The organism is Novosphingobium sp. SG720 (assembly GCF_012275365.1).
Classification (GTDB): domain Bacteria; phylum Pseudomonadota; class Alphaproteobacteria; order Sphingomonadales; family Sphingomonadaceae; genus Novosphingobium; species Novosphingobium rhizosphaerae.
This window is the reverse complement of the sequence record NZ_JAAZQN010000002.1, coordinates 1-456,283: the sequence shown is the minus strand read 5'-3', so window position 1 is coordinate 456,283 and position 456,283 is coordinate 1. Positions and strand designations below refer to the sequence as shown.

The 456,283-nt window shown below is 66.5% G+C and carries 407 protein-coding genes, 6 tRNA genes, 1 pseudogene and 1 riboswitch (1 of these 415 cut by a window edge); of the genes and pseudogenes, 196 read left to right on the top strand and 218 right to left on the bottom strand.

Going from position 1 to position 456,283, the window contains the following annotated elements:
• A protein-coding gene (gene glmM, locus FHW94_RS11475; protein ID WP_168555942.1) for a phosphoglucosamine mutase crosses the window boundary here: on the top strand, positions 1–143 show its 3' portion. Its footprint begins 1,198 nt before the window's first position; 143 of the gene's 1,341 nt are visible here — the last part of the coding sequence; its start codon lies beyond the left edge, outside the window; its stop codon occupies positions 141–143.
• A gap of 14 nt (positions 144–157) precedes the next feature.
• A complete protein-coding gene (locus FHW94_RS11470; RefSeq protein WP_168555941.1) occupies positions 158–382 on the top strand; it encodes a DUF1272 domain-containing protein in 225 nt (74 codons plus the stop codon).
• 47 nt (positions 383–429) lie between these two features.
• Here FHW94_RS11470 and FHW94_RS11465 read toward each other — a convergent pair whose 3' ends face one another.
• Entirely contained in the window at positions 430–2,907 is a 2,478-nt protein-coding gene (locus tag FHW94_RS11465; protein ID WP_168555940.1) for a transferrin-binding protein-like solute binding protein, read from the bottom strand.
• A gap of 218 nt (positions 2,908–3,125) precedes the next feature.
• Between FHW94_RS11465 and FHW94_RS11460 the strand changes: the two genes are divergently transcribed.
• Entirely contained in the window at positions 3,126–4,373 is a 1,248-nt protein-coding gene (locus FHW94_RS11460) for a DUF3422 domain-containing protein (RefSeq protein WP_168555939.1), read from the top strand.
• A 12-nt stretch (positions 4,374–4,385) separates the two neighbouring features.
• On the opposite strand, the gene FHW94_RS11455 is transcribed toward FHW94_RS11460, so the two are convergent.
• Both FHW94_RS11455 and FHW94_RS11450 read right to left on the bottom strand, forming a co-directional pair.
• Positions 4,386–4,880 carry a GNAT family N-acetyltransferase gene (locus tag FHW94_RS11455; protein ID WP_168555938.1) on the bottom strand — a complete coding sequence of 165 codons (495 nt, stop codon included), beginning with the start codon at positions 4,878–4,880 and terminating at the stop codon, positions 4,386–4,388.
• Positions 4,877–6,037, bottom strand: coding sequence for an aminotransferase class I/II-fold pyridoxal phosphate-dependent enzyme (locus tag FHW94_RS11450; protein WP_168555937.1), 1,161 nt, complete (start codon positions 6,035–6,037; stop codon positions 4,877–4,879). Before FHW94_RS11450 ends, FHW94_RS11455 begins: the two co-directional genes overlap by 4 nt.
• Before the next feature lie 214 nt (positions 6,038–6,251).
• Here FHW94_RS11450 and FHW94_RS11445 point away from each other — a divergent pair, with 214 nt between their 5' ends.
• The 4 genes from FHW94_RS11445 to FHW94_RS11430 all read left to right on the top strand — a co-directional run bounded on the left by FHW94_RS11445 (position 6,252) and on the right by FHW94_RS11430 (position 11,912).
• Positions 6,252–6,689 (top strand): hypothetical protein, encoded by a 438-nt coding sequence (locus FHW94_RS11445; RefSeq protein WP_168555936.1) that lies wholly within the window; start codon positions 6,252–6,254, stop codon positions 6,687–6,689.
• Between the two features lie 149 nt (positions 6,690–6,838).
• A complete protein-coding gene (locus FHW94_RS11440; RefSeq protein ID WP_168555935.1) occupies positions 6,839–8,005 on the top strand; it encodes a LuxR family transcriptional regulator in 1,167 nt (388 codons plus the stop codon).
• 128 nt (positions 8,006–8,133) lie between these two features.
• Entirely contained in the window at positions 8,134–10,500 is a 2,367-nt protein-coding gene (locus tag FHW94_RS11435) for a TonB-dependent receptor (RefSeq protein WP_168555934.1), read from the top strand.
• Between the two features lie 119 nt (positions 10,501–10,619).
• A complete protein-coding gene (locus FHW94_RS11430; protein WP_168555933.1) occupies positions 10,620–11,912 on the top strand; it encodes a serine hydrolase in 1,293 nt (430 codons plus the stop codon).
• Between the two features lie 64 nt (positions 11,913–11,976).
• On the opposite strand, the gene FHW94_RS11425 is transcribed toward FHW94_RS11430, so the two are convergent.
• A complete protein-coding gene (locus tag FHW94_RS11425; RefSeq protein ID WP_168555932.1) occupies positions 11,977–13,296 on the bottom strand; it encodes a CHASE3 domain-containing protein in 1,320 nt (439 codons plus the stop codon).
• Between the two features lie 181 nt (positions 13,297–13,477).
• Between FHW94_RS11425 and rpmH the strand changes: the two genes are divergently transcribed.
• The 7 genes from rpmH (at position 13,478) to dapE (ending at position 18,837) form a co-directional block, all read left to right on the top strand.
• The gene (gene rpmH, locus FHW94_RS11420) at positions 13,478–13,612 is read left to right on the top strand and encodes a 50S ribosomal protein L34 (RefSeq protein WP_109797087.1); all 135 of its coding nucleotides are present in this window, start codon (positions 13,478–13,480) and stop codon (positions 13,610–13,612) included.
• Between the two features lie 98 nt (positions 13,613–13,710).
• Positions 13,711–14,127 (top strand): ribonuclease P protein component, encoded by a 417-nt coding sequence (gene rnpA / locus FHW94_RS11415; protein ID WP_168556107.1) that lies wholly within the window; start codon positions 13,711–13,713, stop codon positions 14,125–14,127.
• 5 nt (positions 14,128–14,132) lie between these two features.
• Positions 14,133–14,342: a membrane protein insertion efficiency factor YidD gene (gene yidD / locus FHW94_RS11410; RefSeq protein WP_168555931.1), complete on the top strand. Its 210-nt coding sequence runs from the start codon at positions 14,133–14,135 to the stop codon at positions 14,340–14,342.
• Between the two features lie 45 nt (positions 14,343–14,387).
• A complete protein-coding gene (gene yidC / locus FHW94_RS11405; protein WP_168555930.1) occupies positions 14,388–16,193 on the top strand; it encodes a membrane protein insertase YidC in 1,806 nt (601 codons plus the stop codon).
• A 35-nt stretch (positions 16,194–16,228) separates the two neighbouring features.
• Positions 16,229–16,855 (top strand): ribosome biogenesis GTP-binding protein YihA/YsxC, encoded by a 627-nt coding sequence (gene yihA / locus FHW94_RS11400; protein ID WP_179506661.1) that lies wholly within the window; start codon positions 16,229–16,231, stop codon positions 16,853–16,855.
• A 189-nt stretch (positions 16,856–17,044) separates the two neighbouring features.
• Positions 17,045–17,713, top strand: a complete 669-nt coding sequence (locus tag FHW94_RS11395) for a glutathione S-transferase family protein (RefSeq protein WP_168555928.1) — start codon at positions 17,045–17,047, stop codon at positions 17,711–17,713.
• Entirely contained in the window at positions 17,710–18,837 is a 1,128-nt protein-coding gene (gene dapE, locus FHW94_RS11390; protein WP_168555927.1) for a succinyl-diaminopimelate desuccinylase, read from the top strand. The genes FHW94_RS11395 and dapE overlap by 4 nt, the downstream gene beginning before the upstream one ends.
• A gap of 4 nt (positions 18,838–18,841) precedes the next feature.
• On the opposite strand, the gene FHW94_RS11385 is transcribed toward dapE, so the two are convergent.
• The 6 genes from FHW94_RS11385 to FHW94_RS11360 all read right to left on the bottom strand — a co-directional run bounded on the left by FHW94_RS11385 (position 18,842) and on the right by FHW94_RS11360 (position 24,768).
• Positions 18,842–19,267 carry a GNAT family acetyltransferase gene (locus FHW94_RS11385; RefSeq protein ID WP_168555926.1) on the bottom strand — a complete coding sequence of 142 codons (426 nt, stop codon included), beginning with the start codon at positions 19,265–19,267 and terminating at the stop codon, positions 18,842–18,844.
• Between the two features lie 6 nt (positions 19,268–19,273).
• Positions 19,274–20,074, bottom strand: a complete 801-nt coding sequence (locus FHW94_RS11380) for a siderophore-interacting protein (RefSeq protein WP_168555925.1) — start codon at positions 20,072–20,074, stop codon at positions 19,274–19,276.
• Positions 20,075–20,250: 176 nt separating this feature from the next.
• On the bottom strand, positions 20,251–21,654 hold the full coding sequence (locus tag FHW94_RS11375; RefSeq protein ID WP_349237502.1) for a trehalose-6-phosphate synthase: 1,404 nt from the start codon (positions 21,652–21,654) through the stop codon (positions 20,251–20,253).
• The gene (locus tag FHW94_RS11370) at positions 21,651–23,462 is read right to left on the bottom strand and encodes a glycoside hydrolase family 15 protein (RefSeq protein ID WP_168555923.1); all 1,812 of its coding nucleotides are present in this window, start codon (positions 23,460–23,462) and stop codon (positions 21,651–21,653) included. Before FHW94_RS11370 ends, FHW94_RS11375 begins: the two co-directional genes overlap by 4 nt.
• Positions 23,459–24,175 (bottom strand): trehalose-phosphatase, encoded by a 717-nt coding sequence (gene otsB / locus FHW94_RS11365; protein ID WP_349237501.1) that lies wholly within the window; start codon positions 24,173–24,175, stop codon positions 23,459–23,461. Before otsB ends, FHW94_RS11370 begins: the two co-directional genes overlap by 4 nt.
• A gap of 170 nt (positions 24,176–24,345) precedes the next feature.
• Positions 24,346–24,768 (bottom strand): MerR family DNA-binding protein, encoded by a 423-nt coding sequence (locus tag FHW94_RS11360; RefSeq protein WP_246866072.1) that lies wholly within the window; start codon positions 24,766–24,768, stop codon positions 24,346–24,348.
• 82 nt (positions 24,769–24,850) lie between these two features.
• Between FHW94_RS11360 and FHW94_RS11355 the strand changes: the two genes are divergently transcribed.
• Complete coding sequence (locus FHW94_RS11355) at positions 24,851–25,597, top strand: glutaredoxin (RefSeq protein ID WP_168555921.1); 747 nt, start codon at positions 24,851–24,853, stop codon at positions 25,595–25,597.
• Between the two features lie 54 nt (positions 25,598–25,651).
• Here the strand turns inward: FHW94_RS11355 and guaA are convergent, their stop codons facing one another.
• Positions 25,652–27,238, bottom strand: a complete 1,587-nt coding sequence (guaA, locus tag FHW94_RS11350; RefSeq protein WP_282599580.1) for a glutamine-hydrolyzing GMP synthase — start codon at positions 27,236–27,238, stop codon at positions 25,652–25,654.
• 621 nt (positions 27,239–27,859) lie between these two features.
• Here guaA and gluQRS point away from each other — a divergent pair.
• The 5 genes from gluQRS to FHW94_RS11325 are packed head-to-tail and all read left to right on the top strand — an operon-like array spanning position 27,860 to position 30,794.
• A complete protein-coding gene (gene gluQRS / locus FHW94_RS11345; RefSeq protein WP_168555919.1) occupies positions 27,860–28,720 on the top strand; it encodes a tRNA glutamyl-Q(34) synthetase GluQRS in 861 nt (286 codons plus the stop codon).
• A complete protein-coding gene (locus FHW94_RS11340) occupies positions 28,717–28,950 on the top strand; it encodes an HIG1 domain-containing protein (RefSeq protein WP_168555918.1) in 234 nt (77 codons plus the stop codon). The genes gluQRS and FHW94_RS11340 overlap by 4 nt, the downstream gene beginning before the upstream one ends.
• An 18-nt stretch (positions 28,951–28,968) precedes the next feature.
• The gene (locus tag FHW94_RS11335) at positions 28,969–29,529 is read left to right on the top strand and encodes a cob(I)yrinic acid a,c-diamide adenosyltransferase (RefSeq protein ID WP_168555917.1); all 561 of its coding nucleotides are present in this window, start codon (positions 28,969–28,971) and stop codon (positions 29,527–29,529) included.
• Between the two features lie 26 nt (positions 29,530–29,555).
• Positions 29,556–30,425, top strand: coding sequence for a 3-hydroxyacyl-CoA dehydrogenase NAD-binding domain-containing protein (locus FHW94_RS11330; RefSeq protein ID WP_168555916.1), 870 nt, complete (start codon positions 29,556–29,558; stop codon positions 30,423–30,425).
• Positions 30,426–30,473: 48 nt separating this feature from the next.
• On the top strand, positions 30,474–30,794 hold the full coding sequence (locus tag FHW94_RS11325; protein WP_168555915.1) for a hypothetical protein: 321 nt from the start codon (positions 30,474–30,476) through the stop codon (positions 30,792–30,794).
• Between the two features lie 19 nt (positions 30,795–30,813).
• Here the strand turns inward: FHW94_RS11325 and pgeF are convergent, their stop codons facing one another.
• Both pgeF and pepN read right to left on the bottom strand, forming a co-directional pair.
• Positions 30,814–31,587 (bottom strand): peptidoglycan editing factor PgeF, encoded by a 774-nt coding sequence (gene pgeF / locus FHW94_RS11320; protein WP_168555914.1) that lies wholly within the window; start codon positions 31,585–31,587, stop codon positions 30,814–30,816.
• Positions 31,584–34,193: an aminopeptidase N gene (gene pepN / locus FHW94_RS11315; protein ID WP_168555913.1), complete on the bottom strand. Its 2,610-nt coding sequence runs from the start codon at positions 34,191–34,193 to the stop codon at positions 31,584–31,586. The genes pgeF and pepN overlap by 4 nt, the downstream gene beginning before the upstream one ends.
• A gap of 128 nt (positions 34,194–34,321) precedes the next feature.
• On the opposite strand from pepN, the gene FHW94_RS11310 reads away from it, so the two are divergent.
• Positions 34,322–35,191, top strand: a complete 870-nt coding sequence (locus FHW94_RS11310) for an SDR family NAD(P)-dependent oxidoreductase (protein WP_168555912.1) — start codon at positions 34,322–34,324, stop codon at positions 35,189–35,191.
• Here the strand turns inward: FHW94_RS11310 and FHW94_RS11305 are convergent.
• Both FHW94_RS11305 and FHW94_RS11300 read right to left on the bottom strand, forming a co-directional pair.
• Complete coding sequence (locus FHW94_RS11305; protein WP_168555911.1) at positions 35,101–36,024, bottom strand: DMT family transporter; 924 nt, start codon at positions 36,022–36,024, stop codon at positions 35,101–35,103. The genes FHW94_RS11310 and FHW94_RS11305 overlap by 91 nt on opposite strands.
• Positions 36,021–37,037 carry a beta-eliminating lyase-related protein gene (locus FHW94_RS11300; protein ID WP_168555910.1) on the bottom strand — a complete coding sequence of 339 codons (1,017 nt, stop codon included), beginning with the start codon at positions 37,035–37,037 and terminating at the stop codon, positions 36,021–36,023. Before FHW94_RS11300 ends, FHW94_RS11305 begins: the two co-directional genes overlap by 4 nt.
• Before the next feature lie 87 nt (positions 37,038–37,124).
• On the opposite strand from FHW94_RS11300, the gene FHW94_RS11295 reads away from it, so the two are divergent.
• The gene (locus FHW94_RS11295) at positions 37,125–37,421 is read left to right on the top strand and encodes a GNAT family N-acetyltransferase (protein ID WP_246866071.1); all 297 of its coding nucleotides are present in this window, start codon (positions 37,125–37,127) and stop codon (positions 37,419–37,421) included.
• Between the two features lie 109 nt (positions 37,422–37,530).
• Here FHW94_RS11295 and FHW94_RS11290 read toward each other — a convergent pair.
• Positions 37,531–37,605 (bottom strand) — tRNA-Thr (locus tag FHW94_RS11290).
• 149 nt (positions 37,606–37,754) lie between these two features.
• Here FHW94_RS11290 and FHW94_RS11285 point away from each other — a divergent pair.
• From FHW94_RS11285 to FHW94_RS11235, 11 genes are all read left to right on the top strand, one after another.
• Positions 37,755–37,949 carry a hypothetical protein gene (locus FHW94_RS11285; protein WP_168555908.1) on the top strand — a complete coding sequence of 65 codons (195 nt, stop codon included), beginning with the start codon at positions 37,755–37,757 and terminating at the stop codon, positions 37,947–37,949.
• Between the two features lie 88 nt (positions 37,950–38,037).
• Positions 38,038–38,724: a 2,3-diphosphoglycerate-dependent phosphoglycerate mutase gene (gpmA, locus tag FHW94_RS11280; protein ID WP_168555907.1), complete on the top strand. Its 687-nt coding sequence runs from the start codon at positions 38,038–38,040 to the stop codon at positions 38,722–38,724.
• 33 nt (positions 38,725–38,757) lie between these two features.
• Complete coding sequence (gene purE / locus FHW94_RS11275) at positions 38,758–39,255, top strand: 5-(carboxyamino)imidazole ribonucleotide mutase (RefSeq protein ID WP_168555906.1); 498 nt, start codon at positions 38,758–38,760, stop codon at positions 39,253–39,255.
• On the top strand, positions 39,252–40,322 hold the full coding sequence (locus tag FHW94_RS11270) for a 5-(carboxyamino)imidazole ribonucleotide synthase (RefSeq protein ID WP_168555905.1): 1,071 nt from the start codon (positions 39,252–39,254) through the stop codon (positions 40,320–40,322). The genes purE and FHW94_RS11270 overlap by 4 nt, the downstream gene beginning before the upstream one ends.
• A gap of 3 nt (positions 40,323–40,325) precedes the next feature.
• Positions 40,326–40,850, top strand: a complete 525-nt coding sequence (locus tag FHW94_RS11265; RefSeq protein WP_168555904.1) for a dihydrofolate reductase — start codon at positions 40,326–40,328, stop codon at positions 40,848–40,850.
• A complete protein-coding gene (locus FHW94_RS11260; RefSeq protein WP_179505976.1) occupies positions 40,847–41,776 on the top strand; it encodes a bifunctional riboflavin kinase/FAD synthetase in 930 nt (309 codons plus the stop codon). Before FHW94_RS11265 ends, FHW94_RS11260 begins: the two co-directional genes overlap by 4 nt.
• A 94-nt stretch (positions 41,777–41,870) precedes the next feature.
• Complete coding sequence (locus tag FHW94_RS11255) at positions 41,871–42,908, top strand: glycerophosphodiester phosphodiesterase family protein (protein WP_168555903.1); 1,038 nt, start codon at positions 41,871–41,873, stop codon at positions 42,906–42,908.
• Positions 42,909–43,172: 264 nt separating this feature from the next.
• Entirely contained in the window at positions 43,173–45,929 is a 2,757-nt protein-coding gene (gene ileS, locus FHW94_RS11250; RefSeq protein ID WP_168555902.1) for an isoleucine--tRNA ligase, read from the top strand.
• Between the two features lie 35 nt (positions 45,930–45,964).
• Complete coding sequence (gene lspA / locus FHW94_RS11245) at positions 45,965–46,444, top strand: signal peptidase II (protein ID WP_168556104.1); 480 nt, start codon at positions 45,965–45,967, stop codon at positions 46,442–46,444.
• 3 nt (positions 46,445–46,447) lie between these two features.
• Positions 46,448–46,861, top strand: a complete 414-nt coding sequence (locus FHW94_RS11240) for a DUF3035 domain-containing protein (protein WP_168555901.1) — start codon at positions 46,448–46,450, stop codon at positions 46,859–46,861.
• A 398-nt stretch (positions 46,862–47,259) separates the two neighbouring features.
• A complete protein-coding gene (locus FHW94_RS11235; RefSeq protein ID WP_168555900.1) occupies positions 47,260–49,311 on the top strand; it encodes a TonB-dependent receptor in 2,052 nt (683 codons plus the stop codon).
• A gap of 52 nt (positions 49,312–49,363) precedes the next feature.
• Here the strand turns inward: FHW94_RS11235 and FHW94_RS11230 are convergent, their stop codons facing one another.
• Positions 49,364–50,212 carry a class III extradiol ring-cleavage dioxygenase gene (locus tag FHW94_RS11230; RefSeq protein ID WP_168555899.1) on the bottom strand — a complete coding sequence of 283 codons (849 nt, stop codon included), beginning with the start codon at positions 50,210–50,212 and terminating at the stop codon, positions 49,364–49,366.
• Positions 50,213–50,604: 392 nt separating this feature from the next.
• Between FHW94_RS11230 and FHW94_RS11225 the strand changes: the two genes are divergently transcribed.
• Entirely contained in the window at positions 50,605–53,970 is a 3,366-nt protein-coding gene (locus FHW94_RS11225; RefSeq protein WP_168555898.1) for a glycosyltransferase, read from the top strand.
• 47 nt (positions 53,971–54,017) lie between these two features.
• On the opposite strand, the gene FHW94_RS11220 is transcribed toward FHW94_RS11225, so the two are convergent.
• Together FHW94_RS11220 and FHW94_RS11215 are read right to left on the bottom strand one after the other, a co-directional pair.
• Positions 54,018–55,382: a HAMP domain-containing sensor histidine kinase gene (locus FHW94_RS11220; protein ID WP_246866105.1), complete on the bottom strand. Its 1,365-nt coding sequence runs from the start codon at positions 55,380–55,382 to the stop codon at positions 54,018–54,020.
• Between the two features lie 2 nt (positions 55,383–55,384).
• Positions 55,385–56,071, bottom strand: coding sequence for a response regulator transcription factor (locus FHW94_RS11215; protein ID WP_168555897.1), 687 nt, complete (start codon positions 56,069–56,071; stop codon positions 55,385–55,387).
• Positions 56,072–56,146: 75 nt separating this feature from the next.
• On the opposite strand from FHW94_RS11215, the gene FHW94_RS11210 reads away from it, so the two are divergent.
• Positions 56,147–56,851, top strand: a complete 705-nt coding sequence (locus tag FHW94_RS11210) for a virulence factor (RefSeq protein ID WP_246866070.1) — start codon at positions 56,147–56,149, stop codon at positions 56,849–56,851.
• Positions 56,852–56,907: 56 nt separating this feature from the next.
• On the opposite strand, the gene FHW94_RS11205 is transcribed toward FHW94_RS11210, so the two are convergent.
• Positions 56,908–57,834, bottom strand: coding sequence for a hypothetical protein (locus FHW94_RS11205; protein WP_168555896.1), 927 nt, complete (start codon positions 57,832–57,834; stop codon positions 56,908–56,910).
• Positions 57,831–58,613, bottom strand: a complete 783-nt coding sequence (locus tag FHW94_RS11200; protein ID WP_168555895.1) for an RNA polymerase sigma factor — start codon at positions 58,611–58,613, stop codon at positions 57,831–57,833. The genes FHW94_RS11205 and FHW94_RS11200 overlap by 4 nt, the downstream gene beginning before the upstream one ends.
• A 252-nt stretch (positions 58,614–58,865) precedes the next feature.
• On the opposite strand from FHW94_RS11200, the gene FHW94_RS11195 reads away from it, so the two are divergent.
• Positions 58,866–62,009, top strand: a complete 3,144-nt coding sequence (locus FHW94_RS11195; RefSeq protein WP_168555894.1) for an autotransporter domain-containing protein — start codon at positions 58,866–58,868, stop codon at positions 62,007–62,009.
• A gap of 259 nt (positions 62,010–62,268) precedes the next feature.
• Positions 62,269–62,445 (top strand): hypothetical protein, encoded by a 177-nt coding sequence (locus FHW94_RS11190; RefSeq protein WP_168555893.1) that lies wholly within the window; start codon positions 62,269–62,271, stop codon positions 62,443–62,445.
• Positions 62,446–62,466: 21 nt separating this feature from the next.
• Here FHW94_RS11190 and FHW94_RS11185 read toward each other — a convergent pair whose 3' ends face one another.
• From FHW94_RS11185 to FHW94_RS11115, 15 genes are all read right to left on the bottom strand, one after another.
• Entirely contained in the window at positions 62,467–63,393 is a 927-nt protein-coding gene (locus tag FHW94_RS11185) for a prephenate/arogenate dehydrogenase family protein (protein WP_168555892.1), read from the bottom strand.
• The gene (gene hisC / locus FHW94_RS11180; RefSeq protein ID WP_246866069.1) at positions 63,390–64,526 is read right to left on the bottom strand and encodes a histidinol-phosphate transaminase; all 1,137 of its coding nucleotides are present in this window, start codon (positions 64,524–64,526) and stop codon (positions 63,390–63,392) included. Before hisC ends, FHW94_RS11185 begins: the two co-directional genes overlap by 4 nt.
• Positions 64,527–64,659: 133 nt before the next feature.
• Positions 64,660–66,891: an EAL domain-containing protein gene (locus FHW94_RS11175; RefSeq protein ID WP_168555891.1), complete on the bottom strand. Its 2,232-nt coding sequence runs from the start codon at positions 66,889–66,891 to the stop codon at positions 64,660–64,662.
• 245 nt (positions 66,892–67,136) lie between these two features.
• Complete coding sequence (locus FHW94_RS11170; protein WP_168555890.1) at positions 67,137–68,549, bottom strand: ammonium transporter; 1,413 nt, start codon at positions 68,547–68,549, stop codon at positions 67,137–67,139.
• Between the two features lie 23 nt (positions 68,550–68,572).
• Positions 68,573–68,911 (bottom strand): P-II family nitrogen regulator, encoded by a 339-nt coding sequence (locus FHW94_RS11165; RefSeq protein WP_168555889.1) that lies wholly within the window; start codon positions 68,909–68,911, stop codon positions 68,573–68,575.
• A 174-nt stretch (positions 68,912–69,085) separates the two neighbouring features.
• A complete protein-coding gene (locus FHW94_RS11160) occupies positions 69,086–69,841 on the bottom strand; it encodes an endonuclease/exonuclease/phosphatase family protein (protein ID WP_168555888.1) in 756 nt (251 codons plus the stop codon).
• Positions 69,842–69,858: 17 nt separating this feature from the next.
• Positions 69,859–70,728, bottom strand: a complete 870-nt coding sequence (locus tag FHW94_RS11155) for an alpha/beta hydrolase (RefSeq protein WP_168555887.1) — start codon at positions 70,726–70,728, stop codon at positions 69,859–69,861.
• Positions 70,729–70,799: 71 nt separating this feature from the next.
• Positions 70,800–72,323 carry a peptide chain release factor 3 gene (locus FHW94_RS11150; protein ID WP_168555886.1) on the bottom strand — a complete coding sequence of 508 codons (1,524 nt, stop codon included), beginning with the start codon at positions 72,321–72,323 and terminating at the stop codon, positions 70,800–70,802.
• Positions 72,324–72,336: 13 nt separating this feature from the next.
• Positions 72,337–73,230, bottom strand: coding sequence for an aldose 1-epimerase family protein (locus tag FHW94_RS11145; RefSeq protein ID WP_168555885.1), 894 nt, complete (start codon positions 73,228–73,230; stop codon positions 72,337–72,339).
• Between the two features lie 124 nt (positions 73,231–73,354).
• Positions 73,355–75,745, bottom strand: a complete 2,391-nt coding sequence (gene pheT, locus FHW94_RS11140; protein WP_168555884.1) for a phenylalanine--tRNA ligase subunit beta — start codon at positions 75,743–75,745, stop codon at positions 73,355–73,357.
• On the bottom strand, positions 75,742–76,842 hold the full coding sequence (gene pheS, locus FHW94_RS11135) for a phenylalanine--tRNA ligase subunit alpha (RefSeq protein ID WP_168555883.1): 1,101 nt from the start codon (positions 76,840–76,842) through the stop codon (positions 75,742–75,744). Before pheS ends, pheT begins: the two co-directional genes overlap by 4 nt.
• A gap of 242 nt (positions 76,843–77,084) precedes the next feature.
• On the bottom strand, positions 77,085–77,447 hold the full coding sequence (gene rplT, locus FHW94_RS11130; RefSeq protein ID WP_022676504.1) for a 50S ribosomal protein L20: 363 nt from the start codon (positions 77,445–77,447) through the stop codon (positions 77,085–77,087).
• Positions 77,448–77,459: 12 nt separating this feature from the next.
• Positions 77,460–77,663 (bottom strand): 50S ribosomal protein L35, encoded by a 204-nt coding sequence (gene rpmI / locus FHW94_RS11125; RefSeq protein WP_022676503.1) that lies wholly within the window; start codon positions 77,661–77,663, stop codon positions 77,460–77,462.
• 179 nt (positions 77,664–77,842) lie between these two features.
• On the bottom strand, positions 77,843–78,748 hold the full coding sequence (locus FHW94_RS11120) for a hypothetical protein (protein ID WP_168555882.1): 906 nt from the start codon (positions 78,746–78,748) through the stop codon (positions 77,843–77,845).
• Between the two features lie 233 nt (positions 78,749–78,981).
• Positions 78,982–79,881, bottom strand: a complete 900-nt coding sequence (locus tag FHW94_RS11115) for a homoserine O-succinyltransferase (RefSeq protein ID WP_168555881.1) — start codon at positions 79,879–79,881, stop codon at positions 78,982–78,984.
• Between the two features lie 56 nt (positions 79,882–79,937).
• Positions 79,938–80,051, bottom strand: a riboswitch (SAM-I-IV-variant riboswitch).
• A 160-nt stretch (positions 80,052–80,211) separates the two neighbouring features.
• Here FHW94_RS11115 and FHW94_RS11110 point away from each other — a divergent pair.
• Together FHW94_RS11110 and bfr are read left to right on the top strand one after the other, a co-directional pair.
• On the top strand, positions 80,212–80,391 hold the full coding sequence (locus tag FHW94_RS11110; RefSeq protein ID WP_168555880.1) for a ferredoxin: 180 nt from the start codon (positions 80,212–80,214) through the stop codon (positions 80,389–80,391).
• An 88-nt stretch (positions 80,392–80,479) separates the two neighbouring features.
• Positions 80,480–80,959, top strand: a complete 480-nt coding sequence (gene bfr / locus FHW94_RS11105) for a bacterioferritin (RefSeq protein ID WP_168555879.1) — start codon at positions 80,480–80,482, stop codon at positions 80,957–80,959.
• 133 nt (positions 80,960–81,092) lie between these two features.
• Here the strand turns inward: bfr and FHW94_RS11100 are convergent, their stop codons facing one another.
• The 3 genes from FHW94_RS11100 to FHW94_RS11090 form a co-directional block, all read right to left on the bottom strand.
• On the bottom strand, positions 81,093–82,376 hold the full coding sequence (locus FHW94_RS11100; protein ID WP_168555878.1) for an amidohydrolase family protein: 1,284 nt from the start codon (positions 82,374–82,376) through the stop codon (positions 81,093–81,095).
• An 86-nt stretch (positions 82,377–82,462) separates the two neighbouring features.
• Positions 82,463–83,248 carry an SDR family oxidoreductase gene (locus FHW94_RS11095; protein ID WP_168555877.1) on the bottom strand — a complete coding sequence of 262 codons (786 nt, stop codon included), beginning with the start codon at positions 83,246–83,248 and terminating at the stop codon, positions 82,463–82,465.
• A gap of 26 nt (positions 83,249–83,274) precedes the next feature.
• On the bottom strand, positions 83,275–84,066 hold the full coding sequence (locus FHW94_RS11090) for an inositol monophosphatase family protein (RefSeq protein ID WP_168555876.1): 792 nt from the start codon (positions 84,064–84,066) through the stop codon (positions 83,275–83,277).
• Positions 84,067–84,204: 138 nt separating this feature from the next.
• On the opposite strand from FHW94_RS11090, the gene FHW94_RS11085 reads away from it, so the two are divergent.
• Positions 84,205–85,149: an AraC family transcriptional regulator gene (locus FHW94_RS11085; protein WP_168555875.1), complete on the top strand. Its 945-nt coding sequence runs from the start codon at positions 84,205–84,207 to the stop codon at positions 85,147–85,149.
• Positions 85,150–85,172: 23 nt separating this feature from the next.
• Here the strand turns inward: FHW94_RS11085 and FHW94_RS11080 are convergent, their stop codons facing one another.
• Positions 85,173–87,668 carry a TonB-dependent receptor gene (locus tag FHW94_RS11080; RefSeq protein WP_168555874.1) on the bottom strand — a complete coding sequence of 832 codons (2,496 nt, stop codon included), beginning with the start codon at positions 87,666–87,668 and terminating at the stop codon, positions 85,173–85,175.
• Positions 87,669–87,813: 145 nt separating this feature from the next.
• A complete protein-coding gene (locus FHW94_RS11075) occupies positions 87,814–88,749 on the bottom strand; it encodes a ribose-phosphate pyrophosphokinase (protein WP_022676495.1) in 936 nt (311 codons plus the stop codon).
• A 171-nt stretch (positions 88,750–88,920) separates the two neighbouring features.
• On the opposite strand from FHW94_RS11075, the gene FHW94_RS11070 reads away from it, so the two are divergent.
• The gene (locus FHW94_RS11070; protein WP_168555873.1) at positions 88,921–90,588 is read left to right on the top strand and encodes an NAD+ synthase; all 1,668 of its coding nucleotides are present in this window, start codon (positions 88,921–88,923) and stop codon (positions 90,586–90,588) included.
• Between the two features lie 102 nt (positions 90,589–90,690).
• The gene (locus tag FHW94_RS11065) at positions 90,691–91,170 is read left to right on the top strand and encodes a hypothetical protein (RefSeq protein WP_168555872.1); all 480 of its coding nucleotides are present in this window, start codon (positions 90,691–90,693) and stop codon (positions 91,168–91,170) included.
• A gap of 111 nt (positions 91,171–91,281) precedes the next feature.
• Here the strand turns inward: FHW94_RS11065 and FHW94_RS11060 are convergent, their stop codons facing one another.
• Complete coding sequence (locus FHW94_RS11060) at positions 91,282–92,394, bottom strand: serine hydrolase (RefSeq protein WP_349237498.1); 1,113 nt, start codon at positions 92,392–92,394, stop codon at positions 91,282–91,284.
• 205 nt (positions 92,395–92,599) lie between these two features.
• Here FHW94_RS11060 and FHW94_RS11055 point away from each other — a divergent pair, with 205 nt between their 5' ends.
• Positions 92,600–92,905, top strand: coding sequence for a hypothetical protein (locus FHW94_RS11055; protein WP_210425606.1), 306 nt, complete (start codon positions 92,600–92,602; stop codon positions 92,903–92,905).
• Here the strand turns inward: FHW94_RS11055 and mnmA are convergent.
• Positions 92,902–94,044, bottom strand: a complete 1,143-nt coding sequence (gene mnmA, locus FHW94_RS11050; RefSeq protein WP_246866102.1) for a tRNA 2-thiouridine(34) synthase MnmA — start codon at positions 94,042–94,044, stop codon at positions 92,902–92,904. The two genes, FHW94_RS11055 and mnmA, sit on opposite strands and share 4 nt — an antisense overlap.
• A gap of 543 nt (positions 94,045–94,587) precedes the next feature.
• Here mnmA and FHW94_RS11045 point away from each other — a divergent pair.
• From FHW94_RS11045 to dxs, 5 genes are all read left to right on the top strand, one after another.
• Positions 94,588–94,887, top strand: coding sequence for a DUF1153 domain-containing protein (locus FHW94_RS11045; protein ID WP_110764137.1), 300 nt, complete (start codon positions 94,588–94,590; stop codon positions 94,885–94,887).
• 637 nt (positions 94,888–95,524) lie between these two features.
• Positions 95,525–96,676, top strand: coding sequence for an efflux RND transporter periplasmic adaptor subunit (locus FHW94_RS11040; RefSeq protein ID WP_168555869.1), 1,152 nt, complete (start codon positions 95,525–95,527; stop codon positions 96,674–96,676).
• A gap of 47 nt (positions 96,677–96,723) precedes the next feature.
• Positions 96,724–99,903 carry an efflux RND transporter permease subunit gene (locus tag FHW94_RS11035; RefSeq protein WP_168555868.1) on the top strand — a complete coding sequence of 1,060 codons (3,180 nt, stop codon included), beginning with the start codon at positions 96,724–96,726 and terminating at the stop codon, positions 99,901–99,903.
• A 101-nt stretch (positions 99,904–100,004) separates the two neighbouring features.
• Positions 100,005–101,195: a DUF445 domain-containing protein gene (locus FHW94_RS11030; RefSeq protein ID WP_168556099.1), complete on the top strand. Its 1,191-nt coding sequence runs from the start codon at positions 100,005–100,007 to the stop codon at positions 101,193–101,195.
• Between the two features lie 85 nt (positions 101,196–101,280).
• The gene (gene dxs / locus FHW94_RS11025; RefSeq protein ID WP_168555867.1) at positions 101,281–103,203 is read left to right on the top strand and encodes a 1-deoxy-D-xylulose-5-phosphate synthase; all 1,923 of its coding nucleotides are present in this window, start codon (positions 101,281–101,283) and stop codon (positions 103,201–103,203) included.
• Positions 103,204–103,336: 133 nt separating this feature from the next.
• Here dxs and FHW94_RS11020 read toward each other — a convergent pair.
• Together FHW94_RS11020 and FHW94_RS11015 are read right to left on the bottom strand one after the other, a co-directional pair.
• A tRNA-Leu gene (locus FHW94_RS11020) sits at positions 103,337–103,423 on the bottom strand.
• Between the two features lie 372 nt (positions 103,424–103,795).
• Entirely contained in the window at positions 103,796–104,077 is a 282-nt protein-coding gene (locus FHW94_RS11015) for an integration host factor subunit beta (RefSeq protein WP_022677879.1), read from the bottom strand.
• Positions 104,078–104,518: 441 nt separating this feature from the next.
• On the opposite strand from FHW94_RS11015, the gene FHW94_RS11010 reads away from it, so the two are divergent.
• The 3 genes from FHW94_RS11010 (at position 104,519) to FHW94_RS11000 (ending at position 107,751) form a co-directional block, all read left to right on the top strand.
• The gene (locus tag FHW94_RS11010; RefSeq protein ID WP_168555866.1) at positions 104,519–106,315 is read left to right on the top strand and encodes a peptide MFS transporter; all 1,797 of its coding nucleotides are present in this window, start codon (positions 104,519–104,521) and stop codon (positions 106,313–106,315) included.
• A 167-nt stretch (positions 106,316–106,482) separates the two neighbouring features.
• The gene (locus FHW94_RS11005; RefSeq protein WP_168555865.1) at positions 106,483–107,166 is read left to right on the top strand and encodes an NnrU family protein; all 684 of its coding nucleotides are present in this window, start codon (positions 106,483–106,485) and stop codon (positions 107,164–107,166) included.
• 39 nt (positions 107,167–107,205) lie between these two features.
• On the top strand, positions 107,206–107,751 hold the full coding sequence (locus tag FHW94_RS11000) for a GNAT family N-acetyltransferase (RefSeq protein ID WP_168555864.1): 546 nt from the start codon (positions 107,206–107,208) through the stop codon (positions 107,749–107,751).
• Here FHW94_RS11000 and FHW94_RS10995 read toward each other — a convergent pair.
• The 10 genes from FHW94_RS10995 to FHW94_RS10950 are packed head-to-tail and all read right to left on the bottom strand — an operon-like array spanning position 107,748 to position 115,301.
• A complete protein-coding gene (locus tag FHW94_RS10995) occupies positions 107,748–108,455 on the bottom strand; it encodes a ribonuclease T(2) (RefSeq protein WP_168555863.1) in 708 nt (235 codons plus the stop codon). The two genes, FHW94_RS11000 and FHW94_RS10995, sit on opposite strands and share 4 nt — an antisense overlap.
• A gap of 11 nt (positions 108,456–108,466) precedes the next feature.
• Complete coding sequence (gene nadC, locus FHW94_RS10990) at positions 108,467–109,330, bottom strand: carboxylating nicotinate-nucleotide diphosphorylase (RefSeq protein WP_168555862.1); 864 nt, start codon at positions 109,328–109,330, stop codon at positions 108,467–108,469.
• Between the two features lie 44 nt (positions 109,331–109,374).
• On the bottom strand, positions 109,375–109,740 hold the full coding sequence (locus FHW94_RS10985) for an iron-sulfur cluster assembly accessory protein (protein WP_168555861.1): 366 nt from the start codon (positions 109,738–109,740) through the stop codon (positions 109,375–109,377).
• A 3-nt stretch (positions 109,741–109,743) separates the two neighbouring features.
• Positions 109,744–110,226 (bottom strand): SUF system Fe-S cluster assembly protein, encoded by a 483-nt coding sequence (locus tag FHW94_RS10980; protein ID WP_168555860.1) that lies wholly within the window; start codon positions 110,224–110,226, stop codon positions 109,744–109,746.
• Positions 110,223–111,443, bottom strand: a complete 1,221-nt coding sequence (locus FHW94_RS10975; protein ID WP_168555859.1) for a cysteine desulfurase — start codon at positions 111,441–111,443, stop codon at positions 110,223–110,225. The genes FHW94_RS10980 and FHW94_RS10975 overlap by 4 nt, the downstream gene beginning before the upstream one ends.
• A complete protein-coding gene (locus tag FHW94_RS10970) occupies positions 111,440–112,177 on the bottom strand; it encodes a SufD family Fe-S cluster assembly protein (protein WP_168555858.1) in 738 nt (245 codons plus the stop codon). The genes FHW94_RS10975 and FHW94_RS10970 overlap by 4 nt, the downstream gene beginning before the upstream one ends.
• Positions 112,174–112,914, bottom strand: a complete 741-nt coding sequence (gene sufC, locus FHW94_RS10965) for a Fe-S cluster assembly ATPase SufC (protein ID WP_168555857.1) — start codon at positions 112,912–112,914, stop codon at positions 112,174–112,176. Before sufC ends, FHW94_RS10970 begins: the two co-directional genes overlap by 4 nt.
• Positions 112,898–113,284 carry a hypothetical protein gene (locus tag FHW94_RS10960; protein ID WP_168555856.1) on the bottom strand — a complete coding sequence of 129 codons (387 nt, stop codon included), beginning with the start codon at positions 113,282–113,284 and terminating at the stop codon, positions 112,898–112,900. Before FHW94_RS10960 ends, sufC begins: the two co-directional genes overlap by 17 nt.
• Complete coding sequence (gene sufB, locus FHW94_RS10955) at positions 113,281–114,789, bottom strand: Fe-S cluster assembly protein SufB (RefSeq protein WP_168555855.1); 1,509 nt, start codon at positions 114,787–114,789, stop codon at positions 113,281–113,283. The genes FHW94_RS10960 and sufB overlap by 4 nt, the downstream gene beginning before the upstream one ends.
• The gene (locus FHW94_RS10950) at positions 114,786–115,301 is read right to left on the bottom strand and encodes an Rrf2 family transcriptional regulator (RefSeq protein WP_168555854.1); all 516 of its coding nucleotides are present in this window, start codon (positions 115,299–115,301) and stop codon (positions 114,786–114,788) included. The genes sufB and FHW94_RS10950 overlap by 4 nt, the downstream gene beginning before the upstream one ends.
• A 229-nt stretch (positions 115,302–115,530) precedes the next feature.
• Here FHW94_RS10950 and FHW94_RS10945 point away from each other — a divergent pair, with 229 nt between their 5' ends.
• The 11 genes from FHW94_RS10945 to FHW94_RS10895 all read left to right on the top strand — a co-directional run bounded on the left by FHW94_RS10945 (position 115,531) and on the right by FHW94_RS10895 (position 127,153).
• Positions 115,531–116,274 (top strand): sterol desaturase family protein, encoded by a 744-nt coding sequence (locus FHW94_RS10945; RefSeq protein ID WP_168555853.1) that lies wholly within the window; start codon positions 115,531–115,533, stop codon positions 116,272–116,274.
• Complete coding sequence (locus FHW94_RS10940; protein WP_248290465.1) at positions 116,271–116,717, top strand: DUF2141 domain-containing protein; 447 nt, start codon at positions 116,271–116,273, stop codon at positions 116,715–116,717. The genes FHW94_RS10945 and FHW94_RS10940 overlap by 4 nt, the downstream gene beginning before the upstream one ends.
• A complete protein-coding gene (locus FHW94_RS10935) occupies positions 116,714–118,042 on the top strand; it encodes an MFS transporter (protein WP_246866068.1) in 1,329 nt (442 codons plus the stop codon). The genes FHW94_RS10940 and FHW94_RS10935 overlap by 4 nt, the downstream gene beginning before the upstream one ends.
• Positions 118,039–118,917, top strand: coding sequence for a CoA ester lyase (locus tag FHW94_RS10930; RefSeq protein ID WP_168555852.1), 879 nt, complete (start codon positions 118,039–118,041; stop codon positions 118,915–118,917). Before FHW94_RS10935 ends, FHW94_RS10930 begins: the two co-directional genes overlap by 4 nt.
• A gap of 128 nt (positions 118,918–119,045) precedes the next feature.
• A complete protein-coding gene (locus FHW94_RS10925; protein ID WP_168555851.1) occupies positions 119,046–120,626 on the top strand; it encodes a hypothetical protein in 1,581 nt (526 codons plus the stop codon).
• A 216-nt stretch (positions 120,627–120,842) separates the two neighbouring features.
• A complete protein-coding gene (locus FHW94_RS10920; RefSeq protein ID WP_246866067.1) occupies positions 120,843–121,787 on the top strand; it encodes an alpha/beta hydrolase in 945 nt (314 codons plus the stop codon).
• Between the two features lie 10 nt (positions 121,788–121,797).
• The gene (locus FHW94_RS10915; protein WP_168555849.1) at positions 121,798–123,177 is read left to right on the top strand and encodes a M48 family metalloprotease; all 1,380 of its coding nucleotides are present in this window, start codon (positions 121,798–121,800) and stop codon (positions 123,175–123,177) included.
• Between the two features lie 4 nt (positions 123,178–123,181).
• Positions 123,182–124,015, top strand: coding sequence for a DsbA family protein (locus tag FHW94_RS10910; protein WP_168555848.1), 834 nt, complete (start codon positions 123,182–123,184; stop codon positions 124,013–124,015).
• On the top strand, positions 124,012–125,049 hold the full coding sequence (locus FHW94_RS10905) for a hypothetical protein (RefSeq protein ID WP_168555847.1): 1,038 nt from the start codon (positions 124,012–124,014) through the stop codon (positions 125,047–125,049). Before FHW94_RS10910 ends, FHW94_RS10905 begins: the two co-directional genes overlap by 4 nt.
• A 12-nt stretch (positions 125,050–125,061) precedes the next feature.
• Positions 125,062–126,252 (top strand): histidine kinase, encoded by a 1,191-nt coding sequence (locus FHW94_RS10900; protein ID WP_168555846.1) that lies wholly within the window; start codon positions 125,062–125,064, stop codon positions 126,250–126,252.
• Positions 126,253–126,355: 103 nt separating this feature from the next.
• A complete protein-coding gene (locus tag FHW94_RS10895; RefSeq protein WP_168555845.1) occupies positions 126,356–127,153 on the top strand; it encodes a LytTR family DNA-binding domain-containing protein in 798 nt (265 codons plus the stop codon).
• A gap of 22 nt (positions 127,154–127,175) precedes the next feature.
• On the opposite strand, the gene queG is transcribed toward FHW94_RS10895, so the two are convergent.
• Complete coding sequence (gene queG, locus FHW94_RS10890; RefSeq protein WP_246866101.1) at positions 127,176–128,201, bottom strand: tRNA epoxyqueuosine(34) reductase QueG; 1,026 nt, start codon at positions 128,199–128,201, stop codon at positions 127,176–127,178.
• Between the two features lie 87 nt (positions 128,202–128,288).
• On the opposite strand from queG, the gene FHW94_RS10885 reads away from it, so the two are divergent.
• The 4 genes from FHW94_RS10885 (at position 128,289) to FHW94_RS10870 (ending at position 132,165) form a co-directional block, all read left to right on the top strand.
• Entirely contained in the window at positions 128,289–129,245 is a 957-nt protein-coding gene (locus FHW94_RS10885) for an ATP-binding cassette domain-containing protein (protein WP_168556096.1), read from the top strand.
• A complete protein-coding gene (locus FHW94_RS10880) occupies positions 129,242–130,474 on the top strand; it encodes an ABC transporter permease (protein WP_168555843.1) in 1,233 nt (410 codons plus the stop codon). The genes FHW94_RS10885 and FHW94_RS10880 overlap by 4 nt, the downstream gene beginning before the upstream one ends.
• 134 nt (positions 130,475–130,608) lie before the next feature.
• The gene (gene msrB / locus FHW94_RS10875) at positions 130,609–131,130 is read left to right on the top strand and encodes a peptide-methionine (R)-S-oxide reductase MsrB (RefSeq protein ID WP_168555842.1); all 522 of its coding nucleotides are present in this window, start codon (positions 130,609–130,611) and stop codon (positions 131,128–131,130) included.
• Between the two features lie 57 nt (positions 131,131–131,187).
• Positions 131,188–132,165, top strand: coding sequence for an esterase-like activity of phytase family protein (locus FHW94_RS10870; RefSeq protein WP_168555841.1), 978 nt, complete (start codon positions 131,188–131,190; stop codon positions 132,163–132,165).
• A gap of 79 nt (positions 132,166–132,244) precedes the next feature.
• Here the strand turns inward: FHW94_RS10870 and rpmB are convergent, their stop codons facing one another.
• Positions 132,245–132,535, bottom strand: a complete 291-nt coding sequence (gene rpmB, locus FHW94_RS10865; RefSeq protein WP_168555840.1) for a 50S ribosomal protein L28 — start codon at positions 132,533–132,535, stop codon at positions 132,245–132,247.
• A 133-nt stretch (positions 132,536–132,668) separates the two neighbouring features.
• Here rpmB and FHW94_RS10860 point away from each other — a divergent pair, with 133 nt between their 5' ends.
• Positions 132,669–133,127, top strand: coding sequence for a nucleoside deaminase (locus tag FHW94_RS10860; RefSeq protein WP_210425605.1), 459 nt, complete (start codon positions 132,669–132,671; stop codon positions 133,125–133,127).
• 59 nt (positions 133,128–133,186) lie between these two features.
• On the opposite strand, the gene metK is transcribed toward FHW94_RS10860, so the two are convergent.
• The 6 genes from metK to hisS all read right to left on the bottom strand — a co-directional run bounded on the left by metK (position 133,187) and on the right by hisS (position 140,570).
• Positions 133,187–134,404, bottom strand: coding sequence for a methionine adenosyltransferase (gene metK, locus FHW94_RS10855; RefSeq protein WP_168555839.1), 1,218 nt, complete (start codon positions 134,402–134,404; stop codon positions 133,187–133,189).
• A 42-nt stretch (positions 134,405–134,446) separates the two neighbouring features.
• The gene (gene lnt / locus FHW94_RS10850; protein ID WP_349237497.1) at positions 134,447–136,081 is read right to left on the bottom strand and encodes an apolipoprotein N-acyltransferase; all 1,635 of its coding nucleotides are present in this window, start codon (positions 136,079–136,081) and stop codon (positions 134,447–134,449) included.
• A 122-nt stretch (positions 136,082–136,203) separates the two neighbouring features.
• On the bottom strand, positions 136,204–137,157 hold the full coding sequence (locus FHW94_RS10845) for a DUF4167 domain-containing protein (RefSeq protein WP_168555838.1): 954 nt from the start codon (positions 137,155–137,157) through the stop codon (positions 136,204–136,206).
• A gap of 209 nt (positions 137,158–137,366) precedes the next feature.
• The gene (prmC, locus tag FHW94_RS10840) at positions 137,367–138,245 is read right to left on the bottom strand and encodes a peptide chain release factor N(5)-glutamine methyltransferase (protein ID WP_168555837.1); all 879 of its coding nucleotides are present in this window, start codon (positions 138,243–138,245) and stop codon (positions 137,367–137,369) included.
• Positions 138,238–139,308 (bottom strand): peptide chain release factor 1, encoded by a 1,071-nt coding sequence (prfA, locus tag FHW94_RS10835; RefSeq protein WP_168555836.1) that lies wholly within the window; start codon positions 139,306–139,308, stop codon positions 138,238–138,240. The genes prmC and prfA overlap by 8 nt, the downstream gene beginning before the upstream one ends.
• Entirely contained in the window at positions 139,308–140,570 is a 1,263-nt protein-coding gene (gene hisS, locus FHW94_RS10830; protein WP_168555835.1) for a histidine--tRNA ligase, read from the bottom strand. The genes prfA and hisS overlap by 1 nt, the downstream gene beginning before the upstream one ends.
• 114 nt (positions 140,571–140,684) lie before the next feature.
• Between hisS and FHW94_RS10825 the strand changes: the two genes are divergently transcribed.
• From FHW94_RS10825 to ppa, 3 genes are all read left to right on the top strand, one after another.
• Positions 140,685–142,697, top strand: a complete 2,013-nt coding sequence (locus FHW94_RS10825; RefSeq protein ID WP_168555834.1) for a M61 family metallopeptidase — start codon at positions 140,685–140,687, stop codon at positions 142,695–142,697.
• Entirely contained in the window at positions 142,697–143,368 is a 672-nt protein-coding gene (locus FHW94_RS10820; protein ID WP_168555833.1) for a DUF1345 domain-containing protein, read from the top strand. Before FHW94_RS10825 ends, FHW94_RS10820 begins: the two co-directional genes overlap by 1 nt.
• A 118-nt stretch (positions 143,369–143,486) precedes the next feature.
• Positions 143,487–144,041 (top strand): inorganic diphosphatase, encoded by a 555-nt coding sequence (gene ppa / locus FHW94_RS10815; RefSeq protein WP_168555832.1) that lies wholly within the window; start codon positions 143,487–143,489, stop codon positions 144,039–144,041.
• A 170-nt stretch (positions 144,042–144,211) separates the two neighbouring features.
• Here the strand turns inward: ppa and thrS are convergent, their stop codons facing one another.
• From thrS to pdxH, 4 genes are all read right to left on the bottom strand, one after another.
• Positions 144,212–146,203, bottom strand: coding sequence for a threonine--tRNA ligase (gene thrS / locus FHW94_RS10810; protein ID WP_168555831.1), 1,992 nt, complete (start codon positions 146,201–146,203; stop codon positions 144,212–144,214).
• A 240-nt stretch (positions 146,204–146,443) separates the two neighbouring features.
• Positions 146,444–147,685 (bottom strand): glycosyltransferase family 39 protein, encoded by a 1,242-nt coding sequence (locus tag FHW94_RS10805; RefSeq protein WP_349237496.1) that lies wholly within the window; start codon positions 147,683–147,685, stop codon positions 146,444–146,446.
• Positions 147,686–147,834: 149 nt separating this feature from the next.
• Positions 147,835–148,806, bottom strand: a complete 972-nt coding sequence (locus FHW94_RS10800) for a cation diffusion facilitator family transporter (protein ID WP_168555829.1) — start codon at positions 148,804–148,806, stop codon at positions 147,835–147,837.
• A gap of 9 nt (positions 148,807–148,815) precedes the next feature.
• Positions 148,816–149,451 carry a pyridoxamine 5'-phosphate oxidase gene (pdxH, locus tag FHW94_RS10795; protein ID WP_349237495.1) on the bottom strand — a complete coding sequence of 212 codons (636 nt, stop codon included), beginning with the start codon at positions 149,449–149,451 and terminating at the stop codon, positions 148,816–148,818.
• 152 nt (positions 149,452–149,603) lie between these two features.
• On the opposite strand from pdxH, the gene FHW94_RS10790 reads away from it, so the two are divergent.
• The 3 genes from FHW94_RS10790 (at position 149,604) to fabI (ending at position 152,578) form a co-directional block, all read left to right on the top strand.
• Positions 149,604–150,542 carry a DnaJ C-terminal domain-containing protein gene (locus FHW94_RS10790; RefSeq protein ID WP_168555828.1) on the top strand — a complete coding sequence of 313 codons (939 nt, stop codon included), beginning with the start codon at positions 149,604–149,606 and terminating at the stop codon, positions 150,540–150,542.
• 81 nt (positions 150,543–150,623) lie between these two features.
• Positions 150,624–151,709, top strand: coding sequence for a YihY/virulence factor BrkB family protein (locus FHW94_RS10785; protein ID WP_168555827.1), 1,086 nt, complete (start codon positions 150,624–150,626; stop codon positions 151,707–151,709).
• A gap of 65 nt (positions 151,710–151,774) precedes the next feature.
• Positions 151,775–152,578 (top strand): enoyl-ACP reductase FabI, encoded by an 804-nt coding sequence (gene fabI, locus FHW94_RS10780; RefSeq protein WP_168555826.1) that lies wholly within the window; start codon positions 151,775–151,777, stop codon positions 152,576–152,578.
• Between the two features lie 59 nt (positions 152,579–152,637).
• On the opposite strand, the gene FHW94_RS10775 is transcribed toward fabI, so the two are convergent.
• The 9 genes from FHW94_RS10775 to FHW94_RS10735 form a co-directional block, all read right to left on the bottom strand.
• Complete coding sequence (locus tag FHW94_RS10775; protein WP_246866066.1) at positions 152,638–153,279, bottom strand: hypothetical protein; 642 nt, start codon at positions 153,277–153,279, stop codon at positions 152,638–152,640.
• Between the two features lie 196 nt (positions 153,280–153,475).
• The gene (locus FHW94_RS10770; RefSeq protein ID WP_168555825.1) at positions 153,476–153,991 is read right to left on the bottom strand and encodes a demethoxyubiquinone hydroxylase family protein; all 516 of its coding nucleotides are present in this window, start codon (positions 153,989–153,991) and stop codon (positions 153,476–153,478) included.
• 4 nt (positions 153,992–153,995) lie between these two features.
• Positions 153,996–154,490: a disulfide bond formation protein B gene (locus FHW94_RS10765; RefSeq protein WP_168555824.1), complete on the bottom strand. Its 495-nt coding sequence runs from the start codon at positions 154,488–154,490 to the stop codon at positions 153,996–153,998.
• A 21-nt stretch (positions 154,491–154,511) separates the two neighbouring features.
• A complete protein-coding gene (locus tag FHW94_RS10760) occupies positions 154,512–155,846 on the bottom strand; it encodes a S41 family peptidase (RefSeq protein ID WP_168555823.1) in 1,335 nt (444 codons plus the stop codon).
• A 146-nt stretch (positions 155,847–155,992) separates the two neighbouring features.
• Complete coding sequence (locus tag FHW94_RS10755) at positions 155,993–157,207, bottom strand: peptidoglycan DD-metalloendopeptidase family protein (RefSeq protein WP_246866065.1); 1,215 nt, start codon at positions 157,205–157,207, stop codon at positions 155,993–155,995.
• Positions 157,208–157,221: 14 nt separating this feature from the next.
• Positions 157,222–157,647: a 23S rRNA (pseudouridine(1915)-N(3))-methyltransferase RlmH gene (locus FHW94_RS10750; RefSeq protein ID WP_168555821.1), complete on the bottom strand. Its 426-nt coding sequence runs from the start codon at positions 157,645–157,647 to the stop codon at positions 157,222–157,224.
• A 78-nt stretch (positions 157,648–157,725) separates the two neighbouring features.
• A complete protein-coding gene (gene rsfS / locus FHW94_RS10745) occupies positions 157,726–158,124 on the bottom strand; it encodes a ribosome silencing factor (RefSeq protein ID WP_168555820.1) in 399 nt (132 codons plus the stop codon).
• 157 nt (positions 158,125–158,281) lie between these two features.
• Positions 158,282–159,004 (bottom strand): nicotinate-nucleotide adenylyltransferase, encoded by a 723-nt coding sequence (locus tag FHW94_RS10740; protein ID WP_246866064.1) that lies wholly within the window; start codon positions 159,002–159,004, stop codon positions 158,282–158,284.
• Positions 159,005–159,012: 8 nt separating this feature from the next.
• Positions 159,013–160,293, bottom strand: coding sequence for a glutamate-5-semialdehyde dehydrogenase (locus tag FHW94_RS10735; protein ID WP_168555818.1), 1,281 nt, complete (start codon positions 160,291–160,293; stop codon positions 159,013–159,015).
• Positions 160,294–160,484: 191 nt separating this feature from the next.
• On the opposite strand from FHW94_RS10735, the gene FHW94_RS10730 reads away from it, so the two are divergent.
• Together FHW94_RS10730 and FHW94_RS10725 are read left to right on the top strand one after the other, a co-directional pair.
• Positions 160,485–161,678 carry a M23 family metallopeptidase gene (locus tag FHW94_RS10730; RefSeq protein ID WP_246866063.1) on the top strand — a complete coding sequence of 398 codons (1,194 nt, stop codon included), beginning with the start codon at positions 160,485–160,487 and terminating at the stop codon, positions 161,676–161,678.
• A complete protein-coding gene (locus FHW94_RS10725) occupies positions 161,665–162,051 on the top strand; it encodes a polymer-forming cytoskeletal protein (protein WP_168555817.1) in 387 nt (128 codons plus the stop codon). Before FHW94_RS10730 ends, FHW94_RS10725 begins: the two co-directional genes overlap by 14 nt.
• Before the next feature lie 226 nt (positions 162,052–162,277).
• Here FHW94_RS10725 and rpoC read toward each other — a convergent pair whose 3' ends face one another.
• The gene (gene rpoC, locus FHW94_RS10720) at positions 162,278–166,558 is read right to left on the bottom strand and encodes a DNA-directed RNA polymerase subunit beta' (protein WP_168555816.1); all 4,281 of its coding nucleotides are present in this window, start codon (positions 166,556–166,558) and stop codon (positions 162,278–162,280) included.
• A 94-nt stretch (positions 166,559–166,652) separates the two neighbouring features.
• Positions 166,653–170,816 carry a DNA-directed RNA polymerase subunit beta gene (rpoB, locus tag FHW94_RS10715; protein WP_168555815.1) on the bottom strand — a complete coding sequence of 1,388 codons (4,164 nt, stop codon included), beginning with the start codon at positions 170,814–170,816 and terminating at the stop codon, positions 166,653–166,655.
• Between the two features lie 446 nt (positions 170,817–171,262).
• Here rpoB and FHW94_RS10710 point away from each other — a divergent pair, with 446 nt between their 5' ends.
• From FHW94_RS10710 to FHW94_RS10690, 5 genes are all read left to right on the top strand, one after another.
• Positions 171,263–172,468 carry a GGDEF domain-containing protein gene (locus FHW94_RS10710; protein WP_168555814.1) on the top strand — a complete coding sequence of 402 codons (1,206 nt, stop codon included), beginning with the start codon at positions 171,263–171,265 and terminating at the stop codon, positions 172,466–172,468.
• Between the two features lie 340 nt (positions 172,469–172,808).
• Entirely contained in the window at positions 172,809–173,324 is a 516-nt protein-coding gene (rplJ, locus tag FHW94_RS10705; RefSeq protein ID WP_168555813.1) for a 50S ribosomal protein L10, read from the top strand.
• A 78-nt stretch (positions 173,325–173,402) separates the two neighbouring features.
• Complete coding sequence (gene rplL, locus FHW94_RS10700) at positions 173,403–173,777, top strand: 50S ribosomal protein L7/L12 (protein WP_110763792.1); 375 nt, start codon at positions 173,403–173,405, stop codon at positions 173,775–173,777.
• A gap of 524 nt (positions 173,778–174,301) precedes the next feature.
• Positions 174,302–175,378, top strand: a complete 1,077-nt coding sequence (locus tag FHW94_RS10695; RefSeq protein ID WP_168555812.1) for a hypothetical protein — start codon at positions 174,302–174,304, stop codon at positions 175,376–175,378.
• A 281-nt stretch (positions 175,379–175,659) separates the two neighbouring features.
• Positions 175,660–176,025 (top strand): hypothetical protein, encoded by a 366-nt coding sequence (locus FHW94_RS10690; RefSeq protein ID WP_168555811.1) that lies wholly within the window; start codon positions 175,660–175,662, stop codon positions 176,023–176,025.
• Positions 176,026–176,042: 17 nt separating this feature from the next.
• Here the strand turns inward: FHW94_RS10690 and FHW94_RS10685 are convergent, their stop codons facing one another.
• Positions 176,043–176,489, bottom strand: a complete 447-nt coding sequence (locus FHW94_RS10685; RefSeq protein ID WP_168555810.1) for a DUF5063 domain-containing protein — start codon at positions 176,487–176,489, stop codon at positions 176,043–176,045.
• A gap of 169 nt (positions 176,490–176,658) precedes the next feature.
• On the opposite strand from FHW94_RS10685, the gene FHW94_RS10680 reads away from it, so the two are divergent.
• The 4 genes from FHW94_RS10680 (at position 176,659) to groL (ending at position 181,626) form a co-directional block, all read left to right on the top strand.
• Positions 176,659–177,993 carry a chloride channel protein gene (locus FHW94_RS10680; protein ID WP_246866062.1) on the top strand — a complete coding sequence of 445 codons (1,335 nt, stop codon included), beginning with the start codon at positions 176,659–176,661 and terminating at the stop codon, positions 177,991–177,993.
• 112 nt (positions 177,994–178,105) lie between these two features.
• Positions 178,106–179,434 carry an MATE family efflux transporter gene (locus FHW94_RS10675; protein WP_168556090.1) on the top strand — a complete coding sequence of 443 codons (1,329 nt, stop codon included), beginning with the start codon at positions 178,106–178,108 and terminating at the stop codon, positions 179,432–179,434.
• Between the two features lie 210 nt (positions 179,435–179,644).
• Entirely contained in the window at positions 179,645–179,932 is a 288-nt protein-coding gene (gene groES / locus FHW94_RS10670) for a co-chaperone GroES (RefSeq protein ID WP_110763794.1), read from the top strand.
• A 50-nt stretch (positions 179,933–179,982) separates the two neighbouring features.
• Positions 179,983–181,626, top strand: coding sequence for a chaperonin GroEL (groL, locus tag FHW94_RS10665; RefSeq protein WP_168555808.1), 1,644 nt, complete (start codon positions 179,983–179,985; stop codon positions 181,624–181,626).
• 168 nt (positions 181,627–181,794) lie between these two features.
• On the opposite strand, the gene FHW94_RS10660 is transcribed toward groL, so the two are convergent.
• The 11 genes from FHW94_RS10660 to FHW94_RS10610 form a co-directional block, all read right to left on the bottom strand.
• The gene (locus tag FHW94_RS10660; RefSeq protein ID WP_168555807.1) at positions 181,795–183,129 is read right to left on the bottom strand and encodes a family 1 glycosylhydrolase; all 1,335 of its coding nucleotides are present in this window, start codon (positions 183,127–183,129) and stop codon (positions 181,795–181,797) included.
• A gap of 25 nt (positions 183,130–183,154) precedes the next feature.
• A complete protein-coding gene (locus tag FHW94_RS10655; RefSeq protein ID WP_168555806.1) occupies positions 183,155–184,015 on the bottom strand; it encodes an alpha/beta hydrolase in 861 nt (286 codons plus the stop codon).
• 79 nt (positions 184,016–184,094) lie between these two features.
• Positions 184,095–186,308: a TonB-dependent receptor gene (locus FHW94_RS10650; RefSeq protein ID WP_168555805.1), complete on the bottom strand. Its 2,214-nt coding sequence runs from the start codon at positions 186,306–186,308 to the stop codon at positions 184,095–184,097.
• 90 nt (positions 186,309–186,398) lie between these two features.
• The gene (locus FHW94_RS10645) at positions 186,399–187,232 is read right to left on the bottom strand and encodes a fumarylacetoacetate hydrolase family protein (RefSeq protein WP_168555804.1); all 834 of its coding nucleotides are present in this window, start codon (positions 187,230–187,232) and stop codon (positions 186,399–186,401) included.
• A gap of 30 nt (positions 187,233–187,262) precedes the next feature.
• Positions 187,263–188,183: a VOC family protein gene (locus FHW94_RS10640; RefSeq protein ID WP_168555803.1), complete on the bottom strand. Its 921-nt coding sequence runs from the start codon at positions 188,181–188,183 to the stop codon at positions 187,263–187,265.
• Complete coding sequence (locus FHW94_RS10635; protein ID WP_168556089.1) at positions 188,180–188,611, bottom strand: heme-binding protein; 432 nt, start codon at positions 188,609–188,611, stop codon at positions 188,180–188,182. Before FHW94_RS10635 ends, FHW94_RS10640 begins: the two co-directional genes overlap by 4 nt.
• 5 nt (positions 188,612–188,616) lie before the next feature.
• Positions 188,617–190,143, bottom strand: a complete 1,527-nt coding sequence (locus FHW94_RS10630) for a bifunctional 3-(3-hydroxy-phenyl)propionate/3-hydroxycinnamic acid hydroxylase (protein ID WP_168555802.1) — start codon at positions 190,141–190,143, stop codon at positions 188,617–188,619.
• Positions 190,144–191,376 carry an amidohydrolase family protein gene (locus tag FHW94_RS10625; RefSeq protein ID WP_168555801.1) on the bottom strand — a complete coding sequence of 411 codons (1,233 nt, stop codon included), beginning with the start codon at positions 191,374–191,376 and terminating at the stop codon, positions 190,144–190,146.
• Positions 191,377–191,480: 104 nt separating this feature from the next.
• The gene (locus FHW94_RS10620; RefSeq protein ID WP_168555800.1) at positions 191,481–192,398 is read right to left on the bottom strand and encodes a LysR family transcriptional regulator; all 918 of its coding nucleotides are present in this window, start codon (positions 192,396–192,398) and stop codon (positions 191,481–191,483) included.
• A gap of 168 nt (positions 192,399–192,566) precedes the next feature.
• Positions 192,567–192,641 (bottom strand) — tRNA-Gly (locus tag FHW94_RS10615).
• A gap of 47 nt (positions 192,642–192,688) precedes the next feature.
• A tRNA-Gly gene (locus tag FHW94_RS10610) sits at positions 192,689–192,763 on the bottom strand.
• A gap of 295 nt (positions 192,764–193,058) precedes the next feature.
• Between FHW94_RS10610 and FHW94_RS10605 the strand changes: the two genes are divergently transcribed.
• Both FHW94_RS10605 and FHW94_RS10600 read left to right on the top strand, forming a co-directional pair.
• Positions 193,059–193,976, top strand: a complete 918-nt coding sequence (locus tag FHW94_RS10605; RefSeq protein ID WP_349237494.1) for a tetratricopeptide repeat protein — start codon at positions 193,059–193,061, stop codon at positions 193,974–193,976.
• Between the two features lie 5 nt (positions 193,977–193,981).
• A complete protein-coding gene (locus tag FHW94_RS10600) occupies positions 193,982–194,608 on the top strand; it encodes an LON peptidase substrate-binding domain-containing protein (protein ID WP_168556088.1) in 627 nt (208 codons plus the stop codon).
• Between the two features lie 61 nt (positions 194,609–194,669).
• Here the strand turns inward: FHW94_RS10600 and FHW94_RS10595 are convergent, their stop codons facing one another.
• From FHW94_RS10595 to erpA, 5 genes are all read right to left on the bottom strand, one after another.
• Positions 194,670–195,131 carry a transcriptional repressor gene (locus FHW94_RS10595; RefSeq protein ID WP_168556087.1) on the bottom strand — a complete coding sequence of 154 codons (462 nt, stop codon included), beginning with the start codon at positions 195,129–195,131 and terminating at the stop codon, positions 194,670–194,672.
• Positions 195,132–195,167: 36 nt separating this feature from the next.
• Complete coding sequence (gene msrA / locus FHW94_RS10590) at positions 195,168–195,848, bottom strand: peptide-methionine (S)-S-oxide reductase MsrA (RefSeq protein ID WP_168555798.1); 681 nt, start codon at positions 195,846–195,848, stop codon at positions 195,168–195,170.
• A complete protein-coding gene (locus FHW94_RS10585) occupies positions 195,848–196,000 on the bottom strand; it encodes a hypothetical protein (protein WP_168555797.1) in 153 nt (50 codons plus the stop codon). The genes msrA and FHW94_RS10585 overlap by 1 nt, the downstream gene beginning before the upstream one ends.
• Before the next feature lie 130 nt (positions 196,001–196,130).
• Entirely contained in the window at positions 196,131–196,904 is a 774-nt protein-coding gene (gene xth, locus FHW94_RS10580) for an exodeoxyribonuclease III (protein ID WP_168556086.1), read from the bottom strand.
• Positions 196,905–196,915: 11 nt separating this feature from the next.
• Positions 196,916–197,263, bottom strand: a complete 348-nt coding sequence (erpA, locus tag FHW94_RS10575; protein WP_168555796.1) for an iron-sulfur cluster insertion protein ErpA — start codon at positions 197,261–197,263, stop codon at positions 196,916–196,918.
• 95 nt (positions 197,264–197,358) lie between these two features.
• On the opposite strand from erpA, the gene FHW94_RS10570 reads away from it, so the two are divergent.
• The 5 genes from FHW94_RS10570 to FHW94_RS10550 all read left to right on the top strand — a co-directional run bounded on the left by FHW94_RS10570 (position 197,359) and on the right by FHW94_RS10550 (position 206,333).
• Entirely contained in the window at positions 197,359–198,105 is a 747-nt protein-coding gene (locus tag FHW94_RS10570; RefSeq protein WP_168555795.1) for an alpha/beta hydrolase, read from the top strand.
• Between the two features lie 7 nt (positions 198,106–198,112).
• Positions 198,113–199,012 (top strand): hypothetical protein, encoded by a 900-nt coding sequence (locus tag FHW94_RS10565; protein ID WP_168555794.1) that lies wholly within the window; start codon positions 198,113–198,115, stop codon positions 199,010–199,012.
• On the top strand, positions 199,009–200,004 hold the full coding sequence (locus tag FHW94_RS10560; RefSeq protein WP_168555793.1) for an LLM class flavin-dependent oxidoreductase: 996 nt from the start codon (positions 199,009–199,011) through the stop codon (positions 200,002–200,004). Before FHW94_RS10565 ends, FHW94_RS10560 begins: the two co-directional genes overlap by 4 nt.
• Positions 200,005–200,196: 192 nt before the next feature.
• A complete protein-coding gene (locus FHW94_RS10555) occupies positions 200,197–204,951 on the top strand; it encodes an NAD-glutamate dehydrogenase domain-containing protein (RefSeq protein WP_168555792.1) in 4,755 nt (1,584 codons plus the stop codon).
• 140 nt (positions 204,952–205,091) lie between these two features.
• Positions 205,092–206,333, top strand: a complete 1,242-nt coding sequence (locus FHW94_RS10550) for an FAD-dependent oxidoreductase (protein WP_168555791.1) — start codon at positions 205,092–205,094, stop codon at positions 206,331–206,333.
• A 13-nt stretch (positions 206,334–206,346) separates the two neighbouring features.
• Here FHW94_RS10550 and FHW94_RS10545 read toward each other — a convergent pair whose 3' ends face one another.
• Positions 206,347–207,855, bottom strand: a complete 1,509-nt coding sequence (locus FHW94_RS10545; RefSeq protein ID WP_168555790.1) for a YifB family Mg chelatase-like AAA ATPase — start codon at positions 207,853–207,855, stop codon at positions 206,347–206,349.
• A 183-nt stretch (positions 207,856–208,038) separates the two neighbouring features.
• Entirely contained in the window at positions 208,039–210,870 is a 2,832-nt protein-coding gene (polA, locus tag FHW94_RS10540) for a DNA polymerase I (RefSeq protein ID WP_168555789.1), read from the bottom strand.
• A 362-nt stretch (positions 210,871–211,232) separates the two neighbouring features.
• Here polA and FHW94_RS10535 point away from each other — a divergent pair, with 362 nt between their 5' ends.
• The gene (locus tag FHW94_RS10535; protein ID WP_022677666.1) at positions 211,233–211,430 is read left to right on the top strand and encodes a hypothetical protein; all 198 of its coding nucleotides are present in this window, start codon (positions 211,233–211,235) and stop codon (positions 211,428–211,430) included.
• A gap of 275 nt (positions 211,431–211,705) precedes the next feature.
• On the opposite strand, the gene FHW94_RS10530 is transcribed toward FHW94_RS10535, so the two are convergent.
• Complete coding sequence (locus tag FHW94_RS10530) at positions 211,706–212,695, bottom strand: serine hydrolase (RefSeq protein ID WP_168555788.1); 990 nt, start codon at positions 212,693–212,695, stop codon at positions 211,706–211,708.
• 179 nt (positions 212,696–212,874) lie between these two features.
• Positions 212,875–214,380, bottom strand: a complete 1,506-nt coding sequence (locus FHW94_RS10525) for a replicative DNA helicase (RefSeq protein WP_168555787.1) — start codon at positions 214,378–214,380, stop codon at positions 212,875–212,877.
• A gap of 173 nt (positions 214,381–214,553) precedes the next feature.
• Here FHW94_RS10525 and FHW94_RS10520 point away from each other — a divergent pair, with 173 nt between their 5' ends.
• The 5 genes from FHW94_RS10520 (at position 214,554) to FHW94_RS10500 (ending at position 217,585) form a co-directional block, all read left to right on the top strand.
• Positions 214,554–215,036 (top strand): UPF0262 family protein, encoded by a 483-nt coding sequence (locus FHW94_RS10520; protein ID WP_168555786.1) that lies wholly within the window; start codon positions 214,554–214,556, stop codon positions 215,034–215,036.
• Positions 215,037–215,188: 152 nt separating this feature from the next.
• Positions 215,189–215,884, top strand: coding sequence for a glycoside hydrolase family 25 protein (locus tag FHW94_RS10515; protein ID WP_168555785.1), 696 nt, complete (start codon positions 215,189–215,191; stop codon positions 215,882–215,884).
• A gap of 14 nt (positions 215,885–215,898) precedes the next feature.
• On the top strand, positions 215,899–216,330 hold the full coding sequence (locus tag FHW94_RS10510) for a cytidine deaminase (protein ID WP_210425604.1): 432 nt from the start codon (positions 215,899–215,901) through the stop codon (positions 216,328–216,330).
• Positions 216,331–216,363: 33 nt separating this feature from the next.
• Complete coding sequence (gene dcd, locus FHW94_RS10505; protein WP_168555783.1) at positions 216,364–216,918, top strand: dCTP deaminase; 555 nt, start codon at positions 216,364–216,366, stop codon at positions 216,916–216,918.
• Positions 216,919–217,024: 106 nt separating this feature from the next.
• Positions 217,025–217,585 (top strand): DoxX family protein, encoded by a 561-nt coding sequence (locus tag FHW94_RS10500; protein ID WP_168555782.1) that lies wholly within the window; start codon positions 217,025–217,027, stop codon positions 217,583–217,585.
• A 45-nt stretch (positions 217,586–217,630) separates the two neighbouring features.
• On the opposite strand, the gene FHW94_RS10495 is transcribed toward FHW94_RS10500, so the two are convergent.
• Positions 217,631–218,122: a hypothetical protein gene (locus FHW94_RS10495; protein ID WP_349237493.1), complete on the bottom strand. Its 492-nt coding sequence runs from the start codon at positions 218,120–218,122 to the stop codon at positions 217,631–217,633.
• A 120-nt stretch (positions 218,123–218,242) separates the two neighbouring features.
• Between FHW94_RS10495 and FHW94_RS10490 the strand changes: the two genes are divergently transcribed.
• The gene (locus tag FHW94_RS10490) at positions 218,243–219,241 is read left to right on the top strand and encodes an adenosine kinase (protein WP_168555781.1); all 999 of its coding nucleotides are present in this window, start codon (positions 218,243–218,245) and stop codon (positions 219,239–219,241) included.
• Between the two features lie 20 nt (positions 219,242–219,261).
• On the opposite strand, the gene FHW94_RS10485 is transcribed toward FHW94_RS10490, so the two are convergent.
• The 3 genes from FHW94_RS10485 to FHW94_RS10475 all read right to left on the bottom strand — a co-directional run bounded on the left by FHW94_RS10485 (position 219,262) and on the right by FHW94_RS10475 (position 223,246).
• Positions 219,262–220,023, bottom strand: a complete 762-nt coding sequence (locus tag FHW94_RS10485) for a LytTR family DNA-binding domain-containing protein (protein WP_168555780.1) — start codon at positions 220,021–220,023, stop codon at positions 219,262–219,264.
• A gap of 8 nt (positions 220,024–220,031) precedes the next feature.
• The gene (locus FHW94_RS10480) at positions 220,032–221,474 is read right to left on the bottom strand and encodes a histidine kinase (protein ID WP_246866061.1); all 1,443 of its coding nucleotides are present in this window, start codon (positions 221,472–221,474) and stop codon (positions 220,032–220,034) included.
• A 248-nt stretch (positions 221,475–221,722) separates the two neighbouring features.
• Positions 221,723–223,246: a fumarate hydratase gene (locus tag FHW94_RS10475; protein ID WP_168555778.1), complete on the bottom strand. Its 1,524-nt coding sequence runs from the start codon at positions 223,244–223,246 to the stop codon at positions 221,723–221,725.
• Positions 223,247–223,414: 168 nt separating this feature from the next.
• Here FHW94_RS10475 and FHW94_RS10470 point away from each other — a divergent pair, with 168 nt between their 5' ends.
• The 4 genes from FHW94_RS10470 to FHW94_RS10455 are packed head-to-tail and all read left to right on the top strand — an operon-like array spanning position 223,415 to position 226,483.
• On the top strand, positions 223,415–224,014 hold the full coding sequence (locus tag FHW94_RS10470; protein WP_246866060.1) for a protein-L-isoaspartate O-methyltransferase: 600 nt from the start codon (positions 223,415–223,417) through the stop codon (positions 224,012–224,014).
• Positions 224,015–224,019: 5 nt separating this feature from the next.
• Complete coding sequence (locus FHW94_RS10465) at positions 224,020–225,483, top strand: TolC family outer membrane protein (protein ID WP_168555777.1); 1,464 nt, start codon at positions 224,020–224,022, stop codon at positions 225,481–225,483.
• 44 nt (positions 225,484–225,527) lie between these two features.
• Positions 225,528–226,103 (top strand): DUF2497 domain-containing protein, encoded by a 576-nt coding sequence (locus FHW94_RS10460; protein WP_168555776.1) that lies wholly within the window; start codon positions 225,528–225,530, stop codon positions 226,101–226,103.
• The gene (locus tag FHW94_RS10455; RefSeq protein WP_168555775.1) at positions 226,103–226,483 is read left to right on the top strand and encodes a (2Fe-2S) ferredoxin domain-containing protein; all 381 of its coding nucleotides are present in this window, start codon (positions 226,103–226,105) and stop codon (positions 226,481–226,483) included. The genes FHW94_RS10460 and FHW94_RS10455 overlap by 1 nt, the downstream gene beginning before the upstream one ends.
• Positions 226,484–226,594: 111 nt before the next feature.
• Here FHW94_RS10455 and FHW94_RS10450 read toward each other — a convergent pair whose 3' ends face one another.
• From FHW94_RS10450 to FHW94_RS10435, 4 genes are all read right to left on the bottom strand, one after another.
• The gene (locus FHW94_RS10450; RefSeq protein ID WP_168555774.1) at positions 226,595–227,992 is read right to left on the bottom strand and encodes a sodium:solute symporter; all 1,398 of its coding nucleotides are present in this window, start codon (positions 227,990–227,992) and stop codon (positions 226,595–226,597) included.
• Positions 227,989–228,168, bottom strand: a complete 180-nt coding sequence (locus FHW94_RS10445) for a hypothetical protein (protein WP_168555773.1) — start codon at positions 228,166–228,168, stop codon at positions 227,989–227,991. The genes FHW94_RS10450 and FHW94_RS10445 overlap by 4 nt, the downstream gene beginning before the upstream one ends.
• Before the next feature lie 5 nt (positions 228,169–228,173).
• The gene (locus tag FHW94_RS10440; RefSeq protein ID WP_168555772.1) at positions 228,174–229,319 is read right to left on the bottom strand and encodes a P1 family peptidase; all 1,146 of its coding nucleotides are present in this window, start codon (positions 229,317–229,319) and stop codon (positions 228,174–228,176) included.
• A 67-nt stretch (positions 229,320–229,386) separates the two neighbouring features.
• Positions 229,387–229,686 (bottom strand): hypothetical protein, encoded by a 300-nt coding sequence (locus FHW94_RS10435; RefSeq protein WP_168555771.1) that lies wholly within the window; start codon positions 229,684–229,686, stop codon positions 229,387–229,389.
• A 116-nt stretch (positions 229,687–229,802) separates the two neighbouring features.
• On the opposite strand from FHW94_RS10435, the gene FHW94_RS10430 reads away from it, so the two are divergent.
• Entirely contained in the window at positions 229,803–230,234 is a 432-nt protein-coding gene (locus tag FHW94_RS10430; RefSeq protein WP_168555770.1) for a CBS domain-containing protein, read from the top strand.
• A gap of 133 nt (positions 230,235–230,367) precedes the next feature.
• Here FHW94_RS10430 and FHW94_RS10425 read toward each other — a convergent pair whose 3' ends face one another.
• The gene (locus FHW94_RS10425; RefSeq protein ID WP_168555769.1) at positions 230,368–231,078 is read right to left on the bottom strand and encodes a DUF1013 domain-containing protein; all 711 of its coding nucleotides are present in this window, start codon (positions 231,076–231,078) and stop codon (positions 230,368–230,370) included.
• A 159-nt stretch (positions 231,079–231,237) separates the two neighbouring features.
• Positions 231,238–232,239: an NAD(P)H-quinone oxidoreductase gene (locus FHW94_RS10420; RefSeq protein ID WP_168555768.1), complete on the bottom strand. Its 1,002-nt coding sequence runs from the start codon at positions 232,237–232,239 to the stop codon at positions 231,238–231,240.
• Between the two features lie 100 nt (positions 232,240–232,339).
• On the opposite strand from FHW94_RS10420, the gene FHW94_RS10415 reads away from it, so the two are divergent.
• Together FHW94_RS10415 and clpA are read left to right on the top strand one after the other, a co-directional pair.
• Positions 232,340–232,603, top strand: coding sequence for a DUF1192 domain-containing protein (locus FHW94_RS10415; RefSeq protein WP_168555767.1), 264 nt, complete (start codon positions 232,340–232,342; stop codon positions 232,601–232,603).
• Positions 232,604–232,842: 239 nt separating this feature from the next.
• A complete protein-coding gene (gene clpA / locus FHW94_RS10410; RefSeq protein WP_168555766.1) occupies positions 232,843–235,200 on the top strand; it encodes an ATP-dependent Clp protease ATP-binding subunit ClpA in 2,358 nt (785 codons plus the stop codon).
• 68 nt (positions 235,201–235,268) lie between these two features.
• Here clpA and FHW94_RS10405 read toward each other — a convergent pair whose 3' ends face one another.
• Positions 235,269–236,225: a glyoxylate/hydroxypyruvate reductase A gene (locus FHW94_RS10405; RefSeq protein ID WP_168555765.1), complete on the bottom strand. Its 957-nt coding sequence runs from the start codon at positions 236,223–236,225 to the stop codon at positions 235,269–235,271.
• A 50-nt stretch (positions 236,226–236,275) separates the two neighbouring features.
• A complete protein-coding gene (locus FHW94_RS10400; RefSeq protein ID WP_168555764.1) occupies positions 236,276–237,283 on the bottom strand; it encodes a DUF3667 domain-containing protein in 1,008 nt (335 codons plus the stop codon).
• Positions 237,284–237,419: 136 nt separating this feature from the next.
• Here FHW94_RS10400 and FHW94_RS10395 point away from each other — a divergent pair, with 136 nt between their 5' ends.
• From FHW94_RS10395 to FHW94_RS10370, 6 genes are all read left to right on the top strand, one after another.
• Positions 237,420–239,003: a M23 family metallopeptidase gene (locus FHW94_RS10395; protein WP_349237492.1), complete on the top strand. Its 1,584-nt coding sequence runs from the start codon at positions 237,420–237,422 to the stop codon at positions 239,001–239,003.
• Between the two features lie 102 nt (positions 239,004–239,105).
• Positions 239,106–240,332, top strand: coding sequence for a GDSL-type esterase/lipase family protein (locus FHW94_RS10390; RefSeq protein WP_168555763.1), 1,227 nt, complete (start codon positions 239,106–239,108; stop codon positions 240,330–240,332).
• Positions 240,329–241,663, top strand: a complete 1,335-nt coding sequence (locus FHW94_RS10385; RefSeq protein WP_168555762.1) for a GDSL-type esterase/lipase family protein — start codon at positions 240,329–240,331, stop codon at positions 241,661–241,663. Before FHW94_RS10390 ends, FHW94_RS10385 begins: the two co-directional genes overlap by 4 nt.
• A gap of 10 nt (positions 241,664–241,673) precedes the next feature.
• Positions 241,674–243,068, top strand: coding sequence for an MBOAT family protein (locus FHW94_RS10380; protein ID WP_168555761.1), 1,395 nt, complete (start codon positions 241,674–241,676; stop codon positions 243,066–243,068).
• Between the two features lie 10 nt (positions 243,069–243,078).
• Positions 243,079–243,393 carry a hypothetical protein gene (locus FHW94_RS10375; protein WP_168555760.1) on the top strand — a complete coding sequence of 105 codons (315 nt, stop codon included), beginning with the start codon at positions 243,079–243,081 and terminating at the stop codon, positions 243,391–243,393.
• A 51-nt stretch (positions 243,394–243,444) separates the two neighbouring features.
• Complete coding sequence (locus FHW94_RS10370) at positions 243,445–244,071, top strand: YoaK family protein (protein ID WP_349237491.1); 627 nt, start codon at positions 243,445–243,447, stop codon at positions 244,069–244,071.
• Here FHW94_RS10370 and FHW94_RS10365 read toward each other — a convergent pair.
• Genes FHW94_RS10365 through hemB form a run of 3 tightly spaced genes read right to left on the bottom strand, consistent with a single transcriptional unit; the run spans position 244,049 to position 245,901 of the window.
• Positions 244,049–244,336 (bottom strand): DUF167 domain-containing protein, encoded by a 288-nt coding sequence (locus FHW94_RS10365; RefSeq protein ID WP_168555758.1) that lies wholly within the window; start codon positions 244,334–244,336, stop codon positions 244,049–244,051. The two genes, FHW94_RS10370 and FHW94_RS10365, sit on opposite strands and share 23 nt — an antisense overlap.
• Positions 244,317–244,898, bottom strand: a complete 582-nt coding sequence (locus FHW94_RS10360; protein ID WP_179505898.1) for a gamma carbonic anhydrase family protein — start codon at positions 244,896–244,898, stop codon at positions 244,317–244,319. Before FHW94_RS10360 ends, FHW94_RS10365 begins: the two co-directional genes overlap by 20 nt.
• Positions 244,899–244,905: 7 nt before the next feature.
• Positions 244,906–245,901, bottom strand: coding sequence for a porphobilinogen synthase (gene hemB, locus FHW94_RS10355; RefSeq protein ID WP_168555756.1), 996 nt, complete (start codon positions 245,899–245,901; stop codon positions 244,906–244,908).
• A 469-nt stretch (positions 245,902–246,370) separates the two neighbouring features.
• Between hemB and FHW94_RS10350 the strand changes: the two genes are divergently transcribed.
• Positions 246,371–246,826 (top strand): cell wall hydrolase, encoded by a 456-nt coding sequence (locus tag FHW94_RS10350; protein WP_168555755.1) that lies wholly within the window; start codon positions 246,371–246,373, stop codon positions 246,824–246,826.
• Between the two features lie 246 nt (positions 246,827–247,072).
• Here FHW94_RS10350 and FHW94_RS10345 read toward each other — a convergent pair whose 3' ends face one another.
• From FHW94_RS10345 to xseA, 6 genes are all read right to left on the bottom strand, one after another.
• Complete coding sequence (locus FHW94_RS10345; protein ID WP_168555754.1) at positions 247,073–249,892, bottom strand: TonB-dependent receptor; 2,820 nt, start codon at positions 249,890–249,892, stop codon at positions 247,073–247,075.
• Complete coding sequence (locus FHW94_RS10340) at positions 249,889–250,083, bottom strand: hypothetical protein (protein ID WP_168555753.1); 195 nt, start codon at positions 250,081–250,083, stop codon at positions 249,889–249,891. Before FHW94_RS10340 ends, FHW94_RS10345 begins: the two co-directional genes overlap by 4 nt.
• A gap of 282 nt (positions 250,084–250,365) precedes the next feature.
• Complete coding sequence (locus FHW94_RS10335; RefSeq protein ID WP_349237490.1) at positions 250,366–253,224, bottom strand: TonB-dependent receptor; 2,859 nt, start codon at positions 253,222–253,224, stop codon at positions 250,366–250,368.
• A 365-nt stretch (positions 253,225–253,589) separates the two neighbouring features.
• Positions 253,590–254,441 (bottom strand): M23 family metallopeptidase, encoded by an 852-nt coding sequence (locus FHW94_RS10330; RefSeq protein WP_246866059.1) that lies wholly within the window; start codon positions 254,439–254,441, stop codon positions 253,590–253,592.
• A 1-nt stretch (position 254,442) separates the two neighbouring features.
• Positions 254,443–254,649, bottom strand: coding sequence for a DUF2093 domain-containing protein (locus FHW94_RS10325; protein WP_168555752.1), 207 nt, complete (start codon positions 254,647–254,649; stop codon positions 254,443–254,445).
• Positions 254,650–254,686: 37 nt separating this feature from the next.
• Entirely contained in the window at positions 254,687–256,171 is a 1,485-nt protein-coding gene (gene xseA / locus FHW94_RS10320; protein ID WP_168555751.1) for an exodeoxyribonuclease VII large subunit, read from the bottom strand.
• On the opposite strand from xseA, the gene purD reads away from it, so the two are divergent.
• Complete coding sequence (gene purD, locus FHW94_RS10315; RefSeq protein WP_168555750.1) at positions 256,170–257,447, top strand: phosphoribosylamine--glycine ligase; 1,278 nt, start codon at positions 256,170–256,172, stop codon at positions 257,445–257,447. The two genes, xseA and purD, sit on opposite strands and share 2 nt — an antisense overlap.
• A gap of 1 nt (position 257,448) precedes the next feature.
• Here purD and FHW94_RS10310 read toward each other — a convergent pair whose 3' ends face one another.
• From FHW94_RS10310 to FHW94_RS10295, 4 genes are all read right to left on the bottom strand, one after another.
• On the bottom strand, positions 257,449–259,302 hold the full coding sequence (locus FHW94_RS10310; RefSeq protein ID WP_168555749.1) for a hypothetical protein: 1,854 nt from the start codon (positions 259,300–259,302) through the stop codon (positions 257,449–257,451).
• Complete coding sequence (locus FHW94_RS10305) at positions 259,299–259,700, bottom strand: GtrA family protein (RefSeq protein ID WP_349237489.1); 402 nt, start codon at positions 259,698–259,700, stop codon at positions 259,299–259,301. The genes FHW94_RS10310 and FHW94_RS10305 overlap by 4 nt, the downstream gene beginning before the upstream one ends.
• A gap of 87 nt (positions 259,701–259,787) precedes the next feature.
• Complete coding sequence (locus FHW94_RS10300; protein ID WP_168555747.1) at positions 259,788–261,386, bottom strand: NAD(P)/FAD-dependent oxidoreductase; 1,599 nt, start codon at positions 261,384–261,386, stop codon at positions 259,788–259,790.
• A 132-nt stretch (positions 261,387–261,518) separates the two neighbouring features.
• Entirely contained in the window at positions 261,519–262,187 is a 669-nt protein-coding gene (locus tag FHW94_RS10295) for a PilZ domain-containing protein (RefSeq protein WP_248290481.1), read from the bottom strand.
• 315 nt (positions 262,188–262,502) lie between these two features.
• Between FHW94_RS10295 and rpoZ the strand changes: the two genes are divergently transcribed.
• From rpoZ to FHW94_RS10265, 6 genes are all read left to right on the top strand, one after another.
• A complete protein-coding gene (gene rpoZ, locus FHW94_RS10290) occupies positions 262,503–262,847 on the top strand; it encodes a DNA-directed RNA polymerase subunit omega (protein WP_168555746.1) in 345 nt (114 codons plus the stop codon).
• A gap of 115 nt (positions 262,848–262,962) precedes the next feature.
• A complete protein-coding gene (locus FHW94_RS10285; RefSeq protein WP_168555745.1) occupies positions 262,963–265,584 on the top strand; it encodes a helicase-related protein in 2,622 nt (873 codons plus the stop codon).
• Between the two features lie 29 nt (positions 265,585–265,613).
• Complete coding sequence (locus FHW94_RS10280) at positions 265,614–265,904, top strand: RNA-binding S4 domain-containing protein (protein ID WP_168555744.1); 291 nt, start codon at positions 265,614–265,616, stop codon at positions 265,902–265,904.
• A 15-nt stretch (positions 265,905–265,919) separates the two neighbouring features.
• The gene (gene fdxA, locus FHW94_RS10275) at positions 265,920–266,258 is read left to right on the top strand and encodes a ferredoxin FdxA (protein WP_168555743.1); all 339 of its coding nucleotides are present in this window, start codon (positions 265,920–265,922) and stop codon (positions 266,256–266,258) included.
• Positions 266,259–266,728: 470 nt separating this feature from the next.
• Complete coding sequence (locus tag FHW94_RS10270; protein WP_022675317.1) at positions 266,729–267,253, top strand: CarD family transcriptional regulator; 525 nt, start codon at positions 266,729–266,731, stop codon at positions 267,251–267,253.
• 140 nt (positions 267,254–267,393) lie between these two features.
• Complete coding sequence (locus FHW94_RS10265; RefSeq protein WP_168555742.1) at positions 267,394–267,651, top strand: hypothetical protein; 258 nt, start codon at positions 267,394–267,396, stop codon at positions 267,649–267,651.
• A 15-nt stretch (positions 267,652–267,666) separates the two neighbouring features.
• Here the strand turns inward: FHW94_RS10265 and FHW94_RS10260 are convergent, their stop codons facing one another.
• The gene (locus FHW94_RS10260; protein ID WP_246866095.1) at positions 267,667–268,590 is read right to left on the bottom strand and encodes an L-threonylcarbamoyladenylate synthase; all 924 of its coding nucleotides are present in this window, start codon (positions 268,588–268,590) and stop codon (positions 267,667–267,669) included.
• A 106-nt stretch (positions 268,591–268,696) separates the two neighbouring features.
• Here FHW94_RS10260 and FHW94_RS10255 point away from each other — a divergent pair, with 106 nt between their 5' ends.
• The gene (locus FHW94_RS10255) at positions 268,697–269,521 is read left to right on the top strand and encodes a DUF815 domain-containing protein (protein WP_168555740.1); all 825 of its coding nucleotides are present in this window, start codon (positions 268,697–268,699) and stop codon (positions 269,519–269,521) included.
• Positions 269,522–269,528: 7 nt separating this feature from the next.
• Here FHW94_RS10255 and FHW94_RS10250 read toward each other — a convergent pair whose 3' ends face one another.
• The 9 genes from FHW94_RS10250 to FHW94_RS10210 all read right to left on the bottom strand — a co-directional run bounded on the left by FHW94_RS10250 (position 269,529) and on the right by FHW94_RS10210 (position 275,741).
• Positions 269,529–270,194 (bottom strand): cell wall hydrolase, encoded by a 666-nt coding sequence (locus tag FHW94_RS10250; protein WP_168555739.1) that lies wholly within the window; start codon positions 270,192–270,194, stop codon positions 269,529–269,531.
• A gap of 193 nt (positions 270,195–270,387) precedes the next feature.
• Positions 270,388–270,747: a DUF1491 family protein gene (locus FHW94_RS10245; RefSeq protein WP_168555738.1), complete on the bottom strand. Its 360-nt coding sequence runs from the start codon at positions 270,745–270,747 to the stop codon at positions 270,388–270,390.
• An 11-nt stretch (positions 270,748–270,758) separates the two neighbouring features.
• Positions 270,759–271,220: a PTS sugar transporter subunit IIA gene (locus FHW94_RS10240; protein ID WP_168555737.1), complete on the bottom strand. Its 462-nt coding sequence runs from the start codon at positions 271,218–271,220 to the stop codon at positions 270,759–270,761.
• Between the two features lie 166 nt (positions 271,221–271,386).
• Entirely contained in the window at positions 271,387–271,968 is a 582-nt protein-coding gene (raiA, locus tag FHW94_RS10235; RefSeq protein ID WP_168555736.1) for a ribosome-associated translation inhibitor RaiA, read from the bottom strand.
• 82 nt (positions 271,969–272,050) lie between these two features.
• Positions 272,051–272,767: a DNA polymerase III subunit epsilon gene (gene dnaQ / locus FHW94_RS10230; protein WP_168555735.1), complete on the bottom strand. Its 717-nt coding sequence runs from the start codon at positions 272,765–272,767 to the stop codon at positions 272,051–272,053.
• Between the two features lie 47 nt (positions 272,768–272,814).
• Positions 272,815–273,432, bottom strand: a complete 618-nt coding sequence (gene coaE / locus FHW94_RS10225; RefSeq protein WP_168555734.1) for a dephospho-CoA kinase — start codon at positions 273,430–273,432, stop codon at positions 272,815–272,817.
• Positions 273,429–274,304, bottom strand: coding sequence for a shikimate dehydrogenase (locus tag FHW94_RS10220; protein WP_168555733.1), 876 nt, complete (start codon positions 274,302–274,304; stop codon positions 273,429–273,431). Before FHW94_RS10220 ends, coaE begins: the two co-directional genes overlap by 4 nt.
• Positions 274,301–274,885, bottom strand: coding sequence for a nucleoside triphosphate pyrophosphatase (locus FHW94_RS10215; RefSeq protein ID WP_168555732.1), 585 nt, complete (start codon positions 274,883–274,885; stop codon positions 274,301–274,303). Before FHW94_RS10215 ends, FHW94_RS10220 begins: the two co-directional genes overlap by 4 nt.
• 13 nt (positions 274,886–274,898) lie before the next feature.
• Positions 274,899–275,741, bottom strand: a complete 843-nt coding sequence (locus FHW94_RS10210) for a pyruvate, water dikinase regulatory protein (protein ID WP_168555731.1) — start codon at positions 275,739–275,741, stop codon at positions 274,899–274,901.
• A 365-nt stretch (positions 275,742–276,106) separates the two neighbouring features.
• On the opposite strand from FHW94_RS10210, the gene hemE reads away from it, so the two are divergent.
• The 3 genes from hemE (at position 276,107) to FHW94_RS10195 (ending at position 279,907) form a co-directional block, all read left to right on the top strand.
• Positions 276,107–277,135, top strand: coding sequence for a uroporphyrinogen decarboxylase (gene hemE / locus FHW94_RS10205; RefSeq protein WP_168555730.1), 1,029 nt, complete (start codon positions 276,107–276,109; stop codon positions 277,133–277,135).
• Positions 277,132–277,626 carry a TlpA disulfide reductase family protein gene (locus FHW94_RS10200; protein WP_210425603.1) on the top strand — a complete coding sequence of 165 codons (495 nt, stop codon included), beginning with the start codon at positions 277,132–277,134 and terminating at the stop codon, positions 277,624–277,626. Before hemE ends, FHW94_RS10200 begins: the two co-directional genes overlap by 4 nt.
• A gap of 148 nt (positions 277,627–277,774) precedes the next feature.
• The gene (locus tag FHW94_RS10195; RefSeq protein ID WP_168556079.1) at positions 277,775–279,907 is read left to right on the top strand and encodes a S9 family peptidase; all 2,133 of its coding nucleotides are present in this window, start codon (positions 277,775–277,777) and stop codon (positions 279,905–279,907) included.
• A 57-nt stretch (positions 279,908–279,964) separates the two neighbouring features.
• Here the strand turns inward: FHW94_RS10195 and FHW94_RS10190 are convergent, their stop codons facing one another.
• Entirely contained in the window at positions 279,965–280,930 is a 966-nt protein-coding gene (locus FHW94_RS10190) for a hypothetical protein (RefSeq protein ID WP_168555728.1), read from the bottom strand.
• A gap of 70 nt (positions 280,931–281,000) precedes the next feature.
• On the bottom strand, positions 281,001–281,423 hold the full coding sequence (locus tag FHW94_RS10185) for a hypothetical protein (protein WP_168555727.1): 423 nt from the start codon (positions 281,421–281,423) through the stop codon (positions 281,001–281,003).
• 162 nt (positions 281,424–281,585) lie between these two features.
• Between FHW94_RS10185 and FHW94_RS10180 the strand changes: the two genes are divergently transcribed.
• Both FHW94_RS10180 and rho read left to right on the top strand, forming a co-directional pair.
• A complete protein-coding gene (locus FHW94_RS10180; protein WP_168555726.1) occupies positions 281,586–282,029 on the top strand; it encodes a CopD family protein in 444 nt (147 codons plus the stop codon).
• Between the two features lie 248 nt (positions 282,030–282,277).
• The gene (gene rho, locus FHW94_RS10175) at positions 282,278–283,534 is read left to right on the top strand and encodes a transcription termination factor Rho (RefSeq protein WP_168555725.1); all 1,257 of its coding nucleotides are present in this window, start codon (positions 282,278–282,280) and stop codon (positions 283,532–283,534) included.
• A 179-nt stretch (positions 283,535–283,713) separates the two neighbouring features.
• Here the strand turns inward: rho and FHW94_RS10170 are convergent, their stop codons facing one another.
• Complete coding sequence (locus FHW94_RS10170; protein ID WP_168555724.1) at positions 283,714–284,100, bottom strand: nuclear transport factor 2 family protein; 387 nt, start codon at positions 284,098–284,100, stop codon at positions 283,714–283,716.
• A gap of 209 nt (positions 284,101–284,309) precedes the next feature.
• Here FHW94_RS10170 and FHW94_RS10165 point away from each other — a divergent pair, with 209 nt between their 5' ends.
• From FHW94_RS10165 to FHW94_RS10135, 7 genes are all read left to right on the top strand, one after another.
• The gene (locus FHW94_RS10165) at positions 284,310–284,579 is read left to right on the top strand and encodes a DUF6489 family protein (RefSeq protein WP_210425602.1); all 270 of its coding nucleotides are present in this window, start codon (positions 284,310–284,312) and stop codon (positions 284,577–284,579) included.
• A gap of 33 nt (positions 284,580–284,612) precedes the next feature.
• Positions 284,613–285,917: a tRNA uridine-5-carboxymethylaminomethyl(34) synthesis GTPase MnmE gene (gene mnmE, locus FHW94_RS10160; RefSeq protein ID WP_168555723.1), complete on the top strand. Its 1,305-nt coding sequence runs from the start codon at positions 284,613–284,615 to the stop codon at positions 285,915–285,917.
• Between the two features lie 172 nt (positions 285,918–286,089).
• Complete coding sequence (mnmG, locus tag FHW94_RS10155; protein ID WP_168555722.1) at positions 286,090–287,943, top strand: tRNA uridine-5-carboxymethylaminomethyl(34) synthesis enzyme MnmG; 1,854 nt, start codon at positions 286,090–286,092, stop codon at positions 287,941–287,943.
• Positions 287,940–288,635 carry a 16S rRNA (guanine(527)-N(7))-methyltransferase RsmG gene (gene rsmG, locus FHW94_RS10150; RefSeq protein WP_168555721.1) on the top strand — a complete coding sequence of 232 codons (696 nt, stop codon included), beginning with the start codon at positions 287,940–287,942 and terminating at the stop codon, positions 288,633–288,635. The genes mnmG and rsmG overlap by 4 nt, the downstream gene beginning before the upstream one ends.
• The gene (locus FHW94_RS10145) at positions 288,632–289,408 is read left to right on the top strand and encodes an AAA family ATPase (RefSeq protein ID WP_168555720.1); all 777 of its coding nucleotides are present in this window, start codon (positions 288,632–288,634) and stop codon (positions 289,406–289,408) included. The genes rsmG and FHW94_RS10145 overlap by 4 nt, the downstream gene beginning before the upstream one ends.
• Positions 289,405–290,367, top strand: a complete 963-nt coding sequence (locus FHW94_RS10140) for a ParB/RepB/Spo0J family partition protein (protein ID WP_168555719.1) — start codon at positions 289,405–289,407, stop codon at positions 290,365–290,367. The genes FHW94_RS10145 and FHW94_RS10140 overlap by 4 nt, the downstream gene beginning before the upstream one ends.
• A gap of 254 nt (positions 290,368–290,621) precedes the next feature.
• Positions 290,622–291,551: a nucleoside hydrolase gene (locus FHW94_RS10135; RefSeq protein ID WP_168555718.1), complete on the top strand. Its 930-nt coding sequence runs from the start codon at positions 290,622–290,624 to the stop codon at positions 291,549–291,551.
• Between the two features lie 4 nt (positions 291,552–291,555).
• Here FHW94_RS10135 and FHW94_RS10130 read toward each other — a convergent pair whose 3' ends face one another.
• Positions 291,556–292,035 (bottom strand): GAF domain-containing protein, encoded by a 480-nt coding sequence (locus FHW94_RS10130; RefSeq protein ID WP_168555717.1) that lies wholly within the window; start codon positions 292,033–292,035, stop codon positions 291,556–291,558.
• Between the two features lie 72 nt (positions 292,036–292,107).
• On the opposite strand from FHW94_RS10130, the gene FHW94_RS10125 reads away from it, so the two are divergent.
• On the top strand, positions 292,108–293,568 hold the full coding sequence (locus FHW94_RS10125; RefSeq protein WP_168555716.1) for a PQQ-dependent sugar dehydrogenase: 1,461 nt from the start codon (positions 292,108–292,110) through the stop codon (positions 293,566–293,568).
• Positions 293,569–293,660: 92 nt separating this feature from the next.
• On the opposite strand, the gene purH is transcribed toward FHW94_RS10125, so the two are convergent.
• From purH to rpe, 3 genes are read right to left on the bottom strand one after another with little or no spacing between them, the layout of a single operon-like run.
• On the bottom strand, positions 293,661–295,250 hold the full coding sequence (gene purH / locus FHW94_RS10120; RefSeq protein ID WP_168555715.1) for a bifunctional phosphoribosylaminoimidazolecarboxamide formyltransferase/IMP cyclohydrolase: 1,590 nt from the start codon (positions 295,248–295,250) through the stop codon (positions 293,661–293,663).
• Between the two features lie 11 nt (positions 295,251–295,261).
• Positions 295,262–297,244, bottom strand: coding sequence for a heparinase II/III family protein (locus FHW94_RS10115; RefSeq protein WP_349237488.1), 1,983 nt, complete (start codon positions 297,242–297,244; stop codon positions 295,262–295,264).
• Positions 297,245–297,248: 4 nt separating this feature from the next.
• A complete protein-coding gene (gene rpe / locus FHW94_RS10110) occupies positions 297,249–297,911 on the bottom strand; it encodes a ribulose-phosphate 3-epimerase (RefSeq protein WP_168555713.1) in 663 nt (220 codons plus the stop codon).
• Between the two features lie 277 nt (positions 297,912–298,188).
• Here rpe and FHW94_RS10105 point away from each other — a divergent pair, with 277 nt between their 5' ends.
• The 3 genes from FHW94_RS10105 (at position 298,189) to FHW94_RS10095 (ending at position 300,509) form a co-directional block, all read left to right on the top strand.
• Positions 298,189–298,743, top strand: a complete 555-nt coding sequence (locus tag FHW94_RS10105; protein WP_349237487.1) for a DUF2141 domain-containing protein — start codon at positions 298,189–298,191, stop codon at positions 298,741–298,743.
• Between the two features lie 53 nt (positions 298,744–298,796).
• The gene (locus tag FHW94_RS10100) at positions 298,797–299,747 is read left to right on the top strand and encodes a 2-hydroxyacid dehydrogenase (RefSeq protein ID WP_168555712.1); all 951 of its coding nucleotides are present in this window, start codon (positions 298,797–298,799) and stop codon (positions 299,745–299,747) included.
• Between the two features lie 135 nt (positions 299,748–299,882).
• Complete coding sequence (locus FHW94_RS10095; RefSeq protein WP_168555711.1) at positions 299,883–300,509, top strand: methyltransferase domain-containing protein; 627 nt, start codon at positions 299,883–299,885, stop codon at positions 300,507–300,509.
• 242 nt (positions 300,510–300,751) lie between these two features.
• On the opposite strand, the gene FHW94_RS10090 is transcribed toward FHW94_RS10095, so the two are convergent.
• Complete coding sequence (locus FHW94_RS10090) at positions 300,752–301,579, bottom strand: hypothetical protein (protein WP_168555710.1); 828 nt, start codon at positions 301,577–301,579, stop codon at positions 300,752–300,754.
• Between the two features lie 120 nt (positions 301,580–301,699).
• Between FHW94_RS10090 and lipB the strand changes: the two genes are divergently transcribed.
• Together lipB and FHW94_RS10080 are read left to right on the top strand one after the other, a co-directional pair.
• Positions 301,700–302,389: a lipoyl(octanoyl) transferase LipB gene (gene lipB, locus FHW94_RS10085; protein ID WP_168555709.1), complete on the top strand. Its 690-nt coding sequence runs from the start codon at positions 301,700–301,702 to the stop codon at positions 302,387–302,389.
• Positions 302,386–302,685: a hypothetical protein gene (locus FHW94_RS10080; RefSeq protein WP_168555708.1), complete on the top strand. Its 300-nt coding sequence runs from the start codon at positions 302,386–302,388 to the stop codon at positions 302,683–302,685. The genes lipB and FHW94_RS10080 overlap by 4 nt, the downstream gene beginning before the upstream one ends.
• Positions 302,686–302,821: 136 nt before the next feature.
• Here FHW94_RS10080 and FHW94_RS10075 read toward each other — a convergent pair whose 3' ends face one another.
• The 6 genes from FHW94_RS10075 to FHW94_RS10050 all read right to left on the bottom strand — a co-directional run bounded on the left by FHW94_RS10075 (position 302,822) and on the right by FHW94_RS10050 (position 307,832).
• Positions 302,822–303,943: an alkene reductase gene (locus FHW94_RS10075; protein ID WP_168555707.1), complete on the bottom strand. Its 1,122-nt coding sequence runs from the start codon at positions 303,941–303,943 to the stop codon at positions 302,822–302,824.
• A 179-nt stretch (positions 303,944–304,122) separates the two neighbouring features.
• Positions 304,123–305,109, bottom strand: a complete 987-nt coding sequence (gene nadA / locus FHW94_RS10070) for a quinolinate synthase NadA (RefSeq protein WP_168555706.1) — start codon at positions 305,107–305,109, stop codon at positions 304,123–304,125.
• Positions 305,110–305,341: 232 nt separating this feature from the next.
• Positions 305,342–306,004: a DUF4230 domain-containing protein gene (locus FHW94_RS10065; protein WP_168555705.1), complete on the bottom strand. Its 663-nt coding sequence runs from the start codon at positions 306,002–306,004 to the stop codon at positions 305,342–305,344.
• Entirely contained in the window at positions 305,986–306,906 is a 921-nt protein-coding gene (locus FHW94_RS10060) for an MBL fold metallo-hydrolase (RefSeq protein ID WP_210425601.1), read from the bottom strand. The genes FHW94_RS10065 and FHW94_RS10060 overlap by 19 nt, the downstream gene beginning before the upstream one ends.
• Before the next feature lie 39 nt (positions 306,907–306,945).
• Positions 306,946–307,449 (bottom strand): DUF1465 family protein, encoded by a 504-nt coding sequence (locus FHW94_RS10055; RefSeq protein WP_168555704.1) that lies wholly within the window; start codon positions 307,447–307,449, stop codon positions 306,946–306,948.
• A gap of 185 nt (positions 307,450–307,634) precedes the next feature.
• Positions 307,635–307,832 carry a DUF465 domain-containing protein gene (locus tag FHW94_RS10050; RefSeq protein ID WP_168556075.1) on the bottom strand — a complete coding sequence of 66 codons (198 nt, stop codon included), beginning with the start codon at positions 307,830–307,832 and terminating at the stop codon, positions 307,635–307,637.
• Between the two features lie 353 nt (positions 307,833–308,185).
• Here FHW94_RS10050 and FHW94_RS10045 point away from each other — a divergent pair, with 353 nt between their 5' ends.
• The 7 genes from FHW94_RS10045 to FHW94_RS10015 all read left to right on the top strand — a co-directional run bounded on the left by FHW94_RS10045 (position 308,186) and on the right by FHW94_RS10015 (position 317,490).
• Positions 308,186–308,344, top strand: coding sequence for a DUF465 domain-containing protein (locus FHW94_RS10045; RefSeq protein ID WP_168555703.1), 159 nt, complete (start codon positions 308,186–308,188; stop codon positions 308,342–308,344).
• Between the two features lie 223 nt (positions 308,345–308,567).
• The gene (gene ptsP / locus FHW94_RS10040) at positions 308,568–310,841 is read left to right on the top strand and encodes a phosphoenolpyruvate--protein phosphotransferase (RefSeq protein ID WP_210425600.1); all 2,274 of its coding nucleotides are present in this window, start codon (positions 308,568–308,570) and stop codon (positions 310,839–310,841) included.
• 139 nt (positions 310,842–310,980) lie between these two features.
• A complete protein-coding gene (locus tag FHW94_RS10035) occupies positions 310,981–311,994 on the top strand; it encodes a helix-turn-helix domain-containing protein (protein WP_168555701.1) in 1,014 nt (337 codons plus the stop codon).
• A 198-nt stretch (positions 311,995–312,192) separates the two neighbouring features.
• Positions 312,193–313,248 carry a tetratricopeptide repeat protein gene (locus FHW94_RS10030; RefSeq protein ID WP_168555700.1) on the top strand — a complete coding sequence of 352 codons (1,056 nt, stop codon included), beginning with the start codon at positions 312,193–312,195 and terminating at the stop codon, positions 313,246–313,248.
• On the top strand, positions 313,244–314,221 hold the full coding sequence (gene tilS, locus FHW94_RS10025; protein WP_168556074.1) for a tRNA lysidine(34) synthetase TilS: 978 nt from the start codon (positions 313,244–313,246) through the stop codon (positions 314,219–314,221). The genes FHW94_RS10030 and tilS overlap by 5 nt, the downstream gene beginning before the upstream one ends.
• A 112-nt stretch (positions 314,222–314,333) precedes the next feature.
• Positions 314,334–316,286, top strand: a complete 1,953-nt coding sequence (gene ftsH, locus FHW94_RS10020; protein ID WP_168555699.1) for an ATP-dependent zinc metalloprotease FtsH — start codon at positions 314,334–314,336, stop codon at positions 316,284–316,286.
• Between the two features lie 196 nt (positions 316,287–316,482).
• Positions 316,483–317,490, top strand: a complete 1,008-nt coding sequence (locus FHW94_RS10015) for a ligase-associated DNA damage response exonuclease (protein WP_168555698.1) — start codon at positions 316,483–316,485, stop codon at positions 317,488–317,490.
• A 30-nt stretch (positions 317,491–317,520) separates the two neighbouring features.
• On the opposite strand, the gene FHW94_RS10010 is transcribed toward FHW94_RS10015, so the two are convergent.
• Positions 317,521–317,865, bottom strand: coding sequence for a hypothetical protein (locus FHW94_RS10010; protein ID WP_168555697.1), 345 nt, complete (start codon positions 317,863–317,865; stop codon positions 317,521–317,523).
• Positions 317,866–317,959: 94 nt separating this feature from the next.
• Between FHW94_RS10010 and FHW94_RS10005 the strand changes: the two genes are divergently transcribed.
• Entirely contained in the window at positions 317,960–319,567 is a 1,608-nt protein-coding gene (locus tag FHW94_RS10005; protein WP_168555696.1) for a cisplatin damage response ATP-dependent DNA ligase, read from the top strand.
• Between the two features lie 71 nt (positions 319,568–319,638).
• Positions 319,639–320,052 carry a group II truncated hemoglobin gene (locus tag FHW94_RS10000; RefSeq protein WP_168555695.1) on the top strand — a complete coding sequence of 138 codons (414 nt, stop codon included), beginning with the start codon at positions 319,639–319,641 and terminating at the stop codon, positions 320,050–320,052.
• Between the two features lie 7 nt (positions 320,053–320,059).
• Here FHW94_RS10000 and FHW94_RS09995 read toward each other — a convergent pair whose 3' ends face one another.
• Positions 320,060–321,406 (bottom strand): TldD/PmbA family protein, encoded by a 1,347-nt coding sequence (locus tag FHW94_RS09995; RefSeq protein ID WP_168555694.1) that lies wholly within the window; start codon positions 321,404–321,406, stop codon positions 320,060–320,062.
• An 85-nt stretch (positions 321,407–321,491) separates the two neighbouring features.
• Positions 321,492–321,887 (bottom strand): hypothetical protein, encoded by a 396-nt coding sequence (locus FHW94_RS09990; RefSeq protein ID WP_168555693.1) that lies wholly within the window; start codon positions 321,885–321,887, stop codon positions 321,492–321,494.
• Between the two features lie 246 nt (positions 321,888–322,133).
• Between FHW94_RS09990 and lptB the strand changes: the two genes are divergently transcribed.
• The 4 genes from lptB (at position 322,134) to ctrA (ending at position 326,741) form a co-directional block, all read left to right on the top strand.
• Complete coding sequence (gene lptB, locus FHW94_RS09985) at positions 322,134–322,922, top strand: LPS export ABC transporter ATP-binding protein (protein ID WP_168555692.1); 789 nt, start codon at positions 322,134–322,136, stop codon at positions 322,920–322,922.
• 52 nt (positions 322,923–322,974) lie between these two features.
• Positions 322,975–324,492 (top strand): RNA polymerase factor sigma-54, encoded by a 1,518-nt coding sequence (rpoN, locus tag FHW94_RS09980; RefSeq protein WP_168555691.1) that lies wholly within the window; start codon positions 322,975–322,977, stop codon positions 324,490–324,492.
• 71 nt (positions 324,493–324,563) lie between these two features.
• Positions 324,564–325,721: a tetratricopeptide repeat protein gene (locus FHW94_RS09975; RefSeq protein WP_168555690.1), complete on the top strand. Its 1,158-nt coding sequence runs from the start codon at positions 324,564–324,566 to the stop codon at positions 325,719–325,721.
• 318 nt (positions 325,722–326,039) lie between these two features.
• On the top strand, positions 326,040–326,741 hold the full coding sequence (gene ctrA / locus FHW94_RS09970) for a response regulator transcription factor CtrA (RefSeq protein ID WP_110764144.1): 702 nt from the start codon (positions 326,040–326,042) through the stop codon (positions 326,739–326,741).
• Positions 326,742–327,133: 392 nt separating this feature from the next.
• Here the strand turns inward: ctrA and FHW94_RS09965 are convergent, their stop codons facing one another.
• Positions 327,134–327,556: a DUF4826 family protein gene (locus tag FHW94_RS09965; RefSeq protein WP_168555689.1), complete on the bottom strand. Its 423-nt coding sequence runs from the start codon at positions 327,554–327,556 to the stop codon at positions 327,134–327,136.
• Positions 327,557–327,755: 199 nt separating this feature from the next.
• Positions 327,756–329,054: an FAD-binding oxidoreductase gene (locus FHW94_RS09960; protein ID WP_168555688.1), complete on the bottom strand. Its 1,299-nt coding sequence runs from the start codon at positions 329,052–329,054 to the stop codon at positions 327,756–327,758.
• A gap of 100 nt (positions 329,055–329,154) precedes the next feature.
• On the opposite strand from FHW94_RS09960, the gene FHW94_RS09955 reads away from it, so the two are divergent.
• Entirely contained in the window at positions 329,155–329,868 is a 714-nt protein-coding gene (locus tag FHW94_RS09955) for a tRNA (guanine(46)-N(7))-methyltransferase TrmB (RefSeq protein ID WP_168555687.1), read from the top strand.
• Positions 329,869–329,996: 128 nt separating this feature from the next.
• Positions 329,997–331,238, top strand: a complete 1,242-nt coding sequence (locus FHW94_RS09950; protein ID WP_168555686.1) for an integrase family protein — start codon at positions 329,997–329,999, stop codon at positions 331,236–331,238.
• Positions 331,239–331,349: 111 nt separating this feature from the next.
• Here FHW94_RS09950 and FHW94_RS09945 read toward each other — a convergent pair whose 3' ends face one another.
• On the bottom strand, positions 331,350–332,453 hold the full coding sequence (locus tag FHW94_RS09945; RefSeq protein WP_168555685.1) for a hypothetical protein: 1,104 nt from the start codon (positions 332,451–332,453) through the stop codon (positions 331,350–331,352).
• A gap of 3 nt (positions 332,454–332,456) precedes the next feature.
• On the bottom strand, positions 332,457–332,792 hold the full coding sequence (locus FHW94_RS09940) for a hypothetical protein (protein WP_168555684.1): 336 nt from the start codon (positions 332,790–332,792) through the stop codon (positions 332,457–332,459).
• A gap of 202 nt (positions 332,793–332,994) precedes the next feature.
• On the opposite strand from FHW94_RS09940, the gene FHW94_RS09935 reads away from it, so the two are divergent.
• On the top strand, positions 332,995–334,104 hold the full coding sequence (locus FHW94_RS09935; protein ID WP_210425599.1) for an IS110 family transposase: 1,110 nt from the start codon (positions 332,995–332,997) through the stop codon (positions 334,102–334,104).
• 120 nt (positions 334,105–334,224) lie between these two features.
• Here the strand turns inward: FHW94_RS09935 and FHW94_RS09930 are convergent, their stop codons facing one another.
• Positions 334,225–335,364 (bottom strand): hypothetical protein, encoded by a 1,140-nt coding sequence (locus FHW94_RS09930; RefSeq protein WP_168555682.1) that lies wholly within the window; start codon positions 335,362–335,364, stop codon positions 334,225–334,227.
• 5 nt (positions 335,365–335,369) lie between these two features.
• Between FHW94_RS09930 and FHW94_RS09925 the strand changes: the two genes are divergently transcribed.
• The 5 genes from FHW94_RS09925 to FHW94_RS09905 all read left to right on the top strand — a co-directional run bounded on the left by FHW94_RS09925 (position 335,370) and on the right by FHW94_RS09905 (position 338,848).
• The gene (locus FHW94_RS09925; RefSeq protein WP_246866055.1) at positions 335,370–336,140 is read left to right on the top strand and encodes a sigma-70 family RNA polymerase sigma factor; all 771 of its coding nucleotides are present in this window, start codon (positions 335,370–335,372) and stop codon (positions 336,138–336,140) included.
• 74 nt (positions 336,141–336,214) lie between these two features.
• Positions 336,215–336,973, top strand: coding sequence for a LuxR family transcriptional regulator (locus tag FHW94_RS09920; RefSeq protein WP_168555681.1), 759 nt, complete (start codon positions 336,215–336,217; stop codon positions 336,971–336,973).
• Positions 336,974–337,064: 91 nt separating this feature from the next.
• Positions 337,065–337,586 (top strand): hypothetical protein, encoded by a 522-nt coding sequence (locus FHW94_RS09915; RefSeq protein ID WP_168555680.1) that lies wholly within the window; start codon positions 337,065–337,067, stop codon positions 337,584–337,586.
• Positions 337,558–338,499: a LysR family transcriptional regulator gene (locus FHW94_RS09910; RefSeq protein WP_168555679.1), complete on the top strand. Its 942-nt coding sequence runs from the start codon at positions 337,558–337,560 to the stop codon at positions 338,497–338,499. The genes FHW94_RS09915 and FHW94_RS09910 overlap by 29 nt, the downstream gene beginning before the upstream one ends.
• A 31-nt stretch (positions 338,500–338,530) precedes the next feature.
• Positions 338,531–338,848 carry a hypothetical protein gene (locus tag FHW94_RS09905; protein WP_168555678.1) on the top strand — a complete coding sequence of 106 codons (318 nt, stop codon included), beginning with the start codon at positions 338,531–338,533 and terminating at the stop codon, positions 338,846–338,848.
• 15 nt (positions 338,849–338,863) lie between these two features.
• On the opposite strand, the gene FHW94_RS09900 is transcribed toward FHW94_RS09905, so the two are convergent.
• From FHW94_RS09900 to trbB, 11 genes are read right to left on the bottom strand one after another with little or no spacing between them, the layout of a single operon-like run.
• Entirely contained in the window at positions 338,864–339,085 is a 222-nt protein-coding gene (locus tag FHW94_RS09900) for a DUF2274 domain-containing protein (protein WP_168555677.1), read from the bottom strand.
• Positions 339,082–340,302, bottom strand: coding sequence for a TrbI/VirB10 family protein (locus FHW94_RS09895; RefSeq protein WP_168555676.1), 1,221 nt, complete (start codon positions 340,300–340,302; stop codon positions 339,082–339,084). Before FHW94_RS09895 ends, FHW94_RS09900 begins: the two co-directional genes overlap by 4 nt.
• The gene (gene trbG / locus FHW94_RS09890) at positions 340,299–341,327 is read right to left on the bottom strand and encodes a P-type conjugative transfer protein TrbG (protein ID WP_168555675.1); all 1,029 of its coding nucleotides are present in this window, start codon (positions 341,325–341,327) and stop codon (positions 340,299–340,301) included. The genes FHW94_RS09895 and trbG overlap by 4 nt, the downstream gene beginning before the upstream one ends.
• Positions 341,324–342,007: a conjugal transfer protein TrbF gene (gene trbF, locus FHW94_RS09885; RefSeq protein WP_168555674.1), complete on the bottom strand. Its 684-nt coding sequence runs from the start codon at positions 342,005–342,007 to the stop codon at positions 341,324–341,326. The genes trbG and trbF overlap by 4 nt, the downstream gene beginning before the upstream one ends.
• 3 nt (positions 342,008–342,010) lie before the next feature.
• Positions 342,011–343,318 (bottom strand): P-type conjugative transfer protein TrbL, encoded by a 1,308-nt coding sequence (gene trbL / locus FHW94_RS09880; protein ID WP_168555673.1) that lies wholly within the window; start codon positions 343,316–343,318, stop codon positions 342,011–342,013.
• On the bottom strand, positions 343,315–343,590 hold the full coding sequence (gene trbK-alt, locus FHW94_RS09875; RefSeq protein WP_349237486.1) for a putative entry exclusion protein TrbK-alt: 276 nt from the start codon (positions 343,588–343,590) through the stop codon (positions 343,315–343,317). Before trbK-alt ends, trbL begins: the two co-directional genes overlap by 4 nt.
• A gap of 40 nt (positions 343,591–343,630) precedes the next feature.
• The gene (gene trbJ, locus FHW94_RS09870) at positions 343,631–344,350 is read right to left on the bottom strand and encodes a P-type conjugative transfer protein TrbJ (protein ID WP_168555671.1); all 720 of its coding nucleotides are present in this window, start codon (positions 344,348–344,350) and stop codon (positions 343,631–343,633) included.
• The gene (gene trbE / locus FHW94_RS09865) at positions 344,347–346,782 is read right to left on the bottom strand and encodes a conjugal transfer protein TrbE (protein WP_168555670.1); all 2,436 of its coding nucleotides are present in this window, start codon (positions 346,780–346,782) and stop codon (positions 344,347–344,349) included. Before trbE ends, trbJ begins: the two co-directional genes overlap by 4 nt.
• Positions 346,779–347,051 (bottom strand): VirB3 family type IV secretion system protein, encoded by a 273-nt coding sequence (locus tag FHW94_RS09860; RefSeq protein WP_168555669.1) that lies wholly within the window; start codon positions 347,049–347,051, stop codon positions 346,779–346,781. Before FHW94_RS09860 ends, trbE begins: the two co-directional genes overlap by 4 nt.
• Positions 347,051–347,347: a TrbC/VirB2 family protein gene (locus FHW94_RS09855; RefSeq protein ID WP_246866089.1), complete on the bottom strand. Its 297-nt coding sequence runs from the start codon at positions 347,345–347,347 to the stop codon at positions 347,051–347,053. Before FHW94_RS09855 ends, FHW94_RS09860 begins: the two co-directional genes overlap by 1 nt.
• A 32-nt stretch (positions 347,348–347,379) precedes the next feature.
• Positions 347,380–348,366 (bottom strand): P-type conjugative transfer ATPase TrbB, encoded by a 987-nt coding sequence (gene trbB, locus FHW94_RS09850; RefSeq protein ID WP_168555667.1) that lies wholly within the window; start codon positions 348,364–348,366, stop codon positions 347,380–347,382.
• A 184-nt stretch (positions 348,367–348,550) separates the two neighbouring features.
• On the opposite strand from trbB, the gene FHW94_RS09845 reads away from it, so the two are divergent.
• Positions 348,551–349,741: a DUF3644 domain-containing protein gene (locus FHW94_RS09845; protein WP_246866054.1), complete on the top strand. Its 1,191-nt coding sequence runs from the start codon at positions 348,551–348,553 to the stop codon at positions 349,739–349,741.
• A gap of 8 nt (positions 349,742–349,749) precedes the next feature.
• On the opposite strand, the gene FHW94_RS09840 is transcribed toward FHW94_RS09845, so the two are convergent.
• The 8 genes and pseudogenes from FHW94_RS09840 to FHW94_RS09805 form a co-directional block, all read right to left on the bottom strand.
• Entirely contained in the window at positions 349,750–350,169 is a 420-nt protein-coding gene (locus FHW94_RS09840; RefSeq protein WP_168555666.1) for a CopG family transcriptional regulator, read from the bottom strand.
• Positions 350,170–350,179: 10 nt separating this feature from the next.
• Complete coding sequence (locus FHW94_RS09835) at positions 350,180–352,153, bottom strand: conjugal transfer protein TraG (protein ID WP_168555665.1); 1,974 nt, start codon at positions 352,151–352,153, stop codon at positions 350,180–350,182.
• Positions 352,154–352,170: 17 nt separating this feature from the next.
• Positions 352,171–353,928 (bottom strand): DUF3363 domain-containing protein, encoded by a 1,758-nt coding sequence (locus FHW94_RS09830; RefSeq protein ID WP_168555664.1) that lies wholly within the window; start codon positions 353,926–353,928, stop codon positions 352,171–352,173.
• Between the two features lie 238 nt (positions 353,929–354,166).
• Positions 354,167–355,078 (bottom strand): lytic transglycosylase domain-containing protein, encoded by a 912-nt coding sequence (locus FHW94_RS09825; RefSeq protein WP_168555663.1) that lies wholly within the window; start codon positions 355,076–355,078, stop codon positions 354,167–354,169.
• Positions 355,079–355,082: 4 nt separating this feature from the next.
• Entirely contained in the window at positions 355,083–355,418 is a 336-nt protein-coding gene (locus FHW94_RS09820) for a DUF736 domain-containing protein (RefSeq protein ID WP_168555662.1), read from the bottom strand.
• A gap of 114 nt (positions 355,419–355,532) precedes the next feature.
• A complete protein-coding gene (locus FHW94_RS09815; RefSeq protein WP_168555661.1) occupies positions 355,533–355,868 on the bottom strand; it encodes a DUF736 family protein in 336 nt (111 codons plus the stop codon).
• On the bottom strand, positions 355,865–356,275 hold the full coding sequence (locus tag FHW94_RS09810; protein ID WP_168556071.1) for a S26 family signal peptidase: 411 nt from the start codon (positions 356,273–356,275) through the stop codon (positions 355,865–355,867). Before FHW94_RS09810 ends, FHW94_RS09815 begins: the two co-directional genes overlap by 4 nt.
• 22 nt (positions 356,276–356,297) lie before the next feature.
• Positions 356,298–357,755: pseudogene (locus FHW94_RS09805) on the bottom strand (ParB/RepB/Spo0J family partition protein); the annotation flags it as partial.
• An 835-nt stretch (positions 357,756–358,590) separates the two neighbouring features.
• Here FHW94_RS09805 and FHW94_RS09800 point away from each other — a divergent pair.
• The 4 genes from FHW94_RS09800 to FHW94_RS09785 all read left to right on the top strand — a co-directional run bounded on the left by FHW94_RS09800 (position 358,591) and on the right by FHW94_RS09785 (position 362,293).
• Positions 358,591–359,199, top strand: coding sequence for a type IV toxin-antitoxin system AbiEi family antitoxin domain-containing protein (locus FHW94_RS09800; protein ID WP_168555660.1), 609 nt, complete (start codon positions 358,591–358,593; stop codon positions 359,197–359,199).
• The gene (locus tag FHW94_RS09795) at positions 359,196–360,110 is read left to right on the top strand and encodes a nucleotidyl transferase AbiEii/AbiGii toxin family protein (RefSeq protein WP_168555659.1); all 915 of its coding nucleotides are present in this window, start codon (positions 359,196–359,198) and stop codon (positions 360,108–360,110) included. Before FHW94_RS09800 ends, FHW94_RS09795 begins: the two co-directional genes overlap by 4 nt.
• 113 nt (positions 360,111–360,223) lie before the next feature.
• Positions 360,224–361,006: a phage Gp37/Gp68 family protein gene (locus FHW94_RS09790; RefSeq protein ID WP_168555658.1), complete on the top strand. Its 783-nt coding sequence runs from the start codon at positions 360,224–360,226 to the stop codon at positions 361,004–361,006.
• A gap of 33 nt (positions 361,007–361,039) precedes the next feature.
• Entirely contained in the window at positions 361,040–362,293 is a 1,254-nt protein-coding gene (locus FHW94_RS09785) for a three-Cys-motif partner protein TcmP (RefSeq protein ID WP_168555657.1), read from the top strand.
• A 70-nt stretch (positions 362,294–362,363) separates the two neighbouring features.
• Here FHW94_RS09785 and FHW94_RS09780 read toward each other — a convergent pair whose 3' ends face one another.
• From FHW94_RS09780 to FHW94_RS09760, 5 genes are all read right to left on the bottom strand, one after another.
• Positions 362,364–364,430, bottom strand: coding sequence for a 3'-5' exonuclease (locus FHW94_RS09780; RefSeq protein WP_168555656.1), 2,067 nt, complete (start codon positions 364,428–364,430; stop codon positions 362,364–362,366).
• Entirely contained in the window at positions 364,427–364,741 is a 315-nt protein-coding gene (locus tag FHW94_RS09775; RefSeq protein ID WP_168555655.1) for a hypothetical protein, read from the bottom strand. Before FHW94_RS09775 ends, FHW94_RS09780 begins: the two co-directional genes overlap by 4 nt.
• Entirely contained in the window at positions 364,738–367,671 is a 2,934-nt protein-coding gene (locus FHW94_RS09770; RefSeq protein ID WP_168555654.1) for a site-specific DNA-methyltransferase, read from the bottom strand. Before FHW94_RS09770 ends, FHW94_RS09775 begins: the two co-directional genes overlap by 4 nt.
• Positions 367,671–370,658: a DEAD/DEAH box helicase family protein gene (locus FHW94_RS09765; RefSeq protein WP_210425598.1), complete on the bottom strand. Its 2,988-nt coding sequence runs from the start codon at positions 370,656–370,658 to the stop codon at positions 367,671–367,673. The genes FHW94_RS09770 and FHW94_RS09765 overlap by 1 nt, the downstream gene beginning before the upstream one ends.
• Positions 370,659–370,833: 175 nt before the next feature.
• A complete protein-coding gene (locus FHW94_RS09760; RefSeq protein ID WP_246866053.1) occupies positions 370,834–371,709 on the bottom strand; it encodes a WYL domain-containing protein in 876 nt (291 codons plus the stop codon).
• Between the two features lie 146 nt (positions 371,710–371,855).
• Between FHW94_RS09760 and FHW94_RS09755 the strand changes: the two genes are divergently transcribed.
• From FHW94_RS09755 to FHW94_RS09740, 4 genes are all read left to right on the top strand, one after another.
• On the top strand, positions 371,856–373,028 hold the full coding sequence (locus FHW94_RS09755) for a hypothetical protein (protein ID WP_168555651.1): 1,173 nt from the start codon (positions 371,856–371,858) through the stop codon (positions 373,026–373,028).
• Between the two features lie 14 nt (positions 373,029–373,042).
• Positions 373,043–375,298 (top strand): ThiF family adenylyltransferase, encoded by a 2,256-nt coding sequence (locus tag FHW94_RS09750; RefSeq protein WP_168555650.1) that lies wholly within the window; start codon positions 373,043–373,045, stop codon positions 375,296–375,298.
• Positions 375,291–375,971, top strand: a complete 681-nt coding sequence (locus tag FHW94_RS09745) for a hypothetical protein (protein ID WP_168555649.1) — start codon at positions 375,291–375,293, stop codon at positions 375,969–375,971. Before FHW94_RS09750 ends, FHW94_RS09745 begins: the two co-directional genes overlap by 8 nt.
• A 355-nt stretch (positions 375,972–376,326) precedes the next feature.
• Positions 376,327–376,857: a hypothetical protein gene (locus tag FHW94_RS09740; RefSeq protein ID WP_168555648.1), complete on the top strand. Its 531-nt coding sequence runs from the start codon at positions 376,327–376,329 to the stop codon at positions 376,855–376,857.
• Here FHW94_RS09740 and FHW94_RS09735 read toward each other — a convergent pair.
• The 4 genes from FHW94_RS09735 to FHW94_RS09720 form a co-directional block, all read right to left on the bottom strand.
• Positions 376,854–377,735 (bottom strand): EamA family transporter, encoded by an 882-nt coding sequence (locus tag FHW94_RS09735; RefSeq protein ID WP_168555647.1) that lies wholly within the window; start codon positions 377,733–377,735, stop codon positions 376,854–376,856. The genes FHW94_RS09740 and FHW94_RS09735 overlap by 4 nt on opposite strands.
• A 21-nt stretch (positions 377,736–377,756) precedes the next feature.
• The gene (locus tag FHW94_RS09730; protein ID WP_168556070.1) at positions 377,757–379,556 is read right to left on the bottom strand and encodes an AMP-dependent synthetase/ligase; all 1,800 of its coding nucleotides are present in this window, start codon (positions 379,554–379,556) and stop codon (positions 377,757–377,759) included.
• 177 nt (positions 379,557–379,733) lie between these two features.
• A complete protein-coding gene (gene ggt, locus FHW94_RS09725) occupies positions 379,734–381,515 on the bottom strand; it encodes a gamma-glutamyltransferase (protein ID WP_246866052.1) in 1,782 nt (593 codons plus the stop codon).
• Between the two features lie 11 nt (positions 381,516–381,526).
• Positions 381,527–382,561, bottom strand: coding sequence for a quinone-dependent dihydroorotate dehydrogenase (locus FHW94_RS09720; RefSeq protein WP_168555646.1), 1,035 nt, complete (start codon positions 382,559–382,561; stop codon positions 381,527–381,529).
• A gap of 441 nt (positions 382,562–383,002) precedes the next feature.
• Between FHW94_RS09720 and FHW94_RS09715 the strand changes: the two genes are divergently transcribed.
• Positions 383,003–383,941, top strand: a complete 939-nt coding sequence (locus FHW94_RS09715; protein WP_168555645.1) for a helix-turn-helix domain-containing protein — start codon at positions 383,003–383,005, stop codon at positions 383,939–383,941.
• A gap of 9 nt (positions 383,942–383,950) precedes the next feature.
• On the opposite strand, the gene lldD is transcribed toward FHW94_RS09715, so the two are convergent.
• The 3 genes from lldD to FHW94_RS09700 form a co-directional block, all read right to left on the bottom strand.
• Complete coding sequence (gene lldD / locus FHW94_RS09710) at positions 383,951–385,081, bottom strand: FMN-dependent L-lactate dehydrogenase LldD (RefSeq protein WP_168555644.1); 1,131 nt, start codon at positions 385,079–385,081, stop codon at positions 383,951–383,953.
• A gap of 155 nt (positions 385,082–385,236) precedes the next feature.
• Positions 385,237–393,564 (bottom strand): hypothetical protein, encoded by an 8,328-nt coding sequence (locus FHW94_RS09705; protein ID WP_168555596.1) that lies wholly within the window; start codon positions 393,562–393,564, stop codon positions 385,237–385,239.
• Between the two features lie 381 nt (positions 393,565–393,945).
• Positions 393,946–394,022 (bottom strand) — tRNA-Arg (locus tag FHW94_RS09700).
• Positions 394,023–394,145: 123 nt separating this feature from the next.
• On the opposite strand from FHW94_RS09700, the gene FHW94_RS23230 reads away from it, so the two are divergent.
• Together FHW94_RS23230 and FHW94_RS09690 are read left to right on the top strand one after the other, a co-directional pair.
• Entirely contained in the window at positions 394,146–394,616 is a 471-nt protein-coding gene (locus FHW94_RS23230; RefSeq protein ID WP_246866051.1) for a hypothetical protein, read from the top strand.
• 45 nt (positions 394,617–394,661) lie between these two features.
• On the top strand, positions 394,662–395,186 hold the full coding sequence (locus FHW94_RS09690) for an MmcB family DNA repair protein (protein ID WP_168555643.1): 525 nt from the start codon (positions 394,662–394,664) through the stop codon (positions 395,184–395,186).
• Here the strand turns inward: FHW94_RS09690 and FHW94_RS09685 are convergent.
• The 5 genes from FHW94_RS09685 to FHW94_RS09665 form a co-directional block, all read right to left on the bottom strand.
• A complete protein-coding gene (locus FHW94_RS09685; protein ID WP_168555642.1) occupies positions 395,180–395,617 on the bottom strand; it encodes a hypothetical protein in 438 nt (145 codons plus the stop codon). The two genes, FHW94_RS09690 and FHW94_RS09685, sit on opposite strands and share 7 nt — an antisense overlap.
• An 82-nt stretch (positions 395,618–395,699) precedes the next feature.
• Positions 395,700–396,815, bottom strand: a complete 1,116-nt coding sequence (locus tag FHW94_RS09680; protein ID WP_168555641.1) for a response regulator — start codon at positions 396,813–396,815, stop codon at positions 395,700–395,702.
• Complete coding sequence (locus FHW94_RS09675) at positions 396,812–397,258, bottom strand: response regulator (protein WP_168555640.1); 447 nt, start codon at positions 397,256–397,258, stop codon at positions 396,812–396,814. Before FHW94_RS09675 ends, FHW94_RS09680 begins: the two co-directional genes overlap by 4 nt.
• Positions 397,251–398,756, bottom strand: coding sequence for a sensor histidine kinase (locus tag FHW94_RS09670; RefSeq protein WP_168555639.1), 1,506 nt, complete (start codon positions 398,754–398,756; stop codon positions 397,251–397,253). Before FHW94_RS09670 ends, FHW94_RS09675 begins: the two co-directional genes overlap by 8 nt.
• 173 nt (positions 398,757–398,929) lie before the next feature.
• Positions 398,930–400,522 carry a DEAD/DEAH box helicase gene (locus FHW94_RS09665; RefSeq protein WP_168555638.1) on the bottom strand — a complete coding sequence of 531 codons (1,593 nt, stop codon included), beginning with the start codon at positions 400,520–400,522 and terminating at the stop codon, positions 398,930–398,932.
• 312 nt (positions 400,523–400,834) lie between these two features.
• Here FHW94_RS09665 and FHW94_RS09660 point away from each other — a divergent pair, with 312 nt between their 5' ends.
• On the top strand, positions 400,835–401,017 hold the full coding sequence (locus FHW94_RS09660) for a DUF1289 domain-containing protein (RefSeq protein ID WP_168555637.1): 183 nt from the start codon (positions 400,835–400,837) through the stop codon (positions 401,015–401,017).
• 212 nt (positions 401,018–401,229) lie between these two features.
• Positions 401,230–401,817 carry a TMEM165/GDT1 family protein gene (locus tag FHW94_RS09655; protein ID WP_168555636.1) on the top strand — a complete coding sequence of 196 codons (588 nt, stop codon included), beginning with the start codon at positions 401,230–401,232 and terminating at the stop codon, positions 401,815–401,817.
• A 226-nt stretch (positions 401,818–402,043) separates the two neighbouring features.
• Here the strand turns inward: FHW94_RS09655 and FHW94_RS09650 are convergent, their stop codons facing one another.
• Positions 402,044–404,308, bottom strand: a complete 2,265-nt coding sequence (locus FHW94_RS09650; RefSeq protein ID WP_168555635.1) for an NADP-dependent malic enzyme — start codon at positions 404,306–404,308, stop codon at positions 402,044–402,046.
• Between the two features lie 88 nt (positions 404,309–404,396).
• Positions 404,397–406,025: a hypothetical protein gene (locus FHW94_RS09645; RefSeq protein ID WP_168555634.1), complete on the bottom strand. Its 1,629-nt coding sequence runs from the start codon at positions 406,023–406,025 to the stop codon at positions 404,397–404,399.
• 167 nt (positions 406,026–406,192) lie between these two features.
• On the opposite strand from FHW94_RS09645, the gene mutS reads away from it, so the two are divergent.
• Complete coding sequence (mutS, locus tag FHW94_RS09640; protein WP_168556067.1) at positions 406,193–408,769, top strand: DNA mismatch repair protein MutS; 2,577 nt, start codon at positions 406,193–406,195, stop codon at positions 408,767–408,769.
• 106 nt (positions 408,770–408,875) lie between these two features.
• Here the strand turns inward: mutS and FHW94_RS09635 are convergent, their stop codons facing one another.
• Positions 408,876–410,138, bottom strand: a complete 1,263-nt coding sequence (locus FHW94_RS09635) for a NupC/NupG family nucleoside CNT transporter (RefSeq protein WP_168555633.1) — start codon at positions 410,136–410,138, stop codon at positions 408,876–408,878.
• Positions 410,139–410,240: 102 nt separating this feature from the next.
• Between FHW94_RS09635 and FHW94_RS09630 the strand changes: the two genes are divergently transcribed.
• From FHW94_RS09630 to FHW94_RS09600, 7 genes are all read left to right on the top strand, one after another.
• A complete protein-coding gene (locus FHW94_RS09630) occupies positions 410,241–410,942 on the top strand; it encodes a queuosine precursor transporter (RefSeq protein ID WP_246866050.1) in 702 nt (233 codons plus the stop codon).
• A 50-nt stretch (positions 410,943–410,992) separates the two neighbouring features.
• Complete coding sequence (argB, locus tag FHW94_RS09625; RefSeq protein WP_168555632.1) at positions 410,993–411,907, top strand: acetylglutamate kinase; 915 nt, start codon at positions 410,993–410,995, stop codon at positions 411,905–411,907.
• Positions 411,908–411,951: 44 nt separating this feature from the next.
• Positions 411,952–412,572: a hypothetical protein gene (locus FHW94_RS09620; RefSeq protein ID WP_168555631.1), complete on the top strand. Its 621-nt coding sequence runs from the start codon at positions 411,952–411,954 to the stop codon at positions 412,570–412,572.
• Positions 412,573–412,712: 140 nt separating this feature from the next.
• Positions 412,713–413,006, top strand: coding sequence for a YggT family protein (locus FHW94_RS09615; RefSeq protein ID WP_168555630.1), 294 nt, complete (start codon positions 412,713–412,715; stop codon positions 413,004–413,006).
• A 4-nt stretch (positions 413,007–413,010) separates the two neighbouring features.
• Entirely contained in the window at positions 413,011–413,904 is an 894-nt protein-coding gene (gene folD, locus FHW94_RS09610; RefSeq protein ID WP_168555629.1) for a bifunctional methylenetetrahydrofolate dehydrogenase/methenyltetrahydrofolate cyclohydrolase FolD, read from the top strand.
• A gap of 63 nt (positions 413,905–413,967) precedes the next feature.
• A complete protein-coding gene (locus tag FHW94_RS09605) occupies positions 413,968–414,729 on the top strand; it encodes a hypothetical protein (protein WP_168555628.1) in 762 nt (253 codons plus the stop codon).
• Position 414,730: 1 nt separating this feature from the next.
• Complete coding sequence (locus tag FHW94_RS09600) at positions 414,731–415,351, top strand: MarC family protein (RefSeq protein ID WP_168555627.1); 621 nt, start codon at positions 414,731–414,733, stop codon at positions 415,349–415,351.
• 4 nt (positions 415,352–415,355) lie between these two features.
• On the opposite strand, the gene thiS is transcribed toward FHW94_RS09600, so the two are convergent.
• Both thiS and FHW94_RS09590 read right to left on the bottom strand, forming a co-directional pair.
• Positions 415,356–416,366, bottom strand: a complete 1,011-nt coding sequence (thiS, locus tag FHW94_RS09595) for a sulfur carrier protein ThiS (protein WP_168555626.1) — start codon at positions 416,364–416,366, stop codon at positions 415,356–415,358.
• A gap of 40 nt (positions 416,367–416,406) precedes the next feature.
• Positions 416,407–416,781 (bottom strand): MerC domain-containing protein, encoded by a 375-nt coding sequence (locus FHW94_RS09590; protein WP_168555625.1) that lies wholly within the window; start codon positions 416,779–416,781, stop codon positions 416,407–416,409.
• A gap of 120 nt (positions 416,782–416,901) precedes the next feature.
• Here FHW94_RS09590 and FHW94_RS09585 point away from each other — a divergent pair, with 120 nt between their 5' ends.
• From FHW94_RS09585 to rpsI, 3 genes are all read left to right on the top strand, one after another.
• Positions 416,902–417,951 carry a COX15/CtaA family protein gene (locus tag FHW94_RS09585; protein WP_168555624.1) on the top strand — a complete coding sequence of 350 codons (1,050 nt, stop codon included), beginning with the start codon at positions 416,902–416,904 and terminating at the stop codon, positions 417,949–417,951.
• A gap of 150 nt (positions 417,952–418,101) precedes the next feature.
• A complete protein-coding gene (gene rplM, locus FHW94_RS09580) occupies positions 418,102–418,581 on the top strand; it encodes a 50S ribosomal protein L13 (protein WP_168555623.1) in 480 nt (159 codons plus the stop codon).
• A gap of 2 nt (positions 418,582–418,583) precedes the next feature.
• On the top strand, positions 418,584–419,129 hold the full coding sequence (gene rpsI / locus FHW94_RS09575) for a 30S ribosomal protein S9 (RefSeq protein WP_168555622.1): 546 nt from the start codon (positions 418,584–418,586) through the stop codon (positions 419,127–419,129).
• Positions 419,130–419,293: 164 nt separating this feature from the next.
• On the opposite strand, the gene FHW94_RS09570 is transcribed toward rpsI, so the two are convergent.
• From FHW94_RS09570 to coaBC, 5 genes are all read right to left on the bottom strand, one after another.
• Positions 419,294–420,382, bottom strand: coding sequence for a helix-turn-helix transcriptional regulator (locus FHW94_RS09570; protein ID WP_168555621.1), 1,089 nt, complete (start codon positions 420,380–420,382; stop codon positions 419,294–419,296).
• A gap of 86 nt (positions 420,383–420,468) precedes the next feature.
• Positions 420,469–421,773 carry an ammonium transporter gene (locus FHW94_RS09565; protein WP_168555620.1) on the bottom strand — a complete coding sequence of 435 codons (1,305 nt, stop codon included), beginning with the start codon at positions 421,771–421,773 and terminating at the stop codon, positions 420,469–420,471.
• A 147-nt stretch (positions 421,774–421,920) separates the two neighbouring features.
• Positions 421,921–423,054 carry an aminotransferase class I/II-fold pyridoxal phosphate-dependent enzyme gene (locus FHW94_RS09560; protein WP_168555619.1) on the bottom strand — a complete coding sequence of 378 codons (1,134 nt, stop codon included), beginning with the start codon at positions 423,052–423,054 and terminating at the stop codon, positions 421,921–421,923.
• A 9-nt stretch (positions 423,055–423,063) separates the two neighbouring features.
• A complete protein-coding gene (dut, locus tag FHW94_RS09555; RefSeq protein ID WP_168555618.1) occupies positions 423,064–423,543 on the bottom strand; it encodes a dUTP diphosphatase in 480 nt (159 codons plus the stop codon).
• Positions 423,540–424,796: a bifunctional phosphopantothenoylcysteine decarboxylase/phosphopantothenate--cysteine ligase CoaBC gene (coaBC, locus tag FHW94_RS09550; protein ID WP_168555617.1), complete on the bottom strand. Its 1,257-nt coding sequence runs from the start codon at positions 424,794–424,796 to the stop codon at positions 423,540–423,542. Before coaBC ends, dut begins: the two co-directional genes overlap by 4 nt.
• A 151-nt stretch (positions 424,797–424,947) precedes the next feature.
• On the opposite strand from coaBC, the gene FHW94_RS09545 reads away from it, so the two are divergent.
• Positions 424,948–425,364, top strand: a complete 417-nt coding sequence (locus FHW94_RS09545; RefSeq protein ID WP_168555616.1) for a hypothetical protein — start codon at positions 424,948–424,950, stop codon at positions 425,362–425,364.
• Between the two features lie 6 nt (positions 425,365–425,370).
• Positions 425,371–425,775 (top strand): hypothetical protein, encoded by a 405-nt coding sequence (locus FHW94_RS09540; RefSeq protein ID WP_349237485.1) that lies wholly within the window; start codon positions 425,371–425,373, stop codon positions 425,773–425,775.
• Positions 425,776–425,920: 145 nt separating this feature from the next.
• Here FHW94_RS09540 and FHW94_RS09535 read toward each other — a convergent pair whose 3' ends face one another.
• Genes FHW94_RS09535 through FHW94_RS09525 form a run of 3 tightly spaced genes read right to left on the bottom strand, consistent with a single transcriptional unit; the run spans position 425,921 to position 429,397 of the window.
• A complete protein-coding gene (locus tag FHW94_RS09535) occupies positions 425,921–427,045 on the bottom strand; it encodes an acyltransferase (protein ID WP_349237484.1) in 1,125 nt (374 codons plus the stop codon).
• Positions 427,042–428,646, bottom strand: coding sequence for a 2-polyprenylphenol 6-hydroxylase (gene ubiB, locus FHW94_RS09530; protein ID WP_168555614.1), 1,605 nt, complete (start codon positions 428,644–428,646; stop codon positions 427,042–427,044). The genes FHW94_RS09535 and ubiB overlap by 4 nt, the downstream gene beginning before the upstream one ends.
• 13 nt (positions 428,647–428,659) lie before the next feature.
• Positions 428,660–429,397, bottom strand: coding sequence for a class I SAM-dependent methyltransferase (locus tag FHW94_RS09525; RefSeq protein ID WP_168555613.1), 738 nt, complete (start codon positions 429,395–429,397; stop codon positions 428,660–428,662).
• Between the two features lie 60 nt (positions 429,398–429,457).
• Between FHW94_RS09525 and mutM the strand changes: the two genes are divergently transcribed.
• On the top strand, positions 429,458–430,270 hold the full coding sequence (gene mutM / locus FHW94_RS09520) for a bifunctional DNA-formamidopyrimidine glycosylase/DNA-(apurinic or apyrimidinic site) lyase (protein ID WP_168555612.1): 813 nt from the start codon (positions 429,458–429,460) through the stop codon (positions 430,268–430,270).
• A gap of 133 nt (positions 430,271–430,403) precedes the next feature.
• Positions 430,404–432,188: a diguanylate cyclase gene (locus FHW94_RS09515; protein WP_210425597.1), complete on the top strand. Its 1,785-nt coding sequence runs from the start codon at positions 430,404–430,406 to the stop codon at positions 432,186–432,188.
• A 196-nt stretch (positions 432,189–432,384) separates the two neighbouring features.
• Here FHW94_RS09515 and FHW94_RS23040 read toward each other — a convergent pair whose 3' ends face one another.
• Positions 432,385–433,104 carry an ATP-binding protein gene (locus FHW94_RS23040; RefSeq protein WP_210425596.1) on the bottom strand — a complete coding sequence of 240 codons (720 nt, stop codon included), beginning with the start codon at positions 433,102–433,104 and terminating at the stop codon, positions 432,385–432,387.
• Positions 433,088–434,038, bottom strand: a complete 951-nt coding sequence (locus FHW94_RS23035; protein WP_210425595.1) for an AAA family ATPase — start codon at positions 434,036–434,038, stop codon at positions 433,088–433,090. Before FHW94_RS23035 ends, FHW94_RS23040 begins: the two co-directional genes overlap by 17 nt.
• Positions 434,039–434,608: 570 nt before the next feature.
• Between FHW94_RS23035 and FHW94_RS09505 the strand changes: the two genes are divergently transcribed.
• From FHW94_RS09505 to FHW94_RS23705, 5 genes are all read left to right on the top strand, one after another.
• Positions 434,609–435,982 (top strand): SWIM zinc finger family protein, encoded by a 1,374-nt coding sequence (locus FHW94_RS09505; protein ID WP_168555611.1) that lies wholly within the window; start codon positions 434,609–434,611, stop codon positions 435,980–435,982.
• A 262-nt stretch (positions 435,983–436,244) separates the two neighbouring features.
• A complete protein-coding gene (locus FHW94_RS09500; RefSeq protein WP_246866049.1) occupies positions 436,245–437,378 on the top strand; it encodes a DUF5691 domain-containing protein in 1,134 nt (377 codons plus the stop codon).
• The gene (locus FHW94_RS09495) at positions 437,375–438,454 is read left to right on the top strand and encodes an AAA family ATPase (protein WP_168555609.1); all 1,080 of its coding nucleotides are present in this window, start codon (positions 437,375–437,377) and stop codon (positions 438,452–438,454) included. The genes FHW94_RS09500 and FHW94_RS09495 overlap by 4 nt, the downstream gene beginning before the upstream one ends.
• Before the next feature lie 4 nt (positions 438,455–438,458).
• On the top strand, positions 438,459–439,526 hold the full coding sequence (locus FHW94_RS09490; protein ID WP_210425594.1) for a DUF5682 family protein: 1,068 nt from the start codon (positions 438,459–438,461) through the stop codon (positions 439,524–439,526).
• Positions 439,527–439,801: 275 nt separating this feature from the next.
• Positions 439,802–440,125 carry an AlpA family phage regulatory protein gene (locus FHW94_RS23705; protein ID WP_349237509.1) on the top strand — a complete coding sequence of 108 codons (324 nt, stop codon included), beginning with the start codon at positions 439,802–439,804 and terminating at the stop codon, positions 440,123–440,125.
• Here FHW94_RS23705 and FHW94_RS09480 read toward each other — a convergent pair.
• The 3 genes from FHW94_RS09480 to FHW94_RS09470 all read right to left on the bottom strand — a co-directional run bounded on the left by FHW94_RS09480 (position 440,047) and on the right by FHW94_RS09470 (position 442,805).
• Positions 440,047–441,138 (bottom strand): hypothetical protein, encoded by a 1,092-nt coding sequence (locus tag FHW94_RS09480; RefSeq protein ID WP_168555607.1) that lies wholly within the window; start codon positions 441,136–441,138, stop codon positions 440,047–440,049. The two genes, FHW94_RS23705 and FHW94_RS09480, sit on opposite strands and share 79 nt — an antisense overlap.
• A 182-nt stretch (positions 441,139–441,320) precedes the next feature.
• Complete coding sequence (locus tag FHW94_RS09475; RefSeq protein ID WP_168555606.1) at positions 441,321–442,565, bottom strand: integrase arm-type DNA-binding domain-containing protein; 1,245 nt, start codon at positions 442,563–442,565, stop codon at positions 441,321–441,323.
• Positions 442,566–442,731: 166 nt separating this feature from the next.
• Positions 442,732–442,805 (bottom strand) — tRNA-Gly (locus tag FHW94_RS09470).
• Positions 442,806–442,970: 165 nt separating this feature from the next.
• Between FHW94_RS09470 and FHW94_RS09465 the strand changes: the two genes are divergently transcribed.
• The gene (locus FHW94_RS09465) at positions 442,971–445,091 is read left to right on the top strand and encodes an acetate--CoA ligase family protein (protein ID WP_168555605.1); all 2,121 of its coding nucleotides are present in this window, start codon (positions 442,971–442,973) and stop codon (positions 445,089–445,091) included.
• 121 nt (positions 445,092–445,212) lie between these two features.
• Here the strand turns inward: FHW94_RS09465 and FHW94_RS09460 are convergent, their stop codons facing one another.
• The 6 genes from FHW94_RS09460 to lgt form a co-directional block, all read right to left on the bottom strand.
• Complete coding sequence (locus FHW94_RS09460; protein WP_168555604.1) at positions 445,213–445,749, bottom strand: adenine phosphoribosyltransferase; 537 nt, start codon at positions 445,747–445,749, stop codon at positions 445,213–445,215.
• A 104-nt stretch (positions 445,750–445,853) separates the two neighbouring features.
• Positions 445,854–446,672, bottom strand: coding sequence for a cytochrome c1 (locus tag FHW94_RS09455; protein WP_168555603.1), 819 nt, complete (start codon positions 446,670–446,672; stop codon positions 445,854–445,856).
• A 30-nt stretch (positions 446,673–446,702) separates the two neighbouring features.
• Entirely contained in the window at positions 446,703–447,977 is a 1,275-nt protein-coding gene (locus FHW94_RS09450) for a cytochrome b N-terminal domain-containing protein (protein WP_168555602.1), read from the bottom strand.
• A gap of 11 nt (positions 447,978–447,988) precedes the next feature.
• Entirely contained in the window at positions 447,989–448,582 is a 594-nt protein-coding gene (petA, locus tag FHW94_RS09445) for a ubiquinol-cytochrome c reductase iron-sulfur subunit (RefSeq protein WP_168555601.1), read from the bottom strand.
• Between the two features lie 237 nt (positions 448,583–448,819).
• Positions 448,820–449,887: an SAM-dependent methyltransferase gene (locus tag FHW94_RS09440; RefSeq protein WP_168555600.1), complete on the bottom strand. Its 1,068-nt coding sequence runs from the start codon at positions 449,885–449,887 to the stop codon at positions 448,820–448,822.
• A 20-nt stretch (positions 449,888–449,907) separates the two neighbouring features.
• Positions 449,908–450,744, bottom strand: coding sequence for a prolipoprotein diacylglyceryl transferase (gene lgt / locus FHW94_RS09435; protein WP_168555599.1), 837 nt, complete (start codon positions 450,742–450,744; stop codon positions 449,908–449,910).
• A 344-nt stretch (positions 450,745–451,088) separates the two neighbouring features.
• On the opposite strand from lgt, the gene FHW94_RS09430 reads away from it, so the two are divergent.
• Together FHW94_RS09430 and FHW94_RS09425 are read left to right on the top strand one after the other, a co-directional pair.
• Entirely contained in the window at positions 451,089–453,881 is a 2,793-nt protein-coding gene (locus tag FHW94_RS09430) for a [protein-PII] uridylyltransferase (protein WP_168555598.1), read from the top strand.
• Positions 453,882–453,892: 11 nt separating this feature from the next.
• A complete protein-coding gene (locus FHW94_RS09425; protein WP_246866048.1) occupies positions 453,893–454,474 on the top strand; it encodes a YqgE/AlgH family protein in 582 nt (193 codons plus the stop codon).
• 3 nt (positions 454,475–454,477) lie between these two features.
• On the opposite strand, the gene FHW94_RS09420 is transcribed toward FHW94_RS09425, so the two are convergent.
• Together FHW94_RS09420 and FHW94_RS23030 are read right to left on the bottom strand one after the other, a co-directional pair.
• Entirely contained in the window at positions 454,478–455,779 is a 1,302-nt protein-coding gene (locus FHW94_RS09420) for a surface lipoprotein assembly modifier (protein WP_168555597.1), read from the bottom strand.
• A 121-nt stretch (positions 455,780–455,900) separates the two neighbouring features.
• On the bottom strand, positions 455,901–456,283 hold a 383-nt coding region (locus tag FHW94_RS23030), incomplete at its 5' end, for a hypothetical protein (protein WP_210425593.1).

Sequence of the window (456,283 nt, the reverse complement as noted above, 5' to 3'; positions counted from 1 at the left end):
GCCTTGCCGGGCGCGGCCGCCTGGTCATCCGCCCATCGGGCACCGAACCGGTGATCCGCGTGATGGCCGAAGCCGACGACGCCGACGAAGTGGCCGAAGTGGTCGATGCCATCTGCGACGCCGTGCGTAAAGCCGCTGCCTGAAGGAACCCTGCACTATGCTGGCCATGCACCCCGATTGCGAACGTTGCGGCACCGAACTGCCGGCCGAAGCGCCCGGCGCGTTCATCTGCTCGTTCGAATGCACGTTCTGCGCCGAATGCGCCGAAGACCTGGATGACCGCTGCCCCAATTGCCAGGGCGAACTGATGGACCGGCCCACCCGGGCCAAGGCGCTGCACGCCAAGCATCCACCGGCCAAGGAACGCCGCTACAAGCCGTGATCGTTCCGCTCGGGCGCCAGCGTGGCTGGCGCCCGAGCGCGCATGGATCAATTCTTGCGCGCGGTGGCGATCCCGTTGATCGCGAGCGCGTCACCATTCTGGTAGGACCAGTGCGCGCCCACTTCCTCCGCACCCGGCCCGAAGAATTGCCCCATCATCGTCTGCACGCTGCGGCTGTCGTTCAGCGTGAACGCCCCGTTGCTGCCCATCGTGCCGCTTTGCGAGAACGTGCCCACGGTGCGGGCCGTCGCCTCGGTGGTCGATAGCGCCACTTTCGCGGTCAGCGCGCCGGTATCGAAGTTGGCCGAAAAGCTGCTGGAGCCCTTCAGCCCGCCGGTATAGTCCAGCGCCCCGACATGGCCCTGCCCCATGGCCTCGCCCTTGTAGGTGGCGCTGCCGCTGGTGGGGCGGGCCACGGTGGGATAGCCGAAGTAGCTCAACATGCGTTGCGGATGGGTGGGATCGGCCGCGATCGTTGCCGTGATATCGGCAAAGCCGAGGTAGGAGTAGGTCGTGCCCGAGCCATCATGCTTGGCGATCAGGCCCTCGATGCTGCCACTGTCGTCGGTCAAGGCATAGTAATCGGCCAGCTTCGTGCCCTTGCCCGCCACGATGTTCGATTTGTCGAGCGCGAAGACGGAAAGGCCGAAGACCTGCGAGAACGGGCGGAATTCATACTTTCCCGAAGAGGGCGTCCACTGCACCATGGCATAGCCGTAGTCGAGCTCCGCCTGCGATATCGGCGCATAGTCGAAGGCCTTGGTCAGCACCTGATCGGCAAAGCCGCCGAACCGCGACGAGTCGATGCCCTGGAACGTGCCAAACGCGGTGCCGCCGGCACTGCCCCCGCTCGCCTGCCAGGTGCCGGCCACTTCGTTGGCCTTGGGGCCGAAGAAATTGCCCGCCAGCGTGCCGCTGTAGCGGTCGAACGTCAGCGAGGTGGAGAAGCTGTTGGCGCTGGCCGCGAGCGTGCCGCTGCCGCCTAGGGCGCCGACCCGGTCTGGCGTGCGGAAGCGGGTGGCCAGGTAATAGCTTTCGCCCAGCGTCATCGTGCCCGACAGCCCGATGGCGCCCGTGGTGAAATTCACATCGAGCGCGCCGGTGGCCGAAGCAAGCAGGATGTTCTTGCTGCCGTTTTCCACCGCATAGCCGCGCAGCGACAGGCCATAATGGCCCGTCCCCGCAAGCGGCATCGCGGCCGTGGGCGTGACCGCGCCGAACACGGCATTGTCGAACCGGTTGGTCTGCACCCCGCCGCTGGTAGTGGCGGTATAGGTCGTCAGCGTGGCGCTATAGCTGGCGGTCGCCACGTTGAGCGCTGGCGTGCGGGAATAGCCATAATCGTAATAGGTGCGCGTGCCGGCCGGCGTGGTGAGCGTATAATGGCTGCCGTCCCACGCGATCGTCATCGCCACGTCGCCCTGGGTCACGCTGCCGAAAGTCTGCGCGGCATCGTTGTCGTCGATCGGCGCGGTGGAGGTGAACGTGGCTTCCTTGGCCGTCGTGGTCAGGATGACCGGCGTTGCCGGATGGCCATCGGCAAAGGCCAGGGCGCCCGTGCCGCTGTTGCGCCCGGTCATCGTGCCGACGGCGACCGAATCGTAGCTGTTGCTGGGGTTGCTGGACTTGGCGGCAAAGCTCAGGCCGATTTCGCCGGCATCCGGCCCAAAGAACTGGCCTTTGAAATCGCCCGTTTCCACCTGGAAATCGCTGAACGTGACTTTCCCCGAAAAGCCGTTGCCGGCCGAGGCCAGCGTCCCGCTACCCCGGAAATTGTCGGTGAAGGGCTGGCCGGGAATCTGGACCGTAGTGCCGGTCAACACGAGCTGCCCTGAAGCGAACTCGACCGCCGCCGTGCCGCTGCCCACCAGCGGCTCGGTGCCCGCGCCGGTGGTGCGCACGCCCAGCACATCGAGGGCATAGATGGCACTGCCCGTGCGCGGCACCGCCGCGTCGGCGGTCGGCGCGCCATAGACCAGCGCATCCACGGTGCCGCTGCCCGAATTGGTGCCGACCACCGAATGCTCCCAGAACGCGCTGCCGACATAGCGATAGGTCAGCGTGCCCGAGGTGCCGGGCTTGGTCACGGTGAGGAAGTCGGTCGTGCTGCCGTTGCGCTTGGCATAGACGGTGGCCGTGGCGCTGGACTGGCTGGCGTCAATCTCGCTCTTGGCGAAGGTGATCGATCCGCTCGGGCTGCTGAGCGAATAACTCTGGGCCGCAGCGTCGTAGCGGAAGGTGGCGGTGGTCGATGCGGCAGTGACCTTGGGCCGCAGGCTGGAATCGAAACTGCCCGTGGCGCGAACGGCCAGGTTGGCAAAGCTTTCCGTCTTGAGCGGCCCGAGCAGATCGGCATTGACCGGCCCGGTGGGCGTGGGCGTGGGGCTGGGCGTCGGATCGGGCGTGCTCGCCACTTCGCCGCCCCCGCCGCAGGCCGAAAGCACCAGCGCCAGCGGCCAGGCGGCCCACCCACGCGCCGCACCGTGCCGGGCACCCTGCCCGGCACGCATCCCTTGCAATGACATTCCGCGTTCCCCTGTTGCCCGCCTTCGTCGCCGGCAATCCAGCGCCATTACGTGGCGCCCGATTGCGTCATGTCGGCGTGGTACCATTCCGGCTGCGCCCTGCAACGCCTTTTGCAACCTTAATAAACCTATTGTTTCGGATTATCGCGACCCCCGCCCAAGGACGAATTGCCTTGCCCCCGCTTCGGGCGCATTCTGCGCGCGGGGGGAGAAAAGCCATGCACGAACACGAATGGCGCCGGCAGATCGTGAGCGAGATGCATTTGCGCCGCTGGCCGGTGCTGCGCGCACCGATGCAGGTGGTGCAGATGGTGCGGCTGGTCGGCGATGCAGAGCGCGATGCCGAATGGGCGGCGTGGGGCGCCATGCCGGATGGCGGCGAAGTGCGCCGCGCCTATCGCCGCCACGTTTCTGGCACGCTGGCCGGCGGCCTTGCTTTCACCTGGGAACGCCATAGCGAAGCGAGCACGCAGACGCTTTTCGCCCCGGCCGATGCGGGCGACGCGCTGGACCAGGCGATCGGCTGGATGGAAAGCCTGCCAGGCGCCACGGTGCGCGCCACGCGGCTGCTGATCGTGGCCGACGAAGCCGCCGCCGAAGCGGCCTTGCCCGCGATGGGCTTTGCCGGGGAGGATCTGGTTTCGTGCCACGTGGCGGGCGCCATGCGCATCTGGTCGGATTTCCGCATCGCGCCCGATGGCTATGGCCGCATGCTGGTGGCCGCTGGCGGGCTGGAAGGGGGCGACCTGACCCGCGCCGTGCAGCGGCTGCAGGAACTGGGCAACTACCGCAACCTTGCCCTGCTCGGCCTGCCGGTGGCGCGCGCGGCCTGGCCCCGGCTGGACGAGGCGGAAGCCGATCTGCGCCAGTTGGGCGAAGCACTCACCCGCAGCGACGTGCGCGACGATGATCTCATGGCCCGGCTGTCCACGCTCTCGCTGGCCATTGCCGCCGTCGCCAGCAGCACCGACTATCGCATGAGCGCTACGGCCGCCTATGCCCTGCTGGTGGACGAGCGCCTGGCCGACCTTGCGCCACACCCCATTCCCGGCTTCCTTTCGCTGGCCGAATTCACCCAGCGCCGCTTTCTGCCCGCCGTGCGCACCTGCGCGGCTTTTTCCCGGCGCGAAGCGCAAGTGGCGGCGCGCGCCGGACAGTTCACCGCCCTGCTGCGCGCACGCATCGAAACCCGCATCGAAAACCAGAACGGGGCGCTGCTCGCCTCGCTGGAACGCAGCGCAGCGCGCCAGTTGCGCTTGCAACACCTGGTCGAAGGGCTGTCGGTCGTGGGCATCAGCTATTATGCCACGGCGCTGATCGGGCACATGCTGGAAGGCGGGGAAAGCCTGGTGCATTTCGATGCCCGCCTCGCCGTCGGCGTGCTCACCCCGCTGGTCGTTCTCGCCACCTGGCTGACACTGCGTCGCGCGCGCCAACAGGTGTGGCACGGCAACGCCAGCGAATAATCGTGATAATGGTTATAACACGCGAAACATGACCAAGGCATCGACCATGCCATGGCGCGGGTGGTCAAACGCGCCGGGCAGGCGGCCGACCACGGCAAAGCCCATCGCCTGCCACAAGTGTACCGCCGGCGCATTGGTGCTGACCACGCAATTGAACTGCATCGCGCGAAATCCTGCGGCCCGCGCGGCATCGAGCGAATGGGCGCACATCGCGCGCGCCACGCCGCGGCCGGCGGCGGCGGGCGCGGTCATGTAGCCGCAATTGGCCACGTGGCTGCCGCGCCCCTGCTGGTTGGCCCGCAAGGTATACGTGCCGAGCACCGCGCCTTGGGCATCCTGCGCCACGAATGCCTGGCGGCCAGCGCCACACCAATAGTCCAACGCCGCGTCGCGCGGCATGTCCTGCGGCAAGGCATAAGTTTCCCCGGCACGGATCACCGGCTCCACAATGGCCCAGATCGCGGCGGCATCGGCAGGCTGGGCCGGCCGGATGGCAAGGCCGGTCACACCGCCATTTCCGCCATGCGGGCGGCGAACCACGGCTTCATCCGCGCCAGCGCGTCTTCCACTTCGGCAGTGGAAACAGCAAAGCTGATGCGGAAGAAGCGGCGCCCTTCGACCGGATCGAAATCGATCCCCGGCGCAGTCGCCACGCCCGTGTCTTCCAGCAGTTTCAGGCAGAACGCCATCGAATCGTCGGTGAGATGGCCAATATCGGCCCACACGTAAAACGCGCCATCGGGCGGGGCGATGCGCGCCAGGCCCAGGTCTGGCAGCGCATCGAGCACCAGTTGCCGGTTCCACGCATATGTCGCGAGATGGCCTTGCAGTTCGGACTCGCAATCGAATGCCACCAAGCCGGCATTCTGGCTGAGCACCGGAGGCGTCAGGAACAGGTTGCCCATCCGCGCGCGCGCCTGGTCCACCAGGGCAGGCGGCACCACCAGCCAGCCGAGCCGCCAGCCAGGCATGGAGAAGTACTTGGAGAAGCTGTTGACGATCACTGCCTCGGGATCGACCGTCAGCAGGGTCTGCGCCTGCGCGCCGTCATAAGTGAGACCGTGGTAAATCTCGTCGCTGATCACCGCGATGCCGCGTTCGCGGCACACTTTGGCAATGGCGGCGAGTTCGTCGGGCGCGATTACCGTGCCGGTGGGATTGGCGGGACTGGCCAGGATCAGCCCGTCGGGCGCGGGCTCCATCGCCGCCAGCGCGGCAGCGGTAACGTTGAAGCGCTCAGCCGGCCCGCAGACCAGTTCCACCGGCACCATGTGCAGCGCGCGCAAGGTGTTGCGATAGGCAACATAGCCGGGCCGGGCGATCGCCACCCGCGCGCCGGGCGCAAAGCGCAAGGTCAGCGCCATGACCAGCGCGGGGGATGCGCCGCAGGTCAGCACGACCTGCGCGGGATCGACGATGACCCCGGCGGTTTCACGGTAATGGCGGGCGATCCGCGCCTTGAGCGCCTGGCTTTCCCAATAGCCTTGCGCGTCGGTGTCCAGCACCGCGTGCGCCCGCGCGATCGCGGCGGCTGGCGCGCTGGTGGAAGGCTGGCCGAATTCCATGTGGATGACCGGGCGCCCGGCAGCGGCGGCATCGGCCGCCATGCGGTGTGCCAGGGTGGAAACGGCAATGGCGTGAAAGGGTTCGATCTGCGCAGTCATGGCCATGGCGCCTAACACGATTTGCCCTTCCAGCCTATCCGCCCGCCCACTTGAGCGCGGGCCGGACCCGGCGCACGGTCGCCAAGCTTTCTGCCAGATGAACCAGCCGTAATCTGCCCGTCATCACGCGGGCGGGATGCATCAGGCACCGGCAAGGCGCGGGGACAGCGCACAGACGGGCCACACAGCGATGCCGAACCGACCGGGACACCACGTGTTCCTTCATTCCGCTGCGCCGGATCCCGGCCTGCCCGCCGGGCCGCCCACGCCCGTCAACGAAGCCCAGACCACCGATCTTGCCGGCAATTCGCTGGTCGCCGTGCCCGGCAGCGGCCCTTGCGCCACGGTGGAAGCCCGTGCCAACCAAGCGCAATGCCGCAATGCCGATACCGCCGGCTTTCCGGCGGCGGCGCTGGCCTGCATCGCGCTGGCCTGCGCGGCGCTTGCCGCTGGGCTGTGGATCATGGCGGGCAGGGAACTGCGCGCCTGGATCGACGGGCAAGGCTGGCACTGGCAATCGGCCTCGCGCGCGGCGGCCGCGCGCAGCCCGGCTGCCCACGCCTTGCGCCGCCGCCGCTATATCGGCCTGGGCATCGTCGTGCTCGCGCTTGCCCTGGCGATCGTCAGCCTGTTCGCCGGCCAGCCGGGATAGGCTGACGCCTGTTTCGCCCGCTGCCCGTGTTGGCGGCGTGCCGTCTTTCGGGCAGGCGCCGGGGCCATGCCGGACGCCCCATTGCCATGGCCGGGCGCTCCGTTACACTGCGTGTCATCTGTCGCCCTCTTGCCAGGCATGGCCCGCCCGTGACGCATCTCGACGATACCCTGCTGCTCAACCTCTATGGCTCGATCGAGCAGGAAGGTCGCTGGCTGGCCGTGCTTGATCTGCTGCGCGAGCGGCTGGGCGTGCACAGCGCGGTGGCGCAAGTGCTGTCTTCGGCGCGCCCCTGCCTGCAACAAGTGTGGACGGCGCGCGATTCGCTGTCGCTCGAACATGCCAAGATGCACGATTCCTGGGCCAATTCGGGCGCCAATCCGCGCTTTCACCGCCGCCCACCGCGCCGCAGCGACAGCGGCATCGGCAGCGATTTCCGCAGCCTGGACCTGAGCGACCGCGAACACGCCAGCATGCGCGAAGGCCTGGCGCGGTGCGGCGTCGGGCCGGGCTTCTGGGTGGGCTTCGGATTGACCGAAACCTCGCACTTCTCGTTGGTGTTCCATCGCGCGCCGGGCGACGATCGCGATGTCGATGCGGGCGAGGAAGCGGTGCTGCAATCCCTGCTGCCGCATTTGCGCCAGTCGGTGCGGCTGTGGCTCAACACCGCCGAAACCGCGCGCCGCGTCCGCGCGCTGGAACAGGCCGTGCGCGCCACGGACCTCGCCATGGTGGCCTGCGACCGCGCGATGCGCGTGGCCTGGCACAATCCCATGGCCGAGGCCGTGCTGGCGGGCAATCCGCACCTGACGATGCGCGGCGGCGTGCTGACCGCGCCCGCCGTGCCGGACAACGCCGCCCTGCGCGCGCTGGTGGCCGATGCCGCCACGGGCCAGGCCGACGTGCTGGCACTCGGCACCTCGGGCGACGATCCCTTGCACGTGCGCGCCGTGGCCGGCGCCAACCAGGCCGGTATCGGGGCCAGCATCGGGGCCGGCCTTTCCGGTTCGGCCCGCGATGAAGTGCTGCTGCTGATCGCCGCGCCCGAACGCCGCACGCAGGCGGCCCCTGCCGATCTGGCCCGGCTGTTCCGCCTGACCGGGGCCGAAGCCCAGTTGGCCGCAGCGCTCGCGGCCGGCACCACGCTCAGCGACTATGCCGCGCGCCGTGGGATCACGGTTGGCACCGCGCGCATCCAGCTCAAGCAGCTGTTCGGCAAGACCGGCACGGGGCGGCAGGCCGATCTCGTGCGCCTGGTGCTGCATTCCCTGTCCAGCCAGGGCCATCGCGTGGCCATTTCTCCACAACCAAACTGAGATCGCAGTCTATATCCCAAATGGGAGGTGCAGGCCGGCCTGCAACCCCTTCATCATCGTGGCGACAAAGGCGGAACGGGCTGGACGGAACGGGCCAGACGCAACCGCCGCACGATGAGGGATAGACGATGCAGCGCAAACACTTCCATCGATCGCAGACCGCCGTTGCCCGGGGCACCCCGCTGGCCCTGGCGATCGTGTTGGCGTGGAGCGGCACGCCGGCCCTGGCGCAGGACGCAGCCCCCAGCCCGGCTGCAGCCGCCGCCCCGGCCGAAACCGCCCCCGGCGAAATCGTGGTGACCGCCACCCGCCGCGCCGAAACGCTCAGCAAGGTGCCCCAGTCGGTCACCGCGCTCAGCCAGGCCTCGCTCGATGCGCGCGGGATCAAGGACATTTCCGGGGTCGTGCGGCAGACGCCGGGCATCCAGTTCGATCCCAATGGCTTTGGCAACCAGACCAACATCGCCATTCGCGGCGTCAGCTCCACCGTGGGTGCGGCCACCACCGGCGTCTATATCGACGATACGCCGATCCAAAGCCGGGTGGTGGGCTATTCCACCACCAATGCCTTTCCCGCCGTGTTCGACCTGGCGCGGGTGGAAGTGCTGCGCGGGCCGCAGGGCACGCTGTTCGGCGCCGGATCGGAAGGCGGCACGGTGCGCTTCATCACCACCCAGCCCAGCCTGACCGATACCCGCATCTATGGCCGGGCCGAAGCGGCGGCCACGCAGGGCGGCGCGGCATCGGGCGAACTGGGCGTGTCGATCACCGCGCCGCTGATCAAGGACAAGCTGGGGATCGCCGCCAGCGTCTGGTATCGCCACGATGGCGGCTGGATCGACCGGCAGAACGCCAACCCGGTGGTAACCAACGCGCCATACCTCAAGAACGTCAATTCCAGCTGGACCCAGGTGGCCCGTGTCGCGCTGAAATGGGCGCCGGTCGATGGCGTGGAAGTGACCCCATCGCTCTATTACCAAAAGCGCGTCAACGCCGACACCAGCCCGTGGTGGGAAAGCCAGTCTGACGCATCCAAGGGCAAGTACGTCAGCGGCGCGCCCAATGGCTCGCCCGATCGCGACCGCTTCTACATGCCCGCGCTCAACATCAGCGCCAACCTGGGCGGGGTGCAGCTGATCAGCAACACGTCCTACTATGTGCGCGACCAGAGCGGCGAGATCGACTATTCCACGATCTGGCCCGCCGTGTTCGTCGGCAGCCCCTGGGTGGGCACCGATCACAAGGCGCTAGCCTATATGCGCAACGACCAGCGCACCTTTACCCAGGAAGTGCGCCTGCAATCGGCCGACAGCAACGCCGCGCTCACCTGGGTGCTGGGCGGCTTCTATGCCAAGTCGGTCCAGCATTTCGGCGAGCAGGTCTATGACCCCGATTTTGCCGATATCTTTGGCGGTGTCCCGCCCGAAGTGGTGCTGGGCACGCCGCTGGTCGATGGCAAGTATTCGCTGGCCGGTGACGGACGCGGCGCCGATGCGCAGATCGCCGGCTTTGCCGAAGGTTCGCTCAAGCTGACCGACACGCTCAAGGTCACCGCCGGGGTGCGCGTGGCGCACACCAAGTTCGAAGGCAACTCGCTGTTCCAGGGGCCGGTTTCGGGCTACCAGTTGCAGAACAACCAGTCGGTCAGCGAAAACCCGGTCACGCCCAAGTTCGCGCTCAACTGGCAGGCCACCCCCACCACGCTGCTCTATGCCACGGCGGCCAAGGGCTATCGCATCGGCGGCACCAACGCGCCCGTGCCGCTCAGCCAGTGCGGCGCCGATCTGGCCGGCTTCGGCTTTTCCGATGTGCCCTCCACCTACAAGTCGGACAGCCTGTGGAGCTATGAAGCCGGGGCCAAGACGCGCGTGGGCGGGGTGAGCCTGGCGGCGAGCGCCTATCACGTGGATTGGAGCAACATCCAGCAGAACGTCTATCTCCAGCATTGCGGCGCGCAGTTCACCGCCAACCTGGGCAAGGCGCGCAGCCAGGGCTTCGATCTTCAGGCCACGGCCCGCGTGGCGCCCGGCTTCACGCTGGACGGCACGGTGGCCTATACCAATGCCCGTCTCACCCAGAACGTGAGCGGCCTGGCCAATCCGGCGCCCGGCTATCTGATCGCGGCGGTGGGCGATCACCTGGAAACCCACCCGTGGACCGCCACGCTGGGCGCCAGCTATGAAACCAGCCTGGGCGCGGCCACCGGCTATCTGCGCGCCGATTACCAGTACAAGAGCAAGGCCAAGATGGCCGCGCTCACCGATCCGCGCACCAGCGGCTATGATCCGGGCGCCTATCCCCTGCCCCAGGTGCACTATGCCAGCCTGCGCGCCGGGGTGCGCCATGGCGTCTACGATCTGTCGGTCTTCGTCGACAACCTGACCAACGAGACGACGATCCTCTCCCGCTCCATCGAAGTGGCGGGCGTGGGCAGCTATCGCAACCTGTCGCAGCGGCCGCGCACGTTCGGCCTCACCCTGGTGATGCGCCAGTAATGCCGGCCTGAAGTTTCACTGGGCGCCCCGGCCGGGGCGCCGCCTGCCTGGGCCGGAAGCAACCCTGACGCTTCCGGCCCCCTTTCCCCCTTGTCGATCATCCAGAAGGTATCCCTGTCATGGCTTTCCGCCCCAAGGCCGCCCTCCCGTTTGCCTGTGCCACCCTTGCCCTGTGCGCCAGTGCCGCTGCCGGCGCGCAGACCGCGCCGCCCCATGTGCTGCCCAATGGCGCCGTGCCGCCCAACCTTGCCGCCGCGCGCACCCACATGCTCGAAGCGCCCGAAAACATGCTGGCCTTCCACAACATGGACCAGCTGTTCCAGACCCGCCCGGTGCCCCGCTCCGGCCCCATCGCCGCCCTGCCGCGCGCGGACCAGGCCCTGCCCGACGCCGTGCTGGGCACCACGCGGATGAGCGAGGACGCCTGGGAAGACCGCACCTTCACCAACGCCATGCTGGTGATGCGCGATGGCAAGATCGTGCACGAAAGCTATCGCAACAACACCGACGCTGCCACGCACTACATCTCGTTCTCGATGGCCAAGTCGATCACCTCGCTGCTGGTCGGCATCGCGGTGAACCAGGGGGCGATCAAGTCGATCGACCAGCCGGTCACCGACTATGTCCCCGAACTCAAGGGTTCGGGCTATGACGGGGTCACGATCCGCCAGGTGCTGCAGATGCGCTCGGGCGTGGATTACGAGGAACGCTACGATTTCGGCGCCACGCCCAGCACGGCCGCCAAGATCTTCCTCAACGCCATTGTCGCCAACACCGAACGCTTTGCCGATACCGCCCCGCGCCTGGGCCGCAAGTGGAAGCCGGGCAGCCATTTCAACTATTCCACGCTCGATACCAGCGTGCTGGGCTGGATCCTGGAACGCGCGACCAGGCAGCCGCTCGCCAGTTTCATGGCGCAGAACCTGTGGCAGCCGATGGGCATGGAATCCTATGGCTACTGGCTGGCCGACGGTGCGCCCGGGGTGGGCCGCGAACTGAACGGCATGGGCTATAACGCCACGCTGCGCGATTTTGCCCGGCTGGGGCAGATGATGCTGGACCAGGGCAGGTTCAACGGCCGCCAGATCGTGCCGGCCGAGTGGGTGCGCCAGTCCACCGCGATGATCCCCAACGCAGATCCCGGCACGCCGCCCCCGCCGCCGGAAGTGACCGATCCCTTCGCCCGCTCGGGCTATGGCTTCCAGTGGTGGAAGCTGGATGATACCGGCGCCTACACCGCGCTCGGCCTGCAGGGGCAGTTCATCTATGTCCACCCCGCCACGCGCACGGTGATCGTCAAGCTCAGCTTCTTCCCGCCCGAAGGATCGGACCTGGGCAATCGCGCGCTGGAAGAAACGCTGGCCTATTTCAAGACGCTGACCACCTGGGCCGGCACCACCCCCCGGCCCTGACATCTGCCACGCCCGCGATGGCGTGGGCGCCGGCAAGCCACCGCGCCTGCCGGCGTCCTTGCGCTCAGCGGTGGGGGAAGGTGATCTCCACCATGATGCCCTCGGGCGAGAAGCGCCGCACGATCCGCCCGCCCAGTTGCCGTTCGGAACTGCGAATCAGCGCCGAGCCAAAGCCTTCGCGCGCCGGCACGCCGTCTTCGGGCAGCGACAATGGCGCGGCGGCGCGTTCCTGCCAGACAAGCCGCACGGTCTTGTCCGCGTCGACGCCCCAGCGCACCTCCAGCAGGCCGCCCGGCGCGGCCCAGGCGCCGTACTTGACCGCATTGGTCACCAGTTCGTGCAGCACCAGGCCCAGCGGCACGGCATGGCGGCCCGACACCACCAGGGCGCCCCCGGCCAGGTTGCAACGCTCGCTGTCCGAACGATAGGGCGCGATCGCCTTGGCCACCAGGTCGGCCAGGTCCACTTCGCCCTCGCCATCCAGCCGCCCCTGCGTCACGTCGTGCGCGGTCACCAGCGCGTGGATGCGCTTGGCGATGCGGTCCACCGCCGGCGCGGCGGCGGTGTCGCCCCGGGCCGACATCTTCACGATCGCCAGGATCACCGCGAACAGGTTCTTGACGCGGTGGTTCAATTCGCGCGCCAGCAAGTCGGCGCGATCGCGCGCTTCGGCGATCAGCGCGGCATTGGCTGCGGCGGCCTGCGCCTGCGCGGTGCGGATCACCTGCCACAGCCCCAGCACCAATGCGATGGCGATGATCACCGCCAGCAGGCCCAGCGAGGGCACCACGCGCGCCTCGGCCACGGCGGCGCTGTCGGTTGCCGCGTCCAGCCTTGCCCGCTCGGTGCGCTCCAGCCGGCCCACCGCCTGGCGCAGGCCCTCCATCGCCAGCTGCCCTTCGTCAGACAGCGTGCGCACCCGCGCCTCGACCAGTTCGCCGCGCCGCACCAGTTCCACGGTGCCAGCCATTTCGGCCCACTTGGCATCGCCCAGCCGCTCGATCTCGTCGACCAGGGCGGCCTGCTGCGGATCGATCTCGCGCCCCAGCCGGCGGCGCAGCGCGCGTATTTCGGCAAGATAGGCCGCGTGGCCCTGGTCATAGGGTTCCAGGTAGCGACGATCGTACGTGATATAATAGCCGCGCTGCCCGGTCTCGCCATTGAGCGTGGCGGCCACGATGCCATCAAGCGCGGCCAGCACGGCACTGGTCCGCGCGGCCTGCTCGCGCTGCACCCGCTCGGCATCCACGGTGGCAAAGATCAGCGCAAAGGTGCCCAGCAATGCCAGCACCAGCACGGCAAACAAGGCCAAGGTCAGCCACGCCGGCCTGCGGCGCCATATATGGCCCGACGCGTGGGCCTGCCCGGTTTCGTCGGCAACCATGCCCCCACCTAGACAATTGCCCGCGATGCGGCAAGCGCGGTCGGGTGCGGTACGGGGGCGCGGCAAATGCTTGACGGATGCCCCCGCCTCGCTTATCGGCCCACCCCTGATTTCGGCTCGGCGTCGGTTGCGGCGGCGTGCCTGTTGTTCCGATTCGCCAGACAAGAAGAAGAGCTGAACCATGAAGCGCACTTTCCAGCCCAGCCGCCTCGTGCGTGCCCGTCGCCACGGCTTCCGCGCCCGCATGGCCACCGTCGGTGGTCGCAAGGTGCTGCGTGCCCGTCGCGCTCGCGGCCGCAAGAACCTGTCGGCCTGATCGCGTCCCTTCCGGGCACCATGTCGGATGAGGCAGGGGCGGATTTCGCCCCCTCTCCTCGGCCCCGATCTCCTCGGTGCAGTGCCCGGTTGGTCACGATTGCCAGGCGTGCGGATTTTCTCGCCGCCAATCGCGGAATCCGGGTCGCAAGGCCCGGATTCGTTCTTTTGGTGAACCCCCTTGCGCGCGCCGATGGCTCGCTGCGCTTTGGGGTGACGGTCACCAAGAAGATCGGCAATGCCGTGGTCCGCAACCGCATGAAGCGGCGCTTTCGCGCGCTGCTGCGCGATCTGCTGCCCAGCCTTGGCATTGCCGGGGCCGATCACGTGCTGATCGGCCGCGAGAACGGGGTGGAACGCGATTTCGCCCTGCTGCGCAGCGAACTGGTGCAGGCCCTGGCCCGCGCCGCCGCCGGCAAGGGCGATCCGCCGCGCAAGCCGGGAAACCGTCCCGGCGGCAAATCGGGCGGCAAGAACGCCCCGCGCACCGAACCCAAGCCGGCTTACGGCCGATAAAGCCCATGAAGCGCCTGCTCATCCTCATCGCCCGGGGCTGGCAGCTTGGCCCCTCCCGCATCCTGCCCCCCTCGTGCCGCTATGCCCCCTCGTGCTCGCAATACGCGATCGAGGCGTGGCAGAAGCATGGTGCGATTAAGGGTAGCTGGCTTGCCGGCTTGCGGCTATTGCGCTGCCATCCCTGGGGTGGCTGCGGCTACGATCCCGTGCCCTAGGGCGCCCCTTTCCAACCAGCTAAATTCAACAAAACGCGAGGCACAGTGGAGAAACAGCGCAACCTGATCCTGGCGGTGGTCCTGATGGGCCTGCTGCTGATCGGCTGGGATTACGGCATCGCCTATTTCTATCCGCAGCCCAAGGGCAAGCCTGTGGCCAGTGCCCCGGCCGCAAACCCGGCTGCCCCCACCACCGACGGCCCGCCGGCCAAGCCCACCCGCGAAGGCGGCCTGCAGGCCCCGGCCGACGTGGCGCTGGAACAGAAGGACCTGAGCCAGGCCCTGTCTGCCGGCAATCGCGTGGCGATCGATGCGCCCGGCCTCAAGGGCTCGATCAACCTGGTCGGCGGCGTGGTCGACGACCTCACCCTGGTGCGCCACCGCGAAACGATCGACAAGGCAAGCCCCCCGGTCCGCCTGTTCTCGCCCGCCGGCACTCCGGCGCAGCATTTCGCGCAAGTGGGCTGGCTGGGCCAGAACGGCATTGCCGCGCCCAACGGGCAGACCGTGTTCACCGCGCAAGGCACCAAGCTGACGCCCGCCACGCCGGTGACGCTGACCTGGTCGAACGCCACGGGGCAGACGTATGCCCTGCGCTATGCGATCGATGAAAACTACATGCTGACCGTGACGCAGAGCGTGACCAACGCCGCGCCCACGGCCGCCTCGGTCGCGCCTTTCGCGCGCATCAACCGCACCGACAAGACGATGAGCCAGGATACCTGGCAGGTCCATTCCGGCCCGATCGGCGCATTCGATGGCTCGGTCAATTTCTCCAACAACTATACCGATGTGGCCAAGGCCGGATCGGTTGCCCCGGCGGGCGCTGCCAACTGGATCGGGTTTACCGACATCTACTGGCTGTCGGCGCTGATCCCGGCCGATGGCGGCGCCAAGCCCACCGCCGATTTCCGCTCGCTCGGCAACAGCCTGTTCGCCGCCGACCTGATCTGGCCGGCCGCAAGCGTGGCCCCGGGCCAGACGCAAAGCCAGACCCTGCGCCTCTTCGCCGGCGCCAAGGAAAACAACGTCCTCGAGGCTTACGAAAAGCAGGGGGTGACGCACCTGTCGCTGTCGATCGACTGGGGCTGGTTCCGCTGGTTCGAAAAGCCGATCTTCTGGCTGCTCGATTCGCTGTTCCATGGCGTGAAGAACTTCGGCCTGGCGATCATCCTGCTCACCCTGCTGGTGCGCGGCATGATGTTCCCGGTGGCCCAGCGCCAGTTCGCCTCGATGGCGGCCATGCGCGCGCTCCAGCCCAAGATGAAGGCGATCCAGGAACGCTACAAGGACGACAAGGCCCAGGCCCAGCAGGAAATCATGAAGCTCTACAAGGAAGAGCGCGTGAACCCGCTGGCCGGCTGCCTGCCGATCTTCCTGCAGATCCCGGTGTTCTTCGCGCTGTACAAGGTGCTGGTGCTGACCATCGAAATGCGCCACCAGCCCTTCGTGCTGTGGATCAAGGACCTCTCGGCCCCCGATCCGCTCCACGTGCTCAACCTGTTCGGCCTCCTGCCCTTCACCCCGCCCAGCTTCCTGGCCATCGGCGTGCTGGCGATCATCCTGGGCGTGACGATGTGGTTGCAGTTCAAGCTGCAGCCCGCCGCGATGGACCCGGCGCAGCAGCAGATCATGGGCCTGATGCCGTGGATGATGATGTTCGTGATGGCGCCCTTCGCCTCGGGCCTGCTGCTCTACTGGATCACCTCGAACCTGCTCACGATTGCCCAGCAGCGCTATCTCTATAGCCGCCACCCGCAATTGAAGGCGCAGGCGGCCAAGGACCAGCAGAACCTGGATCGTAGCGCGGCGCGCAACACCCCCTCCAATGCAAAGCCCAAGAACAAGTGAGTGTAACCGGACCTGACGCGGAAGGCCTGCGCCTGATGGCCCTGGAAGAGCGCGCCCGCGCGCTCTTTTCCGGCCGCGTGGAATTCCTGAAATCCGCCCCGCAGCTCAAATTCCTGCCCGATCCCGATTTCCCCGAGATCGCCTTCTGCGGCCGCTCCAACGTGGGCAAGTCCTCGCTGCTCAACGCGCTGACTGGCCGCAAGTCGCTCGCGCGCACCTCGGTCACGCCGGGGCGCACGCAGGAACTCAATTACTTCGAAGTGGGCCAGCCCACGCTGTTCCGCCTGGTCGACATGCCCGGCTACGGCTTTGCCAAGGCCCCGCCCAAAGTGGTGGAACAGTGGCGCCGCCTGGTGCGCGATTTCCTGCGCGGGCGCGTGGTGCTCAAGCGCGCGCTGCTGCTGATCGACAGCCGCCACGGCATCAAGCCGGTGGACACCGAAATGATGCAGATGCTCGATGAAGCGGCCGTCAGCTATCGCGTGGTGCTGACCAAGGCCGACAAGATCAAGGCGAGCGAGCTGGAGCAGGTGGTGGCGCAAACGCAGGCCGCCGCGCGCAAGCACATTGCCGCGCATCCCGATGTGAGCGTGACGTCTTCGGAAAAAGGCCTTGGCATCGCCGCCCTGCGCGGCGCCGTGCTGGACGACGCGGCAGTCTGAGTCCCCTCCCACCACCGCTTCGCGGCGGTCCCCCTCCCCGCCTTCGTCAGGGAGGATCAGGTCCTCCCCATCACCGATGGGGAGGTGCCAGCCCACAGGGCTGACGGAGGGGCGGGCGGGCCTGCACACCCTCGACAGCCCGCGCCCCAGGCTCTAGGCGGAAAGGCGATCCCTCGAAAGGCCCCCCGCATGAAGCTGGTCATCGGCAACAAGAACTATTCCAGCTGGTCCTTGCGCGGCTGGTTGGCGTGCAGGCAATCGGGCCTGGCTTTCGAGGAAATCACCGTTCCGCTCTATGGCGACGATTGGGACGAGGCCAAGCGCCGCGATGCCAACCTGGCGCCTTCATCGGGCAAAGTGCCGATCCTGTGGGATGGCGAGGCGGTGGTGTGGGACAGCCTGGCGATCATCGATTACCTGGCCGACAAGGTTGGCCGCGACCGGTTCTGGCCCAAGGACGATGCGGCACGGGCCATGGCGCGTTCGCTGGTGGCGGAAATGCATTCGGGCTATTTCGCGCTGCGCGGGCACATGCCGATGAACATCCGCCGCCGCCAGGCCGTGGTCGAAGTGCGCGACGATGTGCGCGCCGATATCGTGCGCATCCTGCAATTGTGGGCCGAGGCGCGCGCCCGGTTCGGCCAGGGCGGGCCGTTCCTGTTCGGCACGTTCAGCGCGGCCGATATCATCTATGCCCCGGTGGTCTCGCGCTTCGTCACCTATGGCGTGGGCGTGCCCGGCTTTGCCCTCGCCTATATGCAGGCCCTGTGGGAGCATCCCTGGATGCAGGCCTGGATCGACGCGGCCGAGGAAGAGGAGTGGACCATCGAACAGTTCGAGGAAACGAGCCAAGCATGAGTGCCGATCCCGTCGTCCTGACCGAGCGCCTGATCGATTGCCCCAGCGTGACCCCGGCCACCGGCAGCGTGTTCGACATGCTCCAAGCCATGGTCGTGCCGCTGGGCTTTGCCGTGCATCGTTTTGTCGAGGGCGAGGCTCCCGATGGGCCGGTGGAAAACCTGCTGGCGATCCGCCAGGGTCCTGTCGGCAGCCGCCATTTCGCCTTTGCCGGGCACCTCGATGTGGTGCCGCCTGGCCAGGGCTGGACCAGCGCGCCGTTCACGGCAGAACGGCGCGGCGAGCTGCTCTATGGCCGGGGCGCGGTGGACATGAAGGGCGCGATCGCCGCTTTCGTGGCGGCGCTGGCCGATATCCCGGCTGAAGCCGGCACGATCAGCCTGGTGATCACCGGAGACGAGGAAGGCCCCGCGCGCTATGGCACGGTGGCCCTGATCGAGCGCATGCGTGAATTGGGCGCCCTGCCCGACCTGTGCCTGGTGGGCGAACCCACCAGCGTCGACCGCCTGGGCGACATGATGAAGATCGGCCGGCGCGGCTCGGTCAATATCTGGCTCACGGTGGATGGCGCGCAAGGCCACGTCGCCTATCCGCACCTGGCCGACAACCCGATTCCGCGCCTCGTCGCCATGCTCGCTGAACTCGATGCACTGGTGCTGGATAAAGGCAGCGACTGGTTCCAGGCCTCGAACCTGGAAGTGACCGACATCGAGGTGGGCAACCCGGCCACCAACGTGATTCCCGCCCAGGCCCGCGCGCGCCTGTCGATCCGCTTCAACGACCTGCACACCGGCCAGGGCCTGGTTGACCGGGTGACCGAAATTGCCACGCGCCATGGCGGCACGGCACGCGCGGTCATCTCGGGCGAAAGCTTCATCACCTTGCCCGGCGCCTTTTCCAGCCTGATCGCCCAGGCGGTGGAGGCTGAAACCGGCGTGGCGCCGGAACTTTCCACCACGGGCGGCACATCGGATGCGCGCTTCCTGCGCGCACTGTGCCCGGTGGTGGAATTCGGCCTGTGCAACGCGACGATGCACAAGAAGGACGAGGCCGTGGCGATGGAAGACTTGCGCGTGCTGACCCGCATCTATCGCCGCATCGCGCTGGCCGCGCTGACACAGTAGCCGATCAACGCCCATCCAGGCGCCGGCCCAGGGTTTCCACTGCCTGCGGTTCATAGCCCAGCGCGGCATAGAACGCCTTGGTCGCCAGGTTGTCGCTGCGCACCATCAGCATGATCTTGGGGCAATCGCGCGCGGTCAGCCATTCCTCGGCCGCGCGCATCAGGGTGCGGCCCAGGCCCTGGCGCTGGAACGCCGGGGCCACGCCCAGGTAATAGACCCAGCCGCGGTGCCCGTCATAACCCACCATGATCGTGGCGGCCGGTTCTCCCGCCACTTCGGCCAGCAAGACCGCCGAAGCAGGATTTTCCATCGACAGATGATAATCGGTGGCGGGATCGTTCCACGGCCGCGTCAGGCCCGCCGCCTGCCACAGGCCGATCACGGCCTGGGCATCGGCGGGTGCGGCTTCACGAACGGCAGCAGCGGCCATGGCCGCTCAATCCTCGCCCAGGTTCTTGGCCGAGCTATCCGCCTGGCCCGCCACCCAATAGCCGGCAGCCTTGATCCAGCGCTTGTCCAGACCGCGTTCGCCCACCAGGTATTCGCGCGCTGCGCGGGCCACGGCCGCTTCGGCAGCGATCCACACGAACGTGTTCGGCGCCAGATCGACTTGCGCCAGCGCGGCCAGCAGCGGCGCAGGATCGGTGGCAGCGGCCGCATCGCGATGCAGCCAGCGCGTTTCGACGGTGGCGGCACTGGCAAAGGCCTGCTCGTCGGCCGGGCCCGGCACTGCGCCGATCACCGTGGCGGAAACGCCCGCGGGCAGTTCCTCCACGCGGCGGCCGATCGCCGGCAGCGCGGTTTCATCGCCCACCAGCAGCCAGTGCGCGATCGGCCCCTCGATCACTTGCGAGCCGCGCGGGCCGCCGATGCTGATCGGATCGCCCACCTTGGCCGCCCGCGCCCAGTCTGACACGGGGCCGCCTTCGTGGTCGAAGAAGTCGATGGTCAAGGTGCCGGCGGCGGCATCGTGGTGGCGAGGGGTATAGTCCCGCATCACGCGCTCGCCATCGGCGCCCTCCACGAAGATCTTGACGTGATCGTCGGGCGCGCCGCTGATGAAGCCGGCCAGTTCGGGCCCTTCGGCAACGATACGGATCATGTTGGGCGTGAGCCGCACGACCTGCGCGATGCGCAAAGTGCGCCGCACGGTATCGTGGCGCATGCGGCGGATCACGGGCGCATCGGCTGTGGTGGTGGTGCCGATGGCGGCGGAAGTGGTGGTGTGGTCGGTCATCGGGGCAGAGCCTGTCTTTGGCAGTGGGCGCGTTGATTGACGTTAACGCTTACGCTTCCCCTGGCGGGAGAGGCCCACCGGGAATGCGATATTCCCTGCGAACGATTATTAAGATATATCTTTGATCGCTCTTTGGCAAGCCCTGCCACACCGTTTTCACGCCGCCGCCGCGAAAATCATTCCTCCGTCAGCGCCAATTCCCCCGCTTCCGACGGATCGAGCGCCGCCATGAACCGCGCAAGCCACCACATCACGTCTTCCTTGAGCACGGTATCCATCAATGCCCGCCAGCGCTCCTGGCGCTCGGCCAGCGGCATGGTCAGGGCAAGCGCCAGGGCATCGGCGATTTCCTCGGGGCTGTAGGGGTTGATCAGCACCGCCTGCGTCAATTGCGCTGCCGCTCCGGCAAAGTTCGACAGCACCAGAACGCCCGGATCCTCGGGGTCTTGCGCCGCCACGAATTCCTTGGCCACCAGGTTCATCCCGTCGCGCAAGGGAGTGACCAGGCCGACTTTGGCGGCGCGATAGACGCCTGCCAGCACGTCGCGCGGATAGCCCTTGTTGACGTAGCGCAGCGGCACCCATTCGACGCTGGAAAACTCGCCATTGATGCGGCCCGAAAGCGAATCGAGGCTGGCGCGGATTTCCTGGTAGGTCTGCACGCCTTCGCGGCTGGGCGGCGCAATCTGCAGCAGGAACACCTGCTCGTGCAGGTCGGCCCGCTGCGACAGCAGCCGCTCGTAGCCGATGAAGCGTTCCTGCAGGCCCTTGGAATAGTCCAGCCGGTCCACGCCCACGATCATCGCGCGGCCACCGGCGCTTTCTTCCATGCGCCGGCGCATCGCCTCGGCCACCGGGCCGTTGGCGGTATCGGCAAATTCGCGCGCATCGATGCCGATCGGGCAGGCCACCACGCGCAAGGTGCGCCCGTTCCAGGTCACGGTGTTGTCTTCGCCCACGGTCGCGTCCATCTGCGCGCGGACATAGTCGAGGAAGCTTTCCAGCCAGTCTTCGGTGTGAAAGCCCACCACGTCATAGGCGAACAGCGATTCGACCAGTTCCTGGTGATTGGGCAGCGAAACCATCAGCCGCATCGGTGGCCAGGGGATGTGCAGGAAAAAGCCGATGCGGTTTTCCACGCCGCGCTCGCGCAGGCGCTGGCCCAGGGGAATCAGGTGATAATCGTGCACCCACACCAGATCGTCCTTGGCGATCAGCGGCAGCAGGGTGTCGGCAAAGCGGGTGTTGACGCGTTCATAGCCATCGACGAACCCGCGCTCGAATTCGGCCAGGCTGACGCGATAGTGGAACAACGGCCACAACGTGCGGTTGGCAAAGCCGTCGTAGTATTCGTGGATGTCCTGCGGCTCCAGGTCCACCGTGGCGGTGGTGACGCCGGCCGATTTCTGGAAATTGATATGGCCGGTGAAACTCTCGGTTTCCCCGCCAGACCAGCCGAACCAGATGCCGTCGCTTTCGCGCAGCACGGTCGACAAGGCAACGGTCAGCCCGCCCTGGTTGCCCGGCTCGTCCTCACTGGGCGGCTGGACACGGTTCGAGACGACGATCAGGCGCTTCACCTTATGGCACTCCATGGCTTGCTCAGCAGGCCGGCACAATTGATCAGGCCGACCAGCGAGTAGGTCTGCGGGTAATTGCCCCACAGTTCCCCGGAAACGGGGTCGATATCTTCCGATAGCAGCCCGGCGGCGGTGCGGCGGGCCAGCATTTCCTCGAACAGGTCGCGCCCTTCGGCGGCGCGGCCGGTGGCGTGCAACGCCTCGATCAGCCAAAACGTGCAGACGTTGAACGCGGTTTCGGGCAGGCCGAAATCGTCCTCGCTGGCATAGCGCAGCATGTGGCTGCCCCGCCGCAGGCCTTCTTCCACCGCGCGCAGCGTGCCCTGGAACCGCGGATCGTCGGGCGGCAGGAACCGCATGTCGAGCAGCTGGATCAGGCTCGCGTCCAGATCATCGCCACCAAACGTGGCGGAAAAGCGCTGCGTGTCCGGGCGCCAGGCACGCGATTCGATCGTGGCGCGGATCGTGTCGGCCCGGTTCTGCCAGAAATCGGCGCGCTCGGGCAGGACGAGTTCGGCCGCGATATTGGCCAGCCGGTCGCACGCGGCCCAGCACATCGCCGCCGAATACGTGTGGACATGCGCGCGCGTGCGCAGCTCCCACAGGCCGGCATCGGGCTGGTCGTGCACCTGGAACGCGCGTTCGCCCACCGCTTCCAGCGCTTCGAAATCGGCCATGCCGGCCATGCGATAGAGCCGCCGGTCGATGAACGCCTGGGTGTTGCACAACACGATCTGGCCATAGGCATCGTGCTGGATCTGTTCATAGGCCTGGTTGCCCACCCGCACCGGGCCCATGCCGCGATAACCGGACAGGTTTTCGGCCACGCGCTCGGTCAGCTTGTCTTCGCCGCCCAGGCCATAGAGCGGCTGGATATGCCCGCCCCGTGCGCCTTCCACCACGTTGCGCAGATATTCGAGATAGCCTTCCAGCACATCGAGCGCACCCAGGCGGTTGAGCGCCTGGATCGTGTAATAGGCATCGCGAATCCAGCAGAAGCGATAGTCCCAGTTGCGGCCCGAATCGGCATGCTCGGGGATCGAGGTGGTCAGCGCCGCCACGATCGCGCCGGTCTCCTCGAACTGGCACAGCTTGAGGGTGATTGCCGCGCGGATCACCGCGTCCTGCCATTCCAGTGGCGTAGCCAGGCCGCGCGTCCACTGTCGCCATTCGGCAATCGTGCGCGCCAGCATCTCTTCCATGCCATGGCCCAGGTCGTTGGCAAAACTTTCGTCCGGGCCCAGGAAGAAATGCAGCGAGCGTTCCACCCGGAACGGGCGCTCGTCCGCCACCCAGCCCACGGGCGCATCGGTGGTCAGGCGCAGCGTCAGGTCATGCAGCAGATAGCGGACATGATGCGATCCGCTGGTGCGCGCAGGCACGCTCGCGCCCCATTCGCTGGCCGGGCGCAAGGCCACGCGAATGCGCGGGCTACCGGCCAGGCGGCGCACGATCCGGGCAAAGGCCACGGGGCGGTACATCCGCCCGTGGTTCCTATAGCGCGGGCAGAAATCGACCACTTCGATCGCCCCGCCCTGGGCATCGGTGTGGGTCGTCACCAGGACCGGGGTGTTGCGGATATAATGCTGCTTGGTGGCAACAGCATCTTCCAGCGTGATCGACCAGAAGCCCAGCGCCGCCGGGTCGCTGGCGGGCTTGTCATCCAGCAGGGCACAGAACGTGGGGTCACCATCCAGGCGCGGCACGCAGCCCCACACCAGGCTGCCGGTCCGGTCGATCATCCCGGCCACCTGGCAATTGCCGATCGGCCAGAGATCGACGCTCGCGACGCGCGTTGCCTCGCTCATGCCGGCTGCGATCCATCGGCAAAGTCGCGCAGGAACGCACGCACCGCCGCGGGCGAAGACAGCGACAGGGTGGCTGCCGTGCTGCTGCCATCCAGCGCGCGCGCGCCGACCAGCACGCCGTGGCCGCCCAGCGCACGGGCAGCGGCAAAGCCGGCTTCGTCGGTCAGGTCATCGCCAAAGAACACCGGCTGGGTGCCCGCCATGCCGGGCCGCGCCATCATCCGGCGCACCGCCTGGCCCTTGTCGCCGCCGGGCATGCGCAGTTCGACCAGATCCTTGCCGTGCTGGATCTTGAGCGCGTGCGCCTGCGCCAGATGCACGGCCAGCGCTTGTGCCGGCTGCTGCGCTTCTGGCGCCAGGCGCCAATGAAACGCCACGCCGAATGATTTCTCTTCCACCAAGCAACCGTGCCAGGTGCGCGCAAGCGTGTTGAAATCGCGCGCCACGTCTTCCAGCACGGGAAGCCGCTCGGGCCGCGCCCACACGCCGTTCCACCGGTATTCCAGGCCATGGCTGCCGGTGACCGGCAGGGCCTGGGCGATCGGCCCAAGGATGCGATCGATCTGTTCCAGCGAACGCCCGCTCACCATCGACAAGCGCCCATCCAGCCGTCGCGCCAGATCGCCCAGGAGCGCGCGCGTCGCACCATCGGCGCGCACTGCGTCGGGGTCGTCGGCCAGTTCGAGCAATGTGCCATCGATGTCGAGGAACACGGTGGCTCGGGAGAGCAGGCCGGGTCGCGGCGCGGGAAGCAGGGCGGGCGTGGTGGCGATCAGGGGAATGGGGGCACTCCTTGGCTATGGCGGCTGACGCGCCAAAACAATGACTTGCGCTCCTTTTGGTTCCCGCCGCCCCACGGCCCCGCCGCGCAAGTGCTTGTTTCCTAACGCTCGAATGCGGTCAGGATGGGGCATGGCCCCGCCTCGCCATGGCCACAGGCCTGCGCCAGGCGGTGCAGCGCGGCCCGCGCCTGCTCCAGGTCTGCGATCCGGGAATCGAGGGCGGCAATCTGCTCGGCGGCCAGGGCGCGCACGCGGGCGCGATCGTGCGTCGCGTCCAGCGCCAGCAGGTCGCCGATCCGCTCCAGCGTGAACCCGGCCGCCTGCGCCGCACGGATGAACCGCAGGCGGCGCACGTGGCTTTCGCCATAGTGGCGGATCGCGCCACGCTGCCCGGCACCGCCGCCGCGCTCGGGCGTTTCGATCAAGCCGCGCCGCTGGTAATAGCGCACGGTTTCCACGCCGACATTGCCGGCGCGCGCCAGGCCGGCGATGGTCAATGCGCTTTTGGCGCGTTCTGATGGCATGTTCGGCACCCCTTGACTGCGTACCATGGTACAGACCCTATATGGGATGCAGCCCGCTCCAATCCAGCCAAAGGCCGCTGCCATGACCGCTTCCGCCCAGCCCCGCACCGCCGTTCTCTATCGCATGGTCACCGACAAGCACGTCTGCCCCTTCGGGCTCAAGGCGCGGCACCTCTTGCGTCGCAAGGGCTTTGCGGTGGACGATCACTGGCTGCGCACGCGCGCGGAAACAGACGCGTTCAAGGCGCAGCATGGCGTAGAGACCACGCCGCAGGTCTTTATCGATGGCCAGCGGATCGGCGGCTATGACGATCTGCGCCGCCATTTCGGCCTGGCCGTGCCCGATCCCAAGGCAACCAGCTATGCCCCCGTGGCCGTGTTGTTCGCGATCACCGCCTTGATGGCGCTGGCCACCAGCCAGGCGGCGTTCGGCACCCCGTTCACGCTGCGCGCGGCGGAATGGTTCATCGGCATGAGCATGGCGGTGCTCGCCCTGCTCAAGTTGCAGGACATCGGCCGCTTTGCCACGATGTTCCTGGGCTATGACCTGTTGGCGCGCCGCTGGGTGCCTTACGCCACGGTCTATCCCTTTGCCGAGGCGCTGGCCGGGCTGCTGATGATCGCCGGGGTGTGGACTTGGCTTTCAGCGCCGGTGGCGCTGTTCATCGGCACGGTGGGCGCCGTGTCGGTGTTCAAGGCGGTCTACATCGATCGCCGCGAATTGAAATGCGCCTGCGTGGGCGGATCGAGCAACGTGCCGCTGGGCTTCGTCTCGCTCACCGAAAACATCGGCATGGTCGCCATGGCGCTGTGGATGCTGGTGCACTGACGCCAAAAGGGCGCCGGAACCCAAAAGTTCGCGGCGCCCTTGTCGCGGTTCAGGTCATTCCCACTCGATCGTGCCCGGCGGCTTTGACGTATAGTCATAGACCACGCGGTTGATGCCCTTCACTTCGTTGACGATGCGCGTCGCCACGCGGCTGAGGAAGCCGGCGTCGAAGGGATAGATGTCTGCGGTCATCCCGTCGGTTGAGGTCACGGCGCGCAGCGCGCAGACCGAATCGTAGGTGCGGAAATCGCCCATCACGCCCACGGTGCGCACCGGCAGCAGCACGGCAAAGGCCTGCCAGATCGCATCATAGAGCCCGGCGTTGCGGATCTCTTCCAAGTAGATCGCATCGGCCTTGCGCAGGATGTCGCAGCGTTCGCGCGTCACTTCGCCGGGGATGCGGATGGCCAGGCCCGGTCCGGGGAACGGGTGGCGGCCCACGAAGATGTCGGGCAGGCCCAGTTCGCGGCCCAGCGCGCGCACCTCGTCCTTGAACAGTTCGCGCAAGGGCTCGACGAGCTTCATGTTCATGCGCTCGGGCAAGCCACCCACGTTGTGGTGGCTCTTGATCGTCACCGAAGGCCCGCCGGTGAACGAGACGCTCTCGATCACGTCAGGGTAAAGCGTGCCCTGCGCCAGGAAATCGGCGCCGCCCACCTTGCGCGCTTCGGCCTCGAACACGTCGATGAAGGTCTTGCCGATGAACTTGCGCTTGGCCTCGGGGTCGGTCACCCCTTCCAGGCCTTTGAGGAACAGCGTGGACACGTCCACGTGGACCAGCGGAATGTGGTAGTGGTTGCGGAACAGCGACACCACCTGCTCCGCCTCGCCCAGGCGCATCAGGCCATGGTCGACGAACACGCAGGTCAGCTGGTCACCGATCGCCTCGTGGATCAGCACGGCGGCCACCGCCGAATCGACCCCGCCGGAAAGGCCGCAGATCACGCGGGCATCGCCCACTTGCGCGCGGATTTCGGCAATCTTGGTCTTGCGGAATTCGGCCATCGTCCAATCGCCGGTGCAGCCGCAGACATGACGCACGAAATTGGCGATCAGCTTGCCGCCGTCGGGCGTGTGCACCACTTCGGGGTGGAACTGGGTGCCGTAATACTTCTTCTCGTCATTGGCGATCACGGCGAACGGCGCGCCGTCGGACACCGCCACGATGCGGAAACCCGGCGCGAACTGGGTCACCTTGTCGCCATGGCTCATCCACACTTGGTGGCGCTCGCCCGTGCTCCACAGCCCGTCGAACAGCACGCAAGGCTCGGTCACGGTCAGGAACGCGCGGCCGAATTCGCCCGAATCGCCCGGCTCCACCTTGCCGCCCAGTTGCTCGCTCATCACCTGCTGGCCATAGCAAATGCCCAGGATCGGCAACCCGCTGTCGAACAGCACTTGCGGCGCGCGGGGGCTGCCATCGGCGGGCACACTGGCGGGGGAGCCCGACAGGATGATGCCCTTGGGCTTCATGCGGTGGAATGCCGCCTCGGCCTGGGTGAACGGGGCGATTTCGGAATAGACGCCCGCCTCGCGCACGCGGCGCGCGATCAGCTGCGTCACCTGGCTGCCAAAATCGACGATCAGAATTGACTCTGGGAGCATCGATTCGGGGGCCGATTCTTCGGGCTGGATAGTCATGGCTGGCCGATAAGGAAGGCGGGCGGATGTGTCCAGCACTTGGCGCAAATTCGCTGGCCGCGCGGCGGGTGTGGCACCAAAGTGGCGCAATACCACGCAAGTGTTGCCAAATTGCCACAAACTCCCCGCTTGCAACACATGAATTGCACTTATTGCAACTACAGACGCCAGGATCGCACTTGTAACAAAATCGGCTCGTCTTATGTGAGCCCCAGTTCGCGGCTCCGAGCCTTACCCTGCCGGCGCGACGGACTGAGAGGATCCTGCAAGGTTCAACAATAAACCTTGTTAATTCGCAGGAAATCAGGAGCATATCATGCGCAAGTTCGCAACCGTTATGCTGCCGCTCATCCTCGCTGCTGGTGTCAGCGGCGCGATGTTCACTGCCACGCTTGTCTAAGCGCTGGCGGCAGCACTGAAACATTTCAGGTCGGTCCTCTCAAGCGGCCTCGAAATGCATGGAATACTTGAAATACCGCCACGCAGCGCGATGTCACCGCATCGCCGCGCGGCACGAAACGCCAAGCGGCGGTCCGGCGGGGCCGCCGTTTTGCGTTTTTGGCAATTGTGTCTTTCCAGATACACTTGTTCCTGAGAGGAAACCTTTTAGGCACCATCCTCATGATCGTGACGCGCTTTGCCCCCAGCCCCAACGGACCGCTGCACCTGGGCCACGCCTGGGCGGCGATCGTGGCGCACGATCGCGCACGGGCGGCAACCGGCACATTCCTGCTGCGGATCGAGGATATCGACGGCGCGCGCAGCCGCCCGGAACTGGCCGAGGAATTCCGCGCCGATCTCGCCTGGCTGGGCCTGTCGTGGAAGGAAGTGACCCCGCAATCGCAGCGGGTGGAACGCTATCGCGCCGCCGCCGATGCCTTGCGCACGGCGGGCCTGCTCTATCCCTGCCGCTGCACCCGCGCCGAAATTGCCGCCAATGCCACCGCGCAAGGGCCAGACGGCCCGCTCTATCCCGGCACCTGCCGCCTTCACCCCATCGAACCCGGCCCCGATGTCGCCTGGCGGCTGGACATGGCCCGCGCCATGGCGCTCGCCGGGCCGCTGGAATGGACCGACGAACGACGTGGGGTGCAGCAAGCGCGGCCCGAGCTGTTCGGAGACGTGGTGCTGTGGCGCAAGGATGCGCCGGCGTCGTATCACCTTGCCGCCACGGTGGACGATGCCGCCGATGGCGTCAGCGTGGTCACGCGCGGGATCGATCTGTTCCGTGCCAGCCATGTGCATCGCCTGCTCCAGGCGCTGCTCGGGCTGCCGGTGCCGCGCTGGCACCATCATGCCGTGCTCGTGGGCCCCGACGGGCGCAAGCTGGCCAAGCGGCGCGGCGCGGCGGGCTTGGCGGAGCGGCGGCAGAACGGCGAAGATGGCCCGGCGCTGGCCGCAGCGCTGCGTGCCGGTCGTTTTGATAGCAGTCTTTTTGACACTGGCATTTGCCTGGCAGACACCATAGACCTTGCACCATGACCTATGTGCTCGTGCCCTTGCTGATCGTGCTGATGGCGCTGACCGTGTGGTCGCTGCTGCGCGGTGTCGTCGCCTTCCTGCGCACCACGCGCGAAGGACTGGAGCGCGGGGACGAAGGCATCCGCGACATGCAGCTCTTGCAGAACCGCATGATGTTCAACCGCATCAAGTTCCAGGGCCTGGCTATCGTGGTCGTGGTCGTGCTGCTGATGGTTGCCGGCAAGAACTGAACGGGTCCGTTCTATTTCATGGTCAAGCTGAACAAGATCTACACCCGCACGGGTGACGATGGCACGACCGGGCTGGTCGATGGCTCGCGCCGCGCCAAGCACGATGCGCGCATGGCCGCGATCGGCGAAGTGGACGAAGTGAACAGCGCGATCGGCCTGGCCGCGCTGGTCGTGCCGGCCGACGCGGGCGCGGAATTGACCCGCATCCAGAACGACCTGTTCGACCTGGGCGCGGACCTCGCCACCCCCGGCAGCGATTTCGAACCTGGCGAAATGACGCTGCGCGTGGTGCCGGGCCAGGTGGACTGGCTCGAACACGCGATCGACGCGCGCAACGCCGCACTGCCGCCGCTCACCAGCTTCATCCTGCCCGGCGGCAGCGAAGCGGCCGCGCGCGTGCATCTGGCGCGCGCCATTGCCCGCCGCGCCGAACGCGCCGCCGTGGCCCTGGCCGCGCAAGAGCCGGTCAATCCCTCGGCCCTTGCCTATCTCAACCGGCTGTCGGACTATCTCTTCGTGCTGGCCCGCGCGCTCAATGCCGGGCGCGATCCCCTGTGGGTGCCGGGCGCCAGCCGCTAGACCAACTGAAGAAGGAATTTGCGGGCATGCAGACCGTTGCCGTGATCGGGGCCGGGCAGATGGGCGCGGGCATCGCGCAGGTCATGGCGCAGGCCGGGCTGGCCGTGCTGCTGGCCGACATGAATCTGGCCGCGGCGGAAAAGGGCCGCGACAAGATCGCCAAGGCGCTTGCCCGCCTGGTGGCCAAGGACAAGATCGCGGCCAGCGACGCCGATGCCATCGTCGCCCGCATCACCCCGATCGGCGATTATGCGCCGATGGCGGCGGCCGACCTGATCGTGGAAGCGGCAACCGAGCGCGAAGACATCAAGCAGGCGATCTTTGCCGCCGCGGGCCAGGTGCTGGCCCCCCACGCGATCCTGGCGAGCAACACCAGCTCGATCCCGATCACCCGCATGGCGGCCGGCTCGCCCGATCCGGCCCGCTTCATCGGGTTGCACTTCTTCAATCCCGTGCCGGTGATGAACCTGGTGGAAGTGATTCCAGGCCTGGCCACCTCGGCCGCCACGCTCGACGCGATGCGCACGCTGGTCGGCCGGCTGAACAAGGAACTGGTGCTTTCGCAGGACGAGGCCGGCTTCATCGTCAACCGCGTGCTGATGCCGATGCTCAACGAGGCGGCTTTCGTGCTGGGCAGCGGCACGGCCAGCATCGCGGATATCGACAAGGCCTGCCGCCTGGGCCTCAACCACCCGATGGGGCCGCTGGAACTGGCCGATTTCATTGGCCTGGATACCTGCGTGGAAATCATCCGCGTGCTTCACGCCAGCACCGGTGACAGCAAGTATCGCCCCGCCCCGCTGCTGGTGAAGTATGTCGAGGCCGGCTGGCTCGGCCGCAAGACCGGACGCGGGTTCTACGATTACAGCGGCGAGGCCCCAGTTCCCACGCGGTAAGGAACAGGGGAGCCGTGCAGGCGTATCTTCTCCATAAGGAGATACGCCATGAGCAAGGACCTGCCCGACCTTCCCCCCGAAGCGCACAACCAGGAACAGGACGACGCGCCCAGCCAGGCGCAGACCCTGGCCGATGAAGCGCTGGGCCGCGCCACGGCCGTGCTGGGTTCTGCCGAAGACAGCGAGCGCGTTTCCGGCCAGGGAGACGAGGCCGGCTCCACCCCCGACCTAGTCGATCACATGAAGCAGATGGTCTCTTCGGGCCGGATCGACATGGGCGCCTACCGCGGCGAGCGCAACGACGACGACGAGGAAGGCGGCCTGGGCGAAGCGGGCATCGACGACGACACCCCGCGCGGCGCGGAATGATGCCGCGGCTGGCGAGGGATCAGTCCCCCGCCAGCCCGATCAGCGAGATTTCCCGGCCATAGCCCGGCTCGCCCGCATGGGTGGCGCGGCGGAACGAATAGAACCGGTCGGGCTGGGCGTACGTATCTTCGTCCAGCATGCCGACCACGCCCACCCCGAAGGCATGGAGGCGGTGCGCGACATAGCCGGGCAGATCGAACCAGGCGTGGCCGGCCTTGCCGGCGCGAAAGAAGCGTTCGTTCTCTGCCGCCTGGGCCACGAAGCGAGCCTCGAACGCGGCATCCACTTCATAGCTTTTCTGGGCAATGCACGGGCCGACAATCGCCGCAATCGCGGCGCGATCAGCGCCCAAGGCTTCCATCGCTTCCACTGTCCGGTCGGTCACGCCATCGATTGCGCCGCGCCAGCCGGCGTGGGCCGCGCCGATCACCCCGGCGTGGGGATCGTGAAACAGCACCGGCGCGCAATCGGCGGTGAGGATACCGAGCAAGAGGCCGGCCTGGCGCGTGACCAGGGCATCGGCGCGCGGGCGGTCCGCCTCGTTCCAGGCACTGTCCACCACCACCACGTCGGGCGAATGAACCTGATAGGCGCAGACCAGGGTTGCGCCGGGCAGCACCGCGTGGGCGGCGCGGCGGCGGTTTTCTGCCGTGGCGACGGGATCGTCCTCGCTGCCCCAGCCCACGTTGAGCCCGGCGTGGATGCCCGTGGACACCCCGCCACGCCGGCCAAGGAAGCCGTGCGCGGCGCCGGCCAGGGCCGGATGGGTGAGCACTTCGACTTCCACGCTCATGCTTCCAGGCTCTTGCCCACTTGCTCGCGCACGTCGCGCGACAGCTTGGGCGCGGCGGCAATGCGCTCCAGCTCTGCCCGCATGAGCGCGGCGCGGGCCGGCTCGATCCGCCGCCAGCGGCCGAGCGGCGCCACGAACCGCGCCGCGACATTGCCGTTGATCGGATCGAGCGCCAGGATCAGGTCGGCGATCAGGCGATAGCCCGCGCCATCGCCGGCGTGGAACGCTTGCGGGTTGGCGGCAAAGGCCATGTAGAGCGCGCGCACGCGATTGGGATTGGTCAGCGTGAAATCGCGGTGCCCGGCTAGCGCGCGCACATGATCGAGCGCCTTGGGATGGAGCGAGCCGGCCTGGAGCGAAAACCACTTGTCGATCACCAGCCGGTTATCGGCAAAACGATCGTGGAAGTCGGCCAGCGCTGCATCGCGTTCGGGCACGTCGAGCCCGCACAGCACCATCAGCGCGCCCTGGCGATCGGTCATGTTGTCGGCCGCGTCATACTGCGCCTTGGCCCGCTTGGCCGCCTGCGCGGGATCGGCTGCCGCCAGGTAGACCAGCGCCTGGGTCTTGAGCTTGCGCGCGCCGCGCGGCGCGGCATCGAGGCCATAGGGCACCGCGCTGCAGCGATCGTGCAAGGCGCGCCAGGCATCGCCCAGTTCGCGGCCCAGCCAGGCCTTGAGTGCCTCGCGCTCGGCATGGACGCGCGCAGGATCGACGGGCGTGATCTGTTCGGCAAGGTACGCCTCGCCGGGCAGCATGACGAGTTCGCCGCGCATCAGATCGTCCAGCGCGGGATCGGCCAGGATCGCGCCCAGCGCCCCGCCGATGGCAGTGCGGCCCGCCTCGCGTGCAGCATCGTCCAGCCGGCCTTCGACGGCCGCCACCAGATGCTGCACCACCAGTTGCTGCATCGCTTCATAGCGGGCAAAGGCATCATCGTCGTGCGCGGCAAGGAACACCAGGTCTGCCACGCTTTGCGGCGCGTTGATCGCCACCGGCGCGGAAAAGCCGCGATTGATCGACAGCACCGGCGCGCTGGCGAAACCCTCGAACGTGAACTGCTGCGCTGCCTCGCTCAGCACGATCAGGTGCTCGCCGCCATGCGTGCCGCTCGCCGCATCGAACAGCGCGGTGCGCAACGGGATCACCATCGGCTGCTTGACCGGCTGGCCGGGCGTGGGCGGCACAGTCTGCTGCAAGGCCAGGGTCACGGTGCCGCTGGCGGTATCGTGCGTCATCGCCACGTCCACCTGCGGGGTGCCAGCCTGCTCGTACCAGCGGCGGAACTGCTGGAGGTCCAGCCCGGCACCGTCCTCGATCGCCTTGACGAAATCCTCGCAGGTCGCCGCCTCGCCATCGTGGCGTTCGAAATAGAGGTCCGTGCCCGCGCGGAAGCGTTCGGGACCAGCCAGCACGGTCATCATGCGGATCACCTCGGCGCCCTTGTTATAGACGGTCGCGGTGTAGAAATTGCTGATTTCCTGATAGGAATCGGGGCGGATCGGATGGGCGAGCGGCCCGGAATCCTCGGGGAACTGGGCGCTGCGCAAGATGCGCACGTCCTCGATCCGCTTGACCGGGGCCGAGCCCTGGTCGGCCGAAAACTGCTGGTCGCGCAGCACGGTGAAGCCTTCCTTCAGGGAAAGCTGGAACCAGTCGCGGCAGGTGACGCGGTTGCCCGACCAGTTGTGGAAATATTCGTGGGCCACCACGCCTTCCACGCCATCGTAATCGCCATCGGTGGCGGTTTCCGGATCGGCCAGGATATAGCGGGTGTTGAAGATGTTCAGCCCCTTGTTCTCCATCGCCCCGGCGTTGAAATCCGACACCGCAACGATGTTGAACAAGTCGAGATCGTATTCCCGGCCATAGACCTGCTCATCCCACGCCATCGAGGCGATCAGCGCGCGCATGGCATGGGCCGTGCGGGTTTCATCGCCTGCGCGCACCCAGATCGCCAGGTCGACCTTGCGGCCCGAAACCGTGGTGAAGCTATCGCGCGTGGCGACGAGATCGCCCGCCACCAGGGCAAAGAGATAGGAAGGCTTGGGCCAGGGATCGTGCCAGATCGCCCAGTGGGTGCCGTCGTCTTCCTCGCCGCTGTCCATCGGGTTGCCGTTGGAGAGCAGCACCGGGAACGCCGCCTTGTCGGCCGTGAGCGTGACGGTGTAGCGGCTGAGCACGTCGGGACGGTCGGGGAAGAAGGTGATGCGGCGAAAGCCTTCCGCCTCGCACTGGGTGCAGAGCAGCCCGCCCGAGGCATAGAGCCCGGAAAGCTGGGTATTGGCGGTGGGGTCGATGGTGGTTTCGATCGTCACCTGGTGCGCCTCGCCCGGCAGTTCGATCACCAGGTCGTCGCCGTCTATGGCCCAGGCGTTGTGCGGTTCGCCATCGACGGCCACGCTTTGCGCCACCAGCCCGTCGCCATTCAGGCGCAGCGGCCCGCCTTCCCCGGCCGCGTTGCGCTCCACATCCAGGGTGGCGGTAACCGCCGTGGCCGAAAGATCGAGCAGGAAATCCAGGGCGATATCGGGAACCAGCCAGGCGGGCGGGCGATAATCGGCGCGCTGGATCACGATGGGCGGCTGGCTGGCTGAATCCTTCATGCCCTAGACTTAGGAAGCCGCAGGCCTTGGGGCAATTGAGCAAATCCGAAACAGGGGATAATTGCCGGTTTTAAAGCCCCTCCTCTTCGCAAGGAGGGGGTTGGGGTGCTGGAGGCCCTGCGCAACGCATGACCGACGAACAAAGCGAACCGGGCCACCTGTTCATCTTCGGCATGGGCTATGCCGCCCAAGTGCTGGCCCATGCCTTGCGCGCGCGGGGCTGGCAGGTGACGGGCACCGGCCGCGCCGGCACGATCGACTTTGCCGATGCCGCCGCCGTGCACGCCGCGCTGGCGCGGGCGAGCCATGTGCTGTCCTCCGTCCCGCCCGCACGCGAAGGCGGCGATCCAGTACTGCAGGCCTATGGCCCGGCGCTCAACGCCTGGCCGGGGCAGTGGATCGGCTATTGGTCTTCCACCGGGGTCTATGGCGATGCGCGCGGCGCCTGGGTGGACGAGACCGCGCCGATCGGCGGCGGGCGCCGTTCTGCCCGCGTGGCGGCAGACCTGGCGTGGCAGGCATTGGATGCGCGCGTGCGGGTGCTGCGCCTGCCCGGCATCTATGGCCCGGGGCGCAGCGTGATCGACAAGCTGCGCGATGGCACCGCGCACCGCATCATCGCGCGCGAGCAGGTGTTCAGCCGCATCCATGTGGACGACATCGCCGGTGCGACGCTGGCCGCCTTTGCCGGCCCGCCCGGCGTCTACAACCTGGCCGACGAGGAGCCCGCCAGCCAGAACGCCGTGGTGGAGGAAGCCGCACGCCTCACCGGCCTGCCCCTGCCGCCGCTGCTCACCGCCGACGAAGCCGAGCTTTCGCCGATGGCGCGCGGCTTCTATGCCGAAAGCCGCCGCGTTTGCGCCGGCAAGGCGCGGCGCCTGCTGGACTGGCGGCCGATCTATCCCACCTACCGCGAAGGATTGCGCGCCTTGAGCGCCATGACCAAGCCCACCATCGCCAGCGCCGAGCCGGCCACCGCCAGCAGCGACCAGCGATAATTCTCGAACACGGTGGACAGCGCCATCGCCACCACCGGCACGAGCACGCCGTTATAGGCCGCGCGACCCGCGCCCATGTCTTTCAACAGCTGGAAATAGAGCGGGAACGTTATCACCGATCCCACCACGCTGAGATAGAGCACGCCGGAAACATAAGGCCAGCCCCAGTCGATCACCGGCGGCCCAGCCAGCGTCAGCGCGACCAGCCCATCGATCAGCGCGCCGATCGTCATCGCCCAGGCCAGGATTGGCAGGATCGGCCGCGACCGCGCCGCGCCCGAGGCCTGCATGACATTGGCGACCGAGGCCGCCAGGATCGAAACCGTGACCAGCCCGATGCCCAGCCAAGGCGCTGTGGTGGCCGGCGCGACGCGCACTTCGTGAACGACGAGCAGGGCAATCCCGGCAAGCGCCACGGCCGATCCCGCCCAGAAGCCGCGCGCCACCCGTTGTCCCAGGAACAGGTGCGCCAACATCGCATTGGGCACCATCAGCAGGGCATAGAGCACGGCAACCAGGCCAGAGGTGATGTGCTGCTCGGCCGGGTAGAGAAACTGATAGTTGAGCGTGAAGTGAAACACGCCGATGCCCGCCGCCAGTTGCCAGCCCTGGCGATCCAGCATCAGCCGATCGCGGCGCAGCAGGGCCAGCACGAAGGTGCCCAGCGCCGCCACGGCAAAGCGATAGCAGACCGACCAGCTTGGCGGGACTGCGCCGGCCTGCCCCTTGATCACCAGCCAGGTGGAGCCCCAGATCAGCGCCACGGCCAGGAACGGGACGACCACGCGCGGCCGCCACAGCGTTTCATCCGCGCTGGCGCTTGCCCCGCTCACAGGTTGCGAATCGCGCGGGCCAGCGCGGCGACATGGGCCGGATCGGTGTTCCACGCCGTGACCAGCCGCGCCGCGCCCGGCGTGCCGGCCGGCGCGGGCCAATCATAGAAATCGAAACCGGCGCCGCGCAGCGCGGTCTTTTCCACGTCCGACAAGGTGACGAACAGCTCGTTCGCCTCCACCGCGTGGAGCAGGCGCCCGGTGCACGAGGCGGCCAGTTCCTGCGCCGCGGCATTGGCGGCGCGGGCATTGGCCAGCCACAAGTCATGCTCCAGCATGGCCAGGATCTGCGCGGCCAGATAGCGGCCCTTGGACTGCAGGTGGCCGGCGCGCTTGCGGCGGAAACGGATCGTGTCGGCCAGTTCCTCGTCGAACAGCACGATTGCCTCTGCCCCCAGCCCGCCGTTCTTGACGAAGCCAAAGCTCAGGGCGTCGACCCCGGCCTGCGCGGTGAGCGCGGCCGGATCGCAATCGAGGAACGCCACGGCATTGGCAAAGCGCGCGCCATCCATGTGCAGGCCAAGGCCGCGCGTGCGCGCCAGCGATCCGATCGCGGCCACCTCGTGCGGGCGATAGACGCGGCCATATTCGCTGGCCTGGGTGATCGAAATGGCATGGGGCTGCACCTGGTGCACGCCGGGGCGAATCGGATCGATCACGGCAGCGATGCTTTCGGGCGTGAGCAGCGCACCTTGGCCCTGGGCCAGGATCAGCTTGGCGCCGTGGGTGAAGAATCCCGGCGCGCCGCCTTCGTCCATCTCGATATGCGCGTCGCGGTGGCAGACAACGGCGCCGTGCGGCGGCACCATCGCGCTCAACGCCAGGCAATTGGCCGCCGTGCCCGTGGCCACCCACAGCCCCACGCAGGGCGTGCCGAACAGCGTGGAAAACGCCTCGTCCAGCGACCGGCTCAGCGCATCGGCATCATAGGCGAAATCCGGCGCATCGGCCGCTTGCAGCGCGGCCCAGACGCGGGGGTGGACGGATGCGGCGTTGTCGGAGAAGAAATGCATGAAACCGCCCTGCCCGCGAAGGCGTTGTGCGGTCAAGCCACCCCTTTGCCAGGGACCTGCGGCAAGGGGGGTATCGGGAGAACCAGCTTGAGCGAGACCGTTTCGATCACCCATGAGGACCAGGGCAGCCATGGCGTCTATCACGCCGTGGTGGAAGGCGAAGCCGCGCAAGGCGTGCTGACCTGGCGCGAAGCGGCACCCGGCGTGGTTGTGGCCGATCACACCCTGGTGCCCGGCGCCATCGGCGGGCGCGGCGTGGCCGCCCGGCTGGTCGACGCGCTGGTGGCCGATGCCCGCGAACGCGGCTGGAAGATCGTGCCGGCGTGCAGCTATGTGGCGGCGCAGTTCCGCCGCCATCCCGAATGGGCCGACCTGCAGGCGTAAGGAGGCGGCTACTCCACCACATCCTCGCCCCGGCCTGAGAGCCGGGGACCCGCCTGCATGAGAGCGCGGGGTGACCAAGCGCTTTTGGATCGGGAGATCAGGCGGGAAATGGTGCTGCTGGGGAGGATTGAACTCCCGACCTCAGCCTTACCAAGGATGCGCTCTACCACTGAGCTACAGCAGCACACCATTTCCGCAAAAGCCCGGCACACAAGCACCGGCTTTTCCTCCAGCGGCGGGTGGCCGCCGGTGGAGGCGCGCTATTGGCCGCAGGCTTTGCCAAAGTCAAGCGGGGTTGCGGACAAAAAATTCCCACGGCAAAGAACCCTTGCCATGACCCTGTCGAAAACCCCGCCGCGATCCAACAGCCGTGAAGAGCGCCTTGCCCAGCGCCTGCGGGAGAATTTGCGCCGCCGCAAGGCGCAGGCCCGCGCCCTGAATGAAGCAGGCCAGGACGCGAGCGCAGAAGCGGGCGTGGAGCCCGGTGCGGACCCGGCAGCAGCCCCGCTTGGCGAAACGCAAGTTTAGGTCCGAAAAGCGGGAGTCGCCTTTCCAAATCGGCCCTGGCCCGCTAGGGGCCGCGTTCTCTTGTCCCTTCTTGCAGCAGGAAGCCTCGATGCCCCGTTTGATCCTGATTCGTCACGGCCAGTCGCAATGGAACCTGGAAAACCGCTTCACCGGCTGGTGGGACGTGGACGTGACCGAAAAGGGCGCGACCGAGGCCTTTGCCGCCGGCCAGCTGCTCAAGGACAAGGGCGTGCTGCCCACCGTGGCGTTCACCTCGCTCCAGACCCGCGCGATCAAGACGCTGCACCTGGCGCTGGAAGCCGCCGGCCGCCTGTGGGTGCCGGAAACCAAGGATTGGCGCCTGAACGAGCGCCACTATGGTGGCCTCACCGGCCTGGACAAGGCCGAGACCGCCGCCAAGCATGGTGACGAGCAGGTCAAGGTGTGGCGCCGCAGCTTCGACATTCCGCCCCCCGTGCTGGAAGCGGGCAGCGCCTTCGATCTGGCCAGCGACCCGCGCTATGCCGGGATCGCCGTGCCCGCCACGGAAAGCCTCAAGGACACCATCGCCCGCGTGCTGCCGGCCTATGAAGAACTGATCGTGCCCGCGCTCAAGGCCGGGGAAACCGTGATCGTTTCGGCCCATGGCAATTCGCTGCGCGCGCTGGTCAAGCATCTTTCGGGCATTTCCGACGCCGATATCACCGGCCTGGAAATCCCCACCGGCCAACCGATCGTCTATGAACTGGACGACAACCTGGCCGAAGTGGAACGCTATTACCTGTCGGAGCGCTGAGGCGCACACCGACGCCCGAAGGGGGAGTTTGGGATGAGTGAGAGTGCGGTGCCCGGCGCGCAGGTTGCCATCATCATGGGCAGCCAGTCCGACTGGGAAACGATGAAGAATGCTGCCGCCGTGCTGGAAAAGCTGGGGGTGGCGCACGAATGCCGCATCGTTTCGGCCCACCGCACCCCCGATCGGCTGGTGGACTTTGCCAAGACCGCGCACGTCGCCGGCTTCAAGGTGGTGATCGCCGGGGCCGGGGGCGCGGCGCACCTGCCCGGCATGGTCGCCTCGATGACGCATCTGCCCGTCCTGGGCGTGCCGGTGGAATCCAAGGCGCTCAAGGGCATGGATAGCCTGCTCTCGATCGTGCAGATGCCCGGCGGCATTCCCGTGGGCACGCTGGCGATCGGCGTGCCGGGCGCCACCAACGCCGGCATTCTCGCCGCCTCGATCCTGGCGACGACCGACGACGCGCTGGCCGCACGGCTGATCGCCTTCCGCCAGGCGCAGACCGACGCCGTGGCCGAGCGTCCGCAATGAGAACCTTTGCGCCGGGCGCCACCATCGGGATTCTGGGCGGCGGACAGCTGGGCCGGATGATGGCCATGGCCGCGGCGCAACTGGGCTATACCGCCCATGTCTATGCGCCCGAGCCGCGCGGCGAATCCGTGGCCGCGCAAGTGAGCGCGGCCTATACCCAGGGCGCCTATGACGATGAAGCCGCACTGGCCGCCTTTGCGCGCCAAGTGGCGGTCGTCACTTATGAGTTCGAGAATGTGGCCGCGGCGCCCTTGGCCGCGATCCTTCCCCATGCCGCGCTGTTTCCGCCCGCCCGCGCGCTGGAAGTGGCGCAGGACCGGGTGAACGAAAAGTCGTTCGTCGAAGCGCTGGGCGGCCGCCCGGCGCCGTGGATGGCGGTGGACGGGCCCGAAGACCTCGCCCGCGCGGTGGCCACGATCGGCGCGCCCGGCATTCTCAAGACCCGGCGCGATGGCTATGACGGCAAGGGCCAGTGGCGCATCATGGCGCCGGCCGATGCGGCAGGCATCGATCTGCCCGCCGTCCCGCTGATCTACGAAGGCTTCGTCCACTTCTTCGGCGAATTTTCGGTGATCCTGGTGCGCGGCCAGGATGGCCAGGTGCAATTCTGGGACTCGGCGCAGAACGAGCACGAGAGCGGCATCCTGGCGCGCTCCACCGTGCCGGCTCCGGCGCAGATCGCCGGCCAGGTGCCCGCGGCGCGCGCGCTCGCCGAAAAGGTCGCGCAGGCGCTCGATTACGTGGGCGTGCTGACGCTGGAATTCTTTGCCACGCACGATGGCCCGGTGTTCAACGAAATGGCGCCGCGCGTGCACAATTCGGGGCACTGGAGCATCGAAGGCGCGCTGGCCAGCCAGTTCGAGAACCATGTCCGCGCGATCCTGGGCCTGCCGCTGGGCAGCACGGGGCTGGTTACGGCGGGCGCGGTGATGGACAACCTGATCGGCGATGCGGCGCTGGCCTGGCCCGAACTGCTGGCCGATCCGGCGAACCACCTGCATCTCTATGGCAAGGCCGAAACGCGCCCCGGGCGCAAGATGGGCCATGTCACCCGGCTGGTGCGTTAAGCCATGGCCGCGTCGCTGTTCCTGATCGTGGCCCGCGGGGCAGACGGGACCATTGGCGATAAGGGCCGCCTGCCCTGGCACATTCCCGCCGATCTCAAGCGGTTCAAGGCGCTGACGATGGGCAAGCCGATGATCATGGGGCGCAAGACCTTCGAATCGCTGCCCGGCCTGCTGCCCGGCCGCCGCCACATCGTGATCACCCGCGATGCCGCCTGGGCCGCGCCCGGCGCACAGGTGGTGCACAGCGTGGACGCCGCGCTCGCCGCCGTGGCCGATGAAGCGCAGGCGGCAGTGATCGGCGGGGCCGAAATCCTCGCGCTGCTGGCCCCCCACGCCAGCCGCTACGAATTGACCGATGTGGACGCCCGCGTGGGCGGAGACACGACGATGCCCTACCCTGGCCCGGATTGGCGCGAGGTGGCGCGCGAAAGCCACCCTGCCAGCGCGGACCATCCAGCCCCCATCCCGGCTTATGCCTTTGTCACGCTGGAACGGGTCCATCCCCTGGAAGAAAGCAGCAAGCCATGATCCGGCTTTATGCACGCGAGCGCGTGCCCGAAAACTGGCGCGGTGCCATCGTGGCGCTGGGCAATTTCGACGGGTTCCACCTGGGCCACCAGGCCGTGGTGGCCGAAGCCGTGCGCTGGGCGCGGGCCGAAGGGCGGCTGGTGATGATCGCCACGTTCGATCCGCACCCGGTCAGCCACTTCGATCCCAAGGCACCGCCTTTCCGCCTCACTTCGCTGGACCAGCGGCAGGAGCTGTTTGCTGCGGCCGGCGCCGATGCCATGCTGGTGTTCGAATTCGATGCCGCCCTGGCACAGACCAGCGCGCAGGATTTCGTGGGCCAGTTGCTGGCCGATCGCATCGGCGCGGCCGGGGTGGTGACGGGCGAGGATTTCACCTTTGGCAAGCAGCGCGGCGGCAACGTGGCCGTGCTGCGCGAACTGGGCCTGGCCCACGGCATGGCGGCGCGCGCGGTGGGCCCCGTGCTGCACGATGGCGCGGTGGTTTCGTCCAGCCGCGTGCGCGATGCGCTCAAGGCCGGCGATTGCGCCACGGCCACGGCCTTGCTCACCCGCCCCTTTGCCATTCGCGGCATTGTCCAGCATGGCGACAAGGTGGGCCGGACGATCAATTTTCCCACCGCGAACCTGTCGATGGGCAAGTACCTGCGCCCGGCCTATGGCATCTATGCCGTCAAGGGCCGGCTTTGCGACGAGCGCGAACTGCTGGGCGCGGCCAACGTGGGCATCCGCCCGACGTTCGATCCGCCCAAGGAACTGCTGGAGCCGCATTTCTTCGATTTCACCGGCGATCTCTATGGCCAGGAAATCGAAGTGAGCTTCCACCACTTCCTGCGGCCCGAAGCCAAGTTCGACAGCCTGGACGCGCTGGTGGCACAGATGGCGCGCGATTGCCTGGAAGCGCGGCGGTTGTTGGAAAGCGCCTGATTTTCCATCCAAAATGGCGCGGAAAAGCCGCGCCGCGGTTGACACGGGCGTGCGCCTGGGCACGATCGGCCGGTTGATCCGGAAAGGAAACGGCATGATCTGGTTGCGCGGCGCCCTGTTCACCGGGGCGCTGGCCTTTCTGGTGCTTACCTTCGTCAATGCCAGCTGGCTGGTAACGGCGCCGCCGGGACGGCCGCGCCTGATCGCCAATGGCGGCATTGCCCAGGACTACCAGCCCGGCGGCCGCGCCGCGCCCTGCCCGGCGCGCGCCATCCTGCCGCCACTGCACGCGATTCTGGAAGACACCGCCCGCGCCGTGTTTACCGCGCGGCGCATGGGCGCCGATTACGTGGCGATCGACGTGGTGCGCACCGCCGACAACCACCTGGCGCTCTATCCCGATGCCGACCTGGGCTGCCGGACCGAGGCGACCGGCCCGGTTTCGCAGATGACCATGGCGCAATTGGCCAGGCTCGACGCCGGCCATGGCTATAGCGCCGATGGCGGCAAGACTTTCCCGCTGCGCGGCAAGGGGCGCGGTTTGATCCCCTCGCTCGACGAGATCCTGGCGGCCAATCCGATGGGCCGCTTTATCTATCGCTTTCCCGGCAACGACCTGGCCGCCGTGCCGCTGCTGATCGAAACGCTGGCGCGCAATGGCCACGACGCCAAGGCGCTGGGCGAGGGCTTTGTCGGCAACGCGGCGCTGGTTTCCGCCGTGAACAAGGCCCTGCCCGGCGTCTGGACGATCGATCCCGCCAAGGGCCGCGCCTGCGCCAGCGACTATCGCTGGAAAGGCTGGACGTCGCTGGTGCCCGCCACGTGCCGGGGCGCGACGATGATCGCCGCGCTCGATAACGCGTTCACCCTGTGGGGCTGGCCCAACCGGGTGCAACAGCGCGTCGAGGGCGTGGGCGGCCATGTCCTCGCCGTGGCGAGCGACGGCACGGGCGACAGCCTGGGTACGGGGCTGCGTCATGCGCGCGAACTGCCGCAAGTGCCCGCCGCGTTCCACGGCACCGTGCTGATCGACAATTTCTGGACCGTCGCCCCGGCCCTGCGCCCCGACATGGACGCCCGCACCAATGCCGAAGCCGTGGCCGCGCAGGAGCGGGACGAGAACACGCCGTGAATCCATCCCTTCGTCACCCCCCAAACCCCGCCTCACACCCTTCGTCACCCCGGGCTTGACCCGGGGTCCCGCTTATTTCTGGCCGCCTTGCGCTGCGCATCGAAGAACAGCTGGACCCCGGATCAAGTCCGGGGTGACGTTGGATAAGGGGTGATGTTGGGTATGGGGTGACGTTGGACAGGATGAGACGTGGGGCAAGGCTCTCACCACTTCCTGCATCCGGCATTTGCAGGAATCCCCAGCCGGCGCTAAGGCCCGCCGATCATGACCGAAACGCGCGACTATCGATCCACCGTCTTCCTGCCGAAGACCGATTTCCCGATGAAAGCCGGACTCCCGCAAAAGGAGCCGGGCATTCTCGCGCGCTGGCAGGATGAAGACATTTACGGCCAGTTGCGCGCCGCGCGCCAGGGCCGGGAAAAGTTCATCCTCCACGATGGCCCGCCCTATGCCAATGGCGACATGCACATCGGCCATGCCCTGAACCATATCCTCAAGGACATGGTGGTGCGCACCCAGACCCTGCTGGGCAAGGACGCGCCCTATGTGCCCGGCTGGGACTGCCACGGCCTGCCCATCGAATGGAAGGTCGAGGAAGAGTACCGCAAGAAGAAGAAGAACAAGGACGAGGTTCCGCCCAAGGAATTCCGCGCCGAATGCCGCGCCTATGCCCAGAAGTGGGTGGACGTGCAGCGCGAGCAGTTGAAGCGCCTGGGCATCAACGCCGCCTGGGACCGGCCCTACCTGACCATGGATTTCCAGGCCGAAGCCACCATCGTGGGCGAACTGCTCAAGTTTGCCGAGAGCGGCCAGCTCTATCGCGGTGCCAAGCCGGTGATGTGGAGCCCCGTGGAAAAGACCGCGCTGGCCGAAGCCGAAGTGGAATACGAGGACATCGTTTCCACCCAGATCGACGTGGCCTTTGAAATCACGGAATCGCCGGTGGCGGAACTGGTCGGCGCCTATGCGGTGATCTGGACCACCACGCCGTGGACGATCCCGGTCAACCAGGCGCTCGCCTATGGGCCGGACGTTGATTACGTGCTGGTGCAGGCGGGTGACAAGCGCGTGCTGCTGGCAGCCCCGCTGGCCGAGGCAGCCGCCGCGCGCTTTGGCGTCACGCTGGATGCCCCGCTGTGGAGCGGCAAAGGCACCGACTTCGCCGGCACCCTGGCCCGCCACCCGATGCACGCGCTGGGCGGCTTCTTTGCCGAGCCGCGCCCGCTGCTCGCGGGCGATTTCGTCACCACCGAATCGGGCACCGGCCTCGTCCACATGGCGCCCGACCATGGCGAGGACGACTTCGACTTGTGCAAGGCGCACGGGATCGAGCCCAAGTTCGCCGTGACCGCCGATGGCAAGTATCGCGAAGACTGGGGCTGGCTGGCCGGCCAGGGCAGCGTGATCAATCCCAAGTTCAACGCCCCCGATGGCCCGATCTGCTCGGCGCTGGCCGAAGTGGGCGCACTGCTGGCCGCGAGCGCGGATTACAAGCACTCCTACCCGCACTCCTGGCGCTCCAAGGCCAAGGTCATCTTCCGCTGCACCCCGCAGTGGTTCGTACCGATGGATCAGCAGCGCGACGATGGAACGCTGCGTGAAAAGGCCGTCGCGGCCATCGCCGCCACGCGCTTCGTGCCGGAAAAGGGCCGCAACCGCATCGGCGCCATGGTGGAAGGACGGCCCGACTGGGTGCTCTCGCGCCAGCGCGCCTGGGGCGTGCCGATCACCCTGTTCGTCAATCGCCAGACCGGGCAGTACCTGGCCGATCCGGAAGTGAATGCCCGCATCATCGCCGGCGTGATGGCCGAAGGGGTGGACGCCTGGGACGACGAGCGCGCGCAAGACTACCTGGGCGAAAAGTACCAGGTGGACGATTACGAGCGGATCACCGACATTCTCGACGTGTGGTTCGATTCGGGTTCCACCCATGCCTTCGTGCTGGAATCGGGCCGCTGGCCCGAACTGCGCTGGCCCGCCGATCTCTATCTGGAAGGCAGCGACCAGCACCGCGGCTGGTTCCAGTCCTCGCTGCTCGAAGCCTGCGCCACGCGCGGCCGCGCGCCCTATGATGCCGTGCTCACCCACGGCTTCACCATGGACGCCAAGGGCCTGAAAATGTCCAAGTCGCTGGGCAACACCATCAGCCCGCTGGACCTGATGCGCGACTATGGCGCCGACATCCTGCGGCTGTGGGCGCTGTCGGTGGATTTCACCGAGGACCACCGCATCGGCAAGGAAATCCTGGCCGGGGTGGCCGACCAGTATCGCAAGCTGCGCAACACCTATCGCTACCTGCTCGGTGCGCTGGAAGGGTTCAGCGAAGACGAACGCGTGGCGCCTGATGCCATGCCCGAGCTGGAACGCTACATGCTGGCGCGCCTTGGCGGGCTGGACGCGACGCTGCGGCAGGCGGTGGCAGACTATGATTTCAATACGTATGTCCGCGCGCTGACGGAGTTCTGCAACGAAGACCTTTCGGCCTTCTTCTTCGATATCCGCAAGGACAGCCTCTATTGCGATGCGCCGGCCGATCCCAAGCGCCGCGCCTATCGCACCGTGCTCGACACGCTGTTCCATGCCCTGGTGCGCTATGGCGCGCCGGTCTTGGTCTTCACCGCCGAGGAAGTGTGGCAGAGCCGCTACGCCGGCGCGTCGGTCCACCTGCTGGAGTGGCCGGAACTGCCGGCGGTGCAGGCGGACCTGGCGCATTGGGAGCAATTGCGCGCCCTGCGCACCAGCGTGAACGAAGCGATCGAGCCGCTGCGCCGCGAAAAGGTGCTGGGCTCGGGCCTGGAAGCCAAGGTCACCGTGCCGGCCGATGCCCCGGAAGCCGAAGGCGGCCTGGCGGAACTGTTCATCACCGCGACAGTTTCGCGCGGGCAGGAGCTTTCCGTGACCCGAACCGATGACCACAAGTGCGGCCGTTGCTGGCGCCATTTACCCGAAGTGACGCAGGACGGCGCGCTGTGCGACCGCTGCGACAGCGTGGTGGCAACGCTCGACGGGCAAACCGCGTGAGCCTGTTCACGCGCAATCGCCTCGCCGGCTTTGCCATGGCGCTGGGCACGTTCGGGCTGGACCGGGGGGTGAAGGCGTGGATCGCCGGGCCGCTGGCCCTGCCCGAACAAGGCGCGATCTATATCACCAGCTTCTTCAACTTGCGCTGGACGCAGAACCTGGGCGTGTCGCTCGGCCTGTTCAGCGCCAATTCCAGCGAAGGCAAGCTGGCCCTGCTGGCCATGACCGGGCTGATCGCGCTGGGCGTGGTGATCTGGATGCTGCGCGAAAAGGCGCTCGGCGAACTCACCGGCCTTGCCCTCGTGCTCGGCGGGGCGATGGGTAACATCTATGACCGCTTCACCCGCGGCTATGTTATCGATTATGCCGACCTTCATTTCGGCGAATTTCGGCCTTTTTTGATTTTCAACCTTGCCGACGCGGCAATCACGCTGGGTGTGCTGATCCTGCTTGCCCGTTCGCTGTTTTCGCGCGAAAAGCCCGCTTCGGGCAGCCCCAGCCCCACGGAGATCTAAGTAATGCGCAAAGCCGCCGCCCTTGCCTTTCTCGTTTCGGCCGGGAGCCTTCTGGCTGCGTGCAGTTCCAGCAGCTCGCTGTTCAACCACGTGCGCCCGGACGAATTCGCCGTCAGCCGCCAGGCGCCGCTGGTCGTGCCGCCCGATTTCGCGCTGACCCCGCCCAACCCCGGCGCCCCGCGCCCGCAGGATGTCGATTCGTCGAAGCAGGCGCTCGATGCCCTGTTCGGCGGCCCGGCGCCGCGCAGCGCGGTGGAAACCGACACGCTGGGCAAGGCCGGCGCTTCGGCAGCCGGCATTCGCAGCACCGTGGGCGATCCGCAGACCACCACCGTGGCCAAGGGCGCGCAGGTGAAGGATATCCTCTCCGCGCCGCAGGGCGATGGCCAGGAAGCGCGCGCCTCGATTCCGGGCTGATCGCGTCAGCGCCTGCATGTGAAAAAGGCCTGCAGAGATTGCGGGCCTTTTTCTTTGCTCTTCTCGCAACGTCACCCCGAACTTGATCCGGGGTGACGATGGCAGGAAGGGTGGGTGCCCTGCCCGTTCGGCGATCTTCACCAAGCCCCAAAGCCCAAGCACTTTTTCGCCCTGCTTCATCCTGCGTTCAGGTGAAACATGGCCAGAAAGCGCCCGCGTCCCGGCGCTTGCCGGGCCTCATCATGAAATGTTATATCGTTCCCGAACAAGGGAACGAGCGCGGCGGAGAGGCCAACGAATACGACGCCCGCAGCCGTTGCGGGCGCTGCGACAATGCGTGTCCTTGGGCCATCCCCCCGAAAGCCCATGGCGCGAACAAGGTTATGGAGGAGATTTCGATGCGTTCCATCCTGATGCTGGGATCAGCGGTCCTGGCTCTGGCGCCCGCCGCTGCCTGGGCCAATGCGCCGGCCCCCGCCGATAGCGGCGCCAACGCCGCAGCCGATGCCAGCGAGGCAGGTTCGGACGGCACCGGGTCGGGCAGCAGCAGCCCGATCATCGTCACCGCCACGCCGTTTGGCCACCTGATCGATGACACGCCCACCGTTTCCGCGCGCGTCGATGCCGACCAGATTTCCCGCGCCGGCGGCTCCAGCATTGCCGATTCGCTGCGCGACGTGCCGGGCGTTTCGGCAACCGGCTTTGCCTCTGGCGCCAGCCGCCCGATCATTCGCGGCATGGACAGCAACCGCGTCCGCCTGCTCGAAGACGGCACCTCCAGTTCCGATGTGTCGGACATCGGCCCGGACCACGGCATCCCCATCGATCCGCTCTCGGCCCGCTCGATCGAAGTGGTGCGCGGCGCGGCCACGCTGCGCTATGGCAGCCAGGCGATCGGCGGCGTGGTCAACACGATCAACAACCGCGTGCCGATGAGCTTGCCGACCGAAGCGCTCTCGGCCGAAGCCAGCACCAGCTACACCACGGTGAACAAGGGCGTGGAAACCGCCGCGCTGGTCGATACCAAGACCGGGCAGTTGGCGCTGCACGCCGACGGGTTCTGGCGCACCACCGACAACTACGACACCCCGCTGGGCACCCAGCAGAACTCCTGGTTCAACGGCTGGGGTGGATCGGTGGGTGGGTCCTATTTCCTGCCCGGCGACAAGAGCCACGTGGGCCTGGCGGTGACGCACTATGACGCGCGCTACGGCATTCCCAGCGACACCACCTATATCGACATGCGCCAGACCAAGGTGATGAGCCGCAACAGCTTTGCGCTGGATTCGGGCCTGCTCAAGACCTTCACGCTCGACGGCAGCTATGGCGATTACCAGCATCAGGAAAAGAATCCCGATGGCTCGGTCAACACCACGTTCAAGAACAAGGAATGGAACGGGCGCGGCGAACTGCTGCTCAACGCCGTGGGGCCGGTGCGCAACACCGCGCTGGGCGTGGAATACCAGCACCGCGATTTCTCGGCCATCGGCGAAGACAGCAGCTACCTGAACCCGGCGACCAGCCAGAACATTGCCGGCTACCTGTTCACCGAAATCCAGTTGGCCGATCCGCTGCATGTCGAAGCCAGCGGCCGCGTGGAGCACGTGCGCATCACCGGCACCCCGGCGGACGACGCGTTCACGGTGCGCAAGTACACGCCCGTCAGCGGCGCCATCGGCCTGCTCTACACCCCAGTGCAGGCGGTCAAGCTGGGCCTCAACTTCTCCAGCACCGGTCGCGCCCCGGCGCTGACCGAACTGTTTGCCCGCGGCGCCCACGATGGCCCGCAGACCTTCGAAACCGGCGATCCCAACCTCAAGGTTGAGCGCGCCAATTCGCTCGAAGGCAGCCTGCGCGTGCGCCAGGGCGGCTTCAGCTTCACCGGCTCGGCCTATTACACCTGGTACAAGAACTATATCTATGGCGACCTGACGGGGCGCACCTGCGACGATGATGGCGTGTGCACTGCCAGCACCGATGGCGAACTGCGCGAGCTGTTCTATCGCCAGCAAGGCGCCAAGTTCCGCGGCCTGGAAGCGGAAATGAGCCAGGAACTGGTCAAGACCGACCAAGGCACGTTCACCGCCAAGGTGCTGGGCGACTATACCCGCGCCACGCTCGACAGCGGCAGCAACGTGCCGCGCATCCCGCCCTATCGCGTGGGCGGCGGCTTTGCCTGGGCGGGCAAGACGATCGATGCCGGGATCATGTTCAGCCACTATGGCCGGCAGGACAAGGCAGGCGATTTCGACACGCCCACCGATGGCTACAACAACCTCAACGTCAACGTGGCGTTCCGCCCGTTCAAGAGCCATCCGGGCATCGAACTGGCCATCGTTGGCCAGAACCTGACCGACGATACCCAGCGCCTGGCCACCGCGCTCAACAAGGACCTGGTGGTGATGCCGGGCCGCTCGGTGCGCTTCGTGCTCAAGGCCGCAACGTTCTGATGTGCCGGGGCCCGGTCGGCATGGGTTTTCCCAAGCCGACCGGGCCCACCCATTACGCTTTCAACAATTGCCCGACCTTGTCGAACGGGCTGGGCGCGGTGCCCGCGCCAAAGCGATAGCTCGATGCGGTGAGCGCCCCGCGCAAGTCGTTTTCCGAATAGACGCAGACGCCAGGATCGGCCCCGGCCGCGCCGACCGCCACCATCAATGGAATCAGGTGATCTTCGCGCGGGTGGCAGATTCGCGCGGCGGGGGCCTTGTCCCATTGCAGCAGGGCGGCCGCGCGTGCCTCTGGCGCCAGGTCCAGCAGCGTGTGGCGCAGCCAGGCATCGAACGCAGCCGAAGGGGCCGCAGCGGCAGCGCTGAACTGGCGCAAGTTGTGATAACTGAACCCCGAACCCACGATCAGCACGCCCTCGTCGCGCAGGGGCGCCAGGGCACGGCCCAGCGCCAGGTGCGCGGCCACGTCGTAATCGGCACGCAGCGACAGGCTGAGCACGGGGATGTCGGCCTCCGGCCAGATCGGCTGGAGCATCGAGAACGTGCCATGATCGAACCCGCGCGCGGGATCGCGGCCCACCGGAATGCCCGCCGCCGCCGCCAGGACGATCACCTCCTCGGCCAGGTCCGGCGCGCCCGGCGCGGGATAGCGGATGTGATAGGTGTGTTCGGGAAAGCCGAAATAGTCATAGACCATGCCCGGCTGCGCCGCGGTGGACACGGTAAAGCCGGGTTCCTCCCAATGCCCCGAAACCACCAATACCGCACGCGGGCGGGCGGGCAACTGCGCGGGAAGCGCCTTGAGCGAGGCTTCCAGCCAGGCAAAGCCATCGCGGAACGGGCCATCGAGCCAAGGCCAGGGCCCGCCACCGTGCGAGAGGAAGAAAACCGGCTGCTGCATAGGAAACCATCCTTTCCCGTCCTATTTAAGGATTGTCGGGGCTTGTGACAGCAGGCAAAAGCCTGTGCATCTTGTTGGGGCAATTCGAACACCGGGTTCACACGCACCATACGGGCGCACGGGGGAAACGGCACCATGGCCAAACCGTAATGATTTGATCACGCCCCCGGCAGACCGGAAAGGCTAGACCGCTTTTCGACGGTGAGCAGCTCTGGATCCGCGACGTGACGGTCCCCTGTTCCGGTTCCGCTCTGGGCTGCTCACCGTCACCCCTGCCGCTTCGCGCAGGCGCCGCTTTCCCGATCTGACGGTTTCCCGGTCGCTGACAACGCGCAGAAGGCTTTTGCCCTTCCCGGCGGCTCCACAACCTTTGCAGTTCGGAAAAACCGGCCGTGCCACGCCCCATCTTCTTCGATCCCACCGGCCAGCGCCGCCGCTGGACTCGTCGCCTTGCCTTTGCCGTGCTGGCCGTGCTGGTGGCGATGTGCGTGATCTTTGCCACCACGGTGGCCACCGTCACCCCGCGTGAGCCGCTGGCATTTGCCCAGGAACGCCTGGCGCCGCTGCCGCTGAAAACCCAGGTCAGCCGCCTGTCGCACCGCCTGGCCGCGCTGTTCGGCCACCGCGCGGTGGTGCCGGCGCGGGTTCAGGCCGCCCCCATCACGATCGGTTTCTACCAGGCGCAAAGCGATGAAAGCGCCGGGGCGCTGCAGCGCCACGTCGGCCAGATCGACTGGGTGGCCCCCACGCTCATGGGGCTCGATCATGCCGGCCACCTGACGGTGACCGACGATGCGCCGATGCGCCGGATCATCGCCGGATCGCTGCGCCGCCCGCTGGTGGTGCCGGTGTTGCAGAACGTGAGCGATGCGGCCGGCTGGGACGGCGCGGGCACGGCTGCCGTGCTGAACAACCCGGCGCGCCGCCTGGCGCTGGCCAATGCGGTGGACGCCGCGCTCGACAAGTCGGGCGATGCCGGGGTGATGATCGATTTCGAAAGCCTGCCCCAGGGCGCGTTGCCCGGCCTGCACCAGTTTGCCGCCGACCTGCACGCGCGCCTGGCGCCCAAGCATCGCCTGGTCTCGATCACCATGCCGGTCGATGATGAAAACTGGCACCCGCGCGCCTTTGCCGACGTGGCCGACAAGATCGTGCTGATGGCTTATGACGAACATTGGCAAGGCGGCCAATCCGGCCCGATCGCCTCCAATCCGTGGTTCATCGGCCGTGTTTCCGCCGCGCTCAAGGGCGTTCCCGCCGGCAAGGCGGTGGTCGCGCTCGGCAGCTATGGCTATGACTGGCATGAAGGCCATGCCGATGCGCTGACCGTGGAAGAAGCCTGGCTGGCCGCGCACGACAGCGGCACCACGCCGGGCTGGGACAAGGCCAGCGGCAATGTCGGCTTTGCCTATGACGACGATGCCGATACCGCCGATGGCACGCCTGCCGTGCGCCACGACGTGTGGCTGCTCGATGCCGCCACCAGCTGGAACCAGATGCTGATGCTGCGCCAGCTGGGCGTGGGTTCGGTGGCGCTGTGGCGGCTGGGTTCGGAAGACCCCGGCTTCTGGCCCGTGCTGCAGGCCTGGCACGGCGGGGCCAAGACCCTGCCCGACATTTCGCGCATTACCCAAAGCAGCAACGTGGACGTGGAAGGCAACGGCGAAATCCTGCGCATCGATGCCACTCCCACGCCCGGCACCCGCTCGCTCGATACCGACCATCGCCTCGGCCTCGTCACGGACGAACGCTATGTCACGCTGCCCACGCCCTATGTCGTGCGCCGCACCGGGGATCGGCCCAAGCTGGTCGCGCTGACCTTCGACGATGGCCCCGATCCGACCTGGACGCCGCAGATCCTCTCGATCCTGGAGAAATACCACGTGCCCGGCACGTTCTTCGTGATCGGCGAAAACGGGGTGGCCAACCGTGGCCTGCTGCAACGCATGGTGGCCGACGGCGACGAGATCGGCAACCACAGCTATACCCACCCCAACATGGCCAACAGCACCCCGGCCGGGATCAAGCTGGAACTCAATGCCACGCAGCGCCTGATCGAGGCCTATACCGGCCGCTCCACCCGCCTGTTCCGCGCGCCCTATTTCGGAGACGCCGAGCCGACCACGGCCGACGAACTCGATCCCGCGCTGATCGCCCAGAAGCAGGGTTATACGATCGTCGGCCTCCACGCCGACCCGGGCGACTGGATGCGCCGCCCGGCCGACCAGGTGGTGCAGCTCACCGTCAGCGCGGTGGATGGCGGCAATGCCGATCGTTCCGCCAATGTGATCCTGCTGCACGATGGCGGCGGCAACCGTTCGCAGACCGTGGCCGCGCTGCCCCGGATCATCGAACAGTTGCAGGCCCAGGGCTATCGCTTCGTGCCGGTGTCCACGCTGGCAGGCATGAAGCGCGATGACGTGATGCCCGTGGTCAAGGGCTGGGACCTGGTCGCCGTGCAGCTCGATATCGGCATCTTTGCCGTGCTCGCCGCCGCGCTCGCCACGCTGAACTGGACGTTCTTCTTCGCCATCGCGCTCGGCACCCTGCGCGCCTTGGGGCTGACCGGCCTGGCGCTGTTCCCGCAGCGCCGCGTCGACCTGCCCTGGCTGAACCGAGCGCCCGACGTGCCGCCCTACCAGCCGCGCGTGACGGTGATCATTCCCGCCTACAACGAAGAGCGGGTGATCGAGGCTTCGGTCCACCGCATCCTGGCCAGCACCTATCCGGCGCTCAGCGTGATCGTGGCCGACGACGGATCGAAGGACGCAACCAGCCAAATCGTGACCGACGCGTTCGGCGGCGATCCGCGCGTGACGCTGATGACCCTGGTCAACGGCGGCAAGGCCAGCGCGCTCAACCGGGCGCTCGCCGCCGCCGATGGCGAGATCATCGTGGCGCTCGATGCCGATACCCAGTTCGAACCCGAAACCATCGGCAAGCTGGTGCGCTGGTTCGAAAAGCCCGAAATCGGCGCCGTGGCGGGCAACGCCAAGGTGGGCAACCGCGTCAACCTCGTCACCCGCTGGCAGGCGGTGGAATATGTGACGGCGCAGAACATCGAACGCCGCGCCCTCACCCGCTTCGACGCGATCATGGTCGTGCCCGGCGCGGTGGGAGCCTGGCGGCGGGAGGCGCTCAACGATGTCGGCGGCTATCCCGAAGACACCCTGGCCGAAGACCAGGACCTGACCATCGCGATCCAGCGCCATGGCTGGAAAGTGGCCTATGACGAAGACGCCGTGGCCTGGACCGAAGCGCCCGAAACCCTGCGCGCGCTGGGCAAGCAACGCTTCCGTTGGGCATTCGGCACGCTGCAATGCCTGTGGAAGCACCGCGCCGTGGTGGCGCAGCAGCGCCCCTCGGGCCTGGCCTTCATCGGCATTCCCCAGGCCTGGCTGTTCCAGATCGCCTTTGCCATCGCCTCGCCGCTGATCGACCTGGCGCTGGGCATCTCGATCGTGGGCACGATCGTGCGGGTGATCCAGCATGGCTGGGCCCAGACCCAGACCGACGTGCTGCGCATGGGCGTCTATTGGCTGGGCTTCACGCTGATCGACCTGGCCTGCGGGCTGGTCGCCTTCCGGCTCGACGTGCGCGAAAAGCGGCTGCCCGCGTTCCTCCTGCTCAGCCAGCGCTTCGTCTATCGCCAGCTGATGTACGGCGTGGTGATCCGCGCGGTCAGCGCCGCGCTCGCGGGCCTGGGCATCGGCTGGGGCAAGCTAGAACGCACCGGGCGGGTGAATACAGGGTCCTGAACCGAGGCCCCTCCACCAGCCAGCGGCGGGGGTGGAGGGGCTGGTCCCTAAGCCGGCACGTGCAGCGTCACCGCCAGCCCGCCACCGGGCGCTTCATCCAGTTCCAGGCGCCCCCGGTGCAGCCGCGCCACGGCGTTGACCATCGACAGGCCCAGGCCCCCACCCGGACGGGTGCGCGCGTTGTCGAGCCGCACGAAGCGCTCGACCACGCGGGGGCGGTCTTCGGGGGCGATGCCGGGGCCATTGTCGGCTACCGCCAGGGTGGCTTCGCCATCGGCCGCACGGGTCCGCACAGTGATCGCGTTTCCGCCGTATTTCAGCGCGTTGTCGATGGCGTTGGCCAGCGCGCGCGAGATCAGCTCGCGATCGGCCATGACCCAGGCCGGCGCCAGATCGAGCGCCAAGGTCACGCCCGATTGTTCGGCCAGGGGCTCATAAAGTTCGACCATGTCGGCCGCCACGGCCGCCAGATCGAGCGCCACGCGGCGGTCTTGCACCGCGCCACCTTCGAGGCGGCTGATTTCCAGCGCGGTTTCCAACATGGCGCGCAGGCCATCGGCATCGGCGCGCGCGGCCTGGAGCGCTTCGATCGCGCCCGGCTCGTCCACGCGGGCAAGCGCGGTGTCGATCGCCGCGGAAAGCCGCGTGACCGGCGAGCGCAGATCGTGCGCCAATGCGCCCGAAACCGCCCCCAGTTCGGCCACCAGCGTGGCAATGCGCTCGGCCATCTGGTTCATCTGCAGGCGCAAATGGTCGAACCCGTCGCCGCTTTCCCCTTCTGCCAGGCGCATGCCGAAATTGCCGGCCGCCAGTTCCTCGGCCGCCTTGGCGATTTCGTGGGTGCGGCGGCTGATCGCCAGGCCCAGCACCACCGCGCTGACCAGCGCCAGCGCCACGGCCACGGCAATGGTCAACCCGATCGCGGCGGCAAAGGCCAGGTTGAAGCGCCGCTCGCTCGCCCCCATCAACCCCACGGTCAGCCGCGCGCCATCGGGTAAAGTGCTGGCCAGCACCAGCGCTTCCTGGTCGTTGGCGCTATCCCCGCGGCGCACCAGCACCGGTTGCGGGCGCGGGCCGGGCGCGATCGACGGCACGAAATCGATATTGCTCGTCACCGTCGCGCGCGCGCCGCCCGTCAGCGTCACGAAGACGCCGGGATCGGCCACGCTGCCGCGCTGGTCGCGAATGAAATCGTCCAGCGAATCGCGCCCGCCGCTGTAGAACGCGGCCAGCAGATCGTCGCGCACGTCGATCACCTGGTCTTCGCGATCGGCGCGCACCACGTCGAGCATCTGGGTGCGCAGGAAAAAGATCGCCGCCGCGCTCGACAGCAATTGCAGCACGAACACCGCCGCCACCAGGCGCAGCATGGTGGGCGAAAGCGGGCGCTGGCGCATGGCCCGGGCGAGCATGGTCAATCGGCAGCCATGCGATAGCCCGCGCCGCGCACGGTGTGGAACAGGGCCTGCTCCTCGCCATCGTCGATCTTGCGGCGCAGGCGGCTGATATGCACGTCGATCACATTGGTGCCTGGGTCGAAATGATAGTCCCACACCGCTTCGAGCAGCATGGTGCGGGTGACCACTTCGCCCTGGTGCAGCAGCATGTATTCGAGCAGGCGGAACTCGCGCGGTTGGAGCGTGATCTTGCGCGGCCCCCGCTTCACCTGGCGGGTCAGCCGGTCCAGCTCCAGATCGGCGCAGCGCAGCACGGTGTCCTGCGCCTTTTGCCGCCCGGTGCCGCGCCGCATCAGCGCCTGGACCCGCGCCATCAATTCGGCGAACGAGAACGGCTTGCCCAGGTAATCGTCGGCCCCGGCGGTAAGCCCGGCCACGCGATCGTCGGTGCTGCCCAGCGCGGAAAGCACGATCACCGGGGTTTCCACTTCGGCCGCGCGCAGCGCCTTGAGCACGGCCAGGCCATCCATGCCCGGCAGCATGCGATCGAGCACGACCACGTCGAACTGGCTGTCGGTAGCCAGGAACAGCCCGTCCCGGCCATTGTCGGCGCGGTCGACGGTAAAGCCTTCCTCGGCAAAGCCGCGCGCAATGTAGTCCCCGATCTGGGGATCGTCTTCAACCAGCAGAATGCGTCCGGCCACGTGCGACTTTCCATGACAACGAGTTAATCTTGCCCCCACTGCCCAGACAGGGCGCAGGGATCATGCCGGTGCATCATGGCTATTGGCTTTCTTGGTCGCAAGCTGTTTGCCCTTGCTGCCGCGCTGCCCGCAGTGGCCGGCGGCACGATGGCGGCTGGCGGCTATTTCGATCGCCAGGCCGTGCTCTATCGCGGGCCGCTCGGCCCGCCCCGCCACGATCTGGTGGTGGTCTATTTTTCGGGCGACATGGGCCTGGCGCTGGGCGCGGGCGGCGGCACGATCGCGGCGTTGCGCGATCGCGGCCTGCCGGTCGTCACGGTCAATTCGCCCGCGCTGTTCGGCGTGGGCCGCGACCGCGCCTTTGTCGATGCCCTGGTGGCCGATACCATGCGCCAGGCCCTGGCGCGCAGCCACGCGGCCCATATCGCCTTGATCGGCGCGGCATTCGGCGCGGGCGTGCTCGATACCGGCCTGGGCGCGGTGCCGGCCGATCTGCGCGCACGGATCGCCTCGGTGGTGCTGGTCGCGCCGGCGCGGACGGTCTATTTCCAGGCCAATCCCGGCGGCCTGTTCCATCCCGGCGCCCCGGACAGCGATCCGCGCCGCACCGTTCGGCTGCTGCACGGCCTGCCCGTGACCTGCATTTTCGAGAACGACAGCACCGACAGCCTGTGCCGGACCACCCAGTTGGACGGAGCGCGCCGCGTGCCGCTGGGCAATCACCGCCTGGCCCAGATCAGCGCCGATGCCGCGCTCTACCCACCCCTGCCGATGCACTGAACGGTGCAAGGCGTGGCGAAGTCAGAGGAACGATTTCAAGCGCGGGGCCGCGCTTGTCAGGGCAACGAGGGCCCAGCCGGCATGTGTCCGGGCATGGACTGCATCGTGCCGGGAATGGCGCTGCCTGGCCCCATGCCGCCCGGAACCCCGCCGATGCCGCCGCTATAGCCATAGCCCTGCGGCAGGAACGGCCCCATCGCGCCGCGCGTGGGGCCCAGCGTCGGGCCCATCTGGCCGGGCTGGTCCGGCCCCGGATCGGGCGATTGCGCGGCCAGCTTGGTTCGATCGGGCGCAGCCGGGGGCAGCACCGGATCGGGATCGCTGGTATCGGCCGGGGGCGAGGCGAGCGGCGCAGGCAGGGCCGGGGCCGCGTTGGCCGCCAACGCGGCAGGCTGGGCGCGGCCACCCGGTGCGGCGGCGGCGGGTGCCGCAGCCGTGGCGGAAGACTGGGCACGGGCTGGTGCGGTTGGCGCCGCGCTGGCCACCAGGGCGGGCGCCGCCGCGCCGGCATCGGCCGGTGCGCCTTGCGGCGCGCTTTGGAAAGGAGAGCCGAACAGGGCCACCGCGGCGATGCTGGCCGCCAGGGCGCCGATCCCGGTGCCGCCCAGCATCAGCAGCGCGCCGCGCCAGGCCGAAAGCCGCGTTGCCATGGGGCGCCGGCCGCCATGGTCGGTGCCGCCGACCACGCGCAGCGGCACGACCTGTCCACGCGCGCGCGCCACGCCGGGCATGGTGCCGGGCACGGCCGCATGAAGCGCCATATCGCCAAGTTCGTGGCCTGCGCCGGCAAGCTGCGGGCGCAACGGCACCTCGCGCAGGATTCGCGCGGCAAGGCCGGCCGGCAGGGCCGGCGCATCGTGAAGGGAAAGAAGCTGGTCGAGCGCGGCGTCAGACATGCGATCGGACGCACGCACGGGAGCCGCATCGCGCCCGGTCGCAAGATCCTGGCCGGGATCGGCCACGCAGGGAAGCTTGCCGGTCACGCGTGCGCGCCGGCGCCCGGATTGGCCGAGGCATCGGCCACGGCGGCCGCACCCACAAAAGCCACGTCACGGCATGTGACGTCGCGCGCCTCTAGCAGTTCCCGCATCTGCCGCCTCGCCCTGAACAACAGCGACTCCATCGCCTTGATATTAAGATCAAGCACTTGGGCCGCAAGTGCATTGGAGAAGTTCTCGTAATAGCACAAGACCAGCGCGGCGCGATAGCGTTCCGGCAGATCCGCGAGGGCAGCTGCCACTTGCGCGCAGGCCTGGCGCTGCTCGATCATGCGATCGGCCAACGGGGCCTGGTCGGCGCAGTCGGGCAGGTCGTCGGTCACCACCACGCGGAAGCGCCGCTTGCGATCGAAACACAGGTTCATCGCCACGCGGTGCAGCCAGCCGATCAGGCCCGCGCCGGTGGGATACCAGCGCGGCGCGTTCTGCCACATGCGGGCAAAACAGTCCTGCACCACGTCCTCGGCCTCGTGCCCGTCGCCCAGCATGCGCGCGGCAACGCGATAGAGCGCCGCGGCATGGCGCTCCACCAGCACGGCAAAAGAGGCCTGGCAGCCTTGGCCCACGCGCGCCATCAGCGCCACGTCGTCCACCCGCGCCAGATCGAGGCCGGCCACGCCGATGGCGCTGCCGTCCAGCACATAGGCGGCTGACGCGGCCCTGCCGGCGTGTTGATGATCGGTGACTGGCCCTGTCGAAAGAGGACCAGGGGCGTCGTCGCCCAAGGCAAGGGCATCGCCCTGCACGTCACCGCAAAAGGTCATGCGGTCCACCCGTCGCGCACGATGGTTGCTCCGTCCATTCCCTTGTCCCGATGCCCTGCTGCATCGTACCATCTGAACGCCATATTTACGATCACCAAAATTCTCTGAACATTTCTTCATCTTCGCTTGCGACGGATAGTGGTTTCGGCGCATTTCAGGCACTGGTAAAGCCGGCCGGCCCCGGATATGAAGCCCCCAATGATGCCACCGGCCTGCCCCTGCTGGCCCTTTTGCCCAACGAGACGAGAGCCCATGCAGCGCCTCCCCAAGATTCGTTTTCTTTCCTCCGCCGCCCCGCTGGCGATTCCCGTCGCCCTGCTGGCGGGCGCAACCCCCGCGCTTGCCGATACCACGGTCAGCACCAGCACGCTGACCCCGCTCACCACGTCCTCGGCCGGCAACGTCACCGTTGCCAGCGGCGGCGCGATCAAGCTGGCCAGTGGCAGCGCCACGGCTGTGACGGTCGATTCCTCCAAGACGGTCAACGTCAACTCGGGCGGGTCGCTCACGCTCAGCGGCTACAGCAACAGCGCGGGCATCGCCGTCAGCTCGGGCGTGACCACCACGATCACCAATGCCGGCACGATCTCCCTCACCGAAGACTACACGCCCGACGTGCTGGGCAACAGCTCGGTCGTCGATGGCTCGGTCTCGCAGCTCACCGGCCGCTATGGCATCCACATCCTGTCGGGCAGCGCCACCACGGCGACGATTTCCAACAGCGGCACGATCTCGGTCGAAGGCAACAATTCCGGCGGCATCGTCGTCGATTCGGACCTGACCGGCTCGATCACCAACACCGGCACGATCAGCGTCAAGGGTGACAGCTCGGTGGGCATCGAGACCGGCAACGTGACCGGCAACCTCAACATCGGCGGAACCGTCTCGGTGATCGGCCAGGGCGCGCAGGCCGTGGTCGTGAACGGCAACGTGACCGGCACGGTGAAGATCGACGGCGCGATGAGCCAGGCGGTCAGCTACACCGCCGACGATTCCACCACGCAGTACCTCTCGCCCTCCGCGCTCAGCAGCGGCAAGGCTGCGGTACAGGTTTCGGGCAATGTCACCGGCGGCGTGATCGTCACCGTGGCATCGAGCAGCGGCAGCACCACCGAAACCACCGGTTCGATCCAGTCCTATGGCACCAGCCCGGCGCTGCTGATCGGCGGCACCAGCAACACCACGATCGGTTCGGTCACGGCCACCACCGGCACCTATTCGGTGGCGATCGACGGCAGCGTGGGCGCTTCTGCCTATTATAGCGGGCTCAGCTCCTATGGCGTGGTGCTGGGCGGCCAGGGCGGCACCGTCACCCTGTCGAACGGCATCGGCGTCTATGGCACGGTTTCGGCCACAACGGTCAACAGCGATGCCACCGCGATCCTGATCAATTCGGGCGTCACGGCCACTTCGCTGTATAACGAAGGCACGATCAAGGCGACGGCGAGCGAGGTTTCCACCGGCAACCTCTATGGCATCCGCGATCTCTCGGGCACGCTGACCACGGTCAACAACACCGGCTTCATCACCGTGAGCGGCGCCACCACCGGCAAGAACGCGGCGATCGACCTTTCGGCCAACACCAGCGGCGTGACGATCACCCAGTACCTCAACAGCACCGACGCGGCGAGCCAGAAGACCGACAAGGCCGCCTCGGGCTATGACGTGGACACCGCCACCGTCTACACCGCGATCACCGGCGACATCTATACCGGCAGCGGCAACGACACGGTGGACATCGAATCCGGCAAGGTGACCGGCGACGCCTACCTGGGCGCGGGCAACGACACCGTGAAGCTGGCCGACGACGCCAAGTGGATCGGCGATATCGATTTCGGCACCGGCACGGCCACCATGTCGATGGCCGGCAATTCGCGCTTCACCGGCGAACTGATCCTCAATGACCAGGTCGGCACGCTGACCCTGGCCGATTCGGCGATCTGGAAGGGCACGATCAGCGGCGGTTCGCAGCTGGGCGTGACGGTCAACGGCGGCTCGTTCGGCGCCAACAGCACCGACACCACCACGATCAACAGCCTCACGGTCAATTCCGGCGGCACGCTGGGCGTCTATGTCGATGGCACCACCGGCACCGCGTCGAAGCTGGTGGCCAACACGGTGACCTTCAACAGCGGCTCCAAGATCGGCGTGACGATCTCCTCGTTCGCCAACGCGGCCGGGACTTATGACATCGTGTCGGCCGGCACGCTGACCGGCGGCAGCAATGTCACCACCAGCTCGCTTTCGCTGCCGATCCTGTTCAAGGGTTCGATCACCCAGTCGGGCAACGACCTGGAACTGACCCTGGCGCGCAAGACCGCCACCGAGCTGGGCCTCACGTCGCCCCAGGCCGCTGCCTATGACGCGATCATCGGCAATGCGGCCAGCTACAGCACGCTGGAATCCAGCCTGCTGCAGATGACCACGACCAGCGCGATGCAGAGCCAGTTCAACGAACTCCTGCCCGACTATGCCGGCGGCGCGTTCGATTTCGTCACCCGCGGTTCGCGCCAGGCGGCGCTGCACGTGGCCGACGATTCGTCGCTGTTCACCATCAGCAACACCGGCATGTGGCTTGAGCCGCTCTACTTCCGTGCCAGCAAGCACGACGGGGATTCGATCGGCTACAGCCTGAGCGGCGGTGGTGTCTCGCTTGGCCTCGAACGCGCTACGTCGCTGGGCAACATCGGCGCCTACTTCGATTGGACCAGCGGCACGGTGAACAACCACAACCAGCAGTCGCTGGGCGTGAACAACATCGAAATCAACGCCTTCTGGCGCAAGGCGTTCGGCAAGCTCTACACCTTCGCCCGCGTCGGCTATGGCCGCTCGTCCTACAAGCTTGACCGCACCTTCACCGGCACGGTCGATTCTTCGGACATCACCTACACCGCGCACGGCGGCTGGAAGGGCCACTCGATCTCGGCCACCGGCGGCTTCACCTACGACTTCAATCTGAGCGACACGTTCAAGATCAAGCCCAAGGCGAGCATCGAGTACTTCCGCCTCAAGGAAAACGGCTACCAGGAAACCGGTACCGACGCGATCATCCTGCTGGTGCGCGGCCGCACCAGCACCGCCGTCAACGCCACCACCACCCTGGGCTTTGCCTGGAGCCGTGGCCCCAGCAGCTACGAAGGGCGCCCCTTCACCGTGGAAGCCGACTTCGGCCGCCGCAGCCACCTTTCGGGCGACCTGGGCCAGACCACGGCGATCTTCGGCTCGGGCCAGTCCTTCACGCTCACCCCGGAAAACCAGAGCTCGGCCTGGATCGGCTCGGTCGGCATTCTCCAGGGCGGCCTGGACTACACCTGGAAGATCTCGGCCGGGGCGGAAAAGCCGACCAACGGCGGCATTGCTCCCAACGTGCGCGCTTCGCTCAGCATCGCGCTCTAAAGCGCGATGACAAAAAGTGGGCACCGGTTTTTGTCAAAAAATCGCGCGACAACAAATATCTAGAGTGTGAAGGCATTTCAACGAAACGTCATCACACTCTGAGCCCGGACGCCAAAACAGAAAAAGGGGCGGCAACCACGCGGTTGCCGCCCCTTTTTGCTGGGCCTGCCGATTTGGCGGGCAGGGCGCGGGGCCGGGACGCGGAGCGAAAGCGGCGCTGCCGCGTTGCAGAACAAACAGATCTGCAACAGGAGCCTAGATGGAAGATCCCCGCAACTTGCCGCCCGAACGCCGCTCCCGCCGCTTTGCCCGCGCCGGCCTGGTGGTTGCCATCATCGTGGTCCTGACGATCGTGGGCGTGTTCGTGGGGCGCAACATCTGGCACGCCCGCGTGATGGATCAGGAACAGCACACCGGCGTTGCCAACGACGCATAAGGGCAAGCCAGGCCGCCGGCCTCAAGGCTTGCCGGCAACGCCATGGTCACGGCCAAAGTCTGGCCGGGCGTCATCCTGGCCCATCGCAATGATCGAGCGGCGAATGGCGCGGGTGCGGGTGAAATGGTCGAACAGCGCCGCGCCATCGCCCTTGCGGATGGCCTTTTGCAGTTCGGTCAGGTCTTCGGTAAAGACTTGCAGCATCGTCAGCACCGCATCGCGATTGTGCAGGAACACGTCGCGCCACATCGTCGGGTCGGACGCGGCGATGCGGGTGAAATCGCGAAACCCGCCGGCCGAGTATTTGATGACCTCGCTCTGCGTGACTTCTTCCAGATCAGACGCGGTGCCCACGATCGTATAGGCAATGAGGTGGGGCAAGTGGCTGGTAACGGCCAGCACCAGATCGTGGTGGGCCGCGTCCATCATCTCCACCTTCGCGCCGAGCGCCTCCCAGAAGGCGGAAACGGCGGTGACGGCAGCGGGATCGGCGTCGTCGGGCGGTGTCAGGATACACCAGCGCCCCACGAACAGCGTGGCAAAGCCGGCGTCCGGGCCACTCTGCTCGGTCCCGGCCACGGGGTGCGCCGGCACGATCGTGGCGCCAGGCAGCGCCTCGCCCAACGCCTTGAGCACGCTGGCCTTGCTCGATCCCACATCGCTGACCACGCATGCCGCGGGCAGATAGGGTGCAACAGCGGCCGCCGCCGCTGCCATCGCGCCCACCGGCACGCAGAACACCACCAGGTCGGCATCGGCCACGGCCTCGGCCGGGCTTTGCGCAATGGTCGTGGCGAGGCCGATCTGCGCCGCGCGGGCACGCACTGCCGGATCGGCATCATAGCCGGTGACCACCACGCCCGGCACGCGCGCGCGCGCCGCCAGGGCAACCGATCCGCCCAGCAGCCCCAGGCCGATTACCGCGATGCGCGCGAACGGCTGGCTCATTGCCCGGCGCGTTCGGGCTGGGCCTGGACCATCGCGCGCAGTGCACCAGCGATCGCGTCCATCTGCTCGGGCGTGCCGATGGTGATGCGCAGGCACTGCGGCAAGCCCTGGCCGGGCAGCCAGCGGGTGATATAGCCCGCGTCCATCAGCCCGAGATAGGCGGCCTCTGCGGTGAGCGCGCCGGAAAACTCGATCAGCACGAAATTGGCCTGGCTCGGCAAGGGGCGCAGGCCGTGGTTGCCCAGCGCTTCGAGCGCGGCGACAAAGCGCGCGCGCTCGCCCCGGTTATGCGCGGCAGAGGCCTGGACGAAAGCCTGGTCCGCCACAGCCGCCAGCCCCATCGCCTGGCCGGTGAGCGAGACATTGAATGGCCCGCGAATGCGGTTGAGCATGTCGACCACGTCCGCCGGGCCGGTAGCCCAGCCGATGCGTTCACCCGCCAAGCCATAGATCTTGGAAAAGGTGCGCGTGACCAGCACGTTGGGCGCGCTGCGCGCCAGATCGAGCGCCCCGTCGTCATCCTCTGCCGCAACATATTCGGCATAGGCCTGGTCCACCACCAGCAAGACATCGCCCGGAAGCCCGGCATGGAGCCGCGCCAGCTCGTCCCGCCCGATATAGCTGCCCGTGGGATTGTTGGGATTGGCCAGGAACACCACGCGCGTGCGCGGGGTTACCGCGGCCAGCAATGCGTCGACATCGGTGCCGTAATCCACGTCCGCCGCTTCCACCGGCGTGGCGCCGCATCGCCGCGCGGCAATGGGATAGACCGAAAAGCCATAGCGCACGAACAGCACTTCATCGCCCACCCCGGCATAGGCCTGGGCGGCGATGTGCAGCAGTTCGTCAGAGCCGGTGCCCATGACCACGCGCGCCGGATCGAGCCCGTGCAGCGCGGCCAACGCGGCGCGCAGGTCCTTGCTGTCGGGATCGGGATAGAGCGCGGCATTGGCCACCGCGCCGCGCGCCGCCACCGCCGCCGCGCTGGTGCCCAGCGGATTCTCGTTGGCCGACAGCTTGATCAGCGGCTGGCCATCCGCACCCGTCGATTTGCCCGGCACATAGGCATGGATCGCCTTGATCCAGTCCTTGGGCTGCGGGCGGGCGATCGGGGGCATGGTCTGGTCGGTCATGATGACGCGGCTTTACGCCAAGCCCCGCGCAATTCAAGCCGCGGAGCGTTTCTGGCCGAAACTTGCGTTTCGGCGTTGGGGGAGCGGGCCGGTGCCGCAACCCTGGATTTCGGCATGCCGAAATCCAGGTAAACTAAGCAGCTTCGTTCCACGCCAGCCCGGCGCCGTTCCAGTCGGTCGCCATGGCAAAGGCCGGCATCGTCACTTTGGCGTTGGGGCCACGGTTGATCTGCATCGGCCCGCCCGGCCCGGCGCCCAGCGTCAGGCCGGCGGCCGAAAGCTGATAGGGCGAGACGCGATAGCGCGTGCACAGGCCGCCATTGCCGTCGCTCACCAGTTCCTGCTCGAATTCCAGGCCCTGCTGGTGGCCCTGGCTACGCCGTACCTTGGCCACCACCAGTTGCCCGTCGCCCAGGTCGAGCACGAACGGCGTTTCCAGCGGCACTTCGAGCAGCCCCTCGATCAGCGCGCCCGACATCGAGAGGTTGCGCAGCACCACGGGATAATAGTAATCCTCGTGCACCACGCCCACGCGGCGGAACATCGCCTGGCGCTGGTGGCGCTGGCGCGCCGGGCCCGAGGGCTCGATGATCCAGTCACCCCCGCCCAGCGCCTGGGTGAACGCGGCGTTGGCGAGCGGGTGGCTGTAGATGAAGCCCTGGACGTGGCCGACGCTCAAGGCTTTCATCAGGTCGAACTGGTCGAAGCTTTCCACCCCTTCGGCGGTGGTTTCCATGTCCAGCGCCTGGGCCAGGGCGACGATCGCGGTAATGATCGCGCGGTTGCGGCTGCCCGGTTGGGTGGCCCCGCGCACGAACGACTGGTCGATCTTGATCTTGTCGAACGGCGCGCTTTTCAGATAGCCGAGCGAGGAATAGCCGGTGCCGAAATCATCGAGCGCCAGGCGCACGCCCAGGCCTTTCAAGGCCTTGAACCGCGCATCGGTAAGGCCGCCTTCCTCCAGGAACACCCCTTCGGTGATTTCCAGCTCCAGCCGCTGGGGATCGAGCCCCGATTGGGCCAGGGCCGAAGCGACGATCATCGGGAAATTCTCGTCGGCAAACTGAACCGGCGAGACATTGACCGCCACGCGCAACGGGGCACCCCAAGTGGCCGCATCGGCGCAGGCCGTGCGCAGCACCCATTCGCCCAGCGCACGGATCAGGTTGCATTCCTCGGCAATGGGAATGAACCGCGACGGGGAAATCTGCCCGTGTTCGGGATGGTTCCAGCGCAGCAGCGCTTCCACCCCGATTACCTGGTTGGTCTGCGCCTTGACGATGGGCTGATAGTGCAGGTCAAACTGGCCTTGGGCCAGGGCATCGTGAAGGTCTTCCTCCAACGCCTTGCGATCCTCGGCCGCCTTGAGCAGATCGCTGGAAAAGAACCGGAAGCGCCCGCGCCCGCTGCCCTTGGCGGCATAGAGCGCCAGATCGGCGCTGCGCACCAGTTCGTCGGCGGCAGCCCCGTCGAACGGCGCGATCGCCACCCCGATCGAGGCCCCGATCAGGCAGCGGCTACCTTCGATGAGATAGGGTTGCGACAAGTCCTCGATCAGCGCTTCGGCCAATTCGCCCAGGCGGCCGCGATCTTCGACATCAGGCAGGATGATCTGGAATTCGTCGCCGCCCAGGCGGCAGACCCGGCTGGCATCGCCCACCAGCCGCACCAGCCGATCGGCGACCTGCTTGAGCAGCGCATCACCGGCGGCGTGGCCCAGCGTGTCGTTGACCTGCTTGAAGCGGTCGAGGTCGATCAGCATCGTGGCACAGGGACGCTTGGCCGCCGCCAGCGCGGCAATCTTGCGCGCCAGCATCAGGTTCATGTGGCGCCGGTTGGCAAGGCCGGTCAGCGAATCGTGAAGCGCCAGGTGGCTGCTTTCCTCGGCATGGCGGCGCTGGTCGCTGATATCGGCGCAATGGCCATGGAAGCCGGCGAACACGCCCTTGCGATGGATCGCCTCTCCCGAAAGCGACCACCAGCGCGGTTGCGCGGTATCGCCGCTGCGCACGGTCAGGCGCTCGAACCGGGTGCGGCGCGCCAGCACGAAGCGCAAGGATCGCTCGGTGCCCCCCGCATTGGTCCCGCCTTCGCCGGTCCCCTCTTCATGCTGGAACAAGTCGAGCAGGGTGCGGCCCAGCGGATCGCCATCGGTGCCCAGCACGGCGCGTGCGGCGGGAGAGAGATAGGTCAGCCGGCCATCGGCATCGCACGACCAGAACGCGCCCAGCCCCAGCGATTCATAAGCCTGGCACAAAGCGGCGGCCTGTTCGGGCAACAGGCCCGCTGCAGCGCCATCGGCATTGCGTGCCAGCCCATCGCCTGTGTTGCCAGGCCTGCCCCAGGCCATGCGCCGGATCACCATTCGAATCTCCGCCCGAGACACGTTCTCGCTACGGTGTTCTACGATGGGACAATTTCGCGAACGTTAACTTTGCAAAGTGCCAGCGGGCGTCCGTCAAACTTCCATAACAATCGGCCGGAAAACAAAAAAGAAGCCCGGAAGCTTGCGCTTCCGGGCCAGGTCGTTCGCAGGAGGAACATGGTTTGGCGGAGGAGGGGGAGAGAGGGAGAGGATCAGGCCCCCCACCCCGCCAAGCTGGTGAAAACTTAGCCGTTGTAGGCGCGTTCGCCGTGTTCGGAGATGTCGAGGCCTTCGCGCTCGGCTTCTTCGGTCGGACGCAGGCCGATGGTCTTGTCCAGAGCGATGAACAGGATCGCCGAGACACCGCCCGAGAGCACCAGGGTGAGGACCACGGCCTTCACCTGGGTGATGATCTGGCCGACCAGGTTGTAGTCGCCGGCCTTGGCGGGGAACACGGTGTAGTCGATCCAGCCCTGGCCACCCAGGCGGGGGTCGGCGACGATGGCGGTGCCGATGGCGCCGACGATCCCGCCGATGCAGTGCACGCCGAACACGTCGAGCGTGTCGTCATACTTGAGGGCGTTCTTCACGGTGGTGACGAAGAAGAAGCAGATCGGCGAGACGACGAGGCCCAGGACAATGGCGCCCATCGGGGCGGCATAGCCTGCAGCCGGGGTGATGGCGACGAGGCCGGCGACGGCACCCGAGGCAGCACCCAGCATCGAGGGCTTGCCGTGCTTGATCTGCTCGACGATCGACCAGGAGACGGCAGCGGCAGCGGTGGCGACGAACGTGTTGATGAAAGCGAGCGCGGTGGCAGCGTTGGATTCAAGGCCCGAACCGGCGTTGAAACCGAACCAGCCCACCCACAGCAGCGAGGCGCCGATCATGGTCATGGTCAGCGAGTGCGGCGGGGTGGCTTCCTTGCCAAAGCCCAGGCGCTTGCCGATCACGAGGCAGCCGACGAGGCCAGCGATACCCGCGTTGATGTGCACCACGGTGCCGCCGGCAAAGTCCAGGCCGCCCCAGCCATAGATCAGGCCGGCGTCAGACGTGTTGTCCGACAGGAAGTCGGGACCGGCGAAGTACCACACCATGTGGGCCATCGGGAAATAGACGAGCGTGAGCCACAGGACCGTGAAGATCATCAGCGGCGTGAACTTCACGCGCTCGGCAAAGGCGCCCACGATCAGCGCCGGCGTGATGCAGGCGAAGGTCATCTGGAAGATGACGTAGACATATTCGGGCAGGTAGACGTTGTTGGAGAACGTCGCTGCGTAAGTCGAGGTGGAAACACCCGCAAGGAACATCTTCGAAAAGCCGCCGACATAGGGCGAGCCGCCGGTGAAGGCCATCGAGTAGCCCCAGCAGACCCAGCACAGCGCCGCGACCGAAACGATCATCAGCACCTGCATCAGCACCGAAAGCATGTTCTTGGTGCGCACCAGGCCGCCGTAGAACAGCGCCAGGGCGGGAATGCTCATCATCAGCACCAGAGCGGCCGAGACCAGCATCCAGGCGACGTCACCCTTGTTGACCATGGTGGCCATCTGTTCGGCCGTGGGGGCCTTGATCGGCCCGGCTTGCGCAAAGGCGGCAGAGGCCATGCCGAGGCTGAGCCCGGCTGCCGTCATGCCACTGATCATCTTGCGGATCATATGGTTTCCCCTCTTCTCGGAAGTCACAGCGCCGGCTCGCCGCTTTCACCGGTGCGAATGCGCACCGCCGAAGCGAGATCGAGCACGAAAATCTTGCCGTCGCCGATGGCCTCGGTGCTGGCAGTTTGCTGGATGGTCTCGACGATCTGCGCTGCCATGTCATCGCTGGCAGCGATTTCGAGCTTCACCTTGGGCAGCATGTTCGTGGAGTATTCGGCGCCGCGGTAGATCTCGGTCTGGCCTTTCTGACGGCCAAAACCCTTCACTTCCGACACCGTCATCCCAGCAACGCCCAGGCCCGACAGCGCTTCACGCACTTCGTCGAGCTTGAACGGCTTGATGATGGCGATGATGAATTTCATTCATGCCCCCTTTCACGGCCTCAACCATCCGGTTCGGAACCGGCACGGATGTTAAAGCAAGGGGCGTGCCAAATCAGTTTCCTTACGGAATCAGTGATTCACGGAAACCATATCCATTGTCGAGCGTTTGCCGTGCGCTCGATTCTTGTGCAGCGCAAAGAATCTGCCCAATTTTTAGGCAGGGTTTAGACGCAGCCGCGCCCAGACGGGTAGATGATCCGATGCCTGCTGCGCCAAGGCGCTGTGATGCACGCCGGTGGCTTCCACCACCCAGTCGTGGCTCACCACGATGCGATCGAGCTGGCCCAGCGGGCGCCGCGCGGGAAAGCTGCGCCCGGGCGTGAGCACATCGAGATCGGTGGAAAACGCCTGGAGCGCCCCACCGCGCGGCGCCCATTCGTTGAAATCGCCCATCAGCACGCGCGGCCCCTGCCCGGCGGCGGCACAGGCCACGCGCACCTGCTGGCGCCGGCGCAGGCCGGAAAGATCAAGGTGCATGCCGATCACCCGCACGCCCTGCCCGCCCCAATCGAGGTCCACCGCCACGGCGCCGCGCGGTTCCAGCGTGGGCAGGGGCACGGGCTGGCACGCGGTCACCACCAGATCGCGCCGCACCAGGATGACATTGCCGTGCCAGCCCAGGCTTCCGGCACGGCGGGCACGATCGATCACGCCGGGGGCCACTGCGCGCCATGGGCTGCCGTGGGCCAGCAGCGCCGGCGGGATCACCCCTTCGCGCGTGCCGAACCGGCGGTCTGCCTCTTGCAGGGCAATCACGTCGGCGCCCAACTCGTGCAGCACCATGAGAATGCGCTCGGGATCGCAGCGGCGATCCGCGCCCACGCCCTTGTGGATGTTGTAGCTGGCAAAGACCAGCGACCGCCCGGCTTGCGATGCCGCGCCCGCCTGCGATCCAGCGCCCGACGACATCGGTGTGCCCCGCGCGGTCAGAGAAAGTCCCGCAGCGTGGCGACGAAGCGATCGAACTGGTCGTGGTGCAGCCAGTGCCCGGCGTTGGCGAATTCCACCGCCTCGGCATTGCGGAAATGGGCGATGCGCCCGTCGCGCACCGGGTTGCCGGCCCAGGAATCCGCGCCGTTGAGCAGCAAGGTGGGGCTGGTGATCGCTTCCCACAGCTCGTGCTTGCGATCCTGCGAGATATCATAGGGGTGTTCGATGTGGACGTAGGGATCGAACTTCCAGGTGAAGGTGCCATCCTCGTTGCGGTTGATGCCGTGGATGGTGAGGTGCCGGGCCTGGGCATCGTTGATATAGGGGTTCTGCGCCTTCATACGCGCGATCGCCGCCTCGATGGTGGGATAGCGGCGCGGCAGGCGGCCGGCGGCCTTGCGCTTTTCGGCAATATAGTCGCGGATGCGGCGGGCGAAGGGCACGCCGCGCATGCGCGCTTCCCAATCGGGGGTGGGGAAGATCCCCTCGATCGCTACCAGCTTGCGCACGTCTTCGGGAAACAGCCCGGCATAACGCAGCGCCACGGCCGCCCCCATCGAATGGGCCACGATGGTCACCGGCGCCAGGCCCAGCTGGTGGATCAGTTGCGCCACGTCATAGACCATGTCCATGATGCGATAGTTGCCGTCCGATGCCCATTCGCTGTCGCCATGGCCACGATGATCGAGCGCGATCACGTGCCAGTCCTCGCGCAGGGCCTCCGCCGTCCAGTCCCAGCTGCGGCAATGGTCGCGCCCGCCGTGAATCAGCAGCAGCGGCGGCTTTTCCGCATTGCCCCAGTCCACATAGTGGAGCCGCAGGCGCTGCGAGATGAAGGTGTTCGAGGTCGGTCCGAGCAGATTCATGGTTTCCACCCTGCCCATGCTGCACTGCGCTGGCAAGAGCGTGGCGCCCCATGTCATGGGGTAGCCCGAAATTACCTTTCCTTGGTGGCGCTGAACGTCAGGTCCGGGTTGCGTTCCTGCTGATAGCTCACGTCCCAAGCCGAGCGGGCCATGAACACGGGATCGCCGTCGCGGTCCTTGGCCAGGTTCGACAGGTTGAAATCGGCAAAGCCGCGCAAGGCCTCGGGCGTGCCTTTCAGCCAGCGCGCCGTGTCGAACGGCGAAGGTTCGAGCACGGCTTCCACCTTGTATTCCGCTTCCAGCCGGCTGATCAGCACGTCGAGCTGAAGCTGGCCGACCACGCCCACGATCCATTGCGAGCCGATTTCCGGGTAGAACACCTGGATCACGCCTTCTTCGGACAGATCGTCGAGCGCCTTGCGCAACTGCTTGGTCTTGGTGGGATCTTTCAGCACCACGCGGCGCAGGATTTCCGGCGCGAAGTTGGGCAGCCCGGTAAAGCGCACGTCGTTGCGTTCGGAAAGCGTGTCGCCCACCCGCAAGGTGCCGTGGTTGGGAATGCCGATGATGTCGCCCGCTTCGGCGCTGTCCGCAATCTCGCGGTCCTGGGCAAAGAACAGGATCGGCGAATGCACCGCGATCGGCTTGCCCAGGCCCGAGGGCACCAGCTTCATGCCGCGCTTGAACGTGCCCGAAACCATGCGCATGAACGCGATGCGGTCGCGGTGCTGCGGGTCCATGTTGGCCTGCACCTTGAACACGAAGCCGGTCACGTCGGCGCGGCTCGGCTCGATCGTGCCCTGGTCGCTGGCCTGGGGGCGCGGCGGCGGGGCATAGCGATCGATCGCGGCGATCAGTTCGGCCACGCCGAAATTCTTCAGCGCCGATCCGAAATAGACCGGGGTCAGGTCGCCATGGCGATAGGCTTCCAGGTCGAACTGGGGATAGCCTTCGCGGCCCAGTTCGATCTCTTCGGCAAATTCATCGGGAATGGCGCCGGCAGCGGGATCGCGCCGACCCAGGAATTCGCGGCTGTCGCCTTCGGGGCGGGCAATGGTTTCGCTGGCAAAGTCATAGACGCCTTCGAACACGCCGCCCATGCCCACCGGCCAGCTCATCGGCGCGACATCGAGCGCCAGGGCATCGGCCACTTCATCGAGCGTTTCGAACACCGGGCGGCCTTCGCGGTCCACCTTGTTGACAAAGGTGATGATCGGCACCGAGCGCATGCGGCACACTTCGAACAGCTTGCGGGTCTGCGGCTCGATGCCCTTGGCCGCGTCGATCACCATGATCGCCGAATCGACGGCCGTCAGCGTGCGATAGGTGTCTTCGGAAAAGTCTTCGTGGCCCGGCGTATCGAGCAAGTTGAAGACGGTGCCGTCCTTCTGGAACGTCATGACCGAGGACGTGACCGAGATCCCGCGCTGCTGCTCGATCTTCATCCAGTCAGACCGCGCACGCCGCGCCTGCCCACGGGCCTTGACCTCACCGGCCAGGTGGATGGCCCCGCCTTGCAGCAGGAGCTTTTCGGTCAGCGTGGTCTTGCCCGCGTCGGGGTGGGAAATGATGGCGAAGGTGCGGCGATTGGACATAACGTCCCCGCCCCTAGCCGCCGCGAACGGTCACGTCCATGCGGAAGCTGCGGCTCTCGCCCGGCGCGAGCAGGACGATGCCGGGCTTGTCGGCAATGTCGCCGGCAAAGCCTTCCGGATCGGCATGGCCGGCCCAGGGCTCGATGCAGATGTAGTTGGCGCCCGGCACCTGCCACAGGCCCAGCATCGTGGTATCGGGAAACGCCACGTCGAGCGCCGGACCGCCTTCCACGCCATAGGTCAGCGCACGGCTGGCCAGGTCGGTCCACACCACGGCATCGGCCACGAACAGCCCCTCGCGCAGCGGCAGGATGCGGCCGCGCACCGGGCTGGCAAAGCCCTTGTCGAGCATCAGCCCGCTGTCCTTGCGCACGCGGCGGATCGGCGCCGGTTCGTCCTTGGTGAAGACCAGGCGGTGCGCGTGCTTGTCGGCGCTGCCCGGCAGCGGCCAGGCGAAAGCGGGGTGATAGCCGAAACTGAACGGCAGCGTTTCATTTCCCGGGTTGCTCACCGTGGCCGTCATCGCCAGCGTCGCGCCTTCCACGGCAAAGGCCATTTCCAGCACGAAAGCAAAGGGATAGACTTCCCGCGTGGCGTCGCTGTCCTGCAGCCGGAAATGCGCGGTCGCGCCATCGTGGGCAACCAGTTCGAAAGTGGAGCGCCGGGCAAAGCCGTGGCGCGGCAGGGCATAGGCCTGGCCATCATGGCGCAGGGTGTCATCTGCCAGCGAGCCGACCACCGGAAACAGCAGCGGGGCATGCCCGCTCCAGAACGCGGGATCGGCGTCGGTCATCCATTGCGCCCCGGCCCGATCGGTGAGCGACCACAGCTCTGCCCCCAGCGGGTTGATCGCGGCGGTCAGCGTGTCGGACGCAATCGTGACGAGTTCGGGCTGGGTTTCGCTCATGGCCGCACGGTATGGCCAGAGCGCGCGCTCTTCGCAAGTGCGGTATGGGGTGCGGGGGTGGGATGAAGAATTCCCACGCCCCACCCGCCGTTCGGGCTGAGCTTGTCGAAGCCCCAAGCCCGGCCTAGCCGCGCAGGGTGGCGCCCTGCTTGGCCGCAGCGGCGACGATCTTATCGGAAATCGCCTTGAGAGCGGCTTCGTCGAAGCTCTTGTCGCCGGGCTGGAGCGTCACCTCGATGGCAAGGCTCTTGTGCCCTTCGGGCACGCCCTGGCCCCGGAAATCGTCGAACACGCGGGCCGCCACGATGCTGGCCTTGTCCGCACCCTTCACGCTGCGCAGCAGATCGCCGGCGGGCACCTTGGCATCGACCAGGAAGGCGAAATCACGGGTCACGGCCTGGAGCGCGGGCGGGGCGAAGTGCGGGCGGGCAAAGCCACTGGCGGCCTTCTTGGCCGGGACGCGATCGAGGAACAGTTCGACCACGGCTACGGGCGCGTCGAGGCCAAAAGCCTTGGCCGTCGCGGGATGGATCATGCCCAGCCGCGCCAGAACCTGCTTGGGGCCAAGGCGCAGCGTGGCCGATTGGCCGGGGTGGAACTGCGGCCCCGCCTCGCCCATCACTTGCAGGTTTTCCACCGGCGCGCCGGCCTGGGCCAGCAGCGCGAGCGCCTCGGCCTTGGCATCGAACGCATCGAAGGCCTGCGCCTTGCCCGTGGCCCAGCCGCGCGGGGTGCGTTCGCCGGCCAGCACCACGGCAAGGCTCAGCCGCTCGTCGCTGCTGCCATCGTCGGCGCGCAGATAGCGGCGGCCGATTTCGAACAGGCGCACGCTGGATGCACCCCGATCGAGATTGCGGCGCGCCGCCGCCAGCAGGCCGGGCAACAGCGAAGGCCGCATGGCCTTGAGGTCTTCCGAAATCGGATTGGCGAGCGTCCACACGAATTGCCCATCGGCAAAGTGTTCGGCCTGGGCCTGGGGCAGGAACGACCAGGTCACCGCCTCGTGAGCCCCTCGCGCCGCAGCCGCGCGGCGCAGGCGACGTTCGAGCAGTTGCACCGGCGTGGCCGTGGGCCGCGCCACGCCATCGGCGCGGGGCAGCGGAGTGGACGGCACGGCATCGAGGCCGTGGACGCGGATCACTTCCTCGACCAGATCGGCCGGGCCGGCAATGTCCGGGCGCCAGCTGGGCACGGTGACGGTCCAATCGTCGTCCACGGCAAAGCCCAGCGCCGTCAGGATGCGCTTCTGCTCGCTCTGCGCCACGGCAATGCCGCCGAGCTGGCCGGCCAGCGCGGGGTCATAGGACATCGTGCGCTGCGCAACCGGCGGCGTGCCCACGCGTGAAACTTCGCTCGCCGTGCCGCCGCAGATTTCCAAGATCAGCTGGGTCAGCAGGTCCATGCCGGTGTCGAGGAACGCGGGATCGACGCCGCGCTCGAACCGGCCGCGCGCGTCGCTGGCCAGCGCCAGGGCCTGGCCAGTGCGGGCGATATGCGCCGGATCGAAATAGGCGACTTCGAGCAGCACGTCGGTGGTCGTGTCGGCACAGCCCGAATGCTCACCCCCCATGATGCCGCCAATGTCGTGCACCCCGGCATCGTCGGCAATCACCGTCATGAACGGCTGGAGCGCGTATTCCTTGCCGTTGAGCGCCAGCACGGTTTCGCCTTCACGCGCCTTTCGCGCGGTGACGGCGCCGGTCAGCTTGGCGAGGTCATAGGCATGGGCCGGGCGGCCATAGCCGAGCATCACGTAGTTCGTGATGTCCACCAGCGCCGAGATCGGACGCTGGCCGGCGGCCTTGAGCCGGTCTTGCAGCCATTGCGGCGAAGGGCCGTTCTGCACGCCCTTGATCACGCGACCGTAAAACGCCGGGCAACCGTCGGAGTCCTCGATACGGATTTCGATGGGGCATGGGCCTTCACCGGCCACGGGTGCCACATCGAGCGCGCGCAAAGTGCCGATGCCGGCGGCGGCCAGATCGCGGGCAATGCCATAAACGCCCATGCAATCGGGGCGGTTGGGCGTGATCGCCACGTCGAACACCGGATCGGAGCCGATGTAGTCGGCAAACGACTGGCCCAGCGCGGTATCGGCGGGCAGTTCGATGATGCCGTCGTGTTCCTCGCCCAAGCCCAGTTCGCGGGTGGAGCACATCATGCCGTTGGATTCGACGCCGCGGATCGCGCTTTTGCGCAGTTCCATGCCATTGGCGGGCACCACCGCACCGGGCAGGCCGAGCACGCCGACGAGGCCGGCGCGCGCATTGGGCGCGCCGCACACGACCTGAAGCGGCTGGCCATCACCCAGATCGACGCTGAGCACCTGGAGCTTGTCGGCCTGCGGGTGCTTTTCGGCCGTCAGCACGCGGGCGACGCGAAAGCTGCTGAGCGCGGCCGAGGCATCGGTCACGCTTTCGATTTCCAGGCCCAGGCTGGTGAGCTTTTCGGCAATCTCGGTGGCGCTTGCTTGCGTATCGAGCAGGGCCTTGAGCCACGACAGGGAAAACTTCACGGCTTCACTCCAACACCGCCCGAAAGGGTGGGCACATCGAGCGCCCCGAATCCATAGTGGCCCAGCCAGCGGGCATCGCCATCGAAGAACGCGCGCAGGTCATCCAGGCCATACTTGAGCATGGCCAGGCGATCGACGCCGGTGCCAAAGGCAAAGCCCTGCCATTCATCGGGGTCCAGCCCGCCGAATTCGATGACCTTGCGGTTGACCATGCCGGAGCCCAGGACTTCCATCCAGCCGCCGCCCGGCGTATCGCCGCTGCCGCCCACCACGCGCTTGCCGTTCACCAGGGTATAGCCCACGTCCACTTCCACCGACGGTTCGGTGAACGGGAAATAGCTGGGGCGCAGGCGCAGGACGATATCGTCGCGCTCGAAGAACGCCTTGAGGAAGGTTTCCAGCGTCCACTTGAGGTGCCCCAGGTGAATGCCCTTGTCGATCACCAGACCTTCGATCTGGTGGAACATCGGGGTGTGCGTGGCATCACTGTCAGACCGATAGACGCGGCCCGGCGCGATGATGCGCAAGGGCGCACCCTGCTTGAGCATGGCACGGATCTGCACCGGCGAGGTGTGCGTGCGCAGCAGCATGTCGCGCCCCTGCGCATCCTTGTCGGGGAAATAGAACGTGTCGTGCATGGCGCGCGCGGGATGCGTTTCGGGCATGTTGAGCGCGGTGAAATTGTGCCAGTCGTCTTCGATTTCCGGGCCACTGGCCACGGCAAAGCCCATGTCGGCAAAGATTTCGGCCAGTTCGTCCATGACCTGGCTGACGGGGTGGACACTGCCACGCGGCGCTTCGGGCGCGGGCAGCGAGAGGTCCACCGCCTCGGCCGCCAGGCGCGCTTCCAGGGCGGCGCTTTCCAGTTCGGCCTTGCGTTCCGCCAGCGCGGCGGTGACCGCCTCGCGCAGGGCGTGGATCTGCGGGCCACGGGCCTGGCGTTCCTCGGGGCTCATCTGGCCCATGGTCTTGAGCAGGGCGGAAACCCAGCCCTGCTTGCCCAGGGCAGCAACACGGATCGCCTCCACGGCGTCAAGCGTGGTGGCCGCCGCGATGGAGCCGAGGGTTTGCGCCTGCTGTTGGTCTAGCTGTTCCATACGCGCCTGCCGCTAGCGCTTTGCGGGGCGGAAGGGAAGATGGGTTGCGTGGGCAAGAGGCCCTGCGCGTAACATGCCCTCCCCCAACCCCTCCCGCAGGCGGGAGGGGAGTTTGGCCGCTCTCCCCCTCCCGCTTGCGGGAGGGGGTCGGGGGGAGGGCATGTTCGCGAAAACCCCAACAGAAAAAGGCGCCCGCCCCGGTGAGGGCGAGCGCCTTTTTGAACTGTATCGCGTTCAGGCGATCAGGCGGCCGGGAGGGCTGCCTTGGCCTGGGCGATCACGGCTGCGAACACGCCGCCTTCGTTCATGGCGAGATCCGCCATGGCCTTGCGATCGAGTTCGATGCCAGCCAGCTTGGTGCCGTGGATGAACTGCGAATAGGTCAGGCCTTCGGCGCGGACGGCCGCGTTGATGCGCTGGATCCACAGGGCGCGGAAGGTCCGCTTCTTGACCTTGCGGTCGCGGTACGCATACTGGCCAGCCTTTTCAACGGCTTGGCGGGCAACGCGGATCGTATTCTTGCGACGGCCGCGGTAACCCTTGGCCTGGTCGAGAATGCGCTTGTGCTTGGCACGCGTGGTGGTGCCGCGCTTGATACGGGACATGGATCAGCCTCCTCAGTTCAGCCCGTAGGGCGCCCACTTCTTGATCACCTTCGCGTCAGCGTCGGAGATCACGTCGGTGCCGCGGTTCTGGCGGATGTACTTGGCGTTGTGGCTGATCAGGCGGTGACGCTTGCCGGCCACGCCGTGCTTCACCTTGCCCGTAGCGGTAAGCTTGAAGCGCTTCTTCACACCGCTCTTGGTCTTGAGCTTGGGCATTTTCGTCTCCTTGTTCGACGCGGTGTACCTGCCGTGGCAGCCCTATGTGGCCAGGCAGGAACGCAGGTCCGCGTGGATTGAAGGGGCGGCCCTTAACGAGGGAGGGCCGGTTTGGCAACTTGATTCGGGGGCCTTGGTCCTTGCAACGCCGGACTCCCCGCCAATCGGCCCATCGCCGTTCAACCGGTCGAAGGCATCGTGACCGGGCGCGCCTGTGGGCGGAACCATAGAGTGCCGCAGGCCGCATCGCGCGCCTGGCGCCGGGTCTTTTCATCGCTGCCCTGGGTGGATGTGAGCAAAGGCAGACCCGAACAGGCATTGTTGGCAATGCGGAACAGGGCATCGAAAGCGGTGGGATCGACGGCGCCGATCCCCAATGGCCCCCGATCCGTGCTGTCGAACAGGGATTTGGTATCGATGTCTAGACATTCTGCAGACACGGCCCGTTCCACGGTCATCGGCTTGCTGGCACTATCTTCGCAACCCTTTTGGATAGCCACGGCCTCCAGCCCCGAGCGGAAGCTGCCATTGGCATAGTGCAGGCCGACAGCGAGCGATTTCAATGCCTTCAATGCCTTGAATGCAGCGCCCATGACATCGCCATTGGCTACGGCAGTGAGGAACGCCCGCGCTCGATCGGCCGGCAACGCGGCCACCACCACCTTGATCAAGCTAGCTTCGACCAGCGGCAATTCGCTTTCGAAATTGGTGGCATAGCCCGTGCAGGCCTGCAGATTTGCCACATCGTTGACCACCGCATCGGCGGCTGCCGCGCCGCCACCTGCGACCGCTTTGGCTGCCGAGGCTGCCGGTCCCACAACGTGGCAAGGCGTATTGGCCGCTGCGGGCGCCTGATAAAGATTGGCAGCGGCAAAATCGATTTCCCGTGCTGCGCTGGCAAGGTAATTGGCAAAGGCATCGGCATCTTCCACCCGCACGGTGGACTGGCCCATGCGCGCCGCCATGGCCAGTACGATAGCCGCGCGGAGTAGGACGAGCTGCTTGTTATCGCGCGCGCGAAAACTGTGCCGATCAAGCGCCTTGGCCGGATAGCCACCGTTGCCATGGAGATCATCCAACACCATGGAACAGCCAGAAGTGGCAAGAAGACTGCAAGCAGCAACAGCGGAAACAATCCTGCGCATGGCCCCACTCCGTCCAAAAGACAATCGATGCGACCAGCGAGTTTTTATTCAATTAATACTAAGCCATATAACCGCAGGCATCAAGCTTACGCGGCAAAACAGCCACAATGGCGCCTTATACCCTATTTAGATGATCACGCCCTATTCAACCAAGATCATAATCTTTGACGTCATCAACCACCGATATCGGCCAGATCGAACGGCGTGGTCTGGTAGACTTCGTTGATCCAGTTGCCGAACAGCTGGTGGCCATGGGTGCGCCAGGTGTTGCGAGGCAACTGGGCCGGGTTGTTGTCGGGATAATAGTGCCGGGGCACGATGCGCTCGCCATCGCGGCGGTATTCGGTGTCGAGCGTGAGCGTATCGTATTCCAGGTGGTTGAACATGTGCAGCGCGCGGCGTGCCGGATCGTCGACCAGGCAAGGGCCGACTTCCTCGCTGTCGAGCAGCACGGTGAGGCCGGCGCCCAGGTCTTCCCGGCGCACTTCGCTCCAGCGTGAGACGGGCACGGGCACCAGGTCCGACATGCCGCGCAGCCAGGGGCTGGCCGGCGCGCGGTTCACATGGGGAAACACGCCATGGGCCTTGGCGCCCAGTTGATGCTTGGGCACGCCGTGGAAATGGGCGAGCGCGGCCATCGCGCCCCAGCAGATCGTCAGCAGGCGATGGCAGTGAGTCTGGCTCCAGTCGAAGATCTGGCGCAACTCGTCCCAATAGGTCACTTCGCCGTAGTCCATGGTTTCCACCGGCGCCCCGGTAACGATCAGGCCGTCGAAGCGCTCGGCGCGCACGTCGGTGAACGGGCGATAGAATTCGGCGATGTGCCCGGCCGAGGTGGTCTTGCTGACATGGCCCGAGAGGCGCACCAGCTGCAGCTCGATCTGCAGCGGCGTGGCGCCGAGCAGGCGGGCGATCTGGGTTTCGGTGGTGATCTTGTCGGGCATCAGGTTGAGCAGCGCGATGCGCAGCGGGCGGATATCCTGCCGCGCGGCCTCGGTCTCGCCCATGACGATCACGCCCTCGGCTTCGAGCGTACGGCGGGCGGGGAGGTTGTCGGCAATCCTGATCGGCACGGGGCAAGTCTTTCCTGGGCAGTGAACTGCATCGAAACCGGGAAAGACGCCTGGGGCTTGCTCCGTTTGATTGCCGGATCGGCCACATCCTCCCCGTTGGGGGAGCGCCACCTTGCCCGGAAACCGGCAGGTTGGCGTTGGGGCGTCGCCCCCAACTCTCGATGCTTGGCCGTGCATGTAGCGGCGGGGCGAGCGCTTTGCAAGGCGGCCCGCAAAGCCCCGCACCCTGCCGCAATCCTGCGTTTACCCCTTGCTCATGAGAATGAATCGCATTACCCTGCGAATCATTCTCATGAGCGAGAGACCCTCAGAGCGAGAGATACGGGCGTCATGTACATCTGCATCTGCAATGCCATTCGGGAAAAGGATCTGCGCCAGGCCGCCCGCTGCCACGCGCGCGGCGATGCCGAAGCGCTGTATGGCACGCTGGGCTGCCGGGCGCAGTGCCGCCAGTGCCTGGACGATGCCGACGACGTGGTGGCCGACGAGCGCGCCTGCGCCATGGCCTGATGCGCCCGCGCGCATAATCTGCGGATTGCCCGCCAGCCTGGTCTGGCCTAGCCTGCCTTCCGGTTCAACGGCATAGGAAGGTCTGGCCATGAAGGGCGATGCCAAGGTCATCGAGTTCCTGAACAAGGCACTGTTCAACGAACTGACCGCGATCAACCAGTATTGGCTGCACTATCGCCTGCTGTCGCACTGGGGCGTGAAGAAGCTGGCCGAGTTCGAGCGGCACGAATCCATCGACGAAATGAAGCATGCCGACATGCTTGCCGACCGCATCCTGTTCCTGGACGGCCTGCCCAATTTCCAGGCGCTGGGCCGGTTGAAAGTGGGCGAATCGGTGGAGGAAGTGCTCAAGGCCGACCTGGCGCTGGAGTATGAGGCGGTGCCCGTGCTCAAGGACGGGATCGCCCATGCCGAAACCGTGCGCGATTATGTGAGCCGCGACTTGTTCCAGAAGATCCTGGAAAGCGAGGAAGAGCATATCGACACGCTGGAAACCCAGCTCGACCTGATCAAGCAGATGGGCATCCAGAACTACATCCAGTTGAACAGCCAGCCGCCCGAGGAGTGATTTTTCCGGGCTGGCTGGGGGACAAGCCCTCCGCTCTTTGGAACAGGCCCTCCCCCAGCCCCTCCCGCACGCGGGAGGGGAGTTTAGAAAGTCCCCTCCCGCGTGCGGGAGGGGTTAGGGGAGGGCTTGTTGCTTACTGCGCGGCCTTCACCACTTCGCCGCCCTTCATCACGAAGGCCACGTGTTCCAGCGTGCGCACGTCGGCCAGCGGATCGCCATCGACGGCGATCAGATCGCCATAGCGGCCGGTGGCGATCGCGCCCACGTCTGCCGTGCGGTCCAACGCTTCGGCCGCGCTCTTGGTGGCGGCCTGGATCGCTTCGATCGGGGTCATGCCCCATTCCACCATCTTGGCGAACTGGCGCGCGTTGAAGCCGTTGGGATAGACGCCGCCATCGGTGCCGAACAGCAGCTTGACCCCGGCGGCATGGGCGGCGCGGAAGGTTTCGCGCTGCTTGCGGCCGATCATCTTTTCCTTGGCCAGGCTTTCGGCAAAGACGCCGTTCTTCTCGCCTTCGGCCAGGATATAGTCGTCGTTGTAGATATCCATGTCGAGCCAGGCGCCCTTGGCCTTGGCCAGCTTGAAGCTTTCCTCGTCGGCAAGGCTGGCGTGCTCGATCGTGTCGATGCCAGCGCGCAGTGCGTCATTGATGCCGGCGGTGCCATGGGCGTGGGCCGCCACGCGCATGCCCAGCATGTGCGCTTCATCAGCCACGGCCTTGAGCTCTTCAAAGCTCATCTGCTGGGCGCCGACCGAATCGGTCTTGGAAAAGACCCCGCCCGTGGCGCAGATCTTGATCACTTCGGCGCCATACTTGCGCACTTTGCGGACCAAGGCGCGGAATTCGTCGGGCGTGTTGGCGATCTGCGGCGAAGGCACCGTGATCGAGGGCGGGAATTCGGTGGAATCGCAATGGCCGCCGGTGGCGCCCAAGGCATAGGTCGCTGGCACGATGCGCGGGCCCGGGACATAGCCCATCTCGATGCCCTGCTTGATCGCGACGTCGTCGTAATTGGCCGAACCGACGTTGCGCACGGTGGTAAAGCCGGCTTCCACCGTCTTCTTGGCATTGGCGACGCCGACGACAGTGCCGAAGTTATCGGTGAACTCCAGCCCGCGATAGCCACCGAGCGTGGGGTCGCTGGTCAGGTGGACATGCATGTCGATCAGGCCGGGCAGCAGCGTGCGCGGCCCCAGGTCGATCACTTCGGCCCCGGCCGGAACCGCGTCGCCCGCCTTGCCCACGGCCGTGATGCGGCCATCGGTGACCACCACCTGCGCGCCATCAACGCGCTTGCCCGCCAGCACGTCGATCATATGGGCGGCACGCACCACCACGGTCTTGGCCTGGGCCGTGCCAGCCACCAATGCGACCAGCGCGGCCGCTCCCAGCGCCACGCTCTTTATCGTTTTCATGAACCATCCTCTTCTTCAGGGGGATGGCGGCAAAGTTGCATGCGCAACGATATTGAACAAGTGTCTAATCGACCGCGATCATGCGATCATTCGGCGTAGATCATCTTCCGGGTCATGCCGCCGTCCACCACGATCTGCTGCCCGGTGACAAAGCCCGCGTCGGCGCTGGCCAACCAGGCGATGGTCGCGGCGATATCGTGCACCGTGCCGACGCGGCCGACGGGATGCTGCGCCTCGTCGATCGGGCGATGATCGCCATCGTGGGCGCGGTCGGCGCGTTGCCAGGGGCCGGTCTCGATCCAGCCGGGCAGGACGGCATTGACGCGCACCTGCGGCCCCAGGCCCACGGCCATGGCATGGGTAAGCGCGCAAAGCCCGCCCTTTGCCGCGGCATAAGCGTAAGTATCGGGTTCGCTCTGCAAGGCGCGGGTAGACGCGATATTGACCACGCTGGCACCATCGCGCCGCCGCAGCAGCGGCAGGGCGGCCCGGCTGCACAGGAACGCGGCGGTGAGCGAGGCATCGATCCAGCGCTGCCAATCGGCCAGGGCCAGGTCTTCGAGCGGACCGCAATCAGGATTGGCAATGCCGGCGTTGTTGACCAGGCAATCGATGCCCTGCGCTGCCCATTGCGCGATGCGGGCAAAGGCGCGCGCCACGGCCTTTTCCCGGCCGACGTCGCAGGTGATCGTCAAACCCTGGCCGCGCGGCAGCATGGCAGCCAGTTCCTTGAGCGCAGCGGCATCGCGATCGAGCCCGATCACGCGCCAGCCGAGCGCGGCAAAGTGCAAGGCGGTGCCCCGGCCGATGCCGGCGCCCGCCCCGGTAATCACGATAGTGGGCGCGGCGGAAGTCGAGGAAGCAGCGGTCATGCCGGGCAGAACGCGGCAGGCCGCGATCAGTGCCGGTGGCTGTGGCCGGCGGCCAGCGCCTCGATCGCGTCGTCCAGACGTGCCGGATCGCCCAGCGCCAGGACATGGCCTTCCGAACCGATGTGCAGCGGATCGCCGTTCCAATCGGCCATGGTGCCGCCCGCGCCTTCCACCACGGGCACCAGCGCGGCCCAGTCGTGCAGCTTGAGCCCGGCCTCGCACACGATGTCGAGTTGGCCTGTGGCGAGCATGGCGTAGTTGTAGCAATCGCCGCCCATCACCATGCGGCGGTAATCGGTCTGGCCGGCCAGGGCCATGAAGTGATCGCCTTCATGCTGGCTGAAATAGTGCGGGCCGGTGGTGGCGATGGTCGCGTCCGACAATTCGCGGCAGGGCCGGGTTTTCACGACCTGACCATTGAGCGTGGTGGGCTTGCCCGAAGACCCCACCCAGCGTTCGCCGGCAATCGGCTGGTCGATCACGCCCAGGACCGGAAAGCCATCGACCAAGAGCGCGATCAGGGTGCCGAACAGCGCCCGCCCGGCGAGGAAACCGGCCGTACCATCGATCGGATCGAGCACCCAGCTGCGCCCGGACGTGCCCTGGGTGGTGCCAAATTCCTCACCAATTACCGTGTCTTGCGGGCGTTCGGCGGCCAGGATGGCACGCATCGCTTCTTCGGCGGCGCGATCGGCCAGCGTCACCGGGGTGGCATCCCCCTTGCGTTCTGCAGCAACGCTGCGGAAATAAGGGCGAATCGCAGCGCCGGCGGCTTCGGCAAGGCGGTGGGCCAGGGCAATGTCGTCATCGAGCTTCATGGACCTGTGCTTTGCCGATAGCGCCGATCCGGTCAAGCAGGCGCTCCTATTTCCGGATAAGGGGCATAGTTCAAAAATTTTGCATTTCCGAACAGCAGGCAAGAGGGCAAGGACGGCTTGCGCAGGGGGTGAGCAGAAATGAACCGCAATATCAGGCCGGGCGTGGACCGGGCGATTGCGCCGGCCGCCGGGGTGACTCGTCAGGGCCAACCCCTGTCCTACAGCCGCGCGCCGGCGCCCGATCTCGCGCCATGGATCGGCCGGTTCTACGTCACCGTGGTCGATGCCCCCGCCAATTATGCCCTGCAATGCGGGCTGCTGGCCGATACGGCGTGCATCCGCGTGCAATTGCGCGGCGCCTGGACGGCGCAAACCCGCGATGGGCCCTGTGCCCTGGGCCGGGCGGCGCTGGTCTTCGGGCCCAACAGCAAGCGCATGGCCGTGGGCGTGACCGGCAGTTTCACCAGCGTGGGTGCCGTGGTGCGCCCGGGCGCCGGCTATGCCCTGACGCGCCTGCCCGAAGCGGACCTGGCCGACCGGTTTACCACCATCGATCGCCTGGGGCTGGACCCGGCGCGCTGGCTCGACATGTTCGATCCCGCCGCCACGCCCGAAGCGTGGTGCCAGGCGATGGAGCAGGAACTGCGCGCCATGATCAACTGGCGTGGCGCGCCCGAGCCCGACCCGGTGACCGCCCGGTTCGAAGCCGCGGCGCTGGCCAACCCCTCGATCGGCGTGGCTGAGTTTGCCGCGCAATGCGGGATCGAGCAGCGCCGGCTGGAACGCATCGTGCGGCGCGATTTCGGCCTGACGCCCAAGCAGGTGCTGCGCCGCGCCCGGGCGCTCGACATGGCGAGCCACCTGCGCGGCGTGGCCGACGATGCCGAGGCCGAAACCCTGGCCCTGCGCTATTACGACCAGAGCCACCTGATCCGCGAATTCACCGCCATGTTCGGCATGTCGCCACGCCAGTTCGTGGACCTGGCGCAACCGCTGATGACGCTGTCGCTGGAAACGCGCCAGGCGCGCCGCCTGGAAACGACCGAGCGGATCGCGCCGGGCGGTATCCGCCCCTGGCAATGAGCGCCCCGCGCGCGGCAGGTGCGTTACAGGCTTAGGCGCAGCGAGGCGCTGATCGTGCGCCCGGTGAGCAGGCGCCCGCGCACCACGCCGCTGCTGGGCACCGTGGCATCGTCGATCGAGGTCAGCGCCAGCACGTCGAACAGGTTCGCCGCGTTGAGAGAGACGGCGAGGCGATCGGTGACATTGGCCTGCACGAAGGCATTGGTGGTGACATAACCGGGCATTTTCAGGATATTGCTATCCTGGGCATAGCTGCTGGTGGTGCCAATGAAGGCCGCGCCCAGATTGAACCGGTCGAACGTGACCTGGGGCATGGCCTGGAAGATCACGCTGGCCAGGTGGCGCGGGCGCTTGCCGTTGACAGTGGGATCGATGAAATCCTCCACGATCCGCGCGTCGGTATAGGTTGCCCCGCCGGTCAGGCTGAACATGCCGCGTCGCACGCCGGCTTCGAATTCCAGCCCTTGCGCCTTGTAGCGGCGGGCGATGGCCACGCCGGTGGAGGTGTTGACGTTGGTATCCTGGCTGCGCACGCTGAACCCGGTGAGGTTGACCGTCACGCCGCTCTGGCGGAATTTGAAGCCCAGTTCGGCCTGGCGCACCGGATCGTAGACAGCCTGGGGAATGGCCAGGGCGCCGGTGGCGGTATCGATCGCCGAGGTGAACAGCAGGCGATCGGCATTGGCGCGCGCGCCGCGGCTGTAGCGCCCAAACACCGAGAATGCCTGGGCGACGCGGTAGTTTACCCCCACCGACCACGACAGGTAGTGATAGTCATAATGCACCGGCGCCGGGCTATCGAGCGGGGTATAGCCCACTTTCTGTTCGGGCAGGGAAATCAGCCCGTCACCGTTCATGTCGCGGCTGATCGTGCCGATGCGGCCGCCGCCCAGGTCAGACCCCATGACCTGGCCGCGCGCGCTGCCGAAATCATAGCGCAGGCTGCCGCCCAACGCCAACTTGCCGATGCGGTAATTGGCTGAACCGTACAGCGCCTGGACTGCGTAATCGACGCTCATCGTGCGGCGCTGGGTGCCGTTGTTGAGCGCATAGTTATAGGCATAGATGCCGTTCTGGGTGACGGCCTGGCCGCCGGCATTGGTCACGTTGAGCAGCGCGGCCTGGCCATCGCCACGCACTTCTGAAACCACCTCGGCCCAGCGCAGCGCGGTGTGGACCGCCTGGCGCGAGGCATAGAAGCCGCCGGTGAGCGTGAGATCGCCCGACCCGACGCGATAGATCTTGCTGGCGCGCAGATCGTTGACCAGGCTGCCCAGGTCTTCCTGCGGGCGGATGCGCAAGTTGAGCACGGCAATCAGGCCATTGCCGTTGAGCGCCGCCGGATCGGCAATCGCCTCGCCGGCATGCGGGCCATTGGCATAGGACAGCGTGGCCCCAGCCCCGCCCAGCTTGGTAAGCCCGGCGGCGGCGGTATAGAGCGTGCTGGAAAAGGGCCCGTACAGCCCGCCCGAGCGGCTGGCGACGCGGAAGCGGTCGGTCACCGTCCAGCCATCGAGATCCACCTGCGCTTCCAGGCCCAGTGCCTTTTCCTTGACCCGCTGCCCCTGGCGCAAGTCTTCGCTCACCGGATTGTTGTTTTCATCCAGCATGGTGATCGACTGGAGATAGGTGGTCGAGAGCGTATCACGCGTGGGATTGAACCCCGCCACCGCGACCAGGCCAGGGCTTTCGGCCGTGCCCGTCACGCGCAGCGGCACCGAATCATAGAACGGCGAGCGATCGTCGAGCAGCTTGGCGTAGAGGCGGACATAGCCGCCATCGAACGTGCGGGTGACGTTGAATTTGAGCTGCCCGCCACGCTGGCCTTCAAAGCCGATGCGGCGCGGCCCCTCGCCCTGGCGCCAGAACCCGCCGATGTGGAAGCGGGTGTTTTCACCCACCGGGCCGCCATATTCGAAATCGGCGCGGCGCTGTTCATAGTTGATGCCACTGGTCAGCATCAGCGTGCCGCCCGCGCGCTCGCCCGTGGCAGAGATGAAATTGATGATCCCGCCGGGCGAATTGGAGGCAAAGGTGGAGGCCGAGCCGCCGCGGATCGATTCCACCTGCGCCAGGTTGAGATCGGCGCGCAGGAACGTGTCGGAGCTGGCGCCGATGATATCGCCAAATTCCATTACCGGCAGGCCGTCTTCCTGCAACTGCACGAACTTGCCCCCGGTGGAGACCACCGGCAAGCCGCGGATCGAGATGTTGGCAATGCTTTCGCCGTTGGGCGCTTCGGAAAAGACACCCGGCAGCGCGCGCAGCAGTTCGCCGATCGAGCGCGGCGCCAGGCGCAGGATATCGGCCTGGTGCAGCGCGCTGGTGGACGTGGCGCTGTCGAGCCGGTCACGCCCCTTGGCAACGCCGGTCGTGACCATGTCGGACGATGCCGGGGTGGGCGCGGTCACTGGCGCGGCACCGGCCGGATCGGGTGCGGCGAGGGCCGAGGCGCTGGCCAGTGCGGGCAGCGCGCAGGCAAGGCGAAGCAGCAGGGAAAGGGGCAGGCGCTTGGTCATGGTTCTCGCTCGCAAACCGTGTGGATTTGCGAGCGAGGGCTAAACGAACCTGGCTAATTCCGACCGACCGGGCCTTGCGGGAAGGCCCTTAGGACATCCCGCGTTGGCCGTGCCATCCACCACGACATCGTGGTGGATCGAACAATCAGTCGAACAGGCTGGAGACCGAGCTTTCGTCGGCGATGCGGCGGATCGCCTCGCCGATCAGCGGCGCGATGGTGAGGATGCGGATGCTGTCGCAATCCTTGGTCGCTTCGGTGGGCAGGATGGTGTCGGTGATCACCAGTTCCTTGAGCGCCGAATTGCCCACGCGGGCCACCGCAGCGCCCGAGAGCACGCCGTGGGTGATGTAGGCGGCAACCCCAGCAGCGCCGGCATCCATCAGCGCCTGCGCCGCGTTGCACAGCGTGCCGCCCGAATCGATGATATCGTCGATCAGGATGCACATGCGGCCCTTCACGTCGCCGATGATGTTCATCACTTCGGACTGGCCGGGGCGATCGCGGCGCTTGTCGACGATCGCCAGCGGCGCGTTGTCCAGCCGCTTGGCCAGCGCGCGGGCGCGGACCACGCCGCCCACGTCGGGCGAAACGACCATCAGTTCCTGGCCGCCATAGCGGGTCTGGATATCGGCCGCCATCACCGGGGCGGCGAACAGGTTGTCGGTGGGAATATCGAAGAAGCCCTGGATCTGCCCGGCGTGCAGATCGACCGCGAGCACGCGATCGGCGCCCGCCGTGGTGATCAGGTTGGCGACCAGCTTGGCCGAAATCGGCGTGCGCGGCCCGGGCTTGCGATCCTGGCGGGCATAGCCGAAGTAGGGCACCACCGCGGTGATCCGCTTGGCCGAGGCGCGGCGCAGGGCATCGATGCAGATCAACAGTTCGAGCAGGTTGTCGTTGGCCGGGTAGCTGGTGGATTGCACCAGGAAGACATCTTCGCCGCGCACGTTCTCGTGGATTTCCACGAAGACTTCCTCGTCGGCAAAGCGGCGAACCGAAGCGTCGGTCAGCGGCAGTTCCAGATAGGCCGCAATGGCGCGGGCCAGCGGCAGGTTGCCGTTGCCGGACATGATCTTCATGGCGTTTCCCTCGAGTCTTTCGGTGATCCTGATCCTGGCGCCGCCCTTAGCCCAAGATGACAGTTTTGCAACGCCTGTGCGCCCCATCCGCCCCGCGGCCGCGCCGGTTTTGCGCCTTCCGGGGCACAGCCCCCCTTGCCCGCCACCGGCCAAGCCGCCTAGGGTTTGGCCATGGCCGACAAACTGATCATCACGCTTGCGCAACTCAACCAAAGGGTTGGCGACCTTGCCGCCAATGCCGCCGCCATGCTGGAGGCACGGGCAAAGGCATCGGGCAGCGACCTGATCGTCTTTCCCGAAATGCAGTTGATCGGCTATCCCCCCGAAGACCTGATCCTGAAACCCGCGTTGATCGCGCGCGCGGCAGTGGAACTGGAAAAGCTGGCCACGGCCACCGCCGATGGCGGCCCGGCGATGCTGGTCGGCTCGGTCTTCGTGCGCGACGGGGCGCTGCACAATGGCGTGGCCCTGCTCGATGACGGGGCAGTGGTGGCGACGCGCTTCAAGTACGAACTGCCCAACTATGGCACGTTCGATGAAAAGCGCCTGTTCCTGCCCGGCCCCCTGCCCGAGCCGGTGCCGTTCCGCGGCGCAATGCTCGGCCTGCCGATCTGCGAGGATATCTGGCACCCCGACGTGTGCCGCCATCTGGCGCAATTGGGCGCGGAAATCTTCCTCTGCGTCAACGGCAGCCCCTATGAAATCGACAAGGACGTGCTGCGCATCGATGGCGTGGCCAAGCGCCGCGCGATCGATACCGGCATCCCGCTCGCCTATGTCAACCGCGTGGGCGGGCAGGACGAAGTGGTGTTCGACGGCGCCAGCTTCGTCGTCGGCCCCGAAGGCGCGCTGTGGGCGCAACTGCCGGAATGGGAAGAAGCCGTGGTCGACACGGTGTGGAACAAGGTGCCCTTCGGCAACGGCCACCGCTGGCGCTGCGAGGCGGGCGACGTGGCCGAGCCGACCGAGCACCCCGAAGACATCTATTGCGCCATGGTCATGGCCCTGCGCGACTATGTGAACAAGAACCGGTTTCCCGGCGTGATCCTGGGCCTTTCGGGGGGCATCGATTCCGCGCTCTGCGCCGCCATCGCGGTGGATGCGCTGGGCGCCGATCGGGTTTGGTGCGTGATGCTGCCCAGCCGCTATACCAGCCAGGAAAGCCTGGACGACGCGGCCGGCTGCGCGCAGATGCTGGGCGTGCGGCTCGATACCGTGCCGATCGGCCCGGCGGTGGATGGCTTTACCGATATGCTCAGCCCCCTGTTTGTCGGGCGCGAGCCGGACCTGACCGAGGAAAACCTGCAGTCGCGCATTCGCGGCACCACCTTGATGGCGCTGTCCAACAAGTTCGGGCCGATGCTGGTGACCACCGGCAACAAGAGCGAGATGAGCGTGGGCTATGCCACGATCTATGGCGACATGAACGGCGGCTACAACCCGTTGAAGGACGCCTACAAGACCACGGTGTTCGCCCTCTCGCGCTGGCGCAACGAACACCGCCCGCGCATCGGCCTGGGCCCGCAAGGCCCGGTCATGCCCGAACGGATCATCACCAAGCCGCCCAGCGCCGAACTGCGCCCCGACCAGAAGGACGAGGATTCGCTGCCGCCCTACGACGTGCTCGACGCGATCCTGCTGGGGCTGGTGGAGCACGAGAAGAGCGTGGCGCAGATCACCGCCGAAGGGCACGAGCGCGCCACGGTGGAACGGATCGAGCGGCTGCTGCACCTGGCCGAATACAAGCGCCGGCAGGCGCCGCCGGGGGTGAAACTGGGCAGCCGCAATTTCGGCCGCGACCGGCGCTACCCCATTACCCAAGGGTTCCGCACGGCCTGACCGGGGCAGGGCACGGCTGGCAGTTATTGCGAATGATTATCATTGACGGGATGCGGGCGCAGGCATAGTCTGATTTGCGAATCGATCGCAAGAAAGGCTGTCATGTCCGCACCCCACGCCCAGCGCGGCCCCGTTTCGCCCGACACTGCACCGGCCACCTCGGCTCGCCATGCGGCGATCGTGGCATCGCTTGCCCGCCCCCAGGACGTGCGCGCCCTGTCGCTCACCGCCTTGCACGTGGTGATGGCCATGCGCCTTTCCGCCATGTTCGAGCGCGTGGGCCGCGATCCCGTGCCAGACCTGGCCCAACGCTATCGCAGCGTGGAAGCGGCGGCGGCCGTGCATGCCCTGGTGCGCCGGGTGATCCGCACCTGGCCCGAACGCTTTCTCGTCAACCGCCCGTGCCAACTGGTGATGACGCCCGACGAGGCCACGCTGGCGGCGATGACCCGCCATGCCCTGGCCGGTGACAGCGACGGCTTTGCCGAATTGCTGCACGGCTTCGTCCGGGCAGACCGGCTCGACGGCCTTTATCATGCCACCCAACACGCGGCCGCGCTGCTGTCAGGACGCAGCGTGTAACCGTGTGCCCGTTCCGGGCCGGCAGCCGCCGGCATTCCTGGCGCCCCGCTCCTGCCGAAGGGGGTGCCGGCCGCCGGCCCGGAACGGGCAAATCTTCAGCGAACACGTCCCCTAGCGCGCCGGCCCGCCGGCAAACAGGCTGACGATATCGCGCAGGCGGCCCATCAGCGCTGCATCGCCACCGGGCGGCGTCGCGCCCAGGCGCACCACCACCAGCTTGCGCGCCGGGGCCACCAGCACGGCCTGGCCGCCATCGCCCAGCGCGGCCAGCATGTCGCGCGGACCGGCTTGCGGAAACAGGCGCGCATCGCCCGTGGTGGGCGCGCGATTCAGCCACACACCCGCGCCATATTGCTTTTCGCGCGGGCTCGGGCTGACCATGAAATCGATCCATTGCCGCGGCACCAGTTGCGCGCCGTGAACCGCACCGCGATTGCGCAGGAATTCGCCAAACCGCACGAAATCGCGCGCCGTGGCATCGATCATCGCCCCGCCGTTCATGGTGCCGCGCGCATCGTAGCTTGGCACGATGCCGCGCATCAGCACGGGTTCGAACAGGCGCGTGCGCAAGTAGTCGGCCACGGCGCGGCGGCGCGCATCGGGGTCTCCGGCGGGGGCGAGCACGCGCGCGGCCAGGTCCGCCAGGATGATTCCGCTGGCTGCATCGTCCTGGAACCGCGCACCCGGTTCGGCGGCGAGCGGCTGGTCTTCGGCGGCGCCGGCCATGTCGTCGCGCCCGGCACCGAACAGCATGCGCGCTTCGTCGCCCGGCTCTTCGCGCAGGCCCGAGCGCATTTGCAGCAGGTGCCGCAGCGTGATTTCGCCGCGTGGATCGCCGGGCCGCTGCCAGGCCGGCACCGGCGCGGTTTCATTCAGGCGCAGCCGCCCATCGGACACCAGCATGCCGATCATCACCGCCGTGATCGAGCGGGCAATGCCGCCACCGGCAAAGCGGGTATTCTCGTGATAACCGGGGGCATAGCGTTCGGCGATGATGCGCCCGGCGCGCATCACGATCACCGCGCGGGTTTCACCCAGTTGCCTATCGCCCCCGGCCTCCTGCCCCGCAGTGTCGGCAAACAGCCCATCCACCGCGCGAGCCAGGCTTTCGCGGTTGACGCCGGGATCGTCCACCACCGCGGCAAGCGCCTGGGGCGAGAGCGGCGCTTGCGCGGGTGGACTGGACGAGCAGGCGAACAAGGCTGGTGCAAGCGCCACCGGCACGATATGGGCCAGCCACCGGCGGGCACAGGGTATACGGAATCGCGGGGGGCTCTGCATGGTTGCCCCGGTCTTTCCACCAGATCGAATGCACATGGCAACCACCAAGGCTTCTTCTTCCCCGAATGATCCGCTCCATTATGGCAGTCCGTCGTCTTCCGGCCGGCCGCCTGGACGCCCCCCTGCGCGGCGCTGGGCCTGGCGTGGATTGGGCCTGCTGATCGGTCTGGCGCTGGGGCTGGGCGTGGTCTTCGTATCGTTTGTCTGGCGACCGGCCCGCGAAAACGCGCGAATCGAAGCGGCCCGCGCGGCACGGCTGGCCTGTTCGTGCCGCTATGTGGGCGGGCGCGCGCTGGGCGACTGCGACAAGGACATGCCCAAGGGGCGCTTTCCGGTGTCATTGGCCGAAGACGCCGGCGCCCACACGGTGACCGCCAGCGTGCCGCTCGCCGCCGCGCAGACCGCCACTTATCGCGAAGGCTGGGGCTGCCAGTTGCAACCCTGGCGGGATTAAATGGAAATGGCCTCGGCAGGCTCCGTGCCGTCGATCCAGCCGCCGCCGATCACGCGATCCCCGGCATAGAGCACCGCCGCCTGGCCCGGCGCCACGCCATATTCGGGCGCGGCAAAGCGCAGCGTGGTGGCCGCGCCATCGCCGAAGGGGCCGTCGAGCACGACCGGCACAGGCTTGGCCAGCGAGCGCACCTTGGCAGTCAGCGGCTCATCCGTGGGCAGCGGGCCGATGCGGTTGGTTTCGATCACGCGCGCGGCCGCCACGCCGAGCAGGCGGCGCGGGCCGACCAGCACGCGGGCATCGGCGGCATCCAGGCCCACGACATAGAGCGGTTCGGGCTGGCCGCCGATTTCCAACCCGCGTCGCTGGCCCACGGTATAGTGGATCACGCCCTGGTGCTGGCCCAGCACCTCGCCGGTCTGGGCATGGACGATCGTGCCCGGCCGCCCGCCTTCGGGGCGCACGCTGCGCACGATCTTGGCGTAATCGCCATCGGGCACGAAGCAGATGTCCTGGCTGTCGGGCTTGGCGGCCACGGCGAGGCCCATGGCCTGCGCCAGCGCGCGCACTTGCGGCTTGGGCATGCCGCCCAGCGGGAAACGCAGGAACTCGAGCTGTTCCTGCGTGGTGCCATAGAGAAAATAGCTCTGGTCGCGTGCCGGATCGGCGGCGCGATGCAGTTGCGCGCCGGTGGGCGTGGCGACGCGGCGCACATAGTGCCCGGTGGCCAGGCAATCGGCGCCCAGTTCGCGCGCCATCGCCAGCAGATCGGTGAACTTGGGCCCCATGTTGCAGCGGATGCAGGGAATCGGCGTGCGCCCGGCCAGGTAATCGTCGGCAAAGCGTTCGACCACGTCCTCGCGAAAGCGCGATTCGTGATCGAAGACATAGTGGGCAATGCCCAGCCGATCGGCCACGGCGCGGGCATCGCGGATGTCATCGCCCGCACAGCAGGCGCCCTTGCGCCCCGTGGCAGCACCGTAATCATATAATTGCAGCGTGATACCAATGACTTCCGCGCCGCTCGCGGCCGCCAGCCCGGCCACGACCGAGCTATCCACGCCGCCCGACATGGCCACCACGATGCGCCGCGCCGAGGCAGGGGTCGCCAGGTCGAACAACGCCAGCGGATCGGCCAGGTCACCAAAATCGGGCACGGAATGCGGGATCGCGGAAGGGGGAATACAATGCGCCATGGGGCGCCCATAGGCGCTTTTCCCACGGGTTTCAGCGCAAAAATGGCACGCATGGGGGCAAGCCCACTGGGCAATTGGTTAATTTTTTGTAAAGAGCCGTTTTACACTCCTTTATCCCTATTGGGCCTATGTCGGGTCCATGGACTTGGGTTTCGACGATCTGCGCGGCCTGGTGGGCGCCGAATCGGCAGGAGTGCTGCGCGAGCTGCACTGGGCCGAATTCTGTGCCCGGCTGGAAGCCGCACAGGACCTGCGACGGGTGTCGCGGGATGCTGCACTGGCAATGCCAGGCGGCACGGGCCTCGGCAGCTTCCATCGGGTCGCAGCCTGGATGTTGCACGGGGCAGGACATCACAGAGTAGGTCATGAAGATCTTGTTAACCCAACCTCTTCAGCGAATGGCAAAATGGAGGGAAGCACAACGGTGATGAAGCCAAACAGGCCGTCCCCCCCGCGCAAAGGCGCAGCTGACCGACGAGAAGTGCCATGATCGAAAACCAGAAAATCAGGCCGGCGCAGGTTATTGGCCCCTTGGGTGAACCCCTGACGCTCGACAGCCTGCCCCCCGCCAACACCACCCGCTGGGTGGTGCGGCGCAAGGCAGAAGTGGTGGCCGCCGTCAACGGCGGGCTGCTGACCATCGACGAGGCCTGCGAACGCTATGGCCTTACCCTGGAAGAATTCGCCTCATGGCAGCGCGCGGTCGACCGTTCGGGCATGCAGGGCCTGCGGGTCACCCGTATCCAGCACTATCGCGACCTTTACGAGCGCCAGCTCAAGTATTGATCACGCGCCTGCCCCGGCCCCCGTGCGGCCGGCCACGCATGCGCGACACCGCCATCCACGGTGCGGCCGTCCGGGGCAACCCGGGCGGCCGTTTTGGCATGCACGGGCAGCCGGATCGGCTGGCCCGGACCGCGCGGCCATTGCTGCCCCGCACGCGCGATGTTGCAACCGCACCAAAATGGCGGCGATATTTTTATCAATGGCATGGCCCAGTCCTGTTGGGGCCAGACGTTGTTTGTCGAGCCGTGATTGCAACTGGTCGTTGCGCCAGCTAATAGCGGGGTAAATACTGGCAAGGTAAGGAACCTTCGGATGTTGCGCGGTTCGCGCCGATGTCCGCAAGGCGGGGGCCATGTCGGCAACCGGGGCCGGCGACCGGCGTGCATGGCAACCGCATCGTGCCGGTTGCAGCGCTGGTTCCGTCGCAATCGGGCCATCCGTTGCGATGGCGTGCAGCCGGGTTTCCGGCCGCACGCGCTTGATTGAGGTTGGGACTACACCGCACGTCCCACCGCTGCGCCTGGCGTGGCGGCGGGACGAGCACAGGGGATCGTGGCCAGGGCCACGCGGCGCCATCACGGTTGCCGCGCGGGGCCTGACGGCCGGGGAGGCAATTCTGCTGGACAAGACGCAAGACATGAACAGCCTGGCCGATATGCCGGCCACCCGGGGCAATCGGCTGCGCGGCCTTGCCATCGGGGCCGGGCTTGTCGTGCTGCTGGCGCTCGCCTGGTGGTTGATGCACCGCAACGGCGGGGCCGAGGTTGCCGCCGATGCACAGTCCCAGGCCCAGACCGTCACGGTCGTGGCGCCGGGACAGCAGACGGTCGACGCCACGGTGGTGGCCAGCGGCGTGATCGCGGCCAAGCGCGAAATGCCCGTGGGCATCGCCGGTGAAGGGGGCCGCGTGGTGAGCGTGCTGGTCGATGCGGGCACCTGGGTGCACGCCGGCCAGGTGCTGGCCGTGGTCGATCGCTCGGTCCAGGTGCAGCAGGTGGCCAGCCAGGCAGCCGGGGTGGAAGTGCAGGAAGCCAACGCCCGGATCGCCCAGAGCAATCTCGATCGCGCGCTCAAGCTGGTGGCCAAGGGCTTCATCTCCAAGGCAGACATCGACCAGTTGACCGCCACCCGCGATGCCGCCGTGGCGCAAGTGCGCGTGGCCCGCGCCACGCTGGGGCAGTTGCGCGCCAACACCGCCCGGCTCAACATCGTCGCCCCGGCCGACGGCCTGGTGCTGACGCGTGGCGTGGAACCGGGTCAGATCGTGAGCTCGGGCAGCGGCACGCTGTTCCGCATGGCCAAGGATGGCGAACTGGAAATGCAGGCGCGCCTGGCCGAAGTGGATCTGGCGCGCATGCACGAAGGCGTGACCGCCCAGGTCAATCCGGTGGGCACGACGCAGAGTTTTCCCGGCACGGTGTGGCAGGTTGCCCCCACCATCGATCCCACCACGCGCGAAGGCATTGCCCGCATCGCGTTGCGCTATGATCCCGCGCTGCGGCCCGGCGGCTTTGCCAGCGCCACGATCCACAGCGGCACGACAACCGCGCCGATCCTGCCCGAAACCGCGATCCTGAGCGATCAGAACGGCAGCTTCGTCTATGTACTCGACAGCGCCAACAAGGTGACGCGCCGCGCGGTGAAGATCGGCGACGTGAACGCCAAGGGCATCGTCGTGCGCGAAGGGCTGACCGGCAACGAACGCGTGGTGCTGCGCGCGGGCGGCTTCCTCAACCCCGGTGACACGGTGCGACCGGTGCTGGCCGGTTCCGCGGCCCCAGCCCAGTAATCCCGGCGCACTGATCGCAGCCCATCAATCGGACCAGGGGAACGGCCATGAACTTTCGCAATCTCTCGGCCTGGTCGATCCGCAACCCGGTCGTTCCCATCGTGCTGTTCCTGGGGCTGACCCTGGCGGGCCTGGTCTCCTTCATGCTGATGAAGGTGCAGGACCAGCCCGATATCGAATTCCCGCTGGTGATCGTGTCGATCAGCCAGCCCGGCGCCGCGCCGACCGAAATCGAAACCCAGATCACCCAGCGCGTGGAATCGGCCGTGCGCACGATTTCGGGGGTGGACACGATCACCTCCACTGCATCGGAAGGCGCGAGCCAGACGATGGTGCAGTTCAAGATCGGCACCGATATCTATGGCGCGGTGGCCGAAGTGAAGAACGCGGTGGACCAGGTGCGCGGCGACCTGCCCGACGGCATCCTCGAACCCCAGGTGTTCAAGGCGGAAACCTCGTCGGACCCGATCGCCTATTGGGCGGTTTCGGCCGACGACATGACGATCGAGCAGTTGTCGTGGTTCGTGGACGACACCATCGCCAAGCGGCTGTTGGCCATTCCCGGCATGGCCGAAGTGAAGCGCGCCGGCGGCGTGACGCGCGAGATTGCCGTCACGCTCGATCCCATGCGGATGAAATCGTTCGGCGTCACCGCGATCCAGGTCAACAACGCCCTGCGCGCGGTCAATCTCAACGCCGCGGGCGGCAAGGCCGAAGTGGCCGGGGCGCGCCAGTCGGTGCGCGTGCTGGGCAATGCCCATTCGGCGTTCGACCTTGGCCAGACGCAGATCTCGCTTTCGGCGGGCCGCGTCATCCGCCTGTCCGACGTGGCCGACGTGCGCGACAGCTTCAGCGAAATCACCTCGATCGCCAAGTTCAACGGCAAGCCGGTGGTGACGTTCAGCATCGCCCGTGCGCGCGGCGAATCCGATGTCAGCGTCTATGACGAGACGGTCAAGGAACTAGCCAAGATTTCGGCCGAGCAGGGCCACAAGATCCGCTTCACCCGGCTGTTCACCAGCGTGAACTATACCAAGCAACAGTACCACACCTCGATGTCCTCGATGGTCGAAGGCGCGGTGCTGGCGGTGATCGTGGTGTTCTTCTTCCTGCGCGATTGGCGGGCCACGTTCGTTTCGGCCATCGCCATTCCGCTTTCGGCCATTCCCACCTTTGCCGTGATGCACCTGATGGGCTTCACGCTCAACACCATGTCGCTGCTGGCCCTGGGGCTGGTCGCGGGCGTGCTGGTGGACGATGCCATCGTGGAAATCGAGAACATCGTGCGGCACATCCGCATGGGCAAGACACCGTTCCAGGCCTCGATCGACGCGGCCGACGAAATCGGCCTGGCCGTGGTGGCCACCACGTTCTCGATCGTCGCGGTGTTCCTGCCGGTGGGCCTGATGCCCGGCATTTCGGGCCAGTTCTTCAAGAACTTCGGCCTGACCGTGGTGGTGGCCGTGCTGTTCTCGCTGCTTGTGGCGCGCATGATCACGCCCATGGTCGCGGCCTATTTCCTCAAGCGGGACCAGCGCGACATTCCCCACGGCGAAGGGCCGTGGATGGACCGCTACATGGCCGTGCTGCGCTGGTCGCTCGATACCAGCAAGGCGGCCGCCTATCGCGCGCTGCATCCGCGCCGCCGGGTGCGCGCCCGGCTGCGCGACCACCGCTTGTGGATGATGGGCATCGGCCTGGGTGCGCTGCTGCTGACGGGCGCGATGTTCTTGGTCATCCCCACCCAGTTCTTCCCCGATACCGACAGCGATTTCTCGCAGATCAACGTGGAAATGGTGCCCGGCACCACGATCGAGCAGACGGCCGCCAAGCTCGACGAAGTCTATGCCCTGATCAAGAACGAGCCCGAAATCGACGTGGCGCTGGAGCGTATCACCGAAGGCAGCGGGCGCATCATCATGACCCTGCGCAAGGACCGCGCGCGCACCAGCCTGCAATTCCAACGTGAATTGACGCCGCGCCTGCAACATATCGCCGATGCCCGCGTGACGTTCCAGGATCAGAACGGCGGGGGCGGCAGCAGCGGTTCGGGCCGGCCGATCAGCATTATGCTTTCGGGCTCCGATCCCGACCTCTTGCAGCGCACGGCGCAGACCCTGGTGCAGCAGATGAGCGGACTCAAGCAAGTGGTCGCGCCGCGCATCAGCGCCGACTTGCGCCGCCCGGAAATCGTCATCACCCCGCACCTCGATCTGGCCGCCTCGCTGGGCGTGACCACCCAGGCGCTGAGCCAGACGATCCGCATCGCCACGCAGGGCGAGATCGACATGAACAGCGCCAAGTTCTCGCTGTCGGATCGCCAGGTGCCGATCCGGGTGAAGCTGCCGATCGATTCGCGCCGAGATCTCACCACGATCGAGAACATGCCGGTGCAGACCTCCACCGGCGGTTCGGTGCCGCTGGCGCGCGTGGCCAGCATCGGCTTCGGCTCGGGCCCGACCACGATCCAGCGCTACAACCAGAACCACCGCATCTTCGTGGGGGCAGACTTGCCGCCGGGCGTGGTGAAAAGCACGGCGACGGATGCCATTGCCAAGCTGCCGATCATGCAGGACCTGCCCACCGGCGTGTCCAACGCCCCGGCTGGCGAAGACCGCTGGCAGCAGGAAATGCTGGCCAACTTCTTCATCGCGCTGGCCACGGGCGTGCTGCTGGTGTTCTCGGTGCTGGTGCTGCTCTACCACCGTTTCGTTTCGCCGCTGGTGAACATGGGTTCGCTGTTCCTGGCGCCTTTGGGCGGGCTGCTGCTGCTCGGCTTCGTGGGCCAGGCACTGAGCCTGCCGGTGTTCATCGGCGTGCTGATGCTGTTCGGGATCGTGGCCAAGAACTCCATCCTGCTGATCGACTTTGCGATCGAGGAAATGACGACGGGCAAGGACAAGCTGCACGCCATCACCGAAGCCGGGCACAAGCGCGCGCAGCCGATCATCATGACCACGGTGGCGATGATCGCGGGCATGGTCCCCACGGCGATTTCCGTGGGCGGCGATGCCGGCTGGCGCGCGCCGATGGGCACCGTGGTGATCGGCGGCCTCGCCTTGTCCACCTTGCTGACCCTGCTGATCGTGCCCGCCGGCTTCAGCCTGGCCGATGGCCTGGAAAAACGCCTGGGCCCTTGGCTTGCCCGCCACGTGCTGACCAGCGAACCACGCAAGCCCCCCGTTGCCGGGAACCTCGCCGCGCATGAGGCATTCCCGGCGGAGTGACCATTGCTTCCCGCCGCGCGGCCCGTCCCTTCAGGCCCCTGTTCCCGTCGGTCGACCGGGCGCGCACCACGCGCCTGGTGGCGACGGGGCTGCTGGTGGCCATGGCGGGGCTGTTCGTGCTGGCGCGCACGATGCTGGCCGCGCCTGGTGCGGCGCCGGCCTGGGGTTACCTGCGCGCCTTTGCCGAAGCGGCGATGGTGGGCGGCCTGGCCGACTGGTTTGCCGTCACCGCGCTGTTTCGCCACCCGCTGGGCCTGCCGATCCCGCACACCGCGATCATCCCTGAAAACAAGGATCGCATCGCGGATTCGCTGGCGGGTTTCCTGCAATCCAATTTCCTCACGCCCCAGGTGGTGGCCCGCCGCATGGCCGGGCTGGACGTGGCAGGTGCAGCCGGCGCGTTCCTGACCGCACCCAAGACCGGCGGGGAGCAAGGCCGCCTGGCGGCGGGCGCGGCAAGCCTGGCCGCCGATATCCTCGAATCGCTCGATCGGGAAAAGCTGGGTGGCATGGCCAAGCAGGCGCTGCGCCAGCAGATCGACCGGATCGACCTGGCCCCACTGCTGGGCCAGATGCTGCAGGCGATGATCGCCGATGGGCGGCACGTGCCTTTGATCGAGGCCCTGCTGGGCAAGACCGCGCAGACCCTGGAAGCCAACGAAGCGCTGCTGCGCAACCTGATCCACGATCGCGCCAATGCCCTGGTGCGGCTGGTCAAGCTGGACGAGCGCCTGGCCAACACGATCCTGGACGGCATCTACAAGCTGCTTGCCGAAGCCGTCGTGCACCCCGACCACCCGCTGCGCATCAAGATCGTGGAAGGGCTGGAGCAGCTGGCGCACGACCTTGTGGCCGATCCCGCGATGGGTGCCCGCGTGGCGCAGATGAAAGCCGAATTGCTCGACAATCCAGCCTTTACCGACTGGCTAGACGCCTTGTGGGAACGCGCGCGGGGCGGCTTGCTGGCGGCGGTGCGCGGCGGCGCTGGCGGCGCGCTGTCTGGTCAGGTTGGCGTGGCACTGGCCGATCTGGGCCGCGCCTTGCAGACCGACGGGCGCCTCGCCTTGCTGGTCAATCGCTTTGCCCGGCGCACCCTGGTGGGGATCGTCAGCCGCTATGGCGGGCAGATCGTGCGCCTGGTTTCCGAAACTATCCGTCGCTGGGACGCACGCACCGTGACCGCGCGGATCGAAGGGGCGGTGGGCCGCGACCTGCAGTTCATCCGCATCAACGGCACGCTGGTGGGCGGATTGGTGGGCCTGGCGCTGCACGCGCTCGATCGCGCGCTGTGACCATGAACTGCTTGTTTCCACGCCCCTTGGTGCGAACCATAGGGGTTTTCTCGACAGGGCGGAACAAGGGGTGTAAGGCGCGATGATGACCGCAATTCCGGCCACGCCTCTGCTCGACACCGTCGATACCCCCGCCGACCTGCGCCGCCTGGCCCCGGGCCAGTTGCGCCAATTGGCAGACGAACTGCGCGCCGAAATGATTTCGGCCGTGGGGCAGACCGGTGGCCACCTGGGTTCCGGCCTGGGCGTGGTGGAACTGACCACCGCGATCCACTACGTGTTCAACACGCCCGAAGACCGGCTGGTGTGGGACGTGGGCCACCAGGCCTATCCGCACAAGATCCTCACCGGCCGCCGCAGCCGCATCCGCACGCTGCGCCAGGGCGGCGGGCTTTCCGGCTTCACCAAGCGCAGCGAAAGCGAATACGATCCGTTCGGCACCGCCCACAGCTCCACGTCGATTTCGGCGGCGCTTGGCTTTGCCGTGGCCAACAAGCTGGCGGGCAAGCCGGGCAAGGCGATTGCCGTGATCGGCGATGGCGCGATGAGCGCGGGCATGGCCTACGAGGCGATGAACAACGCCGAGGCTGCCGGCAACCGCCTGATCGTCATCCTCAACGACAACGACATGTCGATCGCGCCGCCGGTGGGCGGGCTTTCGGGCTATCTTGCGCGGCTGGTATCCTCGCGGCCCTTCCTGGAACTGCGCGAACTGGCCAAGAAGCTGTCGCGCCGCCTGCCCCGCCCGCTGCATCAGGCCGCCAAGAAGACCGACGAATTTGCCCGCGGCATGGCTATGGGCGGCACCCTGTTCGAGGAACTGGGATTCTACTACGTCGGCCCGATCGACGGGCACAACCTGGACCAGCTGATCCCGGTTCTGGAAAACGTGCGCGACGCGGCCGAAGGGCCGTGCCTGGTCCACGTCGTCACGCAGAAGGGCAAGGGCTATGCCCCGGCCGAGGCCGCGGCCGACAAGTATCACGGCGTGCAGAAGTTCGACGTGATCACCGGCGAACAGGTGAAAAGCGCGGGCGGCCCGCCCAGCTATACCAACGTTTTTGCCCAGGCCCTGATGGCCGAGGCCCAGACCGATCCCACGGTCTGCGCGATCACCGCCGCGATGCCTTCGGGCACGGGGCTGGACAAGTTCGCCAAGGCCTTTCCCGATCGCCTGTTCGATGTGGGCATTGCCGAACAGCATGCCGTGACCTTTGCCGCAGGCCTTGCCGCGCAAGGGATGCGGCCGTTCTGCGCGATCTATTCCACGTTCCTGCAGCGCGCCTATGACCAGGTGGTGCACGACGTGGCGATCCAGAATCTGCCGGTGCGCTTTGCCATCGACCGCGCCGGGCTGGTGGGGGCCGATGGCGCCACCCACGCCGGCTCGTTCGACGTCACGTACCTCGCCAGCCTGCCCAACCTGGTGGTCATGGCCGCAGCAGACGAGGCGGAATTGGTGCACATGGTGCACACCGCCGCCCGGCATGACAGCGGCCCCATTGCGTTCCGCTATCCGCGCGGCAACGGCGTGGGCGTGGCGCTGCCCACCGTTCCCGAAGTGCTGCCGATCGGCAAGGGCCGCGTGGTGCGCGAAGGCAGCAAGGTGGCAATCCTCTCGCTCGGCACACGCCTGGCCGAAGCGCTCAAGGCGGCAGACCAGCTCGACGCGCGTGGCCTGTCCACCACCGTGGCAGACTTGCGCTTCGTCAAGCCGCTTGACGATGACCTGATCCGCCGCCTGATCGCCACGCACGAAGTGGTGATCACCATCGAGGAAGGCGCGATCGGCGGCCTTGGCGCCCATGTGCTGACCATGGCCAGCGACGAAGGGCTGACCGATACGGGCCTGAAAATCCGCACCATGCGCCTGCCCGACGTGTTCCAGGATCACGATTCGCCCGAAAAGCAGTACGACCAAGCCGGCCTCAACGCGCCGCACATCGTCGATACCGTGCTCAAGGCCCTGCGCCACAACAGCGCCGGCGTGCAGGAAGCGCGCGCCTGAGAGCGCGGGCGACGGGTGGGCATCCAGCCGTCGCCACCACCAGCAGCGCCAAACGCCCGAACATGCACACCCCCGGATTGAGCCCAGGTTGGTCTTTCGGGACGCGTGGTGTGATGACGGATTGCGGCCAGGATGGTGCGGGCGGCCGGACTTGAACCGGCATGGGCAAAGCCCGACGGATTTTAAGTCCGTTGCGTCTGACCAATTTCGCCACGCCCGCACGCAGCCACGGCTATAGGAGGCTGGCCTTGCCCCGCCAAGAGGCCAGGCAAAAAAGCGCACGGGCGACATCGGCCCATTTGGGAAAAGTCGTGCTCAAGGAACCGGTTGGCTGCGCGAAACGGGATCGCACACAACCCGGTTTTTGAATGGCAGGCAGCGCCATCGCAACGGCGAAAACGCTGCCTGCCCCCCCTGTAACGGCGCTGCCGTGCCCCTGGCAACGCCGCTGCTAGACGCTGTCGGCGTTCAACGGAACGCCATCAGCCTCTATTTCTTGGCTAAAGTGCAATGGATCGGCGAAAACAAATTCCCCGTTTTCGCCATCGCACGCTGTGCAGGCGTGCGATCGTTGTCATCGCACTGTGGCAGATCACTCGGCGTTGAGCCGGATCCGCATCTCCTTGCCTGGCTTGAAATAGGGCACGCGCTTGCCCGGCACATCGACGGATTCGCCGGTGCGCGGGTTGCGGCCCTTGCGGGCATCGCGTTCACGCGTGGAAAAGGCGCCAAAACCGCGCAGTTCCACCCGTCCGCCATCGGCCAACCGCCCGGCGATTTCGTCGAAGAAGACATCGACCACGCGTTCGATCTCTTCGGCGCGAAGGCCGGGACTATCTTTGGCCAGAGCTTGCAGCAATTCGGAACGTATCATGTCACTCCCCCTTCATCGATGCCCCCCGGCACCGTTTGAAGTCCCTTTTGCGCCTATAGACCCCCGTCGAGGCGCAGTGACCCTTGTGCCAGACGTCGGACAAGTGTTCAACTTATCGAAGGTTCATAAATTGCCGAGAAATTCGCCTAAAATGGGGCATTTAGGCCGATCGTTGCAGAATTTTTTCACGGCCGCCCCGTCAGGCACGGCGCAGACCGGCCTGGGCACGGCGCGTGCGGGTTGATTTCGGCGCAGCCGGCCGGCGCGAAACGATCATGCAGCCCGTGCCCGCAGCGGCGCACATTCGTTGCAAAGCGGGGCAGCGACACAAATAGCGCCTTTCCAAAGCGCACAATCCGGTTAGTTTCCGGCGAAACTGAACTGGCCCCCGCCTGCCGATCCGCATTCGCAGGCGGGGCTTTTCATGGAGCGCATCCACGCATGACCGAGGCGACCCCGCCCCAATCCCCGCCGGCCAATGCCGCCCATGGCGACACCGGCTGGTTTGGCCATCCGCGCCAACTGGCCCGCCTGTTCACCACCGAAATGTGGGAACGCTTCGGCTTTTACGGCATGCGGGCGCTGCTCACGCTGTACCTGACCAAGCATTTCCTGTTCAGCGACAGCACCACCAACGGCCTCTATGGCGGTTTTGCCGCGCTGGTCTATCTCACGCCGCTGGTCGGCGGGCTGATCGCCGACCGCGTGCTCGGGTCCAAGCGTTCGGTCAAATATGGCGCGATCATGATGTCGCTGGGTTATTTCGTGCTGTGCTTTGGCGGCGAAACCGCCAAGCCGCACGCCGAAATCGCGGGCCAGCGCTATGACGTGGTGGCCGATAACGTGGTGGACCGCCCCACGGCCAGCGGCCTGGAAAAGCGCTATGTCGTCATCGCCGGCGAGAAATTGCAGATCAAGGGCAATGCCGATGGCAGCGTGGCCCTGCTCGCAGCCGATGGCCACGTGGCGCGCACTGTGCCGGGCAACGAATTTGCCACCAGCGGCACGCGGTCTTCGTTCTATGTCCTGCTGATGCTGCTGGGCCTGTCGCTGGTGGCGGTGGGCAACGGCTTCTTCAAGCCCAACCTCGCCACGGTGGTGGGCGAACTCTATGCACCGGGAGACCGACAACGCGACGCGGGCTTCACCATCTTCTACATGGGCATCAACCTGGGATCGCTGTTTTCGCAGATCCTGTGCCCCTGGCTGGCCGATGCGGTGGGCTGGTGGGCCGGATTCGGCCTGGCAGCCGTGGGCATGGCGGTGGCCTGGGCGCTGATCCAGTTCGATGGCGGGCGCCTGTCTGGCTATGGCGAGCCGCCGGCGCGCAGCGGGCGTGATCTGGCGCCGCTGATCTATGTCGGTGGCGTGGTCGCCGTGGGCGCGGTGATCCTGCTGTTCCAGAACCTGCTGGACGCCCGGCCCGTGGCCGCCGGATCGAGCCTGTGGGCTTATATCCTGGCGCTGCCGCTGCTGGGCAAGATCCTGTTCGCCAGCTTCCTGATCGGCGTGCCGACGATCCTGGTCTATGCCTGGCGCACCGGCAACCGGGCGGAATTCGAAATGATGGTGGCGGCCATGGTGCTGACCACGTTCAACACCGTGTTCTGGACCCTGTTCGAACAGGCCGGTTCATCGCTCACCCTGTTTGCCGATCGCAACACCGATCTTTCGGTGTTCGGCTTGTTCAGCATTTCGGCCGGGCAGACGCAGTTCTTCAACGCGCTGTTCATCGTCACCCTGGCGCCGCTGCTGACCATCCTGTGGGGCAAGCTCGCCGCGCGCGGGCTGGAGCCGTCGATCCCGGTCAAGTTCGGCGTGGCGCTGGCCGGTGTTGGCGCAGGCTTCCTGTTCCTGGTGTGGGGCACGCGCTTTGCCGGGGCCGATTTCAAGGTTTCGGTGTGGTGGCTGGCGGGCCTCTACCTCATCCACTCGGTGGCCGAACTGTGCATTTCGCCCGTGGGCATGAGCATGATCACCAAGCTGTCGCTGGCGCGCATCGTCGGGCTGATGATGGGCGTGTGGTATCTTTCGATCGCGATGGCACAATATGTCGGCGGAATCGTTGCGCAGGTGGCAAGCGTAGAAACCGTAGGGGGAGAGGTTACCAATCTCAAACTGAGCCTGGATACCTATACCAGCGTTTTCAACGTGATCGGCTGGTTTGCCGTCGGCATCGGCGTCGTTCTGCTGCTGTTGTCCGGCGTGCTGCGCAAGTTGATGCACGGCGTGCGCTAAACAAGGATGGGCCGAGATTTGCACCGATTTGGAGGTAACCGTCCCTGAAAAGGACGCACTGCTGGTACGTTGGCAGGCTATGCTTGTCGGGAGAAGATGGTAAACAATTGTTAGGCAGTGTTGCGGCGTGCCAGGGCGGCTGCAATGCGGGTTTGACGGAGCTTGTCTTGTTCGAATCACACTTACCACTGGCCCTGGCGATGCTGTTCTTTGCCGGGACTCACTGGATACTGTCACACCCGCTGCGCAAACCCGCGATCAAGTCCTTGGGCCTGAACGGCTTTAGGGCGGTCTATTCGATCGTCGCGGTCATCGCCCTGGCCTTGGTGCTGATCGCGCACGATCGCACGCCCGACGGGCCGATGCTGTGGGATGGCTATGCCACCCTGCCGTGGCTGGTCGCCTCGCTGCTCAGCTTTACCGCCACCGCGCTGCTGCTCGCCTCGTTCTCGCGCAATCCCGCATTGGCGCCGCGCAACATGAATGGGCTGTCCACCGCGCTGCCGCAGGGCGTGTTCCGCGTGACGCGCCACCCGATGATGTTTGCCATCGCGCTGTGGGGCGTGTCGCACTTGTTCATTGCCCCCAGCCTGCGCTCGCTGCTGCTCAACGGCGGGCTGGCATTGATGGCGGTGGGTGGCGCCCGCGCCCAGGATACCAAGTTCCAGTCGCTCTATGACAAGGAATGGCGCATCTGGTCGCGCCGCTCACCGTTCTGGCCCGATCTGCGCCACCTGGGTGGCCTGGGCTGGGCCTGGGGCGGGGCGCTGATCGCCTGGGGGCTGATCACCGCGCTGCACTGGCTCCTGGCTGGCATTCCGGCCGGGCCCTGGCGCTTTTTCGACGCCTGATCCCTTCACTTAGATCAGGCGATCGGGCAGGCTTGCGCCATGGAAACCGATCCCCAACCTGCCCTGCTGACCGAGCGCCTGGCGCTCTGGCACCCCCACCCCCGTGACCATGCCGGCCTTGTGGACCTGCTGGCGCCCGAGGCCGTGCGCCGCCATCTGGGCAACCGCCCGACCGGGGCGGTGGAGGAATTCCAGCGCCTGCTGCGCAATGCCGGTTCCTGGGCGCTCTATGGCTATGGCATTTTCACCTGCCGCCGGCGTGATGACGATGCGGTGATCGGCATCGCCGGGGTGTTCCATTCCTGGCGCGGCTTTGGCGAGGGGCTGGACGACGTGCCCGAAGCCGGGTGGATCTTTGCCGAATCCTGCTGGGGCCAGGGCCTGGCGCGCGAAGCCATGGCCGCCGCACTGGACTGGTTCGACCAGGCCCACGGCCCGCGCCGCGTGGCCTGCATGATCGATGGCGACAATGCGCCGTCGCTCGCGCTGGCAGCCCGGCTGGGCTTTGTTGCTTACGCCGAGCAACCCGATCCTGGCCGGGATGTGCCGCTGCTTCTGCTGGAACGGAATACCGGCGCGGCTTAGCGCTTGATCCGCCAGATGCGCAGCAGACTGCCATCGTCCAGCCCTGCCCCGTCACATGCCTTGGGCCGGTCTGCGGTATCGGAGCAGAGTTGCACTTCCTGCAACCAGCCGCCCGAATTGGCGTTGATGCGGATCGATTCGGGCGTGAGCCGCGGATTGCGGGCGATGAACGCGCGGCGCAAGTCGCCCGCGGTCAGCACGCGGCGGCGCGACAGGCCTTCCATATCGGGCAGGTGCAGCGCGGCCAGGCGGCGCGCGCCTTGGGCAAAATAGGCCTCGGGCGTGGGCGCCATGCAACTGCCGTGCTTGGCCCATTCGTGCGCCAGCAGGCGGGCCGATGGCGTCATGCACAAGGACCGGCGCAGGGTTTCCGCGCTGGGCACCGTGGCCGGGCACCATTGCGGCCACTGGCCGGGCAGGCCATCGGGCCAGAGCCCGTGCAGCACGAAGCCGAAGCGGCCCAGGCTACCATCGCACTGCGTACCGCCGATGGCGTCACCCACATGGTTGCGGCAGAACTGCGGCGACCACGACAGCGCCAGCGTGGTGCCGGTCGTCGGCCCGGTGCGGCGCGGCCCGTCGGGCGCAGGCAGCGGCTCTGGCGCGATACGCGGGGGCAGGCGGCACGACGGCGCCTCGGCCGCCAAGGTGGCAGACGGCAGCGCCAGGACCAGAGCAGCGGCAAGCAGCGGCCATTTCTTCATCGCGGCACCTGTCAAAGCGGGGAGAAATCGAGGCCGATATCGGCCGCCGGCGCGCTTTGCGTGAGGCGACCGACCGAGACATAGTCCACGCCCGAGGCGGCGATCGCGCCGATCGTATCGAGCCGCACCCCGCCCGAAGCCTCGGTCGGCACGCGGCCCGCGACAAGCGCCACGGCCTGGCGCAAGAGATCAGGCCCCATGTTGTCGAGCAGCAGGCGCGTGGCGCCGGCGGCCAGGGCCGGTTCGATCTGGTCGAGACGGTCGACTTCACAGATCACGTCCTTCACCCCGGCAGCCAGGGCGCGGCGCACCGCCTCGGCCACGCCGCCGGCCACCAGCACGTGGTTGTCCTTGATCATCGCCGCATCCCACAGGCCCATGCGGTGGTTGTGCCCGCCGCCGGTGCGCACGGCATACTTTTCCAGGTGGCGGAAGCCGGGAATGGTCTTGCGCGTATCGAGCAGGCGGGCCTTGGTCTGCCCCATGGCATCGACGTATTCACGGGTGAGCGTGGCCACGCCCGACAAGTGCTGCACGGTGTTGAGCGCCGAGCGTTCGGCGGTGAGCATGGCGCGGGCATAGCCCGACAGGCGCATCAGCGCCGTGCCGGGCGCCACGCGCGCGCCTTCGGCCACCAGGATGTCGATCTCCATCGCCGGATCGAGTGCGCGGAAGAATGCGGCGGCAATCGGCAAGCCGCAGACGGTGATGGCGTCGCGGCTGTCCATCACCCCGGCAAAGCGGGCATCAGCGGGGATCACGCTTTCGCTCGTGACGTCAGCGCCGCCGCCGGGCAGGCCATGGCCCAGGTCTTCGGCCAAAGTGGCCTGGACGAACGCGGCGAGGTCGAACCCCGGAATGGTGAATTGGCTCATGCGCGCGGCTTTACCGGCTCGCGCCGGGGGTGCCAACGCGCAATTTAAATGGTGAAGCTTTCGCCGCAGCCGCAAGTGCCCTTGGCATTGGGGTTATTGAACACGAAGCCGGCCTGGAAATCGTCTTCCACCCAGTCCATCGTGCTGCCGATCAGATAGAGCACCGAGGCGCCATCGATGAACAGCGTGCCGCCGGGGGTTTCGATGCGCTCGTCCAGCGGGTTGGCGGTGTTCACGTAATCCACCGAATAGGCGAGGCCCGAGCAGCCCCGACGCGGGGTGGACAGCTTGACGCCGATGGAATCGGCCGGAGCGCTGGCCATCAGCGTGGCAATGCGCGCCTGCGCCGAGGGCGTGAGCAGTACCGCAGCAGGGCGTTCGCGGCGAGTGCGGGTAATGGTTTCGGTCATGGCTTAGAGCATCCCGAGTTCGAGCTTGGCTTCATCGCTCATCTTTTGCGGGTCCCACGGCGGGTCCCATACCAGGTTCACTTCGGCATCGCGCACGCCGGGCACGGCGCCCACGCGCAGTTCCACTTCGCCCGGCATGGATTCGGCCACCGGGCAATGCGGGGTGGTGAGCGTCATGGTCACGGCCACGTGCCCGTCGTCGGCCACGTCCACGCCATAGATCAGGCCCAGGTCATAGATATTGACCGGGATTTCCGGGTCGAAGATGTCGCGCAGCGCGGCAACCACGCCGTCATAGATTTCGCCACCTGGCTCGCCCGGCTTCACGCCTTGCGGCTTTTCCGCCAGGAAGCCCGACAGATAGTCGCGCTTGCGCTCGGCCGGCGCTTCAGGCGCAGGCTCGGGAATGTCGTCCACGTGCGCGCGGCGCGGCGGGTTGACGGCGTCGACTTCCTCGACGGTGAAGCGGGGGGTATCGGCGCTCATCCGAAAATCCTCAAGGTTCGCTCGATGCCGCGCACCAGGGCGGCAACATCGCTTTCGTCGCTGTAGATGCCAAAGCTGGCGCGGGCCGTGGCCGGCACGCCCAGGTGTTCCATCAGGGGCTGGGCGCAATGGTGGCCGGCGCGGATCGCCACGCCTTCCTCGTCCAATATGGTGCCAAGGTCGTGCGGATGCACCCCCTCGATCACGAAACTGACAGCGCCGGCGGCATCGTCCGGCCCGAACACGCGCACACTGTTCAACCCGCGCAAGGCATCGCGCGTGGCGCGCACCAGTGCGGTTTCGTGGGCCTGGATGGCCGCAAGGCCCACGCCCTGCACATAATCCACCGCCACGCCCAGGCCGATCGCCTCGACAATGGCTGGCGTGCCCGCCTCGAACCGCTGCGGCGCGGGGGCAAAAGTGGTGCCGGCAAACGAAACGCGATCGATCATCGCGCCGCCGCCCTGCCACGGCGGCATGGCCGCGAGCAGGTCTGCCTTGCCATAGAGCGCGCCGATGCCGGTCGGGCCATAGAGCTTGTGCCCGGAAAAGGCATAGAAATCGACGTCGAGCGCCTTCACGTCCACCACCAGCCGCGCCACGGCCTGGCAGCCATCGAGCAGGATCTTGGCGCCCACGGCATGGGCCAGTGCCACCGCGCGCGGCGCATCGAGCACGCTGCCCAGCACGTTGGACACATGGGCAAAGGCCACCAGCTTGTGCGCCGGGGTAAGCATGGCTTCCGCCGCGTCGAGATCGATCTTGCCATCTTCGGTCAGCGGGCAGACGTCGATGGCAATGCCGGTGCGCTGCGCCAGCAATTGCCAGGGCACGATGTTGGAATGGTGTTCCAGCGTCGAGAGCAGCACGCGGTCGCCGGCCTTGAGATTGGCCAGGCCCCAGGTCTGCGCGACCAGGTTGATCGCCTCGGTCGCGCCGCGGGTGAAGACGATCTCGCCCTCGTCCGCGCCGAACAAGCCGGCCACCTTGCGCCGCGCGGCTTCAAAGCCCAGCGTCATTTCGGCCGAGCGGGTGTAAACCCCGCGATGCACGGTGGCATAGTCCACGCCGATGGCGCGGGTGACCGCGTCGATCACTACGCGCGGCTTTTGCGCGGTGGCCCCGGTATCGAGGTAGTGCCAGCGCGAGCCGTCCGGGTTGACCAGGCCCGGCCATTCGGCAGCCTGCGTCAGCGGTGCTGTGGCAAGCGTGCTCACAGCAGGCCTCCCAGTGCCTGGAGCGCGGCCTGCGTCAGCACCTCTTCTTCGGGCGCATCGACGAACGCTTCGGCGATAAAGGCCTGGAGCATCAGCTTCTTGGCCTCTGCCGGCGGCAACCCACGCGATTGCAGGTAGAACAGGCCCTGCGCATCCAGCTCGCCCACGGCGCAGCCATGCGCGCACTTCACGTCGTCGGCATAGATTTCCAGTTCGGGCCGGGCATTGGCCGTGGCCGTGCGATCGAGCAGCATGGCACGGATCGACTGTTCGCCGTCGGTGCCCACCGCGCCGCGATCCACCACCACGCGGCCCAGGTATGTGCCGGTGGCATGGCCCGCCAGGACCGAGCGCACCACCTGGCTGGATTGCGCGTCCGGCTCGGCATGGACAACCTCGGTCACGATTTCCAGCGTCTGGTCGCCGCCGCCCAGTTGCGCCGCGCCAAGATGGAACTTTGCGCCCTTGGCCAGCCGCACGGTCACCGCGATGCGGCCATAGGCGCCACCGGCGTTGAGCAGGCGCAAGTCATAGCTGGCGCCCTCGCCCAGCGTGATCGCCAGGTCGCGTGCTGCCGGGGCATTGCCCGCCAGCACCACCGAAAGGCTGCCGCTCTCGCCCGCCGCCACGTCCACCGCCTCGGCCGGCAAGGGCCAGAGCGTGGCGAGCGCGGCAAGATCCGCATAGCGGAACGCCTCGTCCGCTTTGGTGGGAAGGAGCGCGGCGGTGGTCACGCCACCGCCTCGTAGCCATGCTGTTCAAGCTCGTGCGCCAGTTCCGCCCCGCCCGAGCGGACGATGCGCCCGCCGGCCAGCACGTGGACGAAATCGGGCTTCACGTAATCGAGCAGGCGCTGGTAATGCGTGATCAGCAGCACGGCCTTGTCGGGCTTGCGCATGATCGCGTTGATCCCTTCGCCGCAGATGCGCAGTGCGTCGATATCCAGGCCCGAATCGGTTTCATCCAGGATCGCCAGCTTGGGATCGAGAATGCCCATCTGGACCATTTCCGCGCGCTTCTTCTCGCCGCCGGAAAAGCCCACGTTCACCGGGCGCTTGAGCATGTCCATGTCCATGCGCAAAAGGTCGGCCTTCTCGCGTGCCAGCTTGAGGAACGCGCCGCCCGACAGCGGTTCTTCGCCACGGCTCTTGCGCTGCGCGTTGAGCGCCTCGCGCAGGAATTGCAGGTTGGACACGCCGGGGATTTCCACCGGATACTGGAAACCCAGGAACAGCCCGGCCGCCGCGCGCTCGTGCGGGTCCATGGCGAGCAGGTCCTGCCCGTCGAACGTGGCGCTGCCGCCGGTCACTGCATAGCCGGGGCGCCCGCCGAGGGTATAGGCCAGGGTCGATTTGCCGGCGCCGTTCGGCCCCATGATCGCGTGGATCTCACCCGCGTTGATCGTGAGCGAAAGCCCCTTGAGAATGGCCTTGCCGGCGATTTCGTTGGAGAGGTCACTTATCGTCAGCATTGCGTTTTCCGCTCGAGCAATTGGCAAGGAAGTCGGCGCGAACCTCGTCGAACAGGTCGCGCCACGATTTTTCGATGGCCTTCACGTCGTCCAGCTCTTTCTGCCGGGCGTCGATCTGGGCCAGGGCGTTAGCCGTGGTGGCAGCGCCGCTGGGGGTGCCGGAAATCTGGACATCGAGCAGCGCGGCGCGTTCCTGCGCGATCGCGCGCTGCTCGGCATAGGCGGCAGCTGCAAACTGGGTGCGGCGGTGCGGCTCGTCGGTCGCCATCGCGCGCATCGCCTGCTTGTCGCACTTCTGCACCGCCGCCAGTGCCGGGGCGCTGTCGGGCGCGGTCACCGTGGCCAGGGCCATGACCAGCAGCGCGCTCATCCCACGCTGCCTTCCAGGCTGATGCCCAGGAGCTTCTGCGCTTCCACGGCAAATTCCATGGGCAGCTGCTGCAAGACTTCCTTGGCAAAGCCGTTGACGATCAGCGCCACGGCCTGTTCCTGGTCCAGCCCGCGCTGCATGGCATAGAACAGCTGATCATCGCTGATCTTGCTCGTCGTCGCCTCGTGCTCAATCGTGGCCGAAGGGTTGCGCACTTCGATATAGGGCACGGTGTGCGCGCCGCATTCCGCGCCCAGCAACAGGCTGTCGCACTGGGTGAAATTGCGCACGCCCTCGGCCTGCGGGGCCACGCGCACCAGGCCGCGATAGGTGTTGTTGGACTTGCCCGCGCTGATCCCCTTGGACACGATGGTCGAGCGGCTGCGCTTGCCGTTGTGGATCATCTTGGTGCCGGTATCGGCCTGCTGGTAATTGTTGGTGACGGCCACGGAATAGAATTCGCCCACCGAATCCTCGCCGTTCAAGACGCAGCTGGGATACTTCCACGTCACGGCAGAGCCGGTTTCCACCTGGGTCCATGAAACCTTGGACCGCGCGCCCTGGCACAGCGCGCGCTTGGTCACGAAGTTGTAGATCCCGCCCTTGCCCTGCGCATCGCCGGGATACCAGTTCTGCACCGTGGAATACTTGATTTCCGCGTCATCGAGCGCGACCAGTTCCACCACGGCGGCGTGAAGCTGGTTCTCGTCGCGCTGGGGCGCGGTGCAGCCTTCCAGGTAAGAGACATAGGCGCCCTTGTCGGCCACGATCAGGGTGCGTTCGAACTGACCGGTATTTTCCGCGTTGATGCGGAAATAGGTCGACAGCTCCATCGGGCAGCGCACGCCTTCGGGAATGTAGACGAAGGTGCCGTCGGAAAAAACCGCGCAGTTCAAGGCCGCGAAATAGTTGTCGTGCATCGGCACGACCTTGCCCAGCCAGCGCCGCACCAGATCGGGAAACTCGCGGATCGCCTCGCTGATCGAGCGGAAGATGACGCCGGCCGCTTCCAGTTCCTTGCGGAACGTGGTGGCGACCGAAACGCTGTCGAACACCGCGTCCACCGCCACGCGGCGCGCGCCTTCCACCCCGGCCAGCACTTCCTGCTCGGCTAGCGGGATGCCCAGCTTTTCATAGACGCGCAGGATTTCGGGATCGACCTCGTCCAAGGACTTGGGCCCGTCCTTCTTCTTGGGCGCGGCCCAATAGTAGGCTTCCTGATAATCGATCGGCGGGATCTGCAGCTTGGCCCAGTCGGGCATGGGCATGGTCAGCCAGTGGCGATAGGCCTTGAGCCGCCATTCCAGCATCCACTCCGGCTCGTCCTTCTTGGCCGAAATGAAGCGCACGGTGTCTTCGGACAGGCCCTTGGGGCCATATTCCTGCTCGATGTCCGAAGACCAGCCGTGTTCGTACTCGGCCACGCGGGCCGCAGCATCGCGCGCGGCCTGATCCTTTACAGGCTCGTCCTTTACCGGCGTGTCGTTCAGGGTTTCATCGGTCATGCGGGCAACTCGGCAGGAATGGGGGTGACGGCCAGGGCGGTGGCCGCCGACGGGACGGCCAGCTGGCCCGATTGCGCCCCTTTAGGAGACTGAGCAGGCCGGGCAAGCTGTACCAGCGACACACCCGAAAGCGCGGCGCGCAGCGCTGCGTCCACCGCCGGCCAGTGCGGCCGGACAGCGCAGGCCGCTTCGAGCGTGCAATCGCTGCGCCCATGCCCGCTGCAGGCGGCCATGGCAATCGGCCCTTCCACCGCCTCGACAATGTCGGCCAGGCTGATCGCAGCGGCCGGACGCGCCAGCTTGAGCCCGCCACGCGCGCCGCGCACGGACTTGAGCAGGCCGGCAGCGGCCATCTTGCTCACCAGTTTTTGCACGGTGGGCGCGGGCAGGCCGGTTTCGGTGGCCAGGCGCTGGGCCGAAAGCAGCGGCGTATCGGCACTATGGCAGCCGCAATGGCGCGCGGCGGCGCACATCATGACAACGGCATAGTCAGCCATGCTCGACAATCGCATCGCACCTGCTCGCTCAATTAGGGGGCGGCCCAAAGCTGCCCTGCGGAACGCGAAAGGCCAAATCAGACCGAATCGCTCCGGTTATCTAGGCGCGCCTCCCCCCGCTTGCAAGGCAGGCCGGCCAGAGCGTGTCGAATCGTTTTGCGATTGCGAAAAAGCTGGGCAGCACCCGCCCGGCTTGGCATAGGGGCGCTGGAAAATGTCCGGCCTCGTGCCACCCAGGAAAACCATGAACGGTCCTCCACTTGCCGCGCTGCTGCTTTCGGCGCTCGCCATGACTGCGATCGTCGCGGTGCGTTATGTGGCGGCAAGCGGGCTGTTCGCCTGGATCACGCAGCGGCGCCTGCCCGGCCACTATGCCGGCCTGGAGGCACAGATCCGCCGCGAGATCGGCTGGAGCCTGGCCAGTGCAGCAATCTATGGCGTGCCCGCCGGCGTCATCGCCTGGGGCTGGCAACAGCACGGTTGGACGCGGATCTATGCCGATCCCAACGCCTATCCGCTGTGGTGGATGCCGGTTTCGGTGCTGGTCTATCTGTTTGCCCACGATACCTGGTTCTATTGGACGCATCGCTGGATGCACCGGCCCAAGGTGTTTCGCCGCGTCCACGCCATCCACCATGCCAGCCGCCCGCCCACGGCCTGGGCGGCAATGAACTTTCATCCGGTGGAAGCGGCCGTGGTCGGCCTGTTCATTCCCGCGCTGGTCTTCGTGGTGCCGATCCAGGCGGGCATGCTGGCCACCGTGCTGGTGGTCATGACCGTGATGGGCGTGACCAACCACATGGGCTGGGAAGTGTTTCCGGGCTGGCTGGTTCATTCCCGGGCAGGGAAGTGGTTGATAACGGCAAGCCACCATCATCAGCATCACGAGCGCTATCGGTGCAATTACGGCCTCTATTTTCGCGTGTGGGACAGGCTTTGCGGCACGGACGCCGGGCTGGCGGGCTGGCCGGAAAGGGCGGCACGGTGAAGCGGCGGGCTTGGCGTTGGGCCGCGCTGGGCATGGTGGCGTTGGGCCAGGGCGGGGCCGCCCTGCCCGAACGCACCACCGTGCTGGTCGATGTGGTGGGCCTGCGTTCGCACAAGGGGCTGATCCAGGCGTGCCTGACGGCCGATCCGATCACCTTTCCCGATTGCGAGAAGGACCCCCAGGCGCTGCACCAGACCGTGCCGGCGGCCGGAAACGATGTGGTGGCGTTCCAGCACGTGCTGCCCGGCCGCTATGCCGTCGCGCTGTTCCACGATGAAAACGCCAATGGCCGGCTCGACAAGATGTTGATGATGCCGCGCGAGGGCTTCGGCTTTTCCCGCGATGCGCCGATCCGCTTTGGCCCGCCACGCTTTTCCGCCGCCGCCTTTACCCTGGGCGAGACGCAACTGACCACTTCGATCCGCATGCGCTATCTGCTTTGACCGAGACTGCCCCCTCCCTGCCCAAGACCGGCCAGCCCGAGACCGGCCAGCCCAAGACCGGCCAGCCCAAGACCGGCGGCGCGCTGGCGCCCTTCGGCTATCCCGCGTTCCGCGCGATCTGGACGGCCAACCTGGTGTCCAACCTGGGTTCCACCATCCAGGCCGCCGCGGCCGCCTGGTTGATGACCGAACTCACGCGCAGCCATGTGCTGATCGCACTGGTCCAGGCTTCGTCCACCCTGCCGATCCTGCTGCTGGGCCTGCTGGCGGGCGGGATTGCCGACAATTTCGACCGGCGCCGGGTGATGATCTGGGCGCAAAGCGCAATGCTGGTGGTGTCGGCCGTCCTGGCGGTGCTGGGCTATCGCGGGATGCTGGGGCCGCTTTCGTTGCTCGTGCTGACGCTGATGGTGGGCATGGGCACGGCGATCAACCAGCCGGCCTGGCAGGCCTCGGTCCGGCTCCAGGTGGGCAAGGCCGATCTGCCCCAGGCCATCGCCCTCAACGCCATGTCGGCCAATCTGGCGCGCAGCGCGGGGCCGGCGCTGGGCGGGATGATGATCTCGATCCTGAGCGTGAGCGCCGCCTTTGCCGCCAATGCCCTGTCGTACATCGGCATGCTGGTGGTGCTGGCGCGCTGGCGGCCCGAAGCGCGCGCACCGCAGCGCCAGCCGATGCTGGCCTCGATCAAGGTGGGCGTGGCGTTCTGCGCCGGGTCCGTCCCGATCCGCAAGGTGCTGCTGCGCGGCGCGATGTTCGGCTTTGGCGCCAGCGCGTTCCAGGCGCTGATGCCGGCCGTGGCGCACGATACGCTGGCCGGCACCGAGCTGGACTATGGCCTGATGCTCGGCTCGTTCGGGGTCGGCTCGATCGTCAACGCGCTGTGGGTCACGCGGGCGCGCCGCCGCTTTGGCGCCGAAGCGATCGTGTCGGGCGCGACGGTGGTGTTCCTGGGGGCGCTGCTGCTGCTGGCCCAGGCCACCACGCTGGCCGCAGCGATCGTGGCCGGCTTCGTGGCCGGATCGGGCTGGGTCGCGGCGATGACCAGCCTCAACGTTGCCATGCAATTGCGTTCGCCCGAGGCGATCCTGGGGCGCTGCCTCTCGCTCTACCAGGCAATCACGTTCGGCTCGATGGCGCTGGGCGCCTGGGCCTGGGGCTGGATCGCCGACCAGCGCGGCCTGGCCTTTGCCTTGCATGCCGCCGCTGCCTGGCTCGCGCTCAACCTCGTGCTGCGCCTGTTCGTGCCGATGCCCGCGCGCGAGGAGGGCCGCGTCGATACCGTCAAGGAACCGGTGCCTTCGCCAAGGGTGAAACCCGCATGACCGACGATACCCGCCCGCTGCGCTCTGCACTCTACATGCCGGCCAGCAACGAACGCGCCATGGCCAAGGCGCGCGCGCTCGATTGCGATGCCGTGGTGCTCGACCTGGAAGACGCCGTGGCACCCCACGCCAAGCAGGCGGCCCGCGCCGCGCTGGTGGAACAGGCGCAGGCGGGTGGCTTTGGCCACCGCCGCCTGATCGCGCGGTGCAATGGCATCGATACGCCCTGGGGGCATGACGATCTGGCTGCGCTGGCCCCAGCCTCGCTCGATGCCGTGCTGGTGCCCAAGGTGCACGACGCGGCCGATATCGTGGCGCTTTCCGCCGCAATGGACCGCGCCGGCTTTGCCGCCCACGTGCAGCTGTGGGTGATGATTGAAACCCCGCGCGCGGCCCTGGCGGTAGAGCGCATTGCCGATTGCGCCGCCACCACGCGGCTGGCCGGCATGGTGCTGGGCCTCAACGACCTGGCCAAGGACACCGGCATGGCGCAGGCGCCCGGCCGGGACGCCTTCGTGCCGCTGCTGGCGCAATGCGTGCTGGCCGCGCGCGCCAATGGCCTGGTCGCGCTCGACGGGGTGTGCAACGCGATCGAGGATCTTTCCTTGCTGGAAGCCGAATGTGCCCAGGCCCGTGCCTTTGGCTTTGACGGCAAGACCTTGATCCATCCCGCGCAACTGCCCGTGGCCAACCGCGTGTTTGCCCCTGGCGCCGATGAACTGGCCCAGGCGCAGGCCATCGTGGCGGCCTTTGCCGATCCGGCCAATGCCGGTGTGGGCGCGCTGCGGGTGAACGGCAAGATGGCCGAATTGCTCCACCGCGACATGGCCGAGCGGCTGATCGCGCGCGCCGCGGCGATCGCTGCGCGCGGGTGACGGCGGCCGGGCCGCGTCTTTGCCTTTTGCCGATATTTTTGCGCGGTTTGCCATTGGCGCAACTTAATCGCTTCTTCACCATGTTGCGCCAAAAGGGTCGGCAAGGAGCATGACGAAGGGCCTTGGCGATGGACAGCATGCGCGGATTTGCCGACGGACCGGCCCATTTGGGCCTGTTCGGCAACGGCGATCCCGACGATGATTTGCAAGACGGCGATCTGCCAGACGGCTATCTGGACGACCTGACCGAGCCGCTGCCGCCGCTCCTGGGCGCAGACGAGCGACGGATGCAGGTGCGCGCCTACAATTTCTGGGCGAGCATGCTGGGCGATGCGCGCCTACCGCTGGCTGGCCCGCTGCTCGCCGGCCACCTGCCTGATTTTGCCGATCATTCCGTGCTGCTGCATTTCGATGCCGGCCTGGAAGAGGGGGGGCTGGAAGACCCGGCCATCGCCTATGTCGGCAGCGCGCTGCTGGCCGATTGCGAGGATGCAGGGCCGCTTTTGCGGTTGAGCCAGGTGCCCGGCCGCTCGATCCTGTCGCGCATCACCGACCACTACATGCAGATCGTGGCCAACGAGGCGCCGATCGGGTTCGAGGCGGAATTTGCCAACCAGCGCGGCCGCACCATCCTCTATCGTGGCATCCTGCTGCCGTTTTCGACCAGTGGTGACACGCTCGATTACATCTATGGCGTGATCAACTGGAAGGAACTGGCCGACCAGGCCACGACCAACGAACTCATGGCCGAAATCGGCCTGGTGCTGGGTGAGAAGAAGCCGCGCCGCAAGGCCGTGACCGCGCTGCGTCCCGATCATGGCGGCGCCGGCCACGCCACGCCCGATCTGCCGCTGCCTGCCTTTGCCGATCCGGCCCTGCGCGGCGACGGGGATGGCGAGGAAAGCTGGGGCGCGCTGGCCGATTCGCTGGGCCAGTGGGCCGATGGCCCGCTGCGCGCGCGCGACCCGCACGATCTTTCCCCCGATGACGCCGGCCACCCGGCTGGTCTGGACGCGCTGGACCTGGGCGATATCGCGCTGGAAATCCTGCCAGCACTCGATCCGCTGGCCGCCGGCAACCTTGCGCCGCTGCGCGACGAGCACGAGCACGAGCCCGAAAGCCTGGCCGATTGGTTGGCCAGCGCCCGCGCCATGGCGGATCTGGCCGTGGGCAGCGAGGATCGCACCCGCCAGGCGCTCTATGCCGCGATCGGCCGCGCCTGGGACTTTGCCCTGGCGGCAGAAGCAGAGCCCGAGGACTTTGCCGCGCTGGTGGCCGGCGCCGGCCTTGCCATGCAGGCGCGTGCGCCGCTGATCCCGGTGGTCAAGCTGGTGTTCGGCGCGCAGCACGACAAGACGCGGCTGACCGAATATGCAACGGCCCTGGCCCATGCGCACCGGCTGGGCCTGTCGCGCGGGGAACTGGGCGCATTCCTGGCGCAAACGCCGGGCGGCCTCAAGGGTGTGGTGGCGGCCGAACGCCGCCTGCGCCGGGCCGAGGAAGGCCAGGCCCGCATCGATCCGCGCGCCGCGCTGGAAGCCAGCTTGCGCACCCTGCCGCCGCGCAGCCTGGACGACATTCCCGCCGATGGCCGCGAATTTTCGCTCGTCATGGTGCGGCGCATGCCCGATGGGCGGTTGGCCGTGCTGGGCGAAGTGCTGGACGACGAACCCTTGCTCGAACGTGCCGCCCGCCGCCTGATGAACTAGGGTGTGTTGAGATTTAGCCCATGGCGGGCTGCGAACGGCCGCTTTTCGCGCTGCCGGTGCTCACGTGCCAAAAGTACGCTGCGTTCCGGGTCACGAAATCAGCCATTCTCGCTCCACCCTGGCCTAGGTCGTGAACTCATAAATCTCAACACATCCTAAGGCGGCGATCATCACGGGAACCGCCACCTTGGCGGCTGAGTTTGCAAGGCGATGAGTTTGTCTCGATGGATCGTGGGCCTGGCTGCCGCTGGCATTGCCGGCCATGCCCTTTACCGCCGCGCGCTGGCGCGCAACCCCGTGTCCGTGCTCGATGCGGCCGACCTGGCCCTGACTCTGGCCAAGCAGGGCGGGCAGAGCGGTGTGGAGCGCGTGGCCCGCGCCCGCTATGGCCCCGATCCGCACCAGCAACTGGAGGTATTCGCGCCACCCGGCACGCCACGCAACGCGCGGCTGCCGGTGGTGGTGTTCATCCACGGCGGCGCCTGGAACAGCGGGCGACCGCAGGACTATCGCTTCATCGCGCGCAGCCTGATCGCGGCCACGGCGCCGCAGGGCTGCATGGTCGTGCTGGCGGGCTATCGCCTGCTGCCGCAGGGCCGCTGGCCGGTGATGCTGGCCGATGGGGCGCGGGCGCTGCGCTGGGTGGCCGATCATGCCGCCACGCTGGGTGGCGATCCGCAGCGCGTGGTGCTCATGGGCCATTCGGCCGGGGCCTATAATGCGCTGTCCCTGGCGCTCGACAAGCGCTGGCTGGCCGACGAGGGGCTTGACGCCGACGCCCTGGCCGGGGCGATCGGCCTGGCCACGCCGGCCGATTTCCTGCCGTTGGACGATCCCGCCTCCATCGCCACGTTCGGCCATTGCGGCGATCTGGCCCAGACCCAGCCGATCAACCATGTTCACGCCGGGGCACCGCCACTGCTGCTGGTGCATGGCGCCGACGATCCGCGCGTGCGGCCGCGCAACAGCCTGGCCCTGGCCGCCGCGATGACCGCCGCCGGCCAGCCGACACAAGCCCTCGTGCTCGATGGTGTCGATCATGAGCGGCTGATCATGGCCTTTGCCAAGCCCTTTGCCCGCGAAACCCGCCCCCTTGAGGCGGTCGCCGCTTTCATCGCCAAGGTTTGCGCTTCACCACCGGTTCATTCCGCGCCACAATAACCGCATCGTGATGCGCGCCCTCTCTTTCGCCCCGCTACGCCGCCGCCTGGCGGGCGTCTGTTCCGCCGTGGCCGTCCTGGCGCTTTCGGCCCAGCCGGTCATGGCGCAGGAAGTCCTGCGCGATGCCGAAACCGAGGCGCTGTTCCGCGACATGTCGGCCCCGCTGATCAAGGCGGCCGGGCTCGATCCGCGCAATGTCGATATCGTGCTGCTCAACGACGGCTCGATCAACGCTTTCGTCGCCGGGGGCCAGGCGGTCTATCTCCATTCCGGGCTGATCGGCGCGGCCGACAATATCAACGAAGTGCAGGGCGTGGTGGCGCACGAGTTGGGCCACATCACCGGTGGCCACGTGATCAGCACGGCCGGGTCCAAGCCCGCCACGGGCATTACCCTGCTCTCGCTGCTCCTGGGCGGGCTGGCGGCGGCGGCGGGATCGGCCGACGCTGGCCTGGGCGTGTTCATGGCCGGGCAGCAGGCGGCACTCGGCAGCTACCTGGCGTTCAGCCGCGCGCAGGAATCGCAGGCCGATGCCGCCGGCGCGCAGTTCCTGTCCAAGGCGGGGATTTCCGGGCGTGGCTCGCTCGATTTCTTCAAGAAGCTGCAGAACCAGGAATTCCGCTATGGCTTCACCCGCAATGCCGATGCCGAGTTCTATTCCACCCACCCGATGACCGCCGACCGCCTGACCACGCTGCAGGATACCTACGAACACGATCCGGCCTGGAACACGCCGATGGACCCGCAGCTGCAGGCGCGGTTCGTGCGGGTGAAGGCCAAGCTCTATGGCTATCTGGCCGAGCCGCAGGATACCCTGCGCGCCTATCCCGACTACCTCCAGGATGCGCCGGCGCACTATGCGCGCGCCTATGCCTATCACAAGGAAGCGCTGATGGACAAAGCGCTGGCCGAGGTGGATGCCATGCTGCGCCAGTTGCCCGACGATCCCTATGCGCTGGAGCTCAAGGGCCAGGTACTGCTCGAATCCGGCCAGCCGGCCGATGCCATTCCCCCCTTGCGCCGTGCCACGCAGCTTACCGGCAACAACCCGCTGATCGCCACCACGTTTGGCCACGCCCTGCTGGCGACCGAGGACAAGGCCAATTTTGCGGAAGCCGAACGCGTGCTCAAGGCCGCCGTGGCCAAGGATCGCGAAAATCCGTTTGCATGGTATCAGCTTGGCGTGGTCTACGAGGCCGAAGGGGATACCCCCCGTGCCCGCCTGGCCAGTGCCGAGCAGCAATTGATGCAGATGCAGTTGCCCGAAGCGGCGCGCAGTGCCCAGGCGGCCGAGGATGGCTTGCCCAAGGGCAGCCCCGACTGGCTGCGCGCGCAAGACATTGCGATGTCGGCCCAGGCCATGATGGAACGGCAAAGGAAGAAAAAGTAAGCCGATGACTGCTGCTGCCGAACGCCGTTCCTTCCTGATCCTGCTCGTGCTGGTGGCATTGGTGGCCGCTGGCCTTGCCTGGTGGGTTGCTTCCAGCCGCCAGCACGATGCCCTGGCGTCGGCACAGGCAGGCGGGGGGATGAACGAAGCGCAACTGGCCAAGGCCCTGGCCGATGCCGGGATCGACGGCAAGGAGCGCGTGGCACTGGAAGGGCTGGTGCGCCAGACCCTGCTCGATCATCCCGAAATCCTGAGCGAAGTGGCCGGCCGGCTGGAAGCGCGCGAGGCGGCCAGCCGTGTCGCCGCCTTGCGTGGCGCGTTGGAAACGCCGTTTCCCGGCGCCGTGCTGGGCAATCCGCAGGGCCGCGTGACCTTGGTGGAATTCACCGATTTTGCCTGCACCTATTGCCGCGGCAGCGTGGCCGACGTGGAAGCGCTGATCGCCGCCAATCCCGATCTCAAAGTGGTGGTGCGCGAACTGCCGATCATTTCGGCGCAGAGCGTGCCGGCCGCGCGCATGGGCCTGGCCGCTGCCGCCCAGGGCAAGTATCCGGCGTTTCACAAGGCCATGTTCAGTGGCGAGCGGCCCAGCGCGGAAAGCATTTCTGCCGCCGCGGGCAAGGCCGGCCTTGACGCCGCCGCTGCCAATGCCTTTGCCGCACGGCCCGAAACGCTCAAGGAACTGCAACGCAACGTGGACCTGTCGCGCCAACTGGGCGTGAGCGGCACGCCCGCCTGGGTCGCCGGAGACCAGTTGCTGAGCGGCGCGGTGGGCCGCGAAAAGCTGCAGCAGGCGATCGATGCCGCGCGCGCCGGCGACAAGGCCCAAGGCGCATGATCGGCGGGCGGGCCCTGGCGGCGCCACTGGCGCTTGCGCTTGCACTGCCCGCCCTGTCGCTTGCCCCGCCCCCCGCCCGTGCCCAAGCGGCCGCCACGCTGCAGCCGATCGATGAAGTGCAGCGCGACGACATCATCGTGCAGACCATCGGATGGAACCTGGCCCATGCCAATGCCCGGTTCTGCGCGCGCGTGGCGCCGGGCATCGGGGTGATGCTGCAGGACGCGCGCACGTTCGATGATCCCGCGCTGGCGCGCCAGGTCTATGGCCTTTCTGGCGATATCGGCGTTGGTGCCCTGGCGGCCGATGGCCCGGCCCATGCCGCCGGCCTGCCGCTCAACGCCACGGTCACCGCTGTAGGCAGCCTTGCCGTCGCCAGCCTGCCGGTGCCGCGCCAGGGCAAGTGGGATCGCCTGTTTGCCCTGCAGGATGCCCTGGAAAAGGATGTGGCGCGCGATGGCCGCGTGGTCCTGGCCCTGGCGCAAGGCAAGACCATGACAATCCCCGGCGCGACGGTATGCCAGGTGCGCTTCCTGATGGACGACAGCAAGGGCAATGCCGGCGCCAACCGCGATGTGGTGCGCATCGGCCGCCCCATGGCCGAAGTGGCCAAATGGGACGAGACGGAAATCGCCGCGTTGATGGCGCACGAGTTGGCCCATGCCGTGCTCGATCACCAGACCTGGCTGGAACAGGGCGGCAGCACGCGCAAGACCGAGCGCGAGGCCGATCGCCTCTCGGTGTGGTTGCTGCACAACGCCGGCTATGATCCGGCCGCCGCCATGGCATGGATGCGCCGCATCGGGCCACGCTATGAAATCCTCTTCATCGCCTCGCCCGATCACGGCAGCTGGCGCACCCGCGTGCGCGACATGACCGCCGAGATCGCCACGATGAAGGCCGCCACGGCCAATGCCGCGCAGGCCGACTGGCCCCGCCTGTTCCGCCGCGAAGAGGGCGCCCCGGCGATGCCCGTTCCCGCCGCGCCCGCGATGGACAAGCCCCCCATGGCGCTGCAGCCCCAGCCGCGCTAAAGCGATATGGTCATGGCCATGCTGCCGCTTCGTCCCACGCCGTTCTTCGGCAACAAGAACCGCGCGTTCTGGCGGCTCCAGTTCGTTGGCTGGGGCGGCGCCATGCTGCTGCGCGCGATGTCCAGCCTGGCCAATGCCCAGCCCTGGTCGTTCCTGCTGATCGTGCTGATCGCCTCGATCACCGGCTTTTCGATCTCGTCGATCCTGTCGGTGATCTATCGCGCGCTGATCAACCGGCGCCCGATCATCACCTGGGGCGCCACGGCGCTGGTCCTGGCGGTGGCGGTGGGGCTCTATGCGTTCATCGATGCCTGGGTGATCAGCCTCTATCGCCCAGGCAGCGACGCGGGGTTTGCCCAGCTGTTCCTGGGCGTGTTCTATATCGACCTCACGCTGCTGGGCGCGTGGTCGGCGCTCTATTACGCGATCAATTTCTACATCCAGGTGGAAGAGCAGAACGACCAGCTGCTCTATCTCGAAGCGCAGGCGACCTCGGCCCAGCTGGCCATGTTGCGCTACCAGCTCAACCCGCACTTCCTGTTCAACACGCTCAATTCGATTTCCACGCTGGTGCTGTTGAAACAGACCGAGCCGGCCAATGCCATGCTCAGCCGGCTGTCCTCGTTCCTGCGTTATACCCTGATCAACGAGCCGACGGGCCGGGTGACGGTGGCGCAGGAAGTGGAGACGCTCAAGCTCTACCTCGACATCGAGCTGATGCGCTTCGAGGAGCGGTTGCGCACCGAATTCCGCATCGACGATGCCGCCCGCGCCGCGCTGATGCCTTCGCTGCTGCTGCAGCCGCTGGTGGAAAACGCCATCAAGTATGCGGTCAGCCCGCTCGAGGATGGTGCCCAGATCACCATTTCCGCGCAACTCGTCGGCCCCATGCTGCGAGTCACCGTGTCGGACACCGGGCCGGGCTTGCCAGCGGGCACCGATCCATCGACGCTGTTCGGCGTGCACAGCGACTCTGCCGATAGCGCCCACGCACCGGGCTATCCGGTTTCCACAGGCGTTGGCCTGCCCAACATCCGCGATCGCCTGGCCCAGGCCTATGGCAGCCAGCAACGCTTCGACGTGGGCAACCGGCCGGAGGGCGGCTTTGCCGTGACCATCGAATTGCCGTTCGAAGCCAAGGAAGAGGCCGCAACGCCCGGGCAATCCCAACTGGCCCAGGCGGCCAGGCTGGTCAGGGCGTGACCGGGCGCATGCGACGCTCTCGGGAACTTTTCGAGCTTGTCGCATTTGTCACGCGGGGGCAAAAAAACCACAACAGGGCAGACGCTCCAGGCAAAGGTAGCAAATGACCATCCGCACGATCCTCGTCGACGACGAGAAACTCGCCATCCAAGGCCTCCAGCTGCGTCTCCAGGCCTTCCCCGATGTCGAGGTGATCGACACCTGTTCCAACGGTCGCGAAGCGATCCGCAAGATCAAGACCGAAAAGCCGGACCTCGTCTTTCTCGATATCCAGATGCCCGGCTTCGACGGGTTCAGCGTGGTCAAGGGCGTGATGGAAATCGATCCGCCGCTCTTCGTTTTCGTCACCGCCTATTCCGAACATGCCTTGAAGGCGTTCGAGGCCAACGCGGTGGACTACCTGCTCAAGCCGGTGGAGGAAGACCGCCTGGCCGATGCGCTCGACCGCGCACGCACGCGCCTGGCGGAAAAGCGCGGGCTGGAGGAAGTGGAAAAGCTCAAGACCGTGCTGGCCGAAGTGGCGCCCGATGCCATGCCGGAATTGGAAGACGACGGCGAAGTGGCCGCCGGCCGCTTTGAAAAGCTGATCAACATCAAGGATCGCGGCCAGATCTTCCGCGTCGATGTCGACACGATCGAACGGATCGAGGCGGCGGGCGACTATATGTGCATCTACACCGGCGACAATTCGCTGATCCTGCGCGAAACGATGAAGGACCTGGAGCGCCGGCTCGACCCGCGCGTGTTCCAGCGCGTCCACCGCTCCAAGATCGTCAACCTCGACCAGGTGCGCCAGGTGCGCCCGCACACCAATGGTGAATGCTTCCTGGTGCTCGAATCGGGCGCCGAAGTGAAGGTGAGCCGCTCCTACCGCGACGTGGTGGCCCGCTTCGTCCACTGACGGGCGGGTGGGCGCGGCTGCCTCAGGCCAGCCGCGCCAGCGCCCACTGCGCGGCTTCGGCCACGACCGGATCGGGATCATCGAGCAGCGCGCGCACCGGGCCGATCAGGCGCGGATCGTCGCTGTTGCCCGCAGCATAGAGGCAATTGCGCACCATGCGGTTGCGGCCGATGCGCTTGATCGGCGATCCGGCAAAGACCTGGCGGAAGGTGGCGTCATCGAGCGCAAGCAATTCCGCCAGACGCGGTGCCACGAGTTCCGCGCGGGGCAGGAAGGCGCGGTTGTCGGCGGCAGCCTTGGCAAAGCGGTTCCACGGGCACACCGCCAGGCAATCGTCGCAGCCATAGATGCGGTTGCCCAGCGCGGCGCGGAATTCCTCGGCAATCGGCCCCTTGTGCTCGATGGTGAGGTAGGAAATGCACGCCCGCGCATCCAGCTGGTAGGGCGCCGGGAATGCGCCGGTGGGGCAGGCGTCCTGGCAGGCTGTGCAGGTGCCGCAGCGGTCGGCATGGGGCGCATCGGGCACGAGATCGAGCGTGGTATAGATCGCCCCCAGGAACAGCCAAGAGCCATGCCGGCGGCTGACCAGGTTGGTGTGCTTGCCCTGCCAGCCCAGCCCCGCCACCTGCCCCAGCGGCTTTTCCATCACTGGCGCGGTATCGACGAAGACTTTCACTTCCGCGCCCGGTTCTTCGGCCACCAGCCAGCGCGCCAGGGCTTTCAACGTGCGCTTGACCAGGTCGTGATAGTCCACCCCTTGGGCATAGACCGAAATGCGCCCGCGATCGGCCACTTCGGCCAGGGCCAGCGGATCGTGCGCGGGGGCATAGCTCATGCCCAGGGCGATCACGCTTTGCGCCTGGGGCCACAGCGATTGCGGCCCTTGGCGCTGCTCGGCTCGCGTCTCCATCCACTCCATGCTGCCGTGCCGCCCTTCGGCGAGCCATTGGTGCAGCCGCGCCGCGCGCGCCGGATCGTCCGTGGCCGGGGCAATGCCGCACGTGGCAAAGCCCAGCCGCAACGCTTCCTCGCGCAGGCGCTGTTCCAAAGGCGCAGAAGGGGGGGCTTTAACCAAGTATTCCGTCTCTTGTGTGCTAGAGGGTGGGACAGTGAGAAGGGGCATGGCGCGGCAATGATGATTGGGCAAGCGGGCGATTGGGCGATCGAGGCGCAGGGCCTGGTCAAGCGGTTCGACGGGTTCACCGCCGTCGATGGCGTGGACATCCGCGTGCCGCGCGGCGCGATCTATGGCATTCTCGGCCCCAATGGCGCGGGCAAGACCACCACGCTGCGCATGCTGCTGGGCATCATCGATCCCGATTCGGGCGTCCGCCGCGTGCTGGGCTGCGAACGCCCCACCCAAGTGGCCCGCCGCATCGGCTACCTGCCCGAAGAGCGCGGGCTCTACCCCGCGATGAAAGCGACCGAGGCCATCGCCTTCCTCGCCGCGCTGCGCGGGGTGCCGCTCAAGACCGGGCGGGCGCGGGCGCGCGAACTGCTGGAGGAACATGGCCTAGGCTATGCCGCCGACCGGCAGATTCGCCAATTGTCCAAGGGCATGGCGCAGCAGGTACAATTGCTGGGCACGCTGGTGCACCAGCCCGAACTGGTGGTGTTCGACGAGCCTTTCTCAGGGCTGGACGCGCTCAACCAGGGCAAGCTGGAAAAGATGATTCGGGGCCTCGCCGAACGCGGCACCACGGTGATCTTTTCCACCCACGTCATCGCCCATGCCGAGCGCCTGTGCGACCAGGTGGCGATCATCGCCGGGGGCAAGGTGCCGTTCGCCGGGCTGGTGGACGACGCACGCGACCGGCTGCGCCCGCAAGTGCGGCTGGAAACCCGCGCACGCGACGGCGCCTGGCGCGCCACCCTCCCTGCTGACGCGCGCAGCGAAGGCGCATTCTGGCATTTCACCCTGCCCGAAAGCGGCGTGGAGCCCTTGCTGCGCGCCCTGATCGAAGGGGAGGCGGGCATTCTCTCGCTCTCGATCGAGCGGCCCGGGCTGCACGATGCCTTTGTCGCCATTGCCGGGGAGGCGGCCGCCCGCGCCCTGGAAGAAAATGCGCAGATGCCGGAGGCCGTGCGATGATCCCCGAAAAGCTGCGCGCCGCCTGGGTGATCGCCCGCCGCGATTTCGTGGCGGTGATCTGGTCCAAGAGCTTCGTGTTCTTCCTTCTGGGGCCGCTGTTCCCGATCATCGTGGGCGGCATGGCCGGGGCCATCGGCGCCCAGGTGCAGAAAGACCTCGATCACCCGCAAGTGGGCATCGCCCTGCCGGCGGATGAAGCGGCGCGGATGATCGAGGCGCATCGTGCCCTGGCCGATGCCATGCCGGGCGACGTGCCCGATTTCGTGGTGCTCGACGCGCCATGGGGCGGCCGCACTTATGACGCCCGCGCGGCGCTCGCCGGCCATCGCGGCCCTGGCGGCAAGGTTGATGGGCAACTGGCAGCCGTGGTTTCGGGCAGCCTGGCGCACCCGGTCCTCACCGCCACGCCCGAACGCGCGCGCATGTGGCAGGGCATGGTCGCGCTGTTTGCCGCCCGTGCGCAAAGCCTGGCGCCCGCGTCGCTGCCGCCAGTGGCGGTGGACGAAGTGGCCACCAGCGTGGCCAAGGTGCAAAGCGGGCAGGTGACGACCGCGCAGGCCGGGCAAGTGCTGCTGTTCCTGCTCACCATGCTGCTGGCGGGCATGGTCCTGTCCAACCTGGTGGAGGAAAAGGCCAACAAGATCATCGAGGTCCTGGCTGCCTCGATCCCCATGGACGCCTTGTTCCTGGGCAAGCTGTTTGCCATGCTCGGCGTGAGCCTGGTGGGCATGGCCGTGTGGGGTTCGGCCTGGGGCACGCTTTTGGCGCTGGGCATGAAATCGCTGCCGACGCTGGCTGCTCCGGCGGTGGGCTGGCCGTTGTTCTTCGTGCTCGGCTTCCTCTATTTTGCCATGGCCTATCTGCTGCTCGGCTCGCTGTTCCTGTCGATCGGCGGGATGGCCACCACCGTGCGCGAAGTGCAGACGCTGTCTATGCCGGTCACCATGCTGCAATTGATGGTGTTCTTCTTTGCCAGCTATGCCCTGGCGCGGCCGGGTACCTGGGTGGATTGGGCCGCGTTGGCCTTTCCGCTGTCCTCGCCCTTTGCCATGCTGGCCCGCGCCGCGCGCGAGCCGGCGATCTGGCCGCATCTGGTGGCATTGGGCTGGCAGGCGCTGTGCGTGGTGCTGATCGTGCGCATGGGCGCGCAACTGTTCCGCCGCACGGTGATGAAGTCCGGGCCCGCCAAGGGGCGCAAGGCGCGCAAGGGTCTCCTTGCCAAAGGCTGACAGCCTCGCTCAGCCTGGGTTCAGCCGGCGTGCGCATAACTCGTCTTGTCTCGCGGGCAGGCATTGCCCCCCGCACTGCCCGCGAGACCATCTTGCACCGGTTGCCCGCCAGCCCGATATAGGCGCCTATGGTGATGACTGAAGGCCTTGCCCCTCCCGCCTCCCGTCCATCGCGCCGCCGCCTGTTGGGCTGGCTGGGCGCCGGACTTGTGATGCCGATGGCCGGCGCCTGCCGCGCCCGGCCTGCGCCGTCCGGCCCCAAGGACGTGTTTCCGGTGCAGCACAGCGAGGCGGAATGGCGCCGCCTGCTCACCCCGGAACAGTTCTACATCCTGCGCGAAGCGGGCACCGAGCGGCCGTTTTCCTCAAGCCTGCTGAACGAGCATCGCAAGGGCACTTTTGCCTGCGCGGCCGACAAGCAACCGCTGTTCGCTTCTGCCACCAAGTTCGAAAGCGGCACCGGCTGGCCCAGCTTCTGGAAGCCCCTGCCCGGCGCGGTGGGCCTGCGTTCCGACACAACGCTCGGCATGGAGCGCACTGAAGTCTATTGCCGCCGTTGCGGCGGGCACTTGGGCCACGTGTTCGACGATGGCCCGCCGCCCACCGGCAAGCGCTATTGCATGAACGGCAAGGGCATGGTGTTCCTGCCCGCCTGATGGGGCGGGCCTGATAGGGCTTCCCCCCCTTGGCCATCCGTGCCAAGGCCGCTGGCGATGCGCCGTATCGCCCTTTTCCTGTTGATCCTGGCCCTGGTGCCGGCGATCTATGTGCGCCAACACCTGCCGCCGCCCAGCCCCTATCGTCCGGTAATCTATCACGATTTGCTGCCGGGCCTGCGCGCGGCTGGCCACGATCCGCGCTATGGTGCGCTCACCCTGACAGGTGCCTGGCAACTGACCAGCGCCAATCCCGATTTCGGCAACTTCTCTGCCCTTGCGGTGCGCTCTTCGGGTGACCTGCTGGCGGTGAGCGACCGCAACGCGGTGATGGTGTTCAGCCGCCCGGATCGACCGGGGCCCTGGCACACCTGGCAGCGCGACACGATCCGCCAGGCCTGGCGCGGCCAGGAAATCGATACCGACAGCGAATCGGTTTCGGTCGATCCGCGCAGCGGCAACGTGCTGATCGGCTATGAAGGCACCCCGCGCTTCCACCTGTTCAGTGCCGATTTCACCCACGATCGCAAGATTGCCGCGCCGGTGTTGATGGAATGGCCCAACAACCAGGGACCCGAATCGCTGCGCCAGCTTGCCGACGGCCGCACCGTGGCGATCGGCGAAGTCTATGCCCACTGGTGGTCGCGCCGGCGCCATACCGGGCTGATCTGGCCCGGCCTGCCCCGCCCGAACCAGGCGCCCGCGCGATTCGAACTGATCATGCCCGAAGGCTATCGCCCGGTGGAACTGGCCCAGGCGCCCGACGGGCGGCTCTTGGTGCTGGGCCGCAAGTTCACCTTGGGCGGCTTTCGCACGGTGGTGACGCTGGTGGCCGATCCCCGCGCGATTCGCCCCGGCGCGCAGGTGGAAGCGCAGCCGATCGCGTGGATCGACGATCCCCGCATTCGCGACAATTACGAAGGCATGGTCGCCACGCCCGAGGCCGATGGCAGCACCGCGATCTGGCTGATTTCCGACAGCAACCAGATGGTGTGGCTGCAACGCACCCTGTTGCTCAAGCTTAAGCTCTCATAGGGGCGGGCCGGTGCCGCCAACGCAACAAAAAAGGCCGGGGAAGAACCCCGGCCCCTTTTGAGCATCGATGCGCAGCCGATCAGGCGGCGGCAGCGACAGCCTTGACCAGCTCGCGCTTCACCTTGAGGGCGCGGGCGCTGAGCTTGTCGCTGTCCTGCTTGAGCAGCCAGTTGTCGAGGCCGCCGTTGTGCTCAACCGAGCGCAGGCCGTGGGTCGACACGCGGAACTTGAAGCTGCGATCCAGCTTTTCCGACATCAGCGTGACGTTCTGGAGATTGGGGAGGAACACGCGCTTGGTCTTGTTGTTGGCGTGGCTCACGTTGTGACCGATCTGGCGGCCCTTACCGGTCAGTTCGCAAATGCGCGACATGGCTAAAAACTCGCTTCGTGTTCTGGTGATCTATCTGGAAGCTGGGGCCATTATCGAATCCGTCGGCGAAGTCAAGGATTCGTGGCACCTTCATGCCTTGTTCGGCCCAGAATGTGTGTTAGGCGGATGCACGATGACCCGTTGGCCCCTGCCCGAACCCATGAAACTGGCGCTGGAACAGGCCCATGCGGCCGCCTTGCACGGCGAAGTGCCGATCGGCGCGGTGATCGTCAAGGGTGGCGAGGTGATCGCCGCCGCGCACAATCGCCCACGCGAATTGCACGATCCCACCGCCCATGCCGAAATGCTGGCGATTCGCGCGGCAGCGGCCGCGCTGGGCCAGGAACGGCTGGACGGATGCGATCTGTGGGTCACGCTCGAACCCTGCCCGATGTGCGCCGGCGCGATTGCCCATGCCCGGCTGGCCCGCGTCTATTACGCCGCGCCCGATCCCAAGGGCGGCGCGGTGGAACACGGGCCGCGGCTGTTCGACCAGCCCACCTGCCTGCATCGCCCCGAAGTCTATCCCGGCCTGGGCGAGGCGGAAAGCGCCACGCTGCTGCGCGACTTCTTCCGCGCGCGGCGGGGATAAGAAAATGGCCCCGGAACGCGTCCGGGGCCATCTGCTTTTCAAACCTGGGGCGGGAGACCTCAGGCGAGCGCGGCCTTCAGGTCGTCCACCAGGTCGGTGCGCTCCCAGGGGAACAGGTCGCCATCGGGCTTGCGGCCAAAGTGGCCATAGGCCGCCGTGACGCCATAGATCGGCTTGTTGAGCGACAGGCCCACGCGGATGCCGCGCGGGGTCAACCCGCCCAGGCGCTGCTTGGCCACCAGTTCCACCGCGCGTTCGAGCGTGGCATCGTCCACCGCGCCGGTGCCGTGGGTATCGACATAGAGCGAGAGCGGCTGCGACACGCCGATGGCATAGGCCACCTGGATGGTGCAGCGCTTGGCCAGGCCCGCCGCCACGATGTTCTTGGCGATATAGCGCGTCACATAGGCGGCCGAACGGTCGACCTTCGTCGGATCCTTGCCCGAAAACGCGCCGCCACCGTGGGGCGAGGCGCCGCCATAGGTATCGACGATGATCTTGCGGCCGGTGAGGCCGGCGTCGCCATCCGGGCCGCCAATCTCGAAGCTGCCGGTGGGATTGATGTGATAGACCGTCTGGTCCGACAGCAGCTCGGCCGGGATCACCGCGGCGACGGCCTGCTTCACCCAGGCCTTCAGCTCGACATCCTTGGCGCCTTCGTCATAGCCCGGCTTGTGCTGGGTGGACACGACGATGGCCGTGGCGGCCGCCGGGCGGCCATCCTGGAAGCGCAGGGTTACCTGGCTCTTGGCATCGGGTTCCAGGAACGGGGCGGCGCCGGAATGGCGATCGTCGGCCAGGCGCTGCAGGATCTTGTGGCTGTAATCCAGCGTGGCCGGCATCAGGTCGGGCGTCTCGTCGCAGGCAAAGCCGAACATGATGCCCTGGTCGCCGGCGCCTTCGTCCTTGTTTTCGCCCGCGTCCACGCCTTGCGCGATATGCGCCGATTGCGCGTGCAGGTTGTTTTCAAAGCGGAAGGTCTGCCAGTGGAATCCTTCCTGCTCATACCCGATGCGCTTGACCGTGGCGCGCACCACCGCTTCCACTTCCTCGCGCACGCCGGGCGCCCATTCGCCGCTGGTGTCCATGATGCCGCGGCCGCGGATTTCGCCGGCCAGCACCACCAGGTTGGTGGTGGTCAGCGTTTCGCAGGCGATGCGCGCCTCGGGGTCCTTGCTCAGGAACAGGTCGACGATGGCGTCGCTGATCTGGTCCGCGACCTTGTCGGGATGGCCTTCGGAGACGCTTTCGGAAGTGAACAGGTAATCGCTGCGCATGGGCAAAGGGTCCGATATAAAGCAATCTTTATGTGCCGCCTCCTAGCGCGGGCGGCGCCGCGAGGCAACCAGCCCCGCCAAAAGAAGACCTGCGGCCCACAAAAGCGGCAATGTATTGCCCATTCGCGCAAACGGGGTAGGGGCCAACGCGGGTGGCACCAGCCCATCGATGCGGCTGGCCACGTGGCGCGGGATGAAGGCACGCACGCCGCCGCGGGCATCGATCACCGCCGAAATGCCGTTGGTGGTGGAACGCAGCACCGGCAAGCCTTCCTCGATCGCGCGCAACCGTGCCTGGGCCAGGTGCTGCGGCGGGCCCCAGGCGCCGAACCAGCCATCGTTCGACGGATTGAACAGCACGGCGGGGCGGTTCGCGCGGTCGATCACCTGGCCGGAAAAGACGATTTCATAGCAGATCTGCACACCCACGCGCGGCAGGCCCTGGCCCGAAAGATCGAGCGTGCGCGGCCCAGGCCCTGACCAATAGTCGAAATCGCCTGCCACCAGGCGTGAGAGGCCGAGCGGCGTGAGCAGGCCGCGCATCGGCAGATATTCGCCATAAGGCACCAGGTGCGCCTTGGCATAATGCCCGCGGATCGCGCCCTGGCTGTCGATCGCGGTCACCACGTTCCAGGCGCCCACCGGCATCGCGGCAGGTGCGGGATTGGGCTTGAACGCCAGGTCTACCGCGCCGGTCAGCAACAGCGCGCCCGGCCCGACCACGCGGCCCATCCGCGCGCGGGCCAGCAGCGGATCGCCGGCAAAGGTGGTGGTGGCATACCAGGCCGCCGGATAGCCGGTCTGGAGGTAATCGGGCACGCCGCTTTCGGGCCACAGCACCAGGCGCCGCTGGCCATAGACGCGCGGCAGGCTGAGCGCGGCGGCGCGCTGGAACTGCGCTTCATAGCGGGTGGGATCGTTGATCTCATCCTGGCCGATGTTCGGCTGGACCAGCGTGAACGGCACGGTGCCCGCCCCCTGCTGCCCGCCCAGCGGCAACAGGAACAGCGCCACCGGCAGGGCGAAATGGGCCCCGGCCAAGGCCCAGCGCCGCTGCACCCCGGCGCGCAGGGCAAACAGCCATTGCCCCGCCAGCAGCACCACCACCCCCGACAAGGCATACGTGCCCAGCCAAGGCAGCACGCGCGCCAGGCCAGGCCGATCGAACCCGCCCAGCGCCGTGACCGCCAGCGGATTCCATGGGAAACCGGTGCAGACCCAGCCGCGTGCCCATTCGGTCACGATCCACAAGGCCGCCAGCGTGGGCACCGGCGCCAGGCGCCAGCGCCGCCCCAGCCACCACGCCAGCAGCGTGGCAGCGGCCGGAAACAGCGCGAGATAGACCGCCAGCAGCAGCACCGCGATCCAGCCCAGCCAGGCCGGCATCTGCGCCTGATAAGTGAAAGCCGTGGCGATCCAGCCGTTTCCAGTGGAAAAATGGCCCCAGCCCCACAGCCAGCCCACCAACAGGGCATGGAACGGCGTGCGCGCCCGCTGCATCCGCGCGGCCAGCACGGCCAGCGCCAGCAAGGTGAGTGGCCACCATCCCAGCGGGGCAAAGCCCAGCGCCCCCAGCGCGCCCGCCACCACCAGCATGATCGCTTCGCCACGGCGGGACAGGGGATCATCAACCAGCGCAAGCAGCGCGGCGAAACGGGAGCGGAGCCAGGCGTTCATCGTGCCGTTCTATGCGGTGGCCCGGCGGCCAGGGCAAGCGCGGCCGCGGCAGAGCGTTGCGACCACGAAAAAAGGCGCCCGGGCTGCGGGCGCCTTTCTATCGTACGGCCATGCCGAAAGGGTCAGCCTTCGGCGCTTTCGGGCAGCGGGTTCTTGCGCGGGCGGCCACGGCGCTTGGGCGCGGGGGCCGCTTCGCCGGCCGGCTCGGCCACCGGGGCTTCGGGCGCGCGCGTTTCGGCCACGGTGGGTTGCGGGGTGGGTTGCGGGGCCGCTTCCGCAGCCGGTTCGCTGCGCACGCCGATCGCGGGCGGCAGGCTGGACGGATCGAGCCCTTCGGCCGGCGCGGTGCGGCGCGGGCGGCGTTCGGTGCGGGCACGGGGCCCACGCGGGCTGCGGCTTTCGCGGATGAAGGGGTTGTCGGTCACGTCGATCACCGGCTCGCCCTCGTCGGCGCGCACGCCTTCAAGCGGCACCGGCTGGTCGATCGGCGCTGCGCCTTCGGCCGGGGCCTGCTGCGCGCGGCGGTCTTCGAAGCGGCGGCGGCCATTGCCTTCGCGATCCTGGCGCTCGGCACGCTCCGGGCGTTCCGCGCGTTCGGGCCGTTCGCTGCGCTCTGCCCGCTCTGCCCGTTCGGGACGCTCGGCACGTTCCGGGCGTTCGGTCCGCTCGGGGCGATCCTGGCGCTCGGTGTTGCGGGCTTCGCGGTCCTCGCGGCGGACATACGGCCGATCGAAAGCGGGAAAATCGCCTTCGATCGAGAAATCCATGCCGTCATCCTCGGGCTCGCCCTCGGTCCAGCGTTCGCCATTGCCGCTATGGCGCTGGCGCGCTTCTTCCTGGCGCAGCCGGGTATCGGCAATCACGCGGAAATAGTGATCGGCAAACTGCAGATAGTATTCGGCCTGGACACGATCCCCGTTGAGGTGGGCATCCTGCGCCATCTTGCGATACTTTTCGAGCAGCTGGGGCGCATTGCCCCGCGCGCGGCTGTCGATTCGATTGAGCTGCTGGCCGCCACCTTGCGGACGATTGTTACCGCGGCCGCGCCGGCGGTTGTTCCCACGATTGTTGTTCAACTCAGGCACGTCCTTGTTTGGGGCGGCTGTCGGTATCTTGTGCTGATCCTGTCGCCGCGCAACCCTCCGCCACGCGCCCGCAACGCACGGGTGCGCAGATTCCCAGCATCTGCCAGCCGGAAGCCCCTGCAAGAGGGCCGATGCGGGTGCAAATGGTGGAGCTGGCCGGGACGGGAAGCCTTCATCCGTCGCCCTGCCTGCTGGCACAATTAGTGATCGCTTGCGGGCTTGCCAAGCGAAATATTGTGGCAAAACGTCATTTCCACAGCCCTGTCACGCCCGGCGAGATCGGGATGCACCCGCGCCGCCAGGCCATGGGCCTGCGCCAGGGCGACCACGGCCGCGCCTTGTTGCCAGCCGATCTCCACCACCGCCAAGCCGCCTGGCGCCAGGAGTTCAGGCAGTTGCGGCACCAGCACGGCATAATCGGCCATGCCGTCGGTCCCGGCAAACAGGGCGCTGGCCGGTTCGAAATCGCGCACGCCGGGCTCGAGCGCGGCCTCGTCTTCCACATAGGGCGGGTTGGCCAGGATCAGGTCGAACCGGCCCAGCGCAGCGGCCCAGCCGGGGCAGGTCCAGTCGCCCGGCTGCATGCGCGCGCGCGCGTCCAGCCCGAGGCGCAGCGCATTGCCCGCTGCCACCACCCGCGCCGCATCCGATCGCTCGATCCCCGTGCCCACCGCCTGCGGCCAGATCGACAGCGCCGCCAGCAACAGCGCGCCAGAGCCGGTGCCCAGATCGAGAATGCGCGCCGGCGGGCGGCCTTCCAGTGCGCGCTGCGCCACCTCGATCAAGGTCTCGCTATCCCCGCGCGGGATCAGCACCGCCGGATTGACCGCCAGTTCCAGCCCATAGAATTCCTGGGTGCCCACGATATAGGCCACCGGCTCGTGGCATGTCCGCCGCGCAACCAGCGCGGCAAAATCGGCCGGCTCCGGTGCATCCATGTGGCGCAGCAGCACGTCGGTGCGGGTGCAACCCAGGGCATGGGCCATCAACACCTCGGCATCGAGCCGCGCGGTGTCGCTGGTTGCGGCAAGGATCTGCGCGGCCTGGAACAGCGCCTGGCGGACGGTTGGATCAGTCATCCATCGCGGCCAGGCGCTTGGCCTGGTCTTCGGCGGTAAGCGCATCGATCAGTTCGCCCAAGCCCGGGCCGGCGAGCACTTCGGGCAGGCGGTGCAGCGTCAGGTTGATGCGGTGGTCGGTCACGCGGCCTTGCGGGAAATTGTAGGTGCGGATGCGTTCCGAACGGTCGCCCGAGCCGACCAGCGCGCGGCGGGCTTCGGCTTCGGCGCCCTGGGCCTGTTCGCGGCGCAAGTCATAGAGCCGGGTGCGCAGCACCTGCATCGCCTTGGCCTTGTTCTTGTGCTGGCTGCGTTCGTCCTGCTGCGTCACCACCAGGCCGGTAGGCAGGTGGGTGATGCGCACGGCCGAATCGGTGGTGTTGACGTGCTGGCCGCCTGCGCCGCTGGCGCGGTAGATGTCGATCTTGATGTCCTTGTCCTCGATCGCCACGTCCACTTCATCGGCTTCGGGCAGGACGGCGACGGTGGCGGCGCTGGTATGGATGCGCCCGCCGCTTTCGGTCACCGGCACGCGCTGCACGCGGTGCACCCCGCTTTCGAACTTCAGCCGCGCGAACACGCCCTGGCCCGCGACATGGGCGATCACTTCCTTGAAGCCGCCCAGTTCGCTGGCATTGGCGCTGATCACTTCAACCTTCCAGCCCTGCTCGGCGGCAAAGCGTTCGTACATGCGGAACAGGTCTGCCGCGAACAGCGCCGCTTCGTCGCCGCCGGTCCCGGCGCGGATTTCCAGCATGGCCGGGCGCACGTCGGCCGAATCGCGCGGCAGCATGGCAATGGCTAGCGTCCGCTCGGCCTCGGGCAGCAGGCTGCGCAGGCTGTGCATTTCCTCTTCGGCGAGGGCGCGCATCTCGGCGTCGGGTTCTTCCAGCGCGGCCAGGCTGGCCAGTTCGGCGCGCATGACCTGCACCGCCCGCGCGGCCCGCGCGACCGGTTCCAGCTCGGCATAGTCGCGGCTGGCGGCAACGAAGCCTTCGCCTTCCAGCGTGCCCGATGCCAGGCGCGCTTCCAGTTCGGCAAAACGCGCCGCGATCTGCCCCAGACGTGCGTCGGAAACGGCCATCAGGCGGCGATGTGCGCCGGAATCGCGTGGAGGGCCATGCGCTCCTGCGTGCCGGTGACCAGGTTCTTGACCGTCGCTTCGCCCGCTGCCAGTTCCTCGTCGCCCACGATCAGGGCAAAGCGCGCGCCGCTTTCGTTGGCGCGGCTCATCCGCTTCTTCATGTTGCCGCGATAGCCCATGTCCACGGTCAACCCGCCCCGGCGCAGCGTGGCGGCCAGGCCCAGACACGCGGCCTCTGCCGCCGGGCCCATCGGCACGATCGCCACGTCGGCCGCCGGTTCGGCAATCGCGCGGCTATCGGCCACCAGCATGGCCAGCCGCTCGATCCCCGCAGCCCAGCCCACCGCCGGGGTGGCCGGGCCACCCAAGGCTTCGAGCAGCCCGTCATAGCGCCCGCCGCCCAGCACGGTGCCCTGCGCGCCCAACCGGTCGGTGATGAATTCGAACGCGGTGTGGCGATAGTAATCCAGGCCCCGCACCAGCGCCGGCGCGCGCACCCAGGCCACGCCGGCCGCATCGAGGCCCGCCGTCACCTTGCCGAAAAAGTCCTGCGCTTCATCAGACAGGAACTGGTCGATCATCGGCGCATCGGCCGTGAACGGCTTGTCGCGCGGGTCCTTGGAATCGAGGATGCGCAGCGGGTTGCGCTCCAGCCGGTCCTGCGAATCTTCGGAAAGCTGGTCCTTGTGGGCACGGAAGTATTCGATCAGCGCCGCGCGCCAGGCCTCGCGGCTGGGCCCGTCGCCCAAGGTGTTGAGGTTGAGCGTCACGCCGTCGGCAATGCCCAGTTCGCGCAGCAACTGGTCGGCCATGACCAGCAATTCCACGTCGGCCTGCGGCTCGGCGGCGCCGATCACTTCGGCATCGATCTGGTGGAACTGGCGATAGCGGCCCTTTTGCGGGCGTTCATAGCGGAACAGGGGGCCATGCGTCGCGATCTTGAGCGGGGCGTGCTGCTGCCAACCGTTGGTGAGATAGGCCCGGGCCAGGCCGGCGGTGAATTCGGGCCGCAGGGTCAGCGATTCCCCGCCGCGATCCTCGAACGAATACATTTCCTTGGAGACCACGTCGGTGGTTTCGCCCAGCGAGCGAGAGAACACCGTGGTCTTTTCGAACACCGGCATTTCCACCCGGCGAAAGCGGTAGAGCTTGCGCACGCGCTCGAACGTTTCGACGACATGGCCGAAGGCTTCCGCCTCGGCGCCGAAGATGTCCTGGGTGCCACGGATGGCCTGCGGGGTGGGGATCGCTTGCTTGCTCATGGCGCGCGCGGATAGCGGCTTTCGCGCGGTGGGGGAAGCTTCTGCGGCAAATGGTCGCGCTTTGAGCCCATCTGGCCGTTGCGAATGAGACTTTATCACGCCATGAAAGGGGCCATGCGCAAGACCCCCCAAGGCATTGGCCTCCTTTCCGCCCTTTCGTTGTCCACCCTGATGCTGGTTCAGCCGGCGCTGGCCCAGGTCCAGCCCCCCAGCAACAGCCGCCCGATGGCTGTGCCGATCACGCCGTCGGTGCCCGATGCACAGGATGTGCCCTACGTTGGCACGATCGGCTTGCAGATCGACGCGACCGATCTTGCCACCGGTGCCTTTCGCGTGGTGGAAACCGTGCCCGTGGCGCAGGGCGCCAAGGAACTGATCCTGCAATTGCCGCGCTGGCTGCCCGGCGAACACGGCCCGCGCGGCCCGGTGGCCGAGCTTGCCCAGATCACCTTCGAGGCCAAGGGCCAAAAGCTGGCATGGACGCGCGATCCGGTGGAAGTGAACGCCTTCCACATCACCCTGCCGGCCGGCACCAGCGAAGTGGTGGCCCGCTTCGTCCACACTTCGCCGCTGCGCGAGAGCGAAGGGCGCATCACCGTCACGCGCGAAATGCTCAACCTGCAGTGGGAGAAGATGAGCCTCTATCCCGCCGGCTATTACGTGCGCCAGATCAAGGTGCGCCCCACCGTGACGTTCCCGCAGGGGTGGACCGTGTTCACCGCGCTCGACGGCAAGACGCAAAGCGGCAGCGGCAACACCGTGACCTGGGCCGAGACGGACTATGAAACCCTGGTCGATTCGCCGATCTTTGCCGGGATCTATGCCGCGCGGCACGATCTGGGGCATGACGTCACTCTCGATCTGGTGGCCGACAAGCCCGAACTGCTGGCGATCAAGCCGGAAAACCTGCAGGCCTATCGCAACCTGGCCGACGAGGCCGTGGCCGCGTTCGGCGCGCGCCACTTCGATCACTACGATTTCCTCCTCGCGCTGACCGACCGGATGGGCGGCATCGGCCTGGAGCATCACCGCTCCAGCGAAAACCAGCAGGAGCCCAAGAGCCTGACCGACTGGGCCGGCTATGACTGGGACCGCAACGTGATCGCCCACGAATTCAGCCACAGCTGGGACGGCAAGTATCGCCGTTCGGCCAAGCTGTGGACGCCCGACTATCGCCAGCCGATGCAGGACAACCTGCTGTGGGTCTATGAAGGGCAAACCCAGTTCTGGGGCCTGGTCCTGGCCGCGCGCTCGGGCGTGCAGAGCAAGGACATGGTGCTGGGCAGCCTGGCCAACTATGCCGGCACCTTCAGCCAGATGGCCGGGCGCGAGTGGCGCTCGGTCGAAGACACCACGCTCGATCCGGTCTTCGCCGCGCGCAAGCCCAAGCCCTATGCCTCGCTCACCCGGGGCGAGGACTATTACACCGAAGGCGCGCTGGTATGGCTGGAAGCCGACCAGATCATCCGCGACGGCACGGCCGGCAAACGCGGCCTGGACGATTTCGCCAAGGCGTTCTTCGGCGTGCGCGATGGCGACTGGGGCGTGCTGACTTATGAATTCGAGGACGTGGTCAAGACGCTGAACGGCATCTATCCCTATGACTGGGCCAGCTTCCTCACGACCCGGCTGCAGACGCCGGGCCAGCCGGTGCCGCTGGGTGGGGTCGAACGCGGCGGCTACAAGCTGGAATTCCGCGAAGAACCCAACCCCTATGACAAGGCGCGCATGGCCGACGCCAAGGTGCTGGGCCTGTTCAATTCGCTCGGCGTGACGCTGGACAAGGACGGCAAGGTCACGGCCTCGCGCTGGGATGGCCCGGCGTTCAAGGCCGGCCTGGTTTCGGGGATGCAGGTGGTGGCCGTCAACGGCGACGCCTATGACGCCGACAAGCTCAAGGCCGCGATCACCAATGCCAAGACCGGCAACCCCGGCGCGGGCCGGCCGATCGAACTGCTGGTCAAGCGCGACGATCGCTATGTCACGCTGCCGATCACCTATGCCGATGGCCTGCGCTGGCCCTGGCTGGTGCGCGCCGCGCCCGGCACGGCGCCGACCGGTCTCGACAAGCTGCTCAGCCCCAAGGCCGCCAAGAGCAAGACCGGCACGAGCAGGGCTGGCAAGTGATGGCGCGGGCCGGGTGGCACCCGGGCCGCCTGGCCCCGCCCCGCTTTCTTATGTTCCTGTTGCTGTTCATGGGCGGCACCGCTGGCTGGTGGGTGTGGCACCCGCTCAGCCAGAAGGGTGCCGAACTGGCCGATTCGCTGGCCATGGGCTTTGACTTTGCCGCACTCGCCTTCCTGGGCTCGTTGATTCCGCTGCTGCGCTGTGCCGATGCCGATACCATGCGGCAAAGCTCGGTGGACAACGATGCCAACCGCGCGGCGGTGCTGTGCATCACCACGGTGCTGACCCTGGTGGTCATGGCGGCGATCGCCGGCGAACTGCCGCGCGCCGCCCATGGCGATTCGCTGGCCAAGGTGCGGCTGATCGGCACGCTGCTGCTGACCTGGCTTTTTGCCAACACGGTCTATGGCCTGCACTATGCCCATCTTTACTATACCCGCGACGAAGACAGCGGAAAGGATCGCGGCGGCTTGGACTTTCCCGATACCAAGACCCCCGACTATTTCGATTTCGCCTATTTTTCATTCACCTTGGGCATGACGTTCCAGACTTCGGACACCGCGATCACCAGCGGGCGCGTGCGCCGGATCGTGACGCTGCATTCCTTTGCCGCCTTTGTTTTCAACATCGGCGTGATCGCCTTCACCATCAACGCGCTGGGCGCCGGTTAACCAACGATAGGGGAATGCGTCACAAGTATTGTTGCGACGCAAAAGCCACGGCGCTAGAGCCGGTGGACGGCGAACAACAACTGGCCCGACGGGCCTGAACCAAGGCAAGAAAGAACCGATGCGCATCGACCTTATCCCCACCGGGGACAATCCGCCCGAAAGCCTCAATGTCGTGATCGAAGTGCCGGTCGGCGGCGAACCGGTGAAGTACGAGTTCGACAAGGAATCCGGCGCCCTGTTCGTGGACCGCATCCTGCACACGCCGATGCGCTATCCGGCCAACTATGGCTTCGTGCCCCACACCCTGTCGCCCGATGGCGACCCGCTCGACGCGCTGGTCATTGCCCGCTCGCCGTTCATCCCCGGCTGCGTTGTCCGCGCCCGCCCGATCGCGGTGCTGAACCTGGAAGACGAACAGGGCGGCGATGAAAAGCTGGTCTGCGTGCCGGTCGATTCCACCTTCCCGTATTACACCGAAGTGCTGGAAAAGGATCACCTGCCCGAAATCGTGCTCAAGCAGATCGAGCACTTCTTCACCCACTACAAGGACCTGGAAAAGGAAAAGTGGGTGCGCGTGGGCACCTGGGGTGGCGCCGACGACGCCCGCCGCATCACGGTGGAAGCGATCGAACGCTACAACGAAGCCAAGGCGGCCAAGCAAGCGGCGGAGTAATCCACCCTTTCGCCTGATGGCATGAAAAAGGCCAGGGTTGGACATGCGACCCTGGCCTTTTTTGTATCCTTGGGCCCCTCCACCACCACTTCGCGGCGGTCCCCTTCCCCGCCTTCTGCAGGGAGGATCGAGGGAAAAGATCCTCCCCATGCAATGGGGAGGTGGCTCCCTTACCCCCGCAGATCCGGCGCCAGCGCATCGGCCTTGATCAGCGCAATCGCCTCGGCCAGCGGCAGCACGGCTTGCGCCTGCTCGCCCAGGCGGCGGATCGCCACGGTGCCTTCCTCGGCCTCGCGCTTGCCCACCACCAAAAGGTACGGCACCTTTTGCAGTGAATGTTCGCGCACCTTGTAGTTGATCTTCTCGTTGCGCAGGTCGCTTTCCACGCGGATGCCGGCGGCGCGCAGCGCCTCGGTCGCCTGGACGGCAAAGCCATCGGCGTCCGAAACGATCGTCGCCACCACGGCCTGGGTCGGGGCCAGCCAGGTCGGCAGCTTGCCGGCGAAATGCTCGATCAGGATGCCGATGAAGCGTTCATAGGAACCGAAGATCGCGCGGTGCAGCATGACCGGGCGATGGCGTTCGCCATCCTCGGCGATATAGCCGGCGTCGAGGCGTTCGGGCAGCACGCGGTCCGACTGGATCGTGCCCACCTGCCAGGTGCGGCCGATGGCATCGGTCAGGTGCCATTCCAGCTTGGGCGCATAGAACGCGCCTTCGCCGGGCAGTTCTTCCCAGCCATATTCGGGCGTGGCAAGGCCGGCGGTGGCGACGGCATCGCGCAGTTCGGCCTCGGCCTGGTCCCACATCGCTTCGGTGCCAAAGCGCTTTTCCGGGCGCAGCGCCAGCTTGATCGAATAGGTAAAGCCGAAGTCCTTGTAGATGCGGTCGGCCAGTTCGCAGAACGCGCGCACTTCGTCCACGATCTGGTCTTCGCGGCAGAAGATATGCGCGTCGTCCTGGGTGAACTGGCGCACGCGCATCAGCCCGTGCAGCGCGCCGTGCGGCTCGTTGCGGTGGCAGCAGCCGTTTTCATAGAGGCGCAGCGGCAGCTCGCGATAGGATTTCAGGCCCTGGCGGAAGATCAGCACGTGCGCCGGGCAGTTCATCGGCTTGAGGGCCATCCAGTCGGCCTCGCCGCTGATCACCGGGCCATCGTCCTCGGTGTTGGGCACCTCGTCGGGGATCACGAACATGTTTTCGCGATACTTGCCCCAGTGGCCCGATTGCTCCCACTGGCGCGCATCCATCACCTGCGGGGTCTTGACCTCGCGATAGCCGGCGCCGTCGATCGCGCGGCGCATATAGGCTTCCAGCTCGCGCCAGATGCGATAGCCCTTGGGGTGCCAGAACACCGAACCATGCGCTTCCTGCTGCAGGTGGAACAGGTCCATCTCCGCGCCCAGCTTGCGATGGTCGCGCTTGGCCGCTTCCTCCAGGCGGTGGAGGTGTGCGTCGAGCTGCTTCTTGTTGAGCCAGCCGGTGCCATAGATGCGGCTGAGCATCGCGTTCTTCTGGTCGCCGCGCCAATAGGCGCCCGACACGCGCGTGAGCTTGAAGGCATTGGGATCGAGCTTGCCGGTGGAGGCAAGGTGCGGCCCGCGGCACATGTCGAGCCAGTCGTTACCCGACCAATAGACCGTCAATTCCTCGTTTTCCGGCAGTTCGGCGGCCCATTGCGCCTTGAAAGTCTCGCCCTGCGCGCTCCAGCGGGCGATCAGGTCGGCCCGGCTCCACACTTCGCGGCGCAGCGGCTTGTCGGCGGCGATGATCTTGCGCATCTCCGCCTCGATCGCCGGCAGGTCCTCCTCGGTGAACGGGCGGACCGGGGCGAAATCGTAATAGAAGCCGTCGTCGGTCGCCGGGCCGAACGTGATCTGCGTGCCGGGGAACAGCGCCTGCACTGCCTCGGCCAGGATGTGGGCATAGTCGTGCCGCACCAGTTCCAGGGCGTCGGCCTCGTCGCGCGCGGTGACGAGCGCCAGTTGCGCGTCACCCTCGAACGGGCGGGTGATGTCGAACAGCTCGCCATTCACGCGCGCGCCGATCGCGGCCTTGGCGAGGCCCGGGCCGATCGCGGCGGCAATATCGGCCGGCGTGGTACCCGGCGCCACTTCGCGCAGCGAACCATCGGGCAGGGTGATCTTGAGCAGGTCTGACATCGGATCTCTCTTGCGGGATATGACGCGCGCCATGGCACAAGTGCCGCGGCGCCGAAAGGGGCGGCATCTCGGGTTTGGCCGAAACCGGCAGAAACGATCCGGGAGGAAGATGCCATTCCGCCCGAACCGGGGCGGTGGCGTTGCGGTGGGGCCGATCAGGCGCCCGCGCGACCCCACCCCCGGCACACCGGGGTGGTGATAGTAGTCAGCGCGGCGGAACGAATGGCCATGCGCAGCGCCTTAGCGCATGGGCGCCGTGCTGTCACGCCCGCGCAGCATGGTCACGATCAGCCAGGCCGCCGCGACGCACACGAACGGCATCGCCGGATAATGAAAGCGCGATTGCCCGGAAAAGACCATGGCAATGACGCTAGGATAGGCGGCAATGCCATAGGGCAGCAACCACCAATCGATGAGGCCGAGGCCGGCGCTGCGCCGCGCGCGCAGCATCACGGGAAAGGCCGCGACGAACAGCGCCAGCAAGGCCCAATACCACGCCTGGTTGGCCACGCGCAGCGCCAGGAACGCGCGCGGCGCAGCGGCATAGGCCCACGACCCGGTTTCATAGGCCCACTGCCCTTCGCCATCGGGCCCCCACAGCCGCGCCAGCTTCATCGGCATCAGCTTGAGGAAGGCAGTCGGGTGCGCCTTGATCCAGTCCATGCCCAGCCTGCCGGCCTCCCGGTCATAGGCCAGTTCGTTCAGGTCGGTGCGTGCATCGAGCGCCTTGACCACCGGATCGTCGGGCGTGAAGCCGCCGCGCGCGCTGTCGTTGTTGCCGGTCAGCAGCGTAATACCGCCGTTGGTAGAAACCAGCACCCAAGCGCCCAGTTCGCGATGGTTGCGCAGGGTCCACGGGGCAATCACCAGCAGGGCGGCCGCGCCCATGACCAGGCCTTGCCCCACGATGCCCGGCAGGCGCGGCCAGGGCGCGGGCTGTCGCAGCCAGGCAATCGCCAGCAGCAGCGGCGCCAGGATCAGGCTCTGCGCCTTGACCAGCGTGGCCAGGCCCAGCACCAGCCCGGCCAGCACTGTCCAGCCCCAGCCCTGCCGCGCCACCACGATCCAGCACAGCGCCAGCAGCAGCGTGGTATAGAACACCTCGGTCAGCGCCAGCGGCACATAGAGCACGGCATTGGGATAGACCGCCCAGAGCAGCAGCGCGAGGCGGCCTGCCGCTTCATGGCCGGCCAGGCGCCGCCCAAGATCGAGCGTGAGCCAGCCAGCCAGCGCCGACAGAGCGAGGTTGCACAGGCCCACCACCCAGATCGAAGGGCCGGTCAGGCGAAACACCAGGCTGAGCGCCAGCGGCCAGCCCGGCGGCCAATAGGCCGTCGGCGCGCCATGATCGCCCAGGTAACCCCGGCCATCGGCCAGCATCGCCGCGCGCGAGAAATACCAGGCGGCGTCGGAACTTGGCTCCACCGCCGCCAGGATCGCCAGCGCCCGCAAACCGAGCGCTACGGCGAACAGCACGATCACGGTGCGGCGCCCTTCCGCCAGCCAAGCCCAAGCCCGATGAAACCCCATGGCCCCGACCTACAACGCCAGCGTTAAAAAAGCCCCATCGTCTTCAGAGCAGGAGGATGAGGAGAAAATCACACAACATCCGTTCGCCCTGAGCGCCGGCCCTACCCCTCGCCCGGCCCGCCCTGCACCGCCAGCGCCGGGCTTTCGCCATTGGGGCCGGGCGCCAGCAGGTCGGTGGCGCCCAGGGCGCCTTCGTCGACGTGGCCTTCGGGATCGGGATGGATCAGCACTTCCAGCCCAGGAAACTCGGCCATCAGCTTTTCCTCGATCTCGTCCATCACGCGGTGGGCCTGGGCCACCGTCATCTTGCCGTCCACCCACACGTGGAATTGCACGAAATCGCGGTTGCCGCTGGTGCGCGTGCGCAAGTCGTGCAGGCCTTTCAGCTCGGGATGCTGGGCCACCACTTCCAGGAACCGCTCGCGCTTTTCGATCGGCCATTCGTGGTCCATCAACTGGTCCACCGCTTCCTGCGAGGCACCCCAGGCGCCCCAGGCCAGCCACAGCGCGATGCCAAAGGCAAAGACCGCATCGGTGCCGGGCAGGTGCAAGGTCCGCTCGATCACCAGCGCGGCGATCACCGCCGCGTTGAGCAGCAAGTCAGACTTGTAGTGCACGTTGTCGGTGCTGATCGCCAGGCTGCCGGTGCGGGCGATCACCATGCGCTGGTAGGCGAGCAGCGCGAGCGTTGCCCCCATCGCCAAGGCCGAAACCACGATACCCGATTCGGCCTCGATCGCCGGGGCGCCGGCCAGGAACTGGGTAATCGCGCGCCAGGCCAGGCCCAGTGCGGAAAACGAGATCAGGATCACCTGGAACATGGCCGCCAGCGCCTCGGCCTTGCCATGGCCGAAACGGTGGTTGTGATCGTCGGGAATGGCCGCGATCCACACGCCCAGCAGCGTCGCCAGGCTGGCCACCAGATCGAGCGCGGTGTCCGCCAGGCTGCCCAGCATCGCCAGCGAGCCGGACTGGACCACCGCCCAGCCTTTCAGGCCCAGCAGCAGGAGCGCCACCGCGCTGCTGGCCATGGCGGCGCGGCGATTGAGGTCTGCGTGCGAGGTCTGGGTCATCCCGCCCCTTTACGGATAAAGCAGGGTGCTGGTCCAGCCGCCTTGCCCATCCGCCACGAAACGGCGGCGTTCGTGCAGGCGATAGTCGCGATCCTGCCAGAATTCGATGGCGCGGGGCACCACGCGATAGCCCGACCAGTGCGCCGGGCGCGGCACGTTACCGTCGGGATACTGCGCGCGCAGGGCTGCCACGCGATCGAGATAGACCTGGCGCGAGGGCAGCACGCGCGACTGGTCCGACGCGGCCGAACCCAGGCGCGATTCGGGATGGCGGCTGGCGAAATAGGCATCGGCCGCTTCCGGCGTCACTTCCACCACCGGCCCTTCGATGCGGACCTGGCGGCGCAGGCTTTTCCAGTGAAACAGCAGGGCCACTTGCGGGTTGGCGGCCAGTTCACCGCCCTTGCGGCTTTCGAAATTGGTGTAGAACACGAAACCGCCGGCGTGATCGAAGCTGGGCCCGAGATCGGCGCCGTGGCCCTTGAGCAGCACCATGCGCAGCGAAGGCGCGCCTTCGGGCGTGGCGGTGGCCAGCGCCATGGCATTGGGGTCGTTGGGCTCGCTCGCCTGGGCCTGGGCGAACCAGTCCTCGAAGATGGCAAAGGGATCGCCGTGGGGAATCGCGTCCTGGCTCTGTTGGGTCACGGGAAAATGTCCTGTTGGCAGCATGGTGGCGGGCATGATGGACGCCTTGCATCCATTCCCGCGATGATATGGGTCAAGGCGCTCTATCGCGGGCGCAACGATGTTGAAAGCGAGCCTTGCGGGCAAGGCGCCCTATCCCTAGCTAGAGAGCCATGGCAGCAGACCCTTATTCCATTCTCGGCGTGGCGCGCAGTGCGAGCGAAAAGGACGTGAAATCGGCCTATCGCAAGCTCGCCAAGGAACTGCATCCCGATCACAACAAGGACAATCCCAAGGCGGCCGAGCGCTTTGCCGAAGTGACTCGCGCCTATGATCTGCTGTCCGACAAGGACAAGCGCGCCAAGTTCGACCGCGGCGAGATCGATGCCGACGGCAACCCGACGATGCCATTCGGGGGCGGCGGTTTCGGCGGCGGCGGCTTTCGCGGTGGCCAGGGCGGCTTTCGCCACGATGGCGGCTTCGAAAGCGGCGACGGGCCTGACCTGTCGGACCTGTTCGAAGGCCTGTTCGGCGGGCGCGGCGGCATGGGTGGAATGGGCGGAATGGGTGGCGGGCGCCGTCCCCCACCGCCCAAGGGCGCCAATGTCAGCTATCGCCTGCAAGTGCCCTTCGTGGAGGCGGCCACCCGCGCCGCGCAGCGCGTCACGCTGTCTTCGGGCAGCACGATCGAACTCAAGCTGCCGCCGGGTGTCGAATCCGGGCAGCAGATGCGCCTGGCTGGCAAGGGCGAACCGGGCCCCGGCGGGCCGGGCGATGCGCTGATCACGATCGAGATCGCCCCGCATCCCTTCTTCGTGCGCGATGGGGACAATATTCGCCTGGACCTGCCGATCACGCTGGAAGAAGCGGTCAACGGCGCCAAGGTGAAAGTGCCCACTGCCGATGGCGCGGTCATGCTCACGGTGGCGCCGGGCAGCAGCAGCGGGCGCACCCTGCGCCTCAAGGGCAAGGGCTTTTCCCGCAAGGATGGCGAACGTGGCGACCAGTTGGTGACGCTGCAGATCGACCTTCCGGCCGACGACGCCGATCTCAAGGCGCGCCTTGCCGGTTGGCACGACGGGCGCAATCCGCGCGCGCGCCTTGGTGCCTGAACCGGCTGAAACCATCCTTGTGGCACCCGCGGGTTGCGCCCGGCCGGGAGCCGACCGGCCTTCCGTGCATTGCCACAAGTGATGGACAATCAATTCGATCCTGCCGGCGCCGATCCCGCCAACATCGACCCTGATCGCGCCGATCACGTGCCGGGGGTTCCCGACGGGGCCAAGGCGCTGGTGCCCGATCTTTCGCCAGAGGCGCGCCGCCGCGCCGCACTGCACCGCCGCTTGCGTGCCGAATGGGACGAAGCGCGCGAGGAATTGCGCCCCGGCACCCGCATCCATGAAACGCTCAAGCGCATCTGGACCGGTGTCATCAACGACGGTTTCATCCACGCCGGCAACTTTGCCTATATGGTGCTGATCGCGCTGTTCCCCTTTTTCATCACCGGGGCCGCGCTGTTTTCGCTGATCGGGGAAGCCAGCCAGCGCACCGCCGCGATCAACACCGTGCTCATGGCCCTGCCCCCGGTGGTGGCCACCACGATCGAGCCGGTGGCCCGCGCCGCGGTGGAAGCGCGCACCGGCCACCTGCTGTGGATCGGCGGTCTTGTCGGGCTGTGGACGGTGAGCAGCCTGGTCGAAACCATCCGGGATATCCTGCGCCGCGCCTATGGCACGAACTGGGAGCACGCGTTCTGGCGCTATCGCCTGATGTCGACGGGTCTGATCATCGCCTCGGTCGTGTTGATTCTCGTTTCCATCCTGGCGCAAGTGGCGATCGGGGCAGCGCAGGAAGTGATCGCGGCCTGGCTGCCGCAGTTCGGCGCCTGGATCGATGGCCTGGCAGCGGGGCGTTTCCTGCCCACCCTGGTGCTTTTCGGCGCGCTGTGGCTGCTGTTTCTCTCGCTCACGCCCAGCGCCTATCGGTCGAATCGCTATCCCAAATGGCCGGGCGCGCTGTTCGTTTCGCTGTGGTGGCTGGGGGTGAGCATCCTGTTGCCCAAACTCCTCGCTTCGGTTTTCTCGTATGATCTGACCTACGGCAGCCTGGCCGGGGTGATGATCGCCCTTTTCTTTTTCTGGCTGGTCGGCATAGGGATGGTAATAGGTGCCGAACTCAATGCCGCGCTCGCCGAAACTCCGGAGGAGCGCGACATGCTGGGCCAGGCAGATGATCGCGCGCGGGCCATTCGCCAGGCCGGCGCGCCCGAACCAGAATGACATGCCCGTTGGCCGCGCCTCTTTGAGGGGCACGCGCACACCGGGGCAGGAGCGTACGAGGGCGCATGACCGGATTGATGAAGGGAAAGCGCGGCCTGATCATGGGCCTCGCCAATGACAAGTCGCTAGCCTGGGGCATAGCCCGGCAGTTGCACGAACAGGGGGCAGAGCTGGCCTTCTCCTATCAGGGAGAGGCGCTGGCCAAGCGCGTGCGCCCGCTGGCCGCAAGCCTCGACAGCGATTTCCTGATTGAATGCGACGTGGCCGACATGGACGCGCTCGATGTCGCGTTCGAAACGCTCAAGGCGCGGTGGGAAACGATCGACTTCGTCGTCCACGCCATCGGCTATTCCGACAAGAACCAGTTGCGCGGGCGGTTCTACGATACCACGCTCGACAACTTCCTGATGACCATGAACATCTCGGCCTACAGCCTGGTCGCCGTGACCAAGCGCGCCATGCCGATGATGCCCCATGGCGGATCGATCCTGACGCTGACCTATTATGGCGCGGAAAAGGTCGTGCCGCATTACAACGTGATGGGCGTGGCCAAGGCGGCCCTGGAAGCCAGCGTGCGCTACCTCGCCAACGATTGCGGCCCGCAAGGGGTGCGCGTCAATGCCATCTCGGCCGGCCCGATCAAGACCCTGGCCGCCAGCGGCATCGGCGATTTCCGCTACATCCTCAAGTGGAACGAGCTGAACGCGCCGCTCCGCCGCAATTCCACGATCGAGGACGTGGGCGGCTCGGGCCTCTATTTCCTGTCCGACCTGTCCGCCGGCGTCACCGGCGAAGTGCACCATGTCGACGCGGGCTATCATCTTGTCGGCATGAAACAGGAAGACGCACCGGATATTGCGCTGAGCTGATCGGCCTCAAGTTCGAAAGGCCACCCCGGGTTCGCCCCGAGGTGGCCTTTTTCTATGGGTCAGTTCGATGCAGGCGGCGCAGCGGGGGTCGGCGCCGGCGTCGTCTCGCCGTCGCGCTCGCGCGCCAGGCGGGCGTCGTATTCCTTTTCCAGCTGTTCCACGCGCGATTGTTCGGCGGCCGCGTCCTTGTCGATGGTGGAAAGGCGGCGTTCGCGCTCTTCCTGGATCAACTTGCCGAACTGCACGTCGCTGCCCTGCTTCTTTTCGGCATAGGCCTGGTTGATCAGGCGCATGGTGCAGCCCGAAGCCCCGCCCGAGCCGACCGGCGAGCACGAGTTGATCCCGGCCGCACCCACGGTTTCATAGGCTTTCACCCGGTCGGTCCAGGTCTGGTTCTTGGGATCGTTGGGATTGTCGCGCAGCGGCGTGGGGATGCGATAGCGTTCCGCTTCGTCCTTGCGCGCGCAGACGGTGATCTGCTCGGCCGTGGAAACCGGGCAGGGATCATCGCCATAGATGATCAGCTGGTTGACCTTTTCATCGCCCTGCACCGGCCCTTCTTCCACCGGCTGGGTGGCGGGGCCGCGCGTGGCGCCCTGCGCGGCCAAAGCCGGCGTTGCCCCCATGAGCAGCCCGCCCAGCAGCAGGGCCGGAACCCCAAGGCGCACCGTCAGGCGCGAAGATGTGGCAGCAAGGCGCATTGTCGGTTCGTCTCCAGCGGGTGAGGCGATCGCAGGCCGCCCCCGGTTCACCCCACCATAAGGCGGCGGGGCGGTGAATGATAGATGAAGGGGCAACGCACGAAGCGGGCTTTCGTCATCGCATCGTTTTGCGAAAAACCGGTTCCCGCTTTTCCGCACGATGCTTCGTCCGCTCCCCCGCCGGCCACCGGTCTTTTCAAATCCGTTCCGACAGCTTGATCGCGGCGCGGCATCCCAGGCGGATGGCGTTGAACAACAGCGGATAGGCCGGCGTCTGTTCCGCCCCGGCCGCCAGCGCCGCATCACGGTGGGCGCGCTCGTCATCGCGGAATTCGCGGATCGTGGCGGCCAGTTCCGGGTCGGTATCGCCCAGTTCCTCAAGCTGCTCGGTATAGTGACGGTCGATTTCGGTTTCGATCGCCGCGGTGCAGGCCATGGCCGCCTTGGGGCCAAGCAGCGCGGTGGCCGCGCCCAGGGCAAACCCGGCAACATTCCACACCGGCTGCAGCGCGGTGGGCCGCACGCCACGCGCCACGATCATGGCGTCGAACTTGGCGCGATGATCGGCTTCCTGCCGCGCCATTTCCACGATTTCGGCCGAATCCGGGCCGCGATCGCCCATCACCGCCAGTTGCCCGGCATAGATGCGGGTGGCGCCAAATTCGCCGGCCTGGTCCACGCGGATCATGCGGGCAGTGTCGGGACGAGTCATCGCTTCAGGCTCCCTTGGCGCGGCTCTTGGCCAGCAATCCCAGGATTGCCAGCGCCGCAGGGGTGGAAAACAGGAAATTGAAGCCGGCCATGCTCACGCCCAGCATGGTCCAGGCCGGAGTATCGCAGCGCACCAGCGGCGCGGCCATGATCGCAGCCAGCGGATCGCCCTCGATATGGCTGGACGAGCAGGTGGTGAGCCCTTCCCACCAACGATACTCCACCCCGGCGTGAAACGCACCGATCACCCCGCTCGACAGGATGCCCAGCGCAGCCAGCGCCACCAGCCAGCGCGCTTCGGGCCGGCCGCGGCGGAGCAGAGCCAGGATCGCCAGCGCGATCGCCGCCAGGTGGCCATAGCGCTGCCACCAGCACATCTCGCACGGGGGCAGGCCAAAGCCATATTGCGCCACCAGCGCGGTGCCCATGGCCACCAGCGGCACGCCCAGCGCCAGGGCATGCGCCAGCGACAGGGGAGAATTGCGAATGTCCGTGCTCATCTTCAAGGTCCGCAGTCTGTATCAGCGCTTGCGCAGGGCCAGCAGCGCGCCGGGCGCCGTGCGCTTGAGCGTCTGCACCGCATAGTAGAGCTGGAAATCGTCGATGCCCTTGGCCTTCAGCTCCTCGGGCGTCATCTTGAAACGCGGATCGTCGATCTTGTCCTTCTCCAGGTCCTTGTCTTCCTTGATCTCGTTGATCAGGTGGCGGCGCAGGTCGCTTTCGCGGTAGGAGCGGAGCGCGCGCTTGCGCAAGTCGGGATCGGAAATCTGCGGCACGGCGATATCGGGTTCGATCCCGCCTTCCTGCACCGAACGGCCCGAGGGCGTGTAATAACGCGCCGTCGTCAGCTTGAGCGCGGCATCCTTGCTCAACTGGATCAGCGTCTGCACGCTGCCCTTGCCAAAGCTGCGCTGGCCCATGATCAGCGCGCGGTGCTGGTCCTGCAAGGCGCCGGCGACGATTTCCGAGGCCGAGGCCGAACCTTCGTCGATCAGCACGATCATCGGCAAGCCGCGCGCCACGTCGCCGGGGTGGGCGGAATAGATGTCGTTATCCTGCGGATCGCGCCCGCGCTGCGAGACGATCGTGCCCTTGTCGAGGAAATCGTCGGACAGCGAGACCGCTTCATTGAGCAGGCCGCCGGGATTGCCGCGCAGATCGAGCACCACGCCGGCCAGGTTGTTGCCCAACTGGGCGCGGATCGCCTGCACGGCCTGCGCCACTTCGCTGCCCACGTTTTCGCTGAAGCTCGACACCGAGATCACCCCGATGTTGTCCTTCACCTTCCATTCCACCGGGCGCAGCTTGATCACCTGGCGGGTGAGCGTGAGATCGAGCGGCTCGTCGCGGCCCGGGCGATAGACCGTCAGCTTGATCTTGGTGCCCGGCACACCGCGCATCTGGTCCACCGCATCGTCTAGCGAGCCGCCGTAGATCAGCTTGCCATCGAGGTGGGTGATATAGTCGCCGGCCTTGATGCCGCCAAGGTCGCCCGGGGTGCCCTTCATCGGCGCGATGACCTTGACCGCGCCGTCATCGAGCGTGACCGACAGGCCCAGGCCGCCATAGGCGCCTTCGGTCTGGGTGCGCAGGTTCTCGAAATCGCGGGCTTCCAGATAGGCGCTGTGCGGATCGAGCGTGGCCAGCATGCCATCGATGGCGCCCTTGATCAGGGTGTCGTCGTCCACCGGCTCGACATAGTTTTCCTTGATCTTTTCATAGACCAGCTCGAGCTTCTGGAACTGCGGCCCGGTGCGGGAATCCACCGCCGCCAGGCCGGCCGTGGCCACGGGCAAAACCGCCACGGCCGTGACCAGGGCCGTTGCACGCAGCAGGGAAGCAAGCGGTTGTGCCATGTTTGCAATCGAACCTTAGATAGGGGGCATGCTGGCACGACGAGCGCCAATCTGCCCGCTTGTATAGCCCCGCAAGCCTGAATGCCAGATGGAGCGACACCGGATTCCCGTTTGGCCGGTGGAACCCCGGCGCGCCTTGTTGCCGATCAATTCCGCAGGGCCACCAGCGGGTTGACGGGCACGCCATCCTTGCGCAGTTCCACGCCGACCAGCGGATTGGCCGGGGCGGCGATCCCCAGGGGCGAGCCTTGCACCACGCGATCGCCCACCGCCGCATCGATCCGCCCCAGCCCCGTGACCAGCGACGTCCATCCGCCCGGATGCTCCACGATCACGATCTGGCCATAACCGCGGTAGGAACCGGCAAAGGCCACACGCCCGGCCGCCGGCGCGACGATCTGCGCCGATGGCAAGGGCGCGATGGACAGGCCTTGCGCCGGTCCCGCTGCGCTCGCTTCGGCAAAGCCGGTGACCACGCGGCCCGATACCGGCAGGATCCACACCAGCGGCGTGCCGGTGCGCAGCAGGGGATCGGCGTCTTCCACCATCAGCACCGCGCCGGGCCGGTCGGGCCGCTGCATCGGGCCGGGCAGCGCGGCCAGCAGGTCGCGCATCTGCCCATCCCGCCCCAGGCGCTCCATCAGGGCCGCCAGGTCGCGCGTCTCCTCGGCCAGGGCCAGGGCATGGTCGGCCTCGCGGCTGGCGGTGCCGCTGGCGGCACGGCTGGCAATGCGCTGGCGGCTTTCCAGCGCGGCCAGTTGCTGGCGCCGCTCGGCCAGGCCGGATTGGCTGGCGCGCAGGCGCGCCGCCTCGCTGCCAGCCTGTTCCTGCAAGGCGCGCCCGCGCACGATCGCGCCGCGCAAGGTGGCGGTGCGGCGGCGCACTTCGGGCACCATCGTTTCCAGCACCGCGCGCAGATAGACCGTGTCACGCAGCGAATCCGCGCGCAGCAGGCTGAACGCCAGGGGCCGGCGGGCAAAGAGCTGCAGCGCGGCGGTCAGCCGCACCACCGGTTCCTGCCGCGCGGCAATGCGCAGGCGCAAGTCGGCGCGCTCTTGGTCGATCAAGGCGATCTTGGCTTCGCTCAGGCGGATTTCGGCTTCGGATTGCTGGATGCGCGCAGCAATCGCGGCGGCTTCCTGCGCGGTCTTGTCGGCCGCCGCGGTGGCAGCCTGGGCCTGGGCCTCCAGCTTTTCGCCGCGGGTGCGCGCTTCGACCAGCGCGCCTTGCGCGCGGGCCAGCGCCGCAGCCGCTTCGCCCTTGGTCTGGTAGGAAGGCGCCGGATCGGCCCCGGCGATCTGCCACAGCGCCAGCGGCGCCAGCAGCAGGGCCGCAAGGACCAGCGAGCGACGCGCGTTCATGGTCCTTGCTGGCATCATCCCTCGCGGTGATAGGGGTGGCCGGCGATGATGCTGGTGGCGCGCCACAGCTGCTCGGCCAGCATCGCGCGGGCCAGCATGTGCGGCCAGGTTGCCGCGCCGAAAGCGATCAGCAGGTCGGCACTCTCGCGCAGGGCTTCATCGTGCCCATCGGCGGCGCCGATGAGAAAGCGTGCCTCGCGCACGCCGTCGTCGCGCCAGCGGCCCAGCACTTTGGCAAATTCGCTTGAGGCCAATTGCTTGCCACGCTCGTCCATCACCACGGTGCGGGTGGGGCTGGCGGTCACCGGCGGCACGGCGCCGCCCCGGTCGGGCAGCTCGGTCACCTTGAAGCCCCAGGTCACCCGCTTGCCATAGCGATCGACCAGTTCCGCCTCTGGCGAGCGGCCGATCTTTCCCCGGGCGATGATGTGGAGGAGCATGGATGTCCGTGTCTGGCGTTGGGCTGGGCTTCCGCCACCCCCTGGCCCCCTCCCCTGACGAGGAGGGGGAAGAGATCATCAGGCAGAGCCGGCGTCGCCGAAGCCCCACATGCGCTCCAGGTTATAGAAGCTGCGCACTTCGGGGCGGAACAGGTGAACGACCACGTCACCGGCATCGATCAGCACCCAATCGGCGGCGGGCAGGCCTTCGATGCGCACGTGGCCATAACCGGCGTGCTTGATGCGCTCGGCCAGCTTCTGCGCCATGGCAGCGACCTGGCGGGTGGAGCGACCCGATCCGATCACCATGTAATCGGCGATCGAGCTTTTGCCTTCCAGGGGGATCGACACCACGTCCTGGGCCTGGTCATCATCCAGCGATTGCAGGACAAGGTCGAACAGGCTGGCAGGCACGCCGACAGAAGGGGCCGAGACAGCGGCGCCGGCATCTGCCGGCTGGGGTTGGGCACTGGTCATTGGATTGCGGTGAACTCCGGTTGAAAGATGGCTATGTTCGCAACGCCCGGTCGCCCATTGCGATCCAACGACAAAACCGCCTTGCGCCAGGGCGCGCGGCGGGAAAGCCGAAGTACCGGACAGGCGTGCCGGAAAGCAGGGATGGCAGCCAGGACGCTCAGTGTCCGCTCCTTCCGCCGGGCATTTGCGCGATGCGAGTATGAGTCACATCATCGCGCAGGCCGTTTGCGGAAACGTGGTCGGCCCAATCGGGCTCTGCCTGGCGCAAGGCCGTGGCGGAGCGGGGATCGGGATCGAACCGCAGGATGACAAGCGCTGGGGCGCGAGGCATCGGATCGTGCGGGATACTGGCGTTCAGGGCGGCACCCCCTGCTGGCCCACAAACGGACCAAAGAGCGCCATCACTTTCCTGCCTGCACCGCCGGCGCCATCGGCGCAGCCATACCATGGCGGGGCTCGCCATCGCAGCGCCATCATAGCCCGGACGCGCGATAACCGCAATCGGCATGGTGCGGGCGATCCCGCGCCAGTCCCGCCAGCGGTGGAACTGGGCAAGATTATCGCTTCCCATCAACCAGATAAAGCGTCGGCGCGGATAGCGGCGCACCAGCGCGCGCAGCGTATCGACGGTAAACCGGGTGCCCAGTTCGCGCTCGATCGCGGTCACCCGAATCGGCGCCCGGCGGGCCTGTCGCCGGGCCGAGACGACCCGCGCGGGCAAAGGCGCCATGCCCTGGGCGGGCTTGAGCACATTGCCCGGCGAAACCAGCCACCACACTTCGTCCAGCCCCAGCGCCGCGCGCGCAAACAGGCTCACCCGGCGATGGCCGCCGTGCGCCGGGTTGAAGCTGCCGCCCAAAAGGCCGGTCAGCCGGGGCAAGCCGTGTTTCAGGGGCGAACCTGCCCGCTGCCGTGGACCAGCCACTTGTACGTGGTCAGCCCTTCCAGCGCGACCGGGCCGCGTGCGTGCAGCCGCCCGGTGGCAATGCCGATTTCCGCGCCCAGCCCGAATTCGCCGCCATCGGCAAACTGGCTGGAGGCGTTGTGCATCACGATGGCGCTGTCCACTTCGGCCAGGAAGCGCGCGGCCGCATCGGCATCGGCCGTCACGATCGCGTCGGTGTGGCCAGAGGAATGGCGCGCGATATGCGCCAGCGCGGCGTCCAACCCATCGACCACAGCCACCGACAACACCGCATCGAGGTATTCGGTGTCCCAGTCGTTGTCGGCCGCGGGCACGATGCGCGGATCGATCGCGCGGGCGCGGGCATCGCCGCGCACTTCGCAGCCGGCCTCGATCAGCGGGGTGACGAGCGCGGCCGCGGCGGGATAAGTCGCGTCGATCAGTAGGGTTTCCATCGCCCCGCAGATGCCGGTGCGGCGCATCTTGGCATTGAGCACGATCGCTTCGGCCATCGCCCGGTCGGCGCCGGCATGGACGAAGGTGTGGCAAATGCCGTCAAGGTGCGCCAGCACGGGAACACGGGCATCGGCTTGCACGCGGGCCACCAGGCTCTTGCCGCCGCGCGGCACGATCATGTCGATCAGGCCCGCAGCGGTCAGCATGGCGCCAACGGCAGCGCGATCCTGGGTGGGCATCAGTTGCACCACCTCGGCCGGCACGCCGCCTTCGACCAGGCCCGCCACCAGGGCGGCGTGGATCGCGCGATTGGAGTGGACCGCTTCGCTGCCGCCGCGCAGCAAGGCGGCATTGCCCGAACGCACGCAGAGCGCGGCAGCATCGGCCGTCACGTTGGGGCGGCTTTCGTAGATGATCCCGATCAGCCCGATCGGCACGCGCACGCGCGACAGGATCATGCCGTTGGGGCGGGTAACGCGGTCGATTTCCTGGCCTACGGGGTCGGCCAGGCTGGCCACTTGCGCCACGGCATCGGCCATGGCGGCCACGCGGCCTTCGTCCAGCTTGAGCCGGTCGAGCAGCGCCGCGGTCAACCCGCGGGTGACGCCATTGGCCATGTCGATGGCATTGGCCGCCAGGATTTCCGGCGCGGCGCGGCGCAGCGCATCGGCGGCCAGCTTGAGCGCGGCTTCCTTGGCCGGCGCCGGCATGCGCGCCAGTTCACGCTGCGCAGCACGGCCAGCGCGGGCAAGGCGCTCCACCAGCTGCTCGGGAGACTCGAGGGCGATTTCCTGGGGCTTGGTCGACATAGTGGCGCGGGGCTTACCATTGCTGGCCCGCGCTGTCACGGGCGCGCGGGGCATTGCAAACGATTCATCGCCACCCAGGCACGGCCCGCCCCGGCCTGGCGCCTGCGGATTCGACTCCCGGGTTCCCGCTCGATAAGCGCCGCGCCCCAGGGGTCGTCAACACGTCTTGTCTTGCGGGGTCGCTGGAAATCTTGCCGTCTGCCAAATCCGAAACCGCGCGCCGCGTGGGTCCCGCCCCTGCGGCCGGCGCCACGCCCGGCACCCGCCTGCGCCGCCTCCGCGCGCGCCTGGCGGCTGCGCCGGCGCAGGTACGCGGCTGGTTTCCCGATCGCGAGTTCTTCATGCGCGCGCACGGCCAAGTGCGCTTCATCCGCCTGTCCGGCCGCCTGCAGATGCGCGTGGCGGCGGGCGTGGCGCTGGCCTTGCTGGTGTGGCTGGGGGTGATGATCGCCATGCTGGTCGGCCAGGTTCTTGCCCAGCGCGATCTTGCTGCCCTGCGCCAGCGCGAAGCCGCCGTGACCCAGGCCGAACAGCACATGGCCCGCACCAAGGGCGGCGTGGCCGGCGCGCTGCAAGACCTGCAGCGCCGGCAGGACATGATCGAAACCATGGTCAAGGGCCAGCTGGGCGATCTGCCGCCGGCCGAGGCCAGCGCCACCGACGGCAAGCCCTTGTCGCTCAATGGCGCGCCCGAAGCCGCCACGCTCTCGCGCCTTGCCGGGCGGCAGGCGGCCTTCGTGGCGGCGCTCACGCGCTATGCCGATGCCCGCGCCACGCAGGCCGAAACCGCCATCCGCCGCGTCGGTCTCAACCCGGCGCAAGTGGCGCCCTTGCGGCTGGCCAATCGCCGCGCCATGGGCGGCCCGCTGATCGCGCTCGGCCAGGATGATCCTGCGCTTGCCCGCCTGGGCCAGGCCATGACGCGCCTGTCCGCGCTGGAACAGGGGCTGGCGCGCCTGCCCCATGCCCTGCCCGCCAGTGCCGACTATATTTCCAGCGGCTTTGGCTATCGCGCCGATCCCTTCACCGGCGGTGGCGCGTTCCATCCCGGCCTCGATTTCAAGGGCCCGATCGGCGCGCCGATCTATGCCGCCGCCCAAGGCGTGGTCAGCTTTGCCGGCGTCCGCTCCGGCTATGGCAATTGCGTGGAAGTGGACCATGGCCAGGGCCTGGTCACGCGCTATGCCCACATGTCACGCATCGAGGCTCGGCCCGGCCAGCGCGTGGGCCCCGGCGTGGAAATCGGCAAGATCGGTAGCACCGGCCGCTCCACCGGCCCGCATCTGCATTTCGAAGTGCGCATCGCCGATCGCCCGGTCGATCCGCGCCCCTTCCTGGAGACTCTACCCGATGTTTTCAAAGAAGCCGGCCATGACCACCCCTGATCGGGCACCGGCCACTTTCTCGGTGCTCGGCGCAGATCTGGCCGTGCGCGGCGACATCACCGCCGAGGCCGACCTGCACATCGACGGCAAGATCGAAGGCGACGTGGCCTGCGCCGCGCTGGTCCAGGGCGAAAGCAGCGTGATCACCGGCGCCATCACCGCGCGCAACGCCCGCCTGGCCGGCACGGTCAACGGCGCGGTGAGCGTGGCCGACCTGGTCATTACCCGCACCGCCCGCATCGTGGGTGACGTGGGCTATGACACGCTTACCATCGAACAGGGCGCCCGCGTGGAGGGCCGCTTTGCCCCGCGCGGCGCCAATGCCGCCGCCGCCGTGCCCGACAGCCTGATCGCGGTGCGCACTTCGGCCTGAATACAGGCCCCTCCGCCATTGCCCCCTCCACCACCCGCTGCGCGGGCGGTACCCCTCCCCATTGCATGGGGAGGATCTGGCAGGTCCTCCCAGCTTGGCGGAGAAGTGGCAGGCCGCAGGCCTGACGGAGGGGCGAAACCTTACCCACCACCCGCAAACGAAAAACCCCGCCGGTCGCCCGGCGGGGTTTTCGTTGTACGATATCACCCGGTCGGGGCGTCGAGGATCAGTCCTCGTCGCCCTTGATCAGGTAATCGGCCGCATCGGCATCGGTGCCGTGGGTTTCACCCTCGACAGCCGCCAGCGGATCGTTGCCGATCGCCGCTTCGGGGCCTTGGGCCAGTTCGGCGGCATGCTCTTCGGCGGCCGTGCGCGGCGCGATCAGGGCTTCCTGAAGGCGGCGGTTGGCAGCGCGCAGGGCAGCGTCGCGGCTGTTGGCCGCCACGCGCATGCGGTTCATGCCAGCGCCGGTACCGGCGGGGATGAGCCGGCCGACGATCACGTTTTCCTTGAGGCCGATCAGGCTGTCGCGCTTCCCTTCGACCGCCGCCTGCGTGAGCACGCGGGTGGTTTCCTGGAACGACGCGGCAGAGATGAACGAACGCGTCTGCAGCGAAGCCTTGGTGATGCCCAGCAGCACCGGCTTGCCTTCCGCGAAGCGCGAGCCCCCCGGCAGCTTGGCGTTGGTTTCGTTCATTTCCTCAAGGTCAACCTGCTCGCCCGGCAGCAGGGTGGTGTCACCGCCATCGGTGATTTCCACCTTCTGCAGCATCTGGCGAACGATCACCTCGATGTGCTTGTCGTTGATCTTCACGCCCTGCAAGCGGTAGACTTCCTGGATTTCCGCCACGAGGTATTCCGCCAGGGCCTCGACGCCGAGAACCTCCAGGATGTCGTGCGGATCGGGCGAACCCGAGATCAGGTTGTCGCCCTTCTTGACGTAGTCGCCTTCCTGGACGTCGATCACCTTGGACTTGGGGATCAGGTACTCGACCGGTTCGCCCTCTTCCGGGATGATCGCGATCTTGCGCTTGGCCTTGTAGTCGCGAATGAACTCGATCCGGCCCGAGATCTTGGCGATGATCGCGTTGTCCTTGGGCTTGCGCGCTTCGAACAGCTCGGCCACGCGCGGCAGACCACCGGTGATGTCGCGCGTCTTGGCGGCTTCGCGGCTGGCACGGGCCAGCACGTCACCGGCCTGGACTTCCTGGCCGTCTTCCACCGACAGGGTGGTGCCCGGCGCCATCATGTAGCGCGCGGATTCACCCGAGGCATCGTCGAGCAGGGTCAGGCGCGGACGCAGGTCTTCCTTCTTCGCGCGGCCACCGGCACGGTTTTCGGTGACGACGCGCTGGGCGATACCCGTCGCTTCGTCGACCTGTTCCGTCAGGGTGCGGCCGTCGATCAGGTCCTGGTAGCGCACGATACCGGGCTTTTCCGTGATCACCGGCAGGGTGAACGGGTCCCACTCGGCCAGGCGCTGGCCCTGGGCCACCGTCGCACCGTTTTCGTGCAGCAGGTGGGTACCATAGGGCACGCGGTGCATGGCGCGTTCGCGGCCGTCGGTGTCCATGATCACGATTTCACCGTTGCGCGCCAGCGACAGGCGGCGATTGCGGCTGTCGGTGATCGTCGGGATGTCGCGATAGTGCACGGTACCGTCGCAGATCGATTCCAGGTGCGACTGTTCGTTCACCTGCGCGGCACCCCCGATGTGGAACGTGCGCATGGTCAGCTGCGTGCCGGGTTCACCGATCGACTGGGCGGCAATGACGCCGACCGCTTCACCGATGTTCACCGGCGTACCGCGCGCCAGGTCGCGGCCATAGCAGGTGCCGCACACGCCCTGGGGCGCTTCGCAGATCAGCGGCGAACGGATACGGGCCGATTGCACGCCGGCCGCTTCGATGCGCGCCACGGCGGCTTCATCCAGCAGCGTGCCCTTTTCGCAGATCACCTTGCCGGTCTTGGCCTCGATCATGTCCTCGGCCAGGGTGCGGCCCAGGATACGTTCGCCCAGCGAAGCGATGGTCGAACCGCCCTGCACGATCGCGCGCATTTCCAGCGCCCGCTCGGTGCCGCAATCGTTCACCGTCACCACGCAGTCCTGCGACACATCGACCAGACGGCGGGTCAGGTAACCCGAGTTCGCCGTCTTGAGCGCGGTATCGGCCAGGCCCTTACGCGCGCCGTGGGTCGAGTTGAAGTATTCAAGGACGGTCAGACCTTCCTTGAAGTTCGAGATGATCGGGGTTTCGATGATCTCGCCCGAAGGCTTGGCCATCAGCCCGCGCATACCCGCCAGCTGCTTCATCTGGGTTGGCGAACCACGCGCGCCCGAGTGGCTCATCATGTAGATCGAGTTGATCGGCTTTTCACGGCCGTGCTCGTCGCTCGGCGTGGCGCGAATCTCGTCCATCATGGCGTTGGCCACCTGGTCGCCGCAACGGCTCCAGGCGTCGATCACCTTGTTGTACTTTTCCTGCTGGGTGATCAGGCCGTCCTGGTACTGCTGCTCATAGTCCGCGACCAGTTCCTTGGTCTCGGCCACGAAGGCGTCCTTGGTGGCGGGGATGATCATGTCGTCCTTGCCGAACGAGATGCCCGCCTTGAACGCGTTGCGGAAGCCCAGGCTCATGATCGCGTCGGCGAAAAGGACCGTCTCCTTCTGGCCGGTGTGGCGATAGACCTGATCGATGACGTCGGCGATTTCCTTCTTGGTGAGCAGGCGGTTGACCAGCTCGAAGGGCACCGTGTGGCTCTTGGGCAGGCACTCGCCGATCAGCATGCGGCCCGGCGTGGTTTCATACCGCTTGAGATAGGTCTTTCCGTTCTCGTCGGTCTGCGGCACGCGCGCCACGATCTTGGTGTGCATGGTGACCGCGCCAGCGAACAGCGCCTGGTGCACTTCGGCCATGTCGGCCAGCAGCATGCCTTCGCCCGGCTCGCCCTTGCGGTCCATCGACAGGTAATAGAGGCCCAGCACCATGTCCTGCGAAGGCACGATGATCGGCTTGCCGTTGGCGGGCGAGAGGATGTTGTTGGTCGACATCATCAGCACGCGCGCTTCGAGCTGGGCTTCCAGCGAAAGCGGCACGTGGACGGCCATCTGGTCCCCGTCGAAGTCGGCGTTGAAGGCCGAGCAGACGAGCGGGTGCAGCTGGATCGCCTTGCCTTCGATCAGCACGGGTTCGAAGGCCTGGATGCCCAGACGGTGCAGCGTGGGCGCACGGTTGAGCATGACCGGGTGTTCGCGGATCACTTCGTCCAGGATGTCCCAGACTTCCTTGCGTTCCTTTTCCACCCACTTCTTGGCCTGCTTCAGGGTCATCGACAGACCCTTGGCATCAAGCCGCGCGTAGATGAACGGCTTGAACAGCTCGAGCGCCATCTTCTTGGGCAGGCCGCACTGGTGCAGCTTGAGTTCCGGCCCGGTCACGATGACCGAACGGCCCGAATAGTCGACGCGCTTGCCAAGCAGGTTCTGGCGGAAGCGGCCCTGCTTGCCCTTGAGCATGTCGGACAGCGACTTGAGCGGACGCTTGTTGGCGCCGGTGATCACGCGGCCACGGCGGCCGTTGTCGAACAGCGCGTCGACCGCTTCCTGCAGCATGCGCTTTTCGTTGCGCACGATGATGTCGGGCGCGCGCAGCTCGATCAGGCGCTTCAACCGGTTGTTGCGGTTGATCACGCGGCGATAGAGGTCGTTCAGGTCCGAGGTGGCGAAGCGGCCACCGTCGAGCGGCACCAGCGGGCGCAGTTCGGGCGGAATGACCGGCACCACGTCGAGGATCATCCATTCCGGGCGGTTGCCGGAATCGATGAACGATTCCACCACCTTGAGGCGCTTGATGATCTTCTTGGGCTTGAGTTCCGACTTGGTCTCGGCGAGTTCCTTGAGCAGGTCTTCGCGCTCCTGGACCATGTCGAGGTCCATGAGCATGTGCTTGACCGCCTCGGCGCCGATGCCGGCCGAAAAGGCGTCTTCGCCATATTCGTCCTGCGCATCGAGCAGTTCGTCTTCGGTCAGCAGCTGGTAGCGTTCAAGCGGGGTGATGCCCGGCTCGATGACCACGTAGCTTTCGAAGTAGAGGATGCGTTCGAGCTGCTTGAGCTGCATGTCGAGCAGCAGGCCGATGCGCGAGGGCAGCGACTTGAGGAACCAGATGTGCGCAACCGGGGCGGCCAGTTCGATGTGGCCCATGCGCTCGCGGCGCACCTTGGTCACGGTCACTTCCACGCCGCACTTTTCGCAGACGACACCCTTGTACTTCATGCGCTTGTACTTGCCGCACAGGCACTCGTAGTCCTTCACGGGGCCGAAGATGCGGGCGCAGAACAGGCCGTCACGCTCGGGCTTGAACGTGCGGTAGTTGATCGTTTCGGGCTTCTTGATTTCGCCGAAGGACCAGCTGCGGATGCGCTCGGGCGAGGCCAGGCCGATCTGGATCTGGTCGAACGTTTCGGGCTTGGGCAGCTGGTTGGTGAATTTGGTCAGGTCGTTCATTGCGTGATCCTCACTGGGAGGGAAATCCTGTGCATGCGGCTAGCCGGGGCGGCGGCAGCGGGGGATGCAAACCCCGCCGCCGCGCCAAACCGGCTTATTCGGCTGCCTCGGCCAGGCCGTCCTCGTCGCCTTCGTCGTCGAGCGACGAGAGTTCGACGTTGAGACCCAGGCTGCGCATTTCCTTGACCAGCACGTTGAAGCTTTCGGGAATGCCGGCCTCGAACGTATCGTCACCCTTGACGATCGCTTCATAGACCTTGGTACGGCCGACAACGTCGTCGGACTTGACCGTGAGCATTTCCTGCAGCGTGTAGGCCGCGCCATAGGCCTGGAGCGCCCAGACCTCCATTTCCCCGAAGCGCTGGCCACCGAACTGGGCCTTGCCGCCCAGCGGCTGCTGGGTGACGAGGCTGTAGGGGCCGATCGAACGGGCGTGGATCTTGTCGTCCACCAGGTGGTGCAGCTTGAGCACGTACTTGCAGCCTACGGTGACCTTGCGGTCGAAGGCTTCGCCGGTGCGGCCGTCATACAGCGTCACCTGGCCGGATTCATCCAGCCCGGCCTTGCGCAGCATGGCGGTCACGTCGGCTTCCACGGCGCCGTCGAACACCGGCGATCCCATCGGCACGCCGTTGCGCACGTTCTGGGCCAGTTCGACGATTTCGCTGTCGCTGCGTGCCTTGATCTCTTCGACGTAGTTGTCGCCATAGATGTCGAGCAGCAGTTCGCGCACCGCTTCGGGCGGCTCACCGGCCTGCGGATCGGGATTGGCTTCGCGCCAGGCGTCAAGCGCCGCCCCGATCTTGTGGCCCAGGCCGCGCGCGGCCCAGCCCAGGTGGGTTTCGAAGATCTGCCCGACGTTCATGCGCGAAGGCACGCCCAGCGGGTTGAGCACGAAATCGACCGGGGTGCCGTCTTCCAGGAAGGGCATGTCTTCCTGGGGCAGGATGCGGCTGATGATGCCCTTGTTGCCATGGCGGCCGGCCATCTTGTCGCCCGGCTGCAGCTTGCGCTTCACCGCGACGAAGACCTTGACCATCTTGAGCACGCCCGGCGCCAGTTCGTCGCCGCGCTCCAGCTTTTCCTTGCGGTCCTCGAACTTCTCCTGGATCGCCTTGATCGCGGTGTCGTACTGGCCCTTGGTCGCTTCGAGCTGCTGCTGGCGCAGATCGTCGGCCACGGCGAACTTCCACCATTCGTGGCGTTCCACGTCGGCCAGGATCTGCTCGTCGATCTCGACGCCCTTCTTGATGCCCTTGGGCGCGGCGGTGGCCACCTGGCCCAGCAGCATGTCCTTGAGGCGGTTGAAGGTCGCACGGTTCAAAATCGCGCGCTCGTCTTCGCGGTCCTTGGCGAGGCGTTCGATTTCCTCGTTCTGGATGGCGCGGGTACGGTCGTCGATCTCGATGCCGTGGCGGTTGAACGTGCGCACGTCCACGATCGTGCCCGAAACGCCCGGCGGCAGGCGCAGCGAGGTATCGCGCACGTCAGACGCCTTCTCGCCGAAGATCGCGCGAAGCAGCTTTTCTTCCGGCGTCATCGGGGATTCGCCCTTGGGCGTGATCTTGCCGACGAGGATGTCACCGGGGTGCACTTCGGCGCCCACGTAGACGATGCCCGCTTCGTCGAGGTTGCGCAGCGCTTCCTCGCCGACGTTGGGAATGTCGCGGGTGATGTCTTCGGGCCCAAGCTTGGTGTCGCGGGCCATGACTTCGAACTCCTCGATGTGGATCGAGGTGAAGACGTCTTCCTTGACGATGCGCTCGCTGATCAGGATCGAGTCTTCGTAGTTGTAGCCGTTCCAGGGCATGAACGCGACGAGCACGTTGCGCCCGAGGGCCAGTTCGCCGAACTCGGTCGAGGGGCCGTCAGCCAGGATATCGCCCTTTTCGACGATATCGCCCACGCTCACCAGCGGGCGCTGGTTGATGCAGGTCGACTGGTTGGAGCGCTCGAACTTCTGCAGGGTGTAGATGTCCACGCCCGACTTGCCGGGTTCGACATCGCCGGTCACGCGGATCACGATACGCGTCGCGTCCACCTGGTCGACGATCCCGCCGCGCAGCGCGGCGATCGCGGCGCCCGAATCGCGCGCCACGGTTTCTTCCATGCCGGTGCCCACGAACGGCGCGTCGGCCTTGACCAGCGGCACCGCCTGGCGCTGCATGTTCGAGCCCATCAGCGCGCGGTTGGCGTCGTCGTTTTCCAGGAACGGAATGAGCGAGGCGGCCACCGAGACGAGCTGCTTGGGGCTGACGTCCATCAGCGTCACGGTTTCACGCGGCGCCATCACGAATTCGCCGTTCTGGCGGGCCGAAACCAGTTCTTCCACGAACGAGCCGTCGCCGGTGATTTCGGCCGAAGCCTGCGCCACCGTGTGCTTCTGCTCTTCCATGGCCGAAAGGTAGACCACTTCGGACGAAACCTTGCCGTCCAGCACCTTGCGGTACGGCGTTTCGATGAAGCCGTACTTGTTGACGCGGGCAAAGGTCGAGAGCGAGTTGATCAGGCCGATGTTCGGCCCTTCGGGCGTTTCGATCGGGCAGATGCGGCCATAGTGCGTGGGGTGAACGTCGCGCACTTCGAAGCCGGCGCGTTCGCGCGTCAGACCGCCCGGCCCGAGGGCCGAGACGCGGCGCTTGTGCGTCACTTCCGACAGCGGGTTGGTCTGGTCCATGAACTGCGACAGCTGCGACGAGCCGAAGAATTCACGCACCGCGGCCACCGCCGGCTTGGCGTTGATCAGATCGTTGGGCATCACGGTCGACACGTCGACCGAGCTCATGCGTTCCTTGACCGCGCGTTCCATGCGCAGCAGGCCGACGCGGTACTGGTTTTCCAGCAGCTCGCCCACCGAACGCACGCGACGGTTGCCGAGGTTGTCGATGTCGTCGACTTCGCCCTTGCCGTCCTTGAGGTTCACCAGTTCCTTGACCACGGCGAGGATGTCCTCGGTGCGCAGGGTGGTGATCGTGTCGGGGCAGTCCAGGCCCAGGCGCATGTTCAGCTTGACGCGGCCCACGGCCGAAAGGTCGTAGCGGTCGGCGTCGAAGAACAGGCCGTCGAACAGGGCTTCGGCGGTTTCGCGCGTCGGCGGTTCACCGGGGCGCATCACGCGATAGATGTCGGCCAGGGCGTGGTCGCGATCTTCGGCCTTGTCGGCCTTCATCGTGTTGCGGATCCACGGGCCGGTGCTGACGTGGTCGATGTCGAGCAGGTCGAGCTGGTCCACCCCGGCGCGGTCGAGCACGTCGAGGTTTTCCGGCGCCACTTCATCGCCGGCTTCGATCCAGATGCGGCCGGTCGCTTCGTCGATCAGGTCCTTGGCGGCATAGCGACCGAAGATTTCCTCGGTCGGGATCAGCAGCGACTGCAAGCCGTCCTTGGCCGCCTTGTTGGCAGCGCGGGGGCTGATCTTCTGGCCGGCCGGGAACACCACTTCGCCCGAGGCAGCATCGACGATGTCGAACGTGGGCTTGGCGCCGCGCCACTGGTCGAGCACGAAAGGCACCTTCCAGCCGCCTTCGGCGCGCACCCAGGTGACCTTGTTGTAGAAGTGGTCGAGGATCTGCTCGCCATTGAGGCCCAGGGCATAGAGCAGCGCGGTGACCGGCAGCTTGCGCTTGCGGTCGATACGCACGTTGACGATGTCCTTGGCGTCGAATTCGAAATCGAGCCACGAGCCGCGATAGGGAATGACGCGCGCGGCAAACAGGTACTTGCCCGAAGAGTGCGTCTTGCCGCGGTCATGGTCGAACAGCACGCCCGGCGAACGGTGCATCTGCGACACGATCACGCGCTCGGTGCCGTTGATGATGAAGGTGCCGTTGTCGGTCATGAGCGGGATATCGCCCATGTAGACGTCCTGCTCCTTGATATCGATGAGGCTCTTGGTCTCGGTTTCGGCGTCCACTTCGAACGTCGCGAGCTTGAGCGTCACCTTCATCGGCGCAGCATACGTGATGCCGCGCTGGCGGCATTCGTTCACGTCGTACTTGGGCGCTTCCAGCACATAGCCGTCGCGCTCCTTGATATCGAGGCTGGCCGTGCCGGCGAAATCCTGGATCGGGAACACCGAACGCAGCGTCTTTTCCAGGCCCGAGACATAGCCCGTGGCCGGATCGGAGCGCAGGAACTGCTCGTACGATTCGCGCTGAACCTCGATCAGGTTCGGCATCTGCACCACTTCGTGGATGTCGCCGAAGATCTTGCGGATGCGCTTCTTCAGGCCGGCGCGGGCTGGAGCCTTGGTTGCCATGGGAGGTTTATGCCTCTTTGCTAAGTCGGGCCGGTGCAGACCGGCGGAAATTCTGCCATGCGCGGCGATTGGCACGGCATGAACGCAAAAGAGGCCACGTTGCCCAGGGAACCCTTGTCCGGATACCCATGGCCCGCAGCCTTCGCGTCATGCCGATGCCCGCTGCCTCCTTCCGTGAACCTTCCCCCGCGCATGGGAAAGTCTTGCTCGAAGCAGCAGGTGTTGCATCGCCATATAGGCTTTGGCCCGGGCAAAGTCAAAGGGGCGCGCCACACTTGCGCCGCCTGCGCGCCGGCCAACTGTAATTAATTCTAAAGAACCCCCATTTTAGCGCTAAAATCATCGTTCGGGCAGGCCAGCCGTTTGCGTTCTGTTTACCCTGATCCCATAGGCAGGACGCGCGTGCAGCAAAGCCTGCGCAAGCCCCCCTCTCGCTTGCCGGATTCATGAACGACAGATTCGCCTTCATCTTGCCGGTCATGCAGGTTGCCTTCGGCGTTGCCGCCGTGCTGGCCGGCCGCTGGCGGGTGTCCAGCGCCGGCTGGTGGGCGGGCGGCTTTCTCTGCAGCGCCAGTGGCTTTGCCATGCCGGCACTGGCCCTGCTGATGCCGGTGGAAGGGCGCGCGATTGCCGCCACCGCCGTGTTTGCCGCGGCGTTCTTCTGTTTCGGCCAGGCCCTGTGCGAACATTTCGGCCTGCGCCGCAACCACATGGCGTTGCGCGCCGCGATTGCCGTGGGCAGCACGGCGGCGAGCGCCTGGGGTGTGGCTGCCGACAGCCTGCGCCTGCACCTGGTGGCGTCCGACGTGGGCTGCGCGCTGCTGCTGGCCGTGCCGCTGCTGCTTGCCCGCGGACGCACCCGGCGCAGCGGCGATCGCGCCCTGGTTGCGATGAGTTGGGTGGTGGTGACCGATTGCACGCTGCGCGTGATCGCCATTCGCTGGCTGGCCAGTGGCGGCATCGCCAATTTCCCCGTCACGGCCTATGCCTTCTGGTACCAGGTCACCGGCTCTCTCATCGGGGTGGCGTTCGCCATGGCGGCGCTCGCCTCGGTCATGATCGGCGTGCTCATGCGCTATCGCGACTGGGCGATCTGCGATCCGCTGACGGGGCTGCTCAACCGTCGCGGCTTTGACGAAGCGCTGGCCGGGCGCAGCAGCCACGAGCGCGCCGGCGCCGCGGTGATCGTGTGCGACATCGACCACTTCAAGGCCGTCAACGATCGCTTTGGCCACCACCGTGGCGACGAAGTGATCGCGCAGATGGCTGCCGCGGTCGATGCGCACCTGCCCGCCCGCGCCTTTGCCGCCCGCTTTGGCGGAGAGGAATTCGTGATCTACCTGCCCCAGGGCGCGCTCGGCAGTGGCGGCGCGGCCAATGCCGCCGCCGATCTGGCCGAATCGGTGCGGCGCGATTTTGCCCTGCGCGCACAACGCCTGCTTGGCCGCGATTTTCCGGTCACGGCCAGCTTTGGCGTCTCGGGCGTGGGCCTGGGCGAAACCACGCTCGATCCCGCGCTGCGCCGCGCCGACCAGGCGCTGTACCAGGCCAAGAGCGCGGGGCGGAACTGCTGCGTGGTCAAGGCCGCACCTGCCGCCACCGGTCCGGCCGCGCGCGCTGGTTATGCCGGAACCGCCACCGCCCCGGCATAACCGACGGCTTGGCCGCGCGCCGCGCCGTCCCGGCACGGCTTGACTCCCTGCCCGCATCTGCTAGGGGCCGCACCCGAACGACGGCTTTGCCTGTCGCTCATCCGTCCGAGACCGTCGGTGCCTGGCTGCCAGGCTTAATTTCCGACCTAGGCGGGGAAAAGAGATTTCACGGCCGCGCGCTCCGTTTTCGGATCGTGGCGCCCACCGCGGTGGCTTTGCCCCCCGCGCAACCTCCTTCCCTTGTCGAACGGACTCGCCCCAGGTCGCTTGCGGCCCGGGACAAACGTAGCCGGCTGCACGGGGGCTCGCCCCTCGCGCGGCCATTGTGAAGGAGTAAGGCATGGATCGTTCGCAAAAAGCCGAATCGGTCGCTTTCCTCAACGAGGTCTTCTCCGAGGCCGGCGCGGTGGTCGTCACCCGCAACCTCGGCATGACGGTGGCCCAGTCCACCGCCCTGCGCACGAAGATCCGCGAGGCCGGTGCGACCTACAAGGTTGCGAAGAACCGTCTTGCCAAGCTTGCCATCCAGGGCACCGATTACGAAGGCATTGGTGATTTCTTCACCGGGCCGACCGCCATCGCTGCCTCGGCTGATCCCGTCGCCGCCGCCAAGGTGATCGTCGAGTTCGCCAAGACCACCGACAAGATCGAAATCGTCGGTGGCGGGATGGGTTCGCAGGTTCTCAGCCCCGATGGTGTCAAGGCCCTGGCCACGATGCCCTCGCTCGATGAACTGCGTGCCAAGCTTATCGGTCTCGTCCAGGCTCCGGCCACGAAGATCGCCCAGCTCACCACCGCTCCGGCGGCGAAGCTGGCGCGCGTCTTCAACGCCTATGCCGAGAAGGACGCGGCCTGAGCCGGTTCAAACGACTTCTGCCCGAGCGTGCCGCACCGTGCGGCATCCGGGCGCCACATATTAACGGAGTGAAACATCATGGCCGATATCGCCAAGCTCGTTGAAGAACTGTCGCAGCTCACCGTTCTCGAAGCTGCCGACCTTGCCAAGGCTCTGGAAGAAGCATGGGGCGTGAGCGCCGCTGCTGCCGTGGCCGTGGCCGCTGCCCCCGCCGGTGAAGCAGCTCCCGCTGCTGAAGAAAAGACCGAATTCGACGTCATCCTGACCGGCGACGGCGGCAAGAAGATCCAGGTCATCAAGGAAGTCCGCGCGATCACCTCGCTCGGCCTGACCGAAGCCAAGGCCCTGGTCGAAGGCGCTCCCAAGGCCGTCAAGGAAGGCGTGTCGAAGGCTGAAGCCGAAGAAATCAAGAAGAAGATCGAAGAAGCCGGCGGCACCGTCGAAATCAAGTAATCTTCTTCGGGTTCTTCCCGACGAAAAAGAGAAAGGGCGGGCCGCAGGGCTCGCCCTTTTTCGTGGCAGCCACTGGTAGATGATCTCGCCGTCATAGCGGGGCCCCGGATCAAGTCCGGGGTCCAGCTTGATACCATGCACCAGGGCGTCGTGGCTGCGCAAACGGCAGCGTTCCACCGCTTCCAGCCCATTCCCTCGTCATTCCCGCGACGGCGGGAATCCAGTGACTGCTGCGCGAGAAGGACAGCCGCCCAGTTTTTGACGCCACCCCGCAACTGGATTCCCGCCTTCGCGGGAATGACGAAGTTCGAAATGACAAAGGCAACTTCCCCACCAATACCGGGCGCCACACTCGCTCCTGATTTATCCACGCCGTTTAGGTGGGGTGGACGGACTGGCGAGTCACGATTTCTCCGGCAGTCGGTATTTACCAGTCGGCTGATGAGTCCAGCAACCACGGCCTTGGTTTTCGCTGTACGAAGGGAATTTACAAAATCTAAATTACAACCTGGCATTTTTGGAAAATGGCTATTGCCCGTAATTTTACCATCATCACTTTGTCTGCGCTCGCCAGCAGCACATTATTGGCCGCTATAGCCATAGGAATTCATGGATCGGTAACGCTTGGACTGTTCCTAGGTGTGCTACCGGGCGTTGCTCTGCTCGTTGCTCCGACAGTGGCGCTGTGGCTATTGGCCTTTTTGGCGGTCTTTTTGCCTTCGGTCGGTTTGATGCGATTTTTCGCGGAAGATAAAACTGTCTCTATCCGCGCATTTATATTTACGTTGATGGTTTCAATCGCGGTGGCGGTAACCGGGCTCTGGCTACTGCCGCAATCGTCACGCTCCAGCGCCAACGAACGAATCGCACCCTATCTCAGCAACAACATCCAGCCTTCTGCCAAAATAGCGCTGGGCGGCAACGTAATGTTGGAAACAGAGAATTTCGACTGGATTTATGGCGGCTCTCAGGTTGTCAGCAACGCGCTTGAATGCAACGCGGACTGTCTTTGGCTACTGAGCGATGATCGCATTAAATCCGTTACAATAAATACGACTGGCCGTCAGCCGGCATTATCGCTCAAGGACACGCAGAATATCTCACGCCCGTTAAACCCAGGCGCGCGCACATATCGTTTGAACAAAAACGGAAAATGCAGTGGCAATGTGGTTCCGATCGCTTTCACGAGCGGCCGCCCAAGCATAATGCGTACAAGCGAACAATTTGATGCATGGATGGCCAATTTTCCTAAAAATTCTTGCCTAGAGCAATTTGATCCTTTGAGCGATTACGATTTCATGTTGCGTAGCGGAAGATGGCTTGACGGAAATGAAACCGATCCTTGGTCTCTTTCAGACAACGAAGTTCAAGGTACCTATAACGAAATCCGCAATCACGATGGCAGCCTGCTGATGGGCGAGTACCGCCCCACAACGCCGGGCCTTGCCGCACCGCTCGCAATCTATCCAGTGTCTGGCGGCGCTGAAGCCAAATTTGGCTGGGCCCGCACCACGTTTCCGATCGATCGCGACGAAGACTGGGACATTGCTGGTCACCAGGTCGGGGCGCTGTTCGCGTGGATCGCTCCGCCCCAAAGCTGAGCCCGTGGGCGAGACCGTGTGGCTGAGCTGGAACCCCAAGGCCCCGGTCATGCTGCTGGACTGATTGCGGTATTTGGGTCGCGATTATATAGAATTTTATATTTATACCAATGATATAGAGAAAAGTGTTTCACGCATTGGCGCTGAGGCGCAGAGATTGAAGAGCCTCTCAGCGCCAATGCGCGAGCGAAATATGTCGGCAATCGCCCAGACCCGGCCACTGCCAGTGGTTTAGCGTCTTCCCGATTGCAGACGTTCCGGTAGCTTGCCATGCTCGCGTGATGGACCGATCAAACCAGCTTGATCCTGCCGCCGCAGGCCGTGCGGCGAGGGCGGGATTTTCCGCAGCGTATATGTCGGACAGCAAATGGCGGAAGGCGTTCCGAGCGATTGCCGAAGCGGGTCTTGGCGTCCGCGAGATGCTGGTGAAGTTTATCGATGTCGATGAGCCGAGACGGATGCGATTTCCGCCAAGCCTTGCCTGCCCGCTGCCATATATGGACACAATAGAGTTCGGCCCAACGGAACTCCGGTCGATCGAGTGGCTAGAAGTGGGAGCCAACATCGAACCGCTGCTTGCGCCGCTTGGCAAGTTTCCGATCGAGAGGTTCGATCGCGGATCGAGGCTTGTTGGCTACGGCAACTGACGCTCACTTGTGGACATTCACCCAAAGCGGCGCATGATTGAGTGCAGATAGCTCCTCAACTGATGAAGATGGACGCCCCAATGGGTTTCGTAGCCAAAGCGAAAATCCCAAATGGCGTCGTTTATCGCGCCCTTCTCGATCAGCAAAAGAACGCCTGACAAATCTCGGGCAATGTCGGCAAGGTCGTCAATCGCATCGCCCAGAATAACCTCCTGATCCACTCCCTCCAAAGGATCGACAACCGCGTAGTGACCAAGTTCAGGGAATGACGCTAATGCGCGAATAGCGAATGGCTCGTAAGGAACTGATGCTGAAACGTCTAACGTATCAGGCTCCACATTCGGAGCACGATGATACTCGACCGGAAGAGCGTCGAGCACCTCACACAGTTTGGCGAGCCGGGAGGCTTCTTTTTCCGGCTTCTCGTTCAACAACGCCAAATATGCGTTGATTGCCGAGATCATTGTAGCTGTAGTTGAGTTTTGCATGAGTGAGTGTCGCGCATTGTTCCGCGAAGAGCAACGGCGGCTAACCACCCAATACCGGGCGCCGCACTCGCTCCTGATAGATCCACGCTGGCTAGCCCCCATTTTTCAGGCGAAATTCAGGTCCATGCGCGCTAGGCCCATGGCCATGCCCGCCCCCCGCCTCGAAAAACCGCTCGCCGCCGCCAGGAACCTGCAACCGCGCATGGCCGCGCTGGGCGGGGCGCTGGCGCTGGGCCTGGCCGCCATATTCTTCGCGCGCGCCGGGGAAGCCGCCCAGGCGCTGTTCACCCGCCTGGTCACCGCCTATCCGCTGGCACCGATCGTGCTGACCCCGGCGATTTTCGTGGGCGTGACCTGGCTCACCCGGCACCGCTGGCCCGCCGCGCGTGGCTCGGGCATTCCCCAGGTCATGGCCGCGGCCGAGGCGCCGCACCATCCCGCCATGGCGCCGCTGCTGTCGCTGCGCACCGCGCTGGCCAAAGTGGCCGGCACCCTGGCCATGCTGCTGGGCGGGGCATCGGTTGGCCGTGAAGGGCCCACCGTGCAATTGAGCGCGGCAATCATGGTCGCGGTGCATCGCTGGCTGCGCGTGCCGATCGGTGCCGGGGTGATCATCGCCGGGGGCGCGGCCGGGGTGGCGGCGGCGTTCAACACGCCGCTGGCCGGGGTCGCTTTCGCCATCGAGGAGCTGGCTTCCGCCTTTGAACAGCGCCTGGCGCTGCTGGTCATGCTGGCCGTGATGACCGCGGGCCTGGTCAGCCTGGGCTTGGCGGGCGACTATGTCTATTTCGGCGCGATGAGCCAGCATGTGCCGATCGTGCCCGCGCTGATCGCCGCGCTGGGCGCGGGCGTGGCCGGGGGCCTGGCCGGGGGGCTGTTTGCCCGCGTGCTCAGCCGCTTTGGCACCATCGACCACGGCTGGATCGGCGCCTTGCGCGCGCGTCCCGTGGCGCTGGCCGCCGGGCTTGGCCTGATCGTGGCGGTGGTGGGCGTGGCCACGCAGGGCCTGGGCCCTGGCGGGCCGGCTTCGGGTGGTTTGGCCTGGGGCACCGGCTATGGCACCACGCGGGGCCTGCTCTCGGGCGCCGATACGTCGCTGTGGTTCGGCCCGGCCAAGTTCGTGACTTCGCTTGCCACCGCGCTCAGCGGCGCGCCGGGCGGCATCTTTGCGCCCTCGCTCTCGGTCGGCGCCGGGCTGGGCCAGTGGGTGGGCCTGCTGTTTCCGCCCGAATATTCCGGCGCCGTCGCCATGCTGGGCATGATCGCCTACTTTGCCGGCGTCACCCGCGCGCCGCTCACCGCCGTGATCATCGTGATGGAAATGACCGCCGATCGCGCGATGATCCTGCCGCTGTTCGCCGCCGCCCTGGTGGCCGACCAGGTGAGTGCGCAAGTCTGTCCGGAAAAGCTCTATCACGCGCTCAGCCACGCCTTTCGCGCACCTGCGGGCGATGCCGGCTCGCCCCAAAAGGCGCACTGACTTTTCCTTTCCCCCGCGCCGCCCAGCCCCTATGGCCGGCGGCATGACCGCAGCCACGCTTCCCACTTCGCCCGATCTGGCCGGGCCCCATGCCGCCAGCGAATGGCGCGAGATGTTGCGCCTGGCAGCGCCGCTGGTGGGCGCAAACCTGTTGCAGATGGCGGTCTTTGCCGTAGACGTGCTGTTCGTGGCGCGCCTGGGGGCAGAGGCACTGGCGGCGTCTTCGCTGGCCGTTTCCATCTTCGGCCTGCTCATCTGGAGCCTGACCGGCCTGGTCGGCGCCACCTCGCCCCTGATCGCCGCCGAACTCGGCCGCCGCCGCCACGCCGTGCGCGAAGTGCGCCGCACCGTGCGGATGGGGGCCTGGGTGGGCCTGATCGCCGCGCTGGTGGCCATGGCGCTGTGCCAGCTGGGCGGGCCGCTGCTGCGCGCCACCGGGCAGAGCGAGGCGGTGGTGGTGCGCGCCGTGCCGTTCCTCACGGTCCTTTCGCTGGCCTGCGTGCCGGCGGTGCTCGCCTCGCTGCTGCGCACGGTGGTGTCCACCCTGGGACGGCCGGGCATCGGCACGGCGATCACCGCGCTGGCCGTGGCGGTCAACGCCACCGGCAACTGGATCTTCGTCTATGGCCACGCCGGCATGCCGGCGCTGGGCCTGATGGGCTCGGCCTGGTCCAGCGTGATCACCAGCAGCGCAATGCTCGCCGCCTATGCCATGGTGCTGCGGTTCGATCGGCGGCTGCACCGCTATCGCCTGCTGGGCCGGTGGTGGCGCGCGGAATGGCGCCGCTTTGCCGACGTGTGGAAGATCGGCCTGCCGATCTGCGCCACGATCGTGGCCGAAGCCGGCTTGTTCAACGGGGCCGCGCTGCTGATCGGGCGGATCGGCGAACTGCAGCTCGCGGCGCACACCGTCGCGCTGCAACTGGCCGGCATGACGTTCCAGGTGCCGTTCGGGCTGGGCCAGGCCGCCACGATCCGCGTGGGGCTGGCCTATGGCGCGCGCGACCATGCCGGGATCGCCCGCGCCGGGTGGACGGCCCTGGGCATGAGCGTGGGCTTCATGGCCACCACGGCCGCGCTGATGCTGGCGATGCCGCGCTTCTTTCTTGGCCTCTATATCGACGTGACCGATCCGGCCAATGCCGCGCTGGTGGGCTTTGCCCTGCAGTTCCTGGTGGTGGCGGCCGCGTTCCAGCTTTTCGATGGCGCCCAGGCCACCTGCGGCGCGGTGCTGCGCGGCCTGCAGGATACCCGCGTGCCGATGACCATCGCCATCTTCGGCTATTGGGTGCCGGGCCTGTTCACCGCGATCGGCCTGGGGCTCTATACGCCGCTCGGCGGCATGGGCGTGTGGCTGGGGCTGCTGGCCGGGCTGGTCTGCGTGGCGGCGCTGCTGCTGTGGCGCTGGCACAACCGGGCAAGGCTGGGCCTGCTGCCGTGATCGGCGCCTGATCGCGCGCCGATCACGGCAGGGCGCTTGTCCCGCCATGGCACCGTCCCGGCGCGCCAAGGCCCCATCCATTCATTTTGGCGAAAAGAATCTGTGCCACGACGCTTGACGCTCCTCCGGCATCCACCCATATGCGGGCCGCTGGCACTCTTGACCTAAGAGTGCCAGCGCAGATTTTCTGATTGGAAGAGGGAGCAACCCATGACTTTCCGTCCGCTGCACGACCGCGTGCTGGTGCGCCGCGTCGAAGCCGAGGAAAAGACCGCCGGCGGGATCATCATCCCCGACAGCGCCAAGGAAAAGCCCGCCGAGGGCGAAATCGTTGCCGTTGGTACGGGCGCCCGCGCCGAGAACGGCACGATCACCCCGCTCGACGTCAAGGTGGGCGATCGCGTGCTGTTCGGCAAGTGGTCGGGCACCGAAGTGAAGGTGTCGGGCGAAGACCTGCTGATCATGAAGGAATCGGACATCCTCGGCGTGATCGGCTGATCCACCGGATTTCCTGATTTTCTACCCTTAGAATTCAAAGGAACAGAGCAATGGCTGCCAAGGACGTACGCTTTTCGCGCGACGCGCGCGAACGCATCCTCAAGGGCGTCGACATTCTCGCCGACGCCGTGAAGGTCACGCTGGGCCCCAAGGGCCGCAACGTCGTGATCGACAAGAGCTTCGGCGCGCCGCGCATCACCAAGGACGGTGTTTCGGTCGCCAAGGAAATCGAACTCAAGGACAAGTTCGAGAACATGGGCGCCCAGATGCTGCGCGAAGTGGCATCGAAGGCCAACGACAAGGCCGGTGACGGCACCACCACCGCCACCGTGCTGGCCCAGGCCATCGTGCGCGAAGGCATGAAGTCGGTTGCCGCCGGCATCAACCCGATGGATCTCAAGCGCGGCATCGACATCGCCGTGACCAAGGTCGTCGAAAACCTCAAGGCCCGCTCCACCCCGGTGGCCGGCTCGGCCGAAATCGCCCAGGTCGGCATCATCTCGGCCAACGGTGACGTGGAAGTCGGCGAAAAGATCGCCGAAGCCATGGAAAAGGTCGGCAAGGAAGGCGTGATCACCGTGGAAGAGGCCAAGGGCCTCGAATTCGAACTCGATGTCGTCGAAGGCATGCAGTTCGACCGCGGCTACCTGTCGCCCTACTTCATCACCAATCCCGAAAAGATGGTGGTGGAACTCGAAAACCCCTACATCCTGATCCACGAGAAGAAGCTCTCGTCACTGCAGTCGCTGCTGCCGATCCTGGAAGCCGTGGTGCAGTCGGGCCGTCCGCTGCTGATCATCGCCGAAGACATCGAAGGCGAAGCGCTGGCCACCCTGGTGGTCAACAAGCTGCGCGGTGGCCTCAAGATCGCCGCCGTCAAGGCGCCGGGCTTCGGTGACCGTCGCAAGGCCATGCTGGGCGACATTGCCACGCTGACCGCCGGCGAAATGATCTCGGAAGACCTCGGCATCAAGCTCGAGAGCGTCACGCTCGGCATGCTCGGCCAGGCCAAGAAGGTCACCATCGACAAGGACAACACCACGATCGTCGACGGCGCTGGCGCTGCCGAAGACATCAAGGCCCGTGTCGAGCAGATCCGTGCGCAGATCGAAGTCACCACTTCGGACTACGACCGCGAAAAGCTGCAGGAACGCCTGGCCAAGCTGGCTGGCGGCGTGGCCGTGATCAAGGTTGGCGGTGCCACCGAAGTCGAAGTCAAGGAACGCAAGGACCGCGTTGACGACGCCCTCCACGCCACCCGCGCTGCGGTGGAAGAAGGCATCGTGACCGGCGGCGGCACGGCTCTGCTCTATGCCACCCGCGCTCTCGAAGGCCTCACCGGTGCCAACGAAGACCAGACCCGCGGCATCGACATCGTCCGCAAGGCGATCACCGCCCCGGTCAAGCAGATCGCTGAAAACGCCGGCAACGACGGCGCCGTCGTGGCGGGCAAGCTGCTCGACCAGACCGACGAAGGCATCGGCTTCAACGCCGCTACCGAAGTCTATGAAAACCTGAAGGCTGCCGGCGTGATCGACCCCACCAAGGTCGTGCGCACCGCGCTCCAGGATGCGGCCTCGGTCGCCGGCCTGCTGATCACCACCGAAGCGGCGATCAGCGAACGTCCGGAAGACAAGCCTGCCCCGGCCGGCATGCCCGGCGGCATGGGCGGCATGGGCGGCATGGACTTCTAAGTCCAAGCCCAAGGCTGACAAAATGGAAGGGCCGCCCGGGAAACCGGGCGGCCCTTTCCTGTTCCTGAAAGCCACAAAAAAGCCCCCTCCTCTTCAGAGGAGGGGGTTGGGGGTGGTGGAAGCCTCAAGCCCCCGTTTCAGCAATATGAAAACTTCACAGGACCGAAATCACACCCGATTCGCCCGCGCAATCGCCCCCAGCACTGCCGCGCTCGGCTTGGGCGTGCGGGCGAAGGTGACGGGATCATAGCTCGCCAGGCCGAACTTGGGCTTGTACCCAAAGATCCATTCGAAATTGTCGATCAGGCTCCAGTGGCAATAGCCCATGACCGGCACGCCGTCGTCGATCGCGGCTTTCAGATGGGTCAGTGCGGCGGGGATGAACGCGGCGCGGATGCTGTCGTCATCGGTGCCCACGCCATGTTCCGAGACCAAGATCGGCACGCCCGTGGCCGCATGGGCATAGCGCACCGCGCCGGCCAGCGAGGGCGCCCATACTTCGCTGCCCGACCAGTTGCGCACCGCGTCCTGCGGCGCCGGCAGGCGGCCCTCGGCGCCCCACAGCGCGCGTTCATAGTTCTGCACGCCGATGAAGTCGTCGCCCTTGGCCACGTCCAGCCAGGTGCCGTACATCTGCTGGCGGCGCATGTCGCGCTGCGAGCCCTTGCCCACCGCCTGGTCGTCCATCATCGCCAGCGAAAAACCCACCGGCAGCTTGGGCGCCGCGGCCTTGATCGCCGCCTTGCCAGCCTTGTGCGCGGCCAGCAGCCCGCGCTGCAGATCGGGCAGGTCGTCCTTGCCGGCCACGTTGGCGCAGAGGAAGCGCGGCACGCCCAGCCGCCTGGCGGCGGTTTCCAGCGTCAGCTTCTGGATGTCCCACAACTGGGGCGGGACATTCGCGTTCTGCAACAGCAGCAGGATGTTGGGCTCGTTGAACGTGATCGCGGCGTGGATACGATCCCCGAAATGGCGCGCGGCCTTATCGGCAAAACGGGCGAACAGGTCGGCGCTTTCGGGGTTGGCCCAGCCGCCCTGCGCGGAAAACCAGCGCGGCGCGGTGAAGTGGCTGAAGGTGACCACCGGCGCCAGCCCGCGCGCGCGGCAACCATCGATGACGCGCGCATATTGATCGAGCATGGCCTGCGAGAACAGGCCCTTTTCCGGCTCGATCCGCGCCCATTCGATGCCGAAGCGATAAGTGTTGAGCCCGATTGCCTTGGCCAGGTCGAGATCCTGCTCCCACAGCAGCAAGCTGTTGGCCGCATCGCCCGAAGGCGCGGCAAAGACCGTGGGCTGCTGGTTTTCGATGAACCACAGGTCGCTGGCGGTGTTGTTGCCCTCGATCTGGTGCGGCGCGGTGGAGGCGCCCCACAGGAAGCCCTGCGGGAACTGGGGTGAAGCGGCAGCGCCCTTGGCGGCCTCGGCACTCACCCGGCCCAGCGCAGGCGCGGAGGTGGCAGCCAGCGCAGCCGCGCTGGCCAGCACAGTACGACGATCAAGCATGGAAGAGCCTTTCAGGAAAACGAATTCAGGCGCAGGTTTCGCGCACGAAAGCCACGATCTCGTCGGCCAGGCGGCGATCGGCCGTGCCCAGGTGCATCGCCATCGAATAGTGGTTGTGTCCCGAGGCGATGTGCCCGCGCGGCATGGTGCCGTGGCGGGCCAGGCGGTCGGCCATCAACCCCAGGAATTCGGCCTGGAAGCGGGGCGGATCGAATTCGGCCGTGGCAACCAGCAGGGGCAGCGTGGTGGCGACCATCGCTTCGCGCGGGGCGCGCGCGGCATAGTCCGCCGCCGCGCCATAATAGAGCATGTCGCGCTCATCGAGCGGGGTGTGGCCATAGAGGCCCGAAAGCAGCACCGCGCCACGTATCGTCAGATCGGGCCGCAGCCGGATCGCGCCGGCCACGTGCACCGCCCCGGCCGAGGTGCCCATCAGCACGATGCGCTGCGGGTCACCGCCATGGTCGGCCGCATGGGCCACCAGCCAGTCGAGCGCGGCCAGCACGTCTTCCGATCCGGCCGGCCAGGTGTGGTCGGGCGCCAGGCGATAGTTGATCACCGCGCCGATCAGCCCGGCCTGCGCCGCCATGCGGCCCACCGCGGCATTGGGCCAGGTTTCGGGCGCATCGCCGCCCTTGTCGCCGCGCAGGAACCCGCCGCCATGGACGAAGACCAGCACCGGCTTGGGGGCGCCGTCTGCCGTGCCATAGAGATCGAGCCGATGCCGTTCGTGTGGGCCATAGGCCAGGTCCACCGCCGCGGCCGGTACCGCGGCCGCCAGCGCCTGCTGCTCGGCATCGAACAGCGCCCGCACCCGGCCCAGCAGATCGGGGGTGAGCGTGGTGCCCATGGCGGCAATGGCGGCGCGGATCGTTTCGAGGGGCATCGGGCTCTCCTTGGGGGCACAGGATAGCAGAAACACGCGGCCGCCCTTCATGCCTTGCACAAAGGGCGGCCGCGCCAGATCAGAACTTGCCGTCGAGCGACAGGCCCACCGACCGGAACGATTGCGGGCCATAGATGGCGCCGATGTTGGCCGCGCCGCCAAACGGGAAGTCCGACTGGTAGAGCGAGGGTTCGTGCACGTCGAACAGATTGCGCGCAAAGACCGCGATGGTGAAGCGATCGTCTGCCGTGCGCAGGCCGATGCGGCCACCCACCGTCCAGTGCGGGGCAAACGTGGTATCGGCCACCGAATTGGCTTCATAGCGCAGGCGCGATTTCCACACCGCATCGGCGGCCAGGAAGCCCTTGAGGTTTTCGCCCAGGTCACGCGCATATTCGCCCGAAACCGTGAACTTGTATTCGGGGGCATAGGCCAGCTGGGTGTCGCCGATGTTGGTGCCATCGGTGCCGACATAGCCGGTGGGATAAGTCGCCTTGGCCCAGATGAACCCGGTGTTGAGCGACAGGTCATGCGTGACCTTGCCGAACAGGTTGATTTCCGCCCCGCGCGACTTGACCCCGCTGATGTTGGTCTGGACGCAGGAGATCACCGTGGTGGTGGCATTCACCGTGCACTGCTGCGCCTGGAAGTTCTGGATCTTCTGGTAGAACAGATTGGCATCGAGCACCCAGCTGCGCAGCAGCGTGGTCTTGAAGCCCAGTTCGTACGACGTCGGGATTTCCGGCAGCACGACATAGGGATTGGCATCCGAAGGCGTGGCGATCTGCCCGCCCTTGAAGCCGCGCGCCACGGTGGCATAGGCCATCGTGCGGGGATCGATGTCATATTGGATGCCGCCCTTCCACGAAACCTTGCCGACATGCAGGCGCGTGGTCGATTCGATCGCGGTGGCGGTGTCGTTCTGCATCTGCAGCGACAGCACGTCGTCGGTATAGCGGCCGCCGGCGATCAAGCGCAGCTTGTCACTGGCATGGATCGTCATCTGGCCAAAGGCGGCCAGTGATTCATCGCTGACGCGATAGGCGTTGACCGGGCTCGACGGAATGGCGTTGCCGAACAGCAGGACGGTGGCACCTTCCTGGTCGCGATGCTGGATCTGGCGCGAATAGAACCCGCCCAGGGTATATTCCACGGTCTGGTTGGCCGGCGAGGAAATGCGCAGTTCCTGGGTGATCAGGTCGGTCGGCCGGTTGACATAGGAATTGTGCACGGTGACCGGCAGGGTATCGACGCGGAACACGTTGGTGGCCGCGCCATAGCCCTGCTCGTGCGTGCCGCGATAGGCGGTGATCGAGGTCAGCGTGAACGGCGCGAACTGGTAATCAAGCTGCAGCGAGGCGCCGCCGGTCTTGATCCGGTCGGTATACTGCTCGCTGGTGCAATAGTTGCGGTTGCCGTTTTCCGCCGTGATGCCGCAGGCCGCCAGCGCGGAACCGAGCGAGAGGGACTTCACGAAAGTGAAGAAGTTGCCGCCGTTGGTGGTGCGGGTATCGGCATAGTCGCCGATCACGTTGACCGTCAGCTTGTCGGTCGGTTCCCACAGCAGGCGGGCGCGGCCGCCCATGGTTTCGTTCTTGTCGTACTTGCCGGTGGACAGGTTGTAGTCCGGGCCCTGGCGCAAGTTGGCATAGCCGGCCACGCGGATTGCGGCGTTATCGGCGATCGGCACGTTGGCCACGCCCTGCACCACCTGGTTGCCCGACTTGGAACCGGCAAAGCCGGCGGCCGACAGTTCGCTGCGCACGCGCACCGAGACCTTGCCGAATTCGGGCTTGTTGGTGGTGATGTTGATCACCCCGGCCGAGGTCGTCAGGCCGAACAGCGTGCCCTGCGGACCTTTCAGCACTTCGATGCGGGCCACGTCGAACAGGTCGGAAATGTTGGCATTGCCCTGGCTGACCTGGTCGACCACCACGCCCACCGAAGCCACCGCACCGGCCGAGAAGGTCTGCGTACCGATGCCGCGAATGGCGCCGCCGCCGCCGGTATTCTGCCCCGGGGCAGACTGGATTTCCAGGCTCGGCGCAATGCGGTTCAAGTCGTTGACGGTGTTGACCTGCTGGCGTTCCAGCTGGCCGGCATCGGCCACGGTGATCGAGATCGGCACTTCGGTGACTTTTTCGACGCGGCGCTGCGCGGTCACCACGATAGCGGCATCGGGGCTGCCGTCGGCGGCCTGCGGAGCGGTTGTGGCGCTCTGCGCGAAGGCCGGCGTCGCCATCACGGCCAGGGAAAGCCCGGTCAGCAGGGCGGTTTTATGGCGCGAATTCATGGTTGGTTCTCTCCCCAAAAGGCATGCATTTATCGGTCCGCGCCCGCCGTTATGCGGGCGCGGTGGCTGGGTTGGACAAAGGGTGGCGGATCAGATCTCGTCGATGACCGGGTTGGTCAGGGTGCCGATCACGCCCACGGAAATCTCGCAAACATCGCCGGCCTTCATGTAGAGCGGCGGCTTGCGCTTATCCCCCACGCCGCCCGGCGTGCCGGTAACGATCACGTCGCCGGGTTCGAGCGGGGTGAAAGTGCTGCAATATTCGATCACGAACGGGATATCCCAGATCATGTCGCTGATCGGCTGGTCCTGGACCAGTTCGCCGTTGAGGCGGGTCTGCACGCGCTGGCTGGCGAGGTCGTCGATCTCGTCGGCCAGGACCAGCGCCGGGCCGAACGCGCCGGTGGCGGGATAGTTCTTGCCCGGCGTGAACTGGATGTTGTGGCGCTGCCAATCGCGCGCCGAACCATCGTTGAACACCGAAAAACCGGCCACGTGGGCCATGGCATCGGCGCGCGCGATGCGGCGGCCGCCCTTGCCGATGACCACGGCCAGTTCGCCTTCGTAGTCGAACCGCTCGGTCTCGCGCGGGCGCACCAGCGGCTCGCCATCGGCGATCAGGGTATCGGCCCAGCGGGTGAAGATTGCCGGGAATTCCTTTTGCTCGCGGCCCGTCTCGGCCACGTGGGTGGCATAGTTGAGGCCCACGCACAGGATCTTGCCGGGATTGGGCACCACCGGCAGCAGGCGCACATCGGCCAGGGCAAAGGTGCCGGTGGCGGGCAGGGCGGCCAGGTCCTGGTCGGCGACGTCCTTGAGGTAGGCCGGCGCGCCCGCGGCGCCCAGATCGTGCACGGTATCGCCATCGAGACGGCCGAAGCTGGGCTGGCCATCGGGGCGGCGGAAGCTGATAAGACGGGTCATGATGTTGGGATCACTCCGGAAAAATTCGGTTCAGGCCTTGGCAGGGACGGCCGGGGCAGGGGTGGCCGGCTGCCCATTCGGCTCCCACGTGCGGCGAAAGCGGAAGCGCTCTTCGGCCTGGCGCAGGCCAGCGAAGTCCTTGTCGGAAATGCCCCACTGGTCGATGCGGTTGGGTGGCCAGGTCCAATCGTCGGGCTCGCCCGCCTTGTAGTCTTCCGGCACCTTTTCCACCGCCGTGGAATATTCGATCACCGGCCCGAACGGCGCGATGTAATAGGCATAGACATTGGCGCCCGGCCCATGGCGGCCCGGCCCCCAGGCGGGGGCAAAGCCATGGTCGCGCATCCGCCCGATGCCGCGCATCACCGCGTCGAGGTCTTCCATCTCGAACGCGATGTGGTTGAGGCTGGAAAAACCGGCGCGGGCAAAGGCGGTGGAATGGTGGCTGTCGTTGCAGCGCACGAAGACCATGCCCTTGGTGCGGTCGGACACGCGAAAGCCGAGCACGTCTTCGGCGGCCAGGCCCGAGGCTTCCGCATCGGCGGAATTGAACACCACGTGGGTGAGCTTCACCGGCAGGTCGCGGCCCACGATCGGTTCCACCTCGGTGGTGTCGACCAGGAAGCGCAGCAGTTCGCCTTCGGGCAGTTCCACGATCACCCCGGTGCCCGCGCCCGGATCTTCCGAGACGGTATCGGTCAGCGGCCAGCCGCGCTGGGCCGCCTTGGCGCGAATGCCAGCCAGTTCCTGCGCGGTGCACACGAACGTCGTGTGGCGAACGAATTCCTCGTCGGCCTTCTCGAACGAGACGAGGTAGGGATACGTGCCCGAGCCGCGCAGGTAATGCGTATCGCCCCGCACCTCGCCCGGCGCCATGCCCCAGATATCGAGCATGAAGCGGGCGGCGCCGGCCGGATCGGGCAGGGCCAGTTCGATGCTGCGCAGTTTCATGGCTGGGTCTCCAGATTGAAGCCGGCGGCCCGCAGGCCCGCCAGGACACATTCCTCGTCGCAATCCCCGGTATCGCCACTGGCGCCAACCGCGCCCAGCACGCCACCATCGGCGCCGCGCACCAGCACGCCGCCGGGCGAAAAGGCGATTTTTCCATCGAGCGCGACGGTCACGCTTTGGAAGAACACCGGATTGCCGGCCGCGCGCTGCGCCAGCACGCGGGTATCGGCCTCCATCGCGACGGCGCCGGCCGCCTTGGCGCGGGCAATGTCGAGCCGGGCAAAGCTGGCGCCATCCTCGCGTGCAAAGGCAATGGGGTGGCCGCCGGTATCCACCACGATCACCGCCAGCGGCCTGGCCGCGCGGGCGCGAGCGCTGGCCAGTGTGGCGGCAACAACGGCCTGGGCCGCAGCAAGATCGAGCTTCATGGCGCTCATACCGTCTCCATCGCCAGGCCCAGCGCACGGGCGCGAGCCTCGATCAGGTCGATCGCGGTGCCGCTCGCCGTGCCGAACACGCAGTGATCGGGGCGCAGCAGCACGGCATCGATTTCGTGCCGGTCCAGCCACGCCGTGACCGCGCCGCCGTCTTCCAACGACGCGGCCACCACGCGCGTGATGGCGGGAGAGGAACCCACCACGCTGTCATCGCGCACCAACAAGCGCCAGCCCTGCCCGGCCAGATCGTCGAGCTTGCGCCCGTCGGCCAGGATCGGCTGAATGAAACGCTCGCCCGCCGCGGGGCTGCCCGCCAGGATGATGCCGGCATCGATCGCGGGGATCAGGTCGTGCGCGGTCTCGCCGGCCTTTTGCGCCGCGGCTTCGCGGATCGCGGCATCGCGCGCGGCGGCCTTGTCCTGGTCCAGCTCGCAGATATAGCGGCCGGCAGCCACGGCAGCGCCGATCACGCCGCGCACATGCGGATCGCGTTCGGGCTGGTAGGTTGCCAGGATCGCCGGATCGGCGCCCTGGTTGACGATCGCGTCCATCTTCCACGCCAGGTTGGCCACGTCGCGCAGGCCATGGCACATGCCCTGGCCAAAGAACGGCGGCGTCTGGTGTGCGGCATCACCGGCCAGGAACACCTGGCCGTCCTGCCAGCGCTCGGCCACCAGGCCGTGGAAGCGATAGGTGGCGGCGCGCACGATCTGGTGCGGCACGTCCTTCATCCACGCGCCGACCAGTTCGCGCACCTTTTCGGGCTGCATCATCGCCTGGTCGTCTTCGCCAGGCAGCAGCATGAATTCCCAGCGGCGATGGTTGCCGCGGCCCGGCACCACTGTGGCCGGACGCGCCGGATCGCACATCATCACCGACAGGCGCTGCAGATCGGCATCGGCGGGAACCCCGGAAATGGCCGGGAACGTGACCGGCCCTTCCACTTGCGCATCCACGACCAGCCAGGGTTCCTCGAAATCGAGATCGTCGAGCGCAATGCCCAGCGCCTTGCGCACCGGGCTGCGCGCGCCATCGGTGGCGATCACCCAGCGGGCGGCGACGGTCTGCTCCGCGCCGTTTTCGGCAAAGTGCACGGTCACGCCGTCGTCCTGCTGCTCCAGCGCGGTAAACGTCGCGCCCAGCCGCAGGAAAATCGCACCATTGTCGGCAAAGGCGGCGCGCAAGTGGGCTTCCAGCTCGGGCTGGTAGAAGAAGTAGTCGTTGGACCAGCCGAACGGCTTGGGCTTGCCGACCGTGCCCATGTAGCGGATCACGCCGTGATCGGCGCCCACGTGCAGGTGCCCGTCGGTCGCCACCATATCGGGCGCCACGCGATCGAGCACGCCGGCGGTCTGGAACAGGCGCATCATCTCGTGATCGAGATGCACCGCACGCGGCAAGGGATAGTGCTCCAGCTCCTTTTCCAGCACCACCACCGACAGCCCAGCGCGGCCCAGCAGATTTGCAGCGAGTGCCCCCACCGGCCCACAGCCGATCACCGCCACATCGAAACGCTCGCTCATTTATGCTGCCTCGGCATCGGCAGGCGCCTTGTACAGCGCGCCGCCCTTCATGATCATCGCCAGCCGCGCGGCATCCTGCAGGATCGCCACGTCCTGGGTGGGATCGCCATCCACCAGCAACAGATCGGCGAGGAAGCCCTCACGCACCTGCCCCACGTCGAGCCCCATCAGCTCGCCACCCAGGCGCGTGGCCGCCACCAGCGCCTCGGCCGGGGTATAACCATAGTATTCCACGAAATGCGCCAGATCGCGGGCATTGCGGCCATTGGGATTGAACGGGAAGCCATAGTCGCCACCGATCAGCACCTTGACACCGGCCGCCTTGAGCGCGGGCACCAGCACCTTTTCACGCTCCAGCCGCTCGGCCGCGCTCGCTTTCATCGCGCTCATGTCCACGTGCGGCGGCGGACTGGCTTCGAGCGCGCCCACCGAGACACCGGGACCAGGCGCATAGAACGTGGCGTCCTTGGCCGCGATCATCCGCGCGATGGTGGCTTCGTCGGCATAAGAGGCGTGATAGATCACGCGCGCCCCGGCATCGAGCGCCAGGCCGATGGCTTCGGGATAATAGGCATGGGCCGCGATCCACAGGCCCGCTTCGCGGCAGGCATCGCCCGCGGCGGCCATTTCCTCGTGCGTGTACAGCACATGCTGCGCGGTACCGGGCTTGAGCGCATCCTCGCCCGAGACCACCAGCTTGATCGACTTGACGCCCTGCTGCGCGCAATAAGCCACGAACGCGCGCATCGCCTCGGGGCCACGGCCGTTGAACACGTTGCCGGTGTCCACGCCTTCGTCGCCTTCGGGGCTGCGCTCGATGGTGGAAGGAACATAGCGCGGGCCGGGGGTTTCGCCCGCGGCAATTGCGGCGGCCAGGTCCGGTTCGATTCCGTCGACCAGCGCGCCGGCCGAATAGAGGCTGGTGAAGCCCTGGTCGAGCAGCACCCGCGCATTACGCCAGGCGGCCACTTTCAATTCTTCGGGCGGCAGGATGAACTGGTGGTAGATCTTTTCGATCGACGAAGCCCAGGTCAGGTGGGTGTGCGCATCGACCATGCCGGGCATCAGCGTGCGACCGGCACCCTCGATGCGGTGATCGTGGCTTTCGCCGTCGAGGCCGTCGGCCTGGGCGGCCACGCGCACGATGCGCTCGCCATCCACCAGCACGCTGCCGGCAAAGGAAGCGCTGCCGCTTCCGTCGAAAATCCTGACATCGCGGATAAGGGTCCGCATCTTTCGCTCTCCCGCGCTACCACGGCCCTTGGATATGGGTCTGCGTTGCCGGTGCCTTTTCGCGCAAGATGCCTATCGAACCAAAATATTATCTCTCTATCATGCTATAGGCTGGGGCTATAGCGTATCGCCAGGACATCGAGCAGGGCCTGCGCCGCCATCGATGGCGGCTCGTCGCTGCGCAGGCGCACGCCGATGCTGCGCTGGAACGCCGCCTCGCGCAGTTCGATGCCGCGCAGCACGCCGATGGACAGTTCCGATGCCGCCACCTGGCGCGGCAGGATGGTGATCCGGTCGCTCATCCGCACGATCGCCTTGGTGGTGAGCAGCGAATCGCAGCGCACGGCATTGGCCGGTACCGGGGTCTGCGCGGCAATGAACAAGGCATCGACCTGGCGGCGGAACGCGCCCTGCGCCTCGGGCAAGACCCAGGGCAGGCCGGCCACGTCGCGCAGCGAAACCGCCGAAGGCAGGCTGTCGTGGCGCCGGCCCACGATCAACGCAAACGGATCGCGGGCAAAGGTGCGCTCAGCAATGTCGGGCGGCGGCACTTCCATTTCGGTGGTGACAAAGGCCAGGTCGATCTGGCGCTGGCGCAGCAGGTCCACCAGCACGCTATCCGGCCGCTCCACCACGCTGAGCGCGCAAGGCCCGATCCGCGCTTCCAACCGGCCCATCACGAAGGGCAGCAGGCTGACCAGCGCGCCGGGCGTGCCACCGATGCGCAAAGGCCCGGCAAGGCCCCGCGCCAGGTTGTCCAGTTCCTCCTGCGCGCCCAGCAGGACATGGTGCATCGCCTCGGCCCGCTCGGCCAGGACCGTGCCCTGCGCGGTGGGCCGCACCCCGGTCTGGTGGCGCTCGAACAATTGCACGCCCAGCCGCGCCTCAAGCTGCGCGATCGCCGCCGAAACCGAAGGCTGCGCGATATTGAGCGCGCGCGCCGCGGCCGAGATCGAGCCTTCGCGGCAGACAGTGCGAAACGTGAGCAAGGCACGCGGATCGATGCTGGGGCGCTTGTCCATAGCGCCAAGCTATGGGCGCCGTCACGCATGTGGGCAAGCGTTTGCGCGGGACCGCCAGCGGAACCCGGATCACGCCCAGGGTGACAATGCCTGTGCCATGCACACGGGGAGTGCTGCCCGACAGCGCAAGGCGCGGTGGCGGATGGACAATCTGCAGGAAAGGCAAACTGGAGCGGGCGAAGGGATTCGAACCCTCGACCCCAACCTTGGCAAGGTTGTGCTCTACCCCTGAGCTACGCCCGCTCGGCGTTTGCGCGGGCCGGGTAACGGCCGTGCAAGGTTCTGAAAACTGGAGCGGGCGAAGGGATTCGAACCCTCGACCCCAACCTTGGCAAGGTTGTGCTCTACCCCTGAGCTACGCCCGCTCTGGCGTTTTCAGTGGGGGGCCACAAGGGCCGTCCCGCTGGGGTGAGGCGGGCCAATAACGGGGGATCGGGGGCGGTGCAACAGCAAAGTTGCATTTTTCCCGCAAAACCGGGCGCTGTGCCTAAGCGCCTGTGGATGCAGCTGTGGATGGCCGGCCCTGGTAGACAAAACCTTGGGCGGATTCGCCCTGCCCGCCTTGCTGCCCCTTGCCGAACCGGGTGGCTTTCCCACATGGTGAGGGCAAGACGGGCCGGCGCGGCCCGTACCCGGACCGATTTGAAGTGGAGACGTGTAGTGGCAAGCCTGGGCCTCAACCTTGACGAACAAAAGGCGGTGGACCGCTTCCGCAAGGCTGTTGTCGAACCCTCGATGACCAAGCTCGTCATCCTCGATTTCTGGGCGGAATGGTGCGGCCCGTGCAAGGCGCTGACGCCGGTGCTGGAAAAGGTGGTGGCCGAATACGCCGACAAGGGCGTGGTGCTGGCCAAAGTCAACGTGGACGAGGAACAGTTCATCGCCGCGCAGTTCCAGGTGCGCTCCATCCCCACGGTCTATGCCATGTTCCAGGGCCAGCCCGTGGCCGACCTGACCCCGGCGCGCAGCGAATCGCAATTGAAGCAGTATCTTGATCAGATCCTGTCGCAGTTGCCGATCCAGCCCGGTGCCCTGGGCGAGGAAGGGCCGCAGGACGTGGCGCCGCTGCTGGCCATGGGCGAGGAAATCCTGGGCGAAGGCGATGGCGAACGTGCTGCGGCGATCTTTGCCCAGATCGTGGAAATCGCCCCCGACAATGCCGCTGCCCATGCCGGCCTGATCCGTGCCCTGCTGCTGGCCGGGCACAAGGATGAGGCCGAACAGGTGCTTGCCGCGCTCGATCCCAAGCTGGCGGCCGACCACGCGCTGGATCAGGCGCGCGCCGCGCTGGCCCTGGCCGAAGACGCGCCCGAGGAAGGCGAGCTGGCGGCGCTGCGCGCGGCCGTGGCCGCCGCGCCCGAAGACATGGACGCCCAGCTGGCGCTGGCCAACGGCCTGTTCGCCGCCGGCGACCGCGATGCCGCCGCCGATACCCTGCTGGCCATGGTGGCCACCGATCGCGCCTGGAACGAAGGCGCGGCCCGCGCCCGCCTGCTGCAGATCTTCGAGGCGATCGGCCTGGAAGATCCGTGGGTGGCGCGCACGCGGCGCAAGCTTTCCACCGTGCTGTTCGGGTGATGGCGATGGGCGGCGCGATCGGCACGGTCAGGCTTTCGATCTTTCCACTTTCGGGCGCGCTGCTCTTTCCCGGCCTGCAACTGCCGCTGCACATTTTCGAGCCACGCTATCGCGCCATGGTGTCCGACGCGCTGGCGCGTGACCGGCGCATTGCCATGATCCAGCCCCAGGCCCCCGAAGAGGGCGCCGCCCTGTTCCAGGTGGGCTGCGTGGGCAAGATCGAGGACGTCGAGGCGCTGGAAGACGGGCGCTACAACATCGTGCTTTCGGGCATCGCCCGCTTTCGCGTGCTGCGCGAACTGGAAGCCAAGACGCCGTTCCGCCAGGTGGAAGCCGAACTGCTGCCTGACGATCTGGACGAAGCCCTGAGCGCGGTGGAACGCGCCGGGTTCGAACGCGAGGCGCGCACCTTTGCGGAGGCCCAGGGCTATGCCGTGGACTGGGATTCGGTGGCGCGGCTGGACGACCAATCGCTGATCAACGGCGTATCGCAGATCGCCCCGTTCGACGTGGCCGCCAAGCAGGCCCTGCTCGAAGCGCCAAACCTTGCCACGCGCTGCGAATTGCTGATCCAGCTGATGCAGTTCTTTGGCCGGCGCGATACCGATGACGGGGCAGTGACGCTGCAATAGAGCGCTGGACGACGAAGCCTCGGGCGAGCCTGTCTAAACCCCAGCACAACCCCGCGCAGGTTCAGCCTGCGCAGGCCTGGCAGCGGCCGCGGATTTCCACCACCGGGCGCACGTCGGCAAAGCCGGCATGGCGCGCAGCCTCGCGCAAGTGGCCCGTCAGGCTGTCGTTGTCGATGTGGGTCACCTGGCCGCACACGTCGCAGATCAGGAAGATGCAGTCGTGCCGGCAGCCGGGATGGGTGTTGGCGACATAGGCATTGGCGCTTTCCACCCGGCGCGCCAGGTTGGTGCGCACGAACAAGTCGAGAATGCGATAGACGCTGTTGGCGGCCACGCGCTTGCCCCGGCGCTGCCCCACGCTTTCGGCGATGTCATAGGCAGACGCCGGGCGTTCCTGCGCGGCCAGCGCGCTGAACACATCGGCACGCATGTCGGTCCACTGTTCGCCCGAAACGGTCAGCGCTTCGCGCGCGGCGGATACCAGCCCTTCGCCGGCATAATCGTGATGATGGTGGCCACCCATGGACACCAGATAAGCATTGCCGGCGGCTGTTGCAAATCAGTGCTGCGTGAAATCGGGCTTCCACCACTGGGGGAACGTGCGATGCAGCGCATCGACACGGGCCACGTCCCAGCGCAGGATATAGGGATGGCGCGGGTTGCGCAACGCAAAGTCCTGGTGTTCCTCGGGGCCGGGATAGAAACCGCGCCACGGCTCGATCCGCGTCACGATCGGCCGTTTCCACAGCTTGAGCGCCTTGAGCTGGGCGACATAGGCGCGCGCGACGCGGGCCTGTTCGGGCCCGATCGGCACGAGCGCGTTGCGGTATTGCGGGCCCACGTCGGGTTCCTGGCGATCCAGTTGGGTGGGATCGCTGGCCACGCCGAAGAAGACCTGGAGCAGCTGGTCGTAGCGGATGCGCGCCGGATCGTAAGTCACGCGGATCGATTCGGCGTGGCCGGTGGTGCCGGTGCTGACGGTCTCGTAATCGGCATCGGCAGCGCGGCCGCCTTCAAAGCCGGAAACCACGCTGGTCACGCCGGTAAGATGGCTGAACACAGCCTCCATACCCCAATAGCAGCCGCCGGCGAACACCGCGGTCTTGGTACCGGGCGCTTCATGCGCGGGGATGATCGCGGCGGGCGCCTTGACCGGCGCATCGGCATGCGCGGGCTGAAGGCAGGCTGCCAGGGCGGTGGTCAATGCCGCCCCCAACAGGCGCAGGGAGCGGCGCGCCATCACTGGTCAGACCCCACGGTGGGCGCAGCCGAGGCGGCAGCCACGGGCGCAAAGACATGGGCCTCGTTGAACACCGTCACGCCCATGGCCACGGCGCCGATCGCGAAGCCGACCAGGAGCGAGCGGAAAAAATCCTTACGAAACAAGCCCATTTAGATAATCCGGTTATAATCAGTTGCAAAACGCTACTTAGCACGAAAGCGTAGCGCGCCCTAGTCCCAGACCCTCTCTCACACCCGCTTCCATCGGCGAGCTGTGCATATTGTTCGACGAACGACAAATTCAGGCGCGCAGCGTCACCCAGACCGGCGCATGGTCGCTGGCCTTTTCCCGCCCACGATGGGCCTTGTCCACGCCCGCGCCGGCCAGTCGGTCCGCCAGTTCGGGGGACAGCAGCGCGTGATCGATGCGAAAGCCGTGGTCACGCTGCCAGGCGCCGGCCTGGTAATCCCAGAATGTCCACAGCCCGCCCTGCGGATGGTGCAGGCCGATGGCGTCGGTCCAGCCGGCGGCGAGCAGGCGGTTATAGGCATCGCGCGATTCGGGCTGCATCAGCGCATCGCTGGCCATCGCGCGCGTGTCCCAGATATCGTTGTCGCGCGGGATCACGTTGTAATCGCCCAGGATCGCCGCGGGCACTTCCTCGGCCCAGATCTGGTCCATGCGGGCGTGCAGCCGGTCCATCCAGCGCAGCTTGTAATCGAACTTGGGCCCAGGCTGCGGATTGCCGTTGGGCAGGTAGATGCACACCACGCGCAGGCCGAAGACATCGGCTTCGAGATAGCGGGAATGCTCGTCCTCGGGCTCTCCGGCCAGGCCGCGTTGCACTTCGACCGGCTTTTCACCATCGGCGAGGATGGCCACGCCGTTGAACCCCTTCTGCCCGTGCCAGATGGCGTGATAGCCGATCTTCTCGAACTCTTGGGCGGGGAAGCCTTCGTCCTGCGTCTTGATTTCCTGCAGGCAAGCCACGCTGGGCCGGGTTTCGGCCAGCCATTCCAGCAGGCGCGGCAGGCGGGCCTTGATGCCGTTGATATTGAAGCTGGCCAGCTTCAGCGGTGCACCGCTCACACCGAGAAACTCGCGCCGCAGCCACAGCCCGATGCCGCGTTGGGATTGGTCACGCGGAACGCGGCGCCGCCCAGCGATTCGACGTAATCGACCGTCGCGCCACCGACCAGGTCGAGGCTGACGGTATCGACCACCAGTTGCACGCCGTCGGTTTCGACCACCACGTCGTCTTCCTCCACGCCCTCGGCCAGGCCGAAGCGATACTGGAAGCCGGAACAGCCGCCCCCCTCCACCGCCAGCCGCAGGATCGCAGGCCTTGCCTGCTTGGCCGCGATCGTGGCCACTCGCGCGGCGGCCGAGGGGGCCAGGGTGATGGGTGACGGGATGATCGGGGGCTGGCTCATGTCATGGCAGATAGGCGCGCCGCCCCTGCCGCTCAAGGGCCAGCGAAAAGATCAGGCGTGGACACTGCCCGCCCGAAGCCGGTAGCACGGCGGCCATGACCACGCCGATGCCCCCCAGCTTTCACCCCGGCCCGCACGGATTGCGCCTGGCCACCCGCTTCGTGCCCGGGACCGGGCCAGCTCTGGTGTTCCTGCCAGGCTTTATGTCGGACATGGCCGGCGGCAAGGCGCAGGCGGTGCTCGATTGGGCCGTGGCGCAGGGGCGCCCGTGCCTGCTGCTCGATTATTCCGGCTGCGGCCTTTCGGAAGGGGACTTTGCCCAAGGCACGCTGGGCCGCTGGCGCGACGAGGTGGTGGCGCTGGTCGCCGCGCATGGCCTGGATCGCGTGGTGCTGATCGGGTCGAGCATGGGCGGCTGGCTGATGCTGCTGGTGGCCCGCGCACTGGGCGACAAGGCGCAGGCGCTGGTGGGCCTGGCCGCTGCGCCCGATTTCACCAGCTGGGGCTACTCGGCCGCGCAGCAGGCGGCGCTGGCAGCGGGCGAAACGATATTCGAAGACAATCCCTATGGCCCCGAACCGACGCCCACCCACGCGGCGTTCTGGGCCGATGGGCAGGCACAATTGCAATTGAACGATACCGTTCCATTCGATGGCCCCGTGCGGCTGATCCACGGGCAGGCCGATCCCGATGTGCCGTGGGACATCTCGATCAGGCTGGCCGCCGCGCTGCGTTCAGCCGATGTGCAGGTGCACCTGATCAAGGACGGCGACCATCGCCTGTCGCGCCCGCAGGACATTGCCGTGCTGCTGGCCACGCTGAACAGCCTTTTGACCGAATAGAGCCCCCATGCTGCTGGCCGCTGCCCTTCTCGCTTCGTCGCTTTCTCCCGTCTGGCACCAGATCGGGCCCAATCCCCGGCCGATGGAATTCGGCGCGCTGCCCACCCCCGGCCGGCGCAAGGCGGCACAGGCAGACGATGGCCCGCCGCCCGAAAAGCACGATCGGCTGGCCGATTGCCTGACCGTGGGGCGCAGCAACCCCGACCTGGCGATCAGCCTGGCGCGGCATTGGCTCGATGAAGTGAAGCTGGCGTCAGAGCGGGTGCGCGCCAACCAGTGCCTGGGCATGATGCTGAGCCAGCAAGGCGATTTCGAAGGCGCGCAGGCGGCCTTTGGCGAAGCGGTGGGCCTCATCCCCGAAGCGCAGGCGGTGGGCGCGGTGCCGCTGATGGCCATGGCCGGCAATGCCGCGCTGGCCGCCGGCAAGCCGCAGGACGCATTGACCTGGCTGAATCGCGCGCTGGTGGTGCGCGGCTTTGCCGACAACCTGGCGCTTTCGGCGATCCAGAACGACCGCGCCCGCGCGCTGGTGGCGCTGAACCGCAATGCCGATGCCGCCACCGCCCTTGCCAGATCGCACGAACTGGCGCCCCAGAACGCCGAAGGCTGGTTGCTGTCCGCCACGCTGCACCGCCGGGACAAGGACCTGGTGGCCGCCCAACACGATATCGAGGAAGCCGCCCGCCTGGCCCCACGCGATCCTGCCGTGGGCGTGGAAGCCGGGGTGATCGCCATGCTGGGCAATCGCGAGGATGCGGCACGGCAATCTTGGCAATCGGTGGTGGCCATGGCCCCGGCGAGCGACGAAGCGCGCGTGGCGCGCGGATACCTTGAACAGATCGGCGCGGCCCCCACATCCATTCCTGCTCCCCCCGATCCGGGCCAGGATAAGGAAATCACGCGATGAAACTGTCCGTTCTCGATCTGGTGCCGGTGATCGAGGGCGGCACCCTGCCCCAGGCCATGGCCGATGCCGCACTGCTGGCCAAGGCTGCCGAAGAGGCCGGCTACAACCGCTATTGGGTCGCAGAGCACCATGGCATGCCCGGCATCGCCGGCGCGGCGGTTTCGGTCGTGCTTGCCCATGTGGGGCACCACACCCAGACCATTCGCCTGGGCGCGGGCGGGATCATGCTGCCCAACCACAACCCGCTGGTGATTGCCGAACAGTTCGGCGCGCTCGACGCGCTCTATCCCGGCCGGATCGACCTGGGCCTGGGCCGTGCGCCGGGCGCGGACCAGCGCATCGTGCGCGCCCTGCGCAAGGATGTGAACCGCGCGGCCGAGGATTTCCCGGCCGACGTGGTGGAATTGCAGGCGCAATTTGCCGGCGACCCGCGCCTGCCGCTGGCCGCCACGCCCGGCCACGGCGCCAACGTGGACTTGTGGATCCTGGGCTCCAGCCTGTTCGGCGCGCAACTGGCCGCGATGCTGGGCCTGCCCTATGCCTTTGCCAGCCATTTCGCGCCCGATCACCTCGATGGCGCGCTGAAGCTCTATCGCGAGCGGTTCCAGCCTTCGGCCACGCTCGACCAGCCCTATGTGATGGCGGCGATCAATGTGCTGTGCGCCCCCAGCGACGAGGAAGCGCAGTTCCTGGCGAGCAGCCAGGACCAATCGTTCGTGCGCCTGCGCAGCGGCGATCCGGGTCGCCTGCCGCCGCCGATCGAAGGCTATCGCGAAACGCTGGCCGCGCCGCAGCGGGCCACGCTCGATCATTTCCGCCAGGTCAGCGCGATCGGCAGCCCGGCCACCGTGCGCGCGGGGCTCGAAGCGTTCCAGCATCGCACCGGCGCGGACGAACTGATCGTGGCGGGCGCGACTTTCGATCCGGCCTTGCGCCGGCGCTCGCTCGCGCTCACCATGGATTCGTTGGTGCCCTTAGGCGCAAACACGTAAGCGGCTGATGAGGCCGATGGTGATGGTTTCGTGCCATCACCACGTGTCCACCCCCGCGCGGCGGTTTGCAATTCAGGTTTCATTCGTTACCACCATACCCAACGCTGAAGACATCGGCGACAACGGCACCAACGATAACGACACGGCGGGCATGATAACCCGACCCGCCCGGGAATGCAGGAAGCGAACGCCATGGCGACCACGATTGATCCCAACGCCCCAGTTGCGCCTGATGCGGCCGGAGCCCCAGGCGGGGGCGCCGATGCCGAGCATCTGCCCAATGCCGAGAATCTGGTTGCCGCGCTTGCCGCGCGCCTGGCCGGCGCCCTGCTGCCCGGCGACGAGGTGGATTTCACCGCCGAGCGGCTGACCGAAGCGGCGCGCTTCACTTTGGCGACCGCGGCGTTGCGCAAGGGGCCCGATGCCGCCGTGGCCATCGAATCGATGGGCGGCCAGCGCGCGCTGCGCATTGCCGTGATCAACGACGACATGCCGTTCCTGGTGGATTCGATCGCCTCCACCATCACTGCGCAAGGGCTGACCATCGAAAAGCTGCTGCACCCGGTGCTGGCGGTGCGGCGCGATCCGCTGGGCGCGCTGGTCGATCTGCCGGCCGGCGAGGCGATCGGCGAACTGCGCGAATCGATGATCTACCTGGAAACCGAACGCGCCGATGCCAAGGCGCGCCGGGAACTGGCCGCTGCGCTGGCCGCCACGCTGGCCGATGTGCACGCCGCCGTGGCCGATTGGCCGCAGATGCAGGGCCTGATGCAGCATGATGCCCGTGCCCTGCCCGACCTGGAAGGCGCCGCGCTGCTGCGCTGGCTGGCCGATGGCATGCTGACGCAACTGGGCCACGTGACCCGCCACCGCGATGGCACGGTGACCGAGGCGCTGGGCATCTGCCGCGCCACCGACGTGCCGCTGCTGTCGGATGCCTCGTTCGAGCGCGCCTTTGCCTGGTTCGACAAGGCCGGCACGCGCGGCGAGGAAGCGGTGCGCATTCCGCTGATCGTCAAGGCCAACCGCATTGCCAACGTGCACCGCCGCGTGCCGCTGGACCTGTTCCTGGTGCCGGTGGTGGAAGGCGGACGGATCACCGCGCTCTCGGTCCATGCCGGGGTGTGGACGAGTTCGGCCCTGGCGGCGACGCCCGATCGCGTGCCACGCATGCGCAGCCAGCTCGATACCCTGATGAACAAGCTGGGCTTCGACCCGGCAGGCCACGCCGGCAAGGCGCTGGTCCATGCCTTGACCGCGCTGCCGCACGACTTGCTGATCGGCTTTTCCGATGCCGACCTGGAACGCATCGCCACAACGATGATGGGCCTGGTCGACCGGCCGCGCCCCCGCCTGGCACTGGTGCGCGCTGCGTTGGAGCGGCACCTCTATGCCTTTGTCTGGCAGCCGCGCGACAGCCAATCGACCGAAGTGCGCGAACAGGTTGCGCGCATGCTGGAACAGGCCACCGGCGGCCAGGTCATCGACTGGGCCTTGCAGGTGGAAGGCAGCACCCTGGCGCTGACCCGCTTTGCCATCGACATGCGCGGCGAGGAAGACACCCTGGCCGATGGCGGCGAAGGCGTGGACGAAGCGGCGCTGGACGAAGCGTTCCAGACCCTGGTGCGCGGCTGGGATGCGGCGGTGGAAGCCGAGCTGGCCAAGACCGAGGAACAGAGCCGCGCCGCGGCCATCGCCACCCGGTATGCCCCCGCCTTTCCGGTGGGCTATCGCGCCAACTATGGCGCGGCCGAAGCGGCCGGCGACATTCGCGTGCTGCGCGCGCTGACCGCCGATGATGCCCCACGCCGCGCGGTGCGGCTGCACCGGCTGAGCGGCGAATCGGCGCTGCGCCTCAAGCTGTACCAGCGCGAAGGCGCGATCGTGCTGTCCGACGCGGTGCCGGTGCTGGAAAACTTCGGCTTCCGCGCGCTGGAAGAAGTGCCCACCGCACTCGACCATGGCAAGCTGGGCTTCATCCACGATTTTCTGGTGGCGCATCCGGCCGATACCACGCCCGAGGCGCTGCTGGCGCGATCGACGGCGATCGAGAGCTCGCTGGCCGCCGTGCTCAACGGCGCGGCCGAGGATGATGCGTTCAATCGCCTGATCGTGGCCGTGGGGCTGACCGCGACCGAGGCCAACTGGCTGCGCGCCTGGTATCGCTATTTGCGCCAGGCGGGCATGACGTTTGGCATCGGCACCGTGGTCGATGCGCTGAAGAACGCGGCGGACGTGACGCGCGGCCTGATCGGCCTGTTCCGTGCGCGCCACGATCCCGCCTTCGTGGGAGAGCGCGGCCGTGCCGCCGAAGCGGCCGCCGAACAGATCCGCGCCGGCCTGGCGCAAGTGGCAGCGATCAACGACGACCGCCTGCTGCGCGGTTTCCGCGCCCTGGTCGAAGCGATCCTGCGCACCAATGCCTTTGCCCCGGCTGCGGCCGAGGCCCTGGCTTTCAAGATCGATTCTTCGCTGGTGCCCGGCCTGCCCAAGCCGGTGCCGTGGCGCGAGATCTTCGTCTATTCGCCGCGTGTGGAAGGCATCCACTTGCGCGCCGGGCCGGTGGCGCGCGGCGGCTTGCGCTGGTCTGACCGACGCGACGATTTCCGCACCGAGATCCTGGGCCTGATGAAGGCGCAGCGCGTGAAGAACGCGGTGATCGTGCCGACCGGGGCCAAGGGCGGGTTCTATCCCAAGCAATTGCCCGACCCGGTGCGGGAGCGCGAGGCCTGGCTGGCGGAAGGCAAGGGCAGCTACCAGGCGTTCATCCGCACGCTGCTGTCGATCACCGACAACATCGTCGATGGCGCGGTGGTGCATCCGCAGGACGTGGTGATCCGCGACGGCGAGGACCCCTATTTCGTGGTCGCCGCCGACAAGGGCACGGCCACCTTCTCCGACGTGGCCAATGCCATTGCGGCGGAGCGCGATTTCTGGCTGGACGACGCTTTCGCCAGCGGCGGTTCAAAGGGCTATGACCACAAGGCCATGGGCATCACCGCCAAGGGCGCATGGCTTTCGGTACAACGCCACTTCCTGGAACTGGGCGTGGACGTGCAGGCCGATCCGGTGCGCGTGGTGGGCGTGGGCGACATGTCGGGCGACGTGTTCGGCAATGGCATGCTGCTGTCCAAGGCGCTCAAGATCGTGGCGGCGTTCGACCATCGCCACCTGTTCCTTGATCCCGAGCCCGATCCGGCGAAAAGCTGGGAAGAGCGCGCGCGCCTGTTCGCGCTGCCGCGATCGAGCTGGGACGATTACGACAAGAGCCTGATTTCCGAAGGGGGCGGGGTTTTCCCACGCAGCCTGAAAGCCATTCCCTTGAGCCCGCAAGTGCAGGCGGTGCTGGGCGTGGCCATGGACGAACTCGATCCCGACACGCTCATCGCCCTCATCCTGCAGGCACCGGTGGACCTGTTGTGGTTCGGCGGCATCGGCACGTATGTGAAGGCGTCGAGCGAGGCCAACGTCAACGTGGGCGATCCGGCCAACGACGCGTTCCGCGTTTCGGCCAACGAAGTGCGTGCCCGGGTGATCGGCGAAGGCGCCAACCTGGGCATGACCCAGGCCGCCCGCATCGAATATGCCCTGCACGGCGGGCGGGTGAACACCGACTTCATCGACAATTCGGCCGGCGTCGATTGTTCGGACAACGAAGTGAACATCAAGATCGCGCTGGCCAATGCCAAGCGCGCCGGGCGGTTGGACGAAGATGGCCGCGTGGCCTTGCTGTCCAGCATGACCGACGCGGTGGCGCACCTGGTGCTGGAAGACAACCGGCTGCAGGCGCTGGGCCTGTCGATCGCCGAACGCGGCGGGGTGCAGGCCGTGCCGGCGCTGACCCGGCTGATCGACGTGCTGGAGGAAAGCGGCGACCTCGATCGCAAGACCGAAGGGCTGGCCCCGTCCGACGACTATGCCCGCCGCGCTGCCGCCGGCGCCGGGCTGACCCGGCCCGAACTGGCTGTGCTGGTATCCTCCACCAAGCTGGTGCTGCAACGCGCGCTGGAAGACAGCCCGGTGGTGGACGATCCGGTGCTGGAAGAGGAACTGCTGGCCGCGTTCCCCGAAGCGATGCGCGAGACGTTCGAGACCGACATCGTGCACCATCGCCTGCGCCGCGAGATCATCGCGACCAAGCTGGCCAACCGCATCGTCAACCGCCTGGGCCCGGTTCATCCCTTCGAACTGGCCGAGGAAGAGGGCATGAGCCTGGCGCAAGTGGCAGCGGCCTTTGTCGCGGCCGAACGCCTGCTGGGCCTGGCGGAAACCTGGGCGCTGCTCGACACCGCGCCGATGGCCGAGGCCTTGCGGCTTTCGCTGTTCGAACGCACCGCGCGCGGCCTGCGCGGCCATATCGCCGACGTGCTGCGTTCGTGCCATGGCACGCTCAAGCCCGATGCCCTGATCGAAGATCTGTGCGGCGGGGTGGGCCGGCTTTCCCACACCACGGCCGAATTGCTGCGCGGCGAAGCCCAGGCCCAGGCCCGGCGCCTGGCGCAGGAACTGGCCGACGCTGGCACCCCGGCCGATGTGGTGGAACGGGTGGTGCACCTGTTCGACCTGGATGGCGCGATCGGCCTGGCGCACCTGGCCGACGAGCTGGACGTGGATGCGGTGGTGCTGACCGGCGCCTTTGCCGACCTCGGCGCCCAGCTGGGCATCGACTGGGCGCAGCAGACCGCAGCGCGGATGAATCCGTCGGACCCGTGGGAGCGGCTGCTGGTGGCGGGCCTTGCCCGCGATTTCCAGCAGATGCGCATGGAATTCCTGCGGCGCATGGGCGGCAGCAATCCCGACGCCACAGCCTATGCCTGGCTCAACGCCAAGGCCGATCCGGTGCGCCAGTTGCGCAGCCTGATCGCCCGCGCCCAGGCCACCGCGGCCGTGACCCCGGCCATGCTGGCGCAGATCGCCAGCCAGGCGCGTAGCCTGCTGCTGCGCTGAGCGGCCCTTGTGCCGGCATTGGCAACGCACCCGATGGGCGCATTGCAAATGCCGGCTTGAGCAAAAATTATGGCGCGTGCGCGCTTGACGCGCCGCGCCGTTTGCCCACAAGCCTCCTCCCCGCGTGAGAGGAGGACTTCATGGGTGCATTCGAAGCGGGCTTTGCGGATGTGGTGATCGTTGGCGCAGGCCACGGTGGCGCACAGGCCGCCATTGCCTTGCGGCAGAACGGCTTTGCCGGATCGATCCTGGTGATCGGTCGCGAGCCGGAATTGCCCTATGAACGCCCGCCGCTGTCCAAGGAATACCTCGCCCGCGACAAGACATTCGACCGCATCACCATTCGCCCCGCGGCCTTCTGGGCCGACAAGCAGGTGGAAATGGCCTTGGGCCACGAAGTGGTGGCAGTCGATCCCGATGCGCGCAGCCTGCGCACGGCCGATGGTGCCACGGTCAGCTATGGCGACCTGATCTGGGCGACCGGCGGCGACGCGCGGCGCCTGTCTTGCGCCGGGCACGACCTGATCGGCGTGCACGGCGTGCGCACGCGCGCCGACGCCGACCGCCTGATGGCCGAGCTGGACGCCGGTGCCAAGCGCGCCGTGGTGATCGGCGGCGGCTATATCGGATTGGAAGCGGCCGCCGTACTGACCAAGCTGGGCTGCCATGTCACGCTGCTCGAAGCGCTGCCGCGCGTGCTGGCGCGCGTGGCCGGCGAAGCGCTGTCCACCTTCTATCAGGACGAGCACCGCGCCCATGGCGTGGACCTGCGCACGCAAGTGGCGGTCGATTGCCTGGAAGGCGATGGCACCAAGGTAACCGGCGTGCGCCTGGCCGATGGCAGCGTGTTGCCGGCCGACCTGGTGATCGTGGGCATCGGCATCATCCCCCAGGTAGGGCCGCTGCTGGCCGCGGGCGCGGGCGGCGGCAACGGGGTGGACGTGGACGAATTCTGCCGCACGTCCTTGCCGCATGTCTATGCGATCGGCGATTGCGCCGCCCATGCCAACGATTTTGCCGATGGCGCGGTGATCCGCCTGGAATCGGTGCAGAACGCCAACGACCAGGCGACCGCCGCGGCCAAGGCGATCTGCGGCGCGCCCGTGCCTTACAAGGCGACGCCCTGGTTCTGGTCCAACCAGTATGACCTGCGCCTGCAGACCGTGGGCCTTTCGACCGGGCACGACCTGGCCGTGCTGCGCGGCGATCCGGGCACGCGCAGCTTTTCGGTGGTCTATCTGAAGCAGGGCAAGGTGATCGCGCTCGATTGCGTGAACATGGTCAAGGACTATGTCCAGGGCAAGAAACTGGTGGAAGCGCGTGCCCCGATCGCGCCCGAACGGCTGGCCGATGCCAGTGTGCCGCTCAAGGAACTGCTCTGAATTTGCCGGCCGCTCAGGCGCGGGGGGCCTGGCGCCTGTAGCTCAACGCCTCGGCGACGTGCACGCGGCCCACGCTGTCTGCGCCGGATAGATCGGCGATGGTGCGTGCCACGCGCAGGATGCGGGTATAGCCGCGTGCCGAAAGGCGCATGGCTTCGGCGGCCTTGAACAGCAATTGCCGCCCTGGCTCGTCGGGCGTGGCAAAGCGTTCGAGCAGGTCGCCGTCCAGCTCGGCATTGTTGCGCCGGTTGCTGCCTTCCAGCCGCGCTGTCTGCCGCGCCCGAGCGGCCGCCACGCGCGCGGCCACCTGGTCCGATCCTTCGGCCGGCGGCGGCAGGGCCAGATCGGCGGCGGAGACCGGATCGACTTCGACGTGGAGGTCGATACGGTCGAGCAGCGGCCCCGACACCTTGGACTGGTAATCGGCGGCGCACTTGGGCGCGCGGCTGCAGCCGAGCGCGGGATCGCCCAGGTGGCCGCAGCGGCATGGGTTCATCGCCGCAACCAGCTGCACCCGCGCCGGGAAAGTCACATGGGCATTGGCGCGGGCCACGGTCACTTCGCCGGTTTCCAGCGGCTGGCGCAGCGAATCGAGCACGACGCGCTGGAATTCGGGCAGTTCGTCGAGGAACAACACGCCCAGGTGCGCCAGGCTCACTTCGCCCGGCCGCACGCGCAGGCCACCGCCGGTCAGCGCCGCCATCGAGGCGGAATGGTGGGGGCTGCGAAACGGCCGCGCGCGGCTGATCCGCCCTTCCTCCAGCGTGCCCGCCACCGAGGCGACGAGCGAGGTTTCCAGCGCCTCGCCCGGCGTCAGTTCGGGCAGGATGCCGGGCAGGCACGAGGCCATCAGCGATTTGCCCGCGCCGGGCGGCCCCACCAGCAAGAGATTGTGCCCGCCGGCCGCGGCAATCTCCAGCGCGCGCTTGGCGGTTTCCTGGCCTTTCACCTGCTTCAGGTCTGCCAGCCGCACCGGCGGGATGGCCTGGCCCACTTCGGGCGGGGCGAGGCGCTGCGTGCCTTTGAGGTGGTTGAGCAGCGAGATCAGGTCTGGCGCGGCGATCACGTCGATGCCGCTGGCCCAGCGCGCCTCGCTGCCTTGCGCGGCCGGGCACACGAGGCCCTTTTCCGCCCCGCTGGCGTGCAGCGCAGCCAGCAGCACGCCGGGGCTGGGAATGATCCGCCCATCCAGCGCCAGCTCGCCCACGGCCACGTAATCGGCAATCGTTTCGCGATCGACCACGCCCATCGCCGCCAGCAGGGCCAGCGCGATCGGCAGATCGTAGTGCGAGCCTTCCTTGGGCAGGTCGGCCGGGGAAAGATTGATGGTGATGCGCTTGGGTGGCAGGCTCAGCCCCAGGGCAGCCAGCGCGGAATGCACGCGTTCGCGGCTTTCGCCCACGGCCTTGTCGGGCAGGCCAACCACGCGGAACGAAGGCAGGCCGGGCGCCACCTGGCACTGCACTTCCACCGCGCGGGCTTCCAGCCCCAAGTAAGCCACCGTCGATACCAGCGAAACCATAGCGCGAGGGTTGCCGCCCAGGGCGCTGCGTCACAAGGGGGCGAGGGGTAGTGCTGCCATATCGGTGGCGATTGTTACGCGACAGGCCCTACCCAAACCCCTCCCGCAAGCGGGAGGGGCTTCTCATTCTCCCCCTCCCGCTTGCGGGAGGGGGTGGGGGGAGGGCATGTTGTCCTCGTCAGCTTAGTGCGCCGCGCCCCAACTGTGGCCGGTGCCGATCTCCACGCCCAGCGGCACGGTGAGCTGGACCGAGGGCGCGGCGGCATTGGCCATCACGGCGCGGATCACGTCGCTCGCTGCGGCCACGTCTTCCTCGGGCAGTTCGAACACCAGTTCGTCGTGCACCTGCAGCAGCATCTTCACGCGGGGCAGGCCGGCGGCTTCCAGTGCGGGCAGCATGCGGGCCATGGCCCGCTTGATGATGTCGGCGCTGGTGCCCTGGATCGGGGCGTTGATCGCGGCGCGCTCGCTGCCCTGGCGTTCGGCCTGGGTGCCCGAGTTGATGCGCGGGAACCAGGTCTTGCGGCCGAACAGCGTTTGCGAATAGCCCTTGGCCCGCACGCTCTCCAGCGTTTCGTGGATGTAGCGCTGGATGCCGGGGAACCTCTCGAAATAGCGGTCGATCATCGCCTGGGCTTCATCCGCGCTGGTGGCAAGGCGCGTGGCCAGGCCCCAGCGGCTGATGCCATAGAGGATGGCGAAGTTGATCGTCTTGGCGCGGCCGCGCGTGTCGCGGTTGACCTCGCCGAACAGCTCGCGCGCGGTGCGGGCGTGGATGTCCTCGCCCTGCTCGAACGCGTCGCGCAAGGGCGCCACGTCGGCAATGTGCGCGGCCAGGCGCAGTTCGATCTGCGAATAGTCGGCACTGAGCAGCACATGCCCCGGCGCGGCCACGAAAGCCTCGCGAATCTCGCGGCCGATTTCGGTGCGGATCGGGATGTTCTGCAAGTTGGGATCGTTGGACGATAGCCGCCCGGTCTGCGCCCCCACCAGGCTATAACTGGTGTGCACGCGGCCGGTTTCGGGGTTGATCGCGGCCTGCAGGGCATCGGTATAAGTGCTTTTCAGCTTGGACAGCTGGCGCCATTCCAGCACCAGCGTGGCCACTTCGGCGCCCTGCCCGGCGAGCGTTTCGAGCACCGACTGATCGGTGGAATATTGCCCGCTCTTGCCCTTCTTGCCGCCCTTGTAGCCCAGCTTGTCGAACAGCACCTCGCCCAGCTGCTTGGGGCTGCCGATGGTGAAGGGCACGCCGGCCTTTTCGTGGATCACGCCTTCGAGCCGCGCGATCTCGGCGGCAAAGCGGGTGGAGAGGTTGGCCAGCTGCTCGCGGTCCACGCGGATGCCGTGGCGCTCCATCTGGGCCACCACCGGCACCAGCGGGCGATCGACGCGCTGGTAGATCCGCGTGCCGCCCTCGTCCGCCAGGCGCGGGGCAAACAGCTGGTGCAGGCGCCAGGTCACGTCGGCATCCTCGGCGGCATAGCGCGTGGCATCGGCCAGCGGCACTTCGGCAAAGGAAATCTGCTTCTTGCCGCTGCCACACACGTCCTTGAACAGCATCGTGGTGTGCTGCAGGTGGCGGCTGGCGAGTTCGTCCATCCCGTGGCCGGCCAGGCCGGTTTCGCTGCGCCCCGCGTCGAGGCAGAAGCTCATCACCATGGTATCGTCGATCGGCGCCACGGCGATGCCGTGGCGGGCCAGCACGGTCAGGTCATACTTGATGTTCTGCCCCACCTTGAGCACCGCATCGCTTTCCAGCAGCGGCTTGAGCGCCGCCAGCGCCTCGGCGCGGGGAATCTGCACCGGCACTTCGCTGAACATGTCGGTGCCGCGATGGCCCAGCGGGATATAGCAGGCCTGGTTGGGGCCCACCGCCAGGCTTACGCCCACCAGATCGGCGCGCATCGAATCGAGCGCCGAGGTTTCGGTGTCGATCGCCACGGTCCGCGCGGCAAAGGCGCGGGTGATCCAGTCCTGCAGTTCGGAGAGGGACTGGACGCAAGGATAGGCATCGCGGTCGATCGCCGGCCAGGCGGGCAGCGGCTGGCGCGTCGATTCGGCCGTGACCGGCGCCGGGCCGCCCGAATCACCTTCCACCAGCGGGGTCGCCGCCGCGAGCGCCGGGCTGCCCAGCTTGCGCAGCAGGCTGGTGAAGCCATGGGTGGACAGGAACGCAGCCAAAGGTTCGGGCGGAATCGGACCCAAGGCAAAGTCTTCCAGCGGCACGGGCAGCGCGCAATCTTCTTTCAGCGCCACCAACTGGCGCGACAGGCGGGCCATCTCGGCCTGCTCGATCAGGCTGTCGCGCAGCTTGCCCGCCTTCATCGCCGGCGCAGCGGCCAGCGCGCCTTCCAGCCCGCCGTGTTCCACGATCAGCTTGGTCGCGGTCTTGGGGCCGATGCCGCGAATGCCCGGCACATTGTCTACCGCATCGCCCATCAGCGCGAGCACATCGCCCACCAGTTCGGGCGGCACGCCAAACTTTTCCACAACCTCGGGAATGCCGATGCGCTGGTTCTTCATCGTGTCGAGCATATCGACGCAGCCGGTGCCGCCCTGGGCGCATTTGCCCACCAGCTGCATCAAGTCCTTGTCGGAAGACACGATCGTAACGTCCCAGCCCTGTGCCGTGGCGGCGCGGGCATAGCTGGCGATCAGATCGTCGGCCTCGAGGCCGTCTTCCTCGATGCAGGCCAGGCTGAACGCGCGCGTGGCATCGCGGATCAGCGGGAACTGCGGCTTGAGGTCTTCAGGCGGGGGCGGGCGATTGGCCTTGTACTGATCGTACAGGGCATTGCGGAACGTGATCGAGCCCTTGTCGAGAATCACCGCCAGATGCGTGGGGCCATCGGCCTTGTGCAGGTCTTCGGCCAGGCGCCACAGCATCGTGGTATAGCCATAGACCGCGCCCACCGGGGTACCCTGCGGGTTCGTGAGCGGCGGCAGGCGGTGATAGGCGCGGAAGATATAGGCCGAGCCATCGACGAGATAGAGGTGATTGCGGGAATCCATGGAATGCGTCCTAGCGCTTCGCCCGGCATTTGGAAAATGGCCGTTTGGAAAATGGGCCGCAGGCCATTTTCGCCGCGCTGCCCACGGACAAGCGCAAGTGCGCGATTTTGTGTGCATATGCGCAATAGCCCTGATGGGCATTTAACGCTTTGTCGCTGCAAAAGGGCATTTGAGCGCAGCAGCGCTCGCGCAAAAAACCCTTGCCGCTAAGGGCGATAGCGACGGCCCGTCGCAATGCTGTCGTCTTGTGCTTGCAAGCCGATGAATTGCCGATTAATTGGGACGTCGAAGTCTACCGTGGGAGTAGGCTTTGCGGCGGGCTTTGCCCGGCGCGGTTCACTTCAATCCAGGGATTGTAACGCATGCGCAAGCTCATCCTCGCCGCCGTCGCCGGCACCGCCTTCGCCCTCGCCGGCTGCTCGGAAAAGCCGGCTGACACTGCCACTGAAGCTGCCAGCGAAGCTGCTGACGCTTCGGCCGACGCTTCGGCTGCTGCTGCTGACGCCAGCGCTTCGGCTTCGGAAGCCGCCGCTGACGCGAGCGCTGCCGCGAAGATGTAATCCCAGCCCGCAAGGGCAGGTTACAGATAGAAAAGGGCGTAGCCTTCACGGCTGCGCCCTTTTTCGCATGTGCAGCGCGAATCGCCGGTCCCGGCCTGTGTGCGGTGCAGCGATGTTGCAGCACAACGCAACTGGCCCCCTGTTCTTCAGAGGAGGGGGTTGGGGGTGGTGCCGGGCCTTGCGCCAGGGGGCCGCGACAAGCGCGGCCCGAACGGCTCTTGTTCTGGATTATCAACGGCTCCGTTCGCCCGGAGCCTTGTCGAAGGGCCCGCGCGTTACCGCCGCCGCGAAACTTCGCCGGTCAGGTTCGGCCCGTCGGACGGAGTGAGGAAGCCTTCATAGAGCGTGGCGGCGATGCGCGAGATCATGCCTGCCTGGGCGGTGTGGTTTTCCGGCCCAGCCACGAAGATCGCCATGGCCAGGTGCCGGCCATCGGGCATGCGCACGATGCCCACGTCGTCGGTCACGCCGGCCAGCGTGCCGGTCTTGTGGGCCAGCAGCACGCCTTCGGGCAAGCCGGCGCGAATGCGGTTCTTGCCGGTGCTGGTGCGGGTCATGGTGTCGAGCAGCACGGCACGGGCCTGGGGGCTGAGCGCGCCGCCCCGGTCGATCGCGGAAAGCAGCGCGATCATGGCGCGGGGCGTGCTCGACGTGCCGGTGTCGATCGCGCGGGCCGGGTTGATTCGCCCGTCGTCGCGCACCAGCGTGGCCATGGTATGGTCCAGGTGCTGGCCCGAAATGCCGGTCTGCACCAGGAAGCGGTTGACCGCACCGATCCCGCCAACCGCAGCAATCAGCCCGTCGGTGGCGTGGTTGTCGCTACGCGTGATCATCCGCTCCAGCAGAGTCTGCGCGGTATAGACCGGGCCGGGGCGCACCATCGCCACCAGATTGCGGCGGCCGGCCGGCTCGGGCACCGGCATCATCATCGGCAATTGCTGGTCCAGCCGGAAGCGGCCTTGCTCCACCATCTGCAGGAACGTGGCGGCGACGGCCACCTTGGCGGTGCTGGCCATGGGGAAGGGCATGTCGCCATTGATCAGCACTTGCCCGCCGCCATCCAGGTCCATCGCGGCAACGCCCACGCGGCCCCGCGCAGCAGCGGCAATGGCGGCAACCCGTTGCTGGATGGCCAGATCGCGTGCGCTTTGCACGGCGGCTGGCGGCCGGCTCTGCACGGCCGGGCTGGTGGCGGCCAAGGCCGGAAAGGCCGCCAGAACGGCAGCCAGGATGCGCAGTTTACGCTTGGATTGAAACCCGACCATTATGAGGGATTACCCCGACCCATCTTATTATTTCGTTGCGCCAGGATAAGCCATTGTGACTCGGGCGCAAAGGCAGGTGGTTCCCCGATTCGCCGCCACCCGGCGCACAGACGCTGCAATTCGTCGCAAGTGTAAAATGCGGCGGCGTTTCTAACCGAGTGTGCCGGCTTGCGCCTGGGTCAATCGTCCATGTCGTGCATCATCTGGTCGGGCGCCAGATCGCTGAATCGCGTGATCCGCGCTTCGAAGCGCAGGCGCACTTTCCCGGTAGAGCCGTGGCGCTGCTTGGCCACGATCAGTTCGGCCAGGCCGAACACCCGCTCCATTTCCGCGGCCCAGGCGGCGTGGGCTTCGTGGGTCTTGGCGTCGTCGCTTTCCACCGGGCGCTTGGGCTCGCGCGAGGCGACGTAATAGTCTTCGCGGAACACGAACCAGACCATGTCGGCGTCCTGCTCGATCGAGCCCGATTCGCGCAAGTCCGAGAGCATCGGCCGCTTGTCGTCGCGCTGTTCCACCGCGCGCGACAGCTGCGACAGCGCGATCACCGGAACCGAGAGTTCCTTGGCCAGGGTCTTGAGGCCGCGCGAGATTTCCGAGATTTCGTTGACGCGGTTGTCGGACCGGCCCGAGCCCGAGAGCAACTGGAGATAGTCGACCACGATCAGCCCGATATCGTGCCGCCGCTTCAACCGGCGGGCGCGGGTGCGCAGCGCGCCGATCGACAGGCCGGGCGTATCATCGATGTACAGCGGCAGTTCGGCCAGGCGCTGGCTGGCGAACGACAGCTGCTGGAAATCCTCGCGGCTGATGCGGCCCATGCGCAGCGATTCGGAACTGATGCCCGATTGTTCGGCCAGGATACGCGTGGCCAGCTGGTCCGCGCTCATTTCCAGGCTGAAGAACGCCACGGCGGCGCCCACCGAATCCTTGACCGGAATGCCGCGCGCCATGTCGTCGCGCAGCCGGTCGGCGGCGTTGAACGCGATGTTGGTGACGAGCGAGGTCTTGCCCATGCCCGGCCGCCCGGCCAGGATGATCAGGTCGGAATCGTGCAGGCCGCCGATCTTTTCGTTGACCGAGGTAAGGCCGGTGGTCTTGCCCGAGATATGGCCGCCCGATAGCAGCGCCTTCTCGATCATTTCCAGGCTGGCGCGGGTGGCCTGGCCGAACGTCTGCGCCTCGTTGCCGGTCTGCGCGCCTTCGGCCACGGAAAACAGCGCGGCTTCGGCCTGTTCCACCTGTTTGAGCGGCTCCACCGTCTCGCTGGTGTCCATCGCGCCTTCGACCAGGTTGCGCCCCACGCTGATCAACTCGCGCAGCAGGGCCAGGTCATAGATCTGCTGGGCCAGTTCGCGCGGCGCCAACAGGCCCTGTCCATCGCCGGTCAACCGCGCGAGATAGGCGGTGCCGCCCAGCTCTTTCAGCTCCTCGTCGCTTTCGAAATAGGGCTTGAGCGTGACGGGCGTGACGATCGCCTTGCGGTCGATGAGCGCCAGGATGCGTTCGAACACGCGGCCATGCACCGGGGCAAAGAAATGATCGGGCCGCAAGGGCACGGTCATTTCCTCCAGGATGCGGTTGTCGATCAGAACGGCGCCGAGAAAGGCAGCCTCTGCCTCGACATTGGCGGGAAGCGCACGGACCTCGCTGGCCGGACGCGCGAGAATGGCTTCGCTGGCGGACATGGCATCAAAATGAACCAAGCCCCGGGGTGTGGCAAGGCGCCGATGCGGCTCGCCCGTCCAGCCGTTTTCCACAGCCTGTGGACGGATTGCCCCGTCCTGACCCAAAGGTAGGAGGCCACAAGGCGGCAAGGCGCTTGCTGCGCGCCTTCGCATGTTGCAACTATCGCCTCCTTATGGCGGACCCGCGCATCTCGCATATCGAGCTGGACGAAGCGACGATCGTCTGGCGCAACGCCGATGTGGAGCAGGAACGCCGCGTCGCGATCTTCGACCTGATCGAGGAAAACACGTTTCGTCCGCTGCGCGCCTTCGCCGCCGGCCATGAAGGACCCTATCGCCTGCGCCTGTCGGTGCACGATGGGCGCCTGACCCTCGACATCGCCGATGAAGGCGGCGCGCTGCTGGAAAGCGTGGTGCTGGGCCTGGGGCGGTTCCGCCGCCCGATCCGCGAATATTTCGCCATCTGCGACAGCTATTACCAGGCGATTCGCCGCGCCACCGCGCAAGAGATCGAGACGATCGACATGGCCCGGCGCGGCGTGCACAACGAAGCGGCAGAGCTGCTGCTGGAGCGCCTGGACGGCAAGGTGGAAACCGATTTCGCCACCGCGCGCCGCCTGTTCACGCTGATCTGCGTGCTGCACATCCGGGGATAGGGGCGGGAGCAAAAGCCCCCTCCGACGGCCTTCGGCCGCCACCTCCCCCCGCAAGCGGAGGGCGGATCGGGGGTTTGCGCGCATTTTGACGTCATGTCCCCCATGCCCTATGGGCCGCGCTTGCACAGCAAGGCTTGGGGCGAATCTCTTTCATGGCAAAGCGCAGGAATACGGCGTGGCGGCGCGCGCTGGCGGCATTGCTGCTGGCGGCGCTGATCGGCGCGGGCCTGCTGTGGTGGCAATCGCGGGTGTGGCGGCCCGATCGCCAGCGCTTTGCGGTCCAGGGCGCCTGGGCCGATGTCCACGATGCCCCGCTCGACTGGCGCCTGCTCAAGGGCGATGGCGCCGATTTTGCCTATTTGACGGCCAGCGAGGGCCCGCAGCGCCGCGACGAAGCCTTTACCGACAGCCTGGACCAGGCACGCGCCGCCGGGCTGCAGGTGGGCGCGGTGCATGTCTATGACCTGTGCGCGCCAGGCGATGCCCAGGCCGCCAATTTCGTGACGATGGTGCCGCGCGACGATGCCCTGTTGCCGCCGGCGGTGGCGCTCGATATCGATTCGCGCTCTTGCCCCACCCCGCCAACCGAGGCGGCACTGCAAAGCGAGCTGACCACTTTCCTCAACCAGGTGGAAATGCACAGCGGCAAGCCGGCCATCCTGATGCTCTCGCGCGGGATCGAAAGCCGCTATCACCTGGCGGCGGTGATCGACCGCAACATCTGGGTGCGGCAGGACTATATCGAGCCCGGCTATGCCGGCCGCCCCTTCGTGATGTGGACCGCCACCGATCGCTACCACGGCAAGGCCGCGCCCGGCCCGCTGCGCTGGGTGGTGGTGCAACCTTGATGGATGTGAAGACGATGCCTGATGAAGCCACCCGCGCCGCGCTGATCGCCAAGGCGCGCGCCGCGCGCGACACCGCCTACGCCCCCTATTCGCGGTTCACCGTGGGCGCGGCGCTGCTGTTCGGCGATGGTAGCGTGGTGACCGGGTGCAACGTGGAAAACGCCAGCTATGGCCTTTCGCTATGCGCCGAAACCGTGGCTTGTGCCAGTGCGGCGCATGCCGGCCAGCGCGGCGGGCTGATTGCCGTGGCGGTGGCCGGCGGGCCCGAAGGGGTGGACGGCGATCCGATCACGCCGTGCGGCCGCTGCCGCCAGGTGCTGCACGAACAGGCCGCACTGGGCGGCACCGATCCCCTGGTGCTGAGCGCCGGGGGGGATGGCGTCGTGGTTGAAGAGCGCCTGTCATTCCTGCTACCGCGCGCGTTCGGCCCGGCCTATCTCGGCTGACCGCTTTCCATCCGCACACGCAAAGGACCAGCCTTGTCCATTCTTTCCGACAAGTGGATTCGCAACAAGGCGCTCACCGAAGGCATGATCGAGCCCTTCGTGGAAAACCAGCGCCGCGATGGCTGCATCAGCTATGGCCTCTCGTCCTATGGCTATGACGCGCGCGTGGCCGACGAGTTCAAGATTTTCACCAACGTGGATTCGGCGATCGTCGATCCCAAGGATTTTGCGAGCAATTCGTTCGTCGATCGGCAGACCGACGTGTGCGTGATCCCGCCCAACTCGTTCGCCCTGGCCCGCACGGTGGAATATTTCCGCGTGCCGCGCGACGTGCTGGTGATCTGCCTGGGCAAATCCACCTATGCCCGCTGCGGCATCATCGTGAACGTCACGCCGCTCGAACCGGGCTGGGAAGGCCACGTCACGCTGGAATTTTCCAACACCACGCCGCTGCCCGCGCGCATCTATGCCAACGAGGGCGCGTGCCAGTTCCTGTTCCTGCAAGGCAACGAACCGTGCGAGGTCAGCTATGCCGATCGCGCCGGCAAATACATGGGCCAGCGCGGGGTGACCCTGCCGCGTCTTTGAGGCGGCCATTCCGGGCAACACGGAACCTAACCGGCCTTGCCACCATTGTTGCCGCATATTCCTCGTCTGAGGACGGGGGCGGACAACGGTTTGGAAAGGTACGCCCATGAACACGATCGCGGCCCTGGCAGGGCGCATCCTGCTATCGCTTCTTTTCATCATCTCTGGCCTGGGAAAGCTGTTTGACCTGAGCAGCGCCCAGGTTGCCCTGGCCGGCGTTGGCCTGTCGCCCGATCTGGCGCTGCCGGCCGGCCTGTTCGAACTGGTCGGAGGCCTGGCGCTGGCGTTTGGCGTGGCCACGCGGCTTTTTGCAGTGCTGCTCGCCGGCTTCACGCTGCTCACTATCCTGTTCTTCCACCATAACCTGCTCGATCACACCCAGGTGGTCGAAGCGCTGAAGAACCTGGCGATTGCCGGGGGCCTGCTGGCGCTGTTTGCCCATCGCCAGGTGGCGTGGAGCTATGACGGCCTGCGCGCCCGCCGCGATCGCGAAAGCGTGGCACGCGACGCCGAAATGCGCGCCGCGCGCGCGGAAGGCCGGGCCGAAGCGCTTTCGGAAACCACAGTGACAGGAACGCCCGTGACCCGCGTGGAAACGGTTACCGATATCGATGGCAATCCCACCGGCACCGTCGCCGTCGCCCGCCGTCGCTGGTGGCAGATCTAAGCCGTTGACCGGTGCCGTCCTCCCCGGCGGCACCGGTCCGCCAAACTAGGGCCGCTTGAGCGCAGCGATGCAGGCAGCCCGGTCCACCTCTCGCCCGTCGCCGCGCCGCGCATCGACATACGTCGCGGTGGGGCGACCCCCGCTTTGCGGCGGATAGAGGTAGACATCGAGAATGCAGGCCGCGCCGCTCCATTGCAGCTTGCGTGCATCTTCTTCCTTGATGTCCAGCCGCGGCGGGCCGAACTGCCGCACGAGCGCATCGCCGTCAGCGCCGATCACGCCTTGCAGGCCAGGCGCGACCTGGATCGTAGGCGCCGGGCGCGGCTGGGGTGCGGGCAGATGGGCCGGTGGCCGCTTGGGCGGTGGCAGCCGCGAAGGCGCCTTGGGGCCGCTGGGCACGGCGCCACTGCAGCCCGCCACCAGCGCTGCACCCAAGGCGGCAAGGGCCAGGCCACGCCAGGCTCCTTCGCGTCGGGACGGGCGGGAAACGCCGAAACCGGATCGGGCAGGGGCGAGCATCGGGGCAGAGCGCAGCATGGCTGCGTTGATGGCGTGCCCGGCGTGGCGATGCAAGCGGCCGCAAGCGGCCTTGCGGCCGGCCGATGCTGCGGGTAGGCGGCAGGGTGACTGCTTCCCCATTTCGTTGCGAAAGAGACCATGGCCGAAACTGCTGCCGACCACCGTTTTGACGTCATCGCCATCGGCAATGCCATTGTCGACGTTATGGCCCCCGCCACCGACGACGAGATCGCCCGGCTGGGCCTGGCCAAGGGGGGCATGACGCTGGTGGACGCAGACCGCGCCGCCGCGCTCTATGCCGCGATGGGCCCTGCCCGCGAAATCTCGGGCGGATCGGCCGCCAACACGCTGGCCGGCCTGGCCGCGCTTGGCGCATCGTGCGCGTTCATCGGCCAGGTGGCCGACGACCAGTTTGGCCGCGTCTTTGCCCACGACATTCGCGCCGGCAAGATCGCCTTCGACACCGCCGCACGGGCCGGCGATCCGCCGACGGCGCAGTGCCTGATCTTCGTGACGCCCGATGGCCAGCGCACGATGAACACGTTCCTGGGCGCCTCGCAGTTCCTGCCCGCCGCAGCGCTCGACGAAACGCTGATCGCGGCCGCCCGCGTGCTCTATCTCGAAGGCTATCTGTGGGACCCGGAAGAGCCGCGCGCCGCGATGCGCAAGGCGATTGCCGCCGCCCGCGCCGCCGGCACGCAAGTGGCCTTCACCCTGTCGGACGCATTCGTGATTTCGCGTCACGGTGACGATTTCCGCGCGCTGATCGCCGACGGGATGATTGACATCCTGTTCGCCAACGAACACGAACTCGCCGCCTTGACCGGCAAGGCCGATTTCCACGATGGCATGGCCGCGCTTTCCAACGTCCCCACCCTGGTGGTCACGCGTGGCGAACTGGGCGCCCATGCCCGCCATGGCACCGATGAAGCCCATGTCCCGGCCCAGCCGATCGCCAAGGTGGTAGATACGACCGGTGCGGGCGACTTGTTTGCTGCCGGTTTCCTTCACGGCCACGTGCGCGGCCTGTCGCTCAGCGAAAGCCTGACGCTGGGCGCGATCTGTGCGGCCGAGGTGATCTCGCACTATGGTGCGCGGCCCGAAGCCGATCTCAAGGCGCTGACCGGCCTGGCCTGAGCAATGCGGGGCGCTGCGTATCAGCGCCCCGCCATCGCCTTGGCCTTGGCCAGATAAGTGCGGCCGATGCGCTGCAACGTGCCATCGGCCAGTTCGGCCGACCACACGCCCAGGCCATCGTGGCGCAAGCCCTGGATGCGATCACGGCGCACGATGGTGGAACGGTGCAGGCGGATGAAGCGCGCCGGGTCCAGCCGGTCTTCCAGCCGCTGGATGGTGTGCAGCATCAGGTAGCTGCGCTGGCCCACGTGCAGGCGCACATAGTCGCGCTCGGCATCGATGCGGTCGATGTCGCCGGCGGCCACGCGCACCAGTTCGCTGCGGTGCGGCACCCAGAATTCCTCGATCCACTGCGACGGGCTGGCCGAGGGGGCCAGCGCGGGCGCGGACGCGGGAACCGGCGCCAGATCGGACGAAGCGGCGGCATGGCGGGCCACAGCACGCTCCACCGCCCGTTCGAGGCGATCCTGCGCCACCGGCTTGAGCACATAGTCCACCGCATCGCAATCGAACGCCTCGACCGCGAAATGATCATGCGCGGTGACGAAGATCACCATCGGCTTGGGGTTTTGCCGGCCCAGCGCGCGGGCCACGCCCAGGCCATCCAGTTCGGGCATCGTCATGTCGAGCAGCACGAGCTGCGGCGCAAGCGCCTCCACCAGGCGCAGCGCCGCCGCGCCATCGGCCGCCGTGCCCACGATCTGCAACGCGGGGATGCGCGCGCACAGGATCTGCATGCGTTCGATGGCCAGGGGTTCGTCGTCCACAATCAGGGTGCGCATCAAGGCCTCTAGAGATTGGAAATGATTGGCAAGGTCAACACCGTAGCATAGCCGCCGGCCGGCAGGGGCGCGCTTTCCACCCGCGCCTGCGCGCCAAAGCGGGCGGCCAGGCGGCTGCGCACGTTGGCCAGGCCGATGCCGGTGCCACCGGCGGGAATACCGGCCGGCTCGGCTCCATGCCCATCGAGACCAGGGCCATCATCCGCCACGGTCAGCACCAGCAGGCCGCCCGACATGCGCGCGCGGATGCTGATGGTGACCGGGCGGGTGGTGGCCGAAACGGCATATTTGATCGAGTTTTCCACCAGCGGCTGGAGAATCATGCCCGGTACGCAGGCCTGTGCCACATCATCGGGCACATCGAATTCCACGCGCAGCCGTTCGGGAAAGCGCACGCCCTCGATCGCCAGGTAATGGCGTTGCAGCGCGATCTCGTCGGCCAGGGTGACATCGGCCGTGGGATCGGCGGCCAGGCTGTGGCGATAGAAGCTGGAAATGGTCTGGATCATCCGCTCGGCCTCTTCGGCGCGGCCCACCATGACCAGCGCCGAGAGCGAATTGAGCGTGTTGAACAGAAAGTGCGGGTTGACCTGGTAGCGCAAGCTGCGCAGCTCTGCCGCCTTGGCCGCGCGGCGATATTCGCCTTCGCGCCATTCGGCGGCGCGGCGCTGCTCGGCATTGCCCAGCGCCAGGTAAAGCGCCGCCCAGGCGATCAACAGGAAATAACGGCCGAGCGCGATGTCGGTCAGTTCCTGCCAACCTTCGTCCTGGTTGATCTCCTTGGCGGTGTTGGCCGCATTGGCGGCTTCGCGGGTGACAATGTGGACGCCGGGCGCCGTGATCTCGGTCGTGCCGTCGGCATGATGGCGCACGCTGACCCTGTCGCCATCGGCGTTGGCATGCGGCGGTGCCGGTGCGGCCGGCTCTGCGGGCGCGGCGGGGAGCTGGCCGGTGGCGGGCGGCTCTGGCGGCGCGGGCGGCATGGCGGGCGTGGAAGGCATGGGCGGCGCCACGTCGATCAGCATGTTGCCGCCGGTGTTGCGCTGGGCCACGTCGTTGCGCACGGCGGTCTGGTCTGCCTGCCCCGCTTGCGCCTGCGCTTCCTTGTCCCAGCGCGCTTCGAGCGGGGCGAAAGCCTGCTGGTTGATCACCGCCAGCAGCAGGGCGGCCGGCAGCATGATCACCAGCGCCAGGGCCACGCGCGCGCCCAGCCGGCAATGATCCCAGCGGCGCAGCATCGGCCAGACCAGCACGGTGACGGCAATCCCGGCAATGGTCACCAGCGCGCGGCGCCAGAGCAACTCGATCCACACCGAAAGGTCGGTTTCCGGCGGGCCAACCAGCGCCCAGCGGATCGACACCAGCACGAAATAGCACAGCCACAGCGCGGTGGCCGAGAGCACGACCTGGCGCGCCCCGACGTGACCGATGCCGGGCGGAGTGTCTTGCAATGTCGAAGTCGGATCGGTCCGCGCGTGAGAGGCCATGGCGTTTGGTAGGCGAGGCCCGGGCCGGAAGCCAGTGCGGCGGTCGAGATGGGTGGGCGGTTGGTCGAACCTGGCGTTGCTGAAGGGTTCCACCACCCCCCGGCCCCCTCCTCTGAAGAGGAGGGGGAGTCAAGGTACTGATTTCAAAGCCCCATCCTCTTTAGAGGAGGGGGTTTGGGGGTGGTGCGAAGCCTAGCACAAGACTGCAAACCTCAAGCCGGCAGCAGGCCTTCGTCGGCGATTTTCTTCTTCCACACCAGCGGGGCGAGCTGGTGCACGTTCTGCCCTTCGCTATCGACGGCGACCGTCACCGGCATGTCTTCCACGGTGAATTCATAGATCGCTTCCATGCCCAGATCTTCGAAACCGACGACCTTGGCTTCCTTGATCGCGCGGGCGACAAGGTAGGCTGCGCCACCCACGGCCATGAGATAGGCCGACTTGTGGTTGGCGATCGACTGCGTGGCCGCCGGACCGCGTTCGGCCTTGCCGACGCAGGCGAGCAGGCCCTGGTTCAGCATCATGTCCATGAACTTGTCCATGCGCGTGGCGGTGGTCGGGCCGGCCGGGCCGACCACTTCGTCGCGCACCGGATCGACCGGGCCGACGTAATAGATCACGCGGCCCTTGAATTCGACCGGCAGTTCCTCGCCCTTGGCCAGCATGTCCTGGATGCGCTTGTGCGCGGCGTCGCGGCCGGTGAGCATCTTGCCGTTGAGCAACAGGCGATCGCCCTGCTTCCAGCTTTGGACGTCTTGCGCCGTCAGCGTGTCGAGGTTGACGCGCTTGGCCGCCGCGTCGGGCGCCCAGTGCACCTGCGGCCATTCGTCGAGCTTGGGCCGTTCGAGATAGCTGGGACCGCTGCCATCGAGGGTGAAATGCGCGTGGCGGGTGGCGGCGCAGTTGGGGATCATCGCCACCGGCTTGCCCGCGGCGTGGCACGGCGCATCCCTGATCTTGACGTCGAGGATGGTGGAAAGCCCGCCCAGGCCCTGCGCGCCGATGCCCAGCGCGTTGACCTTGTCGAAGATTTCGATGCGCAGGCGCTCGATATCGGTCTGGGGCCCGCGCAGCTTGAGCTGGGCCATGTCGATCGGCTCCATCAGGGCTTTCTTGGCCAGCAGCACGCAATGTTCGGCGGTGCCGCCGATGCCGATGCCCAGCATGCCCGGCGGGCACCAGCCGGCGCCCATCTGCGGCAGCATTTCCAGCACCCAGTCCACGATCGAATCGCTGGGATTCATCATCTTGAACTTGGACTTGTTCTCGCTGCCGCCGCCCTTGGCCGCGACATCGACCGTGATCGTGTTGCCCTTGACCATTTCCACGTGGAGCACGCAGGGCGTGTTGTCGCGCGTGTTGCGGCGGGTGAACGCCGGATCGGCCAGGACCGAGGCGCGCAGCTTGTTGTCGGCATTGAGATAGGCGCGGCGCACGCCTTCATCGACCACGTCCTGCAGGGACTTGTCGGATTCCAGGCGGCAATCCTGGCCCCATTCGATGAACACGTTGACGATGCCGGTGTCCTGGCAGATCGGCCGGTGGCCTTCGGCGCACATGCGGCTGTTGGTCAGGATCTGGGCGATGGCATCCTTGGCGGCGGGGCCCTGTTCGGCCTCGTAAGCGTCGCCCAAAGCGCGGATGTAATCCATCGGGTGGAAGTAGCTGATGTATTGCAGCGCATCGGCCACGCTTTCGACCAGATCCGCTTCCCGGATCGTCACCATTTCCGCCATCGCAATTTCGCTCCTGCTACAGCATTCTGCCAATGTCCCTTACGCGCCGATCAACAGCATGCAAGACGCTTGGCGCAAGGCGGGCAATATTCTAGAGACGCTGGCGACCCATGGCGTGTGCGCTTGCGAAGGCTGGCCCACGCACCCGGAACTTGATGAGGAACACCGATGAGCGTGGCAGTAGCTGAGGCAGCAGAGACGGGAATGGTGCGCGAGCGCAAGGCCATGATCGAAAGCCAGCTGCGCGTGAGCGGCGTGAACGATCCGGCCGTGCTGGCCGCCTTTGCCGCCGTGCCGCGCGAAGATTTCGTGCCGGCGGATCGCCGCCCCGTGGCCTATATGGACCGCGCCGTGCCGCTGGGCGATGGCACCGTGCTGGCCCCCGCGCTCACCCACGGGCAGATGCTGATCGCTGCGGTTCCCGTTGCCGGTGAACGTGCACTGGTGGTGGGCAAGCCTGGCACTTATCTCGCCGCGCTGCTGCGCGAACTGGGCCTGGTGGTGACGGTGGCAAGCCCGGCCGACGATCTGGCCGCGCTGGGCCAGTTCGCGCTGGTCCTGGTCGACGGTGCGATCGAGCAGACGACGCCGGCACTGGAAGCCGCCGTGGCCGACGATGGCCGCCTGGTGACCGGCCTGGTCGAACGCCGCGTGACGCGCCTGGCACTGGGCCGCAAGACCGCCGGCCAAGTGGTCCTGGCCGCGCTGGGCGATGCCGACTTTGCCGTGCTGCCCGAATTTGCCGCCCCCAAGGGCTGGAGCTTCTGAAACCCATGACCGAGCGGAGCCGGTGGCGCGCGGCAGCGGCCGGAACCTGCCTGGCGGCAATGCTCGCCACGCACGGTGCCCCGGCCCTGGCGGATGATCTGCGCAGCGCGCTCACGGCCGCCTATCAGACCAACCCGGATCTGCAGGCGGCGCGCGACAACTTGCGCGCCACCGACGAAAACGTGCCGATCGCCCGCGCCTCGGCCCTGCCCTCGCTTTCGGGCAGCGTCAGCTACAACGAATATGTCGACAAGGGCGGCTCTTACTTTTCCACGAGCTATCCCGACCGGGTGGTTGGCCTGGGCGCCACTGCCGGCCTGCCGCTCTATCGCGGCGGGGCGGTAAAATACGGCATTCGCGCCGCCGAAACACGGGTGGATGCGGGCCGCGCCAGCCTGCGCGGCACCGAATCGAGCGTGTTCACCAGCACGGTCACGTCGTACATGGACGTGATCCGCGACGCCGCGATCGTGGGTCTGCAGAAGAACAACGTGCAGGTTCTGGAAGTCAACCTTCAGGCCACCAGCGACCGGTTCGAAATCGGCGACGTGACCCGCACCGACGTGGCGCAGTCGCGCTCGCGCCTGGCGCTGGCGCGGGCCAGCCTGCGTTCGGCCGAAGCCAACCTGGTGGCCAGCCGCGAAACCTATGTGCGGGTCATCGGCCATGTGCCCGGCACGCTGGAAGCGCCGCCGCCGCTGGTGGGCATGCCCGCCAGCGTGGAAGACGCGGTGGACTATGCGCTGGACAACAACCCCGACCTGATCGCCGCGCGCGAGGCCAGCAAGGCAGCCGGCTATGACGTGAAAGTGGCCGGCGCCAGCCGCCTCCCCACCGTTTCGGCCAGTGCATCGACCAACAGCACCAATTACCTGAGCAGTTATCTGCCCGGCGTGCCCAATTCCTATCGCAACATGGTGGCGGGCCTGACCGCCTCGATCCCGCTGTTCCAGGGCGGCGCCCCGGCAGCCCGCGTGCGCCAGGCCCAAGCCTCGCAAGGCGCGACGATGGAACAGGAAATCGGCACCGAACGCGCGGTGATCGCTACGGTGCGATCGGCCTGGTCGGCCTGGCTGGCGGCCAAGGAAGTGATCGCGCTCAACCAGACGGCAGTGGATGCCGCGGCGCTGAGCCTTGAAGGCGTGCGCGCGGAAAACACCGTGGGCAACCGCACGATCCTCAACATCCTCGACGCCGAGCAGGAATTGCTCAACGCCCAGGTGCAACTGGTGACGGCCAAGCGCAACGAATACGTGGCCGGCTTTGCCCTGCTTTCGGCGATGGGCAAGGCCCAGGCCAAGGATCTCGGGCTGGACGGCGGCACGCTCTATGATCCGCAGGCGAACTATGAACGCGTGCACAACCGCATCTGGGACTGGGACAGCGATCCGCAGCCCACGGCGCACGCAACCGCCACGGTTGACACCCCTGCCCAGGATGCGACAATCCCGGATCAGCCGCTGCCCTGACCGGGCGGTTTGCGGCAACGTATTGCAGAACTTGGGGGATTAGAATGCGCCAGGCCGGTGAACCTTCGGTCGAGGAAATTCTCGAATCGATCAAGAAGGTGATCGCCCGTGACACGCGGGGCGAGGCACCAGCCGCGCAGGCCCCGCGTGCGCCGATGTCTGCCGCGGCGGCGGCTGCCGCCATTGCCCCTGCGCTTCAGGCCCAGGCCGGGCGCGAAGGCACCGCAGCCCCGCGCGCTGCCGCCAATCCCGCGATCGCGCTGAACCGCGCCGCCAGCCCGGCCGACGTGCTGGACCTGACCGACGTGGCCGCGCAGATCATGGGCGAGTATCGCAAGCCGGCGGCCGAAGCCGAACCGCCGGTCGGCGAGGACGACGAGGAAGCGCTGGTGCCGCAGGAAGCGGCCGCATCGATGCGCGATTCGCTGGCGGCGCTGGCCATGCTGGCCCAGCCCGGCGCCCAGCCGCAGATCGTGCGGTCGGGCGAAACCTCGCTGGAAGGCATGGTGCGCGACATGCTGCGCCCGATGCTGGCGCAATGGCTGGAACGCAACCTGCCGGTGATGGTGGAAAAGATGGTCGCCGCCGAAATCGCCCGCATTGCCGGCAAGCGCGGCTGATGGGCGAAAAGACGCGCGCGAAAGACATTGCCGAGGCAGAAGGCACGCTGGCCAAGCTGGGCGGCTTTGCCACGCAGCGGCACATCTTCATCTGCGCCGATTCCGACAAGGACAAATGCTGTTCGCACAAGGAAAGCGACGCAGCCTGGTCTTTCCTCAAGAAGCGGTTGGGCGAACTCAAGCTGGGCGGCGGGCAAGGCGTGCTGCGCAGCAAGGTGGGCTGCCTGCGCGTGTGTGCGGCAGGGCCGGTGGCCGTGGTCTATCCCGAAGGGGTCTGGTATCATTCCTGCACCCCGCCGGTGCTGGAACGGATTATCCAGGAACACGTGATCGGCGGCGTGCCGGTGGCGGAATACCGCCTCAACCCGCCCGGTTCCTGATCGAGGGCGTCGCAAGCGCCATTCGACAAGCGCAAGGCGAACGGGGAATGGCTCAGCCCCTGGTGCTGAAATCCGTTCGGGCTGTGCCTGTCGAAGCCCCCGCGCGCGCTATCACAGCAAGGCGAGCACGCTCTGCCCATCACGGCGCGGCCAAGCCCAAGTGCAGAGCGCGAGAACCAGGGCGTTGAGGACAAGGCCGATCAGGCCGGGATTGATCCCGCCCAGGCTCCAGCCGGCAAAGCGCGCAGCAAGGATGAACACCGCTGCAACGGCGATGCCGGCGATGACGCCGCGCGCGCCGGCGCGGCCGGTCCACAGCGCCGCCAGGAAGCCGGGCAGGGTCTGGACGATGCCGAAATAGAACACGGTGTTGAGCGTGGCGAGCAGCGGCACCTGGGCCAGCGCGCCGGCGGCAGACAGCGCGATGAACAGCGCGGTGATGGCCTTGGCCCAGCCCTGCTGCGCCGTGCCATCCAGGCCGGGCACCAGATTGCGCGTGATCAGCGGGGCGATGGCCAGGCACACGCTGGAAAGAATGACGAGGCCGGCCAACACCACCGCCGCCATGACCACGCCCATGGCCCAGCCGGGCAGGAGATGCTGCGCGGCGGCCAGGAACACGAAATCGGGCTTGTCGAGCGGCAGCCCGATCTGTCGCACGAACACGGCCACGGCCATGAGCAGCGGAAACATCACCATATATAGCGGCGCGGCGGCCTGGGCGCGGGCAATGGCTTGGGGGCCACGCGCGGCGAACAGGAACGCCCAGTTCTGCGGGATCATGGCAAAGCCCAGCGCCTGAACCGCAATGGTGCTAAGCGCAAAGGGCAAGCCCACCGGCACTTGCGGGGCCGCGGCCACCTGCGGCGCCGGCCCTGCCGGCCCCTGAAGCGCCGGCCAGTGCACCAGCGCCAAAGCGCCGACCAGCAGGATCGTGCCGAGCATCAGCGCATCTTTGAGCACTGCCACGAACGCCGCCGCCCGCAAGCCGGCCAGCGCGACATAGGCAAAAGTGACAAGGCCCGCGCCGGCCAGCAACAGCGGCATGGATGCCGCCGGCGCCAGCGCGCCCAGCACCAGGCGGATGCCGGCAAACTGCATCGTGCCGATCGGCAGCAGCAGCGCCATCGCCCCCACCGCAATCACGCGTTCGAGCAGGCGGCTGCCGAAGTGGGCGGCGAAGAAATCGGGAATGGTGACGGCGCCGTAGAGATTGCCCGCCCGCCAGATCCACGGGCCGAGCACCGCCAGCACCGGCGCGGCGATCAGGATATAGCCGAAGAACCACACCACGAAGCCTTCGCCCCCGGCATAGACCCCGCCGGGAAAGCCCAGCATCGTGGCGATCGAATAGGTTTCCCCCACGCTGAGGAAAAAGAACAGGATCGCACCCAGTTGTCCGCTGGCCACGAAGAACGCGCGCGGGCCGGCGGCATGGGCCGCCCCCCGCCGCGCCCACAGCGCAACGGCCAGCGACAGCGCCATCACGGCCAGGAACGCCGCGATCATGGCAGCACGCCCCGTTGGCGCCACCACAGCCAGGCGCTGGTCAGCGGCGCGCAGGCAAACAGCGCCCAGATGCGCGCGCCGATGCCCAGGAATACGCCCGGCCCATGCGGCACGGCCAGCACCGCCAGCAGGACCAGCGCCACCGGCACCGCCAAGGTGAGCAGCGCGCGCGCCATCACCTTCACTTTTGCGGCTGGGTGGACGCTAGGGCAGACCAGGTGGGCACGGCCCAGCCGGCCGGCGCGCTGGCCGCATGCACCCCGCGCGCAATGGCGCGGGCCAGGGTATCGGCGGCCACGGCCCCCACAGTCAGCACGGCCAGGTCGCGCGGGCCCGACACGGCGATCCGCCCGGTGCACAGCGCGAACACGACATCGCCATCGAACGGCGTGTGCACAGGGCGAATCGCCCGCGCCAGGCCGTCCTGGGCCATGATCGCCACGCGCTTCATCTCGTCTGCCGTCAGATCGAGATCGGTGGCGACACAGGCGATCGTGGTGTTTTCGCGCGGGGCGGGCAGCTTGGTACCGCCCCATTGTTCGGGCCCCACGCGCGCCGCAATCGGGCCCAGGCCGCCGAATTCATCGCCCATTTCAAAGGCACCCGCCCAGAAATGGTGCGTGCCGGGCACCAGCGTGGACCCCAGCGCATTGACCGCGACGATCGCGCCCACGGTGACGCCATCGTGGGTGAGCGTGGAGGCAGACCCCAACCCGCCCTTGAGCGCCCCGGCCATGGCGCCATAGCCCGCGCCGCTGGTGCCCAGCGCGAATTCGGGGCCGGCGGCCGCCAGCGCGGCGATGCCCAGGTCGCGATAGGGCGGCTCGGTGCCCCAGCGCTTGTTGCCGCCATTGCCCAGGTCATAGAGAATCGCGGCCGGCACGATCGGCGAGACCGGCACGCCCTGGCTGGCCAGCCCGCCATAGCCGATGCCCCGCGCGCCCAGGTGCGCCGCCACGCCATCGGCCGCCGCCAGGCCCCACGACGATCCGCCCGAAAGCACCACGGCGTTGCAGGCATGGACCAGGTTGTGGCTTTCCAGGGCATCGCTTTCCCGCGTGCCGGGGCCGCCGCCGCGCACGTCGATCGCGGCGGTGCTGAGCTTGTCGGCCAGGATCACCGTGGTGCCGGTGCGCACGGCGGCATCGTGCGCGCAGCCCACGGTGATGCCGGCCACATCGGTGATCAGGTTGCGCGGGCCGGTGCGGCCGCCCTGGCCGCTGGGCACAGGCTGGCTGGACCGGGGGCCGGCGGCCATGGCCCTTGCGCCGCCGAGCGCCAGCGGCGCGGCGATTCCCGTGGAAGCAAGCACTTGGCGGCGGTTCATCGGGGCACTCCGGGCTGGACAGAATGCGTCCAGTTGCCGCGTGGGCCGCCGCGCGGCAAGGTGATTTTCAGGTGTCGTCCCAGTGCGAGCTGTCGAGCCGGTCCTCGATGCTTTCATCGTGGCCCGTGCCGCTGGACAGGAACACCAGGCCCATCAGCGCCGCCATCAGCATCATCGTGATCCCCACCCCCAGCGAAGTGGCGATATAAAGGTGGATCGAGACAAGGCCCAGGCCCGCATAGAGCCAGGCATCGACCGCCACGATGACCACCAGCGTGGCCAGGCCCATCCAGCGCATCAACCAGCGATAGCGCGCCCAGGCATGCGCCGCGGTGTATGGGTCATCCAGAGGAGACCGGTTGGCCATCGTCATTTCTCCCAAGCAGCCATGCCTACAGGAAGGCCCTTGCCGCGCAACCGGAACGTGGCATGATTGCAGGTGGAGGCGGGACCAACTGCCCCAAGGGGAAGAGGAGACAACCGATGACCATTGCACGGTTGATGGCCGGACGTTCCGGCGAAGTCTGGTCTGTCCATTCGCAAGACACGGTGGCCGATGCCGTCGAGATTCTCAGCCGGCACAGAATCGGTGCCCTGCCGGTCCACGACGGCGACAGTGCCGTTGCCGGGATCTTTTCCGAACGCGACGTGATTCGCGCGCTGACGGCGCATGGCGAAGATGCGCTGCGCCTGCCGGTGAGCGCGGTGATGACGGCCCCGGTGGTGACCGTCACGCCCGAGACATCGGTGATGGAGGCCCTGGCCTTGATGACCCGGCGCCGGTTCCGCCACCTGCCCGTGCTGGAAGACGGGCGCATGGTGGGCTTCATCTCGATCGGCGACCTGGTGAAATACCGCATCGACCGGATCGAGGCCGAAGCCGACGCGATGCGGGTCTATATCCAGTCTGCCTGAGCGGGCTGTGGGCATGAAAAACCCCTCCCGCTTGCGGGAGGGGCTTGGGGAGGGCGTATTGGCCCGGCCCTTTTTCCCGACGTGCCCTTCCCGGCCCCTCCCGCAGGCGAGAGGGGGAAGAAGGGCTCGGGACTTAGCTGTCGGAGATGCCTTCGGCGCGGCGCGCTTCGAGCCAGGCCATGGCTTCCGCGTGCTGGGCAGCTTCCGAAGCGGCCTTGGACTGAGCCTCGCGCTGGGCGCGCAGTTCCTCGATCAGGGCGTCGCGATCCGAACCCAGGCGATCGGTCACGGCGCCTTCGTCCTCGGCCGGCACGCCGGCGCGCTTGGACGCCTTGCTCACCAGCATGTCCAGCTCGCGCTGCGAGCACAGGCCCAGGGTCACCGGGTCCTTGGGATTGATGTTGGCGATGTTCCAGTGGCTGCGATCGCGAATCGCGGCAATGGTGGTGCGCGTGGTGCCGATCAGCTTGCCGATCTGCGCGTCGGAAATTTCCGGATGGTGGCGCAGGATCCAGGCGATGCCGTCGGGCTTGTCCTGGCGCTTGGACACCGGCGTATAGCGCGGGCCCTTGGTGCGGCTGACGGCCAGCGGTGCGCGCTGCATCTTGAGGCGGTATTCGGGATGCTCTTGCCCGCGATCGATTTCGCTCTGGCTCAGTTCGCCCGAATGCAGCGGGTTGCGGCCCGTGTACTTGGCGCCGGCCAGATCGTCGGCCATGGCCTGCACTTCAAGGATATGCAGCCCGCAGAACTCGGCAATCTGTTCGAACGTCAGTGCCGTATTGTCGACAAGCCACGAAGCAGTGGCATGCGGCATCAGCGGATACGTGGGCTGGTTGCTCACGGCATGGTCCTCTTTTTTTCGTGCGCGATTGGCTGTGTGAGTGGCGCGGAAACAATAAGGGCCGCCCCTTCACGGAGCGGCCACTTGCCTGGGAAGATGTAAGCGAGCATGGCCCAAACGGCAAGAGCAATCCGCGCAGGCACCGTATTTGCGCCCGAATCAGGGCATTTTCAGCACGATCTTGCCGATGTGGTGGCCCGCTTCCATCCGCGCGTGGGCAGCAGCGGCCTGATCGAGCGGAAAGGCCTGGTCCATGATCGGGCGCAGCTTGCCCTCGCCCACCAACGGCCAGACCGTTTCCAGGATCTCTCCGGCAAGCAGCGCCTTGAACGTGACGGACCGTGCCCGCAGGGTGGACCCGGTGAGCGTGAGGCGCCGGGTCATGACCTGCGCCATGTTGATCTGCGCCTTGGCCCCGCCCTGCACCGCGATGGTCACGTGGCGGCCATCGGGCGCCAGGCATTGCAGGTTGCGCGCCACATAGTCGCCAGCGACCATGTCGAGCACCAGGTTGACGCCTTGGCCGCCGGTGATTGCCTTGACTTCTTCGACAAAATCGCTGGCCTTGTAGTCGATCGCGTGGGTGGCGCCGATCGCCAGCGCGGCCTGGCACTTTTCCGCGCCGCCGCAGGTGACGATCACGGTGAGCCCGAACAGCTTGCCCAGCATGATCGCCATGCTGCCGATGCCGCTGGTGCCGCCGTGGACCAGGATCGTCTCGCCCTCGCAGGCCCAGCCGCGTTCGAACACGTTGTGCCACACGGTGAACAGCGTTTCGGGCAGGGCCGCAGCCTGATCGAGCGGCAGGGATTCGGGCACGGGCAGGCAATGCCCGGCCTCTGCCAGGCAATATTGCGCATAGCCACCGCCCGAAACCAGCGCGCAGACATTCTGGCCGAGCAAGGGGATGGTCACGCCTTCACCGAGCGCGACCACCTGGCCGGCGATTTCGAGGCCGGGAATGAGCGAGGCGCCGGGCGGCGGCGGATAGGAACCCTGGCGCTGGATCACATCGGGGCGGTTGACGCCGGCATAGGCCACCTTGACCAGCACCTGCCCGGGGCCCGGGCGCGGCACGGGCAGCGTTTCGGGGCGGAGCACCTCCGGCCCGCCATGCCCGTCAAACCCCACTGCCGTCATCGTCACCGGAAGTTCCAGCATCTGCTGCCCCATGTTTTGACGTCATTTGCCTATAAGAGCGTCGCTCTAGCCATGGGACAGGTTGACAGCAAGCGTTTGCCGTCCAACATTGTGCAGTGCGATGGACGCAGATGACCTTCCGCGCCGCAAGGGCGACCTGGCCGGGCAACTGGCCGCCGAACCACTCGATTCGCTTTCGGTGGACGAGTTGAGCGCGCGCATCGCCCTGCTTGAAGCCGAGATCGCCCGGACGGCGCGCCATCGTGAAACCGCGGGGCGCACCCGCGCCGCGGCAGAGGCGCTGTTCGGTACTTCCCGTCCCGCCCTTGCTCCTTCTGGCCCGCCTCCTTCCGGCCCGCCCCCTTCCGGCGAAACTGGACGATGAGCGCCGCCGCCCTTCACCTTGCGGGGCGGCATCCCCATATAGCTGTTCAGCCCCCAGGAACGCGTCCGGTTGCCGGTTTTGGCAAGCGGTTGCGCAAACCATCGATTGAAGCATCCGTGGCGACCGCCCAACCTGGTTCGGCGGCGGTTAACCAACCCCGTGCTTTTCTCCCGCAAGGGAACCATCCCGTGGCGGAATACTTCCGTCATGGCCAAGAGTGAGCCCCAGAAAGCGAGCCTATGCCCAGTTTCGCCCAGAGCCTCGAAAAGACGTTGCACAGCGCCCTGGCCAATGCCTCGGAGCGCAGTCATGAATACGCGACGCTCGAACATCTCCTGCTTGCCCTGATCGACGATGCAGACGCGGCGCAGGTGATGCAGGCCTGCGGCGTGGATCTTGGCGATCTGGGCGACGTGGTACGCCAGTACCTCGACCAGGAATACCAATCCCTCAAGACCGCGGAAAAGGCCGATCCCCAGCCCACCGCCGGGTTCCAGCGCGTGATCCAGCGCGCGATCCTGCATGTCCAGTCTTCCGGCAAGGACACCGTGACCGGGGCCAACGTGCTGGTCGCGCTGTTTTCCGAGCGCGATTCCTATGCCGTCTATTTCCTGCAGCAGCAGGACATGAGCCGCCTGGATGCCGTGAGCTATATCAGCCACGGCATTGGCAAGGGCGGCCGCCAGGTCAATTCCAGCACGGCCAAGCCGAGCGAGGAAGAAACCCCCAAGCAGGAAGAAAAGGCCGAAGCCAAGGGCGGCAACAAGAAGGATTCCGCGCTCGACCAGTTCTGCGTCAACCTCAACGACAAGGCGCTTTCGGGCAAGGTCGATCCGCTGATCGGCCGCGGCCCCGAAGTGGATCGCACGATCCAGATCCTGTGCCGCCGTTCCAAGAACAACCCGCTCTATGTCGGCGATCCCGGCGTGGGCAAGACCGCCATCGCCGAAGGCCTGGCGCGCAAGATCGTGGAAGGCGAAGTGCCCGAGGTGCTGGCCAAGGCGGTGATCTATTCGCTCGACATGGGCAGCCTGCTCGCGGGCACGCGCTATCGCGGCGATTTCGAGGAACGCCTCAAGCAGGTCGTGTCCGAACTGGAAAAGATGCCGCACGCGATCCTGTTCATCGACGAGATCCACACCGTGATCGGCGCCGGCGCCACCAGCGGCGGGGCCATGGACGCCTCGAACCTCTTGAAGCCCGCGCTTTCGGGCGGGACGATCCGCTGCATCGGTTCGACCACCTACAAGGAGTTCCGCAACCACTTCGAAAAGGACCGCGCCCTGCTGCGCCGGTTCCAGAAGATCGACGTGAACGAACCCACCGTGGAAGACACGATCAAAATCCTCAAGGGCCTGCGCACGGCGTTCGAGGAGCACCACAAGGTCAAGTACACGCCCGAGGCGATCAAGACCGCGGTGGAGCTTTCCGCGCGCTATATCAACGACCGCAAGCTGCCCGACAAGGCGATCGACGTGATCGACGAAGTGGGCGCGATGCAGATGCTGGTGCCGCCGTCCAAGCGCAAGAAGACCATCACCGCGCGCGAGATCGAGGCCGTGATCGCGACGATGGCGCGCATCCCGCCCAAGTCTGTCAGCAGCGACGACAAGAAGGTGCTGGAGCATCTGGAGCGTGACTTGAAGCGCCTGGTGTTTGGCCAGGACAAGGCGATCGAAGTGCTGTCGAGCGCCATGAAGCTGAGCCGCGCCGGCCTGCGCGACCCGGACAAACCGATCGGTTCCTTCCTGTTCTCCGGCCCGACCGGCGTGGGCAAGACCGAAGTGGCGCGCAGCCTCGCCCAGATCATGGGCATTCCGCTGCAGCGCTTCGACATGTCGGAATACATGGAGCGCCATTCGGTCAGCCGCCTGATCGGTGCCCCTCCGGGCTATGTCGGGTTCGACCAGGGCGGTCTGCTGACCGATGCCATCGACCAGCAACCGCATTGCGTGCTGCTGCTGGATGAAATCGAGAAGGCCCACCCCGATCTGTTCAACATCCTGCTGCAGGTGATGGACAACGGGCGCCTGACCGATCACCACGGCAAGACGGTGGATTTCCGCAACGTGGTCCTGATCATGACCACCAATGCCGGCGCATCGGACATGGCCAAGCAGGGCATCGGGTTCGGCGATGTGTCCAAGCAGGACGCGGGCGACGAAGCGGTGAAGAACCTGTTCACGCCGGAATTCCGCAACCGCCTGGATGCCATCGTGCCCTTCGGCTACCTGCCGCCCGAAGTTGTCAGCCGCGTGGTCGACAAGTTCGTGCTGCAGCTGGAACTCCAGCTGGCCGAGCAGAACGTGCACATCCAGTTCGACGGCGATGCCCGCGCCTGGCTGGCCACGCGCGGCTATGACCGGCTCTATGGCGCGCGGCCGATGGCGCGCCTGATCCAGGAAAAGGTCAAGAAGCCGCTGGCCGAGGAACTGCTGTTCGGCAAGCTGGCCAATGGCGGGGAAGTGCATGTCAGCCTGAAGGACGATGCGCTCAGCTTCGAACTGACCCCGGCGGCGCCCAAGCTGGTCAAGAAGAAGGCCGGCAAGCGCAAGGCGAGCGACGCAGCCAGCGAGCCCAACGCCGACGAGGCCTGATCTTCGACACGCAAACGAGAAAAGGGCGGGAGAGGCGATGCCTTTCCCGCCCTTTTTCGTGCCGCCGCTCAGTATCCTGTGCTGCGATCGACCAGGCCTAGCGGGGCCTCGCCCGCCCGCCACCGCGCGATGTTGGCGGCAATGGCACGCGCCGCCGAATGCGGATCGGTGGGGGCGGCAACGTGGGGCGTGATGGTGATGTCGGCACGCTGCCACAGCGGATCGCCCGCCGGCAGCGGCTCCACCGTGAAGACATCGAGCACGGCATGGCCGATCTGCCCGGCATCGAGCGCGGCGATGAGATCGGGCACCACGACATGGCCGCCCCGCCCGGCGTTCACCAGGCCCGCACCGCGCGGCATGCGGGCAAAGGCCCCGGCCCCCAGCAGGCCCTGGGTCTGCGGCGTCAGCGGCAGCAGGTTGATCAGAATCTGCCCCGCGCCCAGCACGTGGTCCAGTCCATCGGCGCCGCTGGCCATGGCCACACCGGGCAAGGGCGCCCTTGGGCGGCGGCTCCAGCCGACAACGTCGAAGCCGACCTGGGCAAGCAAGGCGGCGCTCGCCTGGCCCATTTCGCCCATGCCCAGCACGCCGACGCGGCGCTCTGCCATGCGTGGCTGGGCCAGCGGTTGCCAGTGCCCACGCGCCTGTTGCGCGCGATAGGCCGGCATCTGCCGGTGCAGCGCCAGGACATGGCCGAGCACCGCCTCTGCCATGTCTGCCGCCAGTAGCGGATCGACCAGCCGCGCCAGGGGCACCGCCGGCAGCGCCGGATCGGCCAGCAGCGCATCCACCCCGGCCCAGGCGCTTTGCACCAGGCGCAAGGCCGGCAGGCGCGCCAGGCGGCCGGGTGGCGGGTTGGCGACCACGGCCACGCTCACGCCGGCCAGAATCTCTGCCGCCGGGGCAGAAGCGGGCTCACCCGTCCAGGCGACAATGTCGTCACCGGGCAGACTGGCGCGCAGGGCTTGGGTCCACACCGCCAGTTCTTCCGCAGCGAGATCGGCAAGGAACAGGATCGACACGCTCTATCGCCTCCACCAGCGCGGGCCGCGTTCCACGTGGAACAAACGGATCATTCCGCGCCCGCCTGCGCCAGGATCACCGCCGCAAAGAGCAGCAGCGCCACCAGCGCAAAGACCAGCAAGGCCCCGGTGCGCCACAGCGCGCCCCAGCGCCCGCAGCCATAGGCACCGCGCAGCTGGCGATAGATATGCAGCGGCGGCACCCCCACGGCCACCACGGCAATGCCCGGCAGCCCCAGCCAATCGGCCAGCATCAGCACCACCAGCAGCAGAGTCATGAACGAAAGCGAATACGTGACGAACACGGTGTGATCGTAAAGCTGGAAGCGCCGGCTGAACGGAAACAGCAGCCACAGCATGGGCACCGAGATCGGGATCAGCACCCAGCTGTATTTGTAGGCATAGGATTGCAGCTTGTAGACTGCCAGGCCGGGATTGGTGCGGAATGCATCGATCACGTGGGCCAGTTGCGGAATGTCGCTGCGCACGCGCGGGCCCCCGCCCGTGCTGTCCGGCCCGCTGACGCTGGCGATCACGTCCAGCGCGGTCTTTTGCGAATCGATCTGTTCGTCGATGCTTTCGGTGCTGCGGTGCTGGCGCACCAGATCGGCCCGCTGCGCCTCCAGCCGGGAAAGGGTGCGCTGTGCCTCTGCCTTGCCCTGCGCCAGGCTCTTGCCATCGGTGCCCACGGCGGGATTCCAGTGCCATTCCCCGCTGACCTGGTGGAACACGGCAAACATCAGGAACACGCTGAACAGGAACAGCGCCAGAGGCGAAACAAAGCGCACGCGCTGCCCGTCGGCATAGCGGCGGGTGAGTTCGCCCGGTTTCCACGCCAGCAGCGGCAGCGTGTGCCAGATGCGCCCTTCGAAGTGGAAAACGCCGTGGAGAAGATCGTGGAAAAAAGCGCCCAGCGTGCGGTGCACGTGCGCCGCCTGACCACAGGCGTGGCAGTGGCTGCCGACCAGCGGCGTGGCGCAATTGAGGCAGGCAGTTTCGTGCGTATGGCCATCTTCCCCAATCGGAAAGGCGCCAACCGCAAGGGCAGTGTCCGGCATCGATCGATTTCCCCGTTCGTTACCGCAGATTGCGGCCTTCGCGCGCCATCCGCAAGACCCGGCCCCGCACTTTACGGGGCGTTAACCGTCATGCGGCAGGGAGGACAAAGGGGTTTTACGAAGGGATCATCCGGGCGTGCACGGCCCACGCGAGACATTCGGCAGCTTTGGCACCGGCATGGGTGGCGGCGGATTCGCGCGCGCTGGCGGCTTTGGCACGCGGCGCACGCCGATCATCGCCCCAACGCCCCCCGCGCCGCCGGCCGCCCCCCTGCCCGACTGGCGCCAATCGCCCCATCCCCTCGCCCGGCGCTGGCTGGCGGCCTGCCTGCGCATGGAACGCGCCGCGGCACGCTGGCTGCAGGTGCACGACCTGGCGCAGGATATCGGCAGCCGCCGCTGGCTGCATGGCGCGGCCACTTGCGCCACCCTTGCCGCCGCAGCCTTGGCGCTGTGGCCCAGCTTTGCCCCGCTCCAGGCCGCACCACTGCAAGCGCTGGACGACGGCATGGCCCAGGAATTGGCCGCCCAGGGCATTCGCCCGCTGGCGCAAGGGGCGGGCAATGGCCGCCATTTCGCCGCGACGTCGCTGATCACCCATCTCGCCGCCGCGCCCGAGCGGCCGAGCATCACCATGACCGCCACGCTGGGCGAGAACGACAGCCTGGCGCGCATGCTGCAACGATCGGGCCTGGCGATGAGCGATGCGGCGCAGGCCGCCAGCCTGATCGCCCGCGCCGTTCCGCCTGAACAACTGGCGCCGGGCACGCGCTTCCAGATGACGCTGGGCGCCCATGCCGGGCCGCTCGATCCGCGCCCGCTCGACAAGTTGAGCGTGCGCGCGCGGTTCGACCTGGCGATCGACATCGTGCGCCAGGGCGGCAGCCTTGCCCTGCGCCAGCGCGCGATCCCGGTAGATACCACGCCGATGCGCCTGACCGGCATAGTCGGCAGCAGCCTCTATCGTTCGGCCCGCGCCGCCGGCGCCAGCCCGCAGGCCGTGCAGGACTATCTGCGCACGATCGACACCGTGCTGCCGTTCGAGGACATTGCCCCCACCGACGAATTCGACCTGGTGGTATCCTACAAGCGCGCCGCCGACGGCGAAGGGCAGATGGGCGACTTGCTCTATGCCGGGGTGCGGCGCGGCGGGCAGCCGCGCGCGCAATTGCTGCGCTGGGGCAACCAGGGCGAATTCATGAGCCCCGAGGCGATGAAGGGCACGATCCAGGGCGACGGTTCGGGCCTGCTCGCCGCACCCGTGGACGGGCACGTGACATCGGGCTTTGGCTGGCGGCGCCATCCCATCCTGGGCTATGTGCGCCTGCATGCTGGCATCGATTTCGGCGCGGCCTGGGGCGCACCGATCCACGCGGTCAGCGATGGCACCGTCACTTTTGCCGGCTGGCACGGCGGGCATGGCGAATATGTGCGGCTGGACCACGGCGGGGGCATCGGCACCGGCTATGGCCACATGAGCCGCATTGCCGTGGCACCGGGCACCCACGTGGTGCGCGGGCAAGTGATCGGCTATGTCGGTTCCACCGGGCTTTCGACCGGGCCGCACCTGCACTACGAACTCTATCGCGGTGGGCAGGTGGTCGATCCCTCCTCGATCAGCATGATCGCCCGCACGCGCAGCGTCGATCCGGCGCAACTGGCGGCCTATCGCGCCCGCCTCAACGCCTTCATGGCGCTGCGGCCCGGCCCGGCGCGCTGACCCCCGGCACCGGTCGTTGGCGACCGGTCGAACTGGCGCGAAGGCGTTGACGCCCCTGCCCGCCCTCCATAGGAGCGGCGGAAGAAAGGCGGGACGGTTTCGTTGGGTAAGCGCAGGTGGATCATGGTGCTGGATCGCGGGGCGGTCCTGTTCATCGGCATTGCCGTGGGCGCGGTGCTGGGCCTGTCATTCCGCACCGGGGGAAAACCCTGGCAAGCGCTGCCCGGCTGGGATGCCCCCGGGCCTGTCGCGGAAATCCCGGCCACGTCCAACGACGCGCCGGCGGCGGCCACTCCGCTGGTCCTGGCGCCCGGCTGTGGCGGACTGTTTCCCAAGGGGCCGCGCGTAGCCGCCGCCCTGGCCGCGCATCGGCCGCTGCACATCGGCGTGTTCGGCGATTCGTTCGGTGACGGGCTGTGGGCCGCCACCGACCAGGCGTTTCGCAAGTTCCCTGACGTCAAAGTCCACCAGTTCAGCCACGAAGGCACCGGCTTTACCCGCTATCGCACCCGCGACCTGCTGCAGGACGCCAAGGATCGGGTGGCCGCCCAGCCGATCGACGTGGCGCTGATCAGCATCGGCGCCAACGACACCCAGGGCCTGTTCGTGGGCGGCCATGCCGCGCCTTACATGAGCGCGGCCTGGCAGGAGACGATCGACGGGCGCGTGACCGCGCTGGTGCGCATGCTGCAACAACGCGGCGTCGCGGTGGGCTGGGTGGGCCTGCCGCGCATGCGCGACCCCGAATTCGACCGCGACATCCAGGCGATGAACGGCTTTTTCGCCAAGGTCACCTGCCGGCTGGGCGTGCCCTTTGCCAATGCCGTGCCGGTGAGCGAGGATCGCCAGCACCGCTTTGCCCTGCGGCTGACCGATCCGGCCACCGGGACCAGCTATCTGGCGCGCGCCAACGATGGCAAGCACATGACGTTCCATGGCTATGAAGTGATCAGCCGGCCGGTGGTGCAGCCGATCCTGGCCCTGCTGGCCCCGCCCGCGCCGAAGGCGGCCACCCCTTCGGCGCAGCCCAGCCTGGCGCCACCAGCAGACCATCCGGCAACGCCGCCGCGCCACAAGCGCCCCGCCGCCGATGCGCCCAAGCCCGATGATGGCGGCAAGCCCACAGACTTGCCCACACACTTGCCCACACAACGGCCCACAGGGTCTTCCACGGATTCATCCACAGCCCCCGCCAAACCGGCGGCGAAGGCCGAAGCGAAATCCGATCCCAAGCCCGATGCCAAGCCGGACAGCAAACCGAGCACGGCACCCAGCAATGGCCCCGACAGCAAGCCTGCTGCCACCCCACCCCGAGGAACGCGCCGATGAGCCACCGCCTGTCCTTGTGCGCCGGGCTGGCCCTGTCTGCACTGTCGTGTCCGCCAGTTCTGGCCCAGAACGCGCCGGTCGATCTGACGCCGCCGCTGGCCACTGCACCCCCGGCAGCTGTCATCACCGCCGCCGTACCGGGGCAGCTGGGCAATGCCGCCGCCATTGCCCCGTTCCTGGCGCGCCTGGCGCCCAATGCCCCAGCCAGCGCGACGGGCGCGGGCGTGCTTTCGATCGTGCAGATCGGTGACAGCCACACGGCCGGCGACATGGTCAGCCAGGGCCTGCGCGCCGCGTTGCAGGCGCGGCTGGGCAATGCCGGGCGCGGCATGATGCCCGCCGGCAAGCCCTATCAGGGCTATTTGTCGTGGGGCGTGACCGCGCGACAAAGCGCGGAATGGCAGGGCAACAGCCTGTTCGGGCCGCAGCGCCATGCCGATGGCGCGTTGCTGGGCTTTTCGGGCTTTACCCAGACCACCACGATGCCGGCCGCCACGATGACGCTGTCTGCCGACATGCCCGCCACGCGGTTTACCCGCTTCACCTTGTGCGGGTTGACCGGCCCCGATGCCGGCGCGGTGACGGTCACGTTCGATGGCGTGCCGGCCGAACCGATCAGCTTTTCCGCGCACACGCCGGGTGCGGCCTGCTTCGTGCGCATATCGGCCACCCCGGTTACGCAGGCCATGGTCGCGACGCTCGATACCCGCACGGTCAGCCTCACCGCCTGGGAAACGCGCACCGGCACGCCCGGCGCGATCGTGGCCAACCTGGGCGTGGTGGGCGCGCGCGCCATGCACCTGGCGCGGGCAGACGATGCCGTGGCCGGGGCCGAACTGGCCGCAGCACGCCCCGACCTGGTGATCCTGGCCTTTGGCACCAACGAAGGGTTCGATCCCGCGCTGGGCCTGGCCGAAACCGAAGCGGTGGTGCGCACTGCCGTGGCGCGGGTGCGCGCCATGGCCGGGGCCAATGTGCCGATCCTGATGGTCGGGCCGCCCGATGCGGCCAGCAATCGCCCGGCCGTGGCCCTGCCTGCCCTGCCTGAAACGCAGGCCTGCGGCGGTGGCTGGTCCGTGCCCGGCCACCTGGCGCAGATGCGCGCGCTGGAGCGGCGGCTGGCCACCACGCTGGGCCTGGCCTTCTGGGACTGGCAAGGGGCGATGGGTGGCCCCTGCACCACCATGGCCTGGGTAGCCCAGGGCCTGCAACGCGGCGACCATGTGCATTTTACCCGCGAAGGCGGGCGCCTGATCGGCGCGGGCCTGGCGGCAGACCTGTTTGCAGCGGCCGCCTCCCTGCCGCCTGCACGCCTGCCGCCGGTGCGTTGAGCCGCCGCCCGTGCTGTTTCCCACGCTGGCCTTCCATGTCTTTTTCCTGGCGGTCTTTGCCCTCAACCGCCTGATGGCGCGCACGCGGGATTGGCGCGTGATCATGCTGCTGCTCGCCTCGTGGCTGTTCTACGGCCTGTGGGACGCGCGCTTCGTTGCCCTGCTGATTGCCAGCTCGGCGTGGAACTGGCTGTTTGCGCGAATTATCGCGCGCGGCAACGCGCAGGGGTGGGGCCGGGCGCCGCGCCTCGTGGCGCTGTGGTTGGCGATCCTGGGCAATCTGGCGGTGCTGGGCTGGTTCAAGTATGCAGGATTCCTGGCCGATCTCGCCGGCGTCTCGCTGGCGCAGGCGATCATCCTGCCGGTTGGCATCTCGTTCTTCACGTTCCAGGGCCTGAGCTATGTGATCGACGTGTACGACGGCCGCACGCGGCCGGCGCGCCTGCTCGACCTGACGCTGCTAATGAGCTTTTTCCCGCACCTGGTGGCCGGCCCGATCGTGCGGCCCAGCCACCTGCTGCCGCAATTGCGCCATCCGCCCCGCTTGGGGCGGCAGGAAGCGGCGGCCTGCCTCATCCTGATCCTGTGGGGCACGGTGAAGAAGGCGGTGATCGCCAACGACATTTCGGTCCATCTGGTCGATCCGGTGTTTGCCGATCCGGCGGGCCATTCGGCACTGGAGCTGGTGCTCGCTGCCTATGGCTATGCGGTTCAGATCTATTGTGATTTTTCTGCCTACACGGATATGGCGATCGGCCTGGCCGGGCTGCTCGGCTTTCGCTTTCCGCGCAATTTCGACCAGCCCTATCGCGCTGCATCCTTGCAGGATTTCTGGCGCCGCTGGCACATCAGCCTGTCGAGCTGGCTGCGCGACTATCTCTATATCGGGGCATTTGGCGGATCGCGCCAGGCGCTGTGGCGCACCTGCCTGGCCCTGTTCGGCACGATGGTTCTGGGCGGGCTGTGGCATGGGGCGAGTTGGAACTTCGTGATCTGGGGCGCGCTGCACGGTGGGGTGCTGGTGGCCGAACGGTTGTGGCAGCGCGCTCGCCCGGCCGGCTGGCCGGCCTTGCCCGCTTGGGCTGGCACGGTGATCACCTTTCACATCGTGGCGCTGGGTTGGATTTTCTTCCGGTGCAGCGAGTTTTCCGGCGCGATCGCGTTCCTGCGCGGCATGGTGGCCGGCACGGGCGGCGGCGCGCCGCTTGCCACGCCCTGGGTCTTGGCCCTGATGGCGTTGGGCATGGCCTGCCATTTCGGCCCGCGCCACGCGGTGCAGCGCGCCGCCCAGGCGCTGGCCGTGCTGCCCGGCTGGGCCGTGGGCCTGGTCGGTACCCTGGTGCTGCTGGTCGTCGAAGGCTTGCGCGGCGGCGGGATCGCGCCTTTCATCTATTTCCAGTTCTAGGGGTTGGCGCATGGATGACGGACTGCCCTGGGGCGAATCGCCCATCGATCTGGACCAAGAGGCCGATCCCGCGCTGCAGACTGGCTGGCGCTGGGCCTGGGGCGTGCTCGCCAGCAGCAGCCTGGCGCTGGGGCTGTGCAATTCCCACGCCCTGGCCAACTGGGCCAACCAGTTGCCGCCCAATGACCTGACCGCGCCGATCGTGATGGCCGCCGATGCCTGGCACGACACGGCCGGGCGCTGGGGCCTCAACACCGTGGTCGATGGCGTGGAACGCTGGGCCGATGGTGCGCGTGGCGAGGCGCCGGCTGGCGCGCACGACTGATCCGCCCTTCCCTTTTCGCCGCTACGCCATAGTCTGCAACCCATGGACCGCATGGATCGTGCCCGCCGCCGTTTTGCCATTGCCCTGGCCGCAATGGCCGGCTTCATCGATGCCGTGGGCTTTCTTTCGGCCGATGGCTATTTCGTCTCGTTCATGTCGGGCAACACCACGCGGCTGGGCGTGGCGCTGGGCACCGATGTGCCGCGCGCGGCGATGCCGGCGCTGTTGATCGGTGGCTTCGTCGCAGGCGTCACGCTGGGTGCCCTGGCTGCGCTCAAGGCCGGCACGCGGCGCAAGCTGGCAGTGCTGGCACTCGTGGCGCTCTGCCTGCTGGAAGCAGCGGGTGCGCGCGCGGTGGGCCTGCACGGGGCGATGCTGGCGGGCCTGGTGCTGGCCATGGGCGCGCTCAACAACACGTTCCTGCGCGATGGCGAAGTGGCCGTGGGATTGACCTATATGACCGGCGCCCTGGTCAAGCTGGGCCAGGGCCTGGCGCGCGAGATCGCCGGAACCCGCGCCGAATGGCGGCCCTGGGCGCTGCTGTGGGCCGGATTGCTCGCCGGCGCCGTGGTGGGAGCGTTCCTGCAGGATCGCCTGCCATTGGGCTGCCTGTGGATCGGCGCAGCCTGGGCCATGATCATGGCAGCCGTGGCAGTCAGGCTTCCGGCGGAAGCCTGACCAGCTTTTCGCGCGAAGTTGCGCCGCGCAACAGTTCCACGCGCGACGCGGCCACGCCCAGCGCCTGGGCCACCAGGCCGATCACCGCGGCGGTTGCCTTGCCGTCCTCGGGTTTGGCCCGCACTTTGACCAGCACGCGCCCATCCTCGATGCCCAGGCTTTCGGCGCGCGCACCGGGGGTGACGCGCAGCGCCAGGCGCCCTTCCGCATCGGCCAGCGCGCGCAAAGCGGCCGACGGTGGCAGTTCAATCCGCGGCCGCGCCATGGCAAGCCTGCGCCACGGCAGCGGCATGGGCCTGGCCGTTTTCGACATAGTGCGCCACGCCGCGCTGCATGTCGGCCAGGGCGGCATCGTTCAATTCGCGCATGAAGGCGGCGGGGCGGCCGCTCCACAACTGGCGCGCAGGAAGGCGCTTGCCCGGCGTGAGCATGGCGCCGGCGGCCAGCATGCCATCGCTTTCGATCACCGCGCCGTCCATGACGATGGCGCCCAGCCCCACGAAAGCCCGATCGTGCAGGATGCAGCCGTGAACCATGGCCAGGTGGCCGATCAGGACATCCTCCCCGATCAGGGTAGGAAAGCCTTCGGGCCGGCCCGGCTTCGGGCTGTCGCAATGGATCACCGTGCCATCCTGCACATTGCTGCGCGCGCCGATGACCACGCGGTTGACGTCGGCCCGGATCACGCAATTGTACCAGATCGACGCGCCTTCATCGATGGTGACATCGCCGATGATGCGGCAACCGGGCGCAATGAACGCCGTGGGGTGGATCTGCGGCGTCTTGCCATGCAGCGGCAGGATCGTGACGTCAGGGCGAAAGGTCATGGCGCGTTCAGGCTCCCAGCAGGCGCGCCGCATGGGCGGCGTGATAGGTCAGCACGCCCGAACAGCCCGCGCGCTTGAACGCCAGCAGGGTTTCCAGCACGAGCGCGTCGCGCTCGCCCGCGCCGGCGGCCACGGCTGCCTCGATCATCGCGTATTCGCCGCTGACCTGGTAGGCGAAGACCGGCACGCCGAAGGCTTCCTTCACCCGCACCGCAATGTCCAGGTAGGGCAGCCCAGGCTTGACCATGACGCTGTCGGCGCCCTCGGCCAGGTCCAGCTCCACTTCGCGCAGCGCTTCCTCGGCATTGCCAGGGTCCATCTGGTAGGTCTTCTTGTCGCCCTTGAGCAGCCCGCGCGACCCCACCGCATCGCGGAACGGGTCATAGAAGGCCGAGGCATACTTGGCTGCGTAGGACATGATCTGCACGTTCACGTGGCCGTGGCTTTCCAGCGCATCGCGGATCGCGCCGATGCGCCCGTCCATCATGTCGGACGGGGCGATGATATCGGCCCCGGCCGCGGCCTGGTTGAGGCTCTGCCCCACCAGCACCTCCACCGTGGCATCGTTCTCCACATAGCCGGCGGCGTTGACCAGCCCGTCCTGGCCATGGCTGGTATAGGGATCGAGCGCCACGTCGGTGAGAATGCCGATGGTATCGCCACAGGCATCGCGGATCGCACGGATCGCGCGGCACATCAGGTTGTCGGGGTTGAGCGCTTCGGCGCCATCGTCGCTGCGCCGCTCGGCCTGGGTATTGGGAAACAGCGCCAGGCAGGGAATACCAAGGTCCACCGCTTCCCTGGCACGCGCCACGATGCCATCGACCGACCAGCGCGACACGCCCGGCAACGAGGCGATCGGCGCTTCCACGCCGCTGCCTTCGGTGACGAACAGCGGCCAGATCAGGTCAGCCGGGGTGATCAGCACTTCGCGGTGCAGGGCGCGGCTCCAGGCGGTGGCACGGGTGCGGCGCAGGCGGGCTTGGGGATAGCTGGCGATCATGCCACCCTAGCTAGGCCCAAGGACCCGAGCGAGCAACGGGGCAGTTTGTCCGATCGCGCGGCGTCGCGGCGGTGCACCAGCGACGGGCCTTATGGGGGAAACACCCGATGTGGCCGGAAGGCTGCAACCGGGCGCAGGCACCCGCCACATGAACGCAACATGATTGACACATCGCCCCCAAGCGGCCACGGGGGGCGCCTTCGTTCAGCCGACTTGTCGGGGGGAGGGGCCAATTCGGGCCCGGGGCCCTGGCCAGTGGCGAGACGTGGGGAAGCCCGCACGCGCTTTTCGATTTGGGTTTTTATCGCGCGTGTGACTTGGCGACCTTGCGCCCGTGTGATGCCTTGGAATGTCCAGAAGTGCTTTTGGCAAAATAGCTTGTGTTCTTTCCGCAGCCGCGTTCCTGGCTGCGCTGCAGTTTTCCGCGCCTGCGGTTGCGGCCAACCCGGCCGATCTTCAAACCGCCGCGATGCAACCCGCAGTCGTCCTGCCCGCCTTGCCCGGTGCAGACCAGTCGGCCCAGACCGACTCGCCCTTGGTTGACAACCAAGCCACCTTGCAGCCCACTGCCGACCCGCGACAGGTCGAATGCATGGCCAAGGTCATCGTCCACGAAGCCGGCAACCAACCCCGCCGCGGCCGCGCCGCCGTGGCCCAGGTCATCCGCGCGCGTACGCGCGATGCCCGTTTCGCCACAGAGCCCTGCGCCGTGGTGCGCCAGCCCGGCCAGTTCTTCAACGTCGACGCCTATAACCCGCCGCGCGACACCGACCAGTGGCGCGAAGCCGTGGCCATCGCCACGCAAGTCCTTAACGGCCAAGCCGAGGATCCGGTTCCCGGCGCCCTGTTCTTTCATGCCGCCAGCAGCCCGATGAAGGGCCGCACCAAAGTGGGCCGCATCGAAGGGCACGTGTTTTACCGCTGAGATCCAGCGCAGCAAAAAACCAAAAAGGGCGCGGCCTATAATGGCTGCGCCCTTTTTTGTGCCTTGCAGGGAGGCGGGCTGTCCTGCCTGCTGGGCCCGGTAACGTGGCCGCCTCTTGGGGTGCCACGCTGTGGAGGCTGAATGCCGCTCGTGCGGCTCTGCAGCATTGGCGGGGTAACGAACCACCGGCACAAAAAAGGGGGCCAGCCTTGCGGCTGACCCCCGATTTTTCTGCGGTGGACCGGATCAGAAGTTCGCGGTCACGCGGGCAAAGAAGCTGCGGCCCAGGATATCGTAGATAACCGGGAACGTGCTGCCTGCCACCGAGGTGGCGCCGCTGGTGTCACCGACGATCGGCGGCGTCTTGTTGAAGACGTTGAGCACGCCGAGCGTGAAGGTGAACTTGTCGGTGGCGCGGATGTTCACCGTTTCATCGAAGTAGTTCACCACCGGGATACGGCTGGTCAGGATGTCGGTCGAGGCGTCTTCGGTGCTCGCACCGATCAGGCGCCAGCGGGTGGTGAAGTCCACCTTCTGGAAGCCGAAGCCGAGGGTCGCAACATGCTTCCACTTGGGCGTCGGATTGTCGCAGTCAGCCCCGAACTTGCCAGCGCATTCCGTCAGGACACCGTTGATCTCGTTGTTGTTCTTGATCTGGTAGGTGCCGTTGAAGGTGAAGCTGTAGTGGAAGCCAGCACGCGGGCCGTGCGCGTAGGCAAAGCCCACGTCGATGCCACGCGCCACGATCGAACCGATGTTGGCGTAGGTCGAGGGAACACCATAGGTGATGTTGCCGCTGAGCGAACCGTCAAGCGGGTTGCGCTTGATGCTCGAGCAGGCTGCCGACGAAGCGTTGCGATCGGTATCGAAGCACTGCGAGATGATCTGCGAGATCGTCGCGGTGTAGATCGCGTCCTTGATCTTGATGTTGTAGTAGTCGACCGTCAGCGAAAGGCCACGGACCGGCTCGACCACGGCACCAACGGTGAAGGTGTTCGACTTTTCAGCCTTCAGATCGGGGTTACCGCCGAAGAACGCGTTGACCTGGCCGGCGATGGGCTGCGGAATGCTGCCGATCTGGCTCTGCTTGGCGCCCTGCGCGACGCAGATCGCTGCGGTGGTGGCGTCAACGTTGGCGCCAGCGCAGGGATCGGTGCCGAGGCTGCCGGTGCCCGGCGTGATCGGCAGGTACAGTTCATAGAGGTTCGGCGCGCGCACGGAGTGCTGGAAGTTCGCGCGGAACTTCAGACCCTGCACCGGAGCCCAGTCACCGCCGAACTTGTACGACGACACGCGACCCGAGGTCGAGTAGTCGGAGATACGGTAGCCGGCTTCGACGTCGAGAGCCTGGAACAGGGGCTTTTCCTGCACCAGCGGCATCTTGAATTCGACGTAGGCTTCCTTGACGTTGTAGCTCTTGTTGCGAATGTCGAAACCCTGACCGTAATAGATCAGGTCGCCCGAAGCATAGGCATCGTCAACGTCGGTATCGGCCGTTTCACGACGATAGTCGGCACCGATCGAGAACGCGGCCGGCTTGTTGGCCAGCGGGCTGGTCAGGAAGCCGAGGTCACCCGAAATGCTGGCTTCGGCCACGAACTGGCTGGTCTTGTTGTCCTGGGTTGCGTTGCGCAGGACATACGACAGCGCGTTCTGCGGCAGCGTGCCGACAGTGAACACGTTGAGCGGCAAGCAGCCATTGGCCCGCGCGCTGGCGCTGCGGCAGATGGCGTTGCCGTTGGCATCGGCGATGACGTCCAGTGCTTCGGTCAGCGCGGTATAGGAAAGGTCGTTGCGCAGGATCTGGTGCTTGTGCACTTCGGCGTACTGGACCGAAGCATCCCACTTCAGGCTGCTGCCCAGATCGCCGCGCAGGCCGGCCAGGACCTGCCAGGTGTCGCTGCGGTGTTCCTCGATGCGGCCACCGGTTTCGGTGATGCGGCGGCGGATACCCACGGTGGAGGTGCCGTCCGAATTGATCACCAGATCCGGGTTTGCGGCCGTGTTGAAGAACGCATCGCGTTCTGCCGCAGTCAGCAGCGGGTTGGTGGGATCGATGTTGAACGAGAAACCAGCCGTGGCGGTGGGCGCCAGGGTGGTGATCACCTTGGTGTGCTGATACGAACCCCAGCCATAGAGTTCAACGCCATCGGTGATGTTGTAGTTGAACAGCGCGGTGCCGCCCCAGCGCTGGAAGGGCAGCTGGGCATAGTTCACCGGGTTGTAGTTGTAGCCCACGACGTTCGACGTGAGCGTACCGTTAGCCGTGATCTGCTGACGACCAGCGCCGGGAATGTCGAACGCGGTCGGGGTGGTGTTGGACGAGCCGCAGAACGACACGTTGTCGTCCGAGCAAAGCACGCTGTTGCTGAACGAGCGCGCGCCATACTTGACGCCGTCGCGCTGCGAATAGTTGCCCGCGATCACGATGTGGCCGCGATCGCCCAGGTTGAAGCCAGCAGCGATGCTGCCGTCGTAGAACGCGCCGTCGCCATGGCCGGTGATCTGCGAACCGCCATCGACCTTGAAGCCGGTGAACTTGTCATCGAGCACGAAGTTGACGACGCCGGCGATGGCGTCCGAACCGTAGACCGCCGAAGCGCCGCCGGTGAGGACCTGGACGTCCTTGAGCAGGATGGTCGGGATCTGGTTGACGTCGACCGAACCGGTCGTGTCATAGAGCGGCAGGCGCTTGCCATTGAGCAGGACGAGCGTGCGCTGCGAACCCAGGCCGCGCAGGTCGAGCGTGGCCGAACCGTCACCCGGGTTGTTGCTGGCGCCGGTGCTGCCGCCCGCGAACTGCGGGTTGACCGACAGGATCTGTTCGACCGTAACGGTGTTGACCGACTTGATCGATTCCGAGCTGATCACCGAAACGGGGCTCGACGCGGTAAGGTCGGGGCGCTCGATGCGCGTACCAGTCACGATGATCGGGGTGGAGTCGTCGGCGGTAGCTGCATCGGCGGGAGCGGCGTCCTGCGCGAATGCCGGTGCGGCCAAGGAGGCGATGGCAAGCGCGAAGCCTGCTGCACCGGCGCGATAGGCGGTGGTCTTGTGCTTGGTCACTGTTCAGTCCCTTCTGGTGGCAGCCGACCAGGTGGGCTGCCAGGAGCGACAATCCCGGCTTTCCAAAGCATGCCCGGCATAAGCGCAGGGCGATGCAGCGTTCCACGAAAGCCGGGATCGATGCTGCCTTGTGCGAGATTTTTCGTCGCAATTGAAAGCAGGTTCTGAGTGCAGGATTCAAAACGTTTCATCTATGTTGCAACGAAGCAACATAGGTACCAACCTAGGGGAAACTGCGCGAAATTTATGCAAATCAAAGCGGCCTGAAAGCCACATTTCGTTTCAACTGTGTCGGAATCTTGCCCCTTTGCGACGTGCCGTGAACGACAGCACCCGCGCAGCGCGAACCGGTCGGCACAACACCCGCGTCGCAGGCACGAAAAAAGGGCCGGGTCAAAAGACCCGGCCCCTTGATTGCCGAACGGCGGCCCGGCAGCCCGGCGCCGCAGCGCCCGGCCGCTTGCCCGCTGCCGTCAGAAGTTGGCGGACACGCGCGCGAAGAACGTGCGGCCCATCACGTCATAGACGGTCGCGAACGTGCTGCCCGCCACCGAGGTGGCACCGCTGGTGTCGCCCACGATCGGCGGCTTGGTGTTGAACACGTTCAGCATGCCGAGCGAGAAGGTGTACTTGTCGTTGACGCGGATATTCGCGGTTTCGTCGAAGTAGTTGTAGGCCGGGATGTGGCTCTTTTCGATGTCGGTGTATTCGTCTTCCTTCACCGCACCGATCAGGCGCCAGCGGGTGGTGAGATCCAGGTTCTTCCAACCGATGTTGAGCGAGGCAACGTGCTTCCACTTGGGCGTGGGGGTATCGCACTGCGCGCCGAACTTGCCCGCGCATTCATAGGTTTCGCCGTCGATCACCGAGTAGTTCTTGATGACGTAGGTGCCCGCGAAGTTGAACCCGTAGTGGAACGCCGACTGGCGACCGCGGCGGAAGTTCAGCCCGAAATCGAGGCCACGTGTGCGGATGACCGCCACGTTGTCATACAGCGTTTCCACGCCCACCGAGGTATCGCCGCTGAGCGAACCGTCGATCGAGCTGCGGTGGATCATCTGGCAATAGGCGTTGTTGACGTCGCCCGAAGCGAAGCACTTGCTCACCACCGTGGTGGCCGAGGTGTAGGTGATCGCGTTGGCGATCTTGATGTCGTAATAGTCCAGCGTCAGCGACAGGCCCGGCACGCGGCGCGGTTCGACAACCATGCCGACCGTGATCGTGTTCGACTTTTCCGGCTTCAGATCGACGTTGCCGCCGTAATAGGCGTTGACCTGGCCCGCGGTGGGCTGGGGAATGCTGCCCTTGTTCAGTTCGCTTTGCGTGGCGCCTTGCGCGATGCACAGCGTCTGGATCGAGGCGGCAACGTTGGCCCCCGCGCAGGGATCGGTCTGCAGGTTGCCGGTGCCCGACGTGGTCGGCAGGTAGAGTTCGTAGAGGTTGGGCGCGCGCACCGAGCGCTGGAAGTTGGCACGGAAGCGCAGGCCTTCGACCGGCGCATAGTCGCCGCCGAACTTGTAGGCCGAAACGCCCCCGGCGATCGAATAGTCGGCATAGCGGTAGCCGGCTTCGATATCGAGTGCCTGGATGCCGGGCTTGTCCTGCACCAGCGGCATCTTGAACTCGGCGTAGGCTTCCTTGACGTTGTAGCTCTTGTTCGGGATGTTGAAGCCCTGGCCGTAATAGATCAGGTCACCCGAGGCATAGTTGTCGCTCACCCGCGTATCGGCGGTTTCACGGCGATAGGTTGCCCCCACGGCGAGCGCGGCCGGCGCAGCGGCGAACGGGCTCTGCAGGAACTTCAAGTCGCCCGACAGGTTGCCTTCGGCCACGAACTGCGTGGTGCGGTCGTCCTGCGTGGCGTTTTCCAGCACATAGGACAGCGCATCGCTGGTGATGCCATTGACCGAGAACACGTCGATCGGCACGCAGCCGGCAGCCCGGGCCGAGGCGCTGCGGCACTGCACGCCGCCATTGCCGTCGGACACGGCGTCGATCGCGTTGGTCAGCTTGGTGTAGGACAGATCGTTTTCAAGCAGGGTGTGCTTGTGCACCTGGGCGTATTGCACCGAGGTGTCGAACTTGAACCCGGTGTCGAAGAAATCGCCGCGCAGGCCCATCAGCGCCTGCCAGGTGGTGGTGGTGTGCTGTTCCACGCGCCCTTCAGTTTCGGTGATGCGGCGGCGGATGCCGATGGTGGAACTGCCATCGGAATTGATCTGGAGATCGGGGTTGGCGGTCGTGTCGAAGAACGCGGTGCGTTCCGCGTCGGACAGGTAGGGGTTGTCGGAATAGATGTTGAAAGAATAGCCCGCCGTGGCCGTGGGGGCCAGCGTCTGCACCGTCTTGATGTGCTGATACGAACCCCAGCCGTAGAGTTCGACATGATCGCTCACGTCATAGTTCCACAGCGCCATGCCGCCCCAGCGCTCGAACGGGGTCTGCGCATAGTTGACCGGGTTGTAGTTGTAGCCAGCGACATCGCTGGTCAGGCCGCCCGAGGCCGTCACCTGCTGGCGCGAAGCACCGGGGATGTCGAACGCGGTCGGCGAGGTGTTCGACGAGCCGCAGGTTTCCGACAGGTCGTCGGAGCAGAGCGTCTTGTTGCTGAAGCTGCGCGCGGAATACTTCACGCCTTCGCGCTTGGAATAGTTGGCCGACAGCACCAGGTGGCCGCGATCGCCGATGTTGAAGCCGCCCACCAGGCTGGCGTCGTACTGCGCGCCATCGCCATAACCGGTGACCTGGGCGCCGCCATCGAATTTGAGGCCGGTGAACTTGTCGTCCAGCACGAAGTTGACCACGCCCGAAATGGCGTCGGACCCATAGACCGCCGAAGCGCCGCCGGTGAGCACCTGGACGTTCTTGATCAGCGCGGTGGGGATCTGGTTGACGTCGACCGAACCCGTGGCGTCATAGACCGGCAGGCGCTTGCCGTTGACCAGCACCAGCGTGCGCTTGGAGCCGAGGCCACGCAGGTCGAGCGTGGCCGAGCCATCGCCGGGGTTGTTGCTGGCGCCGTTGAGGCCGGCGGCAAACTGCGGGTTCACGGCCAGGATCTGTTCGACCGTGACGGTGTTGACGGTCTTGAGCGTGTCGGCGCTGATCACCGAAACCGGGCTGGAGGCGGCCAAGTCGGTACGGTCGATGCGCGAACCGGTCACGACAATCTCGCTGCCGGCGTCGGCAGCAGGCGTATCGGTAGCCGGAGTGGCGGGAACGGCGGCAGGCGCGGCAGCGTCCTGCGCCATGGCCGGGTTGGCCAGCGAAGCCAGCGCCAGGGCCAGGCCTGCTGCACCAGCGTAATAGATGGACGGGGTGGTCTTGCTCACGGTCTATGTCCCTTCTGGGGGCCGATGCCACATGGGCAGCGGCCGAAAGCGACAATCCCGACACTCCGATGCCATGGCCCGCGACAGGCAAACCACAGCAAAGTTCCACGAGTGCCGGGATCGATGGACCGGTTTCTTGTGAGATTTGGGCCGCCTTGAAAGCGCATTGTGCAGAGCCAAAATAAATGACTACCACTGTGTGACAAAGCGACAACAGTATCTGCAAACCCATGAAATTTAGTAGTTTAATGTCGAAATATTACGTGCACATCTGCAACAGTCATTTTCCAATGAAACCATCGACGATTTCAGGTGAGACGATTGGGCACGCCTGTATCAGCGCCGTCGCAACTGCTGGCAGCCCGTCAGGCGAGGAATAGCAGCGGATCGAGCCGGCGCAGCAGGCTGCCCGCCTGCCAGGCCAGGGCCCAGTGCAGGTGAGGGCCGGTGGCCCGCCCCGTCATGCCGACGGTGCCGATCGGCTGGCCCTGCGCAACCTCGTCGCCTTCGCGCACCAAGTGCGTGCTGCAATGCAGAAATGCGCTGCCCAGGCCCATCCCGTGGTCGAGCATCAAAAGGCGCCCCTCCAGGCTGAATGGCACCTGCGCCGCCAGCACGACGACACCATCGGCCGGGGCCACGAATGGCGTTCCGGCTGGCGAGGCCATGTCCAGCCCGCCGTGATAGGCGCCAGGCTGTCCGCGATAGACCCGCTGCGCTCCAAAGCGCCCGGAAAAGCGCCCAGGTGCAGGACGCACCATGGCTTGTCGCCAGCCCTGGGCGGAGGTGCGCCGCGCCCGCGCGGCATCGATCTGTGCGCGTTCCTGCGTGCGGCGGGCCAGGAATTCGGCATCGGGCACGCCTGGCGGCCGCAAGGGCGCATCGACGCGCTCGATCTGCCAGGCGCGCGGCGTGATGGCAAAGGGGACCGTGGTGCGCCGGCCGCCGGCGTCAATCAGCGTCACCATGGCCTGGGCCGGAGCGTCGCGGTCAAATCCAACGAAGAATTGGCGATCTTCGGCCAGCGGCAAAGGCGTGCCATCCAGTTCGACCGCCACCACGCCAGCCGGGGCCTGCCCGCGCAGCCAGCCCCCTTGGGACAGGCGTGCCGGCCAGCGCGGCCCCTGGGCATCGGCTTGTTGGGCCAGCCCCGCGCGCGGCAGGGCCAGCACACCCAACCCGCCCGCCATGATCGCGCGGCGGGTCAGCCCCGACATCTCAGCCCGCCTGCCCCAGCAATCGCCGCGTGGCTATTTCGGGGGTGGCATAGGCTTCCTGCAACTCGGCGCTCCAATAGCGCAGCGCGTCGAGCGGGATCGGCACGCCGCTGACCGCGCAGATCACGTGGTCACCGGCCGAAAGCTGGCGAAAGGTTCCGGGCAGATAGTGCAGGCGGGCAAGGCGGCCAGTGGGAGACATCAACATGGCCGCCGTTTTACGCGCTGCCACCGGCCTTGGCAAATCACAGCAGCTTGGGCTGGACGCTTTCCGCCGTGCTGCGCGGGCGGCTGGCAGAGCGCGCAGCGGCCGTGGGCGGCGCCGGCGCATCGCCGGTGGTCACATCGAGCGTGCCATCGGCGAATTTCAGCGTCAGCGCGGCGCGCGCGGCAGCGGTGGCGCGGTCTTTCACCACATGGTCATCGCGATCGGTCACCAGCACATAGCCGCGCTGCAACGGCGCCTCGGGATCGAGCGAGCGGCGCAGGCGATCAAGCGCCTCGACCCGGCCGCGCGCGTGTTCGATCCGCTGCAACAGCGCTTCGGGCCGGAGGCGCTGCGCCGTCAATCGTTCGCGCTCGCGGTCCAGCCGCTGGGTGAGCAGAGCCGGACGCAGCGCGCCACCGTGGCGGGCGAGCACCCCGGCAGCGATTTCGGTGCGGTGGACCAGGGCGCGGCGCAGGCGATCCGACAGGTCGTCCAGCCGCTGGCTTTGCGGGCTGAGCAGGGCCTGCGGGCTGGGCAGGCGCTGGCTGCGCACCTCCAGCCGCTCGCGCGCATGGGCCAACAGGCGAGCCAGCGCCCGGCCGCGCCGGGCCTGCAGTTCATGGACTTGCGCGGCCAGTTCGGCGCGCACCGGCACGACCAGCTCCGCCGCCGCCGTGGGCGTGGGGGCGCGCAGGTCCGCCGCGAAATCGGCGAGGGTGGTGTCGGTTTCATGGCCCACGGCGCTGATCACGGGAATCGTGCTGGCGGCGATCGCGCGCACCACCTCTTCCTCGTTGAAGCTCCACAGGTCCTCGATCGAGCCGCCGCCGCGCGCCACGATCACCACATCGGGGCGCGGCACCGGGCCGCCCGGCGCCAGATCGGAAAAGCCACGCACCGCTGCGGCCACCTGCGCCGCCGCGCCCTGGCCCTGGACCAGCACAGGCCAGACCACGACATGGCTGGGAAAGCGATCGGACAGGCGGTGAAGAATGTCGCGGATCACCGCGCCGGTGGGCGAGGTGACCACCCCGATCACGCGCGGCAGGAACGGCAGCGCGCGCTTGCGCTGGGGCGAAAACAACCCTTCGGCCTCCAGCCGCGCCTTGGTCTTGGCCAGCAGGGCGAGCAGCGCGCCTTCGCCGGCAATCTCCATGCGATCGACCACGATCTGGTAGTTCGAGCGGCCGGGATAGGTCGTCAGCTTGCCGGTGGCGATCACTTCCACGCCGTCTTCGGGCACAAAGCCCAGGCGCTGCGCATTGCCGCGCCACATCACGCCATCGAGCCGCGCACCTTCATCCTTGAGCGACATGTAGAGGTGGCCCGAAGCCGCGCGCTTCACGCCCGAAAGCTCCCCGCGCACGCGCACGAAGCCGAAGCGGTCTTCCACCGTGCGCTTGAGCTGGGCAGAAATCTCGGAAATCGACAGGGCCGGGGCGTTGTCGCCGGCGCGTTCGCTCGCTAGGAGCCCGTCCTTGCGAAAGTCATCGTCGTCAGAAGGCGCGGAAGGGAAGGGCATGCATATCCTGTTGTTGGGTTCGGGCGGGCGCGAACATGCCCTGGCCTGGAAACTGGCCCAATCCCCGCTGTGCAGCAAGCTCTATGCGGCACCCGGCAATCCCGGCATCGCCCAGGACGCGCAACTCGTGGCGCTCGACGCCACCGATCATCCCGCCGTCATCGCCTTTTGCGCCGAGCAACGCATCGGGCTGGTGGTGATCGGGCCGGAAGCGCCGCTGGTCGATGGCCTGGCCGATTCGCTGCGCGGCGAGGGTATTCCGGTGTTCGGGCCAAGCAAGGCCGCCGCGCAGCTCGAAGGGTCCAAGGGCTTTACCAAGGATCTCTGCGCCAAGGCCAACATTCCCACCGCCGGCTATGTCCGCGCCACCAGCGCCCCTGCCGCGCATGCCGCGCTCGACCAGTTCGGCGCCCCGGTGGTGATCAAGGCCGATGGCCTGGCCGCCGGCAAGGGCGTGGTCGTGGCCATGACCATGGACGAAGCCCGCGCCGCGGTGGACGACATGTTCGACGGGCAGTTCGGCGAAGCCGGGGCCGAAGTGGTGATCGAGGAATTCCTCGAAGGGGAGGAAGCCAGCTTCTTTGCCCTGACCGACGGCGCCACCGTGCTGCCGCTCGCCTCGGCCCAGGATCACAAGCGCGTGGGCGATGGCGACACCGGCCCCAACACTGGCGGTATGGGCGCCTATAGCCCGGCCCGCGTGCTGACCCCGGCGCTGGAAGCCCAGGCCATGGCGCAGATCATCGTGCCGACGGTGAAAGCCATGCAGGATGCCGGCACGCCTTATTCCGGCGTGCTCTATGCCGGGCTGATGCTGACCGCCAAGGGCCCGCAACTGATCGAATACAACGCGCGCTTCGGCGATCCGGAATGCCAGGTGCTGATGCTGCGGCTGGAAACCGACCTGGTGGAACTGCTGCTGGCCTGCGCGGAAAACCGCCTGTCCAGCGTGGAGCCGCCGCGCTTCAGCAGCGATCCCGCGCTGACCGTGGTGATGGCCGCGCAGGGCTATCCCGGCACGCCGAAAAAGGGCGGTCATATCGGCGGCATCGCGGCGGCCGAAGCGAGCGGGGCCAAGGTGTTCCACGCCGGCACCGCGCAGGATGGCGACGGCCAGCTGATTTCCTCCGGCGGCCGCGTGCTCAACGTGACGGCGCGCGGCAAGACCGTGCGCGCGGCGCGCGATGCGGCTTATGCCGCGGTGGATGCACTCGATTTTGCCGACGGATTCTGCCGCCGCGACATCGGCTGGCGCGAAATCGCCCGCGAGGGCTGATTCAGCCGACCACGCGCCAGATCGCGATGTTGGTCGGCTCGGCGCCGGCCGGTATGGGCGGCGTGGCGACCGGCTTGAGCCAGGCCGGGGGCTTGCCCGCCAAGAGGCGCGCGGCCAGGCCATCGGGCGCTTGCGCACGATAGAGGCCCATCTCAGGCGCCACTGTGCAGACCACCACCAGCGTCGCGTGGCGCTTGTGCATATAGGCCAGCGCCTGGTCCGGCGGGGCCGTGAAGCCGTGCATGACATCGCTGATCGCGGCGGCGGCGCGGTGATGGCCGGTGGCCACCACACGCTGCCGGGTACGCAGCAGGATGTTAGGCCCGATATCAACCGGGGCAAAGATGTCAGTAGCCGGCATCGTGGCCAGCGGCGCCAGGCCCGCGGCAAAGTCGCAGCCGGTCAGGCTGCCCAGCCCCTTGGATCGATTCTGGGGGTGATGGCCCATCGCCGCCAGCGCCGCCTTGGGCACGGCAATCGCAATGACCGGCAGAACAGTGAGCAGAATTAGCAGGTTATAGGCCATGCGGCGGCCATTGCCGGACTGTGCCACGGCGCGCATGCGCCATTGCGAAACCTGCCAGGCGGCCGGCACGATGGCCAGGCCCACCGCCGTGATCATCGCGCGGCCCACCAGCAGACCCACAGCTGCCGCGCCCAGCAGGATCAGGCCGTGTTCGGCCCAGCGCAGTTGTTCGGCCCGCGCTGGCGCGCTGCGCAGCAGGCGCCAGCAGGCCCAGAGGCCCAGCGGCACCACGCCGACCAGCGCCACGGCGTCTTGCAGCGGGCTGCGCCACACCGGCAGGCCTTCGCGCACATGGTCAAGCCAGTGCGACTTCACATAAGGATCGATGCCACCGAACGCCCCCGTCGCACATTGCGGCGCGGCGCCAGCGATCATCGCCGCCGCTCCGCCCGCCGCCAGCGCCAGCACGCCCAGCGCCACCAGCGGCGAGCGTGGGCGCCATAGCGCCAATCCGCCACAGCACAGCGCGGTCCAGCCCAGCGCGGCCAGGTGCATGGGCGAAACCGCATCGCAATGCTGCGCCAGATCGGCCAGGCCCCGGCAGGCCAGGAACAGCCCGGCGGTGCCAACCGCCAGCGCCAGCGCGGTATGGCCCAGCCGCTGCCATGCATCGGCGTTTCGCCGCTCGATGATTGCGCGCAGGGCCAAGGCGCCGATGAACAGCGCGGCCAGCGGCAGCCCTTCCAGGGAAATCGTCAGGCTGGCAGCCAGCGACAGGCCGATGATCCAGCCGCCCCGGCGCGGATCGCGCGCGTGCAACCCGGCCATGGCGCCCAACGCGGCCACGATCTGCCAGCCATGGTGATCGATACGCAGCGGCTGCATCTGGTGCAGCATCGTGCCCGACAGCCCCACCACCACCCCGGCCATCAGCGCGGCATGGCGCCCAAACAGGCGGTTGGCGGTGTGCATGGCCAGCGCCAAGGTACACAGGACCGTAAGCGCCGGCACGATCAACAGCGCGGCCACTTCCGCGCCCGCCTGGCCGACCAGCGGGCGGAACAACACAATGACGGCAGCAAGCGGGATATCGACCAGGCGCGACCAGTGCATCAGCACGCCTTCGGGCGCCATGACGCGATATTGGTGCATGTCGAACCAGCCCTGGCCGGCCAGTAAATCGCGCACCTGGACCAGGCGCAGCACATCATCGGGATCGCCCATGCGCACGGCCAGGATATTGGGCACCTGCACCAGCATCTGCAGCGCCACGATCAGCGCCCAGAAGAGCAGGATCGAACGCCAGATCGGGGCCGGGCGGCCGGTTTCGGCCCCCAGCGGCATTGGCCCCCGCAGATCGACCATCGGCGACGCGGCCAGCGTGGTCATGCGCGGAACACCACCTGCTTGCGCAGGACCCAGGTTGCGGCAAAGCTGAGGACAATCGCCAGGAACTTGGCCAGGCGCGGATCAAGGCCCAGGTGCGCCATGGCGCCGACCACCACGGTCGTGATGGCCAGGCCGACCAGCGCCGATCCCACGAACAGCGCCTGCTGGCGCACGCGGGCCGGCCCGGTCTGCGCCACGCTGTCGGCGAACACCGCCCGGCTCGACAGCAGCCAATGCGCCGCGATGCCCAGGGCATAGCCCAGCGCCGAAGCCGCCACGGCCGGCACGCCGAACGACAACAGCGCGAGGAAACTGCCCATATCCACCGCCAGCGCCCCCACGCTGGCCAGGATATAGCGCACCAGCGTGTACTGGCTGACGCGCTGGAAAAGGGGCATGACCATTGCCATCATCACCATATCGCCTTTGGTCGAACGGGCAGTGTGCCCGGATACATCACGCATCCGGGCAAAACCGGCAAGAATTCAGGCCGCGCGCCGATCGGCAGCCGGATCGATCCGGGCCGGAACCGCGCGCACCGATGCCAGGGCAGCGGCCTGGTCAGCCGTCACCGGGCGCGTCGCCGGCAACCCGCTTTCATCGCCCTCGGCACCCGCCTCGTGATATTCGGCGTCTTCGTTGACGCACCAGGTGTCATATACGCGGCGTTCGGCCACGATGTTTTCCACCGTCAGCATCGCCGTCATCATCGCGTGGTCCTGGTTGTTGTAGCGGTGCATGCCGTTGCGGCCCACCAGGTGCAGACTGGGATAGGCCGCTTCCAGTTCGGTGCGCATGGCCGCGACGTTGGCGGCATAGGTATCGTCATAGACCGGGTAGGCCTTTTCCTGGCGTACCACCACGCCGCCGATCACCTGGTCCGGGCGCACGAGGCCCAGGATTTCCATCTCGCGGGTGGCCAGCGCCACCAGGTCATCGTCGCTCGATGCCCACAGGTCGTCGCCTTCGAAGCAGAAGTATTCCAGGCCCACGCAGGCCACGCTGTCGTCCGGCACCATTTCGGGCGACCACGAGCGGAAGTTCTGGATGCGGCCGACTTTCACCTTGCTGTCGTGGATGTAGATCCAGTTGTCGGGGAACAGGTCTTCCGACCGGATCTTGAGCGCCACGGTAAGGAAATCGCGGTACTTCAGGTCGTTGGCCTCGATCGTGGTCTGCGGCAGCGGGTGCATCCGCGCGGCCAGCTCGCGCATCGGGGCCGAGGAAATCGCGTGGCGCGCGCGGATCGTCGTCTCGCCGCCATCGGCGCGCGTAGCCGCCAGGCGCCAGCCGCCCTGGCCATCGGCCGCGAGCTGCTTCATCGCGTGGCCCATCAGGATGTGGCCGCCCTTGGCCAGAATCTTGTCGCGCGCGGCTTCCCACATCATGCCCGGCCCGAGGCGCGGATAGCGGAAGGTTTCCAGCAGGGTCTTGGTGGCCATGCCGTCGTTGGGCTTCTTGTTGAGGCCCAGGCTGCGCTTGAACCCGTCGAGCACGGCAGCGCCGAGCGAAAGCCCCTTGATGCGCTGCGCGGCCCAGTCGGCGCTCATCTCGTTGCAGGGCATGCCCCAGACCTTTTCAGTATAGGTCTTGAAGAAGATCGAATAGAGTTTCTGCCCGAACTGGTTGGTCGTCCAGTCCTCGAAACTGCGCACGGTCTTCTTGGGGAAGGCCTTGGCCTTCACATAGCTGGCCATGCACAGCGTGGAACGAATCACCCCCAGGTTGAACAGTGCCTCGAACGCCCGCAGCGGATAGGAATAGAACTTGCCCTCGTAATAGATGCGGCTCATCCGCGGGCGCTGGATGAAATCGTCGGGCAGGATCTCGTTCCACAGGTCCACCACGGCCTGCGACTTGGAAAAGAAGCGATGCCCGCCGATGTCGAAGCGATAGCCGTCGTGTTCGACCGTGCGACTGATCCCGCCGACGTAACGCGTGTCCTTTTCGATGATCGCCACCGACAGGCCCTGCTTGGTGAGGAGATAGCCCGCCGTCAGGCCCGCAGGCCCAGCCCCGATGATCGCCACATCAACATCATATTGACGGCCATCCCCGGCAGCCGTGCTCAAACCGTTAACCATCCCATGCCCCCGTCCAAGCGGTTTCGCTGATGAAAGCGGGATGCCGGAAAATGGATAAAGGACGGTTAACGTTAAGCAGTCCTTGCCGGGTGCATCCGGATTTGGCGCGGGGTGGCAGACCCGCGCGCGCGCTCAACCGGGCCGGCCCTTGCGCCGTGCCGCTTCGGCCAAAGCTTGGCTCAATTGCAGCGGAGCGGAAATGCGGGCCAGTTCGTCCAGCTTGAAAGTCTGTTCGAACACCAGGCCATAGCGCGGGTGGTTACGCCAGCGCACCTTGGCATAGATCGGCTGCATCACGCCGGTATCCAGCCGCACCAGTTCGTGCACCATCAGCCACTTTTCGCATTCGATGCAGGCGCCCTGCTGCGAAATATCGTGGAACTGCACGTGCACGCTTTCCCCGCCCGAATGCAGCACCGCATCGAGCACCAGGCGCAGGCGCACCTGGCGGCGCGGGTAGGGGCCGTCGTGCTCGTCGATCAGGCGCTGGACGTCGACTTCTTCAAGGAATTGCAGGCCGGCATGATCGCCCGTGGTCCACACCAGGCGCGCGTCGTGGCGATCGCCGTTGCCAAGCTCGATCGCCAGGGTCTGGTGATCGGGAATCGGCGTGAACAACCGGATCTTGACGCCGGTGGCCGAAGCATCGCGCAGGATGCACAGGAATTCGCGGCCATCGACGATCAGCTTGGCGGCACGGATCAGCAGGGTGAAGCGGGGCGCGGCGCGCATCTCGGCACCGGTGGAAGGGGCGGCGATGTCATGCCCGGGTGGATCGGGCAGATCGTTGCGCTGGGCCACGGCCCTGGTCTCCAATGCGTGCGGTTCCCCTTTTGGCCGGGTGCACACGATCCCGGTATTGTCGAACCTATCTATCAAGTCTTGCCTTTACGTTACCTTTGTTTGCGCAGTTCCGACAAAAATCAAACAACTCTTTTGTCATCGCAGCGATTGCACCACTTGGACATGACGATTCGCGGTTTGCGCCGAGCGCGTGCCACGGGACGGGCGCCGTGCCGGGGGCACCGGGCGGCTGGATGCCAATTTCCTTGACTTTTCGGCCACGGCTACCTAGCTGCACGCTCTTCCCGCTCATTCCTATTTTTCGGAGTGCCCATGGCGCGCGTTACCGTCGAAGATTGCGTCGACAAGGTTCCCAACCGTTTCGATCTGGTCCTGCTGGCCGCCGAGCGCGCCCGCGCGATTTCGGGCGGTGCCGAACTCACCGTCGATCGCGACCGCGACAAGAACCCGGTCGTGGCGCTGCGTGAGATCGCCGAAGAAACCGTGCGACCCACCATCCTCAAGGAAAACCTGATCCAGTCGCTGCAGCGCGTGCTGCCCGACGACGATGACGAAGTCGATGAAATCGGCTCGCTTTCGCAGTCGGCCGAAGCGCTGCGCATCACGGCCGCAGCGCCGGTGCGCAACACCTCGCTGGGTGCAGACTACGACGCCTGACCGGCTTTGAATGCCGGGCGTTCCGTCCGGTTTTCAACACAGGAACCAAGGGCGCGGGGGATAAATCCTCCGCGCCTTCTTGCGTGGGCGGGATGCCGCCGCCACATTTGGCGATATGGCCAACCGCGTGCCCGCCTCTCCGCGAGTGACCTCGTCGGCGAATCGCCCTTCCAGCGGCAGCGTCAAGGCCGTGCTTGGCCCCACCAACACCGGCAAGACGCACTTGGCGATCGAGCGCCTCTGCGCTCACTCATCCGGCGCGATCGGCTTTCCGCTGCGGCTGCTGGCGCGCGAGGTCTATGACCGCGTCTGCGCGATCAAGGGGCCGGCCCAGGTTGCCCTGATCACCGGCGAGGAACGAATCGAGCCCAAGGACGCGCGCTGGCTGCTGTGCACGGCCGAGGCCATGCCGGCGCGGCCCGACCTGGCCTTCGTCGCGCTCGACGAAGCGCAGCTTTCCGCCGATCCCGAGCGCGGCCACATCTTCACCGATCGCCTGCTGCACGCGCGCGGCCGCGAAGAGACGATGCTGCTGGGTTCGGCGACGCTCGAACCCATGGTCAAGGCGCTGGTGCCGCAGGCCGAAGTGGTAACCCGCCCGCGCTTTTCCACGCTCAGCCATGTCGGCGCCAAGAAGCTCAGCCGCATTCCTCCGCGCAGCGCGATCGTCGCGTTTTCGGCCGAGCAGGTCTATGTCATGGCCGAGATGTTGCGCCGCTTTCGCGGCGGCGCAGCAGTGGTGATGGGCGCGCTCAGCCCTCAGACGCGCAACGCCCAGGTGGCGATGTACCAGTCGGGCGAGGTCGATTACCTGGTGGCCACCGATGCCGTGGGCATGGGGCTCAACCTCGATGTGGAGCATGTCGCCTTTGCCGGCCTGTCGAAATACGACGGGCACCGCCACCGCCGGCTGACCACGGCGGAAATGGCCCAGATCGCCGGGCGCGCCGGGCGGCACCACAAGGACGGCACGTTCGGCACGCTTGCCGGAATGAGTGGGGCCGGAACGGGCGGGCGCGACCCGGAATTCACCGACGAGGAAGTCTATGCCATCGAAGAGCATCGCTTTCCCCCGCTGACCCGGCTGTTCTGGCGCGAGGCGGAGCCGCGCTTCGATACGCTCGCCACGCTGATCGCCGACCTGGAAAGCCCGCCGCCCCGGCCCGAACTGGCCACGCCACCCGAGGCGATCGACCTGGCCGTGTTGCGCCGCCTGGCGGAGGAGCCGGACGTGGCCGGTACGGTGCGGGGCGCGCGCAGCGTGGAGCGGTTCTGGCATGTGTGCTCGCTGCCCGACTTTCGCCAGCAAGGCGCCGAAACCCACGCCCGCTTCGTGGCGCGGCTGTGGCAGGATCTGCGCGGCGGCTATCTCGGCGCCGATTACGTGGCCCAGGCCATTGCCCAGCTCGACAATCCATCGGGCGATATCGACACCCTGCAAGGGCGCATTTCGGCGATTCGCAGCTGGTCCTACATTGCGCAGCGGCCCGATTGGGTCTTGGCGCGCGACGAGATGGCCGCCCGCGCGCGCGCCGTGGAAACGCGCCTGTCCGATGCGCTGCACGGGCGGCTGACCGAACGCTTCGTCAACCGCCGCACCACCGTGCTGATGCGCAAGGCCGGGGCAGATGCCTCGCTGCTGCCCGTGCGGCTGGGCGAAAACGGCGCCGTGCTGGTCGATGACGAACCGATCGGCCATCTTGAAGGCTTTCGCTTCGTGGTCGATCCCCTGGCGCGCGCGACCGATCGCAAGTTGCTGCTCGCGGCGGCGGAGCGCCACCTGCCGGGCCTGCTCGCGGCGCGCCTGGCAGCACTGGCCGACGACGCCCGCGCCGGGCGCGATCTCGTGCTGCACGAAGGCCAGGTCCACTGGCGCGATATGCCGGTGGCGCGATTGGCCAAGGGTCGCAGCTTGCTCGAACCGCGCCTCATGCTCGATCCCGCGCTCGACCGCCTGCCCCCGGCCGAGCGTGAGCGAGTGCAGGCCGCGCTCAATGCGTGGCTCTTGCACAGCATGGCGTCGGCGCTGCGCCCGCTGCGCCGCCTCGCCGATGCCACGCGCGATCCCGACGCGGGTGCGGCGCTGCGCGCGCTGGCGCTGCACCTGGTCGAAGCGGGGGGAACGATCCCGCGCGAATCAGCCCGGCTGGAAGACCTGACCCCGGCGCAGCGGACGATGGCGCGCAAGCTCGGGATCCAGGTCGGCGCGCTCGATGTCTTTGTGCCGGCAGCGTTGCGCACTGCGCCGCTTGCGGCCTGGTGCGCCCTCGCGCGGGTCTGGGGCCTGGCGGCAGTGCCGCCACCGGCGGGCCTGGCCCCGGTCTTGCCCGGCCAGACCGTGCCACTGGGCTATCGCCGGGCGGGCCCGCAGGCACTGCGCGTCGATCTGGCAGAGCGCCTGGTGCATGCCGCGCATGGCACGCGCCAGGCCACCAGCGGCCGCCGCTTCGTGCTCGACCCGGCGCTGGCCCGCTCGATGGGCTTGACCACGGCGGCCTACGCCGCGCTGCTGCGCCAGGCCGGCTTTCGCGCCCAGGTGCCCCGCGCCTTGGACGAAGGCCAGGCCGGGCCGCCCGCACCGCCGCTGTGGGAATGGCGGCCGCCACGCGCGCCAGCCCAAGCCAGCGCACGCGGCGCCGGCACCAAGACAGCCCCAAGGGGCAAGGGCGGCGCGGGCACGCCCGCGGCCGCGCCCGCCACCGGCGCCTTTGCCGCGTTGGCCACACTGTTGCGATAAAGGGAACCGATCACACCAAGGGAGCACGGATGCGGATCGACAAGTTGCTTTGGTTCCTGCGCTTTGCCGGCAGCCGCAGCCTGGCTCAGGGCTGGGTGGAGGAAGGCCATATCCGCTTGAACGGACGGCGGGTGGAACGCTGCAGCGCCGGGGTTAAAGTGGGTGACGTGCTGGTGCTGCCGCTGCGCAATGCCGTGCGCGTGATCGAGATCGTGAGCCTGCCGGGGCGGCGAGGGCCGGCGCTGGAAGCACAAGGATGCTATCGGGTGCTTGACGCGGCGCCCCAGACGCCTCTAGCACGGCCCCAAATCGAGCCTTGAGGAAATACCAACAGCATGACTTACGTCGTCACCGATGCCTGCATCCGCTGCAAGTACATGGACTGCGTGGAAGTGTGCCCCGTCGACTGCTTCTATGAAGGCGACAACATGCTGGTGATCAACCCCAGCGAGTGCATCGACTGCGGGGTGTGCGAACCCGAATGCCCGGCTGAAGCGATTCTGCCCGATACCGAAAGCGGCCTTGAGCAGTGGCTTGAGCTGAATGCCAAGTATTCCGCCGAATGGCCGAACATCACCACGAAGAAGGACGCGCCGGCCGATGCCGACGCCTGGAAGGGCGTGGACAACAAGTTCGAGAACCAGTTCTCGCCCGAGCCGGGCGAGGGCGACTGATTCGCCGGGGCGCCGGAATCGGGGCCCCGTTCCACCGCACACGGGCCCGATCCGGCCCGTGGCGGCCCAAAAACCAGGGCTGCCCCGGCAGGTTTTGCCGGGTGCGACCGATCCGCGCGCGCCTTTTGCGCGCTCGGGTCTGGTAATTTTGCCACAAAGCTGCTATATGGCCATCAAGCGCCGGGCAAATTGTTTGCCAGGCGCCCTTTTTGTTACGAGAAGGCAGAAACAGGCGGCAAACGGAAAACGCTGACGGATCGCGCTATCGGATCGCCTCGTCGATCGCAGGGCCCCGGCCGGGCTTCATACGGTTCTTTGCCAGTTCGCACTCCACGGGACCAGCCCCGCAGCCGGATCATCAAACCGGGCAGGGCGGGGTGGCGCTGGCATATCGGTTCGCCGTCATGGTTTTTCCCTAGCCGGGCATCCCGCCCCCGCCGTCCCGTCTGCCGGCGTCGAAAGGATAAGAAATGGCAGCCAAGGCTCTTGCCTTCGATGTTGGGGATTACGTCGTTTACCCGAAGCATGGTGTCGGCCGCGTGGTCGAGCTTCAGCAGGAAGAAATCGCGGGCATGAAGCTGGAGCTCTATGTGCTCCGCTTTGAAAAGGAGCGCATGACGCTTCGCGTTCCGGTCAACAAGGTCGAAGCGATCGGCATGCGCAAGCTGTCTTCGGACAAGACGCTGCGTGAAGCGCTCGACACGCTCAAGGGCAAGCCCAAGGTGAAGCGCACCATGTGGTCGCGCCGCGCCCAGGAATATGAAGCCAAGATCAATTCGGGCGATCTCGTCTCGATCGCGGAAGTGACGCGCGACCTGTTCCGCGCCGACGACCAGCCCGAGCAGAGCTATTCCGAACGGCAGATCTTCGAAGCCGCGTCTTCGCGCCTCGCGCGCGAACTGGCCGCGATGGAAAAGACCGACGAGCCGGCCGCGCTCAAGAAGATCCTGGCGATCCTCAACGAGCACGCACCCAAGTACTACGAAACCGTCTGATCGGCATTTATCCTTCGGATGTTTCACGTGAAACGGGCCGCCGGAACCACCGGCGGCCTTTTTCGTTTCGCGGCGGGCAGGGCCAATGCGGATCGCTTGGGGCCGGCCAAGAGAAAGGCACGAGAATGACGGGCGGGCATATGACACGCAAAGCGATTTTTCTGGCGATTCCGGCGATCTTGATGGCCGGCTGCGCCATGCAGAACCAGCCCCCGCGCGATCCCACCCGGCCCGATCCGGCCGCCCAGGCCATGCGGGCCCAGCAGCATGCGCAAGCCCTGGCCAAGGCACAGGCACGCCTTGCCAACGAACAGGCCGCCTGCCGCAAGGGCAACCGCCGCGCCTGCTCGCGCGCCACCGCCGCCCAGGCCGTGGTGGACGATCTCAACAGCCATTGAGCCGGTGGCGGGCGCCTATGCCGCCGCGCGGCGCAGCCGATCGTTGATCGCTGCGCCAATGCCCACATCGGGGACGGGTGCCACGGCAATGCACGGCTGCTGTGCGGCCGCACCCGCGTGCAGGCAGGCATAGAGCCGCGCCGCGGCCTCGGCCAGGTCTGCCTCGGCGGAAAGCGTGACGTCACCGATGACGGACCCGAAACCGATCAGGAATTCATCGGCTTGCGCGCTCTGCGCTTGCAGACGTACCGGCTTGCCCGGCGCATAGTGGCTTGCCAATTGGCCCGGCGCCTCGATGCCGCGCGCCGCCCCTTGCTCGGCCGCTTCGCCCAGCACGGCCGCGATCTGTTCGCCGGTGATCGGGCCAGGGCGCAGTAGGGCCCAGCCACCTTCGGCCCGCAGGCCAACGATCGTGGATTCGATGCCCTGGCGCGTTTCCCCCCCATCCAGCACCAGGTCCACCCGGCGGCCCAGCGAGGCGGCGACGTGGGCCGCCGTGGTCGGGCTGATCGCGCCGCTGCGGTTGGCAGAGGGTGCGGCCAGCGCCAGGCCAGACTGGCGCAGTACCGCCTGCATCACGGGATGGGCCGGGCAGCGCAAGGCCACCGTGGGCAGTCCCGCGCTGACCGCGGCAGCCAGGCCGCAATCGGCGCGGCGCGGCACCACCAGGGTGAGGGCACCCGGCCAGAATGCGTCAGCCAGGGCCAGGGCCCGTTCATCTAGCACGGCCAGGCGGGCGGCAGCGGCCACATCGGGCACGTGCACGATCAACGGGTTGAAATCGGGACGTCCCTTGGCGCGATAGATGCCCGCCACCGCGGCGTCGCGGTCTGCCCGCGCGGCCAGGCCATAGACAGTCTCGGTGGGCACCGCCACGGTGCCGCCACGCGCAAGCACCGCAACCGCAGCGGCCACGCCAGCGGCATCGGCGGCAAGCATGTCGGGCGGCAACACGGGTTCGGAAAAGGGGTTGGACGTCATGCCTGCCGTCGCTATCGCGGCAGCGCGTATTTGCAAAGCATCCCTGTCAGCAAAGTTGCCCGTGATGACCGACCAGACCATTCCCCTGCTTGACCGCATTGCCCAGGCATTGGAACGCCTTGCCCCGCCGCCGCCGCCCCCGGTGGATTGGCTGGCGCACCCGGCCTATGTGTGGCTGGGCGAAACCGCGCGGGTCGTGGCCAGGCTGGAAGCGCCCGCGCTGGACCTGATGCGCGGGATCGATGCGCAAAAGGCCGCCGTCGTCGCCAATGTGGCACGCCTGGCCAGCGGCGCGGCAGCGCATGACATGCTGCTGTGGGGATCGCGCGGCATGGGCAAATCGGCCGTGTTGCGCGCGGCGGTGAACGCCGCCGATGCCGCCCATCCCGGGGCGATCGCCCTGGTCCAGGCCATGCCCGATGCCAGCCTGCCGCTGCTGTTCGGGCAATTGCGCAAAGTGGATCGCCGATTCCTGGTGTTCCTGGATGACCTGGGCTTTGACGCCGGTGACGCCGAAGGCGCCCGCCTGCTGCGTTCGTGGCTGGAAGGGGGGGTGGAAGCACGCCCGGCCAACGTGCGCCTGGCCGTTACATCGAACCGGCGCGCGATTGTGGAACGCCACATGAGCGAGCAGGACGATCCGATCAACCCGCGCGACGCGGTGGACGATCGCCTGGCCCTTGCCGATCGCTTTGGCCTGTCGCTGGGTTTTCACGCCTGCACGCAGGACGATTACCTGGCGATCATCGGCGGCTATTGCGCAGACCTTGGCCTGCCGTTCGAACCGGCCGATGCGCTGGAATGGTCCAAGCGGCGTGGCAGCCGTTCCGGCCGCGTGGCGTGGCAATATGTCAACGAAGTGGCCGGCCGCGTCGGCAAGGCGCTTTAAGAAAAGATCAGCGGTAGAAGATGTGCCCGCCGATGGCTGCCAGGCGGGTCTTGCCCCAGGCCGGCGAGACGCGCGCGGCGTGGAAGAACAGCGCGCCTTCCACCGGGCTTTTCCAGGCGCCCTGATCGGCAATCACCGCGATGCGCACGGCATTGGCCCAGAAGCGGCTGGTGCGGTTGATCGCGGGCATGGCGTGGCCGCGCACGAACGAAAACTGCGAAGGCTGGTAGACGACCCCGCAATACGAAGCCGGATAGCGGCCCGACTGGCTGCGCGCCACGATCACGCGGGCGACGGCGAGTTGGCCCGCCAGGCTTTCGCTCTTGGATTCGAAATAGACCGCGCCGGCCAGGCATTCCAGTTCGGAAGAGAGATTAGCCGGCATCGGCGTGGCTTCCACCAGATCAGCCAGCGTGGCGGCATTGGCGGCAGAGGGTGCCGGGGCCAGGGCCAGCATGCCACGCGCGGGTGGCAGCGTGGTGGTGGCGGGGCCGGTGGTGGGAAGCGTGATGGCCCCGTTGGCGGGGCCTTCTGCCACCACGACCTGAAGTTCGCGGTGGGCGGCAGGGGCATGGTCAGAATCCTGGGCCTGGGCTGCTGGGGCGCCAAGCAGCGCTGCCAAAGCGAGCAGGCCGGAAAGGGCCTGGCGGGCAACGCGGAAAGGATCTGTCATCGGCCATCTGCATTGGGCGGTGATCGACCGCTTGTGGCGCGCAGCAGCGCTTTTCCGGCGATTACGCCGGTTGCGCTGCCCCATGGGCCACAACGGAAAACCCCCGTCTGCGTGCCAGCGCCATAAGACCCCATGCCAAGCGGCGCCGCCTGCGCAAATCGATGGCCGTGGTCTATCCGCGCAGGGACCCAAGTCAACCTTGGCCGGCAAAGTTCCCGATGAACTGTTGTGCGTCTGCGATGGTCAGTTCAAGCAGCCACAAATCGGGATCAGACGCGGTTCTGCGCCCTATATAGTCGTTAAAATCTTGTTTACTTTCGGGGTCTTGCGCCTTGGTGGCGGTCCACGGACGGCTTCCATCGGGCTGTGGCAGGCGCTCCCACAGGGTCGCCAGGCCGCCCTGCGGAGTGGTATTATCCAATGTCACCAAGGCGATGGTGCCCGCGTCGGGATCACCCTTGTGCAGCACCATGGCAAAGCCGCCAGCTGCCTCGGCAGCGCGAATCCAGCCGGAAACCTCGATCCTGGCGGGAAGGCGGGCCTGCTCCGTCACATCCGCCGGCCTCAGGCCGCGTCGCGATCGATCACGTTGACCAGCACGGCATAGAGCGCATCGGCATCGGGCGCGCTGTTCAGGCGCTGGTGCATGCGATCGTCGCGCATCAGGCGGCTGATTGCGGCCAGCGCCTGAAGATGCACGGCACCGGCCTGTTCGGGGGAAAGCAGGCCGAACACGCAATCGACGGGCATGCCATCGGCGGAATCAAAATCGACCGGTTCCTGCAATCGCAGGAACGCCGCCACCGGGCGGGCAAGCCCATCAAGCCGCGCATGGGGAATGGCCACCCCGCGGCCGAAACCGGTGCTGCCCAGGTTTTCGCGCTCCTCGATACGCTCTTGCACATGCGCGCGATCGAGGTGGTACACCGCGGCAAAGCAATCGGCCAGCGTGTCCAGAATCTGCGCCTTGGATTCGGCACGGATCACGCGGACAGCTTGAGGATCAATGGAAAAAAGTGCGGTCATGAAACGGAAAACGCCACAGCCTGTGTGAAGGCACAGTCAAGTTGGCGGCGCCATGCGCTCTATTCGATCCCCATGCAAGCGCCGAATCGTATCATGGGTGAAATGCGCCGGTATTGCCGGCAAGGCCCGCAAGCCCCGGTAGAGCTTGCGGGCAAACCCGAAAATATCAGGTGCCGGCCGGTTCGACCCAACCGATCGAACCATCGCCGCGGCGATAGACCATATTGTGCACGCCCGTGCCCGCGTTCTTGAACAGCAAGGCATTGGTATTGCGCAGATCGAGCATGATCACCGCATCGGACACCGTGGCCGTGGGAACGTCCACGCGGGTTTCGGCGATCACCAGGGGCGCATCGGCGTTTTCGGCGTCATCGTGTTCCTCGGTGGGTTCTTCCACCACGAATACGGTATAGGCGGCTTCCTCGCTGCGGCGGGCAAAATCGGAGCCTTCGGAGTGGTTCTTGATCCGGCGCTTGTAGCGGCGCAGCTGCTTGTCGATCTTTTCAGCCGACTGGTCCAGCGCCTGGTGCGCATCCTGCGCGACGCCGCTGCCCTTGAGGATCAACCCTTGCGCCACATGGGTAATGATGTCGCAACGGAATCCTCCGTGCGGCGCCTTGCCCAGTGTGACCTGCGAGGAAAGCGCGCGGGAGAAGTACTTGTCGACAATGCCGGAAAGCCGATCGGCCGCGTGGGCTTCAAAGGCGGCACCGGTATCGACCTGGTGTCCCGAAACGCGAATGTCCATGGGTCTTCTCTCCTTCTTGGGCCCGATCCGGTCGCAGGGCCTGGTTGCCGGCCCGGCCAAGCGGGCTGGCGCAAGCCAGGCCCTAGCGCGACCAGAGCGGGTTGCTGATACCCGCCATGAATTGCGCATGGCGGGCCAATTCCGCTTCGCTGGCCGCATGCGGCCTGGGCTCGCGGAAAATCCGGGTGGTTGTTGCAACGGCCGCCTGGGCCACCGCTACCACGGCAGCAGCGGCCCCGGTGCCTGTGGAAGAGACGTTTGCCTCTGCCGCAAGTTCCAGGCCGATCTGCCGGCCACCCATCAATTCGACATAGAGTTGCGCCAGAAGCTCGGCATCGAGCAGCGCGCCGTGCTTGGTACGGTGGCTGCGATCGATGCCATAGCGCGTGCACAGCGCATCGAGGCTGAGCTTGGCACCGGGATGCTTGCGCCGGGCGATCGCCACGGTATCGACCATGCGATCGCGGCTGACCGGGTCCAGGCCGATGGCGGCCAGTTCGGCGTTGATGAAGCCGAAGTCGAACCCGGCGTTGTGCGCCACCAGCGGCGCATCGCCGATGAATTCGAGGAAATCGGCGGCACATTGGGCAAAACGGGGCTTGTCCGCCAGGAACGCGGCCGAAAGGCCGTGCACGGCCTCGGCCTCGGCCGGCATATCACGATCCGGGTTGAAATAGGCGTGGTACGTGGCGCCGGTGGGCACCCGATTGACCATTTCCACACAGCCGAGTTCAACCAGCCGGTCACCGCCCTGCGGATCGAGTCCCGTCGTTTCGGTATCGAAGACGATCTCACGCATGCAAGATATGTGAACCTGCCGGCGGGGGCTGGCAAGGGGCGCGGGGTTCAACCCCGGGGGTTTTTTTCCCCAAGCAGCCGCACCAGATCGTTAACCAAACGGCGCGTCTGGGCCATCGGCAGGCCCGTGTCGATGACATGGTCGGCACGCGCCCGCTTTTCCGCGTCGGGCACCTGAAGTGCCAGGATTTGCGCGAATTTTTCCGCAGTCATGCCCGGCCGCGCCAGCACGCGGGCGCGCTGCACCTCGGCCGGGGCAGACACCACCGCCACTGCGTCCAGCCCCGCCTGGTGGCCCTTTTCGAACAGCAAGGGAATATCGAACACCACCAGGGGCTGCCCGGCGTGCTCGATCAGGAACGACTCGCGTGCTGCGGCCACCGCCGGGTGGACGATTCGCTCCAGCCGCGCGAGGGCTGCGGGATCACCGAAGACCAGCGCGCCCAGCTTGCCGCGATCCACGCCAGCTGGTCCGGTGGTGCCGGGAAACGCCGCTTCTATCGCGGGCAGCAGCGCGCCGCCCGGCCCTTGCAGACGGTGCACTTGCGCATCGGCATCGAACACCGGCACGCCTTCTTCGCGCAGCATCTGCGCCACGGCAGACTTGCCCATGCCGATCGAACCGGTCAGGCCCAGGATGAAGGGACGCACGGGCGGACGGCTCATGCCGGAACGGGCGTGAGCAACCGGCGGCGCAGTTCCGCATCGGCCGCGCCGCGCGGTGGCAATGCGCCAAAGAAGCGGCGAAACGCATGGTCGGCCTGGCCCACCAGCATGGCGAGGCCATCCACCGTGGCAAAGCCCGCGCTGCGCGCACGGGCCAGCAGATCGGTTTCCAGCGGGCTGGTGACGATGTCATAGAACACCGCGCCGGGCGGGGTGTGCGACAAGTCATAGGCCAGCGCCGGCTGGCCGGCCATGCCGAGCAGCGACGCGTTGACCACCAGATCGAACAGCCCCTGGCGATCATCGAATTCGAAATCGGTGGGATCGGCGAAATGGGCGATATCCACCGCATGGTGGTTGTTGCCGCGCGCCAGTTCATCGAGCAGGGCCTGTGCCTTGGCCGGATCGCGCCCAGCCAGCACCACGATGAAGCCTGCGTCCGAAAGCGCGGCCACGATCGCCCGCGCTGCGCCACCCGTGCCCATCACGCGCGCCATGCGCAGCAGGTGGGCATCGTCCAGCCACGGCTGCAACGGCTCCATGAAACCGGGGGCGTCGGTGTTGTAACCCACCAGCGCGCCGGCTTCGGGCACGATCGTGTTGACCGCGCCGATGCGCGCAGCCAGCGGATCGAGCCGATCGAGCAAGGGGATGACCGCCTGCTTGTGCGGCATGGTCACGTTGCAGCCGCGCCAGGCCGGATCGCCGCGGCGCTCGGCAAGGTAATCGGCAAGGCCTTGGGCCGTCACGTGCGCGTGGCAGTAATCACCGGCCAGGCCCAGTTGCTCCAGCCAATAGCGGTGGATCACGGGAGACTTGGACTGCGCGATAGGATCGCCGATCACCTCGGCATAAGGCACGCTCCTGCTCACGACGCCAGCTCCCCAGCCTCGCGCAGCGCGGCCAGCAGGGCGATCAGCGGCATGCCCAGCACGGTGAAGTGGCTGCCCTCGATGCTTTCGAACAGTTGCACGCCCAGCGCCTCGATCCGGAACACCCCGACGCAGCCGGAAACGGCAGGCCATTCCCTGTCGAGATAGCTGTCGATAAAGCTGTCGGAAAGCCGGCGAACCTTGAGCTTTGCCGTCTCGCAATGGCGCCACGTGACCGCGCCATCGCGCATCAGCACCGCAGCGCTGTGCAGCAGCATCGTCTGCCCCGAAAAGAACCGCAGGTGCTCGGCCGCCTGGGCCCGGCTCTGCGGCTTGTCGAATGAACGGCCGCACACCTCCACCAGCGAATCCCCGCCCAGCACCAGCCGGCCGGGCAGCGCCGCCGAAACCGGCATGGCCTTGGCCTCGGCCAGGATCTGCGCCACCTGGCAACCCGGAACGCCGATCAGCTCGCGCTTGATTTCGCCTTCGTCCACATCCGAAGCGCGCGCTTCATAGGGCACGCCGGCCGCATCGAGCATGGCCTTGCGCGAGGCGCTTTGCGAAGCCAGCACTATCATGAAACACACACGATCATAGGGCCTTCATTCCTGGATTGGCGTCACCGGCAACCTTGCGCTCGTTGTAGAGCGTGATCACCGCTGCGGCCGTCTCCTCGATGGATCGACGCGAAACGTCAATGACCGGCCAGCCGTTGTCGGCAAACATCCGCCGGGCATATTGCACTTCGCGCGCCACATGCTCGCTATCGACGTAAGCGGTCTCTGGCGCCTGGTTGAGCGAGAGCAGCCGGTTGCGGCGCACCGCGATCAGCCGTTCGGGGCTGGTGGTCAGCCCCACGATCAACGGCCGTCGCACGGTGTAGAGCGTGGGCGGCGGCGGGCTTTCCACCACGATCGGGATATTCGCCACCTTGTAGCCACGGTTGGCGAGATAGATCGACGTGGGCGTCTTGGAACTGCGCGAAACGCCGGCCAGCAGGATGTCGGCCTCTTCCCAGTTTTCCCAGCCCACGCCATCGTCGTGGGCAATGGTGAACTGGATCGCGTCCACCCGCTGGAAATAGGCTTCGTCCATCATGTGCTGGCGGCCCGGCCGCCCACGCGCTTCCTGGCCCAATTGCTGTTCCAGCGCATTGGTCACGGCATCGAGCGCGGCCACGCAAGGCAGCCCCAGCGTGGCGCAGCGCTGCTCGAGCCGGTCACGCGTTTCGGTGTTGACCAGCGTAAAAAGCACTAGTCCCGGGTTGGCGGAAATTTCACCCAGGATACGGTCTAGATGCTGTTGCGAGCGGACCATCGGCCAGAAATGACGCACTACATCGGCGTCCTCGAACTGGGCGAGAGCCGCTTTTGCAATCATTTCAAGGGTTTCACCTGTGGAGTCCGACAGCAGGTGAAGGTGCAGGCGCTGCATGGATAGCCTTTGTCGAGAAGCCGGCAGGCCCTGTTCTGGCGCCGCCGGGGTAACCCTGTGGAAAGCGCTAGGATAAACCACGGGATGAAACGGACGACAAGTTTCGCCCGCGATTTCACCCCCGTTGCGAGTCATCCCCAGGCCATTTCATCCCCATGGGGACAGCCTTTCCCACAGCCTGTGGGTAACGGGCACAAGTTTGTCTTGCGCCGGGAGTCATCCGGATTCGCACCCCACGAATTTTGTGGAGGATGTGGGACAAATCGGGCAGAGCCTCACTATCCCCGGTTTCCACAGGGCCAACTACCTTCATCATCCCATTTAATAAGATTCTATTTTTTTGATTGGATTGGAAAAACGTACAGATGCCCGGTCCCATTCTCGAAACGCTCACCGGCCAGAACCTTTCCCGCCGGCCGATCTGGCTGATGCGCCAGGCCGGCCGCTATCTGCCGGAATACCGCGCGCTGCGGGCCGAAAAGGGCGGGTTTCTGGAACTGGTCTATGACGCACCGGCCGCTGCGGAAATCACGCTGCAGCCGATCCGCCGGTTCGGCTTCGACGGGGCGATCCTGTTTTCCGACATCCTGATCGTGCCCTATGCCATGGGCCAGGACCTGACGTTCACCGCCGGCGAAGGCCCGCGCCTGTCGCCCCGGCTGGTGGATGCCACGCTGGAGAGCCTCCAGGGGGTGCCACAGCGCCTTGCCCCGATCTATGATACCGTGAGCAGGGTAAAGGCTGCCCTGGGCCCACAGACCACCCTGCTGGGCTTTGCGGGCAGTCCGTGGACCGTGGCGACCTACATGGTGGCGGGCGAGGGCAGCCGCGATCATCACGAGACGCGCGCACTTGCCTATCGCGATCCCACCGCGTTCCAGGCAATCATCGACGCCATCGTTGACGTGACCATCGAATACCTTGCCGGACAGGTGGACGCGGGCGCGGAAGGTCTGCAGCTGTTCGACAGCTGGGCCGGCAGCCTGGCGCCATCGGAATTCGAACGCTGGGTGATCGCGCCCAACGCCCGCGTCGCCGCCGCGCTTCAGGCGCGCTATCCCCACGTGCCGGTCATCGGGTTTCCCAAGGGCGCGGGGGAAAAGCTGGTGGCCTATGCCCGCGAAACCGGCGTCAACGCGGTGGGGGTGGACGAAACCATCGATCCGCTGTGGGCCGCGCGCGAATTGCCTGCGGGCCTGCCAGTGCAGGGCAATCTCGATCCGCTGTTGCTGCTGGCCGGCGGGGCCGAACTGGAGCGCCAGACGCTGCGCGTGCTCGACGCCTTTGCCGACCGGCCGCACGTGTTCAATCTGGGCCATGGCATCGGCCAGTTCACCCCGATCGCCCATGTGGAGCAGTTGCTGGCCATCGTGCGGGGGTGGCAGCGTCCGTGAAGCGGGCCGTGCTGGCGCCTGCTGCGCTGGCTTGGGCCGCGCTGGCCCTGGCGGCTGCCCCGGCGGCCCAAGCCGCGCCCGACCGTCTGCCGCCGCTCGCCACGACCACACTCGATGGCGCGCCGTTTGCCATCAACCCGGCAGCGCGCGATGTCGTCGTCGTGCATTTCTGGGCCACGTGGTGCGCCCCGTGCCGTGCCGACATGCCGATCCTCGATGCCGCCTTTGCGCGCCACGGCCACCAGGGCCTGCGCATGGTTGGCATATCGCTCGATACCGCGGCCAGCCGCAGCCGGATCCTGGCCGGCGGGATGGGCGTGCACTTTGCCCTGGTCCGTGCCGCGGATATCCACTGGCGCCCGCGTGACTTGCCCACCGCGCTGCCCGAAACGCGGATCTATGGCCGCGATGGCGCGGTGCTGGCCCGATTTGGCCCGCTCGATGCCGCGCGGTTCGAACAGGCGCTGGCCGGGGCCTTGGCGCGGGGGTAGGCTGGCCCAGGCCAGCATGGCTGATGCCGTCGGCGTTGGCCCGGGCAAAGCGTTCTTGCCCATCGCCTTTTGCGGCAACCGGCGGCGATGCTTGCCAGCCTGCCATTCCCCCTTGCGCTGGGCGAGGGTCAGGCTACCCATGCCTGCCATGAACACGTTCAAGCTCTCGCTCGCGGCGCTGGCCCTTGGCACAGCGCCTTTCGCTTTTGCAGCGGCCCCCGCGCCGTCTGCCCCGGCCATGACCGCGCAGGATCTCGTCACGCTCCCCCGCCTGGGCAGCTTTGCCGTTTCCGCCGATGGGCGCCTGGCGGCCTACACCGTCACCACCACCGACCCGCAAAGCTACAAGCGCAGCACCGCGCTGTGGCTGCTGGCGCTGGACAGGAAGGGGGCCAAGCCGGTCAAGCTCGACTGGCAGGGCAGCCTAAGCGATCCGGCCTTTGCCCCCGACGGGCGGCTGTGGTTCCTTTCGGACAGGGATGGCAAGACCGCGCAAGTCTGGTCGGTGCAGACCGGCGCCGATGGCTCTGCCGGCGGCCCCGTCAAGGTGACCGACCTTGCCGCCGAAGTGGCCGGTTTCAAGCTTTCGCCCGATGGCACGCGGTTGGCGGTGTGGGGTGATGTGGCGCGCGCCTGCGCCACGTTTGGCGGTTGCACCGATCTGCCGCACGGCGATGGCAACACCGGCCTGCCCGGGCCGGGCACCGGGCGGCTCTTTCGCGATGGCGCCGGTTTCGTGCGCCATTGGGACGCCTGGGAAACGCCGGGCATCCATAGCCGCATTTTCGCGTTCACGCTCAAGGCCGGGCAGGTCGATCCGGCCAGCGGCCACGCCCTCGATGGCGATCCTGCCAAGGGCGGCTTGGTGGGTGATGCGCCCAGCAAGCCGTTCGGCGACGGCAGCGAACTGACCTGGAACGCGGATTCCACCGCCGTGATCTATGCCGCGCGCCCGGCCGATCGTGACGAGCCCCGCTCGACCAACCTCGACTTGTGGTGGGCACCGGCCGATGGCAGCGCACCGCGCAACCTGACGGCCGGCAACCGCGGCACCGATACCACGCCGGCCGTCTCGCCCGACGGGCGCTGGCTTGCCTGGGCGGCCATGGCGCGTGCCGGGTACGAAGCCGATCGCCTGGTCGTGCAACTGATGGACCTCAAGACTGGGCAAAGCCGCCCGCTGACGCAGGGCTGGGATCGTTCCGCCAGTTCGCTGGCGTTCACCGCCGACAGCAAGGCGCTGATCGTCACGGCGCAGGACGTGCTCGATACCCCAGCCTTCCGCGTCGATCTGGCCAGCGGCAAGGCCACGCGGCTGGCGTTCCAGAAGGGCCGCGAAGGCCACGTTGCCCAGATCGCCGAACTCAAGGGCGGGGCATTCCTGCTCAAGCGCGATTCGATCGATGCCGCGCCCGAGCTTTACCTGGGCAAGCCTGGCCAGGCGGCAACGCGCCTGACCGACCTTGATGCCGGCGCGCTTGCCGCCATGGCGCCGGTTGCCGTCCAGCGCTTTTCGTTCGCCGGTGCCAATGGCGATACCGTGTGGGGCCAGATCCTCAAACCGGCGGGCGCCACGGGCAAGCTGCCCACGGTGCTGCTGGTGCACGGCGGGCCGCAGGGTTCGTTCAACGATAGCTGGTCCACGCGCTGGAACCCGCGTCTTTGGGCCGCGCAAGGCTATGCCGCGATCACCATCGATTTCCACGGGTCCACCGGTTATGGTCAGGCCTTTACCGACAGCATCAACCAGGATTGGGGCGGCAAGCCGCTGCAGGACCTGAAGCTGGGGATGGTGGCCGCGGCGGCCCGCGATAGTGCGGTCGATACCGCCAACGCCTGCGCAGCGGGCGGCAGCTATGGCGGCTACATGATGAACTGGATCGAAGGGCAGTGGCCCGATGGCTTCAAGTGCATCATCCAGCACGACGGCGTGTTTGATGCCCGCGCCATGGCCTATGAAACCGACGAACTGTGGTTCGACGAATGGGAGCATGGTGGCCACGCCTATTTCGAGGCGCCTGAAGCCTTTGAAAAGTGGAACCCGGTCAACCACGTGGCGCAGTGGAAGACGCCGATGCTGGTGATCACCAGCGAGAACGATTTCCGCATTCCCTATACCCAGGGCCTGGCCAGCTTCACCGCCTTGCAGCGCCGGGGCATCCCTTCCGAACTGCTGGTCTTCCCTGACGAGAACCACTGGGTGCTCAAGGCCAAGAACTCGCTGCAGTGGCATCAGAGCGTGTTTGGCTGGCTGGCCCGCTGGCTCAAGCCCACGCCGTAAGACCGGGGATGGAGGGGATGCCATGCGCTTCCCTCCATCCCAACGATCCAGCCCCCGTCAGAACCGCGCGGTGAGGCCGGCAGCCAGGTTGACCCGTGGCGCCAACTGCCAGCCGATCACCCGCTGGTAGAGCGGCAGCTGAACGTTTGCGAAGGCAGAAACCCGCGCGGCCAGGGGCGCGGTCAGGCCCGGCGCCAGGTAGACCTGTTCGCCGCCGCTGTTGTCCACATCGGCATTCAAGCCACTGTCCTGCGCGTTGATCCGGGCATTGACCTGCAGCTGGGGCACCACGCGGCCCAGGCCAAGCCATTGCACTGCCACCGATCCTTCGCCGATCGTACCGGGGCGATAGTCCTGCCGGGCATTGAGTGCGATCTGCGCCTGGGCCTGGAGCATCAGGGCGAAATCCTGGCCCAGGCGACGGTAGTGATAGGCACCGATCACCGCCTGGGTCGTGCCCGTGCCAGGCTGAAGCCCACGGTCGACCTCTTCGCCCTGGGCCGGCCCGCTGCGGAAGGTCTGGTGAAAGGCCCCGGTGGGCAGGACCAGGCCGAACTGCAACCCGGTAACACCCTTGGCGGTGGATAGGCCCTGCCACCGCGCCATCAGGCGGATATCGCCCAACCCGTGTGTGCGGGACCGGCTTTCGCTGTCGGTGTCCTCGGCAATCGTGGCGTGGGGCCTGACGATGAACGGCACCGAGACGTTGAAGCCCCAATCGTTGGCAAACTGGCGATCGTAGCTGGCGGTGACATAGACATTGTCGGTCCAGCGCTCGATCTCGCGCTCGTTGGGAATGTCGATGTTGCGGGTATCCACCTTGGTCGTGCCGGTGCGCAACTGGCTTTGCGGCACATAGTCCAGGCGCAGCGTCACGGCCTGGCCGGGCTGGGTCACCAGGCCTTGGTTGAGCCAGTCCGAGGTAAACGTGCAACCGCAACTGGCGCAGGCGAGGGCGGAAGTAGGCAGAACGGCAAGCGCAAGCGGGGCAGCCGCCGTGGCTGCCAGAAAATGACGTGACATGATCGGAAAATCCCGATGGGCGGCGCGCCCACACTCGGGGGCGGCCATGCTGAAACGCGGATGCGAAGGATCAGGCGATCGGCAAGGCCGGCGGGGCCCTTGCCGGCGGCCGCGCATGGGCCAAGGCCGCTAGGGCGAGCGCTTTGGCGCGGTGCGGTGCCAGCGGTGTGGCAACCCCGACCGGCAAGGGCAGGGCCACAGGCTGCGCGCCACCGATCAGGGCATCGGCCAGCACGCCGAACGCGCAAGGGCCGGGGTTGGTGCTGCCGTCGGTCTTGTGCGGATCGCGCGCCGCGCGGGCGTCCGGCTTGAGCAACACCGTGCGGAGCGTCGCGGGGCCATTGCCATCGCACAGCGCCACCACGATGCCGCGTGCGCCATCGGGCACCGGCATCATCCCGGGTGGGATCAGCACGCGCAGTCCCAGCACCAGCGCCAGGACCACCAGGCCCAGGCGCGGATGGCGCATCAGCAATTGCCGGCCGGCCTGCACGCGTGGTTTCCCCCTTCGATGCCGTGCTGCATACCCCAGCGGGCAAGGTTCTTGCAATCAGGCCGGCAAAGGCCGAGATGCCATGGGGCCGTTTCGGCGCGTGTTGCGTTCCCTGTCGAAAGGCCGTTCCAGTCCCTTTGCGCAGACGGTAAAAGACCCCTCATGCTCCAGGTGCTCTCGATGCTCTATCTCTGGCTCAAGGCCGGCCACGTCATTTTCGTGATCTTCTGGATGGCGGGGCTGTTCATGCTGCCGCGCCTGTTCGTCTATCACCAGGAAACCCCGGTCAATTCGCCCGACAATGCGCGGTGGACCGACCGCGAACGCAAGCTGATGAAGATCATCATGGCACCCAGCGTGGCGGTGGTGTGGATTCTGGGCCTTGCCATGGCCATCACCGGCGGCTGGTTCACACAAGGGTGGCTGCATGCCAAGCTGCTGCTGGTGGTGGCGCTCACCGGCTATCACATCTGGCTGGCGCGCTATCACCGTGCCCTGGCGCGGGGCGAACGCCGGTTGACCGGCAAGCAATTGCGCCTGCTCAACGAAGTGCCCGGCGTGCTGGGCGCGATCATCGTGATCCTGGTGATCATCAAGCCTTTCTAAGCAAACAGGAAAGCCTCCTCCTCTGAAGAGGAGGGGGTTTGAGCGTGGCCGACGCCATGCGCTGGCGCTGGCCGCAACCCGGCCCCAGATCACCATTCCTCAATTGACGCGGCCCCATTCCCGGCATAACGCCGCTGTCGACCGGCAAATCATGCAATCGCGCCCGTCGCGATTGACGGCCTGCTTTCCCCAAGCCCATCGGCCCGCCGGCCATTTTCCAGCCTAATTCCGCTGACGGAACACACGAAATGCATCTTAAAGAACTCAAAAAGAAAACCCCTGCCGAGCTGGTCGAAATGGCCGAAGAGCTGGGCGTGGAAGGCGCAAGCACGATGCGCCGCCAGGACCTCATGTTCGCCATCCTCAAGGAAGTGGCCGAAGATGGGGAAGAAATCCTCGGCATCGGCACGATCGAAGTGCTGCCCGATGGCTTCGGCTTCCTGCGCAGCCCCGAGGCGAACTATCTGGCCGGGCCGGACGACATCTACGTCTCGCCCAACCAGGTCCGCAAGTGGGGCCTGCGCACGGGCGACACGGTGGAAGGCGAAATCCGCGCGCCCAAGGACGGCGAGCGCTACTTTGCCATCACCCGCCTGATGAAAGTCAATTTCGATGATCCCGACGCCGTGCGCCACCGCGTCAACTTCGACAACCTCACCCCGCTCTATCCCAACGAGCGCCTGAAGCTCGACACGCTCGATCCCACGGTCAAGGACAAGTCCGCCCGCGTGATCGACCTGGTCAGCCCGCAGGGCAAGGGCCAGCGCGCGCTGATCGTGGCGCCGCCGCGCACCGGCAAGACCGTGCTGCTGCAGAACATGGCCAAGGCGATCACCGACAATCACCCGGAAGTGTTCCTGCTGGTCCTGCTGGTCGACGAACGCCCCGAAGAAGTGACCGACATGCAGCGTTCGGTGAAGGGCGAGGTCATCTCCTCCACCTTCGACGAACCCGCCACGCGCCACGTCCAAGTGGCCGAAATGGTCATCGAAAAGGCCAAGCGCCTGGTCGAACACAAGCGTGACGTGGTCATCCTGCTCGACTCGATCACCCGTCTCGGCCGCGCCTACAACACCGTGGTCCCGTCCTCGGGCAAGGTGCTGACCGGCGGTGTGGACGCCAACGCCCTGCAGCGCCCCAAGCGCTTCTTCGGCGCCGCGCGCAACATCGAGGAAGGCGGCTCGCTCTCGATCATCGCCACCGCGCTGATCGACACCGGCAGCCGCATGGACGAAGTGATCTTTGAAGAATTCAAGGGCACCGGCAACTCGGAAATCGTGCTCGACCGCAAGGTCGCCGACAAGCGCATCTTCCCCGCGCTCGACGTGGGCAAGAGCGGCACGCGCAAGGAAGAACTCCTCGTTCCGCGCGACCAGCTCGGCAAGATGTGGGTGCTGCGCCGCATCCTCATGCAGATGGGCACGGTCGACGCGATGGAATTCCTGCTCGACAAGATGAAGGATTCCAAGACCAACGAAGACTTCTTTGCGACCATGAACCAGTAAGCTTTCCAAAGCTTTGCTGCGCACAAAAAGGCGGGAGGCCCCAAAGGCTTCCCGCCTTTTTGCGTCTGGGGACGGCGGGCTTCGGGCAAGCTCAGCCCGAACGGGGTTTCAAACATCATACCCATTCCCGTTCGCCCTGAGCCTGTCGAAGGGCCAGAGCCAACGCCCGCATAACAACCTCAGTCGTCTTCCAGCGCCTCGGCCATCTTGCGCCACAGCAGGTCCGCCGCCGCAAAGGGCCGCACCAGAACCTTGAAATCGATGATCCGGCCTTCAAGGTCGAAGCGCAGCAAGTGCACGCCGTTCACCGCCACACCATCCAGCGTGGCTTCGAATTCCAGCGCCGCTTCGGGCCCATCGACCAGTTCGCGCACATAGGCGAGCCCACCCTGGCACAAGGCGCCACAGGCGGCTGAAAGGTGCAGGCACACCGCCTGGTGGCCCACTTGCGGGGTGTGCAGCACCGGAGAATGGAACACGGCATCTTCGGCCACGAGTTCGGCCAACAAGTCCTGCGGGCATCCGGCCAGCATCGCGCGGTGCCAGGCGGCCAATCCAAGCTGCATGATCTGTCTCTCCCCTGCAAGAAGGGCCATCGCGCAGTCATCGCCGTGCCCTTCGTGTTCCACGTGAAACAACGCCCGTGCTGGCGCATTGATCCGTCGCAACGGCGTTGATCGATGCGCTTGCCAATTCGGTGGATCTCCGGCTTGGCGCGCCGCTGCGACTATGACACTTTTGCCGCACAAGCGTGACACGTTCGGAGAGCCAAGCCATGAAAGTGAATGTCGAAATCGAATGCAGCCCGGAGGAAGCCCGGCGCTTTCTGGGCCTGCCCGATGTGTCGCGCGCCAACGATGTCTATGTCGATGCCTTGGCCAAGGCGATGCAGGGCGTGAGCAGCGTCGACCAGTTGCAGGGCTATGCCAAGCAACTCGCGCCAATGGGCGAAATCGGCCTCAAGCTGTTCCAGCAATTCATGGAACAGGGTGCCGGCGCCGCAATGGCTGGTTTCAAGGCGGGCATGAGCGGCGACAAGAAGTAGGCGTGCCTTCTGCCGCGTGATAAGCGGCGGGGCATGAGCGAGAACTCTACCATATTCGCCCTCAGTTCCGGGGCACCGCCGGCTGGCATCGCCGTGGTGCGGATCAGCGGGCCACAGGCTGGTGCTGCACTCGTGGCGCTTTCGGGCCAGCTGCCCAGCTCACGCCGGGCAACCTTTCGCCGGCTGGTCGATCCCATCGACGGCAGCCTGCTCGATGCGACCATGGTGCTGTGGCTGCCTGGCCCACAGACGGCAACCGGGGAGGACAGTGCCGAGCTTCACCTCCACGGCGGGCGGGCTGTGGTTGGCGCTGTGCTTGCAGCGCTGGGCCGCCTGCCGGGGTTGCGTGGCGCGCAGGCGGGAGAGTTCACCCGGCGCGCGTTTCTCAATGGGCGGATCGACCTGAACGAGGCCGAGGGCCTGGCCGACCTGCTCAGTGCCGAAACCGAATTGCAGCGACGCAGCGCTTTGGCCATGGCCGATGGCGCGCTGTCGCGTCGGGTGGAGGATTGGCGCCAGGGCGTGCTCACGCTGTCGGCCCAGCTTGAAGCGCTGCTCGACTTTTCTGACGAGGATGACGTGGGGGAAGGGGGCGCGCTACTGCCGGCGGGCTTCGGCGATCGCACCGCTGACCTCGCCACCAGTATCGCAGCTTGGCTTGATCGGCCGCGCGCCGAACCGCTGCGCGAAGGCTTTCGCGTGGTGCTGGCCGGGCCGCCCAATGCCGGCAAGTCCACCTTGTTCAACGCGCTGGTGGAATCCGAAGCGGCGATCACCGCCGCCGAGCCCGGCACCACGCGCGATGTGTTGACCCGCAGCGTCGCCATCGATGGTGTGCCGTTTACGTTTGCCGACACCGCCGGCCTGCGTGAGGAAGGCGCGGGTGAGATCGAACGGATCGGCATCGCGCGTGCCCGTGCGGAAGCGGCGAAGGCCGACCTTATCCTGTGGCTCGGTCCCGAGGGGGAAGGGCCGCAGGGCCTGGCGCTGTGGGAGCTGGCCGCCCGCGCCGACGATCCTGCCGCCCCCGCCAAGGCCAGCCCCCGCCATCGCCTGTCCGCCCATACCGGCGAAGGCGTCGACGCGCTGCGCCGCGATCTGGTCGCGCACGCGCGTGCGAGCCTGCCCGCGCCGGGGGAAGCAGCGTTGAACGCGCGCCAGCACGATCTTCTTGTCCAAGTTCATGCGGCGCTCACCGCCGCGCGGGACGAACGCGATCCTCTCCTCGCGGCAGAGCAACTGCGCCTGGCCCGCCGCGCGCTCGATGCGCTCACGGGGCGGGCCGGGACCGAGGACATGCTCGATGCGCTGTTCGGTCGGTTCTGCATCGGCAAGTGAGACGGTGGCGCAAGGGGCTTCGACAAGCTCAGCCCGAACGCGGTTCGGGGGAAATTCTACCCTTTCTCTTCGTTCGCCCTGAGCCTGTCGAAAGGGCACCAGACCGAGCCCGACATTGTTCCACGTGAAACACAAGTTTGACCCCAGCCACGCAGAGCGTTAGGGCAGGGGCATGCATTCCTTCGATATCATCGTGGTCGGCGGCGGTCATGCCGGCGTCGAGGCGGCTTGCGTGGCTGCCCGGATGGGCGCGCGCACCGCGTTGGTGAGCTTCGATCCTGACAAGATCGGGGCGATGAGCTGCAATCCGGCGATCGGCGGGCTGGGCAAAGGACACCTGGTGCGCGAAGTTGACGCCTTCGATGGCGTCATCGCGCGGGCAGCCGATGCCGGGGCGATACACTATCGCATGCTCAATCGATCGAAGGGCAGTGCCGTGCAGGGGCCGCGCGTGCAGGCCGACCGCAAGCGATTCAAGGCCGCGGTCCAGGCCGTGGTCAACAACCAGCAAGGCCTTACCGTCGTGGCGGGAGAGGCCGCGGCGCTCCGCCTGGTTGGCGGTAACGTAACGGGCGTTACGTTATCAAATGGGTCCATTTTGGATGGATCGGCCGTCGTGCTGTGCACGGGCACGTTCCTGGGCGCCCGTCTGTTTCGCGGCGAGCAACGAATGGAGGGGGGCCGCATCGGCGAAGACGCTGCACATCGGCTGGCCGCGCAATTGCGTGATGCCGCCTTGCCGATGGCGCGGCTCAAGACCGGAACGCCGCCCCGCCTCGACGGCCGAACGATCGATTGGTCGCGGCTGGAGGAACAGCACAGCGACGCCGATCCCTGGACGATGTCGCCGCTCAGCACAACGCGCCCGCTGCCGCAGATTTTTTGCGGGATCAGCCGCACCAATGCCGGCACGCACGATATCATTCGCGGCGGGCTGGATCGCTCGCCTTTGTTCACCGGCGCGATCGGCGCACGCGGCCCGCGCTATTGTCCGTCGATCGAGGACAAGATTCACCGCTTCGCCGACCGCGACAGCCACCAGGTGTTTCTGGAACCGGAGGGGCTGGACGACCATCTCGTCTATCCCAATGGGCTGTCCACTTCGCTGCCGGCCGATGTGCAACTCGCGATGATGCGCTCGATGGAGGGGCTGGAGCAGGTGGAGATCGTCGTGCCCGGTTATGCCGTGGAGTACGATCACATCGATCCGCGCGCCTTGCGGCCCAGCCTGGAAGTGCGCGCGATGCCAGGCCTCTATTGCGCCGGGCAGATCAACGGCACCACCGGCTACGAGGAAGCGGCCGCGCAAGGGCTGGTGGCCGGGATGCATGCGGCGGCGGCGGTGCTGGGCACGGCGCCTGCGCAGCTTGATCGCGGGTCCAGCTATATGGCGGTGATGATCGATGACCTGACGCTGCATGGCGTCAGCGAGCCTTATCGCATGCTCACCGCGCGGGCCGAATATCGCCTGCGCCTGCGTGCCAACAATGCCACTACCCGTTTGACGCCATTGGCGCTGGCGGCGGGCTGTGTTGGACCGGAGCGCCGCGCCTGGTTCGAGCGGCGTCTTGACGCGCGCGGGCAACTGGAAGCGGCGCTGGCGCAGGAGACCACGCCCAGCGAAATGGCGCGGGCTGGTCTGGCCGTGCGCGCCGATGGTGCGCGGCGCAGCCTGATGGAATGGCTGCGCTTCCCCGAAGTCAACCTGGCGGACCTGACGCCATGGCTGGGTGACGCCATGCCCGCCGATGCCTTGCTGGTGGAAGAGGTGGAGGAAGACGCCGCCTATGCCCCCTATCTGGCGCGACAGGAAGCCGAGCTGCGTGACTTGCGCGCCAACGAGAATGTGCCGCTGGGGGAGGGCTTCCCCTATGCCCAAGTGCCGGGGCTTTCCGCCGAGATGGTCGAGCGGCTGAGCGCAGCCCAGCCCGAGACGCTCGCGGCAGCCGGGCGGCTGGCCGGGATCACCCCGGCGGCGCTTGCCAGCCTGCTGGTCCACGCGCGCCGTCGCATGGTGGCGGCATGACCGCCTCGATCACGAGCGAGGCCGAGGCGCAGGATTGGCTGCGCCAGACGCTGGGCGCCGATGACGCCACCATGGCGCGCCTGGCCCGGCTGGTCGATCTGCTGGTGGAAGAGAACGAGCGCCAGAACCTGATCGCGCGGGGCACGATCCCGATGGTGTGGCAGCGCCACATTGTCGACAGCGCGCAGCTGCTCGCTGTTCCACGTGAAACATTGCCCGCCGGTTCTTGGTTGGATCTGGGTACGGGTGCGGGTTTTCCCGGGCTGGTGATCGCTGCGCTGCAGCCCGAACGTCCGGTCACGCTGGTCGATTCGCGCCGGCTGCGCACCGAGTGGCTGTCGCGCGCGGTGCAAGCCTTGGGGCTGAATCGGGTGCAGGTCGTGCTGGCGCGGGTGGAAGACTTGCCCGATCAAGCCCATGCGGTGCTTTCCGCGCGCGCATTTGCGCCGCTTGACAAGTTGCTGACGATTTCCGCGCGTTTTTCCACACCGGAAACGGTTTGGTTGCTGCCAAAAGGGGCGAAGGCCGCGCAAGAATTGGCTATACTGCCCCAAACCTGGCGCCATGTGTTTCACGTGGAACAATCGCTGACCGATCCCGCCGCCGGTGTGATCGCCGGCCGCTTGCTGGGTGGCCATCCCCCGAAGCCTGCCCATGCGGGTGGTGCTTCCCAACGAGGCTCCCGTCGATGATCACGATCGCCATTGCGAATCAGAAGGGCGGGGTGGGCAAGACCACCACTGCTATCAATATCGCCACGGCCCTGGCTGCTACGGGCTGGAAAGTGCTGCTGGTCGATCTCGATCCCCAGGGCAACGCCTCCACCGGCATCGGCCTCAACGCCGCGGATCGGGAGCGGTCTTCCTATGACATGCTGATCGATGGGGCAGGGGTGGCCGAGTGTGCCGTCCCCACGCGCATTCCCGGGCTGGATATCATTCCTGCCACGGTGGATCTGTCGGGCGCGGAAGTGGAACTGGTCAGCGTGGACGATCGCACCGGCCGCCTGCGTGCCGCGCTTTACCGCGATACCCAGCACGAAATCTGCCTGATCGATTGCCCGCCCAGCCTTGGCTTGCTGACGCTCAACGCCATGGCTGCGGCCGATAGCCTGCTGGTGCCACTGCAGTGCGAATTCTTCGCGCTGGAAGGGCTTAGCCAGCTTTTGCAGACTGTGGAGCGCGTGCAGGAACGCTTCAATCCCGATCTGGGCATCCTGGGCATCGTGCTCACCATGTACGACCGGCGCAACCGCCTGACCGACCAGGTGGCCGACGACGTGCGGTCGTGCCTGCGCGATCTGGTGTTCGAATCGGTGATCCCCCGCAACGTGCGCCTGTCCGAGGCGCCCAGCCATGGGCTGCCGGCGCTGATCTATGACCACGCCTGCTCGGGGTCGCAGGCTTACATGAAACTGGCGCGCGAGCTGATCGGGCGCCTGCCGGAACGGAGGAAGGCGGCATGAGCGGCGAAGAGGGCGTCAAGGCACCGGTGAAGCGCGCCGCACTTGGCCGGGGGCTGGGCGCCTTGCTGGGCGAGACCCGGCGCGAGGAGTCGCTTGTCCGTCCGACGGCACCGGCCGGCAACGGGGCAGGGGCTTCCGCTGCGGCACCGGCTCGTGCCACCACGGGCGTGGCGCTGCTGTCAGTCGCTGAAATCGAGCCACACCCCGATCAGCCGCGCCGCCATTTCGACGAGGAAGCGCTGGACGAACTGGCGCAATCCATTGCCGCGCGCGGGGTGATCCAGCCGGTGATCGTCCGCCCGATTGCCGGGGGGCGCTATCAACTGGTGGCCGGCGAACGCCGCTGGCGCGCGGCGCAGCGTGCCCGCGTGCACGAAATTCCCGCGATCGTGCGCCAGTTGGACGAGCGCGAAGTGACCGCGCTGGCCCTCATCGAAAACCTCCAGCGCGAAGACCTCAACCCGGTGGAAGAGGCCCGCGCCTATCAGCGCCTGTCCGACAACGACGGGCTGACCCAGCAGGAAATCGCCCGCTTCGTCGACAAGTCGCGCAGCCATGTGGCCAACCTCATGCGCCTGTTGTCGCTGCCCGAAGAAGTGCTCGACATGGTGCAGCGCGATGACCTGTCGATGGGTCATGCGCGCGCGCTGGCCGTGCTGCCCGATCCGCTGCCGCTGGCGCAGGAAATCGTGGCGAAGGGCCTTTCGGTGCGCGATGCCGAACGCATGGCCAAGCGCGCGACCAAGCCCGAGGCCGGCCCCCGCCGCGCCCGCGCCGAACGCGATCCTTCCGACAGCGCCGATATCGCTGCGGTCCAGGCCCATGTGGAGGAATTCCTGGGCCTGAAAGTGACGATCAACGCCGATACCGATCCGCGCACGGGCAGCGTGGTGATCCGCTACAAGACGCTCGACCAGCTTGACCTGATCTGCCAGCGGCTGACCGGCGGGGCGATCTGATCCTGCGGTGATCGTTGCGGTCATGCGGAATTTTGCAACGCTGCGTCGATTTCATTGTGTTTGATTGCACAGGATGAAACCTTCAGGTTCGCATGGTGAACTGCCATCGAACCGGAAGGCCATCCTGCATGGGGCTGCTGCGGCCATTGATCGGGCGGCGTGGTGCTGCCCTTCTGCTGGGCTTGTGCCTGGCTCTGGCGGGGAATGCGGGGGCGGCACAAACGCCATCGTCCGCGTCCCCCGAAAAGATCATCATGGATGCCGATTTCGGCATCGACGATGCCATGGCGCTGATCCTGCTGACGCGGCGGCCGGATGTGCAGTTGCTGGGCGTCACCACCGTGTTCGGCAATGCGCAGATTGCCGATACCACGCGCAATGCCTTGTTCCTGAAAGACTATCTGGGCTTTTCCGCGCCGGTCGCGCGCGGCGCCGCCAAGCCGCTGATCGGCCCCACGCCACCGCCGCCAGCCTGGATTCACGGCGCCAATGGCCTGGGCAACTATGTCATGCCCGCGCCCCATGCTGCGCTCGATCCACGCAGCGCGCCGCAACTGATCATCGATGTGGTGCGGTCCCACCCCGGCGAAGTGACGATCCTGGCGGTGGGCCGCCTTACCAACCTGGCCGCCGCACTGGCCATGGCGCCGGATCTGCCGCGCCTGGCCAAGCGCGTGGTGATCATGGGCGGCGCCTTTGGCTATAATTACCAGGGCGCGCGGCAGGGCGCCAATCCGTTCACGGTGGCAGAGGCCAATATCGGCGGCGATCCCGAAGCGGCCGATGAAGTGATCAACGCGGGTTGGCCGGTCACGCTGGTGCCGCTTGACGTCACGATCCGCACCGTGATGGACCGCGCTTACCTTGACGCGCTATCGGGCCAGGACGGCGCGCTGATCCGCGCGATCACCCGGCAAACCTATCTCAGCCCCAAGGGCACCATGCCCGTGCACGATTCCAGCGCGGTGTTCTATGCCCTGCGCCCGGCTGCCTATACCACGGTGGAAGGCGTGGTGCGGGTGGAGCCAAGCGGCGGGCCAGGCGCGGGTGTGACGCTGATGGAACCGCCCGGCAGCACCGATGCTGGCTTTGCCGGGCATGGCGCGATCAAGGTGGCCACGGGCGTGGACGCACCCGCCGTGCTGGCCTTCTATGCCCAAACCTTGCGCGAAGGCGGGCACTGAGAGATCAGATAGCGTCGGCCAGGATCGCTGCCAGCGTCTCGATCCCGCGGGCGTCCGCCTCGTCGAAGCGGGCGATGGTCGGGCTGTCGAGATCGATCACCCCGATCACCGCGCCATCGCGCTTGATCGGCACCACCAGTTCCGAGGCGCTGGCCGCGTCGCAGGCGATGTGGCCGGGAAACGCGTGCACATCGGCCACCAGCTGCGTTTCGCCGGTTGCGGCGGCGGCGCCGCACACCCCCTGGCCCAGCGGAATGCGGATGCAGGCGGGCTTGCCTGCGAACGGCCCCAGCACCAGTGTATCGCCCACCAGGCGATAGAACCCGGTCCAGTTGCAATCGGGCAGCGCCAGGGCGAGCAGCGCGGCGACATTGGCCATGTTGGCCACGCCATCGCTTTCGCCATGGATCAGCCCGCGTGCGGCGGCGGCCAGATCGGCATAGAGCGTGGGCTTGTCGGCGGCATCAAAATGAAAATCGTACATGGCCTTGGTCTCTAGCCGATTTCCCGCAAGCTGTCATTGCAGCGAAGCGCTGGCCGCCCTAGTTTGCAGCCCATGAGCACCTTCAAGAAGTTCCTGATCGCCCTGGGCTTGCTGCTGATCGCGATTGCTGCGTTCCTGGTATGGGCCATCCGTGGCCCCGCCGCGCAATATACCACCGACGAAACCTCTGGCCCCCATCCCAAGATGGCGGAGCCTTCGCCGCAGATCATCCCCGGCATCGGCATTGCCAAGCCGGTGGGATGGCAGGCGGGCGAAACGCCGGTGGCGGCGCAGGGTCTGGTCGTTACGCGCTTTGCCGATGGGCTAGACCATCCGCGCACGTTGGCCGTCCTGCCCAATGGCGACGTGCTGACCGCCGAAACCAACGCGCCTGCGGGCGATCATGGCGGCGGGGGGATCACCGGCTTTGTGGCGGGCATCCTGTTCAGCCAGGCCGGCGCGGGCGAACCTTCGCCCAACAAGATCGTGCTGCTGCGCGACAACGGCACGGGCAAGGCGGCGCAGCGCGTGGTGATGGAAAACCCCGCGCTCGATTCGCCGTTCGGCATGGTCTGGCGCGAAGGGCGGCTCTATGTGGCCAACCACAATGGCGTCGTGTCGTGGCCGTTCCAGCCGGGGCAGACCAACCTGCCGGGCAAGCCGCAAAAGCTGATGGACCTGCCGCCGGCCGGCATGCACTGGGCGCGCAACCTGGCGCTCAGCCCCGATGGCCAGCGGCTCTATGTTTCCGTGGGCTCGGGCACCAATATTGCCGACAACGGCATCGATGCCGAAGCCGATCGCGCCGCGATTTTCGAATATGATTTCAGCTTGCGCCGCGTGCGCCAGTTTGCCGGCGGGATGCGCAATCCCAACGGCATGGATTTCAATCCCTACACCGGTGAACTGTGGGCCGTGGTCAACGAGCGCGACATGCTCGGCCCCGATCTGGTGCCCGACTATCTCACCAATGTGCCGCTGGGCGCGCAATATGGCTGGCCCTGGGCATACTGGAAAAAGAACATCGACTGGCGCGTGAACGAGCCGATGCCCGAATACCTGATGGAATACGTGCGCAAGCCCGAATATGGCCTGGGCGCCCACGTTGCGCCGCTGGGCCTGGCCTTTGCGCGCGGTGGCAACACCCTGGGCGAACGCTTTGCCGGTGGTGCCTTCATCGCCCGCCACGGTTCGTGGAATCGCCGCCCGCTGGCCGGCTATGACGTGGTCTTCGTGCGGTTCGATAACCACGGCAACGTGCTGCCCGCGCCGCCCGCGCCGGTGCTCACCGGCTTCCTCAACAAGGATGGCAAGGCCCATGGCCGGCCCACCTGGGTGGCCTTTGCCAAGGATGGCGCGCTCCTGGTCAGCGACGACGTTGGCGGCGTGATCTGGCGCGTGACGGCGCCGGGCGCCAAGCCTGCACCGGCCATCACCCAGATCGCCGACCGCGTGCTGCCGCCCAAGCCGCCGATGGGCAAGATCCGCATCCAGGAAAACCCGGATTCGGTGCTGAACAAGCCGCAGCCGTAAGGTCTACACCTGCCGCAAGCGGGAGGGGGCTAAGAAAAAGGGGGGCGGTGCCGCACTGGCACCGCCCCCTTTTTTGTGTCCGAAAACCGCAATCAGTGGCGGAAGTGGCGCATGCCCGTGAACACCATGGCCAGGCCGGCTTCGTCGGCAGCCTTGATCACGTCTTCGTCGCGGATCGAACCGCCGGGCTGGATCACCATCGTCGCGCCGGCTTCCACCGCGGCCAGCAGGCCATCGGCAAAGGGGAAGAACGCGTCGGAAGCGACGGCAGAGCCGACCGTGCGCGCTTCGCTCCAGCCGTGGGTCTGGGCGGCTTCCTGGGCCTTGGCGGCGGCGATGCGGCTGCTGTCGCGGCGGTTCATCTGGCCTGCACCGATGCCGGCCGTCACGCCATCCTTGGCATAGACGATCGCGTTGGATTTGACGTGCTTCGCCACGGTCCAGGCAAACAGCGCGTCCTTCAGTTCCTGTGGCGTGGGTTCACGCTGCGTGACGACCTTGAGATCGTCGGCCGTGATGCGGCCGTTGTCGCGGTCCTGCACCAAGAGGCCACCGGCGATCGGCACGGTGACAAGGCCGGCGCGGTGCGCTTGCGGAAGTTCGTTCACCAGCAGCAGGCGCAGGTTCTTCTTGCGGGCAAAGGCATCGCGGGCAGCCTGGTCGGCGCCAGGGGCCACGACCACTTCGGTGAAGATCTCGCAGATCGCGTTGGCGGTGGGGCCATCGAGCGGCTGGTTGACCGCCACGATACCGCCAAAGGCCGAAACGCTGTCACAGGCCAAGGCAGCGTGCCAGGCATCGAGCAGGGTATCAGCGCTGGCCACGCCGCACGGATTGGCGTGCTTGACGATCACCACGGTCGGCTTGTCAGCAGCGAATTCGGCAATGAGCTCCAGCGCCGCATTGGCGTCGTTATAATTGTTGTACGACAGTTCCTTGCCCTGGATCTGCTCGGCCTGGGGCAGGCCAACCACAGTGGGGCGGCGCGGCACATAGAGCGCGGCGGACTGGTGCGGGTTTTCGCCATAGCGCAGCGTGGTCACCAGGCTGTGCGCGGCGGCCAGCGTCTGGGGGAAATGCTGCTGCTGGTCCACGGTGGCAAACCAGGTGGCAATGGCCGAATCATAGGCGGCCGTGGTGGCATAGGCCTTGGCCGCCATGGCGCGACGGAAGGGCAGGGTGGTCTTCCCACCGGTCTGCTCCAGCTCCGCAATCACCGTGGCGTAGTCGGCCGGATCGGTCAGGATCGTGACGTAATCGTGGTTCTTGGCTGCCGAACGCACCATCGAAGGGCCGCCGATGTCGATGTTCTCGATCACTTCCTCGCGCTCGGCGCCCTTGGCCACGGTTGCTTCGAAGGGATAGAGGTTGACCACGACCAGGTCGATCGCACCGATGGCGTGTTCGGCCATGGAGGCGGCATGCTCGGCGTTGTCGCGCACGGCCAGCAGGCCGCCGTGGACCTTGGGGTGCAGCGTCTTGACGCGGCCATCCATCATTTCGGGAAAGCCGGTCAGTTCGGAAATGTCCTTCACCGCCAGGCCGGCCTCGCGCAGGGCCTTGGCCGTGCCGCCGGTGGAAACCAGTTCCACGTTGCGCGCGGCCAGCGCCTGGCCCAGCTCAACAAGGCCGGTCTTGTCGGACACCGAAAGCAGCGCCCGCCGGATCGTCACATCGCCCACGTTGAAAATTCCTATCTCATCTTCTTGAGCAGCCAGGAGAAACTTTCTCCGCTGCGCGGGATCTTGGCCGTGATGACAAGCTGGCGCGTGCCCAGCGGACGGCCCAGCCCATCGGCCCAGAGCGATTCCTCGATCGTCACCGGCTCCCGCCCCGAACGGAACTGCCACAGGCCGCCGTCGGGCAGCGCGAGGGTGACGCCAAGGCCGTCCTGGCCCTGCGCCAGCTCGATATGCGGGCCAAGGTGGAAGCGCAAGGCAACACCGATCATGCCGCGCTTGCCTTTCTTGCCCTGGGGCACCAGCAGGTCTTCGCCGCGCAGTTCGGTGCCATCGTCGCGCAGGATCAGGATGCGCTGGTGCAGCAGGCCATAGCGGCTGACATAGCCGTTGTGGCTCGCCTCGATCCGCGTGGCAGACTGTCCGGCCGGTCCCGGTGCAGCGGCGGCATAGCTGCCATCGGCCTGAAGCGTGCGGCGGTCCACTTCCACTTCGGAAACGCCGCTGCCCAGCTTGCCGTTGATCAGGACGGCGGTGGAATTGAAATCGTCGATGGTCAGCGTGGAGTGGGCCGCCGTCGCGCGCAGGCCCTGGGCCAGGCGCAGCGGGATGAGCCCGCCGGCAAAGGCCGCGCCCCCGCAATTGACGATCAGGCGTTCGGCGCCGTGGCTGAATTCGAACGCCAGGGTAGAGGCGCAGCCATCGCGCGCGTGGCGGGCGATCGGCGGCGGCGCGGCATCGAGCAGCAGGACAGACTTGGCCGCCGTGATGCGCTGGTATCCCCATTGCCGCGCATCGCGCAAAGGCCGGGTGCGCACGCCGCTGGCCTTGACCAGCGTGGCGATCTGCTCGGCCGGCACGGCACCCGCACCTTGCCAGCTGCCCAGCGCACCATCGCCGTGGAGCAGCGCCAGCAGCGGCGGCACCAGCAACGACAGGATCGTCTCGATCTGCTGGGGCGGATCGCGGCGCACGGCGGCATAGCAGGCCTTGAGCCGCACCAGGATGGTGATCGCCTCGATCTGGCCCAGCGGACTGCGCGAGAGGACGCCGCCATCGTCGCCCACCATGTCGCCCAGCGCGCGAATCAGTCCGGCCTCGCCAAACAGGCGGCGCGGGCCGCCATCGGCCATGAGCAGCCCGGCGGCGGTGATCGCCGCCCAGCCGGCCACTTCGCCCAGCTTGTCATCTGCCCGCGTCACGTGGCGATCGAGCCAGCGCGCGGTTTCGGCCATGGCATGCAGCACGCGGCTGCGAAACTTCTTGTCGTTGCCCGAAAGCAGCAGCGGCGCGTGGATCAGCCAGGTGAGCAGGCGATGGCCGGTGTGGCCCACGTCCCAGGCGGGGCTGGCATTGGGCTGGGGATTGGCGTTGAGCCACATGCCCAGCACGCGTTCGGCCACGGGCGTGCATTGCGCGCGCGGCCCGCTCGCTTCGAGATCGGGCAGCCAGGCAAAGCCATGGACCATGCGTTCGAACGGCGGGGGCAGGCGCGGGCCGGTGAACTCGGTGTCGGCAATCGCCTGCTTCATGCCGTGCACCAGGAAATGCCCGGCGCGCAGGGCCTTGCCCGCTGGCACGTCACCGGGCAGCGGATTGCTGACGGTGGCGGTCAGGCGCGGGCGTGCCCGCTTGCGAAACGGCTGGAGCGCGCCGGCCGGCAGGCCCAGGCGATAGGCAAAGCGCATGAAGCGTTCGCCCGCGCTTACCGCCGGGGGCGAGAAATCGGCCAGTGCCAGGGCGCGGCCGGGCTCCACCACTTCGGGGCGCGGCGGCGTGTCTTCGTCGGTGGGCATCGGGCGCGGCAGCGGGGGCAAGGAGGGCGAAGGCGCTGCGGGTGCTTCACGCCGCAGCGGCTCGCGGTCCAGCCCCAGGGGCAGGGCGGGGCTGTCCTCGTCTGCGGAACGGGCCTGGTCGGCAGAACGGGCTTCGTCCGCAGAACGGGCTGGGGCCTTGGCAGCCTGGCCGCGTGCGATGGAGAAGCCGGGTTCGCCCACGGGGTCAGTCGATCCTTTTGAGCGCCGCGATATTGGCGGCATAGTGATCGGGGCCGCCCTTGAACGTGGCGGTTCCGGCCACCAGCGCATCGGCCCCGGCGGCCACGCACTGGCGGGCGGTGGTCGTATCCACGCCGCCATCCACTTCAAGGTGGATGGGCCGGCCGGTCTTGTCGATCATCTTGCGCACCGCCTCGATCTTGCGCAACTGGCTGGAAATGAAGCTCTGCCCACCAAATCCGGGGTTCACGCTCATCACCAGGACCAGGTCGATATCATCGATCAGGTAATCGAGCATCTTGGCCGGCGTTGCCGGATTGAGCGCAATGCCCGCCTTCTTGCCCAGGGCCTTGATCGCCTGGACCGTGCGGTGGATGTGTGGGCCGGCTTCGGGATGGACGGTGATGATGTCGGCACCGGCGTTGGCGAATGCCTCAAGGTAGAGGTCCACCGGGCTGATCATCAGGTGCACATCAAACGGCTTGGCGGTGTGCGGGCGCAGCGCCTTCACCACGGCAGGGCCGATGGTGATGTTGGGCACGAAATGGCCGTCCATCACGTCCACATGGATCCAGTCGGCACCGGCGGCATCGATCGCGCGCACTTCCTCGCCCAGCCGGGAAAAATCGGCAGATAGGATCGAGGGGGAAATCAACGGCACTGGCATCGACATCAGATCCGATCACAACACATTAGGCAGCGCCCCGATGGGGCAGGTGGATGACCCCGGCGGGGAAGAGATAGCCCGGCCCGGCGAATTCGCCAAGCGGGCGCCTGATGGCGCTTAACCGCGCCGAATCGGCGCCACAAGCAAAGTTTGCCGTTTGTGGCGCAGGCTTTGTCCGGTTTCGGGGCTGATTGGTGCCAACTGGCTCCGTTTGCGTGGCAAATCGGCTTGGCAACAAGGCCACGCCCGCGCGGCAAATGCATGGCCATGCGCGTGGGTGTGCCGCAGCCTCTTGCCATCGGCGGCCGGGCTTGCCATCGACAAGGATGTGAAAAGGCTGAACTCCACCCTGCAACGGTTCGCTGCCATCCTGGCGCTGGTCCTGGCGCCGGCACCCGCGCTGGCGGCCAGTCACGATGTGCGCCTGCCCCCGCTTGGTTGTGTCGGCCCGCCCAGCGACACCTGGCTCAATGTCACGATCGACAAGGTGCGCTCTGATCGCGGGGTGATCGCCTTGACGGTCTATCCCGATGACCAGCGCAAGTTCCTGATCGACGGCGGCTCGCTCTATGTCGGCCGCGTGCCGGCGCGCGCGGAAAAGACGAAGCTGTGCCTGTTCCTGCCCCAGCCGGGCATCTATGCCCTGGCCGTCTATCACGACGAGGACAATTCCGGCGCGCTCAACCGCATCGGGCCGATGGGCCTGCCGGCAGAGGGTTTCGGCTTTTCGGGCAATCCGGGTTCGATCGAAAGCCTGCTGGAGTTTCGTTCGGTGCGGCTGGCGGTGCCACGCACCAACCTGTCCACCCGCATCCGCCTGCGCTATCCCTGACGCTGCCCCGATAAGGGGCTGACTTTGTTGGACGGCTGGCTATCCTGCCGGGCATGACCAAGCCTGCCGTCCTGGCCGCCGCGCCGTTCCCGCCCTTTACCATGGAACCCCTGGAACAGGCCTTTGCCGTTCACCGCCTGTGGGAGGGGCTGGACCAAAGCGCGGCCGGATCGATCCGCGCGCTGGCCACCAACACCCTGTTCGGGCGCCTTGGGGCCGAGGTGATGGATCGCCTGCCCGCGCTTGAGATCATCGCCAATTTCGGCGTGGGCTATGACAACATCGATATCGATGCTGCCGTGGCGCGCGGCGTGGTGGTGACCAACACCGGCGGCGTGCTGGACGAGGAAGTCGCCGATCTCACGCTGGGCCTGCTCCTGGCCACGATCCGCCGCTTGCCCCAGGCAGAGCGCCACTTGCGCGCCGGCCTGTGGGAAAAGGGTGCCTTTCCGCTTTCGCCCACGCTGCGCGGGCGGCGGGTGGGCATCCTGGGCCTGGGCGCGATCGGCAAGGCCGTGGCGCGGCGGCTGGAAGGCTTTGGCGTCGATATCGCCTATCATGGCCGCAGCCGGCAGGAGGGGGTGGCCTATCCTTGGTATCCCACGCCCGTGGCTCTGGCACAGGCGGTGGACGTGCTCGTGGTGGTGGTGCCCGGTGGGCCGGCCACGGTGGGGCTGGTCGATGCGCAAGTGCTGGCCGCTCTGGGCCCGCAAGGCGTGCTGATCAACGTGTCGCGCGGCACCGTGGTGGACGAAACCGCGCTGATCGCCGCGCTTCAGGACGGGACGATCCTGGCTGCCGGGCTCGACGTCTTTGCCCGCGAACCGCATGTACCCGCAGCCCTGCTGGCGCAGGACAACGCGGTGCTGCTGCCGCATGTCGGCTCGGGCTCCGTCGCCACGCGCACGGCCATGGGGCAGTTGATGATCGACAATCTGGCGGCCTGGTTCGACACCGGCCGCGCGCTCACCCCGGTGCCGGAAACGCGGCATTTGCAGGGCTGATCGGTTTGTTGCGGAACGCGTGTGTTCGATAACGGTTCATCGCAAGGCACTGTCCGGCGCGTCGAACGCTTGCAATAGTGCCGCGGATTTGCAACTTGCGCGGTTCACTCACGAAGATAGGGATGCCTGTCCACAATGAATTCGACCCAGGCGGCGCGTGCCCCTTTGCATCAGCGGGTTCGGCGCAAGGCGGAACGGATGTTCGGTCCGGCGGGCATTTTCTTCAAGGGCTTTCTCAAGCACCCGGTGATGGTCGGCGCGATCGTGCCGTCCTCGCGCCGCACGATCGCGCGCGTGCTGTCCAAGGTGGATTGGGAACGCTGCGACCTGTTCGTGGAATATGGCCCGGGCGTGGGCACGTTCTGCCAGCCGGTACTCGATCGCCTGCGCCGCGATGCGCGGCTGATCGTGATCGACACCAATCCCGATTTCATCAACTACCTGGCCCGCACCATCGGTGACAGCCGCTTCATCGCGGTGCACGGATCGGCGGCCGACGTGGAAAGCATCGTGCGCCAGCACGGCTTCGACCATGCCGACTACGTGCTGTCGGGCCTGCCGTTCACCACGCTGCCCGAAGGCGTAGGGCCGGCGATCATGGCAGCCACGAAAGCCGTGCTGCGCCCCGGTGGCGCGTTCCTGGTCTATCAGTACACCGCGCGGGCGCGGGCGCTGATGAGCCGCTATTTCCGCCGCATCGACAAGGATTTCGAGCCGATCAACGTGCCGCCCTGCGTCATTTCCTGCGGCTGGAAAGACTGAGCGCCAGCGCCCGTTCGGTAATGGAACGGGCGCGTTTCGTTTTTTAGAGACTGTTTGGAAATCCGGCTTTGCCGGATATGCGGCACCGGCCCTCTCCCCCACCCGACCTCCCATAGGGTACTATCGTCGGGAGGTCGGCCCCCTCAGCGAAAACGTCCCCCGGACGTTTTCGGTGCCTTCGGGACGGGAGAGGGCCGGTGCCGCAACGAAAATGCGCCTTGGCGCATTTTCAAAACGGACTCTTACAGCTGCTCGAACGGACGAGGCAGGTCCTTGGTCAGCTGGCCGTGGACGGCCGCCAGCATCGCCACGAAATAGGTGTAGCCCACCGAATAGAGCAGTGCGGAAACCGCTTCGTTGACGAGGCGGGCGGTTTCGCTGTCGGCGCCCAGCAGTTGCGCGGTGATCAGGCCGACCAGCATCATAACGACGCTCATCGCCACCAGGAACACCACCAGGGCGAGGCCGAGGAAGGCCAGGATGCGTGCCGTGTTGCCGCGCGTGAGCGCAAGGCTGGCGCGGATGGCCATGACGGGATTGTGGGTGCGCCCAACGCCCAGCACCGGGCCGACCATGATCGTGCGCAGCATGGGATAGACCACCGCGGCGATCCCGGCGCCGGCCGCCACGGCCGCTGGCACGCGCAGCGCCATGAGGACGCCGCTGACCACGGTCATCAGCAGCACGGCGAACAGGCCGACCAGCACCTGGGCCAGGAAATAGGCCGGCACGCGCGCGGCGCAATTGCGCAGCGCCTGGCCCACGGTGGGGCGGGTGCGATCGAGAATGCCCACCAGCATGGTGATGAACCCGGTGATCTGCAGCAGGGTCAGCGGCAGCAGGTAAGGCAGGTTGCGGGTGTAATAATCCTGCATCACCTGGGCGAGTTGCTGTTGCGTCATTTCCGGCGTGACGGCCGGCGGCGCCACGAACACGGCCCAGGCCAGCATCGGCAGCAGGAAGAACACGCCCGCGATCGCCAGCAGCACATCGGCATTGGCCGAAACGATGCGGGTGGCGCCCTGCCAGGCGGCCATGCTGTCCAACGGGGCGATCAACGGTTTGCTCACGGGAATTCCTCAGGCCTTGCTTTGCCCATGCCCTAGCAAAGCCTGCGCGCCTGCGCACGTGTCTTACCGCCTTGTGCCCCCTTGCTTTAGGCGCCTGTCGGGGCCAAGTCGGAGCGCATCATGCGTATGCCCGATATCGTGCCCGATCCGATCGAGATCGTCCGTGAAACCGCCCCGGTGCCCTATCGGCCCGCGCTGGAGGCCATGGCCGCGCGCAATGCCGCGATTGCCGATGGCACGGCGGGCGACATGCTGTGGCTGCTCGAACACCCCCCGGTCTATACCGCCGGCACCAGCGCGGATCGCGCCGAACTGCTCGATCCGCGTTTCGAAGTGGTCGAGGCCGGGCGCGGCGGGCGCTATACCTATCATGGGCCGGGCCAGCGCATCGGCTATGTCCTGCTCGACTTGCGCAAGCGCGCGCGCGACGTGCGCGGGTTCGTCCATGCCGTGGAAGGCTGGGTGATCGATACCCTGGGCGATTTCGGCGTCACCGCCTGGCGCGCGGAAGGGCGCATCGGCATCTGGTGCGCCGGGGCCGATGGGCGCGAAGCCAAGATCGGCGCGATCGGCGTGCGCATCCGCCGCTGGGTGACGATGCATGGGTTTTCGGTGAATCTGTCGCCCGATCTTTCGCACTTTGGCGGCATCGTGCCGTGCGGGATCGAGGAATTCGGCGTCACCAGCCTGAAAGACCTGGGCCGCGAAGTGAGCAGCGCGCAGTGGGACGAGGCGCTGCTGGCGCGGCTGCCGACGTTCCTGGCCAAGCTCGACCTGGCCTGCCCGCCCGTGGTGGAGACGAAGTCATGAAGATTGGGGCCATGAAGATCGCGCCTGCTCTTGCCCTGCTTCTTGCATTGGGCGCCTGCCAGAAAGGCGCCGAGCCGGAGAAGGGCGCGGCCAAGGCGGCTGGCGGCGAAGTGCTGCCGGGCAGCGTCAGCGACGCGATGATCGACCTGGATGGTGCCACCGGCACGCCGCCCTTGCAGCCGCCGCCCAAGGCCAAGGCCAGCGCCGCCGCGCCGGAAGCCGCCGCGAGCGAGGACGCGACGGCACCGGCTGCGGACACGCCGGCTGCGCCTGTTGCCGCACCGGCAGCGCAGTAAGCCAAGGCGGGATTTTCCCCTCCACCACCGCTTCGCGGCGCTCCCCCTCCCCATTTGCATGGGGAGGATCGGGAAGATCCTCCCCGCTTGGCGGGGAGGTGGCAGCCCGCAGGGCTGACGGAGGGGCGGGAGTTTGTCAGACGGTTTCTTCGGCCAGGGTGGGATAGTCCGCATAGCCTTCGGGCACCGGGAAGTACCACGATTCGGGCACGTTCTTGTTGGGTGCCAGGGGGGCGTCCTTGGCGATGCGTTCGACCAGGTCGGGGTTGGAAATGAACGGGCGGCCAAAGCTGATCGCGTCCGCCCGGCCCGATGCGACATCTGCGGCGGCGCTTTCGGGCGTGTAATCGCTGTTGAGCACCAGCGGGCCGGTGAAGTGCTGGCGGAACAGGCCGTCCTGCTGCGGCACGTCGGTGGCGCCGAAGGTGCCATCGGGGCCAGGCTGGCGCAGTTCGATGAACGCGGGCTTGAGCTTTTCCAGTTCCTGCGCCGCGAGGGTGAACACGGCGGCCGGGTTGCTGTCATCCACCCCTTGCGAATCGCCGTTGGGCGAAAGGCGCACGGCGACGCGATCGGCGCCCCACACCGCGATCAGCCGCTCCATCACTTCGCGTAGCAGGCGCACGCGGTTTTCGGGGCTGCCGCCATATTCGTCGGTGCGGAAATTGGACGAATCGCGCAGGAACTGGTCGATCAGGTAGCCATTGGCGCCATGCAGCTGCACACCGTCGAAACCGGCTTTCTTCGCGTTTTCGGCGGCACGGGCATAGTCATCGAGCAGGCGCGGAATCTCGTCGAGGCGCAGCGGGCGTGCTTCCACCGCGTCCTTGCGGCCTTCGAAGGTGTGGACGTGGCCGGGCACGCGCGTGGCAGAGGCCGAAACCGGCGGCTGGCCATCGTTGAAATCGGGATGGACGACGCGGCCCATGTGCCAGAGCTGCGCGACGATGCGGCCGCCGGCTTCGTGCACGGCGTCGGTCACCGGCTTCCAGCCTTCCACCTGGGCATCGGTCCACAGGCCAGGTGCATAGGGCCAGCCCAGCCCTTCCTGGCTGATCCCGGTGGCTTCGGAAATGAGCAGGCCGGCGCTGGCGCGCTGGCGATAGTACGTGGCCATGATCGGCGTGGGCACTGCATCGCGGCCCGCACGGCCGCGGGTGAGCGGCGCCATGAGAATGCGATTGGGCGCGGAAATGGCGCCCAGCGCGATCGGCTGGAAAAGCGCTTCGTGATGGGGCTGGCTGGAAGACTGGGTCATGCACGCCTCTTGCTGTAAGGAAATTGAGTTGTTCTTTGCAACGTAGTTTGCCCATGACTGTGCCAGGGCGCAAGGGGGCACGGCGGATGGGCCTCCAGATTTTGCTTGGAACGCGCAAAGAAAAAGCCCGGGTGGCCGATTGGCTCCCGGGCTTTTGGGACAGGTGAATTATAGAAAGATCAGGGGCGCCCGAGATCGCCCTGGCCCACCGTGGCGCTGGCCATGGCCAGCATGGCATCCAGGCTTTTCTTGGCCTCCAGCCGCAGGCCTTCCTCGATCTCGATCCGCGGGCTCAGGTCACGCAAGGCAAGATAAAGCTTTTCCAGCGTGTTGAGCGCCATGTAGGGGCAGATATTGCAGTTGCAGTTGCCGTCGGCACCCGGCGCACCGATGAAGGTCTTGCCCGGCATCGCCAGTTCCATCTGGTGGATGATGTGCGGCTCGGTCGCCACGATCAGGGTGTCGCCCTCCATCGCCTTGGCATAATTGAGAATGCCGCTGGTGGAGCCGACATAGTCGGCATGATCGACGATGTGCGCCGGGCATTCGGGGTGGGCGGCGACGGGCGCATCGGGGTGCTGTGCCTTGAGCTTGAGCAGCTCGGTTTCGCTGAAGGCTTCGTGCACGATGCACACGCCCGGCCACAGCAGCATGTCGCGCCCGAACTTGCGGTTGAGATAGCCGCCCAGGTGCCGGTCGGGCCCGAAGATGATCTTCTGTTCGGGCGGAATCTTGGCGAGGATCGTCTCGGCGCTCGATGACGTCACGATCACGTCCGAGAGGGCTTTCACCTCGGTCGAGCAATTGATGTAGGTAAGCGCGATGTGATCGGGATGCTGCGCACGGAACGCGGCAAACTTGTCGGGCGGGCAGGAATCCTCAAGGCTGCACCCGGCGTCGAGGTCAGGCAGCACCACGATCTTTTCGGGGCTGAGGATCTTGGCGGTTTCGGCCATGAACTTCACGCCGCAAAAGGCGATCACTTCGGCATCGGTGGCCGCGGCCTTGCGCGAAAGCTCCAGCGAATCGCCGACGAAATCGGCCAGGTCCTGGATTTCGGGGCGCTGGTAATAGTGCGCCAGGATCACGGCCTTGCGCTCGATGCGCAGGCGGTCGATTTCGGCGCGCAGATCAAGGCCGGACAAGTTGGTGGGCTGGGCCGTCATGGGTCGCTCCTGCTGCCGGGCCAACACGGCATGCCCGGCTTCCTTGGTGGGCGACTTAGGGGCGCGAAGGCCCGATGCCAAGCGGGGATTGGGAAATGGCCCTTCCGTCAGGCCTGCGGCCAGCCACCGCCCTATCGCGGATGGGGAGGATCTTGTTGTGATCCTCCCTGCCGGAGGCGGGGAGGTGGACCGCCGCGCTGCGGTGGTGGAGGGGCCTTTTCAGCGGGCCGTGTCAGCGCCCGGTATCGCCGTCGATCGTCACGTTGACGGTGACTTTGCCATAGCCGGCCACTTGCAGCGGAATTGCCAAGTTCTGGCGCACGGCGTCCTTGGCGGCATTGCGCGCCAGGCCCATGAGCACGGGATTGGCGGCTTGCTGGGTGGCCAGCTGTTCAGCCAGGCGGGTGTTGTCTCGCGTCAGCTTGTCCTGCGCGGCGCGGCTGATCCACACGCCTTCGCGCAAATATTGCGCGCGGGCTTCGTCCAGGTTGGGGCGGCTCAGGCGCAAGGGCGGCAGGCGCACCGACAGCGTCTGGCTGGCAGCGTCCCACGCCATGCGGTCGGTGTTCATCTGCGAAAGATCGACCGTGTAATCGACGCGGGCAGGGATCACCGCCACTTGCTTGGACTGCACCAGGCCGAACAGGCGGCTGTCGTCGCTGGACACCACCGGGGCCATTTCGGCGCTGAACACAGTCAGGCTGTTTTGCCGTTCGAATGCCACGAGGCTGGTGGCAAGCGGGCTGCCGATGTCCTGCGGTTTCCACAAGAGCCATGCAAACAGGCCGGCCAGGGCCAGCGCGGCCACGAACAAAAGCCAGGGCAGGGCGCTGCGCCGGGCAGGCGAAGCGGGGCGTGTCGCAGCGGGCGGCGAGGTCAGCTTGGTATCGTCCATTGTTCCCCCGAACGAACGACCCGGCCCTGGCGTTCCAGATCGAGCAGATGCGCCAGCACAGAGCGGCCGGCCGCGCCGGTCAGGCGCGGGTCCAACCCCTTGTACATCTGCGCCACCATGGCCGGAATATCGTGCGTGCCGCTTTCCAGCACGCGCAGGATCTGCCGCTCGCGCTGGCGGCGATGGCCCAGCATTCCGCGCACGAACTGGTGGGGATTGGGAATCGGATCGCCATGGGCGGGATAATAGATGCGGTCCTGCGGCCGATCGTAGAGCTTCTGCAACGACGCCATGTAGGCGGCCATGTCGCCATCGGGTGGCGAGACCACGCTGGTGGACCAGCCCATCACATGATCGCCGGTAAACAGCGCGCCGCTTTGCTTGAGCGACAGGCACAAGTGGTTGCTGGTGTGGCCCGGCGTGGCCACCGCCTGCAGCGTCCAGCCATCGCCGTGCAGTTCCTCGCCATCGGCCAGGATGCGGGCCGGGGCGTAATCCGGGTCGAACGCGGCATCGGCGCGCGGGCCATTGTCTTCGAGTGCCAGCGGCGCGCAGCCGATGATCGGTGCGCCGGTCAGTGCAGCCAGGGGGCGCGACGCGGGGCTGTGGTCACGGTGGGTGTGGGTGCACACGATCGCGGCGACGCGGGCGGTGCCCACCGCCGCCAGGATCGCGGCGACATGGCCTTCGCCGTTGGTATCGGCATGCCCGGCCACCCCGGTGCCATCGGGGCCCGGATCGATCACCGCCACGTCCCGCCCGGCGCCGACGAGGTAGGTCTGCGTGCCGGTAAAGGTATAGGGCGACGGGTTTGGCGCCAGCACGCGCCGCACCAGCGGCTCCAGCTGCTGGGCCGCGCCCGTGTTCCACGTGGAACGATCCGGAAGGGAAGAACTGGCCATGGCCATGCTATGGGGACGCACGCCCCCGGGTGCAAGCCGTCAGCCCGCTTCGGCCAAGGCCAGGCCCAGCCTTTCGCGCAGGCGGGCCAGCGCCAGGGGCAGGTGGTCGGGCGATGCTGCAAGCCCGGCCGGTTCCTGCCAGGCCTGCTCAAGCCGGTGGATGCGTTGATAGAGCCGCTCGCTTTCTCGCACCACATCCTGGGCGGCGCCCGGCAGGTGCGCCACGCTGGCCGGGTCGCTGGCGGGGAAATGCGCGATCAGGCGGCCATGGCGGCGCAGTTGCAACGCGGTCAGTTCGCCCGCGAACCAGGCGCGATGGTTGAGCAGCCAGGCCAGGCAATGCATGATCCGGGTGGTGGTGCGCAGCGCTTCGCAACTGGCCTGCACCCGCATCAGGTCTTCGCTGCCGGGATGGCTGCCGCCATCGTTGGCGGGTTGCAGGCGCAGCAGTTGGAATTCCGCGCGCGCGCGATCGGCCAGGGCCAGGGCCTGCTCGTAAAGCGCCTCGACGATGCGCGGATTGGCACTGGGGGTAAGCGGCATGGTGGCGATCTGGAAGAGAGGCGTTCGTAGAAAACGCAATGGGTCTATCCGCCGCATAAGACCGATCGCCCGGCGCACTCAATGCCCCGGCCGGCCCGGTGCCCAACCGCTTTGCCGCTGTCTCGATACGGAACGCTTTGCCGCCGCCGTGCGCGCCTGGCACGTGACCAATCAAGTATTTGATTTCACGCAATAATATCGGGTATGAGATAGTCTTCCAGCATGGAAATCTGATCGCGCAGCAGCAATTTGCGCTTTTTCAACCGGGCCACCTGCAACTGGTCTACCGCGCCGTTGAGCGTGAGCGCATCGATCGCCACGTCAAGATCGCGATGCTCGAGGCGCAGGGCCTCCAGTCGCTTGCGCATTTCCTCTTCGGTCACACCCACCACTCCCGAACCCAATTGCAACGCGCACCCACGCCCAAGCTGCAACATCCCTCCCAACCGTCGGCCTGCCACTGCCGGCCTTGGGCGTGAAAATCCCATTGGGCGTGCATGGTGCACATTTCGTCACCGCCGCCTACACATGAACGCGATGCCGGTGCGACCCGGCGTGCTTCCCCTTGCAAGATACGGCGAATGTGGGACCATGACAACGCACCGACTGTTGACGACTCGCAGAACAGAAGCATCGGAGCCGAAGACATCGGGGCCGACCGCGTGGGAATGTCTCCCGCACGGGTTTTGACCGGGTGGCGGCCTATCCCGGCCCGCGCCCTTCAGGAGGTCAACGCATGGAAACGACGCACATCACCGCCTTGCAGACAAAGCACGCCGGCCTGGAACGCCGGATTTCCGAGGAAATGGCTCGGCCAGCCCCCGATGTGGCCCTGCTCATGCAGCTCAAGCGGCGCAAGTTGCGCATCAAGGAAGAACTGGCGCTGCTTCACTGATCCCACCGCGCCAGAACCATCCAGAACCAAGCGAATATGCACCTGGATTGATGAAGGCCGGCTCCCACCACGGGGCCGGCCTTTTGCGTAGGCATGATACTTTGACCGGGCCGGGACGTGGCCGGCGCAGCGGGCGCCGCCGCAGCAGAGTTGCATACGAATATTTCCGCAATGGCAGCAGGCCCCGTTTGCAAACCCGATGGGCTGCGCTAGGCCTTTGCAGATGTTGACTGCCGTTGCCTCTGCCCGCGCGATCCTCACCTCGCTGCACGAGGTCATGGCCTCGCGCTCCGGCGCGCAGGCCAAGCTGAACCGCATCGTCGACGTGATCGGCGAGAACCTCAACAGCGAAGTCTGCTCGATCTATCTGCTGCGCGAAGGCATGCTGGAACTGTTCGCCACGCGCGGGCTGGAACAGGCTGCCGTGCACGTCACCCGCATGGCGGTGGGCGAGGGGCTGGTGGGCACGATCGCCCAGAATATAGAGACGCTGAACCTGGCCGAGGCCGCGTCTCATCCCGACTTCGCATTCCGCCCCGAAACGGGCGAAGAGCGCTTTCACTCGTTTGCCGGCGTGCCGATCGTGCGCCGCCAGCGCGCGGTGGGCGTGGTGGCGGTGCAACATGTCGATCCGCGCCGCTATGAAGAGGTGGAGATCGAGGCGCTGCAGACCGTCGCCATGGTCCTGGCCGAACTGATCGCTAATGCCGAACTGATCGACGACGAGGACGTGGCCGGCGTGCCCGACCACCTGACGGGGCCCGATCGTCTCAAGGGCCAGACCCTGGTGAAAGGCCTGGCGGTGGGCCAGGCGGTGTTCCACCAGCCGCGCGTGACGATCGAGCATGTCGTGGCCGAAGATACCGAGGCGGAGCGCCAGCGGGTCTATCGCGCGTTCGACAAGATGCGCGAGCAGATCGACCGCATGGCCAGCCAGGCCGAATTCGGCGTGGGCGGAGAGCACGAGGAAGTGCTCGAGACCTATCGCATGTTCGCCTACGACGAAGGCTGGAGCCGCCGCATCAACGAGGCGATCGATTCCGGCCTGACGGCAGAAGCCGCGATCGAGCGCGTGCAGCAGCGCACCCGCATGCGCATGCGCCAGATCGACGATCCCTTGCTGGCCGACCGCATGCACGACCTGGAAGACCTGTCGAACCGCCTGCTGCGGATCGTCTCGGGCCAGCTGGGCACGGCCGCGAGCATGGGGCTGAAAGGTGACGCGATCCTGATCGCGCGCAACTTGGGCCCGGCGGAACTGCTGGAATACGACCGGCGCCGGCTGAAGGGCGTGATCCTGGAAGAAGGCTCGCTCACCGCGCACGTGGTGATCGTGGCACGGGCCATGGGCATTCCGGTGGTCGGCCGCGTGCGCGCGCTGCGTGGCAAAGTGCGCGATGGCGATATCCTGCTGGTGGATGGTGACCAGGGCGTGATCGATGTGCGCCCGGCGCCCAGCCTGGTCGAAGCGTTCGAAGCGCGCTTTGCCAAGAACCGCGAGCGCCAGGCCCATTACGCCACGATGCGCGATGTGGAGCCGGTCACGCGCGACGGGCAACGCATCACGGTGATGATCAACGCCGGCCTGCGCGACGACATGCCGATGCTGCCGCTGACCGGGGCCGACGGCATCGGCCTGTTCCGCACAGAATTCCAGTTCCTGGTTTCGGCGACCATGCCCCAGCGCGAGCGGCAGACCCGGCTCTATCGCGATGTGCTGGAAGCGGTGGGGGATCGCCCGGTGGTGTTCCGCACGGTGGATATCGGCGGGGACAAGGTCCTGCCCTATCTGCGCCACAACGACGGCGAGACCGAGGAAAATCCGGCCATGGGCTGGCGCGCGTTGCGCGTGGCGCTGGAGCGCGATGGGCTGCTCAAAGTGCAGGCGCGCGCACTGATCGAGGCGGCCGCCGGGCGCACGCTCAACGTGATGTTCCCGATGGTGACCGAGCCGTGGGAATTCGATGCGGCCAAGGCGGTGTTCGAAAGCCAGGTGGCGTTCCTGCGCAAGCAGAAGAAGCTGCTGCCCGAAGCGATCCGCTATGGCGCGATGCTGGAAGTGCCGGCGCTGGCCGAATGCCTCGATATCCTGGCGCCGCGCCTGTCGTTCCTGTCGATCGGCACGAACGACCTGACGCAGTTCCTGTTTGCCGCCGATCGCGCCCATCCCAAGCTGGCCGAACGCTATGACTGGCTCAGCCCAGCGATCCTGCGCTTCCTGGCGCGGGTGGTGCGCGATGTGGCGCCGTTCGGCACGGCGTTGACCGTGTGTGGGGAAATGGGCGGGCGGCGGCTGGAAGCGCTGGCGCTGCTGGGGCTGGGCATCACCCGCCTGTCGATCACGCCGGCGGCGGTCGGCCCGGTCAAGGAACTGATCCGCAAGGTGGATCTGGGCGAGATTCGCAGTGCGATGGACGGCTGGTTGCGCGCGCCGCAAGCCGACATGCGCAGCGTTCTGGCCCAGTGGGCCTGTGCACAGGGCATCGATTGCGATTGAACCGGGTTCGCATGGCCGTTTTCGCCGGTTGCGCGCCGCAAAACGGTTGACTTTCGCGCAATTGCAACGATCCCCTTCTAGCGGCTTTTCATCAAGCCACCGGGTTGCAAAACAAGCATAGAAAGACGGGAGCCGCGCCTTGGCCGACTCGATCGGGTCAGATTTCCATTCCCCCCAGCCAGACGCAGCCGCCCCGGCTGGCGTGCCAGATCGCGTGGGCGCAACCTTGCGCGCCGCACGCGAAGCGCAGGGGCTTTCGCTCAAGGATATTGCCGCGCGCACGCGCATCACGGCGCGCCATGTCGAAGCGCTGGAAGCGGGCGACTATGACAGCCTGCCCGGCCGCCCTTATGCCCTGGGTTTTGCTCGCAGCTATGCCAAGGCGGTGGGGCTGGACGAAGCTGCGATCGCCCAGGCCGTGCGCACCGAATTGAGCGCCCGCGCGCCCGCGCCGGAAACCCGCGTGATCCACCAGTTCGAAGCCGGCGATCCGGCCAAGACGCCTTCGCGCCTGGTCAGCTGGCTGGCGGGCCTGCTGGTGGTGGCGGTGCTGGGGCTGGGGCTGGTGTTCTGGCGCAGCTATTACTGGCCCTCGGCCGAATTGCCCGCGCTGGTCGGCCCGGAAGAGCCCAAGCCAGTGGCGGCCAAGCCGGCCGCGCAGCCCAGCGCCTCGGCGCCCGCCGCCCGGCCCAACGGTCCGGTGGTGTTCACCGCGCAGGAAGACCGCATCTGGGTCAAGTTCTACGATGGCAGCGGCAAGCAACTGGTGCAGAAGCTGATGGCCAAGGGCGAAACCTATACCGTGCCCGATGGCGTCACCGATCCCAAGCTGTGGACCGGGCGTCCCGATGCCCTGACGATCACCATCGGCGGCCAGGCCGTGCCGCGCATTGCCGACAAGCAGGGCATCGTCAAGGATGTGGCGGTCAGCGGACCGGCGCTGTGGGCCCGGGCCGACCGCGCGGCAGCTGCCGCGCCAGCGCCGGCCGGCCAGGCCGTTGCCGCCGGTGCGGACGCTGGCCCGGCACATCGCCTGGTGCGGCGGCGCACGGCAACGACCGCCCCGGTGAGCGCCGATGCTGGCGGTGACGCCGCCGCCCAGCCGGCCGTGGCCAATGCGGCGCCCGAAACGGCAGCGCCCGCAACGAATTGATCGGTACCAACCGATCGGCCGGAATCGCATCAAGGCTCGACTTGTCGCGCGCGGTGCGGCACCTTGTGGCCCTTCGCAAAACATCGTGGGCGGCAGGCTGCGTGCCTGCCCATCCAGCACATTCACGCAGCATTGGCAAAGCATGCGCCGGGGGGCGGATGCTGTCGGGGGCGGCAGATGATCGAGACGGGAGTTACCATGAAGACCAAGTTCCGCACGGCCAGCCCCACATTGCGCCAGGCGCGCCAGGGGCTGGTGCCCGGGGCCGCGCTGTTTGCCGCCATGGGCCTGGCCCTGGCCGGCATGCCGGTGCTGCCGCAGGCCGCCCATGCCCAGTCCGTGGGCAATCCGGGTGAAACCACCGAGGCGCGCCTGCGCCGGCTGGAAGCGGAAATCCGCGCCTTGCAGCGCAAGGTCTTTCCCGATGGCGCCGGCCGCACGTTCGGCCCCGAAATCACGGCCACTCCGCCTTCGGCCACGCCGCCGCCGCCCAGCGTGGCGACCACGCCGCTGACCGACGTGCTCTCGCGCCTGGATGCGGTGGAAGCGCAGCTGCGCCAGGTGACCGCCGCGAGCGAGGAAAACCAGAACCACCTGAGCAAGCTGGACAGCCGCGTTGCGGCACTGGAAACCGCCGCAGCGCCGCCGGCGGGGGCACCCACGCCCACCGGCAATTCCGGCTTCCCTGGCGGACCGACCGGGGCGAGCGCCGCACCCGCCACGCGCCCGGTGCCCCCGGGTGACGCTTCGACCAGGGCGCCGACCGTTACGCCGACCGTTGCATCCACCCCGGCGCCGACCCCGGCCAAGCCTTCGCCCGATCGCGTCGCGGCCGTCGCGGCGATCGAGAAGCCGTCGACCGGCGACAAGCAGGCCGACGAATACACGTATGGCTTTCGCCTCTATGACGCCAAGTTCTATCCCGAAGCGCAGGTGCAGCTGACCAAGTTCGTCACCACTTATCCCAAGGCCAAGCAGATCAGCCTGGCGCGCAACCTGCTGGGCCGGGCCTATCTGGAAGATGGCAAGCCGGGCACGGCGGCGCAGTGGTTCCTGCAGAACTACCTGGGCGACAAGAAGGGCGATCGCGCGCCCGACAGCCTGCTCTACCTGGGCGTGGCGATGACCCGCATCAACGACACCAAGCGCGCCTGCGGCGCCTTTGCCGAACTGCGTGATGCCTATCCCGACCAGATCGCCGGCCGCCTGAAAAGCCAGTACGACACCGCGATCAAAGGGGTGAAGTGCGATTGAGCCTGCGCCCGAAGACCTGATCCGCTTCACCCGCGATTGGGCCGCGCTGGGGCTCGATGATGCGGCGCGCGTAGGGCTGGCGGTTTCGGGCGGGCCGGACAGCTGCGCGCTGCTGCTGCTCGCCGCAGCACACTGCCCCGAACGCATTGCCGTGGCCACGGTGGACCATGGTCTGCGAGCCGCGGCTGCGGCCGAGGCGCAGGAGGTGGCCGCGCTCTGCGCGCGATTGAGGGTGCCCCATGCCACGCTGAAGATCGACCTGGGTGGCGGCAGCGCCATCCAGGCCCGTGCCCGCACTGCGCGCTATGCGGCGCTGGCCGGTTGGGCGGGCGCGCAGGGCCTGGCAGGCCTCGCCACGGCGCACCACCTGGACGACCAGGCCGAAACCCTGGCCATGCGCCTCAACCGCGGGGCGGGGGTGCGGGGTCTGGCCGGCATGCGCACACAGGCCATCGTGCCGGGCAGCCAGGGCCTGCCGCTATGGCGGCCCTTGCTGGGCTGGCGCCGGGCAGACCTGGCCGCGGTGGTGGCACGCGCCGGCGTGGTGGCGGCCGATGATCCGTCCAACCGCGACGACCGCTTTGAACGGGTGCGCGTGCGCGCCGGGCTGGCCGGTGCCGATTGGCTCGACCCGGCCGGCTGGGCCGCCAGCGCGCAGCATCTGGGCGAAGCCGATGCCGCGCTGGACTGGGCGGCGCGGCAGCTTTTCGTGCAAGGCTGGCAGAGCGTGGGTGACGGGCACGGGGGCATGCTGGCGGTGCCGGCCGATCTGCCCCAGGCCCTGGCCCTGCGCCTGCTGGAGCAGGTGCTGGCGGCGCTCGATGCCGGAGCAAATGCCCTGCGCGGGGCAGAGCTGGCACGCTGGCATGGCGCACTGGCGCAAGGGCAGGTGGCGACACTGGCCGGGCTGCGCGGCGAAGGCCGGGGGCCGATCTGGCATTTTTCGCGCGCCGCACCCCATCGGGCAGGGTGAAAAACACCGCTTTCGTGCCGTTATTGCAGCCTTGGGCGGGTCACGCGCGATTCGGCAACTTGCCATTCAGCGGATCGCACCTACCTTCCCCAGTGAAAGGATTGCGTGACCGATGAACGATGACCAGCCGCAGGGAAATCCCTGGATGAAGAGCCTTCTGGTGTGGGGGGGTATCTTCCTCGCCCTGCTGCTCGTGGTCTCGATGTTCGGGGCACGCAGCGATGCTTCGGGAACGCAGATCGGCTATTCCGATTTCCGCGCCCGGGTGGCCGAAGGCCAGGTGCGCGACGTGCAGATCGGCGCCGACAAGATTTCCGGCACGCTGAAGAACGACCAGACCTTTACCACCACGCCCGTGGACGGGGACAAGGAACTGCTGCCCAAGCTGTTGCAGGACAACAACGTGCCCTACACCGGCAAGGCGCAGGAAGAGCCCAACATGCTCGTGTGGGTGCTGGCGCAATCGCTGCCGTTCCTGCTGATTCTGGGCGTGGCGTTCTTCGCCCTGCGCCAGGTGCAGAAGGGTGGCGGTTCGGGCGCCATGGGCTTTGGCAAGTCCAAGGCCAAGCTCCTGACCGAGCGTTCGGGCCGCGTGACGTTTGACGACGTCGCCGGCATCGACGAAGCGCGCGAGGAACTGCAGGAAATCGTTGAATTCCTGCGCGATCCCAGCCGCTTTTCCAAGCTGGGTGGCCAGATTCCCAAGGGCGCGCTGCTGGTCGGCTCGCCCGGTACCGGCAAGACCCTGCTGGCCCGCGCGATTGCCGGCGAAGCGGGCGTGCCGTTCTTCACCATTTCGGGTTCGGATTTCGTCGAAATGTTCGTTGGCGTGGGCGCGAGCCGCGTGCGCGACATGTTCGAACAGGCCAAGAAGAACGCGCCGTGCATCGTCTTCATCGACGAAATCGACGCGGTGGGCCGCCATCGTGGCCATGGCCTGGGCAATTCCAACGACGAGCGCGAGCAGACGCTGAACCAGCTGCTGGTGGAAATGGATGGGTTCGAGGCCAACGAAGGCATCATCATCATCGCCGCCACCAACCGTCCCGACGTGCTCGATCCCGCGCTGCTGCGTCCCGGCCGCTTCGACCGCCAGGTGGTGGTGCCGGTGCCCGATATCGAGGGCCGCGAAAAGATCCTGGGCGTGCACATGAAGAAAGTGCCGTTGGCGCCCGACGTGAACCCGCGCGTGATCGCGCGCGGCACCCCCGGCTTTTCGGGCGCGGACCTGGCCAACCTGGTCAACGAAGCCGCCCTGCTCGCCGCGCGCCGCAACAAGCGCCTGGTGGCCATGCAGGAATTCGAAGACGCCAAGGACAAGGTGATGATGGGCGCGGAACGCCGCTCCATGGTCATGACCGAAGACGAAAAGAAGATGACCGCCTATCACGAGGCCGGCCATGCGATCGTCTCGGTGTTCGAGCCGGCTTCCGATCCGATCCACAAGGCCACGATCATCCCGCGCGGCCGCGCGCTGGGCATGGTCATGCGCCTGCCCGAACGCGACAGCTATTCCTATCACCGCGACAAGATGCACGCGAACCTCTCGGTTTCGATGGGCGGGCGCGTGGCCGAGGAAATCATCTTCGGGCACGACAAGGTCTCGTCGGGCGCCTCGGGCGACATCCAGTATGCCACGGGCCTGGCGCGTTCGATGGTGACCAAGTGGGGCATGTCGGAAAAGCTGGGGCCGCTGCAGTATGAAGACCAGCAGGAAGGCTATCTGGGCATGGGCGGTTCGGCCCGGCTCATGGCCTCGGAAGACACCAACAAGCTGATCGACAGCGAAATCCGCGCGCTGGTGGACCAGGGCTATGCCCGCGCCGTGGAAATCCTGCGTGCCAACGAAGACAAGCTGCACCTGCTGGCCCAGGCCCTGCTGGAATACGAAACGCTGACCGGTGACGAGATCAAGACGCTGATGGACGGCGGCCAGCTGGAACGGCCCGAAAGCTTCTCCGGCCCGGCCCGGCCGATCGCCGCACCCGGTGCCACGGTGCCGCGCGCCGGGCGCCGTTTCGTCGGCGGTGGCAGCAACGGCGGGTTGCAGCCGCAGGGGGCTTGACCCTCGATCCTCCCCGCGCGCGGGGAGGTGGCAGGCCGCAGGCCTGACGGAGGGGCGACGCCTTGCGCTGCTGCTGCCCCTCCGCCACCGCTTCGCCGCGGTTCCCCTCCCCATCGATGATGGGGAGGTTTTTTGCGCCCATCTGGCCCAACGCCCATCTGGAACCCAAGGGGCCTGCGGTCCATTGTCACCGCACATGGCCCTTGACCTTGCCTGGATTCGCCCCGAGCCGCAGGGCATCTATCTGCCCCCGGCCGATGCCTGGATCGATCCGGCGCATGCCGTGGCCCGGGCGCTGGTCACGCACGGGCATGCCGACCATGCGCGCGGCGGGCACGGGCAGACCGTCGCCACGGCGGCCACGCTGGCGATCATGGGCTTGCGCTATGGCGTGATGCCCGAAGGTGGGCGCGTGGTGGACTATGGCGGCAGCATAGACCTGGATGGCGGTATCCGGGCCACGTTCGTGCCCGCCGGGCACGTGCTGGGTTCAGCCCAGATCCTGCTGGAGCGCGATGGCCAACGCGTGGTGGTGACAGGCGATTACAAGCGTCGGCGCGATCCCACTTGCGCACCGTTCGAAGTGGTGCCCTGCGACGTGTTCATCACCGAGGCGACGTTTGGCCTGCCGGTGTTTCGCCATCCGCCGATCGACGAGGAAATCGCCCGCCTGCGTGAAGCCCTGGCAGCCCATCCGCAGCGTTGCGTGCTGGTGGGCGCCTATGCCCTGGGCAAGGCGCAGCGCCTGATTGCCGAACTGCGCCGTGCGGGGCACGATGCGCCGATCTTCCTGCACGGGGCGATGGAGCGGATGTGCGGCCTCTATCGCGAATGGGGCATCGACCTGGGTGACCTGCGCCCGGTTGCCGGCGTAGCCAAGGCCGACGTGATGGGGCACATCGTGGTCTGCCCGCCATCGGCGCTCAACGACCGCTGGAGCCGGCGCCTGCCCGATCCGATCACCGCGATGGCATCGGGCTGGATGCGGGTGCGGCAGCGCGCGCGTCAGCGCAACGTGGAATTGCCGCTGGTGATTTCCGACCACGCCGATTGGGATGAACTGACCGCGACGATCACCCAGGTGAACCCGGCCGAAACCTGGATCACCCACGGGCGGGAAGAAGCCTTGCTGCGCTGGTGTGCGCTCCACCAGCGCCCGGCACGTGCCCTGGCGCTGGTGGGGTATGAGGATGAAGATGATTGAGCGGCGCAGATGACGGATCCGCTCCGCGCCTCAATGCAGGGCGGCGAGGTCCGTCTGCACCTTGCCCAGCACTTCGGGCGTGAGCTTGTCGGGGGCAAAGCCCGACAGGTCCTTGAGGCTCATGCTCTTGAAGCTCTCGAACTGCGGATGGCTGGCAAGGCCAGGCAGATCCTTGTCGATCACCGCCTTGGCCTGCGCATCGGCCACCAGGGTGGCGATCGGCGTATCGAGCGTGAAGCGGGTGCCAGTGGTGGGTGCGGTGGCGGGCGTGGACTGGCTCGCCGGCACGGTGGGTTCGGCCGCATGGGCGGGCGCCGCGGCCATCAGGGCGGCGGGCAGCGAAAGCAGGGCAATGGTGGCAAGACGCTGGGTCATATGCGTTTCCTGGCTGTGAGCCCTGGCCATACCACCGCGCGCGGCGGTGCGGCCAATGAATTCGGCTTAACTTCCAAGCGGGGGAGGGCCTGACATGGAACGCTTTGCCGCGCTCGTCGATGGCCTGGTCTATACCCGATCGCGCAACGGCAAGCTGGCATTGCTGGCCGACTACCTGCGCACCACGCCCGATCCCGATCGCGGCTGGGCGCTGGCAGCATTGACCGATGGGCTGGATTTTCCGGCGGTGAAGGCCGGTACCGTGCGCGGCCTGCTCGATGCGCGGGTGGACGAAGTGCTGTGGCGCCTGTCGCGCGATTATGTGGGCGATACGGCGGAAACGGCCAGCCTGCTTTGGCCAGAACCGCATGCGCCCCAGCCACCCCCGCCCAGTGTGACCGAGGTGGTGGAAACGTTGGCCGGCGCGACCCGCGCCACGGCGGCGGAGCGGCTAGCCGGGCTGCTCGACCGGCTCGATGCCAATGGGCGCTATGCCCTGCTCAAGCTGGCGACCGGGGCGATGCGCATCGGCCTGTCCGCGCGGCTGGCCAAAGTGGCGTTTGCCCAAGCCTTTGGCGTGGATGTGGAGGCGGTGGAGGAGCTGTGGCACGGCCAGGCGCCGCCCTATGCCGACCTGTTTGCCTGGGCCGCCGATGGCGCGCCGCCGCCCGACGCGCAAAGCTTGCCGCTGTTCCGCCCGTTCATGCTGGCCCAGCCGCTGGAAGAGACGGTTGTGGACCTGAGCGCCTTTGCCGCCGAATGGAAATGGGACGGCATTCGCGTTCAACTGGTTCATGTGCCCGGCCAAGACGGCGGGCAGTCTCGGCTCTATTCGCGCGGGGGCGACGATATCTCCGCCAGTTTTCCCGAAATGACCGATGCGTTGCGCGTGCCAGCGGTGCTCGACGGCGAATTGCTGGTGCGTGGCAGCCATCAAGGCGGCGAAGCGGGCGGCGCGGCCAGTTTCAACGCGTTGCAGCAAAGGCTCGGGCGCAAAAGCGTGAGCAAGGCGATGCTGGCCGAATATCCCGCGTTCGTGCGGCTTTATGACGTGTTGCTGCTGGAAGGCGAAGACTTGCGCCCGCTGGGCTGGGAAGCGCGGCGCGCGGCGCTGGAAGACCTAGTGCCCCGGCTGGACCCCGCGCGGTTCGACATTTCGCCGGTGATCGCGGCAGAAACCCTCGATGAGCTTGGCGAAATTCGCGCCCGCGCGCGCGACGACGCGATCGAGGGGGTGATGCTCAAGCGCCGCGATGCGCCCTATGTGGCGGGGCGCCGCACCGGTCTGTGGTACAAGTGGAAGCGCGATCCGCTGCTGATCGACTGCGTGCTGATGTATGCGCAGCGGGGCAGTGGCAAGCGATCGTCGTTCTATTCCGATTTCACCTTTGGTTGCTGGGACGGCGATCCCGATGCCGGGGCAGACCTGCTGCCGGTGGGCAAGGCCTATTTCGGGTTCACCGACGAGGAACTCAAATGGCTGGATCGCTTCGTGCGGCAGCACACCGTCAACCGCTTTGGCCCGGTGCGCGAGGTGGATCGCAGCCTGGTGCTGGAAGTGGCGTTCGATTCGGTCCATGCCAGCAAACGGCACAAGTCTGGCCTGGCCATGCGTTTCCCGCGCATCCACCGCATCCGTGCCGACAAGCCCGCGCACGAGGCGGACCGCCTGGATACCTTGCGCGGCCTGGTGGCGGATTGATACCGGTCAACGCGGCTGCCCGCGCGCGGCGATAGGGACAAGCATCCCATCCCTTGCGCGAAAGGCCCATCATGGCAGCCTCTGCCGAAGCCACGCTTGCTACCCCGTTCGAACGCATCGGTGGCCATGCCGCCCTGCGCCGCATCACCGACCGGTTCTATGACCTGATGGAAAGCGATCCGGCTTATGCCGCCTTGCGCGCGATGCACGCGGCCGACCTGGCGCCGATGCGCGCCGCGCTGCCCAGCTTCCTGGCCGGCTGGTGCGGCGGCCCGCGCGATTGGTGGCAGGCCAATCCGGGCAAGTGCATGATGTCGCTGCACAGCCCCTTTCCGATCGACCAGGAAACGGCCGGTCAATGGGCGCAAGCGATGCGTCGCGCGATTGCCGATGTGGCGCCGGCCGATGCCGAGCTGGCGCAGGCGATGGGCGACGTGCTGGAGCGCATGGCGCTGGGCATGGCGCGCGATGGCGCGCGCGGGTAGCGCGCCTTCAGTCCCCCGCCACGCTCATGCCGTCGATGCGCAGGGTGGGCACGTCGATGCCGCGTTCGATCTTGAGGTCGTCGGCCGGGACCAGCGCGGCGAACATGTCGAGCAGGTTGCCGGCGACGGTGAATTCCGCGATCGGGCCGGCGATTTCGCCGTTGACGATGCGGAACCCGGCCGCGCCCCGGCTGTAATCGCCGGTCACGCCATTGACGCCGTGGCCGATCAGTTCGGTGACATAGACGCCATCGGCGATATCGGCGATCAACTGCGCGCGCGTCACTTTGCCCGGTTCGATCACCAGGTTGCCCGCCGTCACATGCGGCGCGCCCGATCCCCCGCGCGAGGCGTGGCCGGTGGGCGCGGCGCCCAATTGGCGGGCGGCGGCGCTGTCCATCAGCCAGCCGGTGAGGCGGCCGGCATCGACCAGCTTGCGCGGGGCGGTGGGTAGGCCTTCGCCATCGAACGGGCGGGAGCGCAGCCCGCGCCGGCGCAGCGGATCGTCGGTGATCGTCACGCCCGTATCGAAGATCTGCGCGCCATCCTTGCCCAGGAGGAAGCTCGCGCGGCGGGCAATCGCCGAACCCGAGATGGCGCCGAGCAGATGGCCGACCAGCGAACCGCCCACGCGCGGATCGAACACCACCGGCACCGCGCCGCTTTTCACGCGGCCGGGGCCCAGCCGCGCGACGGCACGCTCGCCCGCTTCGCGACCGATGTCGGCGGCGGCACGCAAGTCTTCGACAAAGCGCGTGCTGGCCCAGGCATAGTCACGCTGCAAGGCGCCGCCTTCACCCGCGATCACGCTGGCCGAGACCGAGTGGCTGCTGGCGGCATAGGCACCGGCAAAGCCGTGGCTGGTGGCGAGCGCCACCACGCCGCGCCCGCTGCTGGCGCTGCCGCCCTCGCTGTTGGTCACGCCGGGCACGGCGCGGGCGGCGTCTTCGGCTTCCTGCGCCAGGCGGCGCAGATCGGCCGGCGCCGGTTCGGCCGGATCGTCCAATTCCAGATCGGGGAAGGGGCCGCGTGCCAGCAGGGTCTCGTCGGCGAGGCCGGCAAAGCGATCGGCGGGCGCGGCGCGGGCCATGGCCACGGCGCGCGCGGCCAGTTCATCGAGCGCGGCATCGCCAAGGTCGGTTGAACCGATCGAGGCCGAGGCGCCATCGACGAACACGCGCAAGCCGATATGTTCGGATTCGGAGCGCTCCACGTCTTCCAGCGCCCCCAGGCGCACGCTCACGCTTTCCGACCCGCTGGCAAGGTACACCGCATCGCCTGCCTGCGCCCCGGCGCGGGCGGCACGGTCGATCAAGGCCTGGCAACGCTCCTGGGCCTGGGCGGGGGTCAACATCGGCGTACTCCAGCTTGGCCGGCCGCCTATGGCCGGGCTGCGCTGCTCCTAGCCGTTGGGGGAGGCGGCGGCAATCAGCCGCCCATCAACCTGCTATAAGGGCCAAGAGGCCTTCGATCACCACGGTAACCAGCAACGGCAGGCCGATCGACACGGCCCAGATGGTCAACCGGGCACGCGTCAGCGCCTGGGCCAGGGCGGCCGGATCATCGACCAGGCGCAGGGCCGTTGCGTCCCATTTCTTTTCCATGCGGCGGTAGAGCGGGATGATCGCGCCGACCAATGCCACCAGCGCCAGCATCGGCAGCAGCGTGTTGTCGGCCTCTTCCAGCGCCCGCATCGTCAGGAAGATCTGCAAAGCGGTATAGACCATCAGCCCATAGGCCACGGCGTTGCTGATGCGCTTGTGCGCCGCTTCGATCCTGATGGCGCGCTCGCTTTCCGATGTGCGCGCGGGGATGAAAGACCCGGTTGTGCCCATGATGGCCCCTCTCATGCGCCAATGGTGTGGGTTGCATAACACCATGGCCCTCGCCCCGGCGCAAGGGCCCTGCACGCCGCGCTGTCCCACCTGGGGAAAAGGGCCGAAGCGATAGGGATTGGCCATAAGGAAAGGCCCGGATAGGCGCGGGCGCCGATGTGCCGGATGGCCCATCCCATGCACGAACCTTGCCAAGGACAACGGCTTGGGCTTTGCCCTGGCGCCGGACCCGGCTATGGGTGGGGCATGACTGGCTCTTCCTCTGCGCTCGCGCCTGCATCGGCGCCTGGTTCCGCCGCCGTGCCCATTCCGCAGGGCGGGCTAGAGGTGGTGTCCATCGCCAAGTCCTATGACAAGCGGGCGGTCCTAACCGACATTTCGCTGTCGGTGGGCAAGGGCGAAGTGCTCGGCCTGCTCGGCCCCAATGGCGCGGGCAAGACCACCTGCTTTTATTCGATCATGGGGCTGGTGCGGCCGGATTCGGGCCGCATCCTGCTCGATGGCGTGGATATCACCAAGCTGCCGATGTACCGCCGCTCGGTGCTGGGGCTGGGCTATCTGCCGCAGGAAACCTCGATCTTTCGCGGCATGACGGTGGAACAGAACATCGCCACCGTGCTGGAACTGGTGGAGCCGGACAAGGCCACCCGCGTGGCCGAACTGGACCGCTTGCTCGACGAATTCAGCCTGACCCGGCTGCGCACGAGCCCGGCCATGGCGCTTTCGGGCGGTGAGCGGCGGCGCTGTGAAATCGCCCGCGCGCTGGCCGCACGGCCTTCGATCATCCTGCTCGACGAACCCTTTGCCGGGATCGACCCGCTCTCGATCAGCGATATCCGCGATCTGGTGAAGGACTTGAAGAAGCGCGGCATCGGCGTGCTGATCACCGACCACAACGTGCGCGAAACGCTCGATATCGTCGATCGCGCCTGCATCATCTATGGCGGGCAGGTGCTGTTTGCCGGCAGCCCCGAAGCGCTGGTGGCCGATCCCAACGTGCGCCGGCTCTATCTGGGCGAGGGCTTTACGCTGTGAGGCGTGGCGCCTTTCGCATTCCCTTTACCATACGCGCCTAACACGGCCGGCCATGGCCCTTGGTCCTCGCCTCGATATCCGCCAGTCGCAATCGCTGGTGATGACGCCGCAGTTGCAGCAAGCGATCAAGCTGCTGGCGCTGTCGAATCTCGAGGTCGAGACGTTCATCGGCGAAGCGCTGGATGCCAACCCGCTGCTGGAAATCGGCGATACAGCGCCGGCGCTGCCCGGCGGCGAGGACGGCGTGCCCGAAGAGGGGCGCCGCACCCATCTGGAATCGAGCCCGGTGGACCAGCTGGTGGGCGAAGGCCGTGCGGCAGAAGATCGTCCGCTCGATATCGACACTGCTGCGCTCGATCTTGATCGCGACACCGGTGACGGCGGCCTTGCAAGCCCGGCGCCGGGCCTGGGCGAAGGCAGCATCGGCGCCGAGACCGGCGGCGGTGGCGAAGGCCCGGATATCGACGAGCGCGCGAGCGGGGCAGCCTCGCTGGCCGAGCATCTGCATGGCCAGATCGGGGTGACCACGTCCGACGCCAGGGCGCTGTTCGTGGCGCGCTGGCTGATCGACCAGTTGGACGAGACCGGCTATCTGCGCATGAGCCTGCCCGAAGTGGCCGAGGCGCTGGGCGTGCCCCTGGCGCTGGTGGAACAGGCGCTGGCGCTCGTCCAGTCGCTCGATCCCACCGGTGTTGGTGCGCGCAGCCTGGGCGAATGCCTGGCGCTGCAGGCGCGCGAGGCGGATCGCTATGATCCGATCATGGCCCGCCTGCTCGACAACCTGGAACTGCTGGGCCGTGGCGAACTGGCCCGCCTGCGCCGCCTGTGCGGGGTGGACGAGGAAGACTTTGCCGACATGCTGGCCGAATTGCGCGGCTATGATCCCAAGCCGGGGTTGCGTTTCGGCAGCGGCCCGGCCGAGGCGATCAGCCCCGACATTCTCATCGGCCCGGCGCCCGACGGCGGCTGGGCGATCAGCCTCAATCCCGCCACGCTGCCACGGGTGCTGATCAATCGCAGCTATTACGTCGAAATGCGCCGCTCTTGCGTGGGCAAGGCGGCGCGGGCCTGGCTGGGCGAAAAGCTGGCCGATGCCAACTGGCTGGTGAAAGCGCTGGATCAGCGGCAGAAGACCATCCTCAAAGTGGCGGCCGAGATCGTGAAGCAGCAGGACGGCTTTTTCCGCCACGGCGTCTCGCATTTGCGCCCGCTGACACTACGCACTGTGGCCGAGGCGGTGCAGATGCACGAAAGCACGATCAGCCGGGTGACGTCGAACAAGTACCTGCATTGCCGGCGCGGCACGTTCGAATTGAAGTATTTCTTCACCTCCGGCGTGGCGGGGACCGATGGCGAAGGGGTTTCGGCCGAAGCGGTGAAGGCCGCGATTCGCCAGCTGATCGACGGCGAGGACCCCAAGGCGATCCTGTCCGACGATGCCCTGGTCGATCTGCTCAAGGCGCGCGGGTTCGATCTGGCGCGGCGCACCGTGGCCAAGTATCGCGAGGCGATCGGCCTGGGCAGTTCGGTGCAGCGGCGCCGCCAAAAAGCCCTGGCCGGGGTTCGTTGACCGGCTTGCGTTGACCGGGGGGGCATGCCCAAGATAATGCGGCGGCGCGGAAAGGGCCGGGGAACCCCGGCATGAGGGACGACACGATGAACCAGACCGACGAGACTCCTCCTGCCGGCGGGCCGCAACCGCCGGTGTGGCGTGGCGTGGCGATCGGGGTTCTGACGGTGGCGGCGATCGTGGGCGGCGGCATCGGCATCTATCGCCTGGAGCGCCCGGCCGAACTGGTGGCGGCCGAGGCCGGGCCACCGCGCCCCGAAGTGGTGCCGGTGGTGCTGGATAGCGGCATGCCCGTGCCCGTGCCCGATGCCAGCACGGCGCCGACCGGCACGCCGGCCGCCAGCGCAGCGGATGCCACGCCCGATCCCACCCCCAGCCCCGAACCATCGCCGGTGGTGGACGATACCATCGCGCGGATGGAACAGCGGCTGAAGGACGATCCCGAAGACGTGCAGGGCTGGCGCATGCTGGGTTGGGCCTATTTCCAGAACGAACGCTACAAGGATGCGGCGCGCGCGCTGCGCCGGGCCACCTGGCTCGATGCCGATCATGCCGAAACCTTTTCGTTCCTGGGCGAGGCGCTGGTCATGGCCTCGCGCCGCGAAGGCAAGATGCCGCGCGCCGCGCGCCTGGCTTTCGACCACGCTCTGGCGCGCGATCCCAAGAATGCCCGCGCGCGTTACTTCAAGGCGCTCTCACTCGATCTGGCCGGGCAGCACCGCCGCGCGCTGCGCGCCTGGTTTGCCCAGTTGAGCGAGACGCCGCCCGATGCGCCCTATGCCAGCGATATCCGCAGCGTGATCCGCTCGGTGGGCAAGCGCCACCATATCGAAGTGGAAAAGCGCCTGGCGATTGCCGATGCCCAGGCGCGCCTGCCCAAGCCCGACAAGACCAAGGGCGGGGCAAAGGACGGCGCGAAGGACCACAAGAAGGGTGCACTGCCCGGGCCCGCCAATGCCGAACTCAAGATCGTGTCGGGCACGCCCGCCGGCAGCGGTGCGCGCGATGCCATGGCGCGCGGCATGGTGGATGGCCTGGAAGCCCGGCTGGCGCGCAATCCGGCCAATGTCGATGGCTGGATCTTGTTGATTCGCAGCCGCGTGCAGCAGGGGCGGCGTGACGATGCGGTCAAGGCGCTGGACAAGGGCCTGGCCGCGTTCCGCGGGCAGCCGGCCAACGCGCAAAAGCTGCGCGATGCCGCGGCGCGCCTGGGAATCGTGACGGATTGAGCGATTTTAGCGCCGATCTACTCCGGAATGGGCGTTTTTCCCGATGGGTATTGGAAAAAATCGTTAACCCTGTGGACTTACGATTGGGCAAAGCAGACAGTATCGCCGATGGCCTTGGGGGGCATTAAGGTACGCCGTTTGCGCAAGAGCGAATAATTCGGCGTTGCCCGCCATGCCTGCTGGTTAATGCCGACCGACACGGGACCTGTGCTTACGTTAAATTAACCTTTCATGTTCATTGGTCCTATGGTTAATGACGGGCACGCGCCTCAATTCGCAGAGGCTGGTGCCAGGGGAATGGCAAGAAGGGGCTGATCCATGCGCGTGCTGCTGATCGAGGACGAGCCGGCAACGGCCAAGGCCATCGAATTGATGCTGACGGCCGAAGGGTTCAATGTCTACTCCACCGACCTGGGGGAGGAAGGCCTCGATCTCGGCAAGCTGTATGACTACGATATCATCCTGCTCGACCTGAACCTGCCCGACATGCACGGGTACGACGTGCTCAAGAAGCTGCGCGTCGCCAAAGTGCAGACGCCGGTGCTGATCCTTTCGGGCATTTCGGAAATGGACTCCAAGGTCCGCTCGTTCGGCTTCGGCGCCGACGACTATGTGACCAAGCCCTTCCACCGCGAAGAGCTGATCGCCCGCATCCACGCCGTGGTGCGCCGGTCCAAGGGCCATTCGCAGTCGGTCATCCGCACCGGCAAGCTTTCGGTCAATCTCGATGCCAAGACGGTGGAAGTGGACGCCGCGCGCGTGCACCTGACCGGCAAGGAATACGCGATGCTGGAACTGCTCTCGCTGCGCAAGGGCACCACGCTGACCAAGGAAATGTTCCTCAACCATCTCTATGGCGGGATGGACGAGCCGGAACTCAAGATCATCGACGTGTTCATCTGCAAGCTGCGCAAGAAACTGGCCCACGCCTGCGGCGGCGAGAACTACATCGAAACCGTCTGGGGCCGCGGCTATGTGCTGCGCGATCCCGACGACATGTCGGCCATCGAAGCGGCCTGACACTCTACCCCAGCAAACAATCCCGAAGCGGCCCGTTCCCACGACGGGCCGTTTTCGTTTGGTGTTTCACGTGTAACATTGGTGGGCAGTGGGTGGACTCGATGGGGCGCGGCTGACGGCCTGTATGTGTGTTGGGTGGCGCAAGTTGTCTGGGCCGCCTACAACTTCGTCATTCCCGCGCAGGCGGGAATCCAGTGGCAACCCCGCGACAAGGACAACCATCCGCTTTTTGATGCCACCTCGGAATCTGGATTCCTGCCTGCGCGGGAATGACGAGGGTGTGGGGGTGAAAGTGGTGGGACGTTGCCTTCTGGGGCCGAGAGCAGCCGGCCGCTATCGGACCTCCTGGCAATAGCTGGATATGACCGAACAATTGGCAGAGCGGACGCGATTTACTCGTCCCAGATCGCGTCATCCTCCGCGATCTCCAGGAACATTTTCGCGCGCGCGGCAAGCAGAGGGGCCAGCTCTGCATGGCGCTTGCCGTCGCCCAATCGCCAGCTTTGGGCAGTTTCCCCCTTTAGCCATTGTTCCGCAGCAATCTGCCATCGCCGCCCGATGTCACGCAAGCCTTGTCGTGGGTGACGCTCGCCACGACATTCCGTGTAGTCTGTTGGAAAATCACCGGATATTGCCCACCATCCGACCGAACCGGGACGTTCTGCGCTTTCAACGGCCCACACCGATAAGAGCGGCGGCATATACCAAGCAGGCCATTCGCCCACACTTGTCGAGGCGCATTTTTCGCCAGCAAGATAAGCTATGACGTTGGCTCGCTGCTCGGCGCACCAGCGGTCTTCATCTTCGTCGGACATGTCGTCGGTCATGGCCAATTTAAGTGGTATGCATGGTCACAGATCAAGTCATTTTAGGACGGAGTCGGAAGCGGTACCTTCTAGGGCACGATCTCGGGTAGCTGCCCTACCGAGCCGCTCCGCGACTCCGCGTGCCAAATGGATTCACGCGGAATCGCGGAGATAGGGGTGAAACCCACCGCGCGCCCCGTCCAAACGCCTAGCGGAACTTCTCCAGCAGCAGATACCAGCGCATGCCGAGCGTGAGCAGCGGGTTGCCCAGCAGGTCGCCCAGGGGCAGGCGCACGGGCTTGAGCGCGGCGAAGACGTCGAAGCGTTCCATCGTGCCGGCAATGGCTTCGGCCATGACTTCGGCCACGACGTGGCTGGTGGCGACGCCGTGGCCGGAATAGCCCTGCGCGTACCACACGTTGCTGGCCAGCTTGCCCAGTTGCGGCGCGCGGTTGATCACGATGCCCATGGCGCAGGACCAGGCGTGGTCGATCTTCACGCCCTTGAGACGCGGGAACGTGGCCTCGATCGCCGGGCGCAGTTCCTCGGCAAAGGAGCGCGATTCGCGGCCCGAGTAGTTGGCGCCGCCGCCGAACAGCAGGCGCCCGTCGGCGGTGAGGCGATAGTAATCGAGCACGAAGCGGCAATCGTAGACGGCCAGGTCGTGCGGGTTGATCGCCTGCGCCGCTTCGCCCAGCGGTTCGGTGGTGACGATGCCGCCCACCGCCGGAAAGATCATGCCCGACAGCCGCTTGCGCTCCAGCTTGTGAGTGACGTCACCCGCGATCATCACCTGGTTGGCGGTGACGCGGCCCTGGGCCGTGACCACTTGCGGGCGCGGGCCGTGGACCACGTCGAGGACCGGGGAGCCCTCGAAAATCCGCACGCCCAGCCGCTCGGCTGCCTGCGCTTCCCCCAGGCACAGCTTGAGGGGGTGGAGGTGCATGTTGCGGCTGTTGAGCAGGCCCCCGCAATAGAGCGGGCTTTCCAGGTGATCGCGCATGCCGGCGGCATCGAGCAGCACGACATCGTCGCCCATGCCGCGCGCGCAGCCTTGCGCAAAGGTGTCTTCCAGTTCGGCCATGTGCGACGGCTTCATCGCGGCGTGGATGTGGCCGTGCTTGAGGTCGCAGTCGATGCCATGGCGCGCGACGCGCGCGGCGATCACGTCCTGGCCGTGCCAGCGCAGCCACCAGATGAAGTCATCGAGTTCCGCGCCCAGGCGGCGTTTCCATTGCCTGCGCAGTTCGCCTTCGCCCGACAGGCTGCCGGTGACCTGGCCACCGTTGCGCCCGCTCTGGCCCCAGCCGACGCGGTTGGCTTCCACCAGCACCACCGAAAAGCCCCGCTCGGCCAGTTCCAGCGCGGTGTTCACGCCGGTAAAGCCACCGCCAATGACGACTACGTCCGCGCTGTGATCACCTTGCAGCACCGGCCAAGCCACGTCGTTGGCCAGACTGGCGGAATAGTAGGTATGCGGGCGGGCAATGGTGGGATCGGTGACCATGGCCGATCTTTGCAAAGATCGATCACAGATCAAGCAAAACCGTGCGGTTTTTACCGCAGGCATTGACCAGGCCCCGCGCCCCTGCCATCGGCTGCGCCCCATGACGGCACACAAACCCGGCGATCCGACCACGCTCAACCGACTCTACGGCCGCGCCAAGGGCAAGCCCCTGCGCCAGGGGCAGCAAGCCCTGGTCGATACCCTGTTGCCGCGGATCGCGGTGCCGACAGAAGGGCCGGTTACCGCCAAGGCCCTGTTTGGCCACGATTGCCCGCTGCATTTCGAGATCGGCTTTGGCGGCGGCGAACACATGGCCTATCGCGCCGATCTCTTGCCCGATCACGGCTTTATCGGCGCCGAACCGTTTCTCAATGGCGTGGCCCAGGCGCTGACCCATGTGGATGGCGATAATGGCGCCCACCCGCCGCTGGGCAATGTGCGCATCCACCACGGCGATGCACTGGAAGTGCTGGAGCGGGTGCCCGATGGCACGCTGTCGTTCCTCTACCTGCTCCATCCCGATCCCTGGCCCAAGGCGCGCCATGCCAAGCGGCGGATGATGAACGACGGGCCGGTGGACCTGTTCGCCCGCAAGCTGAAGCCCGGCGGGGAATTCCGCTTTGGCACCGATCACCCGATCTACTTGCGCCACGCGCTGATGGTGATGCGCCGCCACACCGACCAGTTCCAGTGGCTGGCGCAGGGGCCGCAGGATTTCCAGCAGCGGCCCGCCGGCTGGCCCGAAACCCGCTATGCCGCCAAGGCGCGGGCGCAGGGGCACGAGATCTGGTACTTCCGTTACCGGCGGATTTAGATCAATAGCTTGTCACCATTAAATACTATATTTCAGTAGTTTAGTTCGAAACCCGCCGCCGTCCGCCGCCGCCGGTTTCCGTTCCGGTGATTGCTGGGTGATTACTTTTCTGGTACATGAGGTTCGTCATGGCCACCGGAAAAATCACCAAGCGAACCCTCGATGCTCTCCAGGCTGGGGCTGTTACCGGCTTCCTTTGGGATGACGAACTGAAGGGGTTCGGACTCAAGATTACCGCAGGCGGCTCTGCGTCCTATGTCGTCCAGTATCGTATGGGTGGACGCGAGGCGAAGACGCGTCGCTACACCATCGGCGGTCATGGCTCGCCATGGACGCCCTTCACCGCTCGCGAGGAGGCGACGAGACTCCTCCGCCTCGTCGCCCAAGGGATCGACCCGGTCGAATCGGATAAGCAGCGACGGCGCGAGGCTGTCGACCTTGCCTTTTCCAACTATGCCGATCGCTTTGCGGCGGATTGCAAAGGGAAAGGTTGGTCGACACTCGTAACGCGCTCACTTCGGCGACACGTCAAACCCGTCTTGCGGGACAAGGCGCTTCCCGCAATCACGCGCATTGATGTGGTGGCCGTGTTCGATAGCATGCCGGCAGCTCAGGCCGCCAATCGTCGTAACGTGTTCGCGGTGCTGAGGCGCCTATTTCGATGGGCGGTGAGCCGTGGCGACATCGACAGAAGCCCAATGGAAGGCATGGAAACGCCGAAAGCCGTTAAACCTCGCGAGCGCTGGCTGAGCGACAGCGAGTTGGCGAGGGTCTGGATCCATGCCCCGGAATGCCATCGGTGCTTTGGGTCGATCGTGCGACTCCTCATTGCTACCGGCCAGCGTCGTGAAGAGATCGGCGGGCTTCACTGGCAGGAGTTGGATCGCGGGGAGCGTGAGATGCGGCTGTCCGGCGATCGGACGAAGAACGGCGAGCCGACCACCATACCGCTCAATGACCTCGCGATGTCCGAACTCGACAAGGTGGCGGGAAGCGAAAAGTGGCCAATTCGCGGGAGGGTGTTTCCAACGGCGACCGGTGCGGCCTTCACGGCTTATCACAAGGGCAAGACGAAGCTCGATAAGCTGATTTCAAAGGGCAAAGGCAGTTCGATTGCCAAGGACGACGACAGTTCCATGCCGCCTTGGCGCCTCCACGACCTCAGGCGAACTCTGGCAACCGGCTTTCAAAGGCTCGGAGTCCGGTTTGAGGTGACCGAAGCGGTGCTCAACCATGTCGGTGGCTCGCGATCTGGAGTGGCGGGCATTTATCAACGCCACGACTGGAAACCTGAAAAGCGTGCAGCGCTTTCAACCTGGAACGATCATCTTTCCGGCGCCATCGAGGCGGTGCAAAATGCTTCCGCGTGAACGATGCCAGAGCTGGCTTCAGACTTGCGTTTCCGTGTCGCGTCGAGCGGCGGGACAGAAGTTCGAGTTCGAATCGCTCCGGACGCGGGGCCCCGCACTGGATACGGATGTTCAGCGGTGTGTCGTAAGGGTCGATGTTCCACCGAGTAGTCGACGCTTTCGCTGAGCTCTGCGGTGTTCACGAGCTGCCGCGCCAGGATCAATCCACATGACGAAATCCTTGGGGGCGTAGTCAGCGGCAAACGCGACCTCATCGAGCGGGTGCGCGTTGAACAACCGCGCGATATCCGGATCGAGCGCACCGCGACCGAGATTGGGACACCACGCGTTTGGCGGCTGACCGACGGTCTCGATGCGGAAGGGATCGTCCTGACGCGCCTGCCATTTCTCCTGCGCGGCGACCTTGATAACTTCGAGGTGGTTGAGAATAATGACGCCCTCAACCGCAGTAAAAGGCACTCGTATGCCATCGCGCTGATACCAAGACTTATCAGTGAGCAGGCCGGCCTCGGTGTGGCTGAGCGCTGATGTGATCTCGAAAATGTAGCCATCCCACAGAACCACCAAAAGGCCGGTGCGGGGCTTGGTTGAGAAGTCCCGGAACTTCCGCTCGGCGCTTACAAGAAAATCCTTGAGCACGTTGTCTCGCGGCAGCGTGGTGCCGTCACGCATGCCTGGCATATTGCCCAGCGGGCCTCTGACAGGCAATTGCCGGCCGTTGGCATCTCGCCGGTCCTGATAATCGATAAAAGCGGGGCACTTGACCTCGAACAGCCATTGGTGGGCAGGCGTGTCGATCAGAATCTCTGGCTTGGCACCGGTGACGGGATTGGTCGGTTCCAGTGTGAAGCTTGTGCCCTCAGGCCATTCGGCCTCGAACAAGGCGCGCGCGACGAGAATCTCACCGAGCTTTTGAATCAGTTGTTCGAAGCCGGCCCTCCAAGCTGCCGGGTCATCAAGGGTAGGCACGTAGCGGATGGCCGCAAGCTCTTCGACGAATCTGGATCCCGCGCCCGGCAGGCGCATGTCGATTGCGGCGAGAGCCTCAAGCAGCCGCTCACCAAATGGGGTAGTGGCGCCCGCGGCGAGATGCACGCTCAGCCACTCGCGACGTCCGTCCGTCACCTTGCGGTAGTGATCAGCGAACCGGACGCCGGCCGTCGCGTCAGCGCTGCCTGAACGCTGGGCGGCGTCGCGGGGTTCGCCGTGCACCATCGGTCAGGCCAGCCGAAATACGCGAGGATAATAAAATACCAGCATCTGCGATGCGTCGCGGACTTCGACACGGTCGGCCAGGCCGAGACCGACGGCATCACGGGCATGATTCTTGACCGCCTCGAACGGACTGCCCTTCCAGATTTCGACGCCGTCGGTCGCGCCGTTCTTCGTCCTGCTGATGTGGTACTCCATCATTCCCTCCATTGCGGCCTTGGAATATAGGAACTGGAACACACAATAACTCCTTCCGTTGGCGACGAGCGTGACGTGCGCGTAAAGGCTCGATAAAGGGCCAATGGCCGAATGGTCGCGGGGGGTGTGATCGCGCGAGAACATGTAGGGCTAAGACCCTGGCTCAAGTCATGCGACACCCCCCCGTTGTTTCGCGATCTAAACGCACTTTTAACCAACCCTAGCGATGAGGCCCGTCCCCTCAAGGGGCGCGAGGCACGGACGCCGTCCATTTCACGAAGGCGTTTTTCGACCTTGATTCAGGTCTTGGCGCCGGGTCTCGCGAAACATTGTAACGAGGCATTCTGTGGTAGAGCGACGGGTTTGGGTGGGGTTTGACGTAGGCGCTGACGAATTAGCTGCTTGTGCGAAATGCGACGAAGGATTGCCCATTGCCGAAGCATTGCTGCCAGCGACAATCGAAGGCGTTATCAGCTTTCTCGACGGCTGTGGCCAACCTGAGCATGTGACGATAGGCCTTGAGGCTGGATCAACCGGAATCCACCTAACCCGAAAACTACGTGATCATGGCTACAGGGTCCACGTCTTCGATACTCGGCAAGCCAGTAAATTTCTCGCCATTCGAGCAAACAAGACAGATCCGAATGATGCAAGCGGCCTCTCGGACTTAGTCCGTCTGGGAATGGGCGTCGTCTCGGAAGTGACGGTAAAAGGAATAGAATGCCAACTCCTTCGTTCGAAGCTAATGCTTCGGCAGAAGCTGATACAGCATCGTATGGCAGGTGAAGGCGCCATTAGGTCCGCTTTCCGCCTCAATGGTGGAAAGCTTGATAAGTGCTACTCCGCTACGAGCCTGCGCCGTAACGTCTTGGCCGAAATCAATAATATTCGAGAGCGGGAGGGATTTGACCTTTCCGATGATATCGTTCCGGTGCTGGACATCTGTGAGGCGACCAGGCGGCACTTGGAGAAGATAGATCGGGCCTTGATGCACATGGCGAAGGATCACCCCATATGCTCGCGCTTCCTTACGATTCCCGGCGTGGGGCCGATCACCGCCCTATCCTTCTACAGCAGCGTGGAAGACCCGGCACGATTTAAACGCAACGGCGATGTCGGAGCGTATCTCGGTTTGGTGCCGCGTCTCAAGCAGTCCGGTACTAGCTCCGTTAGATGGGGGATCAGTAAGATGGGGAACTCCATGACTCGGACTCATCTTGTAAGTGCGGCTGCGGCCATGATGCGGCAGAAGGGCGAAGTGGGGCCGCTTCGGGCTTGGGCTGACAATCTTCGGGAGCGCAGCAACTATAGGCGCGTGACCACGGCACTAGCGAGAAAGTTGGCGGTGGTCATGCTGTCGATGTGGAAGAGTGGTCAATCGTTCAAATTTAGCACTAACATCATAAGCGAACCTAAGTCGGAGGCGGAGGGGCCCATCACCAAACCCGCGGCTTAAGGAGAAAGATAAGCTGCCGGCCCTTGTCAAAGCCCGGGCTGACACCTATTGATACGGCACGAGTTTCGGAGCGAATGCTCCACACGAGCTAGACGGGCTGAGCATTCGGTGCTGCCCAACCTATTTTATCGAGGTCGCTCCCGTTGCGATGGCCTCGGCAGATTTGATCAAGATCTGCTCGAAAAGCGACCTCCCCCAATTGAACGCCTTTCCGCCCCTGCTTTCCTCAGCGGCTTGATCTGCCAGATTCTGTAGCCGCTGCGTCAGTTCGTCGATCCGCCCGGCGTGCGCCGCGCTGAAGGCTGCCATTGCCCCCGCAAACGCCGCGTCCTCCGCATTGTCCGAAGCGGGCTTCAGATCTTCGAAGCGCTTCAGCATTTTCTCGGTCAGGTCGCGAAGTCGAAGCCGGCGGCGGGCAATCTCCTTGACATCGGTTACGCTGACCAAATGCGAATAGGCGAAGAGCATCGCGTTTAGGTGGGCAAAGAGCACGCGCCGCGCGCGCTCGGTAGACGGTTCGCGACGCGACGCCGTGGGCGAGATTTGGACGGCGACCGTGTTGCGACGGGCCGACCCAGCAGCTGATGTGATGAACAGGCGATCATCGCCAGTTTCCAGGATCGGGCGACGGTCCTCTGTCTCCACCACCGGCAAGGTGACCGGAACGCGCAGATGGACAGTCGATGGGCCGAGCAAGAGGAAGCGGCCTTCGAGGTCGGCAGGCGGATAGCGCTTCAGTCCATCCCGCGTTGTTGTGGCCGTGAGATAGGCTCGGGCCAACGCAGTGCCGCACCGATCGAGGCGGCTTTCAGTCCGGGATTCGTCTGGCGAGCGAATCTCGACTTTTGTCTCTTTGATCGTTCGTGCGATTTCGGTCAGGTCATAGCGCAGCTCGGGATTCTCCGCGAAGAACGCCTGCTCGATTTCGGAGTCGGCCATGAAACCGAACTCGAAGCGGCCGGCGATGTCTCCATCAAAATACATCCGGCGGAACCAGAGCAGGAGTGGGATTTCCCGAGGCCAACCATCCTGCTTGTGGCGGACGGGTGTCGGGAACGCGACAGCATGATCGAACTCGACATAGCCGCGCTCGCCGATCAGGCCATAGCCCGTAGCATTGCGCGCTGACATCTTGCCAAAGCCGCGTACGAAGCACTCGCCGGGATCGTCGGCCGACCAGTCAGGTCGCGGCACTCGATCGAAGCGGTCGTCTGCGAGACAGCGGAGATCGGCGAAGGGTAGCTGTAACAGGCCAAACATCACCCATGCATGTCAGTGGCGGCGCGCGGGCGCCACCGATTTTTGGACGAGTCATCGCCGATCTGGATGGGATCCAAGGCACGGCCGACAGCACAAGCCCAGGGCCAATCCCTCTGTTTGGAGGGATTGTCAGCATCACCGACACCTTTTCTACTTCGACCGAATTGCCGCCGGAGGTCGCCGACGGTGCGATTTGGAGCGCGATTATGGTCCCCACCCCCAGCCAGTCGGCGTCATCGCCCGGCGCCCATTCATTGTCCAGCGAGAATGGGCCGACGACCTCGCTAATCGGACTTGGAGAACTTCATCGCATGCATTGTGCGCGACTGCTTCGCTTCTTCGCGCGCCACGGAGCGCGGCAGGACGCGGCCGATCTCGTTCAGGAAAGTTTCGCACGGCTCGCCGGCGTACGGGCAAAGTATGGCACGCCGATCGAACGGCCAGAAGCCTACCTCAGCACAATCGCCTCCAATCTGCTCCGAGACAGGGCCAAGATCGCACTGCGTTGTCCGCTGGCTTGGCATGTTCCGATCGACGAGGTCCCGGTGGCGGGGCACGATCCGATCGCCGCGCTTGAGGCGCGCGATCAGCTCAAACGACTTCAGGCCTCGCTGGCCCGTTTGTCGCCGAAGACCCGGTCAATCTTTCTCGCTCATCGCCGCGACGGCGTCAGCTATAAGGATATCGCCAATCAGACCGGTCTGAGTGTAAAAGCGATCGAGCGGCGTATGTCGAAAGCTATCGCCCATATTGATCGCGTGCGGCGAGCGCGCTGAAACGTGGCCATGGAACCGATTGGCACTGGAAGCCTCCAATTTACGGAACGACCTGTAATTGTGTGAGATCGCAAATGACCAAAGCTTTGGATTCGGCACAGCTAAGGGACTTTGAGGAAGTCGATAGGGCATGTGAAGCGGCCGAGACTAGCGCGCAGCTATCGGCGGTGATTGACGCTGCAATCCAGCAATTTGGATTCCGTTGGTTTGCGCTCGTCGATGACGGCGACTTGTACGAACATCGTCCGGACTGCTTGATGTTGACTAACTATCCGTCATCCTGGGTGGACGAGTTCATCAGCGCTCGACTGTATCGCGATGATCCGGTTCATGCCGCCAGCATCCGGAGTCCCACCGGCCTTTGTTGGGAACGCATCGCTGAAGTGATCGCCCCAACGCGCGCCCAGCTTTTGGTTCTTGAACGCGGCCGTGCTCACGGGCTCGTGACGGGTTATACGCTACCCTTCCGCATTCCCGGCGAGCGTGGTGCCTTTTTCACCATAGCCCGTCCAAAAGACCGGCCGTTCACCTATTCCGAAGCGACCGCAGCCCAGCTCTTCGGCGGAATGGCGTTTCAGAAAGGACGCGCTCTGATCAAAGGCCGCGCGGTCAAAGCTCATGGCAGCCCCCTCAGTCCGCGACAGATTGACTGTCTTCGATTGATCGCGGCTGGAAAAACCGAGTGGGAAATGGGCAAGATCCTCGGCCTCAGCCCCGGTACGATCCACGAATACGTTGAAGGTGCCCGGCGGCGCTATGGCGTAAAGACTCGAAGCCAGCTCGTGCTTGCTGCAGCTCGGGACGGTTATGTAAGCCTCAATTACCTGGTTTAATCAGCGAGCCCCTCCGTTCGGTAGGATTGCCGCTACCGTCCTTTGCCGATCAATTTCCTGAACTCGTGAAACGGCAAATTGAGGTGCTCACGTGCCGCGACAGAACCAGCTTATCGAGGATGTCTATGCGCGCGAGGTGATCATGGCGCGCGTCGGGCATCTCATCCGAAGGAAGCAACAGGAAATCGAACGGATCACGCGCATCTTGCGTGCGACCGCCTCGTTTGAGGGCGTGGCGGCTCCGGTCTCAGGCACGATTCAGAAGATCGTGCTCATTGGGCCCTATGCCCGACGCAATTGGTACGAGGACAAGGCTTCGCTCTATTTTTCGGACTACGAATTCTGGGTTGTCGTCAATCATACCCTCTATGCAGACGACACCTGTTGGTGTTCCGCGAAAACGATCATCGCTCGTGAATTGGGAAACCGCTGCGCGGTCTCGCTGTCGGTGTTTTCCAAGGCGGACATCAAATCTGCCAAAGCCAGCAAAGACCATTTCATTCTGGACCGGCTCGAAGCGGGCATCGTGCTGTTCAAGGCCGCGCGCGACGCACCGCTCCCGCAACATGATAAGCAGCGGGCGCGTGATCGTGAGCGGGATGATGTCGTTTGACATCCGCCAGCTACGGTACGCGATCGCTGCCGCGGATCATGGCAGCTTCTATCGAGCGGCCCGTGCGCTCGATGTCGAGCAATCGACGCTGAGTCGGGCTGTCCTGAAGCTCGAGCATTCGATCGGAATGTCGATCTTCGAGCGCTCGCGTGCCGGCGTCACGATGACGCTGGCCGGAAACGCCTTCATTCGCGGGGCGAAACCAATGGTAGCGACGGCAGACAAGCTTGTGGCGATGATGCGGGCGGCCGGTCAAGGCCGCGCGGGTGGCATCGTGCTGGGGCACAACGGTTCGGTCTCTGCCGGCAATCTACGGGCAACGATAATGAGCTGGCGGGACACGTACCCCGACGTCGGCTTTGATTGCGTCGAAGCGGACCGCAGCGCCCTACTTGCGGGCCTCGATACTGGGGAGATCGACATTGCGATCCTCATGGGCGTTGCCGGCCATAACGGGTTCCGCTTCGAGGCAATATGGAGCGAGAGGATGCTAGTTGCGCTGCCCGCCTCGCATCCGCTTGCGGAACGCGATGTGCTTCACTGGACAGATCTTCGCGACGAACAGTTCCTGTTGCCGATCACTGATCCTGGCCCGGAGATACGGGACATGCTGCTGGGCCGACTGGCCATGTCTGGTGCGAAACCGGACATCCGAATGCCGCAGGCGAGCAGGGAGACCGTGTTAAGCATTCTCGGCGGAAGCGCGGGCGTCAGCATCGTTTGCGAGGGCTCTACCGGAGCGCGCTATCCCGACGTCGTTTATAGGCCGATACACGGCGAGCAGGGACCGGCACTGACCGGCTACTCCGCGTGCTGGCGTGACGGCAACGGCAATCCCGCGCTTCACCGTTTTCTCGGATTCATCAAAGATCGATACGCGCTGGCTTTTGATGTTCTTCCAAGATTTCAATAGATTGAGCAGATTATTATTGGAGTTTGGCGCTATGTCACAAGGCAAGGCAGTCAACATCGCGCTGGTTACTTTGGGCATTGGCTTCGCAGGCGGTTTCGTCTTGCGCCCGGTGATCGCACCCGTCGAGCTAGCGGTCGCCGTGGCAAGCCCGACCCCCGCCGCATTAGCGCCGATGGGAGAGAGCGAGGCGCGCGGCAAGCCTTATTTCGCGGCCCATCTCGACGAAGCGCGGGACGTGATGAAGCGATGCGCAAACGGTTCTGCGCACGGCGACGAATGCTTCAATGCCGACATGGCGATCACCGAGGCGGACGGCAGGGCGCGGCACAAGCGGTTCTTCGGCAACTGACCGGCATGCCTCTCGTCAGTTGGCCTGCGCGCGATGCCGGCGGAAGGCTCGATCAGTGGCCATGAACCGGCTGAGCATCGGCGCGATGAGCTTCTCGGGCGGAACCGGCGCGGCGCCGGTTTCCGTCGCCAGCGCGGCCGCATAGGATTTGAGATCCTCCAACAGCGGTGCTGGCAGTTCCACGCTCAGCTTGACCGGCTTGTCGTCGGCCAGCGGCCCCAGCTTCAATTTGGTCATCGCGGCGCTCCGACAGGTTCGAGGATGAGATCGCGGGTCAGGACAATCCTGAGCGGATGACCCGGCCGGATGGTGAGCGTCGGCTGCACATTGAGCTGCCGCCGCACGATCTGCTGGCCGGTCTGGTTGATGGTGTCCTGCGAGCCGCGCCGTAGCGCACGGGTCAGGTCGTCCTCGCTGTCGGCGCCGAGTTCCGCGCCGACGCCGAGCAGCGTCGAGACAGCGGCGGCTTTGAGCAGGTTGCCCCAATGCTCGTTCACGCGATCCTGCAAGCCGGCATAACCCGCGCCATCCGCGCCGGGCTGGCGCTCGAGAACGATCGAGCGGCCGTCCGGCATGATGAGGCGGTCCCAGGCGAGAAGGACGCGGGTCTGGCCTGCGGCTACCTCGCTGTCATATTCGCCGAGCAGCCGCGCGCCCTGCCGGATAAGCAGGATACGGCCGGTGATGCTGTCATAGACGTTCTGCGTCACTTGCGCGGTGATCTGGCCGGGCAGGTCCGAACGGATGCCGGTGATGAGCGCTGCGGGGATGATGCTGCCTGCCTGAACGATGTAGGGTGATGCTGGCGCGGTCAGCCGCTCGGCGCTGACCGTGTGCTGGCTCGACGCCTGCGCTATGAAGGCGCGCTTGGCGGCCTGGTCGCCTTGGGCGGCTTGACTCGGCTGCGTCGTGAAGGGTTGCGATGAGGCGGGCTGGTCGGCCGCCGCAAGGCTCGGCATAGCGCCGGCAGCAGCATTGCCGCCGCCGAGGAACACCGTGCTTGTGCGGGCGGCGTCCCGCTCCTGGGCGACGCGCTGGCGCGCGGCCTCGGCGGCCTGCGCGCGTGGATCGGGCTGCGCCCCGACCGGGGGGACTGGCACATCCTGTCCCCTTTGCTGGGCTGAGACGATCGGGCGGCCGAGATCGCCGGGCAGCGGCGGCCCGAGCTTGGGCGTCTGCCCATAGTCCTTCGGCCCGGAGGTGATCGTCTCGGAGGCCGCGCGGCTGTCGGTGTTGTAAAGTTCCTTCGCCTCGCGTGGGCCGGTGGGCTTGAGCGCATAGATCAGCGAACCGCCGATGCCGAGCCCGGCGGCGACGCCGACGACGGCGAGCGCCTTGCGCGACAGGCGCTTGACGCGCGGCGGATCGCTCCTGAGCTGGAAGGCTTGGGGGTTGGGCTGTGACGGCTGCGGTGCAGGCGCTTCGGTTGCAGGCGTGTCGGCAGGGTCGCTCATGGCCGCCGCTCCCCGCGCGTGTCCGCGCCATCACGGACGATGCGCACGCGCTGCGCGCTGCGTTTGTCGCCAAGCCGCAATTCGGCGGCGGCGAACAGGCGATCGACCAGCATGTAGCGGCCCTGCACGCGGTAATTGACCAGTTCGGCGTCGCCGGCAGCGCCCGTTACGAACAGTGGCGGCATCTCGCCCCGCGAGATCCCGGCCGGAAACTCAATATAGACCTGCCGGCCATCGTCGAAGGCGCGCAGCGGTCTCCACGGCGCCCGATCGCCGTCGATGCGGTAGCGGAAGTTGAGCGCTGCGAGGTCCACGCCCGTTGCAATCGGAGCGGCGGCCGCAGCCGCCGCGTTGCGGTTCTGCAAGGCGATCAGCGCGTCTTGCGGATAGGTCCACGAGACCGAAGCCATGTAGGTCGCGGGCGTAGCGCGCAGTTCGAGGTGATAGGTGCGCCGGTCGGTATTGATGATGAGGTTGGTGGAAATGTCGGGCCGCGTGGGCTTCGCGAGGATATGCACGCGCGCCGTCGCGCCCGCGCCGCTCACCGTATCGCCGATGATCCAGCGCACGGTGTCACCGGCCGCGACCGGCCCCGGCCCTACGAGTTGCTCGCCTTCCTGAAGCGCGATGTCCGTTACCTGGCCGGGCGCGGTATAGACCTGATAGAGCGCGCCGTCCGTCCACGGATATTGCTGGATCGCATTAAGGAAGCCGTCGCGAGCGGGCTGCACGCGGGCGGCGGCATTAGCCGCGCCGACGCGGCGGCGGGGATCGGCGGGCTCGGACGACGGCGCGGCGCTTTGCGTGACCGGCTTCAACTGGCCGGGCAGTGGCAGCGGTTCGGGGACCGTCACCACCTCGACAGCGCGAGGCGGCGGCGCTGCGGGCGTCGCGGCGATCTCGCGCGGCGGATCGTCGTAAACGATGGCGGGCGGCTTCGCCGACGTGGCGGCGCAGCCGGCCAGCGCGGAGGCGGAAACGAGCAGCGCAGCCGAAGCGGCGCGGCGAAGCGGACTTGCGGTCATTGCGACAGCTCCTTCGACCAGTTGAGGGCATTGACGAAGACACCGAGCGGATTCTTGCGCAGCGCGTCGGGCGTGCGCGGCGGTTGCACGACGATAGTGAGGATCGCCGACCAGCGTTCGGTGGCGGCAAGGCTACCGTCCTGATAGCGGCGCTCGGTCCAGGCGACGCGGAAGCTGTCGGGCGAAGCGCGGATGACGCTGGAGACGTCCACCGCGACCTGTACCTTGCCGACCTGCGTGAACGGGTCGTTGGCGCGCGCATAGTCGTTGAGGGCGAGCGCACCCTTGTCCGTGGTGAAGTCGTAGGCTCTGAGCCAGTTCTGGCGGACGATCACCGGATCGGCCGGGATCACGCGGACCTGCTCGATGAAGCGGGCGAGATGGAACGCGATCTGCGGATCGGTCGGACGGTAGCCGGCCTCGGCCGGCGCGACGGCCTGGGCCTCGCCGAGCCGATCGACTTCAACCACCCACGGCACGATATGGCCGCGCGCCGATTGCCAGACGAGACCGGCCGAGAGCCCGCCGGACAGGGCGAGCGCGCCGAAGAAGGCGAGGCGCCAGTTCTTCGCCTGCACGCGCGCCGAGCCGATACGATCGTCCCAGACTTGGGCGGCGCGCTGGTAAGGCGTGGTCGGCTCGGGCGTCTGTCCGTAGCGGATGGTCGGGCGTCTGAACATGGATCAATCCTTCTGGTTGAGATCGACCGACGCGCCGCTGCCCCCGCCATCGCCCGAGCGCAGCGTGTGGGCGGCGACGGTCGCGCCGTGGGTCATGGTCTGGCGCCGCTTCATCGCGGCGGCCCATGCGGGCGCGCCCGCGGATGCATCCGGCGTCGGCGTGGAGCTACCGCCCGAGATCGTGCCGCCGGACGCGGTGACGGCGGCGCGGCTGCCAGAGCGATAACTGTCTTTGAGCGAGGCGGCGGCCTTCCTCAGCGGCGAAAGGGCGGCGCCAAGCGCGGCCCTGCCGACGCCTGCCGCACCGCCGGCCGCGGCGGCTGCACCGGTCGTGCCGGCCGAGCCGAGCGCATAGGCGCTATTGGCGGCACCCGAGGTGAAGGCTGCGCCGCGCGCCGCGCCGCCGATCGCACCGGCGACCGCGCCTGCACCGAGGCGAGCGGCCGCGGCCCCGCCGGCCAGTGCGCCGCCAGCGGCGAGCACGGTTCCGGCAGCGGCGCCAGCGCCGAGCGCGGGACCGCCAGAGACGATGCCATTGGCGATCGACGGCCCAAAGATTGAGAGGCCGAGCAGAGACAGCGCGCCGAGCGCGATCGCCAGCACCTCCCGCGCATCGGGATCGGGGCCGATCGTCGAGGTGAACGTGCTGAACAGCGTGGTGCCGATGCCGGTGATAACCGCGAGCACCAGCACCTTGATGCCGGACGACACGATATGACCCAGCACCTTCTCGGCCATGAACGCGGTGCGGTTCCAGAAGGCGAACGGTAGGAGGACGAAGCCGGCAAGCGTCACCAGCTTGAACTCGATCAAGGTGATGAAGACCTGGATCGCGATGACGAAAAAGGCGAGGACGACGATCAGATAGGCGAGCAACAGCACGACGATGATCGCGAGGTTCGCGAACACCGCCCAAAGGCTGCTGAACGCCTCGGCTGCGTCGATCAGCGGCTGGGCCGCATCGAGCCCCTTGGCGGCGATCGTGCCGGGCTTCATGAACTCCGCAAGGCTCAAGGAATCTCCGCTCGCCTTGAGACCCAGTCCCGCGAAGCTCTCGAACAGGATCGTCGCCAGTGTGTGGAAATTGCCGATGATGAAGGCGAACGCGCCGATATAGAGTGTCTTCTTGACGAGGCGCTGGATCACATCTTCGTCCGCGCCCCAGGCCCAGAACAGACCGGCGATGGTCACGTCGATCGCGATCAGCGTGGTCGACAGGAAACCGATCTCGCCGCCGAGCAGGCCGAAGCCCCTGTCGATGTAGGTGGTGAAGGTGTCGAGGAAGGTGTCGACGATGCCGGTGTCGCTCACGGGGCGGTCTCCTGGGTAGTGTCCGCGCGCCTCGCGATCTCCGGTTCGGGCGCGGCGGCGTCCTTCGCAAAGAAGCGGCGACGGTTCTCAGCCCAAGCCGCTTCGCAGCCGGAGTCCGGCATGGTGAGCGTCGCGCAGCGGTCTAGTTCGCGAGCGAGCTTGCCTTCGCTGTTGCGGGCCGACACGGAGGAACGTGGCGATGGCGCAGGCGCGTCGGGCCGGGTGATGGCGACGATCGCCACCGTCATCATCAGCCCGGCCAGCGCCGCCACGCTCGCGATCCTTCCAGTGCGCCACATGCGAGGGCTCCTGTCAGTCGCGACCGAAGAAGCGGCGGAACCGCTCACGGCCTTCGGCCTCCTCGGCGGCCTGCCGGGCGGATTCGAGCGCCTGCGCCCGGCCTTGCGCCGCGACGACAGCGGTGAGATCGGCGAGCTGCTGCGATTGCAGTGCGAGGAGCTGGTTGCCCGCCTGCGCGGCCTGAAGCGCGCCCGTCGCCGACTGACTGGATGAAACGAGGCCGTCCATCGTCGTGCGCGCGCCGTCGATGTTGCCGACGACCCCGGCCTGCACCTTCAGCGCATCCTCGAAGGCACCGACGCTATCCTCCCAACGGGCATTTGCGTTGGCGACCATCTGCGCGTTGGTGCCGGTGAGCGCCGTGCCCTTGTAGCGGCCGTTGAACGCCTGCTGGACGTTCTGCACGTCGTAGGCGATCCGCTGCGCCTCGCCGAGAAGCTGCTGGGTCCGCTGAACCTGCTGCTGCAATTGCTGGAGCGAGCTGAACGGCAGCGAGGCGAGGTTGCGCGCCTCGTTGATGAGGCTCGCCGCCTGGTTCTGGATTTGCTGGATCTGATTGTTGATCTGCTGGAGCGACCGGGCGGCCGTCAGCACGTTCTGCGCATAGTTGGTCGGGTCATAGACGATCCCGCCGAACTGCGCGTAAGCCGGGGTTGCGGCGGTAATGCCGAGGACGCTCGACGTGGCGATGACGCCGGCCACGATGGCGCGGCACAGAATTCGGGTCTTCATAGCGGTAACTCCTGCTGGCTGGGGGGAAGAAGTTCGATCGCCCAGGCGCAGCCGCGATGGCGCAGCCATTCGACGGCGAACGCGGATGCCCCGTGGGTCTCGACGATCTCGGCGATGCGGAGCTGGTCGACCTTGGCCGAGGCGGCAGCGAAGGCCAGCGCGACCTCGCCCAGCCCCAGCTCGAACAGCCGGTTGCCCCGCCGCGACTGGCAGTAATAGTCCCGCTTCGGGGTGGCGCGGCTCAGTATCTCGATCTGCCGCGCATTGAGCCCGAAGCGTTCGTAGATGGCCGCGATCTGCGGTTCGGCCGCGCGCTCGTTGGGAAGGAAGATGCGCGTCGGACAGCTCTCGATGATGGCTGGCGCGATGCTCGACGTTTCGATGTCGGCGAGGCTCTGCGTGGCGAATACGACGCTGGCGTTCTTCTTCCTGAGCGTTTTCAACCACTCGCGGAGCTGCGCCGCGAAATCCGGGCTGTCGAGCACCAGCCAGCCCTCGTCGATGATGATGAGCGTGGGCGAGCCGTCGAGCCGGTCCCCGATGCGGTGGAACAGGTAGGACAGCACGGCGGCGGCCGATCCGGCGCCGACCAGGCCCTCGGTCTCGAAGGCTTGGCAACGGGCTTCACCGATGCGCTCGGCCTCGGCATCAAGCAGCCGGCCCCATGTTCCGCCGATGCAATAGGGCGCGAGCGCCTGCTTGAGTTGCTGACTCTGCAACAGCACGGCAAGGCCGGTCAGCGTCCGCTCGGGCGTGGGCGCGCTGGCGAGCGACCCCAACGCCGACCACAGATGCTCCTTGGCCTGGGGATCGACCGCGACGCCTTCTGAGGCGAGGATCGCCGCCAGCCATTCCGACGCCCAGGCGCGCTCGGCCGGATCGTCGATCCGCGCGAGCGGCTGGAGCTGCACGCCGTCGCCGGCCTCGTCGCCAAGCATCCCGCCGAGATCCTGCCAGTCGCCGCCCATGCCGATCGCGGCGGCGCGGATCGAGCCGCCGAAGTCGAAGGCGAAGACCTGGGCGTTCTCGTAGCGGCGGAACTGCATCGCCATGAGCGCGAGCAACACCGACTTGCCGGCGCCGGTCGGACCGACGATCAGCGTGTGGCCGACGTCGCCTACATGAAGGGAAAACCGGAACGGGGTCGAGCCTTCGGTTCTTGCGTAGAGCAAGGGGGCTGCACCGAAATGCTCGTCCCGTTCCGGCCCCGCCCATACCGCTGACAGGGGGATCAGGTGGGCGAGATTGATGGTGGAGATCGGGGGCTGGCGGACATTGGCGTAGGTATGGCCGGGCAGGCTTCCCAGCCATGCCTCGATCGCGTTCATGCCTTCGGGGACCACGGTGAAGTCGCGGCCTTGGATGACCTTCTCGACCAGCCGCAGCTTTTCGGCGGCGATGGCGGGATTGCGGTCCCATACCGTCACCGAGGCGGTGACATAGGCCATGCCGGTATAGTCGGCGCCCAGCTCTTGCAGGGCGGTGTCGGCGTCGGCGGCCTTGTTCGAGGCGTCGCTGTCGAGCAGCGTCGACGCCTCGTTGGTCATCACCTCCTTCAGGATCGCGGCGACCGATTTGCGCTTGGCGAACCACTGGCGGCGGATGCGGGTCAGCAGTTTGGTCGCGTCGGTCTTGTCGAGCATGATCGCGCGGGTGGACCAGCGATACTCGAAGGCGAGCCGGTTCAACTCGTCGAGCAGGCCGGGAAAGGTGAGGCTGGGAAATCCGACGATGGTGAGCGTGCGCAGATGATGCTCGCCCAGCTTCGGCTCCAGTCCGCCCGTCAGCGCCTCGTCCGCCAACAGGGCGTCCAGGTGCATCGGGGTTTCGGGCACGCGCACGCGCTGGCGGCGGATGGAGATGGTGCTGTGCAGGTAGGTCAGCGTCTCGGCATCATCGAGCCAGCGAACCTCCGGTACGAAGCCTTCGACCAGGTTCAGCACGCGGTCGCTGCGATCGGTGAAGCCCTTGAGCAATCCCCACGGATCGACGCCGTTGGTGGACCGGCCCTCGTAGAGCCAGCCTTCGGCGCGCGCGGCTTCCTCGGCCGGCGGCATCCACAACAGCGTCAGATAATAGGCGCTCTCGAAGTGCGCCCCTTCTTCGCGAAACTGTTCGCGACGCTCCATATCGACCAGTGCCGAGACGGGATCGGGAAATTGACCGTCAGGATAGTCGAGCGCAGGGGTGCGTTGCGCTTCGACGAAGATCGCCCAGCCCGAGCCGAGCCGACGCAGCGAATTGTTGAGCCGCGCCGTCACCGCGACCAGCTCGGCTGGCGTCGCGGAGTCAAGGTCCGGTCCCCGAAACCGTGCGGTGCGCTGAAACGAGCCGTCCTTGTTGAGAACGACGCCTTCGCCGACCAGTGCGGCCCAGGGCAGGAAATCGGCGAGGTGCGCCGCCTTCGTGCGATATTCACGCAAGCTCATCATGGCTGCATCCATGTCGGGTAGCGGAGGTGGCGACGGGCGACGTCCACGAACTGCGGGTCGCGGCGCGCTGCCCAGACCGAGAGCGCATGGCCGATCGCCCAGATGACCAGGCCGGCGATCCAGAGGCGCAGGCCGAGACCGATCGCGCCCGCCAGCGTGCCGTTGACGATGGCGAGCGCCCGCGGAGCGCCGCCGAGCAGAATCGGCTCGGTCAGCGCCCGGTGGACGGGGGCATGGAAGCCAGCGATCGGTTCGGCCCCGTCCAACATCAGACCAGCGCTCCGCCGCCGAACGAGAAGAACGACAGGAAGAAGCTCGACGCAGCGAAGGCGATCGACAGGCCGAACACGATCTGGATGAGTCGGCGGAAACCGCCCGAGGTATCGCCGAATGCGAGCGTAAGGCCCGTCACGATGATGATGATGACCGCGACGATCTTCGCCACCGGCCCCTCGATGCTTTCGAGGATGGATTGCAGTGGCGCTTCCCACGGCATCGACGATCCGCCCGCGTAGGCTGGGGCGGCGAACATCAGCGCGCCGACGCTGGCGGAGGCGGTGAGCATGGCGCGGCGTGCGCCATGCCGGAGGGCATGGATCATTTGAAGTCTCCCGGTTGGGTGGTGGAAAGTGTGATGAGGCGGTAATCGCCGCTCGTAGGGTCGAGACCCTCGACGCGGGCCAACTCGGCGAGGCGACGGCCGTGCCCATCGCGGACCAGCACGGCGATCAGGTCGATGGTCTCGGCCAACAGCGCGCGAGGGACCGTGACGACGGCCTCCTGGATAAGCTGCTCCATTCGCCGCAGCGCGCCGAGCGCGGACCCGGCGTGGATGGTGCCGATGCCGCCGGGGTGGCCGGTGCCCCAGGCTTTGAGCAGGTCGAGCGCCTCGGCGCCGCGCACCTCGCCGATCGGGATGCGATCGGGACGCAGGCGCAGCGAGGAGCGGACCAGATCGGACAGAGAGGCGACGCCATCCTTGGTTCGCATGGCAACAAGATTCGGCGCGGCGCATTGCAGCTCGCGCGTGTCTTCGATCAGGACGATGCGATCGGCGGTCTTGGCGACCTCAGCCAGCAGCGCGTTGACCAGTGTGGTCTTGCCGCTACCGGTGCCGCCCGCGACGAGGATGTTGGCGCGGGTCTCGACGCCGTGCCGTAGCGCCGCTGCCTCGGCGACGGCCATGATGCCGGCCGCCGCATAGTCGTCGAGCGTGAACACCGCGACGGCGGGCTTGCGGATCGCGAAGGCCGGCGCGGCAACGACGGGGGGCAGCAGCCCCTCGAACCGCTCGCCGCCCTCGGGCAGCTCGGCCGAGACGCGCGGGGCGCGCGCATGAACCTCGACCCCGACATGGTGTGCGACCAGGCGCACGATGCGCTCGCCGTCGGCGGCGCTCAGCAGCTCGCCGGTGTCGCTGATGCCCTCGCCCAGGCGATCGACCCAGAGCCGGCCGTCCGGGTTCAGCATCACCTCGATGACGGCGGCATCGTCCAGCCACGCCGCAATCGACGATCCGAGCGCGGTGCGCAGCATCCGCGCGCCGCGTGATTTGGCCTCGGATTGGATCGGCTGGACGGTCAAGGCGTGGCCCCTGCAAAGGACCGGGCGAACCGCCGCCCGGCGTCAGGAGCACATCAAGAGAGACAGGAAATCACACGATGCAATAGTTGCGTCGCGGCGTAGTATAGGGGGCGGTAGATACTGATCGGGGGCGGATTCCGAAAACTCGAAACAACGTCTGAACGGTGATCAGCGGGGGGATATGATGGCAAGAAAGCCGGAAGGACGACTCACCAAGGCGGAAACCGTAGTGGTAAAAGCGCTCCTCGCCAAAGGTTGGCGCAACCAAGACATTCAGGCTTTGGTCAATGTCGGTCGGGCGGCGACGATCAACAGCGCCCGCGTAACCGAGGTCAAACAGAACGCTCGGATTGCGGCCGCCTCCGACGAGGCCGTGGCCTTTTACATTACCAAGAAGAAGGCGTTCGACCCGAGAACGGGTCTCAACCTGTTCGACGATGAGCGATTGATCCGATCACGCGAGGCGATGGCCGTCGCGGTGCAGATTTTCAACAGTCCGACGCTGAGCTTCAAGACGGAGATTTTCGCGATCCTCGTCAACGTCGCGTGGACCTATCTTCTGCACGAACACTATATCCGCAAAAAGGTGAAGATCGTCGGGGACGACGGGCGGACGCTCCTTCTAAGCCAGATGCTCCGGCGCCAGGATTGCCCGCTCTCGGCGGGGATGAAACGGAATCTGGACGCGATCAAGCTCATCCGCGATGACGTCGAGCATAATCTGCTCGGCAAAAGCGACGCCAAATGGCTTCCGATGTTTCAGGCGTGCTGCCTGAATTACGATAAGGTCATCCGCGAGTTGTTCGGCGAAGGCTTGTCGCTCCAGAACGAACTCGCGGTCGCCCTTCAATTCGCCCGCCTCAACATGGACCAAATCTCGGAATTGCAGAAATACGAAATCCCCGAACGCATCGAAGCGCTCGATGCCCGCTTGCACGAAGGTCTGTCCGACGAGGATCTGGCCGATCTCGAATACCAATTCCGGGTGGTTTACACGCTGGACAGCGCCGCGAAAAGCAAGGCGCATATGCAATTCATCCACCCCGGATCAAACGAAGCGGAGGAAATCCGCAATATCCTGGTGAAGTATAAGACCGCCGACGACCTATATCCGCACAAGCCCGCGCGCGTGATCGCTCTCGTCGCGGAACGATCAGGCAAGCGGTTCACGAGTCACAACCACACCCAAGCCTGGAGAAAATACGCAGCGCGTCCGCGCAAGGGCGATCAGCAGCCGCACAATACCAACAAGGACCACTGCATCTATCACGCCGCACATGGCGACTATACCTATTCGGAGAAGTGGATCGATTTTCTCGTGGCCGAGATCGCCACAGCAGAAGGCTATGCTGCGATCTGCGCCACGCGCATTTGAGGCGCCGATCATTTTTGCTCGTCGGGGATGTCGATGTCCTGCCCGATCTCATCGAGCAGGCTCTTGCCGCTGGCATAGCGCCGGCCGAGCGTCTCGATGAAGCCTTCGTAGCGCTTGCGCCCCTTCACCTGCGCGGCCGCCTGGTCCTCGTCCAGCAGCGGCGGCGTCACCGAGAGCCAGAAGCGGACGAACAGTGCCAGCGCCTCGGTCGAAAGACCTGTGTTGCGTTCGAGCCGCTGCACCTGACGCGACAGCCGGTCGAGGCGGCGCGCGAACGCCGCCTCCATCCGGTCGGCGCCGTCCGGCGACAGGTAGGACGTGACCGCCACCTCCACGATCGCCGATCGCGAGATGCGCCGCCGGATCGCCAACTCGTCGATTTGCTTGGCGAGCGCGGGCGGGAAATAGACATTGAGCCGGACGCGCATGGTCGCCGCCTTACAGCTCGATGCCGTCGCCGGGGTCGAGCGACGCCTGCCGCGCGATCCCCTGCATCCGGCGCCGCACCGCCGCTTGCCGGGCCGCGTCATCTTGCTCGTCGTCGACGATCGAAAACTCCTGCGCCGGCGGCGCCGACGTCTCGGGCGCGATGGCGACGTGCTCGGGCAACTCGGGCTCGCGGCGCAGGCCGCCATTGGCGGCGTCCTCGGCCTCACGGACGATCCGCGCGACATCATTGGGATCGGCCGCCGCCTGACGCCCGGTCCAGTCGTCGGGACGGATCGTAGCGGCGGCGGATGAAGGCGGCTGCCCAATCCGCTCCGCAAGCCTCCGGTCCTGGAAGTAGCGCGCCTTCTTCGCGCGGATCGGATGGACGCCCGCCACCATCACAATCTCGTCGTCGGGCGGGAGCTGCATCACCTCGCCGGGGGTGAGAAGCTGACGCGCCGTCTCGGAGCGCGACACCATCAAATGTCCCAGCCACGGCGACAGGCGATGGCCGGCATAGTTCTTCATCGCCCGCATCTCGGTCGCGGTGCCGAGCGCATCGGACACGCGCTTGGCGGTGCGCTCGTCGTTGGTGGCGAAGCTGACCCGGACATGGCAGTTGTCGAGGATCGCGTTGTTCGGACCGTACGCCTTCTCGATCTGGTTCAACGACTGCGCGATCAGGAACGCCTTGAGCCCATAGCCCGCCATGAACGCCAGCGCGGATTCGAAGAAGTCGAGCCGGCCGAGCGCGGGGAACTCGTCGAGCATCAGGAGCACGCGGTGGCGATTGCCCTTCGGGGTCAGTTCCTCGGTCAGCCGGCGCCCGATCTGGTTGAGGATGAGACGGATCAGCGGCTTGGTGCGCGAGATGTCGCTGGGCGGCACGACCAGATAGAGCGTCGCCGGCCGATCGCCCTCGACGAGATCCGATATGCGCCACTGGCACGCCCGCGTGACCTGCGCGACCACGGGATCGCGATAGAGGCCGAGGAACGACATGGCGGTGGAAAGAACGCCGGATCGTTCGTTGTCGGATTTGTTCAGCAGCTCGCGTGCGGCCGAGGCGACGACGGGATGCACGCCGGCCTCGCCCAGGTGCGGGGTCTCCATCATCGCGGCCAGGGTCTGTTCGATCGTGCGCGACGGATCGGAGAGGAACGAGGCCACCCCGGCCAAGGTCTTGTCCGGTTCGGCATAGAGGACGTGCAGGATCGCGCCGACGAGCAGCGAGTGCGAGGTTTTCTCCCAGTGGTTCCGACGCTCCAGCGAGCCTTCGGGATCGACCAAAACGTCGGCGACGTTCTGCACGTCGCGCACTTCCCACCGGCCGCGCCGAACCTCCAGCAGCGGATTGTAGGCGGCCGACGCTGCATTGGTCGGATCGAACAGCAGCACGCGGCCATGCCGCGCTCGGAAGCCGGCGGTGAGCTGCCAATTCTCCCCCTTGATGTCGTGGACGATCGCCGAGGCCGGCCAGGTCAGCAGCGACGGTACGACAAGGCCGACACCCTTGCCGCTGCGGGTCGGGGCGAAGCACAGCACATGCTCAGGTCCATTATGGCGCAGATAGTCGCGCGCGTGCTTGCCGAGCACCACGCCGTTCGGTCCCAGCAGCCCGGCCGCGCGCACCTCCCGCTCGCTCGCCCAGCGAGCCGAGCCATAGGTCTCGGCGTTCTTCAATTCGCGCGCGCGCCAGACCGACATGCCGATGGCGACCGCGATCGACACGAACCCGCCGGAGGCCGCGATATAGGCTCCAGTCAGGAAGATGCGCGGTGCATAAGCGTCGAAGCTGAACCACCACCAGAAGAAGGCCGGCGGCGGATAGACGCGCCAGCCAAAGACGATGAACCACGGCGGGCCAAGCTCGGGCTGATAGGCGAGCGCAGCGGCCGTCCATTGCGTCGCGCCCCACACGCCGGCCATCACGATCAGGAACACCGTGATGACCTGGCCCCATAATATCTTGGTCGCGGACATTGCGTTTCTCCTTTCCGTCAGAGTCCGAGGCCGCGTTTGCGGCCGATCTCCCAGTCGATGCCGCCGCCGGCGCGCACGACGCCGGAGACCTGACGGCCGAGTTGCTGTTCGAGGGTGCTGGCCCAGGGCACGAGCCGGAAGCCAAGGCCGTCGTCGATCATGGTGAAGCGGCCGGACGCGAGGGCGAGCCGCTGGCGCACGACGCCCGCGATCTTTTCGCCGGATGCTGTCGGGCGGTAGGGAAGCCCGGTCTCGCCGGCGATCTTCGCGCCGATGGAATCCAGTTCGCGCCTGCGCAGTGTGTCGAGCAGGCCGCGCTCGAATACCGTGCGCTCGCCATAGCGGCGCGCCAGCCCTTCCTTGACGAGATGATCGGTGCGCGCGTCCATCGCGCGGCGCACCTCGACGCCGAACCCGCCGTCCGCGACGCCAGCGCCACGCTCGATCAGACGATGGTCGAGCCAAGTCGCGCCCGGCGCCTTCACCTGTGCGGCAAGGTCGAGGTCGGAGCGCGTGACGAGCACCAGCGTCGGCTTGGCCTCGCCGGCCCGTCCAACGCCGCGCAGTTCGACGATGCCGCCGAGCTTGGGGCTATGCTCCAGCGCCTCGATGCCGGGCAGCCGGACATGGTGGGTCCGCCCGTCCGTGCCGTCGATCACGGCATAGGCGGCGCCGGTCAGCTCGTCGTGCAAGCCCTTGTCGATCAGTCGGCCCATGATCGGCTTCTCGGGCGCGCCGTTCAAGACGGCATAGCTGTCGAGCGGCCGGTCATGCCCACGCTCGCGGAGCGCCGCGCCGATCGTACGGATGATGTCGCCCCGCGCGCCCAGCTCGCGCAGCCTAGCTTGCGCGTCTTCCGCGACCGCCCAATGGCCCGGTTCACCCTCGGCGGCGAGGCCCATTGTCTCCAAATACTGAAGACGTCCGACCATCAGTCGGCGGAGCTGCGGATCGTCCGGGCCGGGTCGCTCGGCGCGCAGGTCGATCACCCCCATCTCGTCGGCGGCGCGGCCGATCTCGCCATCGAGCCGCGTCCAGCGCTCGGCCGTCACTTCGCGGTCGAGCGCGCGCTGCACTTCATGCTCGGGCTTCGGCCCCAGCTCGGCGTAGGCCAGTTCTTCGGCGCGCGAACGCAGGCCGTGCCCGATATAGTCGCGAGCGATGACGAGATCCCCGCCCTGGTCGTTGACGCCGCGCACCAGCAGATGGACGTGCGGGTTGTCGGTGTTCCAGTGATCGACCGCGATCCATTCCAGCCGCGTGCCGAGATCGGCTTCCATCTGGCGCACGAGTTCGCGGGTATAGTCGCGCAGGTCCGACAAATCGGTCGCGTCCTCGGGCGAGACGATGATGCGGAAATGGTGGCGATCATCCTTGCAGCGTTCGGCGAAGCCGCGATCGTCGGCGCGGTCCCCATCGGCGTCGAACATGCGCGTCGGTGATTTGTCGCGGGTCACGCCGTCGCGCTTGAGGTAGGCGATGTGCGCCGACAGCGGCGCCATGCGCCGCCCGCCACGGCTACGGGTGGTGATGGGCAGCATCTTGACCATCACCCGGCGCTGCGATCCGAATAGCCGGCTGCGCGCGAAGGATGTGCGGCCCCGGCCGAAACTGGACTGGCCGCCACGGCGCGGGCCGCCTGCGGTGCGCCGCCCGCTGCTGTGGATCGCCGCAACGCGCAGCACCTCGGCTACCAGCCCGCGCGCATTGCGGCCCTGCGCCTTGCCGCGCTTGGCCTTGCCCGGCCGGCCGCGGAACTCGTTTTCCTCGCTCATGGCTGCGCCGCTTTCGGCCGAACACGGCCGGTAGTGCCGTTCGAGGCGCTGTTTTTGCTCGCCTTTTTCTTCCGTGCGGCACGCGCGCCGACCGACGCCCCCATGTGAAGCCACGCAAAAGTCTCGGCTTTTCGACGAAACGGGGTGCGACTTATATCTTGCCCTCGCACTTTTCGGCGTTTTCCTGCCCTTTCAGTCTCTTCCCTGACTGCAACCGGCCATCTGCAATGCGAGGCGATCATTGCGGTCGGCCCGCGCGAGCGCGGGACACGAACAGCGTGTCGGCGGGCTCATTCGAAGACGGATCGGCCGGCCTGCTCTCGCCCGGTGCGGGACGTTCGGACGGCGCTTCGGATGCGGTTTCGCCTCCGTCGCCCTGCACGCCGGCCGCTTCGGGAGCGACAGTCCCAGTGCGCACGAACAGCGCGGCGCGGCGCCAGACGAACGGATCGGGCGGCGGCGCGGAGGCAAGCTGAATGTCGTCACCGCCGCCGGTGATCGACGCGAGACGGGCGAGATAGGCGCGCGTCTCGGCGGGCAGCGGGCGGCCGCGCGACACGAAGTCGTCATAGCGGCCCGGTCCCGCGTTATAGGCCGCCAGCATCGCGGTCGCGTTGCCGTAGCGGTCGTGCATCGCGCGCAGATAGGCCGCGCCCGCCATGATGTTGGCGCGCACGTCGAACGGATCGGCGCCGAGGCCATGCCGAGCGCGAAGACTGGCCCAGGTCGCGGGCATGATCTGCATCAGACCCATCGCACCGGCTGACGAGACGGCGCGCGCGTCTCCGTTGCTCTCGACGCGCATCACCGCCCAAATCCACGCTTGGGGGATGCCGAACCGACGCGCAGCCTCGGCGACATGACCGGCGTAAGGACGGACGGGAGCCGATCGCGCGGCCGGCCCATCCTGCGCCATCGCCGGGACAGACGCCGCGCCGCCCGACAGCAGGACAAGGGCAAGCGCCACCGCCGATCCGACTCCGCTCCACCGCCAGCCTGCCAGCGTGCTCGCTGCGCTCAAGGGTGCGCGCGGCGCGCCGGCCTTCGGCCGCCCTTGACCTTCGCTGCGCGCGTCGGCCGGCCTTTGACCGAGCGGGACGAATGGATGAGACGGCTTTCCCGCGAACAAAGGGATGATGGACAATCGCACGATCTCAGTCCTGCTCGCGCGACTTCGGCTGGCGGTTCCAGCGCAGCGACCAGGCCGATTTGTCGCCGGTGTTCTGGAACAGCGCCGCGCGGATCGGCTGCGCGAAGGCGGGATCGTCGATGCGCAGCGAGACGTAGCCGCCGGCGCGCTCGCCGGTCTCGTTCCAGCCCGCGCCGATCTCCGGGCCTTCGCCGCCGTCGCCGCGATGGACGCGCCAGTCCGGCGCCTTGTCGGCGTCGCTGGCCTCGGCGGGCACGATGGAAATGCGGATGTCGAGCGTCGCCGTCTCGATGATGCCTTCGTAGCCATTGGCGGTGCGGATGAAGCTGCCGATCTGCATGGTAGTCTCCTGTGGGTTGGCAGTTGGGAGGGTGCGTGAGCGCCCGGTGCGTGGGGGATCAGGCGTGGCGGCGATCAGGATCGCGGAGCCGGCACCCTGCGTGCGGACGGGCGCTCATTCGATTTTCCAGCGGGCCGAAGGCTCGGACCAGAACAGGTCATGGCGGCCGCCGCCGAGCAGCGAGGGATAGAGCGTCGCGCGGATCGGCGTGGTGAAACTGGGATCGTCGAGCACCAGCTCGATGCACGCGCCAAGCGTCCCGTTCACGCGAGGGACGCCGCATCCGATGCGCGTCCCGAAGGCGTCGGGGCCGAGCCGAACGTCATAGCCGGATATAGTGCGATCGTGGGACCGGAGCGCGTGAACGACGATCTCGGCGTCGAGGCAGAGCGTGCGGATACGCCCCTTGAAACCGTCGTCGATGGCTTCGAATGTGCCGATGTCGATCATGGCAACGTCCTTTCTGCGGTTCGATCGCGCGCCGTTCCGCGCCACCGCAGCGGCGCATCGGGCGTGTCACGGGTGAGGATCGGGATCGCGCGGCCGAGCACACTCGCGGCCGGCAGCGGACCGAAATAGCGGCCGTCCAGGCTGTCGGGATGATCGGGGTTGAGCAGCAGCAACTCGCCGGCCGCGAGCGTGCGGCAGCCCTGCCAAACGGGTAGCGGGCGGCCTATCCGGTCGCGCGTCAACGCGACTGCGACGGACTTGCCGTCGATGCTCAAGACGACGCCGACCCGGCAGACGCGCTGCCCCGGCTTGGCCGCGACATGCTTCAACAGCGGCACATGCCGCCCGAGATAACCGCGAGCGGTCATCCACCGGGCGAGCGGTTTGGACGGCGCGACCGCGACCAGCGCGCCGCGCGCCGGATCGCGATCCCGCCTCGGCGTAGCTGTAGAACAGTTGCGCGGTCAGCGTGTGGGTGAGCGCGATAAGCGCCATGTCGGGCCGCTCGCCAAGCGCCACGCGAAGCGCCAGCGTCCGGTGGGCGGACAGGTCGCGGGTGAGGCTGTCGGAAATCGGCTTGCCCGGTTCGTCGTCCTCGTCGGCATCCTGCACATCCTCGTCGCCGTCCTCCGGCTGCTCGTCGTCGCCGATCTGCGGCTCGGTCACATCGCTTTCTTCTGGCTCGGGCTGCGGATCGGCCAGCGCCTCGTCCTCGAGCCGCACGAAACCGCGCTCGACCCGAACGCTGCCGTCATGGTGCAGCACGACGAACGCGCCGCCATGCGCGATCACGTTGGCGTCGTAGGCGGACCGCTTGGCCGAAATCGCGTCGATCTCGTCGGACACGGCCTCCAGCTTCGCTGCCACGTCCTCGGGCATCTCGTCATAGGACGAATAGCCTTCGGCAAGCTCGTCATATTCTGCGGACAGCGCCTCCAGCCGCGTCTCGTCCTCATCAGACAGAGGAACCGACTGCGGATAGAAACGCCGCATCCCGTGGGCGTGGGGGTAGTCGATATGCGCCTCGGTCCATTTCCAGCCCTCGGCCTGAACCTGCTCGGCAACCTCCCGCAGCTTCTCGGCGGCGAGCATATCGAGCAAGCCCGCATCCTCGAAGAACCCGCCCCGGTCCTCGCTGAACAGGTCGCGGATGATGTTGCCGCCCGCCTCGACATAGGCGTCCGCCCCGACGAACACCGCGCGGCGATCATCGGCGGGCACGTTGCTTGCGGTCATGTCGCGCCGGATGATCCACGGCTCCCGGTTGTGATGCAGGTTCTCGAACACCTGCTCCTGCCGGGCGTGGTCCTCGGTGATGGCGAAGGCCATAAGCTGATCCAAGGTCAGCCCGTCCTCACGATAGACTTGCAACAGCTTGGGAGAGACAGCGCCCAGACGCAACCGCTGCTTCACCACGCCTGCCGACACGCCGAACCGCGCGCCGATCTCTTCCGCGCCCCAGCCCTTGGTTTCCGAAAGCTCCTGAAAGCGCTCGAACTGGTCAGCCGGGTGCATGGGCGTCCGGGTGACGTTCTCGTCCAGACTGATCTCGGACGGATCGTTAGCGGTATCCAGCCAGCAGCGCACGGCTTCCGACTTCTTGATCTGCTTGCGCTTGGCGCGCAGCAGCATCGCCAGCCTGCGGCCTTCGCCAGCGGTGACGAAGTAATAGCTGGTCGGCGTCCCGTCCTCCTTGGTTTCCGGCTCGACGACAAGGTTCTGGATTAGCCCCTTGTGCTGGATGGATGCAGCCAGCGCCTCGATAGCGGCTTCCCCGTGCGGCACCTTGCGGGCATTGCGCGGGGACTTCTTGAGCTTGGCGAGCGGCACGAAGATTTCGACGCCCGACACAGGCTCCATGGCTACGGTTTCGGTAACAGCGTTCATAACACTTCTCCTTCAAACCGCACTCACCCCGGAATGGGGTGGGCGGCGAAGGAGCGGACCGGCAGGCCCGCCGGCGGAGCCGAGCAGCATCCGTAAGGACCGGAACGCAGAGGAGGTAAGCGCGCCCCGCGCGCGTTGCGGCCCGGCGCGGCGGGCCTAAAGGGAAGCGTCGCCCACCCCATCGACGGGGAGAGCTACAATGCGATCGGGCCGGCGCAGCCCTGGCCCGATCTCCGCAGCCCGGAACAACTACAATCCTCAGGTGCGGATTGGCCACTCGGCGCGTCAGCGCCCCCACCATGCCGATCGTCACCGGCACGGACGAGACCCCTCGGGGCTCGGTCGGAGCGCAGCGGAGATAGAGCGGCGGTCCCGTAGGGAGGTGCCGCATTCCTCACTCGATTTCGTTGCCAAAGACATGTCGACTGGGCAGACACCCGCCGATCGAAGCTTGGACTGCGCAATGGCACCGTTCGTCTGTCGGGAGTGCGACGAGGAGCTGATTTTTCGAGAGCCACGCCGCGCACGCAATGACTTCTCGCGGCGCTCGGGTACCCTTCCGCAAGGCGCGCTGCCTGTTCACGGCCCGGCCCCTCGCTAATTAAGCTCTGTTACATTACACTAGGCCTTATTTAAATTTACCCCTCTGTTGCTTAATTAACGGCGCAAGCTAGCGACTTCGAAGTACCCGCCACGGTCCTCGCTGAACGGGTCGTTGATGATGCCGCCACCCGCCTCGGCATAGGCATCGGCCCCGATGGACGTCGCGCACCGACCTACGCGATACAAAACCTTGGTCATTGCATATAAATACCGAGGAATTATATCAAGCCGCATGGAACCGACGACTCATCGACAACGGGCCCTGGAGGTCGTTCGGCACCGCGGCATAGCGCGTGGACGCGATTTCGACGCGGCCGGCGTCACGCGGGCGACCCTGCAAAGGCTGCGTGATGAAGGCGTCCTCCAACAGGTCGGCCGCGGACTCTACAAGCTGGCCGATGCTGACCTCGACAGCGCGACGAGTCTGGCCGAGGCCGTGCGCATCCAGCCACGCGGCATCATCTGCCTGCTCTCGGCGCTGCAGTTCCACGAGCTGACTACGCAGACGCCTCATGCAGTGTGGATGATGCTCGGCCAAAAGGACTGGGCACCGGTCAATCCGTCCGTGGCGCTGAAAATCGTTCGCGCGAGCGGCGAAGCGCTAACAGCGGGCGTCGAGACGCACATCATCGACGGCGTTCCCGTGCCCATCACCGTACCGGCCAAGACCGTCGCCGACTGCTTCAAGCACCGCAACAAGATCGGTATCGACGTGGCGGTCGAGGCCCTGCGCGATTTCATGAAGTCCCGACCCCGGCCAGACCTCAATGCGATCTACCGTTATGCCCAGCTCGATCGGGTCCACTCGGTGATCCGGCCCTATCTCGAAGCCATGACATGAGCCGGCCGCCAAAAAACATCGCGGTCTCGGTGCGCGACCGGCTTACGGCCCGCGCCCGCGAGCGCCGAGAAAACGCACAACTGCTGATGACCCGTTACGTCATCGAACGCCTGCTGTTTCGTCTCAGCCTTTCGCCACATCGCGAGCGATTCGTGCTCAAGGGTGCGATGCTGTTCAGCCTGTGGGCGGTAGCCCCCTATCGCGCCACGGGCGACCTTGATCTGCTTGGCATGGGCGAGAACGCACCAGAGCAGCTCTCGGCGATTTTTCAGGAAATCCTCGCGATCGCGGTCGATGACGACGGCATCGTGTTCCGGCCAGAAACCCTGCGCGCGGCTGCGGCCCGTGCCGAGGATGAATATGCCGGCGTCCGTATCGACTTCGTCGCCGAACTCGCCGGCGCGCGCCTGCCAATGCACGTCGATATCGGCTATGGCGACGCGATCACGCCGGGTGCTGTCGAGATCGAATATCCGTCCCTGCTCGGCCAGCCCACCGCGCATCTTCGAGCCTATCCGCCCGAAACGGTCGTGGCCGAGAAATTCCAGGCCATGGTCGCGCTGGATATGCTGAACACGCGCCTCAAGGATTTCTACGACATCTGGGCGATCGCCGGATCGTTCGCGTTTGATGGCGCCGTGCTGTCGCGCGCGATCCAGGCGACCTTCAATCGCCGCCAAACCCCGTTGCCCGTCGAGATCCCTCCAGCGCTCACGCCGGCCTTCGCTGACGAGAAGCAGGCGCAATTGATCGCGTTCCTGCGGCGGACCGAAATCGCGTTGGCGCCAGAACCGTTCGCGGCGATCCAGGCCCAAGTCGCGACGCTGGTGATGCCGCCGGTACTGGCGCTCGGCCAAGGCGCCGCCTTTACCGGTGACTGGTCCAGCGGTGGTCCTTGGAAGGAGAGGTAACGATATGCACTTCGATAGCTCGAAATGTTCCCAATCTGTTCTATTCGAGATAGTAAGGCGGAAGCGGACGATTCAAATACGGGCCGGAGCCCGGGTGCGACAGAGGGAACGGCATGGCTGAAACGCAGATTGAATGGACAGATTCCACCTGGAATCCGGTGGCTGGCTGCTCGATCGTCAGCGCCGGTTGTACAAACTGCTACGCGATGGAGATGGCGAAGCGGCTCGAAGCGATGCGCATGGAGAAATATGCCGGACTGACCCGGCAAAGTGGCAAGCGCACTATCTGGAGCGGCGTCGTCCGAGAAGATCCGGCTTCGCTCGGCATCCCCCGTCGTTGGAAGAAATCGCGGAAGATATTCGTCAATTCGATGAGCGACCTGTTCCATGAACAGGTGAGCGATGCCTTCATCCTCGAAGTGTGGCGTGTCATGCGCGAGACGCCGCACCATAATTACCAGATTCTCACCAAACGCCCTGAGCGCATGGCGTCTATCGTCTCGACACAAATCAAGGATGTCCTACCAAATGTGTGGCTGGGGACCAGTATCGAAGATGCCGACGTCGTGGATAGGATCGATCATCTTCGAACGGTGCCGGCAGCCATTCGCTTCCTGTCGTTCGAACCTCTGATCGGTCCAGTTGGGGATGTCGATCTGTCCGACATCCATTGGGCTATCGTGGGTGGCGAGAGCGGCCGAGCCGCTCGGCCGATCCGCGAAGCATGGATCGATCAGATCCATGACCAGTGCGCGGAATACGAAACCGCTTTTTTCTTCAAGCAGTGGGGAACGTGGGGCAAAGACAATAAGCGCCGGTCGAAAAAAGCCAACGGTCGAGAATATCGCGGGCAGACCTGGGATGAAATGCCGTCCGCCGTTGCGGGCGCCGTGTAATCACAAGGGGAACGGCGTTGGTAAGGGGGCAGGATGGCGGAAAAGCCGTATGAGTGGGCTGATGGTGCGACGCTGGAGGATCATTCGCGACGCAAGCACAAGATACTTCGGGAGTATTTCGCCGAATATCTGACTGTCCGCTGCAAACTTCCACAGCAGGAACGGTTCCGCCTGGCGATCGTCGATGGGTTCGCTGGGGGCGGTCGCTATCAGTGCGGCACCGCCGGCTCGCCTTTGATCTTCGTCGAGGAATTGAAGCGGGCGATCGAGACGGTCAATATCCAGCGCGCGGCGCAGGGCATCGGGCTTATCGAGATCGAATGCCTGCTGATCCTGAACGATCATAGCCGAGATGCGATCGAGGCACTGAAGGCGAACATCGCGCCTTTGCAAGCGGAGATCGTGGAGAATGTCCCGAAGCTTCATTTGCGCATCGCGTATCTGACCGAGGCGTTCGAGGTCGTTTATCCGCAGATGAAGGCGCTGCTCGATCAGGGTCGTTACCGCAACGTCCTCTTCAACCTGGACCAGTGCGGCCACAGCCATGTTCAGCGTCAAACGCTGCTCGACATCATGCGCTCCTATCACTCGGTCGAGATCTTCTACACCTTCGCGATCGAGGCCTTGGTGTCGTTTCTGCAGAAGTCGGACCCGATCCAGCTCGCAGCCCAGCTCCGGCCATTCGACATCGATGCCACGCATCTGGGCACGCTCAATGGCGCGATGAGCAAGAGCAATTGGCTCGGCGCAGCCGAGCGACTGGTGTTCGAAACCTTCCGGACCTGCGCGCCCTTCGTCAGTCCATTCTCGATCAACAATCCCGATGGATGGCGATATTGGCTGATCCACTTCGGCAATTTCTACCGAGCGCGTCAGGTCTATAACAACATCCTGCACGAGAATAGCAGTGCCCAGGCCCATTTTGGCCGGTCGGGCCTCAACATGCTGAGCTATGATCCGAGCCACGAAGATGGATCATTATATCTCTTCGATCTCTGCGGCCGCGAAGCGGCGAAGACCCAGCTTCTGACGGACATTCCCAAGCTTATCTCTGGTTCCGGCGATGTCATCGGCGTGAGCGATTTTTACGAGAGCATCTATAATACGACGCCGGCGCATATGGATGACGTGCATAGCGCGATTATCGAGAATCCGGACGTTGAAGTCATAACGCCCGCGGGGGGTGAGCGTCGCAAGGCGAACACCATCGCCATAGGGGATATGCTCAAGCTCAAGCCGCAAACGAGCTTCTACCCGATGTTCCTCAGAGCAGGGCCTCGGCAATGAGCATGGCGCCATGCCGCCAAACTTTTCCAAACTTCCGGGGCCACCTTGGCCAACGACCTACCGGCGAGCTTCAGTGTCTAACGCTGGCTCCGAAATCATCGAAATACTCGGAGGCAGGCCGCACGCCAGTCAACAAAAGATGTTCGCGAGCTCGCGTGCAGGCAACGTAGAGCAGCCGCCGCTCGGTTTCGTAGATTTCGTCGAGTTCAGCTTCGTCCGCCGCGTCGGCGACGCGCTCGTCCAGCGGCAGGATGCCCTGATCGCACGCCATCACGACTACAGCGCGGAATTCGAGTCCCTTGGCGAGGTGCATCGGCGCTGTGGTGATGGCATCGCCTTCAGCTAAGTCGGCCAATGCCGCACGAGCACGCGCAACGAGATCTGGGGTGCGGACGAAAACGCCCACCTCGTGAGCGGCCACGCCATCGGCAATCCATTCGGCGATCGCTTCACGCACTACGGTAGCTTCGTCGGCGTCGGAGGCAAATGTTTCGATCTGGGGTGGCGGTCCGTCGAACACCGAGACAATGCCTCGCCGCTCGTCCTCCAGGCCATCAACGTCCCGCAAAACGACGGGCAACAGATGGTCCGCTGCCTGCCGTATCTGCTGCGAGGTGCGGTAACAGACTTTAAGCGTGTGTGACCGGCCGCGGACCGCTACGCCCAAGCTCGACCAGGAATAGGGATGCTGAAAAATTCGCTGACCCATATCGCCGGCAAGAAGCAACGCGTCGGGTCCGGCCGGTGCGAGGGCAGCGAAAAAGCGCAGTTCCGCCGGCGCCAGATCCTGCGCTTCGTCGAGAATGATGTGATCGAAAGGCTTGCGCGACCGGCCGGCCAGCGTCTCCGCCAGCCCGGTGAAGACCTGCGCCCAGGTCGTGTAGTGCTCCGCCGCCAGCACCGAACGCACCGCCTCGAAAACCGGCCATAGCCGCTCGCGTTGGTTCGGGCCGAGCCGGCTCTTGCGCCCCATCCGCTGCACCGTTGCATAAGCGTCGAACGTCGTAATGCCCCACGCATCAATGACGTTGGTCCATTCGGAAAGCAGGAAGCGATCCGAAAAGCCCTTGAGCTGGGCGGCCCTGGCTGCCTCGCTCAATCGCTGGCGTAGCACGGCGTCCGACGCGATGCGCGGCCGGACGCCGTGTTCGAGCTGATACATCTGCTCGGCGATACCGCGAAAGGAGGCCGTCGTGATGCGCGGAACGATGCCGCCTGTCTCTGGTGCGAGCACCAGCAGCTTCTTCGCCATCGCATCGGCAAGCGGCTGCGAGAAGCTGGCGAGCAGGATGCGTGCGTCGGAATTCCCCCGTGCAAGTCGCACGGCGCGGTGGATTGCGACAATCGTCTTGCCGGTCCCCGCTGATCCCGCGACCCGCGCCGGCCCAGTGAAGCTGCGTTCGGTCAGATCGCGTTGCGACGGGTGGAGGAAGACGCCCCATTTCTCCCACGGAAACGCCAGCGCCTGTTCGAGTTCGTCCTGGTCGGCAATCGGTCGGATACGCCGCAGCGCATCGGGATGCGCGAACGGATCGGCCGTGGCTGACGTCGGCGCGGGCGCCGCCAGAATGCCGGTTGCCGCATATTCGAGCAGTGCCTCAGACGCCTCGCCGGGTAGATGTTCGGCGAGCGAAAAGAAGCCCTCCTCGGTAGCCGCGCGGACATCGGCGAGCCAGTCCGCCGGCACGCCGATCGACAGCAGGGCATCGTCATCGAGCGCGGCAAATAGCTGCGGTTGCCGGACCGGAGTTGCTACTGCTGCAGGCGCGACGAAGTCGAACGTCTCAGGTGCCGCGACCTCCTCGACCCGCTCGCGCACCTCGACGATCTGAACCGCGCCGGTACGCGGATGCGCCTCGATCCGCCGGCGCTCGGCCCAGGCATAGGCGTCGTCGTGGTGACCAACATAGGCTACCAGCATCGAATCGCCGGTCTTGTGAACGATCAGCCGCACGTCGCGATTTACCCGCGCCGACCAGAAATTCGCGTCCTTGCTCTTGTCGATCCGATGGAGCTGAAGCCCGTTGCCAGTAGGATCTATTTGCAGGTCAAAAACGCTGGCCTTCACCGCCTTTTGGTCCTGGTTGGACAGGCGATTGAAGGCAGCAGTGAAGGTTTCGGCAAGAAGGAAATTCATGGCGACTTGTCGCCTTTCCCGTCTGCGGCTTTACGCGCCGTGGCGTCTTTTGCGCGCTGCAAGCTCAACCCGCGCTTGATCTCGGCTTCCGTGAAACCGGCGTCGCGAAGCGACTGCGCGAGGGCTGCGTATCTTTCAATACGAAGTGCTTGTTCATGTCGAGCTATCGCCGCCGCACGCGCCTTCTTGCCTCCCGTCTTTCCAGAATTGATTGGCAAGCGAGACGTCACACCGCCGTTGCCGAACCAGCCCTTCGAGCCGGGGCCTATCGTCGTCGATCCGCCGTTGTAGCTGCCGCCCTTGCCCTTCACACCCCAAACACCTTCATCACCTCGTCGCCGAAGTGGTTGATCACCTTTACCGCGATCCGCCCGCTCGCCGGCCGCTCGAACGGGCGCGACGTGTCAGAGTAAAGCGTAGCCCAGGCATCCTCGTCGATCTCGGCCTGCAGAGCGGTTTTGAGGCTCTTGTAGGGGTCGTTCGCCCCCAGGAAATAGGCATGGCGAACAAAGAAGCTCTCTTCGTTGTAGTCGGTGTCGATGAACCACGCGGCAATACCCTTGGTGTCGCTCGATCGGATGTCGCCGGTGTTGGGATCGAACACGTCAACGCCGTTCACCTTGATGCGGATCGTCGTGCCGCCGTCGTCCAGCACCTTTACATCTGGTTCCCCGAACACGACGAACATATTGCCGCGGCCGGTGTTCTTCAGCTCCTCCGACATATGCATGTCGGGGTTGATTCGCGCCTTGAGGATAGTGAGGCTGCCGAGCTTGTCGAGCTCGGACGAATGCGCGTCGAAGTTGAAGGCGCAGGCGATCAGAACGTCGAAGCGATTGTCCACCGCCTCGCGTGCGGCGGCGACCAGGTCCTGCCGGCCGACTGTGCCATATTCAGGGCCGATCAGGATCGCGGCGCGGCGTTCCGGTCCGTTCTCACCCTCGATGAACGTGGCGGCGGCGCCGATGAAGTTGCCGGGCCAAGGCACAATGCTTTCAAATGTGATGCGGTCGCCCTTGGCCTGCTGCTTGACGCCCTCGGCCTTGAGGTAGTCCATCACGATCGCGGCGAAGTCATGCCCGGCGAGATCGGCATCTGCGGCGGAGCGGTTGCCGTAGGCGGCCTCGGCCGTCTCAATCAATTCTTCTTCGCTCGCGGGGAGGATGCGATGGGGTGACAGGCTCTCAACCGTGAACGGTCCGGCGACCCGGACGCGGGCGGGATCGGCATAGGGCTTGTCGTAGAGATATTCGACGTCCGCGCGCGCTGCGATGCTGGCGTCGATTTGGCGTTGGCGCTCGATCCGCGCCTCCCACCACTTTGCGTGAGGTTCGACGGCAGCGGATGGCGCGGTGGCGGGCAGCTCGCGCGGGATCTGCCATTCCTCCCACGTCTCGCCGGTCACCGCGTTAAGTTCGGCGCGCAGCGGTTCGAGCACCGCCTGCCACTTCTCCCAGATATCGTCGATCAGCGGGTTGTTAGCGATCGAACTGAGCATGATGTGCGGAACGCGGTCGTAGACGAAACCCTGGCGAATATCGTTGTGAATTGGCGTTTCAGGTGGCACCGTCTGCGTGAGCGCGGCTTCCTTGGCGCGGCCCTCGCGGCTGTCGGCGAGGAGATACCATGGGTAGCGCGCGGACATCAGTCGAGTGCGCGCGAGCGCGAGCGCAACACGACTGGTGTCCATTGTGATCCAGCGCCGGCCCCATTGCTCGGCGACATAGGCGGTCGTACCCGACCCGCAAGTGGGATCGAGCACGAGATCACCGGGGTCGGTAGTCATCAGAATGCAACGCTGAATTACCTTTTGCGCTGTCTGAACAACGTAAACTTTATCTTCCGTAAAGTTGCCAGTTTGCGTGTCACTCCACACATTAGAGACCGGCAACGCGTCGAAATCGTCGAGGAAACGAACATATTGAATGCTATTCTTAGCCACCCAGATACGGCCCGCCCTTGCTAGGCGTTTCAGCCCCTCGCCATCGGTCTTAAACGTGCCTTTGCCCGATGGGAATTTACGACCCTGGTGCTCAAAGAAACGAACATCTCCTTCACCCGCTGGACGGGAACTAGTGATATTGTCTGCCCTGAAAATCCGCTCATCGTCCCTCAGCGTGTCTGCGCCGGCTCCTGTGCCCAACCGCCTGAAGCTTCCGTCCGGACGCATGACTAGCTTGTAGACCTGATCTGTCGAAGCACCGGCACTCTTGGGCTGCAGGGGATCTCTAAATTTCAGCGCCTTGGCATTATTCGCATACCAGAGAAGGTAGTTGGAAGCAGAGGGCAAATTGGCGTTAGCGCGACCGGTAGTCGTTTGATAGGCAATCTGATTAACGTGGTTATCTGCCCCAAAAACCTCATCCATCACTGCCCGCACGCGGTGCACATTTTCATCGCCTATCTGCACAAAGATTGACCCGCTCTCGGTCAGCAGGTCGCGCATCGCGGTCAATCGGTCGCGCAGATAAGTCAGGTAGCTGTGGATGCCGTCTTTCCAGGTGTCGCGGAACGCCTTCACCTGTTCGGGTTCGCGGCTGATGTCGGTCTGCTTGCCATCCTTCACATCGCGCGACTGGGTGCTGACCTGCCAGTTCGAGTTGAACTTGATGCCATAGGGCGGGTCGAAATAGATGCACTGGACCTTGCCCTTCAGGCTCTCGCGCTCGGACAAGCTGGCCATCACCTGAAGGCTGTCGCCCAGGATCATTCGGTTCGACCAGTGGCCCTCATGCTTGTAGAAGCCTTCCTCGATCCAGTCCTTTGGTAGTCCATTGAAGTCGGCGAACATGTCGGGCGCATCGGTGGCCGCCTCGCGCGCTTCCGCCGTGCGGCGCTTCAAATCCGCGATGATCGCCTGCGGTTGAATCTTTTCCTGGATGTAGAGCGGCGGCACGTTGACGATCAGGTCGGACCAGTCCTGCCGATCCTTGCCGCGCCACACGAGCTGGGCATCCGACAGCGTCAGCGTGCCAGTCTCGGCCAACTCGGCCTGCTGGGCCTCGGTGATCGTGATCCGCGCCCCGTTCCAGATGATTTCGGGCACGCTCGGTTCCTCTTCGGTTCGTGTCTCGCCCTCGGCCAACGGACGGGCTCGGGGATAATGTTTCGGGGGCAGCGGATGCGTGTCTTCCTCGCGCCGGAAGAAGCTCTCCATCTCGGCCGTCGGAATGTTGCGCCGCGTCGCCTCGGCGTGGCGCAGCGCATCGATCTGCTTGGGGGTGCCGGGCTTGCGGGCCATCAGGCGGCCGCCCCGTCGATAAGCTTGGTGACCAAAGCCTTGAACTCGTCATCGGTGGTGTAGGGATCGGTGAATTCGGCGAATGCCCAGCGGCCATAGCCGCCGAGCGCGTTGACGCCAGGCACCCACAGCTCGCGCGCAGTTTGCGCCTTGGCCTTGTCGCTCTCGTCGCGTTGGCCCTTCATTTCCAGAACCAGGTTGAGCGGCTCTGCTCCGGTTTCCAGGCGGACCAGGAAGTCGGGCAAGTAGCGCCGCATGGCGCCACCATCGAGATAGGGAATTTCGAAACCGAGTGCCTGGTTCTTGGCATAGGCAAGTACGCGGTCGTGCCCTTCCAGTGCCTGCGCCAACGCCACTTCCCAGCTTGAATCCTTGACGACGTGACTGATCTGGGATCGGGGCGGTTGAGCCCCGGTCTTCCAGCAATCCTTGGAGGTGATGAAGTTGACGTGCCGTGTCGATCCGTTCGGATTATAGGGGTCGAGCACGGCGACGACGTGGCCGCCGCCGCCGCGGGTGCAGGCGATGTCGATCTTCTCCGCCGCGCGGGCGAGCTGCTCTTGATAGAGGATTGCGCCGATCGGCACGCCCTTGGTGACCAGATACCCTTCGTCGATCCAACGTCTTGCGAGCCGCTGGATCTGAGGGAACAGATGCTGTTTGGGAAAGCCATCTTCGTCGCGGAAATGCGTGTAGAGCAGATGTTTGGCGAGGTTGAAGCTAATCTCGGAGGGGCGCAGCTGCGACAGGACTTCCGGCGTGATCGTGACGCCGGCGCCCACGATGCCCTCCATCGTCACCGAAGTCGGGCCAATGTCCTCTGGCGTGATGACGAGGCGGCTGTCTTCGTCGAACTGGGCATTCAGACGCTCGGACGGCAACTCGCGGCGGTAGCCACTGACACGCGGAAAGCGGATTTCAAGATCGGCTCGCTCGGCGATTGCATGGACGCGAGTGACAGGCTTGGGCGGCTTAGGATCGACCTTCTGCGGCGATCGTGCGAAGTCGAAGGGGATGCCCATGATGTCGGCATACTCGACGTCGAACAGGCCCTCCTTGTTGAGCTCATAGGATTGGCGGCGCAGCCCGCGCCCCACGACCTGTTCGCACAAGAGTTGCGTGCCGAACGCGCGAACGCCGAGAATGTGGGTGACCGTGTTGGTGTCCCAGCCTTCGGTCAACATCGAGACCGAAACCACACAGCGGATCTGCTCGCCCAGGCGACCAGGCCGGCCGACGGTGTTCATGACCTCGCGCAGCAGGTCGGTTTCGTTGATGTCGCCCTTCACCGCTCCGGCACCCTCGCGGGCGGCGAGTTCGCGCTTGAACTGTTCGATCTCGACCGATGCTGCTTCCTTGAAACCCTTGTCGAGCGCCTCACCGGCTTCGAGCTGGCGAGAGTCGATTAGCAACGTCCGGGGGCGCGGCAGCCGGCCGCCATGCTCGTCATAGTTGCGGAACAGTTCGAGATGGCCCGCATGGAAAGCGGCGCGCTCGCCCGCGTCCGCGTCGCCACGCTCGAATCCAGCGATCCATTCGAACACCAGCTTTGAGATGGCGGTGTTTTGGCAGACAACGATAAACACCGGCGGCACGCCGATGCCGGCTTTCTGCCAGCGCTCGAACTCTCCCTGATAGTGACTGTAGAGAGAGTTTAGCGCCGTCAGCAGCAGCGGATTGAGGTCGAACGGGCTGAGCTTGTTCGCACTGGCCGTCGATTTGGGCATCGACTTGCCGATATGCTTCCACAAATCGCGATAGACGACCGTGTCAGTCTGCACGAGGTTGTCAGTGACGGGCACTCGCGGAAGCTTGACGATACCGCTCTCGATCGCGTCCATCAGGCTGAAGTCGGATACCACCCAGGGAAACAGGGTGCCCTCTTGATACCCCGAGCCGCGGAGAAAGAACGGCGTAGCCGACAGGTCGTAGACCGCGCGGACGCCGCCGCTTCGCTTGCCCTTCTTGAGCTGCCGGTCAAGCGCCTCGATGCCGTTGATCCATAGGCGTGCGGCTTCTTCGTTCTGCTCGGCTTCCTTCTTCTCATCGCCGGTTAGCGCACCTTCTGTATCGCCGCCGACCTTATGACGGTAGCAATGATGCGCCTCGTCGTTGATGACGTTGACGCGCTCGAACCGCAGCAGCTTCTCGCACGCCCGCTCCAGCATCTGTGCATCAGTTTCGATCGTCCTGATCGGTTCCGGATCATTTCCCTGCAGGAAGCTGCGGGCCGCCTTTGGCATCGCCAGGGTCTCGCGATGCTGGAACGTGTGATAATTGGTAATGACGATCTCGGCCCGCCGAATTTCCGGCAGCATCTCGGGCGGTACGATTTCGCGCGAATCGTAATAGTTGCCGGGCTCGCTGGGCTGGAGGACACGCAGGCGATCCTTGATCGTAATACCTGGCGCAACGATCAGGAACGCGCGCGAAAAATCCTTGGTTTCCTTGCGCGCCGCATTGATCGCCTGCCACGCGATCAGCATGGCCATGACGGTCGTCTTGCCGCTGCCGGTAGCCATCTTCATCGCGAGGCGGAAAAGTGCGGGGTTCGCCTCCTCATTATCCTTGGCGATCTGATCGAGCAGACCCCGAGTCGCTGCTCGCCGCGGTGCAACCTCGGTCAGCCAAATCATGGTCTCGACGGCTTCGATCTGACAGAAGAACGGCCGAGGGCCAGCCCACTCATCCTTCGGTCGCCGCCAGTGTTCGAGCAGTCGTTGCGTTGCTGGCGTTACGCCCCAATCGGCTGGATTAGGGATAGCGCGCCACGTATCGACATAGCGGCGGATCTCATTGATCTTGGCGTTTTCGGTGTAGGTCTCGAGGTCAAGCGATGCCTGCGCCGCAGCAGCCTTCTTTCGCGATGCGGGCACGGGCACAATGAATTTCGACGGCCGGCGCCCTTCGATCGGCGCCCCCTCGATTGGCTGACCGGTATCGTCCAGCGGGTGATACAAGGACGGCGGCGCGTAGGGTGAGTTCAAAATTGGTCGTTCGTAAAAGCTATTCGCCACCTGTGCCCCCTCGCTCCGGCTTCATCATGGAGAGGCTGAGCAACGCCCTGATAGAGGATCGTCAGTCATTCCTGAATCCATTTTTTAAATGCGATAGAAATGAATATTCCTTGCTAGAAGGAACGTCGAAGTCCCAGCGCAGGCGCTAGAGCGACCAATCAGCCTTGCGCATAGCCTCCGCTGTCTCGTCGGCATTAATCGCAATAATGTGCTGAGTTCTAGGAGATTTTGTCTCCGGGTTATCAAGAAGACCAAGCCGCCTCAGGACGTAAAACAACATTGCATATCGGATTTCGAGTGCTTTCGTTCCAGCGTCCATTCCATAGTCTTTCTCAACACCAGTGCGTTGATTCTGGCTCAGCCCGGGGTGTGGGCCAATTAAGACAACAAATCGGTCATTCCACATGTTGTCACGGTCGCCACCGAGACCAGGTTCGTCGAAATCACGGGCTCCGGTTATGCGTGGAATAAGGAAGTCCCTGAAACGGTCGCTTTGGTGACAATATGCGCGGACGTGCCAGCGAAAGCCGTCGAAGCCAAATGCGTGCGGAGTTATCCGCCGCCAGCCGGGGTCAGGCATGCTCATGGATTGGTATCGCACTTCCAGCGAGCGCTTCTCCCGCACCGCCTTTAAAACGGACTGTAGACAACCGGCATCGACGTCACGAGCTGGATTGAGCACGATGTCTATTTCCGGTGGGGAGCCAAGCCAAGTCTCAGCCGGCTCCATCAACCCCTCTCCAAACGATCGGAGCCGAACCAAGTATTCTGACGGTCCTTCCGTAAGGAAAACGGAACTGAAGTGAGGGCCCGCCACGTACCGCTTTGATATCTTGTCGTAGATGGCGTTTCCTGGCGCACGCTCTTGGTACAGCGTTAGATCCTTGGAAGCCTGCGGCTCGGAGACACCGAACGTCGTCATTATGTCAGACCGGCGCACACCGCCCTCCCAAAAAAGGCGGAATTCGATGAATTCGAGCCGTCGCTCGACCCCCCACTTAATCTTGCTTGCAGGTTCCAATGCGCAATTCCCCATGTGGGTATCAAAACTATATGGACATCATTATGAGTCCCATGTATTTTCTATCCCCATAAACGAATCGAGTCAATCGCTGGCCTGCATGGCGGAGCAGCGATTGCGTCACGGTTCAGGCGAAAGGGATTCAAATGACTGCGACGCTCACATTCTTCCCCGTTTGCAACGGCGATATGACGCTGCTGGAACTCGATAACGATCAGAAGCTCCTGATCGACATCCATGTCCGCAAAGCGGCCGACGACCCAGACGACAACACGCCTGATGTGATGGGACAGTTGCGTGATCGCCTGAAGCGCGACGAAAAGGGACGTCTGTACGTTGACGGCTTCCTGCTCAGCCATCCCGACAAGGATCATATCGGCGGCCTCATCAGCCATTTTCATCTCGGGCCACCGGACGACTGGGTGAAAGCTGACGACAAGATCCTCATCCGTGAGATGTGGTCGTCACCGATTGTGTTCCGGCGGTCGTCGAAGACCCACGTCCTGTGTGACGATGCAAAGGCTTGGGCGAAGGAAGCGCGCCGGCGCGTCGCGCTTTATCGGGAAAGCAAGGTGATCGGGACTGAGGGCAATCGCATCCAGATCATGGGCGAGGACATCGACGGCAGGACCGATGACATCCTCGGGATCGTCGTCAAGACCGAGAGCCTGATCACAAGCCTCAATCGCATCTCGGCGGGGGCGTTCGAGGCGCGCCTGCTCGCTCCCATACCCCAGGGCGATGACGAGGAATTGGATGAGTTGCTCGCCAAGAACCGCTCATCCGTGATTCTTCGCTTCTCCATCCGCGGCGCCGGCTACGCGGACAAGTGCCGTTTCCTCTCTGGCGGCGATGCCGAAGTCGCAATCTGGGAGCGGCTGTGGGACAAGCACGGCACCTATAACGCGAACTGGTTGGAATACGACATCCTCCAGGCGCCACATCATTGCTCCTGGCATAGCTTGAGCTACGACAGCTACTCGACCTATGGCGAGGATGCGGAAGTCTGCGACAGCGCGCGCAACGCCCTCGCGCAGATCCGCAAGGGCGCGATCGTGGTCGCGAGCTGTGAACATATCGACCCTGAGGATGCCGACCCGCCTAGCGACCGGGCCAAGCGCGAGTATATCTCGATTGTCGACGGCAAGACCGATCGCTTTATCTGCGTCACTGACATCTGGGATGATGAGCAGCAGCCGCTCCGCTATGAGATTGGGGCGAGCGGCATCGTCAAGGCCGTCAAGAATGCCGCACGGGCAGCAACATCGGCCCTGGGCATCGGCGCAACGGCCGCCCAAGCTCGCCCGCACGGCGGCTGACCGTGGCGGCATCAATGTCAGCCGCCGCTGAGCATCTTTTCCGGGTGGCCCAGAGCCACCCGGAATGCTGCGGTGGCATGGTGCTCGGCGCAGATGCCGTCCGTCTCGACATCAAAGTCGAAATGCCTCTCCACATGAAAGCTGATGGCCTCAGCACAACCGGTGTTCGCACCGTTGAGCCGGTAACGTTTTCGATCCCGGCGAATTACCCCTGGCAATCACCCAGGGTGAGCCTGCGCGCTGACTTCCCGAGGATCTTTCCGCATCTTCTGCCCGGCACCTCTGACGCTCTGCCCCGCCCTTGTCTTGTAGATGGCGATCAGGACGAATTCTTCCTCCAGTTTGGCCTCGTCGAATATGGCCTGTTCCACTTGATCGAGCAGATGGCGATCTGGCTGCGCAAGGCGGCGATTAGCGACCTGATCGATCCAGTCCAAGGCTGGGAGCCGATGATGCGCCGCGGCCTCGTCGATGTCCTAGCCCTTGATGCAGAAGCCGTGCGTAGCGCGGTCCGCAAGTCCGGGGGCTATGTCGCCTGGCGCGCTCGCTTTCTACGGCGCGGTGAACGTGATGCGCAGCTGATGTCCGGCGCATCCGCCTGGATCGATAGCGCAGCCAGCAAGACCCCTTTGAGCAGAGAGGACGACACGCTCTTTACTGGAAGCCGAATTAGCAACGGCGCCAGCCGCGGCGCGACCGTTGTCGGAGTTATATGGCCGGACAAGCCGCCATCTGGGGGCGAACTTATCAGCGACCACTATATCCCGGAGGACGTCACCGATCTGCGGGGACTGCGCGCCCGGGCCGTTAGCTACGGTTGTGGGCGGGGCCTCGACCTGTTTTTGGGCAATGTCTCGCGCTGTTTCGAGGGCTATCATATCGACGCGGTCATCCCGATCGGCGTGATCCTTTGCGTCCGGCGCCCCTTCCATCTGATCGGTTCGTCATCGGCGATCGAATTGCTTCCCTACATCATCGAGCTGCGTCCCTTCGCGGGTCGCAAGTCGCTGCTGGCTCGTGGGGATGACGAGCCGGTCGCACCCGCACTTCACTTTCAGGCCATGACGCTTGGTTTGCTGCGCACTTTGTCGGGGGCACCGGAGCGCGTTCCCCTGGCTATGCTCGGGTGCGGAAGCGTCGGTTCCAAACTTGCCCTCCATGCTGCGCGCACCGGTCAGTCAGTCATTACTGTTAGCGACAACGGATGGCTGCGGCCGCACAACATGGCACGTCACGGCCTGGGACCCGCACATGTGGGTGCAAACAAGGCAGAGGCGCTTGCTGGCGAACTACGAGATCTTGGTCAGGGTACCGCCCATCACTTGGGCGACATCGCTGTCGGTCTGCATGATGCGGATCTACGCAGCCAGATCGTTCCGGCAGCAGCGAAATTAGTCGTCAATGCGACAGCCTCGCTGGCCGTGCGCGAAGCGCTGGCGGCGGCTACGAAACCGCGTGATCGCAATCGGCAGATCGAAGCGGCACTCTTCGGCCGGAGCCGAATGGGCTATCTGTTGATCGACGGGGCAGACCACAACCCCAATCACTGTGATCTCATGGCGGAACTGTACGCGACGCTCGACGATCCCGAGGCGGCTTCTCTATTATTCGATCCTGATGAGGGCTTGGCGGAAGTCCAAATTGGCCAGGGATGCGGATCGCTGACGATGACGGTTGACGATGCGCAGCTGTCGATGATGACGGCAGGCCTCGCGAAGGAAATAAACCGAGCGGCAGGCCAGCCGGATAAGGAGGGCACAATCGTAATCGGCGTCTCTGGGAGCGATGCGCCTACCATGCGATGGTCGCGCCGTGCGGTTCCGCCGTTCGAAACCGTCGCCATTGAGGGGAGCGACGGTTGGCAGCTGCGCATTGCGGCCCGGGTTGCAGAGTGTATCCGGTCCGAGGCTGCCAGCTTCAAGAATGTCGAAACGGGCGGGTTGATGATCGGACTGAGCAGCGCGCGCCTCAAAACAGTGACCGTCGTAGATATCCTCGACGCGCCGCCTGACAGTCAGCGATCTCCGACTTTGTTTCTTCTCGGAACGCAGGGCCTTCGGAAATCCATCGAATGTCGTCATCTTGCCAGTGGGCGGACGCTATTCGATGTCGGCACGTGGCACAGTCACCTCGCGGACGAGGGGCCATCGGCCATGGACTGGAATACTGCCGCCGATCTGGCCATCAGTCGCGCACCGCCGTCTGTTTTGCTGATCGTGACACCCAGGCGCTTCCATGCGCTCATCGCGAAGGAAAATGCCGGTGGCTGACACAAAGTCTCTGAAGGAGCAGAATGCGTGGCTCATACGGGCAGCCATGGTCACTCATATCGTTGCCTTTGCCTGGATTGCACTTGAGCCGGGAAAGCTAATCAAGGCCGGATCGGTTGAGCTGGGTAAGAAACTTGAAGGTCTGGCAGTTCCCGGATCGGCGTCGCTCGGGCTCATTGTAATCACTTCGCTTATGCTGCTCGGCCTTATTCCGCCGGTTTGGCGCGACCGGATTATTCACTTGCGTTGGCAAAATCCGTTACCTGGATGTCGCGCTTTCTCGGAGATTGGTCCAAAATCGAGTCATGTCGATATGCAAGGGTTGACGGCGCATATCGGCGTGCCACCCACCGACCCGGACGCCCAGAACCATCTCTTTTATCGGTTGTACAAGCCGCTGCGCGACGACGTTGGCGTGTGTGACGCCCATCGGCGTTATCTCGCTGCGCGAGACATCGGGACAATTTCCGCCTTGCTGGTCATTCCGCTTCCTATCATGGCGATGATCGCGACACATGATATCGCCCGGGCAGGCTGGTACGCAGCGCTGCTACTTTTCACTTATTTACTGTGTGCCATTGCGGCGAAAAATTACAGCTTGCGGATGGTTCAGCATGTGCTGGCGCTTACTGCGGTCCAGGTTCTGCCCTCGTCAGCACCGCCCGTGCCGTGAAAATGCATGGCAGGCATTCGCCAAAGCCGCTGACTGTTGATGATAGGGAACGGAAATTGGTGAGTTATGGTGATTACCCGGTGCTTACTCTCCACAGTCACCACACTCAAACTTGCCAGAATTATGCCTTATCTACAAAAGCATACTTCCATTCAATAGCTGAGGTCTGGTACTTCCGCTATCGGCGTAGCTGACAAGGCCGGGCCCCTGCCGCGCCTTGGTGCAGTTTACCATAACGGCGCGGCGGGAGCCGTGCGCATGGGACGATTAATGGCGCGCTAACTATCGGGGCGTAGCTTTTGGCCATCGGCGGGCCAGATTTTGAACGGACGGGCCGGCCGCATCGGAGTGCGCCATGTCCCACAGCCAGACTGCCACCCAGCTGCTGAACGAACTGCGTGAATTCGCCAGTTTTCCCGCAGCGACCCAGCGCTATATCCGGCGCAGCCTGGATATCGGCCTGGGCCGGCGCGACGCGTTCCAGATCTGGGCGCGCACCCCGGCAGAGACGGCCGCGATCCGCACGCAATACGTGGTCTATCAAGATCTCAAACTGCTGCGCACGATGCTGCCCGAGGGGCCGGCGGCCGACGGCATCGAGCGCTTCATGGGCGCGTTGATCCGGCTTTCCGCGTTCGATTTGGGGCAGGATCGGCTCGATGGGTTTTCGGCCTATCGTTTCCTTTACGAGCGGCTGCTGAGCGCCGACGTGCGCCCCTGGCTGCCCGCGGCGTTCTGCGGCGCGGCGGCGCTGCCGCAGATCCGCCCGTTGCGGCGCAAGGACCTGCTGCAATCGATCAGCGAAGCGGCTGCCACGGCACCGGGCTGGTCCACCCGCGCCCCCACTTTCTTTCCCGAATTCGTGCCGCTGGAAGAGGCGGCCTAGGCCGCTTCGGACCGGCGCGGCGTGGCAAAGGCGGCGGTGCCGGCCAGCGCCGTGACGATCAGGGCAATCGCCAGCCATTGGCCGGGGGTGAGCCGCTCACCCAGCAGCACCCAGCCGGTTAGCGCGGCGATCGCTGGCGCGGCGCTGAGCAGCATGCCGAAGACGTGCGCGGGCAGGCGCCGCATCGCCCCGATTTCAAGACCATAAGGCAACGCGCTGGACAGGACGGCAATGGCCAGGCCCATGCCGAGCACGTGGGGCGCGAAGAGCTTTGCCCCACCCACCGCGATGCCGAGTGGCGGCACCACGATCACCGCGGCCACGGCCATGCCCCAGGCCACCGCATCGCTGCCAAGGCTGGCCGCCACGCGCCGCCCGAGCAGGATATAGCTGGCCCAGCATGCCGCGGCGGCAGCAGCAAGCAGCACCCCGCGCGGATCGAGTGCCTCGTGTGGGGCCAGGCTGGGCCAGGGCATCAGCAGTGCGAGCCCACCCGCCGCACAGGCCAGCCACACGAAATCGCGCGGATGGCGCGAGGCGGCGAGCACGATGGCCAGGGGCCCCATCACTTCGATGCCCACGGCAATGCCGATGGGGATATGGGAAAAGGCCTGGTAAATGAGGAAATTCATGACGCCCAGGATCGCGCCATAGCCGGCAAGACCGGCCCAGAGCGCGCGCGGCACCGGCCGGCGCCAGGGCCGCCGCCATGCCAGCAGCACCAGCGCCGCCAGGCTAACCCGCAGCAGCGTGGTGCCGCCGGCACCCACCAGCGGAAAGAGTTGCTTGGCAAAGCCGGCGCCCAGATTGCCCGAGACTTGCGCGGCGAGCGTGGCGCAGACGCCGATCAGGGTGGTGTGCTGGGCAGAGCGGGGCATCCGCCTGCCTTAGCGCGTCGATCAAGCCTTGTAGAGGGCGTCGAGCCGGGGGCCGTAGCGTTCGCGGATCTTGTGGCGGCGGATCTTGAGCGAGGGCGTGAGTTCCTCGTTGGCAATGGCAAAGGGTTCATCGGCCAGGGTGAACTGGCGCACCTTTTCGATGACGGAAAGATCGCGGTTCACGCGGTCCACCGCCTCGCGCACGGCGCTGCGGAAGGCAGGCAGGTCCGCCAGCCGCGCCAGGTCGTGCGGTGCGTCGTTTTCCACCGACCACTGCATTGCCCATTCCGCGTCGGGCACGATGAGGCCGACGACATAGGGCCGCTTGTCGCCCGAAACCATGGCCTGGGCGATTTCGGGCTGCAGCGTGAGCATGCCCTCGATCTTTTGGGGAGAGACATTGTCGCCCTTGTCGTTGACGATCATGTCTTTCTTGCGGTCGGTGATCTTGATGCGGCCCTGCGCGTCGATATGGCCGATATCGCCGGTGTGCAGCCAGCCATCCTGGATGGCACGCGCGGTTTCGGCATCGTTGTGCCAATAGCCGTGCATGACCAGCTCGCCGCGCACGAGGATTTCGCCATCGGGGGCGATGCGCACGTCCACGCCGCACAGCGGCGGGCCGACGGTATCCATGCGGATGCCGGCGGCCGGACGGTTGCAGGCGATCACCGGGCCGGCTTCGGTCTGGCCATAGCCTTGCAGCATGGTCAGCCCCATGGCTTCGAAGAACAGGCCCACTTCTGGGTTGAGCGGCGCGCCGCCCGAAACCAGCGCTTTCATCCGTCCGCCGAACCGCGCGCGCACCTTGGGGCGCAAGGTGCGCTCGATCAGCAGATTGAGCGGACGATCGATCAGGCGCATGTGCCCGGTTTCCTGGCGGTGGCTGGCAATGGCAAGCGCTCGGTCCATCAGCCAGCTGGCCAGGCGGCCCTGCTTTTCGACCTGCTTGATGATCCGTGCGCGCAGCACTTCGAACAGGCGCGGCACCACCACCATGATCGTGGGGCGCACTTCCTCGATATTGGCGGCCAGCTTTTCCAGCCCCTCGGCATAGGCGATGCGCGCGCCCACCCCGATCGGCAGCCATTGCCCGCCGGTGTGCTCGTAAGCGTGGCTCAGCGGCAGGAACGAAAGGAACTGGTCGTCGCCAAGGTGGAAATCCTCGGCCAGGATCTGCGCCGCGCCAGCGACGTTGGCAAGGATCGCACCGTGGTGCTGGCGCACGCCGCGCGGGGCGCCGCCGGTGCCGCTGGTATAGATGATGCACGCCAGGTCCTGCCGCCCGATCGTGGCCAGGCGCTGCGTCACTGCGGCACGCGCAGCGGCGGCATCGCCCTGCACCAGGCTGTCCCATTCGTGGAAGTGCAGCGTGCCCGATTGCTGCTGGCGCAGCGGCTCGATCGCGATCACGTGTTCGGCGCAAGGCGCAGTGAGCGCGGCGGCCAGCAGCGGCTGGGCCAGCTTGGCATTCGACACGATGATCGCCCGCGCGCCGGAATTTTCCAGGATGTGCAAGTGATCGCGCTGGGTGTTGGTGGTGTAGGTGGGCACGGTCACCAGGCCCGCAGCCATGATCGCGATATCGGCCATGCACCATTCGGGCCGGTTTTCCGACACCAGCATGACCCGGTCTCCGGGATTGAGGCCCAGCGCACGCAAGGCTTGCGCTAGCAGGCACACCTGGTCGGCCACTTCGCGCCACGACTGCGCCACCCACGCACCCTGGCGCTTGGCCGATAGGAACGGGGCATCGCCATGTTGCGCGGCGCGGGCCAGGAACAGGCTGACCAGGTTGGGCGTCTCGCCCAGCTGCGCCACCAGGCTTGCGGCTTGCAGGCTGGCGGCTTGGATTTCAGGCACGGACACGCGAACTCTCCCACCTGGCCCACACCGGGGCCAGTTCCCAAAACGGATAGCTAGGCTGCGTGTTCCGCTACGGCAAGCGTGCTTTGGTGGATGTCACCCGGCTGCCATGGGGCAGCCGGGTTGGCACGATCATTGGGCGATCGCGGCGCCTTCGCTGCGCGGATCGGCGGCGCCCAGCCAGCGGTTGCCCACGCGCTCGATCGCGTTGGCCTTGAGCGGCATCTTGCAGGCCTGGGCCTGGGCGTGGCCCATGGCGACAAGCGTGGGGATCATCGTTTCCAGGCGGCTGCCCTGTTCCACGCAAACCCGCTCGCCCGGTGCGAACAGCACGGGCAGGGCGAGGGCCTGTTGCGCGGTCAGATGCCAATCGAGCACGCCGATCAGCGCGCGGATCACCTGGGCGGGGATCGTGGCCCCGCCAGCGGCGCCCACCACCAGCCGCACCTGTCCGTCCGGGCCATAGACCACCGTGGGCGACATCGAGCTGCGCGGCCGCTTGCCGCCTTCCACGCGATTGGCCGTGGGCTGGCCATCGTGCATGGGATCGAGGTTGAAATCGGTCAGTTCGTTGTTGAGGAAATAGCCATTGGCCATCAACCCCGAACCGAACGCGCTTTCCACCGTGGACGTATAGCTGGCGACATTGCCCCAGCGATCCACCGTGACGAAATGCGATGTGCCGAATTCGGGCTGCGCGCGCGCCGGGGCGAGCGCAGTCTTGACGCCGGCTGGCACCCCGGCGGTGACGCGGGGCAGGGCAGTCTGTGCCGAAATCAGCTGCGAACGCTGGGCCAGGTAGGCCGGATCGGTGAGGCCGGCCACCGGCACGCTGACGAAATCGGGATCGGCCAGGTACTGGTCCCGGTCGGCATAGGCCAGGCGCTCGCTTTCGGCGAGGAGATGCCAGGCCACCGGGCTATCGGGGCCCAGCGCGGTCAGATCGAACCGTTCGAGCTGGCCCAGCGTGGCCAGTACGGTGGTGGCGCCTGAAGAGGGCGGCCCCATCGAGCAGATGCGATACTGGCGATACTTGCCGCATACAGCCGGGCGTGGAACGGCCTTGAACGCGGCAAGGTCTGCCGTGGTCAAAGGCGCCGGGTTGACCGGGGCCGTGCCCACCTTGGTGGCGATGGCCTGGGCATTGGCGCCGCTGTAGAACCAGTCTGCGCCACGGGCGGCCAGGGCTTCGAGCGTATCGGCCAGGGCCGGATTGCGCACCACCGTGCCGACCGGCAACGGCCGGCCATCGGCGCCGTAGAACAGCGCGCGGCCGGCAGGATCGAGGCCGGCGATCTCGGGGCTGTCGGACAAGGCGCGATAGAGGCGCGGGGTGATGGCAAAGCCATCGCGCGCCAGCTTGATCGCCGGGGCAAACAGCATGCGCCATGCGAGCTTGCCGTGTTCGGCGTGCGCCAGGGCGGCAAGCCGCAGCGAGCCGGGTACGCCCACGCTGCGCCCGCCAGGCCGCGCCTGGGGAAAGGCCATGGGCTGGCCATCCTTGAAGAACCACTGCGGGGTGGCGGCGGCAGGCGCCTTTTCGCGGCCATCGACCGTATCCACCTGGCCGGCGGCATCGGCCATCACCAGGAAGCCGCCGCCGCCAATGCCCGAGCTTTGCGGTTCCACCACGGTCAGCGCCAGCATCGTCGCGAGCGCGGCATCGGTGGCCGAACCACCCTGGCGCAGCATCTGCGCCCCGGCATCGGCCGCGCGCGCATCGGCGGCGGAAACCAGGCCCTGCCGGCCCACATCCGCCCCATCGAGACGGCCAGGCGCCAGGGCCGACGCTTGCGGCGGCACCGATGCCGGCGCGGAGGCCGCGCCCGGCATGGTCTGGCAGGCGCCAAGGCCAAGGGTGGAAAGGACCGCCAGCGAGGCAGTGGCAAACGGGGGGAGGCGACGCAGGTTCATGACCTTGTTCGCTATTGCGTCCCGACGGCCTCTGCAATGCTTGTCATGCCGGCGGCACGCACGCGGCGGGCGAGACCGGTGACGATATTCTGCGCGAGCTTGGGCCCGTGGAAGACCATGGCGCTATAGAGCTGGATCAGGCTGGCACCGGCGCAGATGCGCTGCCAGGCGTCTTCGGCGCTGGCAATGCCGCCCACGCCGATCAGCGGGATGGCCCCGCCGGTGGCGCTGCGGAAGGCGCGCAGCATGTCGAGCGCCATGGGCGCCAGCGGCTTGCCCGAAAGCCCGCCGGTTTCGGCCGCCAACGGCGAGCGCAGGCCGGCCGGGCGGGTGATCGTGGTATTGGTCACGATCAGCGCATCGAGCCGCTTGTCGAGCGCGATCCGACAGATCGCATCGATGTCCGAGGTTTGCAGATCGGGCGCCAGCTTGAGAAAGATCGGTGTCTTGTGTGGGCCGCGGGCAGCGATCACGGCATCGAGCAGGTCGCCCAGCGCACTTTCATCCTGCAAGGCGCGCAGCCCCGGCGTGTTGGGCGAACTGATGTTGACGGTGAGATAAGTGGCCAGGGGCGCTGTGATCCGCGTCATTTCCGCATAATCGGCCACGCGATCGGGCGAATCCTTGTTGGCGCCGATGTTGACACCCAGGATGCCGGGGCGGCCCAGGCGCTGGGTCAGCCGGCGGCCCACCACTTCGGCGCCATCGTTGTTGAAGCCCATGCGGTTGATCACCGCTTCGTCCTCGATCAGGCGGAACAGGCGCGGGCGCGCGTTGCCGGCCTGCGGGCGCGGGGTAACCGTTCCGATTTCGACCGATCCGAAACCCAGGCCGAACAGCGCATCGGGCACTTGGGCGTTCTTGTCGAAACCGGGCGCCAGGCCCACCGGATTGGGGAACACGATGCCGGCCACGCGCTGGGCCAGGGCCGGTTCCGGCGCGGCGCGGCCGCCCAGCGGCGAGAGCGCCAGCGCGCGCAGCGTCAAGGTGTGGGCGGTTTCGGCCGGCAAACGAAAAAGCAAAGGACGTGCAAGACGATAGAGCATACCGGGCCATGCGTTGGGAGCGATCGGGGCAAGGGCTTTCCCTATTGCGGCCCGGGGGCGCGTCGCCAAGTCGCAAAACGCCGTCCAAGTGGATTAATGTCGCGCTGCGCTGCGAAAACCTTTCCGCTGTGGCGCGGATGCCACCGATTTTGTCGAATCCATACAATCCGGGAATCAGCCTATCGCCTAGTTCCGCATTGCGACCCGAAGGGCTCGGTGCAGCGATGTATCGAGTTCTCCACTTCACGGCGGCTTGGCCCTTGGGCTGGGTCGCCGTTTTTTCATCCATTCTCGAAGTATCGGCCACTTTGCCTTGACATGACAGTGGCCTGGGTGATCGCTGCTGCCGATGGGGCTTCGCAAAAGATCACAGCACGACTTGGTGCAAAATGGGCCTGTGCAGGATCGCTCCGCGCCAGATCGGCACGGGACCGGTCAGGCATGAACGGGGGCTGGTCCATCCCGCAACCGGGCGACATGGCCGGGTTTGACGGGGCCCGGTTCGACATGGCCTATCAACCCGCGCCGCCAGACCTGGCCCGCTACGTGACCATGTTTTTCGAGATGCGGTCCCACGCCGCCCACCTGGTCGCCGCGCAGCCGGCCGGCCCTGGCGTGCTGGTCTTTTTCCTGCGTGGCGCGGGCACGTTGCACACCGTGGGCGGCGCGGCGGACGCCAGTTGCCGGGCCAGCCTGCTGACCCCGCTTTCGGCAGCGGCGCGGATCGAGATGGCCGGGCCCTGGCATCTGTTCGGCGCGTCGTTGTCCCCGCTCGGCTGGGCGGCGTTGACCGGCGGCCTCTCGGCGGCCGAGCACGGCAACCGCCTGCGCGAGGCCGGCACCTTGCTGGGCAGCCCGGTACGCCGCCTGGGTGAAGACCTGGCCCAGGCCCACGGCGTGCAGCCGCTGACGCTGACCGAGATGGTGGCGCGCAGCGCGCCGGTGCTGCGCGCGCGGCTGCACGCCTTGCCCGATGCGCATGTGCGCCTGGTCGAAGCAGTGCTGGCCTGGCTGGGCCGCACGATGTCACCGGTGCTGGATGATCTCTATGGCGGTGCGTTCTATTCGCCGCGCCAGTTGCAACGCCTGGTCGATCGCTATTTCGGATTGCCGCCCAAGCAGCTTGCCCGCCAATATCGTGCCCTGCGCGCGGCGGCCCTGCTCAGCGATCCGGCGATCACGCCGCAGCGGGCAGCGGCCGTGGCCGACCATTTCTATGACCAGTCCCACATGATCCGCGAAGTGCGGCTGTTCACCGGGCATACGCCGGCGCGGCTGGCCGGGGCACACCTGTCGGTGCTTTCGGCGATGCTGGCGATGCGCAACCTGGGCACGCTCGATCCGCCGCTGCGCCGGCGGATCAGGGACTGGGGCGGCTGACCGTCTGGCTCACGCCAGGGTGTGGGCCCCCAGATCGGCCAGGGTGCGCGCGCCGGTAAGTGCCATGGTCACGCGCATGTCGCGTCCGATCAGGTCGAGCAACTGGCCGACGCCGGCTTCGCCCCGCGCGGCCAGGGCATAGATGAACGCGCGGCCCAGCATCACCGCGTCGGCACCGCTGGCGATCATGCGCACCACGTCGAGCCCGGTGCGCACGCCTGAATCGGCCAGGATGCGCAAATCGCCTTTCACCGCGTCGGCAATGCGCGGCAGGGCCGCCACCGATGACAGCGTGCCATCCAACTGGCGGCCGCCATGGTTGGACACGACGAGGCCATCGGCGCCAAAGCGCACCGCATCGCGCGCATCATCGGGTTCGAGAATGCCCTTCACCACCATCGGCCCGTCCCAGAAGGCGCGAATCCATTCCAGGTCCTTCCACCCGATGGCCGGATCGAAATTGGCGGCCAGCCAGCCGATGTAATCGCCCAGCGCCATGGGCTTGCCCATGTAGCGCGAGATATTGCCCAGGTCGTGCGGCCGCCCGCGCAGGCCCACGTCCCAGGCCCAGGCCGGATGGGTCATGGCCTGGACCATGCGGCGCAAGGGCGCCCGCGCGCCCGACATGCCCGAATGCGCATCGCGATAGCGCGAGCCGGGCAGCGGCATATCGACCGTGAACACCAGCGTCTTGATGCCGGCCGCCTTGGCGCGTTCCAGCACGGCGCGCATGAAGCCGCGGTCTTTGAGCACATAGAGCTGGAACCAGATCGGCCGGGGGCACTGCGCCTGCACTTCTTCCAGCGGACAGACCGACACGGTGGAAAGCGTGAACGGCACGCCATGGGCGGCCGCGGCGCGCGCAGCCTGCACTTCGCCGCGCCGCGCATACATACCGGTGAGGCCCACCGGCGCCAGCACTACCGGCAGGGCCATGTCTTCGCCAAACAGCGTGGTTGCGGTGGACAGCCCGGCCACGTCGCGCAGCACGTTCTGGCGGACGGACAGCGCCTGGAGATCGGCCTCGTTCCGGCGCAGCGTGGTTTCCGCGCCCGATCCACCATCGATATAGTGGAACAGGAAAGGCGGCAGGCGCCGCTGCGCCGCGGCCCGGAAATCGGTGGGTGCGGAAATGATCATCTGGCCATCCATCGCTCGTCGTTGCGCCGGGCCTATCACGGCCGGGAACGAAAGGGGAGAGGGCATCAAGCGATCATGATCGCTTTTGATCGAATGCAATCAAAAAAGGGGGAGGCATATAGCCTCCCCCTTCGTTGCGCCCCCTGTTTCCCGCGTCAAAGCTGGAAATCGGACGCCTGAAGATTGACCAGCCCATCGAGCCGGATCCAGAAGTCCGACACCCCATCGCCATTGGTATCGCCCTGAACATAGGTGTTGCCCGAAACCTGGGTGAAGCGCAGTTCGCCGGCCACGTGGTGGAACGTGCTGGTGCCGATCCATGCAAAGGCATCGTCGCCCACCGTGTTGCTGTTGGCGTCCACCCCGATCAACGACACCAGATCCCTCGATCCATGCGAGAAATCGGTGATCCGATCGGCGGTGGAAGCGGTGTTGCCGCCGAAATCGCCATCGCGGAAGATGAACTTGTCGGCCCCCGCGCCGCCGGTCAGCACGTCGCGCCCGGCGCCGCCGATCAGGCGATCGTTGCCCGCCCCGCCGTCCAGGGTGTTGCGGCCGGCGTTGCCGGTAATGACGTTGGCGCCGCTGTTGCCGGTCACCAGCAGGTTCTTGCTGCCGCTGAGCGTCACGTTGTCGACATCGGCGGCCATGGTGAAGCTGTGGTTGGAGGCCACGGTCACCACGTCGGACAGGGCAAAGCTGATCCCGCCCAGCGCCTCGTACTTGACGGCGTTGATCGTGATCCCGGTGGTGGCGTCGATCGCCGTGATGCCCGAGCCGGCGAGGCCGCCGATGGTATCGGCACTGAGCGCGGCGATCGCCGCCCCGGTATCGACCAGCGTGATCGGCGCGCTGCTCGAAAGCTGGACATTGCCGAGTTCGGCCGCCTGGGCCGCGCTCAATTGCAGGGCCCCGCCCGACACTTCCACATTGTCCACGCCCGATGCGCTCATCGCGGCATAGACCGACGGCGATAGCGCGGCCAGATCGGCCGCCGTGGCGATGATCGTCACGTCATCGGCGCTGGTCAGCGTGATCGCGCCCAGCGCCACGAACTGGGCCAGCGACAGCACCAGGGCGTCGTCGGTGGCATTGAGCGCGGTGATGCCGCGCTCGGCCAGATCGGCAAAGTCGTATGTCGAAAGGCCGCCCAGCGTGGCACCGCTTTCGGCCAGCACCACATTGCCGCCCACGAAGGGGAATTCGTTGTAGCGCGCCAGATCGGCCAGGCCGAGCGACAACGTGCCCTGGGTGACGGCAATGGCGTCGATGCCATGCAGCCCCAGCAGCGCGCGGGTTTCATTGTTGAGATCGGCCGCCTGCTGCGCGGTGAGATCGACCACGGCCAGATCGTTGCCCGCGACATAGATCGATCCCATGACATCGAGTTGATCGAGCGTGAGATGGACAACGCCATCGGTGGCATCGATCATGCCCACCCCGCCACTGGCCAGGGCGGCCAGCGCTTCGGGCGCAAGGGCCGCGATGACCGCGCCTTCGTCGGTCAGGCTCAGGCCGTCCCCGGCTTCGATTTCCACCGCGCCGAGCGCGGCAAACTGGGCGACCGAAAGCGACAGGGCGCCCGACACGTGCACCACATCGACCCCTGCTTCGGCCAGGAACGCCAGTTCCTCGGGCGAGGCGTCAGCGATCTCGTCGGCGACGACTGCCAGGCGCGCGACGATTTCGGGATCGAGCGCCAGGCCTTCCACCGCCAGATTGGCCAGCGTGGCCAGGTCGACGGTCAGCGACGGGGCCAGCGCGGTGACCATGTCCACCCCGGCGGCGACCAGCGTGGCGATATCGTCGGTGGTAAGCGTGGCCAGGGTATCGCCGTTGAACCACACCTTCACCGTGTCCTGCGCGGTAAGCGCCACTTCATCGAGCAACAGGAACTGGTCATAGGACAGGACCAGCACATCGTCGCTTGCATCGAAGCGAGTGACGCCGCTGTCACCCAGCGCGGCCAGGGCATCGTTGCCGAACTGGGCCAGCGCCGCGCCGCTGTCTGCCACGACCACATGGCTGCCTTGCGTGAAGCCGATCACATTTTCGCGAAAGCTTGCCCAGGTATCGAGTGATAGCGTCAGGGCGCCGTCGGTGGCGTCGATCAGCACCACTTTGCGCGCGGCCAGCGCGTCGATCTCGGCGCTGGTCAGGGCGGCAAGGTGGGCACCGGTATCGGCGATCTCGATATAATCGTCGGCACCGACGGCGATGCCCTCGATCGCGGCAAGCTGGGCCAGCGACAGCGTGAAGGAATTGTCGGTGGCATCGAGACGCACGATTGGCAGCGAATGGAAATCTGCCGGGTATTCGGCCAGGTAATCGGTGATGACAGCACCGCTGTCGACCAGCGTGAGGCGTGCCTGCGCATCCCAGGCCAAGCCGGACAATTCATCGGCCTTGAGCACCGACAGGCTCAGGTCGTGGTCGGTCACGGCGATGCCGGTCAGGCCCATGTCGCGCAGCAGGGCGATATCGTTGTCGGACATGCCGGCGATCGTGGCGCTATCGGCCGCGAGCGTGACAGTGGTCTCGGCGGCAAAATGCACCCCGTCGAGCGCAAGCAACTGGCCCAGCGATAGCGTTGCCGCCCCGTTCGACAGGGCGATGAGGTCAATGCCGCGCGCAACCAGGTCGGCAAGGTTCGAGGTCGACAGCGCCGCCAGCGCGGTGCCCGTGGCCTCCAGCGTCACCGTATCGTTTGCCGTCAGCGCCGCGGTGTCCAGCGCGGCCAGTTGCGCCAGGTTCAGCACCAGCGCATCGTCGGTGGCATTGATGCGATCCACGCCGCTTGCGACCAGGCCTGCCAGGTCAGCGGCCGAAAGGGCGCCGAGCGCCGCGCCACTGGCCGACACGACCACCGGCTGGCCATCGCCCAGCACCACGTCACCCAGGGCCTGCGCCTGTTCCAGCGACAGCGTCAGCTGGGCATCGCTGGCCTCGATCGCGGTAAAGCCTTCGCTGCCCAGCGCAGCGATCTGCGCCACGGATAGCGCGGCCAGGGCCTCTGCCGAATCGAGCAGCACGACCCCGTCAGCATCGGTCAGCGTGACGCCAGCCGCGTGCAGGGTGGCCCACTGGTCCACGTCCAGCCACAGCGTGCCGTCGAAGGCATCGATATGGGTGACGCCCAGATCGACCAGGTCGGCAAGCTGGGCAGGGGTGCGATTGGCAATGAGGTCGGCCGCATCTTCCACCGCGAGGTCCGCGGCCGCGATGGTGAGGCTGCCCAGAGCGTCTGCCTGATCGAGCGTGATCGTGGCGCTCTGGTTGCCAAGGTCGAGCACGTCGACACCCAGGCTGGCAAGCGCCTGCAGGTCGGCAGGCGCCAAGTCTGCCAACTGCACGGGGGTGAGCACGAGCGAAACCGTATCGGCGGGGGTCAGCGCAATCCCGTCAAGCGCGTTGAGCTGCGCAAGATCAAGCGAAAGGACGCCGCCCGCGCCGGCCAGCGCGTCGATGCCATGGGTGGCGAGATAGGCGAGGTCCACGGTGCCGAGCGATGCCATGTCTTGCGCGGAAACCGACAGGATCACGTCGCTGTCCGCCGTCAACGTGGCGCCGTCGTCGATCGCGCCGAACGTGTCGAGCGTCAAGACCAGCACGCCCTGCGTGACATCCACCGAAATCACGCCGTTGGCAACACTGTCGAGCCAGGCCTGCGCGCTCAGCGCGAAGAGCACTTCGCCACTGTCGGCCAGGATGATACCATCGGGCGCGGCCAGGATCAGGTCCGCCACGGCGTTGAACTGGGCGAGGCTGAAAGTCACGGCCCCGTCTGTCACGCTCAGCCGCGCCACGCCCTCGTCGATCATCGCGGCGATGTCGCTGGTGCTCAGCGCGCCGATCTGTTCCGCGCTGCCTTGCACGGTCACCGTGTCGTCGGCGGCCAGGGCCAGGTTGCCCAGCGCAAAGAACTGGTCGACCTGCAGCGTCAGCGCGTCGTTGGTCGCGTCGATGCGGTTGACACCGATGGCGTTGAGCGTGTCGAGATCCGCCGTGGACAGACCGCCGATCGTGGCGCCGGTATCGGCCAGGATGAACGTGGTGCTGCCATCGACCGCCACGCCATCGAGCGCCTCGATCTGTGCCAGGTTGAGCGCGAGCATACCATCGGTGGCAAGCAGGACGTCGATCCCGGCCACCTTGAGGTCTGCAATGTCAGTGGTGGCGAGCGCGGCGAGATGGGCGCCGGTATCGGCCAGCGTGACGCTGTCTTGCGCCAGGAGCGTGACCGTGCCCAACGCCTGGAACTGCGCCACCGTCAGGACCGGCGCTGCGTCACTGGTGGTGAGGGTATCGATCCCGTAGTCGGCCAGCTGGGACAAGTCCTGGGCCGAGAGATCGGCGAGTTCGGCCGGCGTGAGGCGGACGATCGCCACCGTGCCATCGGCGATATAGGTGTTGCCCAGGGCCAGAACCTGCTCCAGCGACCAGACCAGCGGCCCATCGGTGGCCGCAATGCTGATCACTCCCCGCGCCGCGATCAGGCTGATATCCTCGGCCGAGAGCGCATGCAGGGCTTGCGCACTATCGGCGATCGAGACGGCATCGCCGTTGGCGAAGGCCAGCAGTTGGCTGGCCACGAACTGCGCATGATCGAGCACCAGGACATCGTCGGTGGCGTCGAGCACCACGTTGCCCTTGTCGGCGATCGCGGCCAGCTGGGTGGGCGTGAGCGCTGCCAGGGCGGCGCCACTGTCGGCCACGGTCAGCACGTCGCTGCCAAAGCCGAGCGTGCCCATGGCGAGCACTTTGGCGACATCGAGCGTGATGGCGTTGCCCGTCACGTCCACCGCGGTCGTGCCGAGCGCTGCCAGGGCCGCCCATTGCGTCGTATCGAGATTTTCCAGCGCGGCGGCGCTGTCGATCACGATGCCGCCCTGCGCAAAGGTGGCGCCGGTCAAGGCCAGGGCCTGCGCCGCACTCAGTTCCAGAACGCCGCTGGTGGCCGCAACCGCGTCCACGCCCATTGCGACAAGATCGGCCAGGTCGCTGGCAGACAGCGCTTCGATCGTGGCAGCGGCATCGGTCAGCGTGATGGTGTCGGATGGCGCCAGCGACAGGCCACCGAGCGCCTGGGCCTGTGCCACGGTTAGCGAGAGGACATGGTCACTGGTGGACAGCGCATCGACGCCCAGTGCGGCCAGATCGGTAAAGTCCTGCGCGGTCAGCGCGGCAAACTCTGCGCCGGTGGCCACCACGGTGACCGTATCGCCGGCCGTCAGGGCCATGCTGCCAAGCGCCTGCACCTGGGCGAGCGAAAGGGCAAGTTCGTCGTCGCTGGCGTCGATCGCGTCGATCCCGCGTCCGGCCAATGCAGCAAGGGCAGCAGTGTCGAGGGCGGCGATATGGGCGCTGGTGTCGGCAAGGGTGACGGTGTCGCCGGCGGTAAGGGCCACGCCGGCCAGGGCATCGGCCTGTGCCACGGAAAGATGCAGCGCGTCGTCGCTGGCATTCACCGCGTCGATCCCGGCGGCAGCGAGCGCGGCCAGAGTCGCTGCAGAAAGCGCGGCGATATCAGCGCCGGCATCGTCCAGAGTCACCACGTCGTCGGCGATAAGGCCGATGGTGCCCAGCGCCTGGGCCTGCGCGGCAGAAAGCGAAAGCGCGTTGCTGTCGCTGTCGATCGTATTGATCCCGGCGGTGGCGAGCGCGGTGATCTCGTGGGCGGTGAGCGCCTCGATATGCGCGGCGGTATCGGCCAGGATCACGGTATCTGCCGCCGTCACGCTGACGGAACCAAGCGCTTGCGCCTGCAGCACGGTGAGCGGCAGGGCGCCGCCCGTGGCATGGATGGCATCGATGCCCAGCCCGTCCAGGGCGGCAATGTCGGCAGCGCTCAGCGCGGCGATGTTGGCACCGGTATCGGTCAGAGTCACCGTGTCGGCAGCGGCGAGGGCAAGGCCACCGAGCGCCTGGAATTGTGCCACGGTCAGCGAGAGAACGTGATCGCTGGTGGACAGCGCATCGACGCCAAGTGCCGCCAAGTCGGTGAAATCCTGCGCCGTGAGCGCGGCAAATTGTGCGCCGCTGGCCTCTACCGTGACCAGATCACCGGCGGTCAGCGCCAGCCCGCCAAGCCCTTGCGCCTGTTCGAGCGAGAGCGTGAGCGCATTGTCGGTGGCGTCGATCGTGGTGAAGCCGCGGGCAGCCAGTGCGGCAAAATCGGCCGTGGTCAGCGCAGCGATATGGGCGCCGCTGTCGGCCAGGGTGATGGTGTCGCTGCCCGAAACGGGCACGCTGACCAGGGATTCCGCCTGGGCCACCGTGAGCGCGAGCGCATCGTCGCTGGCGTCCACCGCGTCGATCCCGGCGGTGACCAGCGCGGCGAGCGCCGTGGCCGACAGCGCGGCGATATGGGCGCCGGTATCGGCCAGCGTGACGGTGGTGGCCGGGGCCAGCGCGATCGAGCCCAGGGCCTGGGCTTGCGCCACGGTGAGCGCGAGCGTGCCGCCGGTGGCCGAAAGCGTATCGATCCCGGCGGTGGCGAGCGCGGCGATCTGGTTGGCGGTGAGCGCTTCGATATGGGCGGCCGTATCGTCCAGGGTCACGGTATCGGCAGCGGTCAGGCTGACTGCACCAAGCGCTTGCGCCTGGGCCACGGTGAGCGACAGCGTGCCGCCCGTGGCATGGATCGTATCGACGCCCAGCCCGGCCAGCGCGGCGATATCGGCAGCGCTGAGTGCGGCGATGTGGGCGCCGGTATCGGCCAGGGTAATGGTGTCGGCCGCGGTGAGGGCAATGGTGTCGAGCGCCTGGACCTGCGCCACGGTGAGCGCGAGGACATTGTCGGCAGCGTCGAACTTGTCCACGCCCAATTGGGCCAGCGCATCGATCGTCGCGGCCGACAGCGCGGCGAGGGCGGTGCCCGCGTCGGCCAGGGTGACGACGTCGGCCCCGGTCAGGTCGGTACCGGCATTGTCCACCGCCAGGATCTGTTCCACGCTCAGCGCCAGGACATTGTCGAGGGCGTCGATCTGGGTGATGCCGCGCAAGTAGAAGTCTTCGAGCGCGGTGCCGCCCAGCGCCTCGATCGCGGCCGAGCTGTCGGTGAGCACGGCGGTGTGGTTGGTGAACCACAGCCCGGCGTCGACAACGGCCTGCGCCTGCGCCACGGAAAGCGCCGGCTGGCCATCGCTGGGCCCAAGCAGGTCCACCCCGGCTTGGCCGAGCGCGCCAATGTCGGACGCCGAAAGCGCGGCGATTTCTGCCATGGTCGCTGCGGCGATGACCGTGTTGGCCGGCGTCAGGGCCATGGTACCCAGTGCCGCGATCTGGTCCAGGGACAAGGTGAGGGCGCCGTCGGTGGCGTCGATCGTGTCGAACCCGGCGCTGGCGAGCTGGGCCAGTTCCGCCGGGGTCAGCGCGGCAAGGTTGGCGCCGGTGTCGGCAAGGGTGAGCGCGTCGACACCGGTGAGGCTGACGCTGCCCAGCGCCTGTGCCTGCGACACGCTCAGGCTCAGCGCATCGTCGGTGGCGTCGATCGCATCCACCCCGGCGCTGGCCAGGGTTGCCAGCGTTGCCGCGGAAAGCGCAGCGATATTGGCGCCGCTATCGGCGAGGGTGACGAGATCGCCACCGGTCAGTTCCACCGTGCCCAGGCCTTCGAACTGGGCCACGGTCAGGTGCAGCACGTTGTCGGTGGCGTCGATCTTGTCGATTCCGGCATCGGCCAGCGCGGCAAAGGCAGAACTGGGCAGGGCGGCGATGTTGGCGCCGGTGTCGCCCAGCGTGATCACGTCGCCGGCGACCAGCTGCACCGTGCCGAGCGCCTGGTATTGCGCCACGCTCAGCGTCAGGACGTTGTCGGTGGCGTTGATCTTGTCAAAGCCCGAAGCGGCGAGGCCCGCGATCTGCGCCACGCTCAGCGCGCCGATGCTGGCCCCCGTTCCCGACAGGGTGAGCACGTCGTTGGCAGCCACGGTCACCGTGCCGAGCGCCTGGTATTGGGCGAGCGTCAGCGACAGGACATTGTTGGTCGCGTCGAGCTGGTCCACCCCGGCGTCGGCCAGCGCGGCGATGTCGGTGGCCGAAAGCGCAGACAGCGTGGTGCCCGTGCCGGTGAGCGTGACGGTGTCGCTGCTGGTGAGCGCCACGGTGCCCAGGGCCTGGTACTGCGCCACGGTCAGCGAGAGCGCATTGTCGGAGGCGTCGATCTTGTCGATCCCGGCGTCGGCCAGGCCGTCAATGTCGGTGGCAGACAGCGCGGCGATGTGGGCGCCGGTATCGGCCAGCGTGATCACGTCGCCTGCCGCCAGCGTGACATCGCCAAGCGCCTGGTACTGCGCCACGGTAAGCGAGAGGACGTTGTCCGTCGCGTTGATCTTGGCAATGCCGTTGGTGGCCAGATCGCCAAAATCGGCCGCGCTCAAGGCGGCGATATTGGCACCGGTATCGGCCAGCGTGTAGGTGTCGGCCGAGACATAGGGCTTGTTGGCATTGTAGGTCGACACGGTGACGTTGATGTTCGCCATTTCTTGACACCTCAGGGCGTTGAAAAGAACATGGCGCACCGTCCCCGCTCGCGCAAAAAAGGCCGCCAGGTATACCGGGCCGCCAGGCGGGATGCCGGGCAGCGCAATTTTTCACGAGGTTCGGCGGCTTTATGCAAAATTGATCGAATCGGCACAATATGGGATCAATTACGATGACTGCTAAGTATATTCACCAATACTGCTGGATTCGGTCCGCTGAACTTCATTCGCGTGCCGACATGCCGTGTTAACGGTGAATTTGTTTTCGGATCGGCTTAAGCACAAATACGCGGGGTGCAGTCGCAGGGCGCGCGCCTGCGCATGACGCCACAGCCCGGGCACTTGGCCCAAGCCCTTGTCTTGCCGATGAAAGGGGGGAAATGGCGCACCCGACAGGATTCGAACCTGTGACCCCTGCCTTCGGAGGGCAGTACTCTATCCAGCTGAGCTACGGGTGCGTGAGGAGGCGCCCTAGCAGCGCGGGGCGGGGCTTGCCAGCGCTTTTTGCAGCGCTGGCGGGCGGGGCAAACACACGGCACAAAATTAGGAATCCGTTAACAGTCGCACCTTAGCCTTTCCGCATGGAACAGCCCCCCTTCCAGTCGTTCCGCCAGGCGGCGACAGGCCATGCCGCGCCGGGCCAGGCGCTGCCGGTCGGCGCGCCCGACGTGCTGGGTGCCGATCGCCTGGTCGCGCGGGCGCGGGCGGCGGGCACTTCGCCACTCGACACGGTGTGGATCGCGCTGCACGAAGCGGCCCGCGCCGTGGCCATGCTTGCCGGGCGCGGGCCCGAACCGCTGCGCCCCGATGTACGAAACTTCCCGGCGATCATGCGCTCCACCGGTGGATGGCGGGCCGAACGCGCGCGCCAGGGGATCGAGGATCTGGCCGCGATCCTGCAACCCGGGCTGCGCGCGCTGCTGGCCGCGCAGGGACGGACGCCGCCCGATGGGCTGCGCCGCGCCGCGCAAGTGCTGTGGCAGGAATTCGACACTGCCCGCGCCACGCTGCTCGAATTGATCCCGCCGCTCAATCTCAAGCCGCAGCGATAGGCGGCGCGGCTTTACCTGTTCGCATTATGTTCCTAATCTGGCGCCATGCCCGATTCGATTCTCGTCCCTTCCTCGCCCGTGCCACCTGTTGATGCGGCGGCCGTGCCGGCGCTGGCCGATGCCGCTGCGGTTGCGCGCGGGATTGCCCGGCTGTTTGCCCGCAACGATATCTGGTGCCTGGCGGAAATGCCGCTGCGCAATGGCCGCCGCGCCGATCTGATGGGCATCGATGGCAAGGGGCGGGTGGTGATCGTGGAAATCAAGGTCAGCCGCGCCGATCTGCTGGGCGATGCCAAGTGGCCTGAATACCTGGATCATTGCGATCGCTTCTATTGGGGGCTGGCGCCGCACCTGGATCGCGGCGTGCTTAACGACCCGGCTTTTCTGCCCGAAGCCTGCGGGATCATCGTGGCCGATGGTTATGACGCGGAAATCCTGCGGCCCGCGCCCAGCCTGCCGCTGGCGGCCGCGCGTCGCAAGGTGGAGGTGGAGCGGCTGGCGCGCGCCGCGCTGCGCCGCCAGGTGGTGGCCGCTGATCCGGCCTGCGCCACCTGGGCGATCGATTACTGATCCGCGCGCCCAGCGGCCCTGGGTTGACGATCCTGGGTTGACGCGCGCAGCACTTTGGACACCAGCGCCTGGGATACCGAAAGCACGCGCGCCGTCTCGGTCTGGGTCAGGCCGCGGGCCGCCAGGGCGACGATGGACGCATCGCGCGCCGCTCGCGCCGCCGCGCCGCGCCCGGCCAATGCCGCGGGCGCTTCGGGTGCATCGGCAACCGGTTCGGGCAGAGTGAGGCCGGGGCCGATGATGTCCCGCGTAGCCGTACGGCCATCGGCGGCGCTGGTGGCGAGGCGCGCCAGGCCGGCGATCTTGTCGATCGACAGGGTGCAGCGGGCCACGGCCGAATCCCCCATGGCCTGGCCCAGCAGGGCCATTACTGCTCCGGCAAAACCTTCATCGGCGGCTTTTTCCGCCTGACGCTTGCGCTTCTTGCCCATTACCGGCCTCTTTCGGCGTCAGAAATGATAGGGAGTTTATTCGTGATAGCATGAGTATCACGAATGGACCTGCCGGCAAGCGCTAGATATCGAAATCCAGCGGCTGTGTCTCGGCAAGGCACAAGTCGTCGCTGGCCAGTTTCAGCGTCAGGCAGGCACGGGTGCCCGGCCGCGCTTTGCCTTGATGGGCCGCGCCGTGCACCAGCTTTGCCCCGCGCGACCGCGTGAGCGCGTCGATCAGCCGCGTGCCAAGGCCGGTGCCCTGGACGGCGCCGTCGGCGGGCATGCCCTGGCCATCGTCTTCCACGCACAGCGTCAGGTGCGGCGCGGCATCGTCTTCGGCGGGCGCCACGTGCAGGGTGACGCGCACTTCGCCTTCCTCATCGGCCGGATAGGCGTATTTGCAGGCATTGCCGACCAGTTCGTTGGTCGCCAGGCCGATGGTCACGGCCAGATCGGTCTTGAGCCGCACCGGATCGGCATGCACGGTTACCGTGCGCGGCCGCTGGGCGGACCAGGCATCGCCCATGTCGGACGCCAGGGCCGCGAGATATTCGTCGATCGCCACGAATTCCACGTCGTTGGTGGTATAGAGGCGGCGGTTGACCTGGGCGATCGTGGCAATGCGTTGGTGGGCGCGGTGCAGCGCGTCGCGCGCAGCCTCGTTGTCCACGCTGCGCGCCTGCATCGAAACGAACGCCATGACCATCTGCAGATTGTTGGCCACGCGGTGGTTCACCTCGCGCAGCAGCGTTTCCAGCCGGGCATTGCTGGCGCGCAGATCCTGTTCGGCGCGATCGCGCGCGCCGCGCAGGGCGGCCGCTTCCAGCACTTGCTCGAAACTCTGGGCAAGAAGGTCGAAGAAATCCTCGCCTACCGCCTTGACCACATAGTCTTGCGCCCCGGCCTTGAGCGCGGCCACGGCAATCCGGCTTTCCTCCGACCCGGTGACATAGACCACAGGCGGGCAATCGGGCAGCGCGCGCAAGGCTTCCAGCGTGGACAGGCCATCCCGGCCGGGCATGTAGTGATCGACGGCAACCAGATCGAACCGTTCGCGCGTGGTCAGCGCAACGCCTTCATCTCCGCTGGCTGCGGTGGTGACGTCATAACCCTTGCGCGCCAGCACACGCGCCACGAGACGCCTTAGCCCCTCGTCGTCGTCGATGTAGAGAATGCGCGGGGCCTGTTGGGTCAAACCTCCTCCGCACTCGGTATCTGGATAACCGAGAGGAACAGGCCAAGCTGCCGGATCGCATCGGCAAAGCTTTCATAATTGACCGGTTTGGTGATGTAGACGTTGCAGCCCAGGTCGTAGCAGCGCTGGATTTCCACCTTGTCGTCGGTGGTGGTCAGCACAACCACCGGCGTGCGGCGCAGCGGGCCTGCATCGCTCTTGATCCGGGCAAGGATATCGATCCCGCTCATGTCGGGCAGGTTGAGATCGAGCAGCACCAGCGCGGGGCCGTTGTGGCTGGGGCCGTGTTCGCCGTCCAGCAGGAACGTGAGCGCCGAAGTGCCATCGACGAAATGGTGGATCGTGTTGGAAATACCCGCCCGGCGGATATTCTTCTCGATCAGACGGGCATGGCCCTCGTCGTCTTCGATCATCACGATGTTGACCGGACGTTGGTTATCCATTGCTTTCCGCGCCTTTCCATTCGATCGGAAGATTGACACGGAATGTAGCCCCTTGGCCCAGTTCCGATACCACCTCGATCACACCGCCCAGGCGATAGGCAAGCGCGCGAACATGCGCAAGGCCAATGCCTTCGCCTGGCTGGTCCTGCACGCCAGAGCGCCGGAAAAGGTCGAAGATGCGCTCGTGATCGCGCGGATCGATGCCGCGCCCGTTGTCGGTCACTTCGATGATGGCGCGCCCGCGCACAGCCTTGCCGCTGATGTGGATTTCACCCGGACGGCCAGGCTGCAGGTACTTGAGTGCGTTTTCCATGAGGTTGGACAGGATCTGTTCCACCGCGGTGCGGTCGCTCGTCACGGTGGGCAGTGGCGCGATGGTCAGGGCCGTGCCGGTTTCCATCAGACGGTGCTGGATGGAATCGGCGATGGAGCGCACCACCACGTTGAGGTCCAGCGCCTCGGGCGCCAGGGTGCGCCGCCCTTCGCGCGAGAGGCGCAGGATGGCGTTGATCAGCCGGTCCATCTTCTGGGTGGAACTGCGGATGAAGCCGATCGCCTCGGGCAGGTCTTCGGCAACGGCCCGGCGCACGTCTTCCTTGGAAGGCGTCGTCGCGCCGGGCTGTGCCGGATCGTCGAGCGAGCGGGCAATCACTTTCGTGGCCGCTTCGAGTTCGGCGGTGAAGCCCATGACATTGACCAGCGGGGAGCGCAGGTCGTGGCTCACGATATAGGCAAAGCGCTGGATCTCGGCGTTGGCGCGTTGCAATTCGGTGGTGCGTGAGTCGACCAGGCGCTCAAGATCGAGGTTGAGCGCGCTCAGTTCGAGCCGCGAGGCCCGCAATTCGCGCAGCGTGCGCCGCACCAGCAGGATCGTGGCGCTGGCCACGGCCAGGATCAGCAGGCAGATTGCCGCCAGGACCAGGTTGAACGTACGCAGGTTCTGCGTCTGCGTCGCTTCGCGCTGGCGCAACAGGTTGCGCTCTTCGTCGGCCATGGCATCGGCCGCCTTGCGGATCTGCCGGATGTGCACGACCACGGGATCGTTGAAGAAGTCTTGGCGCAGCGCGATCTGCGCTTTCCGGCCCCGGCCACGCTCGGCCCGTTCTGCCACGACATAGTCGGTCAGCAACTGGCGTATCACGCGAATGTTGGCGGCCTGCGTGGCATTGTCGAGGGTCTTTTTCTGCAGCACGTCAAGATCGGCCACTGCGCTGGCCAGCGCCTGGTCGAACAGGCCATTGAAGGCGGGATCGTCGCTCAGCAGGCGTCCGCGCCGCGCGGTTTCCATGCGTTCGGCCTTGCTGGCAAAGGCGCCGATGCGCGCCTGCACCTCCAGCGTATGGGCCACCCAGCGCTCGCTGTCGGTGTTGCGCTGCTGCGTCCACAGCGCCGCGCCAAGGCCGGCAAGCAAAGCGGCAAATCCGATCGAAAGCAGCGTGAGAATGAAGCGATTGACCCGGGCATCGCGGCCCAACGCGGTCAGCTTGGTCGATTGCATGGAAACCCTTCCCGCGCGGCCCGATCGAAAAATGGCGTCGCGCGCCCGTGGCCAGAATGCAGCCGGGTTCGCTTGGTTCCCGCGCCGCCAGCTGCCAATGAAAAGGGGCGCGTGCCGATTGGCGCGCGCCCCTCCTGTTCAGGGCCCTTGTTCAGGCCGCATGACCCAAGCGATCAGACCACGCGGCGCACCTTGTTGCGGTGCTGGCCGGTGGTGGCGGGGCCACGCGGGCGGAAGCGGCGCTTGGCCGCCGCTTCGCCGGTGGCCTCGTGCCGGGCATTGTCGGCGCGGGGCGCATCGACACGCTTGGCGCCATCGCTGCGCGGCGCCTCGCGGCGACGGTCCTGGCCGTTGCGATCGGCAGCCACGCGCTCGTCAGGGCGGCGTTCGGGGCGCGGCGCGGCCGTGCCGTCACGGCGCGGGGCATCGCCGCGGGCCGGCTGGCTGCGTCCGCCATCGCGGCGTGCGCCGTCACCACGGCCACCATCGCGACGACCGCCATCGCTGCGGCCGCCTTCTCCACGACCGACACCGGGGCGGCCCCGGCCGTGGTCACGGCGTGCTTCGTGTTCTTCATCCGCCGGGCGGCGGCTGGGCGCGGGCAGGCGCGCGGCATCGGCCAGGAAGTTTTCCGGCAGCGGCATGACAGCGGGCTTCACCTTGGTGAGGCGTTCGATATCACGCAGGTAGGGCTTTTCATCGGGCGCGCAGAAGCTGATCGCCACGCCATCGGCCCCGGCGCGCGCGGTGCGGCCGATGCGGTGGACATATTGTTCGGGCACGTTGGGTAGTTCGAAGTTGAACACGTGGCTCACCCCCGAAACGTCGATGCCGCGCGCGGCGATGTCGGTCGCCACCAGGATCGGGCACGAACCCTGGCGGAATGCCTCCAGCGCAGCGGTGCGCTGGGCCTGGCTCTTGTTGCCATGGATGGCGCGCGCATCGATGCCGGCGGCGGCCAGGTTGCGGGCCACGCGATCGGCACCGTGCTTGGTGCGGGTGAACACGATGCCGCGATCGAGCTGCTTTTCAGCAAGCAGGCGGCGCACGGTCAGCGACAGCAGCGCCTGCTTTTCGGGCTGGTTGAGGAAGCTGACGAACTGTTCGACGCGTTCGACCGTGGTCGATTGCGGGGCCACTTCGACGCGCACCGGGTTCTTGATGAACTGCTTGCCCAGATCTTCGATCGACTTGGGCATGGTGGCGGAAAAGAACAGGCTCTGGCGCTTGGCCGGCAGCAGGTTGGCCACCCGCTTGAGTGCGTGGATGAAGCCCAGGTCCATCATCTGGTCGGCTTCGTCCAGCACGAAGATTTCCACCCGGCTCAGGGTCAGCGCGCGGTTGTCGATCAGGTCGAGCAGGCGGCCAGGGGTGGCCACCAGCACGTCGACGCCCGGCACCAGGCGGCGGGCCTGCTTGCTGATGGGGATGCCACCGAACACGCAATCGACCGACAGCTTGAGGTTCTTGGCATAGCCCTTCATGTTGTCGGCAATCTGCGCGGCCAGTTCGCGCGTGGGCGACAGCACGAGCATGCGGCACGACGCCGGCTTGCGCGGCTGGGGATCGGCGGCCAGGCGGTGCAGCGAAGGCAGCGAGAACGCGGCGGTCTTGCCGGTGCCGGTCTGGGCAATGCCCAGCAGATCGCGCCCTTCCAGCAGGGCCGGAATGGATTGCTGCTGAATTGGGGTTGGATCGTTGTAGCCCTTGGTCTCAAGCGCGCGAAGAATCGGCTCGGCCAGGCCAAGGTCGGAAAAATAGGACATGGAGTTCCAGTGCTTTTCAAAGCCTCCCACGGCCGATCGCCAGTGGGCGACGGGCCGCGTGCGGCAAGGGTCGAACATGCGACCCCTTGCGTGATAAAGGGAGGCGGGTGGGGCACGATGCGCGCGGCCGGGGCGGATCGTTTCCGAAACGGTCGATCTCACGCTTGCCCGGGCCTCTGTCACCTGCTGCGCACATGGCCCCTAGGGGCATGGGCAGCGGGCGCATCGCACCTGCTGGGCACGGCCTTAGGGGCAAATGCTGCGCTGCGCAAGGAAATTGCGCGCCGGGCCTGCCAGGCCTATGACCATGCGATGGAAGCGCCACCCAGCCCATGCACCGGCGTCTGCGCGATCGATCCGGCCAGCGCGCAATGCCGGGGATGTGCGCGCACGATCACCGAAATCACCGCATGGTATCACGCCGAGCCGGCGGAAAAGCGTGCGATCCTGGCACGTTGTGAAAAACGCCTTGCCAGCAGCGGCAAGGCGCCGTAACGGCCGCCGCACGTCACTTGGGGAGTAGCCACCGCACAAGCCGTGCGGCGCCCAGCGTCAACATGCTTGGTCGAGAGGCCATGGCGCGGGCAGAGGCAGGCCGGATAGGCCTGCTGCGGGCAAGACCAAATGACAGCACGCGAATCGCTCGGCCGGGCGGATTTGCGCGTTGTCGTTTGTCTTGGTTTCGCCTGGCCCCGGATCATATCACCATGGCACCTTTGTTCGAGGCGTTCACGACCTCCACCGCTGTCGTCGCGCTGGCGGAAATCGGCGACAAGACGCAGCTTCTCGCCATTGTTCTGGCCACCCGCTTCAAAAAGCCGATGCCGATCGTGCTCGGCATCCTGGCAGCCACGATGGTCAACCATTTCCTGGCCGCGCTGGTCGGCATGGTCGCCGCCGACCTGCTGGATGGATTGTGGTTTCGCTATGCCATTGCCGCCGGCTTTATCGCCATGGGCCTGTGGACCCTGGTGCCCGACAAGCTGGACGAAGACGATGCCAGCACCCGGCCTGCGCGTTTCGGCGCATTCCTCACCACGCTGGTTGCGTTCTTCCTGGTGGAAATGGGTGACAAGACACAGGTTGCCACGATCGCGCTGGGCGCCCGCTTCCACGATGCCGTGGCGGTGACTGCGGGCACCACGCTGGGCATGATGCTGGCCAACGTGCCGGCCGTGTTCCTGGGCAACGCGCTGATCGCCCGCGTGCCGATGAGCCTGGTGCGCCTGGTGGCCGCCGCGCTGTTCATCGCCATCGGCGCATGGCTGCTGGCGCAGACTGCCGGGCTGGTGTGAGTGCAGGGCCCATTCCTGGGCGGATTATGCCGGGGCGGTCGTGCTTGGCCGCTCCGGCAACGGCAGCCAGCTTGTGCCCGTCCTGGCGCACAAGCTGGCTGCAAATCCGCGGGGTGTTGCCCGCTTAGAGCGCGATCGACTTTGACTGCGTCAAAGCCGGCGCTCTACCGTTTGATTTGCCGCATTTTCCGAGTCGGCAGGTGATCCCACCTGCCTTGAAAATGCTCTAGGCAGTGATGCCCGCCGCAGCGAGCACGGCCAGCGTGAGCAGGTCGGGCGCAGTCGCGGTCATCGGGGCGATCTGCACCGGCTTTTCCATGTTGAGCAGCATCGGCCCGATCATGGCGTTGCCGCCCAGTTCGCGCAGCAGCTTGGCCGAGATATTGGCCGATTGCAGGCCCGGCATGATCAGCACGTTGGCCGGTCCCGACAGGCGGCAGAACGGATAGGTCTGCATGATGCGCGGGTTGAGTGCGGCATCGGGCGCCATTTCGCCTTCGTATTCGAACCCGGGCTTGCGCTCGTCGAGAATGGCGACGGCATCACGCAGCGCATCAAGCCACTTGCCATAGGGATTGCCGAACGTGGAATAGGACAGGAACGCGACGCGCGGTTCGTGGCCCATGCGGCGCGCAACCGCGGCGGTTTCGATGGCGATGTCGGCCAGTTCTTCCGCGTTGGGGCGTTCGTTGACCGTGGTATCGGCCAGGAACACGGTCTGGTTCTTGCCCACCAGCAGGTGCACGCCGAACGGCAGGTGACCGGGCTTGGGCCCCAGGACGCGGCGGATTTCCTTCATCGTCTGGGCAAACGGGCGCGTGGTGCCGGTGATCATCGCATCGGCATGGCCCAGCGCCAGCAGCAGCGAGGCGAACACGTTGCGATCGTTGTTGACCATGCGGCGCACGTCGCGTTCCAGATAGCCGCGGCGCTGCAGGCGCGGATAGAGGTAGGCGACCATGTCTTCCACCAGCGGCGAGACATTGGAGTTGTGGATCTCGAAGCTCGACGGGTTGGAAACGCCCAGTTCCGACAGCTTGTCGAGCACGCCCTGGGTGCGGCCGACCAGCACCGGCGTGCCATAGCCGAAATCGCGGTACTGGATCGCGGCGCGAAGCACCACTTCCTGCTCCGCTTCGGCAAAGACGACCCGCTTGGGGTTCTGCTTCACGCTGGCATAGACGTTGGTGAGCACCGACGTGGTGGGGTTGAGGCGGGCCTTGAGGGTTTCGCGATAGGTTTCGAAATCCTCGATCGGCTTGCGCGCCACGCCCGAATCCATCGCGGCCTTGGCCACGGCCGAAGACACCACTTCCATCAGGCGCGGATCGAACGGCGCGGGAATGATGTAGTCCAGGCCGAACTGGTGGTTCTTGCCATAGGCGGCGGCCACTTCTTCGGGCACCGGCTCGCGCGCGAGTTCGGCGATCGCGGTGGCGGCCGCGATCTTCATTTCCTCGTTGATCGCCATGGCCTGCACATCGAGCGCGCCACGGAAGATATAGGGGAAGCCCAGGACGTTGTTGACCTGGTTGGGATAGTCCGAGCGGCCGGTGGCAATCACGCAGTCCGGACGCACGGCCTTGGCCGCGTTGGGATTGATCTCGGGATCGGGGTTGGCCATGGCGAAGATGATCGGCTGCGGCGCCATCTTCTTGACCCATTCGGGCTTGAGCGCGTCGGCCGCGGAAAGGCCCAGGAAGATGTCGGCGCCATCGAGCGCCTCTTCCAGGCTGCGCGCCGGGGTATCGACCGCGTGCGCGCTCTTCCACTGGTCCATGCTGTCGGTGCGGCCGCGATAGATCGTGCCGGAACGATCGCACATGATCACGTTGTCGTGGCGCACGCCCATGGCCTTGATCAGTTCGGTGCAGGCGATCGCAGCGGCGCCTGCGCCATTGACCACCACTTTCACTTCCGACATCGCGCGGCCGGTCAGGTGGCAGGCATTGAGCAGGCCGGCCGCGGTGATGATCGCGGTGCCGTGCTGGTCATCGTGCATCACCGGAATCTTCAAGCGCTCGCGCAAGGCCTGCTCGATGATGAAGCATTCCGGGGCCTTGATGTCTTCCAGGTTGATGCCGCCAAAGCTGGGCTCCATCAGGGCGACCGCCTCGATGAAAGCTTCGGGATCTTCGGTGGCCAGCTCGATGTCGATCGAGTCGACATCGGCAAAGCGCTTGAACAGCACCGCCTTGCCTTCCATCACCGGCTTGGAGGCCAGCGCGCCCAAGTTGCCCAGGCCCAGGATGGCCGTCCCGTTGGAAATCACCGCCACCAGGTTGCCCTTGGCGGTATAGTCATAGGCCGTGGCGGGGTTTTCGGCGATCGCCAGCACCGGCACCGCGACGCCCGGCGAATAGGCCAGGCTCAAGTCGCGCTGCGTGGCCATGGGCTTCGAGGCGATGATCTCGATTTTCCCGGGCCGGATGGTGTTGTGATAGAAAAGCGCCTCGCGTTCGGTGAAACGGACGTTGCTTTCCTCGGACATTGGCGCACTCCCGGCAGACTAGAAACTCCATAGCCCCTTGCACATTCGAATGCGGGAGGGAAGGCTTGAGCGCCTTAGAAATGAACCCTCATAAATCGCGGGGTTGCCAGGTGGGGAAGCCCAGGGGCCGCACGGCGAACAGCAGGCTGCGCCCCTGTTGCCATACCAGGCGCAGGCGCGGGTCGGGGTTGCGGGGCAGCCCGGTGTCGATCAGCCAGACATAGTCCACGCGCTCCACCGGGGCAAAGCGCAGCGCCGAGTCGATCGAGCGCAACCGCCCGCCGGCGCAGCCGCGCGACCACACGAATTCCGAAGGATCGGCCGCAAAGTTGCGGGCCGGGCGGAATCGCGGCACCACCATGTGCAGGCCGGGCACGGCCCAGTTGTCGTTCACCCAGGCCTGGCGATAGACGCTGGCCAGGCTGGCGAGGTGGTCGCGCCGGGTGTTGCGCCAGGATTCCTCCAGGCACGAATGCTCCACGAAAGTCAGCACGCGGCTGCCGGGCTCGATATGCTCGAGCGCGGAAAGCTGCTGGCGATAATCGTCGGCGTAATCGACGAAGCTGGCGGCTGTCACCACCGTGCGCAGGCCCAGCAGGATCAGCCCGCTATAGGCCACCAGGCGCGCCACGCGCGGGCGTGCGCCGCTCCAGTCCTGCAGGCCGAGCAGCAGCATCATCGCCGGCGGCAGCAGGCGTACGTCGACAAACGCGCTGCCGTTGATGTCGCTGGGGATGACCACGTAGAGGATCAGCACGCAAAGCCCTGGCAACCCGCGCTGCCAGTTCCACCGCCCGCCCAGGAACGCCCCGCCCAGCAGGAGGAGGTAGGCCGCGCCCGTGGTGATCGCATCGAGCGTGAAGGACTGGTCGCGCAGGGTGATGCCCAGCCACATGCCCTTCTGGTCCCACCGCCAGGTGTTGAGGCTGCGCGCCGGAGAGGGCGAGAACAGCTTCCACAACACGATCGTGAGCACCGTGGCGAGCAACGGCCAGCACAGCACGACCAGCCGCATGGCGGCCGCTTTCCAATCGTGGGTGGCAATCACGCTGCGCCAGCGCGACGGGCGCCACCAGCCCTTGGGCAGGTTGTCCACCTCGCGGCCAAAGGCATTGGCGCCAACCAGCACGGCCAGCAGCAATCCGCCGATGGCGTGGCACAGCATGGCCAGCGGCTGCGCCACCACCAGCAGCCCGGCACGGTCGCGCGGGCGGCTTTCCAGGGCTACCGCCGCGGCAAAGGCACAGAGCGACAGGCCCGTGCCCAGGATATAGTTGAGGAAGCCGGTCAGCAGCGGAAAGCTGAACACCCACATCAGTGCCCAGGGCGCACCATGCCCGCCGCGCGCATTGACCACGCGCACTGTGGCCAGGCATCCGCCGGCGAACAGGGCGGTGGCGATCACGGTGCTCCACCACCCGGCGGCCAGCACACCGAGCGGCGCGCCCAGCACTTTCATCAGCACGTCGCCGCCGATGTTGAGGGTGAACACCCACTTGAAGCCCAAGTACTTGCCCAGCGGGCTGTCGGGCCCCGCGGCCTCGATCGCGGCGGCACCCATGTGGCCGGGCACGTCGATCAGCGGTGGCACATCCACCAGCAGGAACGGCGCGCAGATCAGCAGCGTGCCCAGCACGATCGCCGGTATCGACAGCCACGGCAGGCCGTCCACGCGCCAATCAAGGTCGAACCAGGTCCGCTTCTCGGGAACTTGCATCGGGTCTCTTTTGCTACTGCCTCGGCAACGGGCGGCCATGCCCTTATCACGCCGCCCCGGCAATGGGGAGCCGTGCACCTGTTCATAAGGCGGGCACGCGGGTTTGAGAATGGGCCGGACCTGGGCTAGCCAAAGGGGCTATGCCTGCCACCCCCGCACCCACGCCGATGATGGCGCAATATCTTGCGCTCAAGGACCAGGCCCCCGATTGCCTGCTGTTCTATCGCATGGGCGATTTCTTCGAGCTGTTCTTCGACGATGCCCGCCAGGCTGCCCAGATCCTCGACATTGCGCTGACCAGCCGGGGCGAACACGGTGGCGCGCCGATCCCGATGTGCGGCGTGCCGGTGCATTCGGCGGAAAGCTATCTCGCCCGCCTGATCCGCGCCGGCTGCCGCGTGGCGATTGCCGAACAGGTCGAAAGCCCGGAAGAGGCGAAAAAGCGCGGTGGGTCCAAGACGCTAGTGGCGCGCGATATCGTGCGCTTCGTCACCGCCGGAACGCTCACCGAGGAAGCGCTGCTCAATCCGCGCGAATCCAACGTACTGGCGGCGGTTTGCCCGCTGCGCGACACGGTGGGCCTGGCCTCGTGCGACATTTCCACCGGGCGGATGGAGCTGGAAGAATGCCCGCCTGACCGGCTGGGCGCAGCGCTGGCGCGGCTGGGTGCGCGCGAAATCGTGGCGCCAGAGGATTGGGCCGAGGCGCCGCTCGACGCCGTGCCCCGCCACGGCCGCACGTTCGACAGCGCAACGGGCGAAGCGCGGCTGAAAGAGCTGCACGGCGTGGCCACGCTCGATGGCTTTGGGGTGTTCGGCCGCGCTATGCTGGCCGCCGCCGCTGGCCTGGTCGCCTATCTCGACCATGTCGGCCGTGGGCGCTTGCCACTGCTGCTGCCGCCGGTGGCGCGCGGGGCCGACGCGCACATGGCCATGGACGAGGCGACGCGCGCCAGCCTGGAAGTGCTGGTTTCATCGTCGGGCACGCGCAAGGGCAGCCTGGCCGATGCGGTGGACCGCTGCGTTACCGGCGCGGGCGCGCGCCTGCTGGCCGAAGACCTTGCCGCCCCGCTGCTCGATCTGGCGCAGATCCGCGCCCGCCTGGAAACCGTGCAGTGGCTGGGCGATGATCCGATCCTGCGCGCCGACGTGCGCGGCGCCTTGCGCACCGTGCCCGACCTGGGCCGCGCGCTGGGCCGCGTGGTCGCCGGACGGGGGAGCCCGCGCGATCTGGGCCAGTTGCGCGATGGCCTGGCGCAGGCGCGGCATCTGCACGATGCCCTGGCCCAGCGCGCCGATTGCCCGGCACTGGTGCGAGCCCTGCTGCCACACCTGGCCGGCCACGGCGCCTTGGTGGACCTGTTTGCCCGCGCCCTGGTGCCCACGCCGCCCACCGAGCGCAGCCAGGGCGGGTTCATTGCCGAAGGCTATGACGCGGGCCTTGACGAACTGCGCCTGGCGGCCGGCAATTCGCGCCGCGCGATTGCCGCGCTGGAAGCCAAATACCGCGACGAGACCGGCGTCGCCGCGCTCAAGATCCGCCACAACGGCGTGCTGGGCTATTTCATCGAAGTGCCGGCCCGCCATGCCGACCGGCTGATGGCGCCGGATTCGGGCTTCACCCATCGCCAGACGATGGCCGGCGCGGTGCGCTTCAACGCCCTTGCGCTGCACGAGGAAGCCAGCCGCATTGCCGAAGCGGGCGGGCATGCCCTGGCGGCCGAGGAAGCCCATTTCGAAGACCTGATCGCCCATGCCGTGGCCGCGCGCGAAGGCATTGCCGCCACCGCCGCCGCGCTCGCCCGGATCGACGTGGCCGCCAGCCACGCCGAGCGCGCGAGCGAAGGCGGCTGGTGCCTGCCCCAGGTGGTCGAAGCACCGGTGCTGGCGATCGAGGGTGGCCGCCATCCCGTGGTCGAAGCTGCGCTGGCCAAGGCGGGTGAGCGGTTCGTGGCCAACGATTGCCAGCTTGGCGAAACCGACCGGCTGTGGCTGGTGGGTGGGCCCAACATGGGCGGCAAGTCCACGTTCCTGCGGCAGAACGCGCTGATCGTGCTGCTGGCCCAGGCGGGCAGTTATGTGCCGGCGCAAAGCGCCACGGTGGGCCTGGTCGACCGGCTGTTCAGCCGCGTCGGCGCGAGCGACAACCTGGCGCGTGGCCGCTCCACCTTCATGGTGGAAATGGTCGAAACCGCCGCGATCCTGCAACAGGCCGGGCCGCGCAGTTTCGTGATCCTCGATGAAGTGGGGCGCGGCACGTCTACTTACGACGGCCTGGCCTTGGCTTGGGCCGTGGCCGAAGCGGTGCACGAAGTGAACCGCAGCCGCTGCCTGTTCGCCACCCATTACCACGAGATGCAGCGCCTGGCCGAAACCTGCCCCGCGCTCTCGCTGCACCATGTGCGGGCGCGCGAATGGAAGGGCGATCTCGTCCTGCTGCACGAATTGGCGCAGGGCCCGGCCGACAAGTCCTATGGCCTGGCCGTCGCCCGCCTGGCCGGCGTGCCCGAAGCCGTGGTGAAGCGCGCGCGCGGCGTGCTCGACAAGCTGGAAAAGGGCCGTGCCGCTACCGGCGGGCTGGCTGCCGGGCTGGACGACCTGCCGCTGTTTGCCGCCGCGATCGAAGCGGCCGAGGACAAGGTGGATGCCCTGCGCGAAAAGCTCAACGCGCTCGACATCGATGCGCTGTCCCCCCGCGCCGCGCTGGACCTGCTTTATGAATTGAAGCGCGAGGCCAATAGCTGAGGTATTGCGCCGGGGGCTTCGTCGGGCTCAGCCCGAACGGGATTTCAGGAGAAAATTTCTCCATTTCCGTCCGCTGAGCTTGTCGAAGGGCAGGGGCCCCAGCCGCTCACAAGGACAGGAACAGCCCCGCCAACGCCGCGCTCATCAGGTTGGACAGCGCGCCGGCGCACAGGGCCTTGATGCCCAGGCGCGCGATCACCGGGCGCTGGTTGGGGGCCAGGCCGCCGGTCACCGCCATCTGGATGGCGATCGACGAGAAATTGGCAAAGCCGCACAGCGCGAAAGTGACGATCGCGATGGTGTGGTCGGACAGGCCCTTGGCCTCTTGCAGATCGATGAAGCCGACGAATTCGTTGAGCACGATCTTGGTGCCGAACAGGCCGCCCGCCTGCATCGCCTCGGCCCAGTTGGGCGCGCCCAGGAGCAGGAACACCGGCGCAAAGATCGGCGCCAGGATCTGCTGGAAGGTCAGCCCGGGATGGCCGAAAAAACCGCCGGCCCAGCCCAGCATGCCATTGGCCAGCGCGATCAGCGCCACGAAGGCGAGCAGCATCGCGCCCACCGCCACGGCCAGCTTGACGCCGGTCTGCGCGCCTTGGGCGGCGGCCATGATCAGGTTGGCGGGGCGCTGTTCTTCCGGTGCTTCTTCCAGCGAAGGCTTGATGTGCGGGTTGGTCAGCGCGGTATCGCCATGGCCGCCATCGTGCAGTGGCGGCGCATCGGGCATGATCAGTTTGCCCATGAACACGCCACCGGGCGCCGACATGAACGCGGCCGCCACCAGGTAATCCACCCGCACGCCCAGCCCGGCATAGGCGGCCAGGATCGTGCCGGCCACGCCCGCCATGCCCACGCTCATCACCGTGAAGATCTGGCTGGGGGTCAACGCAGCGAGATAGGGGCGGATCACCAAGGGCGATTCGCTTTGCCCGACGAAGATGTTGGCGGCCGCGCACAGCGATTCCACTCGGCTGATCCCGGTGACCTTTTCCAGCGCGCCACCGATCCAGCGGATCACCAGCGGCATGATGCCCAGGTAATAGAGGATGGAAATCAACGCGGCAAAGAACACGATCGGCGGCAGCACGGCGATGGCCACGCTCTTGCCGCCCATGTCGGGGTTGGCGAGGTTGCCGAACACGAATTCCACCCCGGCGCGCGAGTAGGAGAGAAGCTGTTCCACCGCATGGGCCGCGCCCTGCAGCGCCGCCTTGCCCGGCGGAAAGCTCAGCACCAGCGCGGCGAGGCCGGCCTGAAGCGCAAAGGCCGGCAGCACCACCCGCCAGCGGATTGCGCGGCGGTTGGACGATAGCAGGAACGCGATGGCAAACAGCAGCGCCATGCCGCCAAGACTGGAAAGGATGCGCATGGCGGGGAGGCCAACTCCGCTATTGGGGGAATTAGGAAGTGCTAGACAGTTTCGTTCCTAACCATATTTGGCGCCGCGTCAAAATCAGGATAGAGGCAGACGATGGAAAAGATGCTCCCATCCGCGCTGTCGTCTGCGCCGCAAACCGTCTCCCTGCCCCGCGCTCTGTTTGTTTTCTCCCTGCTCTATGGCGGCCTGGTCGTGCTTGCCGGGGTCCTGGGGGCCAAGATCGCCAGTCTCGGGCACTGGCCGATCCTGGGCGATCTTGCCGTCGAATCGGGCATTTTCTGCTTCCTGCTGCTGGTCGTGCTGTCGAGCACCACGGCCGAACTCTATGGGCAGAAAGCCGCCAACATGCTGGTGCGGCTGGGGTTCATCCCGCTTGTCGTGTCGATGGTGCTGCTGACCCTGGTGATCCATGCCGTGCCGCCCGCGCCGTTCTGGCAGGGGCAGGAAGCCTTTGCCACGGTGCTGGGCCAGGGCGCGCGGATGCAACTCGCCGGCCTCATTTCCTATGGTGTGTCGCAAACTCTCAACGTCCATGTCTTTGCCCGCATCGGCGGCGGGCAGGGCCAGCGCCTGATGCTGCGCGCGTGGCTGGCCAGCCTGCTCAGCCAGGTGGCCGATACCGTGCTGTTCATCACGCTTTCGTTCTGGGGCGAACATGGCGCCGATGGGCACCCCCTGCCGATCGGTGCGCTGATGACCGGGCAACTGGGTGCCAAGCTGCTGCTGTCCACCCTGATGGTGCCGCCCTTGATCTGGCTGGCGGTGCGGCTGGGGCGCAAGCTGGATCGCGCCTGAATCAATTATTCACTTCAAATTCGCGGCAAGGGGTCTAAGGCGCCGCCATCATGGCCACGAACATCGATCAGACCGACTCCTATCGCACCAGCATGCTCGCCAAGGCGGAAACGCTGACCGAGGCGCTGCCCTATCTCCAGCGCTATGCCGGCAAGACTTTCGTGGTCAAGTATGGCGGCCATGCCATGGGCGATCCCGATGCCGCGCACGATTTCGCGCAGGACATCGTGCTCTTGAAGGCCGTGGGCGTGAACCCGGTGGTGGTGCACGGCGGTGGGCCGCAGATCGGCGCCATGCTGAAAAAGCTGGGCGTGGAATCGCGCTTCGTCGATGGCCTGCGCGTGACCGACGCGGCCACGGCCGAAGTGGCCGAGATGGTGCTGTCGGGCAAGATCAACAAGGAACTGGTGAGCTGGATCGCGGCGGCCGGGGGCAAGGCGATCGGCATCTCGGGCAAGGACGCGGGGCTGGTGACGGCCACCAAGGTGGAACGCACCACCAAGGACCCGGAAAGCAACATCGAGCGTGTGGTGGACCTGGGCTTCGTGGGCGAACCGACCGAGATCGACCCGACGATCATCCACACCGCCAGCGCCGCTGGTTTCATCCCGGTGATAGCGCCGATCGGCGTGGGCAAGGATGGGCATACCTACAATATCAACGCCGATACCATGGCCGGCGCGATCGCGGCCAAGCTCGGCGCCTCGCGCCTGTTCCTGCTGACCGACGTGCCCGGCGTGCTCGACAAGGACAAGCGCCTGCTCACCGACCTGACGCCTCAGGACATCGCCGGGCTGACCGCCGATGGCACGATCAGCGGCGGCATGATTCCCAAGCTGGAAACCTGCGTCCACGCGGTGGAAGCCGGGTGCGAGGCGGCCGTCGTGCTTGATGGCCGGGTGCCGCACGCCATGCTGCTGGAAATCTTCACCGCGCGCGGCGCGGGCACGCTGATCCACCGCTAAGCGCCGGGCTTGCTGGCGCAATGGAACGAAAGGCGCGGTCACGCGTGGTTAGCGGCATGATCCGCTTCTGCCTCGCCACCGCGCTCGCCTCTGCCGTTGCCATCAATGTCGCGGGGTGTGATCGGCGGCCCGATCCTGCGCCGCGGGCTTCGGCCACCCCGCTCGACAGCGCGGAAATGACGCCGCCGCCCTGGATCGTCGCGCCGTCCGATTTGCCGAGCGAAGACAGCGCACCCGATGCTGCGTCCAAGCCCGCGCCTGCCCTCGCGGCGGACGCGACGACGGCAACGCCCAACCCCGCCTATGCCGCCGCGCTCAATGCCCGGCGCGATCCCGGCAAGGTTCTGGCCGCCTGGGGAACTGCCGTGGAGGCGCGCGACTGGGCCTCGGTCAGGGCGTTCTGGGGTGATCATGGCAAGGCCAGCGGGCTGGATCCCAAGGCCTTTGCCGCACGCTGGAGCCATCTTGTGCAGCCGCGCGTGACGATCCAGCCCGGCGATTCCGAAGGCGCGGCCGGTTCTATCTATTACACCGCGCCCGTCACCATCATCGACGGCGCGCGCCGCCTGAACGGGGAAGTCGTGCTGCGCCGCGTGAACGACGTGCCCGGCGCAAGCGCGGAACAGCTGCGCTGGCATATCGAGAGCACGACCCTGGCCCCATGACTGACGCCGTGACTGGCGCCGTGATCCGCGCCGGCTGGCCGGTGACCGAAATCTTGCGCAAGGAAGCGGCGTTGACCCGATTGCCCTAAGCCCCAAGCCTGGGCTAAAGCGCAGCACCGCCGCCGCGAGAGGAACTGTCCGTGCTGCTCTATACCCTTGTCCAGATGATCGATTACCTGATCAGCGTTGTCAGCATGGTCGTGATCGTGCAGTTCGTGATGAGCCTGCTGATCAGCTTCAACGTGATCAACACCAGCAATAACGCGGTGGTCGCGATCTGGCGGGCGCTCAATGCCATTCTCGATCCGCTGCTGTCGCCGATCCGCCGCTTCATGCCCAACACCGGCGGCATCGATTTCTCGCCGATGGTGCTGATCGTGCTGCTGCGGCTGCTGTCCATCCTGCTCAACGGCCTGGCTGCCTCGGGGTATTGATTTCATGACTGCTGACGTGATCGATGGAAAGGCCTTTGCGGCCGGCTTGCGCGCGCGCATCGCCACTCTTGCTGCCGCATTCGAAGCGCAGGCCGGGCGCCGCGCGGGCCTCGCCGTGGTACTGGTGGGGGAAGACCCGGCCAGCCAGGTCTATGTCCGATCCAAGGGCAAGAGCACGGTGGAAGCCGGCATGGCGAGCTTTGAACACAAGCTGCCTGCCGATACCGACGAAGCCACGCTGCTGGCGCTGGTCGAACAGCTCAACGCCGATCCCGCCGTCGATGGCATCCTGGTGCAATTGCCGCTGCCGCGCCATCTCGACGAGCAGACGGTGATCGCCACGATCAACCCGGACAAGGACGTGGACGGCTTCCACGTCACCAACGCCGGGCGCCTTGCCGTGGGGCAGGCGGGTTTCGTGCCCTGCACGCCGCTGGGTTGCCTGATGCTGTTGCAGGACAAGCTGGGCGATCTCGCTGGCCTCGACGCCGTGGTCGTTGGCCGCTCCAACATCGTGGGCAAGCCGATGGCCGCCCTCCTGCTGGCGCAAAGCTGCACGGTCACGATCGCGCATAGCAAGACGAAGAACCTGCCCGACGTGGTGCGCCGCGCCGATATCGTGGTGGCCGCCGTGGGCCGGCCGGAAATGATCAAGGGTGACTGGATCAAGCCCGGCGCCACCGTGATCGACGTGGGTATCAACCGCGTTCCGGCCGCGCAGGAAGGCAAGACGCGGCTGGTCGGCGATGTCGCCTATGACGAAGCCAGTGCCGTTGCCGGGGCGATCACTCCGGTGCCCGGCGGCGTTGGCCCGATGACCATTGCCGTGCTGCTGCGCAACACGCTGGTCGCGGCCTATCGCAACGCCGGAATCGACCTGGCCGAAGGCGCGATCTGACGTAACATTTCAGGGTCAAGTGCTTGCTTGGCCCGCACGCCGCCATCCGATAGAACCGGCGCCATGCTGCTTCGTGCTTCTGGCGCCGTTCTTGCGCTTGCCCTGTGCTTCCCTTGCCCCGTCCTGGCCCAGCCGGCCGGCGGGCGGGTGCGCGTGATCGCCAATCCCAGCGCGTTGATCGGCGCCGATATCGCCATGGCCCAGGCCATGCGCGCCAAGGGCCCGCACGAAGGCTTGGCGGCCAGCATGGCCGAAGGGGCCGAGGTGGTGGTGCCGCCGCGCCAGGCGGCCGAGCCGCTGTTGCGCCGCAAGGAAGGCCCACCGCTCCACCCGCACCAGCCCGATGCCGCCTGGATCGCCTGCGACGGCAGCTATGGCCTGACCCGCGGCCGCTGGACGGCAACGCCGGGCGGCGGCTGGTACGCCACGGTGTGGCAGCGCCATCCCAAGAAAGGCCAGTACCAATGGCGCCTGACGCTGGAAGGCACGGCAGCCGATCTGCCCGAAGCGCCCGAATTCCTGGTTGGCGTGGTGGCCGATTGCCCGGCCCGGCCAGGGCCGGATGGCGGGGAGGGCCGTGCCGAACCAAAGCCCGCCAAGAATGCGCCTATCGTGCAGCGTCCGCTGGCCGGCCCGGTGCCGGCCGACGACGCGCCCGCCGGGTCAGACAGCCGCTTGGGCCAATCCAACGACGGCACGCTGGCCTGGCGCAGCACGGTGCTGCCCGATGGCAGCCGCCGTTTCCGCGCGTGGCAGTGGAAGGACGGCGCCATGGCCGAGATTGTCCATCTCGACGCGCGGTCGCATCCGGGCCAAGGGGGCTGACATGCTGCAACTGTTCCTGTCCGCCTTCACCACGCTGTTCCTGGTGATCGATCCGCCCGGCTGCGCGCCGATCTATGCCGGGCTCACCACCCATGCCACTGCGCGTCAGGCGGCGCAGATGGCACTGCGCGCCTGTCTCATCGCCACCGGCATCCTGGTGGTCTTTGCCCTGTTTGGCGAAGACCTGCTGGGCGCGCTGCATATCGAACTGGCCAGCTTCCGCATTGCCGGGGGCATCATGCTGTTCCTCATCGCGCTCGACATGGTGTTCGAAAAGCGCACCGAGCGGCGCGAGGAGCGCGCCGAAAAGGTGCGCAACGCCCAGCCCCACGTCGAAGACGTTTCGGTTTTCCCGATGGCCATGCCGATGCTGGCCGGGCCAGGCTCGATCGCCTCGATCATGCTGCTTACCGCGCGCGCCCATGGCACCGAGGAAACCGCCGTGGTCCTCGCCGCGCTGGGCGTCGTCATGGTGCTGAGCTTCGTTGCCCTGGTTGCCGCGCGCCCGATCATCCGCGTGCTGGGCGAACAGGTGGAAGCGGTGGTCACCCGCCTGCTGGGCGTGCTGCTGGCTGCGCTGGCCGCGCAATTCGTGATCGACGGCCTGCGCACCCAGTTCTGACGCGTCAGATCAGGCCGGCCAGCGGGCTGGAGGGGTCGGCATAGCGGCGCGTGGCCATGCGCCCGGCGAGATAGGCATCACGCCCGGCCTCGACGGCAGCCTTCATCGCGCGGGCCATGCGGATCGGGTCTTTCGCTTCGGCAATGGCGGTGTTCATCAGCACGCCGTCGCAACCCAGTTCCATGGCCACGGCCGCATCGCTCGCCGTGCCCACCCCGGCATCGACCAGCACCGGCACCTTGGCCCCTTCCACGATCAGGCGGATCATCACCTTGTTCTGGATGCCCAGGCCCGAACCGATCGGCGCGCCCAAGGGCATGATCGCCACCGCGCCCGCTTCTTCCAGCTGGCGCGCGGCGATCGGATCGTCGGCGCAATAGACCATCGGCAGGAAACCTTCCTTGGCCAGCACTTCGGTGGCGCGCAGGGTTTCGCGCATGTCCGGATAGAGCGTGCGCGCCTCGCCCAGCACTTCCAGCTTGACCAGGTCCCAACCGCCGGCCTCGCGCGCCAGGCGCAAGGTGCGGATGGCGTCTTCGGCGGTAAAGCACCCGGCAGTGTTGGGCAGATAGGTGACTTTGCGTGGGTCGATATAGTCGGTCAGCATCGGCGCCTTCGGGTCCGACACATTGACGCGGCGCACCGCCACCGTCACGATTTCCGCGCCGGAGGCGGCCAGGGCAGCGGCGTTCTGGGCGAAATCCTTGTACTTGCCGGTGCCCACGATCAGGCGTGAGCGGAACGTGCGACCGGCAACCGTCCAGGTGTCTTGGGCAACCGGGGCATCGACTTCGCCGCCGCCGACGAAATGGACGATTTCCAGCACGTCGCCATCGGCGAGCGGGACCTGGGCGAGCGTGGAACGCGGCACGATATCGCCGTTGCGTTCCACCGCGACCTTGGCCGGATCGAGTTCGAGTTGGCGCACCAGATCGGCAATGCTGCCGGGGGCAACACGGCGCGGTTCGCCATTGAGCGTGAGCGACAGGGTCGAGCTTTGCGGGTTCGTGGCCATGGTAGCGTGCTTTAACGGCCGCATTGCATGGTGCAAGGCTTCAGCAGGCGTTACGCCGCATGTTGACCACATGGGCCGTGGCCACGAGCAGCACGCCGCCGATGGTCAGCACGGATTCGGCCGCCCCATGGCCAACCAGCACGGCAGCGGTCATCAGCGAAAGGCCGGCCACGCCCAAGGCAAGGGGCAGGCGGTGGCCATGGCGCAATGCGCCCATGCCGATCGTTGCCGCACTGATCACGATGGCCAGGACCAGGCCGACATGGTGGATTTCAGGATTGAGCAGCACGCCGCCGCCCAGACCCAGGACGCCGACCAGGAACAGCCCGGCCAGGCAATGGATCATGCACAGGCCGGAAAGGAGCACGCCGAAACGGTCGAGTCGGCTGCGCAAGGCAAGGAAGGCCTGGTTCATGGCCGCCCATATATGTAACGTTGTATCATCGTTCAAGGCTTTTGCGCGGCCGGGCTGCAAAACCGGCTTCCCCCAAATGCCACTTGCGCGCCCGCGCGCGCAGACGCAGAAGTCGCGCGCATGACGGCTTCCAAACCTGCACCGCTGCTCCTGGTCCGCTGGCTCATCGTGGTGGCCGCGATGATCGTGGCGATCGTGGTGGTCGGCGGCATTACCCGGCTGACCGAATCGGGCGTGTCGATCACCGAGTGGAACGTGGTTTCGGGCGCCTTGCCGCCGCTCACCCACGCGCAGTGGCAGGCGCAGTTCGACGCCTATCGCCAGACGCCGCAATATATCCTGGTCAATGGCCCGGCCGGGATGACGCTGGCGACCTACAAGTTCATCTTCTTCTGGGAATGGGTGCACCGCCTGCTGGCGCGCACCATCGGCCTGGCCTTTGCCGCGCCGCTGGCCTGGTTCTGGGTGCGTGGGCAGATCCCCGCCGGCTACAAGCCGCGCCTGCTGGCGCTCCTGGCGCTGGGCGCGTTGCAAGGCGCGGTGGGCTGGTGGATGGTCAAGTCTGGCATCGTGCATGATGTGAAAGTCAGCCATTATCGCCTGGCCACGCACCTGGCCGTGGCGCTGTTCACCCTGGCCGGGATCGTCTGGACATTGTTGGACTTGCGCGCCCTGGCCGCTGGCCAAGGCCGCGCGCGGCTGACCGGCCTTGGCGCGCTGGCGCTGGGGATGTTGGCGCTGCAGTTGGTCTATGGCGCGTTCCTGGCGGGCCTGCGCGCCGGCGTGGTGGCCGGGGCAGGGTGGTTTTCGTGGGACGCCTGGCCGCTGATGCAGGGCAAGTTCTTTCCCGATGGCGTGGAATGGGCGCGGGGCGCCCTGGCCACGCTGACCAGCGATCCCTATCTCGTGCACTTCCTGCACCGCTGGTGGGCCTGGGCCGTGGTGGCCGTGCTGGTGGTGATGGCGCGCAAGCTGCGCCGGGCGGGACAACGGCCCGCCTCGGTTGCGATCCACATCGCTTTTGGCACGCAAGTCCTGCTGGGCATTGCCACGGTCTATAGCGGGGTTTCGCTGTGGCTCGCCGTGCTCCACCAGTTGTGCGGCGCGTTGCTGCTGGTGTGCACGGTCTGGGGTGCGCATGGCCTGGGACGGGGCGGAAAATTGGCCTGAAAACCGAGAAGGTATTATTTTACCTCTCCGCAAAGGCGCGGTTTGCTTGACTCCTGAGGCTGTTTGCAACAAAGGCGCGGTTCTTCACCCCGCTTGTGCCAAGTCTGGCGCGGGACGCGGGTAACCCAACATCCAGGGAACCGAACAGCCATGAAGGCTCTCAGCAAGGTCACCCGGTCGATCAAGCCGGCCGAGGTGGAAAAGAACTGGCATCTTATCGATGCCGAAGGCCTGGTGGTCGGCCGTCTCGCCGTCATCATCGCCAACCATCTGCGCGGCAAGCACAAGCCCAGCTTCACGCCCCACGTCGATTGCGGCGATCACGTTGTCGTGATCAACGCCGACAAGGTGCGCCTCACGGGCAACAAGCTCAAGGCCAAGACCTATTACAAGCACACCGGCTATGCCGGCGGCATCAAGGAAGTCACCGCGGACAAGGTCCTGGGTGGTCGCTTCCCCGAACGCGTGCTGGAAAAGGCCGTTGAGCGCATGATCCCCCGTGGTCCGCTCGGCCGTGCGCAGATGCGCGCGCTGCACCTCTATGCCGGTACCGAACACCCGCATGGTGGCACCCAGCCGGTGGCGCTCGACGTCGCCTCGATGAACCGCAAGAACAAGGTGGGTGCCTGATCATGGCCGATAACGACACCGTCTCGAGCCTGGCCGACCTCAAGAACCTGACGTCTGCCGCTCCCGCTCCCGCCGCTGCTGCCGAACCCGCCGCCGAAGGCGACGCGCCGGTTGCACCTGCTGCGCCGACCATGCCGCTGCGCGATCGCGAAGTCGATTCGTTCGGCCGCGCCTATGCTACCGGCCGCCGCAAGGACGCCGTGGCCCGCGTGTGGCTCAAGCCCGGCAGCGGCAAGATCGTGGTCAACGGCCGCGACCAGGAAGTGTACTTCGCCCGTCCGACCCTGCGCCTGGTGATCAACCAGCCGTTCCAGGTGGCCGGCCGCGAAGGCCAGTACGACATCATCGCCACCGTCAAGGGCGGCGGTCTGTCGGGCCAGGCCGGCGCCGTGAAGCACGGCATCGCCCAGGCGCTGACCCGCTTCGAACCCGCGCTGCGTGGCGCCGTCAAGGCCGCTGGCTTCCTGACCCGCGACTCGCGCGTCGTGGAACGCAAGAAGTACGGCCGCGCCAAGGCTCGCCGCAGCTTCCAGTTCTCGAAGCGCTGATCTTTCAGTCCGCTTCGGCAACGAACGCATCAAGGGCTGGCCTTCGGGCCGGCCCTTTTTGTTTGCGCATAGAGCGCGACGACAAAAAGTGGGGACCGGGTTTTGTCAAAAAATCGCGCGAACACAAAAAACTAGGGCATGAGGGTGTTTCGACGAAACGCCGCCTAGGCCGCCGGATCGAGCGGGCCGGCCAGCGAGGCCAGCAGCACGGCCAGTTCGGTCTGCCGGGTCACCCCGGTCTTGGCAAAGACATGCTTGAGCTGGGTGCGCACGGTGGCTGGCGAGGCGGTGTGGCGGCTGGCGATTTCCGTCGGTGACAGGCCCTGGGCCACGGCGCGGGCCACGCGCGCTTCTGCCGGGGTCAGATCGAACAGCGCGCGGATCAGATCGGCGCCGGGCACGCTGGGGTTGCCGGCCCCCGCCAGGATCACCACCGCGCCGGCGCTGTCGAACGCATCACGGGCAAGGCCGTGCATGGGCACGAGGTGCAGGGCGTGGCGCGCCGCACCCTGGGCGTCGCGCAGCGGCAGCGAGCAGCCCGCATGGCGTTCGCGCAACCGCGCCAGCGCCACCCGCAACTGCGCATCGCAGCCGGGATGTACCGCGTGCAGCACGCCTGCGCGCTGCGCCAGCAGGCTGTCCATCGCCGAGGCAAAGCGCGGGTTCATTGCCTCGATCCGGCCGGCCGGGTCGATCACGCCGGCGGCCACGCTGACCAGGTCCAGCGCGTTCACCGCCGCTTCTACCCGCTGCATGCGCAATTGCGCGCTCAAGGCCAAGGCGCGGGCAAGGTGCGGGCGCAAGGCATCGAGCCGGCGCGCCGCCTGGCGCGACGCCTCGTGGCCGGCAAACCCTTCCAGGGCCAGGATCAGGCCATCTTCTCCCGCACCCTGGATCACGGTGGCTGCGCCTGCATCCATGCCATGGGGAACGAGGAATTCGCTGTAGATCGGCAAGGACACGAGTTCGTCGGCGCTGTGCACGTCGCTGTCGGTGAGAAAGCCGGGGTGGTCGCCGCGCGCCAGCAACCGGCTCACCCGGGTGTTCTGCGCATTGTAACCCAGCCGATCGAATTCCACGGTGAGCGCCTGCACGCTTTCGGTGGAAGTCATTGCCAGGCCTTGCGGGCCAAAGCGGATCAGGTTGCTGCCGCGCGCGCCCGCCTGGTCCGCCAAGGTCTGCAATACTCCGGCCCAGCGCTCGGGCACGGCGGCCGCCTCATAGATGTCGCCTATCAGTCCCGCATCGAACATGCCCGCCTGCCCACCTGTTCCCCACGCCAATGCTATCGCACTTTGTCGCGGACGAACAAGCGGATGTGGCGCCGTGTTGACGCGATTCAGTCAAATTCCCACGCACGCTCGCCGTGGGATGCAAGGTCGAGTCCTTCGCGCTCGTCATCCTCGTTCACCCGCATCGGCCAGATCCGGGCAAGGCCAAGCGCCAGCACCAGCGTGGCCAGCGCCGACCACAGCGCCACCACGCCCACGCCGAGCGCCTGGGCGAGGATCTGGCGCCCCATGTCCATGCCCGGGGCATAGCCGGCGCCGCCAAGGCTCGGGGCCAAAAACGGCGCCAGCAGCAGCGAGCCGATCATGCCACCCACGCCGTGGACGGCAAAGACATCAAGCGAATCGTCCACCTTGCAGCGGTGCTTGACCAGCAGGATCATGGGATAGCACACGCAGGCTGCGGCCAGGCCGAACAGCAGCGCTGCGCCCGGCGCGATCATTCCCGCCGCGGGCGTCACCGTGGCAAGGCCGCCCACCGCGCCGGTGGCAAAGCCCACGCTGGTGGGCTTGCCCACCGTCAGCCGCTCGATCAGCAGCCAGGCCATCGCCGCGGCGCAGGCGGCGATATGGGTGTTGAGAATGGCCGCCGTGGCCCCGGCATTGCCGGCCAGTGCCGACCCGCCGTTGAAGCCGAACCAGCCCACCCACAGCAGCGCCGCGCCCGCCATGGTCAGTGCGGGCGCGTGGGGCAGCATCAGCGTCTTGGGAAAACCCTGCCGCGCGCCCAGCAGGATCGCCACGACCAGCGCGGAAACCCCGGCGGTGGTGTGCACCACGACGCCGCCGGCAAAATCCAGCGTGCCGAGCCGCGTGGCAAGCCAGCCGCCGCCCCAGATCCAGTGCGCCGCGGGGGCATAGACCATAAGGCCCCAGGCCGCGCAGAATGCCAGGACCCACGAAAACCTTGCGCGATCCACCCAGGCGCCGACCATCAGCGCGGGCGTGATTGCGGCAAAGCACATCTGGAACAGCGCAAATGTGTTTTCTGGAATGGCAAGGCCGGCACGCAGGGGTGCCAGATGGCCGAGCATGACCGGCCCGAGACCACCCACCAGGCCGCCACCCACCGGGCCGAACGCCAGGGCATAGCCGCAGACCAGCCACAGCAGCGAGGCAACAGCCGCGATCGCGCCCACCTGGACCAGCACCGAAAGGAAGTTCCTGGTGCGCACCAGGCCGCCGTAGAACAGGCCGAGGCCCGGCATGCACATCAGCAGCACGAGCGCCGAGGAAACCATGATCCACACCGTGTCGGCGCCGTTCGTCCCCGGCACCGGGCCGGCGGCGGCGTGGACGATGGTTGGTGCGGCCAAGCCGGCAAGCGCCAGCGGCCACGCGGCACGAGCGCGCATGACATTCTCTCCCGTTGTGCGGCGCCCACGCAAGAAGGCGGCCGCCACACCCTGATCCCTGGGGCAGGCCCCTAGGGCAGGCCAGGCGGGAAAGGCAAGCGTTAGTGGTGCATCACGCGCAACAAATGGTGTCTAGCAAGCACCAGATCAGAATGTTCGTTGTTCCAGATAGGCGCGCAAGGCAGCGATGCTTTCCGGCACGTCGCTGCGGCCAAAACCGATGCGGAACCGATCGGCGGGCACGGGGCCCAGATCGGAATGATAGATGCCCGAGGGCAGCAACAGCACCCCGGCCTTGTCGATCAGGTCTTCGCAGAAGGCATCCACCGTGCCCGGCCCAAGCCAGCGCGGATAGCCCACGCAGCCACCGTCCGATCGTGTCCATTCGAACAAGTGCGGATAATCGGCAAAGAACGCATCGAGCACGTCGAGATTGGCGCGCACGAGAGCGTTGTTGCGCCCGATGATGCGATCGGCGGCGCGCAGCGCGATGATCCCCAGCGCCTCGCTGGGCGCGGAATTGCAGATCGACAAGTAGTGCTTCATCCGCTCCATGCGCGAAAGCACGCCCGCGTCCTGGCAAGCGATCCAGCCGATGCGCAGGCCGGGCAGGCCATAGGCCTTGGACAGCACATTGAGCGATAGGCCGCGCTCATAGATATCGGCCACTTGTGGCAGGTGCCGTGCCGGATCGGGGCCGAGCAGGCGATAGACCTCGTCGCTGAAGATCCAGATGCCATGGTGCCGGCACAAGTTGACCAATCCATCGAGCGTGGCGCGATCGGGGATGGAGCCGGTGGGATTGTGGGGAAAGTTGATCGAGACCAGCTTGGTATTGGGCTGGATCGCCGCCGCCACGCGATCGAGATCGAGCCGCCAGCCGTTTTCGGGATCGAGCGGCACGCCGGTGACCGCACAGAGCGAGAGCGGCACGGTTTCGGCCGCCTGGTAATTGGGCGTGATCACGATGGCGTGATCGTCCTTGCCCAGCAGCACGTGGTTGGCCACGTAGATCCCCTCTTCCGCGCCGGCAAAGCACAGCACGTTTTCGGGGGCCATCGCGTCATAGGTGCTGGCAATCTCGGCCCGCAAAGCCGGGGCGCCGAAAGTCTGGGTATAGCCCAGCCATTGCGCATCGAATGCGGCGGCATCGGCAGGATCGGCCATGGCGAGCAGTTCGCGCAAGGTCATGCTCTGCGCGTCGGACGCCGTCAGGTGATGCCGGGCGGCGAATTCCCACTTCGAGAAATACGCCTCCAGACGGAAGTCAGGCAGAGCCATCCTCGCCGCTCAGCTGCCCAGCGCGACGACGCCGCCGGTGGAGCCGAAGCCGCCCTGGCCCCGCGCGGTATCGTCCAGTTCGTCAACCTCGAGCCAGGTGCCGTGCACCACCGGCGCCAGCACCAGCTGCGCCACGCGATCGCCGCGACGGATCGAAAAGCTTTCGCTGCCGTGGTTGATCAGGATGATCTTCAATTCGCCACGATAGTCGCTGTCGATCGTACCAGGGGCATTGGGCACGGAAATGCCGTGCTTGAGCGCCAGGCCCGAACGCGGCCGCACCTGGATTTCGAAGCCCGGCGGAATGGCGAGCGCCAAACCGGTGGCCACGGCGTGGCGCGCGCCCGGCGCCAAGTCGAGATCCTCGGCGGCCACCACGTCCATGCCGGCGGCGCCATCGGTGGCATAGGCGGGCAGGGGCAGCCCTTCGCCATGGGGCAAGCGCTTGAACAGGATCGGCACCGGGGCAGAATGGGAATGGGCGGTCATGCGGGGAATTCCGTTGGCGGGGTGGATGGGGCAGGTGCCATGGGCGAAAGCGTTTGCGCGATGCGCGCGACAAGCGCCTCGGCCACGTGTTCCTTGGGCATTTCGGGCAGGCTGTCCACGCCGTCGGCGGCAACGATGTGGACAGCGTTGGTGGCCCCGCCCATGACATCGCCGGAAACGTCGTTCGCCACGATCCAATCCGCCCCCTTGCGCGCCCGCTTTGCCACGGCATGGGCGATGACGTCATCGGTTTCCGCAGCAAAGCCCACGACGAGTGCAGGGCGCCGCGGATCGCGGCACAGATTGGCCAGGATATCGGGATTTTCGACCAGGGCGAGCGAGGGCGGCGTGCCGCTGCCATCCTTCTTCAGCTTGTGCGGGCCGGCATCGGCCGTGCGCCAATCAGCCACGGCGGCGACCATCACCGCCACGTCGGCCGGCAGCGCCGCCTCTACGGCTGCGGCCATCTCGCGTGCGGTTTCCACGTTCACCCGAACAACACGCGGTGGCGTGGGCAGGGCGACGGGGCCGGCCACCAGCGTCACCCGCGCGCCGGCGCGGGCGGCAGCCTCGGCAATGGCAAAGCCCTGCCGGCCGCTCGACCGGTTGGCGATGTAGCGCACCGGATCGATCGGTTCGTGCGTGGGGCCGGCCGTGACCAGCACATGGCGGCCCGCAAGCGGCAGGGCTGCAGCGGCCGGCAGGGGCTGCCGCGGCGCCAGCGCGGCCTCGATCGCTGTCCACACCGCCGCAGGTTCGGGCAGGCGGCCGGGGCCGAATTCGCCGCAGGCCATCGCGCCTTCATCGGGTTCCAGCACGGTGACGCCCGACGCGCGCAAGGTGGCGACGTTGCGCACGGTGGCGGCATGCTGCCACATGCGCACGTTCATCGCCGGCACGGCCATGACCGGCTTGTCGGTTGCGAGCAGCAAGGTGGTGGCCAGGTCATCGGCGATGCCGGCGGCCATGCGCGCCATCAGGTCAGCCGTGGCCGGGCACACCACCACCAGGTCTGCCTGGCGGGACAGCTGGATATGGCCCATTTCCACTTCGTTCTTCAGATCCCACAGCGTTGTGTGCACGGGATTTTCGCTGAGCGCGGCGAGCGTCATCGCGGTTACGAAATGGGCGCCACCCTCGGTCAGCACGCAGGTGACATCGCCGCCTCCCTTGCGGATCAGGCGGACGAGTTCGCAGGCCTTGTAGGCGGCGATGCCGCCGCCCACGATCAACAGGATGCGCTTTTGTAGCATGGGCGGCTTGTGCCGCCTTGGCCGATGCTGCGCAAGTTTTCCCGCCGTCGATGGTTCAAAACGGCGGAATTGCGTCGTTCAATTTCTTTGCAAGCTGTCCGAAAGTTTGTCAGACTTGCGACAAATAGAACAAGGTCGATGGAGAGACTCGATGCGTGTGGTGTTGGCCGCGCTCGTGCTGATGGCCGGGCTCGTGGATCTGATCATTGTCGGCTCGTTCCTCGTGACGCCGCATGACAGCGCCGAACTCGCGCGCGCGGCGCACGGGCTTTCGATCATCCGCGCGCATTGCACGTCGTTCTTCAGCGTCGCGGCGCTGGCGATGATTGCGGGCGTCCTGTGGCGCAATGGCGATCTGCTGCTCGTGCCGACCTTCATCTTCATCGGTGCGCTGGTGGAACGGCTGGTCAATTTCGTCGCTTTTGGCCCCTATCCCGAATGGTTGCTGCCCATGGCGCTGGACGTGGCGCACATCGCCTTGCTGTTGGCCGCGCGCCGCGCCTTTCGCCAGGCGAACGAGGATGAAGTAGCCGCGCCCGCCACGCCCCACCGCGCGAACCTGGCCTGATCCGCGGTGCCGATCCGCCTGATCATCACGGCGCTGGTTTTCCTGCTTGGCCTGTTCGACCTGATGATGGCCGCCGCGTTCCTGTTCACGCCCCCGGCCGGTGCCGCGATGCTGGGCGTGGGGGCGCCGGGCGCGGCGGGCTGGGCCACCATTCGTGCCGATTTCACCGCGTTCTTTGGCGTTGCCGCGCTGTGCATGATGATTGGCGCCTGGCGCCGCAACGGCGATCTGCTTCTGGTGCCGGGCCTTTTGTTCGGCGTGGCGCTGGCCGGCCGCGCACTGGACCTCGCGCTGGCCGGTGCCTATCCCGGCTGGGCGCAACCCATGGCAGTCGAAGCGCTGCACGTGATCGTGCTGGCGGCTGCCTGGCGCATCCTGCCGCACCACCGCGTGGGGGACTTGGCGGGGTAGGCTGCTGGCAAACCGCAGCGCCCACGCCCTTCGACAAGCTCAGGGCGAACGGAGGTGGGATAATCGGAGGAGAAAGGGCGCTTTCAGCCCTATTCCCCGTTCGGGCTGAGCCTTTCTAAGCCCCCCGCAGGCAAGTGCTGGGCCGCTAGGCCTGCGCGCCCCTGCTACCCCAGCGGCCGGCAAAGCGCAGGATCGCGCGCTGGGCAGGGCGTTCGATCCAGCGGTGGGAGGCAAAGCCGGCGGCGACCGCGGCGGCCAGGAAGAAGATGAGGAACGCCGGCTCGCGCGCAATGGCCCGGCTGCCCAGCGTGGCGTCGATCAGCAGGACCAGCGCCACCTGCATCGGAAAATGCCAGAGATAGATGCCGTAGGACGCTTCTCCCCACTGCCGCCCGAACGCGAGGGCATCGGTCTTGTCGGCCACGTCCACTGTCAGGGTGGCGAAGAGCACGGCAAACGTGCCGGCCAGGATCGTGGCGTCTTCGGCGTGATAGCGCGTGGCTGCGACCCAGCCTGCCACCGCGCAAGCCAGTGCGCCGCCGGCCAGCACGGGCAGCGGCAGCCAGCCTTTCAAAGCGGCGGCGTAGATCGCCACGCCCAGGAAGAAATAGCCGATGCAGGTCAGCACCGGCTCGTTCGGCCAGCCCAGGAAGAACAGGCGCAGCACGCCGACCGCCACCGGCAGCGACACCAGCAGTGGCGCGCGGCGCATGGCCGGCAGCAAGACCCAGAACGCCGCATAGGCCAGGATTTCGGTGGAGAGCGACCAGCTTGGCCCGTTGAACGACTGGTTGTGCTGCCAGCCCCAATAGTGCGCCAAGGGAATCGACAGCAGGAAATGCTTCCAGTCCTGCTCGTGATAGATGAACGCGGTGCCGTTGATGCGGGTATAGGCCGCCTGCAGGCCCGCCACGATCACCAGCGTCAGCAGGTGCAGCGGCCAGAGCCGGGCCACCCGGGCCAGCCAGAACCGGCGCATCGCCGTGCTGTCGGCAAAATAGACATGGGCAAAGACAAAGCCCGAGACGGCCCAGAAGTATTGCACCGCCATGTGTCCATAGTCGAAGAGCCAGCGCAGCGGCCGATAGAGCGGGATCACCGCTGCGCGATCGACCTGGAAACCATAGCCCACCGGCGGCACGAAGAAGTGCTGGTAATGCCAGAACAGCACGAAGAACGCGGCGATGACCCGCGACAGGTCAAGCGCGTTGAAATGGCGCTTGGCCAGCCGCAGGCCGGGTAAAGGAGCGGGACGGGCGGGCGCGTTCACGGATGGCGATGCCATTCGGGTTCGGGCGGGGGCCCGTCATGATGGCCCCAGGCCTGGAGCCCCAGCACCGCAGCGCCGCCCAGCACGGCCGCGAGCAGCAACCCGGTCCAGCTTGTGCCACGCGGATCGTCGTCACGCCGCTTGCGCTCCCACATCAGGTCGACATGCGGCAGCGGCGGGGCTTCGGGTGCGCCGCCCTTGGGCGGAAAGCGTTCCTCGATCCGGCGGATCAGCGCGGGCACGCGCAGCAGCGTGGCGGTGTCTTCCTGCAGCCGCTCGGCAATCGCGGCTTCGGGGCCCAGCTCGTCGCGGATCCAGTTGCGCACGAAGGGCGCGGCGGTTTCCCACATGTTGATATCGGGATCGAGCTGTTGGGCGATCCCTTCGACCATCACCATGGTCTTTTGCAGCAGCAGCAGGTGCGGCTGGGTCTGCATGTCGAAATCGCGGGTGATGGCAAACAGCCCGTCGAGCATCTGCCCGACCGACAGGTCTTTCACCGGGCGGCCGCGCATCGGTTCGCCCACCGCGCGCAGGGCCGTGGCGAATTCATCCACCGAGTGATAGCTCGGCACGTATTGCGCCTCGAAATGGATCTCGGCCACGCGCTTGTAGTCGCCCGTGGTCAGGCCATAGAGGATTTCGGCCAGCCATTGCCGCGCCTGGCGGTCGATCCTGCCCATGATGCCGAAATCGATCGCGGTGATCGTGCCGTCGGCTTCCACGAACAGGTTGCCCTGGTGCATGTCGGCATGGAAATAGCCGCCGCTGATCGCTTGGGTCAGGAAGGCCAGCACCAGCCGGCTGGCCATTTCCTTGCGATCGTGGCCTGCCGCGTCGATCGCGTCCAGGTTGCTGATCTTGACGCCATCGACCCAGTCCAGCGTCATCACCCGGCCGTTGGTGCGGTCCCAATCGATACCGGGCACGCGATAGCGCGGAAAGGCGTGCATGGCATCGGCCAGCTCCGAAGCGCTCGCCGCCTCGCGGCGCAAGTCCACCTCGCGCGCGGTCCAGCGCTTGAAATTGGCGATGACCAGGCGCGGGCGCAGGCGCCCGGCTTCCCCACCCAGCGCTTCCAGGTGCGCGGCGGCCCATTCGTAAGTCTCGATATCGCGCGCCAGCTTTTCCCGCACGCCGGGGCGCAGCACTTTGACCGCCACCTTGCGCCCGTCGGCTGTCCAGGCCTGGTGCACCTGCGCGATGGAGGCGGCGCCCACCGGCTCTTCATCGAAGCGGGCGAAAAGGCTTTCGAGCGGCCGTTCGAAGCTGGTTTCGATTTCGCGGCGGATCAGCGCGAAATCGACCGGGGGCAGCTTGTCCTGAAGGGCCAGCAGATTGCGCGCCGCTTCCTCGCCCACCAGATCGGGCCGGGTGGCCAGTGTCTGCCCCAGCTTGATCGCCGCCGGGCCGATCGCGCGAAACGCGCCGGCATAATCGGGCACGGCGGGCTGGCGCGTGCCGAAGCGGGCGATGCGGCACAGCCGGCGCACGGGGGCCGGGGTCTGCGGGCTTTCTTCCAGCAGGCGTAGCGCGCCATGGCGCGCCAGAATGCGGCCCCAGCCCAGCAGGCGGCGAATATGGGTGGCAGGACGGGTCAACGAATGTGTACTCTCAGACCTTCCAGCCGGAATGGATCGCCACCAGGCCACCCAGGATCGGCTCCACCTTGGTGTGGCGGAAACCGGCGGCTTTGATCATGCCTTCGAATTCGTCCATCTTGGGAAAGCGGCGGATCGATTCGATCAGGTAGCGATAGGATTCGGCGTCCCCGGCAATCGCCTGGCCGATCTTGGGCACCAGCTTGTGCGAATAGGCATCATAGACTTCGGCAAAGCCGGGCCATTGCGTGGTCGAGAATTCCAGGCAGAAGAACCGCCCGCCGAACTTGAGCACGCGGTGCGCCTCGGCCAGGGCCGCGTCGATCCGGGTCACGTTGCGGATGCCGAACGCGATGGTGTAGGCATCAAAGAAGCGATCGCCGAAAGAAAGCTCCTCGGCATTCTGGCGCGACCAGACCAGGCCATCGATGCCGCGCTCGATGGCGCGCTCGATGCCCACGTCCAGCATGTCCTGGTTGATGTCGCTCACCGTGATCGACGCGCCTTCGCGCGCCATGCGGAACGCGATGTCGCCGGTGCCGCCGGCCATGTCGAGAATCTGCTCGCCTTCGCGCGGCTTGACGCGGGCGACGAAGCGATCCTTCCACAGGCGGTGCATGCCCACCGACATCGCGTCGTTCATCACGTCGTACTTTTTGGCGACGCTGGAAAACACCGCGCCGACGCGGGCAGTCTTTTCCTCAGGGGTGACGTCCTCGTAACCGAAGGACACGCTTTCCGGGCTGGTCATGGTTCAGGGCCTTTAAAGAGGAATTGCCGCAGGCGCAAAGCATGATAGCAGAGCGGCACGATGCCCGAACTACCAGAGGTTGAAACCACCGTTCGCGGCCTGGCGAGCATACTCGAGGGCCAGACGATCACCCGCGTGGCCATGCGCCGCGCCGACTTGCGCCGCCCGTTCCCGCCAGACCTGGGCCAGGCGCTGACCGGTGCACGCGTGACGGGCCTGTCGCGCCGCGCCAAGTATGGCCTGATCCACACCGACCGTGCCCGCACCATGGTGTTTCACCTGGGCATGTCGGGCCGCTGGCGAATCGATCCCGAAGAGATCGCCAAGCACGATCACCTCGTGCTGGAAACCGGCAACGGGCATGTGCTGGCGCTCAACGATGCGCGCCGCTTCGGTTCGGTCGATCTGGTTGACGACGATGCGCTCGATGCCTGGCCGCCGTTCGCCGCGCTCGGGCCCGAACCGTTGGGGCCGGGGCTCACGGCGCAGCACCTGGCGCGCGCCTTTGCCGGCCGCATTGCCGCGATCAAGCTCATGCTGCTCGACCAACGGATCGTGGCGGGCCTTGGCAACATCTATGTGTGCGAAGCGCTGCACCGCGCGCGCATCCATCCCGAGCGGGAAGCCGGCACCGTTTCGCTGGCCGCGCTCAAGCGGCTGGTGCCCGAGATTCGCGCCGTGCTGGAAGAATCGATTGCCGCGGGCGGTTCCACCTTGCGCGACTATGCCCGGCCCGATGGCGAGCTGGGCTATTTCGCCAAGGACTGGCGCGTCTATGGCCGCGAGGGCGATCCCTGCGCCTGCGGCCGGCCAGTGGCGCGCGTGGTGCAGGGCGGGCGCTCCACGTTTTTCTGCCCGGTATGTCAAAAGTGAACCCGCACAGAGCGATTTCTCTTTAGCGCCTAATCTGTTAAGCAGGCGATCGGGGTCGCACGGGTAGGTTCTATTGGTCGGGTCGCTTTCTCATCGCATTTCGCTGCTTTGCGCCGCGCTGGCCGGGTTGATCATGATTCTGGCTGGCGCGCTGCTGGCCGTGACGCTGCAGATGCATGACAACCTGCGGTGGGTGGATCATTCGTCGCGCGTGCTGCGTACGGCCAACCATGCCCTGGCCAGCCTGCGCGCCGCAGAATCCGGCCAACGCGGCTATACGCTCACCCACAATCCCGAATTCGCCAGCGCCGTGCTGCCAGCGATCGACACGGCGCGCCGCGATGCGGCCGACCTGGTGGCGCTGACCACCGACAATTTCGAGCAGCACGAGCGGGCGCGCCAGTTGCAGGTGCTGGTCAACGCACGCGCCGATACGCTGGCAACGGTCTATCGCCTGGCTCGCAGCGGCGCGTTTGATCGAGCTTTGGATTCGACGGCCAGCGGCCGCGGGCTGGCCATGATGCAACTGGTCGAAGCCAAGGTGAACGACCTGCTGCTCGACGAGCGAGCGCTTGCTGCCGATCGCATGGCCGAAGTGGAAAGCCTGCTGCGCACGATTCGCTGGCTGGTCGTGCTGGGCACGCCGCTTACCCTCATGATGCTGGCGCTGGTTGCGCGCTCGCTGATCCTGCGCATCCGGCGGCCCGTGGGGGAAATGCTGGCGGTGATGGGCGAACTCGGCGCGGGCCACCGCGAGGCGCGCATTACCGGGGAAATGGGATCGAGCGAGTTCACGCGCCTGGCCGGCGGTTACAACGCCATGGCCGACGAACTGCAACGCGCGGTGGCCAGCCAGGCCGAGGCTGGCGAAAATCTCAAGGCCGCCAACGCAGCGCTGAGCCACAACGCTGAAACCCTGCGCGAACGGGGCGAAGTGATCGAGATTCTGGGCGGCATGGCGCACCGCATGCAGGCCGCCCGCACCGACGACGAACTCGCCGCGATCATCCGTGTCTTCGTGCCGCGTGTGCTGCCGCATATTCCCGGCGTGCTGTTCGTGCACAACAATTCCCGCAACCTGCTGATTCCCACGGCCACCTGGGGCGGGGTGGAGGCCGGGCAGGCATTCGGGCAAGCCGGCTTTGCGCCAGAGGAATGCTGGGCCCTGCGCCGCGGGCAAAGCCATTACGTGGACGAGCCTGGCTCGGACATCGTTTGCCCCCACGTGGGCCAGCAATCCGATCACTACCATTGCGAGCCTCTGCTCGCCGGTGGTGAAGTGATCGGCGTGCTCTATCTCATGGGCACGATCGGCACCGAAAGCCGGTTTCGCCTGGCCGTGCTGAGCGAAAACATCGCCTCGGCATTGGTCAACCACCGCCTGCAGCGCGGCCTGCGCGAACAGACCATCCGCGATCCGCTGACCGGCCTGTTCAACCGTCGCTATCTGGAAGAGACGCTGGCCCTGGAAATGGCCCGCGCCTCGCGTTCGAGCGCGCCATTGACCGTGGTGATGTGCGATATCGACCACTTCAAGCGCTTCAACGACGAATTCGGCCATGATGCCGGCGACCAGGTGCTGCAAACCGTGGCCGGCGAATTGCGCCGCCGGTTCCGCGATGGCGACGTGGTCTGCCGCTTTGGCGGAGAGGAGTTCGTGGTGATCGCGCCGGCCACCGAAGTTTCGGTCCTGCGCGCCCGCGTGGAAGAAGTGCGCGTGGCGGTCAGCCTGTTGACCGTGCGCCAGGGCGAGCGGGCGCTGGGCTCGGTGACGATGTCGTTCGGTCTGGCCAGTTGGGCCCCAGGCATGGACCGCGAAGGCACCGCCCTACTCAAGGCCGCCGACGCCGCGCTCTACGCCGCCAAGCGCGAAGGCCGCAACCGCGTGATGATCGACCCGCAAGCGCTGGCGGCGTGAGGTTCGGTTTTCAGGAGCGGAATGCAATAGCTCGATGGCGCCTAGTGGCGGGTCAATCTTGCTTCCGATCGTGGCGCCGGAGTGGTGACCCGGATCGCTCCAAAACCGGTTCGGCTCGCGCTCTCGGTGTTGATGGGATGCTGCATTGAGCAGGCGCACCGTCCGGTCGAGGTGCAATCCCCGGCCGGACGCGGCGTTAAAAACCCATGCGCACGCTGCCGCCTCCCTTGGCTGCGCTTTCGTCGCGCAGACGGGCGAGGATGTCGGCGGCATCGTGCGCGGGGGCGTGGCGAAGCTGGCGCGCCACCACGGCAAAATCCCCCGGCGTCAGGTTGCTAAGGGCGGCGATGCCTTCTGGCGGCTCCATGCCGAAGCGCTGGCGAAAGGCCCGTATCAGCCGTTCGGGACCCAGCGGCTTCAACTTCATTTTGAAAACAAAGCGCCGAAGTGTTGCCGGGTCCAGATTGTCGGGGTGGTTGGTGGCGGCCACGACCGGCAGCGGATGCCGGTCGAGCCAGGTCAGCAATTCATTGACCTGGCCAATCTCCCAACTGGTGCGCGCGTGCCGGCGATCGAACAAGAGGGAGTCCGCCTCGTCGAACAACAGGACGCCATCGCGGCGACGCGCTTCCTCAAAGGCATCGGCAATGGCGCGTTCGGTGCCGCCGACCCATTTGGACAGCAGGTCCGAAGCGCGTTTGACCAGGAGGGGACGATCCAGCGCACGGGCGAAGTGATGCGCCAGCGCGGTCTTGCCCGTGCCGGGCGGCCCGGAGAGCAGCAACGAGACATCGCTGGCCCCGCCCGCTGAGACTGCCTCCAGCAAGCTGGCCAGCGGACGATCGGTCTCGAACAGGTCAAGGTCGAGCGCGTCCTCGTGCCCCACTGGCAGAGGTTCATCACGCAGTGCGCGCACCAGCGATCCAGCCGCTTTGGCACCACCATCCAGTTCTCCTGCCAAACGCGCCACCCGCGCCGACACCCGCAACACGCTGGCCGCCTCGGGTGCGGAATCGATCAGCGCCGTGATGCCGTCGCCACGGACAACGCCTTCCTCGTGCGCGATCCGGTCCGCCATCCCCGTCGTCGTCAGCTTCGCCAATCGCGTGCAGCGGGGCGCCTACGGCAGCGGCAAGGGCCAGCGCCATTTCGGTCTTTCCGGTGCCCGGCGGGCCGTGGATCAGGATGTTGATGCCTGCCGCACGATGCGTCAGCGCCCCGGCCAGCAGGCGGCGCAGCATTTCGGCGTCACCCACGTGGCTGAAATCCTCCAACGTCAGCCGCCCGTCTTGGCGCGCGCCAACCAGCAAAGAAAGCAGATCGCCATCGGCCGCCGGCGCACGGTTGAGCAAACGCTCCAGCGGCCAGCGCAGGTCCACCTGCAAATGCCCTTGATGTCCCAGCTCAAAGCCGATCAAGCCAAGACGCAGGACCGGGCTTTGGCGCACGGCTCCTTCGGCCATGGCGCTGTCTGCGCCGGCCAGTTCACCTAGCAATGCTGGCAGATCATGCCCACACCGCGCGGCGATACGCACCAGTTCGCGAAACCGGGGCAGCCGCTCTGCCGCGATCATCACGGCCATCAGTTGTGCATCGAAGGGCGAAAAACCGAGCAGCCGGGCCAACCTTGCGCCGAGCACCAGGACATGGGCTGGCACGCCCTGCCGCTGGGATGCAGCCAGCTTGGGGCAGATTTCAGCCCAGGCCGGATCTTCCTGTGCCGTTTCATCCAGCAACCACGGCAGGTTTGGCCCTGCCCATTCACCCAAAGCGAGCGCCAGTGCGCCCTTGGCCGGAATATCCTGGCCAATCCGCAGCGCCAGGCTGCGGACGATCGAAAACTCGTCCATAAAGCATCTCACGTGCGGCCTGGCCACGCGACAAGGCGCGGTCGATCAGGTCCATTTTCAAGAAGGCTTGAAAGGGCGCGACAGGCGGTTCCACCGCCCTATCGCAGCGCCACGCGACGCTTACGAGAAGGGCTGGAACAGCACGGGCGCAGCGCCCACAAGGCTATAGTGTTCCAACACGGTCTTTCTCCGAGAAGACGGGCAATAAGCGCCGTATGCCAGTGGATCATAAAACATGCACCACCCCGGCGACAAGCATTTGTTCAAAAGCCGGCCAGGAATTTGTGCAATTCGCAATTTATGCTCACACTTGTAAGCGTGGTTATATTTAAAAAATATGCAAGCGGCGGGCTGGGCAATGAAATTCGCTGCCTGAGCGTGAGCATACGGCATTTCACCGCTGATCCACACCTGTCAAAACTTTGTCATCGGCAATGACGGCCATTTGCAAGCTGGGCCCCCGGGGTGCTTCGGGTCCGGCCATTCTTAAACTGCGGCCCGACATCGAAACACAATTGTTATTTAACAACCGCAATCTACCATGGCTTTCATGGCGAAGTTGGAGGGCGTGTGGGGGGCGATCTGAAGGCGGTTGAGCAACTTGCAAGCGATCAGGCATCGCTCAAGGCCGCCGCCGGGCTGACCAAACCCACAAAATGGTCCGGCCTTGGCGCCAGCCATGATGCCACGCTGATCTGGGGCGAATGCGCCGGGTCGGGCGCGAATCCCTATCGGGTCATGGCCGATCTGCGCGATATGGGCAGCAAGTGTACCTGTCCTTCGCGCAAGTTCCCTTGCAAACATGCGCTGGCGCTGCTGTGGATCAATGTCGAGGCGATAGCGCCCTTTCCCGCCGCCGAAACGCCGGACTGGGTCAGCGACTGGCTGGGCAGGCGGCGGACAGGGGCGGCGGCGAGGCCCGTGGTCAAGGCGGAAAGCGGCGAGGAAAAGAGCCTTGCGGCAGCGCTGAGCGAAGCGCCCGAACCGGCCACGGACGAGAAGGCAGCAGCGCGGCGCGCGGCAGCCAGCGCCAAACGCGCCGAAGATACCGAGCGCGCGATCCTCGATGCGCTCGACGCGCTTGAACAATGGATTGGTGACCAGTTGCGGCTTGGCCTCGGCGGCTTTGTCGGCGATGTCACGGCGCGCTGTCGCCGGATCGCGGCGCGGCTGGTCGATGGCAAGGCGGCGGCGCTGGCTGGCCACATCGACGAACTGCCCGCGCGGCTGCTTGAACAACCCGCTGCTGATCGCATCCGCGCCGCCACCGTGGAACTGGGGCGCCTGGTGCTGCTGGCGCGTGCCTATCGTGCCGATCCGCGCGCGCCCGAACTGCGCCGCGCGGTGGCAACAACGGAAAACCGCGAGGCCCTGCTCGCTGATCCCCGGACGATCCGTGTGGCGGGCGTTTGGGAAGTGCTGGGCGAGCAGGTGCGGACACGGCGGGACGGGCTGGTTTCGCAGACGACATGGCTGCTCAACCTTGGCCCGGATCAGCCGCGCTTTGCCATGCTGCTCGATTTCTTCCCGGCCAGCGCAGGACGGCGGGGATCAGTCTTTGTACCCGGGGAACAATTCGTGGGTGAAATGGCCTTCTATCCAGCGCGCGCGCCATTGCGGGCGGTGCTGCTGGGGCGTGAGGCGGCGGGCGAGGCGCTGCGGGCATGGCCGGAGCACGACGAGCCGCTGGAGCAGGCGTTGACCACACCATGGCTCGACGAACCTTGGGCTGTGGCCTGGCCCGTGCTGCTGCCCGCCGGCCGGATCGGCTTTGACCGCTCTGGCGCGACATGGTGGCGGGGCAGCCACGGGGCACTGCCGCTGGGCGGCGAGGTGACGGGGTTGGCGACAGGCACCGAATTGACGCGCAGCGTCGGGTTGTGGTCGGGCAACCGGCTCGACCTGCTGGCCGCGCGCACGCCTTGGGGGCGGATCGGTGGCTGAAGCGCTGTTGGATGGACTGGCCCCGGTGGTCACCCGTTGGACGATGGGCGGCAGCGCTGCACATGCAGCGCCCGCTGGCTGGCGCGGCGGGCTGGGCCAAGATGCGGGCGAGGCGGAACTGCGCCTGCTGGCGCTGACCGGCCAATTGCTGGGCACGATGGCCGTGGCCGAACCGGCGGGCGATCTGCAGGTGCTGGACGACCTTCCGCGCCTTGCCAAGCCGCCGCTGCCCGAAGCATTGCGTCCGCGCTGCCGGCGCATCTTGGCCGCGCTGCGCGATGCGGATCAGCGCCGCGCCCTGCTGGCCCTGCTCGACCGGCGCGGTTGGACCATGCATCCGGCCGACTGGTTGCCGGGCGCCAATGAGCACGATCTTCCCGCCACGTATGCGGCGTGGCAGGATTGGGTGGCGCAGGCTGCCGCTTGCGCCGATACGGACGAAATCTCTCCGGAAAACTGGGATCGTTTCGGCCCGGCCGCAAGGCGGGTTGCCTTTGCCGAATTGCGGCGGCGCGATCCGGCGCGCGCATCGGCGTTGCTCGCCGCCAAGATTGCCAGCGAGACGCCAGACCGGCGGCTGCTCTTTCTCGACCTGCTGACCGGGCTGTCGGCCACCGACGTCCCGCTGCTCGAAACCTTGGCCAGCGATCGCGCGCCGCGCGTCAAGGCGCGGGCGATGGCATTGCTGGCCCGGCTGGGAAAGGGCGGTGCGGTGGACGAGGATGCCCGTGAGATCGCCGGGTTCTTCTCCACGAAAACCACCGGATGGCTGCGTAAATCGCTGCGGATCGTCCCGCAGGAATTGAAGACCTCCGCGCAGCGTAACCGCCGCGGCGCGCTGATGGAGGCGCTGACGCTGACGGCCATGGCGCAAGCCCTCGCGTTGAGCCCGGAAGAACTGATCGCAGCCTGGCCTTGGGGCGAGGATACCCATGCCGACCATGCCCTTGCGGCAATGGCGGAGCGCAGCGCTGCCGATGAGGTGGTCGTCCTTGTTGCCGAAGCGCTGGCGTCGCAGCCAGGCAGCGACATTTTTGCGTTTATTCCGCTGCTGCCCCGCATGTCCGCAACCTGGCGACAGCAAGTGGCGCTGCGCATGCTGGAAGCGAAAGAGGGCAATTTCCTTCGCGCGCTGCCTTTGGCCGGAGGCGATGGTGAGATCGCCGGCACGATCCGCACCGCTGCGGGCAAGGCGCTGCTGGCATCGCTGGTCAAGGAGGATGCCAAGCCTGCCGACCATGCGCCTGAATTGGCCGCGCTCGGCTTGCTGTCCGCCCGCGCCGCAGCGTCTGAGGCGCTGGGCCGGTTGACGGATGCGGGGCTGATCGCATCGGACCCAAGGCTTGATTTGTTGCGGCTCAACGCCGCGCTCAACGACGAAGGAAGCAATCCATGAGCGAGATGCTGCGGATGCCCGCCGAACAGGCCCACGCCGCCGAACTGGCCGCGCTGGCAGCAGGCGATCTTGGCCGCCGCCCGGCCGGCTGGGCGCTCTCGCCCCAGGCGGTCGTCACTTATCTGATGGGCGGCAAGGCGGCGGACGGCGTCGTCATTTCCCCCAAATATGTCGGCGACAAGCGCTTGATCGAAACCGCTGTCGCCACTCTTGCCACCGATCGCGCGCTGTTGCTGCTCGGCGTGCCCGGCACCGCCAAGTCATGGGTTTCCGAACATCTTGCTGCGGCGATCACCGGCGATTCGACGATGGTGATCCAGTGCACCTCGGGCACCGATGAAAACCAGGTTCGCTATGGCTGGAACTATGCCCAGTTGCTCGCCCACGGTCCCAGCCGCGAGGCGCTGGTGCCCACCCCGCTACTGCGCGCGATGGAGCGCGGCAAGCTCTGCCGGTTCGAGGAACTGACCCGCATGGGCAGTGATGTGCAGGACACGCTCATCACCGTGCTTTCGGAAAAGATGATGCCGATCCCCGAGCTGAACGACACCGTCTATGCTGCGCGCGGCTTCAACGTCATTGCCACTGCCAACAACCGCGACAAGGGGGTGAACGAGCTGTCCTCGGCGCTTAAACGGCGGTTCAATGTCGTCGTCCTGCCCTTGCCTGACAACGCCCAGCAAGAAGTGGCGATCATCGTCAAGCGCGTGGGCGAAATGGCGCAGAGCCTCGATCTGCCCGAGCCGAAAAATGTGGCGGAGGAAGTGGCCCGGGTGGTGGCGATCTTCCGCGAACTGCGCGCAGGCTCGACCGAAGACGGCAAGGTCGCGCTCAAAGTGCCATCAGGCGGGCTTTCCACGGCTGAAGCTATCGGCGTGATGGTGGGCGGCATCAGTCAGGCAACCTTCTTCAACGATGGCAGGCTGACGCCGGAAACACTGGCCAGCAACATGATCGGCGCGGTGGTGAAAGACCCGGTGCAGGACCGCGCGGTGCTGGGCGAATATCTCGAAACCGTGCTCAAGAAGCGGCGCGGCTTTGAAGGCTATTATGCCTCGCTGACCGAGATGCTGTGAGCCCGTGGTCGCGCCGGTCTCCTATTTCGGCATCCGCCACCATGGCCCAGGCTCGGCCCGGCGGCTGGTTGAGGCGCTGGATGATCTACGCCCCTGCGCGGTGCTGATCGAGGGGCCGGCCGACGCCACGCACCTGCTTTCGATGCTGGCCGATCCGGCGCTGGAAACACCGGTCGCGCTGCTGACCTATGCGCAGGACGATCCCTCCCGCGCGAGCTTCTTCCCATTCGCCGAATATTCGCCCGAGTTCCAGGCGGCCCGCTGGTCGCTGGCCCATGGCGCCGATTTGCTCTTTATCGACCTCCCCGCCGCCGACCGTCTGGCCGAGGAGGACAATGCCGCACCAGAGATACCGCCCAACCCTATCGCCCAAGATCCAATCGGCTCGCTGGCACAGGCTGCTGGCTACGATGATGGCGAATCATGGTGGGCCGATGTCATCGAGCAGAACCCTTCTCCCGGCCCGGTCTTTGCCGCCGTTGCCGATGCCATGACTGCGCTGCGACGCGAATCCGGCCCGCTCCCTGCTTACGAGGCTGCGCGCGAGGCGCATATGCGGATCGAGATCGCCCGCGTCGCCAAGGACAGCGCCGGTCCGGTGGCGGTGGTTTGCGGCGCCTGGCATGTGCCTGCTCTGGCAGAAAAGCACAGTCTTGCCGCCGACCGCGCTCTGCTCAAGGGCCGCGCCAAGGTGAAGATCAAAGCCACGTGGGCGCCTTGGACCACGCCGCGTCTTGCCTATGCCAGTGGCTATGGCGCTGGTGTGGCAGCGCCTGGCTGGTGCGCGCATGTGTGGCACAGCGGCGGCGCGGCGGATAGCAATGCGGTCTCCCGCGAAAACGCGGCAATGTTGCCACTGCGCTCCATCTCCGCAACCAGCGCCAGCTTCTCTTCCAGCGTCCAGGTCCGGCGCCGGCCGGTCGTCCCCTTCAAAACTTCAAGACGCCGGACCGGCTTCAGAGCCGCTCCAGCATCCGTGTCCAGTGTGCTCGTTGGCGTTGCGTCATCCATCCATACACAACTGCAACACCCAAAAATCTGCGCAAGGTGGGGTCAAAACGGCGCTTACTGATCGGTCTTGCCGCGCAAGACTGATTCGCGTGGAAATACTGATTGGGGCGCGACGGACTGCGCAACACCATCGACTCTGGCGGTTTGCGAGCCGCCGAGCGCCTGCTCGCAAAATTTTTTGGGTGTTCGTGCGAGATCGTGCCGGTGCGCTTCGGTGTATCGGGTAATGTGCTGGCGGCAGACGCAGCATTACTCGGATTCTCAGGAGCTTGCGCTTTTCCCGCAACGCCCCAATTCTACTCGTGGCCGGCCAATCCAACCCATCGAACAGGAAGGATGTGCCACATGAATACCGCCTCACCCAACTCGTTCGTGCGTCTGCCCCAGGTGCTCAAGGAAACCGGGCTTTCGCGCGCGACGCTCTATCGCAAGGTCCAGAACGGGACCTTTCCGAAGCAGTCGCGCATTGCCACGCGCTGCGTGGGCTGGCGCCGCAGCGCGCTCGACCAGTGGCTGCAGAACCCGCTCGCAGCCTTCGGTGACAACGGCGCCATAGCCGCCGATGGTACGAGGCTTGGCCATTACTGCTCGAGCCGCTCTTTACGGAGATGGGCGGCCATGTCCTTGGCGCGACCCGACCCCTGCAGCAGGTCGAGATAGACTTGCAGCGGCCGGGCGAGGGCGACCCCGTCAATCCGCTCGCCGACGGTGACGTCACCGCGCGCCCTGGTTTCGATCACGGCAAGGTTCCAGCCTTCCGAGACCGGGCGGGCGTGCAGACGTTCGAGCGCGAGATCGCGCTGGGGGCCGGGGATGATTCGACAACGGAGTTGAGTGACGCTGGTGAGATAGGGCGCATAAGCCTGCGCAGCCGCCTCCGACGTGACAGCATAGGCAGCATTTGCCTCATCGCACGCCCGATCGAGCTTTCGGGCGAGTTCCTCAACGTTAGCGCTCGAGACATAGTAGCGGTCGAACTTGAGCGGCTTTTGATCGGCGAGGAAATCGGTCCAGGCGTCTAGGACAAGCCTCGGTGCGCGCAGCCGGCGCAGTTTCGAAGGCCCGGCGCCTTCAACCTCTACCCATTCACGCCGCTCCATTTCGCTGAGCGTGTTGGATGCGGTGGCCCGCGAGACTTCGGCATCATCGGCAATCTGCTTGACGCTGACCCAATCGGGACGTCTCGCGAAGATTTCATCGACCACCCGAGCACGCTGGCCCTGGAATATCGACCCGAATGCCTTGCTATCCTTGGGCGGAACGGGGCGATCAATATATACGAATGTGTTCGGTGCCGGGATGTAGAGCGTCCCACCCAGGTCGTAAAATCCGACTTTCTCCTCGCGCAGTATCGTGCGTGCGCCGGGTGATATGGCGCGCGCGACGAAGAAGGGCACGACGTTACGGTCGGTTTCGTTCTGATGGGCGAGATGCTTGCTTAGCGTCCAGATTGCTTCGCGCACGTCACGCGGAAAGGCCTCGCGTTTTGCTTCGACAAGAAGCTGGAGCGACCGACCTGCGATCATCGCCTCGATAATGGCGTCGACTCGGCCGCCACGTTGCGTGAGCATGATCTCCCGACCCGCGATCCAGGCTTTTCCTTCGGGTAAGCTGCCGATCGCATCAACGAGCCCATCTAACAGTTCCTGTTCTTCAGTTTCAAATCTCAACATATTTTCTGCCCAGTGAATAAAGGCTTTCTATCGTATATTCACTCAAAAGTCCATATTCGCTGATCAGTGAATGCCTGGGGCGTCTGGTGGACGATCTGGTCGATCTCAGGCCGAATGGTCCGCGGGCTCGGCGGAAAACATCACAGATCGGGTGCCACCCGCAAGTTCGCGGTTGCGTGTCATCATCCGAGTGCTGTGCTCCCGAAATTCGGGCGCAGCACCTTGGCGCCGTCACGCAAACTATCGAGATAATCAGACCAGTGCTGCATCATGCGCACACGCTCGTCCCAGTATTGCCCGCGCGTATAGGCACGTCGCACGGCATTGGCTTCGACGTGGGCAAGCTGACGCTCGATGGCGTCGGCGTTCCAGATGCCCATCTCGTTGAGCAAGGTTGCCGCCATCGCCCGAAAGCCGTGGGCGGTCATTTCGTCCTTGCCGTAACCCATGCGGCGCAGCGCGGCATTGATGGTGTTGTCGGACATCGGGCGCGTAGCCGAGCGCAGCGAGGGAAACAAGTAGATGCTGTAGGTCGGATCGTGTGCGATGTCGCCGATGATGGCCAAGGCCTGCCGCGATAGCGGTATGGCATGGGGCCGGCGCATCTTTGCCTTGTGCTCCGGGATGATCCAGACGTTGCGCTCGAAGTCGAACTCCTTCCACTCGGCATGGCGCAGTTCACCAGGCCGCACAAAGACGTGGGGCAGGAGACGCATGGCGACTCGGGTTTGGTGGTCGCCCTCGTAATCCTCAATCGATCGAAGGAGGGCACCGGCCTCCCTCGGCGTGGTAATCGCGGCGCGGTGCACGACTTTGGGCGTAACCAGGGCGCCGCGCAAATCCGCGCAGACGTCGCGCTCCGCGCGCGCGGTGGCGATGGCGTAGCGAAACACCTGGCTACAGGTCGCGCGCACGCTGGTGGCGGTATAGAATTTCCTGGTGCGCTCGATCTTCTTCAGCGCGAGCAGCACCTCGTGCGCGGTAAGCTTGGCGATGGGACGATTGCCGATGGACGGCATGACGAGCCCCAACTGCCATTGATATTTCTTGATCGACGCTGGGGCCTTCTCCTCCAGCAGGACCTTTTCCAGCCACTCGTCCGAGACCGTCTTGAACGTGTTGGCGAACGAGATGGATTCCTGGATCTTGTTGAGCTTGGCCTGATCGATCGGGTCGATGCCATCTGCCAGCAGACGCCGTGCGTTGAGGAGTCGCTGCCGGGCATCGGCCAGCAGCAATTCCGGATAGCGCCCGAAGGTCACCGTCCGCTGCAGATTATGGAAGCGGTAGTTCATCCGCCAGTACCGTGCGCCGGTCGGCTTCACCAGAAGGTACAGACCGTCGTGGTCGGACAGCTTGTATGCCTTGTCCTTCGGCCTGGCGCGCGCGACCGATGATGCCGTTAGCCCTGATTTCCGTTCGCCCATTTTGATGGACCTCCCTTCAGCTCGGTTGGCTGCAGGTCCATCAATGTGCCCATTTTGTTCTGATATTGGGTGAAACATCGCCGGAACTGCCGGGACATTATACCAACAAAAAGCTGTAAAAAACAGCCGCTTACAGGCCGTCTTGGGACCTCCTGGGAGGACGCTGTGGAGCGGGTAGCGGGAATCGAACCCGCATAACTAGCTTGGAAGGCTAGGGCTTTACCACTAAGCTATACCCGCCCGCTTCGGCCAAAGCGCTTGCCATGGGCGATCGTGTCTCGTCAACCATTGTCGTCATGTTTGTGGTGGATGCCAGGGGAGGCAGGCCATTGGGGCATGCTGGTCACTCGCCGCTTGCCGCGTTTCGCTGATTGTTATATGTCATAGCGAAATTCGGAGGATGTCATGGCTGTTGAACCCGTTCTGTCGCATCAGGCGATCGCCCGTTTCCTGCGCCCGCAATCGGTGGCCGTGGTCGGTGCATCGGACAAGCCCGGAGCGCTCGGCGCGACGCTGCTCAGCAACCTGGAGCGCAATGGATATGCCGGGGCGATCTATCCGGTAAATCCCAAGCGCGAAGAGATCGGCGGGCGCAAATGCTATCCCAGCGTCGACGCGCTGCCCGAAGGCGTGGACGTGGCCGTGCTGGCCATTCCGCGCGTGGGTGTGCTTGATGCCGTGCGCAGCCTGGCCGCGCGCAAGGCCGGCGGTGTGGTGATCTTTTCGGCCGGCTTTGCCGAGGGAGGCGAGGAAGGACTGGCTGAACAGCGCGAGATCGCGCGGCTGGCTGCCGAAGCGGGCATGGTGGTGGAAGGGCCCAACTGCCTGGGCCTGGTCAACTATGTCGACCGCATTCCGCTCACTTTCGTGGAGACCAACGCCGTGCCGCCCGCCGGCAAGCGCGCGGTGGGCATCGTTTCCCAATCGGGCGCCATGGCGGCGGTGCTGGGCACCATGCTGCTGGCGCGCGAATGCGGGGTTTCCTATTCGGTTTCCACTGGCAACGAAGCCGCGAGCGGTGTCGAAGACTTTGTCGATTGGCTGGTCGACGATCCGGACACCCATGCCATTGCCATGATCGTGGAGCAGTTCCGCAAGCCGCAGCGCTTCCTGGCGGCGGCGCGCCGGGCGCGGGCCGCTGGCAAGCCGGTGGTGCTGCTGCATCCGGGCAAATCGAGCGCGGCACGCGAATCGGCGGCGACGCACACCGGGGCGATGGCGGGCGATTACAAGCTGATGCGCGCGATGGTGGCCCGCGCCGGGGTGATCTTTGCCGAAACGCTGGAGGAACTTGGCGACATTGCCGAGATTGCCGCGCGCTGCCCCATCGCGCCTTCGGGTGCGGCGGCGGTGCTGGGTGAATCCGGCGCGTTTAAGGCGCTGACGCTCGATCTGGCCGAAGAACTCGGCCTGGAGCTGGCGGCGCTGCATGACGAGGATTCACCCGCGTTGCGGGCCGCCCTGCCGCCTTTCGTGCCGGTGTCCAACCCGCTCGACATCACGGCGCAGGGCCTGTCGGAACCGGCGATCTATACCCGCACGCTCGATGCGCTGCTGGCCGACGACCGGGTGGGCACGGTGCTGGCCGGGATCATCCAGGCCGAGGCGATCACTTGCGCGATCAAGTTCCCCGCGATCCTGGCCGCCGTGGAAGGCAAGACGCTGACCAAGCCGCTGATCTTTGCCGGGCTGGACGAAGGCGCAGACGTTCCGGCGGAGCGCATTGCCGCCCTGCGCGCAGCCGGCATTCCCTGGTTCCCCACCACCGAACGCGCGCTGCGGGCGATCACCCGCCTCACGCACTGGTCTGCCCGCGATCTTTTGGTCACCGATGCCCCGGCGCTGGCGGTGCCCGGCCTTGCCGATGTGACCGGCGTGATTCCCGAATACAAGGCCAAGCAACTGCTGGCCCCGGCCGGCGTTGCCTTTCCCAAGGGGCAGTTTGCCGCCAGTGCCGATGATGCCGTGGCAGCCGCCCAGGCCGTGGGCTATCCAGTGGCGATGAAGGCGCAGGCGGCCGCGCTGGGCCACAAGAGCGATGCCGGCGGGGTGATCCTGAACCTGGCCGACGATGCGGCCGTGCACGAAGCCTGGACCCGCATGTTTGCCAACGTGGCGGCCTATGATGCCACGATCAAGCTGGACGGCGTGCTGATCGAGGCGATGGGCAAGCGTGGTCTGGAAATGATCGTGGGCGCCAAGAACGATCCCGAATGGGGGCCGGTGGTGCTGGCCGGGTTTGGTGGGGTGACCGCCGAGATCCTGCAGGATGTGCGCCTGCTGACCGCAGACCTGACGCAAGAGGCGGTGGAAGCCGAACTCATGCAACTGAAGAGTGCGGCACTGCTGGCCGGCTATCGCGGGTCGCCCGTGCTCGATGTGCCGGCGCTGGCCGCGCTGATCGTCAAGGTGGGCCAGGTCCTGCGGGCGGAGCCTTCGATTCGCGAGATCGACCTCAACCCGGTGATCCTGCATCCCAAGGGCGAGGGCGTGGTGGCGCTGGATGCGCTGATGCTGGTGGATTGATGAGGGTGGAGGTGTAACAGGCCCCCCCGACCCCCTCCCGCGAACGGGAGGGGGAGTTTGCGGTGCCCTCCCGCGCAAGTGGAGAGGGAGATCGCCTGAAAGCCCCTCCCGCCGGCCGTGGTCAGTGACCCGGAAAATCCATCAGGGCATCAACGGTCACGCCCGCCTCGCGCAGGCGCCGCGCGCCGGGCAGATCGCACAGGTCGATGACGAAAAAGGCGTGGGTCACGATCGCGCCGGCCTGGCGCAACAGGTGCGTGGCGGCGAGCGCCGTGCCGCCGGTGGCGATCAGATCGTCGACGATGGCCACCCGCGTCCCCGGCACGATTGCCGTGGGGTCTATTTCCAGCCGGTCGGTGCCATATTCCAGGTCATAGTCCACGCCGAGCGTGGCGACGGGCAGTTTGCCCGGCTTGCGCACGGGCACGAAGCCCAGGCTCGCATGGGCGGCGGCCGCTGCGCCGAAGATGAAGCCGCGCGCCTCCATTCCCGCGATCAGGCCCGCACCGCTGTCCTGCACCCGCCGCGCCAGATGATCGATTGTCGCGGCAAAGCCCGGCCCATGCGCAATCAGCGTGGTCACGTCACGGAACAGGATGCCGGGCTGTGGGAAATCGGGCACGGCGCGGACCAGGGCCTTGAGATCGTCGGGCGTCATGACATGCTTTCGCGGAGGGGAGGGGCGTGGCGGCGCTGTGCCGTCAACCCATGAAAAAGGCCACCGTTTCCGGTGGCCTTTTCGTTTTCGCACAGGGGCGGTTCTTAGTGGACCTTCGACCACACGTTCCGCTTGGCAAGGTAAGCCAGCGCGGTGGCCGCGAGGAGGAAACCCAGCACGGCCCAGCCGGTCTGCTTGCGCTTTTCCATCTTGGGTTCGGCGGTCCAGGTCAGGAAGGCGGCCACGTCGGCAGCCATCTGTTCCTTGGTGGCCTTGGTCCCGTCGCCATAGGTCACCTGATCGTCGGCCAGGGGAGCCGGCATGGCGATATTCAGGTTGGCGAAGTAGGGGTTGTAATAGAGGCCATCGGGCGTCTTGGCATCAGGATACTTCTTGAGCAGCTCGGCAGGCTGTTCCTGATAGCCGGTCAGCAGCGAATAGACGTATTCCGGGCCTTCGTGCCGGGCCTTGGTGACCAGCGACAGATCTGGCGGGTTGCCGGTGCCGGCGTAATAGACCTTGGGGAAGTGATCGGCGGGCACGTTGTCGCGCTCGGTTTCGTCACCGGTCTTGGGATCCTGGACCTTGGCCTTGGTGCCCCATTCCTTGGCGATCGCTTTCACTTCCGCTTCGGTATAGCCCAGCGCGGCCAGATCGCGGAACGCGACGAAATGCAGCGAGTGGCAGTTGGAGCAGACTTCCTTGTAGACCTGGAAGCCGCGCTGCAACTGCGCCTGGTTGAACTTGCCGAACGGGCCATTGAACGAGAAGCCGGGTTCCGGCTCCTTGGGGGCAAGGTGGAATTCCTGCACCGCCGTGGTGGGTTCGGGCTCGCGGATCGCCTGGATCGCGCCAACGCCGAACGACCAGAGCAGCGCGACGGCGAAGAAGAGGCCGACAAGAGGACCAAAAAGACGGACCATGGGGTTCTCTCTCTTTTGCGCTTCGCTGGCTCAGGCGGCCGGGGCGGTCTGGTCATCCTTGCCCAGCACCGCTTCGGTGATCGAGAACGGCAGCGGGGCCGGCTTCTCGATCGAGGCGACGATCGGCAGGATCACGAGGAAGTGGAGGAAATAGTACGTGGCGGCGATCTGCGAGATCAGCACGTACTTGGTTTCGGCCGGCGAGCCACCGCAATAGCCCAGCACCAGCACGTCGATGACGAGCAGGTAGAAGAACTTGCGGAACAGCGGGCGATAGTGGCCCGAACGCACCGGCGAGGTATCCAGCCAAGGCAGGAAGAACCACACCAGGATCGCCGAGAACATCGCCAGCACGCCCATCAGCTTGGCCGGGATGAACAGGAAATCGGCGGTGAAGGCGCGCAGGATCGCGTAGAACGGCCAGAAATACCATTCAGGTACGATGTGCGCGGGCGTGGAAAGCGGGTTGGCCTGGATGTAGTTGTCCGGGTGACCCAGCGCGTTGGGGAGGAAGAACAGCATGGTGCAATAGAGGATCGCGAAGACCCCCAGCCCGAAGCCATCCTTCGCCGTGTAATAGGGATGGAAGGGCACCGTGTCGGATTCGGTCTTCACTTCCACGCCAGTGGGGTTGGAAGAGCCGGGGATATGCAGCGCCCAGATGTGCAGGATCACCACGCCCAGGATCACGAAGGGCAGCAGGAAGTGCAAGCTGAAGAAGCGGTTGAGCGCGGCGTTATCGGGTGCAAAGCCGCCCAGCAGCCACTGTTGCAGCGGTTCGCCGACCACGGGAATGGCCGAGAACAGGCCGGTGATGACCTTGGCGCCCCAGAAGCTCATCTGCCCCCAGGGGAGCACGTAGCCCATGAACGCCGTGGCCATCATCAACAGGAAGATGGTCACGCCCAAAAGCCAGATCATCTCGCGCGGGGCCTTGTAAGAGGAGAAGAAGAACCCGCGGAAAATGTGGATATAGACCACCACGAAGAACGCCGAGGCGCCGTTGGCATGCGCGTAGCGCAGCATCCAGCCCCAGTTCACGTCGCGCATGATGTGTTCGACGCTGTCGAACGCCACGCCCGAATTGGCGGCGTAGTGCATCGCCAGGACCACGCCGGTGACGATCTGCAACATCAGGCAGACCCCGGCAAGTATGCCGAAGTTCCAGAAATAGTTGAGATTGCGTGGCACCGGATAACCGGCGCCGACGGCGTTGTAGACGAAGCGCGGCAGCGGCAGCTTCTCGTCCAGCCACTGCATCAGCGGGTGGCTTGGCTTGTATTCTTTCGCCCAGGGAAAGCTCATCGTGTCTATCCTCAGCCGATCTTCACGACAGTGTCGGACGTGAATTCATAAGGCGGCACTTCCAGGTTCTTGGGCGCCGGGCCCTTGCGGATGCGCGCGGCGGTATCATAGACCGAGCCGTGGCACGGGCAGAAATACCCGCCGAACTCGCCCTTCACTTCACCTTCGCCGGCGCCCAGCGGCACGCAGCCCAGGTGGGTGCACACGCCCATGGTGATCAGCCAGTTCTTCTTGCCCGCCTTGGTGCGCTCTTCCAGCGTCTGCGGATCGCGCAGGCTCGAGGTTGGCACCTTGTCGGCCTCGCCGATTTCGACCGGCGTCAGGTTGCGCACGAAGACCGGCTGCTTGCGGAACACCGCCTTGATCGCCTGGCCGGGCGCGATTTGCGAGATGTCGATCTCGGTAGAGCTTTCGGCGAGCACGTCGGCCGACGGCGCCATCTGCGAAACCAGCGGCACCAGCACCGCCAGTCCACCCACTCCGGCAAAACTCACTGCCGCGATATTGATGAAATCGCGCCGACGCACGCCTTCATCGACGCCCGCACCGTCGTGGACGGCGGGCGAATCTGTGCCGCTTGCGTTCACAATTGCCTCATCAGCCATTGATAATCCCTGCCTGCTGCCACCCCGCCTGGAACGGCCGGGCACGGTATTTCCCCCTCCTTGCGCGCGGCGGCGAACATCGCCGGGTATCATGCGCGCTGGGCCGCCGTGATATGCACGTGCCAGGCCCAAACAGTTATAAAGCGTGATAGCCACAGAATTGCGGCTTTGCCAACAAGCATTTTATTGGGGCAAATGCGGACGTTTTGCGCTGCCGCAATGCAATCGACAAAGCGTTTAGAATGCAGCGCCCTTTGGCCAGTGCACTGCGGAAAAGGCCATGGCCTTGAACAAGTTGCCCATTTCATCGGGATGAACCAGCCGATGCAGGGCGCGCGCCAGGACGGCAGCCTGGCCGGGGGCGTGGCGGGCAAGCCCGGCCGCGCGCGCCTCGATCCCGAGACACCTGAGGAATTCGCCTTGCGTGACCACGCCATCGCACCTTGCGCCGGCGCTGGCGACGGCCGGCACCAGTGCGGCGAAATCGACCAGGGCGGTGAGGTCTGCCTCGCCCGGATCGGCAAAGGGATCGACCTTGGCATGGGCCCGCACCGCCTGGAGCGTGCTGCCATCGCGGGGCTGGGCATGGCCGTAATCGATCCATAGCGCCACGCCTCCCTGGGCCGCGAGGCGCAGCGCCACATCGCCGGTCACGGCCGCCGCGGCGGGGCAGGTTTCGATGATCGTGCCTTCGCGGGCCGCGGCGCGTTCTGCCGGTACGGCGGCGTCCATCGGGCGATCGCCGGCCACGGGCAGCAGGCGGTCTTTCGCCGCGTCCCAGCCGATCATCCGTTCGCGCCAGCCATCGGCCATGCGCACCAGTTGCCGCACCGGCAGGGCATCGAGGAATTCGTTGCCCACCACCATGAGCGGGCGGTCTTGGGGCAGGGTGGAAAAATCGTCGTGCCAGGTGGCCTGCGGAAAGCGCGCGCATTGCGCGGCGCGCAGCGTGGGGCTGGTTTCCACGAAGTGCACATCGGGCACCAGGCCCTGGCGTGCGGCCGCGCGCAACGCGTCCTGCGCCAGCGTGCCGCGCCCGGGGCCCGCTTCAACATAGGCAACCGGGGTGGGACGGCCGGCGCGAATCCAGATATCGGCCAGCCACAGGCCGATCATCTCGCCAAACATCTGGCTCACTTCCGGCGCGGTGATGAAATCGCCCGCCGTTCCCAGCGGGTCGCGCGCCGCGTAATAGCGGGCGTTGGATTCGGCCATGAAGTGGGCCACGCTGATCGGGCCGGCCGCCCGGATCAGCCGGGCAAAGACCTGCTTGAGCGTTTCAGGGGGCCGCGATTCGCCGGGCATCGTGGGTCTGCCGCGTGCGCTCAGTCCGCCGGCGGCGGTGGTACGGTACCCAGTTGCGGCCGGGCCAGGGCGCGGACCAGCAAAGTCAGGCCGATCGCCAGCATTGGCAGGGTCAGCCACTGGCCCATCGAAAGCCCGGTGCGCAGGGCAAAGTCTTCGAGCTGGGCATCGGGTTCGCGATAGAATTCGACGATGAAGCGCGAGAGGGCATAGCCGGTGGCAAAGGTGCCCATCAGCAGGCCCGGCCGCCAGCGCGCGCGGGTTTTCCAGAACAGCGTGATCAGCACCGTGGCCAGGATCACGCCTTCCAGCAGGGCTTCGTAAAGCTGGCTGGGGTGGCGCGGATTGGGCCCGGCGCCGGGAAACACCATGGCCCAGGGAACGTCGGCCGTGGTCACGCGGCCCCACAGTTCGCCATTCACGAAATTGGCGCAGCGCCCGAAGAACAGCCCGATCGGCGCGCATGGGGCAATATAGTCGCACACCCGGATGAAGCTGAGGCGGTTGCGCCAGCACACGAAGGCGATGGCCAGCACGGTGCCGATCAGCCCGCCATGGAAGCTCATCCCTCCCTGCCACAGCTTCACTAGTTCCGAAGGGTGGGACCACAATTCCGGGGCATAGAACGTGGCGTAGCCCAGGCGCCCGCCCAGGATGATGCCCAGCGTGGCATAGAAGAACAGGTCATCGGCATGGCGTTGCGCCATGGGTGCGCCGGGCTGGCGGATCATGCGCGACAGGTGCCAATAGCCGATGAGAATGCCGGCCAGATAGGCCAGCGAATACCAGCGCAGCGCAAAGAAGCCGAAATCCCAGGCGATGGGCGACAGGCCCAGCTGGTCCCAGTGCAGGGGCATGCGCGTGGATGCAGCCGCGGCGGCAGAAAGGACCGAAAGGACAGGGGCCGGGGAAACGAACAAGCGCGAAGCTCCGTGGCAGAATGGGCCAGGCACGGCCGGATGGCCAAGGCAAGGCCGGGATCGCGCGCCTTCTGGCACAGGGGCCAAGTGGTTGGCAAACCCCCAAAGCGCACAGGCGATTTTGCGCCATGCCGTGTCATGGAGCGGGAACTTTAACCCGGCATGCGGCTTTCGCCGATACCGGTTCCTGTCCCAAGGGGCGCATGTTCGATCGGGCTTATCGTGAAAACTTCGATGTCTGCGCTGTTTCCCCTTAACGCCACCTCGTTTATTGCAGGGTCATGACCTTGCCCCGCATCGCCCAACAGCGCGCCATCATCGACCGCCGCACCCTTGCCGAAGCCGTGACCCGTGCCGTCGTCGATGCCGGCGGCGATCCGTCACGCGCGCGCCCCATGGTGGTGGAGCATTTGCGCGCCGCGCTGGCCCATGGTCGCGATGAGCTGGCCCGCCGCCTGCGCGGCAAGCCATCCGCCGGCTATGAATGCGCGCAAGGCCAGGCGTTCCTGGTGGACCAGCTGGTGCGCGTGATCCACGATTACGTGATCGGCCATGTCTATCGCGCCAGCAACCGCACCACCGGCGAGCGCATCGCCGCGCTGGCCGTGGGCGGCTATGGCCGCGGCGAGATGGCGCCGCATTCCGACGTGGACATCGCCTTTGTCACGCCCAACAAGCCCACCGCCTGGTGCGAGCAGGTGATCGAGGCAATGCTCTATTTCCTGTGGGACCTGGGGCTCAAGGTCGGCCACTCCAGCCGTTCGCTGGACGAGACGGTGCGCATGGCCAAGGGCGACCTGACGATTCGCACCGCGCTGCTCGAGGGGCGCTATGTCTGGGGTGATCGCGCGGTCTACGAGGAATGCTCGCGCCGGTTCTGGGCCGAAGTGGGCGCCGGCACCGAGCGGCAGTTCGTCGCCGAGAAGCTGGCCGAGCGCAACGAGCGGCACAAGCGGCTGGGTGACAGCCGCTATGTGGTGGAACCCAACGTGAAAGAGGGCAAGGGTGGCCTGCGCGACCTGCACACGCTCTACTGGATCGGCAAGTATGTGCACAAAGTGCGCGATCCGTCCGAACTCGTCGATGTCGGCCTGCTGACGGCGGCGGAGTACCGCGCGTTCCACCGCGCCGAGAACTTCTTCTGGGCAGTGCGTTGCCACCTTCACATGATCACGCGCCGGGCCGAAGATCGCCTGACCTTCGACCTGCAACGCGAAGTGGCCGCGCGCATGGCCTTTGCCGATCGACCGGGCAAAAGCTCGGTCGAACGGTTCATGCAGTTCTTCTTCCTCCAGGCCAAGCAGGTGGGCTCGCTGACGGGCGTGTTCATGGCCCAGCTGGATGAACAGTTCGCGCGGACCAAGCCGGGCTTCTTTGCCGCGCTGCGCCAGCGCCGCAAGCGCACGGTTTCGGGCTTTCCCTTGGTGGCAGACAAGGTTTCGGTGCCGGGCGACGATTTCTTTGCCCAGGATCCCGCGCGCCTGCTGGAAATCTTCGTGGTGGCCGACAAGCACGGACTGGAAATCCACCCCGAAGCCATGCGCCTGGCGCGGCGCGATGCCGGGCTGATCGATGGCAGCGTGCGCAAGGATCCGCGCGCCAACGCGCTGTTCCTGGAATTGCTGACCAGCCGGCATGACCCGGAAACCGTGCTGCGCTGGATGAACGAGGCCGGCGTGTTCGGCCGCTTCATCCCCGATTTCGGCCGCGTCGTGGCGCAGATGCAGTTCGACATGTACCACCACTATACAGTGGATGAGCACACCATCCGCGCCATCGGCCTGCTCGCCCGCATCGAAAAGGGCGAGGAGCGCGAGCCGCATCCGTTGGCCAGCAACGTGGTGCAGAAGGTCGCTTCGCGCCGCGTGCTCTATGTCGCCACCCTGCTGCACGATATTGCCAAGGGCCGGCGTGGCGATCATTCGATCCTGGGCGCCGAAGTGGCGCGCAAGCTGTGCCCACGGCTGGGACTTTCCGCGGCAGAGACCGAGCTGGTTTCGTGGCTGGTGCGCTGGCACCTGTTGATGAGCGCCACCGCATTCAAGCGCGACCTGGCCGATTACAAGACGATCGCCGATTTTGCCGCGCAAGTGCAGAGCGCCGAGCGACTGCGCCTGCTGCTGATCCTGACCATCGTCGATATCCGCGCAGTGGGGCCGGGCATCTGGAATTCGTGGAAGCGCCAGTTGCTGGGCGACCTGTTCATCCAGACCGAGGAAATGCTGCGCCTGGGCCATAAGCAGCACGGCCGCCCCGAACGTATCGCCGCCAAGAAGAAGGCGGTGGGCGAACTGCTCAAGGAGCGCGCCGCGCTGATCGGCACGGTGGGCCGCCAGCTCAGCGATGCCTATTGGATTGCCGAGCCCGAAGACATCATCGCGCTCAACCTGCAGCAGATGGATGCCGCCCTGGGCGAGCCACTGTCGGTGGAAGCGCACTACTATTCCGCGCGCGGCGCCACGCTGGTCACCGTGCTGGCCGCCGATCATGCCGGGCTGTTCTATCGCCTGGCCGGGGCGATCCACCTGGCCGGGGGTAACATCATCGACGCGCGTATCCATACCACGCGCAATGGCCTGGCGGTGGACAATTTCCTGGTCCAGGACCCGCTGGGCCGCCCCTTGAACGAAGCGCGCCATATCGAGCGGCTGAAAGCCAGCATTGCCGATGCGCTGTCCAACCGGGTCAAGCTGATGCCGCAGCTGGCCGCGCGCCCGCTGGCGCGCCCGCGGGCCGAGGCGTTCGACGTGCAGCCCATCGTCATCTACGACAACAAGGCCTCGAACCGCTTCACCGTGGTGGAAGTGGGCGCGCGCGATCGCCCTGCTCTGCTGGGCCGGCTGGCCCACGCGCTGTTCGATTCGCGGCTGGTGGTCCACTCCGCCCACATCGCCACCTATGGCGAGCGCGCGGTCGACACGTTCTATGTCACCGACATCCTAGGCGAAAAGGTCACCAGCGAAACGCGGTTGCGCAATCTGGAAAAGCGACTGCTCGATGCGGCGGAGGACCGTGGGCCAACCGGTAGCAGCGGATCGGTGGCGGACCCTTCGGCCACGGCGGCCGCGGCTTGAATCTGCCCCCCATGACCGCTGCCTCCTATTCCGACCATGCCCCGCAGTATCTTGCCGGGCGCCTGCTCCTCGCGTTGCCGGGCATGATGGATCCGCGCTTCGATCATGCCGTGATCGCGCTCTGCCTCCACGATGCCAATGGCGCGTTGGGGATCGGCTTGGGCGAAGTGCGCGCGGGTATCACGTTCCATGCCCTGCTCGAGGATGTCGGCATCGATCCCGGCGATTCGCCCGATGTTCCCGTGCTGCACGGCGGCCCGGTGGAGACCGGGCGCGGTTTCGTGCTGCACACGCCCGATTGGGGCGGGGAAGGCTCGGTTACGGTCAACCCGCTGTGCACGCTTTCGGCCTCGATGGACGTGCTGCGCGCCATTGCCGAAGGGCGCGGGCCTTCGCGCTGGCTGATTGCTTTGGGCTATGCCGGCTGGGGACCGGGGCAGCTTGAGGAAGAACTGCACCACCACGGCTGGCACGCGGCCGAAGGTTCGCCGGCGATCCTGTTCGACACGCCGCGCGAACAGCGCTGGTCCGCCACCTGGCGCGCGGCCGGCATCGATCCGGCGCACCTGGCCGCCGATACCGGCCACGCCTGACAGTCAGAACGCGGCGGTCACGCCCACTTCGGCGGCCACGCGGCGATAGTCGTAGATGCCCACGGTCGATCGGTTGCGCTCCCAGCGCAGCCGGGTGATCGGGGCCAGGCCTTGCCATTGCAGCGCGCGCCAGGTGGCATTGCCGACGATCGAAAAGCGGTCGTCCACCCGGCGCCGGGGATAGAGGAAAAGCCGGGCATCGGCCTCCAGATGGCTGTAACTGGCGCTGATCACCACCGTTGTCCGGCCGATCTCGCGAAAGGCATAGAGCGCGCCGCCGCCGGTCACGTCGGACCAGCCGGGATCGTTCGCCTTGGTGCGATTGACGAAGGCCTGGATCCCGCCGCCCAGGCGCGCGGAGAGGGCGCGGTCCAGCCCGGCAGAAAGGGAAAACACATCCCCGGTCTGCAGCGCGTTGCGGCGGTTGGCCGTATGCGTCACGCCCAGCCCGGCGCGGCCCTGCATGGTCTTGCCCATGGGATGCAGGAAATCGGCGCTCACCCCCAGCGACGTGCTGTAGGGATCGAGGCCATACCAGCGCCAGGTCGGCCCGGCGGCCAGAGTCAGCCGGTCGGCGCCCAGCACGTATTCGGGGCCAGCCTGAATTCCCACCAGGATGTCATCGAATCGTGAATTGCGGTAAAGATCGGCCGAGCCATTGGCCCGCACCAGCAGGTTGACGTTATTTTCCAGTGGCGCGCGGAAATAGGTCTGTCCGCGCAGCGCCAGGCCCAGGCCCGATTTGGCCTTGGCATCCTGGTCCAGGGTGAAATCGCCGATCACGGTGCCCAGCGTGTTGGATCGCGTGGCGCGATTGATATTGCTGTCTGGGGCGAGGGCCACGTCCAGGCTGCCGCCGAACGGTTTGCGCGCCTTGAGCGCCGCCGCATAGAAACGAACCATGCGCTCCACGTCGGGCGGCAGGCCGCCGGCCTGGGCTGCGCGCATTTCCCGCCGGGCGGCGCCAAGGTCACCCATCATCGCCTGCACGCGGGCCAGTTCCAGGCGCACGCGCTGGGCCTTGGGGCGCTCGTCGAGAATGCGGCGCAGCATGAGCGCTGCGTCCTTCAGCTTGTGCTCGCGATCGGCCAGCATCAGTGCCAGGCGAAAGCGGGCTTCATTGCGCACGTCGATGTCGGGATTGCCCGCCAGCGCACGATAGGCGGTTTCAGCCATGGTATAGTCACCACGGTCGCGGGCCTGGTCCGCCAGTTCGAACAACTGCGGCGCCGATAGCGAAATGGTGTCGGCCTCGGCCACGACTGGCCAAAGCAGGGCCGCCAAGAGTGCGGCGAAAGAACGCATGCGAATGGAATAAACTCCCCGGATTGCAACGAACTATTGCATCGCTGCCCGCACGTCCAGCGTCTCGATCTCCGCTTCTTCTGACGTGAGGGCGTTTGAGAGGGGGTGCTTGGGGAGTGATTCAGCGGCGGTGATTCGGGTTGGTTGGGGGGGGGAAGCCAGAAAAGTTTCGGTCCAAAACGCAGGTGTTGCGGGGGTTTTGGTTGGATTTGCGGGGGTTGTGGAAAAATGGCCGTTGACGCCTGCGGTGGCCCTCCATATATGCCGCTTCACCGATGCGGTGCAGCCGGTTTTCCGGCGGCTTGGTTGTTTCCAGGTGCTGCGGTGTTGGTCGCCAGATAGCTACGGACGGCTTTGGTTTCCGGTGATGAACCGGGGATTGATTGTTGTCCGGGTTTTGTTTTCTGGATTGGTCTTTGACATTGTTGATTAGATGAAGGGACATGTGGGCGACGGCGCCTGGTGTCGGGGGTCTTTGGGTTCCGACGTCCAGTTTAAAGCAAG

Excerpts from the sequence above, each read along its gene's own strand:
- FHW94_RS10950 (WP_168555854.1), bottom strand. The coding sequence starts at position 115,301 with ATGCGATTGTCGAGCATGGCTGACTATGCCGTTGTCATGATGTGCGCC.
- FHW94_RS11040 (WP_168555869.1), top strand. The coding sequence starts at position 95,525 with ATGAACAGCCTGGCCGATATGCCGGCCACCCGGGGCAATCGGCTGCGC.
- FHW94_RS11155 (WP_168555887.1), bottom strand. The coding sequence starts at position 70,728 with ATGAATCTGCTCGGACCGACCTCGAACACCTTCATCTCGCAGCGCCTG.
- hemB (WP_168555756.1), bottom strand. The coding sequence starts at position 245,901 with ATGATCGCCAGCTATCCCCAAGCCCGCCTGCGCCGCACCCGTGCCACC.
- FHW94_RS09820 (WP_168555662.1), bottom strand. The coding sequence starts at position 355,418 with ATGCAGATCGGCAGCTTCATCCGCACCGCCAATGGCTACGAAGGCATC.
- sufB (WP_168555855.1), bottom strand. The coding sequence starts at position 114,789 with ATGACCGATGAAACCCTGAACGACACGCCGGTAAAGGACGAGCCTGTA.
- FHW94_RS11195 (WP_168555894.1), top strand. The coding sequence starts at position 58,866 with ATGCAGCGCCTCCCCAAGATTCGTTTTCTTTCCTCCGCCGCCCCGCTG.
- FHW94_RS09460 (WP_168555604.1), bottom strand. The coding sequence starts at position 445,749 with ATGACGCCCGACGATCTCAAGGCCCTGGTCCGCGCCGTGCCCGATTTC.
- FHW94_RS09750 (WP_168555650.1), top strand. The coding sequence starts at position 373,043 with ATGTCAGCCGCCGCTGAGCATCTTTTCCGGGTGGCCCAGAGCCACCCG.
- FHW94_RS09705 (WP_168555596.1), bottom strand. The coding sequence starts at position 393,564 with ATGGCGAACATCAACGTCACCGTGTCGACCTACAATGCCAACAAGCCC.
- FHW94_RS11010 (WP_168555866.1), top strand. The coding sequence starts at position 104,519 with ATGACCGAGGCGACCCCGCCCCAATCCCCGCCGGCCAATGCCGCCCAT.
- ileS (WP_168555902.1), top strand. The coding sequence starts at position 43,173 with ATGACCGAAACGCGCGACTATCGATCCACCGTCTTCCTGCCGAAGACC.
- rpe (WP_168555713.1), bottom strand. The coding sequence starts at position 297,911 with ATGCCAGTGCCGTTGATTTCCCCCTCGATCCTATCTGCCGATTTTTCC.
- FHW94_RS10525 (WP_168555787.1), bottom strand. The coding sequence starts at position 214,380 with ATGTCCGCCAGCGAAGCCATTCTCGCGCGTCCGGCCAGCGAGGTCCGT.
- FHW94_RS10750 (WP_168555821.1), bottom strand. The coding sequence starts at position 157,647 with ATGCTCCTCCACATCATCGCCCGGGGAAAGATCGGCCGCTCGCCAGAG.
- FHW94_RS10385 (WP_168555762.1), top strand. The coding sequence starts at position 240,329 with ATGAGCCACCGCCTGTCCTTGTGCGCCGGGCTGGCCCTGTCTGCACTG.
- FHW94_RS10735 (WP_168555818.1), bottom strand. The coding sequence starts at position 160,293 with ATGTCGACCAAGCCCCAGGAAATCGCCCTCGAGTCTCCCGAGCAGCTG.
- FHW94_RS10325 (WP_168555752.1), bottom strand. The coding sequence starts at position 254,649 with ATGTTGATGTCTCCCACTGGCCGCCTTGCCCGCCTGCACTATCTGCCC.
- FHW94_RS09475 (WP_168555606.1), bottom strand. The coding sequence starts at position 442,565 with ATGGGCGAACGGAAATCAGGGCTAACGGCATCATCGGTCGCGCGCGCC.
- FHW94_RS10310 (WP_168555749.1), bottom strand. The coding sequence starts at position 259,302 with ATGACCACGCTGGCCGCGTCGCCGATGGTCGATCTGCGGGGGCCAATG.
- FHW94_RS10945 (WP_168555853.1), top strand. The coding sequence starts at position 115,531 with ATGAACGGTCCTCCACTTGCCGCGCTGCTGCTTTCGGCGCTCGCCATG.
- FHW94_RS09690 (WP_168555643.1), top strand. The coding sequence starts at position 394,662 with ATGCCCGATTCGATTCTCGTCCCTTCCTCGCCCGTGCCACCTGTTGAT.
- FHW94_RS09425 (WP_246866048.1), top strand. The coding sequence starts at position 453,893 with ATGACCGCTGCCTCCTATTCCGACCATGCCCCGCAGTATCTTGCCGGG.
- FHW94_RS10265 (WP_168555742.1), top strand. The coding sequence starts at position 267,394 with ATGACACGCAAAGCGATTTTTCTGGCGATTCCGGCGATCTTGATGGCC.
- purD (WP_168555750.1), top strand. The coding sequence starts at position 256,170 with ATGCATATCCTGTTGTTGGGTTCGGGCGGGCGCGAACATGCCCTGGCC.
- FHW94_RS10910 (WP_168555848.1), top strand. The coding sequence starts at position 123,182 with ATGACTGCTGCTGCCGAACGCCGTTCCTTCCTGATCCTGCTCGTGCTG.
- FHW94_RS10455 (WP_168555775.1), top strand. The coding sequence starts at position 226,103 with ATGGGCGAAAAGACGCGCGCGAAAGACATTGCCGAGGCAGAAGGCACG.
- FHW94_RS10010 (WP_168555697.1), bottom strand. The coding sequence starts at position 317,865 with ATGACCCAGCGTCTTGCCACCATTGCCCTGCTTTCGCTGCCCGCCGCC.
- FHW94_RS09930 (WP_168555682.1), bottom strand. The coding sequence starts at position 335,364 with ATGTTTGGCCTGTTACAGCTACCCTTCGCCGATCTCCGCTGTCTCGCA.
- FHW94_RS11360 (WP_246866072.1), bottom strand. The coding sequence starts at position 24,768 with ATGCCATCAGAACGCGCCAAAAGCGCATTGACCATCGCCGGCCTGGCG.
- trbF (WP_168555674.1), bottom strand. The coding sequence starts at position 342,007 with ATGTTCAGACGCCCGACCATCCGCTACGGACAGACGCCCGAGCCGACC.
- FHW94_RS10365 (WP_168555758.1), bottom strand. The coding sequence starts at position 244,336 with ATGGCGCGGCCGCGGATTGAACTGCCACCGTCGGCCGCTTTGCGCGCG.
- FHW94_RS09630 (WP_246866050.1), top strand. The coding sequence starts at position 410,241 with ATGGAAAAGATGCTCCCATCCGCGCTGTCGTCTGCGCCGCAAACCGTC.
- FHW94_RS10630 (WP_168555802.1), bottom strand. The coding sequence starts at position 190,143 with ATGAGCGAGCGTTTCGATGTGGCGGTGATCGGCTGTGGGCCGGTGGGG.
- FHW94_RS10785 (WP_168555827.1), top strand. The coding sequence starts at position 150,624 with ATGGACAATCAATTCGATCCTGCCGGCGCCGATCCCGCCAACATCGAC.
- FHW94_RS10500 (WP_168555782.1), top strand. The coding sequence starts at position 217,025 with ATGAACACGATCGCGGCCCTGGCAGGGCGCATCCTGCTATCGCTTCTT.
- FHW94_RS11100 (WP_168555878.1), bottom strand. The coding sequence starts at position 82,376 with ATGAAAACGATAAAGAGCGTGGCGCTGGGAGCGGCCGCGCTGGTCGCA.
- lldD (WP_168555644.1), bottom strand. The coding sequence starts at position 385,081 with ATGATCATTTCCGCACCCACCGATTTCCGGGCCGCGGCGCAGCGGCGC.
- lipB (WP_168555709.1), top strand. The coding sequence starts at position 301,700 with ATGCGTATGCCCGATATCGTGCCCGATCCGATCGAGATCGTCCGTGAA.
- ggt (WP_246866052.1), bottom strand. The coding sequence starts at position 381,515 with ATGAACCTGCGTCGCCTCCCCCCGTTTGCCACTGCCTCGCTGGCGGTC.
- FHW94_RS10015 (WP_168555698.1), top strand. The coding sequence starts at position 316,483 with ATGGCCCTTGACCTTGCCTGGATTCGCCCCGAGCCGCAGGGCATCTAT.
- FHW94_RS10820 (WP_168555833.1), top strand. The coding sequence starts at position 142,697 with ATGGCGCGGGCCGGGTGGCACCCGGGCCGCCTGGCCCCGCCCCGCTTT.
- FHW94_RS10080 (WP_168555708.1), top strand. The coding sequence starts at position 302,386 with ATGAAGATTGGGGCCATGAAGATCGCGCCTGCTCTTGCCCTGCTTCTT.
- FHW94_RS11340 (WP_168555918.1), top strand. The coding sequence starts at position 28,717 with ATGACCTATGTGCTCGTGCCCTTGCTGATCGTGCTGATGGCGCTGACC.
- FHW94_RS10585 (WP_168555797.1), bottom strand. The coding sequence starts at position 196,000 with ATGGGCTTGTTTCGTAAGGATTTTTTCCGCTCGCTCCTGGTCGGCTTC.
- FHW94_RS09965 (WP_168555689.1), bottom strand. The coding sequence starts at position 327,556 with ATGTCCGACGAAGATGAAGACCGCTGGTGCGCCGAGCAGCGAGCCAAC.
- FHW94_RS10475 (WP_168555778.1), bottom strand. The coding sequence starts at position 223,246 with ATGGCGGAAATGGTGACGATCCGGGAAGCGGATCTGGTCGAAAGCGTG.
- FHW94_RS10895 (WP_168555845.1), top strand. The coding sequence starts at position 126,356 with ATGACCATCCGCACGATCCTCGTCGACGACGAGAAACTCGCCATCCAA.
- FHW94_RS23230 (WP_246866051.1), top strand. The coding sequence starts at position 394,146 with ATGGAACAGCCCCCCTTCCAGTCGTTCCGCCAGGCGGCGACAGGCCAT.
- FHW94_RS10465 (WP_168555777.1), top strand. The coding sequence starts at position 224,020 with ATGACCGAGCGGAGCCGGTGGCGCGCGGCAGCGGCCGGAACCTGCCTG.
- FHW94_RS11325 (WP_168555915.1), top strand. The coding sequence starts at position 30,474 with ATGAGCAAGGACCTGCCCGACCTTCCCCCCGAAGCGCACAACCAGGAA.
- FHW94_RS10250 (WP_168555739.1), bottom strand. The coding sequence starts at position 270,194 with ATGACAGATCCTTTCCGCGTTGCCCGCCAGGCCCTTTCCGGCCTGCTC.
- FHW94_RS10100 (WP_168555712.1), top strand. The coding sequence starts at position 298,797 with ATGACCAAGCCTGCCGTCCTGGCCGCCGCGCCGTTCCCGCCCTTTACC.
- FHW94_RS09605 (WP_168555628.1), top strand. The coding sequence starts at position 413,968 with ATGCTGCTTCGTGCTTCTGGCGCCGTTCTTGCGCTTGCCCTGTGCTTC.
- FHW94_RS10280 (WP_168555744.1), top strand. The coding sequence starts at position 265,614 with ATGCGGATCGACAAGTTGCTTTGGTTCCTGCGCTTTGCCGGCAGCCGC.
- FHW94_RS10880 (WP_168555843.1), top strand. The coding sequence starts at position 129,242 with ATGATCCCCGAAAAGCTGCGCGCCGCCTGGGTGATCGCCCGCCGCGAT.
- FHW94_RS11065 (WP_168555872.1), top strand. The coding sequence starts at position 90,691 with ATGTCCGCACCCCACGCCCAGCGCGGCCCCGTTTCGCCCGACACTGCA.
- mutM (WP_168555612.1), top strand. The coding sequence starts at position 429,458 with ATGCCCGAACTACCAGAGGTTGAAACCACCGTTCGCGGCCTGGCGAGC.
- lnt (WP_349237497.1), bottom strand. The coding sequence starts at position 136,081 with ATGAACGCCTGGCTCCGCTCCCGTTTCGCCGCGCTGCTTGCGCTGGTT.
- FHW94_RS10255 (WP_168555740.1), top strand. The coding sequence starts at position 268,697 with ATGACCGACCAGACCATTCCCCTGCTTGACCGCATTGCCCAGGCATTG.
- FHW94_RS09900 (WP_168555677.1), bottom strand. The coding sequence starts at position 339,085 with ATGACCAAATTGAAGCTGGGGCCGCTGGCCGACGACAAGCCGGTCAAG.
- sufC (WP_168555857.1), bottom strand. The coding sequence starts at position 112,914 with ATGCTGACGATAAGTGACCTCTCCAACGAAATCGCCGGCAAGGCCATT.
- FHW94_RS11085 (WP_168555875.1), top strand. The coding sequence starts at position 84,205 with ATGAACCGCAATATCAGGCCGGGCGTGGACCGGGCGATTGCGCCGGCC.
- FHW94_RS11120 (WP_168555882.1), bottom strand. The coding sequence starts at position 78,748 with ATGGTGTTGGATGATCTCCATGGCAACGGTGGCTATCCGGCCAAGGCG.
- FHW94_RS11045 (WP_110764137.1), top strand. The coding sequence starts at position 94,588 with ATGATCGAAAACCAGAAAATCAGGCCGGCGCAGGTTATTGGCCCCTTG.
- FHW94_RS10570 (WP_168555795.1), top strand. The coding sequence starts at position 197,359 with ATGACCACGCCGATGCCCCCCAGCTTTCACCCCGGCCCGCACGGATTG.
- FHW94_RS11330 (WP_168555916.1), top strand. The coding sequence starts at position 29,556 with ATGCAGACCGTTGCCGTGATCGGGGCCGGGCAGATGGGCGCGGGCATC.
- pheS (WP_168555883.1), bottom strand. The coding sequence starts at position 76,842 with ATGGAACAGCTAGACCAACAGCAGGCGCAAACCCTCGGCTCCATCGCG.
- rsmG (WP_168555721.1), top strand. The coding sequence starts at position 287,940 with ATGACCGCCTCGATCACGAGCGAGGCCGAGGCGCAGGATTGGCTGCGC.
- FHW94_RS10690 (WP_168555811.1), top strand. The coding sequence starts at position 175,660 with ATGGACCGATCAAACCAGCTTGATCCTGCCGCCGCAGGCCGTGCGGCG.
- FHW94_RS11470 (WP_168555941.1), top strand. The coding sequence starts at position 158 with ATGCTGGCCATGCACCCCGATTGCGAACGTTGCGGCACCGAACTGCCG.
- rplL (WP_110763792.1), top strand. The coding sequence starts at position 173,403 with ATGGCCGATATCGCCAAGCTCGTTGAAGAACTGTCGCAGCTCACCGTT.
- FHW94_RS11110 (WP_168555880.1), top strand. The coding sequence starts at position 80,212 with ATGTACATCTGCATCTGCAATGCCATTCGGGAAAAGGATCTGCGCCAG.
- ptsP (WP_210425600.1), top strand. The coding sequence starts at position 308,568 with ATGTTGACTGCCGTTGCCTCTGCCCGCGCGATCCTCACCTCGCTGCAC.
- FHW94_RS10765 (WP_168555824.1), bottom strand. The coding sequence starts at position 154,490 with ATGAGCACGGACATTCGCAATTCTCCCCTGTCGCTGGCGCATGCCCTG.
- FHW94_RS09845 (WP_246866054.1), top strand. The coding sequence starts at position 348,551 with ATGGCAAGAAAGCCGGAAGGACGACTCACCAAGGCGGAAACCGTAGTG.
- FHW94_RS11385 (WP_168555926.1), bottom strand. The coding sequence starts at position 19,267 with ATGGCCGCTGCTGCCGTTCGTGAAGCCGCACCCGCCGATGCCCAGGCC.
- FHW94_RS10995 (WP_168555863.1), bottom strand. The coding sequence starts at position 108,455 with ATGAAGAAATGGCCGCTGCTTGCCGCTGCTCTGGTCCTGGCGCTGCCG.
- FHW94_RS11435 (WP_168555934.1), top strand. The coding sequence starts at position 8,134 with ATGCAGCGCAAACACTTCCATCGATCGCAGACCGCCGTTGCCCGGGGC.
- FHW94_RS10695 (WP_168555812.1), top strand. The coding sequence starts at position 174,302 with ATGGCTATTGCCCGTAATTTTACCATCATCACTTTGTCTGCGCTCGCC.
- FHW94_RS10520 (WP_168555786.1), top strand. The coding sequence starts at position 214,554 with ATGGCGGACCCGCGCATCTCGCATATCGAGCTGGACGAAGCGACGATC.
- FHW94_RS10800 (WP_168555829.1), bottom strand. The coding sequence starts at position 148,806 with ATGACCCAGACCTCGCACGCAGACCTCAATCGCCGCGCCGCCATGGCC.
- msrA (WP_168555798.1), bottom strand. The coding sequence starts at position 195,848 with ATGGCGCGCCGCTCCCTGCGCCTGTTGGGGGCGGCATTGACCACCGCC.
- FHW94_RS10680 (WP_246866062.1), top strand. The coding sequence starts at position 176,659 with ATGCCCGCCCCCCGCCTCGAAAAACCGCTCGCCGCCGCCAGGAACCTG.
- FHW94_RS09920 (WP_168555681.1), top strand. The coding sequence starts at position 336,215 with ATGACCAAAGCTTTGGATTCGGCACAGCTAAGGGACTTTGAGGAAGTC.
- dnaQ (WP_168555735.1), bottom strand. The coding sequence starts at position 272,767 with ATGCGTGAGATCGTCTTCGATACCGAAACGACGGGACTCGATCCGCAG.
- nadA (WP_168555706.1), bottom strand. The coding sequence starts at position 305,109 with ATGACGGCCCAGCCCACCAACTTGTCCGGCCTTGATCTGCGCGCCGAA.
- rpmH (WP_109797087.1), top strand. The coding sequence starts at position 13,478 with ATGAAGCGCACTTTCCAGCCCAGCCGCCTCGTGCGTGCCCGTCGCCAC.
- FHW94_RS09815 (WP_168555661.1), bottom strand. The coding sequence starts at position 355,868 with ATGATCGACATCGGCACATTCGAAGCCATCGACGACGGTTTCAAGGGG.
- trbG (WP_168555675.1), bottom strand. The coding sequence starts at position 341,327 with ATGACCGCAAGTCCGCTTCGCCGCGCCGCTTCGGCTGCGCTGCTCGTT.
- FHW94_RS11270 (WP_168555905.1), top strand. The coding sequence starts at position 39,252 with ATGAGAACCTTTGCGCCGGGCGCCACCATCGGGATTCTGGGCGGCGGA.
- FHW94_RS10595 (WP_168556087.1), bottom strand. The coding sequence starts at position 195,131 with ATGGGTGGCCACCATCATCACGATTATGCCGGCGAAGGGCTGGTATCC.
- FHW94_RS10330 (WP_246866059.1), bottom strand. The coding sequence starts at position 254,441 with ATGTCGGGGCTGACCCGCCGCGCGATCATGGCGGGCGGGTTGGGTGTG.
- FHW94_RS09800 (WP_168555660.1), top strand. The coding sequence starts at position 358,591 with ATGGAACCGACGACTCATCGACAACGGGCCCTGGAGGTCGTTCGGCAC.
- FHW94_RS09525 (WP_168555613.1), bottom strand. The coding sequence starts at position 429,397 with ATGACCAGCCCGGAAAGCGTGTCCTTCGGTTACGAGGACGTCACCCCT.
- FHW94_RS09560 (WP_168555619.1), bottom strand. The coding sequence starts at position 423,054 with ATGGCTCTGCCTGACTTCCGTCTGGAGGCGTATTTCTCGAAGTGGGAA.
- FHW94_RS10215 (WP_168555732.1), bottom strand. The coding sequence starts at position 274,885 with ATGATAGTGCTGGCTTCGCAAAGCGCCTCGCGCAAGGCCATGCTCGAT.
- gluQRS (WP_168555919.1), top strand. The coding sequence starts at position 27,860 with ATGATCGTGACGCGCTTTGCCCCCAGCCCCAACGGACCGCTGCACCTG.
- FHW94_RS10900 (WP_168555846.1), top strand. The coding sequence starts at position 125,062 with ATGGCCATGCTGCCGCTTCGTCCCACGCCGTTCTTCGGCAACAAGAAC.
- FHW94_RS09495 (WP_168555609.1), top strand. The coding sequence starts at position 437,375 with ATGAGCGAGATGCTGCGGATGCCCGCCGAACAGGCCCACGCCGCCGAA.
- FHW94_RS10600 (WP_168556088.1), top strand. The coding sequence starts at position 193,982 with ATGGGCGGCGCGATCGGCACGGTCAGGCTTTCGATCTTTCCACTTTCG.
- FHW94_RS10030 (WP_168555700.1), top strand. The coding sequence starts at position 312,193 with ATGAAGACCAAGTTCCGCACGGCCAGCCCCACATTGCGCCAGGCGCGC.
- FHW94_RS10065 (WP_168555705.1), bottom strand. The coding sequence starts at position 306,004 with ATGGACGATACCAAGCTGACCTCGCCGCCCGCTGCGACACGCCCCGCT.
- FHW94_RS11230 (WP_168555899.1), bottom strand. The coding sequence starts at position 50,212 with ATGCAGCAGCCGGTTTTCTTCCTCTCGCACGGTGGCGGGCCCTGGCCT.
- FHW94_RS09715 (WP_168555645.1), top strand. The coding sequence starts at position 383,003 with ATGAACGGGGGCTGGTCCATCCCGCAACCGGGCGACATGGCCGGGTTT.
- guaA (WP_282599580.1), bottom strand. The coding sequence starts at position 27,238 with ATGACTATCCAGCCCGAAGAATCGGCCCCCGAATCGATGCTCCCAGAG.
- FHW94_RS10145 (WP_168555720.1), top strand. The coding sequence starts at position 288,632 with ATGATCACGATCGCCATTGCGAATCAGAAGGGCGGGGTGGGCAAGACC.
- FHW94_RS11070 (WP_168555873.1), top strand. The coding sequence starts at position 88,921 with ATGGCCGACAAACTGATCATCACGCTTGCGCAACTCAACCAAAGGGTT.
- rpoZ (WP_168555746.1), top strand. The coding sequence starts at position 262,503 with ATGGCGCGCGTTACCGTCGAAGATTGCGTCGACAAGGTTCCCAACCGT.
- FHW94_RS09780 (WP_168555656.1), bottom strand. The coding sequence starts at position 364,430 with ATGAATTTCCTTCTTGCCGAAACCTTCACTGCTGCCTTCAATCGCCTG.
- FHW94_RS10305 (WP_349237489.1), bottom strand. The coding sequence starts at position 259,700 with ATGCCCCTTTTCCAGCGCGTCAGCCAGTACACGCTGGTGCGCTATATC.
- FHW94_RS10510 (WP_210425604.1), top strand. The coding sequence starts at position 215,899 with ATGCCTGATGAAGCCACCCGCGCCGCGCTGATCGCCAAGGCGCGCGCC.
- FHW94_RS10490 (WP_168555781.1), top strand. The coding sequence starts at position 218,243 with ATGGCCGAAACTGCTGCCGACCACCGTTTTGACGTCATCGCCATCGGC.
- FHW94_RS10625 (WP_168555801.1), bottom strand. The coding sequence starts at position 191,376 with ATGCGGACCCTTATCCGCGATGTCAGGATTTTCGACGGAAGCGGCAGC.
- hisC (WP_246866069.1), bottom strand. The coding sequence starts at position 64,526 with ATGACCGACCAGACCATGCCCCCGATCGCCCGCCCGCAGCCCAAGGAC.
- FHW94_RS10960 (WP_168555856.1), bottom strand. The coding sequence starts at position 113,284 with ATGAGCGCGCTGCTGGTCATGGCCCTGGCCACGGTGACCGCGCCCGAC.
- FHW94_RS10195 (WP_168556079.1), top strand. The coding sequence starts at position 277,775 with ATGAACACGTTCAAGCTCTCGCTCGCGGCGCTGGCCCTTGGCACAGCG.
- ftsH (WP_168555699.1), top strand. The coding sequence starts at position 314,334 with ATGAACGATGACCAGCCGCAGGGAAATCCCTGGATGAAGAGCCTTCTG.
- FHW94_RS09660 (WP_168555637.1), top strand. The coding sequence starts at position 400,835 with ATGGAAGCGCCACCCAGCCCATGCACCGGCGTCTGCGCGATCGATCCG.
- pepN (WP_168555913.1), bottom strand. The coding sequence starts at position 34,193 with ATGAAGGATTCAGCCAGCCAGCCGCCCATCGTGATCCAGCGCGCCGAT.
- ppa (WP_168555832.1), top strand. The coding sequence starts at position 143,487 with ATGCGCATCGACCTTATCCCCACCGGGGACAATCCGCCCGAAAGCCTC.
- FHW94_RS11240 (WP_168555901.1), top strand. The coding sequence starts at position 46,448 with ATGCGCAAAGCCGCCGCCCTTGCCTTTCTCGTTTCGGCCGGGAGCCTT.
- FHW94_RS10825 (WP_168555834.1), top strand. The coding sequence starts at position 140,685 with ATGCGCAAGACCCCCCAAGGCATTGGCCTCCTTTCCGCCCTTTCGTTG.
- rpoB (WP_168555815.1), bottom strand. The coding sequence starts at position 170,816 with ATGGCAACCAAGGCTCCAGCCCGCGCCGGCCTGAAGAAGCGCATCCGC.
- FHW94_RS10915 (WP_168555849.1), top strand. The coding sequence starts at position 121,798 with ATGCGCGCCCTCTCTTTCGCCCCGCTACGCCGCCGCCTGGCGGGCGTC.
- yidD (WP_168555931.1), top strand. The coding sequence starts at position 14,133 with ATGAAGCGCCTGCTCATCCTCATCGCCCGGGGCTGGCAGCTTGGCCCC.
- raiA (WP_168555736.1), bottom strand. The coding sequence starts at position 271,968 with ATGGACATTCGCGTTTCGGGACACCAGGTCGATACCGGTGCCGCCTTT.
- FHW94_RS09440 (WP_168555600.1), bottom strand. The coding sequence starts at position 449,887 with ATGCCCGGCGAATCGCGGCCCCCTGAAACGCTCAAGCAGGTCTTTGCC.
- yihA (WP_179506661.1), top strand. The coding sequence starts at position 16,229 with ATGGCCCTGGAAGAGCGCGCCCGCGCGCTCTTTTCCGGCCGCGTGGAA.
- FHW94_RS11175 (WP_168555891.1), bottom strand. The coding sequence starts at position 66,891 with ATGGTGATCCGGCGCATGGCCTGGGGCAGGCCTGGCAACACAGGCGAT.
- folD (WP_168555629.1), top strand. The coding sequence starts at position 413,011 with ATGACTGCTGACGTGATCGATGGAAAGGCCTTTGCGGCCGGCTTGCGC.
- FHW94_RS10555 (WP_168555792.1), top strand. The coding sequence starts at position 200,197 with ATGGCGACCACGATTGATCCCAACGCCCCAGTTGCGCCTGATGCGGCC.
- FHW94_RS09655 (WP_168555636.1), top strand. The coding sequence starts at position 401,230 with ATGGCACCTTTGTTCGAGGCGTTCACGACCTCCACCGCTGTCGTCGCG.
- FHW94_RS10930 (WP_168555852.1), top strand. The coding sequence starts at position 118,039 with ATGACCGACGATACCCGCCCGCTGCGCTCTGCACTCTACATGCCGGCC.
- thiS (WP_168555626.1), bottom strand. The coding sequence starts at position 416,366 with ATGGCCACGAACCCGCAAAGCTCGACCCTGTCGCTCACGCTCAATGGC.
- FHW94_RS10340 (WP_168555753.1), bottom strand. The coding sequence starts at position 250,083 with ATGAAACGTTTTGAATCCTGCACTCAGAACCTGCTTTCAATTGCGACG.
- FHW94_RS11015 (WP_022677879.1), bottom strand. The coding sequence starts at position 104,077 with ATGATACGTTCCGAATTGCTGCAAGCTCTGGCCAAAGATAGTCCCGGC.
- FHW94_RS10860 (WP_210425605.1), top strand. The coding sequence starts at position 132,669 with ATGACCCGTTGGCCCCTGCCCGAACCCATGAAACTGGCGCTGGAACAG.
- clpA (WP_168555766.1), top strand. The coding sequence starts at position 232,843 with ATGCCCAGTTTCGCCCAGAGCCTCGAAAAGACGTTGCACAGCGCCCTG.
- FHW94_RS10260 (WP_246866095.1), bottom strand. The coding sequence starts at position 268,590 with ATGCTTGCCGCCGATGCCGCTGGCGTGGCCGCTGCGGTTGCGGTGCTT.
- FHW94_RS09720 (WP_168555646.1), bottom strand. The coding sequence starts at position 382,561 with ATGCTCTATCGTCTTGCACGTCCTTTGCTTTTTCGTTTGCCGGCCGAA.
- FHW94_RS10710 (WP_168555814.1), top strand. The coding sequence starts at position 171,263 with ATGAACGACAGATTCGCCTTCATCTTGCCGGTCATGCAGGTTGCCTTC.
- FHW94_RS09990 (WP_168555693.1), bottom strand. The coding sequence starts at position 321,887 with ATGGGCACAACCGGGTCTTTCATCCCCGCGCGCACATCGGAAAGCGAG.
- hisS (WP_168555835.1), bottom strand. The coding sequence starts at position 140,570 with ATGAGCAAGCAAGCGATCCCCACCCCGCAGGCCATCCGTGGCACCCAG.
- FHW94_RS10440 (WP_168555772.1), bottom strand. The coding sequence starts at position 229,319 with ATGAACCGCCGCCAAGTGCTTGCTTCCACGGGAATCGCCGCGCCGCTG.
- FHW94_RS09565 (WP_168555620.1), bottom strand. The coding sequence starts at position 421,773 with ATGCGCGCTCGTGCCGCGTGGCCGCTGGCGCTTGCCGGCTTGGCCGCA.
- xseA (WP_168555751.1), bottom strand. The coding sequence starts at position 256,171 with ATGCCCTTCCCTTCCGCGCCTTCTGACGACGATGACTTTCGCAAGGAC.
- pgeF (WP_168555914.1), bottom strand. The coding sequence starts at position 31,587 with ATGAGCGTGGAAGTCGAAGTGCTCACCCATCCGGCCCTGGCCGGCGCC.
- FHW94_RS10985 (WP_168555861.1), bottom strand. The coding sequence starts at position 109,740 with ATGACCGAAACCATTACCCGCACTCGCCGCGAACGCCCTGCTGCGGTA.
- FHW94_RS10170 (WP_168555724.1), bottom strand. The coding sequence starts at position 284,100 with ATGCAGCTTGGATTGGCCGCCTGGCACCGCGCGATGCTGGCCGGATGC.
- nadC (WP_168555862.1), bottom strand. The coding sequence starts at position 109,330 with ATGAGCCAATTCACCATTCCGGGGTTCGACCTCGCCGCGTTCGTCCAG.
- rpoN (WP_168555691.1), top strand. The coding sequence starts at position 322,975 with ATGGCCCTTGGTCCTCGCCTCGATATCCGCCAGTCGCAATCGCTGGTG.
- FHW94_RS09675 (WP_168555640.1), bottom strand. The coding sequence starts at position 397,258 with ATGGATAACCAACGTCCGGTCAACATCGTGATGATCGAAGACGACGAG.
- FHW94_RS09770 (WP_168555654.1), bottom strand. The coding sequence starts at position 367,671 with ATGGCCCGCAAGCCCGGCACCCCCAAGCAGATCGATGCGCTGCGCCAC.
- FHW94_RS10645 (WP_168555804.1), bottom strand. The coding sequence starts at position 187,232 with ATGACCCGTCTTATCAGCTTCCGCCGCCCCGATGGCCAGCCCAGCTTC.
- FHW94_RS11185 (WP_168555892.1), bottom strand. The coding sequence starts at position 63,393 with ATGAGCCAGCCGTTCGCGCGCATCGCGGTAATCGGCCTGGGGCTGCTG.
- trbE (WP_168555670.1), bottom strand. The coding sequence starts at position 346,782 with ATGATGAGCTTGCGTGAATATCGCACGAAGGCGGCGCACCTCGCCGAT.
- FHW94_RS11075 (WP_022676495.1), bottom strand. The coding sequence starts at position 88,749 with ATGAAGATCATGTCCGGCAACGGCAACCTGCCGCTGGCCCGCGCCATT.
- FHW94_RS09795 (WP_168555659.1), top strand. The coding sequence starts at position 359,196 with ATGAGCCGGCCGCCAAAAAACATCGCGGTCTCGGTGCGCGACCGGCTT.
- FHW94_RS09465 (WP_168555605.1), top strand. The coding sequence starts at position 442,971 with ATGGCTGTTGAACCCGTTCTGTCGCATCAGGCGATCGCCCGTTTCCTG.
- FHW94_RS10870 (WP_168555841.1), top strand. The coding sequence starts at position 131,188 with ATGCGCCGTATCGCCCTTTTCCTGTTGATCCTGGCCCTGGTGCCGGCG.
- FHW94_RS11335 (WP_168555917.1), top strand. The coding sequence starts at position 28,969 with ATGGTCAAGCTGAACAAGATCTACACCCGCACGGGTGACGATGGCACG.
- FHW94_RS10760 (WP_168555823.1), bottom strand. The coding sequence starts at position 155,846 with ATGGCACAACCGCTTGCTTCCCTGCTGCGTGCAACGGCCCTGGTCACG.
- FHW94_RS09790 (WP_168555658.1), top strand. The coding sequence starts at position 360,224 with ATGGCTGAAACGCAGATTGAATGGACAGATTCCACCTGGAATCCGGTG.
- FHW94_RS11210 (WP_246866070.1), top strand. The coding sequence starts at position 56,147 with ATGGCTATTGGCTTTCTTGGTCGCAAGCTGTTTGCCCTTGCTGCCGCG.
- FHW94_RS11000 (WP_168555864.1), top strand. The coding sequence starts at position 107,206 with ATGGAAACCGATCCCCAACCTGCCCTGCTGACCGAGCGCCTGGCGCTC.
- FHW94_RS09515 (WP_210425597.1), top strand. The coding sequence starts at position 430,404 with ATGATTCTGGCTGGCGCGCTGCTGGCCGTGACGCTGCAGATGCATGAC.
- FHW94_RS09480 (WP_168555607.1), bottom strand. The coding sequence starts at position 441,138 with ATGTTGAGATTTGAAACTGAAGAACAGGAACTGTTAGATGGGCTCGTT.
- gpmA (WP_168555907.1), top strand. The coding sequence starts at position 38,038 with ATGCCCCGTTTGATCCTGATTCGTCACGGCCAGTCGCAATGGAACCTG.
- metK (WP_168555839.1), bottom strand. The coding sequence starts at position 134,404 with ATGCGCAGCGATTACCTGTTCACTTCCGAAAGCGTCTCCGAAGGCCAT.
- FHW94_RS09740 (WP_168555648.1), top strand. The coding sequence starts at position 376,327 with ATGTCCCACAGCCAGACTGCCACCCAGCTGCTGAACGAACTGCGTGAA.
- coaE (WP_168555734.1), bottom strand. The coding sequence starts at position 273,432 with ATGAGCCGTCCGCCCGTGCGTCCCTTCATCCTGGGCCTGACCGGTTCG.
- FHW94_RS11190 (WP_168555893.1), top strand. The coding sequence starts at position 62,269 with ATGGAAGATCCCCGCAACTTGCCGCCCGAACGCCGCTCCCGCCGCTTT.
- FHW94_RS11255 (WP_168555903.1), top strand. The coding sequence starts at position 41,871 with ATGATCTGGTTGCGCGGCGCCCTGTTCACCGGGGCGCTGGCCTTTCTG.
- FHW94_RS10485 (WP_168555780.1), bottom strand. The coding sequence starts at position 220,023 with ATGCGCACCCTGATTGTGGACGACGAACCCCTGGCCATCGAACGCATG.
- rplJ (WP_168555813.1), top strand. The coding sequence starts at position 172,809 with ATGGATCGTTCGCAAAAAGCCGAATCGGTCGCTTTCCTCAACGAGGTC.
- lspA (WP_168556104.1), top strand. The coding sequence starts at position 45,965 with ATGGCGCTGGGCACGTTCGGGCTGGACCGGGGGGTGAAGGCGTGGATC.
- FHW94_RS10545 (WP_168555790.1), bottom strand. The coding sequence starts at position 207,855 with ATGGTTTCGCTGGTATCGACGGTGGCTTACTTGGGGCTGGAAGCCCGC.
- FHW94_RS09670 (WP_168555639.1), bottom strand. The coding sequence starts at position 398,756 with ATGCAATCGACCAAGCTGACCGCGTTGGGCCGCGATGCCCGGGTCAAT.
- thrS (WP_168555831.1), bottom strand. The coding sequence starts at position 146,203 with ATGTCAGACCTGCTCAAGATCACCCTGCCCGATGGTTCGCTGCGCGAA.
- FHW94_RS11150 (WP_168555886.1), bottom strand. The coding sequence starts at position 72,323 with ATGTCCAATCGCCGCACCTTCGCCATCATTTCCCACCCCGACGCGGGC.
- petA (WP_168555601.1), bottom strand. The coding sequence starts at position 448,582 with ATGGCTGATGAGGCAATTGTGAACGCAAGCGGCACAGATTCGCCCGCC.
- FHW94_RS11310 (WP_168555912.1), top strand. The coding sequence starts at position 34,322 with ATGACCGACGAACAAAGCGAACCGGGCCACCTGTTCATCTTCGGCATG.
- FHW94_RS10560 (WP_168555793.1), top strand. The coding sequence starts at position 199,009 with ATGAAACTGTCCGTTCTCGATCTGGTGCCGGTGATCGAGGGCGGCACC.
- FHW94_RS10640 (WP_168555803.1), bottom strand. The coding sequence starts at position 188,183 with ATGAAACTGCGCAGCATCGAACTGGCCCTGCCCGATCCGGCCGGCGCC.
- FHW94_RS10095 (WP_168555711.1), top strand. The coding sequence starts at position 299,883 with ATGAATTCGACCCAGGCGGCGCGTGCCCCTTTGCATCAGCGGGTTCGG.
- FHW94_RS11425 (WP_168555932.1), bottom strand. The coding sequence starts at position 13,296 with ATGGTTGCCGACGAAACCGGGCAGGCCCACGCGTCGGGCCATATATGG.
- FHW94_RS09450 (WP_168555602.1), bottom strand. The coding sequence starts at position 447,977 with ATGAGCTTTCCCTGGGCGAAAGAATACAAGCCAAGCCACCCGCTGATG.
- trbJ (WP_168555671.1), bottom strand. The coding sequence starts at position 344,350 with ATGAAGACCCGAATTCTGTGCCGCGCCATCGTGGCCGGCGTCATCGCC.
- FHW94_RS23035 (WP_210425595.1), bottom strand. The coding sequence starts at position 434,038 with ATGGACGAGTTTTCGATCGTCCGCAGCCTGGCGCTGCGGATTGGCCAG.
- FHW94_RS10350 (WP_168555755.1), top strand. The coding sequence starts at position 246,371 with ATGCAACCCGCAGTCGTCCTGCCCGCCTTGCCCGGTGCAGACCAGTCG.
- FHW94_RS10885 (WP_168556096.1), top strand. The coding sequence starts at position 128,289 with ATGATTGGGCAAGCGGGCGATTGGGCGATCGAGGCGCAGGGCCTGGTC.
- FHW94_RS10445 (WP_168555773.1), bottom strand. The coding sequence starts at position 228,168 with ATGGCGCGCGCGCTGCTCACCTTGGCGGTGCCGGTGGCGCTGGTCCTG.
- FHW94_RS10435 (WP_168555771.1), bottom strand. The coding sequence starts at position 229,686 with ATGGCCAACCGGTCTCCTCTGGATGACCCATACACCGCGGCGCATGCC.
- FHW94_RS10905 (WP_168555847.1), top strand. The coding sequence starts at position 124,012 with ATGATCGGCGGGCGGGCCCTGGCGGCGCCACTGGCGCTTGCGCTTGCA.
- FHW94_RS09645 (WP_168555634.1), bottom strand. The coding sequence starts at position 406,025 with ATGCAAGTTCCCGAGAAGCGGACCTGGTTCGACCTTGATTGGCGCGTG.
- FHW94_RS10770 (WP_168555825.1), bottom strand. The coding sequence starts at position 153,991 with ATGACTCGTCCCGACACTGCCCGCATGATCCGCGTGGACCAGGCCGGC.
- rpmI (WP_022676503.1), bottom strand. The coding sequence starts at position 77,663 with ATGCCCAAGCTCAAGACCAAGAGCGGTGTGAAGAAGCGCTTCAAGCTT.
- FHW94_RS09590 (WP_168555625.1), bottom strand. The coding sequence starts at position 416,781 with ATGAACCAGGCCTTCCTTGCCTTGCGCAGCCGACTCGACCGTTTCGGC.
- groES (WP_110763794.1), top strand. The coding sequence starts at position 179,645 with ATGACTTTCCGTCCGCTGCACGACCGCGTGCTGGTGCGCCGCGTCGAA.
- prfA (WP_168555836.1), bottom strand. The coding sequence starts at position 139,308 with ATGGCCGTTTCCGACGCACGTCTGGGGCAGATCGCGGCGCGTTTTGCC.
- erpA (WP_168555796.1), bottom strand. The coding sequence starts at position 197,263 with ATGAGCCAGCCCCCGATCATCCCGTCACCCATCACCCTGGCCCCCTCG.
- FHW94_RS11430 (WP_168555933.1), top strand. The coding sequence starts at position 10,620 with ATGGCTTTCCGCCCCAAGGCCGCCCTCCCGTTTGCCTGTGCCACCCTT.
- FHW94_RS11160 (WP_168555888.1), bottom strand. The coding sequence starts at position 69,841 with ATGTCGTCGGGCGCTGGATCGCAGGCGGGCGCGGCATCGCAAGCCGGG.
- FHW94_RS10655 (WP_168555806.1), bottom strand. The coding sequence starts at position 184,015 with ATGCCCCTCGAAACGATCCGCGCCGCCATTGCCGCCATGGGCACCACG.
- msrB (WP_168555842.1), top strand. The coding sequence starts at position 130,609 with ATGACTGAAGGCCTTGCCCCTCCCGCCTCCCGTCCATCGCGCCGCCGC.
- dapE (WP_168555927.1), top strand. The coding sequence starts at position 17,710 with ATGAGTGCCGATCCCGTCGTCCTGACCGAGCGCCTGATCGATTGCCCC.
- FHW94_RS09585 (WP_168555624.1), top strand. The coding sequence starts at position 416,902 with ATGACGGCTTCCAAACCTGCACCGCTGCTCCTGGTCCGCTGGCTCATC.
- FHW94_RS09925 (WP_246866055.1), top strand. The coding sequence starts at position 335,370 with ATGCATGTCAGTGGCGGCGCGCGGGCGCCACCGATTTTTGGACGAGTC.
- FHW94_RS10460 (WP_168555776.1), top strand. The coding sequence starts at position 225,528 with ATGCGCCAGGCCGGTGAACCTTCGGTCGAGGAAATTCTCGAATCGATC.
- FHW94_RS10300 (WP_168555747.1), bottom strand. The coding sequence starts at position 261,386 with ATGGTTAACGGTTTGAGCACGGCTGCCGGGGATGGCCGTCAATATGAT.
- FHW94_RS09855 (WP_246866089.1), bottom strand. The coding sequence starts at position 347,347 with ATGCTCACCGCCTCCGCCAGCGTCGGCGCGCTGATGTTCGCCGCCCCA.
- FHW94_RS11465 (WP_168555940.1), bottom strand. The coding sequence starts at position 2,907 with ATGTCATTGCAAGGGATGCGTGCCGGGCAGGGTGCCCGGCACGGTGCG.
- lptB (WP_168555692.1), top strand. The coding sequence starts at position 322,134 with ATGACTGGCTCTTCCTCTGCGCTCGCGCCTGCATCGGCGCCTGGTTCC.
- FHW94_RS10550 (WP_168555791.1), top strand. The coding sequence starts at position 205,092 with ATGGGTGCATTCGAAGCGGGCTTTGCGGATGTGGTGATCGTTGGCGCA.
- FHW94_RS11080 (WP_168555874.1), bottom strand. The coding sequence starts at position 87,668 with ATGACCAAGCGCCTGCCCCTTTCCCTGCTGCTTCGCCTTGCCTGCGCG.
- FHW94_RS09430 (WP_168555598.1), top strand. The coding sequence starts at position 451,089 with ATGACCTTGCCCCGCATCGCCCAACAGCGCGCCATCATCGACCGCCGC.
- FHW94_RS09755 (WP_168555651.1), top strand. The coding sequence starts at position 371,856 with ATGACTGCGACGCTCACATTCTTCCCCGTTTGCAACGGCGATATGACG.
- FHW94_RS09950 (WP_168555686.1), top strand. The coding sequence starts at position 329,997 with ATGGCCACCGGAAAAATCACCAAGCGAACCCTCGATGCTCTCCAGGCT.
- FHW94_RS11395 (WP_168555928.1), top strand. The coding sequence starts at position 17,045 with ATGAAGCTGGTCATCGGCAACAAGAACTATTCCAGCTGGTCCTTGCGC.
- FHW94_RS11090 (WP_168555876.1), bottom strand. The coding sequence starts at position 84,066 with ATGAAGCTCGATGACGACATTGCCCTGGCCCACCGCCTTGCCGAAGCC.
- rpmB (WP_168555840.1), bottom strand. The coding sequence starts at position 132,535 with ATGTCGCGCATTTGCGAACTGACCGGTAAGGGCCGCCAGATCGGTCAC.
- FHW94_RS10790 (WP_168555828.1), top strand. The coding sequence starts at position 149,604 with ATGGCAGCAGACCCTTATTCCATTCTCGGCGTGGCGCGCAGTGCGAGC.
- FHW94_RS09735 (WP_168555647.1), bottom strand. The coding sequence starts at position 377,735 with ATGCCCCGCTCTGCCCAGCACACCACCCTGATCGGCGTCTGCGCCACG.
- FHW94_RS11285 (WP_168555908.1), top strand. The coding sequence starts at position 37,755 with ATGACCCTGTCGAAAACCCCGCCGCGATCCAACAGCCGTGAAGAGCGC.
- FHW94_RS11095 (WP_168555877.1), bottom strand. The coding sequence starts at position 83,248 with ATGACCGCTGCTTCCTCGACTTCCGCCGCGCCCACTATCGTGATTACC.
- FHW94_RS09995 (WP_168555694.1), bottom strand. The coding sequence starts at position 321,406 with ATGTTGACCCCCGCCCAGGCCCAGGAGCGTTGCCAGGCCTTGATCGAC.
- FHW94_RS09895 (WP_168555676.1), bottom strand. The coding sequence starts at position 340,302 with ATGAGCGACCCTGCCGACACGCCTGCAACCGAAGCGCCTGCACCGCAG.
- FHW94_RS11300 (WP_168555910.1), bottom strand. The coding sequence starts at position 37,037 with ATGCATTTCTTCTCCGACAACGCCGCATCCGTCCACCCCCGCGTCTGG.
- FHW94_RS09455 (WP_168555603.1), bottom strand. The coding sequence starts at position 446,672 with ATGGTCCGTCTTTTTGGTCCTCTTGTCGGCCTCTTCTTCGCCGTCGCG.
- mutS (WP_168556067.1), top strand. The coding sequence starts at position 406,193 with ATGATGGCGCAATATCTTGCGCTCAAGGACCAGGCCCCCGATTGCCTG.
- bfr (WP_168555879.1), top strand. The coding sequence starts at position 80,480 with ATGAAGGGCGATGCCAAGGTCATCGAGTTCCTGAACAAGGCACTGTTC.
- FHW94_RS10495 (WP_349237493.1), bottom strand. The coding sequence starts at position 218,122 with ATGCTGCGCTCTGCCCCGATGCTCGCCCCTGCCCGATCCGGTTTCGGC.
- FHW94_RS11370 (WP_168555923.1), bottom strand. The coding sequence starts at position 23,462 with ATGAGCGAGGCAACGCGCGTCGCGAGCGTCGATCTCTGGCCGATCGGC.
- FHW94_RS23705 (WP_349237509.1), top strand. The coding sequence starts at position 439,802 with ATGTGCCACATGAATACCGCCTCACCCAACTCGTTCGTGCGTCTGCCC.
- FHW94_RS10775 (WP_246866066.1), bottom strand. The coding sequence starts at position 153,279 with ATGCGCCTTGCTGCCACATCTTCGCGCCTGACGGTGCGCCTTGGGGTT.
- lgt (WP_168555599.1), bottom strand. The coding sequence starts at position 450,744 with ATGCCCCTGCACTGGGACCAGCTGGGCCTGTCGCCCATCGCCTGGGAT.
- FHW94_RS10620 (WP_168555800.1), bottom strand. The coding sequence starts at position 192,398 with ATGGACAAGCGCCCCAGCATCGATCCGCGTGCCTTGCTCACGTTTCGC.
- FHW94_RS11165 (WP_168555889.1), bottom strand. The coding sequence starts at position 68,911 with ATGAAATTCATCATCGCCATCATCAAGCCGTTCAAGCTCGACGAAGTG.
- FHW94_RS10370 (WP_349237491.1), top strand. The coding sequence starts at position 243,445 with ATGGATCGTGCCCGCCGCCGTTTTGCCATTGCCCTGGCCGCAATGGCC.
- rpsI (WP_168555622.1), top strand. The coding sequence starts at position 418,584 with ATGGCCGATAACGACACCGTCTCGAGCCTGGCCGACCTCAAGAACCTG.
- FHW94_RS09685 (WP_168555642.1), bottom strand. The coding sequence starts at position 395,617 with ATGGGCAAGAAGCGCAAGCGTCAGGCGGAAAAAGCCGCCGATGAAGGT.
- argB (WP_168555632.1), top strand. The coding sequence starts at position 410,993 with ATGGCCACGAACATCGATCAGACCGACTCCTATCGCACCAGCATGCTC.
- FHW94_RS09905 (WP_168555678.1), top strand. The coding sequence starts at position 338,531 with ATGTCACAAGGCAAGGCAGTCAACATCGCGCTGGTTACTTTGGGCATT.
- FHW94_RS09650 (WP_168555635.1), bottom strand. The coding sequence starts at position 404,308 with ATGTCCGAGGAAAGCAACGTCCGTTTCACCGAACGCGAGGCGCTTTTC.
- FHW94_RS10565 (WP_168555794.1), top strand. The coding sequence starts at position 198,113 with ATGCTGCTGGCCGCTGCCCTTCTCGCTTCGTCGCTTTCTCCCGTCTGG.
- FHW94_RS09635 (WP_168555633.1), bottom strand. The coding sequence starts at position 410,138 with ATGCGCATCCTTTCCAGTCTTGGCGGCATGGCGCTGCTGTTTGCCATC.
- FHW94_RS10135 (WP_168555718.1), top strand. The coding sequence starts at position 290,622 with ATGGATGCCGATTTCGGCATCGACGATGCCATGGCGCTGATCCTGCTG.
- coaBC (WP_168555617.1), bottom strand. The coding sequence starts at position 424,796 with ATGCTACAAAAGCGCATCCTGTTGATCGTGGGCGGCGGCATCGCCGCC.
- FHW94_RS11260 (WP_179505976.1), top strand. The coding sequence starts at position 40,847 with ATGATCCGGCTTTATGCACGCGAGCGCGTGCCCGAAAACTGGCGCGGT.
- FHW94_RS10130 (WP_168555717.1), bottom strand. The coding sequence starts at position 292,035 with ATGTACGATTTTCATTTTGATGCCGCCGACAAGCCCACGCTCTATGCC.
- FHW94_RS11170 (WP_168555890.1), bottom strand. The coding sequence starts at position 68,549 with ATGATCCGCAAGATGATCAGTGGCATGACGGCAGCCGGGCTCAGCCTC.
- FHW94_RS10060 (WP_210425601.1), bottom strand. The coding sequence starts at position 306,906 with ATGGCCAGTTCTTCCCTTCCGGATCGTTCCACGTGGAACACGGGCGCG.
- ctrA (WP_110764144.1), top strand. The coding sequence starts at position 326,040 with ATGCGCGTGCTGCTGATCGAGGACGAGCCGGCAACGGCCAAGGCCATC.
- FHW94_RS11265 (WP_168555904.1), top strand. The coding sequence starts at position 40,326 with ATGGCCGCGTCGCTGTTCCTGATCGTGGCCCGCGGGGCAGACGGGACC.
- FHW94_RS09785 (WP_168555657.1), top strand. The coding sequence starts at position 361,040 with ATGGCGGAAAAGCCGTATGAGTGGGCTGATGGTGCGACGCTGGAGGAT.
- FHW94_RS09835 (WP_168555665.1), bottom strand. The coding sequence starts at position 352,153 with ATGTCCGCGACCAAGATATTATGGGGCCAGGTCATCACGGTGTTCCTG.
- FHW94_RS10635 (WP_168556089.1), bottom strand. The coding sequence starts at position 188,611 with ATGAAGCTCGATCTTGCTGCGGCCCAGGCCGTTGTTGCCGCCACACTG.
- FHW94_RS10530 (WP_168555788.1), bottom strand. The coding sequence starts at position 212,695 with ATGGTCGGGTTTCAATCCAAGCGTAAACTGCGCATCCTGGCTGCCGTT.
- FHW94_RS10420 (WP_168555768.1), bottom strand. The coding sequence starts at position 232,239 with ATGCTGGAACTTCCGGTGACGATGACGGCAGTGGGGTTTGACGGGCAT.
- fabI (WP_168555826.1), top strand. The coding sequence starts at position 151,775 with ATGACCGGATTGATGAAGGGAAAGCGCGGCCTGATCATGGGCCTCGCC.
- FHW94_RS09545 (WP_168555616.1), top strand. The coding sequence starts at position 424,948 with ATGCGTGTGGTGTTGGCCGCGCTCGTGCTGATGGCCGGGCTCGTGGAT.
- FHW94_RS09665 (WP_168555638.1), bottom strand. The coding sequence starts at position 400,522 with ATGTCCTATTTTTCCGACCTTGGCCTGGCCGAGCCGATTCTTCGCGCG.
- FHW94_RS10270 (WP_022675317.1), top strand. The coding sequence starts at position 266,729 with ATGGCAGCCAAGGCTCTTGCCTTCGATGTTGGGGATTACGTCGTTTAC.
- FHW94_RS11235 (WP_168555900.1), top strand. The coding sequence starts at position 47,260 with ATGCGTTCCATCCTGATGCTGGGATCAGCGGTCCTGGCTCTGGCGCCC.
- FHW94_RS09600 (WP_168555627.1), top strand. The coding sequence starts at position 414,731 with ATGCTGCAACTGTTCCTGTCCGCCTTCACCACGCTGTTCCTGGTGATC.
- FHW94_RS10660 (WP_168555807.1), bottom strand. The coding sequence starts at position 183,129 with ATGCTTGATCGTCGTACTGTGCTGGCCAGCGCGGCTGCGCTGGCTGCC.
- FHW94_RS09955 (WP_168555687.1), top strand. The coding sequence starts at position 329,155 with ATGACGGCACACAAACCCGGCGATCCGACCACGCTCAACCGACTCTAC.
- FHW94_RS10360 (WP_179505898.1), bottom strand. The coding sequence starts at position 244,898 with ATGACCTTTCGCCCTGACGTCACGATCCTGCCGCTGCATGGCAAGACG.
- mnmG (WP_168555722.1), top strand. The coding sequence starts at position 286,090 with ATGCATTCCTTCGATATCATCGTGGTCGGCGGCGGTCATGCCGGCGTC.
- FHW94_RS10685 (WP_168555810.1), bottom strand. The coding sequence starts at position 176,489 with ATGATCTCGGCAATCAACGCATATTTGGCGTTGTTGAACGAGAAGCCG.
- FHW94_RS10055 (WP_168555704.1), bottom strand. The coding sequence starts at position 307,449 with ATGCCGCTTACCCCCAGTGCCAATCCGCGCATCGTCGAGGCGCTTTAC.
- FHW94_RS11220 (WP_246866105.1), bottom strand. The coding sequence starts at position 55,382 with ATGCTCGCCCGGGCCATGCGCCAGCGCCCGCTTTCGCCCACCATGCTG.
- FHW94_RS10925 (WP_168555851.1), top strand. The coding sequence starts at position 119,046 with ATGGACAGCATGCGCGGATTTGCCGACGGACCGGCCCATTTGGGCCTG.
- FHW94_RS09975 (WP_168555690.1), top strand. The coding sequence starts at position 324,564 with ATGAGGGACGACACGATGAACCAGACCGACGAGACTCCTCCTGCCGGC.
- FHW94_RS11035 (WP_168555868.1), top strand. The coding sequence starts at position 96,724 with ATGAACTTTCGCAATCTCTCGGCCTGGTCGATCCGCAACCCGGTCGTT.
- prmC (WP_168555837.1), bottom strand. The coding sequence starts at position 138,245 with ATGACTGATCCAACCGTCCGCCAGGCGCTGTTCCAGGCCGCGCAGATC.
- FHW94_RS09840 (WP_168555666.1), bottom strand. The coding sequence starts at position 350,169 with ATGCGCGTCCGGCTCAATGTCTATTTCCCGCCCGCGCTCGCCAAGCAA.
- FHW94_RS10375 (WP_168555760.1), top strand. The coding sequence starts at position 243,079 with ATGGATGACGGACTGCCCTGGGGCGAATCGCCCATCGATCTGGACCAA.
- FHW94_RS11030 (WP_168556099.1), top strand. The coding sequence starts at position 100,005 with ATGGCGGGGCTGTTCGTGCTGGCGCGCACGATGCTGGCCGCGCCTGGT.
- FHW94_RS10180 (WP_168555726.1), top strand. The coding sequence starts at position 281,586 with ATGCTCCAGGTGCTCTCGATGCTCTATCTCTGGCTCAAGGCCGGCCAC.
- FHW94_RS10535 (WP_022677666.1), top strand. The coding sequence starts at position 211,233 with ATGCGCAAGCTCATCCTCGCCGCCGTCGCCGGCACCGCCTTCGCCCTC.
- FHW94_RS09860 (WP_168555669.1), bottom strand. The coding sequence starts at position 347,051 with ATGTTGGACGGGGCCGAACCGATCGCTGGCTTCCATGCCCCCGTCCAC.
- FHW94_RS10125 (WP_168555716.1), top strand. The coding sequence starts at position 292,108 with ATGAGCACCTTCAAGAAGTTCCTGATCGCCCTGGGCTTGCTGCTGATC.
- FHW94_RS10415 (WP_168555767.1), top strand. The coding sequence starts at position 232,340 with ATGGACGCAGATGACCTTCCGCGCCGCAAGGGCGACCTGGCCGGGCAA.
- FHW94_RS09940 (WP_168555684.1), bottom strand. The coding sequence starts at position 332,792 with ATGTTCTCGCGCGATCACACCCCCCGCGACCATTCGGCCATTGGCCCT.
- FHW94_RS09830 (WP_168555664.1), bottom strand. The coding sequence starts at position 353,928 with ATGAGCGAGGAAAACGAGTTCCGCGGCCGGCCGGGCAAGGCCAAGCGC.
- FHW94_RS11200 (WP_168555895.1), bottom strand. The coding sequence starts at position 58,613 with ATGACCTTTTGCGGTGACGTGCAGGGCGATGCCCTTGCCTTGGGCGAC.
- FHW94_RS10165 (WP_210425602.1), top strand. The coding sequence starts at position 284,310 with ATGAAAGTGAATGTCGAAATCGAATGCAGCCCGGAGGAAGCCCGGCGC.
- FHW94_RS10470 (WP_246866060.1), top strand. The coding sequence starts at position 223,415 with ATGAGCGTGGCAGTAGCTGAGGCAGCAGAGACGGGAATGGTGCGCGAG.
- FHW94_RS09570 (WP_168555621.1), bottom strand. The coding sequence starts at position 420,382 with ATGTTCGATGCGGGACTGATAGGCGACATCTATGAGGCGGCCGCCGTG.
- FHW94_RS09960 (WP_168555688.1), bottom strand. The coding sequence starts at position 329,054 with ATGGTCACCGATCCCACCATTGCCCGCCCGCATACCTACTATTCCGCC.
- FHW94_RS10190 (WP_168555728.1), bottom strand. The coding sequence starts at position 280,930 with ATGTCACGTCATTTTCTGGCAGCCACGGCGGCTGCCCCGCTTGCGCTT.
- FHW94_RS09945 (WP_168555685.1), bottom strand. The coding sequence starts at position 332,453 with ATGGTGCACGGCGAACCCCGCGACGCCGCCCAGCGTTCAGGCAGCGCT.
- rsfS (WP_168555820.1), bottom strand. The coding sequence starts at position 158,124 with ATGACCAGTGCCCAACCCCAGCCGGCAGATGCCGGCGCCGCTGTCTCG.
- groL (WP_168555808.1), top strand. The coding sequence starts at position 179,983 with ATGGCTGCCAAGGACGTACGCTTTTCGCGCGACGCGCGCGAACGCATC.
- FHW94_RS10755 (WP_246866065.1), bottom strand. The coding sequence starts at position 157,207 with ATGAACGCGCGTCGCTCGCTGGTCCTTGCGGCCCTGCTGCTGGCGCCG.
- FHW94_RS10045 (WP_168555703.1), top strand. The coding sequence starts at position 308,186 with ATGGAAACGACGCACATCACCGCCTTGCAGACAAAGCACGCCGGCCTG.
- FHW94_RS10210 (WP_168555731.1), bottom strand. The coding sequence starts at position 275,741 with ATGCAGCGCCTGCACCTTCACCTGCTGTCGGACTCCACAGGTGAAACC.
- FHW94_RS11380 (WP_168555925.1), bottom strand. The coding sequence starts at position 20,074 with ATGACCGACCACACCACCACTTCCGCCGCCATCGGCACCACCACCACA.
- rplM (WP_168555623.1), top strand. The coding sequence starts at position 418,102 with ATGAAGGCTCTCAGCAAGGTCACCCGGTCGATCAAGCCGGCCGAGGTG.
- FHW94_RS11460 (WP_168555939.1), top strand. The coding sequence starts at position 3,126 with ATGCACGAACACGAATGGCGCCGGCAGATCGTGAGCGAGATGCATTTG.
- FHW94_RS10005 (WP_168555696.1), top strand. The coding sequence starts at position 317,960 with ATGGAACGCTTTGCCGCGCTCGTCGATGGCCTGGTCTATACCCGATCG.
- rho (WP_168555725.1), top strand. The coding sequence starts at position 282,278 with ATGCATCTTAAAGAACTCAAAAAGAAAACCCCTGCCGAGCTGGTCGAA.
- hemE (WP_168555730.1), top strand. The coding sequence starts at position 276,107 with ATGCCCGGTCCCATTCTCGAAACGCTCACCGGCCAGAACCTTTCCCGC.
- dxs (WP_168555867.1), top strand. The coding sequence starts at position 101,281 with ATGACCGCAATTCCGGCCACGCCTCTGCTCGACACCGTCGATACCCCC.
- FHW94_RS10140 (WP_168555719.1), top strand. The coding sequence starts at position 289,405 with ATGAGCGGCGAAGAGGGCGTCAAGGCACCGGTGAAGCGCGCCGCACTT.
- FHW94_RS10075 (WP_168555707.1), bottom strand. The coding sequence starts at position 303,943 with ATGACCCAGTCTTCCAGCCAGCCCCATCACGAAGCGCTTTTCCAGCCG.
- FHW94_RS10675 (WP_168556090.1), top strand. The coding sequence starts at position 178,106 with ATGTTGCGCCTGGCAGCGCCGCTGGTGGGCGCAAACCTGTTGCAGATG.
- FHW94_RS10000 (WP_168555695.1), top strand. The coding sequence starts at position 319,639 with ATGGCAGCCTCTGCCGAAGCCACGCTTGCTACCCCGTTCGAACGCATC.
- FHW94_RS09420 (WP_168555597.1), bottom strand. The coding sequence starts at position 455,779 with ATGCGTTCTTTCGCCGCACTCTTGGCGGCCCTGCTTTGGCCAGTCGTG.
- FHW94_RS10450 (WP_168555774.1), bottom strand. The coding sequence starts at position 227,992 with ATGATCGCGGCGTTCCTGGCCGTGATGGCGCTGTCGCTGGCCGTTGCG.
- FHW94_RS10240 (WP_168555737.1), bottom strand. The coding sequence starts at position 271,220 with ATGACCGCACTTTTTTCCATTGATCCTCAAGCTGTCCGCGTGATCCGT.
- FHW94_RS10285 (WP_168555745.1), top strand. The coding sequence starts at position 262,963 with ATGGCCAACCGCGTGCCCGCCTCTCCGCGAGTGACCTCGTCGGCGAAT.
- FHW94_RS10400 (WP_168555764.1), bottom strand. The coding sequence starts at position 237,283 with ATGCCGGACACTGCCCTTGCGGTTGGCGCCTTTCCGATTGGGGAAGAT.
- FHW94_RS10980 (WP_168555860.1), bottom strand. The coding sequence starts at position 110,226 with ATGAGCGCCGATACCCCCCGCTTCACCGTCGAGGAAGTCGACGCCGTC.
- mnmE (WP_168555723.1), top strand. The coding sequence starts at position 284,613 with ATGAGCGAGAACTCTACCATATTCGCCCTCAGTTCCGGGGCACCGCCG.
- FHW94_RS10430 (WP_168555770.1), top strand. The coding sequence starts at position 229,803 with ATGACCATTGCACGGTTGATGGCCGGACGTTCCGGCGAAGTCTGGTCT.
- rplT (WP_022676504.1), bottom strand. The coding sequence starts at position 77,447 with ATGTCCCGTATCAAGCGCGGCACCACCACGCGTGCCAAGCACAAGCGC.
- FHW94_RS11355 (WP_168555921.1), top strand. The coding sequence starts at position 24,851 with ATGACCGCTTCCGCCCAGCCCCGCACCGCCGTTCTCTATCGCATGGTC.
- FHW94_RS10515 (WP_168555785.1), top strand. The coding sequence starts at position 215,189 with ATGGCAAAGCGCAGGAATACGGCGTGGCGGCGCGCGCTGGCGGCATTG.
- fdxA (WP_168555743.1), top strand. The coding sequence starts at position 265,920 with ATGACTTACGTCGTCACCGATGCCTGCATCCGCTGCAAGTACATGGAC.
- FHW94_RS11450 (WP_168555937.1), bottom strand. The coding sequence starts at position 6,037 with ATGACTGCGCAGATCGAACCCTTTCACGCCATTGCCGTTTCCACCCTG.
- polA (WP_168555789.1), bottom strand. The coding sequence starts at position 210,870 with ATGGATTCCCGCAATCACCTCTATCTCGTCGATGGCTCGGCCTATATC.
- FHW94_RS10725 (WP_168555817.1), top strand. The coding sequence starts at position 161,665 with ATGACCACCCCTGATCGGGCACCGGCCACTTTCTCGGTGCTCGGCGCA.
- FHW94_RS11145 (WP_168555885.1), bottom strand. The coding sequence starts at position 73,230 with ATGAGCGAAACCCAGCCCGAACTCGTCACGATTGCGTCCGACACGCTG.
- FHW94_RS10650 (WP_168555805.1), bottom strand. The coding sequence starts at position 186,308 with ATGAATTCGCGCCATAAAACCGCCCTGCTGACCGGGCTTTCCCTGGCC.
- dut (WP_168555618.1), bottom strand. The coding sequence starts at position 423,543 with ATGACCGCCCATTCCCATTCTGCCCCGGTGCCGATCCTGTTCAAGCGC.
- purE (WP_168555906.1), top strand. The coding sequence starts at position 38,758 with ATGAGTGAGAGTGCGGTGCCCGGCGCGCAGGTTGCCATCATCATGGGC.
- rpoC (WP_168555816.1), bottom strand. The coding sequence starts at position 166,558 with ATGAACGACCTGACCAAATTCACCAACCAGCTGCCCAAGCCCGAAACG.